424 protein-coding genes, 8 tRNA genes, 5 pseudogenes and 2 riboswitches (1 of these 439 cut by a window edge) are annotated in these 457,616 nt (G+C 62.3%); of the genes and pseudogenes, 183 read left to right on the top strand and 254 right to left on the bottom strand.

Going from position 1 to position 457,616, the window contains the following annotated elements; all coding sequences use genetic code 11:
* The 16 genes from QMK32_RS10190 to mftE all read right to left on the bottom strand — a co-directional run.
* A partial coding sequence (locus tag QMK32_RS10190) for a non-ribosomal peptide synthetase (protein ID WP_283474697.1) occupies positions 1-2,556 on the bottom strand: 2,556 nt, incomplete at its 3' end.
* Positions 2,557-2,680: 124 nt separating this feature from the next.
* Positions 2,681-23,533 (bottom strand): non-ribosomal peptide synthase/polyketide synthase, encoded by a 20,853-nt coding sequence (locus QMK32_RS10185; protein ID WP_283474696.1) that lies wholly within the window; start codon positions 23,531-23,533, stop codon positions 2,681-2,683.
* 359 nt (positions 23,534-23,892) lie between these two features.
* The gene (locus QMK32_RS10180) at positions 23,893-24,318 is read right to left on the bottom strand and encodes a PPOX class F420-dependent oxidoreductase (protein WP_283474694.1); all 426 of its coding nucleotides are present in this window, start codon (positions 24,316-24,318) and stop codon (positions 23,893-23,895) included.
* A gap of 9 nt (positions 24,319-24,327) precedes the next feature.
* Positions 24,328-24,942: a TetR/AcrR family transcriptional regulator gene (locus QMK32_RS10175; protein WP_283474693.1), complete on the bottom strand. Its 615-nt coding sequence runs from the start codon at positions 24,940-24,942 to the stop codon at positions 24,328-24,330.
* A complete protein-coding gene (locus QMK32_RS10170; RefSeq protein WP_283474692.1) occupies positions 24,939-26,396 on the bottom strand; it encodes an amidohydrolase in 1,458 nt (485 codons plus the stop codon). Before QMK32_RS10170 ends, QMK32_RS10175 begins: the two co-directional genes overlap by 4 nt.
* Before the next feature lie 73 nt (positions 26,397-26,469).
* The gene (locus QMK32_RS10165; RefSeq protein ID WP_283474690.1) at positions 26,470-28,410 is read right to left on the bottom strand and encodes an acetoacetate--CoA ligase; all 1,941 of its coding nucleotides are present in this window, start codon (positions 28,408-28,410) and stop codon (positions 26,470-26,472) included.
* Between the two features lie 41 nt (positions 28,411-28,451).
* A complete protein-coding gene (locus QMK32_RS10160) occupies positions 28,452-30,089 on the bottom strand; it encodes an AMP-binding protein (RefSeq protein WP_283474688.1) in 1,638 nt (545 codons plus the stop codon).
* A 53-nt stretch (positions 30,090-30,142) separates the two neighbouring features.
* Positions 30,143-30,910 (bottom strand): ethanolamine ammonia-lyase subunit EutC, encoded by a 768-nt coding sequence (gene eutC, locus QMK32_RS10155; RefSeq protein WP_269300880.1) that lies wholly within the window; start codon positions 30,908-30,910, stop codon positions 30,143-30,145.
* Complete coding sequence (locus tag QMK32_RS10150; protein WP_283474687.1) at positions 30,907-32,319, bottom strand: ethanolamine ammonia-lyase subunit EutB; 1,413 nt, start codon at positions 32,317-32,319, stop codon at positions 30,907-30,909. Before QMK32_RS10150 ends, eutC begins: the two co-directional genes overlap by 4 nt.
* Positions 32,316-33,755, bottom strand: coding sequence for an ethanolamine permease (eat, locus tag QMK32_RS10145; protein WP_269300882.1), 1,440 nt, complete (start codon positions 33,753-33,755; stop codon positions 32,316-32,318). The genes QMK32_RS10150 and eat overlap by 4 nt, the downstream gene beginning before the upstream one ends.
* Before the next feature lie 269 nt (positions 33,756-34,024).
* Positions 34,025-34,576: a DUF779 domain-containing protein gene (locus QMK32_RS10140; RefSeq protein ID WP_283474685.1), complete on the bottom strand. Its 552-nt coding sequence runs from the start codon at positions 34,574-34,576 to the stop codon at positions 34,025-34,027.
* Positions 34,576-36,099: an aldehyde dehydrogenase gene (gene adh, locus QMK32_RS10135; protein WP_283474683.1), complete on the bottom strand. Its 1,524-nt coding sequence runs from the start codon at positions 36,097-36,099 to the stop codon at positions 34,576-34,578. The genes QMK32_RS10140 and adh overlap by 1 nt, the downstream gene beginning before the upstream one ends.
* A gap of 94 nt (positions 36,100-36,193) precedes the next feature.
* Positions 36,194-37,489 (bottom strand): sigma-54-dependent transcriptional regulator family protein, encoded by a 1,296-nt coding sequence (locus QMK32_RS10130; RefSeq protein WP_283474681.1) that lies wholly within the window; start codon positions 37,487-37,489, stop codon positions 36,194-36,196.
* 127 nt (positions 37,490-37,616) lie between these two features.
* Positions 37,617-39,086 (bottom strand): mycofactocin dehydrogenase MftG, encoded by a 1,470-nt coding sequence (gene mftG / locus QMK32_RS10125; RefSeq protein ID WP_283474678.1) that lies wholly within the window; start codon positions 39,084-39,086, stop codon positions 37,617-37,619.
* Positions 39,083-40,480 carry a mycofactocin biosynthesis glycosyltransferase MftF gene (mftF, locus tag QMK32_RS10120; protein WP_283474743.1) on the bottom strand — a complete coding sequence of 466 codons (1,398 nt, stop codon included), beginning with the start codon at positions 40,478-40,480 and terminating at the stop codon, positions 39,083-39,085. Before mftF ends, mftG begins: the two co-directional genes overlap by 4 nt.
* Positions 40,481-40,583: 103 nt before the next feature.
* Positions 40,584-41,288 carry a mycofactocin biosynthesis peptidyl-dipeptidase MftE gene (gene mftE / locus QMK32_RS10115; RefSeq protein ID WP_283474676.1) on the bottom strand — a complete coding sequence of 235 codons (705 nt, stop codon included), beginning with the start codon at positions 41,286-41,288 and terminating at the stop codon, positions 40,584-40,586.
* Between the two features lie 79 nt (positions 41,289-41,367).
* Here mftE and QMK32_RS10110 point away from each other — a divergent pair, with 79 nt between their 5' ends.
* A complete protein-coding gene (locus tag QMK32_RS10110; protein WP_283474674.1) occupies positions 41,368-41,862 on the top strand; it encodes a pyridoxamine 5'-phosphate oxidase family protein in 495 nt (164 codons plus the stop codon).
* A 30-nt stretch (positions 41,863-41,892) separates the two neighbouring features.
* Here the strand turns inward: QMK32_RS10110 and QMK32_RS10105 are convergent, their stop codons facing one another.
* The 6 genes from QMK32_RS10105 to mftA all read right to left on the bottom strand — a co-directional run bounded on the left by QMK32_RS10105 (position 41,893) and on the right by mftA (position 48,650).
* Positions 41,893-43,842, bottom strand: a complete 1,950-nt coding sequence (locus QMK32_RS10105) for a mycofactocin system FadH/OYE family oxidoreductase 2 (protein WP_283474673.1) — start codon at positions 43,840-43,842, stop codon at positions 41,893-41,895.
* On the bottom strand, positions 43,839-45,701 hold the full coding sequence (locus tag QMK32_RS10100; RefSeq protein ID WP_283474672.1) for a mycofactocin system FadH/OYE family oxidoreductase 1: 1,863 nt from the start codon (positions 45,699-45,701) through the stop codon (positions 43,839-43,841). Before QMK32_RS10100 ends, QMK32_RS10105 begins: the two co-directional genes overlap by 4 nt.
* Positions 45,702-45,705: 4 nt before the next feature.
* The gene (gene mftD / locus QMK32_RS10095; RefSeq protein WP_269300890.1) at positions 45,706-46,884 is read right to left on the bottom strand and encodes a pre-mycofactocin synthase MftD; all 1,179 of its coding nucleotides are present in this window, start codon (positions 46,882-46,884) and stop codon (positions 45,706-45,708) included.
* A gap of 12 nt (positions 46,885-46,896) precedes the next feature.
* Complete coding sequence (mftC, locus tag QMK32_RS10090; RefSeq protein WP_283474670.1) at positions 46,897-48,147, bottom strand: mycofactocin radical SAM maturase; 1,251 nt, start codon at positions 48,145-48,147, stop codon at positions 46,897-46,899.
* Between the two features lie 85 nt (positions 48,148-48,232).
* Positions 48,233-48,535 (bottom strand): mycofactocin biosynthesis chaperone MftB, encoded by a 303-nt coding sequence (mftB, locus tag QMK32_RS10085; RefSeq protein WP_283474669.1) that lies wholly within the window; start codon positions 48,533-48,535, stop codon positions 48,233-48,235.
* A gap of 1 nt (position 48,536) precedes the next feature.
* Positions 48,537-48,650 (bottom strand): mycofactocin precursor MftA, encoded by a 114-nt coding sequence (gene mftA / locus QMK32_RS10080; RefSeq protein ID WP_084348019.1) that lies wholly within the window; start codon positions 48,648-48,650, stop codon positions 48,537-48,539.
* Between the two features lie 111 nt (positions 48,651-48,761).
* Between mftA and mftR the strand changes: the two genes are divergently transcribed.
* Both mftR and mftM read left to right on the top strand, forming a co-directional pair.
* Positions 48,762-49,400, top strand: coding sequence for a mycofactocin system transcriptional regulator MftR (gene mftR / locus QMK32_RS10075; RefSeq protein WP_283474666.1), 639 nt, complete (start codon positions 48,762-48,764; stop codon positions 49,398-49,400).
* Positions 49,397-50,233: a mycofactocin oligosaccharide methyltransferase MftM gene (gene mftM, locus QMK32_RS10070; RefSeq protein WP_283474665.1), complete on the top strand. Its 837-nt coding sequence runs from the start codon at positions 49,397-49,399 to the stop codon at positions 50,231-50,233. Before mftR ends, mftM begins: the two co-directional genes overlap by 4 nt.
* A 22-nt stretch (positions 50,234-50,255) precedes the next feature.
* On the opposite strand, the gene QMK32_RS10065 is transcribed toward mftM, so the two are convergent.
* From QMK32_RS10065 to mdo, 6 genes are all read right to left on the bottom strand, one after another.
* Positions 50,256-50,906, bottom strand: a complete 651-nt coding sequence (locus tag QMK32_RS10065) for a MadR family response regulator transcription factor (protein ID WP_269300894.1) — start codon at positions 50,904-50,906, stop codon at positions 50,256-50,258.
* Positions 50,903-52,249, bottom strand: a complete 1,347-nt coding sequence (locus QMK32_RS10060; protein WP_269300895.1) for a MadS family sensor histidine kinase — start codon at positions 52,247-52,249, stop codon at positions 50,903-50,905. The genes QMK32_RS10065 and QMK32_RS10060 overlap by 4 nt, the downstream gene beginning before the upstream one ends.
* Entirely contained in the window at positions 52,246-53,463 is a 1,218-nt protein-coding gene (locus tag QMK32_RS10055) for an iron-containing alcohol dehydrogenase (RefSeq protein WP_283474662.1), read from the bottom strand. The genes QMK32_RS10060 and QMK32_RS10055 overlap by 4 nt, the downstream gene beginning before the upstream one ends.
* 148 nt (positions 53,464-53,611) lie before the next feature.
* On the bottom strand, positions 53,612-55,129 hold the full coding sequence (gene madC / locus QMK32_RS10050) for a MadC family VWA domain-containing protein (RefSeq protein ID WP_283474660.1): 1,518 nt from the start codon (positions 55,127-55,129) through the stop codon (positions 53,612-53,614).
* On the bottom strand, positions 55,126-56,169 hold the full coding sequence (locus tag QMK32_RS10045; protein ID WP_283474659.1) for a MadB family AAA-type ATPase: 1,044 nt from the start codon (positions 56,167-56,169) through the stop codon (positions 55,126-55,128). The genes madC and QMK32_RS10045 overlap by 4 nt, the downstream gene beginning before the upstream one ends.
* Positions 56,170-56,275: 106 nt before the next feature.
* Positions 56,276-57,547: an NDMA-dependent methanol dehydrogenase gene (gene mdo / locus QMK32_RS10040; protein ID WP_084348011.1), complete on the bottom strand. Its 1,272-nt coding sequence runs from the start codon at positions 57,545-57,547 to the stop codon at positions 56,276-56,278.
* Between the two features lie 251 nt (positions 57,548-57,798).
* Between mdo and QMK32_RS10035 the strand changes: the two genes are divergently transcribed.
* On the top strand, positions 57,799-58,854 hold the full coding sequence (locus tag QMK32_RS10035) for a ferredoxin--NADP reductase (protein ID WP_283474658.1): 1,056 nt from the start codon (positions 57,799-57,801) through the stop codon (positions 58,852-58,854).
* A 29-nt stretch (positions 58,855-58,883) separates the two neighbouring features.
* Here the strand turns inward: QMK32_RS10035 and QMK32_RS10030 are convergent, their stop codons facing one another.
* From QMK32_RS10030 to QMK32_RS10020, 3 genes are read right to left on the bottom strand one after another with little or no spacing between them, the layout of a single operon-like run.
* Positions 58,884-60,167, bottom strand: coding sequence for an MFS transporter (locus tag QMK32_RS10030; protein ID WP_283474647.1), 1,284 nt, complete (start codon positions 60,165-60,167; stop codon positions 58,884-58,886).
* Positions 60,168-60,225: 58 nt separating this feature from the next.
* Positions 60,226-60,996 carry a glutamate racemase gene (locus QMK32_RS10025; RefSeq protein ID WP_283474646.1) on the bottom strand — a complete coding sequence of 257 codons (771 nt, stop codon included), beginning with the start codon at positions 60,994-60,996 and terminating at the stop codon, positions 60,226-60,228.
* An 8-nt stretch (positions 60,997-61,004) separates the two neighbouring features.
* Complete coding sequence (locus QMK32_RS10020; RefSeq protein WP_283474643.1) at positions 61,005-62,210, bottom strand: cystathionine gamma-synthase; 1,206 nt, start codon at positions 62,208-62,210, stop codon at positions 61,005-61,007.
* A gap of 122 nt (positions 62,211-62,332) precedes the next feature.
* Between QMK32_RS10020 and QMK32_RS10015 the strand changes: the two genes are divergently transcribed.
* Positions 62,333-63,520 (top strand): acyl-CoA dehydrogenase family protein, encoded by a 1,188-nt coding sequence (locus QMK32_RS10015; protein WP_283474642.1) that lies wholly within the window; start codon positions 62,333-62,335, stop codon positions 63,518-63,520.
* 63 nt (positions 63,521-63,583) lie between these two features.
* Here QMK32_RS10015 and QMK32_RS10010 read toward each other — a convergent pair whose 3' ends face one another.
* Positions 63,584-64,969, bottom strand: coding sequence for a cystathionine beta-synthase (locus QMK32_RS10010; protein WP_283474640.1), 1,386 nt, complete (start codon positions 64,967-64,969; stop codon positions 63,584-63,586).
* Between the two features lie 108 nt (positions 64,970-65,077).
* Between QMK32_RS10010 and QMK32_RS10005 the strand changes: the two genes are divergently transcribed.
* Positions 65,078-66,040 (top strand): SGNH/GDSL hydrolase family protein, encoded by a 963-nt coding sequence (locus QMK32_RS10005; protein ID WP_283474639.1) that lies wholly within the window; start codon positions 65,078-65,080, stop codon positions 66,038-66,040.
* Positions 66,041-66,108: 68 nt separating this feature from the next.
* Positions 66,109-67,329, top strand: coding sequence for an acetyl-CoA C-acetyltransferase (locus tag QMK32_RS10000; protein ID WP_269300906.1), 1,221 nt, complete (start codon positions 66,109-66,111; stop codon positions 67,327-67,329).
* A gap of 78 nt (positions 67,330-67,407) precedes the next feature.
* Here QMK32_RS10000 and QMK32_RS09995 read toward each other — a convergent pair whose 3' ends face one another.
* The gene (locus QMK32_RS09995) at positions 67,408-68,256 is read right to left on the bottom strand and encodes a Bax inhibitor-1/YccA family protein (RefSeq protein ID WP_084348004.1); all 849 of its coding nucleotides are present in this window, start codon (positions 68,254-68,256) and stop codon (positions 67,408-67,410) included.
* Positions 68,257-68,443: 187 nt separating this feature from the next.
* Between QMK32_RS09995 and QMK32_RS09990 the strand changes: the two genes are divergently transcribed.
* On the top strand, positions 68,444-68,866 hold the full coding sequence (locus QMK32_RS09990) for a hypothetical protein (protein ID WP_186628957.1): 423 nt from the start codon (positions 68,444-68,446) through the stop codon (positions 68,864-68,866).
* A gap of 4 nt (positions 68,867-68,870) precedes the next feature.
* Here the strand turns inward: QMK32_RS09990 and QMK32_RS09985 are convergent, their stop codons facing one another.
* Positions 68,871-69,995 (bottom strand): class I SAM-dependent methyltransferase, encoded by a 1,125-nt coding sequence (locus tag QMK32_RS09985; protein WP_283474637.1) that lies wholly within the window; start codon positions 69,993-69,995, stop codon positions 68,871-68,873.
* Positions 69,996-70,111: 116 nt separating this feature from the next.
* On the opposite strand from QMK32_RS09985, the gene QMK32_RS09980 reads away from it, so the two are divergent.
* Complete coding sequence (locus tag QMK32_RS09980; RefSeq protein ID WP_168708277.1) at positions 70,112-70,249, top strand: hypothetical protein; 138 nt, start codon at positions 70,112-70,114, stop codon at positions 70,247-70,249.
* Here the strand turns inward: QMK32_RS09980 and QMK32_RS09975 are convergent.
* Positions 70,232-70,756 carry a peroxiredoxin gene (locus QMK32_RS09975; protein ID WP_283474635.1) on the bottom strand — a complete coding sequence of 175 codons (525 nt, stop codon included), beginning with the start codon at positions 70,754-70,756 and terminating at the stop codon, positions 70,232-70,234. The genes QMK32_RS09980 and QMK32_RS09975 overlap by 18 nt on opposite strands.
* Before the next feature lie 94 nt (positions 70,757-70,850).
* Positions 70,851-71,630: a tyrosine-protein phosphatase gene (locus QMK32_RS09970; RefSeq protein WP_283474633.1), complete on the bottom strand. Its 780-nt coding sequence runs from the start codon at positions 71,628-71,630 to the stop codon at positions 70,851-70,853.
* An 85-nt stretch (positions 71,631-71,715) separates the two neighbouring features.
* Here QMK32_RS09970 and QMK32_RS09965 point away from each other — a divergent pair, with 85 nt between their 5' ends.
* Positions 71,716-72,876 (top strand): NAD(P)/FAD-dependent oxidoreductase, encoded by a 1,161-nt coding sequence (locus QMK32_RS09965; protein WP_283474631.1) that lies wholly within the window; start codon positions 71,716-71,718, stop codon positions 72,874-72,876.
* Positions 72,877-72,924: 48 nt separating this feature from the next.
* A complete protein-coding gene (locus tag QMK32_RS09960; RefSeq protein WP_136169637.1) occupies positions 72,925-73,404 on the top strand; it encodes an Lrp/AsnC family transcriptional regulator in 480 nt (159 codons plus the stop codon).
* A gap of 18 nt (positions 73,405-73,422) precedes the next feature.
* Here the strand turns inward: QMK32_RS09960 and QMK32_RS09955 are convergent, their stop codons facing one another.
* Both QMK32_RS09955 and QMK32_RS09950 read right to left on the bottom strand, forming a co-directional pair.
* Entirely contained in the window at positions 73,423-75,105 is a 1,683-nt protein-coding gene (locus QMK32_RS09955) for a flavin monoamine oxidase family protein (RefSeq protein ID WP_283474628.1), read from the bottom strand.
* Complete coding sequence (locus QMK32_RS09950; protein WP_283474625.1) at positions 75,102-75,914, bottom strand: carbon-nitrogen hydrolase family protein; 813 nt, start codon at positions 75,912-75,914, stop codon at positions 75,102-75,104. The genes QMK32_RS09955 and QMK32_RS09950 overlap by 4 nt, the downstream gene beginning before the upstream one ends.
* 156 nt (positions 75,915-76,070) lie before the next feature.
* On the opposite strand from QMK32_RS09950, the gene speB reads away from it, so the two are divergent.
* The 5 genes from speB (at position 76,071) to QMK32_RS09925 (ending at position 80,554) form a co-directional block, all read left to right on the top strand.
* Positions 76,071-77,021, top strand: a complete 951-nt coding sequence (speB, locus tag QMK32_RS09945) for an agmatinase (protein ID WP_283474624.1) — start codon at positions 76,071-76,073, stop codon at positions 77,019-77,021.
* A 29-nt stretch (positions 77,022-77,050) separates the two neighbouring features.
* Entirely contained in the window at positions 77,051-78,247 is a 1,197-nt protein-coding gene (locus QMK32_RS09940) for a PucR family transcriptional regulator (RefSeq protein ID WP_283474623.1), read from the top strand.
* Positions 78,248-78,440: 193 nt separating this feature from the next.
* Complete coding sequence (locus tag QMK32_RS09935; RefSeq protein WP_283474621.1) at positions 78,441-79,406, top strand: TerC family protein; 966 nt, start codon at positions 78,441-78,443, stop codon at positions 79,404-79,406.
* Between the two features lie 110 nt (positions 79,407-79,516).
* The gene (locus QMK32_RS09930) at positions 79,517-80,065 is read left to right on the top strand and encodes a Dps family protein (protein WP_269300917.1); all 549 of its coding nucleotides are present in this window, start codon (positions 79,517-79,519) and stop codon (positions 80,063-80,065) included.
* A gap of 333 nt (positions 80,066-80,398) precedes the next feature.
* Entirely contained in the window at positions 80,399-80,554 is a 156-nt protein-coding gene (locus tag QMK32_RS09925) for a DUF6131 family protein (RefSeq protein WP_168708278.1), read from the top strand.
* 97 nt (positions 80,555-80,651) lie between these two features.
* Here the strand turns inward: QMK32_RS09925 and QMK32_RS09920 are convergent, their stop codons facing one another.
* The 5 genes from QMK32_RS09920 to QMK32_RS09900 are packed head-to-tail and all read right to left on the bottom strand — an operon-like array spanning position 80,652 to position 86,699.
* Complete coding sequence (locus QMK32_RS09920) at positions 80,652-81,458, bottom strand: HpcH/HpaI aldolase/citrate lyase family protein (RefSeq protein WP_283474619.1); 807 nt, start codon at positions 81,456-81,458, stop codon at positions 80,652-80,654.
* Entirely contained in the window at positions 81,455-81,943 is a 489-nt protein-coding gene (locus QMK32_RS09915; RefSeq protein ID WP_283474618.1) for a MaoC family dehydratase, read from the bottom strand. Before QMK32_RS09915 ends, QMK32_RS09920 begins: the two co-directional genes overlap by 4 nt.
* Entirely contained in the window at positions 81,940-83,106 is a 1,167-nt protein-coding gene (locus tag QMK32_RS09910) for an acyl-CoA dehydrogenase family protein (protein ID WP_283474617.1), read from the bottom strand. Before QMK32_RS09910 ends, QMK32_RS09915 begins: the two co-directional genes overlap by 4 nt.
* A complete protein-coding gene (locus QMK32_RS09905; RefSeq protein WP_283474616.1) occupies positions 83,103-85,115 on the bottom strand; it encodes an acetyl/propionyl/methylcrotonyl-CoA carboxylase subunit alpha in 2,013 nt (670 codons plus the stop codon). The genes QMK32_RS09910 and QMK32_RS09905 overlap by 4 nt, the downstream gene beginning before the upstream one ends.
* 6 nt (positions 85,116-85,121) lie before the next feature.
* Positions 85,122-86,699, bottom strand: coding sequence for a carboxyl transferase domain-containing protein (locus tag QMK32_RS09900; protein WP_283474615.1), 1,578 nt, complete (start codon positions 86,697-86,699; stop codon positions 85,122-85,124).
* A 111-nt stretch (positions 86,700-86,810) separates the two neighbouring features.
* Here QMK32_RS09900 and QMK32_RS09895 point away from each other — a divergent pair, with 111 nt between their 5' ends.
* Positions 86,811-87,416: an SACE_7040 family transcriptional regulator gene (locus QMK32_RS09895; RefSeq protein ID WP_283474614.1), complete on the top strand. Its 606-nt coding sequence runs from the start codon at positions 86,811-86,813 to the stop codon at positions 87,414-87,416.
* A gap of 70 nt (positions 87,417-87,486) precedes the next feature.
* Here the strand turns inward: QMK32_RS09895 and QMK32_RS09890 are convergent, their stop codons facing one another.
* Positions 87,487-88,239 carry an SIR2 family NAD-dependent protein deacylase gene (locus tag QMK32_RS09890; protein ID WP_283474613.1) on the bottom strand — a complete coding sequence of 251 codons (753 nt, stop codon included), beginning with the start codon at positions 88,237-88,239 and terminating at the stop codon, positions 87,487-87,489.
* A 299-nt stretch (positions 88,240-88,538) separates the two neighbouring features.
* On the opposite strand from QMK32_RS09890, the gene QMK32_RS09885 reads away from it, so the two are divergent.
* Entirely contained in the window at positions 88,539-88,736 is a 198-nt protein-coding gene (locus QMK32_RS09885) for a hypothetical protein (RefSeq protein ID WP_283474612.1), read from the top strand.
* A gap of 25 nt (positions 88,737-88,761) precedes the next feature.
* Entirely contained in the window at positions 88,762-89,868 is a 1,107-nt protein-coding gene (locus QMK32_RS09880; RefSeq protein ID WP_283474611.1) for a DICT sensory domain-containing protein, read from the top strand.
* A 3-nt stretch (positions 89,869-89,871) separates the two neighbouring features.
* Here QMK32_RS09880 and QMK32_RS09875 read toward each other — a convergent pair whose 3' ends face one another.
* From QMK32_RS09875 to QMK32_RS09865, 3 genes are all read right to left on the bottom strand, one after another.
* Positions 89,872-91,206, bottom strand: a complete 1,335-nt coding sequence (locus tag QMK32_RS09875; protein ID WP_283474610.1) for a glycosyltransferase — start codon at positions 91,204-91,206, stop codon at positions 89,872-89,874.
* The gene (locus QMK32_RS09870) at positions 91,203-92,084 is read right to left on the bottom strand and encodes a glycosyltransferase family protein (protein ID WP_283474609.1); all 882 of its coding nucleotides are present in this window, start codon (positions 92,082-92,084) and stop codon (positions 91,203-91,205) included. Before QMK32_RS09870 ends, QMK32_RS09875 begins: the two co-directional genes overlap by 4 nt.
* Positions 92,085-92,215: 131 nt before the next feature.
* Entirely contained in the window at positions 92,216-93,145 is a 930-nt protein-coding gene (locus QMK32_RS09865; protein WP_283474608.1) for a WcbI family polysaccharide biosynthesis putative acetyltransferase, read from the bottom strand.
* Between the two features lie 124 nt (positions 93,146-93,269).
* On the opposite strand from QMK32_RS09865, the gene QMK32_RS09860 reads away from it, so the two are divergent.
* The 7 genes from QMK32_RS09860 (at position 93,270) to QMK32_RS09830 (ending at position 99,171) form a co-directional block, all read left to right on the top strand.
* Entirely contained in the window at positions 93,270-94,346 is a 1,077-nt protein-coding gene (locus QMK32_RS09860; RefSeq protein WP_283474607.1) for a glycosyltransferase family protein, read from the top strand.
* A complete protein-coding gene (locus QMK32_RS09855) occupies positions 94,346-95,437 on the top strand; it encodes a glycosyltransferase (protein ID WP_283474606.1) in 1,092 nt (363 codons plus the stop codon). Before QMK32_RS09860 ends, QMK32_RS09855 begins: the two co-directional genes overlap by 1 nt.
* Positions 95,434-96,426, top strand: coding sequence for a glycosyltransferase (locus QMK32_RS09850; protein ID WP_283474605.1), 993 nt, complete (start codon positions 95,434-95,436; stop codon positions 96,424-96,426). Before QMK32_RS09855 ends, QMK32_RS09850 begins: the two co-directional genes overlap by 4 nt.
* A complete protein-coding gene (locus tag QMK32_RS09845; RefSeq protein ID WP_283474604.1) occupies positions 96,423-97,247 on the top strand; it encodes a glycosyltransferase family 2 protein in 825 nt (274 codons plus the stop codon). The genes QMK32_RS09850 and QMK32_RS09845 overlap by 4 nt, the downstream gene beginning before the upstream one ends.
* 78 nt (positions 97,248-97,325) lie before the next feature.
* Entirely contained in the window at positions 97,326-97,817 is a 492-nt protein-coding gene (locus QMK32_RS09840; protein WP_283474603.1) for a GNAT family N-acetyltransferase, read from the top strand.
* 296 nt (positions 97,818-98,113) lie between these two features.
* Positions 98,114-98,728 (top strand): PRC-barrel domain-containing protein, encoded by a 615-nt coding sequence (locus tag QMK32_RS09835; protein WP_269300936.1) that lies wholly within the window; start codon positions 98,114-98,116, stop codon positions 98,726-98,728.
* Positions 98,728-99,171: a PRC-barrel domain-containing protein gene (locus QMK32_RS09830; RefSeq protein ID WP_283474602.1), complete on the top strand. Its 444-nt coding sequence runs from the start codon at positions 98,728-98,730 to the stop codon at positions 99,169-99,171. Before QMK32_RS09835 ends, QMK32_RS09830 begins: the two co-directional genes overlap by 1 nt.
* Here the strand turns inward: QMK32_RS09830 and QMK32_RS09825 are convergent.
* Together QMK32_RS09825 and QMK32_RS09820 are read right to left on the bottom strand one after the other, a co-directional pair.
* On the bottom strand, positions 99,122-100,123 hold the full coding sequence (locus QMK32_RS09825; RefSeq protein WP_283474601.1) for a mechanosensitive ion channel family protein: 1,002 nt from the start codon (positions 100,121-100,123) through the stop codon (positions 99,122-99,124). The two genes, QMK32_RS09830 and QMK32_RS09825, sit on opposite strands and share 50 nt — an antisense overlap.
* Positions 100,124-100,244: 121 nt before the next feature.
* Positions 100,245-100,427 carry a hypothetical protein gene (locus tag QMK32_RS09820; protein ID WP_269300939.1) on the bottom strand — a complete coding sequence of 61 codons (183 nt, stop codon included), beginning with the start codon at positions 100,425-100,427 and terminating at the stop codon, positions 100,245-100,247.
* A 72-nt stretch (positions 100,428-100,499) separates the two neighbouring features.
* On the opposite strand from QMK32_RS09820, the gene glgX reads away from it, so the two are divergent.
* Positions 100,500-102,548 carry a glycogen debranching protein GlgX gene (gene glgX, locus QMK32_RS09815; RefSeq protein WP_283474600.1) on the top strand — a complete coding sequence of 683 codons (2,049 nt, stop codon included), beginning with the start codon at positions 100,500-100,502 and terminating at the stop codon, positions 102,546-102,548.
* A gap of 10 nt (positions 102,549-102,558) precedes the next feature.
* Here the strand turns inward: glgX and QMK32_RS09810 are convergent, their stop codons facing one another.
* Positions 102,559-104,310, bottom strand: a complete 1,752-nt coding sequence (locus QMK32_RS09810; protein ID WP_283474599.1) for an acyl-CoA dehydrogenase — start codon at positions 104,308-104,310, stop codon at positions 102,559-102,561.
* Between the two features lie 127 nt (positions 104,311-104,437).
* Between QMK32_RS09810 and QMK32_RS09805 the strand changes: the two genes are divergently transcribed.
* Positions 104,438-105,034 carry a TetR/AcrR family transcriptional regulator gene (locus tag QMK32_RS09805; RefSeq protein WP_283474598.1) on the top strand — a complete coding sequence of 199 codons (597 nt, stop codon included), beginning with the start codon at positions 104,438-104,440 and terminating at the stop codon, positions 105,032-105,034.
* 38 nt (positions 105,035-105,072) lie between these two features.
* Here QMK32_RS09805 and idi read toward each other — a convergent pair whose 3' ends face one another.
* From idi to QMK32_RS09790, 3 genes are all read right to left on the bottom strand, one after another.
* A complete protein-coding gene (gene idi / locus QMK32_RS09800) occupies positions 105,073-105,687 on the bottom strand; it encodes an isopentenyl-diphosphate Delta-isomerase (protein WP_283474742.1) in 615 nt (204 codons plus the stop codon).
* A gap of 302 nt (positions 105,688-105,989) precedes the next feature.
* On the bottom strand, positions 105,990-107,201 hold the full coding sequence (locus QMK32_RS09795; protein ID WP_283474597.1) for a trans-sulfuration enzyme family protein: 1,212 nt from the start codon (positions 107,199-107,201) through the stop codon (positions 105,990-105,992).
* Between the two features lie 36 nt (positions 107,202-107,237).
* A complete protein-coding gene (locus QMK32_RS09790; protein WP_283474741.1) occupies positions 107,238-107,663 on the bottom strand; it encodes a nitroreductase family deazaflavin-dependent oxidoreductase in 426 nt (141 codons plus the stop codon).
* A 187-nt stretch (positions 107,664-107,850) separates the two neighbouring features.
* On the opposite strand from QMK32_RS09790, the gene QMK32_RS09785 reads away from it, so the two are divergent.
* The 3 genes from QMK32_RS09785 to QMK32_RS09775 are packed head-to-tail and all read left to right on the top strand — an operon-like array spanning position 107,851 to position 110,655.
* Positions 107,851-108,756 (top strand): AurF N-oxygenase family protein, encoded by a 906-nt coding sequence (locus QMK32_RS09785; RefSeq protein ID WP_283474596.1) that lies wholly within the window; start codon positions 107,851-107,853, stop codon positions 108,754-108,756.
* Between the two features lie 16 nt (positions 108,757-108,772).
* Complete coding sequence (locus tag QMK32_RS09780; protein ID WP_283474595.1) at positions 108,773-110,278, top strand: FAD-dependent oxidoreductase; 1,506 nt, start codon at positions 108,773-108,775, stop codon at positions 110,276-110,278.
* The gene (locus QMK32_RS09775; RefSeq protein WP_283474594.1) at positions 110,275-110,655 is read left to right on the top strand and encodes a nuclear transport factor 2 family protein; all 381 of its coding nucleotides are present in this window, start codon (positions 110,275-110,277) and stop codon (positions 110,653-110,655) included. Before QMK32_RS09780 ends, QMK32_RS09775 begins: the two co-directional genes overlap by 4 nt.
* An 83-nt stretch (positions 110,656-110,738) precedes the next feature.
* Here the strand turns inward: QMK32_RS09775 and QMK32_RS09770 are convergent, their stop codons facing one another.
* A complete protein-coding gene (locus tag QMK32_RS09770; protein WP_283474593.1) occupies positions 110,739-112,151 on the bottom strand; it encodes a fatty acid desaturase family protein in 1,413 nt (470 codons plus the stop codon).
* Between the two features lie 19 nt (positions 112,152-112,170).
* Positions 112,171-113,268: a ferredoxin reductase gene (locus tag QMK32_RS09765; protein WP_283474592.1), complete on the bottom strand. Its 1,098-nt coding sequence runs from the start codon at positions 113,266-113,268 to the stop codon at positions 112,171-112,173.
* A 357-nt stretch (positions 113,269-113,625) separates the two neighbouring features.
* Here QMK32_RS09765 and QMK32_RS09760 point away from each other — a divergent pair, with 357 nt between their 5' ends.
* The 6 genes from QMK32_RS09760 (at position 113,626) to QMK32_RS09735 (ending at position 118,462) form a co-directional block, all read left to right on the top strand.
* Positions 113,626-114,579, top strand: a complete 954-nt coding sequence (locus tag QMK32_RS09760; protein WP_283474591.1) for a ferritin-like domain-containing protein — start codon at positions 113,626-113,628, stop codon at positions 114,577-114,579.
* Positions 114,580-114,691: 112 nt separating this feature from the next.
* Complete coding sequence (locus tag QMK32_RS09755) at positions 114,692-116,224, top strand: YhjD/YihY/BrkB family envelope integrity protein (protein ID WP_283474590.1); 1,533 nt, start codon at positions 114,692-114,694, stop codon at positions 116,222-116,224.
* Entirely contained in the window at positions 116,221-116,502 is a 282-nt protein-coding gene (locus QMK32_RS09750) for a DUF3618 domain-containing protein (protein ID WP_283474589.1), read from the top strand. The genes QMK32_RS09755 and QMK32_RS09750 overlap by 4 nt, the downstream gene beginning before the upstream one ends.
* A complete protein-coding gene (locus QMK32_RS09745; RefSeq protein ID WP_186628993.1) occupies positions 116,499-116,771 on the top strand; it encodes a DUF4235 domain-containing protein in 273 nt (90 codons plus the stop codon). The genes QMK32_RS09750 and QMK32_RS09745 overlap by 4 nt, the downstream gene beginning before the upstream one ends.
* Positions 116,768-117,970 (top strand): NAD(P)/FAD-dependent oxidoreductase, encoded by a 1,203-nt coding sequence (locus QMK32_RS09740; RefSeq protein WP_283474588.1) that lies wholly within the window; start codon positions 116,768-116,770, stop codon positions 117,968-117,970. The genes QMK32_RS09745 and QMK32_RS09740 overlap by 4 nt, the downstream gene beginning before the upstream one ends.
* Before the next feature lie 120 nt (positions 117,971-118,090).
* Positions 118,091-118,462 (top strand): STAS domain-containing protein, encoded by a 372-nt coding sequence (locus QMK32_RS09735; RefSeq protein WP_283474587.1) that lies wholly within the window; start codon positions 118,091-118,093, stop codon positions 118,460-118,462.
* Here the strand turns inward: QMK32_RS09735 and QMK32_RS09730 are convergent.
* From QMK32_RS09730 to QMK32_RS09720, 3 genes are all read right to left on the bottom strand, one after another.
* Positions 118,414-119,658 (bottom strand): SpoIIE family protein phosphatase, encoded by a 1,245-nt coding sequence (locus QMK32_RS09730; protein ID WP_283474586.1) that lies wholly within the window; start codon positions 119,656-119,658, stop codon positions 118,414-118,416. The two genes, QMK32_RS09735 and QMK32_RS09730, sit on opposite strands and share 49 nt — an antisense overlap.
* Positions 119,655-120,455: an alpha/beta fold hydrolase gene (locus tag QMK32_RS09725; RefSeq protein ID WP_283474585.1), complete on the bottom strand. Its 801-nt coding sequence runs from the start codon at positions 120,453-120,455 to the stop codon at positions 119,655-119,657. The genes QMK32_RS09730 and QMK32_RS09725 overlap by 4 nt, the downstream gene beginning before the upstream one ends.
* 101 nt (positions 120,456-120,556) lie before the next feature.
* On the bottom strand, positions 120,557-121,258 hold the full coding sequence (locus QMK32_RS09720) for a GAF and ANTAR domain-containing protein (protein ID WP_283474584.1): 702 nt from the start codon (positions 121,256-121,258) through the stop codon (positions 120,557-120,559).
* Positions 121,259-121,464: 206 nt separating this feature from the next.
* Between QMK32_RS09720 and QMK32_RS09715 the strand changes: the two genes are divergently transcribed.
* Together QMK32_RS09715 and QMK32_RS09710 are read left to right on the top strand one after the other, a co-directional pair.
* Positions 121,465-121,608 (top strand): hypothetical protein, encoded by a 144-nt coding sequence (locus tag QMK32_RS09715; protein WP_283474583.1) that lies wholly within the window; start codon positions 121,465-121,467, stop codon positions 121,606-121,608.
* A 43-nt stretch (positions 121,609-121,651) separates the two neighbouring features.
* The gene (locus tag QMK32_RS09710) at positions 121,652-124,015 is read left to right on the top strand and encodes a thiamine pyrophosphate-binding protein (protein ID WP_283474582.1); all 2,364 of its coding nucleotides are present in this window, start codon (positions 121,652-121,654) and stop codon (positions 124,013-124,015) included.
* Positions 124,016-124,020: 5 nt separating this feature from the next.
* Here the strand turns inward: QMK32_RS09710 and thiD are convergent, their stop codons facing one another.
* The 8 genes and pseudogenes from thiD to QMK32_RS09670 all read right to left on the bottom strand — a co-directional run bounded on the left by thiD (position 124,021) and on the right by QMK32_RS09670 (position 131,281).
* The gene (gene thiD / locus QMK32_RS09705; protein ID WP_283474581.1) at positions 124,021-124,812 is read right to left on the bottom strand and encodes a bifunctional hydroxymethylpyrimidine kinase/phosphomethylpyrimidine kinase; all 792 of its coding nucleotides are present in this window, start codon (positions 124,810-124,812) and stop codon (positions 124,021-124,023) included.
* A 60-nt stretch (positions 124,813-124,872) separates the two neighbouring features.
* Positions 124,873-126,180 carry a DUF2254 domain-containing protein gene (locus tag QMK32_RS09700; RefSeq protein ID WP_283474580.1) on the bottom strand — a complete coding sequence of 436 codons (1,308 nt, stop codon included), beginning with the start codon at positions 126,178-126,180 and terminating at the stop codon, positions 124,873-124,875.
* 109 nt (positions 126,181-126,289) lie between these two features.
* Entirely contained in the window at positions 126,290-126,931 is a 642-nt protein-coding gene (locus QMK32_RS09695; RefSeq protein WP_442972271.1) for a potassium channel family protein, read from the bottom strand.
* Positions 126,932-126,947: 16 nt separating this feature from the next.
* Positions 126,948-128,333, bottom strand: coding sequence for a TrkH family potassium uptake protein (locus QMK32_RS09690; RefSeq protein WP_283474579.1), 1,386 nt, complete (start codon positions 128,331-128,333; stop codon positions 126,948-126,950).
* Positions 128,334-128,462: 129 nt separating this feature from the next.
* Positions 128,463-128,597: pseudogene (locus tag QMK32_RS09685) on the bottom strand (citrate/2-methylcitrate synthase); the annotation flags it as partial.
* Positions 128,598-128,626: 29 nt separating this feature from the next.
* Positions 128,627-129,037 carry a (R)-mandelonitrile lyase gene (locus QMK32_RS09680; RefSeq protein ID WP_283474577.1) on the bottom strand — a complete coding sequence of 137 codons (411 nt, stop codon included), beginning with the start codon at positions 129,035-129,037 and terminating at the stop codon, positions 128,627-128,629.
* A 139-nt stretch (positions 129,038-129,176) separates the two neighbouring features.
* Positions 129,177-130,340 (bottom strand): hypothetical protein, encoded by a 1,164-nt coding sequence (locus QMK32_RS09675; RefSeq protein ID WP_283474575.1) that lies wholly within the window; start codon positions 130,338-130,340, stop codon positions 129,177-129,179.
* Positions 130,340-131,281: a metal-dependent hydrolase gene (locus QMK32_RS09670; RefSeq protein ID WP_283474573.1), complete on the bottom strand. Its 942-nt coding sequence runs from the start codon at positions 131,279-131,281 to the stop codon at positions 130,340-130,342. The genes QMK32_RS09675 and QMK32_RS09670 overlap by 1 nt, the downstream gene beginning before the upstream one ends.
* Positions 131,282-131,481: 200 nt before the next feature.
* Here QMK32_RS09670 and QMK32_RS09665 point away from each other — a divergent pair, with 200 nt between their 5' ends.
* Positions 131,482-132,084 carry a TetR/AcrR family transcriptional regulator gene (locus QMK32_RS09665; protein ID WP_283474571.1) on the top strand — a complete coding sequence of 201 codons (603 nt, stop codon included), beginning with the start codon at positions 131,482-131,484 and terminating at the stop codon, positions 132,082-132,084.
* Here QMK32_RS09665 and QMK32_RS09660 read toward each other — a convergent pair.
* Positions 132,037-132,864: a helix-turn-helix domain-containing protein gene (locus tag QMK32_RS09660; RefSeq protein ID WP_283474570.1), complete on the bottom strand. Its 828-nt coding sequence runs from the start codon at positions 132,862-132,864 to the stop codon at positions 132,037-132,039. The genes QMK32_RS09665 and QMK32_RS09660 overlap by 48 nt on opposite strands.
* A 133-nt stretch (positions 132,865-132,997) precedes the next feature.
* On the opposite strand from QMK32_RS09660, the gene QMK32_RS09655 reads away from it, so the two are divergent.
* A complete protein-coding gene (locus QMK32_RS09655; protein ID WP_283474569.1) occupies positions 132,998-133,378 on the top strand; it encodes a hypothetical protein in 381 nt (126 codons plus the stop codon).
* Positions 133,379-133,464: 86 nt separating this feature from the next.
* On the opposite strand, the gene QMK32_RS09650 is transcribed toward QMK32_RS09655, so the two are convergent.
* Entirely contained in the window at positions 133,465-133,902 is a 438-nt protein-coding gene (locus tag QMK32_RS09650) for a VOC family protein (RefSeq protein ID WP_283474568.1), read from the bottom strand.
* A 136-nt stretch (positions 133,903-134,038) separates the two neighbouring features.
* Between QMK32_RS09650 and QMK32_RS09645 the strand changes: the two are divergent.
* A pseudogene (locus QMK32_RS09645) lies at positions 134,039-134,739 on the top strand (alpha/beta fold hydrolase).
* A 43-nt stretch (positions 134,740-134,782) separates the two neighbouring features.
* Here the strand turns inward: QMK32_RS09645 and QMK32_RS09640 are convergent.
* From QMK32_RS09640 to QMK32_RS09600, 9 genes are all read right to left on the bottom strand, one after another.
* Positions 134,783-135,634: a glycoside hydrolase family protein gene (locus QMK32_RS09640; RefSeq protein ID WP_283474740.1), complete on the bottom strand. Its 852-nt coding sequence runs from the start codon at positions 135,632-135,634 to the stop codon at positions 134,783-134,785.
* Positions 135,635-135,933: 299 nt separating this feature from the next.
* Complete coding sequence (locus tag QMK32_RS09635; protein WP_283474567.1) at positions 135,934-137,541, bottom strand: AMP-binding protein; 1,608 nt, start codon at positions 137,539-137,541, stop codon at positions 135,934-135,936.
* Positions 137,542-137,610: 69 nt separating this feature from the next.
* On the bottom strand, positions 137,611-138,072 hold the full coding sequence (locus tag QMK32_RS09630; RefSeq protein WP_283474566.1) for a site-specific integrase: 462 nt from the start codon (positions 138,070-138,072) through the stop codon (positions 137,611-137,613).
* 478 nt (positions 138,073-138,550) lie between these two features.
* Positions 138,551-138,624: transfer RNA gene (locus QMK32_RS09625), tRNA-Leu, on the bottom strand.
* Between the two features lie 189 nt (positions 138,625-138,813).
* A complete protein-coding gene (locus QMK32_RS09620) occupies positions 138,814-139,758 on the bottom strand; it encodes a Ppx/GppA phosphatase family protein (RefSeq protein ID WP_283474565.1) in 945 nt (314 codons plus the stop codon).
* Positions 139,755-140,294, bottom strand: coding sequence for a DUF501 domain-containing protein (locus QMK32_RS09615; RefSeq protein ID WP_283474564.1), 540 nt, complete (start codon positions 140,292-140,294; stop codon positions 139,755-139,757). Before QMK32_RS09615 ends, QMK32_RS09620 begins: the two co-directional genes overlap by 4 nt.
* On the bottom strand, positions 140,291-140,971 hold the full coding sequence (locus tag QMK32_RS09610) for an FtsB family cell division protein (protein WP_283474563.1): 681 nt from the start codon (positions 140,969-140,971) through the stop codon (positions 140,291-140,293). Before QMK32_RS09610 ends, QMK32_RS09615 begins: the two co-directional genes overlap by 4 nt.
* A 29-nt stretch (positions 140,972-141,000) precedes the next feature.
* Positions 141,001-142,287: a phosphopyruvate hydratase gene (gene eno / locus QMK32_RS09605; protein ID WP_283474562.1), complete on the bottom strand. Its 1,287-nt coding sequence runs from the start codon at positions 142,285-142,287 to the stop codon at positions 141,001-141,003.
* Positions 142,288-142,408: 121 nt separating this feature from the next.
* Positions 142,409-143,155, bottom strand: coding sequence for a lytic transglycosylase domain-containing protein (locus QMK32_RS09600; protein WP_502943560.1), 747 nt, complete (start codon positions 143,153-143,155; stop codon positions 142,409-142,411).
* Positions 143,156-143,326: 171 nt separating this feature from the next.
* Between QMK32_RS09600 and efeU the strand changes: the two genes are divergently transcribed.
* The 3 genes from efeU to efeB are packed head-to-tail and all read left to right on the top strand — an operon-like array spanning position 143,327 to position 146,608.
* On the top strand, positions 143,327-144,217 hold the full coding sequence (efeU, locus tag QMK32_RS09595) for an iron uptake transporter permease EfeU (RefSeq protein ID WP_283474560.1): 891 nt from the start codon (positions 143,327-143,329) through the stop codon (positions 144,215-144,217).
* Between the two features lie 5 nt (positions 144,218-144,222).
* A complete protein-coding gene (gene efeO / locus QMK32_RS09590) occupies positions 144,223-145,362 on the top strand; it encodes an iron uptake system protein EfeO (protein WP_283474559.1) in 1,140 nt (379 codons plus the stop codon).
* Positions 145,343-146,608, top strand: coding sequence for an iron uptake transporter deferrochelatase/peroxidase subunit (gene efeB / locus QMK32_RS09585; RefSeq protein WP_283474558.1), 1,266 nt, complete (start codon positions 145,343-145,345; stop codon positions 146,606-146,608). Before efeO ends, efeB begins: the two co-directional genes overlap by 20 nt.
* Positions 146,609-146,679: 71 nt before the next feature.
* Here efeB and QMK32_RS09580 read toward each other — a convergent pair whose 3' ends face one another.
* From QMK32_RS09580 to QMK32_RS09565, 4 genes are all read right to left on the bottom strand, one after another.
* Positions 146,680-147,594, bottom strand: a complete 915-nt coding sequence (locus QMK32_RS09580) for a nucleoside triphosphate pyrophosphohydrolase (RefSeq protein WP_283474738.1) — start codon at positions 147,592-147,594, stop codon at positions 146,680-146,682.
* Complete coding sequence (gene mfd / locus QMK32_RS09575) at positions 147,594-151,166, bottom strand: transcription-repair coupling factor (protein WP_283474737.1); 3,573 nt, start codon at positions 151,164-151,166, stop codon at positions 147,594-147,596. The genes QMK32_RS09580 and mfd overlap by 1 nt, the downstream gene beginning before the upstream one ends.
* Before the next feature lie 218 nt (positions 151,167-151,384).
* Positions 151,385-152,023: a ScbR family autoregulator-binding transcription factor gene (locus QMK32_RS09570; RefSeq protein WP_283474556.1), complete on the bottom strand. Its 639-nt coding sequence runs from the start codon at positions 152,021-152,023 to the stop codon at positions 151,385-151,387.
* A 188-nt stretch (positions 152,024-152,211) separates the two neighbouring features.
* The gene (locus QMK32_RS09565) at positions 152,212-152,808 is read right to left on the bottom strand and encodes a TetR/AcrR family transcriptional regulator (RefSeq protein ID WP_269301744.1); all 597 of its coding nucleotides are present in this window, start codon (positions 152,806-152,808) and stop codon (positions 152,212-152,214) included.
* A 226-nt stretch (positions 152,809-153,034) separates the two neighbouring features.
* Between QMK32_RS09565 and QMK32_RS09560 the strand changes: the two genes are divergently transcribed.
* From QMK32_RS09560 to QMK32_RS09545, 4 genes are all read left to right on the top strand, one after another.
* A tRNA-Gln gene (locus tag QMK32_RS09560) sits at positions 153,035-153,105 on the top strand.
* A gap of 50 nt (positions 153,106-153,155) precedes the next feature.
* The gene (gene glmU, locus QMK32_RS09555; protein ID WP_283474555.1) at positions 153,156-154,640 is read left to right on the top strand and encodes a bifunctional UDP-N-acetylglucosamine diphosphorylase/glucosamine-1-phosphate N-acetyltransferase GlmU; all 1,485 of its coding nucleotides are present in this window, start codon (positions 153,156-153,158) and stop codon (positions 154,638-154,640) included.
* A complete protein-coding gene (locus QMK32_RS09550; protein WP_283474554.1) occupies positions 154,637-155,620 on the top strand; it encodes a ribose-phosphate diphosphokinase in 984 nt (327 codons plus the stop codon). Before glmU ends, QMK32_RS09550 begins: the two co-directional genes overlap by 4 nt.
* Before the next feature lie 161 nt (positions 155,621-155,781).
* A complete protein-coding gene (locus QMK32_RS09545; protein ID WP_247596169.1) occupies positions 155,782-156,408 on the top strand; it encodes a hypothetical protein in 627 nt (208 codons plus the stop codon).
* A gap of 141 nt (positions 156,409-156,549) precedes the next feature.
* On the opposite strand, the gene QMK32_RS09540 is transcribed toward QMK32_RS09545, so the two are convergent.
* The 5 genes from QMK32_RS09540 to egtA all read right to left on the bottom strand — a co-directional run bounded on the left by QMK32_RS09540 (position 156,550) and on the right by egtA (position 161,563).
* Positions 156,550-157,185, bottom strand: coding sequence for an SOUL family heme-binding protein (locus QMK32_RS09540; RefSeq protein WP_283474552.1), 636 nt, complete (start codon positions 157,183-157,185; stop codon positions 156,550-156,552).
* Between the two features lie 92 nt (positions 157,186-157,277).
* Positions 157,278-158,252 (bottom strand): L-histidine N(alpha)-methyltransferase, encoded by a 975-nt coding sequence (gene egtD, locus QMK32_RS09535; protein ID WP_283474550.1) that lies wholly within the window; start codon positions 158,250-158,252, stop codon positions 157,278-157,280.
* Between the two features lie 12 nt (positions 158,253-158,264).
* Positions 158,265-158,999, bottom strand: a complete 735-nt coding sequence (gene egtC, locus QMK32_RS09530; protein WP_283474548.1) for an ergothioneine biosynthesis protein EgtC — start codon at positions 158,997-158,999, stop codon at positions 158,265-158,267.
* The gene (gene egtB / locus QMK32_RS09525) at positions 159,000-160,304 is read right to left on the bottom strand and encodes an ergothioneine biosynthesis protein EgtB (RefSeq protein ID WP_283474547.1); all 1,305 of its coding nucleotides are present in this window, start codon (positions 160,302-160,304) and stop codon (positions 159,000-159,002) included.
* On the bottom strand, positions 160,301-161,563 hold the full coding sequence (gene egtA, locus QMK32_RS09520; protein ID WP_283474546.1) for an ergothioneine biosynthesis glutamate--cysteine ligase EgtA: 1,263 nt from the start codon (positions 161,561-161,563) through the stop codon (positions 160,301-160,303). Before egtA ends, egtB begins: the two co-directional genes overlap by 4 nt.
* Before the next feature lie 178 nt (positions 161,564-161,741).
* Between egtA and QMK32_RS09515 the strand changes: the two genes are divergently transcribed.
* The 3 genes from QMK32_RS09515 to pth all read left to right on the top strand — a co-directional run bounded on the left by QMK32_RS09515 (position 161,742) and on the right by pth (position 164,405).
* On the top strand, positions 161,742-162,911 hold the full coding sequence (locus QMK32_RS09515; RefSeq protein WP_283474736.1) for an aminotransferase class V-fold PLP-dependent enzyme: 1,170 nt from the start codon (positions 161,742-161,744) through the stop codon (positions 162,909-162,911).
* A 183-nt stretch (positions 162,912-163,094) separates the two neighbouring features.
* Positions 163,095-163,739, top strand: coding sequence for a 50S ribosomal protein L25/general stress protein Ctc (locus QMK32_RS09510; protein ID WP_283474544.1), 645 nt, complete (start codon positions 163,095-163,097; stop codon positions 163,737-163,739).
* Positions 163,740-163,826: 87 nt separating this feature from the next.
* The gene (gene pth / locus QMK32_RS09505) at positions 163,827-164,405 is read left to right on the top strand and encodes an aminoacyl-tRNA hydrolase (RefSeq protein ID WP_269300987.1); all 579 of its coding nucleotides are present in this window, start codon (positions 163,827-163,829) and stop codon (positions 164,403-164,405) included.
* A 92-nt stretch (positions 164,406-164,497) separates the two neighbouring features.
* Here pth and QMK32_RS09500 read toward each other — a convergent pair whose 3' ends face one another.
* A complete protein-coding gene (locus tag QMK32_RS09500; RefSeq protein ID WP_283474542.1) occupies positions 164,498-166,132 on the bottom strand; it encodes a fatty acyl-AMP ligase in 1,635 nt (544 codons plus the stop codon).
* Between the two features lie 144 nt (positions 166,133-166,276).
* On the opposite strand from QMK32_RS09500, the gene QMK32_RS09495 reads away from it, so the two are divergent.
* Both QMK32_RS09495 and QMK32_RS09490 read left to right on the top strand, forming a co-directional pair.
* Positions 166,277-167,959: a peptide chain release factor 3 gene (locus QMK32_RS09495; protein WP_283474540.1), complete on the top strand. Its 1,683-nt coding sequence runs from the start codon at positions 166,277-166,279 to the stop codon at positions 167,957-167,959.
* A 158-nt stretch (positions 167,960-168,117) separates the two neighbouring features.
* Positions 168,118-168,774 (top strand): hypothetical protein, encoded by a 657-nt coding sequence (locus QMK32_RS09490; RefSeq protein WP_283474538.1) that lies wholly within the window; start codon positions 168,118-168,120, stop codon positions 168,772-168,774.
* Positions 168,775-168,846: 72 nt separating this feature from the next.
* Here the strand turns inward: QMK32_RS09490 and QMK32_RS09485 are convergent, their stop codons facing one another.
* The 3 genes from QMK32_RS09485 to QMK32_RS09475 form a co-directional block, all read right to left on the bottom strand.
* Positions 168,847-169,524, bottom strand: coding sequence for a DUF4166 domain-containing protein (locus QMK32_RS09485; RefSeq protein ID WP_283474536.1), 678 nt, complete (start codon positions 169,522-169,524; stop codon positions 168,847-168,849).
* A gap of 157 nt (positions 169,525-169,681) precedes the next feature.
* Positions 169,682-171,478 (bottom strand): ABC-F family ATP-binding cassette domain-containing protein, encoded by a 1,797-nt coding sequence (locus tag QMK32_RS09480; RefSeq protein ID WP_283474535.1) that lies wholly within the window; start codon positions 171,476-171,478, stop codon positions 169,682-169,684.
* Positions 171,478-172,413 (bottom strand): 4-(cytidine 5'-diphospho)-2-C-methyl-D-erythritol kinase, encoded by a 936-nt coding sequence (locus QMK32_RS09475; protein WP_283474534.1) that lies wholly within the window; start codon positions 172,411-172,413, stop codon positions 171,478-171,480. Before QMK32_RS09475 ends, QMK32_RS09480 begins: the two co-directional genes overlap by 1 nt.
* Positions 172,414-172,528: 115 nt before the next feature.
* Here QMK32_RS09475 and QMK32_RS09470 point away from each other — a divergent pair, with 115 nt between their 5' ends.
* On the top strand, positions 172,529-173,509 hold the full coding sequence (locus QMK32_RS09470) for a helix-turn-helix transcriptional regulator (protein ID WP_283474532.1): 981 nt from the start codon (positions 172,529-172,531) through the stop codon (positions 173,507-173,509).
* Positions 173,510-173,619: 110 nt separating this feature from the next.
* Here QMK32_RS09470 and rsmA read toward each other — a convergent pair whose 3' ends face one another.
* The 3 genes from rsmA to QMK32_RS09455 all read right to left on the bottom strand — a co-directional run bounded on the left by rsmA (position 173,620) and on the right by QMK32_RS09455 (position 176,622).
* A complete protein-coding gene (gene rsmA / locus QMK32_RS09465; RefSeq protein ID WP_283474530.1) occupies positions 173,620-174,495 on the bottom strand; it encodes a 16S rRNA (adenine(1518)-N(6)/adenine(1519)-N(6))-dimethyltransferase RsmA in 876 nt (291 codons plus the stop codon).
* Positions 174,496-174,516: 21 nt separating this feature from the next.
* Complete coding sequence (locus QMK32_RS09460) at positions 174,517-175,644, bottom strand: resuscitation-promoting factor (protein ID WP_283474529.1); 1,128 nt, start codon at positions 175,642-175,644, stop codon at positions 174,517-174,519.
* Between the two features lie 138 nt (positions 175,645-175,782).
* Complete coding sequence (locus tag QMK32_RS09455) at positions 175,783-176,622, bottom strand: TatD family hydrolase (protein WP_283474528.1); 840 nt, start codon at positions 176,620-176,622, stop codon at positions 175,783-175,785.
* Between the two features lie 20 nt (positions 176,623-176,642).
* Here QMK32_RS09455 and metG point away from each other — a divergent pair, with 20 nt between their 5' ends.
* Positions 176,643-178,193: a methionine--tRNA ligase gene (metG, locus tag QMK32_RS09450; protein ID WP_283474527.1), complete on the top strand. Its 1,551-nt coding sequence runs from the start codon at positions 176,643-176,645 to the stop codon at positions 178,191-178,193.
* A 137-nt stretch (positions 178,194-178,330) separates the two neighbouring features.
* Here the strand turns inward: metG and QMK32_RS09445 are convergent, their stop codons facing one another.
* Positions 178,331-179,704: a WS/DGAT/MGAT family O-acyltransferase gene (locus tag QMK32_RS09445; RefSeq protein WP_283474526.1), complete on the bottom strand. Its 1,374-nt coding sequence runs from the start codon at positions 179,702-179,704 to the stop codon at positions 178,331-178,333.
* 131 nt (positions 179,705-179,835) lie between these two features.
* On the opposite strand from QMK32_RS09445, the gene QMK32_RS09440 reads away from it, so the two are divergent.
* From QMK32_RS09440 to QMK32_RS09430, 3 genes are read left to right on the top strand one after another with little or no spacing between them, the layout of a single operon-like run.
* Positions 179,836-180,858: an alpha/beta hydrolase gene (locus QMK32_RS09440; RefSeq protein ID WP_283474524.1), complete on the top strand. Its 1,023-nt coding sequence runs from the start codon at positions 179,836-179,838 to the stop codon at positions 180,856-180,858.
* A gap of 14 nt (positions 180,859-180,872) precedes the next feature.
* Complete coding sequence (locus tag QMK32_RS09435; protein WP_283474523.1) at positions 180,873-181,301, top strand: SRPBCC family protein; 429 nt, start codon at positions 180,873-180,875, stop codon at positions 181,299-181,301.
* 47 nt (positions 181,302-181,348) lie between these two features.
* Positions 181,349-181,969, top strand: a complete 621-nt coding sequence (locus tag QMK32_RS09430; RefSeq protein ID WP_283474522.1) for a TetR/AcrR family transcriptional regulator — start codon at positions 181,349-181,351, stop codon at positions 181,967-181,969.
* 16 nt (positions 181,970-181,985) lie between these two features.
* On the opposite strand, the gene rsmI is transcribed toward QMK32_RS09430, so the two are convergent.
* Positions 181,986-182,825 carry a 16S rRNA (cytidine(1402)-2'-O)-methyltransferase gene (gene rsmI / locus QMK32_RS09425; protein WP_283474735.1) on the bottom strand — a complete coding sequence of 280 codons (840 nt, stop codon included), beginning with the start codon at positions 182,823-182,825 and terminating at the stop codon, positions 181,986-181,988.
* 60 nt (positions 182,826-182,885) lie between these two features.
* Between rsmI and QMK32_RS09420 the strand changes: the two genes are divergently transcribed.
* From QMK32_RS09420 to QMK32_RS09410, 3 genes are all read left to right on the top strand, one after another.
* A complete protein-coding gene (locus QMK32_RS09420; RefSeq protein ID WP_502943559.1) occupies positions 182,886-184,424 on the top strand; it encodes a dolichyl-phosphate-mannose--protein mannosyltransferase in 1,539 nt (512 codons plus the stop codon).
* A gap of 154 nt (positions 184,425-184,578) precedes the next feature.
* Positions 184,579-185,196, top strand: coding sequence for a DUF1109 domain-containing protein (locus QMK32_RS09415; RefSeq protein WP_283474521.1), 618 nt, complete (start codon positions 184,579-184,581; stop codon positions 185,194-185,196).
* Positions 185,197-185,228: 32 nt separating this feature from the next.
* Positions 185,229-185,813, top strand: a complete 585-nt coding sequence (locus QMK32_RS09410; protein WP_283474520.1) for a hypothetical protein — start codon at positions 185,229-185,231, stop codon at positions 185,811-185,813.
* Positions 185,814-185,851: 38 nt separating this feature from the next.
* Here QMK32_RS09410 and QMK32_RS09405 read toward each other — a convergent pair whose 3' ends face one another.
* On the bottom strand, positions 185,852-186,304 hold the full coding sequence (locus QMK32_RS09405; RefSeq protein WP_283474519.1) for a hypothetical protein: 453 nt from the start codon (positions 186,302-186,304) through the stop codon (positions 185,852-185,854).
* A 158-nt stretch (positions 186,305-186,462) separates the two neighbouring features.
* On the opposite strand from QMK32_RS09405, the gene QMK32_RS09400 reads away from it, so the two are divergent.
* Entirely contained in the window at positions 186,463-187,719 is a 1,257-nt protein-coding gene (locus QMK32_RS09400; RefSeq protein WP_283474517.1) for a hypothetical protein, read from the top strand.
* 137 nt (positions 187,720-187,856) lie between these two features.
* Here the strand turns inward: QMK32_RS09400 and QMK32_RS09395 are convergent, their stop codons facing one another.
* The 3 genes from QMK32_RS09395 to QMK32_RS09385 are packed head-to-tail and all read right to left on the bottom strand — an operon-like array spanning position 187,857 to position 189,410.
* Positions 187,857-188,294, bottom strand: coding sequence for a DoxX family protein (locus tag QMK32_RS09395; protein WP_283474516.1), 438 nt, complete (start codon positions 188,292-188,294; stop codon positions 187,857-187,859).
* A gap of 59 nt (positions 188,295-188,353) precedes the next feature.
* On the bottom strand, positions 188,354-188,713 hold the full coding sequence (locus QMK32_RS09390) for a GntR family transcriptional regulator (protein ID WP_269301006.1): 360 nt from the start codon (positions 188,711-188,713) through the stop codon (positions 188,354-188,356).
* A 40-nt stretch (positions 188,714-188,753) separates the two neighbouring features.
* Entirely contained in the window at positions 188,754-189,410 is a 657-nt protein-coding gene (locus QMK32_RS09385) for an NAD(P)H-binding protein (protein WP_283474513.1), read from the bottom strand.
* 36 nt (positions 189,411-189,446) lie between these two features.
* Here QMK32_RS09385 and arsC point away from each other — a divergent pair, with 36 nt between their 5' ends.
* Positions 189,447-189,794 carry an arsenate reductase (glutaredoxin) gene (gene arsC, locus QMK32_RS09380; protein WP_283474512.1) on the top strand — a complete coding sequence of 116 codons (348 nt, stop codon included), beginning with the start codon at positions 189,447-189,449 and terminating at the stop codon, positions 189,792-189,794.
* A gap of 33 nt (positions 189,795-189,827) precedes the next feature.
* Here the strand turns inward: arsC and arcA are convergent, their stop codons facing one another.
* A complete protein-coding gene (arcA, locus tag QMK32_RS09375) occupies positions 189,828-191,063 on the bottom strand; it encodes an arginine deiminase (RefSeq protein WP_283474511.1) in 1,236 nt (411 codons plus the stop codon).
* Between the two features lie 54 nt (positions 191,064-191,117).
* Positions 191,118-191,963 (bottom strand): SDR family oxidoreductase, encoded by an 846-nt coding sequence (locus QMK32_RS09370; protein WP_283474510.1) that lies wholly within the window; start codon positions 191,961-191,963, stop codon positions 191,118-191,120.
* A gap of 154 nt (positions 191,964-192,117) precedes the next feature.
* Between QMK32_RS09370 and QMK32_RS09365 the strand changes: the two genes are divergently transcribed.
* Positions 192,118-192,717, top strand: a complete 600-nt coding sequence (locus QMK32_RS09365; protein WP_283474509.1) for a sulfite oxidase-like oxidoreductase — start codon at positions 192,118-192,120, stop codon at positions 192,715-192,717.
* A gap of 7 nt (positions 192,718-192,724) precedes the next feature.
* A complete protein-coding gene (locus QMK32_RS09360; protein WP_283474508.1) occupies positions 192,725-193,435 on the top strand; it encodes a ferredoxin reductase in 711 nt (236 codons plus the stop codon).
* A 9-nt stretch (positions 193,436-193,444) separates the two neighbouring features.
* On the opposite strand, the gene QMK32_RS09355 is transcribed toward QMK32_RS09360, so the two are convergent.
* The 9 genes from QMK32_RS09355 to QMK32_RS09315 all read right to left on the bottom strand — a co-directional run bounded on the left by QMK32_RS09355 (position 193,445) and on the right by QMK32_RS09315 (position 199,702).
* Positions 193,445-193,615 (bottom strand): hypothetical protein, encoded by a 171-nt coding sequence (locus tag QMK32_RS09355; RefSeq protein ID WP_283474506.1) that lies wholly within the window; start codon positions 193,613-193,615, stop codon positions 193,445-193,447.
* 55 nt (positions 193,616-193,670) lie between these two features.
* On the bottom strand, positions 193,671-194,336 hold the full coding sequence (locus QMK32_RS09350; RefSeq protein WP_283474505.1) for a ScbR family autoregulator-binding transcription factor: 666 nt from the start codon (positions 194,334-194,336) through the stop codon (positions 193,671-193,673).
* Between the two features lie 179 nt (positions 194,337-194,515).
* Positions 194,516-194,950 carry an effector binding domain-containing protein gene (locus QMK32_RS09345; protein ID WP_283474503.1) on the bottom strand — a complete coding sequence of 145 codons (435 nt, stop codon included), beginning with the start codon at positions 194,948-194,950 and terminating at the stop codon, positions 194,516-194,518.
* Entirely contained in the window at positions 194,947-195,402 is a 456-nt protein-coding gene (locus tag QMK32_RS09340) for a GyrI-like domain-containing protein (protein ID WP_269301014.1), read from the bottom strand. Before QMK32_RS09340 ends, QMK32_RS09345 begins: the two co-directional genes overlap by 4 nt.
* A 272-nt stretch (positions 195,403-195,674) precedes the next feature.
* Positions 195,675-195,747: transfer RNA gene (locus QMK32_RS09335), tRNA-Ala, on the bottom strand.
* Between the two features lie 59 nt (positions 195,748-195,806).
* A complete protein-coding gene (gene sepX / locus QMK32_RS09330) occupies positions 195,807-196,598 on the bottom strand; it encodes a divisome protein SepX/GlpR (RefSeq protein WP_283474500.1) in 792 nt (263 codons plus the stop codon).
* Positions 196,599-196,748: 150 nt separating this feature from the next.
* Positions 196,749-197,396: a GNAT family N-acetyltransferase gene (locus QMK32_RS09325; protein ID WP_283474499.1), complete on the bottom strand. Its 648-nt coding sequence runs from the start codon at positions 197,394-197,396 to the stop codon at positions 196,749-196,751.
* Between the two features lie 52 nt (positions 197,397-197,448).
* Positions 197,449-198,708, bottom strand: coding sequence for a molybdotransferase-like divisome protein Glp (gene glp, locus QMK32_RS09320; RefSeq protein ID WP_283474498.1), 1,260 nt, complete (start codon positions 198,706-198,708; stop codon positions 197,449-197,451).
* Positions 198,709-198,739: 31 nt separating this feature from the next.
* Positions 198,740-199,702 carry a UTP--glucose-1-phosphate uridylyltransferase gene (locus QMK32_RS09315; protein ID WP_084348073.1) on the bottom strand — a complete coding sequence of 321 codons (963 nt, stop codon included), beginning with the start codon at positions 199,700-199,702 and terminating at the stop codon, positions 198,740-198,742.
* A gap of 119 nt (positions 199,703-199,821) precedes the next feature.
* On the opposite strand from QMK32_RS09315, the gene QMK32_RS09310 reads away from it, so the two are divergent.
* The 3 genes from QMK32_RS09310 to QMK32_RS09300 all read left to right on the top strand — a co-directional run bounded on the left by QMK32_RS09310 (position 199,822) and on the right by QMK32_RS09300 (position 201,658).
* Entirely contained in the window at positions 199,822-200,391 is a 570-nt protein-coding gene (locus QMK32_RS09310; RefSeq protein WP_502943565.1) for a 5-formyltetrahydrofolate cyclo-ligase, read from the top strand.
* A 172-nt stretch (positions 200,392-200,563) separates the two neighbouring features.
* Positions 200,564-200,905, top strand: a complete 342-nt coding sequence (locus QMK32_RS09305; protein WP_283474495.1) for an FmdB family zinc ribbon protein — start codon at positions 200,564-200,566, stop codon at positions 200,903-200,905.
* Positions 200,906-200,995: 90 nt separating this feature from the next.
* Complete coding sequence (locus QMK32_RS09300; protein ID WP_283474494.1) at positions 200,996-201,658, top strand: SAF domain-containing protein; 663 nt, start codon at positions 200,996-200,998, stop codon at positions 201,656-201,658.
* On the opposite strand, the gene QMK32_RS09295 is transcribed toward QMK32_RS09300, so the two are convergent.
* The 3 genes from QMK32_RS09295 to QMK32_RS09285 all read right to left on the bottom strand — a co-directional run bounded on the left by QMK32_RS09295 (position 201,630) and on the right by QMK32_RS09285 (position 203,748).
* Positions 201,630-202,184, bottom strand: coding sequence for a hotdog family protein (locus QMK32_RS09295; protein WP_283474493.1), 555 nt, complete (start codon positions 202,182-202,184; stop codon positions 201,630-201,632). The genes QMK32_RS09300 and QMK32_RS09295 overlap by 29 nt on opposite strands.
* Before the next feature lie 129 nt (positions 202,185-202,313).
* On the bottom strand, positions 202,314-203,039 hold the full coding sequence (locus QMK32_RS09290) for an MspA family porin (protein WP_283474491.1): 726 nt from the start codon (positions 203,037-203,039) through the stop codon (positions 202,314-202,316).
* A gap of 40 nt (positions 203,040-203,079) precedes the next feature.
* Positions 203,080-203,748: an MspA family porin gene (locus QMK32_RS09285; RefSeq protein ID WP_283474490.1), complete on the bottom strand. Its 669-nt coding sequence runs from the start codon at positions 203,746-203,748 to the stop codon at positions 203,080-203,082.
* 253 nt (positions 203,749-204,001) lie between these two features.
* Between QMK32_RS09285 and mscL the strand changes: the two genes are divergently transcribed.
* Positions 204,002-204,478 (top strand): large conductance mechanosensitive channel protein MscL, encoded by a 477-nt coding sequence (gene mscL / locus QMK32_RS09280; protein ID WP_283474489.1) that lies wholly within the window; start codon positions 204,002-204,004, stop codon positions 204,476-204,478.
* Positions 204,479-204,648: 170 nt separating this feature from the next.
* Here mscL and QMK32_RS09275 read toward each other — a convergent pair whose 3' ends face one another.
* From QMK32_RS09275 to QMK32_RS09240, 8 genes are all read right to left on the bottom strand, one after another.
* Positions 204,649-205,083 (bottom strand): hypothetical protein, encoded by a 435-nt coding sequence (locus QMK32_RS09275; RefSeq protein WP_283474487.1) that lies wholly within the window; start codon positions 205,081-205,083, stop codon positions 204,649-204,651.
* A gap of 167 nt (positions 205,084-205,250) precedes the next feature.
* Positions 205,251-205,937 (bottom strand): MspA family porin, encoded by a 687-nt coding sequence (locus tag QMK32_RS09270; protein WP_283474485.1) that lies wholly within the window; start codon positions 205,935-205,937, stop codon positions 205,251-205,253.
* A gap of 598 nt (positions 205,938-206,535) precedes the next feature.
* Complete coding sequence (locus QMK32_RS09265) at positions 206,536-206,712, bottom strand: hypothetical protein (RefSeq protein WP_283474483.1); 177 nt, start codon at positions 206,710-206,712, stop codon at positions 206,536-206,538.
* Between the two features lie 17 nt (positions 206,713-206,729).
* Positions 206,730-207,227 (bottom strand): MogA/MoaB family molybdenum cofactor biosynthesis protein, encoded by a 498-nt coding sequence (locus QMK32_RS09260; protein ID WP_269301747.1) that lies wholly within the window; start codon positions 207,225-207,227, stop codon positions 206,730-206,732.
* An 89-nt stretch (positions 207,228-207,316) separates the two neighbouring features.
* Positions 207,317-208,747: a S1C family serine protease gene (locus QMK32_RS09255; RefSeq protein WP_283474482.1), complete on the bottom strand. Its 1,431-nt coding sequence runs from the start codon at positions 208,745-208,747 to the stop codon at positions 207,317-207,319.
* 143 nt (positions 208,748-208,890) lie between these two features.
* Positions 208,891-210,345 (bottom strand): HAMP domain-containing sensor histidine kinase, encoded by a 1,455-nt coding sequence (locus tag QMK32_RS09250; RefSeq protein WP_283474481.1) that lies wholly within the window; start codon positions 210,343-210,345, stop codon positions 208,891-208,893.
* Positions 210,345-211,031: a response regulator transcription factor gene (locus QMK32_RS09245; protein ID WP_283474479.1), complete on the bottom strand. Its 687-nt coding sequence runs from the start codon at positions 211,029-211,031 to the stop codon at positions 210,345-210,347. The genes QMK32_RS09250 and QMK32_RS09245 overlap by 1 nt, the downstream gene beginning before the upstream one ends.
* Positions 211,032-211,086: 55 nt before the next feature.
* Positions 211,087-211,704 carry a trimeric intracellular cation channel family protein gene (locus QMK32_RS09240; protein ID WP_283474733.1) on the bottom strand — a complete coding sequence of 206 codons (618 nt, stop codon included), beginning with the start codon at positions 211,702-211,704 and terminating at the stop codon, positions 211,087-211,089.
* Positions 211,705-211,790: 86 nt separating this feature from the next.
* Here QMK32_RS09240 and QMK32_RS09235 point away from each other — a divergent pair, with 86 nt between their 5' ends.
* A complete protein-coding gene (locus QMK32_RS09235) occupies positions 211,791-212,807 on the top strand; it encodes a magnesium and cobalt transport protein CorA (protein WP_283474477.1) in 1,017 nt (338 codons plus the stop codon).
* 73 nt (positions 212,808-212,880) lie between these two features.
* On the opposite strand, the gene QMK32_RS09230 is transcribed toward QMK32_RS09235, so the two are convergent.
* From QMK32_RS09230 to QMK32_RS09220, 4 genes are all read right to left on the bottom strand, one after another.
* Positions 212,881-213,777, bottom strand: a complete 897-nt coding sequence (locus QMK32_RS09230; RefSeq protein ID WP_283474474.1) for an LLM class F420-dependent oxidoreductase — start codon at positions 213,775-213,777, stop codon at positions 212,881-212,883.
* Positions 213,774-214,304, bottom strand: coding sequence for a nuclear transport factor 2 family protein (locus tag QMK32_RS09225; RefSeq protein WP_283474473.1), 531 nt, complete (start codon positions 214,302-214,304; stop codon positions 213,774-213,776). The genes QMK32_RS09230 and QMK32_RS09225 overlap by 4 nt, the downstream gene beginning before the upstream one ends.
* A gap of 248 nt (positions 214,305-214,552) precedes the next feature.
* On the bottom strand, positions 214,553-214,981 hold the full coding sequence (locus tag QMK32_RS25345) for a nuclear transport factor 2 family protein (protein WP_502943564.1): 429 nt from the start codon (positions 214,979-214,981) through the stop codon (positions 214,553-214,555).
* 82 nt (positions 214,982-215,063) lie between these two features.
* Positions 215,064-215,972: an NAD-dependent epimerase/dehydratase family protein gene (locus tag QMK32_RS09220; RefSeq protein ID WP_283474472.1), complete on the bottom strand. Its 909-nt coding sequence runs from the start codon at positions 215,970-215,972 to the stop codon at positions 215,064-215,066.
* 513 nt (positions 215,973-216,485) lie between these two features.
* On the opposite strand from QMK32_RS09220, the gene QMK32_RS09215 reads away from it, so the two are divergent.
* The 3 genes from QMK32_RS09215 to QMK32_RS09205 all read left to right on the top strand — a co-directional run bounded on the left by QMK32_RS09215 (position 216,486) and on the right by QMK32_RS09205 (position 218,524).
* The gene (locus QMK32_RS09215; RefSeq protein WP_349307556.1) at positions 216,486-217,370 is read left to right on the top strand and encodes an SDR family NAD(P)-dependent oxidoreductase; all 885 of its coding nucleotides are present in this window, start codon (positions 216,486-216,488) and stop codon (positions 217,368-217,370) included.
* Positions 217,371-217,594: 224 nt separating this feature from the next.
* The gene (locus QMK32_RS09210) at positions 217,595-218,131 is read left to right on the top strand and encodes a DUF3558 domain-containing protein (RefSeq protein ID WP_283474468.1); all 537 of its coding nucleotides are present in this window, start codon (positions 217,595-217,597) and stop codon (positions 218,129-218,131) included.
* Between the two features lie 15 nt (positions 218,132-218,146).
* Positions 218,147-218,524 carry a hypothetical protein gene (locus QMK32_RS09205; protein ID WP_283474467.1) on the top strand — a complete coding sequence of 126 codons (378 nt, stop codon included), beginning with the start codon at positions 218,147-218,149 and terminating at the stop codon, positions 218,522-218,524.
* A 22-nt stretch (positions 218,525-218,546) separates the two neighbouring features.
* Here QMK32_RS09205 and QMK32_RS09200 read toward each other — a convergent pair whose 3' ends face one another.
* From QMK32_RS09200 to mrf, 6 genes are read right to left on the bottom strand one after another with little or no spacing between them, the layout of a single operon-like run.
* Entirely contained in the window at positions 218,547-218,984 is a 438-nt protein-coding gene (locus QMK32_RS09200; protein ID WP_283474465.1) for a VOC family protein, read from the bottom strand.
* Between the two features lie 26 nt (positions 218,985-219,010).
* Entirely contained in the window at positions 219,011-220,156 is a 1,146-nt protein-coding gene (locus QMK32_RS09195) for a lipase family protein (protein ID WP_283474463.1), read from the bottom strand.
* A gap of 40 nt (positions 220,157-220,196) precedes the next feature.
* Entirely contained in the window at positions 220,197-221,261 is a 1,065-nt protein-coding gene (locus tag QMK32_RS09190) for a VIT1/CCC1 transporter family protein (protein WP_283474461.1), read from the bottom strand.
* Positions 221,262-221,280: 19 nt separating this feature from the next.
* Complete coding sequence (rpmF, locus tag QMK32_RS09185) at positions 221,281-221,448, bottom strand: 50S ribosomal protein L32 (RefSeq protein ID WP_283474459.1); 168 nt, start codon at positions 221,446-221,448, stop codon at positions 221,281-221,283.
* A gap of 3 nt (positions 221,449-221,451) precedes the next feature.
* On the bottom strand, positions 221,452-221,712 hold the full coding sequence (locus QMK32_RS09180) for a type B 50S ribosomal protein L31 (RefSeq protein WP_088941827.1): 261 nt from the start codon (positions 221,710-221,712) through the stop codon (positions 221,452-221,454).
* Positions 221,709-223,001, bottom strand: coding sequence for a ribosome hibernation factor-recruiting GTPase MRF (mrf, locus tag QMK32_RS09175; protein WP_283474456.1), 1,293 nt, complete (start codon positions 222,999-223,001; stop codon positions 221,709-221,711). The genes QMK32_RS09180 and mrf overlap by 4 nt, the downstream gene beginning before the upstream one ends.
* 76 nt (positions 223,002-223,077) lie before the next feature.
* Here mrf and rpmB point away from each other — a divergent pair, with 76 nt between their 5' ends.
* From rpmB to QMK32_RS09150, 5 genes and pseudogenes are all read left to right on the top strand, one after another.
* Positions 223,078-223,314 (top strand): 50S ribosomal protein L28, encoded by a 237-nt coding sequence (rpmB, locus tag QMK32_RS09170; protein WP_269301050.1) that lies wholly within the window; start codon positions 223,078-223,080, stop codon positions 223,312-223,314.
* A gap of 41 nt (positions 223,315-223,355) precedes the next feature.
* Positions 223,356-223,538: pseudogene (locus QMK32_RS09165) on the top strand (uS14 family ribosomal protein); the annotation flags it as partial.
* A gap of 14 nt (positions 223,539-223,552) precedes the next feature.
* Entirely contained in the window at positions 223,553-223,807 is a 255-nt protein-coding gene (rpsR, locus tag QMK32_RS09160) for a 30S ribosomal protein S18 (RefSeq protein WP_084347795.1), read from the top strand.
* A gap of 112 nt (positions 223,808-223,919) precedes the next feature.
* A pseudogene (locus tag QMK32_RS09155) lies at positions 223,920-224,039 on the top strand (AEC family transporter); the annotation flags it as partial.
* A gap of 92 nt (positions 224,040-224,131) precedes the next feature.
* Positions 224,132-224,599 carry a hypothetical protein gene (locus QMK32_RS09150; protein ID WP_283474453.1) on the top strand — a complete coding sequence of 156 codons (468 nt, stop codon included), beginning with the start codon at positions 224,132-224,134 and terminating at the stop codon, positions 224,597-224,599.
* 24 nt (positions 224,600-224,623) lie between these two features.
* On the opposite strand, the gene QMK32_RS09145 is transcribed toward QMK32_RS09150, so the two are convergent.
* The 9 genes from QMK32_RS09145 to QMK32_RS09105 form a co-directional block, all read right to left on the bottom strand.
* A complete protein-coding gene (locus QMK32_RS09145; RefSeq protein ID WP_283474451.1) occupies positions 224,624-226,573 on the bottom strand; it encodes a vWA domain-containing protein in 1,950 nt (649 codons plus the stop codon).
* Positions 226,573-227,937, bottom strand: coding sequence for a sigma 54-interacting transcriptional regulator (locus tag QMK32_RS09140; RefSeq protein WP_502943563.1), 1,365 nt, complete (start codon positions 227,935-227,937; stop codon positions 226,573-226,575). The genes QMK32_RS09145 and QMK32_RS09140 overlap by 1 nt, the downstream gene beginning before the upstream one ends.
* A 108-nt stretch (positions 227,938-228,045) precedes the next feature.
* Complete coding sequence (gene purH, locus QMK32_RS09135; RefSeq protein ID WP_283474449.1) at positions 228,046-229,599, bottom strand: bifunctional phosphoribosylaminoimidazolecarboxamide formyltransferase/IMP cyclohydrolase; 1,554 nt, start codon at positions 229,597-229,599, stop codon at positions 228,046-228,048.
* Entirely contained in the window at positions 229,596-230,237 is a 642-nt protein-coding gene (purN, locus tag QMK32_RS09130) for a phosphoribosylglycinamide formyltransferase (protein WP_283474732.1), read from the bottom strand. Before purN ends, purH begins: the two co-directional genes overlap by 4 nt.
* A 37-nt stretch (positions 230,238-230,274) precedes the next feature.
* Positions 230,275-231,846, bottom strand: coding sequence for a cell division protein PerM (locus QMK32_RS09125; protein WP_283474447.1), 1,572 nt, complete (start codon positions 231,844-231,846; stop codon positions 230,275-230,277).
* Positions 231,847-231,903: 57 nt separating this feature from the next.
* Positions 231,904-233,037, bottom strand: coding sequence for a DUF5336 domain-containing protein (locus QMK32_RS09120; protein ID WP_283474446.1), 1,134 nt, complete (start codon positions 233,035-233,037; stop codon positions 231,904-231,906).
* Between the two features lie 282 nt (positions 233,038-233,319).
* A complete protein-coding gene (sucD, locus tag QMK32_RS09115) occupies positions 233,320-234,231 on the bottom strand; it encodes a succinate--CoA ligase subunit alpha (RefSeq protein WP_084347777.1) in 912 nt (303 codons plus the stop codon).
* An 8-nt stretch (positions 234,232-234,239) separates the two neighbouring features.
* Entirely contained in the window at positions 234,240-235,403 is a 1,164-nt protein-coding gene (sucC, locus tag QMK32_RS09110) for an ADP-forming succinate--CoA ligase subunit beta (RefSeq protein WP_088941817.1), read from the bottom strand.
* Positions 235,404-235,548: 145 nt separating this feature from the next.
* A complete protein-coding gene (locus QMK32_RS09105; RefSeq protein WP_283474445.1) occupies positions 235,549-237,387 on the bottom strand; it encodes a hypothetical protein in 1,839 nt (612 codons plus the stop codon).
* Positions 237,388-237,632: 245 nt separating this feature from the next.
* Here QMK32_RS09105 and QMK32_RS09100 point away from each other — a divergent pair, with 245 nt between their 5' ends.
* Entirely contained in the window at positions 237,633-238,658 is a 1,026-nt protein-coding gene (locus QMK32_RS09100; RefSeq protein WP_283474444.1) for a M23 family metallopeptidase, read from the top strand.
* An 84-nt stretch (positions 238,659-238,742) separates the two neighbouring features.
* Here QMK32_RS09100 and QMK32_RS09095 read toward each other — a convergent pair whose 3' ends face one another.
* Complete coding sequence (locus QMK32_RS09095; protein ID WP_283474443.1) at positions 238,743-241,217, bottom strand: UvrD-helicase domain-containing protein; 2,475 nt, start codon at positions 241,215-241,217, stop codon at positions 238,743-238,745.
* Between the two features lie 159 nt (positions 241,218-241,376).
* Here QMK32_RS09095 and QMK32_RS09090 point away from each other — a divergent pair, with 159 nt between their 5' ends.
* Positions 241,377-241,841, top strand: coding sequence for a chorismate mutase (locus QMK32_RS09090; RefSeq protein ID WP_349307555.1), 465 nt, complete (start codon positions 241,377-241,379; stop codon positions 241,839-241,841).
* Positions 241,842-241,892: 51 nt separating this feature from the next.
* Here the strand turns inward: QMK32_RS09090 and QMK32_RS09085 are convergent, their stop codons facing one another.
* Positions 241,893-243,344, bottom strand: a complete 1,452-nt coding sequence (locus tag QMK32_RS09085; RefSeq protein ID WP_283474441.1) for an NAD-dependent succinate-semialdehyde dehydrogenase — start codon at positions 243,342-243,344, stop codon at positions 241,893-241,895.
* Between the two features lie 80 nt (positions 243,345-243,424).
* Between QMK32_RS09085 and pgi the strand changes: the two genes are divergently transcribed.
* From pgi to QMK32_RS09070, 3 genes are all read left to right on the top strand, one after another.
* Positions 243,425-245,074: a glucose-6-phosphate isomerase gene (gene pgi, locus QMK32_RS09080; protein WP_283474439.1), complete on the top strand. Its 1,650-nt coding sequence runs from the start codon at positions 243,425-243,427 to the stop codon at positions 245,072-245,074.
* Positions 245,075-245,209: 135 nt separating this feature from the next.
* Entirely contained in the window at positions 245,210-245,881 is a 672-nt protein-coding gene (locus QMK32_RS09075; protein ID WP_283474438.1) for a hypothetical protein, read from the top strand.
* Between the two features lie 18 nt (positions 245,882-245,899).
* Entirely contained in the window at positions 245,900-246,157 is a 258-nt protein-coding gene (locus QMK32_RS09070) for a hypothetical protein (RefSeq protein WP_283474436.1), read from the top strand.
* 12 nt (positions 246,158-246,169) lie between these two features.
* On the opposite strand, the gene QMK32_RS09065 is transcribed toward QMK32_RS09070, so the two are convergent.
* Positions 246,170-247,801 (bottom strand): acyl-CoA dehydrogenase family protein, encoded by a 1,632-nt coding sequence (locus QMK32_RS09065; RefSeq protein WP_283474434.1) that lies wholly within the window; start codon positions 247,799-247,801, stop codon positions 246,170-246,172.
* Positions 247,791-248,402, bottom strand: a complete 612-nt coding sequence (locus QMK32_RS09060; protein WP_283474432.1) for a TetR/AcrR family transcriptional regulator — start codon at positions 248,400-248,402, stop codon at positions 247,791-247,793. Before QMK32_RS09060 ends, QMK32_RS09065 begins: the two co-directional genes overlap by 11 nt.
* 60 nt (positions 248,403-248,462) lie before the next feature.
* Between QMK32_RS09060 and QMK32_RS09055 the strand changes: the two genes are divergently transcribed.
* Positions 248,463-249,227 carry a crotonase/enoyl-CoA hydratase family protein gene (locus QMK32_RS09055; protein WP_283474429.1) on the top strand — a complete coding sequence of 255 codons (765 nt, stop codon included), beginning with the start codon at positions 248,463-248,465 and terminating at the stop codon, positions 249,225-249,227.
* Positions 249,227-250,447: a hypothetical protein gene (locus tag QMK32_RS09050; protein ID WP_283474427.1), complete on the top strand. Its 1,221-nt coding sequence runs from the start codon at positions 249,227-249,229 to the stop codon at positions 250,445-250,447. The genes QMK32_RS09055 and QMK32_RS09050 overlap by 1 nt, the downstream gene beginning before the upstream one ends.
* Before the next feature lie 56 nt (positions 250,448-250,503).
* On the opposite strand, the gene QMK32_RS09045 is transcribed toward QMK32_RS09050, so the two are convergent.
* Positions 250,504-251,265 carry an SDR family oxidoreductase gene (locus tag QMK32_RS09045; protein ID WP_269301069.1) on the bottom strand — a complete coding sequence of 254 codons (762 nt, stop codon included), beginning with the start codon at positions 251,263-251,265 and terminating at the stop codon, positions 250,504-250,506.
* Positions 251,266-251,294: 29 nt separating this feature from the next.
* Here QMK32_RS09045 and QMK32_RS09040 point away from each other — a divergent pair, with 29 nt between their 5' ends.
* Positions 251,295-252,731, top strand: a complete 1,437-nt coding sequence (locus QMK32_RS09040) for a dihydrolipoyl dehydrogenase family protein (RefSeq protein ID WP_283474424.1) — start codon at positions 251,295-251,297, stop codon at positions 252,729-252,731.
* A 3-nt stretch (positions 252,732-252,734) separates the two neighbouring features.
* Here the strand turns inward: QMK32_RS09040 and QMK32_RS09035 are convergent, their stop codons facing one another.
* The 5 genes from QMK32_RS09035 to QMK32_RS09015 are packed head-to-tail and all read right to left on the bottom strand — an operon-like array spanning position 252,735 to position 257,921.
* On the bottom strand, positions 252,735-254,138 hold the full coding sequence (locus QMK32_RS09035; RefSeq protein ID WP_283474422.1) for an APC family permease: 1,404 nt from the start codon (positions 254,136-254,138) through the stop codon (positions 252,735-252,737).
* Positions 254,139-254,188: 50 nt separating this feature from the next.
* Complete coding sequence (locus QMK32_RS09030) at positions 254,189-255,169, bottom strand: 2-hydroxyacid dehydrogenase (protein WP_283474420.1); 981 nt, start codon at positions 255,167-255,169, stop codon at positions 254,189-254,191.
* Positions 255,166-256,101, bottom strand: a complete 936-nt coding sequence (locus tag QMK32_RS09025; RefSeq protein WP_283474419.1) for a hydroxymethylglutaryl-CoA lyase-like TIM-barrel protein — start codon at positions 256,099-256,101, stop codon at positions 255,166-255,168. Before QMK32_RS09025 ends, QMK32_RS09030 begins: the two co-directional genes overlap by 4 nt.
* The gene (locus QMK32_RS09020; protein ID WP_283474417.1) at positions 256,101-257,294 is read right to left on the bottom strand and encodes a CaiB/BaiF CoA transferase family protein; all 1,194 of its coding nucleotides are present in this window, start codon (positions 257,292-257,294) and stop codon (positions 256,101-256,103) included. The genes QMK32_RS09025 and QMK32_RS09020 overlap by 1 nt, the downstream gene beginning before the upstream one ends.
* Positions 257,295-257,354: 60 nt before the next feature.
* Positions 257,355-257,921 carry a molybdenum cofactor biosysynthesis protein gene (locus tag QMK32_RS09015; protein ID WP_283474415.1) on the bottom strand — a complete coding sequence of 189 codons (567 nt, stop codon included), beginning with the start codon at positions 257,919-257,921 and terminating at the stop codon, positions 257,355-257,357.
* Between the two features lie 54 nt (positions 257,922-257,975).
* Between QMK32_RS09015 and QMK32_RS09010 the strand changes: the two genes are divergently transcribed.
* Positions 257,976-259,529 carry a carboxylesterase/lipase family protein gene (locus tag QMK32_RS09010; RefSeq protein WP_283474413.1) on the top strand — a complete coding sequence of 518 codons (1,554 nt, stop codon included), beginning with the start codon at positions 257,976-257,978 and terminating at the stop codon, positions 259,527-259,529.
* Here the strand turns inward: QMK32_RS09010 and QMK32_RS09005 are convergent.
* Positions 259,522-260,388: an Fpg/Nei family DNA glycosylase gene (locus QMK32_RS09005; protein WP_283474412.1), complete on the bottom strand. Its 867-nt coding sequence runs from the start codon at positions 260,386-260,388 to the stop codon at positions 259,522-259,524. The genes QMK32_RS09010 and QMK32_RS09005 overlap by 8 nt on opposite strands.
* A gap of 29 nt (positions 260,389-260,417) precedes the next feature.
* On the opposite strand from QMK32_RS09005, the gene QMK32_RS09000 reads away from it, so the two are divergent.
* From QMK32_RS09000 to QMK32_RS08990, 3 genes are all read left to right on the top strand, one after another.
* Positions 260,418-261,218, top strand: a complete 801-nt coding sequence (locus QMK32_RS09000) for a thymidylate synthase (RefSeq protein ID WP_269301078.1) — start codon at positions 260,418-260,420, stop codon at positions 261,216-261,218.
* Positions 261,218-261,724, top strand: a complete 507-nt coding sequence (locus QMK32_RS08995) for a dihydrofolate reductase (protein WP_269301079.1) — start codon at positions 261,218-261,220, stop codon at positions 261,722-261,724. Before QMK32_RS09000 ends, QMK32_RS08995 begins: the two co-directional genes overlap by 1 nt.
* Positions 261,725-261,785: 61 nt before the next feature.
* Entirely contained in the window at positions 261,786-262,112 is a 327-nt protein-coding gene (locus QMK32_RS08990) for a cupin domain-containing protein (RefSeq protein WP_084347738.1), read from the top strand.
* Here QMK32_RS08990 and QMK32_RS08985 read toward each other — a convergent pair.
* On the bottom strand, positions 262,109-262,975 hold the full coding sequence (locus QMK32_RS08985; protein WP_283474406.1) for a universal stress protein: 867 nt from the start codon (positions 262,973-262,975) through the stop codon (positions 262,109-262,111). The two genes, QMK32_RS08990 and QMK32_RS08985, sit on opposite strands and share 4 nt — an antisense overlap.
* Before the next feature lie 161 nt (positions 262,976-263,136).
* Positions 263,137-264,009, bottom strand: coding sequence for an acyl-ACP desaturase (locus QMK32_RS08980; RefSeq protein WP_283474404.1), 873 nt, complete (start codon positions 264,007-264,009; stop codon positions 263,137-263,139).
* Positions 264,010-264,373: 364 nt separating this feature from the next.
* Between QMK32_RS08980 and QMK32_RS08975 the strand changes: the two genes are divergently transcribed.
* From QMK32_RS08975 to QMK32_RS08955, 5 genes and pseudogenes are all read left to right on the top strand, one after another.
* Positions 264,374-265,606 (top strand): PucR family transcriptional regulator, encoded by a 1,233-nt coding sequence (locus QMK32_RS08975; RefSeq protein WP_283474402.1) that lies wholly within the window; start codon positions 264,374-264,376, stop codon positions 265,604-265,606.
* 222 nt (positions 265,607-265,828) lie between these two features.
* On the top strand, positions 265,829-266,527 hold the full coding sequence (locus tag QMK32_RS08970) for an ABC transporter ATP-binding protein (RefSeq protein WP_283474731.1): 699 nt from the start codon (positions 265,829-265,831) through the stop codon (positions 266,525-266,527).
* On the top strand, positions 266,524-268,998 hold the full coding sequence (locus QMK32_RS08965) for an ABC transporter permease (RefSeq protein WP_283474400.1): 2,475 nt from the start codon (positions 266,524-266,526) through the stop codon (positions 268,996-268,998). Before QMK32_RS08970 ends, QMK32_RS08965 begins: the two co-directional genes overlap by 4 nt.
* Before the next feature lie 34 nt (positions 268,999-269,032).
* Positions 269,033-269,108, top strand: a tRNA-Arg gene (locus tag QMK32_RS08960).
* Between the two features lie 91 nt (positions 269,109-269,199).
* Positions 269,200-269,295, top strand: a pseudogene (locus QMK32_RS08955) (helix-turn-helix domain-containing protein); the annotation flags it as partial.
* 70 nt (positions 269,296-269,365) lie between these two features.
* Here QMK32_RS08955 and QMK32_RS08950 read toward each other — a convergent pair.
* Together QMK32_RS08950 and QMK32_RS25260 are read right to left on the bottom strand one after the other, a co-directional pair.
* Entirely contained in the window at positions 269,366-269,824 is a 459-nt protein-coding gene (locus QMK32_RS08950; RefSeq protein WP_349307554.1) for a ClpP family protease, read from the bottom strand.
* A gap of 45 nt (positions 269,825-269,869) precedes the next feature.
* On the bottom strand, positions 269,870-270,055 hold the full coding sequence (locus QMK32_RS25260; protein ID WP_349307553.1) for a hypothetical protein: 186 nt from the start codon (positions 270,053-270,055) through the stop codon (positions 269,870-269,872).
* A 126-nt stretch (positions 270,056-270,181) separates the two neighbouring features.
* On the opposite strand from QMK32_RS25260, the gene QMK32_RS08945 reads away from it, so the two are divergent.
* Together QMK32_RS08945 and QMK32_RS08940 are read left to right on the top strand one after the other, a co-directional pair.
* Positions 270,182-271,495, top strand: a complete 1,314-nt coding sequence (locus tag QMK32_RS08945; protein ID WP_283474730.1) for an HNH endonuclease — start codon at positions 270,182-270,184, stop codon at positions 271,493-271,495.
* Positions 271,496-271,751: 256 nt separating this feature from the next.
* Positions 271,752-273,158: a DEAD/DEAH box helicase gene (locus tag QMK32_RS08940; protein WP_283474399.1), complete on the top strand. Its 1,407-nt coding sequence runs from the start codon at positions 271,752-271,754 to the stop codon at positions 273,156-273,158.
* Between the two features lie 62 nt (positions 273,159-273,220).
* On the opposite strand, the gene QMK32_RS08935 is transcribed toward QMK32_RS08940, so the two are convergent.
* Entirely contained in the window at positions 273,221-273,673 is a 453-nt protein-coding gene (locus QMK32_RS08935; RefSeq protein WP_283474398.1) for a GNAT family N-acetyltransferase, read from the bottom strand.
* Between the two features lie 63 nt (positions 273,674-273,736).
* Here QMK32_RS08935 and QMK32_RS08930 point away from each other — a divergent pair, with 63 nt between their 5' ends.
* Both QMK32_RS08930 and QMK32_RS08925 read left to right on the top strand, forming a co-directional pair.
* Positions 273,737-275,764, top strand: coding sequence for an ABC transporter ATP-binding protein (locus QMK32_RS08930; protein ID WP_283474396.1), 2,028 nt, complete (start codon positions 273,737-273,739; stop codon positions 275,762-275,764).
* Positions 275,761-276,495 (top strand): energy-coupling factor transporter transmembrane component T family protein, encoded by a 735-nt coding sequence (locus QMK32_RS08925; RefSeq protein ID WP_283474395.1) that lies wholly within the window; start codon positions 275,761-275,763, stop codon positions 276,493-276,495. Before QMK32_RS08930 ends, QMK32_RS08925 begins: the two co-directional genes overlap by 4 nt.
* A 14-nt stretch (positions 276,496-276,509) precedes the next feature.
* Here QMK32_RS08925 and QMK32_RS08920 read toward each other — a convergent pair whose 3' ends face one another.
* The 15 genes from QMK32_RS08920 to QMK32_RS08850 all read right to left on the bottom strand — a co-directional run bounded on the left by QMK32_RS08920 (position 276,510) and on the right by QMK32_RS08850 (position 293,934).
* The gene (locus QMK32_RS08920) at positions 276,510-278,159 is read right to left on the bottom strand and encodes a VWA domain-containing protein (protein ID WP_283474393.1); all 1,650 of its coding nucleotides are present in this window, start codon (positions 278,157-278,159) and stop codon (positions 276,510-276,512) included.
* A gap of 98 nt (positions 278,160-278,257) precedes the next feature.
* A complete protein-coding gene (locus QMK32_RS08915) occupies positions 278,258-279,838 on the bottom strand; it encodes a VWA domain-containing protein (protein ID WP_349307559.1) in 1,581 nt (526 codons plus the stop codon).
* A gap of 157 nt (positions 279,839-279,995) precedes the next feature.
* Positions 279,996-280,430: a type II toxin-antitoxin system Rv0910 family toxin gene (locus QMK32_RS08910; protein ID WP_283474388.1), complete on the bottom strand. Its 435-nt coding sequence runs from the start codon at positions 280,428-280,430 to the stop codon at positions 279,996-279,998.
* Positions 280,431-280,510: 80 nt separating this feature from the next.
* A complete protein-coding gene (locus QMK32_RS08905; protein ID WP_283474386.1) occupies positions 280,511-282,142 on the bottom strand; it encodes a monocarboxylic acid transporter in 1,632 nt (543 codons plus the stop codon).
* Positions 282,139-282,438, bottom strand: a complete 300-nt coding sequence (locus QMK32_RS08900) for a DUF485 domain-containing protein (protein WP_136172466.1) — start codon at positions 282,436-282,438, stop codon at positions 282,139-282,141. Before QMK32_RS08900 ends, QMK32_RS08905 begins: the two co-directional genes overlap by 4 nt.
* A 208-nt stretch (positions 282,439-282,646) precedes the next feature.
* Complete coding sequence (locus QMK32_RS08895; protein ID WP_269301097.1) at positions 282,647-284,380, bottom strand: sodium/solute symporter; 1,734 nt, start codon at positions 284,378-284,380, stop codon at positions 282,647-282,649.
* 2 nt (positions 284,381-284,382) lie between these two features.
* On the bottom strand, positions 284,383-284,748 hold the full coding sequence (locus QMK32_RS08890; protein WP_269301098.1) for a DUF485 domain-containing protein: 366 nt from the start codon (positions 284,746-284,748) through the stop codon (positions 284,383-284,385).
* Entirely contained in the window at positions 284,745-285,629 is an 885-nt protein-coding gene (locus QMK32_RS08885; protein ID WP_283474385.1) for a LytR/AlgR family response regulator transcription factor, read from the bottom strand. Before QMK32_RS08885 ends, QMK32_RS08890 begins: the two co-directional genes overlap by 4 nt.
* Positions 285,630-285,657: 28 nt before the next feature.
* On the bottom strand, positions 285,658-286,827 hold the full coding sequence (locus tag QMK32_RS08880) for a sensor histidine kinase (protein ID WP_283474728.1): 1,170 nt from the start codon (positions 286,825-286,827) through the stop codon (positions 285,658-285,660).
* 11 nt (positions 286,828-286,838) lie between these two features.
* Positions 286,839-287,234 (bottom strand): MmcQ/YjbR family DNA-binding protein, encoded by a 396-nt coding sequence (locus tag QMK32_RS08875; protein WP_283474384.1) that lies wholly within the window; start codon positions 287,232-287,234, stop codon positions 286,839-286,841.
* A 3-nt stretch (positions 287,235-287,237) separates the two neighbouring features.
* Entirely contained in the window at positions 287,238-288,431 is a 1,194-nt protein-coding gene (locus QMK32_RS08870) for a lipase family protein (protein WP_283474383.1), read from the bottom strand.
* The gene (locus tag QMK32_RS08865; protein WP_283474380.1) at positions 288,432-290,069 is read right to left on the bottom strand and encodes a Na+/H+ antiporter; all 1,638 of its coding nucleotides are present in this window, start codon (positions 290,067-290,069) and stop codon (positions 288,432-288,434) included. It abuts the gene before it with no gap.
* A gap of 34 nt (positions 290,070-290,103) precedes the next feature.
* Entirely contained in the window at positions 290,104-290,292 is a 189-nt protein-coding gene (locus tag QMK32_RS08860; RefSeq protein WP_269301103.1) for an antitoxin, read from the bottom strand.
* A gap of 35 nt (positions 290,293-290,327) precedes the next feature.
* A complete protein-coding gene (locus QMK32_RS08855; protein ID WP_283474378.1) occupies positions 290,328-292,748 on the bottom strand; it encodes an HAD-IC family P-type ATPase in 2,421 nt (806 codons plus the stop codon).
* A gap of 85 nt (positions 292,749-292,833) precedes the next feature.
* Entirely contained in the window at positions 292,834-293,934 is a 1,101-nt protein-coding gene (locus QMK32_RS08850; RefSeq protein ID WP_283474377.1) for an MBL fold metallo-hydrolase, read from the bottom strand.
* Between the two features lie 123 nt (positions 293,935-294,057).
* On the opposite strand from QMK32_RS08850, the gene htpG reads away from it, so the two are divergent.
* Positions 294,058-295,995 (top strand): molecular chaperone HtpG, encoded by a 1,938-nt coding sequence (gene htpG, locus QMK32_RS08845; protein WP_283474375.1) that lies wholly within the window; start codon positions 294,058-294,060, stop codon positions 295,993-295,995.
* A 129-nt stretch (positions 295,996-296,124) separates the two neighbouring features.
* Here htpG and shbA read toward each other — a convergent pair whose 3' ends face one another.
* Positions 296,125-296,700, bottom strand: a complete 576-nt coding sequence (gene shbA, locus QMK32_RS08840) for an RNA polymerase sigma factor ShbA (RefSeq protein WP_283474373.1) — start codon at positions 296,698-296,700, stop codon at positions 296,125-296,127.
* 229 nt (positions 296,701-296,929) lie between these two features.
* Here shbA and QMK32_RS08835 point away from each other — a divergent pair, with 229 nt between their 5' ends.
* Positions 296,930-297,868, top strand: a complete 939-nt coding sequence (locus QMK32_RS08835; protein ID WP_283474371.1) for an alpha/beta fold hydrolase — start codon at positions 296,930-296,932, stop codon at positions 297,866-297,868.
* Here QMK32_RS08835 and QMK32_RS08830 read toward each other — a convergent pair.
* Together QMK32_RS08830 and QMK32_RS08825 are read right to left on the bottom strand one after the other, a co-directional pair.
* Positions 297,851-298,471: an FHA domain-containing protein gene (locus QMK32_RS08830; protein WP_502943557.1), complete on the bottom strand. Its 621-nt coding sequence runs from the start codon at positions 298,469-298,471 to the stop codon at positions 297,851-297,853. The genes QMK32_RS08835 and QMK32_RS08830 overlap by 18 nt on opposite strands.
* Positions 298,472-298,549: 78 nt before the next feature.
* Entirely contained in the window at positions 298,550-299,281 is a 732-nt protein-coding gene (locus tag QMK32_RS08825; protein WP_283474369.1) for an enoyl-CoA hydratase, read from the bottom strand.
* A 52-nt stretch (positions 299,282-299,333) separates the two neighbouring features.
* Between QMK32_RS08825 and QMK32_RS08820 the strand changes: the two genes are divergently transcribed.
* The 4 genes from QMK32_RS08820 (at position 299,334) to QMK32_RS08805 (ending at position 303,356) form a co-directional block, all read left to right on the top strand.
* A complete protein-coding gene (locus QMK32_RS08820) occupies positions 299,334-300,416 on the top strand; it encodes an NAD(P)-binding domain-containing protein (protein ID WP_349307558.1) in 1,083 nt (360 codons plus the stop codon).
* A gap of 156 nt (positions 300,417-300,572) precedes the next feature.
* A complete protein-coding gene (locus QMK32_RS08815) occupies positions 300,573-301,394 on the top strand; it encodes a mycofactocin-coupled SDR family oxidoreductase (RefSeq protein WP_283474726.1) in 822 nt (273 codons plus the stop codon).
* Between the two features lie 9 nt (positions 301,395-301,403).
* Positions 301,404-302,363 (top strand): AAA family ATPase, encoded by a 960-nt coding sequence (locus QMK32_RS08810; protein WP_502943556.1) that lies wholly within the window; start codon positions 301,404-301,406, stop codon positions 302,361-302,363.
* Positions 302,364-302,432: 69 nt separating this feature from the next.
* Positions 302,433-303,356, top strand: a complete 924-nt coding sequence (locus QMK32_RS08805; RefSeq protein ID WP_283474724.1) for a vWA domain-containing protein — start codon at positions 302,433-302,435, stop codon at positions 303,354-303,356.
* 67 nt (positions 303,357-303,423) lie between these two features.
* Here QMK32_RS08805 and QMK32_RS08800 read toward each other — a convergent pair whose 3' ends face one another.
* Together QMK32_RS08800 and QMK32_RS08795 are read right to left on the bottom strand one after the other, a co-directional pair.
* Positions 303,424-304,635, bottom strand: coding sequence for an acetyl-CoA C-acetyltransferase (locus QMK32_RS08800; protein WP_269301111.1), 1,212 nt, complete (start codon positions 304,633-304,635; stop codon positions 303,424-303,426).
* A 61-nt stretch (positions 304,636-304,696) separates the two neighbouring features.
* Complete coding sequence (locus QMK32_RS08795; RefSeq protein WP_502943562.1) at positions 304,697-305,602, bottom strand: SDR family oxidoreductase; 906 nt, start codon at positions 305,600-305,602, stop codon at positions 304,697-304,699.
* Between the two features lie 191 nt (positions 305,603-305,793).
* Here QMK32_RS08795 and QMK32_RS08790 point away from each other — a divergent pair, with 191 nt between their 5' ends.
* Positions 305,794-307,341: a FadD3 family acyl-CoA ligase gene (locus QMK32_RS08790; protein ID WP_283474364.1), complete on the top strand. Its 1,548-nt coding sequence runs from the start codon at positions 305,794-305,796 to the stop codon at positions 307,339-307,341.
* 75 nt (positions 307,342-307,416) lie between these two features.
* On the opposite strand, the gene QMK32_RS08785 is transcribed toward QMK32_RS08790, so the two are convergent.
* Both QMK32_RS08785 and QMK32_RS08780 read right to left on the bottom strand, forming a co-directional pair.
* Positions 307,417-308,478, bottom strand: a complete 1,062-nt coding sequence (locus tag QMK32_RS08785; RefSeq protein ID WP_283474363.1) for a ferredoxin--NADP reductase — start codon at positions 308,476-308,478, stop codon at positions 307,417-307,419.
* A 106-nt stretch (positions 308,479-308,584) separates the two neighbouring features.
* Positions 308,585-309,346 carry an SDR family NAD(P)-dependent oxidoreductase gene (locus tag QMK32_RS08780; protein WP_269301115.1) on the bottom strand — a complete coding sequence of 254 codons (762 nt, stop codon included), beginning with the start codon at positions 309,344-309,346 and terminating at the stop codon, positions 308,585-308,587.
* Between the two features lie 121 nt (positions 309,347-309,467).
* Here QMK32_RS08780 and QMK32_RS08775 point away from each other — a divergent pair, with 121 nt between their 5' ends.
* Positions 309,468-310,241, top strand: a complete 774-nt coding sequence (locus tag QMK32_RS08775) for an SDR family oxidoreductase (RefSeq protein WP_283474362.1) — start codon at positions 309,468-309,470, stop codon at positions 310,239-310,241.
* A 10-nt stretch (positions 310,242-310,251) separates the two neighbouring features.
* Here the strand turns inward: QMK32_RS08775 and QMK32_RS08770 are convergent, their stop codons facing one another.
* Genes QMK32_RS08770 through casI form a run of 7 tightly spaced genes read right to left on the bottom strand, consistent with a single transcriptional unit; the run spans position 310,252 to position 317,652 of the window.
* On the bottom strand, positions 310,252-311,085 hold the full coding sequence (locus QMK32_RS08770) for a MaoC/PaaZ C-terminal domain-containing protein (RefSeq protein WP_269301117.1): 834 nt from the start codon (positions 311,083-311,085) through the stop codon (positions 310,252-310,254).
* Positions 311,082-312,260 carry a lipid-transfer protein gene (locus QMK32_RS08765; protein WP_283474361.1) on the bottom strand — a complete coding sequence of 393 codons (1,179 nt, stop codon included), beginning with the start codon at positions 312,258-312,260 and terminating at the stop codon, positions 311,082-311,084. The genes QMK32_RS08770 and QMK32_RS08765 overlap by 4 nt, the downstream gene beginning before the upstream one ends.
* The gene (locus QMK32_RS08760; RefSeq protein ID WP_283474359.1) at positions 312,257-312,691 is read right to left on the bottom strand and encodes a MaoC family dehydratase; all 435 of its coding nucleotides are present in this window, start codon (positions 312,689-312,691) and stop codon (positions 312,257-312,259) included. Before QMK32_RS08760 ends, QMK32_RS08765 begins: the two co-directional genes overlap by 4 nt.
* Complete coding sequence (locus QMK32_RS08755; protein WP_283474356.1) at positions 312,688-313,800, bottom strand: acyl-CoA dehydrogenase family protein; 1,113 nt, start codon at positions 313,798-313,800, stop codon at positions 312,688-312,690. Before QMK32_RS08755 ends, QMK32_RS08760 begins: the two co-directional genes overlap by 4 nt.
* Positions 313,800-314,723 carry a Zn-ribbon domain-containing OB-fold protein gene (locus tag QMK32_RS08750; RefSeq protein WP_269301121.1) on the bottom strand — a complete coding sequence of 308 codons (924 nt, stop codon included), beginning with the start codon at positions 314,721-314,723 and terminating at the stop codon, positions 313,800-313,802. The genes QMK32_RS08755 and QMK32_RS08750 overlap by 1 nt, the downstream gene beginning before the upstream one ends.
* Entirely contained in the window at positions 314,720-315,886 is a 1,167-nt protein-coding gene (locus QMK32_RS08745) for an acyl-CoA dehydrogenase family protein (RefSeq protein WP_136169840.1), read from the bottom strand. The genes QMK32_RS08750 and QMK32_RS08745 overlap by 4 nt, the downstream gene beginning before the upstream one ends.
* Positions 315,887-315,939: 53 nt before the next feature.
* Complete coding sequence (gene casI, locus QMK32_RS08740) at positions 315,940-317,652, bottom strand: steroid-22-oyl-CoA synthetase (protein ID WP_283474354.1); 1,713 nt, start codon at positions 317,650-317,652, stop codon at positions 315,940-315,942.
* A gap of 268 nt (positions 317,653-317,920) precedes the next feature.
* Here casI and casG point away from each other — a divergent pair, with 268 nt between their 5' ends.
* A complete protein-coding gene (casG, locus tag QMK32_RS08735) occupies positions 317,921-319,582 on the top strand; it encodes a steroid-24-oyl-CoA synthetase (protein ID WP_283474353.1) in 1,662 nt (553 codons plus the stop codon).
* A 78-nt stretch (positions 319,583-319,660) separates the two neighbouring features.
* Here casG and QMK32_RS08730 read toward each other — a convergent pair whose 3' ends face one another.
* The 5 genes from QMK32_RS08730 to QMK32_RS08710 form a co-directional block, all read right to left on the bottom strand.
* Positions 319,661-320,311, bottom strand: a complete 651-nt coding sequence (locus QMK32_RS08730; RefSeq protein WP_283474351.1) for a PaaI family thioesterase — start codon at positions 320,309-320,311, stop codon at positions 319,661-319,663.
* A 13-nt stretch (positions 320,312-320,324) separates the two neighbouring features.
* The gene (locus tag QMK32_RS08725) at positions 320,325-321,197 is read right to left on the bottom strand and encodes a MaoC/PaaZ C-terminal domain-containing protein (RefSeq protein WP_283474350.1); all 873 of its coding nucleotides are present in this window, start codon (positions 321,195-321,197) and stop codon (positions 320,325-320,327) included.
* A gap of 40 nt (positions 321,198-321,237) precedes the next feature.
* A complete protein-coding gene (locus QMK32_RS08720) occupies positions 321,238-323,430 on the bottom strand; it encodes an acyl-CoA dehydrogenase family protein (protein WP_283474348.1) in 2,193 nt (730 codons plus the stop codon).
* Between the two features lie 36 nt (positions 323,431-323,466).
* Positions 323,467-324,642 carry a steroid 3-ketoacyl-CoA thiolase gene (locus QMK32_RS08715; protein WP_283474347.1) on the bottom strand — a complete coding sequence of 392 codons (1,176 nt, stop codon included), beginning with the start codon at positions 324,640-324,642 and terminating at the stop codon, positions 323,467-323,469.
* Between the two features lie 106 nt (positions 324,643-324,748).
* Positions 324,749-325,360 (bottom strand): TetR/AcrR family transcriptional regulator, encoded by a 612-nt coding sequence (locus tag QMK32_RS08710; RefSeq protein WP_283474345.1) that lies wholly within the window; start codon positions 325,358-325,360, stop codon positions 324,749-324,751.
* Between the two features lie 235 nt (positions 325,361-325,595).
* On the opposite strand from QMK32_RS08710, the gene QMK32_RS08705 reads away from it, so the two are divergent.
* Positions 325,596-327,122 (top strand): FAD-dependent oxidoreductase, encoded by a 1,527-nt coding sequence (locus QMK32_RS08705; protein ID WP_283474344.1) that lies wholly within the window; start codon positions 325,596-325,598, stop codon positions 327,120-327,122.
* On the opposite strand, the gene hsaA is transcribed toward QMK32_RS08705, so the two are convergent.
* A complete protein-coding gene (gene hsaA, locus QMK32_RS08700; protein ID WP_283474343.1) occupies positions 327,123-328,289 on the bottom strand; it encodes a 3-hydroxy-9,10-secoandrosta-1,3,5(10)-triene-9,17-dione monooxygenase oxygenase subunit in 1,167 nt (388 codons plus the stop codon).
* Between the two features lie 196 nt (positions 328,290-328,485).
* Here hsaA and QMK32_RS08695 point away from each other — a divergent pair, with 196 nt between their 5' ends.
* The 3 genes from QMK32_RS08695 to QMK32_RS08685 are packed head-to-tail and all read left to right on the top strand — an operon-like array spanning position 328,486 to position 330,701.
* On the top strand, positions 328,486-329,649 hold the full coding sequence (locus QMK32_RS08695) for a 3-ketosteroid-9-alpha-monooxygenase, oxygenase component (protein ID WP_283474342.1): 1,164 nt from the start codon (positions 328,486-328,488) through the stop codon (positions 329,647-329,649).
* Positions 329,627-329,887 (top strand): hypothetical protein, encoded by a 261-nt coding sequence (locus QMK32_RS08690; protein WP_283474341.1) that lies wholly within the window; start codon positions 329,627-329,629, stop codon positions 329,885-329,887. Before QMK32_RS08695 ends, QMK32_RS08690 begins: the two co-directional genes overlap by 23 nt.
* 22 nt (positions 329,888-329,909) lie before the next feature.
* Positions 329,910-330,701: an SDR family NAD(P)-dependent oxidoreductase gene (locus tag QMK32_RS08685; protein ID WP_283474340.1), complete on the top strand. Its 792-nt coding sequence runs from the start codon at positions 329,910-329,912 to the stop codon at positions 330,699-330,701.
* Between the two features lie 80 nt (positions 330,702-330,781).
* Here the strand turns inward: QMK32_RS08685 and bphC are convergent, their stop codons facing one another.
* From bphC to QMK32_RS08665, 4 genes are all read right to left on the bottom strand, one after another.
* Positions 330,782-331,723, bottom strand: coding sequence for a biphenyl-2,3-diol 1,2-dioxygenase (gene bphC / locus QMK32_RS08680; protein ID WP_283474339.1), 942 nt, complete (start codon positions 331,721-331,723; stop codon positions 330,782-330,784).
* Between the two features lie 28 nt (positions 331,724-331,751).
* Positions 331,752-332,930, bottom strand: coding sequence for an acyl-CoA dehydrogenase family protein (locus QMK32_RS08675; RefSeq protein WP_283474338.1), 1,179 nt, complete (start codon positions 332,928-332,930; stop codon positions 331,752-331,754).
* A 109-nt stretch (positions 332,931-333,039) separates the two neighbouring features.
* Positions 333,040-334,755, bottom strand: a complete 1,716-nt coding sequence (locus QMK32_RS08670; RefSeq protein ID WP_283474336.1) for an FAD-binding protein — start codon at positions 334,753-334,755, stop codon at positions 333,040-333,042.
* The gene (locus QMK32_RS08665; protein WP_283474335.1) at positions 334,752-335,630 is read right to left on the bottom strand and encodes an alpha/beta fold hydrolase; all 879 of its coding nucleotides are present in this window, start codon (positions 335,628-335,630) and stop codon (positions 334,752-334,754) included. Before QMK32_RS08665 ends, QMK32_RS08670 begins: the two co-directional genes overlap by 4 nt.
* Before the next feature lie 195 nt (positions 335,631-335,825).
* Here QMK32_RS08665 and QMK32_RS08660 point away from each other — a divergent pair, with 195 nt between their 5' ends.
* Positions 335,826-336,362 (top strand): flavin reductase family protein, encoded by a 537-nt coding sequence (locus QMK32_RS08660; RefSeq protein ID WP_283474334.1) that lies wholly within the window; start codon positions 335,826-335,828, stop codon positions 336,360-336,362.
* 72 nt (positions 336,363-336,434) lie between these two features.
* Here QMK32_RS08660 and QMK32_RS08655 read toward each other — a convergent pair whose 3' ends face one another.
* Positions 336,435-337,328 (bottom strand): IclR family transcriptional regulator, encoded by an 894-nt coding sequence (locus QMK32_RS08655; RefSeq protein WP_269301139.1) that lies wholly within the window; start codon positions 337,326-337,328, stop codon positions 336,435-336,437.
* A gap of 209 nt (positions 337,329-337,537) precedes the next feature.
* Between QMK32_RS08655 and QMK32_RS08650 the strand changes: the two genes are divergently transcribed.
* The 5 genes from QMK32_RS08650 to QMK32_RS08630 all read left to right on the top strand — a co-directional run bounded on the left by QMK32_RS08650 (position 337,538) and on the right by QMK32_RS08630 (position 341,587).
* Complete coding sequence (locus QMK32_RS08650) at positions 337,538-338,431, top strand: TIGR03619 family F420-dependent LLM class oxidoreductase (RefSeq protein WP_283474332.1); 894 nt, start codon at positions 337,538-337,540, stop codon at positions 338,429-338,431.
* Positions 338,428-338,910 carry a nuclear transport factor 2 family protein gene (locus QMK32_RS08645; RefSeq protein ID WP_283474330.1) on the top strand — a complete coding sequence of 161 codons (483 nt, stop codon included), beginning with the start codon at positions 338,428-338,430 and terminating at the stop codon, positions 338,908-338,910. Before QMK32_RS08650 ends, QMK32_RS08645 begins: the two co-directional genes overlap by 4 nt.
* Positions 338,911-339,023: 113 nt before the next feature.
* The gene (locus QMK32_RS08640; protein ID WP_269301142.1) at positions 339,024-339,965 is read left to right on the top strand and encodes a 3-oxoacyl-ACP reductase; all 942 of its coding nucleotides are present in this window, start codon (positions 339,024-339,026) and stop codon (positions 339,963-339,965) included.
* Positions 339,962-340,705, top strand: a complete 744-nt coding sequence (locus tag QMK32_RS08635; RefSeq protein WP_283474328.1) for an SDR family NAD(P)-dependent oxidoreductase — start codon at positions 339,962-339,964, stop codon at positions 340,703-340,705. The genes QMK32_RS08640 and QMK32_RS08635 overlap by 4 nt, the downstream gene beginning before the upstream one ends.
* A gap of 45 nt (positions 340,706-340,750) precedes the next feature.
* Positions 340,751-341,587, top strand: a complete 837-nt coding sequence (locus QMK32_RS08630; RefSeq protein ID WP_269301144.1) for a mycofactocin-coupled SDR family oxidoreductase — start codon at positions 340,751-340,753, stop codon at positions 341,585-341,587.
* A 21-nt stretch (positions 341,588-341,608) separates the two neighbouring features.
* Here QMK32_RS08630 and QMK32_RS08625 read toward each other — a convergent pair whose 3' ends face one another.
* The 3 genes from QMK32_RS08625 to QMK32_RS08615 all read right to left on the bottom strand — a co-directional run bounded on the left by QMK32_RS08625 (position 341,609) and on the right by QMK32_RS08615 (position 344,160).
* A complete protein-coding gene (locus QMK32_RS08625) occupies positions 341,609-342,400 on the bottom strand; it encodes a 2-keto-4-pentenoate hydratase (RefSeq protein WP_283474325.1) in 792 nt (263 codons plus the stop codon).
* Positions 342,401-342,466: 66 nt separating this feature from the next.
* Entirely contained in the window at positions 342,467-343,291 is an 825-nt protein-coding gene (locus tag QMK32_RS08620) for a uroporphyrinogen-III synthase (RefSeq protein ID WP_283474323.1), read from the bottom strand.
* Positions 343,292-343,311: 20 nt separating this feature from the next.
* Positions 343,312-344,160: an aldo/keto reductase gene (locus tag QMK32_RS08615; RefSeq protein WP_283474322.1), complete on the bottom strand. Its 849-nt coding sequence runs from the start codon at positions 344,158-344,160 to the stop codon at positions 343,312-343,314.
* Between the two features lie 150 nt (positions 344,161-344,310).
* Here QMK32_RS08615 and QMK32_RS08610 point away from each other — a divergent pair, with 150 nt between their 5' ends.
* Genes QMK32_RS08610 through QMK32_RS08585 form a run of 6 tightly spaced genes read left to right on the top strand, consistent with a single transcriptional unit; the run spans position 344,311 to position 350,401 of the window.
* Positions 344,311-345,945 carry an ABC-F family ATP-binding cassette domain-containing protein gene (locus tag QMK32_RS08610; RefSeq protein WP_283474320.1) on the top strand — a complete coding sequence of 545 codons (1,635 nt, stop codon included), beginning with the start codon at positions 344,311-344,313 and terminating at the stop codon, positions 345,943-345,945.
* Between the two features lie 38 nt (positions 345,946-345,983).
* A complete protein-coding gene (locus QMK32_RS08605) occupies positions 345,984-346,256 on the top strand; it encodes a helix-turn-helix transcriptional regulator (protein WP_269301149.1) in 273 nt (90 codons plus the stop codon).
* Complete coding sequence (locus QMK32_RS08600; protein ID WP_283474317.1) at positions 346,253-346,789, top strand: hypothetical protein; 537 nt, start codon at positions 346,253-346,255, stop codon at positions 346,787-346,789. The genes QMK32_RS08605 and QMK32_RS08600 overlap by 4 nt, the downstream gene beginning before the upstream one ends.
* A gap of 12 nt (positions 346,790-346,801) precedes the next feature.
* Positions 346,802-347,695, top strand: coding sequence for an ABC transporter ATP-binding protein (locus QMK32_RS08595; protein ID WP_269301151.1), 894 nt, complete (start codon positions 346,802-346,804; stop codon positions 347,693-347,695).
* The gene (locus QMK32_RS08590; RefSeq protein ID WP_283474315.1) at positions 347,692-348,885 is read left to right on the top strand and encodes an ABC transporter permease; all 1,194 of its coding nucleotides are present in this window, start codon (positions 347,692-347,694) and stop codon (positions 348,883-348,885) included. Before QMK32_RS08595 ends, QMK32_RS08590 begins: the two co-directional genes overlap by 4 nt.
* A 10-nt stretch (positions 348,886-348,895) precedes the next feature.
* Complete coding sequence (locus QMK32_RS08585; protein ID WP_283474314.1) at positions 348,896-350,401, top strand: carboxyl transferase domain-containing protein; 1,506 nt, start codon at positions 348,896-348,898, stop codon at positions 350,399-350,401.
* On the opposite strand, the gene QMK32_RS25255 is transcribed toward QMK32_RS08585, so the two are convergent.
* Positions 350,398-350,787 carry an endonuclease domain-containing protein gene (locus QMK32_RS25255; RefSeq protein ID WP_349307552.1) on the bottom strand — a complete coding sequence of 130 codons (390 nt, stop codon included), beginning with the start codon at positions 350,785-350,787 and terminating at the stop codon, positions 350,398-350,400. The genes QMK32_RS08585 and QMK32_RS25255 overlap by 4 nt on opposite strands.
* A gap of 36 nt (positions 350,788-350,823) precedes the next feature.
* On the bottom strand, positions 350,824-351,258 hold the full coding sequence (locus tag QMK32_RS25250; RefSeq protein ID WP_349307551.1) for a type IV toxin-antitoxin system AbiEi family antitoxin domain-containing protein: 435 nt from the start codon (positions 351,256-351,258) through the stop codon (positions 350,824-350,826).
* A 231-nt stretch (positions 351,259-351,489) separates the two neighbouring features.
* On the opposite strand from QMK32_RS25250, the gene QMK32_RS08575 reads away from it, so the two are divergent.
* Both QMK32_RS08575 and QMK32_RS08570 read left to right on the top strand, forming a co-directional pair.
* Positions 351,490-353,346, top strand: coding sequence for an AMP-binding protein (locus QMK32_RS08575; protein ID WP_283474312.1), 1,857 nt, complete (start codon positions 351,490-351,492; stop codon positions 353,344-353,346).
* Between the two features lie 50 nt (positions 353,347-353,396).
* Complete coding sequence (locus tag QMK32_RS08570; RefSeq protein ID WP_269301157.1) at positions 353,397-354,299, top strand: DMT family transporter; 903 nt, start codon at positions 353,397-353,399, stop codon at positions 354,297-354,299.
* A gap of 13 nt (positions 354,300-354,312) precedes the next feature.
* Here QMK32_RS08570 and QMK32_RS08565 read toward each other — a convergent pair whose 3' ends face one another.
* The gene (locus QMK32_RS08565) at positions 354,313-355,641 is read right to left on the bottom strand and encodes a cryptochrome/photolyase family protein (protein WP_283474311.1); all 1,329 of its coding nucleotides are present in this window, start codon (positions 355,639-355,641) and stop codon (positions 354,313-354,315) included.
* Positions 355,642-355,746: 105 nt separating this feature from the next.
* On the opposite strand from QMK32_RS08565, the gene QMK32_RS08560 reads away from it, so the two are divergent.
* The 4 genes from QMK32_RS08560 to QMK32_RS08545 all read left to right on the top strand — a co-directional run bounded on the left by QMK32_RS08560 (position 355,747) and on the right by QMK32_RS08545 (position 359,208).
* A complete protein-coding gene (locus QMK32_RS08560) occupies positions 355,747-356,904 on the top strand; it encodes a GGDEF domain-containing protein (RefSeq protein WP_283474310.1) in 1,158 nt (385 codons plus the stop codon).
* 78 nt (positions 356,905-356,982) lie between these two features.
* Entirely contained in the window at positions 356,983-357,189 is a 207-nt protein-coding gene (locus tag QMK32_RS08555; RefSeq protein WP_084347590.1) for a hypothetical protein, read from the top strand.
* A gap of 13 nt (positions 357,190-357,202) precedes the next feature.
* Complete coding sequence (locus tag QMK32_RS08550; protein WP_283474309.1) at positions 357,203-357,907, top strand: response regulator transcription factor; 705 nt, start codon at positions 357,203-357,205, stop codon at positions 357,905-357,907.
* On the top strand, positions 357,904-359,208 hold the full coding sequence (locus QMK32_RS08545; protein ID WP_283474308.1) for a sensor histidine kinase: 1,305 nt from the start codon (positions 357,904-357,906) through the stop codon (positions 359,206-359,208). The genes QMK32_RS08550 and QMK32_RS08545 overlap by 4 nt, the downstream gene beginning before the upstream one ends.
* A 22-nt stretch (positions 359,209-359,230) precedes the next feature.
* Here QMK32_RS08545 and QMK32_RS08540 read toward each other — a convergent pair whose 3' ends face one another.
* Positions 359,231-359,590: an FKBP-type peptidyl-prolyl cis-trans isomerase gene (locus QMK32_RS08540; RefSeq protein WP_084347584.1), complete on the bottom strand. Its 360-nt coding sequence runs from the start codon at positions 359,588-359,590 to the stop codon at positions 359,231-359,233.
* 191 nt (positions 359,591-359,781) lie between these two features.
* Here QMK32_RS08540 and QMK32_RS08535 point away from each other — a divergent pair, with 191 nt between their 5' ends.
* The gene (locus QMK32_RS08535) at positions 359,782-360,576 is read left to right on the top strand and encodes a carbon-nitrogen hydrolase family protein (protein WP_283474305.1); all 795 of its coding nucleotides are present in this window, start codon (positions 359,782-359,784) and stop codon (positions 360,574-360,576) included.
* Between the two features lie 79 nt (positions 360,577-360,655).
* Here QMK32_RS08535 and QMK32_RS08530 read toward each other — a convergent pair whose 3' ends face one another.
* The 4 genes from QMK32_RS08530 to pdxH form a co-directional block, all read right to left on the bottom strand.
* Positions 360,656-361,954, bottom strand: coding sequence for a citrate synthase (locus QMK32_RS08530; protein ID WP_269301164.1), 1,299 nt, complete (start codon positions 361,952-361,954; stop codon positions 360,656-360,658).
* Positions 361,955-362,025: 71 nt separating this feature from the next.
* Complete coding sequence (locus QMK32_RS08525; RefSeq protein ID WP_283474303.1) at positions 362,026-362,964, bottom strand: carbohydrate kinase family protein; 939 nt, start codon at positions 362,962-362,964, stop codon at positions 362,026-362,028.
* Complete coding sequence (locus tag QMK32_RS08520) at positions 362,961-363,896, bottom strand: aldose 1-epimerase family protein (RefSeq protein ID WP_283474301.1); 936 nt, start codon at positions 363,894-363,896, stop codon at positions 362,961-362,963. Before QMK32_RS08520 ends, QMK32_RS08525 begins: the two co-directional genes overlap by 4 nt.
* 59 nt (positions 363,897-363,955) lie before the next feature.
* On the bottom strand, positions 363,956-364,573 hold the full coding sequence (gene pdxH / locus QMK32_RS08515) for a pyridoxamine 5'-phosphate oxidase (protein ID WP_269301757.1): 618 nt from the start codon (positions 364,571-364,573) through the stop codon (positions 363,956-363,958).
* A 155-nt stretch (positions 364,574-364,728) separates the two neighbouring features.
* Here pdxH and QMK32_RS08510 point away from each other — a divergent pair, with 155 nt between their 5' ends.
* From QMK32_RS08510 to QMK32_RS08490, 5 genes are all read left to right on the top strand, one after another.
* A complete protein-coding gene (locus tag QMK32_RS08510; protein ID WP_283474299.1) occupies positions 364,729-365,847 on the top strand; it encodes a citrate synthase 2 in 1,119 nt (372 codons plus the stop codon).
* 59 nt (positions 365,848-365,906) lie between these two features.
* Positions 365,907-367,028 (top strand): phosphoserine transaminase, encoded by a 1,122-nt coding sequence (gene serC, locus QMK32_RS08505; protein ID WP_269301168.1) that lies wholly within the window; start codon positions 365,907-365,909, stop codon positions 367,026-367,028.
* 86 nt (positions 367,029-367,114) lie between these two features.
* Positions 367,115-367,801, top strand: a complete 687-nt coding sequence (locus QMK32_RS08500; protein WP_283474297.1) for a rhomboid-like protein — start codon at positions 367,115-367,117, stop codon at positions 367,799-367,801.
* A 92-nt stretch (positions 367,802-367,893) separates the two neighbouring features.
* Complete coding sequence (gene sepH, locus QMK32_RS08495; protein WP_283474723.1) at positions 367,894-368,799, top strand: septation protein SepH; 906 nt, start codon at positions 367,894-367,896, stop codon at positions 368,797-368,799.
* A gap of 39 nt (positions 368,800-368,838) precedes the next feature.
* A complete protein-coding gene (locus QMK32_RS08490; protein ID WP_283474296.1) occupies positions 368,839-369,588 on the top strand; it encodes a DUF6928 family protein in 750 nt (249 codons plus the stop codon).
* On the opposite strand, the gene QMK32_RS08485 is transcribed toward QMK32_RS08490, so the two are convergent.
* Both QMK32_RS08485 and QMK32_RS08480 read right to left on the bottom strand, forming a co-directional pair.
* Positions 369,545-369,814 (bottom strand): DUF2537 domain-containing protein, encoded by a 270-nt coding sequence (locus QMK32_RS08485; protein WP_269301171.1) that lies wholly within the window; start codon positions 369,812-369,814, stop codon positions 369,545-369,547. The two genes, QMK32_RS08490 and QMK32_RS08485, sit on opposite strands and share 44 nt — an antisense overlap.
* On the bottom strand, positions 369,811-370,614 hold the full coding sequence (locus QMK32_RS08480; RefSeq protein ID WP_283474294.1) for a TrmH family RNA methyltransferase: 804 nt from the start codon (positions 370,612-370,614) through the stop codon (positions 369,811-369,813). The genes QMK32_RS08485 and QMK32_RS08480 overlap by 4 nt, the downstream gene beginning before the upstream one ends.
* 38 nt (positions 370,615-370,652) lie before the next feature.
* Here QMK32_RS08480 and QMK32_RS08475 point away from each other — a divergent pair, with 38 nt between their 5' ends.
* The 6 genes from QMK32_RS08475 (at position 370,653) to QMK32_RS08450 (ending at position 375,606) form a co-directional block, all read left to right on the top strand.
* Positions 370,653-371,855, top strand: coding sequence for a GNAT family N-acetyltransferase (locus QMK32_RS08475; protein WP_283474293.1), 1,203 nt, complete (start codon positions 370,653-370,655; stop codon positions 371,853-371,855).
* A 96-nt stretch (positions 371,856-371,951) separates the two neighbouring features.
* Complete coding sequence (locus QMK32_RS08470) at positions 371,952-372,173, top strand: hypothetical protein (RefSeq protein ID WP_283474292.1); 222 nt, start codon at positions 371,952-371,954, stop codon at positions 372,171-372,173.
* Positions 372,173-373,093: an ABC transporter ATP-binding protein gene (locus QMK32_RS08465; RefSeq protein WP_283474722.1), complete on the top strand. Its 921-nt coding sequence runs from the start codon at positions 372,173-372,175 to the stop codon at positions 373,091-373,093. The genes QMK32_RS08470 and QMK32_RS08465 overlap by 1 nt, the downstream gene beginning before the upstream one ends.
* Complete coding sequence (locus QMK32_RS08460; protein ID WP_283474291.1) at positions 373,090-373,863, top strand: ABC transporter permease; 774 nt, start codon at positions 373,090-373,092, stop codon at positions 373,861-373,863. The genes QMK32_RS08465 and QMK32_RS08460 overlap by 4 nt, the downstream gene beginning before the upstream one ends.
* Positions 373,864-373,885: 22 nt before the next feature.
* Positions 373,886-375,004: a sensor histidine kinase gene (locus tag QMK32_RS08455; RefSeq protein WP_283474290.1), complete on the top strand. Its 1,119-nt coding sequence runs from the start codon at positions 373,886-373,888 to the stop codon at positions 375,002-375,004.
* Positions 375,001-375,606: a response regulator transcription factor gene (locus QMK32_RS08450; protein ID WP_283474289.1), complete on the top strand. Its 606-nt coding sequence runs from the start codon at positions 375,001-375,003 to the stop codon at positions 375,604-375,606. Before QMK32_RS08455 ends, QMK32_RS08450 begins: the two co-directional genes overlap by 4 nt.
* On the opposite strand, the gene QMK32_RS08445 is transcribed toward QMK32_RS08450, so the two are convergent.
* Genes QMK32_RS08445 through QMK32_RS08435 form a run of 3 tightly spaced genes read right to left on the bottom strand, consistent with a single transcriptional unit; the run spans position 375,564 to position 378,830 of the window.
* Entirely contained in the window at positions 375,564-376,847 is a 1,284-nt protein-coding gene (locus QMK32_RS08445; RefSeq protein ID WP_283474721.1) for an MFS transporter, read from the bottom strand. The two genes, QMK32_RS08450 and QMK32_RS08445, sit on opposite strands and share 43 nt — an antisense overlap.
* Positions 376,848-376,897: 50 nt before the next feature.
* Positions 376,898-377,326 carry an Rv0880 family HTH-type transcriptional regulator gene (locus tag QMK32_RS08440; RefSeq protein ID WP_283474720.1) on the bottom strand — a complete coding sequence of 143 codons (429 nt, stop codon included), beginning with the start codon at positions 377,324-377,326 and terminating at the stop codon, positions 376,898-376,900.
* 52 nt (positions 377,327-377,378) lie between these two features.
* On the bottom strand, positions 377,379-378,830 hold the full coding sequence (locus QMK32_RS08435) for an NCS2 family permease (protein ID WP_283474287.1): 1,452 nt from the start codon (positions 378,828-378,830) through the stop codon (positions 377,379-377,381).
* Between the two features lie 18 nt (positions 378,831-378,848).
* On the opposite strand from QMK32_RS08435, the gene QMK32_RS08430 reads away from it, so the two are divergent.
* Together QMK32_RS08430 and QMK32_RS08425 are read left to right on the top strand one after the other, a co-directional pair.
* Positions 378,849-379,097, top strand: a complete 249-nt coding sequence (locus QMK32_RS08430) for a DUF2530 domain-containing protein (RefSeq protein ID WP_283474286.1) — start codon at positions 378,849-378,851, stop codon at positions 379,095-379,097.
* A gap of 84 nt (positions 379,098-379,181) precedes the next feature.
* Positions 379,182-379,367 carry a hypothetical protein gene (locus QMK32_RS08425; RefSeq protein ID WP_283474284.1) on the top strand — a complete coding sequence of 62 codons (186 nt, stop codon included), beginning with the start codon at positions 379,182-379,184 and terminating at the stop codon, positions 379,365-379,367.
* On the opposite strand, the gene QMK32_RS08420 is transcribed toward QMK32_RS08425, so the two are convergent.
* Genes QMK32_RS08420 through QMK32_RS08410 form a run of 3 tightly spaced genes read right to left on the bottom strand, consistent with a single transcriptional unit; the run spans position 379,336 to position 383,427 of the window.
* Entirely contained in the window at positions 379,336-379,872 is a 537-nt protein-coding gene (locus QMK32_RS08420; protein ID WP_283474282.1) for a phosphatase PAP2 family protein, read from the bottom strand. The genes QMK32_RS08425 and QMK32_RS08420 overlap by 32 nt on opposite strands.
* On the bottom strand, positions 379,862-382,570 hold the full coding sequence (locus QMK32_RS08415) for a sacsin N-terminal ATP-binding-like domain-containing protein (RefSeq protein ID WP_283474280.1): 2,709 nt from the start codon (positions 382,568-382,570) through the stop codon (positions 379,862-379,864). The genes QMK32_RS08420 and QMK32_RS08415 overlap by 11 nt, the downstream gene beginning before the upstream one ends.
* Positions 382,567-383,427, bottom strand: coding sequence for a DUF3027 domain-containing protein (locus QMK32_RS08410; protein ID WP_283474279.1), 861 nt, complete (start codon positions 383,425-383,427; stop codon positions 382,567-382,569). The genes QMK32_RS08415 and QMK32_RS08410 overlap by 4 nt, the downstream gene beginning before the upstream one ends.
* 32 nt (positions 383,428-383,459) lie before the next feature.
* Between QMK32_RS08410 and QMK32_RS08405 the strand changes: the two genes are divergently transcribed.
* From QMK32_RS08405 to QMK32_RS08395, 3 genes are read left to right on the top strand one after another with little or no spacing between them, the layout of a single operon-like run.
* Positions 383,460-384,272 carry a glutaminyl-peptide cyclotransferase gene (locus QMK32_RS08405; RefSeq protein WP_502943561.1) on the top strand — a complete coding sequence of 271 codons (813 nt, stop codon included), beginning with the start codon at positions 383,460-383,462 and terminating at the stop codon, positions 384,270-384,272.
* 44 nt (positions 384,273-384,316) lie between these two features.
* Complete coding sequence (locus tag QMK32_RS08400) at positions 384,317-385,903, top strand: MFS transporter (protein ID WP_283474277.1); 1,587 nt, start codon at positions 384,317-384,319, stop codon at positions 385,901-385,903.
* Positions 385,904-386,425, top strand: a complete 522-nt coding sequence (locus QMK32_RS08395; protein ID WP_283474276.1) for a DUF2771 domain-containing protein — start codon at positions 385,904-385,906, stop codon at positions 386,423-386,425.
* Here the strand turns inward: QMK32_RS08395 and QMK32_RS08390 are convergent.
* Positions 386,422-386,835: a cold-shock protein gene (locus QMK32_RS08390; protein WP_210730024.1), complete on the bottom strand. Its 414-nt coding sequence runs from the start codon at positions 386,833-386,835 to the stop codon at positions 386,422-386,424. The genes QMK32_RS08395 and QMK32_RS08390 overlap by 4 nt on opposite strands.
* 172 nt (positions 386,836-387,007) lie before the next feature.
* Between QMK32_RS08390 and QMK32_RS08385 the strand changes: the two genes are divergently transcribed.
* The 3 genes from QMK32_RS08385 (at position 387,008) to QMK32_RS08375 (ending at position 388,710) form a co-directional block, all read left to right on the top strand.
* Positions 387,008-387,226, top strand: a complete 219-nt coding sequence (locus QMK32_RS08385; RefSeq protein ID WP_136169900.1) for an Asp23/Gls24 family envelope stress response protein — start codon at positions 387,008-387,010, stop codon at positions 387,224-387,226.
* Positions 387,227-387,242: 16 nt separating this feature from the next.
* Positions 387,243-387,614 (top strand): YccF domain-containing protein, encoded by a 372-nt coding sequence (locus tag QMK32_RS08380; protein WP_269301184.1) that lies wholly within the window; start codon positions 387,243-387,245, stop codon positions 387,612-387,614.
* 285 nt (positions 387,615-387,899) lie between these two features.
* Positions 387,900-388,087: riboswitch (cyclic di-AMP (ydaO/yuaA leader) on the top strand.
* An 8-nt stretch (positions 388,088-388,095) separates the two neighbouring features.
* Positions 388,096-388,710, top strand: a complete 615-nt coding sequence (locus QMK32_RS08375; protein ID WP_269301185.1) for a transglycosylase family protein — start codon at positions 388,096-388,098, stop codon at positions 388,708-388,710.
* Between the two features lie 61 nt (positions 388,711-388,771).
* On the opposite strand, the gene QMK32_RS08370 is transcribed toward QMK32_RS08375, so the two are convergent.
* Positions 388,772-388,960 (bottom strand): hypothetical protein, encoded by a 189-nt coding sequence (locus tag QMK32_RS08370; protein WP_084347541.1) that lies wholly within the window; start codon positions 388,958-388,960, stop codon positions 388,772-388,774.
* A 61-nt stretch (positions 388,961-389,021) separates the two neighbouring features.
* On the opposite strand from QMK32_RS08370, the gene QMK32_RS08365 reads away from it, so the two are divergent.
* The 4 genes from QMK32_RS08365 to QMK32_RS08350 all read left to right on the top strand — a co-directional run bounded on the left by QMK32_RS08365 (position 389,022) and on the right by QMK32_RS08350 (position 394,871).
* The gene (locus QMK32_RS08365; protein ID WP_283474273.1) at positions 389,022-391,292 is read left to right on the top strand and encodes a helicase-associated domain-containing protein; all 2,271 of its coding nucleotides are present in this window, start codon (positions 389,022-389,024) and stop codon (positions 391,290-391,292) included.
* 118 nt (positions 391,293-391,410) lie between these two features.
* Complete coding sequence (locus QMK32_RS08360) at positions 391,411-393,066, top strand: DNA repair helicase XPB (protein ID WP_088942325.1); 1,656 nt, start codon at positions 391,411-391,413, stop codon at positions 393,064-393,066.
* 22 nt (positions 393,067-393,088) lie between these two features.
* A complete protein-coding gene (locus QMK32_RS08355; RefSeq protein WP_283474269.1) occupies positions 393,089-393,757 on the top strand; it encodes a DUF3239 domain-containing protein in 669 nt (222 codons plus the stop codon).
* A 166-nt stretch (positions 393,758-393,923) separates the two neighbouring features.
* Positions 393,924-394,871 (top strand): sigma-70 family RNA polymerase sigma factor, encoded by a 948-nt coding sequence (locus tag QMK32_RS08350; RefSeq protein ID WP_283474268.1) that lies wholly within the window; start codon positions 393,924-393,926, stop codon positions 394,869-394,871.
* On the opposite strand, the gene QMK32_RS08345 is transcribed toward QMK32_RS08350, so the two are convergent.
* A complete protein-coding gene (locus tag QMK32_RS08345; protein WP_283474267.1) occupies positions 394,822-395,400 on the bottom strand; it encodes a carboxymuconolactone decarboxylase family protein in 579 nt (192 codons plus the stop codon). The two genes, QMK32_RS08350 and QMK32_RS08345, sit on opposite strands and share 50 nt — an antisense overlap.
* An 83-nt stretch (positions 395,401-395,483) precedes the next feature.
* On the opposite strand from QMK32_RS08345, the gene QMK32_RS08340 reads away from it, so the two are divergent.
* Together QMK32_RS08340 and QMK32_RS08335 are read left to right on the top strand one after the other, a co-directional pair.
* Positions 395,484-396,656 carry a pyridoxal phosphate-dependent aminotransferase gene (locus QMK32_RS08340; RefSeq protein ID WP_283474265.1) on the top strand — a complete coding sequence of 391 codons (1,173 nt, stop codon included), beginning with the start codon at positions 395,484-395,486 and terminating at the stop codon, positions 396,654-396,656.
* A gap of 8 nt (positions 396,657-396,664) precedes the next feature.
* Entirely contained in the window at positions 396,665-397,681 is a 1,017-nt protein-coding gene (locus tag QMK32_RS08335) for an AraC family transcriptional regulator (RefSeq protein WP_269301191.1), read from the top strand.
* A gap of 7 nt (positions 397,682-397,688) precedes the next feature.
* On the opposite strand, the gene QMK32_RS08330 is transcribed toward QMK32_RS08335, so the two are convergent.
* A complete protein-coding gene (locus QMK32_RS08330; RefSeq protein ID WP_283474262.1) occupies positions 397,689-398,114 on the bottom strand; it encodes a VOC family protein in 426 nt (141 codons plus the stop codon).
* Positions 398,115-398,198: 84 nt separating this feature from the next.
* On the opposite strand from QMK32_RS08330, the gene QMK32_RS08325 reads away from it, so the two are divergent.
* Positions 398,199-398,822 carry an alpha-ketoglutarate-dependent dioxygenase AlkB gene (locus tag QMK32_RS08325; RefSeq protein ID WP_283474261.1) on the top strand — a complete coding sequence of 208 codons (624 nt, stop codon included), beginning with the start codon at positions 398,199-398,201 and terminating at the stop codon, positions 398,820-398,822.
* Here the strand turns inward: QMK32_RS08325 and QMK32_RS08320 are convergent.
* Complete coding sequence (locus tag QMK32_RS08320) at positions 398,788-399,900, bottom strand: 3-deoxy-7-phosphoheptulonate synthase (protein WP_283474259.1); 1,113 nt, start codon at positions 399,898-399,900, stop codon at positions 398,788-398,790. The genes QMK32_RS08325 and QMK32_RS08320 overlap by 35 nt on opposite strands.
* Before the next feature lie 203 nt (positions 399,901-400,103).
* Positions 400,104-400,347: riboswitch (cobalamin riboswitch) on the top strand.
* Between the two features lie 125 nt (positions 400,348-400,472).
* On the opposite strand from QMK32_RS08320, the gene metE reads away from it, so the two are divergent.
* From metE to QMK32_RS08295, 5 genes are all read left to right on the top strand, one after another.
* Entirely contained in the window at positions 400,473-402,728 is a 2,256-nt protein-coding gene (metE, locus tag QMK32_RS08315) for a 5-methyltetrahydropteroyltriglutamate--homocysteine S-methyltransferase (protein WP_283474258.1), read from the top strand.
* Positions 402,729-402,849: 121 nt separating this feature from the next.
* Positions 402,850-403,287 (top strand): MarR family winged helix-turn-helix transcriptional regulator, encoded by a 438-nt coding sequence (locus tag QMK32_RS08310; RefSeq protein WP_269301196.1) that lies wholly within the window; start codon positions 402,850-402,852, stop codon positions 403,285-403,287.
* 2 nt (positions 403,288-403,289) lie between these two features.
* Positions 403,290-403,712, top strand: a complete 423-nt coding sequence (locus QMK32_RS08305; RefSeq protein ID WP_269301197.1) for an organic hydroperoxide resistance protein — start codon at positions 403,290-403,292, stop codon at positions 403,710-403,712.
* 9 nt (positions 403,713-403,721) lie between these two features.
* The gene (locus QMK32_RS08300; RefSeq protein ID WP_283474257.1) at positions 403,722-404,717 is read left to right on the top strand and encodes an NADP-dependent oxidoreductase; all 996 of its coding nucleotides are present in this window, start codon (positions 403,722-403,724) and stop codon (positions 404,715-404,717) included.
* An 81-nt stretch (positions 404,718-404,798) separates the two neighbouring features.
* Positions 404,799-405,704: a pseudouridine synthase gene (locus QMK32_RS08295; protein WP_283474256.1), complete on the top strand. Its 906-nt coding sequence runs from the start codon at positions 404,799-404,801 to the stop codon at positions 405,702-405,704.
* Here QMK32_RS08295 and QMK32_RS08290 read toward each other — a convergent pair.
* The gene (locus QMK32_RS08290; protein ID WP_283474717.1) at positions 405,691-406,701 is read right to left on the bottom strand and encodes a hypothetical protein; all 1,011 of its coding nucleotides are present in this window, start codon (positions 406,699-406,701) and stop codon (positions 405,691-405,693) included. The two genes, QMK32_RS08295 and QMK32_RS08290, sit on opposite strands and share 14 nt — an antisense overlap.
* 196 nt (positions 406,702-406,897) lie before the next feature.
* On the opposite strand from QMK32_RS08290, the gene QMK32_RS08285 reads away from it, so the two are divergent.
* Together QMK32_RS08285 and QMK32_RS08280 are read left to right on the top strand one after the other, a co-directional pair.
* Positions 406,898-407,479, top strand: coding sequence for a helix-turn-helix domain-containing protein (locus QMK32_RS08285; RefSeq protein ID WP_283474254.1), 582 nt, complete (start codon positions 406,898-406,900; stop codon positions 407,477-407,479).
* Positions 407,480-407,581: 102 nt separating this feature from the next.
* A complete protein-coding gene (locus QMK32_RS08280) occupies positions 407,582-407,869 on the top strand; it encodes an ANTAR domain-containing protein (RefSeq protein WP_283474252.1) in 288 nt (95 codons plus the stop codon).
* Between the two features lie 28 nt (positions 407,870-407,897).
* On the opposite strand, the gene QMK32_RS08275 is transcribed toward QMK32_RS08280, so the two are convergent.
* The 7 genes from QMK32_RS08275 to QMK32_RS08245 form a co-directional block, all read right to left on the bottom strand.
* Complete coding sequence (locus tag QMK32_RS08275) at positions 407,898-408,458, bottom strand: DUF6584 family protein (protein WP_283474250.1); 561 nt, start codon at positions 408,456-408,458, stop codon at positions 407,898-407,900.
* Between the two features lie 121 nt (positions 408,459-408,579).
* Entirely contained in the window at positions 408,580-410,031 is a 1,452-nt protein-coding gene (locus tag QMK32_RS08270; RefSeq protein ID WP_283474249.1) for an MFS transporter, read from the bottom strand.
* A 301-nt stretch (positions 410,032-410,332) separates the two neighbouring features.
* A tRNA-Phe gene (locus QMK32_RS08265) sits at positions 410,333-410,409 on the bottom strand.
* 78 nt (positions 410,410-410,487) lie between these two features.
* Positions 410,488-410,561: transfer RNA gene (locus tag QMK32_RS08260), tRNA-Asp, on the bottom strand.
* Between the two features lie 116 nt (positions 410,562-410,677).
* A tRNA-Glu gene (locus tag QMK32_RS08255) sits at positions 410,678-410,750 on the bottom strand.
* Between the two features lie 127 nt (positions 410,751-410,877).
* Positions 410,878-411,546, bottom strand: coding sequence for a TetR family transcriptional regulator (locus QMK32_RS08250; protein WP_283474247.1), 669 nt, complete (start codon positions 411,544-411,546; stop codon positions 410,878-410,880).
* Between the two features lie 315 nt (positions 411,547-411,861).
* The gene (locus QMK32_RS08245; protein WP_283474246.1) at positions 411,862-412,320 is read right to left on the bottom strand and encodes a magnesium transporter CorA family protein; all 459 of its coding nucleotides are present in this window, start codon (positions 412,318-412,320) and stop codon (positions 411,862-411,864) included.
* A gap of 298 nt (positions 412,321-412,618) precedes the next feature.
* Here QMK32_RS08245 and QMK32_RS08240 point away from each other — a divergent pair, with 298 nt between their 5' ends.
* The 6 genes from QMK32_RS08240 (at position 412,619) to phoU (ending at position 419,321) form a co-directional block, all read left to right on the top strand.
* A complete protein-coding gene (locus QMK32_RS08240) occupies positions 412,619-413,872 on the top strand; it encodes a lipase family protein (protein ID WP_283474245.1) in 1,254 nt (417 codons plus the stop codon).
* Between the two features lie 65 nt (positions 413,873-413,937).
* A tRNA-Lys gene (locus QMK32_RS08235) sits at positions 413,938-414,010 on the top strand.
* A 283-nt stretch (positions 414,011-414,293) separates the two neighbouring features.
* Entirely contained in the window at positions 414,294-415,250 is a 957-nt protein-coding gene (locus QMK32_RS08230) for an acyl-ACP desaturase (RefSeq protein WP_283474244.1), read from the top strand.
* A gap of 83 nt (positions 415,251-415,333) precedes the next feature.
* Positions 415,334-416,473: a tRNA dihydrouridine synthase DusB gene (gene dusB, locus QMK32_RS08225; protein ID WP_283474243.1), complete on the top strand. Its 1,140-nt coding sequence runs from the start codon at positions 415,334-415,336 to the stop codon at positions 416,471-416,473.
* Between the two features lie 114 nt (positions 416,474-416,587).
* Positions 416,588-418,576, top strand: coding sequence for an LCP family protein (locus tag QMK32_RS08220; RefSeq protein ID WP_283474241.1), 1,989 nt, complete (start codon positions 416,588-416,590; stop codon positions 418,574-418,576).
* A gap of 70 nt (positions 418,577-418,646) precedes the next feature.
* Complete coding sequence (gene phoU / locus QMK32_RS08215) at positions 418,647-419,321, top strand: phosphate signaling complex protein PhoU (protein ID WP_269301210.1); 675 nt, start codon at positions 418,647-418,649, stop codon at positions 419,319-419,321.
* Between the two features lie 76 nt (positions 419,322-419,397).
* On the opposite strand, the gene pstB is transcribed toward phoU, so the two are convergent.
* From pstB to QMK32_RS08185, 6 genes are all read right to left on the bottom strand, one after another.
* Positions 419,398-420,174: a phosphate ABC transporter ATP-binding protein PstB gene (gene pstB / locus QMK32_RS08210; protein ID WP_283474239.1), complete on the bottom strand. Its 777-nt coding sequence runs from the start codon at positions 420,172-420,174 to the stop codon at positions 419,398-419,400.
* Positions 420,175-420,224: 50 nt separating this feature from the next.
* The gene (pstA, locus tag QMK32_RS08205; RefSeq protein ID WP_269301212.1) at positions 420,225-421,133 is read right to left on the bottom strand and encodes a phosphate ABC transporter permease PstA; all 909 of its coding nucleotides are present in this window, start codon (positions 421,131-421,133) and stop codon (positions 420,225-420,227) included.
* A 3-nt stretch (positions 421,134-421,136) separates the two neighbouring features.
* Entirely contained in the window at positions 421,137-422,180 is a 1,044-nt protein-coding gene (gene pstC / locus QMK32_RS08200) for a phosphate ABC transporter permease subunit PstC (RefSeq protein WP_269301213.1), read from the bottom strand.
* A 96-nt stretch (positions 422,181-422,276) separates the two neighbouring features.
* Positions 422,277-423,371 (bottom strand): phosphate ABC transporter substrate-binding protein PstS, encoded by a 1,095-nt coding sequence (gene pstS, locus QMK32_RS08195; protein ID WP_269301214.1) that lies wholly within the window; start codon positions 423,369-423,371, stop codon positions 422,277-422,279.
* A 140-nt stretch (positions 423,372-423,511) separates the two neighbouring features.
* A complete protein-coding gene (gene mshD / locus QMK32_RS08190) occupies positions 423,512-424,429 on the bottom strand; it encodes a mycothiol synthase (protein WP_283474237.1) in 918 nt (305 codons plus the stop codon).
* A complete protein-coding gene (locus tag QMK32_RS08185) occupies positions 424,430-425,203 on the bottom strand; it encodes a winged helix-turn-helix transcriptional regulator (RefSeq protein WP_283474235.1) in 774 nt (257 codons plus the stop codon). It lies immediately after the preceding gene.
* A gap of 168 nt (positions 425,204-425,371) precedes the next feature.
* Between QMK32_RS08185 and QMK32_RS08180 the strand changes: the two genes are divergently transcribed.
* The 5 genes from QMK32_RS08180 (at position 425,372) to QMK32_RS08160 (ending at position 428,542) form a co-directional block, all read left to right on the top strand.
* Entirely contained in the window at positions 425,372-426,151 is a 780-nt protein-coding gene (locus QMK32_RS08180; protein ID WP_283474234.1) for an LmeA family phospholipid-binding protein, read from the top strand.
* Complete coding sequence (locus tag QMK32_RS08175) at positions 426,148-426,564, top strand: thioredoxin family protein (protein WP_283474233.1); 417 nt, start codon at positions 426,148-426,150, stop codon at positions 426,562-426,564. The genes QMK32_RS08180 and QMK32_RS08175 overlap by 4 nt, the downstream gene beginning before the upstream one ends.
* Positions 426,565-426,848: 284 nt before the next feature.
* Positions 426,849-427,316, top strand: coding sequence for a DUF4395 domain-containing protein (locus tag QMK32_RS08170; RefSeq protein WP_283474232.1), 468 nt, complete (start codon positions 426,849-426,851; stop codon positions 427,314-427,316).
* 81 nt (positions 427,317-427,397) lie between these two features.
* Entirely contained in the window at positions 427,398-428,234 is an 837-nt protein-coding gene (locus tag QMK32_RS08165; protein WP_283474231.1) for a sulfurtransferase, read from the top strand.
* A gap of 2 nt (positions 428,235-428,236) precedes the next feature.
* Positions 428,237-428,542, top strand: a complete 306-nt coding sequence (locus QMK32_RS08160; RefSeq protein WP_283474230.1) for a DUF1416 domain-containing protein — start codon at positions 428,237-428,239, stop codon at positions 428,540-428,542.
* A gap of 67 nt (positions 428,543-428,609) precedes the next feature.
* On the opposite strand, the gene QMK32_RS08155 is transcribed toward QMK32_RS08160, so the two are convergent.
* Positions 428,610-430,139: a cutinase family protein gene (locus tag QMK32_RS08155; protein WP_283474229.1), complete on the bottom strand. Its 1,530-nt coding sequence runs from the start codon at positions 430,137-430,139 to the stop codon at positions 428,610-428,612.
* Between the two features lie 325 nt (positions 430,140-430,464).
* On the opposite strand from QMK32_RS08155, the gene QMK32_RS08150 reads away from it, so the two are divergent.
* Positions 430,465-431,139 carry a heme-binding beta-barrel domain-containing protein gene (locus tag QMK32_RS08150; RefSeq protein ID WP_283474228.1) on the top strand — a complete coding sequence of 225 codons (675 nt, stop codon included), beginning with the start codon at positions 430,465-430,467 and terminating at the stop codon, positions 431,137-431,139.
* A gap of 196 nt (positions 431,140-431,335) precedes the next feature.
* Here the strand turns inward: QMK32_RS08150 and cydC are convergent, their stop codons facing one another.
* From cydC to QMK32_RS08125, 5 genes are all read right to left on the bottom strand, one after another.
* Positions 431,336-433,051, bottom strand: a complete 1,716-nt coding sequence (cydC, locus tag QMK32_RS08145; RefSeq protein ID WP_283474226.1) for a thiol reductant ABC exporter subunit CydC — start codon at positions 433,049-433,051, stop codon at positions 431,336-431,338.
* The gene (cydD, locus tag QMK32_RS08140) at positions 433,041-434,714 is read right to left on the bottom strand and encodes a thiol reductant ABC exporter subunit CydD (RefSeq protein ID WP_283474224.1); all 1,674 of its coding nucleotides are present in this window, start codon (positions 434,712-434,714) and stop codon (positions 433,041-433,043) included. Before cydD ends, cydC begins: the two co-directional genes overlap by 11 nt.
* Complete coding sequence (gene cydB, locus QMK32_RS08135) at positions 434,711-435,754, bottom strand: cytochrome d ubiquinol oxidase subunit II (protein ID WP_283474223.1); 1,044 nt, start codon at positions 435,752-435,754, stop codon at positions 434,711-434,713. Before cydB ends, cydD begins: the two co-directional genes overlap by 4 nt.
* An 11-nt stretch (positions 435,755-435,765) precedes the next feature.
* Positions 435,766-437,232 carry a cytochrome ubiquinol oxidase subunit I gene (locus QMK32_RS08130; protein WP_283474222.1) on the bottom strand — a complete coding sequence of 489 codons (1,467 nt, stop codon included), beginning with the start codon at positions 437,230-437,232 and terminating at the stop codon, positions 435,766-435,768.
* A gap of 101 nt (positions 437,233-437,333) precedes the next feature.
* Positions 437,334-438,212: an aminodeoxychorismate lyase gene (locus QMK32_RS08125; protein WP_283474221.1), complete on the bottom strand. Its 879-nt coding sequence runs from the start codon at positions 438,210-438,212 to the stop codon at positions 437,334-437,336.
* 220 nt (positions 438,213-438,432) lie between these two features.
* On the opposite strand from QMK32_RS08125, the gene ygfZ reads away from it, so the two are divergent.
* Together ygfZ and QMK32_RS08115 are read left to right on the top strand one after the other, a co-directional pair.
* Positions 438,433-439,563 (top strand): CAF17-like 4Fe-4S cluster assembly/insertion protein YgfZ, encoded by a 1,131-nt coding sequence (gene ygfZ, locus QMK32_RS08120; protein WP_283474220.1) that lies wholly within the window; start codon positions 438,433-438,435, stop codon positions 439,561-439,563.
* A gap of 255 nt (positions 439,564-439,818) precedes the next feature.
* Positions 439,819-440,037: a DUF3073 domain-containing protein gene (locus QMK32_RS08115; RefSeq protein ID WP_269301230.1), complete on the top strand. Its 219-nt coding sequence runs from the start codon at positions 439,819-439,821 to the stop codon at positions 440,035-440,037.
* A gap of 103 nt (positions 440,038-440,140) precedes the next feature.
* Here QMK32_RS08115 and purM read toward each other — a convergent pair whose 3' ends face one another.
* The 6 genes from purM to purL form a co-directional block, all read right to left on the bottom strand.
* Positions 440,141-441,241: a phosphoribosylformylglycinamidine cyclo-ligase gene (gene purM / locus QMK32_RS08110; RefSeq protein WP_283474715.1), complete on the bottom strand. Its 1,101-nt coding sequence runs from the start codon at positions 441,239-441,241 to the stop codon at positions 440,141-440,143.
* Between the two features lie 179 nt (positions 441,242-441,420).
* Positions 441,421-442,986 (bottom strand): amidophosphoribosyltransferase, encoded by a 1,566-nt coding sequence (gene purF / locus QMK32_RS08105; RefSeq protein ID WP_283474219.1) that lies wholly within the window; start codon positions 442,984-442,986, stop codon positions 441,421-441,423.
* Positions 442,987-443,088: 102 nt separating this feature from the next.
* A complete protein-coding gene (locus QMK32_RS08100; RefSeq protein ID WP_283474218.1) occupies positions 443,089-443,490 on the bottom strand; it encodes a sterol carrier family protein in 402 nt (133 codons plus the stop codon).
* Between the two features lie 9 nt (positions 443,491-443,499).
* Positions 443,500-444,105 (bottom strand): CPBP family intramembrane glutamic endopeptidase, encoded by a 606-nt coding sequence (locus QMK32_RS08095; protein ID WP_283474217.1) that lies wholly within the window; start codon positions 444,103-444,105, stop codon positions 443,500-443,502.
* Positions 444,102-445,808, bottom strand: a complete 1,707-nt coding sequence (locus QMK32_RS08090; RefSeq protein WP_283474713.1) for an alpha/beta hydrolase — start codon at positions 445,806-445,808, stop codon at positions 444,102-444,104. The genes QMK32_RS08095 and QMK32_RS08090 overlap by 4 nt, the downstream gene beginning before the upstream one ends.
* A gap of 100 nt (positions 445,809-445,908) precedes the next feature.
* Positions 445,909-448,185, bottom strand: coding sequence for a phosphoribosylformylglycinamidine synthase subunit PurL (gene purL, locus QMK32_RS08085; RefSeq protein ID WP_283474216.1), 2,277 nt, complete (start codon positions 448,183-448,185; stop codon positions 445,909-445,911).
* Between the two features lie 169 nt (positions 448,186-448,354).
* On the opposite strand from purL, the gene QMK32_RS08080 reads away from it, so the two are divergent.
* A complete protein-coding gene (locus tag QMK32_RS08080; RefSeq protein ID WP_283474215.1) occupies positions 448,355-448,483 on the top strand; it encodes a hypothetical protein in 129 nt (42 codons plus the stop codon).
* Positions 448,484-448,541: 58 nt separating this feature from the next.
* Here QMK32_RS08080 and QMK32_RS08075 read toward each other — a convergent pair whose 3' ends face one another.
* The 4 genes from QMK32_RS08075 to purS form a co-directional block, all read right to left on the bottom strand.
* Complete coding sequence (locus QMK32_RS08075; protein ID WP_283474214.1) at positions 448,542-449,888, bottom strand: M18 family aminopeptidase; 1,347 nt, start codon at positions 449,886-449,888, stop codon at positions 448,542-448,544.
* Positions 449,889-450,052: 164 nt separating this feature from the next.
* The gene (locus QMK32_RS08070) at positions 450,053-450,403 is read right to left on the bottom strand and encodes a VOC family protein (protein WP_269301237.1); all 351 of its coding nucleotides are present in this window, start codon (positions 450,401-450,403) and stop codon (positions 450,053-450,055) included.
* A 29-nt stretch (positions 450,404-450,432) separates the two neighbouring features.
* Positions 450,433-451,110 carry a phosphoribosylformylglycinamidine synthase subunit PurQ gene (gene purQ / locus QMK32_RS08065; RefSeq protein WP_084347069.1) on the bottom strand — a complete coding sequence of 226 codons (678 nt, stop codon included), beginning with the start codon at positions 451,108-451,110 and terminating at the stop codon, positions 450,433-450,435.
* Positions 451,107-451,343 carry a phosphoribosylformylglycinamidine synthase subunit PurS gene (gene purS, locus QMK32_RS08060; RefSeq protein ID WP_084347068.1) on the bottom strand — a complete coding sequence of 79 codons (237 nt, stop codon included), beginning with the start codon at positions 451,341-451,343 and terminating at the stop codon, positions 451,107-451,109. Before purS ends, purQ begins: the two co-directional genes overlap by 4 nt.
* Positions 451,344-451,430: 87 nt before the next feature.
* Here purS and QMK32_RS08055 point away from each other — a divergent pair, with 87 nt between their 5' ends.
* Complete coding sequence (locus QMK32_RS08055) at positions 451,431-452,075, top strand: MBL fold metallo-hydrolase (protein WP_088945270.1); 645 nt, start codon at positions 451,431-451,433, stop codon at positions 452,073-452,075.
* On the opposite strand, the gene QMK32_RS08050 is transcribed toward QMK32_RS08055, so the two are convergent.
* The 4 genes from QMK32_RS08050 to QMK32_RS08035 form a co-directional block, all read right to left on the bottom strand.
* The gene (locus QMK32_RS08050) at positions 452,072-452,719 is read right to left on the bottom strand and encodes an LppP/LprE family lipoprotein (protein WP_283474210.1); all 648 of its coding nucleotides are present in this window, start codon (positions 452,717-452,719) and stop codon (positions 452,072-452,074) included. The two genes, QMK32_RS08055 and QMK32_RS08050, sit on opposite strands and share 4 nt — an antisense overlap.
* Before the next feature lie 88 nt (positions 452,720-452,807).
* Complete coding sequence (locus tag QMK32_RS08045; RefSeq protein ID WP_283474209.1) at positions 452,808-453,506, bottom strand: DUF2334 domain-containing protein; 699 nt, start codon at positions 453,504-453,506, stop codon at positions 452,808-452,810.
* A 55-nt stretch (positions 453,507-453,561) separates the two neighbouring features.
* Complete coding sequence (locus QMK32_RS08040; RefSeq protein ID WP_283474207.1) at positions 453,562-454,068, bottom strand: glutathione peroxidase; 507 nt, start codon at positions 454,066-454,068, stop codon at positions 453,562-453,564.
* A 150-nt stretch (positions 454,069-454,218) separates the two neighbouring features.
* On the bottom strand, positions 454,219-455,625 hold the full coding sequence (locus QMK32_RS08035; protein ID WP_283474206.1) for a cation:dicarboxylate symporter family transporter: 1,407 nt from the start codon (positions 455,623-455,625) through the stop codon (positions 454,219-454,221).
* Positions 455,626-455,760: 135 nt separating this feature from the next.
* On the opposite strand from QMK32_RS08035, the gene QMK32_RS08030 reads away from it, so the two are divergent.
* Together QMK32_RS08030 and QMK32_RS08025 are read left to right on the top strand one after the other, a co-directional pair.
* A complete protein-coding gene (locus tag QMK32_RS08030) occupies positions 455,761-457,314 on the top strand; it encodes a sensor histidine kinase (RefSeq protein WP_283474205.1) in 1,554 nt (517 codons plus the stop codon).
* A protein-coding gene (locus QMK32_RS08025) for a response regulator (protein ID WP_283474204.1) crosses the window boundary here: on the top strand, positions 457,311-457,616 show its 5' portion. Its footprint extends 375 nt past the window's final position; 306 of the gene's 681 nt are visible here — the first part of the coding sequence; it begins with the start codon at positions 457,311-457,313; its stop codon lies beyond the right edge, outside the window. The genes QMK32_RS08030 and QMK32_RS08025 overlap by 4 nt, the downstream gene beginning before the upstream one ends.

Below are 457,616 nucleotides of genomic sequence, written 5' to 3'. Positions count from 1 at the left end.
CGCAATATGATGCACCACAAACACCACAACAAACTCCGAACCCACACCACCCGAACCCACAACCTCGAACAAACGAGCCCGAAACGGCACCTCCGCCGTCACATCGAACCCAACAGAGACGAACTCGACCACACGGTCGAGCACGTCCGCCTCCGCCACCGGCTCTACCATCAAGGTGGGAGCCACCGCATCGACCTCGAGCACCAACTGTGATCCGACACCGTCGATTTCGGGGTAGATCGTGCGCACGGATTCGTGACGCGAGAGGACGTCGCGGACAGCGGACTCCAGCGCAGCGACGTCGAGCTCACCGGTCAGCCTGATCGCCACCGGAATGTTGTTCACTGCAGAAGCAGTATCGAACCGGTTCAGGAACCACATCCGCTGCTGCGCCAACGACAACGGAACAACATCCGGCCGATCCTGCGGAACGAGCGGTGCTCTTCCCCCGCCCCCCTGCGCAACTGCGGCGTCGACGAGTATCGCGAGTCCCGCGACCGTCGGCGCGTCGAAGAAGTCTCGAACGTCGATACGGATGTCGAATCGCGCATTGATGCGCGAGATCACCCGGGTGGCGATCAGCGAGTTACCGCCGATCGCAAAGAAATCGTCGTCGGCACCGATGGTCTCGGAACCGAGCACCTCAGCGAACACCTCGGCAAGCGCCAGCTCGGTATCGGTGGACGGCTCCCTGTATTCGCTTGCCAACGAGGAGAAGTCGGGAGCGGGGAGAGCTCTTCGGTCGAGTTTGCCACTGGAACCGAGTGGGAACTCCTCGACTGCGACGAACAACGCGGGGACCATGTATTCCGGCAGTCGGGAAGCGACAGCCTGCGCCAGCGACTCCTGATCGATGAACTCGCCCTGCGCGGGCACCACATACGCGAGAAGGACATCGCCCAGCGAGTCATCGGTGTGGACGAGGGCAACTGCTTGCGCGACCGAAGGATGCTCGAGAACTGCAGTTTCGATCTCGCCGAGCTCGATACGAAGACCACGGAGCTTCACCTGGAAGTCGGTGCGTCCCACGTATTCCAGCATGTCGACCCCATCGCGAGGTGCCCACCGGACCAGGTCGCCGGTCCGGTACATCTGGCGTCCGTCGTCGAACGGATCAGCCACGAACCGATCGGCTGTCAGGTCCGGTCGCGCTACGTAGCCACGTGCAAGTTGGATGCCCGCAAGATAGAGCTCACCTTCGACACCGGTCGAGACCGGTCGGAGTCCGTCGTCCAACACGTAGAGCGAGGTGTCGTGCACGGCCCGGCCGATGGGGACGGATCCCGATTCCACATCGGCAGTCTCGTAAAACGTGACATCCACCGCGGCCTCGGTCGGACCGTACAAGTTGTGCAGTTCTGCCGAGCTGACGGTATGGAATCGCGTCGTGGTCTGGGCTGGAAGCGCCTCACCGGACGCAAAAACATATCGTAACGTCTCGATCTCGCGGACCGAGGGTTCTGCGACGAACACCGCGAGCATCGACGGTACGAAGTGGGCCACGGTGACCCCGCGTTCGGTCATCACACGAGCTAGGTACGCGGGGTCACGGTGTCCATCATGTGTCGCGACGACGAGTCTGGCACCGATCTGCAAGGGCCAGAAGAATTCCCACACCGAGACATCGAATGTGAACGGTGTTTTCTGCAGCACTACATCGTTCGGTGTCAGAACGTAGTGATCTTGACGCCATTGCACATTGCTGACGATCGCGCGATGTGAAACTGCCACACCCTTGGGGCGTCCGGTGGATCCTGATGTGAAAATCACGTAGGCCAACGCGTCGTCCGACAACGTCCGCATCCGGTCGCCGTCGGCGAGGGCGGTCGCGTCGAACCCGTCCAGTTCCAACAGGTCGATCTCGATGACACCGACCCCGGCCGGCAGATCGAGAGGTTCTGTGGACAGGCCGAGTACGGCTGACGGCTGTGCGACGTCGAGCACGTACGCCAAACGCTCTGCCGGATGATCAGGGTCGAGAGGAACGTACGCTGCTCCCGATTTCACGATCGCGTACATGCCGACGAGTAGCTCCAGCGACCGTCTGATCCCCAGTCCGACGAGGCACTCCGGGCCTATTCCCAGCGACACGAGATGGCGGGCGAGTCGATTCGCTCGAGAATCGAATTCCGCGTAGGTCAAGCTTGTGCCCTCGAACTCGACGGCGATTGCATCCGGAGTACGGGCGACCTGTTCCTCGAAGCGGGATACGAGCGTCGGCGGGCCTGCAGGAGTCAGATCCCCCAACACCTCGGAGGCGTCGACGACAATCGACTCGACGATACCGGCGAGGCCACCGGACTCGAGTGCGCCGGGAAGAACGTTGGACAGCACGACGGTGACGAGCGCCTCGGTCCCCAGTGCACCACCCATGGCGGCCTCGAGCGCAGTCAGCTCGACATGCAACGTCGTGTAGGTCACGGTTGTCCCGCCGTGGGTCAACGCGATGCGATCGGGCGCAGCATCGACAACTGCAGAGATCACTCCTGGAAGCTCGTCCACGGTTACGCTGCCGGCAGCGCCCTGGCTTCGAGTGTTCGGCCGACCATTCGACATCTGAGTGTTCCTCCTACTAACCGCCGCGGGACGCGCCGAGATGCATCGCGTACACGAGACACCCTACGAAACGCTGCGACACAAACCGGCTTCGACTCCAAGTTCACGATCAGGCCCATGTAGGTCACTGCATGGTGACACCGGGTCCTCCCGGATCGGCGACGAAAGCCTGGGCGTCACTGATCAGTGACGCAACCGTTGCGGCGAAGCCATCGGCACCCAGTGCAGGCAATATTCCTGGTAGAAGGCCTGTCAGCGCCACCGACAGAACCGCCTCTGGTTTCAGTGCTCCCCCGGTCGATTTCGAGACGGCCGACAGTTTCTCGTCGAGTTGCCCGAAGGTGACGCTCGTTCCGGCGTGGGACAACGCAATGGACGATGCGGCAATTGCGGCGGCGGCCGAGACCAATTCGGGCAGGTCGTCGATCGTCTTCGGTTTGGGTGCAGGCCCTGCACGTTCGGCCTCGGACCGCATGTCCACCGCCCGAATGACACTGCTGGGGTCTGACGTGAGGAGGTCGAGCACGCGGGTGAAACGCTGCGCGAACAATTCGATCGTCTTCGACTCGAACAACGACGTGGCGTAGTTGAACACGGCGTCGATCCCGGTCAGATCTCCCGACTCGTCGAAACGTTCGACCGCCGTCAGTTGCAGGTCGACCTTGGCCTGCTCCAGTCCGCTCTCCAAAGCCGACACCTTCAGGCCCGGCAAGGCGAACGTGCCAGTGGCAAGGTTCTGGAAGGTCAACATGACCTGGAACAGAGGACTGTAGGCGGCCGAGCGCTTGTGACCTGCCACTTCGACGACCCGCTCGAAAGGGACATCGGCGTGAGCGAACGCGGACAGATCGGTTTCTCGTACTTCGGTCAGCAGATCGGCAAAGGTCGTGCTCGGCGAGACTTTCGTCCGGAGCACCAGCGTGTTGACGAACATGCCGACGAGGTCGTCCAGCGCGGCATCGCCACGTCCCGCCACTGGGGTTCCCACGGTGATGTCTTGATCACCGCTCAGCTTCGACAACAGCACCGCCAAAGCGCCGTGCACAACCATGAAGACCGTCGCATTGTGTTCGCGAGCAGCTTTTTGTACACGCGCTGCTATGTCGGACGGGACCGTGAACTCGGAGCGGCCACCACGCAAGGATGCTCGGGCAGGGCGCGGAAAGTCGGTCGGCAACGCGATCTGCTCGGGTGCGCCGACCAGAGCCTCGGCCCAGTAGTCGATCTGCTTGGACAACACACTGTCCGGATCGTCCTCGGATCCGAGGACCTCCCGCTGCCACAACGCGTAATCGGCATACTGCACAGGCAGTTCCGTCCACAGCGGCGCATCGCCGGCCGTCCGAGCGATGTAGGCAGTCATGACGTCCCTGATCAGCGGGCGCATGGAGAAGCCGTCGGCGCTGATGTGATGGGCAACGAAGACCAAGACGAACTCCGACTCGTTCGTCTCGCTGATCGAAAAGAGCTCGGCTCGAACGGGCACTTGCGCCGCGACATCGAAACCGGCGGTGACGACGTCTCCGACGACAACCGGTACCTCGGCGGCCGAGATTTTGCGAACCTCGAGAACTGGTAGGACTTCGGACATCGGAACCACGGATTGGACAGGGCCGTGATCGGTATCCGGATACCGCGTACGCAGTATCTCGTGCCGACGGAACAGGTCGCCCACTGCAGCTCGCAACGCCGTGACATCCAACGCGCCGGTGAGTCTGATGGCTACTGGAATGTTGTAGGCGTCGGACGTTCGATCCACTTGATTGAGGGTCCACATGCGCTGCTGGGCCAACGACAGCGAAACGGACTCCGGACGAGGGCGTGCGATCAGAGGCACACGCGCTCCCTGCCCGACGTGCGACTCCACCCGCGCTGCCAACGCACCGACCGTCGGCGCCTCGAATACCGCGCGCACCGGGATCGACGCATTCAGTGCGGCCCCGAGCCGAGCCACGAGCTGAGTTGCGACCAGCGAATTGCCACCGAGAGCGAAAAAGTCGTCGTCGAGTCCGACGCGAGCAACCCCTAGAAGCTCGGAGTACACCCGCGCCACGATCTGTTCGACTGGATCGGTCGGAGCGCGGAACTCGGTCGATTCGAAGACGGGAGCGGGGAGGGCCGCCCTGTCGAGCTTGCCGTTAGCGTTGAGCGGTAAGGACGTCAGCACGACGAAGTGTGACGGCACCATGTACGACGGCAAGGACGTACCCAACGCTGTCCGTACCTCGTCGATGTCAATCGTTCGGGATTCGGAAGGAACCAGATAACCCACGAGTCGATCCCCGGTGAGGGCGTCGGAGTGCAAGATCACCGCCGAATCGGCGAGCGTATCCAGCGCACGCATTGCCGCCTCGATCTCGCCGAGTTCGATCCGGAAGCCTCTGATCTTGACCTGGAAGTCGGAGCGGCCCGCGAAGACGAGTTCGCCGTGTACATCCCAGAATGCCAGGTCACCCGAACGATACAACCGTCCGCCATTGGGGTCGAAAGGATTGGCGACGAAGCGCTCCGCGGTCAGATCGGGACGGCCGAGATATCCCCGCGCAAGCTGCTTGCCCGAAAGATACAGCTCACCGATAGTTCCTGCCGGGACGGGGTGTAGCCGTGTGTCGAGCACGTACGCCTGTGTATTCCATTCCGGCCGACCGATCGGGACGCGCGCACTCTCATCGGGTCGTACTCGGTGCGAGGTCACCGACACCGCAGCCTCGGTGGGGCCGTACAGGTTGAACAAGGCACCGTCGTTGTGTTCGACGAAACGCCGAGCGGTATCTCCTGGCAGTGCCTCACCGATCGCGAGCACACGCTTCAACGAAGGAGGAAGGACGCCATCTCCGTCGACCATCAGCGCGGTCAGCATCGACGGCACGACATGGAGCGTGGTGATCGACTCTTTCCGAATGATGTCGTTGACTCGTGCAGGATCGCGGTGCTCGTCCGGTCCGGCGATGACGAGGGTGGCCCCTGACGTCGGGGCCGACCAGAACTCCCACACCGACAAGTCGAACGTTGCCGAGGTCTTCAACAGAATCGAATCCTGGGAACCGAGATCGAATTCCGTTCGCTTCCACATCAGCTGATTGGCGATCGCAGCGTGGGAAACGGCGACGCCCTTGGGGCGTCCGGTCGATCCCGAGGTGAAGATGACGTAGGCGGAGTTGCCTGCACGCAATGGTGCCGCCCGCTCCGCATCGGTGATCGGCGCATCCGAATGCACGGACAGATCGAGGCCTGCAATATCCGCCATCGGTATGTCGAGGACGGAGTGGTCCGAGAATCGCGAACCGTCACTCGACTTGGACAGCAGCAGTACCGGCCCAGCAGTCTCGAGAATGTACTCGACACGTTCGAGCGGCTGATCGGGATCGAGTGGCACATACGCACCACCCGTTTTCGCGACGGCGAACATCGCGACGACCAGATCGGCACTCCGACGTATCGCCAACGCTGTCAACGTCTCCGGTCCGACCCCGCGCGCGATCAGATACCGGGCCAATCTGTTGACCCTCGAATCGAATTCGTGGAATGTCCAGCGTTGATCGCCCTCGACAACCGCAGTCGAGTCCGGACGGATTGCGACCTGCTCGTCGAACAACGAGACCAACGTGGCTTCGCGGTGAACGGAGTGGTCGGTCGAATTCCATGATTCGAGTACGAGTTCGCGTTCGGCGATACCGAGTAAATCGATGTCCCCGATTCGTGCGTCGGGTCGTTCGACCACAGATTCGAGCAGCCGGACGAAACGTGTCGCGATCGTACTCACGGTCGTGTGGTCGAAGAGATCCTTCGCGTAGGTGAACTCTGCCGACATCCCTGCAGGCACTCCGCTCTCGGAATAGCGGTCCACCACGATCAGATGCAGATCGAACTGCGCCACACCGGATTCGATATCCAATGCTGCGATATCGAGACCCGGAAGCGCCACCTCGGTGACTCCCTGGTTCTGGAAGGAGAACCCGACCTGGAACAGCGGGTGCCGTGCAGTCGAACGGACAGGATTGAGAACTTCCACCAGCCGTTCGAACGGCACGTCCGCGTTTGCGAAGGCGCCGAGGTCTGCCTCACGGGCGCGGTCGATGAGTTCCGCGAAAGGCAGTGCGCCGTCCACGTGTGTCCGTAGCACCAGCGTGTTGACGAACATGCCGATCAGGTCGTCGAGCGCGCGATCACCGCGACCGGCGATCGGTGTGCCGACAGCGATGTCACCTGTGCCGGAGAGCCTCGAGAGTAATCCGGCGAAGGCCGCGTGTACCGCCATGAACAGGGTGCCGCCCTGCTTGCGTGCCAGATCGCGCAGACCTTCGTGCAGCTCGGCATCGATCTCGAACTCGACGCTGCCACCGGCGAAAGACTGCGTTGCCGGCCGCGCGCGATCGGACGGAAGGGTCAGCTCGTCCGGGAGGTCCGCGAGTGCGTCGGTCCAGTAGCTGATCTGCTGAGCCGCAGTCGAGTTCGCGTCCTCTTCGGAGCCGAGCACATCGCTCTGCCAAAGGCTGAAATCGGCATACTGCACCGGCAAGGGAGTCCAACCCGGCTCGGTGCCGGTCGCCCTCGCTGCGTATGCGGTCATCAGGTCGCGAGCCAGCGGACCGACCGATACCCCGTCGACACTGATGTGATGCGCAACCATCGCCAGCACGTGCTCGGTGGCACTGGTTCGGTAGAGCTCGATCCGCATCGGTACCTCTGTCGTCACATCGAACTGTGTCGACGCGAGCGAAGCGATCTGCTCGGACACCGCGTCGGGAGCGACATCTGATACCGGCAGTTCGGGAATCGACCGAGACGGGTGCAGAATCTTCTGCACCGGACCGTTCTCCGACTCCGGATACACGGTTCGAAGCGACTCATGACGAGAGATGAGATCGGCGACGGCCGCCCCGAGAGCTACTACATCCAGTTCTCCGGACAAGCGCAGCGCAAACGGAACGAGGTACGCCGTCGAGGTGGGGTCGAACCTGTTCAAGAACCACATACGACGCTGAGACAACGACAGTGGGATCTCGTTCGGGCGCGTGCGCGCGACCAGCGCTACTCTCCCGGACTTTCCGGACCGCTCGACCTCGAGCGCGAGCCTCTCCACTGTTCGTGACTCGAACAACGCACGCACCGGGACAACCGAATCGACCGCTGCACCGATCCTCGACACCACTCGCGTGGCGATCAGCGAGTTACCGCCGAGTTCGAAGAAGTCGTCATCGACACCGACTCGGTCGACGCCGAGCAAGTCGGCGAAAATCTCCGCGACGATCTCCTCGATCGGTGTAGTCGGCGCCTTGAACTCTCGAACCTCGAACACCGGTTCCGGCAACGCGCGACGGTCCAGCTTTCCGTTCACGGTCAACGGAATCTCGGACACCACGACGAAGGCCGACGGAATCATGTATTCAGGCAGCACAGCAGCCACTTCGGTACGGAGCTTCTGAACGTCGATGCTCGAACCCACGACCGGTACGAGGTAAGCAACCAACTGATGCGCGTCGTGCCGATCGGTTCGAAGCACGACGGCTACCTGGCCCACCGGATCCTGACTCGACAGCGCGGATTCGATTTCACCGAGCTCGATACGGAAGCCACGAATCTTGACCTGATCATCAGCACGACCGACGAACTCGAGATCACCATCGATGGTCCACCTCGCTACATCACCGGTGCGGTACATCAACGAACCAGAAGCGTGCGCCGCAGTATCGGAGAAGGGGTTGGCGAGGAAACGCGTTGCCGTCAGATCCGTTCGACCGAGGTACCCGCGAGCCAACGTCCCACCCGCAACATACATTTCGCCCGCAACACCAACCGGAACCGGCGCGAGCCGCGAATCGAGAACATAGACCCGTAGCCCTGGGATAGCCGCGCCCACTACCGATCCCGTAGCACTCGACACCAACTCGCGGTCGATCCGACGATGCGACACATGCACGGTCGTCTCGGTGATCCCGTACATGTTCACCAACTCGGGACCGTTCTCGCCGTGTCTATCGAACCAATCCGACAGTCGACGCAGTTCGAGCGCCTCACCACCGAAGATCACGTATCTGAGCTGCAAGCTCCCCTCACTGGCAGTGCTGACTCGGTCCACCTCTGCCAGCTGATAGAACGCCGACGGGGTCTGGTTCAGGACGGTGACGTTTTCACGAATCAACAGTTCACGGAACGCCTCCGGCGACCGTGAGGTGAAGTAGTCCACCACCACGAGCGTGCCGCCGTGAAGCAAGGGCCCCCACAGTTCCCACACCGAGAAGTCGAATGCGTACGAGTGGAACAGCGTCCACACATCACTGCTGTCGAACTCGAACAGCCCATCTGTGTTGGCCATCAAACGCGCAACCGCGACATGTGGGACTACTACGCCCTTGGGGCGACCCGTGGATCCCGAGGTGTAGATGACGTATGCAACATCCGTGGGACGAAGCGGACGAGGCCGCTCGACATCGTCCACCGCAGCGGAACCGAAAACCGACAAGTCCACGGCGTCGATCTCAACGCAGCCCAACCCTGCAGGCACTGAAAATTCTCGTCCCGACCAGGTCACCAATGCAGTCGGTGCAGCATCGGCCAAGACGTAGGCGATGCGGTCTGCCGGATTCGTCGGATCAACCGGTACGTACCCACCGCCGGCTTTGATCACAGCCAACAACGTGACGACGAGATCCACCGATCGTGGCAATGCCACAGCGACCAACGACTCCGGGCCGACCCCGGTCGACATCAGGTGACGTGCAAGGCGATTCGAGCGATCGTCGAGCTCTCGATAGCTCAATCGCTCCTCGCCGAACACCACCGCACACGACTGCGGCGACCGCAGGACCTGTTGGTCGAACATCTCGGCCAGCGTCGACACCGACGGATCGATCCCGTCGACACCCGCCCACGTCGACGTCACACGCACCCGTTCCTCGGCCCCGAGCAGATCGATCTCGCCGATCACGATGTGCTCGTCCTCGACAACCGCGTCGAGCACTCTCAGCAACCGAGCGCCGAACTCTTCCACCGTGGCTCGGTCGTAGAGATCTGTTGCGTAGGTCCAGAAAACTCGCAGACCGTCCGGGGTCCCGTCGACAGCCGCCGATTCGGTGACCGTCAATTGCAGATCCGCACGCGCGGTCGCCGCGTCGACATCCACCGGCGCGACGGTCAGCCCAGGTAGGTCGAATCCAGTCCGTCGGATGTTTTGGAACGCGAGCAATACCTGAACGAGCGGGTGACGGGCTTGCGAGCGCTCGGGATTGAGCACCTCCACCAGACGCTCGAACGGAATATCGGAATGCGCGAATGCAGCCAGGTCCACCTCACGCGCTGTCACGAGGAGTTCGCGGAAAGTACTCGCTGCGTCCACATCGGTGCGCAGGACCAGCGTGTTGACGAACATTCCGATCACATCGTCGAGAGCAGCATCGCCGCGACCCGCAATCGGTGTGCCGATCGCGATATCGTCCGTCGCCGACATACGGGCCAGCATGACGGCAACCGCGCTGTGAACGACCATGAACAACGACGCGTTGTTGTCCCTCGCGAGTGCTGAGAGTCGGCGATGTACATCGGCGGTGACGTCGAAAGACACCACGGCCCCGTGCCCCGAAGCCGTCTCGCCACGCGGACGGTCGGTCGGCAACGTCACCTCGTCAGGTAGCCCGGCGAGCGCGTCGCGCCAGAATGTCTCCTGCTGAGCGAGTAGCGAGCCTGGGTCGGATTCGGACCCCAACACCTCGCGCTGCCAGATGGCGAAGTCGGCGTAGTGGACCTCGAGCATCGGCCAGCCTGGCTCGTGACCCTCCGATCGGGCCACGTACGCCGTCATGACATCGCGGGCCAGCGGAGACATCGAGAATCCATCGGCCGCTATGTGGTGGGCTACGAACATCAGCACATGCTCATGGGCACCGATCCGAAAGAGCTGCGTTCGAAACGGAACATGCAGGGTGACATCGAATCCAGTCGCAGCCAACTCGTACATCCGCGTCGGCAGGTCATCCTCCGAAACGTCCACCGGTGTCAGATCGAGGGTGACCTCGCCCACGGACAGGATCTTCTGGTAGCCCGATCCATCGTGGTCCGGATAGACGGTACGCAACGACTCGTGACGGCTCGTCAGATCGCCTACCGCCGCAGCGAGCGCCGCGACATCCAAAGCTCCGGTCAGCCTGATTGCCGCCGGAATGTTGTTCACTGCCGACTCCGGATCGAATCGGTTGAGGAACCACATCCGTTGCTGTGCAAGGGACAAGGGGATCAACGCCGGACGATTCTGTGGACCGAGAGCCTTGCGGCCACCGGTCCCGGCCTTGCGCTCCACGCTGGCGGCCAGCGCACCGACCGTCGAATTCTCGAACAGCTCTCGCACTCCGACACTCGAGTCCAGCGCGGTCCCCAACCTCGAAACCAATTGCATGGCAACCAGTGAGTTCCCACCGAGCTCGAAGAAATCGTCGTCGAGACCAACCCTCGCCGTGCCCAGGACGTTCGTGAATACCTGAGCGACGATCTCCTCGATCGGTGTCACTGGTGCGCGGAACTGCACAACCTCGGCACTGGGCACCGGTAGGGCATGTCTGTCCAACTTCCCGCTTGCGTTGAGCGGGAATGCGTCCAACGTTACGAACACCGACGGCACCATGTAAGACGGCAGCGACATCTTCACTGCCGCACGAAGCGCCTCGGTATCAACGACGTGACCTGGCCGGGGCACGACGTAGGCGATGAGTCGGTCACCTGCGCGAGCATCGGAATGAACGACTACGACCGCGTCGTCGACGTTCTCGGCGCCCGCGCGAACGCTCGACTCGATCTCGCCGAGTTCTACACGTTGGCCTCGAAGCTTGACCTGGAAATCGCTCCGACCCACATACTCCAGTTCGCCGGCGGAATTCCAGCGTACGACGTCACCGGTTCGGTAGAGTCGAGCACCGTTCTCGCCGAAGGGATCTGCCACGAAACGCTCAGCTGTCAAGTCGGCCCGACTCGCGTATCCGCGAGCGAGCTGCACGCCGCCGATGTACAGCTCCCCCAGCACCCCGGCGGGCACCGAGTGCAACCGTTGATCCAGCACGTATGCGCGCGTGTTCCACAGCGGCACACCGATGGGAACGGTCTCGGTATCGACGTCGGTGACGGCGTGGAAGGTGACGTCGACTGCAGTCTCTGCAGGTCCGTACAGGTCGTGCAACTCGGCGCCAGGAAAGACCCGTCGAACCCGAGCTACGGCCGAAGGCGTGAAAGCCTCGCCGCCGACGAACAGCAGTCGGAGGGACCGGCAAGCGTCGGTATCGACATCGGTGACGTACACCGACAGCACAGAGGGTACGAAGTGCGCGAGTGTCACCTGTTCACGCTCGATGATGCGGGTGATCCGGCCCGGGTCACGATGCGCATCGTGGGGAGCGATCACCAGTGACGCGCCGTTCTCCAGTCCCCAGAAGAACTCCCATACGGACACGTCGAACGTCGCCGGCGTTTTCTGGATCAACACGTCGGCAGCAGTCAGCCGGTAGATCTCCTGGCGCCACAGCATCTGATTCACGATCGCGCGGTGACTGATCGAGACGCCCTTCGGCAAACCTGTCGATCCCGAAGTGAAGATGAGGTAGGCCGAATTGTCCGGTCGGAGTGGGCGCGTCCGGTCCGCGTCGGTGATCGCAGACGTCGACACATCATCGAGATCGAGCTTGTCGAACACACAGACCGGGGCATCCGCCGTGATCGAGTTCGCGGTGTCCTCGGTGGCGAGGACGAGAACTGGCCGAGCACTCGCCAGGATGTGCTCGTTACGCGAGGCGGGCTGATCAGGATCGAGGGGGACGTACGCTGCGCCTGATTTGATGATCGCGTACATGCCGATCAGCAGCTCGAACGAACGCCGCGCTACCAATGCCACGGTGGATTCGGGGCCGACACCTCGGCCCACCAAATACCGAGCGAGGGCGTTCGCTCGCGCATCGAACTCCGCGTAGGTAAGGACCGGCGACGGGGCATCGGTCTCCGACGCGAGCACCAGCGCAGGCGCATTCGGAGTACGCCCGACCTGCGCGTCGAACAAGGTAGCGAGAGTCTCGGTGTCGTCGACCGCATGCTCGGTATCGTTGACCGTGCGAACGAGCCGGTTGTACTCCTCCGGTTCCTGAAAATCGATGTCGCCCACGATAATTGCCGGATCGAGTTCGATCGCTCGCAAGATTCGCTGGAAGCGAGCGGCCATCGCCTCTACGGTGGCCGCGTCGAAGAGGTCGGTTGCGTAGGTGAAGAGGCAGGACAAGCCGGCGTCGGTTCCGTGCTCATCGGTCTTCTGACTGATGGTCAGCTGGAGATCGAACTTCGAACCCTTGGTTTCGAAGTCGACCATCGAGACCGACAGTCCTGGAAGCTCGAGGTCGGTCAGCTCCATGTTCTGGAACGAGAGCATCACCTGGAACAGCGGGTGTCGCGCTTGTGATCGAGCAGGGTTGAGCACCTCGACGAGTCGTTCGAACGGGACATCTGCGTTGGCGAAAGCCTGCAAGTCCGTCGTACGCGTAGCCGCGAGCACCTCATCGAAGCGTGCACGCATGTCCACCGGTGTGCGCAGAACCAGCGTGTTGACGAACATGCCGATCAGATCGTCGAGAGCGGACTCACCGCGTCCAGCCACCGGAGTTCCGACCACGATGTCCTCGGTCCCCGAGAGGCGGGCGAGCAGAACGGCAAAAGCCGAATGCATGACCATGAACAGCGAGGAGGCGTGGTGATGCGCAAGATCGGTCAGGACGTCCACGGTGGACTGCCCGACGAGGAAGCTCACGCCCGCACCCTGGTTCGATGCGACCGCGGGCCTCGGATGATCGACCGGCAGATCCAACTGAGCAGGTATTCCTGCGAGCGCGGACTTCCAGTAGTTCTGTTGCTGCGCCAACAGCGATTCCGGGTCACTCTCGTGCCCGAGCATGTCTCGCTGCCACAAGCTGTAATCCGCGTACTGAACCGGTAACGGCAACCAATTCGGTTGCACGCCTTCGGACCGGGCGATATAGGCAGTCATGATGTCGCGGGTCAGTGGGCCCATCGAAAAGCCATCGGTGGAGATGTGATGAACGACCAGCACCAGAAGATGTTCGGTCGGACTGATTTCGAACAGACGCGCACGTAACGGAAGTTCGACGGTGACGTCGAAACCAGTCGTCGCCACCTCTTCCAGAACCGAGAAAATGTCGTCCCCGGAGATCTCGATCGGCGCGAGATCTGGAATCACCTGGCTGGTGGGCAGTATCAACTGATGGCCGGACCCGTCGACCTCCGGGAAAATAGTGCGGAGGGACTCGTGCCGATCCAACACGTCCGCAACGGCCACATTGAGAGCCTGTCGGTCGAGCAGACCGGACAAGCGCACTGCCACAGGAATATTGTTGACCCCGGAAGCAGTATCGAATCTGTTGAGGAACCACATGCGCTGCTGGGCGAGCGAGAGGGGAACAAGTTCCGGGCGCACCTGCGGCACCAAAGGCCGACGGCGTCCGGCACCTGCCCGCTCGGCGAGTGCACGAGCCAAAGCGGCGACAGACGGATTCTCGAACAACGTACGGACGCCGATCTCGGCATCCAGGGCTGCGCCGAGCCGAGTCACGACACGCGTCGCGATCAAAGAGTTGCCGCCCAGTTCGAAGAAATCGTCGTCGAGTCCGACCTCGGTCGCGTCGAGTACCTCGGCGAAGACGCTCGCGACTGCCTGCTCCGTCGGCGAGACGGGTTCGCGGTACTCGCGCTGCACATACACCGGATCCGGAAGTGCTCGACGGTCGAGCTTGCCCGTCGCACCCAGAGGGAATTCTGTCAACGGCATGAACACGGACGGGACCATGTACTCGGCCAGCCGTGACGCCAACATCTCTCGTACCGGACGGAGGTCGGTGTCGGGAGCAGTGACCACATAGGCCACCAACTGCTCGCCGCGCACCGAGACAGCCGCCTGCTGGATCGAGGTGTTCTCGAGTAGCACAGCTTCGATCTCACCGAGCTCGATGCGCAGACCCCTGAGCTTGACCTGCGAATCGCTGCGACCGATGTACTCCAGTTCACCGCCGCGATTCCACCGCACGACGTCACCGGTTCGGTACATCCGATTTCCGGACTGCGCGAAAGGATTTGCGACGAAGCGGTCGGCCGAGAGGTCTGGGCGACCGACGTATCCACGGGCCAACTGGGCACCCGCGAGATAGAGCTCACCAGCGACACCCACCGGCACGGGCGACAGGCGCGCGTCGAGCACGAACACCGAGGTGTTCCACACGGGCATACCGATCGGCATCACTACTGTGTCGACGTCGCTGACCGGGTGGTAAGTAACGTCGACCGCGGCCTCGGTTGGACCGTACAGATTGTGCAAGGCGACACGGGGCAACGCTCGACGCAACGACTGTGCGGTCGTCGGAGCGAGCGCTTCACCAGATGCGAACACCAGACGCAACGAACTACCCGCGGCTCGGCGGACCTCGACCTCCGGCACGAACACCGCCAGCATCGACGGCACGAAGTGCGCGACGGAAACCTGCTCGCGCTGAACGAGCTCCAGGAGATAAGCGGCATCTCGATGGCCGTCGGGCGCGGCAACGACCACCGAGGCACCGTTCTGCAGAGCCCAGAAGAACTCCCACACCGAGACGTCGAACGTAGACGGAGTTTTCTGGAGCACGACGTCGGCCGCGTCGATCGGGTATTCGTTCTGCATCCACAGCAAACGATTCACGATGGCCGAATGCGCCACCGCGACACCCTTCGGTCGGCCTGTCGAACCAGAGGTGAAGATCACGTATGCCGTGTTCGATTCCCGTAGCGGGCACAGCCGGTCATCGTCCGAGACGAGCGCGTTCGAATACCCGTCGACGTTCAGGTCATCGATGTCGATGACGTCGATGACGTCGAGATCCAGGTGATCCCGCGTCGTGGACAACACACAGACAGGGGACGCGGTGGCAATGATGTACTCGTTGCGCTCGGTCGGCTGCGTCGGATCGATCGGTACGTATCCGGCCCCTGCTTTGACGATGGCGTACATGCCGACCAGCAGCTCCACACTGCGGCCGATTGCAAGCCCCACCAACATGTCCGGGCCTACGCCGATCGAGATCAGATGCCGCGCAAGGCGATTGACTCGCGAATCGAATTCCGAGTAGGTGAGAGTCTCGTCCTCGTACACCAGCGCCGATGCCTCAGGTGTGGCCTCGACCTGGCGATCGAACAGATCCACCAGTGTCAGACCGGGAGCGATATCGTGCCGAGTCCTGTTCCACGTCGATACGACTCGCTTGCGTTCACCGATGTCCAGCAGATCGATGTCACCTACCGCGACCGAGGAATCTGCCACGACCGCTTCGAGAACGCGAACGAATCGAGACGCGAAACTGCGCACAGTTTCCGCATCGAAAAGATCTATCGCGTAGGTGAATTCGGCGGACATGCCCTGCCCACGACCGTCGTCTCCGATCGACTCGACGACGTTGAGCTGCAGATCGAACTTGGCGACCTCCGCATCGAGAGCAACGCTGTCCACGGAAAGACCGGGCAGATCGACGTGGGTTCGAGTGAGGTTCTCGAAGGACAGCATCACCTGAAAAAGCGGATGCCGCGCCTGCGAACGTGTCGGATTGAGCACCTCTACGAGGCGCTCGAAGGGCAGGTCGGCGTGACCGAATGCGCCCAACGCGACTTCCCGCGCGCGACCGATCTGCTCCGAGAACGATGTCGAAGCGTCGACGTCGGTGCGGAGCACCAAGGTGTTGACGAACATCCCGACCACATCGTCGAGCGCGGCGTCCCCGCGGCCGGCAACGGGAGTACCGATGGCAATATCGCTCGTCCCGGACAATCTCGAGAGCAAAACGGCAAGGGCGCCGTGCACGACCATGAACAGGGACGCATTGTGGGCAAGCGCCAGAAGCGACAGTTCACGATGCATGTGGGCAGGGATTTCGAAACGAACCGAGGAACCCTTGTAGGACTGACGACTAGGCCGCGGATGGTCGGTCGGCAGATCGAGCTGATCCGGTAGCCCTGCAAGCATGTCGGCCCAGTAGTGGACCTGGCTCGAGATAAGCGACGTCGAATCCTTCTCCGAACCGAGAACCGACCGCTGCCACAAACTGTAGTCGGCGTACTGAACGGCCAGCGGCAACCATGCTGGATGCTCCCATGCCGTCCGAGCGGCGTAGGCGATCATGATGTCGCGAGCGAGGGGCCCCATCGACCAGCCGTCGGCCGATATATGGTGCACCACCATCGCGACCACATGTTCGCGCGGCCCGATCTCGAACAGTCGGGCTTGGATGGGGACGTTCACCGTCACGTCGAACGTGGTGGAAGCCAGCGCGAAGACCTGTCGCTGGATGTCCGCTGCCGACGTCTGAATCGGCATGAGACTAGGGACCGTCTGGGCCGCGTCGAGGATGCATTGTCTCGGGCCGTCGACGGTGTCCGGGTAGACGGTCCGCAACGACTCGTGTCGATCGATTACATCCATGATGGCAACTTGAAGTGCCGCCACGTCCAGCTCGCCGGTCAGTCTCAGCGCGAACGGAATATTGTAAGCAGTGGAATCGGTGTCGAATCGATTGAGAAACCACATCCGTTGCTGTGCCAACGACAGTGGTACCTGGTCGGGACGGGTCGAGGCGACCAACGGGATGCGCCCGCCTTCGCCCGCTGCCTGCTCCACCCGTACTGCGAGAAGCGCTACCGAAGATGCCTCGAACACCATGCGTACGGGAACACTTGCATCCAGAGCGACGCCCAGCCGAGAGACCACCTGAGTTGCCAGTAGCGAGTTGCCGCCGAGTTCGAAGAAGTCGTCGTCGAGGCCGACGACGGGGACGCCGAGAACATCACTGAACACTGTCGCAACAGTTTCCTCGATCGGTGTCGTCGGGGCACGGAACTGACGAAAGCTGATGCCGAGTTCCGGTTCCGGAAGCGCCCGGCGATCCAGTTTGCCGATCGGTGTCAACGGAACCTCGTCGAGAACGACGATCACCGAAGGCACCATGTAGTTCGGCAGCAGGTGTCCCACGTGCTTCGAGAGTTCGTCCTTGTCGATACCCACCGAACCGTGCACATACGACACGAGAGCCGTTTGACCCGACTGCATTTCGCGTCCGAGTGTCGCTGCGAAGGTGACCGCTGGGAACGTCTCGAGCGCTGCGTCGATCTCCCCGAGCTCGATACGGAAGCCGCGAACCTTCACCTGGAAGTCCGAGCGCCCCACGTACTCGATGGCAAAGTCTTTCGTCCATCGAACGATGTCGCCGGTGCGGTACATTCGCGTCCCCGCGTTGCTGTACGGGTCGGCGACGAACCGATCCGAAGTCAATCCTGCACGCTTGTAATAGCCACGTGCGACGGCGTCGCCCGACAGATAGAGCTCACCTGCAACACCGGCAGGGACCGGCTGCAGGCGGGAGTCCAGAATCAGGGCGCCGACACCAGGTACGGGCCTACCTACCGTGATCGGCTCGCCGACGAACAGTTCACCGCGCGTCGATACGATCGTTGTTTCGGTCGGTCCGTAGGCGTTGAAGAAGCGGCGGCCCGGTGCCCAACGCGCGATCAGATCGGCCGCGGATGCCTCACCACCGACGGACAACAATTCCAGGTCGTCGAGGCCGACCGGGTCGACGGAGCCGAGCACGGCCGGCGTGATGATCGCATGTGTGACAGCAACATCGGCAAGAAGTCGATGAAGTTCGGGGCCACCGATGATCGACGGCGGAGCCACGACCAGAGTTGCTCCAGCCGAGGCAGTGAGTGCCCATTCGAGAACAGATGGGTCGAAGCTCGGGGAGATCACGTGCAGGAACCGCGACGCAGGCGTCACCCGATAGAGGTCTACCGACTGGTCGATCAGACCGGACAGGCCTCGATGGGTGACACTGACACCCTTGGGCAGGCCGGTAGAGCCGGAGGTGTAGATGATGTACGCGGGGTGGTCCAGGCGAAGTGGCGCGGTCCGATCCTCGTCGGACACACCGTCGGCCGGATAGCCGGCGACAGCTTCCTCGAACTCGGCGTTGTCGATTGCCCACCACTCGCACGTGCCGGGTAGTTCGTCGACGCGAGTCGACGAGGTGATCCCTACGAGGGCCCCTGAGTCCGAGAGCATGTGCCGCACCCGGTCGGTGGGGTATTCGGGATCGACGGGAACCCACGCGGCACCAGCTTTCGCCACTGCCCACATCGAGATGACCATCTCCAGAGAGCGCGGAAATGCCAGTGCGACAACGGACTCCGGACCCACGCCTCGATCGATCAGGTACCGAGCATATCGATCGGTGAGCTCGTCGAGTTCTCGGTACGTCACCGTCTCCACAGACGTGTGCACCGCGATGCCGTCCGGGTTGACAGCCACACCGGCCGCCAAGAATTCTGGCAGAAGTCGTCGCGATTCGACGCGGCCACCGTGAATGGTCGTCAACGTCTCGGACTCGTCCGGAGCCAGAATATCGATGACGCCCAACGGGACCGATGCATCTGCAACGATGGCCTCGAGAATGCGCAGGAACCTGTCGGCGAATCCCTCGATCGTCGAGGCGTCGAAGAGGTCGGTGGCGTACTCGAAGGTGGCTTCGATTCGTCCCGGCTCCCCGGAATCGTCCTGATGCTCGGTGAGCCAGAGCTGAAGGTCGAATTTCGCGATCGGAACATCGAGTTCCTGTGCGGTCACTTGCAGACCGCCGAAGCTGAGCTCGCTCACACGCGCTTTTTCCAGGGAGAGCGCAACCTGGAACAGCGGGTGCCGGGCAGTCGATCGAGCAGGATTGAGCACCTCGACGAGTCGCTCGAAGGGGATGTCTGCGTGCGCGAACGCCGATAGGTTGGTGTTGCGTACCTGATCGAGTAGATCGTCGAACGAATCGTGGGGCTCCACCCGAGCACGAAGGACCAGCGTATTGACGAACATGCCGATGATGTCGTCGAGCTGCTCATGGGCTCTGCCTGCAATCGGCGCGCCGATCGCAATGTCGGTGGTACCGCTCAGCCTCGACAGCAACACCGCGTACGCGGCCTGCACGACCATGAAGAGCGAAGCTTGGTGCGCGCGCGCCACAGTGGTGAGACCGCGATGGATGCGGGCGTCGATGGTGAAGCGGCTCTTTGCTCCGCCGTTCGTCGCTACCGACGGACGGGGGCGATCCGATGGAAGGTCGAGCTGATCGGGTAGCTCGTCCAAGGCCTGGACCCAGAATTCGATCTGCTGAGCGGACAGCGAAGCGCTGTCGCTTTCGAGTCCGAGGAGTCGACGTTGCCACAACGCGTAGTCCGCATACTGGATCGGCAGCGGCGCCCACGCGGGTGCCCGTCCGTTCGACCGGGCCTCGTATGCAGCCATCATGTCGCGGGCGAGTGGACCGAACGAAGACCCGTCCGCCGCGATGTGATGCAACACCATGGCGAGCACGTACTCGGAATCGGAGATCTTGAACAGTGCGATCCGGATCGGTGCAGCGACTGCGACGTCGAATCCGCCGCGAGCGAACTCCACCAATTCGGTGACCAACGAAGTCTCGTCGACGGATGCGGCCGAGAGTTCCGACAAGACGTCCTCGGTCCGCAAAATCAATTGTTGTGGGGCATCGTCGACCTGCGGGTAGACCGTCCTCAGCGTTTCGTGACGAGCGACCACGTCCGCAAATGCCTGGGACAGCGCCACTTCGTTCACGTCGCCGGTCAGTCGCACCATGAACGGGAGATTGTATGCAGCAGTATCCGGGTCGAACCGGTTGAGGAACCACATACGTTGCTGGGCAAGGGACAGGGGCAGAACATCCGGCCGAGGACCGGCAGTCAGTGGTGGGCCTGCGGATCCCTGTTCTATCGCTGTCTCGGCGCGCGATGCGAGCGCACCGACCGTCGGCGCTTCGAACAACTCTCGGACACCGAGACGGATTCCGAGGGCAGTTCCTACCCGCGTGACGAGTTGCGTTGCGATCAGCGAGTTACCGCCCAGTTCGAAGAAGTCCTCATCGAGACCGACGTGCGATGCGCCGAGGACGTCTTCGAAGACACCTGCGACCACGTACTCCACTCGCGTCTGCGGAGCTCGGTATTTCTTGGCACTGCTGAACACCGGCTCCGGCAACGCTTTTCGATCGAGCTTACCGCTCGTATTAAGCGGTAGTGCGTCGAGAACGACGATCGCGGAAGGCACCATGTACGACGGAAGTGATCGGGACGCGAACTCGGCCCCCTCGGCTGCGTCGAGCGTAGCGCCTGGACCGGGTACCACGTAGGCGACAAGTTGCTCGCCGGTCGCAGTGGGAACGACGAGTGCCACGGCCTGCGAGATGGACTGGTGTGCGAGAAGAACCGTCTCGATTTCACCGAGCTCGATGCGCTGCCCACGAAATTTGACCTGAAAGTCGGTCCGTCCGATGTAGTCGATGGTGCCGTCCGCGCGCCAACGCACGAGGTCGCCGGTGCGGTACATCCGCTCCCCCGCGCTCCCGAAAGGGTTGGCGACGAAGCGGTCCGAGCTCAAATCGGGCCGGCCGACGTATCCACGAGCCAACTGCACGCCCGCCAAATAGAGCTCGCCGCTTTCTCCGATCGGGCTGGGCCGGAGTAGGCCGTCGAGTACCAAAGCCCTGGTGTTCCATTCGGGAACTCCGATGGGAACAGTTCTTTCGTCCTGTACACCACTTTCGTAGTACGTCACCGAGACTGCCGCTTCGGTGGGACCGTACAAGTTGTGCAACCCGGCATCGGTCAGCTCACGAAATGCTGCTGCTGTTTCCACCGGCAACGCCTCACCGATGACGAACACATGCCGCAACGACCCGCATGTTCCGATCGGTGCGTTCGCGACGAACACCGTGAGCATCGACGGCACGAAGTCGGTGACGGTAACACTGTGTTCGGCGATCTTGTCCGCGACGTAGACCGAGTCCCGATGTCCGTCGGGAGTGGCCAGCACCATGGTGGCACCGACCTGGAGTGGCAGGAAGAAGCCCCACAGTGAGACGTCGAACGTCGTTGCCGTCTTCTGCAGGTAGACGTCGGTGGCGTCGAGTGCGTACTCCGAGCGCATCCACTGGAGTTGGTTGTCGATCGCCGCGTGAGTGACGGCGACGCCCTTGGGTCGGCCAGTGGAGCCCGAGGTGTAGATCACGTATGCGGTGTTGTCGAGTCGCAGCGGGGAGAGGAGATCGCGCTCTTGAACGCGTGCAGAATTCAGCGCTGCGTAGTCGAGAAGGTCGACCTGCACCGTGTCGGTGCCGTCCGGGAGTTCCACGCCGTCGCGCGAGACGACGAGAACGCACAATGGTTGCGCAGAGTCGAGAATGTATGCGGTGCGATCGGCGGGATGATCCGGATCGAGCGGTACCCATGCGCCTCCGGCTTCGACGATCGCGTACATCGCAACGATCAGGTCGAGTGATCGACGAATGGACAATCCGACCAGTGTCTCCGGGCCTACACCCTTGGCGATCAGCATTCTGGCAAGACCGCTCACGCGTGAACCGAGTTCGCCGTAGGTGAGCGACAAGCCTTCGTAGACGAGCGCTGTGCTCTCTGGATCGAGGTCGACGCGGGCATGGAAGTCCGACAGAAGTGTCCGCTGGACAAGCTCGTGTTCTGTCTCGTTCCAGATCTCCAGTACAGAGGATCTCTCGTCTGCGGTGGCAAGCTCGAGGTCCCATACTCGAGCGCTAGGCCCTGCCGCGACGAACCGGTCGAGGAAGTCGATGAAGCGTGCGTGATTGCGTGCCGATTCTTCGGAGTCGTACAGGTTCGGATTCGACTCGAAATCGACGTGAGTCGTGCTGCCAGCGACGCTCTGATAGAGGTTGAGCCCGAAATCCTCGATCAAACCGGTGGACAGGATGTTGATTCCGCCGACCATCGAACCGAAGCGCAACTCACTGAAGAACAGCATGATATTGACCCAGGGTCCGAAGAACGACGCCTGCCCGCCGGCACCACCGGCGTCACGGCGGATATCTTCATGGCGGTAACGCTGGTGCCTGAGGGCACCGGTCACTTCGGTCCCGATGCGTGCCAGAAGTTCCTCGACCGTGGTGTCTCGCGACACGTCGAGGCGCAGCGGTACGACGTTGGAGACCATTCCACCCGAGCGGCGCAGTACTGCCGTGGTGCGGGCGGTGACCGGCAGACTCAGGACGACGTCCTCGCGTCCCGTCATCTGGGCCAGGTAGGCAGCGAACGCGCTGATCACCACACTCGCCAGCGTTGAACCCGTCGCAGTGGTCAAGTCCTCGATCCGCGCGGCGTGCAACGCCGACAACGCCGTGGTGTCGATCTGGCTGACAGGTGCGGGCGCCGCACTACGTCCGGCCAGGCTCGTCACGGTCTCGATCCCCGCTACTCGATCCGCCCAGTACTCGCGGTCGGTCTCGAAGCGCGTCGAGTCCCGATATGCAACGTCGAGGTCGTAGACCTTGGTCAGGTCCGAGGACAGATTCTTCTTCGGCTCGGTGCCGTTCGCGGCCGCAGTGTAAAGCTCCGCGACACGATTCATGAACGTGACCGCACCGAATCCGTCGAGCACGACATGATGGACGCGCTCGTACCAGAAAAAGAGGTCGTCTTCGAGGTGCAGCACCGTCGCGGCGATCAACCGGTCGGTGAGCATGTCTATCGGAGCGCTGTAGTCGGCTCGCATCCACGCGTGCGCTACTGCTCGTGGGTTGTCCTCACCGCGTAGGTCGAGGTATCCGAGTTCGTCGTCGAGGGTGGGATCGACGAATTGCCGCGGTTCTGCATCGACTTCGACGATACGAACGAACCCGGACTGCATCTCGAGCGCAGCTTCGGACGACACTCGCTGCAGAAGGTCGATGTCGAGAGCACCACGTAGTTCGACGTACTGCGCGATGTTTGCGGGAACGGACGGATCGACGTGTTGCGCGAACCACATCCCGAGCTGAGCAGGAGAGAGCGGAAACGACGACGCGCGGGCCCCCTGCGCATCCTGACCTGATCCTGCCGAACCTAGCGGGTCCAATCGAAACCTCTCTTTCCCACAATCACACGCCCCTGATCGACTTCTGAGTGCAGCGGACGATCAAGCACCGAATACAACAATCTCATTCTTCGTTGCGCAGTCGAAAAGAACGCACACCGATCAGAGCCAAGTTACCTTGCAGTACATCTCCGAATCCGGTTGCGATCGTTACATCTGCTTACTGATCCGCTGGGCCCCCGCCAGCAACATCTATACGGTCGGCCGAACGCTCGGCAGTGTGCACGAGCCGACGATCTGAGATCACGCCGCTGTTCTTCTTTCCTGAATTCGGCACCGGTCCAATCTACAGTGCTGCCGACGATCGACTCCAACTCGGCGAAGCCTGTGCGAACACCCGCTCAGGAGGTCATGTCCAGTGACGCGATGACCTTGGTCGGATGAATACGAACCACCAGTTCACCGGGCACCCCGTTGCGCTTGCCGAACTCTGCGGCGCGGTCGGCTCCCATGTATCGGGCCCCGATCTCGGTGGCTGTACGCACAAGGTCTTCCGGCTCCTCGGACGTCGTGGCGATTCCTTGGATCTGCACGAATCCGTAGGGCGGCACTTCGAGGTCCACCGACAACGCGACACGCGGGTCACGTGCGATCGCGCGCCCCTTCGCCGTATCGGCACCAGTGTTGAACACGATCGTCTCGTCCGCGAGAACGAACCAGATCGGCACCACCAGTGGCCGCCCGTCCGCCGCGACGTAGCCGAGCTTGCCGGTTCTCGTGCCGTAACCGAGAAAATCACGAACCTCACTATCCGCCAGTGTTGTCATCTCGCGAGACTATCGAGTACCACCGACAATTCTCCGTGCGATGGTCGAATACACTGCTGCAAGTTCTGGCGCCGAGAGTGGACCGTCGGGCCGATACCATCCTGCGATTCCGACACACAGTGTCGTCACCGCCCGAGAGGCATCCTTCGGATGCCCGGTGTCGAAATCGCCCGACGCGACGCCGTCGTGGACGATCGTGTCGAGCATGCGCTGTTGCTCGTCGCGTTGGCCGATGTACTCACTGCGGTTGCCGGCTTCGAGGCTGCGGATCTCGGTCGATCCGATGAACGCCTGATCCCGGCGATACATATGGAACAGGAGCAACGAAGTGACGACGGCATCGAACCGGGCGCTGGGCGAGGTCCCAGCTTCTGCTTCCGCGACCCTCGATCGTTGGAGCAAATCGGCCATGGCGGCCTTCATCAGCCCCACCAGCAGGGCCTGCTTCGACGGAAAATGGTGATACAACCCTGGTACGGAGAGTCCAGCGCGAGCTGCGATCTCACGCACCGAAGCCCCGTGGTAACCCTGCTCGACGAACGCGGCGAGGGCCGCAGCCAGCGGCGCGGAGAGCACCGAGCCCTCGTAGATGCGCCAACTACCTCGCTCCGCATCTCCACTCATAGTGGACCAGCCTGCTCGAATGTGACCTTTCCTGCGCGGACAGTGGCCAGAATCGGATCCGCGCGCAGGTCGCGGTTTCCCAGATTCGCGGGGTGTTCGGCCAGTATCACCAGATCCGCCACATCCCCGACTCCGACCGATCGGCGGCCACCGCAGGCCGCGGCCAAGGCGACGTCCAGCGGTAGCGCCTCCTCGACCTGCCACGGCCGGCGATCGTCGTCGGTACGCCACACGGCATCAGCGACGGCATCGAGCGGCGACGGCGGGCTGACCGGGGCGTCGGAGCCGAACAGCAGATCCACGCCCGCGCGATGTAGCGAGGCATACGGATACGAGATCGAGGCTCGACCACGCCACAGTTCATCCGCGACGTCACGGTCGCTCATTGCATGTTGAGGCTGGATGGATGCTGAGACGCCTGCCGCGGCGAACCGCTGCACGTCGGCCGGCAGGACCTGTTGAGCATGCTCGATCCGCCCACCAACTCCGATGGCCTCGAATGCGTCGAGTGCGAGTGAGTTCGCGCGGTCACCGATAGCGTGAACAGCCGGCTGGATCCCGCCTTCGGATGCCTGCCTCATCAGTGCGCGAAGGTCTGTGGGTGTCTCGAGAAGTAGGCCGGTTCCGGACCCATCGGGATACGCCTCGTGACAGCATGCGGTTCGGGTGTTCAGTGAACCGTCGAACATCACTTTCAGCGGGCCGAGAGAAAGATGCCGCCCGTCACCGATGCGATCGCCGGTCCTCGCGCCGACGTACAACTCGTGTTCGAGCCATTCCGGCCACACCGCGATGGACACGTCGACGGACGACTGTCCGACCTCGGCGCGACGCAGCCAGACAGCTCTATTGTCCGCGTACTCGAAATCGGTCACGGCGGTGATGCCTCGTCGAGCCAATTCGGCGGTGGCGTCGAGGACGCTGCGATCACCTTGCTCGGTATCGGCCAACCGGTCGAGAGCACCGAGACCTTCCATGCAGTCGTGATCGCGCAATATCCCCGTCGGATGATCGATGGACAGTTCGTCCAGAAGTGCCGGACTGAGCCACAGCGTGTGCAAATCCATGCTCGTTATCGCCACGAGGCGGTCCGGTAGGGCCCTCTGCAGCACATCCTTGTGTGGCACGTCGGGCCACAGCGCGTCGCGAAAACCTTGGGCGCGCAAGATCCCATGACCGTGCCGTTCCTCGGAGCGCGTAAGGATGTCCGCGACGGCAGCGGCAGAATCTACGTCCGAGACATCGATCCGCGTCGACGATGCGGTCCACTGCGTCAGATGCACGTGATTGTCCACGAAACTGGGCAACAACGCCCCTCCTCGACCGTCGACAATCTCGCCCTCTGTAGCGCGCGATGCCACCCCGGCCCGGATCACCTCGGAGATCCGACCACCAACCGTCTGCACTTCGAAGGTCGGGCCGCCCGCGGCGAGAACCACGTTTCTGATCAGCACCTCCGGACTCTAGAACACTCGTGCCGTGAAAGCGTGGGCCGGCCGAGTGGGAGTCTCCGAAGAAGGTGAAGCATCAGCGATTGCGATCTCGTCCACGTTCGACGAACCAATCCACCAGATCCGGTGCATCGACGGCCGAGCGGTCGAGAATGCGTGCGGCGTCATCGCCCTGAAAGATTCGTTTGAGCGGAACCTCGAGCTTCTTCCCCGTCCTGGTGTGTGGGATTCCGGGAGCGGCGATGATCTCGTCGGGTACATGCCGAGGTGATGCCTGCTCCTTGATGACCGCCTTGATCCGTCCCCGTAGCGGCTCATCGAGTTCGACACCCTCGGCCAGCACTACGAACAACGGCATCCAATAACTACCGTCATCGAATTCGACACCGAGGACGAGGGATTCGACCACTTCGGGTAAGGATTCGACGGCCTGGTAGATGTCGGCACTACCCATTCGAATACCGTTGCGGTTCAACGTCGAATCGGAACGCCCGTGAACGATGACGCTGCCATGCTCGGTGACGGTAATCCAGTCTCCGTGACGCCACACTCCGTCGAAGGTATCGAAGTACGCGTCGTGATAGCGCGATCCGTCCTCGTCGTTCCAGAACCGACTGGGCATCGACGGCATCGGCTCGGTGATGACGAGTTCGCCTACCTCGCCGGTTACCGAGCGACCCTGGTTGTCGTACGCGGCCAACGCGACGCCGAGGTACGGGGCCGACAGTTCACCCGGCCATACCGGCACCGTACGCACCCCACCTGCGAACGCCGAGACGACATCGGTCCCACCGGAGATCGAGAATACCGGGACGTCACGGCTGATGTTGTCCGCCAACCAGATCGACGATGTGGCCGGTAGCGAAGACCCGGTGATGCCGATCGCCCGCAGCGCACCGAGGTCGTGATCTTCACCGGGGTGTGAACCCGCCTTGATGCAGGACAGCACGTACCCCGGGCTGGTTCCCAGGAAGGTGACCTTCTGTGCAGAAGCGATTTTCCACAGCGCATCGGCTGTCGGGAAACCCGGGCTACCGGACGCAGTCACGATGGTGGCACCGATGAGGAGTCCTGCCACCTGAAAATTCCACATCATCCAACTGGGGCTCGTGTACCAGAAGAACGTGTCGTTCGGTCCGATATCCGATTGCAGCCCAACGGACTTGAGATGTTCGAGCAGCACTCCACCATGGCTGTGCACGATCCCCTTGGGCAATCCCGTGGTACCCGAGGAGAACACTATCCACAGCGGGTGGTCGAAAGGAACGGCAACGCTGGTCCACACGCGCTCGCCGGCAGTGGCCTCGTCCCATGTGATGGATCCTGCAGTGACATGCGTGCCGACCTGGACGACGAGATCGACCGTCGGCAAGTTCTCGAGCAGCGCGCTCACGTCCGCAGTCTTGTCGTGGTATTTGCCGCCGTAGGAATATCCATCGGCACTGATCAGCACCCTCGGATCCAGTTGTCCCAAGCGATCCGATGCGGCAGATGCGGAGTAGTCCTGTCCACAGGCCGACCACACCGCACCGATGCTTGCCACCGCAAGAAACGCGATGACGGTCTCGGGAATGTTGGGAAGGTAGCCGACGACGCGGTCTCCCTTCGCTACGCCTCGTGACTTCAACGTCTCGGCCAGCGATGCTGCCTGCCGAGCCAACTCATGCCAGGAGAGTCTGGTGACCGTTCCGTCCTCGTGTGCGTGCAGGATCGCAGGCCGATCGGTTCGGACGTGCCGCTCGACCTGGTCGACGTAGTTCAGGGTCGCACCGGTGAACCACTGTGCCCCTGGCATGTCGGTCGATTCGAGAGTTGCGATGGGTTGATCGGCGGCGATGATCTCGAAGTAGTCCCATACCGCGCGCCAGAAATCGGGGAGATTCTCGGTGGACCATGCCCACAGCGATCGATAGTCGGTCAGGTCGAGAACGTGTCGCCGTTGCACGTAGCGTTGAAAGTCCGTGATGCGAGCATTTTCGATGTCCTCGGTCGACGGCGTCCACTGCGTATCGGTCATATGATCCAGTATTCCCGACGGCGCCCGATCCGCGTCGCGAGTCACTGCGACTGAATGTCCAGCATTCCGATGGACTTCTCACGCATCTCGACTTTCCGCACCTTTCCGGTGACCGTTGTCGGGAATTCATCGACGACGTGCACGTATCGCGGGATCTTGTAGGCAGCAAGCTTGCCCTCGCTGAATGCTCGAACCGCAGCGGCATCGAGCGGCACTGCGTTGTCCCGCATTCTGATCCACACCATGAGTTCTTCCCCGTACTTCACATCGGGAACTCCGATCACCTGAGCATCGAGGATATCGGGGTGGGAGTACAGAAACTCCTCGATCTCTCGGGGGTAGATGTTCTCACCCCCTCTGATAACCATGTCCTTGATCCGCCCAGTGATGGCGACGTAACCGTCAGCGTCCATGACACCGATGTCACCGGTGTGCATCCACGCTTCGGCATCGATGGCTTCGGCAGTTTTTTCTGGATTTTGCCAGTACCCGGCCATGACGGAATAGCCTCGTGTGCACAGCTCCCCCGGCTCACCGCGCGGTACGGTCTCCGCGGTCGTCGGGTCGACGATCTTCACCTCGAGGTGTGGACCTACTGCACCCACCGTCGAGACTCGTTGGTCGATGGTGTCCTCGCTGCGAGTTTGAAGCGAGACGGGCGAAGTCTCGGTCATGCCATAGCAAATGGACACCTCCCTCATTCCCATTCTGTCGATCACCTGCTTCATGATCTCCGCAGGGCACGGCGAACCGGCCATGATGCCGGTGCGCAGACTCGACAGGTCGAACGAATCGAACTCAGGCAGTGCAAGTTCGGCGATGAACATCGTCGGAACTCCGTACAGCGATGTGCACCGCTCCTTCTCGACGGCCGCGAGCGTGGCAGCAGGTTCGAATGCACGTCCAGGGATCACCATCGCGCTGCCGTGACTTGTGCAGGCAAGGTTTCCCATGACCATGCCGAAGCAGTGATAGAACGGCACCGGTATACACACTCGGTCCTCGGCGGTGTAGTGGCACAACTCGCCGACGAAGAATCCGTTGTTCAGGATGTTGCTGTGACTCAGCGTGGCACCCTTGGGGAATCCTGTTGTACCCGAGGTGTATTGAATGTTGATCGGATCGTCGACTCGCAGTTGGTCCTGCACGTCGGCGACCATTCGTGGTCGATCGGCCAGCGCGCGGTGCCCGCGGTCGATCATCAATTCCCACCCGAAGCTGCCGATGTAGACGACTTCTCGCAGATCAGGAGCTTTCGGACGGGCCTCCTCGATCATGGCCGCGTAGTCCGCTCCCTTGAACTCCTGCGCCGACAACAGGACCGACACGCCTGATTGCTTCAGCACGAACCGCAACTCGTGCGTACGGTAGGCCGGATTGATATTGACAAGAATGGCTCCGATTTTGGCGCTCGCGTATTGCGCCAATACCCACTCCGGGCAGTTCGGCGCCCATATACCGACGCGATCGCCCTTCACGACGCCTTGCTCCAGCAGGCCCGCCGCCAACAGCTCTACGTCCGCGAGTAACTCCGAATAGGTCCACCGTCGGTCGGACACGACATCTATCAACGCATCATGCCCACCGTACAGCGATACAGTTCGATCCAGGTTTGCTCCGATAGTGTCTTCGAGCAGCGGCCGAGACGACGCTCCTGACGCATGACTGAGTCTCTCCATGACTTCCACGATAGTGAGCTGGATCACTGAGGACCACCCCCGAAGAGGGGTACTCAGTCGAGTGTCATGGTTTCCGAGGATTCGAGAACGTCCGCTCGGGAAGTGTCCTTCAGTGCCACACCCGAACGTCCCAGGCGGCGCGCACCCCGCACGAGTCCGGCAACGATCTTGGCGGACTGTCGATAGCCCAATCCTTCTGGTGGATGAATGTTCGAAATGCAGTTTCGGTCGGCGTCCGATCTGCCTGGCGCAGGCAGATGAGTGAGATAGATGCCCAGACTGTCCGCCACCGACAGCCCAGGGCGTTCACCGATCAACACGACGACAGTGCGCACCCCCATCGCCTCTGCGATGTGATCGCCCAGTGCCACCCGAGCCTCGGTCGCAATTACCGGCGGGGCCATCGAATACAGGTCTGCCAATTCCTCCACAAGAGCCTCCAACATCGAGGTTCCATGATCGGTCAGTGCGCGCGGCGAGAGTCCATCGCTCAGCACGAATCCGATGTCGAACTTCCCCGGCGTGATCGAAGACAGATCCTCGGGCTCTCGGCCGAGATCCGGTCTGCGGAGGTACTCCGCGCGCGATGTCGCCTTCGATGTCACGATGGCAGGAGCACCGAGCCCGACCCGCTCGACGGCGACGGTGAAAGAGTCCACCTCGAGTGGCGTGTGGACGGCGTCGCGAGCCGCGGCATGTGCAGATCTGAGCTCCAGAACCCGTCGCGTCGGCAGTGAATCGCCGGTGCGGCCCAATCCGATTCGTGCCTGCGTACTCAGTCTCAGGTCCGCCCAGAAGTCGGTGGGTTCGATCTCGGTCATCGCGTACCCGTCAGCGCTCGCAACGAGGAACCCGTTGCATCGACGTCGAGTATCCGGCCATGGGAGTCCACCATGCCCAGGCGATCGAGCCAGACGGCGAATTCGGGCGCGGGCTTCAACCCCAGCACCTGGCGCACGTACAGGACGTCGTGAAAACTCGAACTCTGATAGCCGAGCATCACATCGTCCGCACCGGGAACGGCGATAACGAAGGCCACTCCGGCCGCTCCGAGCAGCGTCAACAGTGTGTCCATATCGTCCTGGTCGGCCTCGGCGTGGTTGGTATAGCACACGTCGACACCCATCGGTAGGCCGAGCAGCTTTCCACAAAAATGGTCCTCGAGGCCGGCGCGGATGATCTGCTTACCGTCGTACAGGTACTCGGGTCCGATGAATCCGACGACGGTGTTGACCAGCAACGGTTCCAGGTCGCGACATACCGCATAAGCCCGCGTCTCCAGCGTTTGCTGATCGACTGGTTTGCCTCCCATTCCAAGGTGCGCGCCGGCGCTCAGCGCTGAACCCTGGCCGGTCTCGAGATACATGACGTTGTTGCCGACGGTTCCCCTGTGCAGCGATCGACCTGCTTCGTTGGCTTCACGGAGGAGCGAAACATCCACGCCGAAAACAGAATTAGCGCCCTCGGTGCCCGCGACGGACTGAAAGACCAGGTCGACGGGAACACCTTTTTCGATCAGCTCCATCGTCGTCGTGACGTGCGAGAGGACGCAGGACTGGGTCGGGATCTCGAAGCGCTGACGAATGTCGTCGAGGAGATGTAATAGATCCGACGTCGCGTGAGGTGAATCGGTTGCCGGGTTGATTCCGATGACGGCGTCCCCCGACCCCAACAGCAACCCGTCCAACGTTGCCGCCGCGATACCGCGTGGATCGTCGGTCGGATGATTAGGTTGCAGCCTCGTCGCGAGGGTTCCCGGCAGGCCTATCGTCGTGCGGAATGCTGCGGTGACCTCGACAGCACGTGCCACTGCGATCAGATCCTGGTTCCGCATGATCTTGCTGACCGCCGCCACCATCTCGGGGGTGAGCCCGGGTGCCACTGCGCGTAGCGTCGCAGCAGCCGAGGTCGAGGCGGCGGTGTTCAGAAGCCAGTCACGGAGTCCCCCTACCGTGAGATGCGAGACTGCGCCGAACGCGACTCGGTCGTGCGAGTCGATGATGAGTCTGGTGACTTCGTCGCTTTCGTAGGGAACCACAAGGTCCTGCAGGAATACTCCGAGAGAGACTTCCGACAGTGCCCACTGTGCTGCGGAACGCTCTGCGTCGGATTGTGCTGCGCACCCCGCCAATTCGTCGCCCGAGCGCAAAGGCGTCGCTTTGGCCATCAGTTCCACGAGAGAGTCGAACTGGTAGGTGGTGCCCGATATCTGCTGCGTGTAGATGGTCATTCGAGCTCTGCTTCTGCCTTCGCCAACGCTGCGAACTCTTCGTCGGGCGAGTTCGCAACCAGGTGATGGCGGCTGTAGATGCCGAAGTACAGCATGAAAGCAGCGAATACTCCCAGGCACCAGAGCGCGGCAGTACTGTCGACCAGGAACGTTGCGACGACGGCCAACGCTGCGATTACCAGCGCGAAGCCGGTAGTGACGATGCCACCGGGAGTGCGGTACGGGCGTTCCATATCCGGTTCTTTGCGACGCAGCACGATGTGGCTGATCATCATCAGAACGTAACTCAACGCGGCGCCGAACACTGCCATGTTGAGCAACATCGCACCCTGCCCCGTCAGCGAAAGCAGAAAACCGATGACGCCGGGCACGATGAGGGCAAGGACTGGAGCTTTGCGAGAGTTGGTGACAGAGAGCGTCTTCGGTAGATATCCGGCACGAGAGAGCGCGAACAACTGCCGCGAGTAGGCGTACATGATCGAGAAGAAGCTCGCGACGAGACCGGCAAGTCCGATGTAGTTCACTACCTTGGCTGCTCCACTGTCGCCGAGCGCTTCCACGAGTGGATTGCCGGAGGACTGCATCGCCTCGGCCCCACCTGCGCCCGTGACGAGGAAGAGCACCGAGGCGCCGGTGACGAGTAGGATGCCCATCGCAGCGATAATTCCGCGCGGGACGTTCTTGGTCGGGTCCTTGGCCTCCTCCGCGGCGAGCGGCACTCCCTCCACTGCGAGGAAGAACCAAATGGCGAATGGGACCGCTGACCAGATTCCGAGGTATCCGAACGGCAGGAAGCTCGACGCGCCTGCTGCATCCGTCGGGGCGATGTCGGTGAGGTTGCTCGCGTCGAACTTGCCGAGTGCGGCGAGGACGAAGATCACCAATCCGACCAACGCGATGGCGGTGATGACGAACATGATTTTCAGCGCTTCACCAGCGCCGGTGAGGTGGATGCCGATGAAGATGGCGTACACCGCCAGATATACCCACCATCCATCGGTGATTCCGAAAAGGCCGAGGGATTCGACGTAGGCCCCGATGAAGGTGGCGATCGCGGCCGGAGCTATCGCGTACTCGATGAGAATTGCAGTACCGGTGGCGAACCCACCCCACGGCCCGAGTGCACGCCTGGCGAAGGTGTAACCGCCTCCCGCCGCCGGGAGCGCCGAGGACATCTCGGCCATCCCGAGCACCATCGCCAAATACATTCCCGCGATCAGTACGCCCGCGATGAGAAGCCCACCGAATCCGCCTTGTTCGAGACCGAAATTCCACCCCGAATAGTCCCCGGAAATAACGTAACTGACGCCGAGTCCGGCGAGGAGAACCCAACCGGCCGTGCCCTTCTTCAACGTTCGTTTGGCGAGGTAGTCGCCACCTTCGACGTGTGAATCGACACCGCCGTGATGTGATGCCGTCGGATCGCTGACAGACATGAAAATCCTCTCGTGCAAGTGGAGGTTTCGCGCGTGGGTTGCGCGAGTCGGCTCAAGGTAGGCCCACTGTGTAAGCGAGATGTCATCTTTCGATGACGAAAGAATTACGGCGTACTACGTCACTCGGTTGACGTCACCGATGTCACCCTCGTCCGGTTCCGCGACTGTCAGCACAGCGTTTACAACAACCCTGTCGGTCTCGCGCGCACGCTCCAGTCACCAGAGCGTGCGCACGATCGACGATTCGACGGTTCGACCTCGGAACGACGTCAGCCCTGGAGCATCCCGGGTACCGGGCATGCATCGGCAGCTTCGGCAACCACCAGGATGTCGTCGGGAACTTCGGGCCTGCGCCCCTCTTCCCAGTCGAGGCCGACAAGAGGCGGATACTGCTCGAGAAGGTCGTTCTCTATTGCCGTGTACGCACGTCCTCGACTGAGGAAACGTACGCCCTCGGGTGATTCCAAGGAAAAGCCTCCACCGCGTCCCGGCACGACGTCCAGTACGAGTTGAGTGTGCTTCCACGCTTGGAACTGAGAACCAGATATCCATACCGGAACGGCGTCACTGCCTTCGGGAAGGTCGTCCGGGATATCTCCCACGCCGAGACGTAGATCCAGAAGACCCAACAACACATCCCGGTCACCGACGATGAATTCCCCTGCGGGATAGCACATCGGCGACGACCCGTCACAGCACCCGCCGGACTGATGCATCATCAGTTCGCCGTGGATACCACCGAGGCGACAGAGAAGCTCCATCGCCCCGGCGGTTGCTCGCAGACGCGCAGGCGGGGCCGGAGCCGCAGGCCTGCCGGCCATCAGAAGAAGCCCTGAGCCTTTTGGGCGTAGCTCACCAGAAGGTTCTTCGTCTGCTGGTAGTGATCGAGCATCATCTTGTGATTCTCACGTCCGATACCCGACTGCTTGTACCCACCGAACGCGGAGTGTGCCGGGTACTGGTGGTAGGTGTTGGTCCATACTCGACCAGCCTTGATGTCGCGGCCGGCGCGGTAGGCGACTCCTCCGTCTCGCGACCAGACTCCCGCCCCGAGTCCGTAGAGCGTGTCGTTCGCGATGTCGATGGCCTCGTCGTAATCCTTGAACGACGTCACCGAAACGACCGGCCCGAAGATCTCCTCCTGGAAGATCCGCATGTTGTTCTTGCCGGTGAAGATCGTCGGTTGCATGTAGTAGCCACCGTTGAGATCTCCACCGAGTTCGGCGCGCTCGCCGCCAGTGACGACCTGCGCACCTTCACCCTTGCCGATTTCGATGTAGGACAGGATCTTCTCGAGCTGATCGTTACTGGCCTGTGCGCCTATCATCGTCTCGGTGTCCAGCGGATCACCCTGACGCACAGCCTTCGTGCGGATCGCGGCGAGGGCAAGGAACTCGTCGAAGATGTCGGCCTGGATGAGCGAACGCGATGGGCAGGTGCACACCTCACCCTGATTGAGCGCGAACATCGTGAAGCCTTCGAGCGCCTTGTCCTGGTAGTCGTCGTTGTGGGCAAGGACGTCGGAGAAGAAGACGTTGGGGCTCTTGCCACCGAGCTCGAGTGTGACCGGAATCAGGTTTTGCGACGCGTACTGCATGATCAGGCGGCCTGTGGTGGTTTCTCCGGTGAAGGCGATCTTTGCGATCCGGGGGCTGGAGGCAAGTGGCTTGCCTGCTTCGACGCCGAAACCGTTGACGATGTTGAGCACTCCCGGCGGCAGGAGGTCACCGATGATCGAAATCAAATGGAGGATCGAGGCCGGCGTCTGCTCGGCAGGCTTGAGCACGACGGCATTACCGGCAGCAAGTGCGGGCGCGAGCTTCCAGACCGCCATGAGGATCGGGAAGTTCCAGGGAATGATCTGGCCGACCACACCGAGTGGCTCGTGAAAGTGGTAAGCGACGGTGTCGTTGTCGATCTCGGAAAGCGAACCTTCCTGTGCACGAATGCAACCCGCGAAGTAACGAAAATGGTCCACTGCCAGGGGGATATCGGCGTTGAGGGTTTCGCGGATCGGCTTGCCGTTGTCCCAGGACTCGGCGAGCGCGATTGACTCGAGGTTCTCGGCGATTCGGTCCGCGATCTTGTTGAGGATCACGGCGCGCTCGGCAGCGGATGTCTTACCCCATGCGGGAGCGGCGGCATGCGCAGCATCGAGAGCCAGCTCGATGTCCTCGGAGGTCGAGCGAGCAACCTCGCAAAAGTTCTCACCGGTGACGGGGGTCGGGTTCTCGAAGTACTGCCCCTTGACCGGCGGAACCCATTCTCCACCGATCCAGTTTTCGTAGCGTGGCTGGAACGACATGATTGCTTCGGCCGTACCGGGACGGGCATAGACGGACATCTAGTGACTCCTTCTGATCAACCGAACTGATGTGATTCAGAACACTAGGTCGAGCAACGTTGCAACTACGTTGCTGCGGTGCGCATGGATCGAATCAGACACCCAACTGACGGTCGAGTAGACCGATACGCGCGTTGACCTGGCCGTAAAGCGCAGAATCTGCGTTCAAAGTGGCGCGATACGCCTCCCAGGCAATTACGTCGGTGCGACCGTGGATCGAGGAGGTCCACTGGGCAAGCAAGACAGGGTCACCGACACGAAGCAGGGCTGCTTGCATCCTGGATCGCAGTTCTTCGCGAATTTCGTCGATGCCAGGCGCCGAAGATCCCGGAAGCACCGGACCCGAGTAGATCCGCATCGCTGCCTCGACGTCACCACGGTCGAGCGCCCGGCGAATATCACCTACGTCCGAGGCCAGTTCCCCGACCAATCGGTACGGTCGAGATGCGAGCCCGGACGCGCCGAAGGTCTTCCGCAGACGCGACATCTCGGCACGGATCGTCACGGAGTCGAGCTCGTGTTCATCGAGTAGCACAGCGAGATGATCCGAGCTGAGACCTTCAGGATGATCACCCAGCAGCAACAATATTTCCGCATGCCGTTGCGACAGCGCCATCCTACCGCTGCCACGCACCAACCCTGGCCGCCCGCTCCCCAGCACTTCGAGCCGAGGGGCTGTGTCCCCCAGCGACTTCGGTGAATTCATCAGATGTACCCGAAGCTCGGACTCGGCGGCCGCCACGGTCGCACGGATCAGCGAGAGCACCTCGGGCACCGCAACTCTCGGACCACCGGTAATATCGATTGCGCCGAGAATGTGTCCACTCGTCGGATGATGCACCGGAGCCGCCGAGCAACTCCATTCGTGCACCGAACGGGAAAAATGCTCGGCCGCGAAGATCTGGACGCAATGATCGATGGCGAGCGCCGTCCCCGGCGCATTGGTTCCCTTGGACTCTTCACTCCAATCGGCACCCTCGGCGAAGTTCATGGTGAGAGCGCGATCCTTGGCGGTCGCATCGCCCTCCACCCACAACAACCGGCCCTCGGCATCGGAAATCGCAACCAATAGACCGGTGTCTGCTGCGTCCTCGACGAGCAGCTTGCGGATGACCGGCCTGATGATCGACATCGGGTGACCGTCGCGATATCGCTCGAGTTCGGCGCCGGAAAGGGCGAGCGAATCGCTTCCACCGTCCGGATTCACACCCTTGGTTCGGCTGCGCAGCCACGAGTCCAGGACTACTGATCGGACGGAATCGGACGACGGCGGTTCGTCGTCGACGAAGAGTCGGTGTGCGGTGGACATCTGACGGGCGAGAACATCGACGTCTTCACCTGGTCGAACGGCAATCCAGGGGTTGCCCTGCCCTGGAAATCTAGCTGTCATTCCGATGCACGCCTTCCCACATGTTCACGCCACTGTAACGCAGCTCACATAGTTCAGGGTACAGCCATGACTTCACCGCGCCCAGCCTCGAGCGTGTGGTCGACAGCTCATACCTCGAGAAGAGGTCTTACGTGACGGACGCCGAAAGGAAGTCCGCAGCACGCTCGGCGAGCATGACTGCAGTCGCGTGCGGTCCACGCGTAGGAACAACTGGAAAGGCAGATGTGTCAGCCACCATCAGACCCTCGAGCCCCCGCACCTGCAACCTATCGTCGAGAACGCCGTTGTCGTTGCCCATCGCGCAACTCCCCGAGAGATGAAGCGAGGTACCCAGTCGACTCTGCAGAGGGTCGCCGAAGACATGGAGCACCTCGATCGGATGGCGCCTCGATAGCCGTCCGATCAATTCGGCAACACGATCGAGTCCTGCCCTGACTGCGCGACGATCGCCCGCCGATTCCAAATATCGATATCTCACGAGCGGGCCATCCATGGGGTCCGCTGACACCAACGTGATGTCGCCGCGACTGTCGGACGTCATCAGGCCGACACCGATCATCGGGTCACCGATCGGCAGTCCGGGGATCAGTCGATCGAATTCCGCTGTGTACGGACGTATTTCCAGATCATCGACATGCAGCACCTCCTGAAGGGGCGATGCAGGTTCGAAGGGTAACGGTGTTCGATAGTAAACGCCGACTTCCGGATGATCACTGAACTCGCGGCCCACGTACGGATGATCCAAAACGACTGGAACTCCTAGCCCCGCAAGGTGATCTGCCGGCCCTATCCCCGAAAGCATGAGCAGCTGCGGAGTACGGACCGCCCCAGTACACAGAACCACCTGGGGAGCCAGAATCCTCGAAACACGTCCGTTACGAACTACTTCCACACCCGTTGCACGGGTTCGATCGAAAAGCACTGCAACGACCGTGGATTCAGTGAAGACATCCAAATTGGATCGGTGGAGTACCGGGAGTAGATATGCTGCAGCAGCATTCACTCTGCGGCCGTCCACGACATTGAGTGGAACCGCGCCGATTCCGCCCGAGGAAGTCGGATCGTTCATGTCCGGATCCCAGGGGTAGCCGAGCGTCGTCGCCGCGTCGTGAAACAGTTTCGTGAACTCGTTTTGTGCCCTGCGAGGGGTCCGCGCTACCGGCATCGGACCACCTCGACCGTGCCACTCACCCGAGAAGTCCAGATCGGTTTCCGACTTCAGAAAGAAAGGCAACACCTCGTCGTAAGACCAGGAAGCCGGCCAGGCATCGAAGTCTCGCCGCCTACCCCGCACGAAGTACCCGCCGTTGACTGCACCAGAGCCTCCGAGGACTCGACCCCGTGAGATCCAGCGGGTGATCTCCGGCGTCAGTTCCGCACGATACGACGACGTCCAAGGGCTCGAGGGCCCAACCGGTAGGACATGTGCGTTCAGAATCTCCGGCGGATACGTCCCATCGCTCGAGAGCCCGGGCCCACTTTCGAGAAGCACTACCCGACAATCCGGATTCGCGCTAGCTCGCGATGCCACAACGGAGCCACAAGAGCCGCCACCTACGACGATCACATCGGCGTACGAAGTCTCGAGCGGGCTCACGTGTCCATGCGCGGAGTCAACGCCTTCAAGCTCCGAGACTCGACGGCACCTCGCCATAGGCCTGAGCCGTACGCGATGTCGTCGACCCGCTTGAAGAAGGCATACCGTAGCGGATCCAAGCCACCGAGTTCGCGGTGGTTGTACCAGTCGGCCAGCGCTTCGGCAACGGCAAGTCCGAGGGCGATCTTCCTGATTCGACTCGAAAGCAACACTGCGAGCAGGGTTATCGGCCAATAATGCCGACACATCGCCGATGCAAGTTGCCAAATCCCTGCAATGAATCCTTCGGCGGCGAGTATCGCGGCGATGCGCGTGGGATGATCGAGACCGATAAACATCTTGCGTAGTCGACCGATGGTCACTGCGAGAGTCGCCAGCGCGCCCAGCAGCCCGAGCTTGGTGAAACTGATAGCCAACAAGGTGGCGATCAGGGTCCAGGGTGACATCGAAATCGGCGGGACCATTCCGGGGTGACGCTCGGCAAGAGGGCTGGCGCCGGTGCCGTAGAACAGTTTGCGGCCGAACCACCGCCCGAATGTCACTCGATGATCGTGAGCAACGTGCGCAACAGGCTCGTATCGCAATCGCCACCCGGCTTCCTGCAACCTCCAGCACAGATCGACGTCCTCGGCGACATGCATGGATTCGTCGAACCCATTGCATTCCTCGGCTACGTGCCTGCGTATCAACATGGCTGCGCTGGGAACGTAGGACACCGAACTACCCGCCCGAACAGCCGCTTCCCGGCGACCGAGATCGAGAGAGGAGCGAGCATGCTCATACCTGGCCAAGGCGTTGCCCTCGGGTTCGAGGGCAACGATACGAGGAGCAACCAGCGCCACCGCCGGATCCGAGAAGTGCCCCAGCATTACCTCGAGCCATCCCTTTCGGGGAACGACATCCGAGTCGAGAAAAGCGACGAAATCCGTTGTTGAACTCCGAAGTCCCGTGTTTCGAGCTGCTGCAGGCCCTCGCGAGGTCTCGTGACGTAGGACCGTCACCCCACCGACGCTCCAGGCCATCGGCGGCGCGGTCACTGGCTCGTCGGATCCGTCGTCGACGATGATGACGTTCAAGCCGTGGAGCGCAGGAAGCAACCTGCCGAGACCGGAGGCATTGTTCTTCATCGGAACGACGACAGTCACATCCTGCGGAGACGGAATGGACATCGGCCGCGGGTTGGCTACTCCCGAGTCCAGAAGTTTGCGAGCAACGAGCGCCGACTGCGAGTCGGTGACCTCGAGAAAACCGTCGCCGATCATGGCGGCCGCGGTAGGTGCAAGCTTCAACATTCTGGTCGGTGAACCACCGATCAACACTCGACCGTCGGAGTATTTGCGAACACGCGGATCGACTCGCACCCCGAATCCATCAGGTAACCGACCTTGACCCATCAGGTGATCGTAAGCGGACATTGCGCCGATGTGTCATCCACTGCCCTAAATTTCGAGGAACATACTCGAAGCCGGTTTCGACCGGCCGGATCGGGAACCCGAATCACGTCAACATTCCGCTATCGGACGGTGCCCACCGACTCACCGCAGCGCTGCCCCGTGCACACATATCCTGCAGTACTACCTCCCCCTCATCCCCGCTGGACAGTCGCGGGTCACCGAGAATCCCGTTGGGCGATACCGCCTTCGTACCCCCCGCACGCAGGCGTGGAAGCAAAGAATCGATAGTGTCGGTATTTCCTACCTCCGCACGGGACATGTCGACGACGTCGGGTGAAAGGTAGAGCAGCAGTGAAGTTTCGGTCCGGCCGGCGTGCGCGTCCGCGCCGGGAACAGCACAGGGTAGCCACGCGACATCGCGTCCCTCGTAACGCAGCAGTCCGACGGCCGAGATCAGCGTCGAGACGTTGCCGCCGTGACCGTTGACGAACAACACACGTTCGGCCCAACGGCACGCCGAGCGTCCGTACTCGACCAGAACCGCGTGCAGCGCGTCCGAACCGATGGATACGGTCCCGGGAAAACCCTCGTGCTCCCCACTTGCTCCATATGCGATAGCCGGAGCAAGAACAGTGCCGGGCAGCCGCATCGCGAGCGCCTCGGCGATGCGGGTATCGGTGTCCAGCGGCAGGTGCGGTCCATGCTGCTCGAACGATCCGACGGGCACGACGACGGTCTGAGCGTCGTGCACTCGCGTCCACCCACCGATGCCTAGTCGCAACGGCTCGGAGGCGGATGGCGGCAGCATTCCGTGGATGCTATCGGATAGCCGATCGGCACCCTCCCATCGGCGTTTGCCGATCGAGGTCTGGGGTAAGCACCTCTGCATGACACCTCCTGAAGACCGAATGGCCGGCGTCGAAAAGGTAGCCGGCCTCATGAGTGACTCGAAACTCTGTATGTTCACCACCCATGGGCGCGATGGGCACCTGTTGTCGAGGCCGATGGCGTTGCAGGAGACAGAATTCGACGGGAATCTATGGTTCTTCGCTCGTAATGACTCACGCAAGGTCTTGGACGTGCGAGCGAACAGTTCCGTCAACGTTGCATTCCAGTCGGGAACCGCCTGGGTTTCGTTGTCCGGCAGCGCCGACATCGTTCTCGATGAATCGAAGAAGAAGGACCTGTGGAATCAGGCAGCTGCAGCGTGGTTCGACAACGGGCCCGAGTCCGAAGAGGTCGTTCTGATCAGGGTCGAGGCCGAAGGCGCCGAATACTGGTCGGCACCCAGGTCGAAGGTCTCGACATTGATCGCCTACGCGAAATCCCGAATCACCGGGGACAAGCCAGATGTGGGAACCAACGACACCGTGGATTTGTAGCGGAATTGTTCGTTCGTCTCGACTGCATGGTCACGTCGATGCAAGGCTCTTCGCCGCCAGATCCGCCTCGCGTATCGCCGAATCCAGTCGGCGAGGTGTGACCGCGTCGCCGATGCGCACGACCGAAAACTCGTCATCCTTCAGTTCGTTCCACAGTGAATCGTCCGGCTTCTGATGGAGCGAGCAGACGATCCAATCGAACCGATGGTTCGCTATCACCCCGGTGGGGTGATGAAGCAGCGAAATATCGAGTCCGGCGCGTAGCTGGACCGGGACGACATCGGTCAGGCAGGTGATCGACTGTCCGTGCGCTCGCCGCCGCCACCCTTCCATGTCCAGCGTGAGCCCGAGATCCTGCCCGACGACCATCCCCGGCGTGCATACCGTCACCTGACAGCCGCGTTCGGCCAGAAATTCTGCCGTCGACGTCGCGTGGTGGAAACTCAGTTCGTCGACGATCAGGACGCGACCTGACAAAGCCACGGTGCCGTCGAGGACCTCACGGACGTCGACGACATGATCGTGGGAACCTGCCCACACCGGACGCACCGAACTCGCCCCGGTCGCGATCACCACCGCATTCGGCTTCTGCGTCAGGACGAGCATTCTGTCGACCTCCACGCACGTTCGAATTTTGACGCCGCGGGCGCGGCATTCCGCTTCGAGAACATCGACGACACCAGCGAATTCGGCTCGGTGGGGTGCCCGTCCAGCGGTCCGGACCTGTCCCCCGGTCTGTGGCTCACGTTCGTACAGCGTGACGTCGTGCCCTGCGTGTGCAGCAGTCGATGCCGCCTGCAGTCCGGCAGGTCCCCCTCCAACAATCAGGACTCGCTGTTTCACCGCGGGCAACGGCGGAACGGTCAAGAATTCTCGTCCGGCGCTGGGGTTTACGACGCATCCCAGTGCGGCGTTCATCCCGACGCGTCCGATGCAGTCCTGATTGCAGGAAAGGCAGGTGTGGACTTCTCGCGCACGGCCTTCACGTGCCTTGTTCGCGAACTCCGGATCTGCAATGTTGCCGCGAACGATGCCGACCAGATCGCACACCCCGTCGGCAAGAGCCTGCTCGGCCATCTCCGGCGTGGTGAATCGTCCGACCCCGATCACCGGCAACGACACCCGCTCTCGGATCGCGCTGGGAACGAAGTTCGCGTAACCATGGGGCGTCGCCATCGATGCCTCGATCAGGTGGAGCGTCGAGGTCGCCACGCCAATTGCGGTATTGATGTAATCGATAGAACCGGTTCGTTCGATCAGAACAGCGGTGTCCACGGCCTCGTCCAGACCGATGCCCCCCTCGATGTATTCCTGCCCGCTCAACCTCACCCCCACGATCATCTCGGGTCCCAACGCTGCGCGAACCGCCGAGAGAACCTCCACCAGAAATCTCGCTCGTCCTTCGAGGTTCCCTCCGTATTCGTCGGTGCGATGGTTCGTCGTACGCGCCAGGAACATTCGGATCAACGAGGACTGTGAACACTGCAGCTCCACGCCGTCGAATCCGCCGTCCCTGCAATGCTCGGCGACGCGCACGTATGCGTCTGTCAACTCGCCGATCTCGACCCGGTCGAGGGAATGCGGCACCTCGCGAAAGAGCGGATCGGGGACAGCGCTGGGTGCGAGGACCGCGCGCCCCGAATACATTCCCGACGACTGTCCACCATTGTGGTTGACCTGCGCCAGAACGAGAGCTCCGTGTACGTGTACGGCGTCCGTGATCGCTCGATATCCAGGTATCACCGCTGGGCGATATCCTTGGATCATCTTCTCGTACGGCTGATCCGACGGGTGTGTGGACTGTTCCTCGACGATGATCAATCCAGCCCCGCCTGCGGCGCGAGCTGCGTAATAGGCGGCGTGGCGATCCGTCGGGAGTCCATTCTCGGCGAAGTTGGTCAAATGCGCGGAGAAGACAACTCGGTTCCGCAGCGTCGACGGACCGATGTCGAGAGAGTCGAACAGCCGCGGATACTTCATCGAGCAGACACCGTGGGCTTCTGCACTCCGGCGTCGTATCCGTCTCGAATGGCCTCCGCCGCAGAACGAGGCGCGACGCAGTCCCCTATCGTCACTCGTCCGGGACCGTGCAAGGAATCGTCAGCAGAGCGATGCGAGCAGTCCACTACCACTGCGCATTCGATCTTGCGACGCTGCCCGGTATGTATGTCCTCGACCTCGGCGCCGCCGTCGCCGACACGCAGAATTCGGGACAGTAGATGACGCTGGACGCCCGCGCGCTGCAGCCGAACGTTGGCCGGAGCGAGGTCACCGGTCAAGGAAAGGTGTCGACCGATGGTCTGATCGACAGTCACCACGGAAACGTCTCTACCGGCCTGTACAAAACGCTCTGCAAGTGCGACAGCCACAGGACCACCGACCGGATCCCACACGACAACGGGCCCCTCGTCGAGCGCTGCACCGCCCAGAACAGCTCCGGAATCGAGGTAGTGCACGCCTGGTGCCACCTCGAACGATCGCGGACTCGGCACACTGCCGGTTGCAAGGACGACATCCTTTTCTGCCTCGAGATCGTTGGGTTCGATCTCGATCCCGGTCACGATATCGACCCCGAGATGGACGCACTCGGCGGCGAGCCAGTCGGTCAACGCCTCCCCGATGCTCGTGAGCGAAAACAGGCCCCCCAGTACGGGTTTACGCTCGTACAAGGTGACCGTCCGACCCCGCAGGGCCAACACCCGCGCTGCCTCGAGACCAGCGGGGCCACCACCCACCACCAGCACCTTGCCTGCACCGTCCGGCTCCGGGTCATCGCCTGCTCGTCCGATGCACGCCACGGTCGGGTTACGCGGATCCCGAACCAGACAACTCTGATTGCACAGAATGCACGGCCGCGGGTTCGCACCGGCTCGCGACTTCGATACCAGATCGGGATCGGCTATCAACGCGCGTGTCATCTCGACGATGTCGGCAACGCCCTCGGAGAGTGCGGCATCGGCCATCACCGTATCGACGATGCTGCCTTGCAGAACAACGGGAACCACGGCGTCGACGGAGTCAGATACCGATCGGCACAGGTCACGGTTGAACCCAGGCTCGGTGTGGAAGTCCGGGCGATAGGAGGACATGTCCATCGCCCCACCTCGAACGACAGTAAGCAGATCCAGGTCCGGCGCGATCTCGCGGGCGATGTCGGCACCGATCGCGGGAGTGATACCCGCCCACGGCGCTCCCTCGTCACAACTCAGCCGCAGCGCAAGGATGCGATCGGGCCCGAGCTCGGCCCGCACTGCAGCAATCACGTTCCGTACGAACAGTATTCGGTCGGTACCGAATTCGTCTTCTCGTAGATTGGTCAGGCCGGAGAGGAACTGCCGTATCAAGCTCGACGGGCCTGCATCGAGTTCGACGCCGTCGACGTCTGCATCGACAGCAACGCGCGCAGCGGCAGCGAACCCATCCACCGCGGCACGGATGTGTTCCGGTTCCATCGCCATCGGCAACTCACGCGAAGCCACGTCGGCGACGTGCGAAGGCCCCCACAGTGCCTCCCGCGAGTACGCGGTCGAGCCTTGGGACCCGGTGTGAGTGAGACCTGCCAGGACGAGCGTTCCATTCGGTCTGCACGCATCGACGACCGCCTGCCAACCCGGCCCGCACTCCGATGCCAGAGGCGCTCGCTCGTAAGGCCAGTCCGACCGATGCACCGACGCATTCTCGGTGACGATGATCCCGACGCCCGCCCTACGGCGGTAATACTCGACCAGTTCTGGCGAGAAAGCCCGTCCGTCGGCCAGATTGGTTTCGTGCGGACCGAACATCACGCGACTGGCAGCCGACCGCCCACCGAGGACGATCGGCTCCGTCAGCAGAGTCACCTCTCTACTCTGCACCAAGCTTTCGGTCGAACCCCAACGGCATGACGACGTCGGACGCAGTCAGGTCATGGATCGAGGAGTGACCGAGTCCGAGAACAGCAGAGTCGACGCCGCCCCGCAAAATGTCGAGAACGTTCTCCACTCCGGCCTGACCGTTCGCCGAAAGACCCCACAGGTACGCCCGGCCGATCATGACAGCACGAGCACCGAGCGCGATTGCCTTGACGACGTCACTACCGCGACGGATGCCGCCGTCGAGAGTGATCTCGATCTGGTCGCCCACTGCCTCGGCGATCGCAGGCAGCGCGCGGATCGGCGCGGGAGTGCCATCGAGATTGTTGCCACCATGGTTGGACACCGAGATGGCGGTGACTCCGGCGTCGACTGCTTTCTTGGCGTCGTCTACGCGCATGACTCCCTTGAGCATGAACGGCCCGCCCCACTGCTCACGTAGCCAGGCGACGTCCTCCCAGGTCGGCAACGGGGTGCCCATCCACTCGCCGTACGCACCGAAAAATGTGGGCGCAGTGCCCCCGGGTGGGGTCAGGTTCGGCGTCGACAGGTCGGGGATCTTCCCGGTTTTCGCGAACTCCCACAACCACTTCGGCCGGGTGATTCCTTCGGGTGCGAACTGCCACATCGCCTTGAGGTCCATTTTTTCCGGGATCGACGGACTGCCCCAGTCGCGCCCGTTGGAGAACGACCAGTCCAGCGTCATGATCAGTCCGACCGCGCCGGCCGCACGTGCCCGCTCCATGCGCTGAAGCAGAACCTCCCGAGAGCCGACCCAATACATCTGGAAGAACGTCTGCGGGTTCACTGCCGCGACCTCTTCGATGGATTTGCTCGCAAAAGAGGACAACCCGACCGGGATTCCGCGCGCAGCTGCGGCACGGGCCACAGCGACCTCGCCTTCCGGGTGCACGGCCTGCACACCCGTCGGCGAGATCATGACCGGAAACGAGAGTGGTTGTCCCATGACCGTTGTCGACAGATCACGTTTGTCCGACAATCCGGCAACATGCGGCGCGAAGCCGAGCTCACCGAATGCTGCCGTGTTGTCGTCGACGGTGATGCCCCGCTCCGAGCCCGCCACCAGTGCGGCGTACACGGACTTCGGAAGGCGTTTCTTGGCACGCCGTTGCGCCTCGGCAACGGTCTCGAACCACTCACTCTTGGCCATAGCTATATGTTCCTATTCCATTCCTGCGAGAGGATTCTCGTCGCAGATCTTGGCCGGTGGCCGCATCATCAATGTGAGCGGAACCGACGCTCTCGGTGTCTTACGCTGCCCGGTACGGGAGTGGTCGACGCTGGACTTGGGGATTTCCCCCGCCGCCGCCAACGCCATCTCGCCGTTGCCGATCACGCATTCGGGGTCAGGGCCGTCCATGGGGAGGCCGGTGAAGAACTTTGCTGCCATGCAGCCACCGCGGCACGAATCGAAATGTGCGCACTTGGTACATGCGCCCGAGGTCTGCGGGGATCGCAGTTCCTGGAACAATTCGGAGGTCTGCCAGACAGCTTGGAAACCGCCCATAGCCGCAGATGTCGCTGTCGCGGGACGCGCATCGCGGACGATGTTTCCGGCGAGGAAGTTCTCGTGGATAGCGAACGGGCAGGCGTAGACGTCGCCGATCGGATCGATCAAGCACACCACTCGCCCAGCGCCGCACAGGTTCAAGCCCGGTAGCGCGTCGCCGAAGGCCGAGAGGTGAAAGAACGAGTCTCCGGTCAATACGCCCTCGCCGTTCGCGACCAGCCAGTCGTACAGCTCTCGCTGCTGGCCGGCCGTGGGATGCAGATCGTCCCACACATCGGCGCCACGTCCCGACGGGCGTAGCCGCGTGATCCGAAGCGTCGCACCGTATTTGTCCGCCAGCGCCTTGAATGTATCGAGCTGCGACACGTTGTGGCGGGTGACGACTACAGAGATCTTCGCGTCTTTGAACCCCGCCTCCTGCAAATTCTCGAGGGCGCGGATCGCCATGTCGAAGGATCCGGGTCCGCGAACTGCATCGTTGACCTCTGCAGTGGCGCCGTCGATGGAAATCTGCACATCGACGTAGTCGGATGCGGCCAGGCGGGCAGCGACCTTCTTGTCGATCTTGACGCCGTTGGTGGAGAACTTGACGCCGACCTGATGGGCCGTCGCGTAGTCCACGAGTTCCCAGAAATCGCTTCGAACCGTCGGCTCACCGCCACCGATATTGACGTAGAAGACCTGCATCTTCTGCAACTCGTCGATGATCGACTTACACTGCTCGGTCGAGAGCTCGTTGGGATCACGCCGGCCGGATGAGGACAGGCAGTGAACGCAAGACAGGTTGCAGGCGTAGGTCAGTTCCCACGTCAGACAGATGGGTGCGTCGAGTCCGAGTTCGAACTGATCGACCAGTTTGCCGACCGCAGGCGGTGGCGCAGGCCTTTCAAGCATGGAGGTCATCGGGTTGTCCTCTTCGGTATGGGTGTGGCGAGACGATGGAAGGGGCTGCTTCCGGCGTGCTCGAGTTCTCTGGTGAGTGTGGTGATCAGGCGTCGATACGGACGATCATGTGCGAACCGACCAGTGTCGCGAGGGCGCGCGTGTACTGGGGCAGTGCCGATTCTGCGATTCCTGCAGCCATGATCGCGGACCGCAGGTCAGAATGATCGGGTAACGATTCGATGATCGTTACGATCGTCCGGTTCTTGAGAAAAGAGAGTTTGCGTGTCCCGAAGTGGTAGAGCAGCGCCCCGAACGACTCGGGACGCAGCGCCACCTGCGGGTGAAGAGCCCATCGAGCATCCAGGTCCAGTGCAGCTTCCTGGGACGACTTCACGGGTGCGGACATGTCAGTAGACGCCGCACATACCGTCGATGGAAACCTCTTCGACGAGGGATTCTTCGACGAGGTCGGTCTCGATCACTGCAGCGTTGACAACGTCGGTCTTCGAATTCTGGGACATCGCTTACCTCCAGGTGAAAATATGTGGATCCGCCACATCCGGTACTGGACGTGACTTGATTCACTACAATAATGGCATCGAGTGCAGAATGACACCAATCGGAGAGAAAAAGTGGAAAGTCGTACGAAACCGTCCAGCCGGGTAGGTCGACGCCCATCCACAACGAGGGGTGAGATCAGCGATCTCGGCATCGAGCTCTTCGCTCGGAACGGATTCGACGAGACCAGCGTGGACGAGATCGCCGAAGCCGCCGGCATCGCGCGCCGCACGTTCTTTCGATATTTCCCATCCAAGAACGCCGTTCCGTGGGGGGACTTCGACGAACAACTCGGTGCACTTCGCAGCCTTCTTGCTGCACTTCCCCAAGACATCTTGCTGGCCGACGGGATCCGCTCTGCGCTTCTACATTTCAACACTTTCCCCGAGGCCGAACGCGCGGTCCACCGCCAACGCATGGAGCTCATTCTGCGCAATCCTGCGCTCCAGGGTTACTCGATGCTCATGTACGAGGGCTGGCGGGGTGTCATCACCGAATACGTGGCGGCACGAACGGATTCGAACGCAAGCGATCACTTTCCCCGAACGGTTGGCTGGCTGGTTCTCGGTGTGGCAATGTCTGCATACGAGCAGTGGCTCACCGATGACACACTCGACCTCGCCGAGCTTCTGTCCGACGGCACCAGAACGCTGTATTCCGGTATTCCCAGCACTCCGACGGCTTCGATCACTTACGCGAAAGAATCGACATGACCGAACTAGACGCCCTCGCGCCCAGCGTTCCCGGTTCGTGGACTCACGAAAATACGACCGTCACGTTCACTCCGCAGGCAGCCCCCGGACACATCGGCGTGACGCGCCACGGCGACGCGGTGGATGTCCGCCACGGCCTCAGCTCGAAGGACATCGGCGAAAGACTCGTCCGTGAGATCACCGCACATGCAGTCGACGCCGAACTGTCTCAGCGGGAGTTCGAGTTGGTAATGGTCGGCCTCGTTCGATCGACAGTTGCCGATCCGGTCGAAGCATGGGCCACGTATTACCGAAACTCGCTCGACGAATTGCTGTCGGGAGTTGCGGATTTCGCATCCATTCACGAGCGCGCAGAATCCTTGGTGATCGGTTCGGTTCTGGATCTGGGTTCGTGTTTCGGATTCTTCCCGCTCCGCCTTGCGTTGAGCGGACACACTGTGACGGCGACCGATCTGTCCGCCGGCACCATGCGCCTACTCGATACAGTCGCGCCGCACCTCGGCGTCACCATCGAGACACTGATCTGTGACGCAGCCGATGTCCCACTCGCGGACAACAGCGTCGACACGGTGACGGCCTTGCACCTCCTCGAGCACGTGGACGCAGATACCGGCACGCGGATCATCGAAGAGGCCTTACGCATCGCACGGACCAGAGTGGTCATCGCTGTGCCTTTCGAAGACGTGGCCACCGCATGCCATGGCCACGTCCGCACCTTCGACGACGCAGCCTTGATCGAACTAGGGCGATCTACCCATAACGACTTCGACGTTGCCGAATTCCACGGCGGGTGGCTGGTTTTGAACAAAGCATCCGTTTTGCTTCCGGTATGAGCCGAAGCACCGCACCGAAACCTCAGATCAGCCCTTGCTTGCTCGCGGCATAGACCGCCTCGGCTCGACGGCTGACACCGAGTTTGCGCATCAGGTTGCTGACGTGAAATTTGACCGTCGTCGCCGAGATGAACAGCTTGGTGCCGATACTGTTGTTGGACAGTCCAGTTGCCAGCAGGCGCAGAACCTCGAGTTCACGATCGGTCAGCCTCCCGACGCTCGAGCCTTGCCCGTTGAGAGATCGAACGACTGCAGACGCACTCCGGGAATCGAACGCACTCTCACCTCGTGACACCGCGCGGATGGCACGAACGAGCTCGGTGGTGTCGACATCTTTGACAACATATCCTCGTGCGCCCGCGTGCACTGCCTCCACGACCAGTCGGTCGTCGAGGAAGGTGGTCAACACCAGAAGACCGATGCCGGGGTGTGCGCCCGACAGTTGCGCACACAACGCGAGGCCCTCGTAGTCCGAACTCGCAGACAATTTCAGATCCATCAGCACGATGTCCGGTTTCACCCGATCCACCACCGCCAGACCCTCACCCCTCGACGACGCTTCCCCGACGATGGTCAGATCCAGTTCACGTTCCAACACGGACCTGAGGCCGTCGCGCAGAATGGCGTGATCGTCGACCAGGACGATACGAACGACGTCGGTATGTGCGGTCACGGCTTGCTCACTCTCTCGTACGGGATGCGCGCAGATACGCGTACGCCGCCGATTCGGGCTCTACGGATTTCGAGTGCGCCACCGTGCTCACGCGCCCGCGCTGCCATGTTCGCCAGGCCTCGGTGTCTGCCGTCGACGTCGTTGTTCTCCGCCATCCGAAGCATCAGGCGTAGGTGCGCGGGATCGCCCTGGCCGTCATCGGCAATGGACAGTTGAACGTGATCTTCACGGTAGGCCAAACGCAGCGTCGCCCGCGTCGCACCAGCGTGGACGGCGGTGTTGAACAACGCCTCTCCCGCGATGCGCAGGAGTCCGTGCTCGCACTCGCTACTGAGTTCGAGGGGGGTACCTTCTATCCGCAACGAGACCCGCAGTTCGTCCGGCATGCGCACGATCGAGAGTTGTTCGAGCATCTCCGGCAGCGAGGTGCGGTCGGCGTCCTGCGCGTGGTTGAGCGCATAGATCGCCGAACGCAGTTGCTCGACGGCACGCCGGGTCAACTCCTTCGCCAGATCGAGTCGCTCTCTACGCTCGTCAGCCGGAATGTCGTTGCGGCACAATTCGATTTGCATCCCGGCCGACAGGACCGCCTGCGTCACACTGTCGTGTAGTTCTCGGGCAATACGATGACGCTCGTCATCGAGAACCTGATGGCGATGAGCTGCGCCCAGTTGGCGTTGCGTCGCTTCGAGTTCGGCGTTGCGGATCGCCAGGTCGGCTGCTGTCCGGTGTGCCTCGTCGTAGGCACTCTCGGCGCGCTCGAGGAGGACTCTTCGACTCTGGTACAGCGCCGAGTTCTGCAGTGCGACAGCAGTTTGACTCGCCAGAATGCTCAACACGGCAGAGTCGGTCGCGTCGAGTACGCGGTGGTCGGGTGTCCATGCGGCAAAAGCGCCGACGACGCCACCGTCGAGCGCGATGGGGACGAATGCGTGATGGGCCGCGATGACGGGGTCACGCCCGTCGCCGATCGTCGCGAGCCTGATCGACTCCAGGCACTCGACGACGTCCTCGGGCAGTGGTGGGCCTTCTACGTTGTCGACGAGAAACGGGGTGGCGTCAGGGCCGAGAACGAGTCGCCGCGGGCCGGCGTCGCCCAACGCTCCGTCGGCGAGCGCGAAGACAACCCATTGCGCGCTCAGATGCGCCCTGGCGGCCTCGGCGACTGCGCAGATGAGCGTTTCCGGGCCGTCGACGGTGCGCACGAGCGCGCGCGAAATCAGTTCCAATGCGTGGACCACCCGCTCCAGCCGCTCAGCCGCACCGCGATACTGCGGGTAGAACGTGTTCTTCCCGGACCTCAGGCCTGTCAGTAGCGAGAGATCCGGCTGCGAGGCAGTCACAACGCCGCCCTGAACAGTTCAGCCATCTCATGGTGGGTGGCCGGGCGCGGGTTGGTCGACATGCATGCATCGCGTAGGGCGTTGGTTGCGAGCACGTCGATATCGTGCTCGCTGACACCGATGTCGCCGAGGCCTTTGGGAACTCCGACTTGCCGCGCCAATCGCTCGACTCGCGCTGCGACAGCCAAGGCGGCTTCTTCCGCAGGTCCGCGAGCCTCGTCGAGTCCGAGACTGGTCGCGATCGCCACATACGGTAGTGGATCGGCCTCGGCGTTGAACCTGATGACGTGCGGGAGAAGGACTCCGTTGATGACCCCGTGCGGGAGATCCAGTAGCCCACCGACTTGGTGACTCATCGCATGTGTCGCTCCGAGAATGGCATTGGTGAACGCCAGTCCGGCTTCGAGACTCGCCTGTGCCATCGACGTACGGGCAACGATGTCCGACGGCACGTCCATCGTACGAGCGAGATGCGAGGTGACCATGGTGACCGCCCGCAGCGCGTGATGATCGGTGAGTTGATTGTGACCGAGCGAAACGAAGGCCTCGATGCCGTGCGTCAACGCATCCAAACCTGTTGCTGCGTTCAGCCACTCGGCCATCGTAGTCAACAGACGAGGATCGATGACGGTGATGTCCGGAACCAACCCGCGGCCGAGGATGGTGATCTTTCTCGACCGTGCGGTATCGGTAACGATGCAGAATTGCGAGACATCGGCGCCGGTACCCGACGTCGTAGGGACCATCACGAGCGGCGGGATAGGGCGGGTGGCTCGATCCACTCCCTCGTAGTCGAGTATCGATCCACCATTGCCGGCGAGAACTGCGATCCCTTTGGCCGCGTCCATGACCGAACCACCCCCGATGGCCACCAGGACGTCGCATTCGAACTCTTGATATGAGGCGTGTCCTGCTTCGATCTCGACGTCCTTGGGATTCGGCGTCAGAGCGCTCCAGGTAGTCGGTTCGAGGCCTTGGTCTTCGAGCAGTTGGATCAACTGGGCAACCCAGCCTGTCTCGATGAGCCCGGCGTCGGTGACCACCATCGGTCGCCTGGCCCCCAATCGAAGGGCCGAATGTGCCACTTCACCCAACGAGTCCTGTCCGAACACGATCTCGGGCGCATGGAACTTGAGGACTCTGGGTGTTTCCACCGAACTGCGATGTGAATGTAGATCGTGCAGCGCCTGACGTGTCGCTGCCGCTTCGATCATCGCTTCTCGCCTCTGCAATGCCTGTCGTAACCGTGTCCGAATCGTATATGATGCACGTTACAACCATACGAGTCGAAGAGCATCATCCCCACGGGCGCCAGGAGGGGTGCTGACCTGCCCGATCGGGTAGGTCACGGGCTTGCGTCGGTCAGGAAAGCGCATGCCCCAACTCTGCAGCCTGAGCAGTCAGCTGCTGACCGTCACGGGCCACGACCACGTGATCGCACATCCGCTCGTACTCTCCCATCGAGCAGGACGCCTGATCCCAGTAGCGTCGTGATTCCGGAGTGATCCACGCCAACCGGTGCACCTTGGAACGGATCTTCTCGAGCTCGTCGATCCCGGGCGGTCGACCGTTGCACCGACCGTCTCCGACGATGATGACAGCAGTGCGCTTGTTCAGAACATCGCCGTACTCGTCGAGCAGATTCGCGAAGGTCTTACCGTAATCGCTGCTCGCTTCGAGATCGAGACGCTCGTCGGCCAACACTGCTGCCAATGCACCATCGCCGGTGCTACCGAGCAGTGTGGTGGTCACATCTACCGGCGAATCGACGAAACCCATCACTGTGCACCGATGGGCCCTCCTATGCATGGCTTGCGCGAGCCGCAGCGTGAACGCCGTGATCGGCCGGACCGACAGCGACACATCTGCCAAAACCAACAGCCGGACCTTGTCCGACACCGGCGTTCTGGTCACCAAGTGAAACGGGATGCCATCGGTCCCCAGACTCGCTCTGACTGTCCGACGCATGTCGAGGGGCCCTCGCGAATGCTCCCGAGGCCTCGGACGTGGCTTGCCTCGCATCCGACGAAGCACCTCGTGGCTTGCCCGATCGATCTCGGCGTGACGCTCGGTGGCACGATCGGCCACGTCCAACGGGTCGAGCGTGGACATGGTCCCGGTCAGCTCGGCGAGCGCAGCTACGAAAGCTTCGACCGCGTCGGTGATTTTGTCGAGTTGCGCCGCCGACAACGGGCCCGAGTCGGTACCGTCGCCGTAGACGCTGCGCGGGTCGTAGGCGTCGAACCACGCCAGAATGCTCGCCGGATCGTCCCAACTGAGCGTCCCCGCCACGGCACCGCTGGTACTCGACGCCAACTCCCCCGCGGCAGTCGATCCAGAGCGCTCGAGATCGACGGTGTACGTCATACCCCTTCTACCCATGTCGCCATCGGTGTCGACCGAAAGGTCGTGATCCTCGGAGGACAGGCTGATGTCGTCATCGTCCTTGTGCGGGTTGAAGCCCTTGTCCGCTTCCGGGGCGTCGAGAAGATCACCGATTTCCACTGCTCGCTCGTTGTACTCCGCGTACTTCGCCGCTTCCTGATCCGCGCCGACGTCGAGTTCACTCGGCAACCCACCGGCCACCTGCGCACCCAGCGCTCGACGGGCCGACTCCGTCGCGGATTCTCTGGCCACGAGGAACAGCGAATCGAACGCCCGATCGAAATCCACCTGCTCGTGCGCATATTTTGCGCACGTAGCCCGAAGAGCCGCACGAAGAACCGTGAGGTCGCGGGCTCCGACCAGGCCGAGAACGCGTCGAACTTCGATCACTTCGGCTGGAGAGGAGGCGACGCCGTTGACCCGCAGCGTACGTCCGAACACCGCCGACAGCACATCCAACACAATCGACGGTGAAAATGTCGGTGCACCAGTCATTTTCGTATCCCGATGCCGCCCTTTTCGCGGCCACCATGGCCACGGAAAGCGGAGGCGGTGGTATTCATCGGTGCTCCGAGTGAGCTCTCAGCAGCCGTGAGCTTGTCCGGCACAGCCCCTGCGAGCGCCAGTTTCATATCGGAGGAATATTTGACGAGGGCGGCAAGCAAGTACTTCTTGGTTTCTTCGGTATGACCGAGAACGGCTGCTATCCGAGCGGCGTCGATGACCTCCGAGATGGAGGGGCTCTTGCGCAACGGGAGTTCGCGCAGCTCGGCGGCCAACGCCACGACGTCGGCGGCAACCTTCACCGGCACTTCGGGGGCGCGGGCCGTGACGATCTCCCGCTCTCGCTGCGGCGTCGGGTAGTCGAGATGAAAGTGCAAGCAGCGACGCTTGAGCGCAGAGGAAAGTTCGCGAGTATCGTTGGAGGTCAATATGACCCACGGGTCACTACGGGCCGTGAAAGTGCCCACTTCGGGAATGGTGACCTGCTTTTCGGCCAGAACCTCGAGCAGCAGCGCTTCCATCGATTCCTCGGTGCGGTCGACCTCGTCGACAAGGAGCACCACCGGTTCCTCGGACAGCACGGACTCGAGCAACGGTCGAACGGCGAGGAATGCCTCGGAATACAGACCGAAGTCTCTGGCTGCCAGCAACTTCGACGCTTCATCGATGTCGGTGATGTGTTCGGTCAGCGCGCCGATATGCTCCCGCAGCATCTGCACGTGCAGGAGCTGCTTGGCATAATCCCATTCGTACAGGGCTCGGTTGTCATCGAGGCCCTCGTAGCACTGGAGTCGCACGAGTTTGCGCCCGCTCGCCGCCGCGAGCGACTTCGCCAATTCCGTCTTTCCCACGCCCGCTGGGCCTTCCAACAGCAATGGACGATCCAAGGCGGTCGCCAGATGAACTACGGTGGCGAGATCGTCATCGGCGATGTAGTTCTGCTCGCCCAATGCTCGTTGCAGATCCGTCGCGTCGACGAATCGGACGGTCCCCTCGTCGTCGTCGTTATGCACTGTCGACAACCTTGTCATTGGTGTCCTTCTCGTAGTTGTGGCCCGAACGACCGCGTTCCTGCCGACGTGGTCGGGTGCACGTGGGTGCACCCGACCACACCGACAACACGTTGGTGACTGCCGACTAGTAGGACTCGTTGATGGCGTGTGAGATCACCGGGAGCATGGACTCGACGGTGACTTCCCGCGGATTGCCCGGTGTGCACCAGTCGTCCTGGACATGCTCGGAGATCTTCAGTACCGACTTCTCGTCGCCCTTGATCACGTCGCCCTTGCCTGCATATTTGCCGGTGTTCATCCGGTTCTTGCCGTAGGTTGCCGATCGGATGGAGCCGAAGTTGTCGGGAATACCGACATCCTTGGCGAGTCGAATCGCGGCCTCCACAGCGGCGTCGGCAGCCTGAACGGTAGTCATGTTCTTGGTGTCGACGCCCATGGCTACGGCAATCTCGGCGTAGCGCTTGTAGCGAGAAGGCAGGTTGTATTCCCACACCCGCGGCAGTGCGATGGCATTGTTCAGTCCATGCGCGCTGTCGTAGAAGGCGCTGATGGCGTGCGAGATGGAGTGAATAACGCCGAGGCCGCCGGAGTTGAACGCCTGAGTCGCAATATACTGGGCGTTCATCATGCCCTCGCGGGCCTTCAGATTGCCCGGGTCGTACACGGCCTCACGAAGATGCTTGGACACCAGGCCGATCGAGTAGATGGCATTACCCAGTGAGGGTGCAAAGTCCAGACGTGACACGTACGGCTCGGCACCGTGGGCGAGGACGTCGAATCCGCAGAATGCCGTCCACTGTTGCGGGCAGGTGTAATAAAGGAGCGGATCATCGAGTGCCAGAGTCGGAGTCGACGCCTCGTCGAAAGCAAGCCACTTGTGCGGCTTGTCCATATTGGAGGTATCGGTGATCACGTAGGCCCAGGAAGTCTCCGAACCGGTTCCGGCCGTAGTGGATACGGCGATATGCGGCGGATTCTGCTTGTTCGTGGACTTGGAGAATCCCTCGAACTCGTTGATGTTTCGGCCGTCATGAGCGACTACGACGCGGATGCCCTTGGCTGCGTCGTGGCTGGAGCCACCACCTACGGAGATGACGCTGTCGCACTTTTCCTTCTGATACAGAGCGGCACCATCCATGACGTTGTAGTCCTTGGGGTTGCTCTCTATCTTGTCGTAGAGGACAACCTCGACGCCCTGGTATTCGATCTTGCCGATCAGTTCCTCGATGATTCCGGATCCGCGAAGTCCGGTGGTAACAAGCAAGGCGCGCTTGAATCCAAGCTCTTTGGCCTCGACACCGAGCATGTCGTGGGCACCGACTCCCAGCTTGGCGCGGGGCAGTGGGTGGAACTCCTTGATCGGAAACTCCCAGATCTGGTTGAGCTCGATTGCCATCGGTATCTCCTCGGTGTGGATGGATTGCGTGGAAACCGGCTGTGATCGGCGTCTCACTGGTGACAACTCTGTCGGCCGGGAGGCAGTCTGTGAACAGATACCGACGCGAACCCTGCCTTCGCCGGAGGTGAACTATCCGATCAGGTAGGTCCCGGTGCTGCACGGCCGAACAGGACAGGCGAAGATCGACAGAAGCGAGACGAGATGGCTAAACTAGAACACGTTACAATTGATCGAGAGGACACCACCGAATGACGACAGTCGACGTGCACCACGGCTCCAGATCCGTACTGCTCACGGTGGCGGATGTAATCGAAGAATCGGCCGATGCGCGGTCGATCGTCTTCGATATCCCCGAAGACGCCAAGGATAAATTCACCTACAAGCCCGGGCAGTTCCTCACCCTGCGTATTCCGAGCGACCGGACCGGCTCGGTCGCTCGGTGCTACTCCCTGGCGAGCTCACCGCACCGCGACGCCCGTCCCAAGGTGACGATCAAGCGCACGTCCGACGGTTACGGGTCCAACTGGGTATGCGACAACGTGAAGGCCGGCGACACCATCGAGGTGCTCCCGCCGTCGGGACGGTTCACCCCGGCAGATCTGGACGACGACTTCCTGCTGTTCGGCGCAGGATCGGGAATCACTCCGGTGATCTCGATTTTGAAGTCCGCGCTGGGAGAGGGCACCGGGAAGGTGTTCCTTTTCTACGCCAATCGCGACGGGGACTCGGTCATCTTCGCCGAAGAACTTCGCGCTCTCGCAACCGAATATCCCCGCCGACTCGTCGTCGTGCACTGGCTCGAATCACTACAGGGCATTCCGACGGTCGATCAGCTGGCAACATTCGCGACACCGTTCCGCGAGTACCGCGCGTTCATGTGTGGGCCCGCGCCCTTCATGGACGCGGTGCACAAGGCGCTCTCCTCGGGCGGGTTCCCCCGCGAGAACGTGCACAGCGAGGTGTTCTTGTCCCTCGCCGGGGATCCGTTCACCGACGCCCCCGAGATCGAACTGACCGACGACGACACTGCGTCGGCCGCGACAGTCGAGGTCGAACTCGACGGCGAAACTCATACCCTCTCGTGGCCACGGAAGCAGACACTGGTGGACGTGATGCTGGCCGGCGGACTCGACGTCCCGTACTCCTGCAGAGAGGGCGAATGCGGATCCTGCGCGTGCACCCTCTCCGTCGGCGAAGTGACGATGGACAACTGCGAGGTCCTCGACGACGAGGACATAGCCGAGGGCTTGATCCTCGGTTGCCAAGCTCACCCGGTCAGCGACCACCTTAAAATCGAGTTCTGACGCCGGTAGAAATGTCAGCGCTGGGGAAACTACCGAGGCCCGCTTTCGCGCCGTGAGGCGATGCCGAATCCGACGGCCGAGATCAAGGCCAGCAAGATCACGAATCCGCCGTACACGAGGGCAGTCCGCTCCAAGCCGAAGATGTGTACGGCGAATCCTCCGACGACGGCGGGCAGACTGAATGCCAAGTAGCTGATGGCGAAGGTCGTGGCGAACATGCTTCCGCGATCGGCTGCGGGGACGAGAGCGCCGAGCGTGCGCATGGCTCCGAGAAATGCGCTGCCCCACCCTGCACCTGCGACGGCAGTACCGATGAAGTAGAGCGCGACTGTCGAGGTGCTCACTGCGACAAGGGAGATCGCCACGCCGGTTGCCAAGACGAGGGCACCGGCGATCATGACGGTGCGCGGTGGGCGATGCCGTACAGATGCCGCTGCCAGGGATCCGGAGAAGAAAAGCGCGAAGCTTTCGAGTCCGCCGACGATGTGATTGTCGATTCCGAAGACCGATCGGATGATCGACGATCCGAGGGAGAGGTGAAATCCGCCCAAGGACCACGTTGCGACGAGCGCTGGAACGATGAGCAGGAATGGTGTCCTGATGTCGGCTGGTACTGCCATCTTCGGGAGCACCAAATGTGCAAGATGCCGCTTCGAGTCCACTCCTCGGAGCGCGGAGGTTTCGGGTAGGAACGCGAGGGCGATAGTGAGAATCACCAGAACTCCGATGAGCATGGCGTACACGAGGACCGTCGGGGCAGGGGCGAGTTGCACCAACAGTCCGGCGCCGAGCGCGCCCGAGGCTAAACCCAGTGAGGGTGCGATGCTGTTCACGAGCGGACCCGAGGTGGTCGACGGCTGGAGATCGACCACTGCTGCATTCATCGCACCGATCGCGGCGCCCGCGGCGAGTCCTTGCACGATGCGCGCGGCGATCAGACCTGCTACGCCGTCGGCCACGATGAAGAGCAGCAGGCTGACCACCAGAAGAGCGATCGAACCCACCAGGATGGGCTTTCGCCCAACGTGGTCGGACAGACCTCCGACGGTGAGCAGAGCTGCGAGCAGCGCCAACGCGTAGACCGCGAAAACCACGGTCAATGTCGTCGATGAGAAGTTCCAGTTGCTCTGGTAGATCGGGTAGAGCGGGGACGGTGCTGCCGACGACGCCATTGTTACGAGGTAGGTCAGTCCGACGACCCAGAACGCGACACCGTGCGGCAGTCGACGCTGCATCCGGGCGCGAGGGGTAAAGGCGATCTTCGACTCGACGCTGACCACGTAGGTCCCTACTTCCGCTAAAGCTACGATCATTGCTTTAACTAACGGTATACCTGCCTGGTCTCCGGTGCCGAAAGCGCGGCCCGCCCGCTCACTGGTGGATCGACAGTTCGCTCAGCAACCGGCCTTCGCGGTGCGCAAGCGCACTGGCCGGAAGCTCACCCGCCCGGCCACTGAGGAACACTGTCAGCTCACTCGACCCGGAAGCAAAGTCACCCGCCGAGTCGATCCGCCGAAGTGTCTGCCGAGCAACGGCTTCGGCGCTGTCGAACAGGCGCACGTTCTCCGGCAACAGAGAAGCGATCTCGTTCGATACCAACGGATAGTGGGTGCATCCGAGAACTACGGCATCGACATCTTCCGGCGTGGCACCGACCGCAGCACGGATCGCCGCGGAGATCGCTTCCGTGTCGCCCCGGTCGATGGAATCCGCGAGACCGTGACACGCGACCGAAGTGACGGACCGACCCGTCGCGAACTCCTCTATCAACCGCGCTTGGTACGCACTGGCCGTCGTGGCAGCCGTTGCCCAAATCGCGATCCGATCACTTGCTGCCGCAGCGGGTTTGATCGCTGGGACGGTGCCGATCACCGGAATCGCGTCACCGAGGTGGCGACGGACATGCGCCAATGCCGTCACACTCGCGGTGTTGCACGGCAACACGATTACCTCTGCTCCCGATGACACTGCGCGATCGGCAGCATTCACCACGCGATCGATCACCCATGCGTCCGGCTTCGGGCCCCATGGGGCGCCGTCTGGATCCATCAGCAGAATCAGATCGAGCTCGGGACGCAGTTCCCTCAAGTGTGCAGCCGTCGGCAACAGGCCGAGCCCCGAGTCGATCAAACCGATCATCACTGCGTGTGTCAGCCCAGCGCCTGCTCGAGATCGCCGATGAGATCAGCGGCGTCTTCGATACCTACCGACAAGCGAACGAGATTATCGGGAACCTCGAGCAGCGACCCTGCCGTCGACGCGTGAGTCATCGCCCCGGGGTGTTCGATGAGTGATTCCACGCCACCGAGGGACTCCGCGAGGGTAAAGATTTCAGTGCGAGCACAAAAGTCGAGCGCTGCCTGCTGACCGCCGCCGAGCAGAACCGAAATCATGCCGCCGAAGCGTCGCATCTGCTTTGACGCGACATGATGCGAAGGGTGTTCCGCCAATCCCGGGTAGATGACCTGCGAGATCGCCGGATGACTGTTCAGCATCTCGACGAGCTTTTCGGCATTGTCGCTGTGACGCTCCATTCGCAACGCCAGCGTCTTGATGCCGCGCAGGGTCAGAAATGCGTCGAACGGTCCTGGCACTCCACCGGCCCCGTTCTGCAGAAACGCGAAGGCCGCGTCGAGCTCTTCGTCATCGGTTATCAGTGCCCCGCCGACGACGTCGGAGTGTCCGCCGATGTACTTCGTCGTCGAATGCAGCACGACGTCCGCACCGAGTGCAAGTGGCTGCTGCAAGTAGGGCGAGGCGAAAGTATTGTCCACGACCAACTTCGCATTCGAGCCGTGAGCAACCTCTGCGAGTGCCTCGATGTCGCCGATGTTGAGAAGCGGGTTGGTCGGCGTCTCGACCCACACAAGCTTGGTATTCGGCCGGATCGCCTGACGAACGGCATCGACATCGGACACTGCCGCGACGGAGTACTCGATACCCCACTGGGTGAAAACCTTGTCGATCAGGCGGAAGGTGCCGCCGTAAGCGTCATTCGGAATGACGAGGTGGTCGCCGGGTCGCAGGGTCGCACGAAGGAGGCAATCCGTGGCCGCCATGCCCGACGAGAACGCTCGGCCGTAGGTGCCGGATTCGATCGCGGCAAGGTTGGCTTCGAGCGGCCGACGCGTCGGGTTTCCGGTGCGGGCGTACTCGAACCCACTGCGCATGCCGCCGACGCCGTCCTGAGCGAACGTCGAGCTTGCATAGATCGGCACGTTGACCGCACCGGTCAACGGATCGGGCTCGTACCCCGCGTGCACCGCCTTGGTGGAAAACCCCTGCTTATCACCCTGGGTCGTTCCGCTGGCTCCACTCCCGGACGTGCTGTCTGCCTTGCTGCGCTGCTCACTCATGGCTTCCAGACTAATAGGTGCAGGAAATGGGTACCCTGCGGGAGACTCAGCCGCACGAAATTTTCGGCGGCAACACTCATCCACGCCAGCGGAGAACACCGCCGGAAGAAACGAGGCACACCGTGGCCGACTCGACACCCCACAGCTCGCAGAGCGTCGAAGAATTGTTTGCGCTCGATTCTCTCCTGGACTCCGAGGAACGTCAGATACGCGAGACGGTCCGCAAGTTGGGCAACGAGCGCATCCGCCCGCACTTGGCGGAATGGTACGAGGCGGGCACTGTCCCCGCTCGCGAGCTTGCGAAGGAACTGGGCTCACTCGGCCTGCTCGGGATGCACTTGGAGGGTTACGGGTGCGCTGGAACCTCTGCGACGGCGTACGGATTGGCCTGTTTGGAACTCGAAGCCATGGACTCCGGGATTCGCAGCCTCGTCTCTGTGCAAGGTTCGCTGGCGATGTTCGCGATCTGGAAGTTCGGCTCCGAAGAGCAGAAGCAGCAGTGGCTCCCGTCGATGGCCGAGGGGTCGAGCATCGGATGCTTCGGGTTGACCGAAGCAGACTTCGGCTCGAACCCCAGCGGCATGAGGACCAGAGCGAAAAAGGACGGTAGCGACTGGATCCTCAACGGCAGCAAAATGTGGATCACCAACGGCCCGATCGCCGATGTCGCCGTAGTATGGGCTCAGACCGATGACAAGATTCGCGGCTTCGTCGTACCGACGGACACTCCGGGCTTCTCCGCGAACACCGTGAAGAACAAATTGTCGCTTCGCGCGTCCATCACCGGTGAACTCGTGCTCGAGGACGTTCGGCTTCCCCACGATGCGATGCTCCCCGAGGCACGCGGGCTCAGCGGCCCGCTCGGGTGCCTCAACGAGGCACGCTTCGGCATCATTTTCGGCGCGATGGGAGCGGCGCGCGATTGCATGGAATCGGCGATCGAGTATTCCCAAACCCGAGAGGTGTTCGACAAGCCCCTGGCCGCCTACCAGCTGACCCAGGCAAAACTTGCGAACATGGCCCTGGAGCTCGGCAAGGGGCAACTCCTCGCACTCCACCTCGGACGGCTGAAGGACAAGGGCGAACTGCGCGGCGAGCAAGTATCCGTCGGCAAACTCAACAACGTGCGGGAGGCGATCAAGATCGCCCGTGAATGTCGAACGATTTTGGGCGCCAACGGAATCACGCTGGAGTACCCGGTACTACGGCACGCCAACAACCTCGAGTCCGTTCTCACCTACGAGGGCACGTCCGAGGTACATCAGTTGGTGGTGGGCCAGGCGTTGACCGGGTCGAGCGCGGTCCGATAGGAGCTCGGCGTACGTGAGTGGAATTACTCCCCCGATCGGGCGAGAAATTCCACTCACGTGGGGCTACGCACCCTTGCTGAGGAATCCGAGAAGATCGTGGCGGGTGATGACGCCGACCGGCTTGCCTTCTTCGACCACCATGAGGGCATCGGTCTCCCCCAGCGCCTTCGTCGCGTCGGATACGTGCTCGCCTGCTCCGATGAGCGGGAACGGCTCGCTCATATGCTTGGCCACCGGGTCCGCGAGTGTCGCGCGTCCTTCGAAGACTGCACTGAGCAGATCGCGTTCGGTGACGCTGCCTGCAACCTCGCCGGCCATGACGGGCGGCTCGGCACCGACGACGGGCATCTGCGAGACACCGTATTCACGGAGAATTTCGATGGCGTCGCGGACGGTCTCGGACGGATGCGTGTGTACCAGGGCCGGTAGCGCACCGGACTTGCCGCGCAGGACATCGCCGACCGAGGGTTCATCGGTCTTGCCGTCGAGACGTGAGCGCAGGAACCCGTAGGAAGACATCCATTCGTCGTTGAAGATCTTTGCCAGGTAACCGCGGCCACCATCGGGCAACAGTACGACGACGAGCGCATCGGGTCCTTCACGCTCGGCAACCTTGATCGCAGCTACCACTGCCATGCCGCAGGATCCGCCGACCAGCAGGCCCTCTTCCCGAGCCAATCGTCGTGTCATGTCGAACGAGTCCGCATCGGATACCGCGATGATCTCGTCGGGGATAGACGGGTCGTACGCGGTCGGCCAGAAGTCCTCGCCGACGCCCTCGACGAGGTACGGACGGCCGGTACCGCCGGAGTAGACCGAACCTTCCGGGTCGACGCCGACGACCTTGACCTTGCCGCCGGACATCTCCTTGAGGTATTTGCCTGTTCCGGAGATGGTGCCGCCGGTACCGACTCCCGCAACGAAATGAGTGATCTTGCCGTCGGTGTCGGCCCAGATCTCGGGTCCGGTGGTCTCGTAGTGAGACTGGGGGCCGGCAGGGTTGGCGTACTGATTCGGCTTCCAGCCGCCGTCGATTTCCTGCACGAGACGGTCGGAGACGCTGTAGTAGCTGTTTGGGTCCTCGGGTGCGACGGCGGTCGGGCAGACCACGACCTCGGCGCCATAGGCGCGCAGGACGTTGCGTTTTTCTTCGCCGACCTTGTCCGGGCAGACGAACACGCACTTGTATCCGCGCTGCTGAGCAACGAGAGCGAGGCCGATGCCGGTGTTGCCGGACGTGGGCTCGATGATGGTGCCGCCCGGCTTCAATTCGCCTGACGCTTCTGCCGCGTCGATCATCCTGACTGCGATGCGGTCCTTCGACGAACCACCTGGGTTGAGGTATTCGATCTTGGCTGCAACCGTCCCCGCGTTGCCGCCGACAACGGAGGAGAGCTTGACCAACGGAGTGTTGCCGATCAGTTCGGTGACGTGCTGAGCAATGCGCATATCTCTATCTTCCCAGACGCCACCACGGGCGACTTCCCGGTACCACCGAGGCACGTGTGGTTCGGTGCATACGATGGACGGCATGGCGCAGAAAGAAAAGGACCACGAGTGCCGGTGAATCGATGGCAAACCGCCGCCAAAGCGGGGGCCGCGACCGTATTGGCAGGCTCCTCCGCCGGCACCGCATCCTGGGCTGCGTACAAAGCTCTGATGTCCCAGGCGAGTTCCGCGCGAGGCGTCATCGGGAGAACCATGACCAAACCTCCCGAAGCCGACGGCGTCTACACGGCAGGATCACCGACCCCGCAGCGCTGGCGGCCCGGAATTTCGGCCGATTTTCACCTGATGGTCTTCGGCGACTCCACTGCTGCAGGCGTCGGGTGCGCCGTCGCGGAGGAGGTTCCCGGTGTCCTCGTTGCCCGCGGTTTGGCCGAGGAGACGGACAAACGAATCAGACTGAGTACCAAAGCACTTGCGGGTGCAACATCGAAAGGTCTCGAAGGTCAGGTCGACGCGATGTTCGTCGCCGGTCCTGCGCCCGACGCCGTTGTCATTCTCATCGGCGCCAACGATGTCACCAAGAAGTTCTCGATCAGCGCCTCGGCGACGCGACTCGGCGACGCGGTGGAACGTCTGACCTCGCAGGGCACCGTGGTGGTAGTCGGGACGTGCCCCGACCTCGGTGTGGTCACAGCCATTCCGCAACCGCTGCGCACCGTCGTGCGGAACTGGGGCCTTCGACTCGCTCGCGCACAGAGCGCGGCCACCCTGTCTGCCGGCGGTCATCCGGTCGCTTTGGCAGATCTGCTCGCTCCGGAGTTCCTTGCCGCACCGGAGACCATGTTCTCAGCCGATCGTTTCCACCCGTCGGCGGCGGGTTACGAACTCGCGGCACGTCAGTTGCTTCCCGTCCTCGCGGCCGCGCTCGGAGAATGGCGCGGCGGACCACTACCCCAGCTGCCCGAGCTATCCGCGGCAGTAGAGTCTCGCAGATTCCGGCCTCGGGCAACTGCGTCGATCGAGAGGTTTCTGCGCCGTCGAGGTGCCGAAATAGAGGCACAGAGCGGCTAGCGATATGTTCGAAACAGCAAACGCCTGCTAGCGCAGTCTCGCAGGCAGCAGCCAACAAAGGAGATTTCATGCCAGAGGCAGTAATCGTCAGTACCGCTCGTTCACCTATCGGTCGCGCAATGAAGGGATCGCTCAAGGACATTCGTTCTGATGACTTGACCGTGCAGATGGTGGCCGCAGCGCTCGCCAAGGTCCCCGAGCTCGACCCGACCGACATCGATGACCTGCTCCTCGGCTGTGGCCTCCCCGGCGGAATGCAGGGCAACAACCTCGCGCGGATCGTCGCCGTTCTGCTCGGTTACGACTCACTGCCCGGCACGACCATCACTCGCTACTGTTCGTCTTCGCTACAGACCACTCGCATGGCCATGCACGCGATCAAGGCCGGCGAAGGAGATGTGTTCATCTCCGCAGGCGTCGAAAGTGTTTCGAGCTTCGTTCACGGCAATTCCGATTCGCTTCCGCAGAGCCACAACCCGCTCTTCGCCGATGCCGAGGCCCGCACCAAGAAGGCGCAGGAAGAGGGCGCGGACAGCTGGACCGATCCCCGAGAGAACGGCGACCTCCCCGACGCGTACATCGCGATGGGCCAGACCGCCGAGAACGTTGCGCTCGTCACCGGCATCAGCCGCGAGGATCAGGATCACTGGGGCGTGCGGAGCCAGAATCGTGCCGAGGAAGCCATCGCCAGCGGCTTCTTCGAGCGTGAAATCACCCCGGTCACGCTGCCCGACGGCACCGTCGTCTCGACGGACGACGGCCCGCGCGCAGGGACCACATACGAGAAGATCAGTCAGCTCAAGCCGGTCTTCCGTCCGAACGGAACCATCACCGCAGGCAATGCTTGCCCGCTCAACGATGGTGCAGCCGCGCTGGTGATCATGAGTGATACGAAGGCAAAGGCGCTCGGCCTCACGCCGCTTGCGCGTATCGTCTCCACGGGTGTGACCGGTACTTCGCCCGAGATCATGGGTCTCGGCCCGATCGAGGCCACCCGCAAGGCGCTCTCGATCGCCGGAATGTCGATCTCGGACATCGACCTCTTCGAGATCAACGAGGCGTTCGCGGTCCAGGTTCTCGGATCCGCGCGCGATCTCGGCATCGACCACGACAAGCTCAACATCTCCGGTGGCGCTATTGCCATCGGGCATCCTTTCGGTATGACCGGTGCCCGCATCACCACGACGCTGCTGAACAACCTGAAGACGCAGGACAAGACGTTCGGCGTCGAGACCATGTGTGTCGGCGGCGGTATGGGTATGGCAATGGTTCTGGAACGCCTGAGCTGATCGAGACGTCCCTGGTCGCTTCTTGCACGAGAAAGGCCCCGCACTCCAATGGAGTGCGGGGCCTTTCTCGTGCAAGAACTAGTCGTTGTTGAAGTAGCTCAGCAGACGCAAGATTTCGACGTAGAGCCAGACCAAGGTGATGGTCAATCCGAGAGCTACGCCCCACGCTGCCTTCTCGGGAGCCTGCGCGCGGATCAACTGGTCGGCCTGATCGAAATCGAGCAGGAAGCTGAACGCCGCAATACCGATGCAGACGAGGCTGAAAATGATGGCCACAGTGCCACCGTCGCGCAGACCCAGTCCGCCGGCGGTGAAGAAGCTCGCCACCAGGTTGCCCAGCGCCAGCACGACGACGCCGATGAGAGCGCCGACGATCATCCGCGTCAATCGTGGGGTGACCCGGATAGCGCCGGTCTTGTAGACCACCAGCATGCCGAAGAAGACGCCGAACGTGCCGAGGACCGCCTGGGCGATGAGAGTGCTACCGCCCACACCCCCGAATTCGATACTTGTGAACATGAAGGACAACGCACCGAGGAAGAAACCCTCCGCTACCGCGTAGGCCAGCACGATGGCCTTGTTGTCCATTTTGCGGCCGAACGTCGCGAACAACACGAGGCCGAGACCGACGAGTCCGCCACCGATGACGAACGGTGCGGCCAGGTCGGTGTTGCTGTCGACGAGCAGGTACGAGATGATCGCGGTGATCGACAACACACCGAGTGTGATACCCGTCTTGGTGACGACATCGTCGATTGTCATCGCCCGCGTGGTGGGACCCGTCCGATACGGCTCAGGCTGCGTACCCGGCTGCCCGAACTGCTGTGTGGCCTGCGAGGCACCAGCCGTCGCAGTGCCGAAAGTGGCGTATCCGCCGCCCTCCTGCTTGGGCAGGTTGCGGAACACCGGGTTGCTGGAGGTGCGCACCGTGTCTCTTTCCCTTCGTCGTATCGAGCAGACCGCGGGGAAATCCCCGGGCAGTTATATGAAGAACGTTCCACATCCGGACAAAAGTTCCCAGTCGGACCGACATGTTCGGACAATTCGGACTTTACCGGCCCGGACGGTGGGTCGCTCGCACAAGCGGAGAATTCGGCCGTGCAGTATGGAAGACATGAGCATCGAAGACGGACCGGGACAGACCCTCGATCAGAGCGAAAGCTTGGACTCGGACGAACTGCGCAACGACGACGGCGACACGGTCGTGGACGCACCGGACCACTGGAGTGAGGCAGACAAGTTCGGGACCACCGCCGAAGAAGCCCTCGAAGGTGAGAGCTTGGAGGAGAAGCTGTCCGAAGAAGAACCGGACATCGCGCTGGAGTCCGAGGCACGTTCGGTTGCCGAAACTCCCGACGCAGAGTTGACCGAGGAACTGGTCGACCATGTGATCCTCGAATCCGACGAGGATCCCGATATCGACTACGCGGACGGTCAGCGACAGGCCGAGATCGTCGAAGGAACCTTGATCGAGGATCGCGGGCGTAATCGCGGTCAGATCGACGGGACCCCCGAAGACGGCGGCCCCGTCACGTAGCCGATCAGGCGACGGTCGACCGAGTGACGGTGAACTTCTTGTTCTTACCCCTCACTTCGGTCGGCCCGACAGCCTTCGCGAGCGCAGCCCGATAGTTCAAGTGCCAGTTGTATACGGTCCACAACTCACCGCCGGGCCGCAGAACCCGACCGGCTGCGGCGAAAAGCTTCTCGGCCCCACCGGTGTGCACCGCCGCGCCCTCGTGAAAGGGCGGGTTGCATACGATGAGGTCTACCGAATCGTCTTCCAGCGTTGCCATTGCGTCGTCCCGCAGGACCTCCACGGCAAGGCCGTTCGCCGCGGCAGTCGCGCGGGCGGAATCGACGGCCGCCGTCGAGCGATCGGTGGCCAGCACTCGAACTCCCTCGCGCTCGCGCGCGAGCATGCACGCGACAATTCCTGTGCCACAACCGAGATCGACGACAACGTGCGCATCACGCTTCATCTTCCTCTCGTGCTCGAGAAGAAAGCGTGTTCCGATGTCGAGCGTCGACCCGGCGAACACAGCACCGTGGGCTACCACCGTCAAGCCGATGTCTTCCAACGTCCGAGTGACCGGGTACGTACGCGACGTCGCACGAATCGGTGTCGCCGCGGACAACACCCGCGACTTCTGCCTGCCCCGCCCCGCGCTGAAGGTCTCGAAATTCTTGCGCATAATGTCGTTCATCGCGGGAAACATGTGCTTGTCGCGACCACCGGCAAGGACCAGCACGTCGTTCGGCGCGTATGCGGCGATGACTTCGATCACTTCGGTCAGCTCGGCGAGACTGCGGGGCAGTTGCATCAGGACGACGTCCGCAGTCGGCAGGAGGTCCTCACCCAGCGAGAAGTTCCCGTACACCTCCGACAGTCCTACCGCTGCGGCATTACGTGCCAAGGCTGCCTCACTGGTCGACGAGTCCTGATGTACTCGAATTCCGGTGGCCCCGAACTGCACAGCGGCGCCGAGAGTGAGAGCGCCGTAGTGGTCCCCGACTACCGCGATCTGCATGCCAGGGCCCACCTGGAGCGCAGCAGGTACCGAGTCGAGCAACAGGCGATCTGTGGGGTCTACGGCAAAGAGGTTGGGTGCTTCGGTGTCGGGAAATCGCCGTAGGCCGGCGAGGACGGATTCCAATTCGTGCATCCGACCAGTGTTTCACCCCTGGAATGCATATCCAAACACGTTGAACGTCAATAATTTCGACACGTCATCAGCGCGCCCGAATGGCATTTTCGGCCGATCGGGAGCATGCTCGACGAATGGAACAACCGAAAAAGATCGAAGCGCTGTTCAGCCACGTGGAAGACGCGTCGGATGACGCACCTGCCGAGAACAAGAAGCCTGCTGTCTACACCACGCTGTTCAGCGGCGAAACCCCGTCAGGACAAATAGCGTAGATAGTCCAAGGACTTGTCAGCGTGGACATGTGAGCGTTCACTCCTGACCACCAGCCTGACCACCTGATTCGTGTCGATCACAAATGTTGTTCGCTTCACCGACAACAACTGACGGATCATCGAAAATCGCGCCGAGTGTGACCTACTCCGACCGATGTCCTTCCTTCGTCTCAGCCTTGCGAGTGGCCCTCCGCGACGCACCCCGAATTGCTCGGCCACCACGCCGTCGGTATCGGCGAGCATTGGATAGTCGAACGAGCGTTGCAGCGCAAAGTGCGACTGCTTACCGGTGGTGTCGGTGCTGATTCCGACTCGCTGAGCGCCGAACGACTCGAATGCACCCCCGAGGTCTCTGAAATGACACGCTTCTGCGGTGCAGACGGGGCTGGTCGCAGCCGGGTAGAAGAAAAGCACCACCGGGCCGTCGACCAGCAGTTTACTCAAGCTCCGGACGTTCCCCAGATGGTCAGGGAGTCGAAAATCCGGCGCGATATCGCCAGTACGCATGACAACGAGGCTACGTGACCTCCCGGCGCATCGGTCGAGAAGCAGTGCAAAATTCAATCCGAGGCCTCTAATTCGAGGTCATCGAAACTGCCCCTCAGGGTCCGACGAGCAACGTCGATCGGAGCCTGAGGAGGTCGTCTCCGTCGATTCCGATCGCATCGAGATATCCATCGAACGATCCGTGCACCTGCTCGACGGCCTCCAGCCCGTGCCGGTAGTACCGCTCCGTCACCCCGAGAAGAGCATCGGACAATTCGATCGGCGCACCATTTTCGTCAGCTGCTGAACTCGCCTGCACGTGGGCACGTAACGACTCGACGGCGGCATTGCTGCGCAGGTAGTCGGCAACGATGTGTGCGTCGTCGACTCCGGCAGCGCGAAGCACCGTCGCTACGGTCCAACCAGCCCGATCCTTGCCTGCGGCGCAATGCACCAGTACCGGTCCTTCGCCGGTTCCCAGCGCCGTGACCACCCTCCGTATGGCAATACGCGCGCCCTCGAGCGATGCGTAGGAGGTATAGGCACGCATCATGTAGTCGAGTTGGGCATCCTCGCTCGCAGTGATCCGCGCCTCATGTGGGGCCTTTTCGCCCCTGTGGTTGTCGTAGGGAACATTGTGGACACGAACGCTGCCGGGGACGCGGTCGGTTCCGCTTCTCTCGATCTCCGTCTCACCACGCAGGTCGAAGACCTGCTTCACCCCGAGCCGTACCAGCTCTTCGTGTCCACGAGCATCGAGCCTGGCCAGTTCCGACGACCGGTAGAGCACTCCGCGACGCACTTCGAGACCCTCGGCGGTGCGCGCACCACCGACGTCCCGAAAGTTCCATGCACCCGACAGCTGAAACTGGTCGTTGGTACTCGCTTCTCGCATTCCACGACAATAACCAATGCCTCGGATCGGCCGCACTTTCACCGTGCAGGCAAGGAACTCGGTCGCCGCGGTAGCGTCAGCAGGTATGACATCGAACCTCGAGGTCCGGACCTACGACGTAATAGTCATCGGGGGCGGCATCGGAGGCGTATCGATCGGCTATGAACTCGCGTCCGACCGGACGGTGTGCCTACTCGAGCAGGAGTCGACGCTCGCGTTCCATACCACTGGACGTTCGGCCGCATTGTTCCTCGAAACGTACGGCAACAAGCCAATTCGAGCCTTGACGAGCGCGAGTAGAGACTTCCTCCTCGAGCCGCCGGTGCACTTCGAAAGTGAACTGCTCTCTCCCCGTTCGCTACTGCAGTTCGCTGCGCGCGGACGCGGTGCGATCCTCGAGTCCATGTTCGAGCAAATCCGATCGCTGACACCGGACGCGCAACTCCTCTCCTCTCGTGATGCGCATGATCTGTTCCCACCGCTACGAGACGACCACATCGATCTCGCACTCCACGAGCCGGGTTCGATGGAGATCGACGTCCATGCCCTACACCAGGGTTTCCTCCGCGGCCTGCGCAAGCGAGGCGGCCATGTCGAGACCGACAGCGGCGTCGTGAACCTGCAACGTCGCGACGGGATCTGGCAGGTGACTTCGCAGGACGGGACGGTACGTCGGGCCGAGATCGTCGTGAATGCTGCTGGAGCCTGGGCAGATTCGGTCGCTACCCTTGCCGGAGCGCAGCGATCGGGACTCCGGCCACTACGTCGAACGATCTTCATGATCGGCGCCCCGGAAGAGATGGATACGAACGCGCTCCCCACGCTCAGCGACATCGATGAGTCCTTTTACATCAAGCCCGAAGGTGCTCAGCTGCTCTGCTCTCCCGCCGATGAGACACCGGTGGAACCCAGCGATGCACGGCCGGACGAACTCGAAATCGCACGTGCCCTCGACGCCATACACGAGACCACGACTCTGACCGCTCGTCACGTGCGATCGTCCTGGGCCGGTCTGCGGAGCTTCGTCGCGGACCGGACGCCGGTAGTCGGATTCGACCCGCGGGTCGACGGTTTCTTCTGGTGTGCGGGACAAGGCGGTTACGGCATCCAGACGTGTTCGGCACTCTCTCGTGTCGGAGCTGCACTGATCAGAGGAACAGATCTGCCGTTCGACGTCATCGATCGCGGCCTGGCCGCCGCAGACCTCGCCCCTGGTCGCGACTTCGCTGCCGCACCCGACGTCTGAGCGCGCCTTTCGGCGCACACGTTGTGGTCTACGCATATCGTGGACTGCATGACCGATCTGGACCGAACGGATGCCCGTTTGTTGCTCGCGTTGTGCGATCGACCACGCGCGACAGGCGTCGAACTCGCGGGAGATCTAGGAATTTCACGGAACACTGTGCAAGCTCGGTTGACTCGATGGGACGAGAAGGATGCTCTCACCTCCATCGATCATCGGGTGCGTCCGAGAAGTCTCGGGTACGCATTGCAGGCTTTCGTGACCACCCGTGTCGATCAGCACAAACTCGCCGAGGTCACCGATCATCTCCGCACCATCGAAGAGGTACTCGAGGTCTTCGGACTGTCGGGCGCGTCGGACATGCACATTCGAATAGCCGCGGTCGATGCCGATGATCTGTACCGAGTCGCCGGACTGATACTGAAAATTCCGGGGGTGGAACGCACCAACATGTCCATCGCTATGAGCGAACTGATTCCGTATCGCACCAGGCCTCTACTGAATCGCGCCGCCGCAACACCACGCAGCTGACCAGTTATCCCCTATTTCTCAGTCCCCCAATCGAAGTGGCGCAATACTTCCAAAGACGTCTCCTGGCCCCGGATTGGTTTTCGCTGTTCCACCGCCGAGATGATGCACCACTCCCCACACCGCATTGAGTGCAGTCTGGATCGCACCTTCGGCCCACCCTGCGGTCCACGAAATGTCGTCTCCGGCCAAAAAGATCCCACGATGCCGCTCATCGAAATCGTCTTGCACGAAATGCGAGAACAATCGCTCCTGATATCGGTAGTGGCCGGGCAGGTTGGCTTTGAAGGCTCCCATGAAGTCCCGCTCGGTCTCCCATGACAAGGTGACGGGATCTCCGATGATGTGACTTCGGAAGTCGACACCCGGATAGATGCCCTCCAATGAACGAAGCATGATGTTCATCCGCTCGACCGGGCCCAACGCCAACAACTTCAGGGAATCATCCGACCACGTGTACGACAGACAAATCAAGCCCGGTTTGCCCTCCCCCTGATCGAGCAGATACGTTCCACGACTCATCCGATCGGTGAGAGTCATGCTGACGATGTCATGGCCCGTGAGCGGGTCCTTGTCTTTCCAAAACGGGCGGTCCACGAGAACGAATACCTTGGTCGAACCCATATAGTGCGTCCGCTCGACGGCCGTCCAATGGTCGATCGGCAGCAGATCATCGTCACATTCGATGTTGCTGAGCAACATCCAGGACTGAGCAGTCACCACTGTCGCCGGGAAGGTGCGGGTTCCCCCTTCACTGTCGTGCACCACCGTTCCACCGGCGGCGCGTCGTAGCTCGGTGACGCGCGGACTCGGCGTCCCGTCGTTCAGCGACGCCACCGTGGTGCCCACCGGCCAGTGCGCTGTTGGTGCTGCGCTCGTCCACAGTCGTTGGGGTAGTTGTTGAGCGCCACCGACGATGCCGCGATGGTGGTCGTCCGCTGCGGTCACCACGACTCGAAGGATTTCGAGGATGGAATTGGGGTAGTCGGTGTCCCACCCTCCGGTGCCGAAACCGACCTGCCCGAACAGTTCTCGCAGACGGAAAGATCCGAAGTGCTCGGACTCGGCCAGAAACCCATAGAAAGTCTGATCGTCGAACCTCACTACGATCTCGTTCCACAGCCGCTTGATCTCGGGGGTATCCCGCGCCCGAATCGCCCGCTGGAGAGGAACCAGTTCGGCATACTGCTCCAGAGTGCGCTGCCAGGCTCGCGCAACCTCGCCGAACACCGGGGGCAGATCGTCGAGACTGCTCGCGTAGTAGCTGACGCCCTTGAGATCGATCACGGTGCTCGGGGTGACCTCGGCAAGCGGATTGGGGAACGGCTCGGTGTGCAGACCCATTGCATCCAGATAGTGGAACAGCACCGTCGACGAAGGAGGAAAGCGCATTGCGCCCATCTCCGCCACCACTCCGTGATGGCCTTCGAACTTCACCGACCGCATGCGACCGCCGATCTGATCCGACTCGTAGACGATCGGTTTCAGCCCGATTCTCATCAGCTCGTACGCGGTGACCATGCCCGCGAGGCCGCCGCCGATCACCGCTACCTCGGTTCCGTATGCTGATTCAGGCACTGAGCCGAGTCCGTTCGGGTGAGCCAGATAATCGTCGTACGCAAACGGAAAGTCCGGACCGAACATGGTCAGCGGTAACTCGTGTTCGTCCTCGACGGTGCTGTCCGGGCTGACGGGGGTGGTCATCTGCCACTCTTCCCATCCTGGGGGTAGAGATCGTGTCTTCGGTCGCCCAGGTGGGTATTGATCTCCCTCGACATGGCACGTACACCGGGATCGATATCGACCGTGAGAAGAGCCTCCCCGCGGCCGGCACGGCCGAGTTCGGATCCGTCGGGCGCTATGGCACAGGTGAGACCGCAGTAATGCAGATCGCCCTCGATTCCGCACCGATTCACGTAGGTGACGAACAGCTGACTTTCATAGGCCCGAGTAGGCACGACGTGTGTGGCGACCATGTCGAACGGATGCATCAGCCCAGTAGGGACGATCAACCATTCGGTTCCTGCATCGGCGTGCGCACGAACGGCTTCGGGGAATTCCACGTCGTAACAGGTCAGAAGTCCGCAGGTCAGCCCGCCGAAGTGAAACTGCACGACTAGTTCGTCGCCTGGAACGAAGTGCCCACGATCGAGCTCACCGAACAGATGCGTCTTGCGATATCGAGACACGATGGTCCCGTCGCTACCCACCACCTGTACCGAATTGTAGATTCCTCCCTCGCTTCGTTCCGGAAACCCGTACACCACAACGAGACCAGAGCTTCGGGCAATCTCGACGACGGCGTCGAAGATCGGCCCGTCTGCCGCCTCTGCACGTTCTTCTACGAGACGTCCGACGTCGTAGCCAGTCGTCGACATCTCGGGAGTGACGAGCATCGACGCTCCTGCGTCCGCCGCGGCAATCGCCGCGCGCGATATGGCAGCGAGGTTGGCCTCGACGTCGCCTGCCAGTTCGGGGCCTTGAAACAGCGACACTCGTACCGCGGTAGTCATCGGCTGGTCCTTTCCGCAGGTTTCGCGTCCGGCGGGCAGGCGCGCTTGTTCGATAATCGTGCGACAACGAGGCACTGCCGGGCAACATGGAGCTATAGACAATTATCCGACCAAAGACGCTGGACGTACCTGAAGAACTATCAGAAAGCGCTTCCTATGAGCACCGAAACGCCACCGATCGGACCGGTCGACGCGAGAAAGGTCCCGCGGTTCGCCGAACCGACGACGTTCGCGCGACTACCGCGGCTCGACGAAGTCTCTCGAGCCGACGTCACGATCCTCGGGGTTCCGTTCGACTCGGGCGTCAGCTATCGACCGGGGGCGCGCTTCGGCCCCGGTCACATTCGCGCTGCCTCGAAGTTGCTTCGGCCGTACAATCCAGCCTTGAAAGTCTCACCGTTCGCCGAACAACAGGTCGCCGATTTCGGGGATATCGGCATCAACCCGTTCGATATCACCGAGGCGTTGAATTCGGTGGAGTCGGCTGTGACCGATCTACGCGCCGACGGTTCTTCGGTGCTGACTCTGGGCGGCGATCACACTATTGCTCTCCCGATCCTGCGTTCTCTCGCGCGCGACCACGGACCGGTTGCCGTGCTCCATTTCGATGCTCACCTCGATACGTGGGACACCTACTTCGGCGCCCCGTACACCCACGGCACTCCGTTTCGCCGCGCGAGCGAGGAGGGTCTCATCGACCTCGAACGCTCCCAGCACATCGGTATCCGGGGGCCGCTCTATACCGAGCAAGACCTCGAGGACGACCGTGTTCTCGGATTCCAGGTGATCCGATCCGATGACTACGAGGTCGATGGGGTCGCGAGCATCGTCGAGCGGATGCGGCACCGACTCGACGGTGGTCCGGTGTACGTCTCGGTGGACATCGATGTTCTCGATCCGGCTCATGCACCGGGAACTGGTACTCCGGAAGCTGGAGGCATGACCTCGCGAGAGCTGCTGAACACGTTGCGTGGGCTCGTCGGACTGGACGTGGTGGGCGCAGACATCGTGGAGGTTGCCCCTGCGTACGACCACGCTGAGATCACCGGTATAGCCGCCGCGCACGTAGCCTACGAACTGTTGTCCGTTCTGGCACTGAATCGATAGTGTCGCCCCAGGCGCATACGATGAGCCCGATGCCCAACCGATCGGACGCACCTGACCCGGACGGCAAGTACCAGCAGGTTGCCGACCTCGCAGCAGCCGACGCGGGTGGCTTGTCCACCGAACTTCTCGGAGATTTCCTCGAGGTCCTCACCGACGCCGTCGCTGTCGGACGCCCATTGACGCGTCGTCAACTGCGCGCATTGCGGGTTCATGGTGATACTGCGGCCAAGGAAGGCGTTGCATTAAGGGCGTTGCTCGATCTGTACTTGTCCTCGGCCTGGCGCCTGTGGCGCGAGCTGCCCGCGGTGGTGGACGCAGCCAAGAACCCAAGCGCCGTCGTGACTGCAGGTGAAGTTATGTTGCATGCCGTCGACGACGCGGTGGCAGAGCTCGCGGAGGCTTTTCAGCTCGCCCGCAGAGCTTTGGTCCGCGCCGAGGTGTCCGCTCGACGCGAGTTCGTCGACGATCTACTCTCGGGCAGCGCCGATATCGCTGGGGTGCTGGGTCGCGCAGAGTCGTTCGGACTGGACTTGACGGGACCTCACGCTGTCCTGGTCGTAGAGGCGACTTCCCCGTTCACCGACGATGCTTCGATGATCACCGACGTCGAGCGCGCGATCGCCGGGAGCAAAGGTGACACCGAGACGTTGGTTGCCAGCAAGGAAGGCCGTCTCGTCGTCGTGTTCGCGGCGCCCGACCATCATGCGGTGAAACTGGTGACCGAACGTGTCCGAAGCACTGTCGGTCAAGTTCACGGCACCGATGGGTGGACTCAACGTTTGGGAGTGGGACGTCCTGGTCAGAGCGCTGCCGGGGTGGCGTCCTCCTACCGCGAGGCACTCGACGCGCTCGACCTGGCGGGCAAACTCGGACTCGACACACCGGTGTTGGATGCGCGAGACCTGCTGGTATATCGAGTGTTGCTCGATGACCGACCCGCGATCACCGATCTCGTCGAGACGGTACTGACGCCACTGCTGTCGGCCCGCGGTGGCGCCGTTCCCCTTCTGCGTACGTTGTTCGCCTACTTCGAATCCGGGGGTAACTCCGCGATGACGGCGAGGTCGATGCATCTCTCGGTTCGCGCGGTCACCTACCGACTGGCGCGAATTGCCGAGCTGACCGGCCACGACGTGAACCACCCGAGCGAGAGGTTTGCACTGCAAACAGCAGTATTCGGAGCGAAGTTACTGGACTGGCCTACCAGCATCGACTCAGGGCCATAGTTGCCGGATTACGGCAATGAAAAGCGAACGAACATGTCCGCGATCGCACGGTGCATGCCGCTTTCACGACAGGCACACTTGAGTAGTCGCGGTAAACAGAGTTGCCGCAGAGAACATCGAAGCGACAAGGAGCCCGTTCCATGGCGTCCCTGACCCAGAAGCTATCTCAATTCACCAGTAAGGACTACCGCCGATGAACGTTCCTCTCTGGGCATGGGTGGCGTTTGCCGCGGTCGTGCTCACCCTGCTCGCCATCGATTTGCTTGCGCATCGCGGTGCACACGTCATCGGCTTCAAGGAAGCTGCATGGTGGAGTGCATTGTGGGTCGGCGTCGCACTCGTCTTCGGTGGAGTCGTCTTCGCCACTCTCGGTACGACGGCAGGCGTGGAATACACGACGGCCTGGCTCCTCGAGAAAAGCTTGTCCGTGGACAACCTCTTCGTATTCGCATTGATCTTCGGCTACTTCAAAGTTCCGAAGGAATACCAGCACCGCGTTCTGTTCTTCGGCGTGATCGGCGCATTGGTATTCCGCGGCATCTTCCTCGCCGCAGGTGTAGCTATCGTAAGCAAGTTCACCGTCGTTTTGTTCGTCTTCGCAGCCATCCTGCTCTACAGCGCGTGGAAGCTGATGAAGGATGAGGACGATTCGTATGATCCGAGCACTTCGTTTGCGGTTCGCCTGTTGCGCAAGGTTATCCCGGTTCAAGACGAGTACTCCGGAACGAAGTTCTTCGTCAAGGAGGCAGGAAAGCGCATTGCCACTCCGTTGTTGGCCGTCGTGGTTGCCATCGAAGCTGCCGACCTTGTTTTTGCCGTAGACAGTGTCCCTGCAGTTCTTGCCGTCAGCGACGATCCGTTCATCATCTACTCGTCGAATGCGTTCGCGATTCTCGGACTGCGCGCGTTGTACTTCCTGCTCTCCGGCCTGTTGGATAAGTTCCACTACCTGTCCAAGGGCTTGGCGATCATCCTCGGATTCATCGGGGTCAAGTTGATCTTGCAGGCCAGCCACAAGGTCATCAGCACCTCGATCCCCGAGATTCCATCGCTGGTCAGCCTCGCAGTCATCATCGCGGTGTTGGCAGGCTCGATCATCCTCAGCTTCGTGCGCCCGGCAAAGGAGGAGCCTTCCGAGCTGGCTTCCGGCGAAAAGTAACACGGGCAAGGCAAAGGGGGTATCCGACCGGTCCGGTCGGATACCCCCTTTTCGGATCCACCTTCTCGGAGCTGTGTTTCACTCCGGTTCGTCCTGGGTAGTTGTTTGTCATGACCACATCGAACTCATACACAGTTCCCGGCATGAGCACCGACGAGGGAGCGCGTGTCGCGGCATTGCTCCAGGATCGCCTGAACGCATACAACGATCTTCATCTGACCCTCAAGCACATTCACTGGAATGTCGTGGGCCCCAACTTCATCTCTGTCCACGAGATGCTCGACCCACAGGTAGAAACCGTGCGTGGCTTCGCCGACGATGTCGCCGAGCGCATTGCGACACTGGGATCCTCGGCGAAGGGCACGCCGGGCACCATCGTCGAGCAGCGCTCATGGGACGACTACTCGATCGGGCGGGCCGCAGCCATCGAGCACCTCGGCGCACTCGACCTCGTGTACACCGGTGTCATCACCGACACGCGCAAGGCAATCGAAGAGATCGGCAAGGTCGATCCGGTCACCGAGGACTTGTTGATCGGGCAGAGCGGTCAACTCGAACTCTTCCACTGGTTCGTTCGCGCGCACCTGGAGAACTCCGGTGGACAGCTTTCCACAAGCGGTGCATCGAGCGAAAAGGAAGCTGCCGCAGACGCGCGCTGAAATTTTCACTTCGAATCGATGATCGCGTTTGACGCGGAATAATTCGGGGTAACATCAGTTGCCCGATACTCCGCTGCGGAGTGTCGTGTCTTTCGTCCAGCCAGTGGCGAACCGCTTGCGCGGGCATCTTTCATGTGTCATAACAATGACACTCAGAAGGCTATGCCGTCGTGGGCCCGAGCGGTGTCGGCTGGAATTCGACTTTGTGAGAAGTTCGAAAGATCAACCGCTACTGTCGATTCAAGAGACATCAGGGTAAGTTCTCAGATGGTTGGCGATCAACGCAATCACCTGATGCCGCACGCAGCATCCAATTCGAAAGAAGGAACAATAATGATCGTCCTGGGAATCATCCTCGCGCTCATCGGCTTTTTCACGTCGATCAGCATCCTCACCACGATCGGCATCATCCTGATCGTCGTCGGCGCCGTCCTCACCATCCTCGGTGCAACCGGGCGCGCTATCGGTGGCCGCAAAACCTGGTATTGATCGCCAGGTATTGCCCTTGCACGTAGACGAGGCCCCGCGCACCAGCGCGGGGCCTCGTTCATTTTCGACAAAGCTCTTTCGGTCCGCGTCAGCGAATCTACCGTCTACTGCGTAGTATCTGCTCGGCCTGCCGCAACACGGGCGCATCGATCATTCGTCCTTCGAAACGAAATACTCCGCGCTCATCAGCGGCAGCCGCAACGACCTGCTCAGCCCAATCGATCTCCGCCTGGGTCGGTGCGAAAGCCTCTCGAATTATCGGTACCTGCGAAGGATGAATAGCAACCTTCCCGTCGAATCCGACGGCCACGGCATCCTCCGACTCGGCCGTCAAGGTAGCAATGTCACCGATATCGAGCACTACCGAATCGAGGGCGAACACACCGCGCGCTTTGGCTGCGAGCAATGTTGTCGACCTGACATGTTGTGCCACCTTCCGGTACGTACCGTCGGGGAATCGGCTCGCCTTGCCCCCCAATGCTGCGATCAGGTCCTCGGCACCCCACATCACCCCGATCGAATTTACTGCGCCGAGGCTGTCGGACACAGCGACGGCGCCGAGCGGTGATTCCACGATTGCGATCACCTCATAAGGCGCAGCCGCATCGATCTGGATCGAACTTTCACATTTGGGCAGCATCACTGTGCGATACGCCGTCTGGGCGAGTGCTGCCATGTCCAGTTCGAAGTCGGCGGTGCCGTGCGCATTAACTCGGACGACAGTGGATGCAGGGTCGAGAGGGGTGGACAGCAACGACTGCCTGGCTTTCTGCTTGTCGCCGGCAGCGACAGCATCCTCCAGGTCGAGGATTACGACGTCGGCCCGCTGTGCCGCCTTCTCGTAGCGTTCCGGTCGATCCGCCGGACAGAACAACCATCCAGGACCCGGCGGCACCCACGTCACGACGCGTCCTCCGCGGGGCGGAGCCTGACGAGAGTCTTGCGGACCGCCGTGGCTACGACTTCGCCGTGTTGGTTGCGTCCGGTGTGGGCGAAGGTGACGATGCCCTCTCCGGGTCGGGATTTCGATTCGCGCTTGTCGACGATGAGCGTCTCCGCGTACAGCGTGTCCCCGTGAAACATCGGCTTCGGGAACCTCACCTCGGAAAACCCGAGGTTGGCTACGATCGTGCCCTGCGTCAACTGCGCTACCGAGAGGCCGACCACTGTCGACAGAGTGAACATCGAGTTGACCAGTCGTACGCCGAACGTCGTGCCCTCACTGAAGGCTGCGTCGAGATGCAGTGCCTGGGTATTCATCGTCTGCGCGGTGAAGAAGGTGTTGTCGGCCTCGGTGACCGTTCGGCCGGGCCGGTGTTCGTAGACGGTGCCGAGCTCCATTTCCTCGAACCACAGCCCGCGCTGACGGACACGCTTGTCCGTGGTCATAGTCCGAGTCCCCGCGCGATGAGCATCAACTGCACTTCGGTGGTCCCCTCGCCGATCTCGAGAATTTTACTGTCCCGATAGTGCCGGGCAACGGTGTATTCGTTCATGAACCCGTATCCCCCGTGAATCTGTGTGGCGTCACGCGCATTGTCCATAGCCGCTTCGGAGGCGACCAATTTCGCGATCGAGGCCTGTTTCTTGAAAGGCTTTCCCGACAACATCAGCGCAGCAGCGTCGTAATACGCTGTACGGGCTGTATGCGCTCGCACTTCCATCCGAGCAATCTTGAACGCGATGGCCTGATTTCGTCCGATCGGCCCACCGAAGGCTTCTCGTTCTTTGGAGTACTTGACGCTTTCGTCCACACACCCTTGCGCAACGCCTACCGACAGTGCAGCGATGGCGATGCGTCCCTCATCGAGAATGTGCAGAAAGTTGGCGTATCCGCGGCCCTGTTGGCCCAGCAGATTTTCGTACGGAACCCGGACGTCGGTGAATGACAACGGATGTGTGTCGGATGCATTCCAGCCAACTTTGTCGTATGCCTTCTCCGCTACGAAGCCCGGAGTCGACGTAGGGATAAGGATCGAGGAGATCTGCTTCCTTCCGGTCACCTCGTCGACGCCGGTTACTGCGGTGACGGTGACCAGTTCGGTGATGTCGGTGCCAGAGTTCGTAATGAACTGCTTGTTGCCGTTGATTATCCATTCACCACCGACGAGTTTCGCGGTGGTACGTGTCCCCCCTGCGTCGCTGCCTGCCCCGGGTTCTGTCAACCCGAAGGCCGCGAGCGAGCTTCCGCTCGTCAATTTGGGCAACCACTCCTGCTTTTGCTCGTCGTTACCGAAGCGGTAGACCGGCATCGCGCCGAGGGAGACTCCCGCCTCGAGCGTGATCGCAACACTTTGATCCACCTTCCCCAGCTCTTCGAGGGCAAGACAGAGCGCAAAGTAGTCGCCGCCCATTCCGCCGTACTCCTCTGGGAACGGTAGGCCGAACAACCCCATCTCGGCCATGCCTGCAACGACCTCGTATGGAAACGAGTGCTCGGCATCGTGTTTGGCCGATACCGGCGCCACCACCGACGTGGCGAAGTCGGCGACACTCGCGATCAGCTGCTGGTACTCGTCGGGAAGGTTTCCGGTGGCGAGATAATCGGTCATGACTTTCCTTCTTCCACTTCGGTTCTCGGGCTCACGCGGGCGAGAAGTTGATCGACACGAACCTGCTCTCCCACTACGACAAGAAGTTCCACCGTTCCACCGATCGGTGTTGTCATTGCATGTTCCATTTTCATTGCCTCGACGACGACGATCGCCGAGCCTGCCTCCACGGTGTCACCGCTAGATACACCGACGGCGATAACGGTTCCCGGCATCGGGCTGGTCATCTCGGCATCTCCGGAGTGGCTGTCTTCACCACGGACACTGGTCTCTTCGACGGATGTGATTGCCCACGTGCCGGCCGGTGAGGACACCCAGACAGTCGCGTCGTCGTCGGCAAGCCGAAAGCGCGAACGCACGCCGGCGCGCACCATGGCCACGTCGCCGTCCTCGACACGAGCGAACGACATCGGTTGCGATTCTCCGTCGTCGACCGCTACCCATGCGTCCGACAGTGTGCCGTGCACGTGCACATGCGCGGTCCGTGTTCCCGATGACAGTCGATACGTCACTGGCTGGGCTCGCCCGCCGATTCGCCAACCGCTCGGGACCGTCCACGGTCGCGAAGGATCCGAGTCCGTCCACAATGACGACCACAGATGGACGCCCACGACCACGAAGATCTCGTCCGGAGCAGGCGCTGTTTCGTAGTCCTCGACCCTGCGATCGAGCAATCCGGTATCGAGCCTTCCCTCGACGACATCGCTGTCCGCCAGCAGAAATCGGAGGAACTCTATGTTGGTGACAACGCCCAACGCTGCGGTGTCGGCAAGCGCGCGATCGAGAGTAGCGAGCGCCGAAGCTCGATCGGGGCCGTACGCGATCACTTTGGCCAACATCGGGTCGTAGTCGCTGCCGACGACGGACCCGACGGACACGCCCGAGTCGACGCGAACTGTTGGAGTGGGTGACGGTTCCCGAAGCGAGAGCACGGTCCCTCCGGTGGGCAGGAATCCTCGACCGGGATCCTCGGCGTAGACGCGGGCTTCGATCGCATGACCGGTCAGTGTCACCTCGTCCTGCCGAATCGTGAGCGGTTCACCGCGGGCGATTCGAACCTGCCACTCCACCAGATCCAGCCCCGTGACCATTTCCGTCACCGGATGCTCGACTTGAAGTCGGGTGTTCATTTCCATGAAGAAGAACTCGTCGGGGCGATCCGCCGAGACGATGAACTCCACGGTTCCCGCGCCCGAGTAGTCGACACTGCGAGCGGTGTCACACGCCGCCTTCCCTATACGTTCTCGTGTCGCCTCGTCCAGAAGTGGCGACGGCGCTTCCTCCACGACCTTCTGGTGCCTGCGCTGCAGACTGCACTCTCGTTCGCCGAGGTGTACGACGTGTCCGAACTGATCGGCGAGTATCTGTACTTCGATGTGCCGAGGCCGCAGAACGAACCGTTCGAGGAACAGCGTGTCGTCACCGAACGAGGAAGCCGCTTCGCGTCGTGCACTCGCCAACGCACCGGCAAGCGCTCCCGCCTCCTCGACCAGTCGCATGCCCTTACCGCCGCCGCCTGCCGACGGCTTGACCAGGATCGGATAGCCGATGTCCTGGGCGGCATCGAGGAGGTCCGCGTCGGAAAGTCCGGGGCGAGCGATACCGGGCACTACCGGTACACCGAACTCCGCCACTGCGTTCTTGGCCGTGATCTTGTCGCCCATCACCTCGATTGCTGCAACGGGTGGTCCTAGGAACGCCAGTCCGGCAGCCTCGCAGGCTGCGGCGAATTCGGCATTCTCCGAGAGAAACCCGTAGCCCGGATGGACGCCCTGCGCTCCGGCGCGGTGCGCGGCTTCGACGACCTTGTCGATCGCGAGGTAGCTCTCACGCGCGGGGGCTGGACCGAGGCGGACCGCGGTGTCTGCCTCACGGACGTGCCGTGCATTTGCGTCGGCGTCGCTGAACACAGCAACGGATCGAATACCCATGCGCCGCAACGTTCGAATGACGCGAACCGCGATCTCGCCGCGGTTGGCCACCAGCACTGTGTCGATCTGTCTCGTCATCACATCTCACATCCGGAAAACGCCGTAGGAGACCGGCTCGAGCGGCGCATGAGCGCTCGCCGACAGAGCAAGTCCGAGAACAGTTCTGGTGTCCGCGGGGTCGATGATCCCGTCATCCCACAATCGCGCGGTCGAGTAGTAGGGGTTGCCCTGCGATTCGTATTGCTCTCGAATCGGTGCTTTGAACGTTTCCTGCTCTTCGTTCGACCATGGCTTGCCGGCCGCATCGAGTTGTTCACTGCGGACCGTGGACAGTACCGAGGCTGCCTGTTCACCGCCCATGACAGAGATTCGGGCGTTCGGCCACATCCACAGAAAGCGCGGTGAATAGGCGCGGCCGCACATCGAATAGTTGCCCGCGCCGTAGGAACCGCCGATGACGACGGTGAACTTCGGGACCCGAGCGCACGCGACCGCGGTCACCATTTTGGCGCCGTGCTTGGCGATGCCGCCTGCTTCGTAGTCTCTGCCGACCATGAAACCAGCGACGTTCTGCAGGAATACGAGTGGAATACTGCGTTTGTCACACAGTTCGATGAAGTGCGCGCCCTTCATCGCCGATTCTGCGAACAGCACGCCATTGTTGGCGATGATTCCGACCGGATGTCCGTGCACGTGCGCGAACCCGGTTACGAGGGTCTTTCCGTACTCGGACTTGAACTCGTCGAACTCCCCGCCGTCGACGATGCGGACGATGACCTCGCGAACGTCGTACGGAGTGCGCGAGTCGATCGGCACCACGTCGTAGAGGTCTTGCTGATCGACGGTGGCATCGAGAGCTTGCCGTATCGGCCATTGTGCCGCAGGGATCGGCCCGAGCGTGGCGACGATTCGACGCACTCGGCGCAGTGCGTCTCGGTCGTCGTCGGCAAGGTAGTCGGTCACCCCGGACACCTTCGAATGCAGATCACCGCCCCCGAGTTCCTCGGCCGTGACGACTTCACCCGTTGCTGCCTTGACCAACGGCGGTCCCCCGAGAAAAATCGTGCCCTGGTCTCTGACGATGATGGCTTCGTCGCTCATCGCGGGAACGTAGGCGCCACCTGCCGTGCACGAGCCCATTACAGCCGCGATCTGCGCAATGCCTGCCGCGCTCATCGTCGCCTGGTTGAAGAAGATTCTGCCGAAGTGCTCGCGGTCGGGAAACACCTCGTCCTGCCGCGGAAGGAACGCACCGCCTGAATCGACGAGGTAGATGCAGGACAGTCGATTCTGCGCCGCGATTTCCTGCGCGCGCAGATGCTTCTTCACCGTGAGCGGATAGTAGGTGCCGCCCTTGACGGTCGCGTCGTTGGCGACGATGACGCACTCGCGGCCGGACACTCTGCCGATTCCCGCGATCATTCCGGCGCCGGGGCACTCGTCGTCGTAGATTCCGTCGGCTGCCAGCGCGGCGATCTCGAGAAAGGGGCTGCCTGGATCGAGCAACTCGTTCACACGATCTCGCGGTAGTAATTTGCCTCTGGCAATGTGTCGCTCGCGGGACTTCTCGCTGCCTCCGAGTGCAGCGCGGTCCAGCTTCTCGCCCAGTTCTTCGACGAGCCTCTTGTGTTCGAGCCTGTTGGCTTCGATATCGATCGCCATAGTGGTGCCACTCCCTGACCGAAACTTCGGTTAATCATCACTAACCGAAATCAATAGTAAACTTTCATTAACCGAGTTGTCCAGTATCGAGCCGAAGTCGGGGATTTCACCATGAGCACAGTGTCGCCGCCTGCCGAGTCGAAACCGACCGTTCGCGAGCAGCGCAAGGCTGCGCGACGCATCGAGCTTCTCGATGCAGCGGCCGAACTGTTCGCCGAGCGCGGCTACGCAGCCGTGCGGCTCGAGGATCTCGGCGCAGCGGTCGGGATCAGTGGACCTGCGGTTTATCGCCATTTCCCCAACAAGGAAGCAGTCCTCGTCGAGCTACTGGTGGACATTTCCGACTACCTACTGACCGGTGGCCGACGGGTCGTGCTGGACGCTGCGGACGCGTCCGGCACGATCTCCGAACTGGTCGACTTCCATCTCGACTTCGCACTGAGTAAACCGGCGCTGATCCGAATTCAGGACCGCGATCTGGCGAATCTGCCGACGTCCGCTCGACGTGATGTCCGACGCAAGCAGCGCGAATACGTCGAGGTCTGGGTAGCCGCACTCCGCGGATCCGACTCGAAACTGCACGAAGACGACGCCCGCACCAAAGCGCACGCCGTGTTCGGTCTGTTGAATTCGACCCCACACAGCATTGGACGAAGCATGTCCCGCCGATCGCGAGAAGTAATCAGAGTGATGGCAAACGCCGCCCTCACGGCATAGCGAGTCCGCGACCATCCGGCACGCGTGGCGCGGATACGGTCAGGATCAGCGGACAGAGTTATGCCAGCACCTAGAGCGCCTGCACCAATGCCGGCAATCCGACTGCCGCGGTGGTTCGCCAGCGGTGATCGGCGATATCGGATATCTCCGTCTCCACGGGGTTGATCTCGACAACAGTTGCGCCGCAGCTGCGTGCCATTGCCGGCAGCCCAGCGAACGGGAAAACTGCGCCGGATGTCCCGACGACCAACACGAGATCTGCGCTTTCGACGGCGTTCACTGCCGACGTCCATTCGGACTTCGGCAGCGGTTCGCCGAACCACACTGCTCCCGGACGCATAGGTCCCCCGCACTCAGGACACGGCGGCGGTGGGACTCGATCCGACTGCTCATCACTCGGTTCGTATGCAGGCTCGGAGTGAACCCCGCATTCGGAACAGCGTGCATCGAACAAACTACCGTGCACGTGCGATATGACCTTCGAGCCTGCGCGCTCGTGCAAATCGTCGACGTTCTGGGTAGCGATGTCGAGGTGCGCACGCTGTTGCCACGTAGTAAGTGCGACATGACCGGCATTCGGCTGCGTCCGGCGGACCAATTCTGTGCGCCACTGGTACCAACCCCACACCAGATCACTGTCGCGCGCCCACCCCTCCGGGCTCGCCAGGGCAGCGGGTTCGAAGTTGGACCACAGCCCCGTCTGCGCATCACGGAAGGTCGGTATCCCGGATTCGGCCGACATCCCAGCGCCCGTGAGCACCGCCACCCGCGACGCAGTACGCGCGAGTGTGACTACGGCGCTTGGTGGCTCGGCGTTGTTCATGATGGCCAGTGTGCCACGGCATACCGACAGCGATCTGGATGGTCTCGCCAGAATGCGCGGTATCTACTGTTGCCCGTGCCCACCGCATGACCCAGGCGACCGACCGGATCCGGCTCGGCCGACGAGCCTGCCGGCTCGAACGGCCATAGTTGCTGTGTAGCAACACGTTACAGAGGCCAACCCCGCTGTCACGTTATCTATTCGTTACTTTTGTGATCAATCTGTTATCCAATGGGTTGCAGGGCAGCTACTTCCTTGCTTCATGATTAGCTCAGCACGATCGGCAACGAGGAGTGGGCATGAACTACGCAACGCTCGACGAGAATTCCCAACGCACGACCCTGATCCCCCAGGTTCATCATCGCCTGGTCTTCGGTTCCGCATTCGGAGCGATCATCGCCGCCGCTATCGTCTTGTCGGTTGGCGGCCATGCCGTCACACTGATGATCGGTGCTCTGGTGCTCGGCATTGTCGGCCTCCTCGCCGCCACCCTCTGATCTCACTGCCCGCGAGCGACGCATCATGACTCTTCACTACTCCCCCATCTGCCGGCTCGACGACGACGCCATCGGCGGTGTGAAGATCTATCTGGACGAGCGCTACGGGACGAGTGACTTCGATGATGCGCTGCACAACGCGTCGAGCGACGTGCTCGACAGCATCGGTTGGATGACGCCGTTGCTGATAGGCACCGGGGTAGCGTCGGATGCTTGCGGGACCTTCGTCGTACGCGAGAGTTCGATGGTCGACAACCCGGCGAAGACCTTGCTTGCGGTCGAGAAGGCCAGAGCACAAAACCATATAATTGCAGTCGACGACGTCGGCGGGCAGTTCGCGTCATTCGGGATCCTGCCTCTGATCGAACCCGACATCATCGTTCTGGCACCCGAGATGAGCGCTTCCGATCCCGACCCGTACGTGGCCAGGGCCACGCATGTTCTCGCGGCCCAAGCCGAGCGGACCGGTGCAGTGATAGTCGCCAGTGGCGTCGATTCCGAAGCCCATCGCGTCAGAGCGCTCGAACTGGGGGCAACCTTCGGAATCGGTCTGCTGTTTCCACCCCGGTCCTCACCCAAGTCGCTGTCGGAGAGCAGTTCTCGTGCCGTCCTCGCATCGCGCACCTGGAGTACCCCCGATGCCGACTCGACGTCGCCGTTCGCCATCGCATCTGCCGGTCGTGTCGTGACACGTAGCCGCAAGACCCTGCTCATGGAAATGAGCACACACATAGAATGGCAGGCGTCGGTGGCCGGCCCGGAAACGTTGATACTCGGAACATTTCAGCACGATCGACATTTCCGAGGAAATACGAAGGCCCGCTGGCACGCAATGGCGGAACACAGCGCCTATACCGGCGTGTGCGGCGTCGGAATGACCGATACGTCCGACACCCACATCCACCGAGCGTCCCTCGACTCTGCCGACGGCATGACCGAGGAATGGAACGTCGTAGTTCTGGGGGCTCACTTCTGCTGCGTACTGTCCGCGCGTGAGATGAACATCGGAGACTCGAGACCGGATCGGGAGTTCGACTACGTCATCTCGCACGATCGTTGCACGGTGGTTCGCTGCGCCAAGGCCATTCTGCATAGATTCAACGGCCGAGCGGGGGTTCGAGTACCAGGCTGACCTTCACCAGGACAACCACGGCTCCGACTGGGCCACCTGCGCACCTACGGCCGAAGCGGGGGCTCGGCGCACGCCGAACAACGCGTTCATCAACTCCGATTCACTCCGTCCGGATTCGGCGACCCAACGACGGCTCCGATGGAGAGCTCGCGACGTCCATACCGCCACTGCTGCATCACCGGTTCCACTACCGCTATCGCCGGCGAAGTCGACTTTCACACCGCCTGCCACACCTGGTCCCACCTCGGCACACAACCGCCGCAACGAGTCCTCGCCGAATATCACCCGACCGGTCACCTCGACGACGAAGCGACACCGCGCACGTATCCAGTCGTCGGGTTCACCGAGATGGACCCGCGAATCGTTGAGTCCCAGTTCGCGATAGAGGTCCGAGGCGCTCTCGCCTACGATCCAGACACCACAGTCGTCTGCAGCACCGACCGAAGACGCGATCGTCACCGACAACGACGCCGCACTGTGCGACCCCGAGGCTACGATCACGACACAGTCCGGGACGCGGTATCGAAGCCCTGATCTCCTGGCCGCAGGGTCGGTGATCAACGGTGCAAGTTTCAAAGCCTCGGTATTCTTGGAGTCCGTTCGTGCCGACACGGATCGCTCAGCCCAGTCGGGGCCGTCGTGCCAAGCAAGGGCCGTGCGTTCGTAGGCGAATACCGCGCCGGCCATGAAGGCACGGTTGGCGAACTCCCAGTCCTCCCCTCCGTACTGCACGAACGACTCGTCGAAACCTCCGATGGCATCGAACAGTGAACGCCCGCAGGTCATCACCGCGCTGATCATGTACTTGTACGCGTCCCATCCTGGGTGCAGGAGATCCTGCGTCCGCTCGTAAGCGTCGACCAGCCAGGCTGGTTCGGTCACCGCGGACGAAAAATGTTTCCGCCTTCCGACCACCAGGGCATCGGGAAGAATCGAGGGCAAGCGTGTTGCCGCGCGTATGTAGTCTGGCGTCGGCACGGTGTCTGCATCCAGGAAACACAGAACCGAACCGCGCGAGGCGGACACCCCGAGATTCCGTGCAGCAGCCGCTCGAAAACCCCTGTCTTCCTGTCGGACGATCACGATGTTCAACTGCGAACCCCATCGATCGATGGGCGGCGGCAGCGAGGATCCATCGTCGGCAACGACAACTTCCAGTCGATCCGCCGGGTAGGTCTGCTCGGTCAACGCAGCCAATACGAGCGACAACTGACCTGGTTGGTCGTAATAGGGAATGATCACGCTGACGAAGGGATATCGCGACGGGCCGTGCACACGATCCCAGTCGTTGTCGGGCACCAACATCCGGCCATCACCGATATCTACTGTGCTGCTCACGCGGACCAACTTCGGAGAATCGCGTCATACGTGTTCGCCACCTCAGCCGGCGACGGTGATGGAACTACGGACGGGTCCGTCCACGTGTGGGCGGGGTTCTCCGTAGCAGCCACAAGCGCCGCATCGAGTGCACCGTCGACGTTCTCGTAGATGGTGAGCACGCCCGGTGCCCGACGGTTCAACTCTTCGATGTACCTGGTTCGCGGTACGAGTGGACGTCGTCCTGCCGAGATCCAGGTATTGATCGAACCCGATGCCGAGAGGTGTCGATGATGAGCCACTGGAACCGTGACCTCCCACATACGTTGCGTAAGTTCGTCGTCGTCGAGAAATCCCGTGACCAGACACTCCCGCCCCGACACCGCTGCCTCGGTATGGAGTTCGTCGACCAGATACTCGTGCCCTGGGGACGGCATCCCGAGAGCGGCGAACCCCACGGAAGCAGGCAGCGTCTGCATTGCCCGCATTGTCTCGATGTGGCCTTTACCTGGATAAAGGAACCCGAGTACTCCGACAGTCCGTCCAACCGTCGGCAGCACCCGCTTCGGTCTCATCGGGCCGGCAATCATCAACGGTACTACCGCGACCTCGACGGGTGAGTCCGCATCGGGATGGACGAACTCGCGGAGAAGCTCGGCTTCATGTTCGCTCGACACCACCACTCCCACAACGAGATCGAGAACAGATCGATAGAATTCGACCCGGTCCGACATCGACGGTCCGTCCGAGGGTTGCGGAAGGTCGTGCAACGTAACCGAAACGGGCCTTCCGATTGCTGCGATCAATGCCCGAAGATCGGTCAGCGCTTGCCGAGGGCTACTGCCGAACAATCTGTCGGTGACATGAAGGTGGACCAGAACGCAGTCGAGGACGTCCATTGCCTCTGCACTGTACGACCGAATCGAACGGTGTTCGCAACCTTCCGCCCGCGCCGCGTCACACACGGCAAGGCCGTACCGGACGACGCCGTGTGTTTCAGGACCGACAATCAAATGACACACAGTGCCCATCATGTCGGCAAGTCGAGGATGTCGATCAGTCCGCTGTATCGGCCCAGCGCAGCGTCCACGAACTCCGGATGCTGTGCATACCAGGACATCTGCTGATCGTGAATAGCCTGCTCCTCCAGCACTACTCCATCGACGGTCCACGCGGACCGGGCTACCGCCTCGAGACCGAGCGCATCGATCACCCGTCGCTCCAGCGGTGCTCGGACGACGCCGAGCAGTTCGCGATCGAGCGAAGATGGACCTGGCAAACCGAGAGCGTCGAGGATACGACTACCGAGTTCGATCAGAACCGCGTTGCCCGGGTGGTTGATGGTGTGCGCGGCCGCGCTGCCGAGGGGGCGAAGGACATCGGAGATCGCGACGTCGCAGTCGCGCCGCTCGCGTCGGTCCAGTTCGGCGATGCTCGCCTGCGCGGCGTCGACAATTCCCCTCGACGAGATTTCGAGGTCCCACTCGTCGAACCGCGTTCGGCCGTCGCGGGCCGCCAGTACGGTCCGAAGGTCGTGGTACGGCACACCAGGAGGCACGGCCGAGGGATCGCTGGGGTGCCGAACGATGATCTGCCACGGGTACAACCCGGAGTACCGGATGACCGGACAGATGAGCCTGGTCGTGATGGACGGGGCCATGTCCGTGAGGTCTGCGGTACCGATGGGCAGCCCTCGGTAGCCGGCCCGGACCGGTTGTGCGATCACGGCCCGAGTCTGCTGCAGGAGACGCTCGACATGCGGAATGTCAGTGGCAGTCAGCTCGTGAACGGGCGGCACGCGGACGGTGCGAAATGGGCTGTTCGCCGACGACGCCAGCACGATACGCAGCGCCTCCGCCTGGCAGTTCCCCCAGACGAGCAGCACCGGCCGGGTGTCCGAGGTGTCGGCATCGACGCCGTAGAAGCTGCCGTAATGCAGAGTTCGGCCGTCCGTGGTCACGCGCTGTAGTATTCGTTTGTCACGCAAATACACTCCCTCTCGAGCAGCCGGGCCGGGTTCGACACTCCCCCGTATATCCACTCTGCCGACAGAGGAACCCGTTATTTTGATCACGATCGCCTCGGTGCCTACTGACCACCGATATATCACCAATCTCGCACCGGACACCGTGGACATGGGTGAGCCGGCATTTTTCCGACTTCCCGACCCCCGACCGGTCGACGCCGAGGAGACAGAGAACCGGTGGTGGCCTCCTCGGTGGCTCGAACCTCGATGGTTGACCGAGCACATCGATACATTCGACGTGTTCCATCTTCACTTCGGGTTCGATGCGGTCGAGCCTGCGCGACTGGCCGCCATCGTCGAGATTCTGCGCGCGCACGACAAACCTTTCGTGCTCACCGTGCACGATCTGCACAATCCACACTTCGCGGACAACTCCATGCACCTGGCACAACTCGACATTCTCGTGACTGCCGCGGACGACGTCATCACTCTCACTCACGCCGCTGCCGCGGCCATCACTGCGCGATGGAACACCCCTGCCACTGTGCTGCCACATCCCCACGTCGCTCCGCTCGACCTGATCGGACCGGCGCGAGCGGAACACGAGCGGGAGTTCGTCATCGGGATTCATGCGAAGAGCCTTCGTGCAAATCTCGATCCGCTGGCGGTGATGGACGTCGTAGTCTGCACCGCAGCAGAACTCGGAAACGCACGAGTGCAACTCGACATCGACGAGGAGGTGTTCGCCCACCGTAACCAGCGGGGAGCAGTCGGTGCAGCGTTGACTGCATACAACCGATTCCGCAGCGTCGACGTTCGGGTGCATCGCCGCTTCGACGACACCGAATTGTGGCGCTATCTGAAAGAGATCGACGTGTCTGTACTACCGTATCGATTCGGCACCCACTCGGGCTGGCTCGAAGCATGCTATGACCTCGGAACCGCCGTCGTTGCCCCCGACTGCGGATACTACGGTGATCAGAAACCCTGTACTACATATGAATTCGGGATAGACCGATTCGAACCAGACACCCTTGCGCAGGCACTGCGGGATGTCCACGCTGCCCGTGGCCGGATTCCTGCCGCGTCCAGAGTCGAACGGGAACGCGAACGCACCATGCTCTCCCGCCGACACTACGAAATCTACGAACGTGCTCTGTCGCGAGGTAGCCGCATCCTGACCGAGGCCCGCTGATGCGCCCTTTACGCATTGCGCTGCTCGGTTCGTCGAATTTCCCTATCGCCGAACCGTTTGCCGGTGGCATGGAGGCGCACATCTGGCAACTCGCCCACACCCTGACCGAACGCGGCCACATCGTGACGCTTTTCGCCGCAGAGGGGTCATCGGTGGAGGTCACCGGCGGGAATCTTCACGTCGCACGACTGGAACTGAGTGCGATTTCCAAAGCCGACATCACCACCCCCGCCTGGGCAGTGAGCGAGCATCACGCGTACCTGTCGGTGATGATGGATCTGGCCGGAGAACTGCGAGACTCCTTCGACATCATCCACAATCACAGCCTTCACTACCTGCCCATCGCCATGTCTCCGACAGTGCAGACGCCGATGCTCACCACGTTGCACACTCCCCCATTCGCCTGGCTGGAGTCGGCGATCGCTATCTCGGCGAGTCCTGCGTCGTCGTTCGTCGCAGTCAGTGAGCATGCCGCTCGCCAGTGGGCACCCGTGCTCGGTGGGGTTCATGTCGTGCCCAATGGCATCTCGACGCAGCGGTGGCCGGAAGGACCCGGCGGAGACTACGCCGTCTGGTCCGGCCGTATGGTGCCGGAGAAGGCGCCCCATCTTGCTATCGATGCCGCGCGGGTGGCCGGAGTTCCACTTCGCCTCGCCGGACCTGTCTCGAATGCCGAGTACTTCCGGGAACACGTTGTGCCGCGACTCGACGACTCGGTGACCTACGTCGGCCATCTACGTCAGCGGGAGCTGGCGGCTCTCGTCGGTGCCGCCGCTGTTGCTCTGGTGACGCCCGTGTGGGAGGAGCCCTATGGCCTGGTTGTCGCCGAAGCTTTGGCATGTGGAACTCCGGTCGCCGCTTTCGACCGTGGCGGGATTCCGGAGATTCTGACCCCCGTCTGTGGTCGCCTCGCCACCGCAGATTCGGCGGAGGATCTGGCAACTGCCCTCGTCGACGCCACAGCACTCTCACGGAGCGATGCCCGGGCCCGTGCCGAGACAGCATGCTCGGAAACTGCGATGGTGGACCACTATTCGGAGCTCTACGAGCACATGATCGGTGAGACGACGGTTCGACGAGGTGCGGCATGATCGGGTACTACGCGCATCATCACGGATCGGGGCATCTGACTCGTGCGGCATCGATCGCCGCTGAGCTCGAAGAACCGATGACCGTACTGTCCTCGCGCCCGCGATCTTCCGAACACGCTCACCTCGACTGGGTGACTCTGCCACTCGATGTGGACTCGGCGAAGACGGGCGATCTCGACCCGACTGCATCGGGGGTGGTCCATTGGGCACCGATCGGCGTTCGCGGGTTCACCGAGCGCATGGCGATGATTGCCGAGTGGGTCGCACGAACACATCCGCGGCTCGTCGTCGTCGACGTGTCTGTCGAAATAGCTCTGTTCGTTCGATTGCTCGGCATTCCTGTCGTCATCGTCGCCATGCCTGGCGATCGAACGGACGAGCAACATCAGCTGGTTTATCGGATCGCAACAGCAATCATCGCCCCGTGGTCGAAGGACGTGTACGACCCGGCCTCGCTCCATGCTTTTTCTACCAAAACCACCTACGTGGGCTCGATCAGCCGATTCGCCGGGCGACCCCGCACTTCGAACACGACAACCGAACCGACTGTCTTCGTGCTCGGGGGCGCGGGCGGAACGTCGCTGACGAAGAAAGATATCGATGCCGCGGCCGAACGCAACTCCGAATACACCTGGACGGCAGCCGGACTCGATACACAATCATGGATCGACGACGTATGGCCACACTTGTGTTCGGCGTCGGTGGTGATCACGCACGCCGGACAAAATGCACTCGCCGACGCGGCCTCCGCTCAGGTTCCTGCAGTCATCGTGCCCCAGGATCGGCCCTACGGTGAACAGGACGCCACCGCCGATGCCCTCGCCAGGGCAGGAGTAGCTGTCGTGGCGCCGTCGTGGCCTTCCCCCGATCGTTGGCGATCCTTGTTGGCCGAAGCAGTACGCGTGGGGTCGGCGGGCTGGCATCGCGTCGAAGCGTCCGGCGCTGCCCGCCGCGCAGCTCGGCTGTTGTCCGAGACGGCCGCCGTATGAAGACATCCATGATCACCGTCGTGTCGGGACGGCACGAGCATCTTCGGGGCCAATTGCGTGGCCTCGCCCAGTCGATGCTCGCACCCGAACACCACATCATCGTCGCCATCGACGACGACGAGATCGCTGGTGTCGTCGCGGACACCGAAAGCTCGGCGCAGGTGGTCGACCTCGCCGCACCCCAAGGCAGGCTTCCGATCGGGCAGGCAAGAAACGAGGGCGCCCGAATGGCATCGGACGGCGGAGCCGATCTTCTCGTCTTTCTCGACGTCGACTGCATTCCGTCACCCGAACTGCTTACGCGCTATCACGATTGCGCAACACAGCCTGAGCACCGTACGTCTTTACTCTGCGGACCGGTCACTTATTTACCGGCTCGGACCTCGGCGTGGGCCGTCGAGGAGTTGCACGCCCACACCGACCCTCATCCGGCGCGTCCGAATCCGGCTGCGGGAGTGGTCGAGACAGGCAGGAACTATGACCTCTTCTGGTCACTGTCCTTCGCCCTCTCGACCGACACCTGGAACCGTATCGGCGGATTTCACGACGAATACCTCGGATACGGCGGCGAGGACACCGATTTCGCTGCCGTAGCTCGCTCGATCGGTGTCGGGTTGCGTTGGGTCGGCGGCGCACATGCCTACCACCAGCATCATCGTGTGTCGTCACCCCCGATCGAACATCTCGACGACATCGTCCGCAATGCGGCTCTGTTTCATCGCCGTTGGGGCCGATGGCCGATGGCCGGGTGGCTGGACGAGTTCGAACGTGCGGGCCGGATCGTACGCAGTCCCGACGGATCCATCGATCGCATTGCATGAACCACGCGAGTACGGGGTAAGCAACGTGTGCTCCGCACTGAACGCCGGTGCCCACACAGGATGCGAGGGTCCGTACCGATGAACCAAGTGATCGACACCGGCACGTCGGCACCAGCCACGCGCGCTGTGACAACCAAGCGGGAATGGGCAGCAGACCTCAGCACCCAGCGGTTGTACGCGCTGCTCAAGCTGCGCGTAGAGGTGTTCGTGGTGGAGCAGGCGTACTTCTATCCCGAGCTCGATGGTGAGGACTTAGGCTCGCTGACGAGGTACTTCTGGCTGGAGCGTGACGACGAAGTGCTGTGCACGTTACGACTGACCGAAGAGGGCAACGGACCTGATCGGGTTTTGCGCATCGGCCATTTGTGTACCCGACGCTCCGAACGCGGGAAGGGACATACCACCCGTCTGCTCCAGGCTGCCTTGGCCGATGTCGGTTCGGCCAGATGTCGAATCGACTCGCCGAGCTACCTCGTGGACATCTACACCGGGCACGGATTCGTGCCATGCGGGGACGAGGTCCTCGACAACGGAGTTCCTGTCATCCCCTTGGTGCGAGAATCCAAGTGAATGTGGAAGTTTCAGTCGAACTAAGCCCGGTGGGCGCGGCTCGACCGGGTAGATTGGACTCGTACGCGCAGTAGCCAACTGGTGGAGTCCGCTTCCCGACAACATTGATGCTGTACGCCTGAAGGACCTGGACGCGAGAGAGTCGAGAACAACATGCAGTGGTGGGGATGGGTTATCGTGGCCCTGGTCGTGATCGTGGCGCTCGTTGCGCTCGTGCTGGCCATTCAGGCCAAACGTCGATCCGGCGGTGTAATCATCACTGGCCGGCCGGGCAAGACCGGAAGAGCGAGAAAACCATGATCGAACAGTTGATGCGGTCCAGTGAGATCGCCAAGCGTCCGGTTGTGACTTTCACCGGTGAAGATGTCTCGCAGATCAAGGACATCATCTACGCACCGGACGGCGGAGCCGTCGCCGGTTTCACTCTTGCCGGTCGCGGACTGTTCTCCGGTCCCCGGAAAGAGGTACTTCCATGGCGGTCCGTCGCGGCATTGGGTCCGGACGCAGTGATGATTCTCCGCGAGGACATGCTCTCCCCGGCAGGCGAGATGTTCTCCGCTCCAGACTCCAGCGACGACACTCCGCAACCCTCGCATGAGCGGCGCGGTGACATCCTCGGCTCCACCGTCCTCACCGACTCCGGTACCGAATTGGGCACCGTTGTCGACGTCATCATCGAAGTCAGTGGCCGCTACGGCGGAAAGTGCGAAGTAGTGGGCTACGAGATCAAGTCCTCGGAGGCGATGAAGAACAAGGGCACCACCGTGCTCATCCCTCTGCCCGACACACTTGCCGCATCCGGGGAACATCTGATGGTGCCCGCCAGCGCCACCGATTTCGTGCGTGATGATCTCGCCGGGTTCGGTGCTGCCGTCGACGCATTCCGCGCACAATTGGGGGGTAAGAACTGATGTTGTTCTCCGAGTCCATCGGCCGCAAAGTGGTCAGCACAACCACCGCCGACACGGTCGGGACCATTGCCGGGTTCTTTATCGATCCCCACAACCGCACCGTCGCCGGGGTTCATCTCAAGAAGGCCAAGTCCGGGAATGCGCTCGCGTGGTCGGGAATTTCCGCGTTCGGAATCGATGCCGTCACCGTCGGATCCTCGGATGCGATCGTCGATGCCGACAACGAGGCCTCACTCTCGGCTCTGGAAGGAAAGATCCACAACGTCGTCGGAAAGCGCGTACTCAGCACCGGTGGTGTCGAGCTCGGAAAAGTCGACGACGTCGATTTCGATCCTGAAACGGGAGCGATCACCTCGCTCATCGTCGGTGCCCAGCAGATCGAAGGACGCGCCCTTATCGGGGTGGGGTCGTACGCGGTAATTCTCGATCATCAGGATCAGTGATGGTGATCGTGGGAATCCCGACGATGTCATAGGTAGCCGAGGCGATACCGATACCTGCGGCGTCGAGGCCGGTCAAGATATCTCGACTCATTCGGTCCTTGATCGCTCGCACGCCGCGGTGCGGCACCAGGAAACGTAGAGACAGTTCGAGCCAGTTGTCGGTGATTCGCCAGTAGACGGCAGGGGCAAGAGATGTCTCCGACAGTGCGTATCGCGCACGCATGGACGCAAACGCCTTTTCCGCCTCCCGGTTATCGACGACGGCATGAGCACAAGCGGCATCGAGAAGTATCTGTTCCACACGGGCGCGGTCGTCTGTGTAGGTGATAGGGAGCATCATCTCCTCCCACAGGTACGGAAACTCGCGTGTGTAGTTGTACACCGGATCGGTGAAGATGACACCGTTGGTGACCGTGACCAAACGTCCGGTGTACTGGCGTGAATTAACCCAGATAGCTGGATCGGAGTCCGACACCGACGGTGGCTGGCCCATCTCCATGATGGTCGTCTTGAGAAACCCGAGCCGCACCACATCACCGCGGACGCCTCCGAGAGTGATCCGATCGCCGATCCCGAATGTGTCACCACGCAAAATCACGAAGTAGGCGGCGAAGGAGGTGATGACCTGCTGCAGAGCAAATGCCAGTCCAGCACTGATCAATCCGACACCGGTAGTGATATCGGTACTCGGCGTCACCCAGATCGATACCAACCCCAGCACTAGGACACCCGCGACAACCACGTGCACCCCTTGGCGTGCCCAGAATCTGCGCGAATCTCCCACCTCACCACCGAGTGTTCGCCGCGTCACCGCCAGCGCGAGCCCGCGTAGCGCCAGCACTGCCACCACGAACACGGCAGTGACGAGCAGTTTGACACCGGTGGTGGTACTGATGCCGACGAGAGTGACGCCGAAGACCTCCACGGACCCCGCTGAGAAGACAACATTCATACACTGCTCCGATCCGCTTGCCGCGCCCTACGTCGAGTGAGTGTCCCACCCCCTGGACAAAGACAGAACGAAACAGCACCGCGGCAATACTCCGCCGCGGTGCTGTTTCGCTGATATGGAGTCAGCTGCCTTCGGTGTCGCTGACGAATGCCCACTCACCATCGTGGTCGACCTCGAGGCGCCAGCCAAGTTCGGAGTTGTCGGCCTTCTTGTCGATGAACCACGAGTGTGCGTCCTCCGCACTGTCTATGTCCTTGGTTTCGACGACTTCGCCTTTGGGATCGAGAACTCTGTAATTTGCCATATCTCCATGTACCCGCGAGTCATTCGATTCCAAACGTGGTTTGTCACCCGGGGGCCGGGGTACAGCAGAGCAATGAACGACGCCAGACCCACGACCATCAGCAGGCCGTACCCACTCGGTGCATCTCTATTTCCCACGGGCGGGGCCGATGTGGCCGTGTACTCCGAAACCGCCGACTCCATCGCCGTCGTTGTCGTCGACGAGAACGGTACCGAGGTGTCCTCGACCACGCTCGACATCCGGACCGGCCATGTATTCCACGGGTTCGTCGAGGATCTGACCGCGGGTTCACGATACGGACTACGGGTAGAAGGACCATGGGATCCCGAGTCCGGTCTACGCCACAATTCGCACAAGCTCCTCCTCGACCCCTATGCGAGAGCAATCGCCGGCGGAGTCGAGTGGAACGAATCGGTATTCGGCCACCACCATGACGAGCCCGACACTCGCAACGACGACGATTCCGCGGCGTCCATGCCGCTATCGGTGGTCTCGGCGTCCGAGTTCGACTGGGGCAGCGATGCCGCACCTCGAATTCCGTTGGACCGCACAGTCGTCTACGAAGTTCACGTCAAGGGTTTCACCGCCTCGCATCCCGACGTGGAGGAGTCCATCCGCGGAACCTATGCAGGGTTGGCCCACCCGGCAGCGATCGCCGAACTGGTCGCCCTGGGTGTGACTACAATCGAACTGCTTCCCGTTCATCAGTTCGTTCAGGACTCCCATCTCCTCGAAGCGGGTTCTCGGAACTATTGGGGATACAACTCGATCGGCTTCTTCGCCCCGCACAACGAGTACAGCAGTGCCGGAGACACCGGCGGCCAGGTCGATGAATTCAAAGCCATGGTCAAAGCTCTCCACAACGCCGGAATCGAAGTGATCCTCGATGTGGTGTACAACCACACGGCCGAGGGAAATCACCTGGGACCGACGTTGTCGCTCAAGGGAATAGACAACAGGTCCTATTACCGGTTGGTCGAGGACGACAGAGCGTCCTACTTCGACACCACGGGAACGGGCAACAGCCTCAACGTCGGCCACCCAGCCGCGCTGGCTCTGATCATGGACTCCTTGCGGTATTGGGTTACCGAGATGCACGTCGACGGGTTTCGATTCGATCTTGCGAGCACTCTGACCCGCCAGGATTCCGATCTGGACAAGCACAGCGCGTTCCTCGATCTGGTTCACCAAGATCCGACGCTGGCGCCGGTCAAGCTCATCGCTGAGCCTTGGGACACCCATGGATATCAAGTGGGCGGATTCCCCGCTCGCTGGTCCGAGTGGAACGGCCAATTCCGCGACGACATTCGAGACTTCTGGCGCGGTGAACCCGGATCGCTCGGCGCCTTCGCGCAGCGCATCACCGGCAGCCCCGACGTCTACGAGGCCAGCCGTCGGCCGACATTGGCGAGCATCAACTTCATCACTGCGCACGACGGTTTCACCCTCGCCGACCTGAACAGCTACGACGACAAGCACAACGATGCCAACGGCGAGAACAACGAGGACGGCGAGTCCGACAATCGTTCGTGGGGTTGCGGCGCCGAAGGCCCCACCGAGGACGAAGGCATCCTTGCCCTGCGCGCACGGCAACAACGAAATCATCTGGCGACGTTGCTGTTGTCTGCGGGCGTGCCGATGATCCTCGGCGGGGACGAAATCGGCAGAACTCAGCAGGGGAACAACAACGCCTACTGCCAGGACAACGAGCTGTCCTGGTTCGACTGGGCAAACGCCGATCTTGATCTTCGCAACTTCACCCGCGAACTCCTACGCATGCGCCGCGAGCATCCGGCACTGCGTCCGAAGTGGTTCCGGCACGACAGTGACAGCAATGCCGAGAACTCGGTGGATTTCTACCGGGCCGATGGCGCCAAGCTAGGCGACGAGGACTGGGAGGACGGGGCAGCACTGTCCATGCTCGTGCGCATGACGGCGCCAGAGGATGACACCACCTTCGCCTGGCTCGTCAACTCCTCTTCCGGCCCAGTGGACTTCTCGCTGCCGGAGGGAAAGTGGGAGCAGTTTCTGTCGAGCGATCCCGATCAGGCCTATGAAAGCGAGGGCCCGACGATCCTGATTCGTGAGCACTCGTTCACCCTCCTGACAGCAGAAGACTAGAAGGCAGGGCCTAGAACCACTCGGGGTTCATATCCAGAGTCGTACGGTCCAGGGCCGCCAGGAGGTCGAATTGCGGGCCTGTCTTCGGTAGCTCGTAGCCGAAGAAATACCGTGCTGCTTGGCGTTTGCCGTCGTAGAAGGCTCCGGTCTTGCCTTCTAAAGCGGTGAGCTGCTCGAGCCACATCCAAGCGATGACCACATGCCCGACCGCTTCGAGGTACACGGTCGAATTCGCCAGTGCCACAGCAGGATCACCCGTCGACCACAGCGCTGCGGTGACCTCGACCGTGCGGTTCCATGCCGCTTCCAGTTCACCGGCGAACCGGGCGGTGTCGACGCTCAGCGGCCGGGCCCGTTCGACGGTGGCCAACATTTTGGAACCGAGGACCGCCACCCCTGCCCCCGACTGCATGGTTACTTTTCGGCCCAGCAGATCGAGCCCCTGAATGCCGTGCGTCCCCTCGTGAATCGGATTGAGTCGATTGTCCCGGTAGTACTGCTCGACGTCGTAGTCACGGGTGTAGCCGTACCCGCCGTGAATCTGGATCGCCAGGCTGTTGGCCTCGAGGCACCACTGTGACGGCCAGCTCTTCGCGATCGGCGTCAACACATCGAGTAATAGCGTCGACTCCGCCTTGATGGTGTCGTCGCTCGTCGAATCCTGCTCGTCGACGAGCCTGGAGCAATAGAGACCGAGTGCAAGCGCTCCCTCCACATATGACTTCTGTGCCAACAACATCCGCCTGACGTCGGCGTGCTCGACCAGCGGCACCGCAGGAGATGACGGATCCTTGGACCCCACCGGCCGACCTTGAGTGCGAACCTTCGCATACTCGAGCGACTTCAGGTATCCGACGTAACCCAGCGCAATTGCCAGGAACCCGACCCCGATTCGGGCCTCGTTCATCATATGAAACATGTAGGAGAGACCGCGATGCTCCTCGCCGACGAGGTAGCCGACCGATCCGTCGAAAGCGAGAAGGGTGTTGGTTGTCCCACGGTTACCCATCTTGTGGTTCAAACCGACGAGAGTCACCTCGTTGCGCTCCGCGTTCGGAAGAAGCTTGGGGACGATGAACAGCGAGATGCCCTTGACTCCCGCTCCCCCACCCGGGATTTTGGCCAGCACGAGGTGGATGATGTTTTCGGTGAGTTCGTGGTCGCCTGCCGAGATCCACATCTTGGTTCCGGTGATCCGGTAACTGCCGTCGTCCTGCTTCTCGGCCCGGGTCGTGATGTCGGCTAGCGAGGAACCCGCCTGCGGCTCGGATAGGCACATCGTGCCGAAGTACTTGCCCTCCAACATCGGACGCACATACTCATCGATCTGCTCGGCAGTTCCGTAGGTCGAGATCAGATTGGCATTGGCGACGGTCAGGAACGGGTACGACGCCGTCGACGCATTGGCCGCCTGAAAGTACGCCATCGATGCGCGAGCGACCGTCGTCGGCAGTTGCATCCCGCCGACGCTCTCGTCGAACTGACTTGCAATGAGCCCGGCAGCGGAATAGACGTCCAGTGCGGCCTTGACCTCATCGATCATGTCCACCGAGCCGTCGGGACGCATTGTCGGCTCGTTCGCGTCGGACTTCTTGTTGTGCGGTTCGAAGTGCTTGTGCGCGATGTCGGCACATAGGTCCAGTACCGCGTCGAACGTCTCCTTCGAGTGTTCGGCGAACCGCGCGCGGTTCGTCAGCGATACGACGTCGAGCCACTCGTAGAGCAGAAAGTCGAGATCGCGGCGAGAGAGTACGTCGGTCATGGCGGGCCTCGTGTCGGAAAGTCGCAGTGGGAACTATGCAGGTGCATAGTTTCTATGCACCTGCCTATAATCGACCCGGCACCCGATCGTGTCAACCCTGGGCCCGGAGAGGAGGGATCGAGCGACCATGAGTGTCGACGAGGTGAGCACCTCCAAAGCCGCCGCCCGAATCAGAAGCGCCGCCATCGAGATTTTTGCTGCCAAAGGGTACGGCGCAACGTCGACGCGCGAGATCGCCGCAAGCCTCGATCTCAGTCCCGGGGCCATGTATCCGCACTACAAAACCAAAGAGTCGCTGCTGTTCGATGCGAGCCTCGACGGACACCGACGTGCGCTCGCCGAAACCAAGCAGGCCGATATCGAAACCGACACGCCGCCGGTTCGACTCGCATCCACGGTCCGCGCGTACGTCCAGTTCCATGCCCGTCATCACGCATTGGCACGCGTCATCCAATACGAACTGCGCTCGCTCACACCCGAGCACTTTCGCACGATCGCCGCTGTTCGACGGAACACTTCCAAGGTGTTCACCGACATCATCGGCGCGGGCGTGGTCACGAAAGATTTTTCGATCGCCGATACCGACGCTGCCACTTTGGCGATTACCTCGCTCGGAATCGACGTCAGCCGGTGGTTTCCGAGCAAGTCGTTCTCGGACCCGGACGTCCTGGCCTCGCGCTATGTGGAACTGGCACTTCGGATGGTCGGCGCACCGCCGTCGTAGTTTCCACGGCAAGCCGACCCGTCCAGAGAGCTATCGACTCACTCCGACGACAACGTCGGTTGCCATTGCTGTGGGTCACGCACGACGATCGGGAGTGCGTCCGGGTCACCTGCAGGCCAACGTGCTGGAGATTCACCGAGCTCGTGCAAGCGTTCCATTTGCTCACGGCACCACGGGGATACCGCACCACCCTCGGCAACGAAACTCGAAAACTGTTGCCAGGGAACCCAGTCCGCGCGCGACACCTCTTCGGGATTCGGTTTCGGAGCGGGCCCGTCGTAGACGACGCCGAACACCGGACACAGTTCGTTTTCCACGATTCCGTTTGTCATGACGGCTCGATATCGAAAACCGGGCAGCAGCAGGCGCACGCCTCCGGCCTCGATTCCTAACTCCTGGCTCAACCTGCGCAGGACCGCGTCACCCAGATTCTCCCCCGGGCCCGGATGCCCGCAGCAACTATTGGTGGTCACCCCCGGCCAGGTCGACTTATGATGGGCACGCTCGGTGACCAGCACCTCGTCCTTGCTGTTGAATACGTAGCACGAGAACGCCAGATGCAGCGGAGTCGTCGTCGTATGCACTGTCGACTTCGCCTGCGTTCCCAATTTCCGGCCAGCATCGTCGACGAGGACGACCTCCTCGGTCAGCATCGGGCACTGCCGGTGGATGAGGTGTGGGGCGCGCAAGCTATCCGATCCATACCCTCATGTTCCCAGACCCCGCCACATTCGAAACATTTCGACACCGATCGGCGCGTTCTCTTGTCATTCCACGGTCGAAGGCCACACCACGCGTGGGTGGAAAGTTCGATGTTTGTAGTGACCGGCGGAACGGGTAGTGCGATACGCAGGCGGGGCCGTGTTGTTCACTTCGCCGCCAGAGCGCCCGGGCAGGTTGAGCACACAGCCTCCCGGTCGTTCTTGTTCCCCGGACCCCGACCGAGCCTGGGTCGTCAAGAACTCGACGGAAATGTGAGATCCAGAGCCGCCGAGAGATCGGCGACCAGATCGGCCGGATCCTCCAACCCCACGGAGAATCGCAAATGTCCGAGGGTCCGGAAGGAATCCGGATATCGGGCGACCCGCGCACCTTCCGTTCCTACGTGCACGATCAACGACTCGTCGTGACCGAGTGATACCGCCGAGGTGATTACTCGAAGATTCGCGACGAACTCATTGTGGGTATCGGAGTCGGCGTCGATCGCAAAAGCCATCATCGCGCCGAACCGACCGTCGAACTGGCGCGCGGCAACCTCGTGCTGAGGATGCGATTGCAATCCCGGATAGGCGACGAACGCCACCCTCGGATCGTTGTCGAGAAATCTGGCGATGGTCGCGGCAGAGCTAGTCTGCTGGTTCAGCCGCAGCGGCAGTGTGATCGAGCCGCGACTGATCAACCAGGCGTTGAACGGGGAGATGACACCGCCGACATCGACCATTGCGTCGTTCTTGATCCGACCGATGAGCGCGCTCGATCCGATGACCGCACCACCCATTGCGTCACCGTGCCCGTTGATGTATTTGGTCAGCGAATGCACGACCAGATCTGCGCCATCGGCGAGCGGGCGGTACATCGGAGGCGGGGTGAATGTCGAGTCCACCGACAACAGGACACCTGCGTCGTGCGCTACCCGCGCGATTGCCGCGATGTCCGTGACCTTGGTCGTCGGATTCGCGATCGCCTCGACATGCACCAGAACGGTGTTCTCTCGCACAGCAGCCGCGACCGCGGCGACGTCCGAGCTGTCGACGAACGATGCTTCGATTCCATACTTTTGTGGCAGAAGCTCCGAGAACAGCCGGAAGGTCGCTTCGTACGTGACATCACCGACCACCACATGGTCACCGGACGAGAGAAACGTGAAGAACACGGCATGCAGTGCGGCCACTCCGGAGGCAAGAACGACGGCGTCCTCGCCTTTGTCGAGTGCCGCCAACTTCTCCTGCAACGCAATCTGATTTGCACCGGAGTTGCGAGTGTAGAGCGGCACATCGGTGGCCGACCAACTCAACGACGACGGATCCTCGGGTAGTGCATACGAGTTCGCCATGACGATGGGTTGCCTGATCGCTCCCGAACCACCGTCTGTTCGATTGCCCGCGTGTACCGCTTGTGTGGGGAACGCCAATGTCGATGGGTCTTCTTTGTCGGGACGCGATGTCATACCGAGCAATCTAGCGAACCGGAGACCGCGCGTGCGCTAGCGGCGGGAGAGAACGACCACCGGAATCTCGCGGTCGGTCCACGCCTGGTAGTTCGCGAAGTCTGCGTATCGCGTCACCAGTAACGGCCACAGCCGAGCGCGCTCGGCGGAGTCTGCTGTGCGTGCCTGCACGTCACGTCGCTCGGGACCGATTTGCAGCCAGGTGTCCGGGCTCGCCATCAGATTCGAATACCACTGCGGATTTTTGGGCATTCCACCCTGCGAGGCCACCACGATCACGTTGTCGCCATCGAGCAGATAGATGAGCGGGGTGGTGTACTCGGTGGCCGACTTTCGGCCTCGGTGCCCCAGCAGGAGTACTGGCACCGGCTTGCGGAATCCGCTGCCGATACGCCATTTCCCACCGATCCGGCCGCCGGTGCGTCGGTACAACCAGACCTGCGCTTTGGCACCGTATTTCATCACCGAGGGAACGATCGGCGAGTCGAGGTGGGATGGCCGTGCGGGAGGTGTCGTCACGTCGCGCAGTCTAAGGCCGCCAGGGCGCAGCCGTCGACGATCCAGTCGAGCTCTACCCGTTTCTTTAAGTAACTGGTAATCTCCGTAACAGTTACATTGGGTAGAACGAAGACGGAAGGATGCACCAGCGATGACCAGCACTGTCAGCTCGAACGACACCATCGAAGCCGAGGATGTCTCAGCACGGCTGCTCGATTCCGCCGCGCAATTGTCGTACGACCCGGCCGAGGAAGTCGCCTGGGACGAACCCCTCGACCCCACCCTGTTCGGCCTCAATCCGGAATGGAGCACTCTCTACGGCACAGCGATGTGGGAGGAGATGACGCAAGAACAGCGCATCCTGCTCACCCGCCACGAGGTGTGCTCGATCATGAGCACCGGCATCTGGTTCGAGATGATCCTGCAACAGATGGTTCTTCGGGACCAGTACTGCAAGGACTCGTCGAACTCCGACTTCCAGTTTGCGTTGACCGAGATCGCCGACGAATGCCGACACTCCATCATGTTCGCTCGTGCGTGTACGACCATGGGCATCAAGGCCTACCTACCGCGCCGGATGAGCATCGAACTCGGCCGCGGCTTCAAAGCGATAGCGTCTGCCGAAGCCGCCTATGGCGGAATACTTGTGGCCGAGGAAGTTCTCGACGTGATGCAGCGCGATTGGATGCGCGGTGAGAACGTCCTCCCCCTGGTGCGCACCACCAGCAAGATCCATGTGGTCGAAGAATCACGACACATGACCTTCGCCCGTGCGCAGATGCGTGAACGGATTCAAGGCAAGAGCGTGGCGCGAGGTAAGTCGAGTGCGCTGGTCGTTGCCATCGCCGCTCGCATCATCGTCTCGAACATGGTCAACAAAGGGGTATACGAGGCTGCGGGTCTCGACGCAGATCGAGCAATCAAAGAGGCCAAGAACAACGCCCACCACCACACCATGATGCGAACCAGCAGCGAACACCTGATGGCTTTCCTGCTGGACTGCGGTCTTGTCACCAAGCCGGCGGAGGCAATTTATCGTCGGCTGCACATGCTGTGAAGAAGGAATAGCTGATATGGCCTTCGCCATCACCCAGAACTGCTGCAACGACGCGTCCTGCCTGTCGGTCTGCCCTGTCAACTGCATCCATCCGACGCCTGATGAGCCGGATTTCGGCAAGACCGAGTTGCTGTACATCGACCCACGCTCCTGTATCGACTGTGGGGCATGCGCCGATGCATGTCCGGTCGACGCAATTGCCCGCGTCTCGCGTCTGACACCGGAGCAGTCGATCTACGCGGATATCAACGCCGACTATTACAAGGACAAACCGATCGATCCGGCCTGGGCACCTCCGCGGTTCCCAGCCCCGGCGGTAAACGAACTTCGACGCATCGATGTCGCGATCATCGGGACCGGCCCGGCTGCCTGTTACACCGCACAGGCACTCCTTCGGCTTCCGAGCAGCCGGGTGACGTTCTACGACCGCCTGCAGACAGCAGGTGGACTGGCTCGCTACGGGGTGGCACCCGACCACCTCGGAACCCGTCGAATCAACGAGCATTTCCGGAGCATCTTCGCGCACCCCCGCGTCAGCATGAAGCTGGGAGTCGAGGTCGGAGTCGGCATAGACCACCAGACTCTGGCCGAACGCTACGACGCCGTCGTGTACGCCGTGGGTGCGGAGAAGGATCGCCCCCTCGACATTCCAGGCCTCGACCTGCCCGGTTCGATCAGCGCTCGCACCGTAGTCGGTTGGTACAACGGCCATCCCGACGTCGCCGCCGATGCCGTCGACCTGACCGGCGTTCGGAGTGTCACGATCGTCGGCAACGGCAACGTGGCCCTCGATGCGGCGCGCATCCTCACCGCCGACCCGGACGATCTCGCATCCACCTCCATCGCACCTCATGCCCTCGCGGCACTCCGGCAGCACCGAGTCGAGGAAGTGGTCGTTCTCGCTCGTCGTGGTCCGGAGTTCGCCGCATTCACCCGTTCCGAGTGCCAGGCACTGCTCGACCGCCCACACGTCGATGTGGTGGTAGCCGGATCGCCGGAGACCCTGTCGATAATCGACGAGCTTCCCACCTCGGCTCCGGCGTCGGCGCTGCGTGGCGCGGACGTCGCCGAACTGGGTTCACCGCATTCTTCGCCGCGGATCGTCTTCGCTTTCGGACGGGCACCTCTCGCCGTTCACGGTGGCAACCGTGTCGAGTCGGTCCTCGTCGGCACCGGAGACGATGCACGATCAATTTCCACCGAGCTGGTACTTCTCGCGATCGGATATCGCGGAACACCCTCTGCGGGAGTTCCTTTCGACGAGAGATCGGGGACCATCAACAATATCGACGGCCGCGTGTCCGACCATGACGGAACACTCGTAGCAGGTTGCTACGTGGTCGGTTGGGCCAAGCGTGGCGCCACGGGCGGAATCGGCGACAACAAGGTCGATGCAGAATTGACTGTGGACGCGCTCATCGAGGACGTCGCGGCACGCGGGCCCCGACGCACCCGAGACCGGTACCGAAGACTGTCTGCATCAGCGAAAACTATCGAGGACGTCGTTATACTCGATCGGTGAGCACTTCTGAGATCGCGACTGTATTGGCCTGGCACGACGCACTCAACTCGACCGACGTGGACACGGTATTGGCTTTGTCGAGTGACGACATCGAGGTGGGCTCGGCCGATGGCGCTGCGCAGGGGCTCGAGCACCTACAGGAGTGGGTGCGCACTCCCGGAGTGACACTCACTCCCGGTGCGATGTTCTACCGGGACGGCGTCGTTGTCGTCGAAGAATCGGCGACCAGCGAGGCCGAGCCGACAGTACCCACTGCGGAGGCCGCCAGCTTCCGGGTCGTTCACGACCACGTCACGTCGATCTTCCGTCATACCGACCTCGAAACGGCCCTCTCCGCCACAGGCATGTCGGAGAGCGATCGGGTAGCCGAAAGCTGACCCACCCCAAGCACTCTCACTACTGATGGACCGAACGGTGCGGTACCTGTCCTACTCGATCGGGCACCGCACCGTCAGCAACATCAGTCGTCGCCACGCGGAGGCGGCTCGACGTCCACGCCTCCGCTCCGGTGCTCGGGCCCCGCGTCAGGATGGCTTGCCGGAACGCGGCTGCGCGAATTGGCGGCTTCGCTTTCGTGGAACTTCCTACGCCAGCCCTCGTCGGGCCGGTAGGGGCCAGGCTTCGGACGAAGCTTGCCACCGGGAAAAGCGAGTCGGGCGATCGTGCGGTGCACCATCCCCCACTGCTGCATCAACGGGCCACTGTTGTACGGCAGTTGGTAGCGCTCGCAAATGTCCTTGATCTTCGGAGACACTTCGGAATACCTCGTACTCGGCATGTCCGGGTACAAATGGTGCTCGACCTGGTAGCTCAAGTTCCCGCTCATCAGATGGAACAGTGGCCCGCCATCGATGTTGGCAGCCCCGACGAGTTGGCGAACGTACCAGCCGCCGCGGGTTTCGTTCTCCACTTCTTCTTCACTGAACGTGTAGGCCTGATCCGGGAAATGCCCGCAGAAAATGATGCCGTGCGACCAGACATTGCGAATGATGTTCGCGAAGAAATTTGCGGCGAACGTTGCGAGGAACGTGCTTTCGATGCCGCTGAAGCGAGCATCGAGCACGTTGGATACGGCGTTGTTCTTCCCGAATCGTGTCGACTTACGCAACCGCGCAGCCACTCTCGACTTCTTGCTCTCGCGCAGATGCCCTCCGGACATCAGCTGCGCCAGGCCGAATGCGCCCGCACTGATAACCGGCCAGCCGATGTAGTCCTTGACGAACTGCCGACGTGCTTTACCTGCAATTCCCTCGAGATCGGCCAGCAGTTCCTTCGGCGACTTGTCACCGTGTCGCAACGCATCGAGGTCCAGATCGTGCAGCGCCACTCCCCATTCGAAGAACGCCATCAGGAGAACGTTGTAGAAGGGCTGCGCCAGATAGACCGGGTGCCACTTCTGCCGCGGGTCGATACGCATAATCTCGTACCCGAGGTCTTTGTCCTTGCCGCGAATGTTCGTGTACGTGTGGTGCACGTAGTTGTGTGAGTGCTTCCACGATTGCGCCGTCGATGCAGTGTCCCAGTCCCACACCGAAGAGTGGATCTCTGGATCGTTCATCCAGTCCCACTGCCCGTGCATGACGTTGTGGCCGATCTCCATGTTTTCGAGGATCTTCGCAACTCCGAGGCAGGCCGTGCCCGCCAGCCAAGCAGGCTTGCTCGTCGAGCCGAGCAGAAGTACACGACCCGCGACCAGAAGTTGGCGTTGTGCCGCGATCACCGAGGTGATGTATTTCCGATCCTTCGCCCCCAGACTCGCGTACACCTCGTCGTGAATGGCGTCGAACTCTTTGGCCAACTGTGCGATGGTCTCCTCGCTCAGGTGTACCAGCGGATTGACCGGCTCCGTGCGAGTCGAGTGGTCGATGGTCATAAAAATCCCTCCGGAGATCTCATAGCTCGATTTCGATGTCGCCCTCGGCCGTGTTCACACAAATTCGCACGGCTTGTCCCGTTGGTTCCGATACATCCCTGTTGCGCAAGTCGCGTAAACGCCCGGACCTCAGCGTTCCGATACAGGTGTGGCAGATCCCGATGCGACATCCGAATGTCAGGTCGAGACCTGCGTCTTCACCGGCCACCAATATCGTCGTTCCGCCGTCGCACTCCACGTCCTTGTCACTGTTGACGAACCGGATAGTGCCGCCCTCGCCGTCGTCTGCATTGCCACCGATCACTGGCTGAAAGCTTTCATGATGGAACCGCTCGTAGTCGCCCTCGTCCTTCCAGTAGGACCGCAGGTCGTCCAGATGCTCCCCCGGACCGGAACAGAACGCCTCACGCTCACGCCAGTCCGGAACGAGCTTGTCGAGCTCGGTGGCTTTCATTCGACCTTCGTCGCTGGTGATGCGCAGTTCGAAACGAAAACCAGGATGCTTCGCTTCCAGTTCGGCGAGGGTGTCGGCGAACATCAACTGCTCACGGCTGTGAACCGAGTGGACTACGACGATGTCTTTCATGTGGTCGTGGTGGTCCAGACTTCGAAGCATGCTGATGATCGGTGTGATACCACTCCCCGCACTGATGAACACCATCTTCACCGGTATCGGATCGGGAAGCGTGAACTCCCCTTCGACCTCGCTGAGCCGGACTATGTCGCCGGCCCTGATGGTGCCGACCAGGTAGGGCGACACCGTGCCTTCCGGGACCAGCTTGGGACTGACGCTCACCAGGCCGTCGACCGGGTCGGGATCCGAGGTCAGCGAATACGCTCGCCAGTGGTACCGGCCGTCGATGAGCACTCCGAGGCGCACATATTGCCCCGGGGTGTGGCCTGCCCATTCGAAGCCTGGCCGGATGTAGACCGACACTGCGTCCGAACCCTCCGGCGAGACTCGTTCGACCTTGCCGCGCAGCTCACGAGTAGTCCAGAGCGGATTGATCATCGAGATATAGTCGTCCGGTCGCAGCGGATTGAACAGTAATCGGACGGCTCTCAGCATCGTCCTGCGAACTATCGAAACCTGGGGTCTGGCCCCGCGCTCTGCCACGATGTAAACGTTAACCCCGGTCACGCATGTTGGTGCTGGATTCGCGAATCAACCGAAACGGGCCGCGTCGCAGATTGGTCTGTATTTCATTGCAGTGCAGTGGAATACAGAGATCCAACCACCCTTCACCCAGGCAACGACCACCCCGGGCATCAACTTCGAAAAGGACATTCCGACGACACTCGGGCGAGTTCATCTTCGAGTGAGCCCACCCGATAGCGCCATATGATGCGCATCACCCTCACTCGGTCGGTGTTTGTCGCCGATATCGACGGGTAACGCACTAAGCAGTCCCATTGACTACGTGGGGGGCACACCAGAAACGAGAGACCCACACAACTCGAAAAGGAGCGCACGATGGCTACATCCACTCTGCTCGCACAGTTGCGGGCCGTTCTCCAACTGACGAACACCGAAATCCAGACAGCCCAAACTCGCACTGCTCAAGCTCGCACCGAAGCAGTCCGCACAGAGCTCGAACAGAATGCGTCGAACGGCCGTGACCGCGCCGACGCGATCGAATCTGCACTCCGTGACCTCGGTGGCCTTCCTGATGTCGTCGGGCCACTGCTCGGACGCACCCTCGCACTGTTCAAGACCCTCGGCGAGCAGGCCCAACCCTTCGACGAAGCGCTTCTCGGCGATCTCGCCCTCGAACAACAGCTGCTCGGCCGTGCAAAGTACATCAAGGCTCTCGCAACAGCCGCTCACGAGCCGAAAGTGGTCGACCTGGCCGATCGTTTGATCACCGCACACAGCGCCACTGTCGAATGGCTCGAAACCGTCCTCGCCGAAGACGCACTGGGCGGCCCCGCAGCACTGCGCCGGTCACCGCTGCAGGCCGCAGCAGGCGGCGCCGTCAAGTTGGTCAATGCGCCCGCGACATGGTCCGCCCGCAGTCTCGATCGAGCACTCGACGCGGCCCGCGGAACACCCGACCGTTTGGGCGAGCTACTCGGCAGAGGGGCCCACGCAGGCGATGTTGCAGCGAAGGCTCTCGCCGCCGGCCGCGACGCTGCCCTGGAAGCTGCCGAGGGTGTGACTCGCGACGAGGGCGCCGACGGAGTGGCCGACGCTATCCACGCCGCACGTGCAGCCGGTGGCATTCTCGAGCCCGAGGAGCTTCCCATCGTTGGCTACGAAGATCTGAACGTCTCCGAATCCGTATCTGCAATCAAGGAATTGGATGATCCTTCGGACATTCGCGTCGTGCTCGCCTTCGAAGAAGCGAACAAGAATCGCCATGGGGTCGTATCCGCGGCCCAGACAAGACTGGCTGCGATCGCCAAGGAAGTTGTCTCGACGCCCTGATCGATGAAGTTTCGAACAATGGAAGCCGGCCCGAGCTGATCAGCTCGGGCCGGCTTCCTTTATCGGTGAGTCGCCACGGTTTCCGGAATCGACGGGTGGGTATGTCCGGACTGTGCACGTACGTAAAGATTCACCAGCCCCGGTCGACGCCGACCCCGACGACCCTCGAAAGCCGGAGTCACCCACTGAGCTGACCAAGCCCTCCTGGCTGTTTATCGTCCGCAAGACCGCCAGAGAGTTTTCGCGCGATCAATGTACCGATCTCGCCGCGGCTCTCACCTATTACGCTGTGCTGTCACTGTTCCCGGCGATGCTTGCCGTCGTGTCGCTGCTGGGAGTGTTCGGGCAGGGCCAAGCGACCGTCGACGGCGTCCTTCAGGTCGTCGGCGATCTCGGTCCGGCCTCTGCGGTGGATACGTTGCGCGGACCGATAGAGCAGCTGGTTCAAGCTCCGGCGGCTGGGTTCGCTTTGGTCACCGGGCTATTGGGCGCACTGTGGTCGGCGTCCGGCTATGTGGGTGCATTCGGCCGAGCGATGAATCGGATGTACGAGGTCGACGAAGGTCGACCCGTCTGGAAGCTGCGTCCGATAATGCTGGTGGTGACGTTGGTTGCCCTCGCCCTGCTGGCATGCGCGGCAGCTATGTTGGCTTTGAGCGGCCCGGTCGCCAGAGCGGTTGGCGAAACGGTGGGCCTCGGTGAAACCGCGTTGACAGTTTGGAACATCGCCCGTTTCCCGGTCGTCCTCATACTGGTCGTTCTCGCTGTAGCCGTTCTCTACTACGCAACACCCAATGTCCAACAGCCGAAATTTCGCTGGATCAGCGCAGGCGCTGCAATCGGCATCGTCGCGTGGATTCTCGCATCGGCTGGTTTCGGTTTCTACGTCGCCAACTTCAGCAGTTACAACAAGACGTACGGGTCGCTCGCCGGCGCAATCATATTTCTGCTGTGGCTGTGGATTACCAACCTGGCGTTGCTGTTCGGAGCAGAACTCGATTCCGAGTTGGAACGAGGCCGTCAGCTACAGGCAGGGATCGTCGCCGAGGACCAGCTCCAATTGCCGCCACGCGATACGCGGGTCTCGGACAAGAACGAGCAAAAGGATGCTGAAGCCGTCGAACAAGGCCGCCTATTACGCACCCAACACAATCCCGATCAGTCAGAGGAAGCCGACTCTCGAACCGGCACGGAAGGAACTACCGTGACAGACCGACCCGATACTCGACCAGACGACATACGGCACGCAAGCAGGAGCGAGGTTGCAGATCTCTCCACCGTCCAGCTCGTCGAACGGCTCACCCAGCAAGTCTCGACCCTGGTACGCACCGAAATCTCGGCCGGTCTGGACGAGGTGAAAACCAAAGGCACCCGCCTGGGAATCGGAATCGGGATTTCCGGCGCCGGCGCGCTACTACTGTTCTTCGGGCTCGCCACCTTCATCGCCACGGCTGTTCTCGGTCTGGCAACCGTGCTGGACCCATGGCTCGCCGCGTTGATCATCGCGGCGGCGGTAACCGTTGTCGGCGGAATTCTTGCGCTCGTCGGGGCCAAGCGTGCGAAGAATGCGCTCCCTCCCGTTCCCCAAAACACTGTCGCCAGCGTCGACAAGGACATCACCGCAATCAAGGAAGGCATCCGATGACCGGAAAACACTCCAACGAAGCCCAGCCTTTGCAAGAGCAGACGCCCAACGTCGACGAGCTACGTGCCGAACTTTCCGAAACCGTCGCAGCGCTCGCAGCGAAGGCCGACGTCCCGACCCGCGTGCACGACAGCGCGTCGGCAGGCGTCGAGAAGGCCAAGATCACTGCCGAATCGAATCCGGGAATCGTCGCTGCTCTGGCGGCGGCTGCGATCGGTGCAGTGATTGCATACGTCGTCGTACGGCGACGCAAGTCGAGACGAGGGGTCCTCCGATGAGCACGGTATCGAAGACGATGTACAAGCCGCTGTCGTTGGCAATGAGCGTGCTCGGCGGAGTAGTAGCCGGAATGGTGTTCAAACAGGTGTGGAAGCGTATCGGGGACGACGACGACAAAGCCCCGGACCCGAAAGATCTCGGACGCTCCGCACGGGAGGTGTTGATCGCCGCAGCAGTGCATGGAGCCGTATTCGGGCTGGTGAAAGCTGCAATCGATCGCGCAGGCGCCCATGGTTATCGCGCTTTGGCACACGAAGACCCCACGTGAAGGACCACACCGCTACCTACTTCGACGTTGTGATCGTCGGCGGTGGAAACGCCGGTGTCAGCGCTGCCGCACGCCTCATCCGTAAAGGAATCAATTCCGTCGCGGTGATCGAACCCCAGCAAGTTCACACCTACCGACCGCTGTTGTCCTACGTCGGTGGCGGCCAGGCTTCGCTGAACAGCGCGCAACGCACCCAAAGATCGGTGACGCCGCACGGATGCACCTGGATCGAGGACTCGGTCACCGTCGTCGACGCTGCGGAGCGCACCGTGACGTGCGCATCGGGGAGACGCTACCGATACCGCGACCTGGTGCTGGGACCCGGTCTAGTTCCGGATGTCGACGCGTTACCGGGCATCTACACCGCGCTCGACTCGCCTGCGGTGGCCAGCAACTACCTCGACCGTGCCGAGAAGACCTGGGCGCTGGTAGAAACGATGCCCAGTGCCGGTCACGCAGTATTCACCGTGCCCAGGGCTCCTGTCAGTTGTACCGGTACGACGCTCAAACCCTTGTTCCTCGCGGTCGCTCACTGGCAACGGACCGGCCGGTTGGACAGTATCGAGATCACTCTCGTCATCGACCGCCCCCGTCTCCTCGGGGTTCCAGAACTGGATGCTCGGCTGCTGAGCCGCTTGCGGGAACTCGGCGTCCGGATACTGACCGGTACGGCGGTCACGTCGCTGGAGCCGGAAGAACGCCGAATCACGGTGACAGATGTCGACGGTAACGCCGAGCAACTGCAGTACGACTTCCTTCACCTGGTGCCGCCCTTCCGAGGCCCACTGTGGTTGCAATCCTCGGATCTGACCGGCGACAACGAACATGGATTGGTCGACATCGATCCGCTGACCTTCGCGCATCGCACGCACCCGAGCGTGTGGGCAGTCGGAGACGGTGCGGCCGTGCACACAGATCCTTCTGGCGGCGCTTTACGCCAACAGGTTTCGATACTGGTGGACAACATGCTGGCCGCTCGCGCCGGCACCGAACTGTTTTCCTACGACGGGTACACCGTCGCCCCGGTGACGGTCGACGCACATCGACTCATAGCGGGAGAATTCGACCGAACGGGTGCGGTGTCCTCATCACTTCCGTCGTTTCTCGATCCGCTCACTCCCCGTCGCAGCGCATGGGCGTTCGATCGATACGTGCTACCTCGGGTCTACTGGAATTCGATCTTGAAAGGGCGCCTCTGACGGCGATCGGAGGCCGGAGCAACCACTCAGCTCTCGATGTCTGTCCGGTCAGCAACGAGGGCCTGGTTTAATCGACCGGTAAGCGTCCACATTCGGACCGCTTCTGAGCGAGGAGTGCCCATGCCGGTCGACGAGACACAGGCAGCGCAATTCGATATTGCGATTCATCTGGACAGGTCGACGCTCGTGCTCACCGTGTCCGGTGATCTGGATATGCGGACCGCGCCTGCGCTCGACTCCGCGATCTCCAAAGGTGCACTCACGGCGCCCGCCGCCCTGGTGGTGGATTTGGCCAAGGTGACATTCGTGGCCTCGGCCGCGATGACCGTGCTCACTGTCGCTCAGAACAAGTTCGGCGACACATTACAGTTCGCCGTGGTTGCCGACGGTCCGGCCACCAGTCGTCCGATCCGGCTGATGGGCCTGGATCAGGTCTTCTCTCTCTACGAAGACCTGCCGACTGCGCTCGCGGCACTCGACTCACCGAGCTGAGGATCGGGTCCGGCGGGCACACCGAGCGCCAACACAGCGGCGTCGTCCTCGAGGCCCGACCCGAAGCTGTCCAGCAGTGCGCGAATGTCATCGATGATCGCCTCGGCAGTAGTCGGAGAATGAGACCGCGCGAAGTCGAGTAGTGCCCCGGTGTCGTCGTAACGTTCACGGCCGGGCCCGACACGCGCTTCTGTCAATCCATCGGTGTAGAGCACGAGAGTATCTCCCGGCCGCAGGGACAGCCGGGTCGAGACGAACCTGGCATCGGGAAGAATGCCGACCAACTGGCCACCTGTCGTTTCCACGAAACTCGCACTGCCGTCGGCGCGGAGAAGGAGCGCCGGAGGATGCCCGCCGCCGGCCAACTCCACCTCGAACCCGCCGTCGGCGATCGTCAGAACGCCGAATATCACAGTGCAGAACTGCGGTTCGGTTGCGTGGAACTCCTGCTCCAGCACGGTATCGAGATTGTGCAGCACCGCAATTGGGTCCCGGTCATACACCGCAGCTGCACGGAGCGCGTATCTCGTCAACGACGTCACCGCCGCCGCGCTCGCACCTTTTCCGCAGACGTCACCGAGAAAGAACCCCCATTGGTCGGCCGCGAGCGGAAAGAGGTCGTAGAAGTCACCACCTACATCCTCCGTCGACGCGTAGTGGTAGGAGGCCTGCGCGTCCAATCCCGCAGGCGGAGACAGCGAGGACGGCAGTAGCGATCGCTGTAATGTCTTGGCCAACAATTCGACTCGCGCTCGACTGTCGTCTGCACGCTTACGGGCCTCGAGCAACTCGAGCTCGTAAGCCCGCCGATGGCGAGCGTCGAGAGCTGTGATCCGAATCAACACTGGCTCACCGCAATCGTCGGTCTTGACGTTCGCGGTCAAGAACACCGGCAACCGGCCACCGTCCGCGGTGACAAGATCTACCGTGACGCCGTCGATGTGACCGTTCATGTGAAGAATCGGCGCGAAATGGGTCTCGTAGTGAATGCGACCGCCCGCAGTGAGCAGTCGCGTGAACGACGTCCCGATCATCGAGTTCTGTTGACGGCCCAGCCATGTGGCAATCGTCGAATTCAGCTTCGCAATGGTGCCGTCCGGCCACAACGAGAGGTACCCGCACGGCGCGTTCTCGTATAGATCGAGCAGGTTTTCTTCGAGGGCGTCGCTGGTAGAGGGTTCCTTCGACGCGCTCACGACCGCGCCGCGAACGCGGCTATTGCGGTGGCCGTCAGTTCGGGGGCACTGACTTGCGGGCAGTGTCCGCTGACGTCGAGTGTCTGCAACGTGCTGCCGGCGATGTTCTCGTGCACGTATCGGCCGACCTCAGCCGGGGCGAGCGTGTCGCGCGCACAGTCGACCACGAGAGTCGGCACGGTTACGCGCTTCAGGTCGGCGCGATTGTCCGAAAGAAACGTCGCTATCGCGAACACTTTGGCAGCCGCCGGGTCCGTTCGGCAGAAACTATCGGTCAGCTGCTCCTCGAGTTCGGGTCGATCCGGTGTACCCATGACGGTCGGAGCCATGACCGCTGACCAACCCAGATAGTTACTGTCGAGAGAATCGAGCAACTCGTCGATGTCGGCCCTGGTGAACCCACCTCGGTAATCGCCATCGTCGATATAGCAAGGCGACGGCGTCAACAAAATCAACTTCGCGAATCGTTCGGGCGCCTCGGCGACAGCCAGTACCCCGATCATCGACGCGACCGAGTGACCGACGAACACAACATCGCGTAGATCGAGTTCCTCGACGATGTCGAGTACGTCGCGGGCGTATTGTTCGAGGTCAGCGTACTTGGCGGCGTCCCATGCATCCGGGTTCGATCCGCCGGCACCCACGTGATCGAACAGAACTACCTTGAAGGAATCCGCTAGGCGCTCGGTGACCGAACCCCACAAATTTTGATCGCAACCGAAGCCGTGCGAGAGCATCACTACCGGACCGTCGGCAGCTCCGACGATCCTCACATTGTTCTTCGCGCGCACGTTCACCAGCACATTCTGACACTGGGCCGCACAGCCATCGAGCGCACCCTGGTTCTCGAACAAAGCACGGCGGCCACTACCGAAAATTCACGGCGCAATCTCGACGTTCACCGCCGCTGCGTCACGCGGCCCGCCAGTTCGGCAACGCTGATATTCCAGTCCTGCGAGAGCCTGCTGAGTAGGTCGAACGCCTGGACCGCGTCGATGCCGTATCTTTCCATGATCATGCCCTTCGCCTGGCCGATGAGGTCACGCGAGGCCAGCGCGGACTGCATCTGATCCTCGTGTTGAGCAGCGATCAGTGCAACGGCAGCTTGCGTGGCCAACAACAAGCCGAGTTCCTCGCTTGCAGAATCGAACCCGTTGGCCCTCTCGGAGTACAGATTGAGGGCTCCCAAATTGTCACGCCCGGTGTAGAGCTGGAATGCCAGCATCGAACGCACACCCATTCCCCATGCCGCAGAGGCGAACTGCGGCCATCGATGTTCCGATCCCATGTCTTCGACGTGAACCGTCCGCTGCTCCCAGACGGCGTCCAGGCATGGCCCCTGTCCACATTGCTGTTGTAGAGAGTCGAGTCGACGCGGTAACTCACCTGTCGCGGCCCTCGACTCGACCGTGCTGCGTCCGATGACCAACGTTATTCCGGCGTGATCAGTGCCTGGGACCATCCCGACCGCCATAGTGGTGATCGAGACCAGTGTGTCTTCGATACTCGCGTAGTTCTGCTGAAGAACACGCGCCATTTCCGACATCCCTCGACTCAGCGCTCCGTCGAGCGCCCGCCGATCAGGTGACTTCAAACTCATCGTCCCCACCCATCGCCTGAACTTGTCTGACCCGCATATCTTTCCCGACCCTACTTCGTTCTCGAAGCCGATCCGGCCGACTCGGCGATTGCAAGCGATAGAAGGACGCTCTTCGACCGTGGAGCGAAGACGCGTGGGTGGTCGTAGTTTGGTTACGGACCATTCTGGCTACCTACACGTGAAATGCCTATCGAAAGGGACAGATCATGAGTAAGAACCAAACCGAATCCAGCTCGACAGCCGACAATCTCGGCAAGGACAACACGATTCCGAATACCGAAGATGGAATAGCAGTCGGACACTCTTCCGAGTCCTCGTTCGAACCAGAGGAAGATACCGACGAAGATTGATTTCTGCTTGCCGTAGCGCGACCCGAAGGAGGTGAGCAACGCGATGACAAGCATCGCTGCCGGAGAGAAGAACTCACCGCCGGTCACCCACGACGCGCTACACGACATCGCGGAGCAAGTGCTGTGGCTGTCCACCTCGATCATCCACCACGCCAACCGAGTCCGCCCCAATCCAACCGGCCTCAAAGTTGGTGGCCACCAAGCATCCTGCGCATCGATGGTGTCGATCATGACGTCACTGTGGTTCGAGCAACTCGAATCAGGCGACCGTGTGTCGGTCAAACCGCATGCATCCCCGGTCCTGCATGCAATAAATTACCTACTGGGGGAATTGGACGAAAAGTACCTGACGACGCTTCGGACATTCGGAGGATTGCAGTCCTACCCGTCGCGCTCGAAAGATCCTGATCCTGTCGACTACTCAACCGGGTCTGTCGGCATCGGCGCGACTGCACCGATATGGGGCGCGATGTCGCGCCGCTACATCGAGACCAGCTTCGGTGGCGCGGACAGGAGTGGCGCCAGCGGAACGGCCAAAGGGTTCAGCGGACGTCAGTACTCGTTGGTCGGAGACGCCGAACTCGACGAAGGCGCAGTGTGGGAGGCCATCCTCGATCCAGGTACCGCCGACCTCGGCGAGATCGTATGGATCGTCGATCTCAACAGGCAATCACTCGATCGCGTCGTGCCCAACATCGCCGCCCGCCGCCTGGAGAAGATGTTCGACGCTGCAGGGTGGCAGGTCGTCACCGTCGAGTTCGGCCACCTCCTCGAAGAGCTTTTCACCCGCACCGGCGGAAGTGCACTACGCGAGCGCATCCTCGACATGCCGAACCCCGAATATCAACGCCTCCTGCGCTGCACTGCAGACCAAGTGCGAGTTCGCTTACCCGGCGACGGACCTGGAGCCGCAGACATTGCCGAACTCGTCGCATCTCTCGATGACACCACGTTGACCGAGTCCATCCGCAACCTCGGCGGTCACGATCTCGCTGCGCTGCGCGAGGCGTACTCCCGCATAGACGACACCCGCCCGACCGTGATCATTGCGTACACCGTCAAGGAGTTCGGTCTACCGACTCAGGGCCACCCGCAGAATCACTCGTCACTGCTCACCATCGAGGAATACAACACTCTTGCCGTCTCGCTCGACACGGATCCCACCCACCCGTGGGCAAAATTCTCGGCCGACAGCCCGGCCGGGCGCATCTGTAGCGACACTGCGCACCGCCTACGCAGAGGCGCAATCCCCGCAGCGCAGCATCCCGTCATACCGACAGATATCGGACGAACGCCGAAGGGAACTGCAACCACTCAAGCTGCGCTGGGCCGAGTGTTGATCGATCTCACCCGTGAAGCACCGGAGGCCGCTGAACGCATCGTCACCGTCAGCCCCGACGTCAGCTCAACCACCAACCTCGGCGCTTGGGTCAACAAAGTCGGCGTCTGGTCCTCCGCCGAACGTCGCGACTGGTTCGACGACGATTCCGAAACGATCGTGCACTGGCGCGAAAAGCCGACCGGACAGCACATGGAACTGGGCATCGCCGAAACCAATGTGGTCGGGCTGATGGGCGAACTCGGTTCCACCTGGAGTCGATGGGGACAACCGCTGTTCCCCATCGGCGTCATGTACGACCCGTTCGTCGAGAGAGCTCTCGAGCCGTGGTCGTTCGGAATCTACGCCGGCGGGCAGTCCATTCTCATCGGCACCCCGTCCGGCGTCACCCTTGCCTCGGAGGGCGGTGCACATCAATCGATCAAGACACCTTCGATTGGCCTGGAACAACCCGGATGTATCAGCTACGAGCCGGCATTCGCCATCGACGTCGAGTGGACTCTGCTCGCCAGCATATCGCTCCTCGGCCGTCCTGACGGCACCTCGGCCTATCTGCGCCTTTCGACACGCCCGGTCGATCAAACCCTCGCCGACGTCCCTACAGACCCTGCAGCGCGCGACCGTCGTCGACGCCAAGTCATTGCAGGCGGTTATGCGTTGACCCGCCGTGAGAAGGCAACAGTCACGATCGCCGCGATGGGTGCGCTGATGACCGAAGCTCTGGCCGCGGCCGAACGGCTCGATCAGATGGGAGTATTCGCGGACGTACTGTGCATCACCAGCCCGGGCCAACTCTACCGAGCCCTCCGAGCCAGACAAGGGCACAGCACGGGCGAATCGTGGATCCTCGATCGACTACTTCCTGTGGAACGAGCCACCCCGATGGTGACAGTCCTCGACGGGCATCCCCATTCGCTGGCATTCCTGGCGACCGTCAATCGTGTCGCGTCGACATCGTTGGGAGTGAGCAACTTCGGGCAGGTCGGTTCACTCGACGAAGTCTACAAATATCACCACATCGACACCGATTCCATTGTCAGCGCTGCCCTCGATCTCACCGGGCACTGAACTACTCAGTCATGCCACCCGACAGCGGCGAACGGAGCATTCGTCGTGATCCGACCGACGATGCCCGCATGCGCGAAATCCTTGGCCGTGGACACTGCTTCGAGAACACTCGCGCCTTTGGCGAGCTCCGCTGTGATGGCGGCCGCGAAGACGCAGCCCGCACCGGATACCCGCTCGTTCCCGATCTTCGGCGCCCGAAAGAAGGTGATGTCCTGCCCGTCGTAGAGCACGTCCACCGCGTCGTCACCGGGCAGGCCTGTGCCACCTTTGACGACAACATACCGAGGCCCTAGGTCGGCAATTCTCTTTGCCGCCTCGGCCAGGTCTTCGGCAGTCTCGATAGCGTCCATCCCGGCGAGCGTTCGGGCTTCGAACAGGTTGGGGGTTACGACAGTGGCCAGCGGCAGTATGTCCGTCCGCAACGCGGTGTCCGTGTCCAGGGCAGCACCCGGTTCTTGACCCTTGCAGATCAGAACCGGATCGACGACGACGTGACGCCAAGCCTGTCCACCCAGCGACTTTGCCACGGTGGCAACGGTCTCCGGCGTGCCGAGCATGCCAATTTTTACGACATCGAGGTTGTGTGCGGAAGTTGCTGCTTCGATCTGGTCGGCAATGACCGAGCCTTCGATCGGAACGAATCGATGCCCCCAACCCGAAGCAGGATCGAACGACACGATGCAGGTAATGGTGCCGACGCCGTAGACACCGAGCTTTTCGAAGGTTTTCAGATCGGCCTGCAGTCCGGCGCCACCCGTGGCTTCGGACCCTGCGATGACAAATGCACGTGTCGACATGTACTTCCTTCTTCTCGTGTCCAAATTTTTCACCAGCGTATTTGCTTCTACCGGAAGTGATCAACGCTGGGCGGTGATCGCGGTGGTTGCCGCGACGATGCGCGCTCTACCGGCTTCGATGTCGATCGGGTCGCTGTCACTGTCTCCGTAGGCTCGGTTCAGAGCCGCCAACTGACGCAGAACCGTTTCGCGGATGTCGGAATGCACTGCGGCAGTCCCGATGCGCTGACCCAACTCCGCGGCTGCAATCACTGCAAGCGGATTACCGAGACCGTAGTGGCGCATGGCGTCGAAGACTTGGTCGATCAGATCCGTCGCTGTCGCACGAGTCACGGTAGCTCGATAGTTCCCCGCGCCATCGACGCGTCCGAGCAGGGGTGTCGGCCGCGTGCTGAGCGGAACCAGTCCCACGGCGAGTTCGGCGAGCGCGTTTCGGGCAGTGTAAGGGTCGTTGGTGCTCGGTGACATTGCCCGCACGGCCATCTCTGTCAACTGTTGTACCGCGAACTGGATGTCTTGATTCGGGGTACGGGTGTCCCCCAGGTTCACTGCTGCCCTGACCGCATCTTCGGTATCCGAATCCGTACCACGACTCATCACAGCGATAGGCTCGCCCGCGATCAGGTGGTCTCCCGGTCCGATCCGCAGTTCGATGATGCAATCACCGTTGCAGGCCGCTGAGAGCAATGCCTGTTCGTCGACACCGACGACAAAACCCGAGGACTGCGCCAGCACATTCACCGAAGGTTCAGGCAGAGAACGTGCGGCGACCGCGTCCTCGGGCAAGGTCTGCGGATACAACGAATCGACCACCGCGACCAACTCACCGCGAACCCGAGCGGAGAGAGTCGAGACCTGGATCGAATTCGCAATGTGGTGAATGAAATACACCAATACCGCGACGTCGAGTACTGCCAGTAGGACTGCGACATTGACGGCAATGTCGGGAACGAAGGAGATCCCGTCGTTCGACTCGGAACGGATCGAACGCAACACCATCAACGCGTAGAGGAACGTCGCTCCGAAAATTCCGAGTACGAACTGATTCCCTCGGTCCGACATGAAGTTTCGCACGAGCCGCGGACCATAGGTGGAGCTTGCGGTCGCAAGGACCGAGATCGTAATAGAAAATGACGTTGCAGCCACCGCCAGCATCGAACCACCGATGGCACCGAGGATGTCACGGCTTCCGCTGGCCCCGACCCGATAGAGCAGAAAACCCCACGCACCGAAGTCTTTACCGTCGAGACGGCGGTCGAGTGTGATCAGAAGCTGTGCCAGAACAATGGCCACGATACCGAGAAGCGCGGGAAGAAACCAGAACGATTCACGCGCCCGGAGGAGCCGGACACGCAGAGCGCTCAGCACGGACTTACACCGGAAAAGCTAGAGAGGCACACTCGCAACTCCTTCGATTCTCATGATTTCGATCCTTGACACGGCCGCCTGGACCCGTCCACAGTATGTCGGCACACTTTCAGAGCAATTCACTGAATCGCTCGATGTCGCGGACCTTTCCCGAGACGATGATGGTATCCCCCGCGGTGACGATCGTGTCAGCGGCAGCGTAGGTGAAACCTTCGCCAGACCGTTTGATCGCCACCACTGTTACCTTGTGTTTGGTACGAACAGCACTGTCACCCAACTGAATTCCGATGACGAATTTCGGTGGCGACGTCTTGGCCATGGCAAATTCGTCGTCGAACTCGATGTAGTCCATCATTCGTCCACGAACGAGGTGCGCTACCCGCTTGCCCATGTCGTGTTCGGGTCGCACCACATGGTGGACACCGATCTGCGTCAAGATCTTTGCGTGCGCATTGCTGGTGGCTTTGGCCCAGATGTTGGTGACCGACAGATTGATCAGGGCCGAGGCGGTGAGCAGACTCGCTTCCAGTTTCGAACCGATGGCCACCACCGCGCGGTCGAACTCGTGCACCGAGAGCTGCCGTAGTGCTTCCTCGTCGGTGGTGTCGGCAACGGCTGCGTGAGTCAGGCGATCCGACATACGTTGTACGAGCGTTTCGTCGGAGTCGATTCCGAGAACTTCGGTACCTTGCGACATGAGCTCGAGTGCAAGGGAATTGCCGAATCGGCCGAGCCCGAGGACGACGACCACGTTGGAGGAAGGTTTCTTAACCAATGAACGGCCTTTCTTCGGGGAGAGTGTAGCGGCGCCCACGATCACGCGCCGCAAGTGCACTGACCAGGGTGATCGACCCGATTCGGCCGACGTACATGAGCAGAATCAGGATCAACTGCCCCCAAGGTGGAAGCTGACCGGTGATCCCGGTCGACAGTCCGACAGTCGCTGAAGCCGATACGACCTCGAACAACAGCTCGTCGAGGCCGAAAGGTGTGCCTGCCAAGAGGACCACGGTCGGAATCACCACAAGTGCGATACCGAACAATGCGACGGTCAAGGCCTGCCGCTGCACGCGTGCATTGATCTGTCGGTCGAAGACCGTCACTGTCCGATCTCCACGGATTTCGGCGATGATGACGAACAACAGCACTGCGAACGTGGTGACCTTGATTCCGCCGGCCGTGCCGCCGCTTCCCCCACCGATGAACATCAGCACATCGGTAACGAGCAACGTTGCCTGGTCGGCCTCCGCCCAGTCGATGCTGTTCAGGCCCGCGGATCTCGACATGATTCCCTGGAAACTACCGACCAGCACTTTGTCTGCGACGCCGAAGGGTGCGAGGGTCCGAGACCATTCGAGTACCAGTACCAGCGCGGGTCCGACGATCAGAAGCACTCCGGTCACCGACAGCGTCAGTCGAGAATGCAGGGACCAACGACGCGGCAATTGTGACGGGCGGCGACGAATCTGCCGGATCACCTCGAAGAGAACCGGGAAGCCCAGTCCTCCCAGCACAACGGCGACTATCAGGGGTATACAAATCCAAGGGTCGGTGGCAAAGCCGATGATATTGCCCTGAAAGAGGACGAACCCAGCATTGTTGAACGCCGAGATCGAATGAAAAACGCCCAGCCACACCGCTCGCAGCGGCGATTCGTCGTATCCCAACCAGAAACGTAGTGCGAGACCTGATGCTATGACGGCTTCGATGACGAAACTGGTGCGGACGACTCCGGTCACGACACTGCGAATGTCGGTCAGTCCCGTTGCTCGCAACTCCACGGCCGTGTTGAGCCGACTCCGCAGACCGATTCGATCCGCGAGAATCAGCCCCACCAACGAGGCCATGGTCATGATGCCGAGCCCGCCGAGCTGGATCAGCGCAAGGATGATGCCTTGCCCAAATCCCGACCACTGGGTCGGCGTATCCACCACGACGAGACCGGTAAGACACATCGCCGACGTCGCGGTGAACAATGCCTGTAGTGGACTCGCGCTCGATCCTGGCTGGCTGGCCCAGGGGATGCTGAGAAGACCCGTCCCGACCGCGATGGCAACCGCAAATCCCAGAGAAACGAAACGAACCGGAGTCAACTTCGCGGCGTCTATGAACCACCGACGCTTCTCAGGGGGGTCGTCGGCGGAGGTCGTCACGCACTAGAGCCTAACCACGACGTGGTCACTCTCGATCACAACGAGGGCCAACGGCCTCCGGTGATCGCACTATGCGCGGTCCTCAGCGCTACGAACCACGTTGTCGACCTTCACTTGCCCCGCCGACGGTCAGGCAACGACGGCGCGCTGCGGCACTCCCGAGTATTCGCTGAGCGGACGGATCAGTGCGTTGGACGCACCTTGTTCGATGATGTGCGCAGTCCACCCCGTGATGCGGCTCATCACGAAAATCGGTGTGAACACAAGTCTCCCCTTCGCCTGCCGATCCGAGATCACTCGGCACTACCGGCCGCTGGGTATTCGTCGTCGGAGACCGGGGTCGGCCACTGAACTGCATCGTGGATGTCGTCACCCTCGTTGATTGCCAGATGCACCATCAGACGATCCGGCGACGCACCGTGCCAATGCTCCTCATCTGCCTCGAACAGCACCCGATCGCCTGGCCTGATCACCTCTACCGGGCCGCCGCGGCGTTGGCACAGTCCGACACCCTCGGTGACGAACACGGTCTGACCGAGCGAGTGCCGATGCCAATGAGTACGCGCGCCCGGCATGAAGTGCACCATATTGGCCGATACCCGCGACGGCGGTGGAGCAGCCGCGACCGCATCCATATAGATATCACCGGTGAACCATTCCTGTGGGCCCTTGACCGTCTTGATCGAACTGCGAACGATTTTCATCGAGAATCTCCGTCCGTGAACTGTGAGTACATCGAGACCGACGCCGGGAACGGCACGTCGATCGGGTACACCCACCATGTAATCGCATATCGAAAGCCCGCGGGAGTCCTTCGTGATAGATGGTTTCGCAGGGCACGGCCTACTTCGCGTCGATATGCGGCTGAGTTGCGGAGTTCAATTCAGCGCTTGGGACATCTGGGCTTGTCCTTGGGATGGTGAATACTGCTGCAACACATGCTATTGCGACGACAAAGCATCCGAGCGTGTACCAGAGGTTGCCGATCGGATCGCCGTTGGCAGTGACACCGTCGACGGCGGCGAAGTAGTCCGGCAGCGCGCTCGCCCACAGTGCTGCCATCACGCCCAGGTACACGAGACTGTAGATACGGACGAAGCCGTTCGAATACGCCGGCTCCCGAGGTTGCCCAACCCGTAATGCACGCCACTGGCGGATGAGGATGGGGATCGCCACGAGCGCCAGAATTACAAGCTCGGCCGCGTAGAGAATGCCCCGAACGGTATCGCTACCCATCCCGAAGACCGTCGCCGGAAGTGGCAGGACGAACGTGCCGACCGATGCCAGCAATCCGATTACCACGGTGCGCCAAACCAATTCGAGACCGGTGAAGCGTCGACCCTGATCGACGTGACGGCCGACGAAGAACTGCGCGCACAGCGCCAGCGACATCGGCCACAGCGCGGCGAACACCACGACACTCGGTATCGGGACGGCATCGAACATGGGCTGGTTGATCGGGTTGTCGGTCGACCATTCCCACCACCGCAACTGGGGGCCGAGGTGATCGAAGATCTCGTAGAACGCGTGGTGGACGAATCCGACACACACAGCACCGAGGATCACGCCATATTTTCGGAACACCCCGAGCATCCGGACGATTTCGAAAGCGAGCGTCGCCATCAGCGGATAAATGGCGACGATGTAGAGCGGAAGTCGTCCCCACAAGAATTCGACGGTGAAGAGGTTGTGCGCGAACATCGTGTCGACATGTTCCTCGATCCCGAACGCTGCCGGAAAATACAGCGGCGGTTCGATGATGAACAGGAAGGCCGTCGCGCCGAACCACACGACCAGATTGGTGGGGTCACCGTGACGACGTAGTCGCACGATCGCGTAGACGAGCGCGAGCACCGACCCGAGCACGATCATCACCTCGAGCACCGGCAGAGTCCAGTTCTCCAACCCGAACGGACTGCGAAGCTCGAACAGTCCACCGGCTTCCCCGCAGGAGAATCCCAACGCCGTGGAGAGCTGATCGAAGGTAGGTGAACACGAACCTGCCATCAGTTGGCCCCCGATCCGACCGACTGATCGGACGACGCTGCGCTGTACCAGCGTGTGCAGTCGTAACCCTCGTCGTAGCGTTTGAACCACTCGTCTGCGAGCGCCGGGAGCTTCTCGTGTTCAGGCTTGTGCCGGGGCATTTGACTCCGGGCGGCCCCGGCGAGGGCAGTGAACTGTTCTTTGAGGGGCAGGCCGTCGAAAGCTCGCGGCATCGTCCCCTTGCTCAGGTAGGGAACGAAGAGGGTGAGCACTTTCTGCTTCGCGCGGTGGGAGGCGAACATCGACAACGAGTCGACCTGCCGATCTTTGAGCGGAACATGCTGGTTGAACCCCGCGCAGGCAATCCGAATCACCTTCATCACGTGGGCGAAAATCGACGGCGCCATCCGCACGCGATAGCCCTCATTGCCCACGAGGGCATCGAAGATGATGAGCGCAGAACTGCGGTGCTCGACTTCCTCTACGAAGTGCCACAGGAACAGTGATGCAACACGGTCATCGCCCGGCGCGAACAAGGTGGCTTCGTTGTCGAGCATCAGCTTGAACACCGGGGTGAACGTCGCCTCGAGGTCCGCGGTGTAGGCGAGTCGATAGTTCAACGAGGTCGCCTCGGTGAGTACGTCGTACTCACCGAGTACTGCATCGAGCGTGTTCTGCAGTCCGGGATACCGCCTGATCAGGGCCTTCACGTGCTGTCGATGAGCGGTCGAGTGATGACCTTCCTGACGCATGAACGCCATGGCCTCTTCCGCGACCACAGGGTCGGTCATCAACGGTTTGGACTGGAGGATTGCTTTCACGATCATCTTTTCGAAACCGATTGCCAGGAACGACACCGCGTTCGACATGCTCGACCACGCAGGGTTCTCCGGGTTCCACACAAATGGGACGTCCGCGTCCTCGAATCCGAAATCCATCTTCCGGGGATGAAGGTCGGTCATGTACGACACCTCTCTGTTGCTGACGTATTGCGACGAACATACAACACCGTGTCGCTACGTATGTTCACTTTGGGCAATCCACTGAATTCGCACAGGGCACGAGTAGCGAGGTGCCACAGAGGCGCATTCATTCGCGATACTCTCGGGATTCCGGCAACGAACGCTGACGACCCGACGGGCGAAACGAGGACACACCAAAAGTGGCACGCAGGCGCGGGTGGGGTGGGGCACCACCTGAGAGCGACGACGACGCCGCGCGGCGGATCGTCGATACTGCCGTCGAACTCATCGGCAGCACGGAGGGTGAAGTCACCATCGCCGACGTCGCGGAGTCCCTCGGTGTCATCCGGCAAACTGTCTACCGGTACTTCCCCAGCGCCGACGCGCTCTTCCGAGCCGCTGCCATAGCGTCCGTCGGCGCTTTCCTCGATCGCCTCACCGAATACGTGCGTGGTATCGAGGATCCGGCCAAAGCCGTCGTCGAAGCCGTAATGTTCGCACTCGGCGACGTACCCAGAACCCCCCACCTGGCGATCATGCTGTCGGGTGCGCACTCACACACCGAAGGCATCGCCTCGGACGAGGCCATGGCCTTCGGGATGACCATGATCAGACGCTTCGACGTCGACTGGGAACACCACGGTTACGACGAGCAGGCCCTCCGCGAACTCGTCGAACATCAACTTCGAACCATGCAGTCGTTCTTCATCTCCCCGGGAAACCCACCCCGGAGCGAACAAGACCTGCGCCGCTACCTACAACGCTGGCTGGGTCCCGTCGTCGTGCCGGTCGAACCTGCGTAGATAGTCCGAGGTGACGGCGTCTGCAGGAAAGAACGACTCGATGGCGAGTTCGGACAAGGTGATGTCCAATGCGGTTCCGAAGGTGGCGATGATCGCCAGAAACGATAGATCGGTATCTCCGACACGGAGTTTCAGCGGCACGTAGACGGCACCTGGGTCGGTGACCGCGTGATCGCTATCCGATTCACCCCCTGGGTAAGTGAGAAGTTCGTCGTGCAATGCGAGCATCTCGGCGTCAGCTCGGGCATGGGCACTACGCAGCAGCGCAGCTAGTACTGCGGCGCGCCACTGGCCGAGATTGGTGATGTGCGGCGCCATGCCGTCGGGGTGCAGGGTCAGCCGCAGCGCGTTGAGCGGTTGGTCTGCCAGCAGGGCCGGCGAAACGACCTGGGTGAGGACAGCGACCGCGGCATTCGCGTCGACGATGTTCCAGGTTCGGTCGACTGCCACGGCGGGATAGGGCGAGTGTGCTTCGAGAACCTCACGCACTGCGATACGAGCCGGCTCCACCTGCGGTGAGGCCAAGTCGTTCGCGGGATACACCGGCGCGAATCCAGCGGCGAGCAGAAGCCGGTTGCGCTCGCGCAGAGGCACATCGAGGTGCACACACATCCGCAGCACCATCTCACGGCTGGGTTGGGATCGGCCGGTTTCGACGAAGCTCAGATGTCGGGTCGACACCTCGGCCTTACTCGACAGTTCGAGCTGACTCACTCGTCGATGAGATCGCCACTGCCGCAGCAGAGCGCCGAACGTTACCGGAGCAGTAGTGGTCGTCATCGGACCAGTCTGACAACGGATCGACGTAATCACCATGACCTCGTAGGTAATCGACTCTGCTCGTTGCGGGAGGCACGGTTGTCGTCATGGTCGTCGGACCGGCCGTCGACCCGACATTCTCGAGGAGTGAAACATGAACCAGATCCGAACTCTCCTTCGACTCGACGCAGTGGCTTCGGGCGGCCTCGGAGTCGTACTGGTCGCTCTCGCTGGGGTACTGAAAGACCCACTGGGACTGGACGTGACGCTGTCCGTTGTGGTCGGCCTCGGCCTGCTGGCATGGGCCGGCGTCGTTACCTGGGTCTCGGCCAATCCGACTCCAGCCCTGGTGAGGGAAGTTGTTGTCCTCAACCTGGTCTGGGTTGCCGCGAGCATCACCTTCGTCATCGGCGGCTGGGGCGGCCTTACGGGCTGGGGTGTGGTGTTCGTTCTGGCCCAGGCACTCGCCGTCGCAACATTGACTGCGCTCCAAGCCGCGGCCCGGCGTGAATTGCGGACGCCGGTGCCTGCCTGACACCTAGAGCGCGGGAGACCTCTAGATAACGACTTGCGTGACGGCAGGCCTCACCAGGGCCTGCCGTCACCGATCGAGAACGTGCGTCAGCTCTTGTTCAGCTCCTCGGCGAGCATCACGATGATGCCGCTGGGGCCGCGGACATAGGTGAGCTTGTAGACGTCCCCATACCTCGCGACCCCGCGCAATGGGTAGCAGCCGTGCCTCGCCGCGATCTCGAGGGCCGCGTCGAGATCGTCGACCGAGAACGCGACGCGATGCATGCCGATCTCGTTCGGGAGGGTGGGCTCCGTCTCGATCGCTTCGGGGTGGATGTACTCGAAAAGCTCGAGGCGACCGCCGCCGTCGGGTGTCGCGAGCATGGCAATCTTGGCGTGATTGCCATCGAGACCCACCGCCGTATCCGTCCACTCCCCACTGACCGTGTCGCGGCCGAGGACGGTCAGACCGAGATCGGTGAAGAATTCGATCGTCGCTTCGAGGTCACGGACTGCGATACCAACATTCTCGAGTTTGATGGCCATGAGTTTCACGGTACCCACCAGGGGCAGCGTTATCGGGCTCGTGAGCGAAAAATTCGTAGGTCCCGATGGGTCCCTTTCGTGCACGCAGGTTTCGACAAGCAGCACTATGGCCGACGCTATCGACAAGGGGAACTACATGACGGACATGAGGAAAACGGTTGACACGAACGGCGTCACTCTGGGGGTCGAGCAGTTCGGCGACCCTGCGGCGCCGCTGATCTTGCTCGTCGGTGGAACGACCATGCTCTCCTGGCCGGAAGAATCGTGTGCGGCACTCGCGAGCGGCGGACGCCATGTCGTCCGGTACGACTTGCGCGATTCGGGAGCGTCGACCACCGCCCAGCCTGCTGCACCCTCGTCGGAACCAGACCCGTTGCCCCAGGCCCGGTCGATGACGATCTGCCCGATCATGACGCGGCGACCATGAACCAACTCTTCAGCCACCCGATGCCTGATTGGACCGACCGCGCTGCCGTGGGAGAGTTCGCCGCCGCAGGAGCCGAGCTTCTCGGCGACGACCCCGCTGCCGCGCGCGCAACTGCCGAACGTATCTGGGATCGCACGCCGAATACCGACGTTGCGGTCCAGATGGCCAATCAGATGGGAATTGTGTTTGCGCACTTGAAGTGCACGGCGCGCTGGCGGAAACGCCTGCCCGAGATTGCGATCCCTACGCTGGTGGTCCACGGCAAGTATGATCCCTTCTTCCCGATCGGCAACGGCGAGGCTCTCGCACGGGAGATTTCCGACGCGCGATTGCTGGTGCTCGAACACGCCGCGACCGCGATCCCCGATGCCGCTGTCGGTGACGTTGCGGCGGCGATGCTCACGCTGTAAGGCACGCCTCGACCGGACTACTCACGCTCGAGTCGGTCGATGTCTACTGTGCTGGCTCACTCATCACGCCCAGATGGCGCACCGTCCCCGAAAGGCCTGGAAGCTCTTGTGTGGCCGACCATGTTTGTAAACCATCCGTGCTGTCGGAATAGAGATACTTGCCTTCGGTGTATGCATCGAGATATATCCGCCAGGCGCCGTTCGGCAACTGCGCCAGGGCCGGCCCCTCCAGCATCGTGCCCCAGTCTCCGGACGGGACGAAGTAATAGGGTCCCGCCGCCGACGACGCGACCGCATGCTCGACTACCTTCTTCGTCTCGTTCTTGGTGAACGCATGATAGGTCGAATCCACCTTGACCACCGTGGTGTCGATGTGGTCCGCGCCGATCCCGGCGAGCGGCACAGGCATGCTCCACATCTCGAGCGATGGATCGAGCGCAGTCATCATGTACGGCACGAACCCTCCGCCGGTCGACAGCGAGAGGATGACGTTGACGCGGTCGCCGTCCACGAACCATTCGGGCGCCCACGCTTTGGTGACGAACGGTGACAGCGATGGTCCGTCCGAAGACCCTGCCGATCCTGTGCCCGGTAGATTCACGAAACCGACACCGTCTCCCGTACCGGGCATGAAGGCGCAACAAAACGGAACCGGATACGTTCCCATCGACGTCCAGTTGATGCGGTCAGGGCTGCGCGCGAAGCCGATATTCGCCCCTTCGGCCGTCGTGTAGGTGACGTAATACAGCCCGTCTGTGTTCTTGAAGATGCTCGGGTCACGCACAAGCCCTGAAGGCGGCCGATACGCCGAATGTTGGACGAGTTGGAACGACGTAGCGTCGCCCGACTCGTAGACATCCATATTGCGGTCGCTGGCGTTGCTGAACGCCACCATCGTGTAGCGCGAAGCCGGCTGTGCAGCACTGCTTCCCGAGCCTGCAACCAACGTGGCTGCGAAAACAAGTAGCGTTGCAGAGATCGCGGACAAACAGGTTCGTTTGGTCGAAGTCACGGGTGCAGTATCAACGGCAGCTGCCGCACTTCGCGCCGTTTTGGCCGACTCCGATCAAGATCGTTACGGACGGGCGCCTGCCATAAGTTGACCGACCGGCCGCCGGTTTCGCCTGCCCGGGACACGGAACAGCGGTTGCGCGCTATGCGTTCTGCTCGTGCAACCGCTGCTCCGGCTGGGTGTTAGGAGCTCGCCACTGTCTTCGCCCAGCGGTAGTCCGCTTTGCCGGCTGGGGTTCGCTTGACCTCCTCGACCAGCACCACCGAACGCGGGATCTTGTAGCCGGCCAGCGTCTTGCGGCAGTGCTCCTGAACGTCGTCGAGGGTTAGTTCAGGTGACTCGGGATAGGTTGCGATCACCGCGGCAACCTGTTGGCCCATGCGCTGGTCGGGTGTTGCGACGACGAGTGCGTCGGCGATCGACGGGTGCGCGTGGAGGGCGGCCTCGACCTCCTCGGCGAAAACCTTTTCGCCGCCGGTGTTTATGCATTGAGAGCCGCGTCCGAGGAAGACTATCGTGCCGTCCGCTTCGACCTTCCCCATGTCGCCGAGCACCGACAGGCGCGTGCCATCACTGCGTGTCGGGAACGTCCGGGCGGTCTTCTCCTCGTCCTTGTAGTAGCCGAGAGGGACGTTGCCGATCCGGGCGATATAGCCCACTTCCTCGGAGCCGGGAGGAATCTCGTTCAGAGACTCGTCGACGAGTGTCATGCTCGGCGAGGGTGGCATTCGCAGAGTGCCGACCTCGTCGATGGTGAAGGCGCCGTCGTTCCCAGACTCCGAGGCGCCGAAGTTGTCCCGCAACAGCAGGTCCGGTTTGACCGCCAACATGCGGTCCCGAACGCTGGTGGACCAGATCGCGCCGCCCGAGGTGATCGAGAACAGAGAGCTGAGATCGACCTCGCCCTTTCGGCGTTCCATCTCATCGACCAACGGCAACCCCATAGCATCGCCGACGATCAGGATCACCTGCACCGAATCCTTCTCGATCGATTCGACGACCTTCCGCGGATCGAAGTCGCGCCTGAGGACCACGCGAGCGCCGAGGGTGAAAAAGGTGAACAACGAGTACAACGCCGCTCCGTGCATCAGGGGCGCGGCGATGAGGAACGAGAGTTCGGGAAATTCCCTTGCAGCACTGGCGATCTCGGCGAGGTCTTGCCGGGCCCCCTCGCCGTATGGGTTTCCGCCGGAAAGAGGCTTGCGGAAAAAGTCATCTTGCCGCCACATGACGCCCTTCGGGTATCCAGTGGTCCCGCCCGTATAGAGCAGGTACAGGTCGTCGCCCGTACGGGAATCGAACTCGGCTATGGGCGACAATTCACGAGCGTCGGCGAGTGAAACCACGGAAACTGCGTGCTCATTCGCGGCGGACAACAGTTCGGCGGCGATCTCGCCAATCACGATCACCGTCCGGATCATCGGGCACGCCTCCAATAGGGAAGCAAGGACGCGCTGGTGCTCGGGGATTTCGACGACCACCGCGGCCGAATCGGAGTTGATGAAGATGTACTCGAGTTCGGCGGGCGTGTACCGGTAGTTGACGTTGATCGGGACCGCGCGAATCTTGAGCAATCCCAGGATGGAAGTCACGTGCTCGACGCTGTTCTTGAGGAACAGTGCGACATGGTGGCCTCGGGAGATGCCGGCCTGCGTGAGCAGCTGAGCGGTCCTGTTCGCCTCCGCGTCCAACTGGGCGTAGCTGAGGTTCTCGCCCTCGTAGGTCAATGCAACGCGATCAGGTACGGCATCGGCGACTGTCTCGAAAACGTCCGCAAGGTTGAACTGCATCGTCATTCCTTCCAAGTGACTGCGCCGCGATCTCGAGGCGGGTGACCTGAGTTTAGAACACGTTCTAGGTTATCCGGAGCAATCCAATAACCCCGCAGCACCCATGCCTGCCGAACTGCTCGCATTTCCGGCGTAGTCGGATGGCAGACGGTCGTCCCCGGCGTCGTAGGCGGCGACGACCTGGGCCCAGCGGACGTCGGCGCGGGGTGGGCAGGTCTCGCGGGAGTCGGTGTAGAACAGGGCTTTCACTGCTCCCCTGCCCTCGTGGTACGTCTCCGATTTCCTTAGGCGGATGTGCAATCCGTCCAGCCGCTGGACGGCGACTTCCCCGCACACGAGGTCAGAGAGTTCGCTGCGGCGGTAGGCGCCGGCGAACCCGAACAGCAGGATCGCAGGAGTCGCGGCGTTCGAGGACGTCGTCGCCCCAGCCCTGTCACCATGCTCGGGCGGTTCGAACGAGGAGTTTGATGTTGTCGACCAGCAACGGGTCTCGCGGTGCGCGGGCCCGTCCCCCGGCGGCGACATACTCACGTCGTACTCCGGACAGCGCCGCGGTGACAAGTTCGTGCGCAGACAGGGACGGAGACAGGATGTTCGGTGGTGCGGTGTTCGTGGTTGATCGCCGCGATCCAAGTGCCGAGGGTGGAGACGGCAGAGACCCGCTCCCCCCGACTCGGGGTGGGGGTCGGCGGCGTCGACCAGCAACGCCGCGATGGTGACCTGGTGCGCAGGCAATGCCGTATGCCCCTCCGGTTCGCACCAGTCGGTGAAGCGTCGCCATCCGGCGGAGTAGGTGCGACGTGACCGCACATTAGGTCGTTCGACTCGATCAAAAGTGGCTCTGAGCTGGCAAAGTAGAACTTTGGCAAGAATGGCGATAGACCGGTGTGGTGGATCTGAAATCCGCTGCCTCAGTTGTCTACTCAGATCCGCGGGAGGCCACTGACGTCCGCGTTACCACCCGAAACCTCTGCCCCGGTCCATGATTCTGGATCCATATGGACTTACGTGCCCCCAGTCGGACTCGAACCGACACTGTACGGATTTTAAGTCCGTTGCCTCTGCCAATTGGGCTATAGGGGCCACCGCGGACGTGCAGGTCCGCGTCGATCATCTTATAAGGCTGTACCCACCTTGAAATCACCGGCGCCACAATTGCGAACTCTGTCCACAACGGAAGCGGAAAGATGAACTACTGCAAGGTCATCCGATCGAACAGCAACACGAAAGGATCTTCGCGTCACGCGTCGACTGCCGAACAGGACTGCTTGTCTAGGCCTTTATCGAGAGGGCAATCCCGTCGAGAATGTCGTGTTCACTGACGATCAGCGTGCTGACGGCGCCGCGTCGCTCGAATTCCTCGGCCAAGACGCTGCAGACGATGGACCCGCCGCCGATGACATCGACCCGCCCTGGATGCATGGGGCCCAACTCGCTTCGTTCTGCACGCGTCATGTTGACCAGCCGGTCGCACACCTCGAACAGGTCTGCGAACGGCACACGGGTGAGGTGCACCTTTTCGGCGTCGTATTCCGTGAGTCCGGAGGCGATGGCGGCAATGGTGGTCATGGTGCCTGCGACGCCGACCCAGCTCGTCGCGTTTCCGATCGATACTTCTTCGAAGGCTTCTTCCAGCTTTGCGCGCACGTATTCACGGGCACTGGCGATCTCGTCTGCGGTGGGCGGATCGCTGTGCAGGAACCGCTCGGTCAGCCGGACACAGCCGATGTTCGCGGAGAACGCAGCTTTGACGCCTTTGTTGTCTCCGAGCACCAGCTCGGTGGAGCCGCCTCCGAGGTCGACGACCAGGAAAGGTGCACCAGCAGCACTGAGTTCATCGACGGCTCCGGCAAAGGAAAGTCTGGCTTCCTCGTCACCGGTGATGACCTCGGCGACCGAGCCTGCGACGATCGGGTCGAGGATTTCGCGCGTCATCGCGAAGAAGTCCTCGCGGTTCGACGCGTCGCGTGTGGCAGAGGTGGCCACCATGCGTAGCGCTGAAGCACCGCTCTCGCGGATGATTCCGGCGTACTCCTGCAAGGCATCTCGGGTTCGCTCAATAGCCTCGGGCGCAAACGCCCCGGTCGCGTCGACGCCTTGGCCGAGCCTCACGATGCGCATTTCACGGGCGACGTCGGTGAGGACACCGTCCTTGACGTCGGCGACGAGCAGCCGAATCGAATTGGTTCCGCAATCGATGGCGGCAACTCTGGTCATTGTGACTCCCCGCGAAGTTCTGCGATGGTCGGCCAGTCCGCTGGAATGGCTTTGCCGCGCATATGGTTTTCGGCGGCGAGGGCAACTGCCTCGTCGCCGAGTGGGTTGAGACCTGGGCCCTTGGCGAGCGAATGCGCGATGAGGACGTGCAGGCATTTCACTCGGTCAGGCATTCCTCCGCCAGTGAAGTCCGTTCCCAACGATTCGATCTCGTTGCGTTCGGCCAAGTAGGACTCGTGGGCTCGCCGATATCCGGCTGCCAACTCCGTATCGGTCCCCAGCCTTTCGGTCATCTCACGCATGACACCTGCAGATTCTTGCCTGCTCGCCTCTGCGGTGAGCCGCGGATCGGTCAGATAGTACAGGGTCGGGAAGGGCGTGCCGTCGGGGAGTTTGGGTGCAGTTTTCACCACACCGGGCCTGCCGTCCGGGGATCGGTAGGCGATCTCGAGGACCCCGCGAGGCTCACGCCCCAGTTGGGTCGCAACCGCCTCGAGATCCTCCGGCGAGACTGCCGATTTTCCTGCACCGGTCACCCGACAGGTCCTCCTTCTGATACCGGTGCAGGCGCAGGAGCGAGTGCGGGCAGTGGTTGCTGCTCCGGTTCGTCGCTCTGCTGCGGCTGCACTGCTGATTCCCAAAGATCCCGATACCACGGGCCCTCGGACTGTTGGATCGATTTCGCTTCGGCGTCGGACTTTGCCATGTCACCTGGAAGCTGCACCTGATAGGGCGTCTCCCCCGGCATCACCCACCGCAGCCGACTGCGTGCCTCGGCGTCGATGCGTGCTGGTTCGTTCAGTTGCGACTTTTCGCGTTCGAGATTCTGTACGTCGTCTTCGAGGCCATGACGCTCCGCGAGGACCGAGGCGAGCTCGGCCCGCTGCGAAAAGTACGTCCGCAGCGGCATCGCGAGCGTCAACGCCAACGCACACACCACGACCGCCAAGATCACAGCGCGACCGGTGGACAGCCCGAAGAAACTCCGCTCCGGACGCGTCGACGCCTGGACGCCGACGCGTCGTGGCGCAGCTCGGCCCGCCACGACGGCATCGCGTGCCTGATCGGACGGCTCGGGCGGCAGCTGACCGGTGCTGCGCGCGTCTCCACGCGCAGCTTCGGTCTGCCTGCCACGAGGCGAAGCCGAGCGGCCGCGAGGCCGAGGATCACGCCCACCTGGACTTGTCCCCGGTCTACCTCGTCCTGCCGCCATGACCCACCTTCAACGCTTGCGTAAGAAAACTATCCCTCGTAATTGAACCGGGGGAAGGCCAGCTCGCCTGCGTAACGCGCCGCGTCACCGAGAGCTTCTTCGATTCTCAGCAACTGGTTGTACTTGGCGACTCGCTCGCTTCGAGCGGGTGCACCTGTCTTGATCTGACCACTACCGACGGCAACTGCCAGGTCAGCGATGGTGGTGTCCTCGGTTTCGCCGCTGCGATGGCTCATCATGGTCTTGTAACCGTTGCGATGCGCCAGCTCGACTGCGTCGAGGGTCTCGGTGAGGGTGCCGATCTGGTTGACCTTGACCAACAGTGCGTTGGCGGCGCCGCGAACGATGCCGTCTTCCAGACGCTCGGGGTTGGTGACGAAGAGATCGTCGCCGACGAGCTGAACTTTGTCGCCGATGGACTCGGTGAGTGCAACCCAGCCGTCCCAGTCGTTCTCGTCCAGCGGATCCTCGATGGACACGAGCGGGTAAGCGTCGACGAGTTCGCCGTAGAACGCCGAAAGTTGCTCGGCGGTCTTGGTGTCACGCTCGAAGGCGTAGCCGGTGCCCGAAGTGTAGAACTCGGTGGCCGCGACGTCGAGAGCCAGGCCGATATCGCGTCCAGGCTCGAGTCCGGTCTTCTTGATGGCTTCGAGAATGAGGTCGAGTGCTTCTTTGGTACCGGCGAGGTCAGGAGCGAATCCGCCCTCATCGCCGAGTCCGGTCGACAGGCCCTTGGCCTTGAGAACCGACTTGAGCGCGTGGTAGACCTCGGCGCCCCAACGCAGGGATTCCTTGAACGTCGGTGCGCCGATCGGAGCGATCATGAACTCTTGGACGTCGACGCCACTGTCCGCATGCGCGCCGCCATTGATGATGTTCATCATTGGGACGGGAAGTATGTACGCGTTCGGTCCGCCCAGGTAGCGGAACAGCTCGAGGCCCGCAGACTCTGCTGCAGCCTTCGCGACAGCGAGTGAAACACCCAGCAGCGAGTTCGCGCCGAGGCGGGACTTGTCCGGGGTGCCGTCGAGATCCAGCAGGGCCTGATCGATGGTGCGCTGCTCGATGGCGTCGAGGCCGATGACGGCCGGTGCGATCTCGTCGAGGACCGCGTTGACGGCCTTCTCCACGCCCTTGCCGCCGTACCGCTCGCCGCCGTCACGAAGCTCGACGGCCTCGTGCTCGCCGGTGGATGCACCGGAGGGAACTGCCGCACGGCAAAGGGTTCCGTCGTCCAATGCGACCTCGACCTCGACTGTGGGGTTGCCACGGGAGTCGAGGATCTCGCGAGCTCCGACCTGCTCAATGATGGCCACGAATGCTTCTCCTATAAACGGGGACCGACAACGCCGCTGTGTACGACGCCACGACCGAGTTGCGGACTGTGCCGTGTGTCAGACTAGCCGCTTCACTCACCTACCCGCATACGACATGGAGCTAGGCGCCGGCTCCCACCGAGTAGGCCGCGGCAGCATCGCGGACATCACGGAGATAGACACCCGACTGGTTGTACGCCATCAGTGCCCGCTCCCACCCTTCCGCGGTACGCAAGTCCCCACCACGCGCGCACAGGTACCGGGCGGCGGTAAGGGACGCGTCGTCCAGGTTGTCCGGATTCGGGACACCGTCGCCGTTGGCGTCGACACCCCACTTCTTCCATGTCTCAGGAATGAACTGCATCGGTCCCATGGCGCGGTCGTGGATGTCGTCGCCGTCGAGGGCACCGCCGTCGGTATCCGGAATTTCGGCGACACCGGGAGCGCCGTCGAGCGGGATTCCGCGAATGGTCGGTGCAACGGTGCCATCCTGCGCGACGGCAGAGCCTTGGTAGGTCCCATGTCGGCTCTCGATGAATCCGATGCCGGCGAGAGTGGTCCAGGCGATCCCGCAGTCGGGGGCGGTAGCGGACATGACCGCGGCAGCGTGCGCATAGGCCGCGAGCGCCGGTCCGGAGATACTCAGCGCATCCGACTGCGGGGTAGCCCACGCGAGCAATAGATCTGCGGTGCGCCCGGGAGCGTTGAAGTCGATGTCCGGAACCGGAGCACCTGGGCCGGGAGGTATGCCCTCGGGAATGACTCGCGGAGGTTCGGAGGAACCGCATGCGCTGGCCATGATCGCCACTGCAAAGGCTGTGCACAGCGTAATCGCGGCTCGGCGGGGTCGATGGTTCACACCACCCATCCTGCACATCGAAGGTAATAGAAACCTAAAGCTCTATGTAAGGGCTCGTTTCAGGTGTTTTTGCACTGGCTATCGAGGTGTATGTTGCTGTAATAGTTAACAGATGAGGGTCGCCTATCCTTCGGTAGGGCAGGCGTACCGAACTTAGTACCATTCCAGGGAAGGTCACCCGTGTCCGTACTCGCTGCCGCCGGAACTGCGCCGTCGATCGCAACCCAGATGTTCGGCAGCGGACTGATCGGACTGCGCGAAGGACTCGAAACCGGAATCGTCGTGATGATCCTCGTGGCCTTCCTCGTCAAGGCCGATCGCCGTGATGCGCTCAAATGGGTATGGCTCGGAGTCGGCGCTGCCGTCGCCATGGTCGCGGTCGTGTTCTTCGTCATTCACTACGGCACGTCGACGGTCACCGGACTCACCGCCGAGATCATCGCCGGGCTCGCTTCCCTCGTCGCCGTCGCCATTGTCACGGCGATGGTTCTGTGGATGCGTACAGCGGCCAAGGACATCTCGGGCGAGCTGAAGGGCGGAATGGAACGTGCACTGACCGTCGGTCCGATTGCCGTTCTGACACTGGCATTCTTCGCCGTCGGGCGCGAGGGAATCGAAACCGCACTTCTCATGGTCGGATACGCCGAGAACACCAACGGCAGCCTGTGGCCGTTGCTCGGACTCCTCGTGGGCATAGTCGTCGCGGCCATCCTGACGGTCTTCCTGTACTTCGGTGCGATTCGCATCAACTTCGCCGTGTTCTTCAAATACACCGGCATCTTCCTCATCGTCGTCGCCGCGGGGATTCTCGCCTACGGCATACGGGCCCTGCAGATCGGCGGAGTGCTTCCCGGTGGGTCTTCGGTGGCGTTCGACCTCACCGCGCACTACGACGCCTCGAGCTGGTACGGCACCGTGCTAGCAGGCATCTTCAACTTCCGACCCGAGCCGACGGTCCTGCAAGCCGTCTGCTGGTTGGCATATCTCGTCATCGTCCTATTTCTCTTTCTCCGGCCGGTTCGCGTCCCCGCGACACCAGAGCCTGTTCTCCACGCTTCCGAAAGGCACTGAAGAAAATGCGTCGTACCACCTACGCTCTGGCAGCGGTTGCGGTTCTTCCGCTGGCTCTGGCCGGTTGTACCGAAAAGTCGTCCTCCGAGGCGAGTGACGGGGACATCACGGTCACCGCCACTGACAGCGGATGTGACATCGGTGCCTCCGAAGGTGTCACCGGAAACTCCACCTTCCAGATCACGAACAACGGCAGCAAGGTCACCGAGTTCTATGTCTACGGCGAGGGTGATCGAGTCATGGGCGAGGTCGAGAACATCGGCCCCGGCCTGACACGCCAGCTCATCGTCGCGCTGCCCGACCCCGGCACGTACCAAACTGCATGCAAGGCAGGCATGGTGGGCGACGGCATCCGCGCAGACTTCGTCGTCAGCGGTGACGCCGTTCGCCAGGCCGACGACGACGGCCTGCTCGCGGAGGCCGCATCGGGTTACAAGCGCTACGTTGTCAGCCAGATCGATGCATTGCAGGAGACGACGGCAAGCTTCGTGGCAGCGGTCAAGGCCGGCGACGTCGAGGGCGCCAAGGCCCAGTTCCCCATCGCACGTAGCTATTACGAGCGCATCGAGCCCGTCGCCGAGAGCTTCCCCGACGACCTCGATCCCCGCATCGACCTCCGCGAACCGGACGTCGAGCCGGGCGCGGAATGGACCGGCTTCCACCGCATCGAAAAGGATCTGTGGGCACAGGGGTTGCAGCCGGACACCAACGCGATGGCCGACCAGCTTCAGGCCAACATCGACGAACTCGCCGAGAAGGTCAAGGCCGACGACTTCACCGTCGACCCGATCCAGGTCGCCGGTGGCGCTCAGGGACTGCTCGACGAGGTAGCCAAGACCAAGATCAGCGGCGAAGAGGACTTCTTCTCGCACACCGACCTCTGGGACTTCCAGGCCAACGTCGACGGCGCGCAAGCCGCGATCGCCGCAGTGCGCCCGATCATCGACGAGCGTGAACCCGAACTCGGAACATCGATCGACACTCGCTTCGCCGAACTCGACGCCGAACTCGCCAAGTACCGTGTCGGCGACGGCTTCGTGTTCTACGACACCGTGACCGAACCACAGCGCCAAGAACTTTCGAACAAGATCGACGCATTGTCCGCCGAAGTGAGTCAGGTGCAGGGTGTCGTCGCGGGAGAGTAATAGCAAAGATTCGGCCGCCTCAGGCTTCTCCCGACGGCGCCTCTTCGGTGCCGTCGGGGCTGGGGCCGCGCTTGTCGGTGTCGGGGCCATCGCAGGCAACGCCACAGCAGCCGGTTCCGAGTCCCAGACGTCCGACGTCGTCGAATTCCGCGGTGACCATCAAGCAGGCATCGTCACGCCCGCACAGGACCGCATGCACTTCGTCGCCTTCGACATCACCACCGACTCGCGCGAGGACTTCGTCGCACTGCTCCGCAAGTGGACGGATATGGCCGAGCGACTGACCAAGGGCGAAGAAACATTCGAGGACGGCGCCGTCGGGGCAGGCGAGTACAAGCCACCGTCCGACACCGGCGAAGCCCTCGGCCTCGCAGCCTCATCACTGACCTTGACCATCGGATTCGGTCCAGGTTTGTTCGATCGGTTCGGTCTCGCAGACAAAAAGCCCGCATCGTTGGCCGACCTCCAGCACTTCCCCGCCGACAACCTCGATCCTGCGCGATCGGGCGGCGACCTGTGTATTCAGGCATGTGCCAACGATCCGCAGGTTGCCGTGCACGCCATTCGCAACTTGGCTCGCGTCGGATTCGGGACGGTGTCCGTCAAGTGGTCGCAACTCGGATTCGGCCGCACCTCGTCGACGTCGACGGCTCAGGCCACACCTCGAAACCTGTTCGGCTTCAAGGACGGAACCGCCAACCTCAAAGCCGAAGACCCGCAGATGCTGGACGAGAACGTCTGGGTCCATCCTGCCGATGACCAGGAGTGGATGGGTGGCGGCTCGTACCTCGTTGCACGAAGAATCCGTATGCTCATCGAGTCCTGGGACCGCACGACGCTCAAAGAGCAAGAGCGAGTAATCGGGCGTAGCAAGGGAACCGGCGCTCCACTGGGCCTGACCGACGAATTCGATGCGCTCGATCTCGATTCGAAGGGTCCGGACGGGCCCCTCATCGACGTCGATGCACACGTCCGGCTGGCGTCCAAAGAAGAGCTCGGCGGCATCCAGATCCTGAGGCGCGGCTACAACTTCACCGACGGATCCGACGGTTTCGGGCACCTCGACGCCGGACTGTTCTTCATCGCGTACAGCCGTGATCCCTTGACCCAGTTCGTGCCGCTGCAGCTCGCTCTGGCGCGAACGGACCTACTCAACGAGTACATCCAGCACGTCGGCTCCGCAGTCTTCGCGTGCCCTCCGGGGCTCGGGGAATCGGAGTACTGGGGTTCCACGCTGTTTGCGTAATCGCTTGAATGGCACATTCATACGATCAAATAGCTCGAGTGCGCCATTCAAGCTGGGAGTGCGAGGCAAGGTTACGCCCGCAAACCCCAATTCTCGATCCACTCGATCGCGGAGAGCTGCCCGGGAACAGCCCCGCGATCCTTGGCCGATACTTCGGCACAACGGATACGCTCGGCGAACTCCAACACCCGACGGCGGAGCAGATCTTCCGCACTCTCGCCCCCACTGCTGTGATCGAGGCCTATCTGCACTGTTCGCAGATCCTCGGGCACCAACTCGGGCGGGAGACCTGCCTTGGATGCGCGCGCAATGACCTTCTGCGTCAATGCAAGTGCGGGCTGGGCCATCGCGATTCCGTCGAGGCAAGATCCGCGCGCCTTCTCTGCCGCCTTGCGTTCCTCCCACGCCCGTTCCTGAGCCGCGACGTCGATGGGTCCCGTCGAACCGTCGGTCAGGTGTGGTGTGCGGTGCGTCAGTTTCGCGACCAGACCAGCAGCGACATCGTCGACGTCGAAGCCGCCGCGTTCTGTGTCCTGAGCGATCCTCGAATGGAACAGGACCTGCAGCAGGAGATCGCCAAGTTCTTCCTTCAGATCGACGAGGTTCCCACTGTGAATGGCGTCGAGCAACTCGTAGGTTTCCTCGAGGAGGTAGCCGCTCAACGAGGCATGCGTCTGTTGCGCTTCCCAGCCCCCGATCGTTCGGAGTCGATCCATCAGCACGACAGCTGCGATGAGATCGTCACCGGGGAGCTTCGGGGACGCGATGACCCGGTGGCCGCGCCGAATGCGCTCGAGGACATCACGATTACGTGGGTCGGTACTGACGAGCACGCCGCCGGAGTCGTCGGAACGTGCCGTTCCGGCGAAAAGCCACCGAATACCGACGGGCACTTCCTCGGTGAATTCGACTACCCCACTGAGGAATTCGACGGCCTCTGCGGGAACTTGACCGGGCCGGGTCGGGTCGAGCAGGACTACCGTCATCACACCCCCACAGTGTGCTCCAACAGAACCGATCGAGACGGCTTACTGTCGAGCGCAAGGATCAGGTCGGCAATGAACTGCACCAATTCGACGTCACGAACCCTGGCTGCTCCGACTCCCCCACCTTCGACGCGCGGTAGTGGCAGCTGTACGACGCCGGTGGTCGCACGGTACTGCGCGCTCGGGTAGAGACGCTTGAGCCGAATCTGCTTGGAATCGGGCAGATCCATCGGCGCCAGCTTGACCTGCGTACCAGCGACGTTGACGTCGGTGAGGTTGTATTCCTTGGCGATGAGCCGGAGCTTCGCGACGGAGACGAGCCTGCCGACTTCCTCGGGCAGCGGGCCGTAACGGTCCACCAACTCCTCGATGACGGCATTGATGGCTTCGGAATCCGCAGCAGCGGCCAACTTTCGATATGCCTCGAGCCGAAGCCGATCACTGGTGACGTAGTCCGGCGGAATGTTGGCGTCGACAGGCAGGTCGATCCGAACTTCCTTGGGGGCCTCGTCGGTGGTGATGGGCTTGCCGTCAGCGGCTGCCCGGTAGGCCTCGACAGCTTCACCGACCAGTCTGACGTACAGGTCGAAACCGACACCTGCCACGTGGCCGGACTGTTCGGCGCCGAGAACGTTACCGGCACCACGAATTTCGAGGTCCTTCATTGCCACCGCCATACCGGCACCCAGATCGGAGTTCTGCGAGATGGTGGACAGACGGTCGTACGCCGTCTCGGTGAGCGGCTTCTCGGGCGGGTACAGGAAGTACGCGTAGCCACGTTCGCGACTACGCCCGACCCGACCACGAAGCTGGTGCAACTGCGAAAGGCCCAGCGAATCACTGCGTTCGACGATCAGGGTGTTCGCATTCGAGATATCGAGACCGGTTTCGATGATGGTGGTACAGACGAGTACGTCCGTTTCGCGTTCCCAGAACCCCTGCACGGTTCGCTCGAGGGTTTCCTCGTTCATCTGACCATGCGCGGTGGACACCCGAGCTTCCGGTACGAGGTCACGAATCTTTTTGGCTGCCTTGTCGATCGAGCTGACTCGGTTGTGCACGAAGAAGACCTGACCGTCACGGAGCAGTTCGCGCCTGATGGCCGCAGCGACCTGCTTGTCGTTGTAGGCACCCACGTAGGTGAGTACCGGGTGACGCTCCTCCGGCGGAGTCAGAATCGTCGACATCTCTCGAATGCCGGCCAGGCTCATCTCCAGAGTACGAGGAATCGGTGTCGCCGACATGGTCAGGACATCGACGTGCGTACGCAGGGACTTGATGTGCTCTTTGTGCTCGACGCCGAATCGCTGCTCCTCGTCGACGATCACCAACCCCAGGTCTTTCCACGCCACACCGGTCTGCAGCAACCGGTGGGTACCGACGACGATATCGACCGTCCCGTCGGCGAGCCCGGCCATGACCAGCTTCGAGTCCGAACCGTGGGTGAAGCGAGAGAGCCCCTTGACCGTCACAGGGAAGGCCGCCATGCGCTCGGTGAAGGTCTGCAGATGCTGTTGCGCCAACAGGGTAGTCGGCACGAGTATCGCGACCTGCTTGCCGTCTTGGACTGCTTTGAAAGCGGCGCGAACAGCGATCTCGGTCTTGCCGTAACCGACGTCGCCGAGGATGACACGGTCCATCGGGACCGGTTTCTCCATGTCCGCCTTGACGTCGGTGATGGCCGTCATCTGGTCCATCGTCTCGGTGAACGCGAACGCGTCCTCCATTTCACGCTGCCATGGAGTATCCGGGCCGAAAGCGTGGCCCGGCGCCGCCTGGCGAGCCGCATACAGCTGTACGAGCTCTCCGGCGATCTCTCGAACAGCCTTGCGCGCCTTGCGTTTCGTGTTCGACCAGTCCGAACCACCAAGCTTGCTCAGTGACGGCATTTCCCCGCCGACATAGCGGGAGAGCTGATCCAGGGAATCCATCGGCACGAACAATCGATCCCCCGGGTGCCCCCTCTTGCTGGGTGCATACTCCACGACGAGGTATTCGCGGCGAGCTCCGCCGATGGTCCGCTCGACCATTTCGACGAACCGGCCGATACCGTGTTGATCGTGCACGACACTGTCGCCGGCCTTCAAAGCAAGTGGATCGACCTGATTTCGCCTCTTGGCCGGTAGCTTTCGCCCCTCGGCGGCGGCTACACGGTTACCCGTCAGGTCGCTTTCGGTGACAATCACAAGCCCCGCGTCGGGCAGGATCAGTCCGGCGTGGAGAGAGGCACACAGGACGCTCACGACGTCGGGCAATGGCTCGGAACCCGAATCGATTGCGACAGCAGGCACTTCCGCCTCGCCGAGCCGCTCGATGATGCGCGTTGCGGTTCCCGCCCCCGCGACGGCGATCACAGCGCGACCGCCGGTGGAAACATGACCGCGAAGCATGGCAAAGAGTCCGGTGAGCAACTCCTCCGAACCACGGACCTCGGGTACGGTCTCGACAGCCAACTCGACCTCGGTCTCGCTGCCCGAAGCCAGTGGGCTGATGGTCCACCACGGCCGTCCGAGTGCCTGCGCCGATTCGCGGATCTGGCGTAGCGAACGGTATGCGGACGCTCCGAGGTCGAGACTCGCCCCGCCCAGGCCGGTGGTGTCCACGGTCGAGGTGTCGAGCGGTGCCGCTCCGCCCACGGACGCCGCCGTCCACGACGCTTCGAGGAACTCCTGGCCGGTTCGGACCAAATCAGTTGCACGCGTACGAATTCGCTCGGGATCGCACAGCAGGACATGCGCACCCTTCGGCAGCACATCGGCCAGCAGTTCGAGCTCACCGGGCTGCAGCAGCGGAAGCAACGCCTCCATGCCTTCCACCGGCACCCCGGCAGACATCTTGTCCAACATCTCCACCAGCGCCGCGTCGGCCTGATTGTCGCCGGCGAGCACCGCCGCGCGATCGCGAACATCCTGAGTGAGAATCAGTTCACGGCACGGGGGTGCGATGACCGACTCGACGACGACGTCGGGCAGGGAACGCTGATCGGCGACGGAGAAGGCCCGGAGTTCGGTGACCTCGTCACCCCAGAACTCGACACGCACCGGATGATCGGCCGTCGGGGAAAAGATGTCGAGGATCCCACCACGGACAGCGAACTCGCCGCGTTTGCCGACCATGTCCACGCGGGTGTACGCCAACTCTACGAGTCGGTGGATCAGTCCGTCGAAGTCGATCTCGACGCCCACCTTCAATCCGATCGGCTCGATTTCCCCGAGCCCCGGGGCCATCGGCTGAACGAGCGATCGCACCGTGGTGACGATCACCTGGAGAGGTGGACCGTAATCCTGGTCGTCCGGCCGTGCGAGCCGACGCAGCACTTCGAGTCTGCGGCCGATGGTGTCCGCACTGGGTGATAGCCGCTCGTGCGGCAACGTCTCCCATGATGGAAACTGCGCCACCGAGTCGCCGAACATCTGGCCGAGTTCAGCGGTGAGGTCGTCGGCTTCACGTCCCGTCGCGGTGACGACGAGCACCTGCGCCTGCTGCGCGATCGCGGCAGCGACGAACGGCCGTGACGAGTTCGGCGCGACGAGCGTGTATTCCGCAGTCCCGACGGCCTCGCTGACGGTCATCAAGGCGGAATCTGCCAGAGCGACGCGCGCGACGCCCGACAGGTGAAGCGAGGAATCGGAAGACAACAGCAGGGCTCCTGAACGAAGGACGACACGAAGGTAATCCGGTTCGAAAGCGCACCAAAATCATGGCGAACGGAACAAACCGGCGGTCGCAAACAATTCTATGGGAGCAGACCGACCCGGCGACGGCTGGGCAGGCCCATCGAGCCGGGGTGCTAGTGCCGGATCACCCGTCTCGCCGCAAATTCGCGGAAGTAGTCGAGCTTGCCTGCCGTGACGAGCGAAGGAAGGAGGTAGTACCAGAGGCGCTCCATGCGTGACGGCAACTCATCGGTGGTCCCGGTAGCGACGGCAACCATGTGCACGCCGGTAAGGATCTCGAGAACGAGGGATCCGATGGTGTTCGGGTCGGCATCCTGCTCGATATCGCCCTGCTTGATCGCCTTGGCTGCAAGTGCATCGAATGCAACGCTCCAGCCGGCCATGACATTGCCCTTGGTGCCGCTGTAATCACCGATCTGGTGGCACAGACGCATCATCGCGGAGACCATGGGGTCGGTGACCGACATGTCGACGACAATGTACGAGATGCCGATGGCAGCTTCGAGAGCCGGGATACGGCCGTCGTTGAATTGCTGGCACGCGGCGGTGAGCCTGGCGTTGCCCTCGTCGATCACGGCACGCGCGAGTTCTTCCTTCGAGCCGAAGTGGAAGTAGAGAGCACCCTTGGTGACCTGTGATTGAGAGATGATTTCGCTGAGACTCGCGTTCGCGTATCCGAGACGCAGAAACACGTTTGCTGCACCGGACAACACCGTATCGCGAGTAATCTCAGCGCGGGCCTGTCTGACCATTCGATCCGCCTTAGGAATACTGGGACTGCCATTGCGCAATGCTGCGAACGGTACCATCCAGTGGTTTTCGCGCCTCGGTCAACTTGCTAACGGTCCGTACAACTAAATCCAGCATCTGTGACGTAAGTCTCAGTGCCACAAAATTGACCCTACCCGCTCTTTCGGGCGGTAGTGCGAAAATCGACCGCTCATTTGCCGCCCAATTGCGGCGCGGCCTCCAGATTGGTCAATCCGTTCCAACACAAGTTGACAACGTGAGCCGCAACAACTTCTTTCGAGGGTTCTCGCACGTCGAGCCACCATTGTGCCGTCATCGAGACCATTCCGACCAGCGCCTGCGCATACAAGGGAGCAAACCCTGCGTCGAACCCTCGCCGCGTGAAGTCGCCTGCCAGAATGTGGCCTACCTGAGACACGGCATCGTTCAACAACGACGAGTACTTGCCATCGGCAACCGCGGCGACCGGTGAATCCCGAACCAGAATTCGAAAGCCGTCGGTGCGGTCCTCCACATAGGTAAGCAGGGCCAGAGCGACTAGCTCGACGCGGACTCGGGAGCGATTCTGTTCCAGTGAAGACGTGATCATCTGCAGCAACGTCGACATCTCTCGATCGACGATCACCGCATACAGGCCCTCTTTCCCGCCGAAGTGTTCGTACACGACGGGCTTGGACACGTGTGCCCGACCTGCGATTTCTTCCACCGACGTCGCCTCGTACCCGCGCTCGGCGAACAGGGACCTCCCGATCTCGATCAACTGCTCACGTCGCTGCGTACCCGTCATACGAACGCGCGGTACCCGCTCGGGTTCGGACAAAATGCCTCCCACCGAAATTCTTCGCTCGCTTGCTTGCAAGGAGCCTCGTTCGGCAAGCCTAGTGCTCAATTTTGGGCGCGGTTCGACTGGCAACTACCGTTCATGCGAGACTCGTTGCGCTCGGTGGGAGAGCCGCGGCCGTAGACCTGATTCACAAAGGTATTCGGTCACCGGAGAAACCGCTGGTCCACGATCCGCCGTGGTGTAATGGCAGCACCTCTGATTTTGGTTCAGATAGTTCAGGTTCGAGTCCTGGCGGCGGAGCGAGAAGAATTTCTGTCGAAAAAGTAACCAGCAATTCGCAAGGAGCTCAGTTGCCGTTGCACACCGCCGTGGTCGTTCTCGCAGCGGGAGCAGGCACCCGAATGCGGTCCAAGACTCCCAAAGTCCTCCACCCCCTCGCCGGCCGCACAATGCTTGCCCACGCTTTGCATGCCGCTGCCGATCTGGGGCCGGACTACCTGGTCACCGTCGTCGGACATGATCGTGAGCGAGTAACGGAATCGGTCGACGAGTTGAGCGTCGAACTCGGACGCACCATCTCCACCTCCGTACAGAACGAGCAACTCGGTACCGGTCACGCAGTGCAGTGCGGCTTACGTTCGCTACCGGACGACTTCGAGGGCACCGTCCTCGTCACTGCAGCCGACGTCCCCCTTCTCGACGGCCACACCCTCAAAGCGTTGCTCGACGAGCATCTGAGCGCACCCAAGCCTGCCGCTGCGACGGTCCTCACATTCGTACCGGCCGACGCCAACGGATACGGCCGAATCGTACGTACCGACGACGGTGAAATAGCCGAAATCGTCGAGCATGCCGACGCGAGTCCAGCACAGGTGCGAATCGACGAGGTCAATTCCGGGGTCTACGCGTTCGATGCCGCTGCGCTGCGAACTGCACTGGGCAAACTGAGCACCCAGAACGCTCAGCACGAGCTGTACCTGACCGATGTGGTCAAGATCAGCAAGAGCAGCGGCCTGGCGGTCTACGGCACTCAGCTCGCTGATCCGGACCTGGTTCTGGGTGTCAACGACCGAGTTCAGCTCGCCCGCGTCACCGCAATCTTCAACCGCCACATTATCGAGCGACACATGCGCGCAGGCGTCACCGTCGTCGATCCCGCCACTACCTGGATCGACGTCGATGTCACTCTCGGCGCGGATGTCCGCCTCGAACCCGGCGTCCAGTTATTGGGAAGCACTCACATCGGCGAGGACACTGTCATCGGACCCGACTCCACGCTCCGCGACGTCGTCGTCGGCGAGCGCGCGTCGGTGGTGCGCACCCAAGCCGATCTCGCCACCATCGGCTCCGGTGCCGCTGTTGGACCGTTCGCATACTTACGTCCAGGGTCCGACATCGGGAACTGCGCCAAGGTGGGAACCTTCGTCGAAACCAAGAATTCGACAATCGGAAACCACTCGAAGGTGCCGCACCTGACCTACGTCGGCGACGCGACCATCGGTGAGCACTCCAATATCGGCGCGTCGAGTGTTTTCGTGAACTACGACGGCGTCGACAAGAACCGCACCATCGTCGGTTCGCACGTCCGGACGGGATCGGACAACATGTTCGTCGCCCCGGTCCGAGTAGGTGACGGGGCCTACACCGGAGCCGGGACAGTGCTCCGACACGATGTACCCCCGGGGGCGCTCGCCGTCTCCGCGGGTTCCCAGCGCAACATCGAGGGCTGGGTCGAAAAGAAACGGCCAGGAACGGCGGCGGCGGAAGCTGCTGTTCGGGCTGTGGCTGCCAAGTCGACAAACGCGCACGAATCAAAGGATGGCGAACAGCAGTGACCACCCCCAATTGGATCGACAACCAGAAGAACCTCATGCTCTTCTCGGGTCGAGCACATCCAGAGCTTGCCGAGCAGGTGGCAAAGGAGCTGGGAATCGGCCTGACCCCGCAGACCGCACGCGACTTCGCCAACGGTGAGATCTTCGTTCGCTTCGAGGAATCGGTCCGCGGATCCGACGCCTTCGTTTTGCAGAGTCACCCGTTCCCGCTGAACACGTGGCTGATGGAACAACTGATCATGATCGACGCGCTCAAGCGCGGATCGGCCAAGCGCATCACCGCAATTCTGCCGTTCTACCCGTACGCCCGCCAGGACAAGAAGCACCGCGGACGCGAGCCCATCTCCGCGCGTCTGGTCGCCGACCTTCTCAAGACCGCCGGCGCCGATCGCATCATCACAGTCGATCTGCACACCGACCAGATTCAAGGCTTCTTCGACGGCCCCGTCGACCACATGCATGCGCACAGCCAGTTGGCCGATCACATCCGGAGCAAGTACAGCCTCGAACACATCACCGTCGTCTCCCCCGACTCAGGACGCGTTCGCGTTGCCGAGAAGTGGGCCGACAGCTTCGGCGGCGCACCGCTGGCGTTCATTCACAAGACACGCGATCCGTTGGTGCCCAACCAGGTCAAGTCGAACCGCGTCGTCGGAGACGTCGAAGGACGCACCTGCATCCTGATCGACGACATGATCGACACCGGTGGAACGATCGCTGGAGCCGTGAAGGTGCTCAAGGAAGCAGGAGCCGGTGACGTCGTCATCGCAGCCACCCACGGCGTCCTCAGCAGCCCCGCCGCCGAACGTCTCGCAGAATGCGGGGCAAAGGAAGTTGTCGTCACCAACACCCTCCCGATCAGCGACGACAAGCACTTCGAAACACTCACCGTGCTTTCCATCGCGCCTCTGCTTGCTCGCACCATCCGCGAGGTCTTCGAAAACGGTTCGGTGACAAGCCTCTTCAACGGCGTCGCGTAGCACCCAGCACTATCTGGTTGTTCCGCAGGCTCAGTTTCGTCACACCCGCTCCGCCATCTCTCCCCCACTGCATGAACTTGGTCACTAACAGGTTCGAAAACCGCAGTTCGACAGGGAGGGGTGTGCGGGGCGGGTTTCGTTGTAACCTAGGATGACTCGTCGTGATCGACGCACAAACTATGGACAGCCCGACCGCAACTTCTACCGTCCGAATCGCCCGCTGGACTCCGGGCGCGTGCGTGTGGTGTGGGAGCACCGATTCGATCGAAATGTATCGAAACGAGCCACGCTGCGGCCAGTGCCGCGAACACGAAGCCATCATCGATGAGGCCAAGCACTTCATCGGAATGTATGGTTTGCGCCCCCTCGGCGGGACCCTCGCGTCCGAAGACGAGGAAGAGCGCGAGTACCGCGTCACTGCCCGCGACGCACGTGAGGTTCTGAATCGCATCCGTCTCGAGAAGCTTCCCGATCCTGCCGCCGTGCGCAAAGCTTTGCGGCCCAGGGCAGCTGCCGCAGTTGCCGCAGCGCCGACGTCGGCATCTGCATCGGGGAAAGCCGCCCCCAAGAAATCCCAGGCAGGTGTGAGCAGTGTCGACCTGATCGAACTTCAGTCACGTGGACAGAAACTCCTCGAGCAGTTGGCGAGCATCGACGAGAAGATCGCCGCACTCGACGGTAGCTCCGGATTGCCGGCCCGTGCGCGGCTCAAGGACCTCACCAGTCAGCGCACAAGTGTGATGGGCACACTGGGCGCGCTCGAAAAGGCTCGCCGCCGTACCAGCTGACTTCCCCTCCCTCCGCACACCGAAGCATGTGTGTTCGAGGGAGGGTGGCACACAGGGGGTAGTCGCGTTGCCGGTCGAAAAAGAAACCGAGCACTCACCGGCATCGCCTCACCTGCCGTGCCGGTACACCCGAGTCGACGCTCAGGAACCTTCGGGCACCGACACAACCACCTCGTTGCGACGCCGGAATGCCAGCGTCCAGGGCGGATCATAGAACCACGTCATCGGCTCGTTCGACATCTCGATGTTGTGGGCGCGCAGCACTTCTGACAATTTCTCGATCTGCGGCGCAACGTTGTCCCGACCACGGCCACCGCTGAAGCGCAGCACGGCGACCGTCTCCGCCGGAACCTCGACCAACTTCACGCGGTCGCCATTGGGCGTCGGCAACGTGTCCATCGTCCAAGTGGACGGCATGAAGAACCGGATTACCCAGCTGTCGCGGTCGGCGCTGCTCGACACCGGTGCGGTCATCGCGATCCGCTGGGAGTCGGCGGACGATTGACTGACGGGCGCGGTCATGGCGACCTTCTGCGAGCCCGTGTTGCCACCGAAGATGTAACCGGCGAGGCGACGGAACCCGTCCCGGCGTGCTTGTTCTTCGTCGGCATGGACCGTGGTCGATGCCGCAATTCGCGGGTCGTAGCGACGGATTTCCACCTCATCGGTCAGTCGCCGACTGGTGTGAGCGGGTTCCTCGGTGCCGACGCGGACACCGACGATGCCCAAGCCTGACTCGGCCACCTGAGCGATAGTGGACACAATTTTGTTCGACATCGTCCAGTCCGATCTTTATCGCGTGGTACCAACCTCATTACTACCAGCGCCGGCCACGGGCCGTCGGGACGAGCGATGCGGGCGGGAAAGGTTCAGCGGCCGCGACGAGCAAGGATCAGGGCAAATTGTTCCTGCGGGTCCGTCCAGAACTGGTCGACACCGAAGCCTGCGTCGGCCAGTTCTGCCGTTATCCCCTCTTGCCGGAATTTGGCCGAGATCTCGGTGCGCAACTCCTCGCCCTTGGCGAATTCGATATCGAGGGCGAGGTCCGCGATGACAATGTGCTGAGCCTCTTTCGCACGAAGGCGCATTTCGATCCACTCGTTGTCCGCATCCCACACCGCAACGTGTTCGAACTGGGAGCGATCGAAATTCGCCCCTAGCCGATCGTTGAGTACCGACAGCACGTTCACGTTGAACTCTGCCGTCACACCCGCTGCATCGTCGTATGCCGGGACCAGAATATCCGGGTCGATGACGAGGCCCACTCCGAGGACAAGAAATTCATCGGCTATCAGTGCACTGGCGATGTCGGACAGGAACCCCGCACGCTCCTCGGGAGTCAAATTACCGAGCGTGCCGCCGAGGAAGGCGATGGTTCTCCGCCCGTCGGCGGGCAGATTCTGCAAGGTGTCCGTGAAGTCGCTGACGATCCCATGGACTTCGAGCGCGGGAAATTCGCGCGAAATCTGCTCGATTGCGCCGGACAACGCCGACTGTGAGACATCCTGCGGAACGTACTTTGCAAGCGAGCCATGTTTGATTCCGGCCTCGATCAGCAATCTGGTCTTCTCCGAAGAACCGGAACCGAGTTCGACGAGGATCGCCGCGTCGGTGCGCTCGGCGATGTCTTGTGCATGGGCCTCGATGAGTGCCCGCTCTGTTCGAGTCGGGTAGTACTCGGGCAACTCGGTGATCCGCTCGAACAATTCACTGCCGGTGGCGTCGTAGAACCACTTGGGCGAGAGCCACTTCGGCGACGCAGTCAGACCCTGCCTCACATCTGATCGCAAGTCCTCCAGTAACCGTTCCGGCGAGATGTGGACATCCAACGCACTATCTGACACGAAAATGCTCCTTCAATCGAGGTCGGTGATATCGAGGTAGCCGGGCCGGGCCACCACGAACTGGTGGTCCGTAATCGGTTCCCACGACGGATCGTCGTCCAGCGGTTCGGACGCGAGAGTGACCGCGTTTTCGCTTCGCAGTACGGACAACGAGTGATAGACGGTGGTGGCATAGAGCGTCTGCCCGTCGGAGAGCAGAAGATTCAGCCGCGGACTCGGCGAAACGGATTCGACGCGGTTCACCAGGATGCGCAACGCCTTATCCGGTTCGTGCTCACGAAGAAGGTTTTGCAGGATGACCCACAATGCTGCCGAATCCGTCGGTGCCGGTAGACGCAGGAGGTCCGCCAACGGCACTTGCTCGGCGAGGTCCGTCATCACCTCCGGCCAACCGAAGACGACACCGTTGTGACTGAAGGCCCAGGTGCCATCCGTGAACGGGGCACACGCACTGCGCTCCACCGGCATTCCGACGGTCGCCGAGCGCACTGCCGCAACGATCGCCGTCGACCGTGCGGCGACGAGGACCTCGTCGACAGCTGGGTCCGACCAGATCGGCATCGGATTTCGGTAGCTGCGCACGGTATCTGCATCCCACCACGCGGCACCGAAGCCGTCGGCATTGATGGTGCCCCCGCCCCGCATGTCCTTGGGCGCCCACGATTGAACACGCAGCGAATTGCTACCCACTGTCACAGCGTCAGCGACGCTACGCTGCGGGCCGAGGTAACCGAGATGACGACACATTCAGCGTGACTCGACATCGCGTGCGCACCGAAAGCCGGCAAAGATCTGCCTACGAATCGGGTGGTCCCAATTCCGGAACGTGCCTCGGCATGCGACCTCGTCGGTACCGAACGAACCTCCGCGCAACACCTTGTAGTCACCGCGGAGGAACACCTCGGAATATTCGGCATACGGGAAGGGCTCGAATCCCGGGTAGGGCTCCAGATCCGAAGACGTCCACTCCCACATGTCACCGATGAGTTGCTGCACACCCTGCGGTGTCGCCCCCGCTGGATAGGCCCCGATGTCGGCCGGTTCCAGATGCCGCTGACCCAAATTTGCGTGGGATGGCGTCGGCTCTGCATCTCCCCACGGATACTTGCGGACCGAGCCGGTCGACGAGTCGAAACGCGCCGCCTTCTCCCACTCGGCCTCGGTCGGTAAGCGCTTGCCTGCCCAGCGCGCGTAGGCCTCTGCCTCGAAGAAGCCGACGTGAACCACAGGCTGGCTCGGTCGAATCGGGGCCGTGACACCGAATCGGCGACGCCACCACGCACCACCTGCGTCACGCTCCCAGAACAACGGCGCTCGAAGTCCCTCGGCGATCCGGTGTGACCAACCGCGCTCGCTCCACAGATCTTCTCGGTCGTAACCACCGTCTTCGATGAAGTCCACATACCGACCGTTGGTGACCGGTGCGACGTCGAGGGCGAACGTGGGAACGAACACCGAGTGCGCCGGCCGTTCGATGTCGAGGGCCCACGGATCGAAAGTGGTGCCCATCGTGAACGGGCCGCCCTCGATCACGACCTCGCCCGTCGCTTCGACGGTCGGGGCGGGCGGCTCGGGCGCCGACAGGACCGCCGGCCCAAGCCGAAGCTGGTGCGTCGCAAGCATCGTCTCGTCGTGCTGCTGTTCGTGCTGCGCAACCATGCCGAACGCGAATGCATCTTGCTCGAGTCTGCGCCCGTCGAGCGGGCTGGACGAGAGAATGTCCCACACCTTCTCTCGCACGGTGCCGATGTAGGCACGAGCCTCATCCGGTGACAACAGAGGCAGCGACCGGCGGCTCGAACGCGAGTGCTTGAACGCGTCATACAGCTCGTCGATGTCCTGGCGAACCGGATCACGGCCGCCGACGTCGCGGACGAGCCACAATTCCTCCTGATTGCCGATGTGCGCGAGGTCCCACACCAACGGGCTCATCAGTGGCGAGTGCTGCGCGGTCAGCTCTTTTTCGTCGACACTCTCGGTCAGCAGCGCACTACGTGCACGACTACGGGTAAGCACGGCCTCGACTCGATCACGAAGCTGCTCGACTGTCATGACACCGTCTCCTTGCTCATGGAATGGCCCGCGTTGATCGAACGGGCCACTGCGTCTCCTGGTTCGGGCGACTCCCCCCGGCGACATCGCTCAGAGGCCACTGACAACGAGCCCGCGTGATCACCTCCCGCGCTTGCAGACAACCGCAGCAGCTCGACGGCAGTCTCACGTAGGTCGGCATCCGCCAACCCGGACTGTGCGGCATCGATCCATCGGCCTGCAGTCCGGTGCGCGAGCGCGGTTGCCGCTTCGACGACGTCCGGAGTCGACAACAACGATTCGAACGCGGACGCCGGAACGACCCATTGCCCGTCGGGTTGGGCGTCGAGGTAACGAATCTCGAGGTGTCCGCAGGCGCGGACGTGCGGAAACAGTGTGGTCAGGTGGTAGTCGAGGTCGGCAGTGGTCGGCTGCCGTTCGGCCAGTTCAGCGACATCTCCTGCAAGCCAATCTGCAAACGTCGATCCGAACGGCGCCTCCCAGCTTTCCCCTTCGCTACGAATGCACAGCAGCGGAACGTCGAGCGCCCATCTCGCATAGTCCGCAATGGGATCACCGGTGGCGGGAACTTCGGTACGACTGTCGTCGAGTTCGAGCCAGGTACGCATGCGTTGCGACGCCCAGGTGCCTTTCGGTGCGCCCCGTAGACGAGGCGAGGAAGCGAACGCGGCCACGAATGCGGGACCGACGGCCTCCAACATCTCCCACCGTGCAGCGACCTCGGCACGATCGACTCCTGCGTCGACGCTGACCTGAGCTGCAGCGGTGTTGCACATCATCAGCTTTCCGAACGGGCCGATGGTGGTGAAGCGATTTTCCATTGCGCAGTAGCGCGGAAGGACCAGCACTCTGCGCGCTTCACGCTCGGTGTCTGCGGGCATCGATGCCATATAGATGCCGCCCGCTTCCATGACGGCGGTGACTACACGGGAGTCCGAATCCAACGCGCTCTGCAGTTCGGTCACCGACGCATGCGGTGAGCTGGAGAGTTCGATCTGGCCGCCCGGTTCGATAGTGACGGCGCTTCCGCCCGGCAACGTCAGGGCGGGTGAATCAGGTGCGATGCTGCGCGGTGCGTAGTCCCCCAGCGCGGCGGCAAGATGTTCGAGGGACGGTCTGTCTCCGTCCTCGGCAAAAGTCAACCATTCCAATTCGGCACCGATGAGCTGAGGCGGCCCGAGCTTGAAGCAGACCCGCGACACATAGGCCTCGGCCGCAGGCCGAGAACTCAGCCCGAGCGACTTCTCGTTGGACGACAAAAGTGCCTCCTCGCATGAACCGCGCTTCTGTACGAATGTGGATCGGACTACCCCAGAGCTCGAACTACCCAGGGCCGTGCTGCACGAAACGCGGATACTGTGGAACCCTGCATCGACAATAACCAGAAGTGCATCACAGCGCACCGACAACTTTCTCGTACAGGAAGGCACACTTACGGTGTTGGATCCCGAGAGAATTCGCCGCGACACCCCTGCTGCAGAGACCTCGGTCTTCCTCGACAGTGCAGGGTCCTCGTTGCCTCCGACCCCCGTCGTCGAGACAGCCGTTGCGCATTTGCGTCGTGAAGCCGTCGTCGGGGGTTACCGCGCTGCCATCGAGCGCACGCACGATCTCGCCGCCGTCAAGACTTCGATCGCGACGTTGATCGGCGCTCAGGCGTCGGATATTGCGTTGAGCGACAGTTCAACCCGCGCATGGAGCGACTTCTTCTATTCGATTCCACTGACCGCGGGTGATCGAATTCTGATGTGCGAAGTGGAGTACGCGAGCAACGCGATCGCAGCTCTGCAACGCGCTGCGGCGACGGGCGCGCGGGTCGAGATCATGCCGAGTGATCCGACAGGGCAGATAGATCTCCTCGCGCTCGAAGCAATGCTCGACGAACGCGTCCGAATTGTCTCGCTCGTGCACGCTCCGACCAACGGCGGTCTGATCAATCCGGCGCGTGCAGTGGCCGATCTGGTGCATCGATTCGGCGCACTCGTATTGCTCGACGCGTGTCAATCGATCGGTCAAATTCGCGTAGATGTCGCCGAGCTCGGAGTGGACGCTCTGAGCGCAACCGGACGAAAATGGCTACGCGGGCCCCGTGGAACCGGCTTCCTGTACCTGCGCCCGGAACTGTCCGCATCTCTGGAGCCGCCCGCCCTCGACCTACACAGCGCCCAGTGGGTCGGCGAGTCCGAGTACCGACTGGCGCCTGACGTCACTCGATTCGAATTCTGGGAATGCGACGTCGCAGCTCGACTAGCGCTCGGTACGGCCGTCGACTACTTGCTCGACATCGGCATCGACAACGCAGAAGAAGCGATATCTCAGCGTGCCGAATACCTGCGCACAGCGCTACGGGGTGTCGATGGCGTGTCGGTACACGATCTGGGCGACCGCACAAGCGGCATCGTGTCCTTCACAGTCGCGGAGCTCGCGCCGACCGACGTCCGCGACCTCCTGGCAGAGCAGGGTGTCACGGTCACCGTGAGTCCCCGCAGCTCGACACTTGTCGACATGACGCGTCGGAAGCTCGACGCCGTCGTACGGGCGTCACCACACTATTTCGTCACATTCGCGCAGCTGGACGAGATGATCGAAGTGCTCCGGGACCGGTGAGTTACGGATGCACTCGCAGTGTTGGTAGAGCCGTCGTGTAAAGTCTTCCGGGTTGTCTCGGCGAGGGTAGAACCTACACAGGAACTACCGTGATCGACGCGGCTCGGCCCCTGGCCTTGCTCGTACGTGTCAGCCCCGACGAGTCTTATCCGCCACAAGCGATACACCAGGAGCATTCACCACATGGCGCAAATTGTTAACAACCTCAAGGCGATCGTTCGCACCGAATTCGGTAAGGGTGCAGCCCGCCGCGCACGTCGCGACGGCCTTGTTCCTGCCGTTCTGTACGGACACGGAACCGACCCGCAGCACCTCGCACTCGATTCCCGCGCCTTCGCTGCCGTGCTCCGTAACCACGGCACCAACGCCGTGCTGACGCTCGACATCGACGGCGCAGAGCAGGTCGCACTCACCAAGTACATCGTCGTGCACCCGATCCGCCGCAGCATCGAGCACGCCGACCTCCTCGTCCTCAAGAAGGGCGAGCGCGTCTCCGTAGAGGTCAACGTCCTCATCGAGGGCGACGCCGCTGCAGGCACCCTGGTCTACACCGACTCGACCGTCATCGAAATCGACGCCGACGCATTGTCGATCCCCGAGTCGATCACCGTCTCGGTCGAGGGCCTCGAAGCCGGAACTCAGATCCTCGCAGGCGCCGTCACGCTGCCTGAGAACGTCACCCTGGTGTCCGACGTCGAAATGCTGCTCGTCAATGTCGTCGAGGCTCCGTCCGAAGAGGACCTCGAGGCCGAAGGCGAAGGCACCGAGCCGACCGGCGAGGCCACTGAGGAAGCAGCCGAGGAAAGCTCGGAAGAGTCCGAGAGCTGATCTCAGCCCTTTTACCGCCGACGCGCCGTTCCCCTGCACTGGGGAGCGGCGCGTCGTTGTTTGTCACGCAATGGAAGCATGGTCGCTGTGAATGTAGAGCCAGCCCTGATCGTCGGACTCGGGAACCCCGGACCGCAATACGAGGCGACGCGGCACAACGTGGGTTTTTTGGTCGCCGACGTGTTGGCCGCTCGCATCGGTGCAAAGTTTTCTTCTCACAAGAAGTCCAATTCCGAGGTGATTCAGGCCCGCCTGAGCGATCGACCAGTCGTGGTGGCCAAGCCGCGAACGTTCATGAACCTGTCGGGCCAACCGGTGGCCGCACTTGCGCGGTTCTTTTCCGTAGATCCGGGCAATATCGTGATCGTGCACGACGAACTGGACATCGAGTTCGGATCGATTCGCCTCAAGCTCGGCGGCGGCGAGGGCGGACACAACGGTCTGCGTTCGATTTCGCAGCAGCTGGGCACCAAGGACTATCTGCGCACGCGCGTCGGGGTCGGCCGACCGCCGGGTCGAATGGATGCTGCCGCGTACGTCCTGAAGCCGTTCTCCGCAGCCGAACGCAAGGATCTCGGCGTGATCTGCGAGGAAGCTGCCGATGCGGCGGAACTGCTTCTGCGCGACGGGCTCGAAGCTGCGCAGAACCAAGTTCATCCGCGCTGAGCTTGCCGCGCTGAAGCTAACACCGTTTTTCCCAACCTGCGCGCCCTGCTCGCATCCGAGCAGGTGTGTGCGCTTTACAAAAAGGGTGCGCGCTACCCCAGTAACGCAGCCGAATTGGCCCGACGGAGCTTGCCCGAGGACGTCTTCGGGATCGACCCAGGTCCCAGGACAGCGACCGTGCGGGGCCGCACGCCTACCTCCGAGTGCACGGCGTGGACCACTTCACGCTCGATCCGCTTGACCTCCTCTGGATCACGAAAATCGTTGGTTTCCACGGCAACTGCGAAACTTTCCCGCTTGTCACCGGAGTCGAGACGGATTGCGACGGCATTGCCCGGGCGTACTCCGCGCACCGACCCTGCAGCCCGCTCGATGTCGGTGGGATAGATGTTGCGGCCGCCCATGATGATGACGTCCTTGATACGCCCACACACCACGACGAGACCGTCCTCGGTGAAATAGCCGACGTCACCGGTATCGAGCCAGCCGTCCTCGTCCTGGGTTGCTACCGGGCCGTCGACGGTGATGTATCCGGGAGTCACCGCTTTACCGCGTACTTCGATGATGCCGACACCACGCGGTGTCAGTACCTGCCCTTCCTTGTCCACCACGCGCCCTTCGAGGTTCGGCACCATCTTGCCGAGCGTCGCCAGGGTCCGCACGTTGCCTTTGGTAGCCGGTACTGCCCGACCTATCGCCTCGAGTAGGTCTGCATCGACGACGTCGAGCACCTGTCCTTGCAGTGGATCCGGAATCGATACGGCCAGAGTCGTTTCCGCCATACCGTAGACAGGGGCAAGGGCCAGCGGGTCGAGTTGATACGGCCGCCCGGCCTCGGCGAGCGCGATCATCGTGTCCGGATCGACCGGCTCGGCGCCGTTCCAGGCGTAGCGCAGTGAACTCAGATCCAAATCGAAATCGTCATCGGCTTGCCGTAGCCGTCGAGCGAGCAGTGAGTAGGCGAAATTCGGTGCCGCCGTGACAGTTCCGCGGTACTTGTCGATCAGCTTGGCCCACAGCAGTGGCGACCGCAGGAAGTCGAGTGGGGTGATGCTGACGACCTCGGCACCGACCTGCATGGGTACGGTGAGGAACCCGACCATACCCATGTCGTGGAACAACGGCAGCCAGCTGACCATCACATCGCGGTCGACGTCGAACTCGATCCGATCGATCATGGCGTACGCGTTGACGAAAAAGTTTTCATGGGTGATCCGCACCGCTTTGGGTGACCCGGTGGACCCAGAGGTCAACTGTAGGAGCGCGATGTCGGACTCCGAGGTGTCGATCGGGTCGACGGGAGTGCCGCGACGCATGTCTTCGATCTTCAATACGGCGATACCTCGTTCCTCCAGAATCGGCGCGGCGACGTCGAATGGAGCGCCGAGAACGACGGCCTTGCAGTCGATCATCTTCACGACGGATTCGGTGTCCTGCCCCCACACGGCAAGGTCGGTCCTCGGCGTCGGCTGATGCAGCATCGTGACCGAGCTGCCCCGCATCCACGTCGCCTGACAGGCGGGTGCGATGTCCACCGGCTGCCCGGCGAGGACACCGATCGCGTCTCCGTGCCCGATGCCTGCCTCGGCCAGAGCGCCTGCCATCGCGCGCGCATCCTGGTGGATCTCACCCCAGGACTGACGGAGCGGCTGGTCAGGCTCGCCGGTCACGAGTCCGCGACGACTGGATTTTGCCGTCGCGAACATTTCTTCGGTGAACTTACTCAATGCCATCTCCTCGTCGAGCGAGCCTGGTCGCGGCAGGTGGTGTTCAGGTTATTCAATCCTCGCGCGGAGGTGAACCGTTACCGCTGATTCGTCCGAGTACCCTGGTACGAGCCCGATGCCGCACAACGTGAGATTGAGGTTCGTTTGAGTACGCCGCCCGATTCGGTAGACGCTCCGGTCGACAAGAGCAGTACCGCCACCGAGTCGACGGCGCAGCCGAAGAACCCGCACAAGGAACTCGTCCACGAAGTCCGTCGCAGGCGCACCTTCGCCGTCATCTCCCACCCCGACGCCGGTAAGTCCACGCTGACCGAAGCGCTCGCACTGCACGCGCGAGTGATCTCGGAAGCGGGCGCCACCCATGGCAAAGCCGGTCGACGCGCCACGGTCTCGGACTGGATGGAGATGGAGAAGGCACGCGGCATCTCGGTGAGTTCGACCGCGCTGCAGTTCAACTACCAGCTCGACCCGAGCGTCGACGAGATCAACGTCATCAACCTCGTGGACACTCCCGGCCACGCCGACTTCTCCGAGGACACCTACCGGGTTCTGACCGCTGTCGATGCGGCAGTGATGCTCATCGATGCAGCCAAGGGTCTGGAACCACAGACGCTCAAGCTCTTTCAGGTCTGCCGCCAGTTCGGCATTCCGGTCATCACCGTCATCAACAAGTGGGACCGGCCGGGCCAGTCACCACTCGAACTCCTCGACGAGATCGAACAGCGCATCGGACTGACACCGACGCCGTTGTACTGGCCTGTCGGCATCGCAGGGGACTTCCGCGGCCTGCTCGACGTCAGGGCAGGCAATTACATCCGATTCACTCGCACCGCTGGTGGCGCAACGATCGCCCCCGAGGAATTGATGGATGCCGACGCTGCCGCTGCGCGTGAGGGCATCGAGTGGGACACGGCAGTGGAAGAGAGCGAACTCCTGGTTCTAAGCGGCCAGGGCCACGACCAGGAAATGTTCCTCGCCGGCCAGACGTCACCGGTCATTTTCGGTTCGGCGATGCTAAACTTCGGGGTTCGCCAGATCCTGGACACCCTGGTGGCGCTTGCGCCTCAGCCAGGACCGAGGGAAGACGTCAAGGGCACGGCGAGGGATGTGACCGATCCGTTCAGCGCTGTGGTGTTCAAGGTGCAGGCTGGAATGGATACTGCGCACCGGGACAGGTTGGCGTTCATGCGCGTCGTGTCGGGCGTATTCGAGCGCGGTATGGTCGTAACGCACTCGCAGACCGGTAAGCCGTTCACCACCAAGTACGCCTTGACCGTGTTCGGCCGGGAGCGGACCACCGTCGAGCACGCGTATCCCGGCGACGTCGTGGGACTCGTCAACGCCACTGCGCTCGCGCCTGGGCACACGTTGTACACGGAGAAGAAGGTCGAGTACCCGCCGATTCCTTCGTTCGCGCCCGAGCACTTCGCACTGTTGCGCGTGGACAGCGCCGACAAGTACAAGAAGTTCCGTCGCGGCGTGGAGCAGTTGGACTCCGAGGGCGTTGTTCAGGTGTTGCGCAACGATATTCGCGGTGACGCTTCGCCGGTTCTCGCAGCTGTCGGTCCTATGCAGTTCGAGGTGGTCATGGCCCGAATGAAAGCTGAGTTCGGTGTCGATGCTCGTCTGGAGCCCTTGGGCTATTCACTCGCTCGTCGGACCGACACCGAGTCTGCGGTCGAGTTGGGTCGCCAGCGCGGGGTGGAGGTTTTCACGCGGACGGACGGCGTGCTGCTCGCTCTCGTCAGCGACAAGTGGCGTCTGCAGTATCTCCAGAAGGAGATGCCCGAGCTGACGCTGGAGCCCCTCGTCGCTGCGGGTGAGTGACCTGCAACGGGAAAATACTCGCAATCGGACCGGCTAAACAGTCATAGTGTTACGCTTCCGAAGTCCGAACGGGCTTCGGGTACGTTTCATTCTCGAGTGCAGAGCATTGCACGCCGAGACGTGGCATGACACAGGTTCTTCACGACGCGAGGTCTTCTATGACGCAGGGTTCCAGCTATCCGCAGGCGGGAATCAAGATCGGCCAAACACCGGCCCACCGGTTGAGTACGCCGAGCCCGAAATTGGCCGCAGACATCTTGCCGCCTTGGGCTGAGTCGCCTGCATCGACCAATCCGAAGACCGCCACGCCCCCGGCGAAGGATCCCGTCGAGACGGCACCCACTACACCCACAAAGCCTGCGATCAGTCAGGAAGTGGAGCAGTCGGGCATGAAGCAGGAACCCGCAAGTGCCGGCCCCGAGCAGCCGTCCAAAGATTCGAACGAGGTTGAAGTGACTACTAGCGATCAGATCTCCGAGCACGGCCTGCCGACCAACGGCCGATCGAGCACTTACGCATCGAACGGCGCCGGCAGCGGCCCTTCGTCGAGCCCGGCGCGCGGCGCGGCACCCGACCGCCGGACCGCTATGGGTGTTGCGTCGGTACGCATAGCGGGCCGACTCACTCAGAACGAGCTGGGCAGCCGCACCGGTGACATCCGTACGCCAGACACCTCGGTCGGTCCCGACGAGCTACTTCAGCTTCTCGGCGAGTACCTCACCTCAGGTGGGTTGCAGAACCCTGAGATCCATGTCCGGTCCAACGGACAGACCATCGTGCTCGATCTGCTCAACCCGGCCAAGGGCTACCGCTGATCTCTCACCGCATGTGACGGAACCCTCTGGCTCGACCATGTCCAGTACCAGAGGGTTTCACCGCTTCCAGGGCTATTCGTGCTCTTCCAGCCGCGACGGCCGTGCATCTTCGGGAATGTCAGCGGCAGCACACGGCTGTTCTTCGGCTGTGAACCATCCTCGGTAGTGGAACAGCCGACCCAATATCGGGCTGGTGACGTCGATCTGAATGCGATGACGCTGCTCGCCCTCGTCCCACCACTCACGTCCGGTTGTCAGGGCAGACGCAAACGCAGGGACATGTAGCCCGCGTATCCGTGGAGCACCGCTCTCGAGCAGGATTCCACCATCGGAGTCCGCGCTGCATCGAGTGTGTACCAGCATGTCCGAGTTGTATCCCAGATAGTCCAGCGCAACATCATGCCCCTGGGACACAGCCGGTGTGACCATCACCGAGTTCATGCCCTGCGGCTTTCCGACGAAGGCAAACCGGCGCACGAACGACATCGTCTCCCGACCGAGATCGTCGGTGTAAGCGTAGTTGGCGACGGTGAAGGGAATGTCGGTTCCTCGGCCCCCGGGGAACAAACCCCGGCGGGCCCCGAGCGACAGAACGGGGCGCGGCACCAACACCGAATGGGTCATCTCTTCCATGACGCCGACGCCGATCTGGCAGAGCCCGTCCGCCGCGGACAGCCCGAAGCGCCATTGGACCTTGGGATGTAGATCCTCGAACGAATCACCCATGGCCTTGCGCACCACGGACGTCACTGAGTGGACTCCATCTCGGCCTTCAGCTGGAAGCTGGGTATGAAAAGTGTGGACACGATGTACTCGTAGGTCCTCTCGTATCCGGTGTGCGCGGTCCGCCGAACCGTCCTGCTCTCGAAAGTACCTACTGCCGTCGTGCCCCGCCATCATGTGCAGGTCACTCCAGCTCGGCGGCCAACTCCATCCAACGCTCCTCAGCGACGTCCTTGTCCGCCACCACCTGCTTGAGCTCGTTGTCCAATGCGACGAGCTTGCCCGGATCGGTGGCCACCTCCGCCAGTTCGGCGTGCAGCTCCGCTTCCCGCTTCGACAAACGAATGACGGACTTCTCCAGTTTGCTGAGCTCCTTACGAGCAGCCCTCTCGGATCCGGCATCACGCACAGCGGTCTTGACGACACCGCCGGTAGTCAGCGAATCCGGTGTGGCTTCAGCCGCCATCACCGCGCGGCGACGCAAGTACTCCTCGATGCCACCAGGAAGGTTGGTCAGCTTGCCATCACCGAACAGCGCCCACGTCGAGTCACAGATCCGCTCGATGAGGTACCGGTCGTGACTGATGACCACCATGGTCCCTGCCCAGCCGTCGAGCAGGTCCTCGAGCTGTTGCAGTGTGTCGATATCTAGATCGTTGGTGGGCTCGTCGAGCAACAGCACGTTGGGTTCCGCCATCAATACCCGTGTGAGCTGCAGGCGTCGACGCTCACCGCCGGACAGATCACCGACCGGAGTGCGCTGACGGGCCGGGGTGAACCCGAGGCGTTCGGCGAGCTGACCCGCCGATACCTCTTTGTCGCCCAGGGTAATTCGCTCAGCTACCTCTTTGACTGCGTCGAGAACTCGCAGCTTCTTGGGCAGATCGTCCAATTCCTGCTTGAGCCAACCGATCTTGACGGTCTGACCTTGAATACGCTTGCCGGCGGCGGGTTCCAACTCACCGGCAAGAGTGCGCAGGAGCGTGGTCTTACCGGAACCGTTCACCCCGACCAGACCCACTCGTTCACCCGGCGCAAGACGCCAGGTGAAGTCACGGACCAGTTCACGGCCGTCCGGAGTTTCGAGTCGCGCATCTTCCAGTTCGATGACGACCTTGCCGAGGCGACGCTGCGCGAACGACGCCAAGGCAACGGAGTCGCGCGGCGCAGGCACGTCGGCGATCAACGCTTCGGCGGCTTCGATCCGGTACTTGGGCTTCGAGGTCCGGGCCGGTGCGCCGCGACGCAACCACGCCAGCTCCTTGCGCGCAAGATTGCGTCGACGCTCCTCGGAAGCGTCGGCCTGCCTGCTGCGCTCGGCACGGGCGAACACCCAGTCGTTGTATCCACCCTCGTAGGTTTCGACGCCGCCGCCGACGACCTCCCACGTCTGGTTCGCCACCGTATCGAGGAACCAACGATCGTGAGTGACGACGACGAGAGCGCTCCGACGCGACACCAGATGCGCGGCGAGCCACTGCACGCCTTCCACGTCGAGATGGTTGGTCGGCTCGTCGAGCACCAACAGGTCGAGATCCTGGACGAGCGCCGCCGCCAACGCGACTCTTCGGCGCTCGCCGCCGGACAGGTTGTCGATGGACGCATCGAGCCCTGAGCTACCGATAGGACCGAGGTCGGCAATACCGATGCCGGTCAGGATGTTACGTACGCGCGAGTCGCCTGCCCACTCGTGCTCGGCCATGCCGAGTGGGTCGAGAACGACCTGCCCGACGGTCGAACCCGGAGGCAGCACACCGCGCTGGGTGACCACGGCCATCCGCAGTCCACCGACCCGACTGACCCGCCCCGAGTCGGGCGGCTCGATGCCGGCGAGGACCTCGAGCGTGGTGGTCTTACCACCACCGTTGAGGCCGACCATGCCGATGCGTTCGCCCTCCTGAACACCGAGGGACACTCCATCGAGCAGCGGTTTGACGCCGAAAGACTTGGAGACGTTTTCGAGATTGACGAGATTGACCATCAGGAGAAACCAATCGATTCACTAGTTACTACGCGAGCGCCGGGAACCGGGCCACTCGCGACACGTACGGTGCGGCAGACACCCGCACCGGATAGTTCAGCACTGACCGACACTGCGGTATCAGCGTCGGCACACAGAAAAGCGCACGTGGGACCCGACCCGGAGACGATCCCGGCCAGAGCGCCGGCGCTCACCCCTGCGCGCAAGGTCCGGCGCAGTTGCGGAAGCAGCGACAGCGCAGCAGCCTGGAGATCGTTACCGAGAAGCGGCGCAAGCGCATTCGCATCACCGGTCGCGAGCGCATGCATCAGTGCCTCGGGCTCACCGAGGCGCGGCGGGTTGCCCTTTGCGCGCAGCTCATCCAGCTCGGCGAACACGGCAGGGGTCTGCAGTCCGCCCTTGGCCAACGCGAGTACCCAATGGAATGTGTTGCGCGAGAGGATCGGAAGCAGCTTCTCCCCTCGGCCGGTCCCCATCGCAGTTCCGCCGTGCAAAACGAACGGGACATCGCTGCCGAGCTTGGCGGCCAGATCGGTCAACTCCGCTCGGGAGAGGTCCAGATCCCACAGGGCGTTGAGCGCGACGAGCGTCGCCGCCGCGTCCGTGCTCCCACCTGCCATACCGCCTGCCACCGGGATGCCCTTGTCGATGGTGATTTCGACGCCCGGCTCACGTCCGACGGCGTCGGCCAGCAGGACAGCTGCCTTCCACACCAGGTTGTGCTCGTCGGTCGGAACCGACCGCGCATCATCGCCGCGAACGGTCACGCGCAAGGCCCGAGCCGGCACCACCGAGACTTCGTCGGCCAACGACAGCGCCTGAAAGACCGTGGTGAGCTCGTGATAGCCATCCTTGCGCAGGTCACCGACCGAGAGGTGCAAATTCACCTTGGACGGAGCCCTGACGACTACGGGGCTGGGGACGACTGAGAGCACGAGGGTCAACAGTAGTGGAGAAATCGAGGGACCCCACATTCGTGTGGCCGTCCTAACTCCCGGATCATCCCGGCTGCGGACAGTATCGGTCCGCAATTTCTGCCATTATCAGGGTATGCGGGAAACTTCGGCACGACTTCTGAAGTTGCTGTCCCTGCTCCAGACACGACGTGACTGGGCGGGAGCCGACCTCGCGGACCGACTGAACGTCACCCCGCGCACGGTCAGACGCGATGTAGACAAGCTCCGCGAGATCGGATACCCGGTCCACGCCACCGCAGGCGTGGGCGGCGGCTATCAGCTGGGTGCGGGCGCCGAAATGCCGCCCCTGCTGCTCGACGACGACGAAGCACTCGCAGTGGCATTCGGACTCCAATCGGCCGCAGGCGGCTCGGTAGCGGGCATCGGAGAGGCGTCGTTACGCGCCCTGACCAAGTTGCGCCAGGTGATGCCGTCGCGCATTCGGCACCGACTCGACGCACTGCGCATCGACGTCGTAGACCGTCCGGCCGCACGATCCGCCGTCGACGCTGCTGTGCTGTCGGCGGTTGCGGGCGTGTGCCATGGCCACGAACGACTGCGATTCGACTACCGCAGCCACGACGGAACCGAGACCCGACGCGAGGTGGAGCCGTACAGCCTGGTGCGTGCGGGCTCCCGGTGGTACCTGCTCGGATGGGACCTGTTTCGACAGGACTGGCGATCGTTCCGCGTCGACCGGCTCCAACCGAAGATCCCGACGGGTCCGCGCTTCACCCCGCGAGAATTGCCCGACGGCGGGGCAGCGGCATTCGTCGCGCGCGGAATCAACCGTGTACTAGCTCAGGTGCAGGCACGGATAAGGCTGCACGCACCGATCGAGACGATCGCGCCGATGGTCGACGCGGAATGGGGCACTCTCGAGTCCGAAAGCGACGAGACCTGCATCCTCGCCTTGGCCGGAGATTCACTACCGTCGATCGCTCGATGGCTGTCCGCCTTCGACACGGACTTCACGGTCCTCGATCCGCCGCAACTCGCCGACGAATGCCGAGTGCTCGCGGAGCGACACACCATGCTCAGCCGTCGCTACCGAGCGGGTGCTGACGGGGTGTGACCTGCCGGGGCGCGCTGAAGCTCACCCGTTGGGCGCTTGAATGAACCACTGAAGTTATCTGATCGTATGAGCGGACCATCGAAGCGATACGGACCGAAGCGATCCGCAGGTCAGGCTTCGGTTGCCGCCAACCGCACGTAGGCAGCGGCGTCGAGGGTTTCCCCGCGAGCAGATGGGTCGATCCCGGCCTCTCGTAACCGGCGCTCCGCGATGACGGGCGAGCCGGCCCAACCGCTGAGTGCTGCACGTAGGGTTTTGCGACGTTGCGCGAATGCGGCATCGATGACGGCGAACACGGCACGTCGATGGGCGTCATCCATCGACCACGGTGGCTCTGCGTACCGATCGAGCCGTACCAGCCCGGACTCCACTTTCGGCACCGGCCAGAACACCGAACGCCCGACGGATCCTGCGCGCTTGACGGTTCCGAAGAATCCCGCCTTGACGCTGGGGATGCCGTAGATCTTGTTGCCTGGGTCTGCGGCGAGTCGATCCGCTACTTCCGCCTGGACCATCACCAAAGCAGTGCGGAGCGACGGCAGTTCCGAAAACAGGTGCAGTAGAACCGGAACCGCAACGTTGTAGGGAAGATTCGCAACGAGGGCAGCCGGCTCCCCCGGGATGTCGGCGGCCTTGATTCGTAGTGCGTCGTACTCGACGACGGTGAGACGGTCGGCCAGCGACGGCGCTCGCTCGGCCACTGTCTGCGGCAACCGTGCAGCCAGCTTCGGATCGATCTCGACGGCGATGACGGCGTCTGCGACATCGAGAAGCGCCAGCGTCAGCGAGCCGAGGCCGGGTCCGACTTCGAGGACGGTGTCGCTGCCACAGATGTCGGCTGCGGCCGCGATGCGTCGCACCGTGTTGGCGTCGTGGACGAAGTTCTGGCCGAGCTGCTTGGTCGGACGCACGTCCAACTCGGCGGCGAGGGATCGCACCTCCGCGGGCCCTAGCAGGGCCGCGGGTTCCCGCACATGTTCTGGCACTGTGAAAACTCTACGCACCTGTCATCGGTAGCCGAGGCGGGAGGTGCATGCCGGCCACGCTCCCCATCCCTGGGACTTCTGCGTCACCGAGGCGATGGCGATCTGTTCTTCGCGGCTCGCAAGGTCAGCGCGGGGCGCGTACTTGAGGCCGCCTTGGCGCTCCCAGGTGTTCTGGTCGAACTGCACTCCACCGAAGAATCCGTTGCCGGTGTTGATGGCCCAGTTGCCGGTTGCCTCGCATTGTGCGAGTGCGTCCCAGGTGCTGCCGTTCTCGACGGGCGGGACCTCGGTGCCCGGCTTGGCACCGACTCGAACTACTTTCGGTTGCGCCGGCACCTTGACGGTCTCGGTGACCTTTTCGCGGCCGACTTCCTTGCCGTTGACGGTGTTGATCGCCCAGGTGATGTCGGAGATGCCGGTTGCGCCGGGATTCTCGACGACGGTGCTGCTCATGTTCATCGTCGGGTCCTCGATACGCTGCTCGAGTGGCGCGACCTCGGCGGTCTCGGACTTGGTCTCGGTTCGATCTCGGGTGACGATGATCGACACGCCCTCGGTGACGATCTCGTCGGGTGCAGGAACCACTGTGTCGGCTTCTTGGAGTGGCGCGCCTGCCTGCTCGAGGAGTTCCCGGACGGTAGGTGCGGCCATGGTCACCGGTGTGGCCGGAGCAGCTCCGTCGACGAGTGAGACCTGCTTGGGCAGTGCGATTTCCAGCGATGTGCCTTCCAGTGGCAGTCGCTCACCGCGGGAGGCGGAAACGTGCACGTCCTGGGCCAGATCCATCTGGGAAAGGGCTTCGTCGACCGTCAATGCTGTCGTCCAGACGGCTCGGGGTTGACCATCCACCGTCACGCTCAGTTCTCGAGCGCGCCGGAGGACGACCGTCTCGCCGTCGGACAGCGACGAATCGCCGGAAGGTACTACGAGATCCTTGTCGCTCGGTTCGTATCCAGCCGCACCCAACGCACCGTTGACGTCGGACGTCATCGTGCTGAGCGTGATCATCTCGCCATCGACGTCGATTGTCACGGTTTTGTGACGAGCGACGGCGGTGACGCCCCCGACGATCAATGTCGCCAGCAGCGCGGCGACCACCAGGTAGAAGGTCAAGGACCTGGTGGAGTTAAGGCGGGCAATACTAGACACAAGCGATTCCTGGATTCTGGAGCGTTACCTTCTGTTCGAAACGCCCGGCGGTCGGTCACGGTACGGTAACGAACCGATGGACATCTCGCAACCCAAGCAAGCAATCGGTGGTAAGTGAAGCCGCCTTGTGGCTTGCCGTCAGTGGCGCGACGGGAGTGAGTACACCCGTTCCGCATTGGCAGTGGCGTGGGCGGCAAGCTCACCTGGATCCTGGCCCCGGATCTCCGCGAGCGCCCGAGCGGTGTACGGCAGGCAGTAGGACTCGTTCGGAGCCCCGCGGTACGGATGAGGTGTCAGAAAGGGAGCGTCGGTTTCCACCAGCAACTGCGCATCCGGGATCAGTGCGGCCGCTTCTCGCAGAGCGCGAGCGTTCTTGAAACTGACGGTCCCGGACAGGCTCAGCACGTACCCCGCGTCGATGCAGGACCTCGCCATTTCCGGCCCCGAGGAGAAGCAATGGAAGATCACGGTCTCGGGGGCACCTTCGGATTTCAGGACGGCCAGCAGATCGTCGTCGGCCTCGCGATTGTGAATCATCAGCGGCTTGTGCAGCCGCTTTGCCAGATCGATGTGCCAGCGAAATCCTTCGTGCTGTTCCTCGACCGTCGCGCACCCGTCGAGTTTGCCGGGCCAGTAGTAGTCCAGGCCCGTCTCCCCCACCGCGACTACCCGAGGATTGGCGGAAAGCTGCTCGATTTCGGTGCGGGTCGTTTCGTCGAGCACGTTGGCTCGCGTCGGATGAATCGCCGTGGCCGCCCACACTCGCCGATCCCAGTGCGCAGCGTCGACGGCGAAGCGTGCGGCAGCGAGATCGTCGGCAACGGTCACCACGCGAGAAACACCTACCGACTCCGCTCGGTCGAGGATGACAGCCACACTGGCCGCATCGACGGCACCGCATGCGTCCAGGTGGGTGTGCGCGTCGACGAGGTGGCCGAGCGGCTCGGGCAATGGTGGTGCAGGACGGTCTTTGCTCACGCCGATAGAGTAGGCGAACCATGACTGCGCCAGCTGATGCCTCACGGCCCTCCTTCTACGTCACAACTGCCATTGCGTACCCGAACGGCGTTCCGCACATCGGACACGCCTACGAGTACATCGCGACGGATGTGATCGCCCGATTCAAGCGACTCGACGGTTTCGACGTCATGTTTCTGACCGGAACCGACGAACACGGCTTGAAGATGCAGCAGACGGCCGTCAAAGAAGGCATCGACGTCGTCGATCTCGCTGCACGCAACTCCGATGCCTTCGAGGAGCTCGACAAGGCTCTCGGCATTTCCCACGACCGGTTCATCCGCACCACCGACGAAGACCACCACGCCGCCAGCAAAGAGCTGTGGAGGCGCATGGAGGCCAACGGCGACATCTACCTCGATGCATTCTCCGGTTGGTACTCCGTTCGCGACGAAGCCTTCTACACCGAGGCCGAGACCACTGTCGCCGACGACGGCACCCGGGTCGCCACCGAAACGAACACTCCGGTCGAGTGGACCGAGGAAGCGTCGTACTTCTTCCGTCTGTCGGCATATCAGGACAAGCTTCTCGCCCTCTACGACGCGCAGCCGGACTTCATCGCTCCGGTCTCGCGACGCAACGAGATCGTCAACTTCGTCAAGGGCGGACTGCGAGATCTGTCGATTTCTCGGACGACGTTCGACTGGGGCATCCAGGTACCGAACGATCCCGAGCACGTGATGTACGTGTGGGTCGACGCCTTGACCAACTACATCACCGGCGTCGGCTACCCGAACACCGAGTCGGCGAAGTACCAGAAGTATTGGCCCGCAGACCTTCACATCATAGGCAAGGACATCACGCGTTTCCATACCGTGTTCTGGCCTGCGTTCCTGATGTCAGCCGGTGTCGAACTGCCCAAGAGGGTCTTCGTCCACGGTTTCTTGAACAACAAGGGCGAGAAGATGTCCAAGTCGGTCGGCAACGTCGTCGACCCCTTCGCATTGGTCGAAGAGTTCGGACTCGATTCACTCCGTTTCTTCCTGTTGCGCGAGGTCTCCTTCGGTCAGGACGGGAGTTACAGCGCCGAGGCGATCGTGACGCGGATGAACGCAGATCTGTCGAACGAACTCGGCAACCTGGCGCAACGTTCGCTGACGATGGTCGCCAAGAACTGTGATGCCGTAGTACCCACGCCGGGCGAATTCACCGCCGAGGACACTGCGATGCTGGCACGCGCAGACGAACTGCTCGAGATCTGCCGACGCGAATTCGACGTGCAGGCACTGCATTCGGCCGTCGAGGCGATCTGGTCGGTTCTCGGCGAGACCAACCGCTACTTCTCGCAACAGGAGCCGTGGGTGCTGCGCAAGACGGACCCGGCGCGCATGGCAACCGTGCTCTACGTGACGATGGAGGTACTGCGCATCGTCGGCATTCTGGTGCAGCCGATCATGCCCGACTCGGCCGCCCGCATCCTCGAACTACTCGGCAGCCCAGCGCACGAGTTCTCCGACATCGGCACCCGAATTCTCGCAGGCACACCTCTACCCGCCCCGTCTCCGGTCTTCCCGAAGTACGAGGTCAAGTAGCGTTGAGGGTGGCGGCGTCGTGGTCGTGCCGCTCCCCGCATCGCTTGAATGGTCCATTCATACGATCAGTTAGCTTGAAGCGCACATTCAATCGGCGGTAAGCGGGCGTAAGCGGCTGCGGCGCACACCGCCGCCACCTACAGCGCTTTTTCCAACTCCTCCAGGGCGTTCTCCAGATGCGTCAGCATCCGCTGCAGATGCGGGACGCTACGCCTGCAGCAGATGAGCCCGAAGTTCACCGAATCTCCGTTGCTGGCGACGGTGATGTTCAACGCCATGCCGTCGCAGACGATCGAAGCTGGGTAGATTCCGTCGAGTTTGGCTCCGTTCCAATATCTTTCCTCGGAGGTGCCCGGCACGTTCGAGATGATGACGTTGAACGGCGGGGGTGTGTAGTTGACGAAGCCGGGTACCGGACCGAAGAGCAACGGCGCCATGGTCACTGCGCCGATTGCAAGTGATTCGAGGGTGTTGAGTTCACGCATCATGTTCTTGCCTTTGACCGTGGAGTCCGTGATGGCGTCCAGCCTGGCAAGTGGGTCGGATTCGTGGGTGCCGAGATTGCACAGAATTACCGAGATCGAGTTGCCAGGCCCTTTGTCCTCCCCTGGCTTGCGAAGGGATACGGGAACCATTGCGATCAAGGGTGATTCGGGCAGAGCTTCTTGATCGATGAGGTAGGACCGCAGCGCACCGGAGCACATCGCGAGCACGATGTCGTTCAGGGTTACACCTCGCGCTTTGGCTACCTTCGTCATTCGTTCGAGGGACCAGCTTTCGGCCGCGAAGCGTCGAGCTCCACCGATCGGCACGTTGAACATCGTGCGGGGTGCACGCAGCGGTAGCTGTGCGCCTTCGTTTCGCATGGCGCGCAATCCGATTCGTGTTGCGGTGGGCAGGAAGTCCACAAGATCGGCAGCAAGGGTGCGTCCGAGGGTCAACCCACCCGTGATTCGTTCGAGCGCAGACGGGGCTCCACGCGTCGTCTTCTTCTCGCGGAACAGCGACGGATCCCACGCTGCGACGCCGTTTCTGTCGTCAGGATCGGCGCTGAGAGCGTTCAGTGTCAGCTTCAGCGCCGACACGCCATCGACCAGGGAGTGGTGCACCTTGGTGTACAGCGCGATGCGGCCATCGGCGAGACCTTCGACTATGTGCACTTCCCACATCGGCCGATACCGGTCGAGCGGAGTGCTGTGATTGAGCGACAGGAATTGGAACAACTCTCTGATCCGTCCGGGAGAGGGCAGAACTGTGCGCCTGACGTGGTATTCGAAGTCGATATCCGGCTCACGTGACCAGGTGAGGTTGCCCATGACGTTGACGGGCCGACCTGGACGTTTGCGAAACAGCTCGTGAACTTCACCGTCGGTGAACTTGGTGTGTACTTCTTCTGCGAAGTCGTGTGGATCTCCTGGTGGCACGAACAATTGGAGGCTTCCGACGTGCATTGGATGCTCGCGCGATTCAGCGATCAGGAACATGGATTCAGTAACGGGCATGAGCGCCATGTGGATCACCTTTGGGGCTAGTTTAGATCACGGTGTGACATCGAACACGACCTTACGTTCGAGCGATATGTGTCACACGCTAAGGTCCGTTAGTAGGAGTTCCGAACAACTGCCGAATCGAGGCGATGACGATGAACACAGCGCTTACCGCACTGCGGCAGCCACAGTCGACGCCGAACCGCGCACCCCGCAGGCATGACCTACCTGGCGGCAGTCTGCGCTCACGAGCGCTCTCCACGGGCTTGCAGTTGTCGATTCGACCCTTTTTGTCCCTGTGGGCAAAGGCGCCACATCTTCCGTGGCCGATGGGACTCGTCGACTACGCAGGCATGCTGATGCCTGCTGTGAAGGGCGCGCAGTGCAACCGGATCATGCTCGCCGATTGCTACGCCGAATGGATCCGTGCCGAAGGAGTCCGGAACGACAATGTGGTGCTGTATCTGCACGGAGGAGCCTTCATCTGCTGCGGCCTCAATACTCACCGCAGGCTGACTTCGCGGATCTCGCAGTACGCCGACGCGCCCGTGCTCTCGGTCGACTACCGGATGATGCCCCGTAATCCGATCGCTCATGCGGTCGAGGACGGCGTCGACGGTTACCGCTTTCTTCTCGATTCGGGATACCGCCCGGATCAGATCTTCATCGCCGGCGACTCTGCCGGCGGCTACCTCGCCTTCATGGTCACCTTGGCGTTGGAGACGTTGGATCTACCGATGCCTGCCGGCATTTTCGCGATGTCACCGTTGACGGACATGGACCCGACGAACAAGCTCAACCATGAGAACGCGTCGAAATGCTCTATTTTCCCGCCAGAGGCAGTGCCTCCATTGACGGTGCTGGCAGACAGAGTCGAAGCCCGGATCGTCGTCGAAGGAGAACAGGGGCCGAGGGTTTCGCCCGTCGACGCAGACCTGCGCGGGTTACCGCCGGTGCTGATTCAAGCTGGTTCCACCGAGATGATCCTTGCCGACGCCGAGTTGATGACCGAACGGCTCGGCGCTGCCGGCGTCGATTGCGAACTCCAAGTGTGGGCTGATCAGGTGCACGTGTTCCAGGTCGCGGACTTCCTACCGGAAGCACACCGCGCTCTGCAGCGGATCGGTGACTTCGTGCGCTTGCATGGCTCGATTCCGGTCGCGGACCGCTCCGCCTGAGTTATCTTGTCCCCATGGCAGTCACAGCGAACAAAGATATCGATATCGAGGCCGATCCCGCGGCGGTGCTCGAAGTTCTCGCAGATGTGGAAGCGCTCCCGTCGTGGTCACCGGTCCACAAGACGGTCGAGGTCATCGACCGTTTCGACGACGGCCGCCCCCATCACGTCAGGATGGCAGTATCGATCCTGGGAATCAACGACGACCAGGTCGTGGAGTACACCTGGACCGATACGACTGTCAGCTGGGATCTGGTGGAGGGGTCGCAGCAGAAGTCGCAGCACGGCGAGTACACGTTGACGCCTACAGCCAAGGGCACTCGTGTGGCGTTCGAGCTGACCATCGACCCGAAGATTCCGATGCCAGGTTTTCTCATCCGGAAGGGCACCAAGACCATTCTCGAAGCAGCAACCGAGGGGCTGCGTCAACAGGTCGTCGGCTGATCGCAGATAGAAGCGTCGCACAACTCGCATCTGTCAAAATCAACTCCATGACTCCATCCACGCCACGCCGGTACGGCGGCATGAGCGCAGACCAACGGGCAGTCCAACGGCGCGAGAGTTTGCTCGAGGCCGGATTGGACGTGTTTGCCGCTACCGGAAAAAGTGGCGCCACGATGACAGCCATCTGTAGCCGCGCCAAGCTGACGGAACGATATTTCTACGAGAGTTTCACCGGCAGAGACGATCTACTGCAGAAAGTTCTGGACGGTATCGCCGACGAAGTTCGGCAGGCAGGGTTGGCCGCGCTTCGAGCGAGCGTCGGAACACTGGAGGAACGCGTACGGAATGCCATCTCCTCATTCGTCACCATCCTCACCGAAGATCCGCGCAAGGGACGGGTTGCGATGATCGAATCGGCTGCGTTCGAGCCGCTGCGCACCCACCGTCGCGTCGCGCTCCGGGGTTTCGCGCAGATGGTCGCAGACGAGGCCACCCGAATGTACGGCGATCGAGCGTGGCCACCACACCAGGGTGAAATCAACGGCCTCTTGTTCGTCGGCGGCTTGGCCGAGCTGGTCACCGCATGGCTGAACGACGAGATCGCCATCACGCCCGAGGAGATCGTCGACGCGGCGACCTACCAATTCACCTCCACGGCCCACCGCTGACGGCCCGTCCCGAAACTTACGACAGTGTGTCCTGCGCCGATTTACGAGAATCGAGAACTGCCTCGTACAGCTCGCGTTTGCTCACGCCGCCGACGGCCAACTCGGCGCACGCATCCTTGAGCCGCATGCCGGACGCAACCAGCTCTTCTACTTCACCGATCAGATCTTCCGGTTCTGCGGCAACGGGCTGCGCTCCGGCGAGCACGACGGTGATCTCGCCGCGAACCCCGTCGGCGGCCCACACTGCCAGCTCGCCGAGCGTGCCGCGCTTGACTTCCTCGTAGGTCTTCGTCAACTCCCTGCAGACCGCAGCACGTCGATCCGGTCCGAGGACTGCTACGGCGTCGTCGAGACTGGCAGCAAGACGGTGAGGCGCCTCGAAGAACACACAGGCACGCGATTCCGTCCGCAAGGACTCGAAAAAGGTTCGCCGCTGGCCCTGCTTGCGCGGTGGGAACCCGTCGAAGCAGAACCGTTCGACGGGTAGTCCGGACAGCGCGAGTGCTGTGGTCACCGCGGAAGGGCCCGGCAGACAAGTGACCGGAAGGTCGGCCTCGACGCAGGCGGCCACCAGTCGGTAACCAGGGTCGCTGACGGACGGCATGCCCGCGTCGGTGACCAACAAGACCGACTTCTCGGCGCGAACCGCGTCGAGCAGCCCGGGAAGACGCGCAGTTTCGACCTGGTCGTAGAAGCTGATCACCTTGCCGGTGATGGTCACCCCGAGTGAACTCGCCAGCTGTTTGGTTCTGCGGGTGTCTTCTGCTGCGACGACGTCGGCCGTGGCCAGTGCGTCGCGCAGTCGCTGGGACGCATCACCCACGTCGCCCATGGGTGTTGCGGCAAGGATCAGCATGCCCCCATCATCCCCTACACCCACGTTCTCGCATTCCGCTACGCCGCCTACGATCGGCATGTGACCCTGTCGACCGATGCGCGCCCCGTCGTGAGTCCCGGGCCCACAATTCCGGCGGCCGACTTTTACCGCGACACCGATCGGCGACGCGGCTGGATCGTCACTCTCGTTCTCACTGCCATCGCCGCCATCACCCGTTTCGCAATTCTGCGTTACCCCACCGATGCCGGCACGCCGGTCTTCGACGAGAAGCACTACGCCCCGCAAGGATGGCAGGTGCTCACCGGTGGTGGGGTCGAGGACAATCCCGCTTACGGGCTCGTCGTGCATCCGCCCGTCGGCAAGCAATTGATCGCAGCCGGAGAAGCACTGTTCGGCTACAACGGTTGGGGTTGGCGGTTCTCGGCCGCACTGTTCGGAACCCTGTTGGTGCTGATCGTGATTCGGATCGTACGGCGGATGGCTCGATCGACGCTGGTGGGCGCGATCGCCGGCGTCCTACTGATCGCCGACGGCGTCACATTCGTCTCTTCACGCGTCGGGATGCTCGACATCTTCTTGGCGTTCTTCGTCACCGCGGCTCTGGGTTGTCTGGTGGTCGATCGAGACGACGTCCGTGAACGTATGGAGAAAGCGCGAAGCGAAGGACGTATCAAGGCAAGCAAATTCGGGCCCAGGCTCGGTGTCCGCTGGTGGCGTTTCGGCGCCGGAATCATGCTCGGTCTCGCCTGCGGAACCAAATGGTCCGGGATGTACTTCATCGCGTTCTTCGGACTGTTGTGCGTCGGATTCGACGTCGCGGCCCGGCGCGCGAACGGAGTGACGCGGCCCTGGATCGGTACGGCAGTTCGAGACATCGTCCCGTCGCTGTACGCCCTCGTCGTGGTGCCGTTGATCGTCTACTTGTGCACGTACTCAGGGTGGTTCGCCAGCGAAACCGGAGTCGATCGTCATGCCGTCGGGAATCAGATCGGCACGGGCGGGCTGTTCTCGTTCGTCCCGGACGCACTGCGCTCACTGTGGTACTACAGCGGCAAAGTTCTGACCTTCCACGAGGGTCTCACCAATTCTGTGGGCAACCGTCACCCGTGGGAATCGAAGCCGTGGTCGTGGCCGATGGGCCTGCGCCCGATGCTGTACTACTTCGCCGACGGTGAGCAAGTGCAGGGCTGCTCGACGTCGTCGTGCGTCAAAGCCATCATGCTGATCGGCACACCGGCCATGTGGTGGCTCGCGGTGCCGATGCTCGCGTGGGGATTGTGGATGTTCCTGGTCCGGCGAGATTGGCGATTCGCCGCAGTCCTCGTCGGGTACGCCGCTGGATTTCTGCCATGGTTCATCACGCTCGATCGACAGATGTACTACTTCTACGCCGTCGCGATGGCCCCGTTCATGGTGATGGGGTTCGCCTTGATACTCGGGCAAATCATCGGCCGCGCGCGCGCTTCCGCCGAACGTAGAGGCACGGGGCTACTACTGGTGTGCCTCTACGTCGGTCTGGTGGTCGCGAACTTCATCTGGTTGTGGCCGATCTTGACGGCGATACCGATCTCACCGGAGCTGTGGCAGCAACAACTCTGGCTGCCGAGTTGGCGCTAGGGAACATCTTCTCTTGCAGGCTGGGGACCTCACGATCCTTGCTCGTAAGCAAGCCAGTTGTGCGTCTCGCTCACGAGGCTGAGGTGCGCGGGCGCGGCTTTGTGGAATTCAGCGACGACCACAATCCTCGGGGCGGCCCCGCTACGCTCCGAAGATGGCCGTAATGAAGGAGATCAACAAGTGGATCGGTAGCCGGCCGACGGGTGCGCCTACTCGGTCGACGTCTCCCGGCCCCATTCTGCTGGCGTTCGTCACGGTCGCAGTCATCGTGTGGGTGTGCCTGGACCGGAATTGGTGGCCGTCCCCTTTCGGTCCATACACGTGGCTCGATCCCCTCCTTGCCGCGATGGCGTGCGTGCTGGTATTTCTGGTGACCGGTCTGATCTGGGCTATTCGCACCCTCTACGTTCTGGGTCGGGACCAGCGATGGGCGTGGTGGGTCGTACCGGCCCCGGCAGTCGTCCTCACCGGGCTCGCCTTCCTGGCGCTGATGCCATCGACGTCGTTCCTCGATGAGCGGAGCGAATTCGAGGCCATTACAGTCGCCATACATAACAAACCCGGGGCCTATCGAGAGCACTTTCAGATCGGGCCCTTCGACATCAGAAGGGCCAGCAGTTCACCGACGGGTGAGGTGTATTTCGCCGGCAACGCAGGCATTTTCAGCACCTCCACCGGATGGGTCTACTCCCCAGACACCGAACCGGCAGGATTCACTACCCTCACCCACCTCGACGGCCCCTGGTACGAGTACGAGTACGCGCGGGGCTGACTATATGGCCCTGCCGAAAGAGGAGAGCAGCAATGACTTTCGAGCTGTGTGCCGATTCGACACCCGCGCTGTGGATGACTTCTCAGAACTTGCCCTGGTACCGGCTTGCCGGGCGCGGACCGATCGGCTTCGAGAAGTATGCGCGACTGTTGTTCATCCCCGACCCGGAATTCTCCGGACAGAAAACCAGCGACATCGAATTCGACGGAGACGGCCCGAGCGAACTCATGCAGGTCGCAACAGCACTCAACGTCCTGACTGGGCACACGACCACCCCGGACGAATGCTACTTCGCAATCTGGGACGGATGGTATTCCATCACCATTGCACCGTGGCCGAACTTCAAGATTCCCAACCGCGACTACTGGCTCATACGCGGCACACTCGCCGACTACGAACACTGGAACAGCGACAATCCAGCATTGTGGGCTTACGGCGACACCCCTGATCCCGCCTTCATCTTCCCTGCCGACCACGCCTGGTGCATCACCGACGATGTCGATCCGCACTTTGCCACCATCGCAGCCGCAGCTGAGGCAATCGACGAGATTCTTGGAAACGATCAAATCGACACTGTCCTCGACGACCCCGATAGTGAACCCGACTACTGGTATTAGTTTCTCGCGCAATGGAAGTCGGCGGGCACTTTATGAGCTCACGACCGCGGACTGCTGGCGCGTCGTCCGAGCCTTGCAATTCTTACTGGAACGACAGCCAAAGCAACCACCACACAGATCAAGGCCGGATACACAACCATCGTCAATCCCCACCCGGTATATTCGGCAATCATCGTGCTGGTGTCGGAGTCGCGGCCGGTGCATTCTCGGCCCAGGGGCCACCACGACTGCCGGTCATCGACAGGGAAGGGTGCCTGCTCGTAATTCGGGGCACGGTAACCGAAATGCTCAGGAAAGGCTTCGCGACAACCTGATCGCTCTGCCCATCGGTACCTGAAAACCCAACTAGTCATGAACGCAACGATGCCGGCGAGCCACGCCAATGTGACGCAGGCCTTCGAGAGGGCATCCCGTGAACGACTGGCCGCGATCGATGCGAGAACCAGAACCAGGAAAACGGCAACAAAGAACACGGTTGTCAGTCTACCCACAGCGAAACTTTCACGGCTGCAGCTCAACGACGTCCGACTCCAAACTTTTTTGCGGAGTTGTCATTGAATTCGAGGGGTCCGTCGGTACAGTAAACATACGGTGACCCGACGCCCGTCACGCCTCGTCGTGCGGACTCCCCTACTGCGTCGGGAATTGGATGAACGCTACAAACCCACGCACCCTCCGCGTTTTCATTGCAGGGTGGGTCATTCAGGACGGTTCCTTTCCCCGTGCATCGATCGGAGACGCTGCAGACGTCGTCCTCGAGCACTGTTCGTCGGCGGATGCACCATCAATCTGCGATGAGACCCGTACTGCAACCGCCCGACCGGCCTACGGCAGAGGACCTACCCGGCACCGCGACGGCCAATGGCGGTGGCTTCATCTCCTCTACGGCGACGGTTGGAGCAGCCAGTGGTGGACAGATGAACCCACCCACGGTCCGGTCACACTGACGGGTATCTTCAGCGCTGGATCAGGTGAGCTGAACGGCATCGACACTCCTCCCCGCGTGTGCGGACGCATCACTCGAATGCATCTGGTGCACAAGCAGGTAGAGCCGATGGACAACGGTTGGACCGGCGTTGCCGGCACCGATCGACTTACCGAGATCGAGACGGTTCCTGCCGCTGGCAGATGGTGGCCCACCGAGAAGACCAAAGACGGCGACTTCGTCGAATCGGGTGTCCTGCTCGAACTCGATCTAGACAATGTACCCACGAAGCCAACACCTTTCGCGGCCGGAGCAGTGACGCTCGACGGCAATACCGTCTGGGTTATGCACCAGTCGGATCCGATCCTGCTTCGCGTTCGGACTGCGGGCGCAACGCCGATCATCACCCGCTACGTTCTGCCGCTGACGATCGAGCCACCTGTCGACCGCTGGGCACGTCGGATACATGCCGACGACGGGATCTGGATCACGTCCGAGCACGACACCCACTACTGCACCATTGATCCCGACGGGGCGTTGAGTGTCGACCGAATCATCACCGAAGGTGGTTGGGCAAGCGCAGTCCACGACGGCCAGCTGTACTACCTGGGATCCACCCGATCGCACATGAGTAGCGACCGGCGGTACGGCATCATACGCACCTACCCGGATATGCAACGAGTGCGGTTGGTGGACAGAAGAGCTCGACGCATCGTGCCGGTCGACGAACCAGAAGGCATCGCAGGCTCTCGCGCCGATCGAGCAACCGGCCCTGACGGTACGCAATGGTGCGTCGACGGGACGGAAACTTTGCGACGCATCGACCCCGACGGTACGACATCGTCCATCGACCTGCCAGGTGAAGCAATGACCGGCACCGTCGAGTGGACGACACCGGATGCGTTCGAGGACCCGGCCGACGAGGATGTAGTCTCTTCGATCACGGTCGACGTTTCTCGCTTCATCCGAAAGACGGAGTAGCTACTCTGTCGGCCTTGTGCATCTGACAGCTCTGGTCCCGCCTCAGCCGGGGGAACGATCAGGACTCGTCGCCGATATCGAAGGTCCATGAATCTCCAGCAAACGTTTGGCCCCGATCGCCATCCAGGAGACACGCGCTAGCGGCGTTTGCGCATTCTCGTCAAGCTCGTCCTGCCTCCGGAGACCCCGTCGAGGCTGAATCGTCCGGCACCTACGGCCGCCAACAGTAGGGATCCGACTCCGAGCGCTACCACCAGTTCGTAGCCGCCCTCGCCGACGAAGACCCCCATGTCGTAGTGCACGAACAAGAATGCACCCAGCATGTCGACGAAGAGCAGGATGCCGACGATCGGAGTGAAGATACCGAGGACGAGTGCGACTCCGCCGATGAGCTCGACGAAAATTGCGAAGTAGGCGGATATCCCGGGTAGCGGGACGCCCATTCCGTCGAAGCCTGCCTTGGTGGCGTCGAGACCGTTGGTGTTGAGTTTTTGCCAACCGTGGGCGATGAAGATGATGCCGATACCGATTCGGGCCATCAGCATTGCGACGTCACGGAAGATGTTCGAGTTCATATCAGTTCCTTCGGGGCGGCAGCGAGACACGGCAACTTTGACACGACAAGGTTGAAGCGTCAACTCGATGCGAGAGCCACATCGACGAGATCTCGCACTCGGGCGTCTGACAACCCCAATGCCCGAAGCTCTGCCACATACGTCATCGCTGCCCGGGCGGCACTGTCTTCGGTGGGATCACCTCCGGACGCAATGAAAGTACCGAGCCGACCACGAGCCTCGATGACTCCCTGATGCTCGAGTTCACGGTAGGCCTTCGCCACTGTGTGCGGCGCTATCGAAAGCTCCGCAGCCAGTCCTCGGACCGTAGGAATCTTCGTCTCTGCGATCAATTCTCCGCTTCGCACCAGATCGAGAACTCCAACGCGGAGCTGCTCGTACAACGGGGTTTTGGATGCTGGATCGAGGTGCACTCGCATATGGACCCTTTGCTCTCGTGCGCCTGCAGAACCAGGACAGTCAGAGGGCATCTTCCAGGCGTACCCCACCCGAAGTCAACATCAGTGTCTTCCCGATCGTCGACGGCGTTTCTATCAATGCCGCAATCACCTTTGCAACGTCGCCGCGCGGCACCGTTCCTCGCTCGAGTGGCGGCTCCGACAAGGCAATATGCGCCGTCGCGTCCTCGTCGGTCAATCCGCCGGGACGAAGGATGGTCCAGTCGAGTTTCGTTCTGGCCTTCAAATCCTCTTCGGCCGCCGTCTTGGCTGCCATGTACGCCTTCCAGCTGTCCTCGGCGTCTTCGGCTACCGGCTCACCTGCACCGAAGGAACTGATCTGCACGAATCGCTTGACTCCGGCCTTCTCTGCGGCGTCGGCCAGCAGCACCGAAGCTGCTCGGTCCACCGAATCCTTTCTCGCGGCCCCTCCCGACCCACCCGATCCGGCAGCGAACACGGCCGCGTCGGCGCCGGCGAGAACTTCGGCTACCTCGTCGACTGTCGCAGTTTCCAGATCGAGCACTACGGGAAGTGCACCCAGTGCATCCACCGCACTCTCGTGTTCGGGGTTGCGAATCAATGCGACCGCGCGGTCGCCATGCGCAGTGAGCACCTGGATCAGGTGCTGCGCGATTTTTCCGTGACCTCCAGCGATAACCACTCTTAGATCCGTCATGTCCAGTCGCCTACCCTGGTGGCAGAATCAACAAACATGGCTTCTACTGCGACTATTTACCACAACCCTCGCTGCAACACCTCTCGGACTGCTTTGAAGATCATCGAAGAATCCGGGCTGGAACCGACGATCGTGAAATACCTGGACACACCGCCGACGAAGGACGGTCTCCGCAAGCTTCTCGACGACGCCGGCCTTTCTGCGTCGCAAGCAATCCGCAAGCAGGAGCCGGTCTACAAAGAACTCGACTTGGCTCACGCCTCCGAGGACGAACTCATCGCGGCGATGGTCGAGCACCCCATTCTCATCGAGCGACCGATCGTGGTGACGGATCAGGGAACGGTGCTGGCGCGACCAGCGGAGAAGGTCCGCGAAGTTTTGTGATGCGCCGTGCCTCTCGGGTGCCGGGGACAGCACTCAGGCAGGGTGCTCGACCGAATCCCGTGCCACGGGGCACGACATGCACCGCGGCCCGCCACGTCCGGAGCCCAGTTCCGAACCGCTGATCCGCAGTACCTCGATGCCTGACGCCTCCAGCCTGGCGTTGGTCTCGACATTGCGTTCATAAGCAACGACGACACCGGGGGCAAGGGCGAGGGTGTTGTTCCCGTCGTCCCACTGCTCGCGTTCGGCGGTGACGTGGTCGAGTCCGGTATCGATGACTCGGAGCTTGCCGATTCCCATCGCTGCAGCTGCAGCCTCCAGAAACGGATCAGCACCGCGGATGGAAACGCCGGCGTCTTCTCGACGAATCGTGTACGCCGACAGCGTGTCCTGAATGGCCGGATACATCACGACGGCATCGACGTCGACCATCGTGCACACAGTGTCCAGATGCATGGACGCACGCTCCTGCGCGATAGGAACAACCAACACTGTGTGCGCCAAGTCATCCTCGATCAGGCTGCGAGCCAATGCTTCTGCACCGGCAGGCGTGGTGCGCTCCCCTACCCCGACGGCCACCACACCCGGGGCGAGCAACAGCACATCGCCTCCTTCGACCGGAGCCGTCCGCGATTCGTAGGCGCGCCGAATACCGAGGAACCTCGGATGGAACGCATAGATCAGATCGGTCAAGGTCGTCTCGCGCAGACGAGCTGGCAACGCCAGGGACGTGATCGCGACGCGATTACCGATCCAGAACGACGAGTCACGCGTGAACAGCAGATTCGGCAGCGGGTCGATGATGAAATCCGCTCCGTGGTGCATCCGACGAACCAATGACGCACCACTGAGTTCGGGGTCACCACTCTCCGCTTCCAGAAGCTCGTCGAACGTCATGCCTGCCATGAGGATCTGCGCCAACTCCGCGGCAGGGACACCTCGCAGATGTGCGGAAAGATCGTGCGCCAACGCACGTCCGAGACGCCGCTCGTTCACCGCCGCCGAAATACCCTGCATCCGCGCTGCTCCGCTCACCGTCATCGCCTCGGTGAGCAACGTCGACAACAACAGCACTTCGACGTCGCGGCCTCGCAGCAGTTCCGCGAACGCGTCGTGCTCCTCCTGCGCTCGATCGACCCACGGAATGCCGTCGAACAGCAGCTGATCGCTGTTGCGGGGTGTGAGACGTCGCAGTTCGTCGCCCGGGCGGTGAAGCATCACCGTACGTAATGTTCCGACCTCGGAATCAGCGCCGAGTTCTGCAGTCATCACTCAACCGTAATGCGCTGTGCGCAACCTTGGGCCATTCACCGAACCGACGAACTACTTCCGAAGCAGCTTGCTGAACTGATCGTTGGCCTTCTGCAGCACGAACTCGTACGGTGGTGCGAACTTGCGTGCCCACCAGTAGGCGAACCGAATGTCGTTGGACGAGTAAACCAGATAGCGATTCTTCACAATGCCCGCCAGGATCGCGTCGGCGACCTTCTCCGGTTCGACGGCACGTGCCTCGAACCGATGTTGCAGCTTCTGCACTCGCGGATCGTCACGGTCGACCCCCGCGATGTCCACGGTGTCGACCAGGCCTGTCTTGACTCCACCTGGCACGACGAGACTCACCCCGATGCCGTGCCGCTTCAGGTCGTATCGGAGCACTTCGGATGCGCCGCGCAGACCGTATTTGCTCGCGCTGTAAGCGGCATGCCACGGCAAGGGGATCAGCCCGGCGGCCGAAGAGACGTTCACCAGGTGTCCACCCCGGCCGGCTTTCACCATCGGCGGCAGGAAGTTCTCGATGACATGGATCGGCCCCATCAGATTTACATCGATCATGGACTTCCAGTGCCGATGCTCGAGATTCTCCACTGTTCCCCAAGCAGCAATTCCAGCGACGTTCATGACGATGTCGAGACTGCCGCCTTCTGCGTGGACTTCGTCTGCAAATGCCGTCACATCTTCGTACACCGAAATATCGAATGCTTTGGAGCGAGAAACCTTTCCACCTGCGGCCCGGACGGCGTCGACGGTACCCTTCAGACTTACGTCGTTGATGTCGGTGAGTACGAGTTCCGCACCTGCAGCACCGGCCGCGAGTGCTGTCGCACGGCCGATCCCGCTCCCTGCCCCGGTGATGAACGTCTTCTTACCGCGTAAATCGGTGATGCCCATGTCGGTGTCTCTTCTCCCACACTCTCGGCGGCGTCCTGCTGTGCATTCCTGACCGCACCCTACGCGTCGACCGAGTGGTCACGGGGAACACCGAGTTGTCACAGGAAGCAAAGGCGGAGGACACTGCCAGAGCAGACAAGACGAGGAGATGACCATGGCACTGGTGTCCCGAGGATTCCACGGAAAGCGTCGAGGCAACGACGGCCGCACCCCACCAGGTCAGTATCTGGTCGATGATTTTCCCGTCCTGTCCGTCGGTCCGACGCCCAGGGTGGACACGGACCGGTGGCAATTCACCATCTCCACCGAGATGGGTTCGAAGCATCAGTGGAGTTGGCAGCAGATGCGTGCGCTGCCGGAAGAGAAGCCGACAGTGGATATCCACTGTGTCACCAAGTGGTCGAAACTCGACACTCGTTGGCGCGGAGTCTCGCTCGACACGCTTCTCGACGGTATCGAAACGCAGGCCACGCACGTCATGGCGCACAGCCACGACGGTTACACCACCAATCTCCCCCTGTCCGATCTGCGCGGCGGAAAAGCTTGGCTTGCATACACATTCGACGGTAAGCCGTTGCCTCCCGAACACGGAGGCCCAGCTCGACTCCTGGTGCCGCACCTGTACTTCTGGAAGTCCGCGAAATGGATCGAGAAGTTGACGCTACTCATGCGGGACGAACCGGGTTTCTGGGAGCGCAACGGTTATCACGACTATGGCGACCCGTGGCAGGAACAGCGATATCAGGGAGATTGAGCACACCATGAAGTGGCTTGTGGCGACACTTGTCGAGAAAATTTTCGAAACGAGCACTGCCTGCACATTGATCTACGACGTCGACGGCTGGCCCGGCCACCAGCCAGGTCAGCACATCGACGTGCGTCTCACCGCCGAGGACGGGTACAGCGCACAACGAAGTTATTCTCTCGCCCAACCGAGTGATGGTGACCGAATTGCGTTGACGGTTCAGTCCGTCGCCGACGGCGAGGTATCGCCCTACCTGACGTCCACGCTTGAAGTAGGCGAGCAGATCGAGATTCGCGGGCCGATCGGCGGCTGGTTCGTCTGGAACGAGGCCCGCCAGTCGCCGGTCCTGCTGTTGGCAGGAGGGTCCGGCATCGTGCCGCTGATGGCGATGATGCGGGCCCGCAGTCGCAGCGCGAGGAAGATCCCGTTCCTGTTGATATATTCGGTCAGATCCCCGGCCGACTTGATCTACGCCCGAGAGCTCCGCTCGCTGCCGGAGGGCATCGACGTCGGCTACCGCTTCACCCGCAAGGCGCCGCCAGAACACGACGGCCGGGTGGGCCGACTGACTGCGCAGGACCTGGAATCGGGCGGGTGGGAGCCTGACTCCTCGCCGGACTGCTTTGTCTGCGGTCCTACCGGTTTCGTGGAGTCGGCTGCCGACATGCTCGTAGAAATAGGTCATGCGCCGTACCGGATCCGGACGGAGCGGTTCGGTACGACCTGAACCGGTGGCTTACAAGCGCTGCGACATCTCGTCGCGATACTCGTTCACCGTCTGCTCGATTCGCTCGGCATCTGCTTCCGCTCCGCGCCGACGTGCGTCGTCGGCGCGACTCTGCAGAGTACCGATTGCTTTTCGGAGCTCGGTGTCGGACATTACGCGATAACTCGTTGTGTGGTTCATATCACACAGTGTCCGCTCGGCGTCGACCCTTAGCAAGCCTGCTCAGACGTGAGCTCTACGCGTTGGAGAATTCCTCGGACGGCACGAAGCTCGAGAGACTGCGCGCGGCGAACTCGCGGAAGTAGCCGAGCTTGTTCGGCGGAACGAGTGAAGGAAGCACGGTGTTCCACACCTTCTCCATACGGGACGGTGCACTCTCCAGCGCGGACTGAGCCTCGGACACCATCAAGACACCCGCGAGCATCTCGCATACGAGAAGCGAAGCGTTTCCGGAGTCGAGGTGATCGGCGACGTCATCGTGTTCGATCGCACGATCGAAGAGATGCTCGAAAATGTTTCCCCAGGTGCAAAAAACACTGCCCCTTGCGGTTTCGGACCCGTCGATCTCCATCTGCAACCGATACATCACGCGGACCAGAGGATCGGAAGCCGCCAACTCCAGCACGGAGTACGAAATGCCGATGACCGACTCCAGGGCAGGCGATCGACTGTCGACCAAACCTGCGCACGCAGTCGATACACGCTCGTGACCTTCGTCGACAATGGCGCGGGCAAGCTCTTCCTTCGAGGCGAAGTGGAAGTACAAGGCGCCCTTCGTGACGCCTGATTGCGCGGACACCTGGCTCAGTGTCGCATTCGCGTGCCCGACGTCGAGAAAAAGATCCGCTGCTGCACGAAGTGCGGCCGCGCGTGTTGCTTCCGCTCTCAGTTGCCTAACCATGATCGTTCACCCCTGCCCAGTTGCCTACCATGACACCTACGCTGTTCAGCGTGGACATCCGAGTCACAGGAATCCGTAGTCTCGAACTCACTGAACCCGTATCTCGCAGGGTAATACTAACCACAACTAAGTCCATAATGTGATTTAAGGCGACCCAATGCGGCGAACACCTCACGGAATCAGATAACAACCGAGATAAAGAGTTCCACTTCGCCGGACTGTGTAACGACTTCGACATCTTCTTTATATGCCCGAAATAGCGTTCCGGATTCAGTTGCCTCATCGACCTGGGCCCAGACATCGTCGATAGGGTCGCGAAGATTACCGCTCGGCACGAACCTTGCGAATATTCCGCTCGGGACTTGCAAGAACACGTCCCCGACAGGCACATCACTCGGTGACTCATACGGTAAACCGATCACCGCGTTGTAGTCCCCGAGCTCGTCTGGAACGAAGATCGTACTGACTGCAATAGGGTCGGCCGATCTGTCTCGAATGCGTTCTCGCAGAAAGCGAAACAGCTCACTACCACTGGATTCGGAGCTCGGAACGGAAAGTGGGGCTACCAACCCACCGAACAACTCTGCCCTGCGCGCGGTCACGCTGTACGTCATGCCGACCGCCCTGCAGAATCCAGCGGCAAGTACAAATCGATTTTGTATGCATGCGGGTAACACTCGTAATCGCCGGTGAACAATCGCTTGATCTCACCCTGCTCTTCGGCGTGATCGATCTGTTTCCACAACCGTGTCATGACGTCGGGGAAATGGCCCACCGCCGAGAACTTCGCGTACTTGGTACGCGGCACCCTGGCCACCAGATGCCCCCGGGTAACTTGACTCAAAGAAGTGCAGCGATAACCGACTATTTGCGTATTGTAAGAACCTATACCGGGTGCGAAGTCTGTATAGATGGACGCGAGCGGACCGGAAATTTCCTGTTTCAGGACCGATGACCACGCACGATTGAGCGCCGGATCGTTCAACCTGCCCAACGCCCGCTTGGGGCTACGAACAGGAAGACCGGCGACCCACGTTTCCTCGAGGTCGACAATCTCGAAAGTCATTCATTCTCCAGATAGCTCTCAGTGCGCACGTTCGAGACTGCTGGGCCGGGCTGACGTTTCCCGGTACGTCGCCCACTGACTCTGATCTCAACTTGTCAGCAAGACTACCGGTCGGAGACCTCTTTGTTCACACGACGCTCACCTGTCACTCGAAGCCAGCACCGCGAGCGCAGACCGAAGACTCCGCAGTCCGGTGCCCACATTGTGCCCAAAACAAAAAAAGGGCCCCACCCGAGAAGCTCGGAATGGGGCCTGACCTGCGGTTTCAAGGGTGGAGCTGAGGGGAATCGAACCCCTGACCTTCTCGATGCGAACGAGACGCGCTACCAACTGCGCCACAGCCCCTGGTGCAGCGTTTCTCACTGCTGCGCAACCCTATCAAAAGGATCGGAAGCCGTGGAACGTCAGGCCCCGGACGCCTGCCGGACGCCATGACTCTCGCGCGCCGACTGCTGAAATGGCTCGTCGTAGTGATCGAGATGCTCGAACTCCGGGTCTTCGTCATCGATTTCGAGCACTACGGCACCGGGCCGACGCAGTCGCTGTGGAACGAGCCGGAGCTCTTCGTCGGTGCGTGATTCCACACCGAGACGTGAGCGACCTGCTCGGGTCATGCGCCGCCGTCGGATCTCCTGCTCGATCTGGACCTGCCGACGCAGGTAGTAGAGGTATCCAGCGAGGGCTGCGACCGAAAGGGCGCACGCCCACCACAACATCGGCGTCATGATTACCGCGAGCGCACCGGTCGCGATGACGGCGAAGATCAACCCGAGTACTGCGCGCTGCCGGAAGGAGTACCGAGCGGCGCTTGCAATCGCATCAGCTTCGGCGTCGAAGCCGCCGCGTCCTCGACGGCTCGGAACGTAGGCACGTTCGGCGTCGTCCGTGTCGATTTCTTCGGTCTCTGCGTGAGTGTCCATCGGGTCCTCCGCGTCGGTGCTCGGTGCGTTACGTCCGAAGACGACGCCGGCGGGTGCCGATGTGCGCTCGTCGTACTCGGGTCGCCAGTCGGGGTCGCTTGCGTGTCCGGCGGCAGGTCCCCGTTGGGGCCTAGTGGTTCCACCGCGGTACAGGACTCGGGTCGCGAGGGCGACGTCGGATGTCTGCATGATGCGTGGGCGCTTGCTCATCATCATCGGCAGCAGGACGAACAACCAGATTGCGACAAGACCGATCCAGATGATCGAGTTGGGCATATCAGCGTTCTCCTCTCATGCCTGTTGGGTCCGACATCTATGACGTCCTCAGGCTATGCGGAAGTTGCTGCCGAACCTCGACGACGCGCCGACCCAGATTACACACACGTAACTCCAGTCACATCTGTCACGAGTGGACACGTCCGAGTTCTAGGCCCAGGCCGCCCGTCCGGTGCGCACCAACCGGTCCGCGACGGTGCCCTGAACCTCGTTGGAAGTCAGCGCCACCAGGAGGTGATCGCGCCAGCGCCCATCGACGTCGAGGTAGTCCCTCAGGAGTCCTTCTTCACGGAACCCGACGTTGCGTAGTACAGCTTGGCTCGGAAGGTTCTCCGGTCGCACTGTTGCTTCGACGCGGTGGAGTCCCAACGGACCGAAACAATGATCGAGACCTATGGCCAACGCTGCCGTGGCAACGCCGCGACCATTGACGTCCTTGGCCACCCAATACCCGATCCATGCAGATTTAAGCGCACCACGAATGATGTTGCCGACCGTCATTTGTCCACAGAATTCACCGTCGACCTCGATGACCATCGGCAGCATGTGGCCCTTACGAGCTTCGGACTTGAGCCCGGAGCACAAGGCGGGCCATGACGAGATGTGGTGTCGTGCGGCCCACGAACCCTCGCCTGTCGGTTCCCATGGCTCCAGATGGTCGCGATCACGGAGTCGGAGCCGACTCCAGGCACCCGCATCCCGAAGCTTCACAGGGCGGAGAGTGACATTACCCCCGGCAACAGTCAGAGGTCCCAGTTTCGCCGGCCAACCTGGGTGGCTCGACCACGTGCGCGGCATCTGTCGACATTAGCGCCTTGGGCGGGGCCGCTGCACCATTGCCGCGGAGTCGTTACCCCCTCTGGGCGAGGAAAGCTACGTCGACTTCTTCGCCCGTTCTGATTTCGGTGACATTCGGCTCGATTACCACGAGACAGTTGGCCTCGGCGAGCGTGGCGAGCAGGTGCGAAGAAGATCCAGGAGCTCCACCGAGCGCCTGTACGAGGTATTCACCGGAGCCTTCGTCACGCATCAGCTGACCGCGCAGAAAGCCTTTGCGGTCCTCGATAGAGGTGATCGGTGCGACCGTTCGCGCAGTCACTGTGCGACGCATCGGCTGGCGACGACCGAGTGCGATGCGAATCAACGGCCGAACCATGATTTCGAACACCACGAGTGCACTGACCGGGTTGGCGGGAAGTAAGAAGGTCGGTACCTCGTCGCGGCCCAGTTGCCCGAAACCCTGCACCGAACCCGGATGCATCGCAACACGTTCGACTTCGAGATCACCGAGGTCCGACAGTGCCTCCCGGACACTGTCGGAGGCGCCGCCACCGACTGCACCGGCAATGACGACGATCTCGGAGCGAATGAGTTGGCCTTCGACAACTTCACGTAACCGTTTGGGGTCACCGCTGACAATTCCGACGCGGTTGACGTCTGCGCCGGCGTCACGTGCCGCGGCCGCAAGCGCATAGGAGTTGACGTCGTAGACCTGGCCGGGTCCCGGGGTGCGGTCGGTGTCGACGAGTTCTCCGCCGACGGAAATAACCGACAGGCGTGGTCGCGGATGGACCAGTACCTTGTCACGCCCCACGGCAGCGAGCAGACCGACCTGGGCTGCGCCGATGATGGTTCCTGCCCGCACCGCAACGTCACCCGGCTGTACGTCGTCCCCGATCTTGCGGACGTAGTCGCCCGAGCGCACCGGTCGATATACCTGCACTCGCGCCCGTCCCGCATCGGTGCGGTCCAGCGGGAGTACTGCGTCGGCGAGCGTCGGGAGCGGTGCACCGGTGTCCACCCGCACAGCCTGCCGCGGTTGCAGCCGAATTGGTTGCCTCGAGCCGGCGGTGACCTCCCCGACCACAGGCAGCGTCAACTCGATGCGTTCGTCGTCCTCGTTGCGCAAGTCGGTTCCAGCGGAGGCGACATCGACGCTGCGCACGGCATAACCGTCGATGGCTGCTTGGTCGAAACCCGGCAGGGGTCGCTCGGTGACCACTTCCTCGGCGCACAACAAGCCCTGCGCTTCCGAGATCGCTACTCGGACAGGCCGTGGAGCGACCGCCGCAGCGGTCACTCTGGTCTGCTGATCTTCAACCGAGCGCATCTGGCCCCTTCTCTATCTCTGTACTCCGGGCCTATTCATACGTGGTGAGTTGCGGCGCCCAATCGTCACTCAGACGTTCGGTCAGCCATTCACGCAAAGACGGACCGTAATCATCGCGTTCGAGTGCAAAGTCAACCGCAGCGCGTAGGTATCCCCCGGGATTTCCGAGGTCGTGTCGGGAACCGCGATGTACGACGACGTGGACCGGATGACCCTCGTCGATCAACAGCGCGATGGCGTCGGTGAGCTGAATCTCGCCACCAGCACCCGGCTCGATGCGCCGCAAGGCGTCGAAAATCGCCCGATCGAGCAGATAGCGGCCTGCCGCAGCGAACAGTGACGGCGCATCTTCACGCTTGGGCTTCTCGACCATGCCGGTGACCTTGAGGACATTCGGGTTCACCGCGTCGGGCACGGTTTCGACGGAGAAGACTCCGTAGGAGGAGACATCTTCTTCGGGTACTTCGAAGGCACACAGCACGGTGCCGCCGCGCTTTGCACGCACCCGGGACATCACGTCGAGTACACCTCGGGGAAGAACGAGGTCGTCGGGCAGCAGGACTGCCACGGCGTCTTCGTCGTCGTCGAGTACTTCTTCGGCACATGCGACGGCGTGACCGAGCCCGAGAGGCTCGGACTGCACGACAGATTGGACATCGAGAAGCGAGGGAGCGACGCGGACCTTCGCAAGCATCTTCAACTTGCCGCTCTTCTCGAGCTTCGTCTCGAGAACGAGATCCTCGACGAAGTGCGCGACGACGCCGTCCTTACCGGGCGAGGTGACGATAACGAGACGCTCGGCGCCGGAGTCGGCCGCTTCACCTGCAACGAGTTCGATTCCTGGTGTGTCTACGACCGGAAGCAGTTCCTTGGGAACGGTTTTGGTGGCAGGCAAAAAGCGTGTCCCCATGCCGGCGGCCGGAACGATCGCTGTCCGAAAGTGCCCTTGATGCCCGACATGCGTTGTCGGAGCGTCTGCTGCGGCTTCTGTCATGCTGCCCACCTTATCCATGGTCACCGCGGATCTCGCTCCGCGCCTGCCGACTGTTCCCGAGGTGCCTAAGCTCGACCCATGCTGCTAGAGACGATGCTGCTGGTAATGCGGTGAAACCGATCTCCAAAAAGGAGTGGCGCTTACGCGTCCTCGCATCTCGTCGTAACTCGACCGCGATGACCCGTGAAGACGAGTCGCTGAAACTCTGTCATGCCGCAGCCGAATCGGCGCGTGGCGCGTCCACTGTTGCGGCGTATATCCCGGTGGGAAGCGAGCCGGGGTCCCTCGACATGCTGGACGCGCTTCGTCTTCGATCACCGGTTGTATTGGTTCCGGTAGCTCGGGAACCAGGGCCGTTGCAGTGGGCAGAGTACACAGGGCGCGAAAATCTGAAGGCCGCGCAATACGGCCTGTACGAACCGACCGGACCACTGTTGCCTCCCGCGCGAGTCGCGACGTGCGATGTGGTGTTCGTGCCCGCGTTGGCCGTAGATCTACGCGGAGTCAGGTTGGGTCGGGGTGCCGGCTTCTATGATCGAACACTCGATCTGGTCCCTGTCGGAACCCCGGTCATAGCGGTAGTTCGCGACTCGGAGTTGGTAGACGAACTCCCCGAGGAACCGCATGATCGTCGCGCCTCCCATGCCCTCACCCCGTCCGGCGGCCTCATTGCCTTGAGTCGGGAATAGCCGCCTGAATGGCAGCGTTGGCAGTCATGACTGTAGAGTGCTAATGCTCTCTCCTTCTCGGAGAAGTTCCAGCAGTTTTTTCGGCACACCAGTGGTCTCGACCGAGCAATGGCGAAATCTCCATGGTGACCAGTCGAGCAGTTGACCAGTGGACCAGCGCGGAGGAACATCGATGCCCACCTATTCATACGCCTGCACCGAGTGCGAGAACCGGTTCGACATTGTGCAGTCGTTCAGCGAGGACTCACTGACCGTGTGCCCGAAGTGCAGCGGCAAGTTGCGGAAACTATTCAACTCGGTCGGAATCGTGTTCAAGGGAACCGGGTTCTACCGGACCGACAGTCGTAGCGGCGCCAGCACAGCCAGCGAAAGCGCCGGCGAATCGAAGAGCGACAAGAGCGATTCCGCACCGGCGAAGACCGATGCGAAAGCCAAGGAGTCCAGCTCGAGCAGCACGTCCGCGAAGACGAGCGCATCCTCTTCGACACCGTCGAAAGCAGCAGCAACCTCGTAGTTTCTCGTTTATCCACAGGCCTCGGCGTTATCCACAGCCGGGGCCTGTTTCGACTGCTGATGCAGACAGTCCGTCGTTACGGTGAATCTCATGCCACAGCGACATGCCCGTCTCGATTCCACAATGTTGGATCGACTACTTGTTCGGCCGGGCTGGACTCGCACCGTGCTCGTCCGCCGCTCGACGGCTGGGGCCCTTGCCTTTCTGGCGGCTGTGTTGTTCGTCAGGGATGCCGCTGCGACAGATCGCGTACCGATTGTCGTTGCGGCCCGCGATCTGGCTCCGGGTAGGCCACTCCAGCCCGAGGACGTCCGGATTGCCGGCTACGAGCCGGGAACTGTTCCCAACGGCGTAATCACCGATATCGACGACGCAACGACACACACAGTGGCGGGCCCGATCCGTGCCGGTGAACCTCTCACCGATGTCCGTCTCCTCACACCGCGGTTGGCTGGGGCAGCGCTCGGTTCGGCCGATGGCCGAATCGTGCCCGTCCGCCTGACCGACGCCGCGGTCACAGATCTCTTACGCGAGGGCGACATCGTCGACGTGCTGACTGTCCAGGCCGACGGGGACGGCGGTGAACAGAGTGCGCGAATTTTGACGACCGATTCCGTCGTCGTACTGATTTCGGAGAAAGACGCACGTCAGCGAAGCAGCGACCGAGTTGTACTCGTGGCGATGTCACCTGAGGATGCGACGGCTGTTGCCGCCGCATCCCTGGTCAGCTCACTGACCGTGACTTTCCACTGACAGTGAGCCCGTGCCTGCCATCCGAGGGTGAATCTTTCATATCCGACGCCTCGGTGTCGTCGACGTCCGCCGAGCGGGCATCGAAGTGACCGGCGTAGGTCGCGAAGGTCGTGAATACCAGCGCACCGATCCGATCGGTGAAGACGATTTTGACGCCGAAAGAATCCGAGTTGCTGTCGCGACGGTGGCTTTCGAGAAAGACATCGCTGTGCAGACTGTCGTCCGAGCGCAGAGGTCGATGCTCGATGGTGCGCTGTTCGGTCAGGCTCAGGACATAGGAATCGAATTCCGCGAAGACTTCTCGGAGCACGTACGACGCTGCGGATGTCGCCAGGTTTCGCTCCGCGTCGGCCCTGTGCTCCGTGTCCTCCACGTCAGCGGCTTTGGGGAACATCCACAGCAGATCCGATTGGTCTGCGCGTGTGGAGGCCGGATCGTAGAACTCGGACAACCGGTGCCGCTTGCCCAGCACGCCTTCGATCCAGTCGCTCGAAGGCGCAAAAGTAGCGGCTCTGTGACGACTCATAGCGGCATCCTATCCCGCCACAAGTTTGCACATCGAATACTGAGACAGATCACAGGAAGTAGTGGCATTCGATCCTGGTGACGACGCATCGATCGGACGCGTCGTCACCAGAGCACATGCATTCGGATTTCAGCCAATACTGAAGGGCTGTCCCCAGAGGGTCACAGTGGACGTCACCGCATCGTTTTCGATGGTGACGTCTACGTACGAACGGGCCTCCGCGAAGCCTGCGCAGCCGGACACACTCAAGGTTTCGTCGGCGAAGGTGAAGCCGCCTCCGTTGCCTTCGAACGGGAAGTCGTTGTCCGTTTCGGTCGCAACGGTGACGCCATCGATTTTCGCATTTGTCTCGTCGGCGACCAGCTTGACGTCGTTGAGCTGTCCCGGCGCGAGCTCCAGGTTCAGGCCTGCGCCGATCTCATAGGTGTTGGGCTGGGTACGGTCGATTTTCAACGAACTCAAGTCACCCGGTTCGACCGAAATGGTATTTCCCTGACCGAAGGTGGCGCCCACTCCGCCGCCGATGCCTGCTGCGAAATCGACCTGGCACCCGACGAGAAAGCCTGGTTCGATCGTTCCGCCACCGGGGTTGGAGGTCTCGACTGTGTAGTTGCCCGTCACCCACACGTTGCGCTGTGTCGGCGTGGCACCCATGGATGGAGAGATGAGCCCGCTTTGGCCGAAGCCTTTGACCGTCACCACTGTTCCGTCGATGAGAGTCTTGCTGATCTCGTTGTCCGGCAACGGCACGAACGTATCTGCGCTCGCTGCACCTGCCGACCAGAATCCGATTGCGACGGCACCGACTGCCCCGAGTGCTGCGATGCGCGCAGCAACAGTTCTGTTGTTCTTCACTGTGTCTGGTCCCCTCTAGGTCCTACGAAGTTCGAAAGTCTCAGCCGAGGCTGAACGGCTGGCCGTACAGAGTGCCTTTGTATCGGTAGTTTCCGGTGAGCTCGAGTGTTGTGTAGGACCGAGCCTGCGCGAATCCTCCACAGTTCTGGACCGAGATCGCGACGTCCTGGTACTGGATTGCCGTAGTCGGTCCCGACACATCCTTGGATGCTATTTCGATCGCGGCGACTTCGCGGTCCTGCAACGGAATGTCGAAGTCGGCACCGCCACCGATCTTGTTCTCGGTCTCACCTTCTCCGCCGATCAAGAAGGGAATGGGGAACAGAGTGATGATGTTGGTGTTGCCACCCTCGATACCGGCATCGAAATTCAACCCGAATTCGAGGTCGGTCATATCGAGTTGGCAGCCGACCAGGTAACCGGTCTTCAATGTTCCGGTCGAGCCTTCGGGGACCTCGGACAGGGCCGTGCCGGTGGCCCACGCGTTTCGGTTCAGTCCGTTGAAAGCAATTTGAGGCGCAACCTTCGCGGACTCGTCGAAGTGCGCAATCTTGTAGGGGCCGACTACTTTCTCGCCGTTGGCCAATGGGACAAAAGTTTCTGCGTTGGCGGCACCGGCTGACAGCAGTCCGATACCTACGGACGCCACTGCCCCGAGTGCGGCCAACCGGCCGAACCTGCGCAGCGCGAAAAAGCGAGACTCGTTCATTGTTCCCCTCATGCAGCGTCAACTTAAAAGATTTTGCAATCCGACGGCCCTCACATGAAGCGAGGCGTTTCCTGGGGAAGGGTACTGGACGTTCGGCCTGCCGTCATGAGCAAACGGAATCAATTTTTACAAGAACGTTATAGAGACAACAATCGACGGACCAGCCAGCTTTCGCCCTGAACGTCCCTCATTCCGTTAACCTTTTCCAATAGTGATACGCCGTCCATCGGCTCGACTGGACTCGAGGAGAATCATGCTCAAGGGATTCAAAGACTTCTTGCTCCGCGGAAATGTCGTCGATCTGGCCGTCGCGGTGGTCGTCGGAGCTGCGTTCACCGCCATCGTCACCGCGTTCACGACCAACATCGTCAACCCGCTCATCGCGGCCCTCGGCGGTTCCAACGAATACGGGTGGGGATTCAAAATCACCTCGAGCCCTGAGACATTCGTCAATGTAGGCGCCGTGATCACGGCGGTCATCAACTTCATCATCCTCGCTGCAGTGGTGTATTTCGTACTCGTCCTGCCGGTGACCACCGCCAAGAAGCGGTTCGTCAGCGAACCCGACAAGGAACTCAGCGACGTAGACGTCCTCGTTCAGATTCGAGACATGCTGGCCGGTGGAACCGACGTCGGCCGCAGGCTCTCGACACCCGCGGATGACACCGGCGGCAGCGGCGAGGCAGTAGGCGATGCCGAAAATTCGGGCGGCGGGTTGCACAGCAAGTAAGACGTGACTTCTAGGCCGAAGGGTCCGTTTCTGCTGATCCCCTCAGCAGAAACGGACCCCTTTTACTTACCTGAACAATCCAAGGTTTGTACCGCTCACTCCCGGGCAGTGAGATTCGAAACTCCTACGCCAAGCAGTTCACAGGGACAATTTCCCGGTTCAATCCAGGATCAGAACTTTTGCAGAGGAAACTCAACCAATGTGATGGTCGTGCCGTCGTTGCCGCACGATGCTGCCACCGCCTCCGAGTTGTCGACGAACGCCTGACCCGAGACGCTGTCGGCCTCGGTGAGCTCGAGTGAATCCTTCGGCAGCGCCGAGACAAGCGATTCGATGTTCGCCTTCACCTCCCCCTCTGCCTGCTCGGCGAGGGGGGAGATCCTTGCGAGCACAGCGTCTTTGTCCGCGGTCCACTGGACGGCGTCGCCGCCGACGCCGGGGCCGGCGGTGGCGAGTGTCGTCAGTTCGTCGTGCGCAGATTGGAACTGCGCGCAGACATCGGCGTTCGCGCCCGAAGCCGACCTGTCCGCCGATTCGCCACTGCCGCAACCGACTAGAGCAACCATGCCGGCAAAGGCAACGACGGGAATGAAAGTGAAGCGCATTAATTATCAGCCGTTTCTCGCGCACCGGAGCCCGCCGGGTCCGGTGCACGCATTCAGAGGAAGTTGGGGACGAACAAATCGGGCCCGTCCGGAATAACTCCGGACGGGCCCGATCAGGTTCAGCGCATCAGCGCTGGGATGTGAAGCTTTCGATCAACCGATCGAGATCAGTTGAAGGTCCACGGGACACCGTAGGTGACAGCAACGTCACCGGTGGAGCTGGTGACCGAGACGTACGGGCGAACGCGAACGTTGCCGAGGATGCCGGTCGCGGTGCCGTGAGCGTTGGCGATCTGGATGGTGCCCGAAGCGCCTTCAGCGTCGCCCTCGGTGCCCTGGATGCTGCCCGAAGCGCCTTCGGCGTCGACGATGCCGGGTCCTGGAGCGATCACGGCCTCGAACTTGGCAGTCGGAATGAGCTGAGCCTCCGCGCCGATTCCGAATTCACCGGGCAGGCTAGGCGCGCTGTCGCCGGAAGGTGCTGCCAGAAGGTCGAATTCGCCACCGACGCCGGCCTTCGCCGTGATGCTAGGGGTTCCCCATCCGATTTTCACCGATCCGCCGAGGCTCATCGGGTAGCCGACCTGGTAGCCGATTGCCAGAGTGCCTTCGAAGTCTTCGGCGTCGGGTCCGGTGACGTTCCAGCCTGCAACGCCGTTGGCGAACCACTCACGGGTGAGCGGGTTGCCGTCGAGCGGCGAGACGCTGTTGATGAAGGTGTCGGACAGCGACACGGTGATGGTGTTTCCGTTGGCGTCGACGACCGTGTTGGTGCTGTCGACTGCTGCGGAAGCGGTACCGGTGCCGAGCACCAGGCCGATAACCGAAGCGCCTGCTGCAACTGCAACGCTCATGGACTTGAACCCACGGCTACGCCGCGACTTCTGGATCTCCGTCATTTACTTCCTCATCATGTTCAGTCCCAGCACAGTCGCACGGGAAGCTTGTGGCTTTCACCCTCGGTTCACGACGGCAGCATTGCCGAGAATCCCCGAGCAGAACTTCGATCCTCGGATCGCGTTCTTTGTCAGTTCCAACCCAAAGACGTCGAACGTGTAAGTCCACGTCCTTGAAGCCGGAAGCTGAGGGGAACATTAGAGGAGTTGCCGGATCGTGACAATCCCTACGATTGCCCGACGAAGGTGTCCCGTTCGTGATGTGTTTCGGGCAGGTGAACGACGTTGGCAACATACTGACGAGTAACGCAGAACACATTTTCGGCGCCCGTGGCCGACCCGTTACAAACCTCATCGAGGAGCACACACGGTTTGAAGTGGGCAGACACTCAAGTAACACGCCTCACACTGTCGACGAACGCCCCGAATGTGAGGATTGGAATCACCGTGATCGGAAGCGCGACACCCATTTCGGGCTGACAAACAGTGCTAAAAACAGGTAAACAACAAATGAACACACGTTCGATGCAACACGGAAAACGTGTCCTAGATCACATCAATAGTGGTGCGGCGGACGCTCCCGATCGAACCATTGGTCCGATCTCGTGTCCTCTGCGCCCGCCTGTTCATCGCTTGTCGTTTCCGGGAGGACGTCACCGAAGATACGAGCGAGCCGAGCCCGTTCGATTCGGGCTCGGCTCTCGTCGTGCTTCTCGTTGTTGTGCTCGGCCATTGAAGGAGGCCTCCTACTCAGGCATCCAGGCCGGAGAGGTCGGCGATGACCTGACTCGCCAATGGGGTGAGCGTCGCCATACCGTCACGGATCGCAGCCCTCGAGGACGCCAGATTCACCACCAGTGTGCTGCCGGAAACCCCGACTAGCCCACGGGACAGACCAGCGTCGAGAGTGCCCGCTGCAAGCCCGGAGGATCGGAGGGCCTCACTGATGCCCGGAATCTCTCGATCCAAAACCTCGGCAGTGACGTCTGGCGTCACATCCCGCGGTGAGACGCCGGTTCCGCCGATCGACACGACCAGATCGACGCCACCGATGACAGCGGTGTTGAGTGCATTGCGCACATCGACCTCATCCGACGTCACGGCAACAACGCCGTCGACCAAGAATCCTGCTTCGGTGAGCAACTCTGTGACCAATGGGCCGGTCGAGTCCTGTTCACTGCTGTGTGCGGTCCGATCGTCCACGATCACGACCAAAGCCCGTCCAGCCAGAGGTGCCTCTATTTCCATAGTGCTTACCGTAGTAGTAGCGCGCTGCCCGGACTCACGCTGTGCGTAAATCGTTGCAACTGTCGTCAGCGAATCGGTATCGGACCACATCAGCGACCACCAGGGAATCCGGGGATCTGCAGTGGTGACTGCGACTCCGATTCGGACGGAGCCTGTACAGCAGCAGTCTGCGGCTCGGCGGTTCCGAGGGTTACGTCGACGGTCTTGTCCTTGCCACCTTCGCTGTAAGTGATCTTCACCGAATCGCCGGGGGCGTGCGAGCGCACCGCCGCGATGAGTGCGTCACCACTGGAAATCACTCGATCGTCGACTTTGGTGATGACAGCTCCCTTGGGGATGCCCGCTGCAGCCGCTGGCCCACCCGCGGTCACCTCGACCACCGTCGCACCGTTCGCGTCGTCCTGCGAGGGAACCTGGACGCCGATCATGGCCTGCGTCGCCTTACCGATTTTGCTCAGCTCATCGGCGATGCGCTTGGCCTGATCGACCGGGATCGCGAAGCCGAGTCCGATGGAGCCGCTCTGAGCGCCCGAGGACTGGCTTCCGCCGAGCGAGGCGATGGCGGTATTGATGCCGATCAACTGACCGTCGGTATTGACCAGCGCGCCACCCGAGTTGCCGGGGTTGATGGCAGCGTCGGTCTGGATGGCATCGATCACCGAGTTCTGGTTGCCCGACTCACCACTGGTCGACACCGGGCGGTTCAGCGCGGACACGATGCCTGTGGTCACGGTCCCGGCAAGCCCGAGCGGAGAACCGATTGCTACGACCTGCTGCCCTACCTCCAGGTTCGACGAAGATCCGAGTTCGATAGGCGTCAACCCTGTCTTGCCTTCTACCTTGATGACCGCCATGTCCGACACCGCATCCGCGCCCACCAACTTTGCGTCTGCAATCGACCCATCCGAGAATGCAACGGTAAGTTTGCCGTTGGCTCCTGCACCGGTGGCAACGTGGTTATTGGTGAGAACAAGTCCGTCCGAAGACAGGATGACGCCGGAGCCCTCCCCCTCGGCCTGGCTTCCCTTGACCTGAATCTGCACGACGCTCGGCAGAACCTTGTTCGCTACAGCCTGAACCGAGCCGTCGGGGAAGTTGGCGGCGGGTTGTGCCGCGGTGACATTGGAGTTGAGTGAATTGGAAACGCCTCCAGTGCCGTTGGCGTTGTTGGTAGCGATTGCCCCTACCGCGCCACCGATTCCGCCGCCGACCAGAACCAGTGCGATAGCTCCGGCGACGAGAGTGGTTCGGCCGGGCCTGGCCTTGAGCGCAGCGGGCGCCTGGGTAGTCGCCTCGTGGTGCTGTGGCGCCGCGTGTTGGTTGTAGCCATACCCCTGCTGCGGGTACGGATTCTGACCGTATGACGGGCTTCCGTACTGCCCCGGGGTCTGCTGTTGGCCATACGGGTGTTGCTGCTGAGAAAACTGCGGGTTGAAGTTCTGATCCGACGGATTTTGGGCAGTGGGATCGGTCTTCGGATGCTCGGGGTTACGCCCGGAGTCTGTGCGATCGTCGCTCATCAGTTGGTACTTCTTTCAGTAGAAACCTCGGTCGAGGTCGCCCGCCTTTGTTATCGGTAACAATGCCGGGTGCTTCTGAGAGCGCGCTGAGATGCGCCTATTGATTTCCCGAGACTCTCTGAATCCAATCCGGAACGAGAAAGTCAGATATCCGAAGCCGTCGGCACGATGTGCGGATCCACCTCACCCGGCAACACGATTCGAATCAGCGCACCCCCACGTTCGGACACCTCTACACCGATGGTCCCGCCGTGTTTGACGACAACTTGCCGAACTATCGCGAGCCCCAATCCGGACCCGGGCATCGACCTCGACGCAGTCGATCTGTAGAAGCGGTCGAACACGAGTTCGCGATCCTCTTCGGGAATCCCCGGCCCGCCATCGTCGACGGTGAGTTCCATGAGGCCATCAGCGATCTTGCGCATCACCACGCGGACCTCACCGCCGGCTGGACTCCACTTGGCCGCATTGTCGAGAACATTGAGCACAGCTCGCGACAACCCAGCCTGATCCCCATAGACGAACCACGGCTCGAGGGTCGCAACGAAGTCGATTTCGTTGCGACGCCGTCGTACACGCTCGAGACTGCGGGCGACGGCATCGGCAAGATCCACGCGCTCGAAAACCGTCTCGGGTGTGTCTTCACGGGCGAGGTCGACGAGATCGCCGACGAGTGTGGACAATTCCTGGATCTGCGCGACGACGTCGGTGCGCAACTCAGCCATGTCCTCATCCGGAATCGACGGGGCGCCGGGGCGGCCCGAGGCGATCAGCAATTCCATGTTGGTGCGCAACGACGTCAAGGGGGTGCGGAGTTCGTGACCAGCATCGGCGACCAGTCGACTCTGACGGCCTCTGGATTCGGCCAAGGCTCGGAGCATCGTGTTGAAACTCTCGGTGAGACGAGCCAGTTCGTCGTCGCCGGTGACAGGGATCGGCGTCAGATCATCGGTACGGGCGACGCGTTCGGCGGCTGCGGTCAATCTCGCGATCGGCCGTAAGCCGGTGCGGCCCACGGCCATTCCAGCGCCGGCAGCGAGTGCGACACCGCCACCTCCCACGAACAGCAGAACCCACGCGAGCCGGTCGAGCACCTCTCCGGTGGGAGAGAGCCGCTGTGCAATGACAATTGTGCTGCCATCCTGTGTGCGCTGACTGAGCACCCTTTGCCCATCGACCGTCCGCAACGAAAGATCACTCTTACCCTCGGCGACGGCGACTTCCGCTGCCCCGATCGGCACCTTGGAACCCGGCGGCACATATTTGGTGAGATCGGGATAGATCAGCGCCACCGAGACGTCGGTGCTGTACAGCGTTGCACCGGCAACGTAGCGGGGGTCGAAGGTAACCAGATTGCTGTTGACCAACGCATCTGCCCGGCTTCGAAGCTGGTTGTCGACGTCCCCGTACAACGCTCTCGACACGACGGCGTAGGCCGCTATCGCCATCACTGCCACGGCGATAGCCACCACCGACGCGGCCAACAACGTCACCCGCCAACGCAACGACACCGTCCGCGTCAACGGCATCGGAGGACGCATCGCCGACGGGTCCGACACTGCCTGCGCGGGCGGCCGACGCCCGAAGGGGGCAACCATTACGGAGGCGTCTCGCGGAGCACGTAGCCGACTCCCCGGACCGTATGAATCAGCCGAGTCTCCCCCTCTGCTTCGGTCTTGCGTCGCAGATAGCCCACATACACCTCGAGAGCGTTCCCCGACGTCGGGAAGTCGTATCCCCACACCTCTTCGAGGATTCGACTGCGCGTCAGTACTCGACGCGGGTTCATGATCAACATTTCCATGAGCGAGAACTCGGTTCGCGTCAGGCTGATCGACCGTTCACCGCGGGTCACCTCACGGGTGACCGGATCCAATGAGAGATCGGCGAACTCCATTGCTTCCGATTCTCCGTCGGCATCCATCGCGGTCCGGCGAAGCAGCGCGCGCAATCGAGCCAACAATTCCTCGAGCGCGAACGGCTTGGGCAGATAGTCGTCGGCACCGGCGTCGAGACCGGCCACGCGCTCGGACACCGAGTCACGGGCAGTGAGTACCAGAATCGGCAAGTCGTCACCGACACTACGCAGGCGTCGGCACACTTCGAGCCCGTCGAGACGGGGCATCATCACGTCGAGGACGAGCGCATCCGGGCGTTCCGCGGCAATTTTCTCCAGTGCATCCAAGCCGTCGACAGCGATGTCGACGGTGTAGCCGTTGAAGGTGAGGGATCTCCTGAGCGAGTCACGGACCGCTCGATCGTCGTCGACAACCAGAATGCGCATTCGTCTAGTTTGTCCTGAAGGACTGAGATATGTCTGAGAAGGGTCCCATTGTGTTCTAGTCCTCGGCAGGCAAGCGTCGGGCGATCGGCAGGTTCCACCGTCGCCACAGAGCAAGGACACGCAGCCCCGTCGCGGCAACAGTGCCGATGACCAGGCCGATATTCTCGGACCATCCGATCGCTTCCGTCACCGCAACCGCCGCCGAACCCAGCAGTGCCGGGACGGCATACAGATCGCGCCGAAGCAGCAGCGGAACCTCGTTGACCAGGACATCCCGAATGACGCCGCCCGCCACAGCGGTCGTCACACCGATGAGACACGCCGCGAGAGAACTGCCTCCGTTCGCCAACGCGATCGTCGCACCCGTCGCCGCGAACAACCCCATACCGAACGCGTCGAAGAGCAGAACGCCTTTCCAGACACGATCGATGACCGTATGGGCAACGAACACCAGCAGTGATGTGACGAGCGCGACCGTAAGGTTGGGCCACCGATCCAGCGACGTCGGCGGGTGAATCCCGAGCAGGAGATCTCGGATGATGCCGCCACCGACTCCCGTCGTGATTCCGACGACGCACACACCGAAGAGATCGAGGCGTTTGCGAACACCGATCAGAGCGCCCGACGCTGCGAACGCCGCTATTCCCACATAACCCAACACATCCACGAGCACCCGGTAAGCGTCCCATGGGCGCATCCACCACTGCTGTGGCACGCTGAGTTCATTCGAGGAGCGCCACAGGAAAGGTTGGGTTCACGTTGCCGATCGTCGACAACGCCGTGTACGTCGACGGCAAGAGGACAGCCAACCCCGGCAGTCTCGACATTACCTACGAGGTGATGCGGGAACGCAAAGGGATGGCCTGGATCGGCATGTATCGCCCGGGAGTCGACGAAATCGACTCCGTCGCCGATGAATTCAGCCTCCACCGCCTGGCTGTCGAGGATGCCATCGCCGCACACCAGCGCCCGAAACTCGAACGTTACGACGACCAACTGTTCGTCGTGCTTCGACCTGCTCGGTACATCGACGAGACCGAGAAGGTCGAATTCGGTGAGCTCCATATCTTCCTCGGCCCAGACTTCGTCATCACCATCAGGCACGCTGAGTCACCGGACCTCAAAGTGGTGCGCGAAAGACTCGAGAAGACACCCACACTGCTCCGCCAAGGTACCGAGGCTGTGCTCTACGCCATCCTCGACCAGGTCGTCGACGAGTACGAACCCGTGGTCGAAGGACTCCAACTCGACATCGACCAAATCGAGGATCAACTGTTCTCGAGGGACGAATCGGTGTCCCGACGCATTTACACCCTCTCGCGTGAGGTCACCGAGTTCCAACGCGCAACCGGGCCGCTGGTGACGATGATCGAGCACCTCGCAAAAGGTTCGGACAAGTACCACGTCGACATCGAACTCCAACGCAACCTGCGCGATGTGCTTGACCATTGCGTTCGCATCGCAGAACGTGTCGAAACATTCAGGTCGAATCTGCAGAACGCACTTTCGGTCAATTCGACGATGGTTGCCCAGCAGCAGAACGACGAAATTCGCGCCATGACGCAGGTCAGCCTCGAGCAAAACGAGCAAGTCAAGAAGATCTCGTCGTGGGGCGCCATTCTGTTCGCGCCATCATTGATCGCCGCGATCTACGGCATGAACTTCGAGGTCATGCCGGAACTGAGCGTGCACATCGGATACCCGCTTGCACTGCTGGCGATGGTCCTCTGCTCGAGCGCATTGTACGTCACCTTCAAGCGACAGAAGTGGCTGTAGCTTTCTTTCAGAAGCTGAGACCCCAGGGGCTCATCCGCCTTTCCAACAGGACAGCCGGTAGAACCACAATTGTTCAGTGCCCCTTGGAATTCGCCGCCTGGTCCAACTGGATGTCGAGGCCGGCAAGCTCCGCGAATGCTTCGAGCTGCTCCAGGTAGTGAGTAAGCGATTCGTGACGGACCGTCAGGTTGATCCGGGTCGCCCCTGCCTTCTCTGCGGTGGCGATGACCTCCGCTACCGGGCCGGGCTCCTCGGTCGGGTCCAGGCGTTCGCCCGGGGAGAAGACGACATCGAAACCCTCCGGCAAGTCGTGCCGGTCGAGCATCTGCCGCATCAGTTCCGGAGTCGGTCCACGGAAGGCTTGCGGCGCCGGGGCCCACCCGTCGGCGAGGGTCACCGCGCGGCGCAAGGCGCGCTCGCTGTGCCCACCGATCCACATCGGCACCCGAGCCTGGGCGGCGTGTGGGTCGACCACCATGTCCTGGAACGAGTAGTACGGACCGTCGTACGACACCTGTCTGCCGGACAACGCAATCCGCAGTGCCCGGAGGGCGTCGTCGGCACGCGGCCCGCGGTCCTCGAAGGGGACTCCGAGCATGTCGAATTCCTCCCTCAGATTCCCCACTCCGAACGCGAGGATCAGTCGCCCACCGCTGAGGTGGTCGAGTGTCCCGTACCGCTTGGCGATCTCCAACGGGTGGTAGAAGGGCAAAACCAATACGTACGGCATGAACCGGAGTCGGCGCGTCTGCCCCGCCAGGAAGGAGAAGGTCGCCAGGGGGTCGTAGAAGCGTTCGCCGCGCGGGAGCCCAGGCGGTACTGCCACGTGGTCACCACACGTCATGTACTCGTACCCGAGTCGATCGGCGGCCTGCGCTACCCGGACGATCTCGGCAGTACCGGCCGCAGCCTCCCATGCGGGACGATGGCCTGCCAACGCCACGATCGGCGAGCTGATTCCTACCTTCATACCGGTGTCTCCGTTGCGTGTAGCGTTCGCTGAAGTCGAATCAACGGGTCGTCCCCGTCCCTGCTTCCAGAAGGCCCCGTACCCTCTTTGGGCATCAGCCGGCCGGCGTCCGAGCGGGTCCATTCCCGAGCAGCCCACCGCTCCGCGATCGCCCACCGACCGTCTCGCCAAGTGAAGTGGTCGATGAAACGCACGCCGCTGGTGAAATTCACCCGGGAATCGTCGGCAGGTTCGCCCCAGTGAACCGACGTCCCGTACGTCTCGCTGATCGCACTATCGCCGAGCAGTTCAACCAGATGATTGCCGAGGATGTGCATCGTCCCACCGCGCCGAGCCCTCAACTTGGGTTCGACCCAGGCTATGTAATCGTCACGCGTGCCCTCGAAACCGGTGTGGTGATCGATGGCGTCCTCGTGGTAGGTAGACCGAACGAGATCGAAATCCAGCCGGTCGATCCCGCGGCAGTACCGCAACACGACATCGTGGATCTGTTGGCGATCGGACCACTCGCTACGTTGAACATTCATACCGACCGACGGTAGCGAGGGCTGCACCTTCCACTACCGCGAATCCCGCTGTGTGGGAGCCCCACCGGTCGAACATCAGTTTCATTGGCCACCAGAAATTTTGGACTCGAACTGGCTTCTAACCCACGTTCCGCTCGATGCGCGGCCCAACCGATCGATCCCGAGCACTGGCGCCAGAGTCGGTCTGCCAGCATCTTGTCGACGAAGACCGCAAATCGTGGGTGCTCCGTCGACCGTTCCAGAGAAGATTATGATCGCACTCTCTTGATCGATCGAACATCGATCATATCGACGCATATTTCGCGTCGCGCAAGATGCCACTTGTCATCGATTTTTCGGTAGCTGTCACTGTAGTGCAGATGCCATGTCAGATCGGTATGTTCCGACCCCTTCCGCATGACATGATGCGCAACGCATTTAATTCTTCCGTATGCATATTCCAGACTGGCACCCGGTTCGAATACCTCCCCGACCAATTCGTGGAATGTCAACTCGAAGTCGCTCAGCCGAGACAATTCGCTCTTGATGCTTTCCCTCCCGGAAAGCGTCTTTATCGGCGCCATATTACTCGGCGGCTCGGGAACGATCAGCTCGCTATCCTCTGCAAACAGGCTGGCTACGTCGGAGAAAGATCGGCTGTCCACAAGTGAAGCGTATCGATTGACCAGGTCGGACAAAGCTATGTAATCGACAATTTGTATAGTAATTTCGATCAATCCTATTCTTCAAAAGTAAAGATCTACATGCCTGCTGCCGCAGTCAGCCTCGGGCTTTGGTTGCCGCGACCAGTTCGCTGATCACCCGTCGGACATCGCCCTGCGTGTAACCCAGGGTCGCAGTCTCGGCGGCATCAGTCTCGTAGGAGATTGTGTTGCCGCGGCCCTGCACGATGAACGCGTCCGGCAGGAGTGGATGCTCCTCGTCTCGCTCCTCGAGCTGGATCTCACTGCCCGCGGCGTCGAAGATCGTCTGGAAGTACTCGCGGAACGTGAGATTTGCATCGCCGATGAGATATGCCTTCGATTCACCATGCTGCAATGCGCCCCGAACGGCCTCCGCGAGGGACCGTGCGGACATGTAGTTGGTGCCGCCGGCAGGGGCGAAGTTGGGGATGTCCGGCAAATTGCCCGCGCTCCAGGCAAGGACTTTACCTAAACCCGACATGGTGCCCCCCGGATTTGCTCCGAGTATCGACGGCGGATTGAGCGTCGACACAGTGAAATCCGCGTCTGCCAGTGCTCGCGAGCCCTCGTCAGCAAGACACCTGGCCCGAACATATTCATTGGACTCGACCAGCTTCGGGAGCACCTGGTGGTAATAGCTGCCGATCTGGACCAGGCGGCGAACTCCAGCCTTCTTGGCGAGCGCGACAAACCGCGGTACGCCGCCACTCTGCGTCTTCTCCCAGAAGTCGGCAGTGTCGATACCCCGGGGAATGTGTCTGATGTCGTTGCCGGCCGCGAAAACCACAGCCTCGAAGGGTGCAAGATCCTGAGCCGAGAAGGTGCCAGCACTGTAGTCACCGAGCACCACTGGGAACTCGGATGCAAGAGAACCAGGCTTCGGCGCGGTGCGCGCGGCCACCGTGATGTCGTCTCCCCGCTCACGCAGAACTGCGGCGATATGAGTGCCGATCATGCCGGTGCCACCGACTATCAACGTCTTCATTTCTCTCCCTGGTTATTCCAACCCTGTCGATTGGGACTGTTGCGCGGTGCCACCAACCATCCTTGTCTGGAGGACCCTTCACTAGCGAAACCAATCACGGTTGGGCGTCGAACGTCGACTGATTCCCGTTGAGCGAGACCGCGAATCTCAGTCCGCACGAGAACTCGCGGTCCGTTCAGTGGACCCGGGCTACCCATCGTGATGGCGCTCCCGAGTATTTGCGCAACACCGTTGAATGTGGTACAAAAATTCATGCGACTCATTCTCATTGCGCACGGTAGCTTTCAGGTGCCGCGGGGACGAGATCAATTCACGCCTTCCACGCAATTTCCTGCTGAGCCACGGCAATCAGCGCATGCAACGAATTGCGCCCAAAAGAAAAATCTTCCAGATAAATCATTGGGTTCGATACCCACCGATTAAGGCAATCAATTCTGCGACTGGCATTTGCGCCAGCGACCGTCGGGTAAGAATTCCATTCTATCGATACTCATTATCCGCACCGTCTTTGTTATGTTCGCTCGAGTATCAGAAAGATTGAGGATTATGACTACGCCGCTTGCTGGATCTGGAGCTTTGATTACGGGCGGTTCTGGAGGTTTCGGGGCCGGTATCGCGCTGCGCCTTGCTCGAGACGGGGCCGCTGTAACTCTGATGGGGCGAACGGAATCGACACTGAAAAGTGTTGCTGAGTCAGTGTCGTCTGCCGTGAAAGATGCTCCGCCCGTGAACTGGGTCGTGGGTGACTCTGCCAAAGAGCAGGACGTGGCCAGAGCGGTAGCGGTTGCGAACCAGATCCCGTTACGTATCTGCGTGTGCACTGTCGGCGGTGGCACGGTGGCACCCGTAATGAGTCTGGAAAACGAAGTCCTCAGCTCGGACTTCGAACGCAATGTTCTCACCTCGCTACTGGCGATTCGGCACAGCGCAGCCGCGATGGTGCCGCACGGCGGTGGCTCGATAATTTGCCTGTCCTCGACCGCTGGTGGTTACTCGTTTCCATTTATGGGGTCTTACTCCATCGCCAAAGCAGCACTCGAAGCGCTGGTGCGGGTGGCAGCTGACGAATTGGGCGCGCTCGAAGTCCGAGTCAACGCGGTGAGACCAGGGCTCGTACCGACGAAGGCTGCGAAACCAGGCCTCATCGCCTCGAACGAGAAGCAGAGAGAAAAAGTGTTGCGGGAGAAGCCCCTAACCCGAATGGGTACTGTCGACGATATCGTCGAGGCCGTGCGCTACCTTGCCGGTCCGGAATCTTCCTGGGTCACCGGGGTCGTGCTTCCAGTCGAGGGCGGCAGTCACCTGCGCCGCGCCGCTGACCTCGAGATCCTTGCGAGGAGCATCTGTGGGGATGACAGCATCGACCGGGCGTTGCGGGGGCAGCTTCCAGCGAGCTAGCGCCACCGAAACCCATCGACCAGTAAAATACCTGCCGCATCTGCCAGGGAGGCCCCTCGTGGACATCGGGCCAATTTCCTACCCAACGTGTCATCGAACCGAAGTGACTCAACCCCGCCCGATCATAAAAGCAGAAGGTCGATCGGACGAAGGGGCAGCGGGACGGAACCAAATGCCGCGACCCCGCGTCTAACCTATCGACGAGTCCAACGGATGGGGGTCCGATGCAACGCCGATGGCCGGCAGTTCTGGCGGTAGCCACGATGTTGTGTGCTTGCGCACAGCCTGTCGACGGCCTCCCTGTCGCAGGAGTACCAGGAATCACCGAGCAGTTCGAGCCCTGCAGCATCCCCGACGACGCCATCGCGGCCACAGGGTTGGATCTGGAGAAGACGGAAATCGGATGGGGCGAAGGAATCAGTGTCCGAGAGTGGACCCGCTGCACCTGGTCCGGACCCGCAGATGACGCCTGGTACTACTTCAGCATCTTGTTTTCCCTGCAGTATTCACTCGATGATGCCCGCCGCAACCCGAACTATTTGAACATCGAGGACGTCGAGATCGGTAGCCGAAAAGCCCTGCGATTCAGATTCAACGGAGTAAATCAAGGTGACGGGTGTGACGCAGCCATCGACACGAACGAAGGGCTTGTGAGGCTTTCCGTCTACGCCATGGGAGGACTGACGCCACATTCCGACCCGTGTCCGCTACTACTGAGGCACGCTGCCGATCTAGAGAGCTACCTCCCCGCACCAGCCTGACTGCAAAGGATCATCATGGCCATCGACTCACCACTTCAGCACTGGAGCGACCTCGCGACCGCCGCCGATGCCGGGCAATTGTTTCTCGATCCAAGTGCTGCTCGAGATTGCAATAATGCGAGCGAAGAATACCTGTCCATACTCAGGGTCCAGAAACAAAAAGCGGCTGCCCTCGGGGACGTTCGAGGAATGGGCGAATTCCCCTCAGGCATTGCACTGGCCAAGAAATTTTCGTTGAAGGCCGTCGGTGGCCAAAACAACCTGGTCGACGTCCTCCAAAGCCACATCGACGTCGTGATGGCGATGCAAACCGTCTTCCGGAAGTTCTTCGACGCAACTGTTGATATCGATCACTCGAACGCTGCCGTGATCGGCCAGGACGGGCCCAAGTAGCCGACCGAACACCCGAGCCCGTTTATGACACCTCGGTCAGCCGGACGTTCCCGTTGTCGTCGATGCTCCACCCGGGGTTGTGGCAGATTTCCCAGATCAACCCGTTGGGGTCTGCGAAATGACCATGGTATCCGCCGAAATCGGCGCGGCGAGGTGACTTGATGAGCGTCGCACCGGCTTTCAAGGATGCTGCGACAACTGCGTCGACCGCCTCGGAGCTGTCGACATTGTGGGAGAGCGTCAACCCGCTGACCGACGCCGGGCCACCGCTTTGTCCCATGTCTTCTACGAACTTCTGGGCATCGAACAGTCCCAAGACCAACCCGGGTGCGGTTTGGAAGAAAATGATGTCGCCCGGCACATCCAGTAGGGGCGTCCACCCGAGCCCGTCGCGATAGAACATGCGTGCAGCATCGAGGTCAGGAGTTGCGAGGGTCAAGAAGTGAATTCGCTGGTCCATACCCTCAGTGTCACACCACGCGGCGCCTAACGAAAGAGCCCCGCGACGAACGGGATCGAATCTGCCTGCGAAGCGAGCATCGCGCCGCTGTGGTCGGTGGGATACGTATGCAACGTTACCGGCTGACCGTTGGCGATCATCTGAGCAACCAACGAAAGCGCAGACGGCGCAGGCACATCCGTGTCGTAGAGACCCTGCGCGATGAGCACCGGCCGGTCGTAGCCGGTGAACGGGACACCCATGTAGTCGTTGATCAAACCGTACAAGTTCGGTATCTGATTGAGCGGGCGTGAGAACAAGTCGCCACTGACAATGCCGTCGAACTCTTCTTCAGCTTCGAGGACGCAGAGTGCCTGTGCTCGATCGACGGTCTCGCGTCCGAGAGGCGTCAGGTAGGAGTCGAGATCGATCTCCGGGTGAGCCGAGCGCAACCCCGCAAGGATGTAGAGCAGGTAGGTCGTCAAGCCTTTACCGACGGCGATGGGAAGAAATCCGGGGCCCGCGGGCAGAAGCGCAAGTTCGATGTTGGCCGGCACCCCGGTCCCAACGCCTCCCCGATAATCGAGGTCGGGGCCGCCGAATTCGGAGGCGTAGCGCGCGGTAGTGATTGCGGCACCCCCGCCCTGCGACTGCCCGACGACGACCCATTTGTTGGACAGTGATTTCTCGACGTTTCTCGATGCCTTCACCGAATCGACGACGTTGTGCGCCTCCAGTTTGCCGTCGAGGTACGACATGATGCCAGGGGTTCCGAGCCCGACGTAATCCGTCGCAGCGACCGCGTATCCCTGCTCGAGCCAGGTCCCGAGGTACTGCCGATCGCGCGCTGGATCGGGCGGGCCGACGAGGGACGGTGTGCAATTGTCGTCGAGACCCGATGTGCCGTGAGCCCAGGCAATGACGGGCCAGCCACCTTCGGGAGCTTCCCCCTCAGGGACGAAGAATGCTCCGGTGCTCAGCGCGGGCGTTCCGTCGGATCCGACAGTCCAGTAGGTGATTCGTTTGGCGTTGTCGGCGCCCGGCAACCACAGTTCGGAGGCAAGATCTTCTACCTCGACAACAGTGCCGGGTGAGGTGTTCACCTCGTCTGCACTGGCGTACGCGGCCGACCCTGCTACGAGCAGGACGGCAACGGTTGTGACAGCAGCGAAGTGGCGGACGGAGGTGAGCATGGCAGGAACTTTAGCGTCAGAAAAAGCAATTCCGACCGAATCAGACGCCCCCGCCGAACACAGTCCCAAGCAGGTACGTCGCGCCGGCCGCTCCGTAACCGATGGCCAATTGACGCAGCGCTCGCTTGACGGGCGGTCCGCCACTGAGAAGGCCCACAACCAGCCCAGTGCAAATCAACGCAATTCCGACCAGTACCGACGCAACCACAAGTGCTGCAACGCCTTCCATGCCTATGAGGTAGGGCAACACTGGGATGACCGCGCCCGATGCGAAGAAGCAGAAGCTGGCGACGGCGGCCCCGATACCCGTGCCGACTGATTCGTGATCGTCGGCCGCTGGGCCCAGGTCGTCATCCCCCGTCATACTCTGCAGCACCTTCGATGCTTTCGACTCGGCCTCGTCCGAGCTCATTCCACGTGCTCGATACACCAGTGCCAATTCGTTGGCATCGACGTCGAGGTTGTGCAATGCATCGCGCGCTCCGCGGTCGGGCGAAGACGCTTCGAGCAGTTCGCGCTGCGAGCGGACCGAGACGTACTCCCCTGCCCCCATGGACAACGCCCCTGCCAGCAAGCCCGCCAGTCCCGTCAGCAGCACAATGTGGTTGGAGACCCCGCTGCCGCTGATGCCCAGCACCAAAGCGAGGTTGCTCACCAACCCGTCGTTCGCGCCGAACACTGCTGCGCGGAACGTCCCCGACAACCTGTTGCGCCCACGTGCGGCCAGAGCCCTGACCACTTCGGCATGAATCTGCTCGTCTGCGATCATCGCCTCGGTTGCGTCGCCGTCGAGTGCATACGGTGATCTGGACTCTGCCCGCTGCGCCAACGCCAGCACGAACACCGAACCGAACCGCCGCGCGAGCACTCCCAGCAGCCTCGTCCGGAGATCGCCCCTCAGTGGCGTTCCGACGCGATCGCCCAGCAAAGCGCGCCAATGCCGCTCGTGCCGACCCTCGGCTTCGGCCAGAGCGAGAAGTATTTCTCGCTCCTCACCGCTGCGTCGCTCGGCGAGATCGCGGTAGACGGCGGCCTCTGCCAACTCGTCGGCGAGATAGCGTCGCCACCGTTTGACGTCTTTGGCTGACGGGGCAGATTGGACCATGGAGTCAACCTACCGGCGTCTACCTCGGATCGTAGACACCCATTGACACTGCCTTGACCAACCTGCGTGGCACCCGAAAACTATTGCCGTCTACCTGCACGGTCACAAGGTCCGGTACCACTGCCTTCCACTGCGCCCGCCGATTGCGAGTGTTGGAGCGCGACATCTTTCGTTTCGGGACGGCCATGTTTCAGGCACCTTTCCTGGTTCGACGTCCGTAACGCTTTTCGAACTTCTCGACGCGCCCCTGGGTGTCCATGATCCTCGTGGCACCGGTCCAGAACGGGTGAGATTCGCTGGTGACGTCGACGACCACGAGCGGATAGACGACGCCGTCCTCCCACTCGACATCACGGTCAGAGGTGATGGTGGAGCGGGTGAGGAACTGCGTTCCCGTTCCCGCGTCCCGAAACACCACCGGGTGGTAGTCGGGGTGGATACTCTTCTTCATTCTGTTGCCTCTCTGTTGACATCCGAATATGGGGATTGGATTCTGTCGCAGGGATCTTCGTGACTGCTTCCGAATGGGTCCGCCCACGTGATCCACATCTCGCGCATCAGCATTTCGTCGTCGGACACCAGCGCCCACCGCAATGTTCGATCGATCTCCGACGGATCGGCAGTGTGGACGAGTACCACGAGCGAGGTATCACGATCACCGAACTCCTCGTCCCACCGCAGTGCTGCCATCGCCCGTCTGGTGAAGTCGGCACGGTTCAGTTCACTGGAGTTCATCGCCGCCAGCCACTTCCCTGCACTTGCGACGCGCAAGCCCCCGCCTGCTGATTCGACCCACAGAGCCTCGTTCGGTTGCGTCGCCACCCAGGCTCGCCCACGGACACTGACGACGCCGGCGAGCAGTACGTCGACGGCCTCGTGGAGCCGCTCCGGGTGGAACGGACGTGACGCGGTGAACTCGACGAGCGAAACGCCGCAATCCTCGGTAAGTGGCGGCTGCCCTCGCAGCAGCGGTGAGTGCGCATCGGACACCGTACCGCGCCGCGCGTCGAAAGGCACTGCGCTGAGCAGTATTTCACCGTCGACGATGGAATCGACATCGGTCCACGCAACGGGGGCGCCTGGCGCGAGCCGCGCCAGGACTGCGGCGAGCGGTCCCCGATCCCAGCTTTCGACGTCGGGACCTGCCGTGACGACGAGCGCGTCGGCGTACTCGACCTGCCCGACGACCAACTGGGCAAGCGTCCGCTCATCGTCGTGACTGGCTTGTGTGCCTCGGTCGGCGAGGGAATCGTCGCCGGTCGCGTCGTCGAGCCACGTGGCCGCGTCGAGGCAATTGATAACGGCCTCGACGCGGACGTCACGCGAGGCCGGTCCGTCGACCCGACCGACTATGCCTTCGACGACGACGTGCCGGATCGACGAGCACAACACCGCTGGTTCGAGAGTCGGGTCCATGGCGAGCACTATCCGATGGATGGAACTGCGGTTCGAGAGTGTTCGGAGCAGCGGCAGCAGGTCTTGGCGCAGAGTGCAGGAAACGCATCCGTGCGCGAGTTCGAGGATCGTCTCGCGCGGCTGCTCGCCCGTCGTATAGATGGTTCTGCGCACGACACCCTCGCGTACGCGGTCGAGGTCGTGGCGCACGGCGACGGTTCCCTCGGTGAGAAGTGAGGTCACCACCGCATCCATGGCTCCGGTCCAGCCGGACACGAGTACCACCGGTATACGGCGGTCCGTGGGGAGATTCACTGAAGCCCTCTCTTCGACAATGATTGTCATTGCGTCTAAAGGCACGCTACATTCGTCTGGTCCGATTGTCGAATACGATTTTCATTATCGATAGAGAGGGGCGCGTATGTCCGCGCATTGCCAAGTGACGGGGCGAAAGCCGGGATTCGGCAAGTCGGTTTCGCACTCACACGCCCGAACCAGCAGAAGGTGGGACCCCAACATCCAAAGGAAGACGTACTACGCCCCCAGCCTTGGTCGGCGCGTCACGCTGACGCTGTCGACCAAAGGCATCAAGACCATCGACCGCGACGGCATCGACGCCGTCATCACCCGTATCCGTACCCGAGGACACAAGATTTGATGGCCATCATCACCAAGCCGCCCAGCCACGACGCCAGGAGCAAGGAGGCCCGAGCGGCACTGCCGCGTTTGCCGCGTGCTTCGAGTCCGGTACGATTGCGCAATCGCGACGCTGCGGATGGACGTCCGCGCGGTGACCTGCGGAAGTGCGGAGTTTCACGCATCGAGATGTGCGAGATTGTGCACCGCGGGGAGCTGCTTGGCGTCCATAAGTCGAGCTGGTAAGGGAAAAGGTAGAGATGGCAGTCAAGAGAGCACCGTCGAAGAAGGTCCGCGCAGAGGTTGGCCGTCGACCCAAGAAGAACCCGTTGAACGCCGCCAAGGTCACCACGGTGGACTACAAGGACATCAACCTTCTTCGTCAGTTCATTTCCGACCGCGGCAAGATTCGTAGCCGTCGCGTCACCGGCCTCACGCCGCAGCAGCAGCGTCAGGTCGCCGTCGCGGTGAAGAACGCTCGTGAGATGGCATTGCTGCCGTTCACCAGTCGCTGATCACAGTCTTTTCAGAAAGGCCACGCATCCATTCGGGTGCGTGGCCTTTCTCGTGAGCCACTAAAGTTAGAGGCGCCCTGATGCCGATCCGAAGCGAGACCCTGAAACCTTCATGTCCGGAGTTCTCGAAGGCTTCACGGTCATCTTCGTCGTCATCGCGCTGGGATACATGCTGGCGCGACTCGGGGTTCTCGGTGACCACGGCCAATTCGTCCTGAGCCGACTCGTCTTCCTGCCATCGCACTCGTCACGGCATTGTTGGCCTGAGGACAACTCTTGCGCAACCCAAAGGTTCTACTCAGCTCACGGCGCTACCTTGGAGTCATGAGGTTTCTGGCTGCGGGAGTACTGATGTGCATCCTGCTCGTCGGCTGCGCGAGCGAGGCGACGACGGCAGGCAGCGGCGACGTCGAAACCACGAGCAGTCCGGTCACCACCGACCCGATGCGCTCCCCTAGTTCCCCGCCTGTTCCCGTCGAGGTCCCTGTCGGCGAAGTCGGGACCATGTTCGAATCCACACCCGAACTGATTCGCGCGACGCCGACACCGTTCGAATCGTGGAGTCAGGTTTCTCCCAACACCATCGCCATCCACTTCGTCACCGGGACGCCGGAGTGCTACGGCGCCGACGCGAAGGTCACCGAAACCGATACCGAAGTTGTGATCGCGCTCCGAACAGGCACGCGCGAGGAAGCGGCGGACAAAGCCTGCATCATGGTGGCCGTATACGGCACGATGCAGATGACACTGCACAGTCCGCTCGGAGATCGAGCCGTCGTCAACGCGGCATGACAGCCGAAAAAGTCCAACCACGATTCAGGACTTCCGACGCCGCTTCAGATAGTCGCTGACTACCGCTGCTCCGAGGCCATCGAGATCCGGTGCAATGACTCGCCCACCGACCCGTTCGGCCATCCGATCGACAACGCGCGCAAGCCCAGGATCGTCACCAAGACGAAATATGGTCACCTGCGCACCGAGTTTCGCAATGTTGTCCAGCTCCCGGACCGTGAGTCCCAGAGTGCGAGGACTCGGCGGATAGTCGAAATATGCATGACCGTCCGGCTCCAAATGCGCCGTGGGCTCGCCATCCGTCACAATCAGCACCACCGGCTGAGCGTTGGGATGACGTCGCAAATGCCGACCCGCCAACAGTAAGGCGTGATGCAGATTGGTGCCCTGATCGTAGGCACCGTCCAAGCCTGCCAACTCCGACGCCGTCAACTTCTGCGCGTGACGCCCGAACCCGATCAACTGCAGATCGTCGCCCCGAAACCGCGTGCTCACCAGATGCTCGAGCGCCAACGCCGTGCGCTTCATCGGCACCCACCGACCGTCCATCACCATCGAGAAAGACGTATCGACGAGCAGCGCGACGGCGGCCTGCGTTCGAGTTTCGGTCTCAGTGATCTCGACGTCCGTAACCCGCAAGGACACCGGAAAACTCGATCCTTGGGCCGCCGTGCGCAACACCGCGTTGTTGACCGTACGCGTGACGTCCCACGGCTCGGTATCACCGAACTCCCATGCCCTCGACGCCCCGGTCGGCTCCCCCATCGCGCCTGCCTTGCGGGTGTCTCGCTCGCCACCGCGTCGGGAAATCTTGCCTGCGACATCGCGGAGAGCCGACTGTCCGAGCTGACGCATCGCCTTCGGAGACAGCCGCCATTGACCGTCGGCTCCCTTGTCCATGAAACCTTGCTGCTGCAACGCTTTTTCGAGTTCTGTCAGCATTCGCGCATCCGCTGCCGCTTCCGGGCCGAGCTGCTTCAAAAGCGATTCCGCATCGATATCGTCCAGCGCAGCACCGTTGTACTGTTGCGACAGTTGGTTTCCCAGATTCTCGAGCTCCGCGATGTCCTGTAGCGCACCCGTGCCATCGCCGAGGCCCATGCCGTTCTCACCGCGGAAGTTCTGCGATCCGTCCCAATCTTCACCTGGCCTTGCCTGCTGCAAGTTCTCATCGAGTTGGTCGAGCTGGCTCAGGAGATTCGAATCACCGAAAGCCTGTTGCGCCAGCGCATCCAGCTCCGCCCGCTGTTCCGGACTGAGGGAGTTTCTGAGGCGCTGAGCTGCCGCTGCTCGCTGCGCAAGCGAGTCGAGGAGCTCTTCCACATTCTGCGGGTTCTCCGGGAAGTGCTGTCCATGCTTGTTCATGAACTCGTCGAACTGCGCGTCCGTGTCCTCGCCCTTGTTGTGCGCGTCGAGCAACTCGTTCAAGTCTTTCAGCATCTCGCTGATCGCCTGCCGGTCCTCATCGGTCGCACCTTCGAGCGCTTTCTTCATGCCGGCGAAGCGTTGATCGAGCATCTCGCGACCGAGCAGATCTTTGATCTTCTCGTAGTTCTCCCGCGACTCCGGCGAGCGCCAGTCGTAGTCCGCCAGTTCCTGCACTGCCTGCGCGGTGGACGGTGACAGATCGCCGATCTGCATCTCCTTGAAGCGCGCATCGTCGTCCAGTGCGCGAGCGAGCGTCTTGCGTTCTTCGAGCACGGCCTTGTCGAGGAGCTCACGAACCTCCTGAAGGGTGCCGTCCAAGTTGTTCTTACGCAACATGTCTCGACGACGACGGTTGGCCTGCGCCGCGAGATCGTCGAGACCACGCATGTTCTGCGTACCGCGTCGCAGCATCTCTTGCAGAGCCCTGCGCGGAGACGCCCCTTCCAGGACATCGTTACCGATCGATTCGAGTGCTTCCCTCAGATCGACCGGAGGAGCCAGCGGATCGGGTCCTCCGTGATATCGACCGTATCTGCTGGCCGACATCAGCTGTACACCGTCTGACCGTCTTCGTCTGGATCCTTGGCGATCCGGCGGGCCAGATACAGCCCTTCGAGTGCAAGTTCGGTTGCCGCGGCCCGCTCGCCATCGGAAGAAGCATCGAGCCGAGCCGAAACCTCGTCGAGCACCTCGAGATCGGGAAGCTCTCCGAGCAGCGCTTTGGCGGTGATCCGGTCACCTGTCACCACTGGCTCGCCCTGCTCGATCGCTGTCACCAACGGGGCCAGATTGATTCCACCGAGTCGCTCACGGACGGTATCGGCCGTTGCACGACGCAGCAGGTGCTCGAGCACCTCGACCTCGCGGCCCTCTTCCCCAGATTCGAACTCGACCTTGCCGCGCAGAACCTCGATGATCGTGCCCAAATCCACCGGACGCGCTACCGCATCGGCCTCACCGAGCACGGCTGCGCGATGAACGGCCGCAGCCGAGATGGTCTCGGCCGCCGCTATCGCGAAGCGCGCTGACACACCCGAACGCTGATCGATCGACGGCGACTCACGCAGAAGTCGGGTGAAGCGCGCCAGAACCTCGAGCAGGTACGACGGCACCGTCGCTGTCAGCTCGGCTTCCTGCTCGATGACCGAGACCTCGTCGTCGAGCACGATCGGGTAATGCGTGCGGATCTCGGCGCCGAAGCGGTCCTTCAGCGGCGTGATGATGCGTCCACGATTGGTGTAGTCCTCAGGGTTCGCACTTGCCACGAGCAACACGTCGAGAGGCAGCCGGAGGGTGTACCCGCGGACCTGGATGTCGCGCTCTTCCATGACGTTGAGCAGCGACACCTGGATGCGCTCGGCGAGATCGGGGAGCTCGTTGATCGCGACTATTCCGCGGTGGCTTCGTGGGACCAACCCGAAGTGAATGGTCTCCGGATCACCCAGGCTTCGGCCTTCGGCGACCTTGACCGGGTCGACGTCGCCGACGAGGTCTGCAACAGAAGTATCGGGTGTCGCCAACTTCTCTGCATACCGCTCGCTGCGATGGCGCCAACCGATGCCCAGTGCCTCGCCGAACTCGGCGGCTTTCCTGATACTCGCCGGAGTGATCGGCTCGTACGGATGCTCGCCCAGCTCGGAACCCTCGATGACTGGCGACCACTCGTCGAGCAACAAGTGCAGAGTACGCAACAGACGCGTCTTGCCTTGGCCTCGCTCCCCGAGAAGAACGACGTCATGGCCGGCAATGATGGCGCGCTCGAGTTGTGGCAGAACCGTCCTGTCGAAGCCGACGATTCCCGGCCATGCGGACGTCCCTTCACGAAGGGCGTCGAGCAGATTGTCCCGGAGTTCTTCCTTGACCGAACGCTGTACGTGTCCGGATGCGCGCAGTTCACCGACGGTGGTCATGCCAGGTTTGGTAGAGGTCACTTCACCACGTTACGAGCGTTCGCACATTTGTGCACCCCCTACCCGGATTCGGGCGTCCCGACGAGCGGGGATGCACAACTGCGAACTCTAATGCGCGAAGTGCCGTGCACCCGTCAGATACAACGTGACGCCGGCATCCTGAGCGGCTGCGATGACCTCGTTGTCGCGTACCGATCCGCCGGGCTGTACAACAGCCCGCACCCCTGCGCTCAGCAACACCTGCAGCCCGTCGGGGAAAGGGAAGAAAGCATCCGAGGACGCGACCGAACCTTCGACGCGTTCGCCTGCCCGCTGGACCGCCAGATGAGCCGCATCGACGCGATTGACCTGGCCCATTCCGACGCCGACCGAGGCGCCATCGTGCGCGAGAAGAATCGCGTTGGACTTGACCGCTCTACATGCACGCCAAGCGAATTCGAGGTCCTTCAGCGTCTGTGCGTCGGCCGGCTCACCGGCTGCGAGCGTCCAGTTGGCCGGGTTGTCACCGTCGGCGTCGATCGCGTCGCGCTGCTGCAGGAGCGTGCCGCCGGAAATAGGCTTCAGCTCGATACCCTGCGGCGCCGGCGGCGTAGCGAGAAGCACACGAATGTTCTTCTTGCGCTGCAGAACTCCCAATGCACCATCCGCGTACGACGGCGCGACGATGACCTCGGTGAAGATCTCCGCTACCTGCTCCGCCATCTCGACAGTCACCTCGCGGTTGGCTGCGATGACGCCGCCGTATGCACTGACCGGATCACACGCGTGCGCTTTGCGATGGGCCTCGGCGATGCTCTCGCCCAGCGCGATACCGCAGGGATTGGCATGCTTGACGATCGCGACAGTCGGCGCAGAGTGGTCGAACGCAGCCCGCCACGCGGCGTCGGCGTCGGTGAAGTTGTTGTACGACATCTCCTTACCGTGCAGCTGCTTCGCCTGCGCAATGCCGTCACCCGCTGGGTCGATGTACAGCGCAGCAGCCTGATGCGGATTCTCGCCGTACCGAAGCACTGCAGATCGGTCCCACGTGCCCCCGATCCACTCGGGAAATGTCGACTCGGGATCACTCACGAGGACACTGCTCATCCACGATGCGACTGCGACGTCGTACGACGCAGTGTGTGCAAACGCCTGCGCCGCAAGGGCAGTACGTTCGGCGAGCGTGAATCCGCCACCGGACACGGCAGCGAGAACACCTTCGTACCGAGCAGGATCCACAACCACGGCCACCGACGGATGATTCTTCGCCGCAGCGCGAACCATCGACGGTCCACCGATATCGATCTGCTCGACACATTCGTCTTCGGACGCGCCGCTACGAACAGTCTCGGTGAACGGGTAAAGATTGACGACCACGAGCTCGAACGCCTCGATACCGAGCTCTTCGAGCTGCGCGAGATGCTCGGGCCGTCGAGTGTCCGCGAGCACTCCTGCATGAACGCGTGGGTGCAGGGTCTTGACCCGGCCGTCGAGCGTCTCGGGGAAGCCGGTGAGATCCTCGACCTTGGTGACCGGAATCCCCGCGTCGGCGATCTTCGACGCCGTGGAACCGGTGGACACGAGGGCGACACCTGCGTTGTGCAAACCGGTCGCGAATTCGATCAGTCCGGTCTTGTCGTAAACACTGACCAACGCACGCCGCACTGCTTTACGTTCACTCATCGCCTAATCTGAGCCTTTCGTCCATCGGAGACAACACCTCGGGTGGCCACGGCCGCGACCACATCGACCAGCAGCCGTCGTTCCACAGTTTTGATTCGCTCGTGCAGCGACGATTCACTGTCGCCTTCGTGCACCGCCACGGCTTCTTGAGCCAGGATCGGTCCGGTGTCGACACCCGAGTCGACGAGGTGCACCGTCGACCCCGTCAGCTTGACGCCGTATTCGATCGCGTCCCGAACAGCATGTGCACCGGGAAACGACGGCAGCAGTGCCGGGTGCGTGTTGATGATGCGCCCGGCGAAAGCGTCGATGAAGCTCGGGCCCAGGATCTTCATGAACCCGGCGGTGACGACGAGATCCGGCTGATGCTTCGCGACGGATTCGGTGAGTGCTACATCCCACTGCGCGCGGTCCGCGTAATCACGAAGTCCGATTCGGAAGTGGTCGATGTCAGCCGCACGTGCATGCTCGACGGCGTCGCACTCGCGATCGACACCGACTGCCGCGATTCGCGCGGGATAAGTGTCCACCGCAGCAGCAGCGATCAGCGAATGCAACAACGAGCCGGTGCCCGAAGCGAGGACAACGACTCGTGCTCGGTGCTCACGCGAGGCAGTCAGCGCAGTTCTCCTGAGAATCGTCGTGGTTGCCCGTCGATCCGGGCCAGCACAAAGACTAGTCGCTGCGCTCTGCAGGCTTGACGGGCAGGTCCTCTGTGGACTTCACCTCGACCGGTTCTTCGACGTCCGACGTCTGTTGTGCAGCCAAGTCCACAACCTCTGCCTCGACGACGTCATCGGCCGCCGACGCAGCCGCATCGGGTTCTGGCGCAATCGTGGGTACCTCGATGGCCTCGGGCACTTCGATGATCTCGGCGTCCAAAGCATGTTCCTCGTGGACGGCGGGTTCGACATCGGCAGACTGCTGGGTCCCGGCGGGCTGGGTCTCTGCGGGCTGGGTCTCTGCGGGCTGGGTCTCTGCGGGCTGGGTCTCTGCGGGCTGGGCTCGAGTCGTCAGGACAGGCTGGTCGCTTTCGCGCACGGTTTTCTCGGAAACCGATTCATCGTGCTTCGATCCCCCACGCCACGCGGTGAGTGCGGCAGCCAGTGATCCGACCACCGCCAACCACGCGAATGTCAACAAACCGAACGACCACACCGTGATTTCCACGGTGCCGAACGTCCCCAGGTTTCCGCCTGCCGCGAAGCCGCCCACTGCCGCGAGAATCCCAAGTGCCGCGGCACCGAGCCAGACCGAGGACATTGCGTAATGCACGTCGACGGTTCGACGTGCGCAATCGCGACCGAGCATGACAGCAGCCGTGATCGGGACCACGAGCATCAAGAACCATGCCGTCTGCGCTGAGCCTTCCGGCAGAACCGCAAGAACCGGGAGCGGCGGAAGTGGACCGGCCCCAGTGTGGAAAAGACTGACCGAGGCTTCGCCGACATGCGCTGCGGATCCGACCGACACCGCAGACGTTCCGAGCACCACATTGGGTAGATAGAGGATCGAGAGGACGGTGAGCCCGAGGACGCCGACGAATCCGTTCCCGGCGTCGAGAAGCATCTCCATCGTCGACCACGACGCGACCATCGCCGCGAGAGATATAGCTGCACCACCCGCAATCAGAACCATCGCGGCGCGCGTCGTCGGCCGCACGACCTCCCCCACCCAGGCGGGGAACCTCGGGGCCAGGCCGAGCGAATCCCAGCTTCCCATCACCACACCGATAGCGGCAGCGGTGGCATGAACTCCGGCGACCCAAGCGAACGCGTGAAACGCATTCGGGCTCGACAGACCGATCGCGGCCGAGGCATCGGTGGCGACAGCCAACGCGACCGCGGTGACGAGCAGTGGCCCGAGTACGGCGGCAGCGAAGATCGATCCCAGTTCTCGACGCGTCGAGAACTCCATGGAAACCCGGTGGACGCCACGTGCGACCACGACGATGAGCACAATCGTCGGAAGCAACGGCAACACTCCGAGAGCCGTTCCGGAAATACTCAACGGCACCTGATGAACGGCGAACCACATACCGGCAATCGCGCCGAGCGTCCCGGTGAGCTCACTGTTGGCGGAGACGAGCGTGACCAGAACGAGCGAAGCAAGGATTGCTATCAAGAGGCCGGGAACCCGGAAACCGACCTGGACCAACATTCTGGACTGGGCAGGGGTCAACAGCGGTGGACGCTGCTGTGCCGGGTGCCGCGTACGCCGTCTCTCGTGATTCAGTAGAGCGCTCATCAGGGATGAGGGTTTCACTATCGGGCGAGGCGATGGATCAGGCGCGCCGGAGATGCCCTACTTCTCGTCGTCGTTGGCGGGAGTGGTGCCGAACGCCTGGGTGGGTTCACTGTAGGAGGGCCCACCGGTCGAGCCACCCTCTGTGTGTGTGGACGGCCCTCCTGACTGCTGATCCGTCGGCACTGCCTGTGTCTCGGGCGGGACTGCATGTTGAGGCGCTCCCGATCCAGCAGAACCCACCGGCGGCTGGCCGTACTGATACTGGCTGTACGGCGAAGCCTGATCGGCAGAGCCCGTCGATCCGCTTGCACCCTGCTGCTGAGGGTCGACCGGGTAACCGAGGCTGCCGGATGGATTTTGGCCGCGCGCAGGCTGATTGGGTGCAGGCTGTCCCGAGTAGGTCGGTGGAACGTAACCACCCTGGCTCTGGCCTCCATAGCTCTGCTGTGGCTGACCGTAACCGTAGTTCGGTGGCTGCTGGCCCTGCTGGCGATAACCCTGAGTTGGCGAATAACCCTGGAACTGATTCTGCTGGCCGTACGAAACAGCCTTTGGCGCAGGAACTTTCAATACACCCGCACCGAACAGAAGCGCGGCGATCGCAGCAAGTGATTGAAAGAACCCGAGTACCAAGACGATGATGGCACCGGTTCCCAGACCGATCGAGCTGCCCATTCCTCCGCCCGAGTCGATATTGAAGGACTGGAATACCAGCGTCAGCCACCCTGAAATCGCCAACGCTGCCGCGATTCCGATGGTGCTCGACTGCTTGGGTAACAATCCGACCGCCGCCACGAGCCCCGAGGCCAACAGCAGCGCGATCGAAGTGGGGTCACCGTTACCGAACTGGAAGAAGTTACTGGACACGTCGAAAGCCGAGTACTGGCCGGCCAGTCCGACCAGAAAACCGATCCCGCCGAGCGCGGCGACCACCAGCGTCAGAATCCGCGGAAGCGGCGACGGCGTATCCGAGGTGGGCGACGGCGAGTACTGACCTGGTTGCGAGTACGACTGTTGCCCTGGCGCCTGCTGAGACGGACCCTGCGAAGAAGGCCCCTGCGGCGACGGACCCTGTGCAGACGGACCCTGTGGGGTCGCGCCGTAGGACGGGCCGGTCGGGCCGTGGCTACCGTATCCGCCGGTTCCGTAACCGGGCGAACCTGAGTTTGGGCCCTCGGGCGGATAGGTCATGACACTCACCTCATGTTTCTACGTCGAATTCGGGTCCACGGACCACGCTAGTCTACGGACCCGGTGCGACACCCCGGCCCGCATCGACCGGCGCAGATGACACAGCACCTGAGTGGCCAAAGACCGTGCGGGACCAGCAAATCGACCGCTTCGATGTGCCATTCATACGATCAGATAGCTAGAGCGGGCCATTGAAGCAGGCGGGCGGAGCCAAGCGGGCGCGGGGCGGGCAGAAAACAAAAGGCCCGCCACCACCGGTGACGGGCCTTTCGAAGATGAAAGCTACTTGACGGAGAGCGATTCCAGGATCTCGCGAGCAAGTGCAGCGGTCTCGGACGGCGTCTTGCCGACCTTGACGCCTGCAGCCTCGAGAGCGTCCTTCTTGCCCTGAGCCGTACCCGAGGAGCCGGAGACGATGGCGCCTGCGTGGCCCATGGTCTTGCCTTCGGGAGCGGTGAAGCCTGCGACGTAGCCGACGACGGGCTTGGTCACGTTGGCCTTGATGTAATCGGCTGCGCGCTCTTCGGCGTCGCCACCGATTTCGCCGATCATGACGATGATCTTGGTCTCGGGATCATTCTCGAACGCCTCGATGGCGTCGATGTGCGTCGTACCGATGACCGGGTCTCCGCCGATGCCGATGGCCGTCGAGAAGCCGAAGTCACGGAGTTCGAACATCATCTGGTAAGTCAGCGTGCCGGACTTCGAGACGAGGCCGATGGGCCCGGTGCCGGAGATGTTGGCGGGCGTGATGCCGACGAGAGCTTCACCGGGGGTGATGATGCCGGGGCAGTTCGGTCCGATGATGCGGGTCTTCTTGCCCTTCTCCACGTTGTAGGCCCACGCGTACGCGGAGTCCTGCACGGGGATTCCCTCGGTGATGACGACGAGCAGCGGGATCTCCGCGTCGATCGCTTCGACGATGGCGTCCTTGGCGAATGCCGGCGGCACGAAAGCGATGGAGACGTCCGCGCCGGTCTTCTCGATTGCCTCGGCGACCGTGCCGAAGACGGGAAGTTCGATGTCGTTGCCGTCTTTGTCGACGTGCTTGACCGTGGTTCCGGCCTTACGTGCATTGACGCCGCCGACGACCTGGGTGCCGGCCTTGAGCATCAGAGCGGTGTGCTTGGTGCCCTCGCCGCCGGTGATGCCCTGGACGATGACCTTGTTGTCCTTGTTCAGAAAGATTGACATGGTTTCCTCTACTTCGCAGCCAGCTCGGCGGCCTTGTCGGCGCCCTCGTCCATGGTCTCGGCGAGCGTCACCAGCGGGTGCGCGGCGTCGGCGAGAATCTTGCGTCCTTCTTCGACCTTGTTGCCGTCGAGACGAACCACCAGCGGCTTGTTGGCCTCGTCACCGAGCTTCTTCAGCGCGCCGACGATGCCGTTGGCAACCGCGTCGCAGGAGGTGATGCCACCGAAGACGTTGACGAACACGCTCTTGACCTGCTCGTCACCGAGGATGACGTCGAGGCCTGCAGCCATGACCTCGGCCGAGGCGCCGCCACCGATGTCGAGGAAGTTGGCGGGCTTGACGCCACCGTGGGCTTCGCCTGCGTATGCAACGACGTCGAGGGTCGACATAACCAGTCCGGCACCGTTACCGATGATGCCGACCTGTCCGTCGAGCTTGACGTAGTTGAGGTCGTTTTCCTTGGCCTTGGCCTCGAGGGGATCGGCAGCGTCCTTGTCCTCGAAGTCCGCATGGCCGGGCTGACGGAAGCTTGCGTTCTCGTCGAGGGTGACCTTGCCGTCGAGGGCGAGGATCTCATCGTCCGGGGTGCGAACCAGCGGGTTGACCTCGACCAGGAGAGCATCTTCGTTGATGAAGACCTCCCACAGCTTCTGGATGGTCACCGCGGCGGAGTCGAGCACCTCGGCGGGAAGCTTTCCCTTTTCGGCGATTTCACGAGCAAAAGCGAGGTCGACGCCCTTGACTGCATCGACTGCAATCTTGGCGAGTGCGTCGGGGTTCTCTACCGCCGTCACCTCGATCTCCACGCCACCCTCGACCGAACACATCGCGAGGTAGGTGCGGTTGGTGCGGTCGAGCAGGAAGGAGATGTAGTACTCCTCGGCGATGTCGGATGCTTCTGCAACGAGAAGCTTCTTGACGACATGGCCCTTGATGTCGAGTCCGAGAATCGCTTCTGCGTTCTCGGTGGCTGCTGCGACGTCCTTGGAGTACTTGACGCCGCCGGCCTTGCCACGTCCGCCGACCTTGACCTGCGCCTTGACCATTACTGGCTTGCCGATTTCCTTGGCAATTTCTGTTGCTCCGGCGACCGTGTCCGTGACACGACCTGCGGAGGTTGGTACGCCATGCTTGGCGAACAATTCCTTCGCCTGGTATTCGAAGAGATCCATCAGCTCACCGTCTCGTCTACGTTGACGCCCGCTCCAGGGTGTGAGCGGGTCTGAGCATCGACTTTATCCAGGTAGTCCACGGGCGCATCGGGCGCATGGATGGTATGTGGTCTATCTCACCGGCAGGTGCCATGTGTCCTATGCCTCACCGTAGACGGCTACGAGCCGAAAGTAGCGCGGCCACAGCAAGAGTGAGCGCTCCGAGCGCCCCGACGATCACTCCGGGACCGATCACGGGCTCGAGAGCGCGTGTCTTGGTCAGCGGCCACCCGAGCAAATAGATGATCATCGCGATCACGCAGCCCACGAGAAGTGCAGTGCCGCGCGCAGGCCTCGACCGTGACGCAACGACGGCGGAGACCACGATGGTCACAGCGAGAAATGCCTGTCCCCAGACGTCCCATCCCCAGGGGAAAGTACCGAACCACGCTGCAGTGACGTCCGTGCCACGGTAGAGCGGCAGCGCCAGGCCTGCCACCGACAACAGCGCTCCGAGCCATGCCGCTGATCCGAGCCTGACGTCGACGCGCATGTCCGAGGTGTCGACGTCCTCGCGCTCAGTGCTGCCGGCGAGAAGCACGCATCCGCCACACAACACTGCGCCGACAGTGCCCAGTGCCGTCGCGATGCCGCCGACGCCGAGGGCAATGCCGTCGATGTCGGTGGCCAGGACAACCGACTGCAGAACGCCGGATGCACCCATCACGGCGGCAGCCGTCAGGACACCGAGCGCGGGACGGACTGCTGCCGCCAATACCGAGAAGAACATCGGTATGGACGCCAGGACCAACACGAAGCCCGCTACGGCCGCGACCCTCGTGGCAAGGATCGTCGGATTCGCAAGCCCATCCGGAACGGTGAGGGTCGGCAAGAGGGCGCCGGTGACGATGAGGACACCTGCCGCGAGACCCGCAACTCCGGCGACGACGTGCCAACGCGTCGTCACCGACGTCGAGTCCAGGGTCGTGGTGCGTCGAACCCCGTCGGAGACGCCACGTCGCTCCCGGAGCTTGGACACCGAGACGAGCACAATTCCTACGACCACGAGCACGGCCGACGCAACGACGCCGACCCACGATCCGGGCGCCGCGTCGACCCCCGGCCCACTCGACGCACCGGCCACCACTCGCGAGCCCGTGACGCCGAGCATGCCGAGTCCTGCGCCTACGGAAGCGCCGGCCGCGACGGTAGGGGAAATCGACGCAAGCACCGCCGCCACCACGATCAGTAGGGCCAGGGCAACGATCCCCGACCCCACCGACGTCGTCACCGGGGAGTCGATCGCGACGGGAACCAGCACGATGGCGTCGGAAGAGTAGTAGGGCGACGCGAACATCGATCCCGCCGCAACGGCGGCAGCGGCGACGGCAAGTACGGACAACCACCCGCCGATTCGGATTGCCGAGGCCCGGTTGGTCATGTCCGAGTGGGTGGAGTGTCCGTATCCGTCTAACATGGAGGCTCGGCTCACCGCGACCAAGCCGAACAACCCGCCCAGCGCCGCTAGGACATGTGCGGCAAGAATCAGATAGGCACCGGCGCCTGGTTGGAGCGCAGCGGCAGTGATGGGACGAAACAGTTCCAGACGATTCGAATCGATCGGATCGATCAGGAGTCCGACATCGAGGACGGCCAGACCGGCCGACACCGCCCCGTAACCGGCCGTCACAGCGCCGGTGAGCGCAGCGCGGCGCGCAATCACACCGAGCACTGCCATCAAAGACACCAGGACCACCGGCGCAAGCGCAATGAGCGCCGCAACAGTGACGCCCGCGCCGATCGCCTCTCCGTTAGCTGCGGTGACCGAATCCTGCGTGACAACTGACTCGAACGACAGCGCTACAACGCCGCACAGCGCGGCAACCACAGTCGCGGACGCTGCGAGAACTGCTGGCGCGAACGCGCTCTTGTCGTCGTCGCGGTCGGGCTCGATCCGTCGAGGGAGTACCTGTGCGGACTGGTCGGTCTCGGAGATAGGTGCCACGACAGCGACGTTATCTGCCGGCGCCGATTTACATCGACTCCGCGGGCCGCGTTTCGATAACGCGCATTCGGGTAGTTGTAACCGAGCGAGGTTGATCGCTGAGGGGACATTTCCCCTGTTCACACTGTGAGGCATGTCACATATCGGCCCAGTCTGAGCCAAAAACTTGCGCGCCTCGCGATCGTTTCGTTACCGTCTGCGGAGTCTTAAGTAACGAGCAGATCACGAAACGGAGGTCGAAGGTTTTGTCGCAGCACCGCGCGTCCTTCACCACCAGCAGATTCGTCACCCCGGCCGCTGTGACCGAAAGTGCACCTACCATGTACTCGACCGATACCAGCTGGGGAACCGAGGCCGCCGACTTCGAAACGCCGACCTACGACTATTTCGCCAGCAACTACGGCCCCGCCGAGAGCTACCACGATGCCGAGCTGCACAGCTCCGTCGACATCGATAGCGCCGCGGGCACCGAATCCGTTACACCGATCTTGGAAGTACCCCGCCGCGGTGGATCGCACCGCATCCCCACGCCGCCCACCGCACTCAAGGGTCGGGCAGCCGTTCTCGCTGTTGCTGCCGGGGCTATCGTCGCCGCAGGACAGGCCGTTATCGATCACGCGCCTGCCACCGCCACTTCCGAAGAAGTCGCTCTGGCTGCAGGTTCTGCGCCCGCCGCACCCGGCATTGCCGCAACGGCAGTTCCGCAGGCAGCCCAGTTCGCCACCGACTCCAAGAGCACGGCCGCCTCTCAAGCTCCTCAGATACTCAACGTCGCCAACCCGGTAGACCTGAGCGAGTTCAGCAATTTGTTGGCAAAGGGTCAGCGTTTCAGCGAAGAGCGCGCCGCACGCGAGGCCGCTGCTCGACGCCCGCTGTTCGTCCTACCGGCCGTCGGAACCTACACCTCCAACTTCGGGGCCCGCTGGGGCACCCTTCACGCCGGCGTCGATATCGCCAACGCCATCGGAACTCCGATCGTCTCGGTTGCCGACGGCAAGGTCATCGATGCAGGTCCTGCTTCCGGCTTCGGAATGTGGGTTCGCGTACAGCACTCAGATGGCACCGTCACCGTGTACGGCCACATCGACACGGCAACCGTGACGGTCGGCCAGCAGGTCATGGCCGGCGATCAAATTGCCACCATGGGCAACCGCGGTTTCTCCACCGGCCCGCACCTTCACTTCGAGGTCCACTTGCCCGGCGAGAACAAGATCGACCCGCTCCCCTGGTTGGCTTCACGAGGCATCGGCCTCGGCCCCGAAAGGGACTAGCAACACCTTCTCCGCCCGCACACAGACATTCCCCCCGGCTACACACGCCCTTTCGTGAACGTGTGTAGCCGCGGTGGACTCCAATCAGAGCTTGGTCATCGGCACCCCACCGATAAGCATCATCTTCACTCGTCCGGATGTGCCGAAGTCGACGAGAACCATCGCGGAGGTTCCGCTCCCAGTCGACTCGAGGACGGTTCCGAGACCGTACTTATCGTGGTTGACGCGGTCGCCTACGGCCAACACCAACGTGTTGTTGCGAGCACGAGCGGAACCGAAACTCGGTGTACTCGAAGCCCCGCCGTGGGAACTTCCGCCCCCGAAACTTCCGCCGCCGAATCCCCCGCCGCCGTAACTGCCCTGTCTTGTGCGCCCCCCGCCGATGGAGCGTCCACCGCCGATACCCGGGTCCTCACGCTTCCATTTGATCAGCTCCTGCGGAATCTCCTGCAGAAAGCGTGATTCCGGGTTGTTGATCGGCTGCCCCCATGCCGAGCGCATGACCGCGCGGGTTACGTATAGCCGGTGGCGAGCCCGGGTGATTCCCACGTAGGCAAGACGCCGTTCCTCCGACAGCTCGTTCGGATCTCCGAGCGCGCGCATGTGCGGGAACTGCCCGTCCTCCCAGCCGGTCACGAAGACCACAGGAAACTCCAGCCCCTTGGCCGTGTGCAATGTCATCAACGTGACGACACCGGTACCGGAGTCTGGAATCTGATCGGTGTCGGCTACCAACGACACTCGTTCGAGGAATGCCCCGAGCGAACCAGGTTCCGGTAGTCCCTCCTCCGGATCCGCCTCGCCGTCGGGCACCGTTTCGGTGACGCCCTCGGCGTCGAGTTCAGCCGCGACCGCGGCAAGATTACGTGCCTCGGAGGTGAATTCCCTTGCCACACTGACCAGTTCGTTGAGGTTGTCGAGGCGGGCACCATCCTGAGGATCGCTACTCCCCTCGAGTTCCGCCCGATATCCGGTCCTGTCGAGAACTGCCTCGACGACGTCGCCGATGTCGACGACGTCGTTACCATCACCGTCCGTCGTCGTGAGAACCGCGCGGAGTTCGTCGAGCAGTTCGAGAAACTGGCCGATGAGTTTCTGAGACCGACTGTTCAGTAATGCGACGCGCCCGTCGGCTGCATCTCGCAGTGCCCGCGAGAAGCTCATGTCCCGTTGCTCGGCATGCACGGCGACACATGCCTCGGCCCGGTCACCGATTCCTCGGCGCGGAGTGTTCAGGATACGACGCATGCTCACTGTGTCGTCCTCGTTGGACAGCACACGTAAGTACGCCACCATGTCGCGGACTTCTTTGCGCTCGTAGAAGCGCACACCGCCGACGACCTTGTAGGGCAATCCGAGCCGAATGAAGATTTCCTCGAGTGCTCGCGAGGAATTGTTGGTGCGATAGAAGACCGCCACCTCGTCGTAGCGCACGTCGTGGTTGTCCACGAGTCGATCGATCTCCGACGCGACGAACGACGCCTCGTCGTGCTCGTTGTCGGCTACGTAACCGACGATCAGTTCACCCTCACCGGTGTCCGTCCACAGCTTCTTGTCGCGTCGGCCGGTATTGCGGGAGATGACCGAGTTGGCGGCCGAGAGAATATTCTGCGTCGAACGGTAGTTCTGCTCGAGCAGAATCGTGCGCGCATCGGGGTAGTCGCGTTCGAACTCCACGATGTTGCGAATAGTGGCCCCTCGGAACGCATAGATCGACTGATCCGCGTCACCCACGACGCACAGCTCACCCGGCTCGATGGTGCCCTCCAGCGCGCCGTCGGCGTCCGGTGTGCCGACCAATTCTCGAACCAGCATGTACTGGGCGTGGTTGGTGTCCTGGTACTCGTCGACGAGAACGTGCCTGAACCGCCTCCGGTAGTATTCCGCGACCTGAGGAAACGCTTGCAGCATTCCGACCGTCTCGCCGATCAAATCGTCGAAGTCCATCGCATTGGCCGCGCGCAGACGCTGCTGATAATGGCCGTACACCCGAGCGATGAGCTTGGGCAGCTCGACAGGCTCCTTCTCCGCATCCGACGCTGCATCGTCCGGGCTGATCAGCTCGTTCTTGAGATTGGAGATCGACGTGGAGAGCAGACGCGCCGAAAACTTTTTCGTGTCGATCTGCAGATCCTTCGAGATCATCGTCAGCAGGCGACGAGAATCGTCGGCGTCGTAGATCGAGAAGTTGGAGTTCAACCCCGGCAACAAGGAGGCCTGGCTACGTAGTATCCGGACGCAACTCGAGTGGAACGTCGATACCCACATGTTGTTCGCTCGCGGCCCAACGAGTCCGACGACTCGCTCGCGCATCTCGGCTGCAGCCTTGTTGGTAAACGTGATGGCAAGTACCTGTCCCGGGGTGACACCACGCTCAGCCAGCAGATATGCGATGCGGCGCGTCAGGACTGCAGTCTTGCCCGAACCCGCGCCCGCAACGATCAGGAGAGGCGACCCGGTGTGCATGACGGCCTCGCGCTGCTGTGTATTGAGACCCTCCAGCAGTGCTTCGGACTTGGATCTACCGGGAACGGGTACAGCTACAAGATTCATGTTCATCGCTGTCTCAGGCTACCGGCGCCCACCGACACGGAGAACCGCTGCCGTCATTGTTGCAATCAACCGACTTTCCACGAGGCCGTCCAAGTGGCAAACTGAATCGGTGATCGAAACAGCCGTGCGTCGACGTCCTATCTTTCGTGTCGTGAGAACGACCGAATGCGAGGGCGGCCGGTAAGTGATTGCACCCCGAGGCCCTCGCCACGAGGCCCCCGGGGTTCTTTCATGTCAGGCACCTACCCCAGCTCGTTCAATTCAGGTATTCACCCGGATTCCGTAGACGTAACGGTGCCGGACGCGGTAACGATCCATGATGTGACACAAGGAGAAGAAATGGCATCCACGACGAAGACCGACTCCGAGAATGCGTTGCCCACCACCGAAGCCGAGATCGACGAGCTGAGGCAGGAAATCGATCGCCTGGACGCCGAGATCCTGGCTGCTATTCAGCGCCGGAGCGAGGTATCGCAGTTGATCGGCCGAACACGGATGGCTTCGGGTGGCCCGCGCATGGTCCACAGCCGCGAAATGAAGGTGCTCGACCGCTTCAGCAGCCTTGGCCAGGAAGGCCACACGCTCGCCATGCTGCTACTCCGCCTCGGTCGCGGACGCCTCGGCCGGTAAAGACTCCAGAATCTCGTTGTGCACGGCTTCCCGTGCACAACGAGTCCTTTCTCAGGGAAGGGCTATGTACTTGGTTTCCAAGTACTCCTCGATCCCCTCACTTCCACCTTCTCGCCCGAACCCGGAGGCCTTGACGCCACCGAACGGCGCAGCCGCGTCCGAGATCACTCCGCGGTTGACTCCGACCATTCCGCTCTCGATCGCATCGGCAACTCGAAGCGCCCGATCCAGATCCTCGGTGTAGATGTAGGCGGCGAGGCCGAACTCGGTCGAATTCGCGGCGTCGATGCCTTGCTGCTCGGTGTCGAAACCCACGATCGGCGCGACCGGTCCGAACACTTCTTCCGCCAGGATTCGAGCCGTCGGCGGCACGTCCGTCAGCACGGTCGCCGGGTAGAAGTAGCCCTCACCGCCGGATGCCTCGCCACCGAGCGCCACCGTCGCACCTGCTGCGACCGCATCATCGACCAATTCCACGACCTTGCTCAGCTGGTCCGCGTTGATGAGTGGGCCGAGAGTCGTCGACGGGTCGATGCCTGGTCCGAGCTTCGTATCCTTCATCCGTGCCACCAGTTTCGAGGTGAATTCCTCTCGCACACTGTTGGCCACGTGAAAGCGGTTGGCTGCGGTGCAGGCTTCGCCGCCATTGCGTAGTTTCGCGAGCATCGCGCCGTCGACGGCTGCGTCGATATCCGCGTCGTCGAAGACTACGAACGGTGCGTTTCCGCCCAGCTCCATCGACGTTCGGAGCAAGCCCCCAGCCGATTGCTCGATCAGCTTCTTACCTACCTCGGTGGATCCGGTGAACGTCAGTTTGCGCAGGCGTGGATCTTCGAGCAGCGGGGCCGAGACTGCGCTCGACCTCGACGTCGTCACCACCGACAGAACCCCCTCGGGCAGTCCCACCTCGGCGAACAACTGTGCAAGGAAGAGCATGGTCAGCGGTGTCTCGCTGGCAGGCTTGACGATGATCGTGCATCCTGCAGCGAGAGCCGGTCCGATCTTGCGGGTGCCCATGGCGAGTGGGAAGTTCCACGGCGTGATCGCAAGGACCGGCCCCACGGGCGCCTTGCTGACCATAATTCGGCCGTTTCCTGCCGGGGCCTGCGTATACCGGCCGCCGATACGGACGGCTTCCTCGCTGAACCAGCGAAAGAACTCGGCTCCGTACTTGATCTCGGCCTGCGACTCGGCAAACGCCTTTCCCATTTCGAGAGTCATCAGCGTCGCGACATCATCGGCGCGTTCGGTGAGTTTCTCGAACGCAGCGCGCAGCAACTCACCACGCTGCCTCGGCGCAGTAGCTGCCCAGGAACTCTGCGCATTCGCTGCCGCGTCGAGAGCCCTGAGCGCATCGGTGGGACTGGCGTCGGCCACTTTCGTGAACGGCCTGCCGGTAGCTGGATCGTTGACGTCGAAGGTCGCGCCGTTTTCGGCATCGACCGCGTGGCCGCCGATCCACAACTTCGCTGGAATGGATTCGATGAGGGTGCTGTGGTCCATACCCCGAGTGTGCCCTCGCGCAGTCGTCGGCAAACGGGATGACGCGCGCATCCCGTCGGCGCACATTAGGGTTGGCAAATATGAGCGGCGACATCACGGGCACCGAGGCCTGGAAGAACCTGACGGCACACCACAACTCCATCGGCGACACTCATCTGCGCGATCTGTTCGCCGCCGATCCTGATCGTGGCCGCGAGTTCACCCTCGACGCCGGTGAACTACACATCGACTACAGCAAGCATCGGGTCGATCGAGAGACCCTCGCACTGCTCGTCGAGCTCGCACGGGCAGCCGACGTCGAAGGCCATCGCGACGCCATGTTCGCGGGCAAGCACATCAACACCTCGGAAGACCGCGCCGTCCTGCACACCGCGCTGCGGCTACCCGCCGACGCAACCCTCGAGGTCGACGGCCAAAACATCGTCGCTGACGTGCACGAAGTACTGACACGGATGGGTGAATTCACCGATCGCGTTCGCTCGGGCGAGTGGGTCGGGGCCAGTGGCCAGAAAATCCGAACCGTCGTCAACATCGGTATCGGCGGCAGCGACCTCGGACCCGTCATGGTCTACCGCGCGTTGCGCCACTACGCCGACGCAGGCATCGAAGCGCGTTTCGTCTCCAACGTCGATCCTGCGGACCTGGTAGCCGCGCTCGCCGACCTCGATCCGGCGACCACCTTGTTCGTCATCGCATCGAAGACGTTCTCGACACTCGAAACCCTCACCAACGCCACCGGCGCACGCCGCTGGCTGACGGCAACCCTCGGCGAGGACGCCGTCGCCAAGCACTTCGTCGCCGTCTCCACCAATGCCGAACGGGTCGCCGAGTTCGGTATCGACACCGCCAACATGTTCGGGTTCTGGGACTGGGTCGGCGGTCGGTACTCGGTCGACTCGGCAATCGGCCTCGCCGTGATGGCCGCCGTCGGGAAGGAAGCGTTCGGAGAATTCCTCGACGGATTCCACCGCATAGACGAGCATTTCCGTACGACCCCGCTCGCGCAGAACGCGCCGGTACTCCTCGGACTGATCGGGCTCTGGTACACCAACTTCTTCGGCTCGGAAACCCGAGCAGTACTGCCGTATTCGAACGACCTCTCACGATTCCCCGCCTACCTCCAACAATTGACGATGGAATCGAACGGCAAGTCCGTCAAGGCCGACGGCACGCCCGTCACCACCTCGACCGGTGAGATCTTCTGGGGCGAGCCCGGTACCAACGGGCAGCACGCGTTCTATCAATTGCTGCACCAGGGAACACGTTTGGTGCCCGCCGACTTCATCGGATTCGCCGAGCCCACCGACGACCTCCCCACCCGCGACGGCACCGGCAGCATGCACGACCTGCTGATGAGCAACTACTTCGCGCAAACCCAGGTGCTCGCATTCGGCAAGACCGCCGAAGAGATCGAAGCCGAAGGCACCGAGGCCGACGTCGTACCGCACAAGGTCATGCCCGGCAATCGGCCGACGACATCGATACTCGCCCCGAAGCTGACACCGTCCGTCGTGGGTCAGCTCATCGCCCTCTACGAGCATCAGGTGTTCGTCGAGGGCGTCGTATGGGGCGTCGACCCCTTCGACCAGTGGGGCGTCGAACTCGGCAAAACCCAGGCGCTCGAACTGACCCCCGTCCTCACCGACGTCGACGCCCCGGCGCCGCAGAGCGATTCCTCCACCGACGCCCTCGTGCGTTGGTACCGCGATCAGCGGGGTCGGGCGAAGTAGCGTCGGGGGCCGTTCCGGGCGCGATTTACTCCTCTATTTGGGATTCGAACCTCCTGCAGGGGGTTCGAATCCCAATACGGGGAGCATTTTGTCCGCAGATGAATCCAAACGGCCTCGATCCACGTCCAACTGGGTATGGACTTCGATCAACCGGGCATGTTCACCCGCGCCGACGCGCTTGCATCCGGCTATACGGACGACGATCTACGACGCAGTCGAGCCGACCGAACCCTGTTGTCGATTCGTCGTGGCTGCGTCGTGCGATCGGCGGTGTACCGAACACTGGACTCCTCCGAGCAGCATCTTCTGCTCGCCAAGGCTGTGCTGTTGAACTCGGCCGAGGACGCTGTGCTCAGTCACGTGTCGGCCGCGGTGTTGCACGGTATGCCGGTGTGGGGCATCGCTCTCGACAAAGCTTTTCTGACAATCGGACGAAGTTACGCAAGCAAGCGCAGCAGACGGCGCACCCTGCACGGGACGCGTCTGCTCGACTCCGATCGCACGATCATCGACGGCGTACCGGTGACGGTTCCTGCGCGGACGGTGATCGACCTGGCAAGAACCGAACGCGTCGAGCAGTCGGTGTGTGTCGGTGACCAGGCACTGCACAGTGGTCTGACGACCGCGTTCGAGTTGGCCGAAGCCGTCGACGGCGCCGCTGGACGAACGGGGGTGGGCCATGCGCGCCACGCCGTGGGCCTGATGTCCTCCCGCAGCGAAAGCGTCGGCGAATCACGGAGTCGACTGCTCTTTCACAACCTCGGCTTGCCCACACCCTTGCTGAACCAGTGGGTCTACGACGCCTGAGGGGCATTCCTTGGCAGGGTGGACTTCCTGTTTCCCGAAGGCGTGATCGGAGAGTTCGACGGTGAGGGTAAATACGAGTCGAACCCTGTGCGAGCCGTCATCGACGAAAAGAACCGCCACAACCGTCTGCACGACCTCGGGTGGGTCGTCGTTCGCTGGGACTGGCGAGATCTGTCGAAACCCGACGTTCTGGCCGAGCGTCTGCACGGCGCTTTTCGCCGGGCAGCAGCACATGGCGCACCGATTGGTACCTACCGGTCGGATCGACTCCCCTAGTCGGCCCTTCGCTTACACCCGAGCCAATACCGCCCGAGTGTCCACTCCGGTGGGCAGTGTTCCGAATGCACCGCCCCAATCCTCACCGAGTCTGCTGGCGCAGAATGCGTCGGCGACGGCCGGATCGCCGTGGCGGACGAGCAGCGATCCTTGGAAGACGAGTGCCATGAGTTCGACGACGCGTCGAGCGCGGTATTCGATGTCCGAGCGGTCCGAGAGTTCTTTGCCGACGCGTGAGATGGCGTCGTCGAGTCGCGAGTCCGATCCTGATGCCAACGATACTTCGGTGAAATACGCTTCGACGCTGTCCGGCTGCTTGACAATTGCACGAAGCGAATCCAGTGCTGCGACGTTGCCCGAGCCCTCCCAGATCGACATCAGCGGCGATTCGCGAAAGAGCCGCGGCATCCCGGATTCTTCGACGTAGCCGTTGCCGCCGAGGCATTCGAGAGCTTCGGCGGCATGTGAGGGCGCACGCTTGCAGACCCAATACTTGCTGACGGCCAGTGCGATTCGACGCAACTCGGCTTCACCGGCATCACCGTTGGCGCTGCGATCGGTGGCTCCAGCCAGTCGCATCATGGCCATGGTTGCCGCCTCCGATTCGATCACCAAGTCCGACAGGACATTGCGCATCAGTGGCTGATCTATCAGCGGCACTCCGAATGCGGAACGGTGTCGGGCATGATGCACCGCGCGGACGGTTGCGTTACGTATCCCGGACGCCGAGCCGATTACGCAGTCGAGTCGGGTCATGTTGACCATCTCGATGATGGTCTGCACGCCGCGTCCTTCTTCGCCGACGAGCCACCCTGTCGCGCCCTGGTATTCGAGTTCGCCCGAGGCATTGGACTTGTTGCCGAGCTTGTCCTTGAGGCGTTGGAGCACCATCCGATTGCGGGTTCCGTCCGGCAGTACCCGAGGGAGCAGGAAGCACGACAGTCCACCGGGTGCATGCGCCAACGTGAGGAACATGTCGGACATCGGCGCGGAGGTGAACCATTTGTGTCCGACGATTGCGAATGTTCCGTCGGAGGACGGAGTGGCCGTGGTGGTGTTGGCTCGGACGTCGGACCCGCCTTGCTTTTCGGTCATCGACATTCCGGCGATGATCCCCCGCTTGGTGGCGGGAACGCGAAGGCCGAAATCGTAGTGAGTTGATGCGAGCAGAGGTTCGTACAGGTCGGCCAACGCTGGATTGTGGCGTAGTGCAGGTACCGCCGCGTAGGTCATGGAGATCGGACACATGTGGCCCGCCTCGGCTTGACCCCAGGCATAGAACTTGGCTGCGCGGGCAACGTGGGCGCCGGAGCGATCGCACCGCCAGGGTGTCGCGTGCAGACCGTTGGCCACCGCGACCGACATCAGGTCATGCCAGTGCGGATGAAACTCGACCTCGTCGACGCGGTTGCCGTAGCGGTCGTGGGTGCGCAGGATGGGAGGGTTCTCGTTGGCGAGCCGACCCCATTCCTGCACTTCGACACTGCCTGCGAGATCCCCGAGTTCGCGAAGCTCGCTCAATGCCCACTCTCCGCCCTCACGTCTGAGTCCTTCGAGGAGGGTCGCGTCGTCCGAGGTGTCGTATGGCACCAGATCAGGCACCTGGTTGAGCACTGTGTGGGTGACGGGAAATTCAACGGTCAAGGCGAACTCCTAACGAGCGCAGGGCGAATGCAACGAGATCGGGTACGACGTCGGGCTCTGTCGCTGAGGAACTATCCGGACCGAGTGGGCCGACGAGGACTTCGCCGACGGCACCGACGAGTCCCGCCGCCGCGAGGTCGGCGTTCTGTTCCGGAATGTCTCCCGCTGCGATCCCTGCAACGACTGCGCAGGCGATAGCGTCGGTGAAGCTCCTGCGGAACACGAGCCGTTCGGCGTCGACTGCACGATCGACGGGTTCTGCGAGCAACGCGTACGCCATGGTGCGGTTTTTTAAGGCGCGTCCGGCGAAGGTCTCGACGATGGCCGTGACTCGTTCGATGACAGTGCCGGTGGAACCTGCCTCCGCGACGGCGTCGACCTCCCTGCTGCATACTTCACGAAATATCGCCACGACGAGGTCGGATTTGCTGGCGAAATGGGTGTATACGCTGCCTGCGGAGACTCCGGCCGCGGCGGCGACCGCCGCGATCGACAGGCCCTTGTAGCCCTGCGCGGACAGTACGTCGATGGCGGACGCGAAGAGTGTGGCGCGTCCGGCATCGAGTCTGGCTTGCACGGCCGTGGTGCGGCGGTACGGCATGTGAAGGATTGAAGCACTGATTCAGTGCTTCACACAAGCCCTCTCGAGTACGGTTCAGATATGTCAGTTTCGATCGTGCGCTCCGGACCGGTCACCACCATCGTGCTGTCACGACCGGAATCCCGCAACGCGGTGGACGGACCGACCGCCGGCCAACTCGTCGCGGCCTTCGAAGAGTTCGATGCCGACGAAGACGCGGCTGTCGCAGTGCTGTGGGGCGAGGGCGGCACGTTCTGCTCTGGGGCCGACCTCAAAGCGCTGGGCACCGAAAGATCGAATCACGCCACCGAGCACGGCGACGGGCCGATGGGCCCGACGCGGATGCGGTTGTCGAAACCGGTCATCGCCGCGGTCTCCGGCTTCGCCGTCGCGGGCGGACTGGAACTCGCCCTGTGGTGCGACCTACGAATTGTGGAGCAGAACAGTACCTTCGGGGTCTTTTGCCGACGCTGGGGCGTACCTCTCATCGACGGCGGCACCGTGCGATTGCCGAGGCTGATCGGCGCCTCACGCGCGATGGATCTCATCCTGACCGGCCGTGCCGTCGACGCGGAGGAAGCACTCGCGATAGGCCTGGCAAACAGAGTGGTCCCGACGGGGCGTGCACGGGCGGAAGCCGAAGCTCTCGCCGCGCAACTCAGCACACTTCCGCAGACCTGCCTTCGTCAGGATCGGATGTCACTGTTGGAGCAGGACGGTAAGAGCGAAGAAGACGCCATCGTCAACGAATTTCGGCACGGGGCCATCTCGATGGCGGCCGATGCCCTCGCCGGTGCCGAGAAGTTCGCGTCGGGCGCAGGAAGGCACGGCGTACCGAACCCGTGATGTCAGCCCGACTCTCCGTCATTGACGACATTTTTCTGCGCACCCATCGAGGCTTCGGCATTCCTATCGTGCTCCAGGGAGTGTGGTGCAGCGAGGACGCCGTCGATCACGTCGAGCTGGCGGCGATCCACTCCAACCTGTCGTTGGGGCCACTCGGACGCCGGGTCGTCACCCCGGTTGTGCCCGGCGCGCGACGGCGTTGGGCTCCGAGCTCCGACGCACTACCGCTCGAGTACGACACCACTCCCCTGGCAGCGTCGGAGGTACTCGATTGGGCAGATGCGCAGGGTGAATGCGACCTCGATCCGGAAGCCGGCCCAAGCTGGCGGCTCTCGGCACGATCGACCGACGACGGCGGCACCGTCCTGTCACTTGTCTGTTCGCATGTCGTCGCCGATGCTGCGGGCCTGATCGAGGCGGCAGGGATGGCTTTGACCGGTAGCGTCCCGCCGGAATCGTATGCGTACCCGATATCCGATGTCTGCGACGCCGCCGCACTGGTCTGGCGTGTTACCAAAGCTGGCGTTCCAGCCCTCGCCTCCCTGCTGTTCAGTCGGCGTGCTCGGAGCGAACTTCGCGACTTCGTCCGAGCTTCGTCCGGGGCGATCCCGCACGAAGTGTCCGTCACCACTGCCGTACTCGATATCGAGGCTCGTCTGAGCAATTCGGAGTTCATTTCCGTCGTCACCGAGATCATGGTTGCGCTCGGGCAGCACGAGCCGGTGTCGATCAACGTCCCATTCCGCTCGAACACCCTGGGCGCCAATGGAATCGGAATGGCCACGGTTCAGATCTCACGCACCGATTCACTCGCGGCGATCAAGAACGAGTGCAAGCGTGCGTTCACCACACCCGCAGGGCCTCCGAGTGGATTCCCCGCCGAAATGGTCCAGCTGCTGCCCGAGCAGGCTGCAGCAGCGCTGACCTCGGCGCCGGGGCACGCGGCGGCCCTGTGTTCCAACATCGGCGACCTGCCCGATTCGGTCGGTGCCATCGGCAGCCATCGCGCGAGCACCGTGGCGACGCGGGCGCTCCACCCTCACTCCCCGTCGGCGCGCACCACCACGATCCTGTCTGCATACCTCTCCACGCTGAACGGGACGTCGACGTTGTCGCTCGTCGGCACCGATCCAGCGTTGATTCCGTCCTCCGAAACTTTGGCCGATCGCGCGCATGCGGTGTTGACGCATCGGCAACTCACTGCCCGATCGTGGCGATAGAAGTGAACCGATAGAAGTGGACACTGCCGAGCAGGTCGAGCACTACCTGTAGTAGGTCACACCAACCGGTTGGAAATTTTGTTCGGCAGGAAACGCAGAGCGATATCGATGCCCTGCCACTTGAGTCCTGGCAACGCAGCGCGACGTGTTTCTTTCTCGATAGCGTCGACCATCGCGCTGACACCCTCGTCGAGAGTTGCTGTCAGAGAGGAGTTGTCGCCGGCCTTCGAGGACATGTCCGTGGCAATGAATCCAGGCAGTAGCGTCGTGACGACGATGTCCGTCTTGGCGAGTTCGGTGGCCAACGCTTCACCGAGGGCGGCAACTCCGGCTTTGCTTGCCGAGTACACGGCTTTCGCGCCGGGAAGACCGCGGTCCGCGCTGATGGACGAGACGAGTACGAGATGACCGTGCTTCTGTGCGCGAAATATTTCGAGTGCGGCCTCGGCCTGCGATAGCGCACCGACGAAGTTGGTGCGTGCGGTTGCGAGGTTGGCGTCCGCGCGCCCGGATCCGATTTTCGCGCCTTTACCGAGACCGGCATTGACGATGACGCGGTCGAGACCTGAAAGTTCGTCCTTCAGCTCGCCGAATACGCGGACGACGGCCTCGTGATCGGTGACGTCGAGTGCACGAACGGCAACGTTGATTCCGGGGTTGGCGGTGATGAGTTCCTCGCGCAACGCGTCCAGTCTGTCGACTCGGCGCGCGCACAGTGCGAGATCTCTGCCGGTGGCTGCGAACCGCCGGGCCATCTCCTCCCCGAGCCCCGAACTGGCACCGGTGATCAGAATCTTCTTCCTCGTCTTCCCTGTCATGACCGCCGACCCTATGCCACGCTGGTGTGATGACCGAAAAGAGCACTGACGAATTCGATGTCATCGTGATCGGCGGCGGGCCCGTCGGCGAGAACGCTGCAAGTTATGCCATCGCCGGCAGCGATCGCACCGCAGTCATCGTCGAGCACGAACTCGTCGGGGGTGAATGCTCGTATTGGGCCTGCATGCCGAGCAAAGCGTTGCTGCGTTCCGGCGAGGTTTTCGACACCGCCCGAAACATGCCGGGCGTCCGCGAATCGATCGGTGACCGATCACTCGACGCGGAGGCCGTGCTGGCGCGTCGGGAATCTTTCACTCATTCTCTCGACGATTCCTCCCAGGTGGAATGGGCCGAATCCTCCGGAATCTCCATCGTCCGCGGAAGCGGCCGGCTTACCGGCACCAAGACGGTCGACGTCGGCGGTCGGACGCTGACGGCCCGACACGCTGTGGTTCTCGCGACGGGAACTACGGCATCGGTCCCGAACACCCCAGGGCTGCGCGACGCGTTGCCGTGGATATCTCGCGACGCAACCAACATGCACGAGGTTCCCTCCCGAGTTGCCATCATCGGTGGCGGTGTCGTGGCATGCGAGAGCGCTACGTGGTTACTGTCCTTCGGCGCCGAGGTGACCATGATCGTCCGCGGGTCGGCCCTGCTTGCGTCCGGCGAGCCGTTTGCCAGTGACCTCGTGGCCGACGCACTTCGTGCGCGAGGCGCGAAGATTCGCTTCGATGCGGAGTTGACGAGCGTGTCGCGTCCCGATGCGCGGGCCACCGGTGTCGGCAAGATCCACGGCGGAGTAGTCGAATTGACAGTCGACGGCGAGATAATCACCGCAGACGAGATTCTCGTCGCGGCGGGACGGCGCCCGGCAAGTGGAGACCTCGGGCTCTCCGTCGTCGGAATGGCGGATGGCAAGTACGTCGACACCGATGACCATCTGTCCGTGGCAGGCACCGAGTGGCTGTACGCCGCCGGGGATATCAATGGGCGCGCTCCGCTGACGCATATGGGCAAGTACCAAGCCAGGATTGCCGGTGATGTCATCGCTGCGCGAGCCGAAGGAAAACCGTTGCACGGCAAGAGGTTTGCTGCTACCGCTGATCACGGGCAGATACCTCAGGTGGTCTTCGCTGCGCTCGAGGTCGCTTCGGTCGGGCAGACCGAGAAGCAAGCCCGAAAGGCTGGCATCGACGTCGAGATTCTGGGTGTGGACATCGCCGTCGCCGGGTCTTCGCTGCAGCAGGACGACTATTCCGGTCATGCACAGCTGGTGGTCGACAAGGCTGCCGACGTGATCGTCGGCGCAACCTTCGTCGGACCCGGGGTGGCCGAATTGGTCCATTCCGCAACGGTTGCCGTTGTCGGCAAGGTGACGCTGGACGATCTGTGGCATGCGGTCCCGTCATACCCGACCGTCAGTGAGGTGTGGCTCCGGTTGCTCGAATCGCGCCGCGAGTAGCCGTCAGCGCAAGGATGCGGCCGCAATACCTGCATAGGCCTCCGCGTCTCGACGCCGGATTCTCAGCGCGACGAAGATCCCGGCGATCGCGGCAAGGATCAGGACAATCGGGATGGCGTTGACGACCATGGAATCGGATCCGGTCAAAGTGCTGTAATGGGTTCCAGCCAGAATCAATCCCGTCGCCAAGCCGACGAACCCGATTCCCGGAGCGATGACCGTGCGCACCATCGACCGGTCCGGACGCGTCCAGAAGAAAACCACGACCGACAATGCGGCCGCCGCCTGCAACGCGATGATTCCCAACGTGCCGAGACCGATTGCGCCCGCTGCCACCACCAGATAGGGATCGGCTCCCACGACTGCGAATACGAGGAGTACGAACGTACTGACGGCCGTTACGGTCACGCTGCCGACGTGCGGGCTGAAATGCACTGCATGGAACCGCCCCAGAACCTCCGGTAGCACTCGTTCACGACCGAGTGCGAACAGATACCGGCTCGCGGCATTGTGCACTGCCAGATACGACGCGAGAACGCTGGTGCACAGCAACACTGCGGTGCCGTCGTAGAGGATCGTTCCACCGTATTCCTGGGCCAAGGCGAACAGCAGATTCCCGAGTTCGGTCTGTGCCATCGCCGGCGCGTCGAGACCTCCGGCGGCACCGACGATGATCCAACTGGTCAGCACATAGAACACCGCGATGGTCGAGACGGCGATATACGTCGCGCGAGGAATGCTGCGTCGAGGATCTTTCGTCTCTTCCCCGTACAGTGCGGCGGACTCGAATCCGATGAAGCTGGAGAATGCGAACATCATCGCTATGCCGATCGATCCGGAGAATATCTGTGCGGGAGCAAACGATTCGAGAGGGAGGGCAGCCGTACCCTTCTGTCCGAGAACGAGAACGTCGAACACCGTCAGGAACGCGAATTCCGCCACCATCAACGTACCGAGCACCTTCGCCGACAGATCGGCGTTACGAAACCCGAGACAGGCGACGATGGCGACGGCGACGGCGGTGAAGGCCCACCACGGAACGTCGAGACCGGAGTCGAGGACCACGAGGTGGGTGAAGTATCCGAATGCCGCGGCCAGTCCGCATGCGAGCGAGGTGTACGCGAGCACCGCGACGTACGCAGCTGCGACACCCGGCGGTTTACCGAGCGCAAGCCCGACGTAGGTATAGAAGGCGCCCGTGTTGACCACTTGCTGGCTCATCGCCGCGAACCCGACCGAGAAACACAGCAGCACAATGCCGCTGACTGCAAATGCGGCAGGCAGCCCCGCCCCGTTTCCTCGAATGAGCGCCAAGGGAACGTTTCCGATCATGGCAGCCATCGGCGCTGCTGCTGCGACGACGAGGAACACCACGCGACCGGTGGTGAGTGTGCGCCGCTCGTTCATGCGTCTCCGAACTTCTGTGAAGGTAAGAAGCTACGCCCCTTTTTCCTCGATCACATCGGGACTGGAGAATTCACCGGGTGCGGAGGTGGGGCGCCGTTGGCCATCGCCGCCGCATTCTCGGCACAGAGCCGGGCCATCTCCGATCGCACCGATACCGTGGCACTTCCGACATGCGGTAGGAGTACTACATTGGGCAATCCGGCAAGACCGGGTGCCAGCCTCGGTTCGTTCTCGTACACGTCGAGTCCCGCGCCACCGATGACGCCTTCGCGCAGAGCAGTAACCAGTGCAACCTCGTCGACCACCGGACCGCGGGCAGTGTTGATCAGAATCGACGAGCTCTTCATCGCCCGCAGCGTCGACGCATCGACGAGGTGATGGGTGTCGGCGGTGAGCGGAACATGCAGCGACAGAAAGTCACTCGTCGTCACCAGCTCGTCCCACGATACGTGCTGGACGCGGCCGGCGAACTCTCCCAGTTCGCCGTCGGTCACCTCACGGTCGGACGGCGGGCGCGGACAGAACTGGACCGTCATGCCGAATCCGAGGGCCCGACGGGCGGTAGCGCGCGCGATGCGGCCGAAGCCTGCGAGACCGAGCACCCGCCCGGACACGTCGGTGCCGAGCATCAGCTCGGGCTCCCATCCGGTGAATGCGCCGGATCGAACGAAGTTATCGGCCTCGATCACACGCCTGGCAGTCGACAGCATCAGAAGTAGCGCAATGTCCGCTGTCGAATTCGTCAGCACCCCAGGGGTATTGGCGACGGTGATACCTTGCTCCGTTGCCGCTGCAACGTCGATGTTGTCGTACCCGACCGCGTAGTTGGAGATGCCGGTGATGTTCGCCGAGGCAAGTAGCTCGCGGTCGAACCGATCACTCAACTGTGACACCACGACGCTGTACTCGCCCGAGGCACAGCGTTCGGCCAGCCCGTCGTGGTCGAGGGCGAGCAGCTCCACCTCGCCTGCCCCAGCGAGAATGTCCATCCCAGGCGCGGGAATCGGCGCGGTGACCAAAATTTTTCTCATACGACCCACTCGAACGCGGGAGCACGACCGGGCTGACGCGACCGCGCACCCTGAACCGTCTTGGAACCCATGGGTTCTCCGAGGTCGATCAACAGCTGTTCAGATATCTCCACCATGACTGCCAGGGTAGCGGGAGTCAGCCAGTCCGGTCTGGTCGCGAACAGTATGTCCTCACTCGAGGTGTTACCGCTGGCACCGGGAGCGAACGGGCAACCGCCCAGCCCTCCGAGAGAGCCGTCGACAAGCGCGGCTCCCGCGGAGATAGCGGCGAGCGTGTTCGCGACCCCGAGACCCCACGTGTCGTGCCCGTGAAAGACGATGCGCCGCTGCGGGGTCTCTGCAACGACGCGCGAAATCAGCGAACCTACCTGGGCGGGCACTGCTTGACCCAGGGTGTCGCAGATGACGATGTCCGTTGCGCCGTCGGTTCGCTCGTCGCGGGCGATATCGAGCACTCGATCCTCCGATATCGGCCCGTCGAACGGACAGGTGAAGGAAGTGGCGATGCACAGCTCGATCTGCCCGCCGACCGATCGCGCGATCTCGATCGCGTCCGGCATCGCCGCCAGTGAGACCTCGGTGCTGCGTCCGATATTCGCTTCGTTGTGCGCGTCCGACGCCGAGAAGCAGTATTGAAAGTTGCGGGCTCCGGCTGCCGCGGCCTTCTCGACGTGGCGCGCAGTGGCGACCCATACCCAGCAGGTATCAAGTTCCTCGGCGGTGAGCTCGGCCACCACCTCGAGTGTGTTGGCCATGGGTGGCACCTTGTCGCCGCGCGCCAACGACCCGATCTCGAGCTCTGGCACTCCGAGAGCGAGCAGCTGCCGGATCACCTCCAGCTTCCGTTCGGTGGAGAGCATCTTGCCGGTGAGCTGGAGCCCATCTCGCATCGTGACATCGCGCAGCTGCGCCGATGGAGCGAACTGGTACATCAGAGTCCCATCTCTTCTTCGGTCCTACCGAGAAGTGTCGAGAGCACCTCTCTGGTGTGCTCGCCGAGGTCCGGACCGACTGAGCGGATCGGAATCGATTTCTCACCGATCACGGGCACGATTCCGACGAATCCCACCTCGGCCGGTTCCGCTTCACCGATGTCCACCTCGAAGTTCTGAATCATGTTACGCGCCTTGTACTGCTCGTCGGCGACGACGTCCGCTGCGGTGTAGATCGGACCGGACGGTACGCCTGCTTCGTCGAGAATCCTCAATGCGTCCTCGCGCGAATGCAGGCCGGTCCAGGCCGAGATAGCTGCATCCAACTCATCGCGCCTGCTCCAACGGCCGGCATTCGAGGACAGCTCCGGATCAGCGCCGAGGTCGGGGCGGTCGATCGTCGCCATGTAGCGCGCAAAGATCGCATCTCCGTTGCCCGCGATGATGATCGAATGACCGTCGTTGCAGGGGTACGCATTCGACGGCGCTATGCCTTCCATCCGGCCACCGACTCGCCCACGCTCGACGCCGTAGGCGAGGTAGTCGGGAATGAGCGATTCCATCATGGACAGAATCGATTCGTTGAGTGCGACGTCGATGGAACGCTCAGACAACGACAACGCCGACTTCGTATTCTGTCGCTGAAACAGCGCCATGACGCACCCGAACGCCGCGTACAGCCCGGCGATGGAGTCACCGATGGAGACTCCGACGCGGACCGGCGGCCGATCGGCGTCGCCCACAAGATTCCGGAATCCGCCGTATGCCTCGGCGACTGCCGCAAAACCTGGGCGATCGGACATCGGACCGGTCTGCCCGAACGCCGAAATGCGGGTAATGATCAAGTCGGGATTCTTCGCACTGAGCACTTCGGGCGAGAGCCCCCACTTCTCGAGCGTGCCCGGCCGAAAGTTCTCCAACACGATGTCGCATTTCTCCGCCAAGTCGATGACGTCCCGACGCCCCTGCTCGGTGCGGAGATCGAGCACAATCGACTTCTTGTTCCTGTTGATCGTCCGATAGAGCATCGAGGTTGTTCCTGAGTAGAGCCGCCAGTTGCGGAGCTCGTCGCCCGTCCCAGGGCGCTCGACCTTGATGACCTCGGCCCCGAAGTCGGCCAACATCCTGGCCGCGGTGGGTGCCGCAATGTAGTTTCCGAGCTCGAGGACGCGAACACCACTGAGCGGCAACATGTTCTCCCTTTCGTCGAACGCGAATTCACGTGCGGGTCCGCAGATGACTCCCCAAGGAATCTATCGCAGGGGTTGGGCTCGTTTCACCTGCGCCGACGCCTTTGCCGCATCCAATTCCACCGGGGAGTGCAGGGTCACCGGACCCACACGCAGAACCCCGTCGTTCAGCGGTTCGGTCCGCAGGCCACCGCGGCCGATCAAGGCTTTCCGGGCGCCGTCGATCACCATCGAATCCATCCATGAACACGGATGTGCGGGCCTACCTCCTCGGAATGCAACCCTGCCTTCGCCCGAATCGAGTTCGAACTCGATGCCACGCAGCCGATCGAGTTCGACGCCGCGTATCACCACGTTGCGCCTGGCCACGGAGGGATCGGGCATGTCCGTCCCGAGCACGTCACCGGCCGCCTCCCACGCTTCCGCTGCAAGAAACGTCACCGCGGCCTCGGTGTGCGCTTTCACCCCGAAGAAGCGATCCCCTCGAATGCCCTTGTTCGCAACGATCTCGACACGGTCGACCAGCTCGGTGGACACGTCCGCCGCCGGGCCGTCCTTCGAACGACCGAAGTACGCATGGGCAGGAGATACGAGAAGTTGCACGATCTCGGCGTGGTAGTGGAAAACCATTCCCCTATTCTCCACTCCTACCCCTCGGTAACGTTACGTTTGTACACTCGGTGCATGTCAGCGAATACCAGAGTGACCACGGTGGACGGCGTCATCCAAGGCAAGTCGCTGGGAGAACTGCTGACGTGGCGCGGCATCCCGTACGCGGCACCGCCCGTCGGACTACTGCGCCTACGCGCGCCGCAGCCGACCGTTGCGTGGGAGGGCGTCCGAGACGCGACCGAGTGGGGCGACGCGTCTGTGCAGAACAAGGCGTACACCAGGCTCTCCATCAACAAGTACCAGCCGGTAAGCGAGGATTGCCTCAACCTCAATGTGCTGGCCCCCGCTGCAGCGAGCGCAAAGCCGCGGCCGGTCATGGTGTTCATTCACGGCGGTGCTTATACCCTCGGTAGCTCAGCGACGCCGTTGTACGTCGGCGGCTCGTTGGTACGCCGGTCGCTACGGGAGAGCGACGGCATCATCTATGTGTCGATCAACTACCGTCTCGGGGCCCTCGGCTACTTGGATATGACCCAGTTCTCGACGCCTGAGCGGCAGTTCGACTCGAACCTCGGATTGCGCGATCAGGTGGCTGCGCTCGAATGGGTCCAGCGCAACATCGGTCGGTTCGGCGGCGATCCCGACAATGTGACGGTCTTCGGTGAATCGGCGGGCGCTAACGCCGTCACCACCCTTCTCGCGACACCGGCCGCCAAAGGGCTTTTCAGGCAGGCCATTTCGGAGAGTTCGGCGCCAGGTCTCGTCGCGACGCACGAGCGTGCGACCTCGTGGGCGAAGGAGTTCCTAGGTCATCTCGGCGGTGATGCCGCGCATGCTGCGCACACACTGGACACGGCCGACGTCGCCCAGTTCGGCCGTGCCGGAAACCGGCTCGCCAAGGCAGTTTTCGAACGAACCCCCGGCCTACACCCGTTCGGTCCGGTAGTCGACGGAGACTTTCTGCCGTGCAATCCGCTCGAGGCCTATACCGAGGGCACTGCACACCGAGTACCGCTGATCATCGGCACGAACAGCCGCGAGGCGACACTGTTTCCCAAGATCCTCGATGCACTGCCGACGAACCCCGAACGCATCGACAAGCTGTTCGCCCTTACCGATCCGGCGGCGAAAGCTGCAGTCACCGAGGGCTACCCCGGCTATCCCGACGCCGACGCCGCGATCGACCTAGGCGGGGACTTCACCTTCTGGAAGCCTTCGTTGGAGGTTGCCGAAGCACATTCGAAGTACGCATCGACCTACAGTTACCGCTTCGACTTTGCGCCGAGAATTATGCGGTGGCTCGGACTCGATGCGACGCACGGATTCGAGATGTCTGCAGTGTTCGGGCTCAACGACACGATGGTCGGAAAGTTGATGACGATTCCCGGAGGCCGCTCGGCCTGGGCTGCCGTCACCGAGCAAGTGCAGTCGCAGTGGCTGCACTTCGCAACCACCGGCGCACCGAAGGAGTCATGGCCCAAATACTCCGAGGCCACTCGCGAAACGATGATCTTCGACGTCCGCACACGCGTGCAGCGCGATCCCCGACGCGACCGTCGGCTCGCATGGGAGGGCTACCGCGGATACGCCAGCCAGATGACCGAACCGTTCAGCGCCGCTACTTGAGAAGTCGCGACATCCGACGGTCGGCAAGAATCTTGCCGCCCGTCTGACATGTCGCGCAGTACTGGAACGATCGCTCGGCGTAGGACACTTCGCGAACCGGGTCGCCGCACGCCGGACACGGCAAACCAGTCCGGGCATGCACAGCCATTCCGGACCGCTTCTCGCCCTTCAGTCGTGCGGCGTCCTGCCCTTCGGAGCGGGCCACGGCGTCGGCGAGAACCTCTCGCATCGACCGGTACAGCACCGACACTGCTTCGGCGTCGAGTTTGCCGGCCGAGGCGAACGGGGACAGCTTCGCCACATGCAGGATCTCGTCGGAATATGCGTTTCCGATCCCGGCGATGAGCGACTGATCTACCAGGGCCGTCTTCAGACGCGCGGTAGTGCGGCCGAGAATGTCGGCGAACTCCGGTTCGGTCACGTCCATCGCGTCGGGACCGAGGCGGGCGATGCCCGGGACCTCGCGCGGATCGTGGACAACCCACACTGCCATGCGTTTCTTGGTGCCTGCCTCGGTCAAGTCGATCGCAGGCGTCAGCCCTTCGAGAGTGAAGAAGTGCACTCGTAGCGCGAGCGGGCCTTTGCCCGGCCTCGGCGGCGCGGCACTCGGCTTGTCTGTCCAGCGCAGCCAGCCACCACGCGAGAGATGCGTGATCAACCACAGGTCGCCTGCCTGCAACCCAAGGTGTTTGCCGAACCGGGCGACATCGGTGACATCACGCCCCTGCAGATCGGTGACGGGCGGATCGAATGTCTTGAGGACGCTCAGTGCGGCAATGTCGATCCGGCCGATGACGGCCCCTACCGCGTGTGCGCGCAGGAACCCGGCGAGCGCTTCCACCTCGGGCAGCTCAGGCATTGATCCAGTATGCGCCTACACTGTTCACCGTGAAGGTTCCAACGCCGTACGAGGACCTGCTCCGCCACGTTCTCGATTCCGGCACCGCCAAATCGGACCGTACCGGAACGGGTACCACGAGCATCTTCGGGCACCAGATGCGTTTCGATCTCAGCGAGGGCTTTCCGCTGATCACCACCAAGCGCGTGCACCTGAAGTCGATCGTCTACGAACTGCTCTGGTTTCTGCGCGGCGAGTCCAATGTCGAGTGGTTGCGCGAGCACGGTGTCAGCATCTGGGACGAGTGGGCAGCCCCAGACGGCGAACTAGGGCCCGTCTACGGCGTGCAGTGGCGATCGTGGCCGACGCCGTCGGGCGAACACATCGACCAGATCTCCCAGGTGATGGACACCCTCCGCACGAACCCGGATTCACGACGCATGATCGTCTCGGCGTGGAACGTCGGTGAGATCCCGCAGATGGCGTTGCCTCCGTGCCATGCGTTCTTCCAGTTCTACGTTGCAGACGGCAAGCTGTCGTGCCAGCTGTATCAACGCAGCGCCGATCTCTTTCTGGGCGTCCCATTCAACATTGCGAGCTATGCGTTGTTGACGCACATGGTGGCGGCGCAGGTCGGCCTCGAGGTCGGTGACTTCGTTTGGACGGGCGGAGACTGCCACATCTACGACAATCACCGTGATCAGGTCGCCGAGCAGTTGACCCGTGAGCCGTATGCCTACCCGAAGCTGAGACTCGCACAACGTGATTCGATCTTCGACTACACCTTCGAAGATGTCGAGGTCGTCGGGTACGTGCACCACCCGGCAATCAAAGCGCCGGTGGCAGTCTGATGCCCCCTCGTCATATCGGAATGATCTGGGCGCAGACCACTGGCGGAACAATCGGCGACGGCGGGTCCATCCCCTGGCGAGTTCCGGAGGATCTTGCGCATTTCAAACAGATCACCGCTGATCACGCGGTGATCATGGGGCGAAAGACCTGGGATTCACTTCCGCCGAAGTTCCGTCCGCTGCCTGGACGTCGGAACGTCGTTGTCACGCGTAACACGGAATGGCAGGCGCGAGGCGCTCAGGTCGTCTCCAGCGTCGAAGCTGCGCTGAGTCTCACCGACGGCGACCCCGCCTGGGTCGTCGGCGGCGGTGAGATATACCGAGCGGCAATGCCGTTCGCGACGGAGTTGCAGGTCACCGAGATCGACCTTCCGGTCGCTGGCGACACTTCGGCGCCGACCCTGTCCGGTGACTGGGTCGCACTCACCGGCGAGTGGCAATCCAGCAGCAACGACGCCATTCGCTATCGCTTCATTCAGTACGGCAAGGCTTACCAAAGTACTTGATCTGCACAGGCATTCGAGCAGACCGCTCTGACCGAAGCTTCTCGTGAGTCATACTGAGCGCATGGACAAGAAGTCACTCACCGCCCTTGCCCGACAACAGTTGAAACTCGCCGTCGGCACGTCCAGTGGCAGAAGTTCACAGACCGTCTACGGCGGCCATCAGCGCCATCTTCGTCAGACAGTGGTAGCCCTCGTCGCAGGTACGAAGCTCGGCGAGCACGACCTGTCCGGCGAATCGACCGTGATCGTCCTCAGCGGTCAGCTCAAGCTTGTGAGCGGCGAGAAGTCCTGGAAGGGCTCCGCCGGCGATCTCCTGGTCGTTCCGGACGCGAGGCACAGCGTCGAGGCCGTCGAAGACGTCGCGTTCCTCCTGACGGTCTCTATCTAGGAGCCGCGAACCACCATCACTGGGCAGTCGGCAGTCTGGATCAATGCGTAGCTGGTGGATCCGAGCAACATGCCGGTGAATCCGCCTCGTCCACGACTGCCGACCACGATCAGCGCAGCCTGCTCGGACAACTGACTGAGCACGCGCACCGGACGATCCTGTGCGACAACGCGCCGCACCTCGACGTCCGGGTACTTCTCCTGCCAGCCTGCAAGACTTTCCGCGAGCACGGCTTGTTCGGAGGCGGAGATGACATCCCAGTCCTGCGGTACACCTGCGCCGTGCGCGAGACTGACATCGGACCAGACGTGCACCGCGATCAACGCCGAACCGCGTTGTGCCGCTTCGTCGAACGCGGCAACGATCGCGAGCTGATTGATTGCCGAGCCGTCGACTCCAACCACTACCGGCCCTTGAGCCGGCGGCAGACCGTCCATCGATCGCCCACGGACCACGACGACCGGGCAGGTGCAATGTGCGCTCAGCGCGACCGCCACCGATCCGAGTACCCCTGAATCCGACTCTCCGAGCCCACGCGCACCGAGGACCACGATGTCGCTTCTGGACGACTCGTCGAGCAGAACGTCCACAGTATTGCCCTCACGCGCTTGGACGACGATGTCGAGTGGGACACCTTCGACCGACTCTCGGGCGAGGATTCGGGCAGCTTCTAGTCGGGACCGGGCTACTGCGTCTGTTGTTTCGCCAGGGTCTCGCGGCATAGGTGAAGGATGCGGTGCAATGGCGATGACGATGCGCAACACCGCGTTCCTGGCCACGGCCGAATGGGCGGCCCAGATCGCCGCACGGTCCGCCGATTCCGATCCGTCGATGCCTACGACAATGGTTCGGGGTCTAGTCACGTGCGAACCTCCGGTAAGGATCAGATGTCGGCCCAGGATAGACGACATGCGGTCCTGTCGGGGGCAACAAAAGGTGCCTCCCTCCAGTTTCGTCATCGAAACCGGAGAGAGGCTACTTTTCCCACAGACCCCCCGGGGAGCTATTTCCTCGTACGTCGCCCCTACGACGCACGGAGCTTTTGGGCTTCGATCACTTCCGCCTGGTTCTCCAAGTCGTCGAGGAAGTCCGAGAGTATCGCCGTGCTTCCCACGCCCCGGCCGAGATCGACACGGTCGAAAATTCGCCAGTGCCTCAGGATCGGCAACAACACTTCGTCGAGATGACGTCGCAGATCATAGATCCCGTTGCGTGAGACAAGCATCGCACTGCGTTCGAAGCCTGGCATTCCGGTGCCCGGCATCCGAAAATTGAGGATGACCTCCGTGATGGCCTTCGCCGTCTGGGCAGGTGCGATATCGAGCGCGGCAGACGCTGCGTCGCGAAGAAAATCCAGGTGCAGTTGTTGGTCCGCGACGATGCGGCCCAAAAGTTCGGTAGCCACCTGATCGTTGCACTCGGCCGCGGTGTTGCGATGACTGACCATGGTAGCCATGACGTCGACCGTGGCGTGCACGATCGACCGCAGCAGGTGCTGCCCTTCCATCGCGGACTCGATCCCCACGGTCATGCACTGAAAACGCGCGCGGTCCAACGCAACCGGATCTACGCTTCGCGTCGCCACCAAGTATCGATGGATTGCCTCGGCGTGACACTTCTTCTCACCGTTCCACTCGTGCATCCATCTGGACCAGGTGTTGCGAGCAGCACTCGTCCCATACACTTCGCGATGGTCGAGCGCAGTACTACTGTGCGTGAGTAGCGAGGTTACCAACGCTGCCTTGGCGGTTTCGGTCAGGGTGGATCGGCGCTGACGCCAATACCTCTCGGGATCGACATACTCCGCCGGGTCCCACGTGGTCGCTGCGGCCAAGTGCCTGTCCAGATTTGCTCCGATCACAGGTTCCAGCTCTCGAAGCAGTACCAGTTGACTCACCGCTCCGCTGACCATCCCACCCCCTCGAGCGCACCTCGCACGTTCCCTCAGCCGATCGAATGGCCGTCCGTCAACGTTAAGCGGCCGACCATCGTGTTGTGAACCAGATACCGATTTTTTAGGCGATGTCGCAAGCCTCGGGACATGAAGTTGAGAGCCTTCACAAATTCTTTCTTTCAAACCCTGGATAAGGCGTTCGTAACATCCTATGATCAAGTCCGCTAGTAGCCCGAAAACAAACCTAAAGTATGCAAAAAGTGGTTATATGACATAGTTCGAGTCAAAAAATGCAAGCTTGCACTATAAAACTTGCGAGAAACTTTGTTCCCTCCAGAGCTGAAGTTCCTACCCGAAGGGCTGATCTGTGACCGTTCACAACACGAAGAGCCTCGGAATAATGGTCGCAGGCGAGCTCGCGTCCGCTCCGCTTCGCGATTTCCGTGCCGTGGCGCGCCAACTCGTCGGCCACTTCGCTGCCAACACTCCCTGCGGTTCATTGCCCGGCGAGCAGTTGCACGGCGACGTCACCGAATTCACCGTCAAATGCATCAGCATCGCGGTCCAGATGCTCGACGAACGTCGAGCTCCCAACGAGAGCGATCTTGCCCAACTGCGAGCCAAGGCAAGCCAGTGGGCACGCGAGGGCGTTCCACTCGAATCAGTGCTCACCGTCTATCACGAGGGCATTCAGATCGGCTGGAATCTCGTATCCAAACGCGCAGGCGCAGGTGACACCAGCAACCTGATCGAGGCGGCCAGGATGTTCGTACTGCTGTCCGAAAAAGTATCGATCGCGGCGTCCAAGAGCTATGTAGAGGAACTCCAAGCAGTCGCCAGCGAACATCACACAGCTGCACACACATTGGTGTCCTCACTACTCAGCGGCCACAACGCCGTTGCAATTGCGCGCCAGTCCGGCATAGAACTAGCCGAGAGCTACCTCGTACTCGCGATCTCCGTCCCCCCGCACCCGGACGAGAACGACCCGGCGATCCAGAAAACAGTCGCTGCCCGGCGCAAGCTACGACGCGTGCAAGCCGAATTGGCAACGCTATGCGGCCGCACTCCGCTGTCGATGCTGAGCACAGAAGGAGGCACCGTCCTCATCCCCGGTGTCCACGACGAAGAATGGGTCGAAGCTCTGGTGCATCGCATCAGTACCGCCGCCGAAGTTCCTGTCACTGTGACCGCCGAGCAGTCCTCCATGTCCGACATCCCTACAGCGGCCGACCAGGTCCACGAACTTCTTGCGCTCGCGCACCAACTGCACCGACCATCAGGTCTGTACCGAATGGACGATCTGGTGCTCGAATACCAACTCACCCGGCCCGGTCCGGGCCGGCGTCACCTTCGCCAGATTCTGGAACCACTCGATTCTTCGCCGGAGTTGCTCGAGACGTTGGAGATCCACATTTCGCACGACCTCAATCGACAGCGATCGGCGCGGCAGTTACATCTGCACACGAATACGGTCGACTATCGGCTCAAGCGCATCGCTCAGCTCACCGGTTTCGATCCGACCCGACCCTCGGGCATCCGCCACCTGCAAGCTGCCCTGGTCGCACGCCGACTCGAAGCATCTCAGGGTGCTGCTTAGAAAATCCCCGCCCAGGGTAGTAACAGTGAAGGAATAGTTGCTCCAGGGTTGTGGTTGAGCACTTCGACAGCGTTCGATCCATGCCCCGGGTACCAACAACATTGCCGCTTCGAGCGGCCTCTTGCCGAGAGGCGCACTGGCGGACGCTGTCACTACAGAGAACCGCCCGCACATGTGTGGGCGGTTCTCCTTTTCGGAACGGGAGCCATCAACATGGCAGCACTGTCGCTTCGCCTCGACCGCGTCGTCAAGCAGTACTCGGCTGGAGATCAACCGGTACGAGCCCTCGACGGCGTGGGTCTCACGATCGAGGGTGGACAGTTCGTCTCGCTCGTCGCTCCCTCCGGCGCGGGGAAGAGCACCTTGTTGCACATGCTCGGCGCCCTCGACGTACCCGACTCGGGATCTGTCATCTTCGACGGCGTCGACATCACCCGGTTGAGCGACAACGAACAGTCAGACTTTCGGCGGCACAAAGTCGGCTTCGTGTTCCAGTTCTTCAATCTGCTCCCGACGATGTCGGCGTGGGAAAACGTCGCCGTCCCCAAACTTCTCGACGGAATGCCCATCCGTAAAGCAAAAGTCGATGCCCTCCGCTTGCTCGACATGGTCGGCATGGCCGATCGAGCCGAGCACCGGCCCGCGCAACTATCCGGTGGACAGATTCAACGCATCGCCATAGCCCGAGCTCTCATCATGAATCCGGCGCTGCTGATCGCCGACGAACCGACCGGCAACCTCGACTCCAAGACTTCGCAGACCGTTCTCAACATCCTCGCCGACATAGCCCACGACAGTGACAGCACCCGAGCCGTCGTCATGGCGACCCATGACCTCGAGGCCGCTCGCAATACGGACCGGGTCATCAGCATGCTCGACGGCCGGATCGACACCGATGTCCTGTCCGGTTCCGAACTGTGATCGAAACCGCTCTCAGCCGATTCCGAGTTTTCGGGCTTCGAGATCTCCGTACACACTGGGTTCGATCGCTCGTCTCGGCCGCCGTCGTCGCCGTTGCTGCAGGTCTGCTCATCGCAGTCCTCGGAACATACGGTTCGCTCACGGGATCGGTCGAACGGCTCACCGCTTCCATTGCCGGCAACGCGGACCTCGAGATCATCGGCGTCACCGACAGCGGGTTCTCCCAGTCCGAACTCGATGTGGTTCGTGAAGTACCGGGTGTCGACGCGGCCGTTCCCATGCTCCGCAGCGACCTCGTGACCGGACTCGGAAAGATCACCGTCATCGGCGTCGACTCCTCGATCACAGCGCTGGACTCTGATCTGCAGACCGCCGTCTCCGGGTCGGTCACCGAATTCGCCACACCGGGAGCAGTGCTCGTCGGACCCTCGACAGGGTTGCAGGAAGGCGACAGTTTCGACGTCGGCGGAACACCGCTGACCGTCGCCGGTGTGGTCTCCGGTGCAGGATCACAGCGAATCGGTGGCGGAATGTTTCTCGTCGCGCCACTGAACTTGGCCCAGACACTCACCGATCGCGCAGGAAGAATCGACTCGATCTTCGTGATCGACGGTTCGAATCAAGGCGTTAAGGAATCGATGACCGACGCCGTCGCCGGCCGCGTGGCGGTGATGGACCCAGACTTTCGGGCCGACAGAGCAGATTCCGCGATCAGTCTGACGCGCAATGCGACATTGATGGTCTCGCTCATCGCCTTCGTCGTCGCAGGCTTCCTCGTATTCAACGTCATGAACATGGCAATAGCCAAACGCCGCCCGACCATCTCGGTGCTGCGCTCGCTCGGCGGCAGGCGATCGACCATCGTCCGCGATCTCCTCGGTGAAGCAGCCCTCGTCGGACTGATCGGCGGGGCAATCGGCGCTCCGCTCGGAATTATCATGGGCCGCATCGCCATCAGCGGTCTGCCGCCTTTTCTACTGCAAGAATTCGACGCTCGCATCGAATACGTGCTGCCGGGCTACGCCATCCCCGTGGCGATCATCGCCTGCATCCTGGCCTGCGTCGGCGCCTCCGCGGTCGCCGCAGTTCAGGTGTACCGAATCTCGCCGGTGGAAGCACTCGCCGTCGGGGGCTCGGAGACGGACGCCGGTAGAAGAAGGTCCATCACGGTCGGCGCAGCGGCACTCGGAGTGCTCGGCGTCGTCGGAGCAGTCGTCCTCGCTTCCACCATCGAAGGCCAGTTGACCCTCGCCGCAGGTGCACTGTTTCTGTTCGGCGTCCTCGCTCTTTGCGTCAGCGGAACCGAACTCATCGTCGATGCCGTCGCCGCACTCCCCCGCCGCTGGGGCGGCGCCGGCCGACTCGCGACGGCCACCGTCGAACGAGCACCGCGACGGATCTGGGCGACGGTGATGACCATCGTCGTCGCCGTCGGAGTCAGTGTCGGAGTGTCCGGAGCCCTGGACAACTTGACCTCCGCGGCAACGGACTCACTATCCTCTCTCGGACGCACCGACATCTACGTTTCGCTCACCCCCAGCTCGGTGGTCCCCGCGGGCTCCACCTTGGATCCCGCAGTGGTGCAACGTGTCCGCGACACCCCAGGAGTGCAGAACGTGGTCGAAGGCCAATGGGCCTACGCCACACTCGACGAAGAATTCGTCTCCATCCAAGCCGTCGGCGAGGGCAGCAATGCCGTCACCCTGTCCGTCCTCGACGACGACGTTCGCGCTGCGGTATTACGCGGCGACGGTGTCGCGATTTCGCGCACACTCGGTGAAGCACAGAGAATTTCGGTTGGAAGTATCATCGAGCTCCCCACTCCGACAGGCATCCGAGAAGTCGAAGTTCTCGCACTGGTCGACTACCTCAACGCCGCAGGCGGAACAATGGCCATTTCATTGCAATCGATGCAGCAATGGTTCGACCGCCCCGGCGCGACCTACCTCGAAATAGCCGTCGACGGCGACGCTGCCACCGTGCTCGGCGAACTCGACGCCACCCTGCCGCCCGAGGTGTACGTGTACTCGGGCGCGGAAGCGCTGGCCGGAGCCAGCGGGTCCATCGCGCAGGCCGGAGCACTGGCCGTCGCGCTCCAATGGATCGTGGCTCTCGTCGCCGCAGTAGCACTACTGAACACACTGACACTGTCCGTCCTCGAACGCCGACGCGAACTCGGCGTCCTGCGCGCCATGGGCGGGCGCCGCGGCACGCTCGCACGGATGGTCATAGCGGAGGCAGTAGCCGTCGGGATCGTCGGCGGCATCCTCGGCATCGGAATCGGCGCCGCCCTGCAATACCTCAGCACCCTCATCCTCGGCGCGAGCACCGGAATCTTCATCCCCTACTCCATCGGGCCGACCGTGGTGATCTACGGACTCGTCGCACTCGCCCTCTCCCTCATCGGATCGGCTCCCCCAGCTCTCCACGCTGCACGTTCGACAATCGTCGACGCGATTGCCGCCGACTGACAAGGCGAGTTGTACACTCGCACGTGCACAACTCGCCTTCGTAGCTCAGGGGATAGAGCAACCCTCTCCTAAAGGGTAGGTCGCAGGTTCGAATCCTGCCGAGGGCACCAGATCTCTCCCTCTGCTCTGAGCAGAATTGCGCGCGCTCGTTCCGGACCAGCGCTGGGGTTCGGCCCATGGGTGAGGTCATCAGCATCGAATCGAGCCGGCATCTCACCGCAGTATCTTTCCGAAGTCGAACGTGGCCGTAAAGATCCGTCGAGCGAGATCCTCGCGGCCGTCATCGGTGCGCTGGGACATCCATTGCCGAGTCCGCCGGCCTCGCACTCCATGACCTGACCCGGGGTGGCGTTACTACGCTCGCGACTTAGCGGTTCTTCAGAACCTGGTCGACGATTCCGTAGTCGAGGGCTGCCGACGCGGTCAGCACCAGGCCTCGGCCGGTGTCGTGCCGGAGCGTCGCAACGTCTCGGCCAGTGTGTTCGGAGAGTATCGCCTCCATTCCCGAGCGCACTCGCACCACCTCGTCGGCTGCCAGAATGAGGTCGGGGATGGTGCTGCAACCTTGCGCTGCCGGTTGATGCAAAACCCCAGTCTGTGTGCGATCAGACCGAGCACTGTCTCTGGTCTGCCGTAGGTCGTTCGCCTGCACCTCCACTGCGACTGCCGAATCGCCGATACCTGCGGAGCCTTGGTGCATCAGAATCCGGGCGTGGGGTAAGTCGTAACGCTTTCCGTGGGTACCCGAAGACAGCAGGAATTGCCCGGCGCTGCAGGCCAACCCGAGGGCAAGTGTCGATAACTCACGGCACCAGGCGCACGACATCTCGGATGGCGAGCATCGCCGAAACCAATCCGCCCGGCGAGTGGATCACAAAGCAATGTCAGCCGATGCATTCTCGGCGGCGAGGGTCAGGAGATGGGTCGTCAAGACGGTCCCGTTGTCGTCGTCGAGTGCGCCGTCGAGAACGAGCACTCGATGACGCAACAGCTGTCGACGGAGGTCGGAGGAGAACATTTGCGGTGTCGAGTCGGCCACGACTCCACTATTGCTCACGAGAACCTTTGCGCACCAAAATCTCTGCTCACAGCAGCGGAGGGGTAGGTCGTCGACTTCAGCGGGGATTGCGGATCCGGCCGAGGTTCGATAATGTCGAACATACGTTCGAGATTGGGGGGTCTCATGCAGGCATCCGAGGTACTGGAGTTCGTGGCGCGACTGAACGAGCTGAAACCCGTGCCCGACGCGGCCACCGGAATCGACCTGATCACCGCGCTAGAGACCGCAACCTGCGCGTGCGCAGCAGCCCAGGCGGTGACCACCGATGCCGTCGCCGTCTCGATCAGCGAGCAACGGAAGGCGCTCGGAAAACCCAAGGCGCAGTGGCGGGCAGGCCTCGCCTCGCAGATCGGACTCGCGCGGCGAGTGTCCCCGAACAAGGGTGCCACCTTCCTCGGATTGGCACGATCACTCGTGCATGAGATGCCGCACACCCTCGACCGCCTACGAGGCGGTGAACTCAACGAGTATCGCGCCATTCTGATCGCCAGGGAGACAGCATGTTTGACGGTCGAGGACCGGCAGGTCATCGATAAACGGCTGTGCGCGGACGGGCACAGCCTGAATGGACTCGGTGACGACGCCATCGCCGCGAGGGCCCGAGCGATGGCCGCTGAACTCGATCCCGCGTCGGTAGTGAAGCGCTTCGAAAAGGCGTTCTCGGCGCGCCGCACCAGCACTCGACCACAACCGGACTTCATGTGCCAATTCACGACATTGACATCGATGGATCGCGCCGTCTGCATGTGGGCGACCCTCCGACGTGACGCCGACTCGATCATCAACGCAGACGGAGAGAGCCGAACCAGGGACCAGATCATGGCCGACCTAGCGTACGAGCGCATCACCGGAACGACATCAGCGGGCACGGGTGCGCCGGTGTCGGTCAACCTCGTGATCGCCGACACGACTCTTCTCGCCGACAGCACCGTCCCCGCCCACCTGCAGGGATACGGAGAGATCCCTGCGGTCATCGCCCGCAAGTTGGTAGGCACTGCGTGCGCGGAGACCACCCGGGTAGAGCTCCGCAGGGTGTATGCCACCCCCTCGACCGGCGCGCTCACCGCGATGGAATCGAAAGCTCGAATCTTCCCGGCAGCGCTGGCCCGATTGATCGACCTGCGTGATCGAACGTGCCGAACACCGTGGTGCGACGCACCGATTCGTCACCACGACCACATTCGGTCCTACGCACGCGGAGGCGACACCAGCGCGAACAACGGTGCAGGCTTGTGCGCCGCATGCAATCACGCCAAGGAAGCAGACGGGTGGAGTGCCGAACCTCGAAAAGCACGGAAGCCCGGCGTCATCCACATCTACGACATGACCACACCGACCGGGCACGAGTACAGCTCGACAGCGCCGCCGATGCCCGTGGTCATCAGCTACCCGTCGTTCATTGAGCAAGAGTTGGTGATCGACCTCTCCGCGGCGTAGATGCCTGATGGGTCACTCCGGGAAGGAAACGACAGCGCCACCGGTTACACTGGTCATCGACGCGCGTAGCTGCACGTCAGACGTCGTGGAATGCTTCTACTTCCGCCCGGCCCCGGCCGCGTAGTCCATGTGCACCGCGCACAGGCTTTTCTTACGGCGATCGAAACTGCCCACCGGCAGTCTCGCCACCCCTTTGCACTTATCGGGCGTACAGCCCGTGGTGCAACACCTTGCCCGAAAGGCGCATCACATCGTTATGACTACCTTTGCTTCACTCGGCGTTCCGAACGCGCTCGCCGAAGTTCTCTCCAGCCAGGGCAAGGTCGACGCCTTCCCGATCCAGGCTGACACACTCCCCGACACCCTCGTAGGACGCGACGTTCTCGGCCGCGGAAAGACGGGCAGTGGCAAGACCCTCGCTTTCTCGATCCCCATGGTTGCCCGCCTCGCCGGACAGCTCCCAGGTAACCGCAAGCCAGGCCGCCCACGCGGACTGATCCTTGCCCCCACCCGCGAGCTGGCAACACAGATCGCCGCCGCAATCGAACCGTTGGCCGCGGCGTACAAGCTCAGCGTCACCACCATCTTCGGTGGCGTCTCGCAGAACCGTCAGGTATCCGCCCTCAAGGGTGGCGTCGACATCGTCGTCGCCTGCCCGGGTCGGCTCGAAGACCTGATGAAGCAGCGCCACGTCTCACTCGACGGCGTGCAGATCACCGTTCTCGACGAAGCCGACCACATGGCCGACCTCGGGTTCCTTCCGGTGGTGACTCGAATTCTCGCCGCCACCCCACCGAAGGGTCAGCGTCTCCTGTTCTCGGCGACGCTCGACAACGGCGTCGACAAGCTCGTCAAGCGGTTCCTCACCGACCAGGTGACGCACTCCGTCGACGAAGTCGACTCACACGTAGAAGCCATGACGCACAGCGTCTTCGAGGTCGACGGTGTCGAAGCGAAGAAGAAGCTGGTGCAGCAACTGGCTTCGGGCACCGGACGTCGCATCCTGTTCATGCGGACCAAGCATCAGGCCCGCAAGCTCGCCAAGCAGCTCACCGAAGCTGGAATCCCGTCGGTCGACTTGCACGGCAACCTTTCTCAGGGTGCACGTGACCGCAACCTACTCGCATTCTCCTCGGGCTCGGCGCGTGTACTCGTCGCCACCGACGTCGCCGCTCGCGGTGTGCACGTCGATGACGTTCAGCTCGTCGTGCACGTGGATCCGCCTGCCGAGCACAAGGCATACCTGCACCGCTCGGGCCGCACCGCTCGCGCGGGAAGCGCCGGAGATGTCGTGACCGTCGTTCTCCCAGAGCAGCGCAAGGACACCGCAATCCTCCTGCGCAAGGCCAACATCAAGGTGACCCCGGTCCGCGTCACGGCCGACTCACCTCAGGTGTCCGAACTCGTCGGCGAGCAAGCTCGATATGTCGAGCCCGTCCCAGTCAAGGCCGTTCAGCAGCCTCGTCAGGGCAGCCCACGCGGCAATGGGGGCTCACGCAGCAGCAACCCTCGCAGCGGCGGCGCTCCGCGTCGCAGTGGCGGTGGCGGTGGTGGCGGTCAGGGCCAGGGCAGTCAAGGCGGTGCAGCACGCCAGCACGCAGCCGGCGGCGGCGGAGGACGTAGTCGTCGTCCCGCAGGTCCTGCCGCGAGCCGTACTCGCTAGATCCAACGAAGACTGTGCGCGCGCAACCGATGGTTGCGCGCGCACAGTCGTTTCGGACTCGGTTACAGCGTGCGGGCGTAGCAGATCGAGGTCAGGGCATCGACGTACGGGCCGAATGGCTCGATTCTGGTGTAACCCTCCCGCTCGAAGAATCTGATGGCGTCCAGTTGACGCGATCCGGTTTCCAACTTGAGAGTGTGGATACCGTGAGCTCGTGCGCTCTCTTCTAGTTTGCGCAAGATGGCGACCGATACGCCGCGTCCGCGCTCGGCGGGAATGACGTACATCCGCTTGATCTCCGCTTCCTCGCCCCCGAGCAACCGAAGTCCCCCGCACCCGATGCCCACCGACGAATCGTCGCGCGCGACGACGAATACCAACATGTCCTCCCCGGACGGTGGCATCCCAGGTTCGTGGCTGCTGTTTCCGTAGCGAGCATCCAACTCCGCCCGCTGAGCGGCTCGTAATTGCGCCCCGGCCGGGGTATCCCAGCCTTCTTCTTCCACCGTGATCACTCGGGTACGCCTCTCTGGTTCCTGTTGGCGTGAGTGTAAGGACGATGCTGGCACACTGGACCGGTGACCGAAAGCCGCACCGAACACCGCACGTCGACTGCGCTGACGCCTGTCGAACTCGCGACGGCCGCCGTGATGAGCAGCTTTGCAGTCGCTCTCTCGGTGGTTGCGATGGTGGTTCCGCTGGCCACCGCGTTACAGATCGTAGCTGCTGTACCGATGGCTGTCGTTGCGCAACGCCATCGCACTCGGGTGCTCGTCTCGGCAGCTGTAGCCGGGACTCTCGTCGCCTTCGTCGCTGCTGGGTGGTCGACGGCCGTCACCGTGGCCACGGCCGCTCTTCTCGGCGGGATGGTGGGCCGGGCCAAACGTCTCGGTCATGGACTGTTCCGAGTGCTTGTCACCTCAGCGGTCGTCGGGCCCGCCATCGGTCTGGTGACGGTGGCCGTGTTGTTCGTGTTGGCACCATTGCGTGAGTTGTTTCTGAAGACAATCGAGAACACCATCGAGGGCGTCGCCCGACTGATGTCGAGGACCGAACTTCTGGTCCCTGCCGCGGACACGTTGCGTGCGGGTGTGGGTGCGGTGCTGGACAACTGGTGGTGGTGGATACTCGGCACCGCGATATTCAGCATCGTCGTCGGAGTGTTCTTCACGTGGCTGATCCTCGGAGCCATTCTCGACCGCCTCTCGACCATCCCCGTCGCCGATCATTTGCCTGCCGCGGTCGATGGGGTGGTCGCACCGCTACCGGTCCGGTTGAACAACGTCGGCTTCAGCTACGACGGCTCCCGCACCGCAGCCTTACAAGGCCTCGACCTCATTGTCGATTTCGGAGAGTTCGTAGCCGTGGTGGGACACAACGGGTCCGGCAAGTCGACGCTGACACGTATTCTCGCGGGGCGTACACCCACCACCGGGACTGTGGACCGCCCCGGTGTCGCCGGTTTGGGTCTGGCGGGTGGAACAGCGGTAGTTCTGCAGCGGCCGGAGAGTCAAATCCTCGGCAGCCGCGTCGGTGACGACGTCGTATGGGGTCTGCCCGTAGACGCCGAAACCGATATCGACGCACTCCTGATCGAAGTGGGTCTGGGCGGAATGGGAGCACGCGACACCTCGACACTGTCCGGCGGTGAAATGCAACGGCTGGCAGTCGCGGCTGCACTGGCGCGACGCCCCGCATTGCTGATCGCCGACGAAGCAACCACGATGGTGGACGCCGCCGGGCGAGCGAGCCTGGTGGCGCTGCTGGCCGATCTCCCCACTCGACACCGGATGTCCGTCGTACTCGTGACGCACCAAGAACTGGAGACGGCCGCCGCCGATCGTGTGGTCCATCTTCACGGCGGGGCACAGGTGCAGCACAGCGCCGAATGGATGCGTACCGCGATCTTCGACCCGGCGGCCACCCACTTTCGTGCCGGACCACCGATCATGGCTCTCCGAGGCGTCGGGCACACCTACAACAGACGTACACCGTGGTCGCAGGTGGCGCTCACCGGAATCGACCTGACTGTGCATGCAGGCGACGGGCTGCTTGTCCTGGGCGGCAATGGATCCGGAAAGTCAACGCTTGCATGGATTCTCGCCGGCCTTACCAAACCCTCAACCGGGACCGCAGATTTCGACGGTTCTCCGGTGTCGGACAACGTCGGTGTCGTAGGTCTGGCGTTTCAACACTCACGGCTACAACTTCAGCGCCGCACGGTCGCAGAGGACATCGCGGCTGCCGGGGGTCCAGAAGTTGGTTCGGTGCATGTCTCTCGCGCGATGGACGCAGTCGGCTTGGATCGACTACTCGCCGGCCGAGAGATCGATTCACTCAGCGGCGGGCAGATGCGTCGGGTCGTCATCGCCGGGCTGGTGGTGAACAAGCCTCGGGTGCTGGTACTCGACGAACCGCTCGCCGGACTCGATCCGCCGGGGCGAACCGACATCATCGGTGTGCTCGGTCAACTACGACGTCAGGGAATCGCGATAATAGTCATTTCGCACGACATCGACGGTATCGACAGCGTGTGCGACCGAACCGTCACCCTTGCCAGCGGACGCATCACGTCCGGAACGACAGCCCGCGGAGTGGCGTCGTGACAACTGTTGTACTGCGCCAAGTTCCGCGACACTCGCCGATCCACCGGCTCTGGGCCGGCACGAAGCTGATGTCGGTGGTGCTCATCAGCATCATGCTGCTGATCGCGCCATCGTGGCCGGCACTCGGGATCGTCGTCGGCCTGCTGGTAGTTACCGCGATCATCGCGCGCGTGCCGCCTACCGCGATACCCCGCCCGCCGAAGTTGATCTGGGTTCTCTTTCTGATCGGCGCACTCATCAACGCCCCGTTGGGGTTCTCGGCGGTGCTGCTGTTTCTGCAGGCAATGGTGTTCGCATTCGTGCTACTCGGAGCGTCACTGATGATCGGTTGGACGACGTCGATGAGCGATATCGCACCCGCCGTCTCCACTCTCGGAACGCCGTTGAAGAAGCTGAGGTTGCCGGTCGACGAATGGGCCGCGACCGTCGCATTGTGCCTACGTTCGCTTCCGTTGTTGATCGAGGAAATGCGCGTCATGATCGCTGCCCGACGCCTGCGCCCCAAATCGGTCCTCAACAGCGTCGCGGACAATTCGATCGTCGACCTCATCACCGCAACGATGTCCATTGCCATCCGACGGGCCACGGAAATGGGCGAGGCCATCACGGCCCGCGGCGGCGCTGGACAGATAACCGCCTACCCCAGCCGACCACACCTGCCCGACGTCATTGCGTTCACCGTCGTCGTGCTCAGCTGCGCCGCAGCCCTAGTGGTCACGTTCGCGTTCTGAGCAGAGCGGTGCAGCTATTCCCCGCCGATACGTTGGGTTCGACTGTTGAGCGCTTTGACGAACACGTCGGGGATGTCGCGCGGGTCCTCGGCGATGTAGCTCGTTCCACCGGTAGCCGCGGAAATCTTCTGCAAGGCAACAGGGTCCGCGTCCGTCGTGATGCCGACGGTCACGATGACCACCGGCCGAACCGGATCCTGCTCACGCTGCAGCGTGGCGATCAAGTCGTCGAGACTCGGACTGCCTGCATCCTCGTTGGCACCATCGGTCAAGAGGATGACACTGTTGACGAAGTTGGGGTCGTAGCCTTCCTTCACTCTCCGGAAGGCAGCAAGCGTGGTGTCGTACAGGCCGGTACCCCCGCCGACCAGCGACGGTAGCGACCGAATGCCTGCGAGGATTGCGTCACGCTGGGGAAGTCCGTTGACGACGTTGCTTTCGGGTCCGATGGGGACCAGTTCCCGATAGTCCTGACTACCTCCGCCGAGGCCGATCGAGAACGCCCACAAGCCCATCTCTGCTTGCGAGTTGAACAGAGCGTTACCGCCGAGACTGGCTTCCACGGTCAGCGCGATGCGGGTCGAGTCACCCGACTTGGCTGCCATCGACCCGGACACGTCTTCGACCACAACTGTCCGCAGTGGCAGGGCCAGCACCGACCAGTCGCGCAGCGTCGATTCGATGGACAGTGGATTCTTCAGTTCGAGGGCGGCGGCCGACCCGACACCGGTGCCGTCGGTCAACGGAGTTCCGCTGGCCTGTCGAAAACCTGCGTCGAGCAGGGCATCGGCTGTCGCCGAGTTTGCCAACAGCGAGGCCAGGGCAGCGCCAGCCTTCTTCGCGGCGTCGTAATCCGGCCCCATTGCTGCAGTCACGGCAAGCGGGTAGTCCAAAAAGTAGCTGCCGGTCGGCGGAACCGACGCGAGCAGAGGCGCCTGCGGGTTGGCTTCGTTGTAGGCCACCACGCTCTGTTCGGTGGCGACACTGCTGCCTCCCTCTGCAGCGACCTGCGCGACCAGGTCGGTCGTGTCGTGCGGGGTGTCTGCGATTCGCCCGTAATCCTGGGCGATAGGAACGAGTGCTGCCGAGACTGCCTTCGGATCGGAGATCGCAACCTCGGATTCGGCCAACGCTCCGAGGATGGAGGAAATCGACGCGCTGCTGTTGAGCGGATCTCCGATTCGCTGCTGCGGAGTCTGCAGAACCTGTAACCAGCTCTGTGCCGTGGGAGCTTCGCCTTCGCGTGTAACCAACACCGGCAGCGTTTTGGCAACTGAGGACTTCGCAACTTCCGGTAGTGCCCCCGTCGAGCGGAGTGTCTTGAGCAACCAAAGCGTCGAATCGGGAATCCACAGGTCGGGCCGACTGCCATCGGCACCGGCAAGCTCCGTTGCGGTATCGGTCGGTGCCTCGGCGCGAACCTCGAAATCGGTACAACCGCGGTCGAGCTCACTGGACCGGGTCAACACCTCGGTTACGACCGGCTCGATGGTCGGGTCCACGGCCAGCGATACCTGGCCCGTGGAATCGCAACCTGCAACTGTCGCGCGTACGGCCTGGACTCCGAAGTACCCGCCCACGACGACCACGACGGCCACCACCACAACCGCGGCCCATTTTGCAGCCGGAGTGCTCCGAGTTCCTGTTCCGTGACGCCCAGACATTTCCGCGCACTCCCCCGTTGGTCAGCTATTTATCAGCGACCTGCATCATGCACCAAAATGCGACCTATGGATACGCTTACCCCAAAAATGCCCAAAAATCAGCGACCTGATCGACTTTTGAGAGCATTCACGAACACGTTGGGAATTTCTGCTGGATTTCGAGCCAAAAAGCTTGTACCGCCGGTGGCTGCAGAGATCTGTTGAAGAACTCCAGCGTCGGCGTCGTCGGTGATGCCGATGGTGACGATGATGACCGGCTTCGTCGGATCCTGCTCCGAGCGGAGTGTGGACAGCAACTCCTCGAGTCCGACGCTGCCGGGATCCTCGTTGGAACCGTCGGTCAGGATGATGACGCTGTTGATGTAGTCGGGATCGTATCCCTCTTTGACCTTGCGGAATGCTGCAAGAGTCGTGTCGTACAAGCCGGTACCGCCGCCGACGAGACCCGGGAGGGTGTCGATCTGCTGGACGACGAGGTTGCGTTGCGAGGTCCCGTTCACGTCTTCGTCGAGACGGCGAATCGGAACCAGTTCTTTGTAGTCCTGACTCCCGCCGCCGAGGCCGATCGAGAATGCCCACAGCCCCATCGCCGCATTGTTGGGGAACAGCTTGCTTCCCGTTTCGCTGGCTTGAACCGTCAATCCGATGCGCGTATCCGCTCCGGCGCCGTAGGCCATCGAACCGGAAACGTCCTCCATCACCAGAGTCCGCGACGGCAGCGCGAGTACTTGATACTGCCGCAACGTCGCCTCGGCGGTCTGCTGGTCGGCGATGGTCAATGTCAGGATCTTTCCGACACCGCGGCCGTCGCTGAGAGGTGTGTTGTCCGGTGGACGGAAGCCCGCGTCGGACAGCGCTGCCAGGCCGGAAGAGGAGGCGAGTGCCTCGGCGACGGCGAGCCCGACGGTCTTGGCGCTCTCGTGAGAGTCACCGGCGGGTTCGGTGACGGCGAGTGGGAAATTCAGGAAGAAGCTTCCCGTCGGCGGTGTCGTGGCACCGAGTTCGGTGCCGGTCGACTTCTCGTAGTCCACCAGCGTCTGTTCGGAGACGACGGAAACGCCACCATCGGTAGACATGTCGTCGAGGCGAACAACCGGATCTGCTTCGCCTCTCGTCGAAGCCTGCGCCTGCGCGATCGGGACCAGGGCAGCGGACACGGAGTCGACTGTGACGGCGTCTGCACCTGCTTCGGCGAGGGCAGCGAGGATCGCGGCGTCGGAAATGGTGTTGGTCAACGGATTTCCAATTCGGAGACTTTTGAGTTGTAGCGCGGTGAGCCAGGTGTCGAAGAACGGCACTTCGTCTCGACGAGCGGCGATCACCGCAGGCGAGCTCGCGACGGACTGGCTGGCGAGATCGACGAGCGAGCCGGTGGCCCGCACAGTCTTACCCACCCAGAGTGCCGAATCCGGTATCCACAGCGAGGGGACGTCCACGCCCTTGGACACGGCAGCGGATGCCTCTCCCGAGTCGGTGGCCGTCACCTCGATGTTCGCGCAACCGAGATCCTCGGCCGACGTGTCGTCGATCACGTCCTGCACTACGCTCGCGATCGCCGGATCGGCAGCAAGGGTGTAGGTGGATGGATCCTTGCACCCGGACCCGAACGCTTTCTGCGCGGCGAAGACGCCGACGCCGACGATCACCAGAAGTACGACGGCGAGGACGCCGTACTTCACCAATCCTGTCGAGTTGGCGGCCGAGCGCGCGGCACTATGTTTCGCTGGACTGTGTCTACCGGGCATTGTGAAGAACCTCTCCGTATGAGCGAGAGCCTCCGATCAGACCCCCACTGCGCGGCTCGCCGAAGCGTATCGCGGCTTTGACCTGCACGCGTTATGCGTAGAGCGACTCGAAGGTCTTCAACGAGTTCTCGATGTCCCCTTTCAGAGCTCGGGCAACGCCAGAGCCGATGGGACCGAACAGGGGTGCGCCACCGAGATCGATGTCGAGAGTCAACTGCGACCCGCCGTTTCGGGCGGCGCTCACCGATAGAACGAGAGCGATCTTGACACCGCCTTTGCCGTTGCCCTTCAGCTTCAGCTTGTTCGGCGGGTCATAGCTTTCGATGGTCCAGCGCACCCGATTGCGCATGCCTTTGACACTGGCGACGGAGTCCAGCGTGGTGCCGACGGCGAGCTCGGCGGGTAGCTCACCGCGCCACGCCTCGTGGATGGAAAGCCACTTGTCGTAGTCGGAGAGATCGGACGCATGCGTCCACGTTTGTGCCGGGTCGAGGGGGACGTCGGCGGTCACTTTGAGCTTGGCCACAGCACGGATGGTAGCCGGACATGTCGAGACGCCCGTGTGAGGAGCACATACACGGGCGTCTCGATTGGTAAAACCCAAGGTCAGTGAGCTGAGGCCTTCTCTGCTCCGATACCGGTCAACGAACGGACCTCCATCTCGGCCTGCTTCGCCCTACTCTCCGAATCCTTCGAAATCAACGTGCCGACGATGCCGAGGATGAACGCGAGTGGGATCGATACGATCCCCGGGTTCGACAGCGGGAACCATGCGAAATCCGATCCGGGGATCATCGAGGTCTTCGAGCCGGACACCGCAGGCGAGAAGATGATCAGGACGATGGTCGAGATCAAACCGCCGTACATGCTGAACAGTGCGCCGGTGGTGTTGAACCGACGCCAGAACAACGAGTACAGAATGGTCGGAAGGTTCGCTGCCGCAGCGACGGCGAATGCCAGTGCCACGAGGAATGCGATGTTCTGACCGTTGGCAAGAATTCCGAGGCCGATGGCGATGACACCGATGACGACGGCCGTGATGCGAGAAACCTTGACCTGCTTCTTCTCGTCGACGTTGCCCTTCTTGATGACGCTGGCGTAGATGTCGTGGGCGAAGGATGCCGACGCGGTGATGGTCAGACCTGCCACGACGGCAAGAATCGTCGCGAAGGCTACTGCCGAGATGACGCCGAGGAGAATGACGCCACCGAGTTCGAAGGCGAGCAGTGGTGCAGCGGAGTTCTGGCCACCTGCCGACGCGAGGATCCGGTCCGGTCCGACGATCGCGGCGGCGCCGTAACCGAGGACAAGTGTGAACAGGTAGAACGCACCGATGAGGGCGATCGCCCACACCACGCTGCGTCGAGCTTCTTTCGCGGTAGGCACCGTGTAGAAGCGCATGAGAACGTGCGGCAGACCCGCGGTTCCGAGAACCAGTGCGATACCGAGCGAGAGGAAGTTGATCTTCGACGTGGCACTGCCGCCGTACTGCGCGCCCGGTTCGATGATGTCGCGTGCTGCTACTGCACTGTCGGCGGATCCGGACACCATGGTCTGTGCACTACCGATGAGCTCGGAGAAGTTGAGTCCGAACTTCGCCAGCACGAGAACGGTCATGAATGCGGCGCCGACGATCAGGAGCACCGCCTTGATGATCTGCACCCACGTCGTGCCCTTCATTCCGCCGATGAGGACGTACGCAATCATCAGCACACCGACGATCGCGATGACGATCGACTGACCGGTGCGGTCGGAGATATCGAGAAGGAGGGCAACGAGACCGCCCGCGCCTGCCATCTGCGCCAGCAGATAGAACAGCGAGACCGTAAGCGTCGACAGTGCAGCAGCCGTGCGCACCGGCCCCTGCCGCAGCCGGAAGCTCAAGACGTCTGCCATCGTGAATTTACCTGTGTTCCTGAGCAATTCGGCGACCAGCAGCAGGGCGACGAGCCACGCGACGAGGAAGCCGATGGAGTACAAAAAGCCGTCGTACCCGTAGACGGCGATCGCGCCTGCGATACCGAGGAAGCTCGCGGCAGAAAGGTAGTCACCGGCAATCGCGATACCGTTCTGCGGCCCGGAGAATCCACCGCCTGCGGTGAAGAACTCCGACGCCGTGGTGTTCTTCTTGCTGGCCCGGATGACGACGACCATCGTGATGAGCACGAAGGCCACGAAAATGGAGATGTTGACTATCGGCTCGCCGACTGTCGTGTCTGCTGCTTGCGCGAGATTCATCGCTTCAACTCCTGGGAGGCTTCCATCTCGGTACGCAGGGCCAGCGCGCGTGGATCGAGTTCACGGTTCGCGAATCTCACGTAGATGCCGGTGATCGCGAAGGTGGTGACGAACTGTCCTAGACCGAGCAACAGGCCGATGTTGATGTTTCCCCACACGAGAGTGGACATGAAGCCCGTCGCATAGGTGCTGAGCAAGACATACACGAGGTACCAGAGGAGAAAGAATGCCGTCATCGGAAAGACGAAGCTGCGCAATCTACGTCGTAGCTCCTGAAACTCCGGACTCGCCTGCATGTCGATGAATGCCTGCGCATCCGGTGGCGGCGGTGAAGTATCCGGTCGTGTCACCTTGTCAGCTCCTCATCTAGCTCGTCACGGGCTGTGACTCACATCTGAGGGGAAACAGTATGAGAGCCAGCTCACAAAACTGTGCCGTGGTGGCGATCACACGCTCAGCTGTCGGGTTGTGCGCCGAACGGTCGTATGACAACGGCGAACGGGCTCACAACTCCTGCTCACGGTCGCGCCCCACGCCGAGACGTTCGGGTGCATGAAGCCTGGTGAAGATTCGGCCGACGTCGGCCGGAATCGACGACGACGTCGCTTTGCTCACCACAATCATCAGAGCGAACGCGATCGGCACGCTGACGGCAGCCGGGTAGCCCAGAATCGCTGTAGCCCAACCGCCCCACAGTCGGTCGGGAATGCCGAAGATCGACAACGACGCGGCGCCGAGCGACAGGACTCCGCCGCCGATCAGTCCGGATGCCGCCCCGGCCGGAGTCAGGCCGCGCCACCAGATACCGAGCACGAGCAGCGGACACAGCGTAGACGCGGCGACGGCGAAAACCAGACCCACCGTCCTGGACAAGTCGAGCGAGACCAGTCCGAGGGACAGAATCAGCGGGCCCACCCCCGCAAGAATCGCAGCGATGCGGAAGTCTCGGACTCTGCCCCGCAATACGTCGGTGCTCAGCACCCCGGCGATGCTCACCAACAGGCCCGAGGACGTGGACAGGAATGCAGCGATCGCACCGGCCGCGACGAGGGCAGCAAGCAGTTGTCCACCTATCCCGGACAGCACCGAACCCGGCAACAGCAGAACGGCCGCATCGGAAGCTCCGGTGATCAGCAGCTGTGGCACGTACAAGCGCGCGAACACTCCGAGCAGCGTGGGAAACAGGTAGAAGACACTCAGGAGGCCGAGCACGGTGAGCGAGGTCAGCCGGGCTGCACGCCCGTCGGGGTTGGTGTAGAACCGCACCAACACGTGAGGTAGACCCAGGGTGCCGAGGAACGTCGCGAGTATCAGCGAATAGACCTGATACATCGGATGCGTTCCGCCGAGACCCCCACCGGGCGACGCCCATTCGCGATCGATCGTCGGCGCACCTGCGACCACCGGCACCGGTGAATCGGCGTCGAGAATCAGCGATGTCCCCTCGCCCAGTTCGTGTGTGCCGGCGTCGAGGGCAATCCTGCCGCCCACCGGTTCGTCGTCGACAGTGCCGTACACGGTCACCTCGATGCGCGAATCCACCTGCACCAGCACATCCGTGCTGATCTCGACGGTGGTCTCGCGGTCCACCGTCGGTGGAGCCGAACTCCCCACCACGCGATCATCGCCGTAGAAGTGCAGCGCAAGGACGACGGCGGGGACGGCAACAGCAGTCAACTTGAGCCAGTACTGAAACGCCTGCACGAAGGTGATCGAGCGCATACCGCCGCCCACCACGTTCGCGATGACGATGACACCGACCAACGCTGCACCGACCCACCCCGGCACGCCGAGGAGGATGTTCAGTGTCAACCCCGCGCCTTGGAACTGCGGAACCAGATAGAGCGCACAGATGACGACGACCACCACCATCGCGAGCTTGCGGAGCCACAGTGATCCCAGCCTGAACTCGGCAAAGTCGGGAACGGTGTACGCGCCACTTCGTCGTAGCGGTGCGGCGACGAACAACAGCAGGCCGAGGTAGCCGGCGGTGAAACCGATCGGATACCACAGCGCGTCGGCGCCGTATTTGGCGATGAGCCCGGCGACTCCAAGGAACGAGGCCGCGGAGAGGTACTCCCCCGAGATCGCCGCGGCGTTCCAACGCGGGCCGACAGTACGTGACGCGACAAGAAAATCGGAGGTGGTGCGGGCCAATCGGACGCCGTAGATTCCGATCGCGACGGTCGCGACGGCGGCAGCCAACAACGCCGCCACCGTTACCCACGGCACTGCCATGGCTAATCGTCCACGAGGTCGGTGAACTCGTGTTCGTTGCGCTCCGCCTGGCGCACGTAGACCCATCCCACACCGAGAAGCAACGGGTAGATCAGCACGCCGAGCACCAGCCACGGCAGTCGAATCCCGAACACCACGGCATCGGCGAAGGCTGGAACCAACAGTCCGACAAGCGGAATCGCGAACAGTACACCCAACGTAAGTGCGGCCGATCGGATCGACAACCACAATTGCGCGCGCACGAGGCTTCGCACCATCGCGTCGCCCACTTCGGTCTGTTCCTGCACTTCGACGCGCGTACGAACAATTCTTGCCCCACGCCGCTGCGCGAGGATCACACGCTGCCGCGCAGGCTTCGCATCCGTCATGGATTGGACCAGGATTGTTTGGACCAGGACTGTTTGGACCAGGACTGTTTGGACCAGGACTGTTTGGACCCGGCCTGTTTGGACCATGCCTGCAGCGGCCCGCGAACGAGACGGTCCTTCAGCTCGCGGGCATGTCTGCGGCTCACTGGCAGCTCGACGGCGGCAAGCTCGCCTTGGGCTCGTAGGCATACCGCCAGCCCCGATCCGACGCTTTTGATGCCTGTCACCAATGCCAAGGACACGAGGTAGGAACGGTGCACCCGCAGAAATCCGATGTCGGCCCAGCGGCTTTCGAGCGTCGAGATCGGAATTCGGACGAGGTGCGATCCCCCGGTGGTGTGCAGCCTGGCATAGTCACCCTCCGCCTCGACCCACCCGACGGACGAGCGCTGCACCAGCGTGGTGGTGCCGCCGAGTTCCACGGGAATGATCTCCTCGCTCCCCGCAGACTCCTGACCGTCGGTGCGGCGACCCGCAGCGACGATCCTGCGCAACGACTCCGCGAGCCGCTCCTCGCGCAAGGGTTTGAGCAGATAGTCCACGGCACCGAGATCGAACGCAGCAACGGCACGGTTCTCGTGTGCGGTCACGAACACCACGGCAGGTGGCCGGGCGAAGTTAGCGAGAATTCCAGCGAGTTCCAAGCCGTCGAGACCCGGCATGTTGATGTCGAGAAATACAGCATCGACGACGGGCGAGGACGGGCCCGGATGCTGCTGTAGCCGTCGCAGCGCTGTGGTTGCGTCCGAAGCCGTGTAGACCTGGCCGACGACATCCTGCCTGCTCAACAGGTATGCGAGCTCGTCGAGCGCAGGTTTTTCATCGTCGACTGCGAGCACGGTCAGACCAGGGTGGGCCGGGGCGTCGGGGGTGGGAGTCATGGGCGCAGCTCATGTTGCCAGATGAAGGTCACGCTCGAATACCTGCTTTGAACTTCGGCACCCGCATGCTCACCTTCGTACCCGATCCCGGCGCGGTGTCCACGACGAGGCCGTAGTCGTTGCCAAAAGCAGCACGCAACCGGTCGTCGACGTTCGACAGCCCGACGTGAGCGTGGGTCGACCCGTCGGAGTCGGTGCTCGGGAAGCCTGCTCGCAACAGTTCCGGATCCATCCCGACACCGTCGTCCTCGACGCTGATCAAACAGTCGGTACCCTCGTCGGCCGCCACGATCGTGATGCTGCCGCCGCCGGGGTTGCCGGCGAGCCCGTGCCGTACGGCGTTCTCCACCAGTGGCTGCAGTGCCAGGAACGGCAGCGCAACGCCCAGTACCTCGGGAGCTACCTGCAGAGTCACCTGGAGCGTGTCGCCGAAACGCGCGCGTTCGAGCGTCAGATACCGGTCGATGTTGCGTAACTCGTCGGCGAGGACGGTGAACTCTCCTGCTGTGCGGAACGAGTATCGCGTGAAATCGGCGAACTCGAGTACCAGTTCACGCGCCCGATCCGGATCCGTTCGCACGAACGAGGCGATGGTGCCGAGGGCGTTGTAGATGAAATGTGGGCTGATCTGCGCTCGCAGTGCCCGTACCTCTGCACGATCCAGCCTGGCGCGGGATGCGTCGAGTTCGGCGAGTTCGATCTGGCCACACGCATAGCGCGCGACCTCGGCGATAGCGCCGAGCATGCCGGGCCCCGGCACGTTCGTCGTCACAGCACCGAGAACACCGACCACCCCGACGTCCTCGATCAGCAAGGGCTGGGCGATCAACGCACGTACCGCGTGGTCCCCGCCGAGCGGATACGCCAACAGCACCCGCCGCTCTCCGTCGATCGCGCGTCGAGCAGCATGGTGAAAGAGCTCCGACAGCTCTTCGTAGGGGCCGTTCCAGGTCAACAGTTCGCCGTCCGAATCGCTCACCCCGAGTGCGTCGGTCCCGGTCAGTGCACGCAGATGAGGGGCGGCCTCGGCTGCGGATTCCGCGCCCAGTCCCTGCCGAAGTGGCCGTGCCGCGAGTGAGGCAGTGTGCAACGTCGAATGGACTGCCCGCTCCTCCGGCGTCGTCAGTGCGCGGCGTCCGCGCAGGCTGATCACCGCGATGGCCACGACCGCGAACGCCACAATGACGGCGAACCACATGAGCGCAGAACTCACTCCGGTTGCCGCTCCGCATCGAGTTGGGTGACGAGCGTTCTCGGCGCGACGGTGCGGTACGCGTCCTCGACGATATCGGCGATCTGCTCCCAGTCCTGCTCGACGTCGAGGTACACCCCGATCCAGCCACGACCGCCGACGTACGGTGGATCGTAGAATCGGCTCCCATCACGAGAGATCCAATCCTGTTGCGCCCCTCCAGGTGCTGCGGCCACGAACCCGATCCGGTCGTCGTGATGATGGTCGGCGAACATGACGAATTGCGGTGACTTACGGACGAACCATGCAGGCTCGCCGTGACTGACTCGTTCGGTTGCCTCCGGCAGTGCCATGCACAGCGCGCGCAACATCAGCAGTGGCTCGGCGGCCTCTGGTGTCGGTCGATCGAACATCCTTCAGCCTCCCTGGCAGGTATCGCGTGCAGGTTGCCGCGCGAGACGACCGCTGAGCCACTCGACTGCGTCGTTCGTCGCGCCTTGATCGGAATGACCCTGGTCCGGCGATCGACGAAGCTCGACGACGTCACCCATCGAGCATGCCTGTCTTACTGCGTCCTGTGTCCATTTCGGGTCGAACAGTTGATCCTGCTCGCCGACGACGACCAACAGCGGGACAGCAGTCGGGGTTCGTGGCAGTGCTACCGAGCGCAGCCAGTCGACCATTGTGATGCGTGCGGCCTCGGTAGTGGGCTTCGCGTCGCCCGGCATCAATCGCGTTGCTGCTTCCGCCTTCTGGAAACCGAGCAGGTCCGTGCACGCCGTCAGTGCCCGCCGATCTGTCACCAGGGCGCCGCTGATGTAGTCCGAGTCGGAAACTTCGGGCCGCTGTGAGCGGAGCCCGTCCACCAGAAACGGGACCAACAGCATTTGTGCAAGAGTGTTCGACGCGCCAAAATCGAACATGGGGGCGAGATCGAGTGCGGGCGATAGCGCAGCACTGCCGACGAGATCGAGACCGTCGCCGTAGTCCGTGCGCTCGGCAGCGGCCCAGACCGCTTGTCCACCTTGCGAATTGCCGACGGCACCCCACCTGGTTCCGGCATCGGGAACGACATTGCGGGCTGCTCGGACGGCATCGATGATGTTGTGGGCCGCTGCATCGGGATCGAGATAGGGATGCTCCCCCGGCGTCCCGAGTCCTTCGTAATCGGTCACTGCGACCACCATGCCGCGTTCGAGGAACGGCGCTACCGTGCCGATAGTGCCCAACAGGTTCGGGTACAGCGAGGGGGCGCATTCGTCCGTGACACCCGTCGTGCCGTGTCCGACGGACACGATCGGCCAACCGCCGGGAGGTGGAGCACCCTTCGGTACGAACACCACTCCCGATACCTCGGTACCTGTATCACCTGTTCCCGATGTCGACCGATACACGACGCGGGTAGCGGTGGCACCGAGGACGCGGACCGCCAGATCGGTATGTCCCATCTCCAGTGCGGAGACGATCGAACCACGCTCGTCCCCCACCGGCGCAGCAGGAACGGGAGCGTGAGCGGGTGGGAGTGTCACCGCCTGGGGCTGGGCGCAGGCAGTCAGGGTGAGCACCGAGAAGGTCAGCACCGAGAAGGCGGCCACTATCGTCTTGCGCATCTACCTGCTCCTACGATCGATGCGAGCCTCGGCAGCGGCCTCTTCGACGTCGAGACCGTCGAGGACGTCTCGAAGAACCTCGTCATCGAGCTCGCCGGAGTCTCGTGCCTCGACAAGGGCTGCACGCTGCGCCACCAGAACGTTTCGACGAAGCGCATCGAACAGTGCCCTTGCAGCGGCTGCCCGTTCCTCATGGTCCTCGGTTTCGTCGGCGTCCATGCGGGCGCGAACAGATCTTCGTACTCGTTCGAGAACGGCATCGACGGATTCTCCACTCACGCCCGGAAGTCCCTCGCGCGCAGCGGCTGTCATGTACCTTTCGGCCGATGTGCGGGAGATGCTCCGCGCGAGAGCCCACTGCTCGTCGTGCTGCTGTTGCTCGAGTGGGTCGGCAACGTCCAAGCGACGGATCAGGTATGGAAGCGTCAACCCTTGGATCAGCAAGGTGCCGACCGCGACGACGAAGGCGATGGCTTGGATGACTCCACGCCCGGGGAACGGATCGCCTGCGTCCGTGACGAGCGGAACACCGGCCGCCGCAGCAAGTGTCACCACGCCGCGCATCCCGGCCCACGACAGGACGAGGTTTTGACGCCACGTCAGACCGGGCGCGTCGGAGCTCTCGGATTTGTTCTTAAGCAACAATTTTCGCACCAGGATCCGGCGACCGGTGTTGAGAAATATCCACCCTGGACGCACCACGATGACGAAGGCGAGAATCACGAGCGCATACGCGAAGATATGCAGCACCGGCAGGCCGTCCGCCCGAACGTCCTCGATGACGAACTTCAGTTGCAAACCCATGTAGGCGAACACGAACGCCTCGAGCAGAAGGTCGAGCGTCGGCCACACCTGACGTTCCTGAATTCTGGTTGTCACCGCGACATCGGCCGTCACGCGGCCCAACACGAAACCAGCTGTGACGACGGCCAATACACCCGAGGCGTGTATCTCCTCGGCGGCCAGATACGCCGCAAAGGGAAGCACGAGCCCGAGGACGGTCTCGAGGGCCGAGTCCTGAATCCGAGACCGGACGAACCGCACTGTGCCGGCAAGGACGAGGCCGACGAGGACGCCACCGACGATCTCGTACGCGAAGAACAGGACCGGTGAATCGATGGCGATGCGTTGCCCGGTCACCGAGGCGACCGCCAGGGTGAACAGCGTCAACGCTGCGGCATCGTTGACGAGGCTTTCGCCGGTGAGAATCGCCATCATCCGAGACGGCAGCCCGAGCTTACGGCCGACTGCGATGGCAGCCACGGCATCGGGCGGGGCGACGACTGCGCCGAGTACGAGCGCCGCTCCGAGCGTGAATTCCGGAACTAGCCAGTTGGCGAAGTAGCCGACTGCAAAGGTCGTGACGAGGACCATCACGATCCCGAGTCGAAGAATGTGCGCAAGGTTCTTACGGAAACTGACGAACGAGAAGTTCAGTGCCGCCGAATACAGCAGCGGCGGCAGTACGACCCCGAGGATCAGATCCGGCGCAAGCGTCACGTGCGGCACGCCCGGAATGAACGACGCAACGGACCCCACTGCAACCAGCACCAGCGGAACCTGGAGGTCGAGACGCTTGGCGAACCCAGCGACCGCGACAGCGGCGATGACGACGAGAAGCAGGATGGGTCCGTCCACAGTTAGATTGTGCCGTCCACCGAGCGCGAACCCATTACTTGTCCGGAATGGCGTTCTTTGCGGCGTCCTGGACCTTGTTGACCTGCTCGGCGTACTTTCCGCCGGTCTTCTTGTCGACGAAGTCTCCGGCTTTGTCCACGGCCTGCTCGATCTTGTCCGAATTCTCGGCGGCGGCTTTCTGCCCCTTACCGATGAGGCCCTTCAACGTATCTGCAAAACTCATGACCGCTCCTTTTCGTACGTGGATAGGCAACAAGACTACGTCGCTCCGCCCACCGGCATGGCACCGAACAGTCGACGCTTGTCACCGTGCAGAGCGGCACTGATCCACCAGGCGGCCTCGACCGCCACGATACCCACGGCCCCGATAATGATCGCCGACGTGGTCATCGCGACATTCGACGGGTCGAGTTTGAAGAACGTGCGACAGAACGGAATGGTGAACAACAGTAGGTAGCCGACGACCGATCCAGTGAGCAGCGCGATCTTCCACCACACGTACGGTCTTGCGACGACCGCGAGCACCCATAAAGCGATCATGATCAACGTGATCAATGCTGTCGTACTGGCCTGGATGGTTTGCGCTTCGGTAGCGTCGGCGCCCTGGTAGGCGAGCAGATACGACACGAACGTCGCGACACCGACGATCACACCCGAGGGGATCGCCAAACGCATCACGCGGGATACCAAGCCGGTTCGGGCACGCTCGTTGTTGGGTGCGAGCGAGAGAATGAATGCCGGAATACCGATCGTGAACCAGGCCGCAATGGTCACGTGCCTCGGCAGGAACGGATACGGAATCGGCTCGAAATGGAAGATCTGCGACAACACCCCGGTCAGCCCGATGAGGAACGCCAGCAACACCGAGTAGACAGTCTTGGTCAGAAATAGGTTCGATACGCGCTCGATGTTGCCGATCACGCGACGGCCTTCGCCGACCACATACGGCAGTGTCGCGAACTTGTTGTCCAACAACACGATCTGCGCGACGGCCCGAGTTGCGGCGCTACCCGATCCCATTGCCACACCGATGTCGGCATCCTTGAGGGCGAGCACGTCGTTGACTCCGTCACCGGTCATCGCGACGGTGTGCCCGCGCGACTGCAGCGCGCCGACCATCGCTCGTTTCTGATCCGGCCGGACCCGTCCGAAAGTCGTCGAATTCTCGACGGTGTCGGCCAACTTTTCCGAATTCTCCGGCAGATCGCGTCCGTCGATCGGCGAACTTGTCAGACCGAGCGAACTGGCGACAGCCCCGACCGAGACCGCGTTGTCACCGGAGATGACCTTGACGGCAACAGACTGGCTTGCGAAGAATTCAAGCGTTTCACGGGCATCCGTGCGCACTTTCTGCTCGAGAACGATCAAGGCGCGGGGCGTCACCTCGCCCGGGGCAGAGGGGTCGTCGACGGGGAGGGTGCTGCTCGCCAACAACAGGACCCGCAGACCGGCCGATCCGGCTTCCTCGGCCGCCCGCGCGGTGTCCGATTGCGGGTCGAGCAGGACATCGGGCGCACCGAGCAGCCAATTCCCGTTGTCGCCGTAGGACAGTCCGCTCCACTTCTTTGCCGAGGAAAACGGAGCTACCGCGGTCTGCGTCCAACCGGGAGCGTCGGGATACGCCTCGGCAATGGCGAGCACGCTCGCGTTCGGCCGCGGATCGTCGTTCGCCAGCGCAGCGAGAACCGGCGGCAGGACCTCGGGATCACCTGAATCCACGACCCGCAGCTCGGCCAACCGCATACCGTTCTCGGTGAGCGTTCCGGTTTTGTCGGCGCACACCACGTCCACGCGAGCGAGGCCCTCGATCGCGGGCAGTTCCTGCACGAGACATTGCCGCCGGCCGAGTCGGACCACTCCGACTGCGAAGGCGATCGAGGTCATCAGCACCAGGCCCTCGGGAACCATCGGAACCAACGCCGCGACCATGCCGTTCAGCGCAGGTCCGAGAGACTGTCCACTCGAGAACAACTGGTTGTAGATGATCAGGGCGCCCGCCGGAATCATCAGATAGGTGATGAACTTCAAAATCTTGTCGATGCCGCTACGCAGTTCGGAATGTACGAGCGTGAACTTGCTGGCCTCGTCGGCAAGCTTGGCGGCATAGGCATCGTGACCGACCTTCGTCGCCCGGTACGCCCCACTCCCCGCGACGACGAAACTTCCCGACAACACCTCACCGTCGACCTGCTTGTGAATGGTGTCAGCCTCACCGGTCAGCAGCGATTCGTCGATCTCGAGGCTGTCCGATTCGATCGCCACCCCGTCCACGACGATCTGATCACCCGAACCCAGTTCGATGATGTCACCGAGCACCACCTCGTCCGGCGCGACTTCCATGGCCTCACCATCACGCCTGACGACCGGTTTGCTCTGCCCGACGATCGCAAGCGCGTCGAGAGTTCTCTTGGCTCGAATCTCCTGAATGATGCCGATACCGCTGTTCGCGACGATCAGCAGCCCGAACATCCCGTCGATGATCGAACCCGTCGACAGCACGATGGCCAGCAGGACACCCAGAATCGCGTTGATGCGGGTGAAGACGTTTCCGCGAACGATTTCCTTGACAGAGCGGCTCGCGCGGGCTGGGACGTCGTTGGACTTGCCCTCGGATCGAAGTGTCGCCACCTCTGCTTCGGTGAGTCCGTTCTCGCGCTGAGCGTCCGTTTCGATCGACATGGCAGTAAGACTAGGCCGTCGAGAAGTAAGACTAGGCCGTCGAGAAGTAAGACTGGGCCGTCGAGAAGTAAGACTGGGCCGTCGATCAGCCCAGCCGAGCCCACCAACGGTCGCCGGCCGACGTACGCGCGAGGTCTACCCGTTGGCCAGGCATCGGTACCGAAACCTTCACGTCCGACTGCTCGGCTGCCGCGGTCAATCGGACGATCGGCTCCGACCAAGGGTGGAACGCCAAATTGAATGTCGCCCAATGCACGGGAACCAGGACGTCGCCACCGAGGTCGCCGTGAGCGCGCACCGCTTCCTCGGGATTCATGTGAATGTCCGCCCAGCGTGGGTCGTAGGCTCCGACGGGCAACAACGTGAGATCGAAGGGTCCGTACTTGGCGCCGATCTCGGCGAATTTGGTGGTATAGCCGGTGTCGCCGCCGAAGAAGACGCGGTGCGAGGCGCCTGCGAAGGCCCACGACGCCCACTGCGTCAGATCCCGCCTGAGCCCTCGTCCGGAGAAGTGTCGCGCCTCGGTGCACGTGATCGTCAGTCCGGCGACCTCGGTCTGCTCGTCCCAATCCAGCTCGATGATTCGGTCCTGAGGAATTCGCCACCGAAGAAGGTGAGCACCGATCCCGAGCGGTACGACGAACGGTGCATCGTGCAGGCCCGCCAACTGCTGCACGGTCGCCTTGTCGAGATGGTCGTAATGATCGTGGGAAATGACGATCACGTCTACACGTGGCAACGCGTCGAGCGGCGCGGGGGTCGGATGCAATCGCGCGGGTCCGACGACCGTGGATGGAGATACCCGGTTGCTCCACACTGGATCGGCCAACACACGGACCCCGTCGACCTCGATGAGGACGCTCGAATGCCCGTACCAGGTCACTGCGATATCACCGGCATCTACGGGAGCGATCAACGGGGCGAGCGGAACTGGACGGCTCGGCCGCCCCTGCGAACGACCGCGCAGCAGCGACCGCAGGATCGACTCGTCGCCACCGCCCGTGAAGCTCGAACTCGGTTCGGAGTTGTGGAAACGTCGGTCACGATATCGAGAGGAGCCCGCGGCATACGGAGCGATCTTGGCGGTGCCGGCTCCCAGCTGCGCTGGCAAACCCCAGGCAGCCCTGGTCAGCCACGCCGCGCCGGCAGCTGCGAGCGCGATCGGCACTATCGTTTTCTTCGTCACCGCACCACAGTAGGTCAGCCGCGCTCCGCGCGAGGTGCGGCCAGCTCGCCATATGCGCGCAGACGTAGCCTTGCACTAGAATATTCGGCGACCGTTTGCCCTAGAAGGAGATCTCACCTACCCATGACCACGGAACAGCGGGAATTTCAGGCGGAGACGCGACAGCTCCTCGACTTGATGGTTCACTCCATCTACTCCAACAAGGACAGTTTTCTACGCGAGCTGATTTCCAACTCCTCCGATGCACTCGACAAGCTGCGCCTCGAGTCGTATCAGAACAAGGACCTCGACGTCGATGTCTCCGATCTGCACATCGAACTCGACATCGACAAACAAGCACGCACACTCACCATCCGCGACAACGGCATCGGCATGTCGCGTGCAGAGGTCATCGACCTCATCGGCACGCTCGCCAAGTCCGGCACTGCGGAAGTACGCAAGAAGCTCAAGGAAGCCAAGGATGCAGCAGCGTCCGAGGAGCTGATCGGACAGTTCGGTATCGGCTTCTACTCCACGTTCATGGTCGCCGAGAAAGTGACACTGCTGACGCGCCGGGCAGGCGAGGCCACGGCAACCAAGTGGGAGTCCACCGGCGAAGGCACCTACGAGATCAGTGACGTCGAGGACGCCCCTCAGGGCAGCTCGGTGACTCTGCACCTCAAGCCTGCGGACGAGGAGGACCACCTCCACGACTACGCAGACGAGCGCAAGGTCAAGGAACTCGTCAAGAAGTACTCCGACTTCATCGCCTGGCCCATCCGCATCGATGTGGAGAAGAGAGTCACCAGCCCGAAGGACGAGAACGGCGAGGGTGGCGAAGAGACCGTCACGATCGAGACGGAAACCGTCAACTCCCAGAAGGCGCTGTGGACCCGCTCCAAGGACGAAGTGTCCGAAGAGGAGTACAAGGAGTTCTACAAGCATGTGAGCCACGCTTGGGACGAGCCACTCGAGGTCATCCCGTTCAAGGCCGAGGGCACCTTCGAATACCAAGCGCTGCTGTTCATTCCGTCGCAGGCACCGTTCGACTTGTTCATGCGCGAGGGCAAGACCGGCGTACACCTGTACGTCAAGCGCGTCTTCATCATGGACGACTGCGAAGAGTTGATGCCCGAGTACCTGCGTTTCGTTCGCGGTGTCGTCGACGCAGCCGATCTCTCGCTCAACGTCTCGCGCGAAATCCTGCAGCAGGACAGGCAGATTCGCGCGATCCGTCGTCGCCTCACCCGCAAGGTACTCGCGACGATCAAGGAAATGCAGGCCGAGCAGCCCGAGAAGTACAAGACGTTCTGGTCGCAGTTCGGTCGCGCGATCAAGGAAGGTCTGATCTCGGACAACGACAATCGCGAAACCCTCTTGGGCATTTCGTCTTTCGCTTCCACGAACTCCGAGGACGGCGTCACGACGCTGGCCGAGTACGTCGACCGCATGAAGGACGGGCAGGAGCAGATCTACTACATGACGGGCGAGTCCCGTTCGCAGATCGAAAGCTCCCCGCACATGGAGGCCTTCAAAGCTCGCGGCCTCGAAGTGCTGTTGCTGACCGACTCGGTCGACGAAGTGTGGGTCGGAAACGTCCCCGACTTCGACGGCAAGGAGTTCCAGTCGATCTCCAAGGGTGAGGTCGACCTGGACACCGAGGAGGAGAAGAAGGAGGCCGAGGCCCAGCGCGAAGAGCAGGACAAGGACTTCGCCGACCTGCTGACGTGGATGACCGAGACTCTCGGTGACGACGTCAAAGAGGTTCGCCTCTCTTCACGTCTGACCACTTCACCTGCCTGTGTCGTCGGTGACGAGTTCAGCTTCTCGCCGCAACTCGAGAAGATGTACAAGGCGTCGGGGCAGTTCGTTCCGCCGTCCAAGCGCATACTCGAGCTCAACCCGGTTCACGATCTGGTGACGGGCCTGAAGAAGGCGCGTGAGGATCGGAGCGAGGACCCGAGCCTCGCAGAGACGGCCGAGTTGCTGTATGCGACAGCACTACTCGCTGAGGGCACCGAGCTCGCGGACCCTGCCAAGTTCTCCCGCTTGCTTGCCGATCGGTTGACACGGACGGTCTAGTCGGCTCGGTGAGTGTGCCGCTGTCGCGCTGACCGCGCACTATTTTTCTCGAGTGAACACCCTTGCTCTCGGAAGAGCTTGGGGGTTCACTCGATAAAAATGGTGTTCACTTACCCCGGCGATGCACGTTCACGCACACAATAGAGAGAAATTGGTCAACTCCGAGCGCAGATTGTTCAGCGCTCGGTGTTGCGCGACCCGAACCGCCCCGGCGGTCATATTCAGGGCGCGGCCTGTTTCCGGGGCCGTCATGCCCCACACGACGCGCATCAGAATGATTTTTCGGTGCTGCGGCGACAGGGTGTCCATCAACGCCTGCGCGTGGCTCTGCAATTCAGTTTCCAGCACGCGGGCCTCGGGCGTTTCTTCCGACACCAGTTCATCGGTTACCGTTTCGAGCGAGTAGGCCCGCCGAACCGTCGCTCTTCGACCCGCATCGGCCAGTTTGTGTGATGCGATGCCGAACACGAACGCCATGAAGGGCCGCCCAATGTCGCGGTACTTCGGAACGGCAGTCACCAGAGCGAGGCATACGTCCTGCACGACGTCGTCGGCCGATACGTCCAGATTGCCCAAGCGTGCAGCGCAGTACCTCTTCAGTCGTGGTTGTACCAGTTCGAGCACCTTGCCGAGCGCCACGCGGTCTCCGGCTACCGCCAGCGCCACCTGCGACTCGAGCAACTCCACGACGTCGACATCGGTCATCGCCTCGTCCTCCCTGCTCACCCTGCGCCTGTATGTAGTTCGATCCTGTGCGGTCGATGGTTTGGTCGATACCCACCCGAGGGTGAAAATCGCGACCCCTGGGGTGCGGCTCTACCCCCTCTCAGGTGCGTTCCCGAGCCAGGAGTTCCGCGGCACAGTGATGCAGGTAACACAAGTGGCGGTTCCCGCGAATCACCACTAGAGACCATCGAAGACATCGGAGTCCCTCATGAACGAGCAGCGCAGGCACAGCACAGTCGTGACAGACGACGGCACCACGCTGGCCGTTCACGAGAGCGGACGCCTCGATGCCGGCCTGACCGTGGTGTTCGTGCACGGTCACTGCCTACGGATGGAATCCTGGTTCGACGTCCGAGACGAACTGGAGCAGTCATGGGGAGCGGACGTTCGGATGGTTTTCTACGACCACCGCGGACACGGTGCTTCCGGATCCGCCGACACCGAGTCGTACACGATCGACACTCTCGGCCACGACCTCGGCGCAGTGGTACGAGCAGTCGTCCCGAACGGCAGATACGTGATCGTCGGTCACTCGATGGGCGGTATGACCACGATGTCCTATGCCCGTCAGTACCTGGGTGAAGTAGGCGAACGCCTGGTAGGCGTCGGATTGGTCGCCACCGCATCCTCGGGATTGGCAGAGGAAGGCCTCGGCGTCTGCCTCGCACATCCGCTGGTCACGTTGTTTCAATCAGCGGTTCGACGCGCCCCGTCGATCATGGGGATCACCAAGCGCATGAGCCGGGGAGTGTGCGCTCCCATCGTCCGGGCTGCCGGTTGCGGATCCCGTCGCGTCAAACCACGGGTCGTCGCGCTGGCGACAGCGATGCTCAACGACACCTCCGTCGTCACGATGGCAGGATTCCTCGGTTCACTGCACGACTTCGACGAGAGCGAGAGTCTTGCAGCCCTGGCCGTCGTACCGACCTTCGTGCTGTGTGGATCCGAGGACTTGATGACGCCCATCCGCCACTCGCGTGCCATTGCGGCCCTACTGCCCGCCGCCCGAATGGTGAGCATCGAGAATGCCGGGCACATGGTGATCCTCGAACGTGCAACCGAAGTAGCCGACGCGATCCGTACTCTCGTCGTGGCAGCCGAGACCGCCGCGACCACTACCGGTTCCGCACTACAGGTCGCGTTGTGAGATGGCACCGCTGTGCAGGGCGCGTTCGGCGAGCCTGACTCGCTTCTGATTCTGCGGTAAATCCTCGACCCCGAACTTGGCGAACAAGACGCGCAGGTGAGTCTTGACGGCATCGATGCTCAGGAAGATTTCCGCTGCAATCTGCTGATTCGACGACGGGTTTGCAAACGTCGCGTTGTGTTTGTAGGGCCTACACAACGCGATGAGAACGGCGCGTTGAGTGTCGGTCAGTGTCCTGGCCTTGGGGAGGTCCGCGGCGATGCGAGTGGCCTCGTCGCGTAGTCCGGAGTAATCGTGAAAGGTCAGAGTCGATCCACCGACGCGGATCGTGTCCCCCTGCCGCAGACTCCGCCTACCGGTGAGCCGGTCCCCGTTCAGGTAGGTACCGTTCCTGGACAATCCGTCGTCGACGAGAGTCCAGTGCGTTCCCATCCACTCGATCGCCGCGTGTAGCCGTGAGACCTCGTGATCGGTTTCGAACGCGATGTCGGCCTGTGGGGAGCGTCCGACGGTGAGTCGGGCGCGTTCGGGCAAGAGGATCACCTCGTGTCGCACGCCGTCGGATCCCTCGTACTGCAGGCGCGGATTCTCTTCGGTGCTCACCACACCTCCCGGTTCACGTGAAAAGCATACGCACGCGAGGCGAGGTTGGCAGCTACCCGCCGAGGACCGGATTCAAGTTCACTTGCCGAGGAACTTCGGCGGGCGCTTCTCGTTGCGTGCACGCCGGGCTTCGAGCACATCCTCGCTCTTCCACGCGGCCCCGAACGCTTCCCACTGTTCGGGCTTCGGCTCGTCGTGCGCACCGTCGTCGTTGAAGACGAGCTTGAGATGCCGCAATGCCAGTGGCGCGAGCTCGGTGATCGACTGTGCCCACCGCTGCGCGACGTCCGCTCCGCCGCGCTTGTTGGCGAGACCGCTGTGATGGGCCTGTTCTGCGTGCAGACGTTCACCACCGAGAAGGATCGTGCGCGCGACCGAACCACCTGCGAGCGAGGAGAGCCGCTTGATGGTCCAGTTGTTCACCGCGATACCCAGACGGGTCGACGGGATCTCGAAGTAGCCTCCGTCTGCGACGACCCGAAGATCGCTTGCGATGGCGAGCTGGGTCCCGGCGCCGACCGCTGGACCGTTCACGGCAGCGATGACGGGGATCGGGACATTCTGGATTGTCTGCAGAAGCGTGTTCAGGGTCTCGGGGAAGTCGCTCGCGAACGCATCACCACTGAGATCTGCGCCTGCACAGAAGCTCGAGCCCTGACCCGTGATGACGATTACCCTGGCGTCGCCGGCGACGGCGTCTTCGATTCCTTCGCGCAGGGCCACACACAGTGCAGAGTTGAGCGCGTTACGGCGTTCCGGTCGCTGAAGTTCGAGTGTGACGACATCGCCGTCACGAGTCTGTCCGATCATGAGCTAGACGTTACCCAGCGGTAGAGACAGTGGTGCTGCGCGGGCTGATCTACTGGTCGATGTGATCGAAACGGATATTGCGGTGATCGGCGCGGGACAGGCCGGATTGTCGGCCGGCTACCACCTGCATCGGGCAGGGCTGCAGGCCGAAGAAGACTTCGTGATGCTCGACCGGTCTCCGGCACCGGGTGGAGCATGGCAGTACCGCTGGCCGTCACTGACGCTGAGTACCGTCAACAGAGTCCACGATCTGCCAGGAATGGAGTTTGCAGACACGTTGACGGGTGAGGCCCCCGAGTCCGTCGTGGCTGCCGAGGCAGTACCCCGCTACTACCGTGCCTACGAGGACAAGTTCGACCTCCGGGTGCGACGGCCTGTCACGGTGAACGTCGTCTGCGACCGCGAACCACGCTTCCGCATCGAAGCCGGTGCGACAGTTCTGTCGGCACGAGGATTGATCAATGCCACCGGTACGTGGGAGAAACCGTTTATCCCGCACTATCGGGGCGCCGAGTTGTTCACCGGCCGGCAACTGCACACGAAGGACTATCGAACGGCAGAAGAATTCGATGGCGAACGCGTGATCGTCGTCGGTGGTGGCATTTCGGCCGTCCAGCTGCTCGACGAGATTTCTCAGGTCACCAGCACGACGTGGGTCACGCGCCGCGAACCGGAGTTCCGCGAGGCGAACTTCGGACCCGAGGCCGGGCGAGCTGCCGTCGCGATGGTCGAGGATCGAGTTCGACGCGGACTGCCGCCCGGCTCGGTCGTATCCGTCACCGGATTGCTGCTCACCGACCGTCTGAAAGCAGCGCGGGATCGGGGCGCATTGACCCGCCTACCGATGTTCTCGCAGATCACCTCGAACGGGGTTCGGTTTGAGGACGGCACGAGCGTGGATGCCGATGTGATCCTGTGGGCGACCGGATTTCGCAGCGCACTCGACCACTTGGCGCCGCTACGACTACGCGGGCCTGGCGGCGGAATCGTCATGGACGGCCGTCTTGCGACCCGTGTCGCGGCGAACCCGCGCGTGCACCTGCTCGGGTACGGGCCGTCGGCGAGCACCATCGGCGCCAATCGGGCCGGGCGGGCCGCGGTCACCGAGTTACTCGACACACTGAGCAGCAACTAAAAATTTCAAGCAATCCACCTACTCCTGCACTCGGTGTCATATACCTTCGAGCGTGTGTCCGACACGGACATCGCGCCGCACAACGCCCTTGTCCACTTCGACGAAGCGTTCTGCGCTCGAACTGATTTCACCGATAGACAAAAAGGAAGCTCGATCATGGGAAAGCTCGACGGGAAAGTAGCCCTCATCACCGGTGCGGCACGCGGCCAAGGCCGTAGCCACGCCATCAAGCTCGCGCAAGAAGGTGCCGACATCATCGCCGTCGACATCTGCGCACAGATCGATACGGTCCCCTACCCCATGGCAACACCGGAAGATCTCGCGCAGACCGTCAAGGAGGTCGAGGCACTCGACAGGCGGATCATCGCCACGGAAGCCGACGTCCGCGACTACGACGCGCTGAAGAACGTGGTCGACAAGGCGGTCGCCGAATTGGGTCCGATCGACATCATTCTCGCCAATGCCGGTATCGCACCCCTGGGTGCCGTGAACCCGGATCACGTCAAGACCTTCCGAGACGTCATCGAGGTCAACCTGTTCGGCGCGTGGAACACCGTCCACGCGGGTGTACCCAGCATGATCGAGAAGGGCCAGGGCGGATCCATCGTCCTGACGAGTTCCACCCAGGGCCTGTCCGGTGCAGGTGGCACCGGATCGGGAGCGGCCGACGGCTACACGGCAAGCAAGCACGCCCTCGTCGGGCTGATGCGTACCTTCACCAGTTGGCTGGCGCAGTACTCCATTCGAGTCAACAGCGTGCATCCGACGGGCGTGAGCACCCCGATGGTGCTCAACGAGGCGATGCAGAACTATCTCGTCGCCAACCCCGAAGCCATTGCCCTGGGGGGCAATCTCCTGCCCGTCCCGATGATCGAGGCTATCGATATCAGCAACGCCATCGCCTGGCTCGTCTCGGACGAGGCCCGCTATGTCACGGGCGTCACACTGCCCGTCGATGCCGGATTCCTGGCGAAGTAGCGAGAACCCATGGCACAGCTCGACGGCAAGATGCAGCTCGCTCCGTTGACGATCGTCGAGATCCGCCGCCGGATCGCGGCGCGCCTCGTCGGGCGAGAGCACGAACTCGACTTGCTGTTGGCGGCAGTTGCAGCCGGGCGGGACCTCCTCATCGAGGGTCCGCCCGGCACCAGCAAGAGCACTCTACTCGGCGCCATCACTGCCGAGTGGAACATTCCTTTACTGTTCGTCGAGGGCAACGCGGACCTGACACCCGCCCGAATCGTGGGCCACCACAACCCTGCCCGAGTTCTTCGCGAGGATTACAGCGAGGACAACTTCGTGCCGGGACCGCTTGTCGAGGCCATGCGCACCGGTGGATTTCTGTACATCGAGGAGTTCAACCGCGCACCGGAAGACACCTTGAACACGCTGCTCACCGCAATGGCAGAGCGGCGCATCGCCATCCCGCGTGTCGGCACCGTCCATGCTCTCCCGACGTTCCGTTTGATCGCATCGATGAACCCCTACGACAACGTCGGCACCACACGATTGTCGACGAGCGTGCACGACCGGATGTGCAGACTCGCCATCTGGTACCAGGATGCCGAGGCGGAACGTGGAATCGTAGGGCTACGAACCGAATCCGACTCCCTCCGCTTGATTGCAGATTCGGTGGCGATCACCCGAGCCACGCGCGAACACGAGGACATCACGCAGGGCAGCAGTGTGCGCGGCGCGATCGATCTGACCCTGATCGCGCAGCAGTTGGCTTTGCTCCGCTCCGTCGAACTCCCCGCGAGTACCGACGTCGAGCCCCCGCGTGATCTACCGGAGAGCTACCAGCAGGTGATGCTCGACGCGCTCCTTCTCGCACTGTCCGGACGCATCCACGTCAACGAGACATCGGATGCGACACCGGAAATGGTTCTGCGCTCCATCTGGGAGGACCACTTCGTGCTCCGCCCCGCCGCAGCGGCACCCGGTTGAAGAGCCGTCACTGCCGACTCACCGGTCCGTAGGCCCGGTAACCGAGGCACCGGCGGCGGGTTGAAGCCGTTGCGGCGCAAGCCCAAACAACTCACCGAATCGCCGTCACTGTTCCGTCCCGGCGGTGGGGCGGGCGCGGTACTGATCGCCGACGGGCGTCCCGTGCCGGGAAAGGCTGCCGGGGAGAACAACTCGTCGGTGCCAGGGCTCACGGAGGAGACTGCCGAGGTGATCGCACTCGCAGACGCCACCACGCAAGACCCGGCGTCCGACGCCGCGACCCGAGCACGCGCTCGAAAGATCGCTGTTCGCTTGGCTGTTCGACGTCCCCGTCGCGACCCCCATGCCCGACGCGGGGTAGGCGAACTGACCTCGCTCCGATACCGGGGCAGCAGCGATGAGATCGACCTCGACCGCACGCTCGATGTGCTCGCTGCCATTCCGATGCCGGAGGACGACGACATCGTGGTACGAGAACGCCTGCACACCAAGCGGTCCGTCGTTCTCGTCGTCGACATTTCTGGATCGATGAAGGGTGAACGAGTGCGGACAGCCGCGGCGACCGTCGGCGCACTCGCAGGTGAACTGAATCGCGACAACCTTGCCGTGGTCGCATTCTGGTCCGATGCAGCCGTTCTCACGCGTTTCGGCGACCCGATGACGCCCCTCGGAATCCTCGATACCGTCCTGCGGATTCCGGCCCGCGGTCTGACGAACGTCCAGTTCGCGCTCGACACCGCGTACGGGCTGCTAAGGACAGTGTCCTCGCCGGACTCGCGAGTGCTTCTGCTTTCCGACTGCGTGCACAACGCCGGGCCCGATCCACGCCCTACCGCGGCGAGGATTCCGCGTCTGGACATCCTGCTCGACACCTCGGGCGAGAACGATGTCGACCTCGGGCGCGATCTCGCTCGCCTCGGACACGGCCGCATCAGGGTCATCCGCACTTATCGTGACGTCGGCCCCGCGCTCAGCGCACTTTTCGAGCGTTGACCGTATGGTGCCCGCCACCATGACCCCTCTGGGCCAATGGAACTGGCGGACACCATTCGGCCGTGAATCACTTCAGACGCTGAACCACCATCGCCATGCCCTGGCCACCGGCGGCGCACATGGTCTCGACGCCGATCTCCTTGTCGCCCCAGGAGAGAGCGTTGAGCAGCGTCGCCGTCATCCGGGCCCCGGTCATACCGAACGGGTGCCCGAGCGCAATAGCACCGCCGTGCACGTTCACCCGATCGACGTCGACTCCCAAGTCGCGGTAGCTGGGAATGACCTGTGCGGCAAAGGCTTCGTTGATCTCGAACAGGTCGACATCGCTGACGTTCAAGCCTGCCGAAGCGACGGCCCGACGGGTAGCTTCGACCGGGCTCAAGCCCATGATTTCGGGAGATATTCCGGAAACCGAGGTCGACAGAATGCGCGCGAGGGGCTCGATCCCGAGATCCTTGGCGCGCTGCTCGGACATGATGACCAAGGCCGCTGCGCCGTCGTTGACCGGGCAGCAGTTGCCTGCTGTGACTGTTCCATCAGGTCGGAAGACCGGCTTGAGCGTCGACAGCGAATCGACGTCGACGCCGGCGCGGGGGCCGTCGTCGCGAGAGACCGTCTGTCCGTCCGGAGTCTGGACAGGTGTGATTTCGCGATCGAAGAATCCGGAAGCGATGGACTCCTGAGCGCGTGCCTGACTGAGCGCGGCGTATTCGTCCTGTTCGCGACGGCTGATGGAGCGAAGGCCTGCAACGTTTTCCGCGGTCTCGCCCATTGCGAGGTAGACGTCAGGAAGTAGCCCTTCCTCGCGTGGATCCGTCCACGTGCTGCCTGCCTGCGCTGCAGCACGCTCCGCGGGTGCAGCAAACTTGCTGTTCTTGGTGTCCGGCATCCCGTCGGACTTACCCAGTCCGAAACGCGAGACCATCTCGACGCCACCGGAAATGAAGGCGTCGCCCTCGCCGGCGCGAATGGCGTGGAAGGCCATCCGAGTGGTCTGAAGGCTGGAGGCGCAGTATCGCTGCACCGTGGTACCGGGCACGGTGTCGTAACCGAGAAGAACGGAAATCACGCGAGCGAGGCCGTAACCCTGCTCGCCTGCGGGCTGCGCACAACCGATCATGATGTCGGTCAGTTCCCGCGGATCGAACGCCGGGATTTTGTCCAGCGCCGCATGAATGATGGTGGCGGCGAGATCATCGGCGCGAAGATCCTTCAGTGATCCCTTGCGTGCGCGCCCGATCGGCGAACGGGCGGCAGAGACGATTACAGCTTCGGGCACGTGGGGCTCCTGAAAGTGGGTTGAGTCGAAATCGATGGATGAGCGAAGGCAGTGCGAGCGTTCAGGCTCCGTACACGGGTGTCGGCGGTACGGCGCCACCGATCAGCTCGTCGACGACGGGTCCGAGTTCCTGCGGATCCCAACGGGCGCCCTTGTCGATGACGGTCCCGTGGCGCCAGCCGTCGGCGAGAGACACCTTGCCGCCCTCGACCTCGAAGACCCTTCCGGTGACATGAGCGGAAGCTGCGCTACCCAGCCACACGACCAAGGGAGAGACGTTCTCCGGCGCCATCGCGTCGAAGCCTTCCTCGGGCGCCGCCATGGTCTCTGCCATCGCGCCTCCCGCACCGACGGTCATGCGCGTACGCGCAGCGGGTGCGATCGCGTTGACGGTGATTCCGTACCGAGCGAACTCGGCTGCGGCCTGGATGGTGAGCGCCGCGATGCCAGCTTTGGCCGCCGCGTAGTTTCCCTGTCCGATGCTGCCCAGCAGGCCTGCACCCGAACTGGTGTTGATGACGCGGGCATCGACGGTATTGCCTGCCTTCGCCTGTGCGCGCCAATAGGTGCTGGCATGGCGCATCGGTGCGAAGTGGCCTTTGAGATGCACTCGGATGACTGCATCCCACTCTTCCTCGCTCATCGTCGCGAGCATGCGGTCACGCAGAAATCCACCGTTGTTGACAAGAACGTCGAGACGTCCGAAACCATCGAGTGCCGTGTTCACGAGCCGCTCGGCACCGTCCCAGTCGGCGATGTCGTCTCCGTTGACCACTGCTTCGCCGCCCGCTGCCCGAATGGCATCGACGACCTGCTCGGCCGGGCTCTCCCCCGCCGGACGTCCATCTTTGCCTGGGTCGAAATCGTTGACGACAACTTTGGCGCCTGCGGCCGCGAAAGCCAAAGCGTGTGCACGCCCCAAACCGCGGCCGGCTCCGGTCACGATTACAACGCGTCCCTCGAGCATGTCATTCACGTGTATGTCTCCTTGACGTTGCTGACGTGGAAGTCGATCGGTCGAGCTGCAGACAGCTCTCATGATTGCCGTGTTAGCGTACCAAGCAAGTGCTTGGTTGTTCAATCTGCCATTCGGCAACGAAATACGCTGAGCCTCCTCGATAGGATAATCTGCCAAGCAAGCGTTAGGTTAGGAGCCGAATGATCGAAGGACCGAGCACCACACCGGCAGCGCTCACTCGCGCCGCCGAGAACCATCCCGACCGTCTCGCGATCATCGACGGCGATTGCAGCCTGACCTTCGCCCAGCTGCACGAGCAGGTAGAAGCATTCGCTTCCTCGCTCATTGCCTCCGGGGTCGAAGCAGGTGCGCGCGTAGCGATCTGGTCGCCGAACACCTACCACTGGATCGTGGCAGCACTCGGTACCCATTGGGCAGGCGGCGTCGTCGTTCCCATCAACACCCGCTACACCGGCACCGAGGCCGCCGACATCATCGACCGCGTACACGCCGCGGCCCTCGTCGTGGTCGGTGACTTTCTCGGTACCGATCGACTCGATCGACTGCAGGAGGCCGCACCGGAGTTGCAGGTGCCGCTCGTCGTGCGAATCCCACTGAGCGGCACCGATCAACCGAAGCCCGGTGTCACCGACTGGGACGAATTCTTCGACGTCGGGACCGCCACGTCCCACACAGAGGCCGACATCCGCAGCGCAGCGGTCGACGCCGAATCCGTCTCCGACATTTTGTTCACTTCGGGTACGACAGGTCGCAGCAAAGGCGTGCTGAGCGCGCATCGTCAGCTCATGTCAGTGGCGCAGTCCTGGACCGAGAACGCCGCACTCACCGCAGAAGACAACTACCTGATCATCAATCCGTTCTTTCACAGCTTCGGATACAAGGCAGGTTTCGTCACCGCGCTACTCGCCGGGGCCACAGTGGTCCCGATGGCGGTGTTCGACGTGGAGGCAGTGATGGCCATCGTGTCCGAGCAGCGCATCAGCGTCCTGCCGGGCGCGCCGACGATCTACCAGAGCATTCTCGATCACCCCCGGCGTGCCGACTACGACATGTCCAACCTTCGAATTGCCGTCACCGGCGCGGCGCCGGTCCCGGTGGCTCTGGTCGAACGGATGCAGACCGAACTGTCCTTCGATGCCGTCCTCACCGCCTACGGCCAGACCGAAGCGGTAGTGGCAACGATGTGTCGCATCGAAGACGACCCGGTCACCGTCTCCACCTCGTCCGGACGCGCCACCGCAGGTTTCGAAATCCGGATCGGGGAACACGACGAGATCCTCTTGCGCGGTCCCAACGTGATGCTCGGTTATCTGGACGATCCCGAGGCGACGGCCAAGACCATCGACCCGGATGGATGGCTGCACACCGGCGACGTCGGAGTCCTCGACGACCGCGGCTATCTCGACATCACCGACCGCCTCAAGGACATGTACATCAGCGGCGGATTCAACGTCTACCCGGCTGAGATCGAAGCAATGTTGCTGCGACTTCCCGGGGTGTACGAGGCCGCCGTGATCGGTGTACCCGACGAGCGGATGGGCGAGGTCGGCCGCGCCTACGTCGTCCTGGCGCCAGGCACCGATCTGTCCGAGGAGGCGATCGTCTCGTTCTGCAAGGACAAGCTAGCCGGCTTCAAAGCACCCCGGTCGGTGCAGTTCACCGAAGTTCTGCCTCGGAATGCGTCGGGCAAAGTGCTGAAAAACGAATTGCGCGAAAAGAAGTCGTGACCGAATAGCAGAAGCGTGAACGAAAAAGACCGGGAGGGTGGCAATTGCCACCCTTCCGGTCTTTTCGATTCACTCTCAGAATTCGATTTTCAGCCTGTCACTTACCGGGCGTGCTTGGCAGGCGAGAATGTATCCCTCTTCGATGTCCGCAGGATCGAGTATGGACGAATTCGCCATCTCTACTTCACCGTCGAGGACACGGCATGCACACGAACCGCATTCGCCCTCTCGGCACGAATACGGAACGTCGAGATTCTTGGACAACATCACGTCGACGAGCGTCGAGCTACGTGGCCAGATCATCTCGTGAGACTCACCGTCCATCTCGACTTCCACCGAAGCGGGTGCTGGCCCGTCGGTAGCGTCGAGTGCACTCAGCTCTTCGACCACCGGCGCAAAAGGGTCTCCGGTCAGTGAGACAAAAATTTCCGTATGAATCCTGCTTCGCGACGCACCGGCGGTCGTCAGCGCCCCCTGGATGGCATCCATGAACGGCTTGGGCCCACAGATATATGCACGTCTGTCGATCCAATGCTGCGACAGCGTTGCCAGTTGGCCGACGGTGGGTCGCCCCTGCACCGATTCCAACCAGTGCACGATGGTCAGTCGATCGTCGAATTCGGCAGCGAACTCTCGTAGCTCCGCAGCGAAGATGACCGAGTTCTCGTCACGATTGGCGTAGAACAGCACAACCTTGCCATTGCCCTGGTCGAGAAGCGATTTCAGGATCGACATCACCGGGGTGATGCCGCTGCCTGCTGCGAAGAGCGCGACGTCTTCGTCGAGGTCCACCACGGTGAACACCCCCGCCGGGGGAAGCACTTCGATGCGATCACCGACAGCGACGTTGTCGCACAGCCAGTGCGAACCGAAGCCACCGTCGGTGCGTTTGACCGTCACCTTGAGGAGTTCGTCGGTGAACGGCGAGCTCGCCAACGAATAGCAGCGCGCCACCGAGCCTTCGCGATCACTCGGAATCCGCAGCGTCAGAAACTGGCCCGGCTTGTACTTCAAGCGCTCCCGACTGTCTGTCGGTACGTCGAAGACCAACGAGCGCGCGTCCGTGGTTTCCTCTACTACGGCAGCAACTGTCACCACCACCGACCGTGAACTGTGCGGCGCCTCGACTAATGTCATCGCGTTCGTGCCCTTTCCGATGCGAAAAATATCCAGACTGACTATAGTTTCGCCTCGGAACAGGTTCAGCGCATTCCCGCTGTGCGAGACTCGGCAGGAAGAGGAATCATCCCCAGCGCGACTGTCCTCCGTCGAGAGGAATCGTGGCTCCGGTGAGGTAGCCGGCATCGTCGCTGACGAGGAACACCACGGCACGGCCGATATCAGCTTCCGGGTCGCCGACCCGGCCCAGCGGAATACTCTCGACGAACTCGGCTGCCTCCTCTGGATTCTTCCCCATCCACCGTTCCAGGGCCGGGGTCTTCGCGTGCGGGGCCACGGCCAGAACGCGAATTCGGTCCTCGCCCCATTCGCAGGCAGCCGACCGGGTGAGTGCGCGCATACCCTCCTTGATCGAAGCGTAGGCACCGTAGTTACTCGCATCCCAGCGCACCGAAGCCGCAGTCACCATATTGATGATCACGCCGCCCCCACGCGCCTTCATATGTGGATGACACAGTTGCATCAAGCGCAGAGCCGCCAGGGGCCCCGATGCGAAAGATCTTTCGTACTCTTCGTCGACTATCGACAAGATCGGTCCGGGCTTGCAGTCGTTGGCATTGTTCACCAGGATGTCCACCGAACCAAGGGCACTCACCGTCTGTTCCACAGCGGCAACGATGTCCCCTCGATCTTTCACATTGCACACGACTGCTTCGCTACGGACTCCGATGTCGGTCAGCATTGCGCAGGTGTCGTGCAGTTTGCTTTCGGTGCGGCCGGCAACGGCAATGGACGCGCCTTCCTTTGCCAACGCAAGTGCGATACCTTGGCCGATACCTTGACCCGCACCCGTGATGAGTGCAACCTTGCCGTCGAGCTTTCCCATTTTCACTCCTGATATCTAGAATTGAATTCTTCGGACTGCTCGTCCGCCGACCGTAACCGAATGCGTTCTGTTCAACAATCGGCATTTCACCGATTCCACCATCATCGAAAAAGGATTTACTGTGACTACCCCTCGAGCTTTCGACTTCTCCAACCGCAGCATCGTCGTCACCGGCGGCACCAAAGGTATCGGCTTCGAAATCGCCACGGCGTTCTTGGCTGCCGGCGCGGACGTAATGGTCTGTGGCCGCACAGTTCCCGAGTCGTTGCCGAGCTTCGACGGACGCAGCGCGACATTCCGTGCGACGGACGTCCGTGATCCAGCGGACGCCGCAGGATTGATCGATGACGCTCTCGCAGCGCACGGCCGACTCGATGTGCTGGTGAACAATGCCGGTGGCTCACCGGACGCCGATGCTGCAACCGTCTCACCACGATTCGTCGAGAAGATCGTGGCATTGAACCTTCTCGCGCCCTTCAATGTGTCGCAGGCCGCCAACGCGGTGATGCAGACGCAACCCGAAGGTGGCTCGATCGTCAACATCGGCAGCGTTTCCGCACATGATCCGCAACCCGGAACCGCCGCCTACAGTGCAGCCAAAGCCGGCCTTCTGGTGCTCACCAAGGCCCTTGCACTGGAGTGGGCCCCGAAAGTACGGATCAACCACATCACGACGGGCCTCATCCGCACCGACAGCGCCGCCGCGGTGTACGGCGACGATGGCGGTGCGGCTGTAGTTCGTACCCTTCCAATCGGCCGGATGGCCGTTCCCCAGGACATCGCCGGAGCGTGCTTGTTCCTCTCCAGCGAGTGGGCGTCGTACGTCAACGGAGCAGACCTCGCGGTACATGGAGGCGGGGAGTACCCCGCCCGTTACCTGGCAACCCATCCCTGACCTCGGTCGCTCATTCTCGCGAGTGCGAGTGGAACCGCGCACGGGCCCCGGCGATGACCGGCTGCCCGTCGCGGACCAACTCGAAGGCGGTGCTGTCGGGCTCGTCCCACGAAAGCAGGTCCGGTGAGTCTCCTGGGAAGAGAGGCGCTGCGAAACGCCCGCTCACGCTGGAGAGATCGGCCGGGTGGACACCGAGCCTGCGGGCCAGCGCGAGTGTGCTCGCCGCCAGAGTGCAGAGCCCGTGCATGATCGGTCGCGGCTGACCGATGGTCTCGGCCGCCTTCGGATCGATGTGGATATGGTGGCGATCGCCGGTGAGTCGGTACAGCGCAGCTTGATTTGTGCTGGTGCGGAGCACATCGGTCGAGGAGGGACTCTGCTCGGGTCGGGTCGTTTTCGCCGGTCCTCGCTCGCCGCCGAAGCCACCCGACCCCGGCGCGAAGATTGCCCAAGTTGCCACGAAGAACGGCGATTCGACCTTTACCTCGAAGACGGCCGCCGCGCCCTTGTCCCACACCTCGCCCACCGATGCCTGCATGGTGATCGAACCGCTCGTGGGTAGCGGGGCGATGACCTCCATGCTTTGCGATCCGTGAAGTGCGGTGGTGGTATCGAAGCCGCCACGTGAGCCCAACTCGTCGGGCGCCCATTGTGCAAGGGTCAACGCGAAGGTGGGCAGAACACGAAGGTTCTTCTCGAAGACCAGGTCCAACTCGCCGGCCTCTGCTCCCACCGCCAGCGCATAGAGGATGGCGTCCTTCTCTTCGTAGGACACCGTCCGGGTGCCGAGATCCACGCCTTTCCACTGGTCCGGGGTCATGGGGATCTGCTCGGTCGGGCTCATTGCTCGCGTCCTAGGATCAGCCCACTGGTGGGCACGGCTGTACCGGCAGTGACCAGTACGTTGTTCACTTCGTTCGGTTGGGTGGTCGACGTCCCGCGCAGTAGGCGCACGGCTTCGGCGATACCGTTCACCCCGTGTAGGTAGGCCTCCCCCAGCTGGCCGCCGTGCGTATTGGTGGGCAAGGATCCACCGATATCGAGATTTCCTTCGCGAATGAAATCCTTCGCCTCGCCGCGCCCACAAAAGCCCAGTTCCTCGAGCTGCGGAAGCACCAAGGGAGTGAAGTGGTCGTAGAGGATTGCGGCGGATATATCCGAGGGCTTCAACCCACTCTGGCCGTACAACTGCTTCGCCACCACTCCCATTTCTGGAATGCCGGTAATCTCCGGACGGTAGTAGCTCGCCATCATGTGCTGATCTCGACCCGATCCCTGCGCAGCACCTCGGACTATCGCCGGGGCGTGCTTCAGATCCCGTGCACGCTCGGCAGAAACGATGACCAAGGCCTGGCCCCCGTCGGTTTCCTGGCAGCAGTCCAGCAAGTGCAGCGGCTCGGCGATCCATCGAGAACTCTGGTGATCTTCGAGTGTGATGGGCCGGTTGTAGAACCACGCGGCGGGATTGACCGCAGCATGTGCCCGGGCCACCACGGCGACGCGGCCGAAGTCTTCACTCGTCGCGCCGTATTCGTGCATGTAACGACGGGCGAACATCGCAACCCACTGAGCGGGAGTCGACAGGCCCTGCGGCGTAAGCCACGCGTACGCGGCCCGATCGGCCGTGCTGTCCATCGGCCGGTCATGCTGGCCCAAGCCGTAACGCGTACCGGATCGCTCGTTGAATGCGCGATAGCAGACGACGACGTCGGCGACGCCCGTGGCGACTGCCATCGCCGCCTGTTGCACGGTGGCACATGCGGCCCCGCCGCCGTATCCGATGCGCGAGAAGAACTTCAGTTCACCGAGACCGGTGTTGCGAGCAACGATCGCCTCACCGTTCGTCTCGGCAGTGAAGGTGGACAATCCGTCGACCTCGGAAGGATCGATACCGGCATCTGCCAAGGCTGCAACGATGGCCTCGCAGGCGAGCTGAAGTTCGCTGCGCCCGGAATTCTTGGAGAACTCGGTGGCACCGATTCCGACAATGGCTGCAGCACCGGATAATTGGTTGCTCATCGAGCACCCGGGGATTCGTACGCCACGGTCACAGTCCCGTTGACGTGTTCACCGAGACTGTTGCGGCCGCGCACTGTCACCACAATCGTGTCGCCGTCCTTGCTGGACACCGTTCCGCTCAAATGCATATCGTCTCCAGGATAGTTGGGCGCCCCGAGCCGGACCTTGATTCTTTGCACGGTCGCAGCAGGGCCCGCCCACGCGCTGACGAACTGTCCCACCAGACCATTGGTGGTCAAAATGTTCATGAAGATGTCCTTCGACCCCCGCGCGACTGCCTGCACGGCGTCGTGGTGAACGTCTTGGAAATCGCGCGTCGCGAGCGCACCTGCGACGATCAGTGCCCGCGTGATCGGCACGACAGACTCCGGTAGTTCCTCTCCCACTACGCAATCACTCGATACTCGATCTCTCACCGCGGGGTTGCTCATGCGATGACCTCGACCCCGGTTGCCAAGAGGTCGCCGAGCCGGTTCAGATCGGACGCCGCGCCTCCCAGCGTGGCGCCGATCTGCTTGCCCCACAGCAGGTAGCGATGAATCGGGTACTCGGTATCCACCCCGATACCACCGTGGACGTGCTGTGTTCGGTGCACGACTCGCTGTCCGGCGTCGCTGGCCCACCATTTGGCGACCAACACCGACGTACCCGGGTCCTCTCCCGCCGACAGCAGCCAGGCTGCCTGCCAGAGGGTGACACGCATAGCCTCGAGGTCGATGTAACAGTCGGCGAGCTGATGCGCCACCGCTTGAAACGTGGCGAGCGGTCGCCCGAACTGGACTCGCTCGTTCAGATACGCCACTGCCTGCGTCACTGCACTCTCGGCGACACCCAACTGAACTGCAGCCAAGGCGATTTCGACATAGGACTCGATCTTACCGACGGCACTGCCATCGGCTGCACCGAGAATATCGACGCGCGCACCCTCTGCGGTGATATCTGCACATAGTTCGTGTGTAGTGGATTCGTTGATCTGCTGGCTCACACCGTCGGCAGACGGATCCAACAGGAAGAGCGCAGAGCCCGAGGATGTTTCGGCAGAGACCACAACTCGTGCGGCGACATGTACCGACGGGACTGCAACTTTCGATCCCGTCACGCGCCAGACGCCGTCGACCTCTGCGGCGGTCATGGACGGTGCACCGCTACCGAAGGGACCGAAACCTTCGAGTCCGACCGTCAGAATTTTCGAACCATCGGTTGCGGCGGGAAGCCACTCGTTCTTCTGATTCTCGGTTCCGAACTCGTCGATGGCCAACGCGCTCACAAGGTGTGGCCACAGCGGGACCGGCGCAACCCGGCGCCCTTGTTCGACGAGCACGACGCAGAGTGCGGAGAAATCGAGGGCGCTTCCACCGAATTCTTCACTCACCGCGATACCGAGCACACCGGTGCGGCCGAGCTCGTCCCACAGGTCCCGATCGATCCGATCCGTCGAGGCCTCCACGGCCACGATTCGATCAGTGCTTGCGCGCGCTCCGAAGACATCGGCGGCAAGTTCACCGATCGTTCGCTGCTCTTCGCTGAAACTGAAATCCATCAGTGCTCCTGAGATGAAATAGGCCGGAAGGCAGGCAAAGTCAGATCCGAGTCGGCATCGATCCAGGTCAACTCGACGGCCATGTCGATGGTGACGTCCGCGGGCTCGATGCCGGTCATATTCGCGACCAAGCGAGTGCCCTCCTCGAGTTCGATGACAGCGACGATCAACGGATAGTCGAAGGCATCGATCTGTGGATGGTGGTTGACGACGAAGCTGTACACATGACCGCGCCCTGACGCGTCCACGGTGTCCCAGTCGGTGGATTGGCACTGTCCACACATCGGACCGGTCGGATGTCGAAGCACACCGCAGGACGCGCATCGCTGTATCACCAACCGGTGTTCGAGAGCGGCTGCGAACCAGAACGCATTGTCGTCGTTCAGCGCCGGACGAGGTCGCAGGGCGCGAGCAACGGCTTTCTGAGCCGGCCGGTACCGCAGCGTACGCCACCGCTGCGTTCCGACGACCATGCCGTCGGTATCGCGATACGTCTTGAGCGTGGTGATGAAATGCCCGACGCCCAGCCCGGTCTTCTTCTCCTCGGAAATTGCTTCGACAACTTCCGACACCTGAAGATGGTCACCCGGACGTAGCTCCCGAAAGAACTCCATATCGGAATCGGTCGCGACCACCGAGGTGAATCCGGCCTCGTCGAGGATCGCGATCAGTTCGGTCCAGGTCGGCGAAGGGTCGACTCCGGACATCTTGTCCGTGTAGGACTTCATCGTCCACACCTGGAGCATCGCGGCGGGTGCAACCGAACCGTCGGCATGCTTTGGATCCCCAACCGTCGAGTCTCCGCCCCCCATGACCTCCGTCCAATGTCTGATCATCGGCGCATTCACCGGGTCCGGTCCGAGTGTCGGTGGGACCAATACCGCGCCCTCGAATTCGCGCAGGCGCGCGCTCACCTCGATCATGCGTTCCTCTTGGCGCGAACCAGGCCGAGGCCCATCGTGCCGACCATGTCGCGCAGGACTTCGTTGACCCCACCGCCGAAGGTGTTCACGACGGATTGCCTGGAGATTTGTTCGATCTGACCGCCGAGAACTGCACCGGGAGAACCGGGCCGAAGACGCCCCACCGCACCGAGGATGCCCTGCAGCGCGCGGTAGACCTCGATGTGCGTTTCCGTACCGTAGGTCTTGATGGCGCCCGCGTCCGCTCCGGACAAGGTGTCCTGTGCGACGGCAGCGGCCATCTTCCAGTTCATCAGCCGCATCGCCTCGAGCTTTGCGTGGGTGCGGGCGAATTCGATACGCACCCAGGGAATTTCGAGGGCACCGTTGTCTTGCGCCCAGTCGAACACCTGACGCCAGAGACCGAGGGTTCGGCCGCCGAGCGCGGCGAGGCCGATCCGTTCGTGATTGAGCTGCGCCGTGATGAGTTGCCAGCCACCGTTGATCTCGCCCACCACTTCGGCGTCCGTGATGCGAATATCGCTGTAGTACGTCGAGGTGACCATCAATCCACCGACAGTGTTGATGGGCGACCAGCTGAAGCCCTCGTCGTCGGTGGGCACGATGAGAATCGAGATTCCGCGATGCTTCGGCGCATCCGGGTCCGTGCGGGCTGCGAGCCACACATAGTCGGCCGTGTTGGCGCCACTGGTGAAGATCTTGTTGCCGTTGACAACCCAGTCCTCACCGTCCCGGACTGCTTTCGTCCGCAGCGACGCGAGATCGGTGCCTGCCTCGGGCTCGGTGTAGCCGATGGCGAAGACGATCTCGCCCGCCAGGATGCCGGGCAGAAAGCGTTCTTTCTGCTCTTCGGTACCGAATTTCATCAGCGTCGGACCGACCGTGTTGACGGTGACGAACGGGAACGGCAATCCGGCCCGCTGAACCTCGTCGAAGAACACGAACTGATCCTCGGCAGAGCGTCCCTGGCCGCCGAACTCCACGGGCCAACCGATTCCGAGCCATCCGTCTTTGCCGAGCAACCGCACTATCTCCCGAAAGTGCTCACCGCCGACACCTTGCTCTCCGGCGACGCGTCGCTTCTCCGGCGGCAGCAGCTCTGCAAAATATGTGCGTAACTCCTGCCGGAGAGCGCTCTGTTCTGGTGTTTCCTTGAGATCCATCTCAATACTCCTCGTGCCTGACTCCGGCTGTCACTACCAATGGGTGGATCGACTCAGGCGGACAGGAACCGTCGACGCCCATAGGTGTCGAATTCCTTTTCCAACAGATCTTTGTCTTCTTCGGTCATCAACCGGTACTGAGGAGCCCCTCGACCCTCCCACCGGAAGATCAGGTCTTCGCAGCGCCAATTCTGCTGCTGCAGCTTGTTTTTGACGATTTTGTTGGAACCGGTCACGGGCAGATTCGCCGAGACTCGAAGAAAGCGCGGCGCCGACTTGGTTCCCAGATCCTCCTGCGCAGTGAGGAAGGATGCGAATTCCACGACATCGAATGCCTCGACGTCGGGCACCTCCAGCGCAGCCATCACCTGATCACCCGAACGCGGGTCGGGCACCGAGTAGACACCGGTGGCTATGACGGACGGGTACCGCTTGCAGATGCGCTCGACCATCAGCGCCGAGGTGTTCTCACCGTCGACCCGAATCCAGTCGCCCTTGCGTCCGGCGAAGTAGATGAAGCCGTCCTCGTCTATGTAGCCGAGGTCGCCCGTCCAGTACCAGCCGTGCCGCAACCGGTCCGCGATCGCGCTCTCGTTCTTGTAGTAGCCCTCGAAGGCCGACGCGCCGGCCATATCGACCATCTCACCGATGGACTCGTCTGGGTTGAGAACCCGGCCGTACTCGTCGCACCGGGCGAGCCCTTTCTTCTCACGCGTCTCGGGGTCCACGATCGCGATGTTCTTGTGAGCGGGACGACCGAGCGCGCCCGCCGGTGCATTGGGATCCAGAGTTACCGAACCGGCGCCTTCGCTCGATCCGTATCCCTCGAACAGTTCGGCTCCGAATCGCCGAACGAACTCCACCTTGTCCTCCGGGGACGCTTCGGTACCGAATCCTCGCACGAGCGTGTTGACGTGGTCGTCCTCGGATTCCGGCGTCGCCATCAGGTAGGCAAGAGCCTTCCCGACATACGTAAAGAAGGTCGCGCCGAAGAATCGCACATCAGGCAGAAATCCCGACGCGCTGAACTTGGGGGTCAAGCACACGACGGCGCCGTTGGCGAGAGCCGGGGCCCACAGCGCCATCAGTGCGTTGCCGTGGAACAACGGCATGCAGCAGTAGTCGACGTCGTCGCGCGAATGTCCGTACTTGGCCGAGTTGGTGTAGGCAAGCCTGGCAAGCCTGCCTTGACTGCAGCGGACCGCTTTGGACGCACCCGTCGTCCCAGAGGTGAACAACAACAACATCAGGCTCGAACTGTCGACCGACGGTGATACTACCGGTGTCTCCTGCATCGAACCGGCGCATCTGTCCAGGTATTCGGGCTCGTCCACGAGGACGAAACGATCCGGTGTCAGGCCCAGATCCAGGCTGGAAAGCATGGTCATACCGGCAGTGTCCGTGACGATCAACTGGCAGTCGACGTAGCGAATCTCGGCTTCGAGTTCCGCACCCCGCTTGGTCGGGTTGATCCCGACGATCGTTCCACCGACCAGCGCTGCGCCACCTAGCCAGAACACGAATTCAGGGGTGTTCTCGAGCAGGACACCGATGTGGAACGGTCCGTCGACCCGCATCGACTCGGCCAGCGCACCCCGCACTGCACTCTCGTGGACTACCTCGTGCCACGTCCAGTCCTGTTCGCGGGTTCGTAGTCCGTCGTGGTGATCGCCCAGTCGATCGAGAAGCATCTCCGCGATGGTCCCGCGATGCCCCTCGTCGTCCAGCGCAAGGGTCTTCTCCTCGGAAGCCAAGTCCTGAGTCATGCGCACATCTCTGTCGTCGTTGTTTCGATGTTGCGGCTGCGCAGCGTGATCGGCCCGAATGTGGCCGGTGCCGAATGATCGACCTGCACGGTGGGCGAGTCGAGATCTATGGTCATAACTGTCCTCCAGGTCCGATTACTCCCGTAACGTATCGGCGGATGGTGACTGCCCGGGGGGGAGTCTCGCTCAGTGGCAACGACCGTCTGCCACTGAGCGCTACGTGCCATCTTGTGGCGGTACACCTGCCCGAGGACGAAAGGCCCTTTCGATGACCGCTTCTACTGATCCGCAGTTCTTCCTGGATCAAGTGATCACCCGGCTCACTGGCCCCGGCGGGAGGTTCGAACTGACCGAGGAGCCTGTCCTGGGGACCCGTATGCCCGTGATGAAGAACCGGACACAGGGAGTAGGAGAATTGCTGGCAGCGTCAGCGAAATGGGGTGAGCGAGACTACCTCGTCACCGCCGACCGCAGGATGTCGTACGCGGACCATATCGCCGCCGCTGCAGCATTGGCGACTGCTCTGCGCGAGGACTACGGGGTCCGCAAAGGCGATCGTGTAGCGATTCTTGCCGCGAATTGCATGGAATGGGTTGTCGCGTTCTGGGCGACCCAGTCGCTCGGTGCCATTACCGTTGCCCTGAACAGTTGGTGGGTTCCCCGCGAGATCGAATACGGCGTCAAGCACAGCCGGCCAAGTGTGATCATCGCCGACACCAAACGTGCTGCCGCATTGGCAGCCGTCAACGTCGAGGTACCGGTACTGACGATGCTGGAAGACCTACCGAGGATCTTCGAGCAATACCGCGGTGCCGAGCTCCCCACCACCGTTGTCGACGAAGACGATCCCGCAGCCATCCTCTACACGAGCGGGACGAGCGGAAAGCCCAAGGGCGCTCTGCACTCGCAGCGGAATATTCTCGCAGTGGTCGATTACCACCGGTTCAGCGACGCCCTCGTCGCAGCCTTCAGCGGTGTCGAGTTCGATCCGTCGGTCCCGAGCGAGAAGAAGTACCTACTCACCTCGCCCCTGTTCCACATCGCCAGCCTTCACAATCTCGTGATCCCCCGCCTCGCAACCGGTGGCGCGGTCGTCATGAACGAAGGCGCCTTCGACGTCGACACCATCCTCGGTCTCGTCGAACGTGAGCGAGTGACCGACTGGGGCGCGGTCCCCACCATGGCTGCCCGTCTCGTCGAACACGGCAATCTCGATCGCTTCGATCTGAGCTCACTGACCTCGTTCGCACTTGCCTCCGCGCCTTCGTCGATCGCGTTCAAAGAACGCCTGCGCCAAGAGGTTCCGTTCGCCAAGAACTCCCTGGTGGACAGCTACGGTTTGACCGAGTGCAGCACGGCCATCGCCGTCGCTGCCGGTCCGGACCTCGAACGCCATCCCGGAACCCTGGGCCGACCCATCATCACTGTCAGCCTGGAAATCCGTGATCCGTTCGGCGAATGGCTTCCCGACGGCACCGAAGGTGAGATATGTGTACGTAGTCCCTTCGTGATGCTCGGATACTGGGAAGACGAAGCGGCAACCAAAGCCGCGATCTCACCGGGACGATGGTTGCAAACCGGAGACTTCGGGTTGATCGAGGACGGCAGACTTCGACTGACCGGCAGGCGGTCGGATCTGATCCTTCGTGGTGGAGAGAACGTCTATCCCGTCGAGATCGAGCAGTGCCTCGACGAACACCCTGACGTGCTCGAATGCGCGGTCATCGGAACACCGCACACCGATCTCGGCCAAGAGGTGTCTGCGGTGGTGGTTCTTCGACCAGGCGCTGTGCTCGAGGAAAGCGAACTGCGCGAGTGGACGGCGGAGCGGTTGTCGTATTACAAAGTGCCAACCCGCTGGCGAATCACCGGAGACAGCTTGCCCCGCAACGCAACCGGGAAGCTTTCGAGGCGCGACATCAGCGTGTAGGAGAAGTCACGACAACGGCGTCGCACCGGGTGAAAATCCGATGCGACGCCGTTGCCCTTTCCAGCTCGACCACTCGACTCAGCGTGGACGTGGCACCGTTTTATCGATGAACAATCCCTCGACGGAAACGCATATTCGACCGTCCGCTGTCCTGATGTTGCCGACAGTGTTGATCTTGCGCCCGTCGACTGTGTCGAGCTTTGCAGTGACGGTGAGCGGCTCGAACAAAGGCGTCGGGCTGTGGTAGCGAATGTTCAATTGTGCTGTCATGCCGGACTTTCCGGACCACGCATTGGCAACTCCAAGTGTGTGATCGAGCAGCAGTGCCGACACGCCTCCGTGCACGTGCCCCGGGGGGCCCTGGTACGCAAGCGTCAATTCGACGGTGCCTTCGACCGAGCCGTCGGACTTACCTTCCAGCACCAGCGGAGGGGCAATTGCATTCTCGAGACCGGTAACCGGATCGTGCCTCGTCACACCCTCGCCGTTCCACATGTCGATCAGCCGCTCTTCCACAGCGGGAGAGTGACTTTCCAAGTGCTGGGCGACACCGTTCAACTCCTCGGCTACCCGTTCGAGGTTGGCATTGCCGCGATCGGTACGCAGCAGCGCGTCGATCACTCGCCTGGCGGCCTCGGTGGCTCGATCGACGGCGGAATCATTGCGACCCGAGGTCAGCACCGTCCCTGAAGGGCTGGTGTCGTGAGTGGGGTGTGTTCCGGCGTTCACAGATCGCTTCCGTTCATGAGACTACTTTCATGGATGCGTGGGTCAGGACGGCTTGTCCGTCGCGCTCGGGAGAACTCGTGCGGAGAATCAAGAGTCCGTCTTCTTCCCAGACAGAGGTCTCGAGTGGTTCACCCGGATAGGTGGGCCCGGCGAAACGGACCGAGAAATCACTGACTCGGCTCGGGTCGGAGTCCAACAGACGCTCGGTCACTGTCCTGCAGACGATCCCGTAGGACGCGAGTCCATGCAAGATGGGCCGATCGAATCCCACCGCCGCGGCGATGCTCGGGTCTATGTGCAGTGGATTGAGGTCACCGCTGAGGCGATAGAGTGCCGCTTGATCGGGACGGGTCGAAGATTGCAGAAGGTGATCCGGTTTCCGATCCGGCACGGTGTCAGTGGTGTCCGGTCCGGCCTCGCCGCCGAAGCCGCCCTCGCCACGAGCCCAAATTTGCATCACCGTCGTGAACAGTGCACGGCCGTCATCATCGGTTGCAGCATGTTCGAGTTCGATCACTGCTGCCTTGCCCTTGTCCCAGATGTTCGCCACACGCGTCGTGATGCGGGCGCTGCCGGTCGACGGTATCGGTGCATGTGCAGTCAGCGATTGGCCACTGTGCAGAAGCTTGCGCAGATCCACTTCGACGCCCGGCATCTGCAGACCTGCGCTCTTGGAGACACCCGCTGAAATACCACCTCCAGCAACCAGCGCGAAGGTCGGCAGCACACGTAGGTTTTTCTCGTACACCCAGCCCAGCTCAGCAGGGTCCAGTGGGTTCTCACCCGCGCCGACGCCGAGGTGATAAAGAATCACATCACGGTCGGTCCACGAGATCTCGCGCACTGACGGCTCCGCCGCCAGTGCTGTTTCGAGGTCTATAGCCATTGAGGGTTCCTTCGATCTTTCGAGTGCGGTTGTCCGATGGTCACTTACCCGGCTCTGGATCCCGTGGCAGTCCTAGCAACCGTTCGCCGATGATATTGAGCTGAACGTTGGTGGTACCGCCCGCTATCGACATGCACTGAGCGTTCAAGAACATGTGCTGTGCCGAACTTCTGGTCTGTTCGCCGACCAGAGACGACGGTCCGGCCCACTCCATCGCCACTTCCCACACCTGTTGAATGTGCTCCACGCCGATGACCTTTGCCACCGAGGATTCCGCCCCCGGCTGATCGCCTGCAAGTGTGCGCAGCGTCGTGCGCAATGCAAGCAAACCACCGGACTGGGCGTCGCACAGAACTTCGCCGAGGACTGCGGACTGCCCGGCATCGAGGCCGCCGGGCAGTTCTGCGGCGAGACTCAACAAAGCCTCACCGCCCGAACCGAGAGATGAATCGTTCGACAGCGAGACACGTTCGTTGGCAAGCGTTGTTCGAGCCAACTTCCAACCGTCGCCACTCTCCCCCACCAACATCTCGTCCGGCACGAACACGTCGTCGAAAAAGACCTCGTTGAACAACGATTCGCCGGTGATCTCGCGCAGAGGCCGGATATCGAGGCCCGGACTGTTGCGCATGTCCACCAGGAAGTAGGACAATCCCTTGTGCTTCGCCACCGATGCGTCGGTGCGCGCAAGACAGATCCCCCAGTGCGCCTCGCGCGCCATGGACGTCCAGACCTTTTGGCCCTGCAACCGCCAGCCGCCCTCGACCTTCGTGGCCTTCGTGCTCAATCCGGCAAGGTCGGAGCCTGCGCCGGGTTCGGAGAACAGCTGACACCAACGGATGTCACCGCGGAGGCTGGCCGGTACGAAGTGTTCGACCTGCTCGGGGTTGCCGTGCGCAATGAGCGTGGGAACGACCCAGTTGCCGATGATCATGTCATAGGGAACGAGAGAGAACGACGCCAGTTCCTCGGCGATTACGAGTTGCTCGACTGCATCTGCCCCTCGACCCCATGGCGACGGCAAATGCGGTGCTGTGTAGCCCTTTTCAGCCAGCAGCCGAATGCGGTCGGTGTCTTCGGAATCGGCAATCGCGGCAAGCTCGGATCGTACCGTCGCGCGGACCTGCTCAGCTTCGGGCGGAAGCTCGACTTCGAGTGAACGCCGGGCCCCGGCGAGCGTCGCAGCCGTGACCCGCGAACGCCAGGAAGCGGTCGAGCCGAGCATGATCTGCAGAGTCTGCGCCCGCCGCAGGTAGAGGTGTGCGTCGTGTTCCCAGGTATAACCGATGCCGCCGAGGATTTGAATGCAATCCTTCGTCAACGAGAATGCAGTACCCGGCGCGGTAGCTCCTGCAACGGCAGCAGCCAGCGATACCTCCGTGGCAGACGCACCACCGTCTGCCGCACGAGCGGCGTCCCACGCACATACGCGTGCTTGCTCGCTACGAATCAGCATGCGTGCGATGCGATGCTTGACGCCTTGGAACTGACCGATGACCCGGCCGAACTGGCGACGCGTTCGCGCGTAGTCACCGGCCGTGCGTACCGCCCAGTCCGCGACACCCGATGCCTCGGCGGAGAACAGAGTTGCCGCAAGATCCAATACCCGCTGGGCATCGATCGATACGACGTCGCCGGGTTCGAGCGACACACTGTGTGCTGTCACAGTTGCGTTGCGTCGCACCAGGTCGTAGCTCTCCACGGCTGCGACCTCGAGGCTGCCTCGAGGCACCACGACGAATACCGTCCTGTTGTCGTCATCCAGTGCCGCCAACAAGAAGAGATCGCCGACCTGACCACTCATGACGAAGTCCGACGCCCCGTCGAGCACATGTCGATTCGCATGCGAACTCAGGCGCAACGCGCCGGGGTGCAGCGAGATCGCGCCTATCGTCGAGCCGTCTGCCAACCCAACGAGCTCCTCGCTGCGACCTGTCTCGTCGAGGACGGCACTGAGAAGGACGGTCGAGAGGAACGGCCCCGGAACCAAAGCTCTACCGAGTTCCTCTGCTACCACGGCAGTTTCACTCAATCCGCAACCAGCGCCGCCGACTTCTTCCCTCAGATGAAGGCCGAGTACGCCGAGCGCGGCCAGTGAGCCCCAGAAGGCGGGCGGCTTCTCGGTATCGGCATCGACTGCACTACGCAGGACATCGGGGGTGACGGTACGGGATGCCCATGCGCGAACCGCATCGGTGAGGTCCCGTGCGTCTTCGGTCAGTGCCATGGTCATGAAAGGTCTCGGCTCTCTCGTCGGTGGGATGCGCGCTTATCTGATGCGTTCGATTATCGTCGCTGTGGACTGAGCACCACCGGCACACATCGTCACCAGCGCGGTGGACTTGTCGGAGCGTTCGAGCTCGTGCAACGCCGAGGTGATCAACCGAGCTCCGGTCGATCCGACCGCGTGCCCGAGCGCTATGGCGCCACCGTTCACATTCACCTTCGACATGTCTGCGTTATGAACCTGAGCCCAGGACAACACCACCGACGCGAAGGCCTCGTTGATTTCGACGAGATCGATGTCGGCAAGCGACATCTTGGCACGCTCGAGCACGAGTGCGGTGGACTCGATTGGACCATCGAGATGGTAGTAAGGGTCCGAGCCGATCATGGCGGACGCCAGAATTCGAGCACGCGGACGAACTCCGAGCTCATGCGCCCGTGCCTCGCTCATCAACAGCACTGCGGCGGCGCCGTCACTGATCTGCGAAGAGTTACCGGCGGTATGAATCTGGTTGGGCATCACGGACGAGAGTCCGGCGAGGGCGGCCGCGCTCGTCTCACGCAGCCCGCCATCACGTTCCACACGGACGCTCTCGCCGGTAGGGGCACCGTCCTCGCCCAGTACAGGAACATCGACCGGGACGATTTCGCGCTCGAACACCCCGTCTGCCCACGCGCGGCCGGCCCGCTGCTGCGAGCGAAGACCCAACGCGTCGGCGTCCTCCCGCGTGATCCCGCGAAGCTCGGCGATGCGTTGCGCCGAGGTGAACTGGTCCCCCATGTCGATGGTCCAGTCGGGTGGGTACGGGTTTCCGGTGTCCGGAGTGGCGGCTTGTCCGAGGAAGACCCGGCTCATGACCTCGACGCCGCATCCGATGCCTGCGTCGATCTGGCCTGATGCGATGAGTCCGGCGACGATGTGTATTGCTTGTTGGGACGATCCACAGGCGCAGTCGACGGTCGTCGATGCGGTGCCATAGGGCAATCCGGCGTGGAGCCATGCCTGCCGAGTCACATTGTTCGACTGTTCGCCCGCTTGGGTGACGCAACCGCCGACGACCTGACCCACGCTCGCTGCCGGGACGGAAGATCGGTCGAGAACTGCGCGCTGCGCTACGCCGAGGAGTGTGGCGGGATGCACACCGGACAGGGCCCCTCGGCGACGTCCGATAGGTGTTCTGGCCGCCTCTACGATCACCGGGGTGTTCTGAGCAAGCATGTCGACTCCTCGAGACATTACCGCCGCGCGAGGCGACGTCGATTTCTGAAATGTATTCTATTTTTTACGATACTGCACTGCACTCGACCAGTTCGGGGTGCACCGTTCAGCGAGGCGACAGGTCTACGAGAAGCAGATCGCATCCTTTACGGATGTCCTTCTCGGCGTCGAGAATCGACACGCGTCCGTTGAGACAGGACTGAATGACACCGAACCACAGTTGCACGACCAAGCGAAGCGCAGTCACGTCCGATTCAGTGGGCATTTCGATACCAGCAGACTCGAGCAGCAGCTGCTGGAACGCCCCATCTGCCTTTCCTGCATCCGGCACGGCAGCGACGTTGGCCGTCGTCGTGGACTGGATCATGGCCGCTGACAGCAGTGGCCGGCGCAACAACCCACGCGTGGCGCGAACCAGTACGTCGTACACCGCGTCGCTGGGCAGCGCTGCAGCCGATGATCCTTTGGCGAAGCCCGAACCCATATGGTCGATCTGATCGACCATCACCGCGACGAATAGATGAGTCTTCGACGGGAAGTATCGGTACAGCGTCCCGATGGCAACGCCCGCCGCCTTTGCGACGTCGTGCATCTGAACGCGCGCGAGTTCTTTCTCGGCACCGAGTGCTGCCGCTGCCTGAATGATGCGAACGTGCCGGGCGTGCTGCTCGACCGAACTCGGCTCCGCGGCATCTCGAACTTCGGCGATTCTCGGCACTCTCGATCATCCCTCCCCAGACTTCCCACGCTGGTCCGACGCACCCGGTAGGTCATCTTAGATCTTGACATCTCGCCTCGGATTCTTCGAATATTGCCCACTCAGTGAGACCCGACCACACCCGACCGGGGAAAGTACTGTTGCGTGGTCCACCGCGCCTTCGTGTACTTCGACCCGCCCGCATGTCGAAGTACACGCATCATCATCGCGGGCAATTCGAACGGAGAACATCACCATGCACGAGTCGATCGAGTGCGATGTCCTGGTCATCGGTTCGGGCGGCGGCGCCCTGACCGGCGCATATTGCGCCGCAGAAGCCGGGCAGGACACGCTGGTCCTCGAGAAGACACCACTACTCGGTGGTACGTCCGCCTACTCCGGTGGAGCCGTATGGCTTCCTGGCACCGCAGTGCAGGACCGCGCGAACATCGGTGATTCGACGGCGAAGGCACGCGAGTACCTTCGTTCTGTCGTGGGCGATTACGAAGTCGATCGGCAAGAGGCATTCGTCTCGACGGCACCCGACGTCGTCGATCTACTCGAGAAGAACCCGCATATCGAATTCGAGTGGCGTCCGTTCCCGGACTACTTCCGCGCACCCGGCCGAATGGATTCCGGCCGAGCAATCAACGCACTCGACATCGAGCCCTCCGCCGTCGGCGATCTGCTCGAGCGCGTGCGCCCCGAACTCGATGCAGATCGTGACGGAGCGCCGCACCCCGAGGGCAAGCTCGGCGGTGGACGTGCCCTGATCTCTCGCCTGTTGCTGGCTCTGGAAAGCACGGGTAACTCTCGTGTACTGACCGAGACTGCGTTGACAGAGCTGATCGTCGAGGACGACGCAGTAGTCGGCGCCCTGGCGACCGGACCTGATGGAAAGACACTGCGCATTCTCGCGCGTCGCGGCGTCCTGATTGCCGCAGGCGGCATCGAAAAGGATCAGCCACTGCGAGATGCAGAGTCGATGCCGGGTCTCGCGCGATGGAGCATGGCGCCGGAGGGCTCGAATACCGGCGATGCAATCCAGGCAGCGGTCCGTGTCGGTGCAGACACCACATTGGCCGGTCAAGCGTGGTACTGCCCCGGTGTCGCATTGCCGGATGGGTCGGCAGCATTCATGGTCGGTGTCCGCGGCGGACTGCTCGTCGACGACGCAGGCAAGCGTTATCTCAACGAGTCTCTTCCGTACGACCAGTTCGGTCGCGCAATGATCGAGCACGGCAGCGAGCGGTCGTATCTCATATTCGAGGCCACCGACAGCGCCGCTGTCATTCCGACCATTTCGATTCCGTCGGTAGCCGCGGACGCTCATTTCGAGGCCGGTACGTGGGTCACCGCCGACACGATCGAAGAATTGGCCGCACTGATCGAGGTTTCACCCGAGGTTCTTTGCAGCACCGTCGACCAGTTCAACGAATACGCGACAACCGGTATCGACGAGCAGTTCCATCGCGGCGAGGACCCCTACGACAAGTTCTTCTGCCGGCCTGTTCCCGAACTGCCGAATGCGGCCTTGACGCCACTGAAGAAGGGGCCTTACGTCGCCGCACGCATCGTGTTGAGCGACCTGGGAACCAAGAGCGGAGTGCGCACCGACGTCGACGCTCGGGTACTGCGTGAGAACGACACCCCGATCGCGGGCCTGTACGCGGCTGGAAACACCAGCGCCTCGCTCAGTGGCGCGAAGTATCCAGGCCCAGGCGTGCCGCTCGGCACCGCAATGGTTTTCGCCTACCGAGCAGTTCGCGCCATGCTGTCCTGATCAGACGAGATTGTCCTCTACCGGGAGGCCGAACGCGCCTTGGCCGAACAACGCCAAAGCACGTTCGGCCTCGTTGGCCACGTGGACACTTCCGGCGTGGACATCGCGCCACGCCCGTTCGATCATATTCCCGCGGTACAACGAGTGGCCCCCTGCCGACTTGAACAACAGATCCATCGCCTCCACCGCACGCTCGGTCGCTCGCACTTGATCACGTCGCGCACGCAGACGCATCGACATCGGTAGTTCTTCGCCTTCGAGCGCCAATTCCCACAGTTCGCGAACGTTGCGCTCCAACTGCAGAATCGCTGCATCGATCTCCGACGATGCGCGAGCAATGGCGACCTGCGCGAACTGATCGTGCACGAACCTCCCGCCGCCGAGGCTCAGACGCACCCGCTCGCGCATGTTGGCGAGATAGCGTTCGTAGCACCCCGCCACGATTCCGACTCCGGGCGACGCGACCGCAGTGGTGAAGATCGTGGCGAACGGAAGCCGGTACAGCGGTCCTCGGTTCACTTTCTGGCCCGGACCGCGAAGTTGCGCAGTTTCGTAGTTGCTCTTGGTCCGATGCTCGGGGACGAAGCAATCGACGACACCGATCTCGTTGCTGGCGGTTCCTCGCATTCCCATCACGTCCCACACATCCCGGATCCGGTAGTCCGAGCGGGGAACCAGGACGGTGAGAAAGTCCAGCGGGCGCCCCTCCTCGCCCACCACGATTGCACCGAGCAGCGCCCACGACGCGTGGTCGCATCCGGAGGAGAAGTGCCATTCCCCGCTGAGGCGATACCCACCTTCGACAGGGTGCAGCCTCCCGACCGGTGCGTACGCGGAAGAAACGAGCGTGCCGTTGTCGGGTTCCCACACATCGCTCTGCGCTCGATCGTCGAAGAGCGCGAGATGCCAAGGGTGAACTCCCAGGACGGAAGTCGACCACCCGGTGGATCCACAGGCACCCGAGATCATCCGAACCGCTTCGAAGAATTTCGCCGGATCGGACTCGGTACCGCCGTACCGTTTCGGTTGAAGCAGCCTGAAGACCCCAGTCTTACCCAGCTCGTGGATCATCTGGTCCGACACACGTCCGGTTTCATCGACCTTGACTGCTGCCTCGGCGATCGTCGGCAGTAGATCGCGGACAGCACCCAGGACGTCGGTAGTCATACTCGAACGATAATCCGGTTCCGCTGCCGTCGAGCGAATGGGTCGCTGATCGAGAGCACGAATTCCTTCCGAAAAGTCCGAGTCCCGTCCAGTGAGAACTCTCCGACTTCGGTGTCGGAGGTCACCTAGCGTCGCTACAAACACGGCAACGACCAGATCGCCGTTGGACTTCTCCACAAGACAGGACGGGACCACTGTGACCATCCAGCAGAACACCAGCGAAGAAGTACGAGAGATCGAAGCCGGCGCCGCGCCCACGCGCTTCGCCCGCGGTTGGCACTGCATCGGTTTGTCTGCCGACTTCAAGGACGGCAAGCCCCACTCCATCGAGGCCTTCGGGACCAAGCTCGTCGTCTTCGCCGACAGCTCGGGCACGCTCGCCGTCCTCGACGGATACTGCCGCCACATGGGTGGCGACCTCACTCAGGGAACGATCAAGGGTGACGAGGTCGCCTGCCCGTTCCACGATTGGCGTTGGGGAAGCAACGGAAAATGCAAGAGCATTCCTTACGCGCGTCGCGTGCCCCCGCTCGCACGTACCCGTTCGTGGCATGTCCTCGACCAGGACGGCATGTTCTTCGTGTGGAACGATCCCGAGGGCAATGCCCCGCCGGCAGAGGTGACCATTCCCCGCATCGAAGGCGCACTCGACGATGGTTGGTCCGACTGGGTCTGGTACCGCACCGAGGTGGACACGAACTGCCGTGAGGTCGTCGACAACATCGTCGACATGGCGCACTTCTTCTACGTGCACTACTCCTTCCCCACCTACTTCAAGAACGTCTTCGAAGGGCACGTCGCCAGCCAGTACATGAACGGACAGTCACGCGAGGACATGCGTCCGAACACAGCCGGCCAGCCCAAGTCGCTCGGCAACAGTTCGGATGCGACCTATTTCGGACCTTCCTTCATGGTCGACGACCTGACATACAAGTTCGATACCCACGATGTGAATTCGGTCCTGATCAATTGCCACTACCCGGTCAGCGCAAACAAGTTCGTTTTGCAGTACGGCATGATCGTCAAGAAGTCCGCCGAACTCCAAGGTGATGCCGCCGAGGAAACGGCGAGAAACTTCGGAACCTTCATCGCCAAGGGTTTCGAACAGGACATCGAGATCTGGAAGAACAAGTCACGCATCGAGAACCCCCTGCTCTGCGAGGAAGACGGTCCGGTCTACCAGCTTCGCCGGTGGTACGAGCAGTTCTACGTCGACGTAGCCGACGTCACTCCTGAGATGACGGAACGATTCGAGTTCGAGCTGGACACCACACGTCCTGTCGAGTCGTGGAAGAAGGAAGTCGAAGCCAACGTCGCTCGGAAATTGGAGGAGCAGAATGCAACCGCTTCGGTGCAGTGAGTGCAGTGCGCAGGTGCTCGTTGCGAAGAACAGTTGGGAACACACTTCGATCCAGTGGGACGCGGCAGCTCGCGCTCTCTGCCATGAAATCGACAACGATGCTCCCGATGACGGCCGGCTCGGTGCACCCAGCCGTGGCTGTCACGCACTGAGCGCAAGCATCGTCGATGCTGCCAACCGCGGCGACATCGTCGTCACCGACAGCGATCCGGTTCCGACGCCGATCGTCGTCGACTGACATTCTTCAGAAAGGTTCTTCCATGATCGATATCGAGCAGTACGGCCCGTGGGCGGTGATCGCCGGCGGGTCCGAAGGCGTCGGATCGGAATTTGCCGACCAGTTGAGCAAGGCCGGTTTCAACCTCGTTCTCATCGCTCGCAAGCCCGGCCCGCTCGAGGAGACCGCAACTCGCGTGCGTGCGAACGGCGTCGAGGTTCGGACGCTGGCTCTCGATCTGCTCTCCGCCGATGCAATCGAGAGCATTCGCGCAGCGACCGAGGACCTCGAAGTTGGCTTGCTGATCTTCAACGCAGGCGCGAACAGCTACGGGCATGAGTTCGTCACCGGCGACCTGTCCGGCTTCCAGCAAGTGATCGACCTCAATATCACCTCGCAACTGCATTTGTCGCACTACTTCGGTGCTGCGATGCGCGAGCGCGGGCGCGGCGGCATCATCTTGGTCGGTTCGATGGCCGGATACATGGGCTCCGAACACCAGAGCGTGTATGCGGCCTCGAAGGCTTTCGGGCGTATCTTCGCCGAGGGTCTGTGGCTGGAACTGGCACCATTTGGCGTGCACGTCGTCGACCTGGTCCTCGGGGTCACACGGACACCAGCTATGGCGCGCGCCGGGTTGAACTTCGACATACCCGGCATGCGTGTATCCGAGCCTGAAGACGTCGCACGTGAAGGGCTCGAACACATCACCGACGGACCTGTCTGGGTCGCCGGTGGACACTACGAGACCGCCAAGAGCCGCAGCGGGTTCCCCCGCGGAGAGATGGTGGAAAAAGCTGCGGCCGGTATGAGGAAGCTACTCAACCGGGACTGATTCTCTTCGGCGAGTATCTACCGAGACGCAAAAGCGCTGCGCATTCAGATGAATGCGCAGCGCTTTTCGTTGGGCTGGCGTCAGTTTACTTGGACTGCCTCAGCGGACGGAGTCGGCGCAAATGCTGCGAGCATCTCGGAACCGGACCAGTCGTGTCCCCAATAGCTGTCAGCGGTAATTTCCTCCGAGGAGTAGTACCTCTCGTCGACCAACTTGCCTTCGGTGCCGAATTCGAGATCCCATCCACCTGGTGCGCGGACGTAGAACGAGACCATCTTGTCGTTGGTGTGGCGACCGAGCGTCGAGGAAATGGTGAATCCCAACTTCGCTACCCGATCGAGAGCCTGACCCACCGCGTCGAGAGTGTCGACCTCGGTCATCAGGTGCACCATGCCCGGATCCTGGCTGTGCGGGGCCGGGCACAATGCCAAGCTGTGATGCCGCTCGTTGACACCCATGAACCGCACTCGGCGTGCAGGTCCGGCCCCCGGAGGGCCGACTCGGATGGCCCCACGCGGCAGGAAGCCCAACACCTCGGTGTAAAACGTGTATGTCTCGTCGATTGCCGGTGTGGGCAGAACGACATGGCCGAGTCCTTGCGCCCCGGTGACGAACCGTCCACCGTGCGGGGTGACCACCGGACTGTGATCGAGTACCGCCCCGAAGAACACTTCGACACGGGTGCCCGAAGGGTCGTCGAATGCGATCACTTGCTCGGCATCGCGGTAGAGCGATTCTTCCTCCGACAAGACCTCGACAGCTCGCCCGGACTTCTCCACAGCTTCACGTACGCGCTGAAGAGCGAACTGATCACGGACCTCCCAGCCCACGGCCAACGCCTTGTCGGTGTCACCAGGCAACACGATGAGCCTGGATCGACGCTCGTCGACACGCAAGTAGAGGCCATCGGCCTCCGGCCCCGATCCGACGGCCATGCCCAGCCCGTCGACAACGAGTTCGCGCCAGCGGGGTACATCCTGCGTCTGAATTCTGAGATAGCCCAGACCGCGTATTTCCGTCATCGTAAGTACCTTTCGTCGAGGAGGCTTGTCAGATCATCGAGCGATGGATGCCTTGCGGCTCACCGCCGAGCTGTGTCAAAGCCGAGGAATGGAAAATGGAACCGGGAACGTGAACAGCATGAGAAAGTCCCGCATGCGCGTCACGCCAGAACCGCTGCATCGGGAATTTCACGTGGAGAGCGCCACCGCCTGAACGGGCGAAAATTTCATCCACTGCCCGTACTGCTCGCCATGCTGCAGCAGTCTGAGTCCGACGGCCGATAGCTCGCATCTCGAAGGTGACCTCTTGCTTCTTCTCGGTCAGATCCCAGAAGCGATCCACGGTCTCGAGTACCGCGGCACGGGAGGCCGCGATCTCCGCGGCTGCCTCGCCGATAGCGAACAACACATACGGATCTTCCTTGATGGCTGTTCCCGTCACTGTTACCCGATCTCGCTGAGCATCCAGATGACATGCGAGGGCACCTTCGGCGATACCGATCAGTGAGGAAGTGATTCCGAGTGGGAAAATGCACGAGAACGGGAAGCTGTAGAGAGTTTGCTCTCGACCGAACTCCTTTGCTGCCATCCCGTTCATCACTTTCTCTGCACGCAGAGTCCGATAGTCCGGAATGAACGCGTTCTTGACAATGAGATCCTTTGATCCGGTTCCGCGCAGCCCGACCACGTCCCAGCTGTCCGGGTCGATCTCGTAATCCGAGCGAGGAAGCAACACGTGCAGCATCGTCGGGGGCATCGCGCGTTTGCCTTCGGCATCACCGAGTGCGGCACCGATCATGATCCACCCGCAGTGATCGGTGCCCGAGGAGAACGACCACCGTCCGTTGAGGATGAAGCCGCCGTCGGTAGGCGTCGCGACACCCATCGGTGCGTACGGGGAGGCCATCCACATGTCGTTGTCTTCGCCCCACACCTCGTCCTGGGCTTTGCGATCGAAGAACGCAAGCTCCCACGGATGGACACCGACGATTCCACTGACCCAACCTGCGGCACCGTCCATGGCGCCGATACCCATCGCCGTCTCGGCGAATTCGCGAGGGTGAGACTCGTAGCCGCCGTACTCTTTCGGCGCCAGCATGCGCATGACCCCGGCGTCGCGTAGGCGTTTCGCCGAGGCATCGGACAAGCGCATCAGCTTGTCCCCCTCGACACCTTCTGCGCGAATCTCGTCGGCGAACTGTGAGATGTTGTCAAGAACCTGACCCATGATGATCTCGGCTTTCTACTTCGGTGCCCGGCCGGATGTGCACAGGCTGTCGTCTTCTCCGTTGTACTGCATTTTTTCCACTTCGGTAGAACGGGTCCTTCGAAGCGGATCAGACTCGCTTGGCCTGCCCGTTCGAGTCTTCTCGATCGATCGACGAAACCGTGCCCTGTGAATCGGCAGCGTGCTCGGCTGCGATGTATCCGAAGACCATCGCCGGTCCGATCGTCGCCCCCGCTCCCGCGTACTCGTTCCCCATCACCGACGCGGACGTGTTACCGGTCGCGTAGAGGCCATCGATTGTGGAACCGTCGGGGCGAAGAACCCTGGCATGAGCGTCGGTGCTGAGCCCGCCCTTCGTTCCCAGATCGCCGGGCTCGCAACGAATTGCATAGAAAGGACCACGATCGATCTCGTCGAGGCATGGGTTCTTCATGGTGGGATCGCCGTAGTAGCGGTCGTAGGCGCTGTCACCTCGACCGAACTCTTCGTCCTTACCCGACCGCGCGTACCCGTTGAATCGAGTGATGGTGGCGACCAGCGCGTCGGCAGGAACATCGATCATCGCTGCAAGCTCCGCGAGAGTGTCCGCCTTGTGGGCGACCCCGGAATCGTAAAATCCCTGAGGAAGTGGCACGCCAGGCAAGACCTGTGCAAACGGGTAACGCGAGCGGGCTTTGGTATCCATGACGAACCAAGCCGGAACGTGACCACCTTCGAGCTGGTCGTGAACGAAGTTCACATAAGGAGAGGATTCGTTGGTGAAACGCTGGCCCTTGCTGTCGACGATCACCGACGGCGGAATGCAGCGCTCGGACACCAACGGAATGACCGCGCCCATCGGATGCAGAACTGACGGCATCCACCATGCGTCGTCCATCAATGCGACGTCGGCGCCGATGGAAAGGCCTGCAACGATTCCGTCACCGGTGTTCTCGCGAGCACCGGAACTGATGTCGGCCACTCCATGCTCGGGCAGGTAGCGCGAACGCATCTCCAAGTTGTGCTCGAATCCGCCGGTAGCGAGGAGGACTCCTTTTCGAGCCGCGATGCGTATCGTCTTGTCGCCGCGCAGGGCCACGACTCCGCGTACCACTCCGCCTTCGTCGACGATGAGCTCGGTCATCGAGGTCTGCAGCCACACCGGAACACCGGAGTCTTTGAGAACCATCCGCAGTCGCGCCACAAGAGCGCGTCCACCGGTCGCCATGTGGCGTCGACGAACGACGTTCGACGCCACCCGCCACGCCGCGACCAGGGACGCTCGACGACCCTTCCACGTACGCTTGACCATCGCGAGGTCGTGGTAGTCCTTCGAGGTGACCCAGAGCCCGAGCGGGCCTTTCATGCTGTTGGGACGCTGGAACTTCTCGTCGTCGCCGAGTGCACGGGTATCGAACGGTTGGCATTCGATAGTGCGGCCCAGTGCGCTGCCACCTTCGTTTTCGGGGTGGTAGTCGGAGTAGCCCTTCACCCAGAAGAGCTTCATGTGCGGACTCTTGTCCAGCAGCTGCATCAACGCCGGACCGTTGTCGACGAACGCATCCAGACGCTCTGCCGGAACAGTACCGACGGTGATGCTGTCCAGGTACGTACGAACCGACTCACGAGAGTCGACGACACCCTTGTCTACCAGTGTGGGAGCATTCGGAATCCAAATGCCGCCGCCGGATATCGCGGTGGAACCACCGAACGTCACACCCTTCTCGATGACGAGTGTGTCGAGCCCGCGATCGGCCGCTGCGACCGCAGCGGCCATACCTCCGCCGCCGCTTCCCACGATGAGAAAATCGACTGTTTCGTCGAACTGTTCCGTATCGATACTCATTTTTGGACGGCGTCCTCTCTCAGAAGAAAAGCAATAACTGCACTCTCGAAGGCGGCTTTCTGTTCGATCATCGCCCAGTGACCACACTTCGGGAATACATGTAGTTCGGCATTGGGTATCAGGCGCATCGGCAGCAGCGCCATGTCCATCGGACTGACGCGATCATCTCGACCCCAGGTCAGCAGGGTCGGAGCTTGTACGCGGTGCAGCTGAGCCCAGTACGGTGCCTCCGTCGACTTCGCAGCGGCTGCCGCATTTGCGGCAAAAGCCGCGCTGCTGTACATCTTTCGGGCACTCGCGAGGGTCTCGGGATCGGTTGCCTGAACCCACCGTTCCTCGATCAGTTCTTCGGTGACCATGGCGGGGTCGTACACCATGGAGTGCAACCAAGAGATGAGGCGTTCCCTGGTCGGATCGTCGGTGAACTCCATCAGCAGTTTGATACCTTCACCCGGTCCGGGGCTGAAAATATTTCTTCCGATCCCACCGATGGTGACCAGCTTCGAGACTCGCTCGGGGTGTTCGATGGCGAATCGAGTGGCGACTATCCCGCCCATCGAGTTGCCCAGCAAGGCAACTTTGTCGAGGCCGAGGCCGTCGAGGAATCGCACGACTGCATCCATGGCGGTGACCATCGGGTGTCCACCGAAGTCGTCGCTGACGCCGAAGCCCGGAAATTCGAGTACGTAGGTGTGGAAATGCTCGGCGAACACATCGATGTTGCCGCGAAAGTTCCGCCACCCCGTGACACCGGGGCCCGATCCGTGCAGCAGCACCAGGGGTGGGCCGTCGCCGGCTTCGTAGTACCGAAGTACGCCGAGATCGGTGCGAAGCTCCTTTTTCGAGCCTTCCTGGACACTCGAGACATTGGTCATGTGAGCACACGTTGCCACCAGCAGGCCGCTGGATCGTCCCTCATCCCGGTCAGCGAGACCACCCGATCTGCGCGAGCGGCGTAACCGACTGATTCCACTGAACGAGACGACAATTCCGGCGTATGCACGGTGCTGCCTAACCTGGAACCCGATCGCCGAATCCCTTGGCGACACAACGAAACCGAAAGGTGCGCGATGTCGATCGAGTCGATGGAATCCGACCTCACCACCGTCAACACTGCACCGACGCCGCTCGAGATGCGCCACGCCATGGGCCACTTCGCCAGTGGCGTCACTGTGATCACAGGTCTGTCCGACGACGGTCCGATCGGGTTCTGCTGCCAGTCGTTCGCGTCGGTCTCACTCGAACCTCCACTGATTCTCTTCTGCGCCGATCACCGTGGTCGTGCCTGGCCGAGCATTCGAGAGATCGGCCGCTTCACCGTCAACGTGCTGCGCGAGGACCAGGCGGACATGTGCTCTCGCTTCGGTTCCAGTCGAGGAACAAAGTTCGAAGGCCTGGACTGGACACGGTCGAGCTGGGGAACTCCAGCCCTGCCGGACGTGTTGGCACGCGTGCATTGCGAAGTGGAGACAGTCCATCGCGCCGGTGATCACGACGTTGCCATCGGACGCGTTCTCGGCCTCGAAGCCCTCGGCGAGCAGCGCCCGATGGTCTTCTACCGCGGAGCCTTCGGACTCGCCGACACGGCCGGCATCTCGGGCACCTGAGGCCCGAAAGCTATGCCGACTCAGCGGACACTTCCGAGGTGCAAGCGTCGAGCAAGGTTCGACGCTTGCACATCAGAGCCAGTGCCCGGACTGCACCGACAACAGCTGGTCCAACGTTTCGGTCGACCAGGAGCTCTCGTGCGCGTGCGGAACGAGAGAACGTCGCCGAGATTTTTCGAGTGCGGGGAACATGGCCTTGGTGACCTCGCGCACCGCGTCGACGACGAGTGGAGCAACCCGTTCCAGTTGGACGGTTCCCGCATCGCCGGAGAGCGAGATGCCGGCCACCGGCCCCTCCACCGTTCGGACAGCAGCACCGACGCACCCGATTCCGCGGACCGATTCACCTCGCTCGAACGCCAAACCGCGCCGCTGCCGAATGCGGTTGAGTTCTCGGTGCAACGTGGTGATGTCGGAAATGGTGGTGTCGGTACTACGATCGAGACGTTCCCCGAGCAGCCGATCCACTTCTTCCGGGTCCAACCACGCAAGCATCGCTTTACCGCTCGCGGTTGTGTGGGCGGGTACACGACCACCGACCCGGGTCGGGATGGCGGTCGCGCCGCGGCCGCCGAGCTTGTCGAGGTACACGCTCATGCCACCGTCGAGGACAGTGAGATGCACGACCATTCCGGTGCGCACGTGCAAGTTGTGCAGCAGGGGTGCGGCCGCAGCTCGGACCTGACTGTGGTTGTTGTCGCCTCCACCGAGACCGATCGAACGACGACCGAGGCAATAGCCGAAGCTGGCGTGCTCGACCCAGTTCAGACGTACCAGCTGGTCGAGGATTCGGTACACGGTGGACCTGGGCAGCTCCGTACGGCAAGCCACCTCCTCCAACGTCAGTCGGGAAGCGCGACCATCGAACGCATCGAGGATCAGCGTCATGCGTTCCACCATCGAAGGAGGTAGATCCTTTTTTTCTGCAGCACCGGGTGTTGAGGTGTTTGGACCGACCGAGTTCATCCGGTGCCTCCGCAATCGGCAGTAAGCCTGCCGGTAAAATTGAAATGAATTCTTGAAATGGTAACAGCTGTTCGCCTCATAGAGAAGAGGGTCCGCCCTCTTGATGCCGGCACCGCGTCCGGTGAACGGGAACTACCACCGCATCGAACGGCCAGAGGTACTACAGATGAAGGCATGCAACCTTCTCGGCCAACCTCGGAGCGTCACCGATGCACATTGGCATAACGTCCCCGATCGTCGTCCAACACCCGAGCAACGCCGCGGAGTGGGAGGCGAGCGCAGGCATCGAGGAGCTGGTGCGCATTGCGCGCCAAGCCGACCATCTCGGATTTCATCACCTGACCTGCAGTGAGCACGTTGCCGTACCGGTAGATATCGCCGCCGAGCGCGGGGCGACCTACTGGGACCCGCTGGCCACACTCGGGTTCCTCGCCGCGCACACCAGCCGAATCAAGCTGGCCACCCAGGTTCTGGTTCTCGGATATCACCACCCACTCGCCATTGCCAAGCGCTACGGAACACTCGACGTCGTCAGCGGCGGCCGACTGATACTCGGTCTCGGGGTCGGCAGTCTCCAAGAGGAGTTCGACCTGCTCGGCGCCGAGTTCGAGGGCCGCGGAGCTCGCGCAGACGACGCACTGGCAGCATTGCGGGCATCGCTGTCGAAATCGAATCCGGAGTATCACGGAACGCACTACGATTTCGACAACCTCGTGGTCAAGCCCCACGCCGTCCAATCACGAGTACCACTGTGGATCGGCGGCCGGACCCCCCGTTCCCTTCGGCGAGCGCGAACCCAAGGAGACGGATGGGTTCCGTTCGGCTTGCCGCTGAGCGACCTCGAACGCATGCTGGCCAAGGGTGAGCAGCGAGCCGACTTCGAAGTGGTCTTGAGTGCAGGCGCGCCGCTCGACCCACTCGGCAACAGAGCCGCAGTCGCCGACTCGCTCGAGCGCCGACGCCTGGCCGGTGCCACCATCGTGAGCGCCGCAATTCACGCAACAGGCGTCGATCACTACTGCGATCAACTGTCCGCCCTCCGCGACATCGGCGACGAGCTGGGCGTGGAGTTCCATTCGAATCAGACCGGAGCAACACCATGACAGACACCGACCAGCTGCTGCAGAACCTCCTCGATCGAGTCGAGGCCCTCGAGGACACGCTCGCGATCACGAAGTTGCTGGCCACCTATGGCCCCGCCGTCGACAGCGGCTCGGCTGAGGCCGTCGCACGCCTATGGACCGCGGACGGGGTGTACGACGTCGACACCGGGGTACTGACCGGCCAGGCCGAGATTTCGGCCATGGTTCGCTCCCGCGCGCATCAGGGCTACATCCATGGTGGCTGCGCCCACCTGCTCGAACCCGGACATGTACAACTGGACGGACTTCAGGCCGTCGTGACATGCAAATCGCAGTTGATCCTCCGTGACGGTGACGCTTACCGAGTCGCTCGCATCACCGCGAACCGGTGGGAATTGTCCAAGATCGAAGGGCAGTGGAAGGTGACGCGCCGGACGAACCGCCTGCTCGACGGCCGCGCGGAAGCTCGGGAACTGTTGGCGAGGGGCGTTCAGGACTGACCAGGACGGTTTCAGGCCGACCACGAAGAGCGATTCACGTACCGAAAGCGTGCGCATTCCAAGTATGTGCGCTAGAAATAGAATCAACTCTAATTTTGAAATGGAGGCATTTCGTGAGCACAGCACTCGAATTGACCGGAAGAACAGCAATCGTGACCGGCGCAGGTGCCGGACTCGGCCGTGCAGAAGCAATGGCCCTCGGGGCTGCAGGTGCCGCAGTCGTCGTCAACGACATCGGCGACAATGCGCAGTCCGTCGCTGACGAAATCGTCGCTGCAGGCGGCCAGGCGATCGCGGTCCTCGGGGACGTCTCCGACTGGTCTCTGGGCGAACGACTCGTGCAGTCGGCAAACGAGAAGTTCGGTTCGATGGACATTCTGGTCAACAACGCCGGGATCATTCGCGACAAGATGATCTTCAACCTGACCGAATCGGATTGGGACGATGTCATTCGAGTGCACCTCAAAGGACACGCGGCAACCTCCCACGCCGCCGCTGTTCATTGGCGAGCACTCTCGAAGAAGGTCGGCGGTCCGATCTACGGTCGGGTCATCAACACCTCTTCCGAAGCTTTCCTCTTTGGCTCCGCCGGCCAACCGAACTACTCGGCAGCCAAGGCTGGTATCACCGCCCTCACCCTGTCGACCGCGCAAGGGCTCTCCCGCTACGGCGTTCGGGCGAACGCGATCTGCCCTCGTGCGCGGACGGCGATGACGGCTCAGGCATTCGGGGAGAACACCGCTGCTGAAGCCGCCGAGGATCCACTCTCCCCCGACCGGGTCGCAACCCTCGTCCACTACCTCGCCAGCGAAGCTTCGGACGAGATCAACGGACAGGTCTTCGTCGTCTACGGCAAGATGGTGGCGTTGATGGCAGCGCCGAAGGTCGAGAACAGATTCGATGCCGCAGGTTCGAAATTCACGATCGACGAGCTGGCAGAGAATCTGACTCCCTACTTCTCCGGCCGCGGCCCCTACGAGACCTACTCCGCATTCAGCGTGGCAGAACTCGAAAAGTTTGCACTTGCGACCGACGATTCGGTTGGCGGCGAATGAGGCTCGAAGGCAAGACTGCAATAGTCACCGGCGGTGCGGGCGGTATCGGCTGCGCGATCACCACCGTCTTCGTACGCGAAGGTGCCAAGGTGTTCTTCGTCGACATCGACGAGGAACGAGGAGCTGCACTCAGTGCCGAACTGGGCCCGAATGCAGAGTTTCTCTGCATCGACATATCGCTCGCCGAGTCGGCACAGACGATCTGCGACGCTGCTGTCGCCGCCTTCGGATCCGTCGACGTACTGGTCAACAACGCTCACGCGTCACGGCAAGCACTGCTTGTCGATACGACGAGTGAGATGTTCGATCTGTCGTTCAACACCGGCTTCTACCCCACGGTGCACCTCATGCAGGCCTGCTACCCCCACCTCAAAGCCTCCTCCGGATCGGTGATCAACTTCGCCTCCGGTTCCGGGTTGGACGGAATGCCCACTCAGGCCTCCTATGCCGCAGCGAAAGAAGCAATTCGAGGGCTCAGCCGCGTGACCGCCAACGAGTGGGCTGTGGACGGCATCAGAGTCAACGTGCTCTGCCCCTTCGCAGCAACCGAGGGTGTGCGTGCCTGGCAGGCTGCCCACCCGGAGCGCGCTGCAGCGAGTGCCGCTAAGGTCCCGCTACAGCGAATCGGAGATCCCGAAACCGATATCGCTCCGGTGGCAGTGTTCCTCGCCTCCGAAGATTCCAAGTACATGACCGGACAGACACTGATGGCCGACGGTGGAAGCAACAAACTGCGCTGACGTCGATCGACCACCGAGGTAAACAAACCAGGAGGAAAACGACACATGGAACGTTTCGACGGCAAAGTCGCCCTGATCACCGGCGCAGCACGAGGCCAAGGACGCTCTCACGCAATCGCTTTCGCTGAACAAGGCGCCGACGTGGTGCTGTGCGATCGTTGCGAGGACCGCGACGTAGTGCGGTATCCGCTTGCCACACAGGAGGATCTCGACGAGACGGTCCGGCTCGTGCAGGCAACTGGACGCAAGGCGATCAGTGCCACCTTCGACACCAGCGACCGACAGGCGATGAACTCCCTCGTGGAGCGCGCTGAATCCGAACTGGGCCGCATCGACATCGCTGTCGCGAATGCCGGCGTATCGGTCGCCGCGCCGGTGCAGTCGATGTCCGAGGCTCAATGGGCAGAAACGATCGGCTCCAACCTGACCGGAGTCTTCAACACCGTCGGTGCTGTCGCACCCGGAATGATCAGTCGCGGATACGGCCGCATCATCACCATCTCGTCGATGTTGGGCCGTGCCGGAAACACCAATATGGCCGCCTACGCAGCATCGAAGTGGGGGGTCATCGGACTCAGCAAGAGTGCCGCACTGGATCTGGCACCACACGGAATCACAGTGAATACGATTGCACCCGGGAATATTTCGACTCCCATGATTCACAATGATTCCCTGTACGCGATGATGCGACCGGACCTGGACAAGCCGACCGCAGACGACGTCGCGCCCATCTTGCAAACCCTGCATGCGCAGCCGGTGCCGTGGCTCGACGCGGAGGAGATCACCCGCGTCGTTCTGTTCTTCGCCGCAGAAGCTAGTGCACATATCAGCGGCACGGTGCTTCCGGTCGACGCCGGAAACGCCGCGCGCGTCACCGGCTGACGCACACCCGAATCGGTGACGTCACGCAGTGAAAACCGCTGTGACGTTGCCGATTCCGGTAATGGATGCAGAGTAGGTCGAGCCTGCGGTCACCGAGACCATCGGTCCGAGGGCACCGGATAGAACGACTTCTCCCGCACGCAGCGGTGAACCGTAGGACAAGCTGGTGTTCGCCAACCATGCAAATGCGGCCCAGGGGCTGCCGAGGCAGTCGGATCCTTTACCCGTCGAGACCTGCTCCCCATCGGCGTACAGCGTCATCTCGACTTCTTCGAGATTCGGGGCGTCACTGCGGTCCAGAGAATCTCCGAGAACGTACAGACCGGAAGAAGCGTTGTCTGCCACGGTATCGGCCAAGCTGATGTCCCAGTCGACCACGCGGCTGTCGACGATTTCGAATGCCGCGAATACCTTGCTCACGTAGTCCGGTGCAGTACCGGCATCGATGGGCACTTCGATGTCACGGGAAACCGTGAAGGCGATCTCGGCTTCGATCCGCGGCTGCAGTAGCCGGGTGAAGTCGACCGCATCGTCCTGCGTGCAGTCCATGTCGTCGAGAAGAACACCGAAATCAGGTTGATCGACACTCATCTGCTTCTGCACAGCGGGCGAAGTCAAACCGATCTTTCGTCCTACGACAGTTCGGCCGGAAGCGACGAGCGCCTCGATGTTGCGCGTCTGGACCAGGTAGGCGGCGTCCACGTCCTCACTGCCGATGAGGTCCCGAACGGGTGAACAGGGGGTGGAAGTTGCAGTCGCAGTCGCAAGGCGCTCAGCAGCTTCGCTGATCGCAAGAGGTTCGATCGTAGTCATGCTTGTGACGTTATGCGCAGAACTCGACAGGGCCCAGCATCTGTCCCATCAGGCGGGACGGAGCGGCTAGTCACTCAACTCCTCGACGACGAACTTGGCGAGACTGCCCAGCCGCGCGCGGTCCGGCATCCGCGTCGGGACACCGAGTACATCGAGGGGCGCAGAGGTGACCGGACCGACACAGATCGCGGCGACCGGGCCCTTCAGCGCCGCCAGAAACTGTTCGAGCATCCCGTTGTCCTTCGCCGTCGACAGCAGCGACGCGACGGCCGGGGCACTGGTGAAGGTGACGGCGTCGACGTCGTGATCGGCAATCTTGACCAACAAGTCCACCAGTGGGCGCTGATCCACCGGCCGGATCCAGCGGTAGACGGGAATGGGACGCACCCTCGCGCCGAGTCCGGCTAGCGATTCGCTCAAATGAATCGTCGGTTCCCATTCGGTGATGGTGCCGTGCAGTTGGACTGCAACATCAACTCCGGCAATACCTTCGGCTTCGAGGTGGTCGGCCACTTCCTGTGATGCTTCGGTGGTCGGCGACCACTCCTCACGTAGGCCGACGCCGCGGATCGCGCCCCGCGCCTTCGGGCCTCGCGCAACAATGCGCGAGGCCCGAAGCGCTTCGAGGAGCTCGTCTTCGGTGTTCCACCCCTTCGCCGCGTCGAGCCACCCACGAAAACCGACGGCCGTGCTGATCACCACCATCTCCGGTGGCTGCGCGATGATGCCCGAGGTCACCTCACGCAGCTCGGAATCGTCGAGCAGCGGCAACACGTGAATCGCGGGCACGTGCACCGTGGCCGCACCGCGACGCTCGAGCATCACCGCGAACTCTTCTGCTCGGCGCTCGGCCGTGAGGGCGATCGTCTTGCCTGCAAGCGGTTCGGCCATGGGGCCACCCTAGTGGCGAACTAGCTGCTGAACTTGTCCGGATCAGGGCCGGTACGTCCGTCGACCGAGTCGAGTGCATTGATCTGCGCTACTTCTTCGTTGGTCAGCGTGAAGCCGAACACGTCGAAGTTGCTCGCGATCCGCTTCGGAGTCACCGACTTGGGGATCACCACGTTTCCGTGCTGGATGTGCCAACGAAGCACTACCTGAGCTGGAGTTACCCCGTGGGCCTCGGCGATCGGGGCGAGCGCCGGGTCGTCCAGGACGGTTCCGGAACCCAGCGGACTCCACGCCTCGGTAGCGATCCCCTTCTCGGTATGGAACGCGCGCAGTTCGGTCTGCACGAAGTGCGGATGAACCTCGACCTGGTTCACCGACGGGGTCTCCCCGACCTCCTCGATCAGCCTCTCGAGCGTCGGGATGGTGAAGTTCGAGACGCCGATGGAACCGATACGGCCATCTGCCTTCAGCTTCTGGAAAGCCTTGAACGTCTCGATGTACTTGTTGCGGCCGAGCTGCTGCCAATGAATGAGGTACAGGTCCAGGTAATCGAGCCCGAGCCTGGCCATACTGGCGTCGAACGCCTTCAGCGTCGAGTCGTATCCCTGGTCGTCGTTCCACAGCTTCGTGGTGATGAACAGCTCGTCGCGGGCGATTCCGGACTCCGCGACGGCCTTACCGGTGCCGGTCTCGTTTTCGTACACCTTCGCTGTATCGATGCTGCGGTAGCCGACCTCCAGCGCTTCGGTCACGGCGGCTTGGGCACCGTCGTCCGGAACCTGCCACACACCGAATCCGAGCTGCGGAATTGCATGCCCGTCGTTGAGCACAATTGTCGGGACGGTACTGGTCTCGGAAGAAAAGGTCATACGAGTGCCAACGGGTGACCGGGCGAGTCTGTTCCCGAGGGGTGACGAGTCTGTTTCCGAAGGCCTGGGATACCGGGAGTGGAGCCTGCGGAACGACCCACGAGATACCGGGAGTGGAGCCTGCGGAACGACCCGTTGGATACTTGCGGCGTGACTGCAACCTTGCGCGTGGATGATCTTGCGGCTTTCCACGGAGACCGAACGCTTTTCTCCGGCCTTTTCCTCACCGTCACCGAAGGCGATGTCATCGGTTTGGTCGGTGCCAACGGAGCCGGTAAGTCCACCTTGTTGACGCTGTTGGCAGGCGTCGGAACCGCAGATTTCGAGGGCGATATCTATACCTCTCCGCCCGATGCCACTGTCGGCTATCTCGCGCAGGAACCCGAGCGCGTTCCTGGTGAGAAGGTTGTCGAGTTCCTCGGCCGTCGGACGGGCGTCATGCTGGCCGAGGAGTCGATGAACGCTGCGGCGGAAGCACTCGGATCCGGCGATGGTAAGGATTTGTACACCCCGGCGCTGGAGCGGTGGCTCGCGCTCGGCGGTGCCGATCTGGCCGAGCGCACCGAGAAGGTCTTGGCAGAATTGGGTCTCGACACCGGTGGAGAGGTCTTGATGACCTCGCTCTCCGGTGGGCAGGCGGCCCGAGCCGGGTTGGCAGCGATCCTGCTGGCCCGTTACGACATCCTGCTTCTCGACGAGCCGACCAACGATCTCGACCTCGCTGGGTTGGAACAGTTGGAACGATTCGTCGTCGACACCCGCGCGGCGATCGTCGTGGTCAGTCACGATCGTGAGTTCCTCGAGCGCACGGTCACCGGCATAGTCGAACTGGATCGGGCGCAGCACCGAATCGACGTCTACGACGGCAGCTATCAGTCGTATCTGGACGAGCGTGAGATCGCTCGGCAGCATGCGCGCGAGAAGTACGACGAGTTCGCCGACACCAAGTCCTCGCTGGAGTCTCGCGCCCAGATGCAGCGCAACTGGATGGAGTCCGGGGTTCGCAACGCTCGTCGCAAAGCGCCCGACAACGACAAGATCGCGCGTAAGACTCGTGCCGAATCGACCGAGAAGCAGGCGGCGAAGGCTCGACAGACCCAACGCAGAATCGAGCGGCTCGAAGTCGTGGAGGAACCGCGCAAGGAGTGGGAACTGCGGATGGAGATCGCGAGCGCGCCGCGCAGCGGCACCGTCGTTTCGGTGCTGAGCGGTGCCGTGGTTTCTCGGCCGGCGTTCACTTTCGGACCGGTGACGACGCAGATCGAGTGGGGTGATCGCATTCTGATCACCGGCGAGAACGGGTCGGGTAAGACGACGTTGCTGTCGGTACTACTGGGCAAGCTGGTGCCGGACGAGGGCACCGCGTCACTGGGTTCGGGTGTCGCGATCGGCGAAATCGACCAGGCACGTGAGCTTTTCACTGGTGTTGCGACGGTGTCAGACTCGTTGAGCGCCGCAGTTCCTGAGTGGCCCGACGCTGAAGTCCGGACTCTGTTGGCGAAATTCGGTCTCCGTGGAGACGACGCACTGAGGCCCGCAGGATCATTGTCTCCGGGTGAACGAACCCGTGCCGCCCTGGCCTTGTTGCAGGCGCGAGGGGTCAATCTCTTGGTACTCGACGAGCCGACGAACCATCTGGACCTCCCGGCGATCGAGCAACTCGAGCGGGCGATGGAGAACTTCGAAGGAACATTGCTGCTGGTCACGCATGATCGACGAATGCTCTCCACGGTGCGCAGTACGCGACGCTGGGTGATGTCCGACGGGAAGTTGTCAGAAATGTAAGGTTGACGAATCGTTGGGTTTATACAACACTTTGATACATGAGCCCCATAAAGCGTGGGAACACGCTCCCGATTTACAACCGGGTGGGAGTCCTGCGGGCAGAACGAAAGATGAGCCGCGCGCAACTTGCCGAACTCGTCGAAGTAAACCCCCAGACCGTGGGCGCCCTCGAACGTGGTGACCACTACCCGAGTCTCGATCTCGCATTGCGAATGTGCGACGTCTTCCACCTACCCGTGGAAGCAGTGTTCTCGCGAGAAGAGTTCGGACCGCTCTCCGCAGAGTTGTATCGAAGGGAGAAAAACCCATGACCACACCCGACGCCGCGGACATTTTGACCCGCTACCAGGCCTTTCGAACCAGACGCTTCCTCGAGAACGACGCCAAAACGCGACACTGGCTCCCGACGTGGCGCACCCAGCGGCGTCGACGCATCCTCGGGGTTTCCGTCGTTGCCGTTCTCTTCACGCTCCTGGTGATCTCGATTCTGTCCCTGTTCTGGCAGTACGCTCCCATCGCCTGGCTGCCGGCCACGGCGGCGTTCCTCGTCTTGTGGACGATGCTGCAGACAGTGTCCGGTCGGCACAGTGACGCGCCGGCGGGCGCACTCGACGAGTGGGAAGTCCAGCAGCGCAACGAAGCTCGCTCGATCGGGCTGACAGTGACCCAGGGCCTGGTGCTGGTGGCGGTCATGGCGTCGATCTTCCTCTCGACCTGGATCGAGAACGATCGTCTCGCCTACGCGGGAGCGCTCTGGACGCTGACCGCATTGCTGGCCGGAATCTGCTCTCCCGCTTTGATTCTCGCCTGGATAACCCCCGACCCCGATCCAGAAGACCTCTGACCGAAAGGGATCATGAGCACCCTCACGATCGACTCCATCTCCAAACGATACGGCGACACGGTCGCCCTCGACGCACTGAGCTTCGACGTCCGCCCTGGCGAACTGTTCGGCTTCGTGGGCAGCAACGGTGCAGGTAAAACCACCACCATGCGCATCGCGCTCGGCGTACTGTCCGCCGACTCCGGACAGGTCCTGCTCGGCGGAAAGCCCGTGGACCTCGAAGTGCGCCGCACCATCGGCTACATGCCCGAGGAACGCGGGCTCTATCCCAAGATGAAGGTCGGCCCGCAGCTGGCGTATCTTGCAGAGCTGCATGGTCTCTCGTCTTCCGTTGCCAAGGACGCAGTACAACGCTGGACCGAGCGACTCGGAATATCCTCACGACTCGGCGATACCGTCGACGCACTGAGTCTGGGCAATCAACAACGCGTGCAGCTCGCCGCGGCCCTCGTACACGATCCCGCTGTTCTCGTTCTCGACGAACCATTCTCCGGATTGGATCCAGTAGCTGTCGATGTCATGAGCGAGGTACTACGCGAGAAAGCCGCCGCAGGAGTCCCCGTCATCTTCTCGAGCCATCAACTCGACTTGGTACAGCGATTGTGCGATCGGGTCGGCATCATCGCCGCCGGGTCGATGCGGGCAGTCGGAACCGTCGACGAGCTCCGCGGATCCGGCGACGCTCAGTTGCAGGTGCATGCGCCTGGTGCCACCGAAGGATGGGCCGACAGCATTGCCGGAGTCACCACCCTGAGTCATCGCGACGGACACTTCGTGCTCAGCCTGAAACAAGGCGCCTCCGATCAGGACGTTCTACATGCCGCACTGGCCACCGGCCCGGTACACGAATTTTCCGTCCACAAACCATCGCTCAGTGATCTGTTCCGAGAGGCGGTAGTGGCATGAGCGAAAAACTGACATCGACCCGAGCTGTACGTTTGATCGCCAAGCGCGAGTTCGCGGTACAGGTGATGAAGAAGAGCTTCGTCATCAGCAACATCATCATCCTCGCCGCCATCGTCGGAGGCATCATTGCCTTCTCCATATTCTCCGGCGGTGACGACGACCGCGACGTCATCGGCGTCGTCGGTGATCAGTCGATAGCGGCGGTACTGCAGGCCACCGGGGATGCCGTCGGCAATCCAGTCGAGGTCCGCGAACTCTCCGATGCTGCTGCCGCGCGGAGCGGCGTCGAATCGGGTGACGTTGCCGTGGCACTCGTGCCCGAGAATGCAGGGGCCTACACCGCGATCACCGATTCCGAACTGACCGGAACACTACGGGCCATCATCGAAAGCAGCGTCCAGAGCCAGGCGACCGACATCGCGCTCGAAGCGCAGGGTGCCGATCGCGCCGAATTGACCGCCGCCACCACGTCAGCGACCGTCACCGTCGACGCCATCGATCCGCCCGATCCCGAAGCGGGACAGCGCACTGCACTGGCACTGTCCGCAGTGTTCATCCTCTACGCGCAGATCATCGGCTTCGGTATGTACGTCGCGATGGGCGTCGTCGAGGAAAAGTCCTCGCGTGTCGTCGAATTGCTGCTATCGACCGTGCGGCCACTACAGCTGCTGTGGGGCAAGATAATCGGCATCGGCGCCGTCGGAATCCTTCAACTCGCCCTGTACGGAATCGCGGGAGTCGGCACTGGCCTCGCCACCGGAGTTCTGACCGTCACCGGTGCCGCGATCAGCGTGTTCGCCGGTACCCTCGGCTGGTTCATCCTCGGCTTCGCCTTCTTCGCAGTGCTCTATGCGGCGGGCGGGTCGATGGTCTCGCGGCAGGAGGACGTCAACTCCACGACCATGCCACTACTACTGCTGATCATGGCAATGTTCTTCTCCGCCTTCTATTCCGTCGGCGATCCGGAGAGCACCCTGAGCAGTGTGCTGAGTTGGATCCCACCGTTCTCCGCAGTCATGATGCCGCTACGCATCGCCGCCGGAGTCGCGCCGGTCTACCAAATTGTCGGAACCGCGCTGATCATGCTCGCGACCACCGCGGCCCTCGCCGTCGTCGCCGCGAAGATCTACCAACGGTCCATCCTGCGCATCGGCAAGACCGTCACGTGGAAAGAAGCGTTCGCTCGCTAAGCTTCCCACCATGAGCACACGAACGTCCGCCGCCGAGATACTCGATGCAGTTCTCGACGGCGGATCGTTCGTCTCCTGGGACACCACTCCCCTCGACGTCTCCCCCGGCCCCGCCTACGCGGCAGATCTCGAGGCAGCCCGGGACAAGACTGGCGTCGACGAATCGGTCCTGACCGGCTCCGGCACGGTCGACGGCCGTCGGGTGGCGGTCATCGCGTGCGAGTTCGGCTTCTTGGCGGGGTCGATCGGTGTGGCCGCTGCCGAACGGATCGTCGTTGCAATCGAACGTGCCACGGCCGAAAAGCTGCCACTGATCGCGTCGCCGACGTCCGGTGGCACCCGGATGCAGGAGGGCACTCTCGCCTTCGTGCAGATGGTCAAGATCGCAGCCGCCGTCACGATGCACAAGCAGGCGGGACTGCCCTACCTGGTTTATCTGCGAAACCCGACGACCGGCGGAGTATTCGCTTCGTGGGGTTCGTTGGCGCACGTGACGGTAGCCGAACCCGGCGCGCTCATCGGATTTCTCGGACCACGCGTGTACCAGGCGCTCTACGACAAGCCCTTCCCCGAGGGCGTCCAGACGGCCGAGAACCTGTATCGACGCGGCGTCATCGACGGCGTGGTTCCGGTGGCGAATCTGCGCCATCTGCTCGTGCGGATCCTGCGCGTCGTCGCAGGTGATGCAGCACGGGCCGTCACACTCGAACCCGCGCCGCTGGTCGCAGACATCGAAGAGCGCACGGCGTGGCAGTCGGTGATCTCCTCCCGTCGACCCGACCGCCCCGGGGTTCGCGAATTGCTGGAACATGCAGCCACCGAACAGGTTCCACTGAGCGGTACCGGCCAAGGCGAATCCGACACCACAATTCTTTTGTCGCTTTGCCGATTTCGAGGAATCGCGTGTGTCCTCTTCGGCAACGATCGCAGCAGCCACAGCGTCACCGCCACGATGGGCCCGGGTGCGCTCCGCGAAGCTAGACGCGGCATGCGGCTCGCCGAAGAACTGTCGATTCCGCTGGTTCTGGTGATCGACACGTTCGGCGCAGCGCTGTCGAAGGAGGCGGAAGAAGGTGGCCTTGCGCCCGAGATCGCCCGCTGCATATCCGATCTCGTCACCCTCGACACGCCCACGGTGTCGGTGCTTCTGGGGCAAGGCACCGGTGGTGGCGCCCTGGCGTTGCTACCGGCGGACCGCACATTGTGCGCGGAGAACGCCTGGCTCGCACCACTGCCGCCGGAAGGTGCAAGTGCCATCGTGCACCGCGACACCAGCCATGCCGCCGACATGGCCGAGTCGCAGGGCATCCGATCCGTCGATCTCCTTCGTGAGGGAATCGTGGACGCCATCATCCCTGAAAGCCCCGATGCGGCCACAGAACCGATCGACTTCTCGCTTCGCGTCGCCGGGGCCATCGTGCGCGAACTACAAGACCTGAGTCAGCAGATTCCGGGCACGCGGTTGACCACCCGCCTGAGCCGCTATCGGACCTTGGGACTTCGGGACCAGCGCTAGAACGTCTCGGCCGGCGGTGGAGAGTTGGTCGACTTTCGTCTCCTCCGCACGACCGTCATGATCTCCTCGACCACACCGTCAAGATCCGACATCACCGTCGCCGCCGAATATGGCAGCACCAGCCACCCGTCCAGTACCAATGTGTTCTGCCGTCGACGATCGCTGGTGAATGTCGCCGGATCGATGTGAAAAGCGCGCCCGTCGATCTCCACGATGACGCGAGCGCGGAAGTCCACGAGGTCACCGTAGAACCGGCCGACTCTCGCATTGATCTCCATACGAAAGTTGCGCGTGGTCAATGCCCTGGGCACGCGTCGCTCAGGTTCCGAACGGGTACCCGGGCAGCACCGTCGAAGCTGTTCTCGCAGCGCAGTCGTACCGTTCATACCACCTGTGGTCGCGCAGAATTCGGCGACTCTGTGCTAGGGAATGTGCATGTCGATCGCAGCGTCGAAGAACTGTTCCAACTGGGGCTTCGGCAGCGTCACCGACACGTCCAGGAAGGTCTGCTCGATCGTGACGACCCGCAACCCCCGATATGCCGTAACCGTCGGGAGTGTGCGTCGATAGAGCCGAATCCAGTCGGGGCATCGAACCTGGCCCGACGGGTCCACGGTCGCCTCGACATGCGCAGGCTCGTACTCGATGAGCCCCCACAGCCACGCCGCGGACAAATGGCTGATCACCGCACCCGGTTTCCACAGCGTCACGGCTGTGCACAGGCCCAGATAGTCAGGCTTCTCGTCGTCGTAGACCTGCGGTAGAACTCTGATCAACTTCCCCGAGCGCACGCGAGAGGCGATATTCCCGCGGCTCACCCCCACCGCGATCAGTTGTGCTGATGTACGAACCCCCATGGCGTACACCGTTGCCGACGGGACCGCTTCGCGGTAGAGGCGATCTCGAAACTGTGGACAACTCCTGTCCATCCACAGTTTCGGGTGCCTCAGCGCATATTCTCGGGTGCCTCAGCGCATACTTTCGGCCCAATCCGACGGTATTCCGGCGATCCGCGCCGATAGTGTGCAATTCTCGGCGACCACCGGAGAAGTACCCACATGCAACCGACGCCCAACTAGGGTTGCCCCATGAGCGGCGAATACCGGACAGCATTCGACAACAGCATCGACCGACGCGAGGAATTCTGGCTCGACGCCGCGCAGGCCGTCGACTGGAACAGCGCCCCGACGACGGCGTTCGACGGTGAGCGATGGTTCGCCGACGGCACCCTCAACACCTGCTACAACGCGCTCGACCGCCACGTTCGCGCAGGCCACGGCGACCGGGCCGCGCTGATCTACGACTCCGCGATGATCGGTGTGCAGCGCACCTACAGTTACGCCGAACTTCTGGGCGAAGTGTCACGGTTCGCCGGAGTCCTGCTCGCGCATGGCGTACGGGTCGGCGATCGTGTCGTGGTCTACATGCCGATGATCCCCGAGGCCGTGGTCGCGATGCTGGCGTGCGCACGCATCGGCGCCGTGCATTCGGTTGTCTTCGGTGGGTTCGCCGCGAAGGAGCTTGCCGCACGCATCGACGACGCGAAGCCCACCCTGCTGGTGACGGCGAGCGGTGGCTTCGAACCGGCCCGCGTCATCGAGTACCTCCCACTCATCGCCAAGGCTCTCGACATGTCCACGGCCGCACCACCGAAGGTCATTGTCAAAGCCCGCGACGGGATACCGACCGAACACGACTGGCTCGATTGGGACACCGAGGTCGCCGGCGCCACCGACGCCGATCCGATCCCGGTGCAGGCGACCGATCCGCTGTACATCCTCTACACCTCTGGCACCACCGGTAAACCGAAGGGCGTCGTCCGCGACAACGGTGGGCACGCCGTCGCTTTGACGTGGTCGATGAGCAACATCTACGACGTCGGGGCAGGCCAGGTCATGTGGACGGCTTCTGATGTCGGCTGGGTCGTCGGACACTCCTACATCGTCTACGGTCCCCTCTTCGCCGGAGCGACGACAGTTCTGTACGAGGGCAAACCCGTTGGGACGCCGGATGCCGGGGCGTTCTGGCGTGTCGTTGCCGATCATGGTGTTCGGGCGCTCTTCACTGCGCCCACTGCCCTGCGCGCGATTCGCAAGGTGGACCCGCAGGCAGCGGAGCTGAGCAAGTACGACGTTTCCTCGCTGAAGATGTTGTTCGTAGCGGGTGAGCGGCTCGATCCGGACACCTACGAATGGTCGTGCCGCATCCTGAACATTCCGGTCGTGGACCATTGGTGGCAGACCGAGACCGGGTGGCCGATCTGCGCCAATCTGCTCGGCTTGGAACCACTTCCGATCAAGTCCGGTTCGCCGACAGTGCCGGTGCCTGGCTTTCGCGTCGGCATTCTCGATGCCGTCGGCAACCCCGTCTCGGCGGGCGAGGAAGGCAATATCGTCATCGAACTGCCATTGCCACCGGGCACCCTGCTCGGGTTGTGGAACGACGAATCACGTTTCCGCAGTTCATATCTCGAAACGTTTCCAGGGTACTACCTCACCGGAGACTCCGGGTACATCGATTCCGACGGCTACGTCTACGTGCTCGGCCGCAGTGATGACGTCATCAACGTTGCCGGACATCGATTGTCGACCGGCGCGATGGAGGCGGTGCTCGCGGGCCATCCGGCTGTCGCCGAGTGCGCGGTGATCGGCATCCACGACGATCTCAAAGGCCAACGCCCGAGCGGTTACGTAGTCCTCAAGGCGGGTGAGCAGATCACCGAGGACCAGCTCCGCACCGAACTGGTGGCCATGGTGCGAGAACAGATCGGGGCGCTCGCGACCTTCCGCGACGTCACCATCGTCGGCGCGCTCCCGAAGACACGGTCAGGAAAGATACTGCGCAAGACGATGCGTCAGATCGTCGCCGGGGACGAGTACGGCGTTCCCTCGACCATCGAGGATCCGGCGGTACTGGATGCGCTGGAGAAGCTCCTCCGACACTGACGGCGAGGTTCGCGCGCCCAGATCCGCTCGGCCACAGTAGCGTCCTCGTCATGAGCAAGCTCGGTACCTCACCGAAAGCAGACTGGCTCGCCGTCGCTGCCGTGGTCACAACGGTGGTGGCATGGGCGTCGGCGTTCGTGGCGATCCGCGGTGTCGGGACCTCGTTCGGCGCTGGGCCACTCGCACTGGGCCGGTTGTTGATCGGGAGCACGGTGTTGGGGTCGATTCTGCTGCTTCAGGGCAAGTGGGTCCGGCCGAACCGAACTCAGTGGCTACAGATTCTCAGCATCGGGGTGTTCTGGTTCGCGATCTACAACGTCGCACTCAACGCGGCCGAGCAGCGCGTCGATGCCGGGACCACGTCGATGCTCATTCAGATCGGCCCGATTCTGGTTGCACTGTTCGCGGGCCTGCTCCTCGGCGAGGGCTTTCCTCGATGGCTCGTCATCGGTGCGGCCATTGCGTTCGCGGGTGCCGTCATGGTCGGGGTCACTACCGCTCTCACCACTAGTGATACGACGAAGACCGACGCCGGGTTCTTCGGCATCGCATTGTGTCTGGTGTCAGCAGTGACGTATGCGATCGGTGTACTGAGCCAGAAGCCGGTACTGCGTTCCGTACCTGGCCTGCAGGTGACGTGGATGGCGTGCGCGATCGGAACTCTGTGCACACTCCCCTTCGCGCCGGCTCTGATCGGCGACCTCGCCGATGCGTCGGGAGCCGCTGTCGGTGGTCTGCTCTATCTCGGGTTGATACCGACTGCATTGGCCTTCAGCACCTGGGCGTACGCGCTGACACGCATGGATGCCGGCCGCCTCGGCGTCACCACCTACGCGGTACCACCGATCACCATCACGTTGGCGTGGCTTCTACTCGGGGAGATTCCGCACTACCTCGCAGTGGTGGGTGGGGCAATCTGCCTCGTCGGGGTCGGCGTCTCGCGTCGACGCTAGAGCACCTCGAATGCTAGAGCGCCTTGAACCTCGCGATGGCCACCTCACGTTCATGCTTGTGATCGACGATCGGATCCGGGTAAGCCGCTGGGCGTCCGAACTTCAAGGTGTGCACGGCTTTCCCCTGCTCCCCGCGCAGTTCGGGAACCCAACGCCGCACGTAATCTCCGGTCGGATCGAACTTCTCGCCCTGCGTGATCGGGTTGAACACCCGAAAGTACGGCGAGGCATCGGTGCCCGATCCCGCGGTCCACTGCCACCCGTGCTGATTGCTGGCAAGATCGCCGTCGACCAGGGTGTTCATGAAATAGCGTGCGCCTCGCCACCAAGGAAGATGAAGGTCCTTGACGAGGAACGACGCGACTATCATCCGTACGCGATTGTGCATCCACTTCTCCGAATTCAACTGCCGCATTCCGGCATCGACGATCGGGAATCCGGTACGCCCCTCGCACCATGCCGCGAACATCTCGTCCGCCTGTTTTCCGGAGTCGAGTTCGATCTTGTCGAACTTCTTCACATAATTCTCACGCGCACTGTCAGGTCGCTGAAACAGTATGTCCGCGTAAAAATCTCGCCAGGCGATCTGCCGTCGATACGCGGCCGAGCCCTCACTGCGTAGCGCACCCAGGTCTTTCAGCATGGTCCGCGGGTGGATGTTGCCGTACTTGAGGTAGACCGACATTCGGCTCGTTGCATCGAGGTCGGGACGATTGCGCTCATCGTCGTATCCCTTCACTCGCTCGAGGAACTCACTCCACTGGGTCGACGCGGCCTTCTCACCGGCAGCGAAGTCCGAGCCGTCCTCCTCGGTGGGAATCTGCACCCTCCGCGGACCGGACACGTCGGCGGGGTCGATCCAGTCGAGCGTCGATGCCGAGGTATCGGCAGGTCCCCGCCAGCCGTGATCCAGCCATTGCCGAAAATAGGGAGTGAAGACCTTGTACGGCTCACCGTCGCTCTTGACGACCCGCCCTGGTGCCACGGCATACGGCGATCCCGTCGTCACCAAAGACACCTGCTTCCCGACGCGTTCGTCCCGCTCACGTCCGTAGGGACCGTAGTCGGCACTGACATGGACGCTCTCGGCTTCGATCGCCCGGGCTACTTCCGGCACCACGGTCTCGGGATCACCGTGGACGACGAGTAGTCGGCCGCCCATCTGCTCGTCGAGAGCTGCCAGGCTGCGGAAGAGAAAGTCGCGGCGGGGCCCGCCGGAGGTTTTCAACAGCCGATCGTCCAGGACGAAGAGCCCAAGCATCGGATCGCCCGAATCCGCTGCGGCTGTGATGGTCGGCAGGTCGCCCAGTCGAAGATCACGGCGGAACCACACGAGAGTCATAAGTTCAGTCTTACCCATCCCCACTCCGCACAATCCTGGATAGTGGAAGTATCTTCAAGTAACCGACCACCCGGTTCGTTGGGTGAGAATGGACTGTCGCTCTTCATGTCAGTGAGACGCACCCCTGCCACCTCGATCGCACGGGCACGCGCAGAATCGGTTCGGATCTGGAAGTCGGCGCACCGATACGACATGTTCACCGACTATCTCGTCGACCGCGGCCTCATGCGAAGTACCCGGGTCGCGGTGGTCGTCACGTTGCTCGTCCTCGGCATGCAACCCCTGCTGTTCCGGTTGGGAGAAGATCCGTCCGGCGAACCGCATCTGATGGCGATGGCAATTGTCGTCATCGTCGTCGACACCGGATGGGCCGTTCTGCTCTGGCGGGCACAGCCCTGGCTCGATGTTCGGCTCTCTCTGTGCTTCGTCACCACCAGTTGCATCTTCCTGGGAGAGGCAGCCCTCACGATGCCTGGCCCACTCCTCGGACTGATGGCCTGCTCTTCGTACGCAGCCATCCTCGGCTATGTCGTGTTCTTTCACGGTTCCCGTGTCTTCGCACTTGCCATGGCCTCGGCCGCCACTGTCGTGCTGATCATCTCGATCCGAGAGATCACCGACGGCACTCCGCCCATTCAAGTGATCACGATCGCCACCACCATCCTGGCCGTGATCAGCACGGTGCCGATCATGACTCTGCTCTTGATGGGCATCCTGACCGTCGACGCCGAGGCCTCCGAATTCGATTCGTTGACCGGCACCCTCAACCGACGCGGCCTTCATCGCGAGATCCGACGGCCGGGATCGGAGGACGGCACGATCTTCGTCGTCTACCTTCTCGACCTGGACGGATTCAAATCGGTCAACGACGCCCACGGCCACCAAGCCGGTGATGCCGTACTGGTGGCCGTGTCGAGGGCTCTGAGTGAGGCGATTCCCGATGCCTCTGTTGCCCGCGTGGGCGGCGAGGAGTTCGTGGTGATGGAACGTCGAGTCGCGGGCCGACCGGCGGAGTTGTCTCACCGGGCCGAGTGTCTTCGGACGGTCGTGCGGACCAGCTCGCAACCACCGGTGACCGCGAGCGTCGGGATATCACTGTCGGCGCCGGTGCCGAGCACACTCGCGATCGACTCGACACTGTTGTTGAATCGGCTCATGTGCGCGGCGGACGAGGCGATGTACACCGCCAAGAAGGCGGGAGGCGACCGAACCCACGTAGGCGATGTCGTCGACGTCACAGACCTCGGCGAACGATTCTCATAGAACTCCCACTCGGCCTTCACAGTGGCCGTAAGAATGCCTCCTACCTTGGGAAATACCCCAAGAGAGAGGAACTCTTTCATGAGAACTACACCGAAATTCCCCGGCGCACAGTCCTTGGTCAACAGCACCTGCACCTTCGAGAAGTACTACCAGGCCCTGTACGCGCAGGCGCCCGCCGTAGCGTGGTCGCTCGACACCGACCTCAGGCGCCGAAGCGCGCTCGAGGAGTTCTTCGCGAAAACGCCCGAAGAACGCCAGTTGACCGTCGACAGCTGGGCAGCCTAGGCACAATGGGGCAGTGCCCGAATCTGCGACAGTGCTAGTAGTCGACGACGACGACGACGTCCTGTCCTCGCTCCAACGAGGACTTCAGCTCTCCGGATTCACGGTGATCACCGCTGCCGACGGCGCAGCGGCTCTGACCGTGGTCTCGAGTCGGTCGCCGGACGTCGTCGTCCTGGACATCAACATGCCGATTCTCGACGGTGCGAGTGTCGTGAAGGCCCTGCGCGCGATGGGCAACGACGTGCCGATCTGCGTGCTGAGTGCGCGCGCGTCGGTCGACGATCGAATATCCGGTCTCGAATCCGGCGCCGACGACTATCTGACCAAACCTTTCGTACTTGCCGAGCTCGTCGCCCGTATCAACGCCATGCTGCGAAGGCGAGCCAGTGCGCCCCCGCCCGCCCCGGCATCGACTTCGGAGATCTCGATCGGTGAACTGTCCGTAGATCTGCCCGGCTACCGCGCGCACAGTGGCGGCCGCGAACTCGACCTCACGAAAAGGGAATTCGAGTTGCTGGCTATTCTTGCTCGCAACAAGGGCGTCGTGCTCACGCGCGAGCGGTTGCTCGAACTCGTCTGGGGCTACGACTTCGTAGCCGACACCAACGTGGTCGACGTCTTCGTCGGATACCTGCGTCGAAAGATGGAAGTCGGCGGCGCGCCTCGGGTGCTGCACACGGTCCGCGGCGTCGGATTCGTTCTTCGGGTGCCCTCGTGAGGTTTTCGTTGCGCGCGCGCGTCGCCGCAGCAACGGCGCTGGGCGCCACCCTCGTCGTTGCAGCTCTCGCAGTGGTGACCTCGGTTGCTATTTCACGCAACAACGTCAATCAGCTCGACGAGAGGTTGACGACGGCATCACAGGCGCTCGTTCCCAATGCTGCTGTGCTCGAGACATTCCTCGATCAACTGTCCGCGGCATTCGCCGTGACGATCCGAACCGGCGATACCGTCCGTGCATCGACACCCATCCAGCTTCCCGATCTGGGAGAAGGTTCGGCCACCGTCGATGTGAACGGTCAGCGATTTCGGGTCTACACGACCAAAACTGTGTCCCTGGTGGATATTTCGATCGCTATCGGGGTGCCGGCCATCGAAGCACAGCAGGTCACCGACGAGCAACAGAAGCAAGTCATCTTCGTCGGACTGTGCGCGATCGCCGTCTCGACCGGTCTCGGCTGGCTGTTCGGCGGACGCGCGGTCCGACCGCTGGTCGAGCTGACTCGCCAGGTCAGCGCCCAACCGCCGATGCCACCCGACACGAAAACCGGGGTACGCGAGGCCGACGAACTCGCCATCGCCATCGGCGGAATGCTCCAACGCGTCAACGACGCCCAGGACCGCACGAACGCCGCACTGTCCACTGCCCGCGATTTCGCCGCAGTATCTGCGCACGAGCTACGCACTCCGCTGACAGCAATGCGCACCGATATCGAGGTCCTCAGCACACTCGATCTCGGACCTGCTCAGCGACAGGAGATTCTGGGAGACCTCGAGCGCACCCAGGGGCGAGTGGAAACTACTCTCGGTGCGCTCGAACGGCTGGCCTCTGGCGAGTTGTCGAGCGACAGCGACCGCGTCCCGACCGATGTGGTCGAGATCTGCGACATCGCCGCACAGGACGCCATTCGGCAACATCGAGGATTGGCGGTACACATCGACTCCGAACCCTCGGTGTCCATGCGCGCTCTCCCCACCGGACTTCGGCTGGCGATGGGCAATGCGCTGACCAACGCAGTGCGCCACGGCGGCGCCGACGCGGTGACCATCACGATCGAACGGGACGGCACCCTCGTCACCGTCATCGTCGACGACAACGGAACGGGCCTGCCGGAAGAGGAGCGGAGTTCTGTCTTCGAACGCTTCTACCGCGGCGCCGCCGCAGCCAAGGGTGGTTCGGGACTCGGCCTGGCGCTCGTCGAGCAACAGGCCGAGTTGCACGGTGGCCGTGCTTATTTCACCGACAGCCCTCTGGGCGGTGCCAGGTTGGTTCTCGAACTCGAAGACCAGACCCTGAAGTGAACCCTCGGTGAGCCCGAAAAGCTTATTTGACGTCGAGCAGGTCGATCACGAACACGAGGGTCTTGCCGGAGAGGCGGTGGCCTGCGCCTGCGGGACCGTATGCGAGCTCGGGTGGGATGGTCAGCTGACGTCGGCCGCCGACCTTCATTCCGGGAATTCCGTCCTGCCAGCCCTGAATCAGTCCGCGCAGCGGGAACTGAATCGACTCTCCGCGACTCCAGGAGGAGTCGAACTCTTCACCGGAGTCGAACTCGACACCGATGTAGTGAACTTCCACATCGCCGCCTGCAACAGCCTCGGCACCGTCACCTTCGACCAGGTCCACCACGACCAGATCGGTGGGGGGAGGTCCAGCCTGAAACTCGATCACTGGTTTCGTCATTCGCTCGACTTTACGTTGTGCAGGTCAGCGGATCGGAGCAGGTATGAGAATTGCATCATTTCAGCAGGTCAGCGCATTACCATCGGTGAGCTCGATCCTGAGCACGCGATCGGCGATCGCAGATCCGCTCGAAGCAGTGATTGCATACGATTGCGAACAGCACTCGAGAAACGTCAATCAGGAGATCGAAGATGAGCAGAACGATCCGGATCAGCCTCGCGCAAGTCACCAGCGGTACCGAACCGGCCGACAACCTGAAGATCATCGAGACACACACCCGTGCTGCTGCCGCAGCCGGATCATCACTCGTCGTGTTCCCCGAGGCGATGATGCGATGCTTCTCTGGTCCGATTCGAGGCGTCGCCGAATCCCTCGACGGCCCGTGGGCCGACGCAGTCCGCGAGATCGCGCAGCGGATCGGGATCACCGTCGTGGCAGGCATGTTCACCCCGGCCGACAACGGCAGAGTCGGCAACACCCTACTGATCACCGGCCCCACCACCGAAGCGCACTACGACAAGATCCACCTGTTCGACGCCTTCGGTTTCGCCGAATCCGACACCGTCGCACCTGGGTCCGATCCACTGGTTCTCACGATCGACGACGTCACCGTCGGGTTCGCCACCTGTTACGACTTGCGGTTCCCGGCGCTGTTCCAGCGGCTCGGGGATCTGGGTGCGGAACTGATCGTCGTGCCGGCGTCCTGGGGTTCCGGTCCCGGCAAGGTCGAACAGTGGTCACTGCTGGCGCGAGCGCGGGCGCTCGACTCCACCGCCTTCGTCGCCGCCTGCGATCAAGCCGAACCCGACAACGCCGGGGGCACAGCCCCACTCGGCGTCGGCCACAGCGTCGTCAGCTCCCCGACCGGCGAGGTTCTCGGCGAACTCGACGCGACCCCTGGCCTGCTCACCGTCGATATCGACGCCGCACTCGTAGCACCGATCCGCGCGAAGCTTCCGGTACTGGCGAACCGTCGGCAGTTCTAGCCCTTCGGCTCTTGAACTGGCCGGATACGACAAAAGCCGCCGACTCCTTTCGGAGACGGCGGCTTTCGCGAAGGTTGTACTAGCGGGAACCGAGATCCTTGTAGTCCCGCTCGGTGTAACCGGTGTAGATCTGACGTGGGCGACCGATCTTGGTGGTCGGGTCCTCGTGCATTTCGCGCCAGTGCGCAATCCAGCCGGGAAGCCGGCCCATGGCGAACAACACCGTGAACATGCGCGGTGGGAAGCCCATCGCGCGGTAGATCAGTCCGGTGTAGAAGTCCACGTTCGGGTAGAGCTTGCGCTCGACGAAATAGTCGTCGGTCAACGCGGTCTCTTCCAACTTGAGCGCGATGTCGAGGAGTTCGTCACCGTTGCCCAGCTTCGAGAGGATCGTGTGCGCGGTTTCCTTCACCAGCGTCGCGCGCGGATCGAAGCTCTTGTAGACGCGATGCCCGAAGCCCATGAGCTTCACGCCGTCTTCCTTGTTCTTGACGCGATTGACGAAGTCGGTTGCGTCGCCGCCCTCGGCCTTGATCTTGTCGAGCATCTCGAGGACTGCCTGGTTGGCGCCGCCGTGCAGCGGGCCCCACAGTGCGTTGATGCCACCGGAGATGGACGTGAACAGGTTTGCGTCCGAGGAACCGACGAGACGAACCGTCGACGTCGAACAGTTCTGCTCGTGATCGGCATGCAGGATGAGAAGCATGTCGAGTGCCTTGACGATTTCGGGGTCGACCTCGTACGGCTCGGCCGGGAAGCCGAACGTCATACGCAGGAAGTTCTCCACCAGGCTCTTCGAGTTGTCCGGGTACAGGAACGGCTGACCGACGGACTTCTTGTAGGCGTACGCCGCGATGGTCGGCAACTTGGCCAGCAAGCGGATGGTCGACAACTCCACCTGCTCGGGGTCGTCGGGATCCAGCGAATCCTGGTAGTACGCCGACAGTGCATTGACGGCACTCGACAACACAGGCATCGGGTGCGCATTGCGCGGGAAACCGTCGAAGAACCGCTTGAGGTCCTCGTGCAGCAGCGTGTGTCGACGGATCTTGTCGGTGAAGGTCTCGAGCTGATCATCCGTGGGCAACTCGCCGTAGATCAGCAGGTAGCTGACCTCGATGAACGAAGACTTACCGGCAAGCTGTTCGATCGGGTACCCGCGATAACGCAGGATGCCCTTGTCACCATCGATGTAGGTGATGGCCGACTTCGTCGACGCAGTGTTGACGAAACCACCATCGAGCGTCGTGTAGCCGGTGGTAGCCAGCAACTTTCCCAGTTCGATACCGTCGTTGCCTTCACTTGCCTTGGCAATGGACATGACGTGTTCGCCACCGGGATAGGTGAGGGTGGCTTTTGCTTCATTCTCAGCGGGCACGAATGGTCCCTCTCGAACTCTGGTAACGGACATGTACTTAGATCGGAAACAATCTTCAGTCGATAGAGAAACTAGTCTCTCGGCGCCTCGGACGCCCACGGAGGGTCTGCTCCCGGACGCGAAACCGTGATGGCGGCGGCCCGTGCGGCGAATCTCAGTGCTCGCTCCCACTCTTCCTTGATCATCTCACTCAGTGCGCCAGATGTGAGAATGTTCTCCTCTTCCAAGAAGTGGAGTAACGCGCCGTGAACGGTGTCACCTGCGCCGATGGTGTCGACGACATCCACTGGTACACCGGGCACGCTGATTTCGCCACTCGCGGTGAACACCGATACGCCGGCGCTGCCGCGGGTCATCACCACTGCTGTGACGCCGCTCGCGAGCCAGTCGTCGACCGAAGTACCCTCCGGGCCCGATCCCAGCCAGTGGGAATCATCTTCCGAGACCTTCACTATGTCGACGGCGGGCAACCACGTGTTGAATCTCGCCCGGAAACCGTCGGCGGTGATGTCCCCGCTCGGACTGTCGATGGCCGCAGGCCTGATGTTCGGATCGAGCATCGTCAATTTCCCGGCGGCGTGCGCACGGTGAAGCAATGCGGCGTACACCGAAGCCCCCGGTTCGTACAGCAGCGACAACGTGCCGAAAGACAGCGCGGTGATCTTGTCGGGGAGCTGGCCAGGATCCGCCACGAGACGGTCGGCCGTGCCGTCGGCATAGAACGAGTACTGCGCGCTCCCGTCGTCGGCGAGTGTCGTCATCGCCAACGTCGTCGGTTCCGCGCCTCGCTGCACCCAGGTCGTGTCGACACCGGCGTCGCGAAGGCTGCCGAGAATCTGCTCACCGAACGGATCCGTCGACACCCGTGACAGAAAGGCGACCGGGGAACCGAGCCGACCGAGAGTGACCGCGACGTTGAACGGTCCCCCGCCGAGCTTCGGCGACAACAACGGGCCCTCGTGCACGGGCACGAGGTCGACGAGGGCTTCGCCACAGACGAGGATCGTCATGCTGATCGGTACTCCATTCCCCACGTCCCGGACCACGACTGTCCCGGTTGTAGAACCAGTAGATCGATCTCGGAGTTCAACGCGTCGGGCGGGCATGTCATCGGCTCGATTGCCAACGCCCGACCCCGATCCGGATACGCCTGATCGTGCGCAGGATCGGCCGTGAAGACCTGCACCCAGTCGAATTCACGGTCGGTCCACAGCACCGTCGCGGTCCCGTCCGGTGCCCGAAGAATGTGCTGGGCATGGCCGTCGACGTCGGGCAGTTCGGCGCTGAAGGGAGTATCCAGCCAGACACCCTTCAACGACTTCGGCGTTCGAAAATCGTACTCCGTACCCGCAGTCTCGACGGAAGGTCCGTTGGGCAGCATGCGCTTCGGATCGAGCTGCAATCTGGTGCCCGCCGAGAACTCGAGAGTGCATTCGTCCAGCGGAACATCCCCGACGCGAACGAAGGTGTGAAACCCCATACCGAACGGAGCAGCAACGCTTCCGACGTTCTCTGCGGTGGCTGTCACGACCAAACCGTCGGGTGTCAGCTCGTGCGCCACAGTCAGCGTCAACGGATACGGCCACCCCTGCTGCTCGCCGATGTCCACCGTTTGTACGACGCGGGCGTCCGCCCGATCGACGACATTCCACTCGACACGTCGCACGAATCCGTGACTGGCGTTGTGACGCGAAGGTTCGGTGATCTCGAGCTGATGCTCGATGCCGCCGAAGGTGAATCTGCCGTCGGCGACTCGGTTGGGCCAGGGCGCAAGGACCAGCCCGGCCGACAGCGGCGGCTTCTTCCCCGCTGCAAACGTCTCGGTCAGCGGCAAGCCGTCGAACTCCAGCATGCGCAGGCCTGCACCCGTGGAGACGATCTCGGCTCGATACTTCCCACTGACCAACCTGTAGGTCTCGCTGGCGCTTCGTTCGTCAGGCATGGGTGTCATTGTCCATGCTGGGAGTCCTCTCCGGTGACTCTATAGCGAATGAAGGCAGGTCACGGCTGAAGTCGCTCGACTTCCGACGTCGCGACCGTGAACCGAATTCGGTTGTGCAGACGGTTTGTTCGCCCCTGCCAGAACTCGACGGTGTCGGGCAGGACCCGAAACCCACCCCAGTGCGGAGGAACCGGCACCACCTGGCCGTCGAACTTTCGGTCCACATCCTCGAGCGCATGCTCGAGCTCTGCCCTCGAACTCACCGGGCGCGATTGTTGCGATGCCCACGCACCCAGCTGCGATCCCCGTGGCCGTGATGCGAAGTACTCGGCTGTGTTCTCGGCGGACACCCGCTCGACCGCGCCGCGAATGGTCAGCTGACGCCCGATACCGATCCACGGGAACGTCACGGACGCATAGGGCGTGTGGGTGAGTTGCCTGCCTTTGTCGGAGTCGTAATTTGTGTAGAAAACGACGCCGTCCACGTCGAGGCCCTTGCACAGCACCGTGCGCGTGGACGGATGTCCCGCGGCATCGACGGTGGCGAGCACCAGTGCATTCGGTTCGGGAATGTCCGCCTCGATGGCCTCGGTCAACCACTCCTGTGCCACCGGCAGCCAACCGCTCCGCAATCGACCGACGTCGAGGTCGGTGTCCGTGCCGTAGTCGACACGCAAATCGGCAAGGTGTGGTTTTTGGTTCGGCACGAACCCAGACGCTACTCCCGAGTACGACCGGCTAAAGTTCTTCCTGAAGAGAAAGCCCGGACGCGGCCCGGACCGGGCACTACGGCTGGAGCCGGGCATTTACGGTTACGAGGAGAGTCCAGGCAATGGCTGTTCAACAGGTCCCCGAAGATTTCGTCAGTGGCCTCGAGGGCGTCGTCGCCTTCACCACCGATATCGCTGAACCGGACAAAGACGGCGGTGCACTGCGTTATCGCGGCGTCGACATCGAAGACCTCGTATCCAAGCGGGTGACGTTCGGCAACGTATGGGCACTGCTCGTCGACGGGAAATTCGGCTCCGGGCTGCCGCCCGCCGAACCGTTTCCACTCCCGGTCCACACCGGTGACGTCCGCGTCGACGTCCAGGCAGGGCTTGCGATGCTCGCACCGATCTGGGGCTACGAGCCGCTACTGGACATAGACGACGCCACCGCCCGCGACCAGCTCGCACGCGCGTCCGTGATGGCACTGTCCTACGTCGCACAGTCCGCTCGCGGAATCCACCAGCCTGCTGTGCCGCAGAAGCAGATCGATCAGTGCGACACCGTCACCGCCCGCTTCATGACCCGCTGGAAGGGTGACCCGGACCCGGCACACACCGAGGCCATCGACGCCTACTGGGTCTCCGCGGCCGAGCACGGTATGAATGCTTCGACGTTCACCGCGAGAGTCATCGCCTCCACCGGAGCCGACGTCGCCGCGGCACTGTCCGGAGCGATCGGCGCCATGTCCGGCCCGTTGCACGGTGGCGCTCCGGCCCGAGTACTGCCGATGATCGAAGAGGTCGAGAAGTCCGACGATCCCCGCGGACTCGTCAAGGGAATCCTCGACCGCAAAGAAAAGCTCATGGGCTTCGGGCACCGTGTCTACCGCGCCGAGGATCCCCGCGCCCGAGTGTTGCGCGCGACCGCGAAGCGACTCGGTGCACCCCGCTACGAGGCCGCTGCCGCACTCGAGCAGGCCGCGCTCACCGAACTGCGTGAGCGTCGCCCCGACCGCGCAATCGAAACCAACGTCGAGTTCTGGGCCGCTGTGATCCTCGATTTCGCCGAGGTTCCCCCGCACATGATGCCCGCGATGTTCACCTGTGGCCGCACCGCCGGCTGGTGCGCGCACATCATGGAACAGAAGCGACTTGGAAAGCTCGTACGCCCGGCAGCCATCTACACCGGCCCCGAGCCCCGCACCCCCGAATCCGTCGACGGGTGGGGCCAGATCGCCTGAGTACGGGTCCGACTACCCTGTAGGTGCCATATCCCCACGACGCTAGGATGCGCTACTCAATGGCCGAATTGCCGATCATTCCCACCGAACTCCTGCCCGCCGACGGACGGTTCGGTTGCGGACCCTCCAAGGTTCGCCCTGAGCAGCTGCAGTCCTTGGTCGACGTCGGCGCATCCGTCTTCGGCACCAGCCACCGCCAGAAACCCGTCAAGGACGTCGTCGCGCGGGTGCGCAGTGGCCTACGGGACCTGTTCACGCTGCCCGACGGCTACGAGGTCGTTCTCGGCAACGGTGGCACCACCGCATTCTGGGATGCCGCGGCCTTCGGACTCATCCGTGAGAAGTCTTTGCACCTCACCAACGGCGAATTCAGCTCGAAGTTCGCCTCGGTCGCCAAGAACAACCCGTTCATCGGCGATCCGATCGTCGTCAAGGCAGAACCAGGCAGTGCTCCCGAGCCCACGTCGGATCCGTCGGTCGACCTGATCGGCTGGGCACACAACGAGACGTCGACCGGCGTTGCGATCCCGGTGAGCCGGCCTGCCGGTTCCGAGAACGCACTCATCGCGATCGACGCGACGTCGGGTGCGGGCGGTCTGCCGGTCGATGTCGCCGACTCCGATGTCTACTACTTCGCTCCGCAGAAGTGCTTCGCCGCCGACGGTGGCCTGTGGGTTGCGTTGATGAGCCCGGCTGCACTCGAGCGCGTCAGTGAAATCCAGACTTCGGGCCGTTGGGTTCCGGACTTCCTGTCGTTGCCGATCGCGGTCGACAACAGCAGCAAGGACCAGACCTACAACACCCCCGCAGTGGCGACGCTCCTGATGTTCGCCAATCAGATCGAGTGGCTCAACAGCCAGGGTGGTCTGGACTGGGCGACCAAGCGCACAGCGGACTCGTCTTCGCGCCTGTACGACTGGGCCGAGAAGAGCGACTTCGCCACTCCGTTCGTGTCGAACCCGGCACACCGAAGCCAGGTCGTGGGCACCATCGACTTCGACGAGAAGGTCGACGCTGCTCAGGTTGCCAAGGTTCTTCGCGCCAACGGCGTCGTCGACACCGAGCCTTACCGCAAGCTCGGACGTAACCAGTTGCGCGTCGGGATGTTCCCGGCCATCGAACCGGACGACGTCACGGCACTGACCAAGAGCATCGATTGGGTCGTTTCCACACTGAGTTAGCAGAACTCTCACAGCTCGGGCGCTGCCGAAGAGGCTTACACTTGCGGATACGTTCGCGAGCGCAACGACCTCGGAGGGAGCGCCCGATGCGCGTTTTCGCGCCTCTGTTCAGGTTGCGTGTCACCATCACGTATCTCGCGCTTGCCATCGGCTCGGCGATATTTCTGTCCCAGCTCCGCCCCCGCGCTCAGTGGCACGTACTCCGCGAGGCGAGCACCAATCTGCACAATCTTTCCGACGGCCGTATCGCCACTCTCGTCGCCAGCGTGTTCTTGACCGACGGTGAAGTGAACTGGTTGTGGCTTGCCTCGGTTGCCGCCCTGTTCGCCGTGGCCGAATGGGTGTCCGGGTCGAGGCGATTTTTCTGTACGTTCCTGCTCGGACACATCGGCGCGACGGCGTTGGTGGCGATCGGACTGTTCGTCGGCATCCACGCGGACTGGCTCGCCGACTCCCTCGCCATGGCGATCGACGTCGGGGTCAGCTATGCCGCTGCTGCGGTCGCCGGGTCGTTGATTCGATATCTCCACCGCTCCTGGCGGATTGCTTGGGCGGTGGGATGGGCGGCGCTCGTGGCGGTCGCTGCGATCTCCGACCCGACCTTTACGGCCTTCGGGCACATCGCTGCGCTGACCATCGGGTTCGCGCTCGGCGCGTACTACATCCAAGCAGACTCGATAGCCAAGGGCGCCAACACTTTTGATGCTGCCATCACCGAACCACCACAGCAGGACACTGCAATGACTACGCTCATGACTCACGAGCATCGATGACGCCGGACGCGTGTCGGAGACACACCGTCGATCACGATTGGATTACTGTCGAGCAGGACGATATCGCGAGTCGGCGCGATGAGGAGGTCAAGGTGCGAGATCTACGTGTGGTCGGTCTCGAACCCGACGGTCAGCACGTCATTTGCGCAGATCCAACCACCGGCGACAAATTCCGGCTTCCAGCCGACGACAAGCTCCGCGCGGCCTCTCGCGGCGACATCGCTCGACTAGGACAGATTGAGATCCAAATGGACAGTGTGCTCAGGCCCAGGGAGATCCAGGCTCGTATCCGCGGTGGGGCCACCGTCGAACAGGTTGCAAACGAATCGGGAATGGCGTTGAGCCGGGTAGAGGTCTTCGCTCATCCGGTACTTCTCGAACGGTCCCAGGCATCCAGTATGGCGCAAGCCGGCCACCCTCTTCGTCACGACGGCCCTGCCGTCCAGACTCTGGCCGAGATCGTCGCGCTTGCGTTCCGCGCTCGCGGCCACCATCTCGGCGAAGCAACGTGGGACGCGTGGCGCGACGAGGACAACAAGTGGGTAGCTCAGCTGAAGTGGCAGGCAGGTCGGACGACCAACAAGGCGCATTGGCAATATCTTCCCGACGGCCACGGTGGCACCATCACCGCACTGGACGATGCCGCAGCGGAGCTGATCGACCCGGACTTCGGACGGCAGCTGCGCGGACTCGCTCCGGTGCGCTCGCTGGCAATCGAAGAAGAGACATCCGAGGAATCCTTCGACGAGTACTACGGCACCACCGCGGACAGTGAGATCGAGACCGTCGCACCAGAGGCCCCGGCACCACAGAACCCCGCACCAGAGGACCTCGCACCGGAGAACGCCGCACCAGAGGTCGCCGAGCCCCCGGTGCCCGCGGTCGCCGAGACGAAGCGACACGAGCCTCCTGCGCCGAAGAAGGACAAGAAGGGCAAGCCTGCAATGCCTTCGTGGGAGGACGTTCTACTGGGTGTCCGCAGCAGCGGACACAATTGACCATGATGGGCTGACGTCAGATCGAGAAGGGTGCCAGGAGTGGGGGCCAAAGCATCAACTGTCTGGTACGTCGATACTCCTGACCCGATCGCGGTCCTGAGATCCTCTACAACTTCGGACTGGGATACTGCGTCAGCGCTGGCCGGGCGCCTGTTTCCCGATCGCGTGGCCGTACCGAGCAGGCTCTCTCCAGTGTCGGCCGTGGCCGGAGTGGGCCCCGACGAGATCTACATCGGGGCGTATCCGGGCGTCACGGTGGTCTGTGCGTCCGACTTGGCCGTCGCCACTCCGTCGACTCTGCCCGAGCCCTGGATTCGCCCGGTGGCATCCGAGCGCACGTACCTCGTGATGACTGACCCGGAGACGGCGTGGGGTGCCTTCGCATATTGGGAACGCGGCACCCTGCGACGTTCGTTCAGCGCGACTCCGATCTACATCTACGAGGACTCCGGTCTTCCGCTGGTGTGGGAGCGAGGGTTCTGGGCCGGAGAGCACCCGTTGGTCTATCCGCCCGGCGTCATGCCTGACCCACTCTCGCTTCCGTTCCACCCACAGGAATTTGCCGAAGCAGCCAACTCCGAATGGCTCGGCTACCGCTATACCGGCGAGCCACGCGGCGACGAGTTCGATCCGATCTCGTTGCAGGTGTGTGGATTCACCATGTATGCGCCCGGACAGGAACCCCGACGGGTCGAACAGACCCCACCCGACCAGGCCCCACCCGAGCCGATGCCGGATCGCTCGTTCATGCGCTGGTTGAGACGGAAATCCCCAGAACTACGAAGCTGAGGACGGCACCGACACACGTTCCGTACACGAGCCACCGCCACAGCGGCGTGTGTCGAAAGCGCAGCACAGTCGGTGCAGCACCCCCGACGACGATCAAGTTGATCCCCACTGCCAGGAATACGTTGACGGCTGCAAGTTCGAGGCCGAACGTTGTCAGCGCGGCTCCGACGAGGACAGCCGCGAAGAGCGCGACCGGAACGCCGGTATAGGCTACGTGCTCGGTCACTGCACGCGCACCCGTTCGTAGAACGCCATCGCAGCCGCGGTGGCCACATTGAGCGAGTCGGTATCGGGTGCCATCGGAATTCGTGCGCGAACATCGGTAGCGCGCATGGCATGTTCGGTCAGCCCCGGCCCCTCGGCGCCGAGCAGCAATGCGACCTTCTCCCCCGTCATCGCCTCGGCGAGAGGAATCGCCGACGGATTCGGCGTCAACGATATGGTCTGAAAGCCGCTGTCGTGGAGAATCTTCAAGCCCCTCGGCCAGTCCGGAACCCGTGCGAACGGAACCCGAAGTACGTGTCCCATGGACACTCGTACGGCACGACGAAAGAGAGGGTCGGCGCATGCCGCCCCGAAAAGTACAGCGTCCACCCCGAAGCCTGCAGCGTTACGGAACATTGCGCCGAGATTCTCGTGGTCGTTGACACCCTCGAGCACGACGACAGTCCTGGCATCGCGGACGACGTCGGCGACGTCGAGTTCCGGGGACCGACTCGCCACGGACAGCACGCCACGGTTCAGATGAAATCCGATGACGTCGGCCATCACCTCGGCACTGGTCCGATAGAACGGAACATCCACTCCGTCGAGGCGTGAACCCAGTTCTACGCGCCTGCGGTCGACGCCGAGCAGGCTGATCGTCGGGAACCGCGAGGTCAACAACCGCTCGGTCACCAAAACGCCCTCGGCAATCACCAGCCCCTTCCCGTTGGGGAGGTCCGGTCTGCGGTCGGAGGAATTGAGGTTGCGAAAGTCGTCCAGTCGCGGATCGGCAGAGTCGTCGATGTCGATTACGTTTACCACGTGTCCATCTTGGCATCTGTATGGAAAGGTCGAGTGCGATGAATACCGAGGGCACGATCACTGTCAGGACGGCAACCGACGACGACTGGGATGCCGTGGCGCTTCTGGATGCGCATGCATTCGGTGAACACCAGAATGCCGAGGACCTTGCCGAGACGCAGATTCTCACCAGTTCGCGTCACGTCGTAATGGCGTGGGATGGAAGCACGCCCGTCGGGGTGGCGATGCACTTCCCGATGTCGGTGACGGTCCCGGGTGGCGCTCAGGTGGAGGCGTCGGGCGTGTCGTGGGTTTCGGTCGCACCGACACATCGCCGACGCGGAATCCTCCGGCGCATGTTCACCGAACAGCATCGCAATCTCGAAGCGGCAGGCGCCCCCCTGTCGTTGCTGACGGCGAGCGAGGCCACGATCTACCGACGTTTCGGCTACGGGCCTGCCACCGAGGAACACCGAGTGGTGCTCGATCGGCGCTTCGCACAGTTCCATCCGGACGTCCCCGCAGTGACCGACGTCCGATTGGTGGAGTCCACCGAGGCGTCGACTCTGCTTCCCGAGATCTACCATCGCTGGCAGCGCAAGACGGCAGGCGCACAACCGAAGCCGCCGATCCGCTGGGAGCGCTTCTTCGCCGACCGCGAAAACGGTCGAGAAGGATTGACCGCGCTCTTCTTCATGGTTCACCCGGACGGTTACGTCGCCTACCGCCGAAACATGTCCGGCGACACCAAGGTCGTCGTCGAAGAATTCATCGCCGCCACCGACGACGCGTATGCCCAGATGTGGCAAGTGCTCGTCGGGATCGATCTCGTCGACACCATCGAGGTCAGCCAGGCCCCGGACGAGCCGTTGCCGTTCCTGCTGACGAACAATCGCCTACCGAAGATCACCGGTCATCACGACGCACTGTGGAGCCGTGTCATGAATATCGAAGCTGCCCTCGAAGCCCGTACCTACGCCGTCGACGCGCAGTTCGTGCTCGACGTCTTCGATCCGTTTCTCGAGGCCGGCGGAACCTTCGACGTCACGATCAGTGCTGGAAAAGCCACCGTCACGCGGACCGATGCTCCCGCCGACGCGTCGATGAAGCTCGATGTGCTCGGCAGTCTGTACTTCGGCACTCACCGTGCCAGTAGGTTCGCGGCCTCGAATCGCCTGTGGAGCCGGGATTCGGACGCGTTGCACACGGTGGATCTCGCGTTCTCGACCGACCGTGCATCGGTCATGGGCTGGGAGTTCTAGACCTGACATTTGTCATCGACTCGCCATGACATCGTCATCGGCACCGATGACGCGACGCACTACTGGTCACGGGTCCGTCCGGCCAAGCTTGAACGCATGAAGCAACCAGACGAAGGAAACCTCTTCACCGACCTGATGGAGCTCGGCCCGGCTCCGACGATGGCGCGCGAAATCGTCGTCATCATCATCACGCTGATCATGCTCGGTGTTGTCATGGCGCTGGTCGGGCCCCAGCTGATCACGTGGATCGCGGCCGCGGTGGTCGTCGTTTTCCTCGGTGTGCGTTTCGCACTGGGGTTGCGCGGATGGGCCGAATGATGACCATCATCGACGTCAGCGGTATGACACGCCGGTACGACAGCGGTAAGTCTGCGTTCGAAGCGGTGAGCGATTTGAACCTTCAGGTGCAGGAGGGTGAGCTGTTCGGCCTCCTCGGCACCAACGGGGCAGGCAAGACATCGACTCTCGAAGTGATCCAGGGCCTTTCGCGCCCCAGCGAGGGAACCGTGTCCATCATGGGTATGGATCCGATTCGCGATCGTCGCGACGTCAGGCCGAACCTCGGAATCATGCTCCAGAAGGGCGGGTTGCCGTCCGATCTGACCGCACTCGAAAGCCTGCAGATGTGGGCAGGAACGTGCAGCGATCCGCTCCCCGCCCGTGACGTTCTTGCCCGGGTCGACCTCGCCGATAAGGCCGACACCCGAGTCAAGTTCCTTTCCGGTGGCGAGCAGCGACGCCTTGATCTTGCCTGCGCGATCATCGGCCAGCCCCACGTTCTGTTCCTCGACGAACCGACCACCGGGCTCGACCCCGAAAGCCGACGCAACACCTGGAAGTTGATCGAGGAACTCAAGCAGTCCGGGGTCACGATCATGTTGACCACCCACTACCTCGACGAAGCGGAGAAACTCTGCGACCGACTCGCCATCATGCACAAGGGCCGCGTCGTACGAACCGGAACGGTAGCCGAAGTCGTCACAGGCCACCCCGCCAAGATTCACCTGCAACTTCCCGTGGTTGCGCTCCCCGAACTCGCGGGCGCCACCTTGGACATCGAGAACGACCGCTTGGTCATTCACACCCAGGCCATGCAGGAAACACTGACCGAACTTTTGGTGTGGGCGCAGCGAACAGGCGTGCAGATCGAGGGCCTCGATGCCCGTGCCGCATCACTCGAGACCGTATTCCTCTCCATTGCAGACGAATTCGACGACCGTAAGGAGCACGCCGCATGAACGCCCTCGCCACTCTCTCTCGCTCGGAGTTCACGCTCCTGGTCCGAAACCGCGTACTTCTCTTCAATGCTCTTGTCATGCCGCTTCTGTTTCCTGTGGTTGTGCTCGTCATCGGTACACGCAGCGACGACGGCCTCACCGACACGATCGTCTCCTCGGCCCTCGAGATCTTCGCGCTGTTCCTGCTCGTGTTCCTGGTGTTCTACAACCTGCTGTCGGCCTACGCGACTCGGCGAGACGAGCTGGTGCTCAAACGTCTTCGGACCGGTGAAGCGACCGACAACCAGATCCTCCTCGGCCCTGCAGTGCCGTCATTCGCGCTGACGGCAGTGCTGACCGTGGCCGTCGCTGCGATCATCGTGATACTGGGAGGCAGCCTTCCGACCAACCCGATTCTGCTGATCGTAGGCTTTGCCGGCGGCGCCGCACTGTTCGCCGCATTGGCACTGATCACCTCGACCTTCACCAGAAATGCCGAAGCCGCTCAGATCACGAGTTTGCCCATCATGCTCGTCGCCATGGCCGGTACGTCGTTCCTACGCGGGATCGTCCCCGACTCGGTCCACTCTCTGATCGACCTGACGCCTATGGCCGCAGTTCTCGATCTGGTCAACCTCGGTTGGATCGGATCCACCGACCCGGATTCGACTCCCTTGGCGTTCGCGGATACGTTCTCCCCCGCCATGATGCCGCTACTCGTCGTCGCCGCCTGGATCGTCGGTTCGATAGTGATCGCGAAGACACACTTCCGATGGGAACCGCGGTCCTAGGACCTGTGGAACTGTGAAGCACATGGAATTGCGTCGCTACCTCGATCCTCGAACAAGCTGGCGGGACACCTCGGAGGTCGACAAGGTTCGGCTCTACACACGTCAGTCGCTGGTGGTGATCGTGGTCACCTTCGGAGTCGCAGGTCTGGCAGAGACGATCGTGCAGAGCGCGTGGCTGTCCACGGCAGCACTGATCGTCTCCACAGCAACGGCGGTGCTTGTGCTACAGCGATCCCCGGGGATCGGCGGCATGGGCACAGGCGACATCAACTGGCCGCTTGCACTCTCGGTTACAGCGGCAATCGTGGCAGGCGCGGCCGGGGGCGGCGCAACTCCGTTCTGGGGCCTGATGGTCGTCTCGGTTCCCGTCTGCACGGTCATCTCGCTTCGGTGGGCACTCGTCCTGGCGCTCGTTCTCGGTACCGCGACAACCGCGACGCGCTACGGAATGGTGGGGTCGGCAGCAGCGTTCTTCGTCGTCGTCTTCATGGCGACGACCGTTCGCTTGTCGATCTGGTTGCTGCGCATCGTCACCGAACTCGACGGCTCGCGTCAGGCCGCGTCACAGTTGTCGGTTGCCGAAGAGCGTCTGCGATTCTCGCGAGATCTACACGACGTCGTCGGCAGGGCGCTCTCGGCAATAGCCGTGAAAAGCGAACTGGCAGCTGCGCTCTCGCGTCGTGGAGACGACCGCGCAGCAGAGCAGATGGACGAGGTGCGCGAGCTTGCCCAGCAGTCGATGACCGAGGCTCGACGACTGGTGCGCGGATACCGCTCGATCGATCTGGAGGCCGAGATCGAGGGCGCTTGTTCACTTCTGGCCGCGGCCGGTATCGACACCAGGGTAGGCGGCAGGCCGGATGCAGTGGCGTCCGAATTCGCCGAAGCCGCCGCGTGGGTCGTGCGTGAAGGTGCGACCAACATCCTGCGCCACTCCGAGGCAACGCGCTGCGTCATCGAGGTGACGGCGCAATCATTGAGAATGGTCAACGATCGACCGCATGGCACGAAGTCCGGGGACGGTACCGGATTGGCAGGTCTCGGAGAACGTCTCGCGGCCGTCGGGGGGACGGTGGAGAGGACGAGCAACGCCGACGAATTCGCTCTCACGGCCACCTTCGCGCCTAGGGTTGCATCATGATCCGCCTGCTGCTCGCCGACGACGAGAATCTCATCCGATCCGCACTGGCCACCATGCTGGCGCTGGAGGACGACATCGAGATCGTCGCGCAGAGCGAATCCGGCGAGGACGCCGTGGCCGCAGCGGCGAAACATACACCGGACGTTGCCGTTCTGGATCTGCAGATGGGCGGCATCGATGGGATCGAGACAGCTCAGTCGATCGCCGAGGTTGTGCCGCCGTGTGTCTGCATTATCGTGACCAGCCATGGCAGACCCGGTTACCTCAAGAAGGCGCTGTCGGCAGGCGTTCGCGGGTTTTTGCCGAAGACGACGTCGGCGGCTACGCTCGCCGAGGTGGTGCGGACTGTGCATTCCGGCGGACGCTACGTCGACCCCGAGCTGGCCGCTGAAGCTATCGGCGCGGGCGATTCACCGTTGACCCCGCGAGAGGCGGACGTACTCGAGTTTGCCGCGGACGGCGCGTCGGTAGCCGAGATCGCCCGACGCGCCCATCTGACGCAGGGCACTACTCGTAACTATCTGTCCTCGGCGGCAACGAAACTCGGTGCCGCTAATCGTCACGAGGCGTCAGCGTTGGCTCGGCGCCACGGCTGGATCTGAAGGTTCGGTAGCCGTCGTCCCTCGGCGGGCGCAGAGATGCACAGGCGCAGATTGTTGTGCCGCAGGAGATATACCGCGGCGAAAGTTCCCGACGCCAGCGACACCAGCCCCCCGAACACCAGCGGTGCCCGCGGATCGAGGGCATCGGCGAGCCAGCCCAGCACGGGGCTACCGATCGGTGTGCCGCCGAGGAAGCAGAGCATGTAGATGCCCATGACCCGTCCCCGCATCTCCGACGGCACCGACATCTGCAGAATGTTCATCGCCGAGGTGGTGAAGGTCAGAATCAGCGCTCCGGTCGGGACGAGCAGAACTGCAACGAGTGTGTAGTTCGGCATCAGTCCGACGAGTATTTCGAACACCCCGAAAGCGATGACGGCACCGATGAACAACCGCAGGCGGGGCGTGCCGTATCGGCGGGCCGCAAGGGTCGCGCCTGCAAGTGTGCCGACGGCCAATGCCGTCGACAGTAACCCGTAAGCGTCGGCGCCGCTGCCGAAGGTGTTGCGAGCCAACACTGCCAGGCTGAGCGGAAAGTTCAATCCGAACGTCGACACCATGAACACCGTTGCGAGGAGAACGCGCAGATCGTCTCGCCCCCATACGTACCGGAATCCTTCCCGCACCTGGCCTTTCGCGCGCGCGGCTCGTTCGACGTGGAAAAGGTCGGCAGATCGCATCGCGACGAGAGCGCAGAAGACCGCAGCGAAGGACGCGGCGTTGATCAGGAACACCCACCCGGTGCCGATGAACGTGATGAGAACACCAGACAAAGCCGGTCCGATGATGCGCGCCATGTTGAAAGTCATGGAGTTCAACGCGATTGCGTTTGCCAGCGTCTCTTTGCCGACCATCTCGATGGTGAAGGACTGGCGCACCGGCGCGTCGATGGCGGAGGAACAGCCGAGAACGAACGCGATGACGTACACGTGCCACAGTTCGACGAGATTGCCGACATCGAGGAGACCGAGCACGAGCCCGCAGACTGCTGCGAAGGCCTGGGTGATCATCAGCAGTGTTCTTTTGTCGTACCGATCTGCGAGGACCCCACCCCACACCGACAGCAGCAGCGTCGGTCCGAACTGCAGAGCCATCACGATGCCGACAGCGACGCCGTTACCGCCCGACAGTGTCAGAACGAGCCAGTCCTGCGCCACCCTCTGCATCCACGTTCCGACCAGAGAAACTATCTGCCCGGACGCCCACAACCTGTAGTTGCGGGTTCGCAAGGCAGCGAACATCGGGGAGGCAGAGGGCACTCCACAAATACTAACCTCAGGTAACGAACTACCTACTCGGAGTCGTTGACCAGCGCGCCGATGATGTCGACTGCATCGCGGAGAACGACGAGTTGAGTCTCGTTCAGGCCCGCCAACTGAGAGGTCATCCACGCCTCACGCGCACTGGCCTCGTCGGCGATCAGCGTGTGACCGGACGGGGACAGCGACACGATTACCTGTCGACCGTCGGTGGGATGCGGAGTGCGAACTACCAGTCCGAGCTCCGCAAGCGACGCGATCACGCGTGTCATCGATGGTGGTTGCACTCGTTCACGGGACGCCAATGCACCCGGCGTCATGTCGCCCTCGCGGCTCAGGGTCGCAAGAGCCGACAGCTGAGTCAGCGACACTTGCGAGTCGACACGTCTCCCCCTCAGGTGGCGAGTCAATCGCACCACTGCCAGTGATAGATCGCTTGCCAACTCACGGTTGTCTTTCACGCTGTTTCCCGACGTCACAGCGCAGAGACTACGCCCTGGCGCGCGTTATGGCCTACGTAACCGCGTCAGTGATCGGTCCGACGACGAAATATAGGACGAACATCAAGGCTACGACCCAAAGCAGGGGATGAACCGTCTTCGCCTTGCCGCGTCCCACCGCGAGGACCACCCAGGTGATGAACCCGACTCCGATGCCGTTCGCGATCGAGTACGTGAACGGCATGACGACGATGGTCAGGAACGCAGGCAGCGCGAATTCGAACTTGGAGAAGTCGATTTCGCGAACCTGTCCGATCATCAAGGCACCGACGATGACCAGCGCCGGAGAGGCAGCCTCGATGGGAACGATGGCAGTGAGTGGCGTCAAGAACATGGCGGCCAGGAAGAGCACGCCGGTCACGACATTGGCCAAACCGGTTCGCGCACCCTCGGCGATACCGGATGCAGATTCGACGAAGACCGTGTTCGACGACGCCGACGCGCCACCGCCTACGATCGCGCCGGCTCCTTCGACGACGAGCGCTTTGCCGATTCCGGGTAGCTGCCCCTTGGAATCCATCAGCTCGCCTTCCTTGCCGAGCCCGGTCATCGTTCCCATTGCGTCGAAGAAGTTCGCCAGAACGAGAGTGAACACCAGCAGGCTCGCCGCGAGGACGCCGATGCGGGTGAACGCGCCGAAAAGATCCACTTCGCCGACCAGGGAAAGGTTCGGGGTCTGGAAGAGCTGATCGGGCAAGATCGGAACGCTGAGATTCCAGCCTTTCGGATCCACTCCGTTCGACGGCCCGATATCGGTGAATGCTTCGACTACGGCGGCGAGCACCGTGGTGACGACGATGCCGATCAGCAGCCCTCCGCGCACCTTCCGCACCACGAGAACGCCCATCAACAGCAGTCCGAACACGAAAATCGCCGTCGGCCACGAGGCGATGGAGCCGTCGATACCAAGACCGACCGGGACCGAGGTGCCGGCGGCGTCGGGGATGCGTCGGACGAAACCGGCGTCGACGAGTCCGATGAAGGCGATGAACGTGCCGATGCCTGCCGCGATCGCCGCTTTCAATTCGGACGGAATGGCGTTGAAGACCGCGGTACGAAAGCCCGTCAGCGCGAGCAACACGATGATGATGCCGTCGATGACGACGAGTCCCATGGCCTCCGGCCACGTCACCTGTGGAGCGATGGTGACGGCGAGAAGCGTGTTGATCCCGAGTCCGGCGGCGATACCGAAGGGATAGTTGGCAACGATGCCGAACAAGATGCTCATGAACCCGGCGACGAGCGCTGTCACCGCGGCGACCTGTGCGACGGGCAGGATATTGCCGAGCACATCAGTCTTGGCCGCGGCGTCGTCCGCGGAGAAGCTGCCGAGGATCAGCGGATTGAGGACGACGATGTACGCCATCGCCACGAAGGTGACGACGCCGCCACGCACTTCCGAACCGACCGTAGATCCACGTTCGGTGATTTTGAAGTAGTTGTCCAGGATTTTGGGCGACACCATGGGAGTAACCTACATTTCGTGGATAGTAAGCCGGAAACCCCCGCGCTGAGCGTACGGCTCACAGAGCCTGCGCCTGTCATCGCGGTCGGCATACTCGCGTGGGTCGTTGCTACCGTGGTGGTGCTCGTCAGCGGCGATCGGTGGGCGGATGCGCTGCCGACCTGCTGGACCGGCGTCGCCGTCGGCGTGATCGGCTTCACACTGTTCCTCATGCAGCGCGCTGCCGCTCGTCGTGGGAGCAGGACCGCTCAACGCGGCCTCACGTAACCGCAGTCACGCGTAGTGGCCCGACGTGCGGAAACTCACCTTTATTAGGGTTGAGTAACTCTGGGATTGCGGGGAGTATGGGCTATGTCAGTTGATTCATCCCATGAATTACCCGAAGGCCAGGTCATGAAGCTCGTCTCCCAGTACCGCAATCGTCGCACCCACGCTCGTTCGCTCCGCGCCCTCTACGCACGCGCACATGCAGTCAGTAGCCTCTCGATGCGCGATGAACTCCTCGTCATCGCACAGCGGAGCGACTTCGCGCGCTGAGCGCGTAGACCCACAGCAACCCCCACGCGATACCGAAGCACCATCCCGCCAGGACGTCCGTCGTCCAATGCGCGCCGAGATAGATCCGCGAGAAGCCGATCGCCAGGGATGCAACCGCTGGTATCGCGAGAACCACCGGATTTCTGAGCCATAACGCGGTCGACCGCAGCAACACCGCGGTCACCGTCGTGGCAAGGATCGCCGACATCATCGCGTGCCCCGAAGGAAACGAGTGCGTCGAGATCTCGACGAGCCTTTCCGGTATCGGCGGCCGATCCCGCCCGAAGATCAACTTGAGCAGGCTCATCAGCCCCCAGCCAGTGAGCATGGCGCCTCCCACCATGACAGCTTCCCGTCGACGACCGGCCCGCAGTAGGACTGCGCATCCAGTGACCGACAAGAGAAACATCGCCACGGTGTTTCCGAGCGTGGTGATGATCCAGAAGACTGTGGTCAGCCACACAACCCGGTGCTCGACCATCCATGCCAGCACGTCACCGTCCACGGGGTCGCTCCCAACTCTGCGCGCAATGCGTCGTTCCGTCCTCGGTCACCCACCAGGCGAGGTGACGCTCACCCTCGACCGCCCCGGTGAGTCTCACGAGAAGTTCGCGGTGCACGACAACCTGCCCGACCGGCAGCTCCACGCCCATTTCTGCGCATGCGAGTACCGCTCCGGGCTCGCGGTCCCAAGAACTCACCCTGCCGATTCCCAGCACTTCTGCGTGGATAGACTCCGACGCGGTGCGCACGTCCAGGATCGACGCCAACGACGACGCGGTATCCATGGACGACAGGATAGCGATGTCGGCGGGAACCGTTGCCACACACCATGGGCGGTCGAGCACGATCGCGTCGGCAGGATCGACGAGACAGCCGGAAACAGCACGCACTCTCGTCGGCGCATCCAACTCGTCGAGCTCCACTCGCCCCGAAGTGACAGCGTCGGCGACGAGTCGATGAGCTCGTGTGATGACCGCAGGAGTCGGTGATCGCGAAGGATCTGCCAATCTCGAGAGAATCAGGCCGGTGAACCATGCGCTGTCGCACGAACTGGGGGCAAGAGCCGCCGCCACATCGTCGGCATCCGGGTGATCGAGTGGGTCGAGCAGACCGGCGAACGTGAAGTCCGAGGGCGCTCGATAGCTTCCCAGCCGGTCACCGTCGATCCGGGCGTGCGTGCGCAGCCACCACGCCGTGTACCCGTCACGCGCCTGCACCGCGGCTCGGGTCGCCGGATCGGACATCAATTGCGTCAACGCATTCGGCCACCGCTGCTCATCGACCAGATCGAGGTCGCGCACGGCAGTGAGCACCGCCGGGTCCTCCGCCAGCGAAGCCCACCACGAATCCTCGTCGTCGAGATCGTGATCCGGACCGGTAGGGAGGTCGTCGGTCACGGTGCCGAATCCCCAGCCCACTCCGACCGCGCGAAGCGCTGCAGGCCCGTAGTGCGCGACGACGGAATCTGCGACGAGCCCGAAAGGTGAGTCCTCGACCAACAGTCCTGCAAGTGGGGCGTCGGGCAGCAGCAATTCATCGGCGGCGCGCAGCTCCCCATCGGAATCCTCGAGCGGCAGCGAACCTATCCAGGAAGGCAGCTCCCCCGCGTACGAGGCGAGCGCCAGCACCGAAGTCACGGTATCGCCGACGGCGTCGGAATCGTCCCAGTCGAGGTCTTCGAGTAGCGCTTCGAGCGCCGTATCGGACAGCAGATCCGTTGCGGTTGCCTCCGCCGCGCCCAACCTCGACAACAGTGGGCTCACCGCATCCGGGTGCACCAGCCGAGCCCAATGCACCGACCCGACCCCACTGACGCCCGCTCCGAGAACGGCAGTACGGGGACCGGTTATCGTCCGGCCGTCCGACAGCGGAACCGGCAGCGCTGCAAGCTCTTCCGCGGCCACGCCGTCGGTGACCAGCGGGGTGAGCGCGTCGTACAGCCGCCCCCACCAACGAGGTTCACGGTCGATACCCGTCAGCATCTCGGCGAGTCTGGCGAGGCCGATTCGGTGTACATCGACCGCAGCAAGCGCGGCTGCCTGCCGCGGACCCGAAAGCGCGGCCCCGACCAGATCGGGGAACACATCAGCAAGAAGCTCACCGAGCTCGTCGGTAAGTCCTGGCAGCACCATGGCCCGCGAGGGGATCAGATTCTCACCGGTCACCGAGGGAAGCCAACGAGCAGAGACGGATTCCCGAAGAACCTGCTCACGCAAAATCCCGTCGACCTCGCTGCGCGGAAAGCCCGGGACCGGAACCAATCGAGTTCTGAACCGGGCAGGAAAAGCAGCGATCACCTCGCCGTACCCCTCGACGACGCGCTGCAGGTGCGCACCGGGAAGAACGCGTCGGCGGTCAGGCTGCATCTGCACGTCCGCGACGACGAGCACAGGCAGTGACAACTCCTCGTCCGAACGAGTAGGCGCGCGAAGCACATCCGACGCCACCACTGTCGGCACCCCGTCGGAGACAGGGGCGAGCCATCTGGCGTGAGCGGTACGGAACTGCCACCACTCGCGATCGCCGACCTTCACCGACTCGAGACCCTCCCCCTCGATCGTGCGGTCGAACCGATCCGCGCCGATCTCGATCGAGACCAAGGATTCCAATTCGAGCAACAAGTCGATCGCCTCGGCGCGCATGGCGTCGAGCAGCCCTGCCACCTCGACGTCCCGCAGGATGATCTCCGACGAAAACCCCACTGCTGGAAGCTCTTCGGCAGGCCAGACCAATCGCAACACGGGAACGCCTGCATCGGGTACGTCCAGGCCCGCATCGGTGAGGACACTGCGGGTCCCGGCACCGCTGAAGCTCACTCCACCTGCAGTGGAACGAAATTCGATCTCGTCGCTGACCGAGCGGACCGCAGTGAAACCCACCCCGAAGCGACCGACACCGGATGTCTTGGCCGATACCCGCAAGGCCGTCAGCGCGTGGACGCCGCCGAGATCCAGTGGGGCACCGGTATTGGCAACGTGCAGATCGCGACCGGACACCCAGACCTTCATCTGTCCCGCGACTCCCGCTCGGGCTGCCGCATCGGCAGCATTCTGCGCGAGTTCGGTCAGCAGACGGTCGCGATAACCCCCGCGAACCAAGTCCGCTTCGGTGGCAGCGTCTTCCCGCAATCGGGTAGGCGAATCAGTCCAGGCAGACAAAGTCGAGGCGCGCAACGCCTCGGTGTCGTACGGATCTCTCAACTGTCCGATTGCGCATCCTGCAGTGGCTCGGACGCATGGTCCGACACGAAGGTGTTCTCGGTCTCGGAAGCCGGGGCAGTGACAGTCGGCGCTTGCGCGGTGACATCGAGGGCCGCATCGTCGAACGGATCGTAGGCGGGCGACCCGGCGCCGGTGGGAAGCTCGGTATCGGAATGCGCACCGCAGCCGTACTGGACGTGGACTACATGGCCGTCGGCCGCATACTCGTTGCCGCAGACGCCGAACGCCGCCGACAACGATCCAGCGAGCGGGAGATAGAACCCGCACAGTCCGCACGTCGACGGTGCAGCTTTCGCCATCTCGCTGTCCGGACCGAACTCGCCGTCGTGCCAGCGCTCGGCCGCGTCGAGACGCCCTTCACGGCTGGGAACCTGTGGACGGCCCAGGCCGAGTTCGTACGCGACATCGTCGACCTGGGGATCGCCGGTAGCGACGTACCCGGGGACGAGACGCGGATCGTGCGCTCGCGGTGGGAGCCGATCACCCGGCCCCAGATCGCCGGGTCGGATGCGCTCGTCCCACGGCAACCAGGTCGGCGGCACCAGGGCATCGGGGCCCGGAAGCAGGACGAGTTCGCTGATGGTGGCGCTGTCTGCGTCGGCGGGGGCTGCGACGACCACGGCCCATTGCCATCCGCGATAGCCGGGTAGATCGGCGACGAAGCGATGTGTCGCCGCACTGTCGTCCTCGGCGGTGACACCGAGATAATCGCCGACGCCGCCTTCACCCAGGTCGATCAGAGCACGGCGCGCCAACTCGGCGGCTTCCGTTAGGACAGGACGAATCTGGTCGAGCTCTGGGAAAGATGCGAAACTCACATGTTCATTTTGCCGCATCACTTCCGGAGTGCCCAGTTCGGGCTGCCATGATGGGGCAGATGATCGCCTCGCTCCGCCGCGTGCTCGGTGTCCTCGCGGTGCCGATTCTGCTTATCGGGTGTTCGGCGGAACCCGAGGTCAGCGCAGATTCTTCGGCAACGAGGTCGACGGTCACCGTGGTCAGGACCCTCGAGCACAACCGTTCCGCGTTCACCCAGGGCCTGGAGATCGACGAGGGCGAGCTCTACGAGGGCACCGGCCGCAAGGGTTCGTCGTACGTGCGCGTGTCGTCTTTGGACACTGGCAAAGAACTGCGACGTGTGGATCTATCTGCCGAATACTTCGGCGAGGGGCTGACCGTCGCGGGCGAAACTCTGTGGCAAATCACCTGGCAGAACGGAATCGCGTTCGCCCGAGACAAGACCACTCTGGCCGGCGAGCGCGAGGTCGGCTACGACGGTGAGGGCTGGGGTCTGTGTGCTGCAGCAGACGGCCTGGTGATGAGCGACGGGTCCTCGATGCTGACCTTCCGTGACGCGGACACGTTCGAGGCAACCGGCACCGTGGAGGTAACGCTCGACGGAACGCCGCTCGAATCGTTGAACGAACTCGAATGCGCCGAAGACGGATCTGTCTACGCCAACCTTTGGCGCACGTTCGATATCGCGAAGATCGACCCTGCCACCGGGGCGGTGTCGGAGATCATCGATGCCGAGCCGCTCTGGAACTCGATGACCGAGCGTGAGCGCGACGGTGCCGACGTACTCAACGGGATCGCCCAGATACCCGGCACCGACCGCTTTCTGGTGACGGGAAAGCTGTGGCCGAGCATGTTCGAGGTGGAGTTCACACCCGTGGAGTGAGTCGGTGTACTCACACCCTCCACTTTTAGGACAGAATTGACGACGTGAGCGACCCTCGAGACTCCGACAACCCGCCGGGAGAGGACCACCCGGGGTTCGAGAACTATCCACCGGCTCCGCGCGCCGCCAGCCGCAGAACCCCGCTGCCTCCCCTTCACCCGTCGACTTCCCCGCCGGGTGATCGTCCGCGTGGACCGAAGCCGCCGCCCATGCCCCGCAAGTTGACGGTGACTCGAGTCGCGGCGATGCGCAGCCGCGAGCTCACCAACAAGGGCATCGCGACTTTTCATCGAGCCGCGAAAGCAGACGGTGCCGACAAATCGGGACTCACCGCGCTGACGTACGCGACGATGGCCAATTTCGCCTCCGACGCCGCCACGGCTGTCGCGCTGGCCAACACACTCTTCTTCTCCGCGGCGACCGGTGAGGACAAGACGAAGGTTGCGCTGTATCTCGTCATCACCATCGCTCCGTTCGCGTTGATAGCGCCGCTGATCGGACCGATGCTCGATCGGCTACAGCATGGTCGACGGCTCGCCCTCGCCGGTTCGTTCCTGCTGCGGACTGTTCTGGCCGTCGTGCTGGTGTTCAACTTCGACAGCTGGATTCTGTATCCGGCTGCGCTCGGCATGCTGGTGTTCAGTAAATCTTTTGCAGTACTCAAGAGCGCCGTGACACCGCGAGTGCTGCCACCCGAGATCGACCTCGTTCGCGTCAATTCTCGCCTGACGGTGTTCGGCCTGATCGGCGGAACCATTGTCGCCGGCGGAATCGCGGGCGCTATCGCCTGGCTCTCCGGATCGCCGGGCGCACTGTGGTTCGTAGCCGCCATCACCGTGCTGGGCGCCTACCTCAGCATGCGGATCCCGTCGTGGGTCGAAGTGACCGAAGGCGAAGTTCCAGCCACCTTGAGATACCACGGTGACGATGCCGAGACCGAGGTGATGCACCGTGTGAAACCGGGAACCACACCACCTAAGAACCGCCGCCAACCGCTGGGCAAAGCCGTCATCGTCGGCCTGTGGGGCAACGGAACCATACGTATTCTCACCGGATTTCTGACGCTCTACATAGCCTTCGTTGCCAAAGCTCAGACCGAACACGAGCCGATCAAGCAAGCCGCAATGCTCGGACTGGTCGGTGCATGCGCAGCAATCGGCAACTTCTCCGGTAACGCCGCAGGCGCTCGGATCAAGCTCGGCCGGCCGGCCATCATGATCATCCGATGTACGTTCGCCGTCACCGTCGTTGCCATCGTCGCGGCCGTCACCGACAGCCTGCTGACCGCCGCACTGGCCGCGTTGGTCGCCTCCTGTGCGAGTGCACTCGCCAAGGTGTCGCTCGATGCATCCCTGCAATCCGATCTCCCACCCGAATCCATTGCGTCCGGATTCGGGCGTTCGGAGACCGTCCTACAGCTGTGCTGGGTGCTCGGGGGAACACTGGGCGTTCTGTTGCCCACCGAGTACTGGCTCGGATTCACCGTCGTCTCGATCTTGCTTACGGTCGGCCTGGTGCAGACCATACTCACCTACCGAGGCAAGACACTGCTCCCAGGACTCGGCGGAAACCGACCCGAGCACGCCGAGCAGAGCAGTTCCGACTATTCATCCCAAGAGAACGTGAGTTAAGTGAATCTTGCACCGAAGACCAAAAAGCTACTGGCGATCGGCACTGCCGGACTGATCGTCGTCGGCGTGGCGTTCGTCGCTGTCCTCGCACAACTCGTCTCCGACGCTCCAGCGCACCGACCGACCATCACGGCATTCGCGGACGGAAAAGCCGTCACCGTCGAGCCGTACCTGTACTGCCCGGTCGAGGCGCCGCTGTGTGAGAACGATGGATCGAGCGCGAGCGTGCCGGTTCGGGAGGGCTACCCGCTGCAGCTGTCTTTGCCCTCCGAGATCACCTCGGCGCCGTGGATTCTCGCAGCTGTGTACTCCGACGATGCCGGGGCCGACGTCGTCGAGACCGACTCGCTGTATCTTCCCGATCAGAAATTGGGTCTGACAGTGCCACCAGTCGACGCAGACGGACGAGCACTGCTGGGCGTCGAAATCAGGTTGCCCTCCGGCATCATCGACACCGACACCCAGCGGGAAGAGATCATCAGCCACGCGATCTGGTCGATCGCGACGACACCGACCGGTTAGCTGTCGAGCTCGCGCGCGACGGCCCTGACCACCTCGGAGATCTTCTGCGCGGTCTTGCGATCGGGGTACTTACCCTTACGCAGTTCAGGTTGGATCGTTGCCTCGAGGAGCGTGATCATGTCCTCTACCATCCCGTGCAGCTCGTCGGGCGTGTGCTTACGCTCGACGGGCTCGCGACGATTGGCGGTGTTCTGACGCAGGGTGGGAGCCGGCTCGAGAACTTTCAAGCTCAGCGCCTGAGGCCCACGCCGTCCTGCTGCCATACCGAACTCGACGCGCTGACCTGCTTTGAGGCCTTCGACACCCGCAGGCAGCGCTGACGAGCGGACATAGACGTCCTCTCCTTCTTCTTGCGAGAGGAAACCGAATCCCTTGTCGACGTCGTACCACTTCACCTTGCCGGTAGGCACTGCGCTCACCCGTCCATTTGTCTCGGTAAATAGCCTGTTCTGCACAAATTTCGCGCCCAACAGCCGTGTTGGACGCGAATGCCCCAGCATAGCGCGGAGGAGTGCTGGACAGCACGCAGGTTTATCTGCGAGCTGGATAGGCACGCCGGTCGATCGGGCTACCGTTGTCGACGTGGCTGATCAAACACCCCGTAACGGCACGACCCTTCTTCGTATCTCGTTGGCGATCTTTGCGATCGGGCTGATCGCGATCGTCGCCATCTTCGCGGTGCCTGCGCTATCCGGGGACGACCCACCGCTGTGGCTTTATCTGACCGCAATGATCTTCTCGCCCCTGGGCTTCGTGCTGGCGATAGTGTTTGCATTGCTGTCCGGCCGACGGGCGAGATAAAACAGGGGGGCACCACATGCGAGTGATTCTCAACATCATCTGGTTGATCTTCGGTGGACTGTGGCTGGCTATCGGCTACTTCGCGGCGGGCATCATCTGCTGCATCCTCATCATCACGATCCCCTTCGGCATCGCGTCGTTCCGCATCGGCGTCTACGCCCTGTGGCCGTTCGGCAAAACGATCGTCGACAAGCCGACATCAGGGGCGGCGGCGATCATCGGCAACGTCATTTGGCTCATCGTTGCGGGGATCTGGCTGGCCATCGCGCATATCGTGTCGGCGATTGCCATGGCGATCACGATCATCGGCATTCCACTCGCCGTCGCGAACCTCAAAATGGTCCCCATCTCGCTCATGCCGCTCGGCAAAGACATCGTCGACTCCTGACACTCCAGACACACCAGCATCACCCTTGGATGGGTGTGACTTCCATCACATAACAGCGTGGTAACGGATGCGCAACGACCGAGGGTTCACCCGACGGCAGCGCCGCTAGCAGCGCATTCAGCCGTAACCAAAAACTGTGTCCGGGTGCACACCCGGACGACCCGAAAAAGCAAGAGTTACCAAATAGTGACACTTCGCGGGAATTTCAGTACCGTCGTCCACGGCTGAGAAACTTCGGCTGAATCCGGACCCGCAGCGCCAAACCTCGTCCCGCGGGAACGGACCCCCACAAGAACACCCAGGGGACGAGGACGGGGGACCCACACGTCCTCTCGGATAACCGGAAATTCGCTACCTCGGCAGAGAATTTCCTTGGGGTGAAGCCCACGCACTTTCACTTGGAAGCGCTGGGCCGGGCTACCTCTCAGCCCGAACCCGACAGCTGACCTCGCAGGCGCCAGTGGAGAGGATTTCAACTCGTATGAGCGGACGTCACCGTAAGCCGACCACCACCGGCCGGACCGTAGCCAAGGTCGCCGTCACCGGCGCCATCATGGGTACCGCAGGCATGGCCTTCACCGGCACCGCCAGCGCAGCCCCCGATTCCGATTGGGACCGTCTCGCACAGTGCGAAGCAGGCGGTAACTGGGGCATCAACACCGGCAACGGTTTCCAGGGTGGCCTGCAGTTCTCACCGAGCACCTGGAGTTCACATGGCGGCGGGCAGTACGCCGCCACCGCGAACCAGGCCAGCCGCGAAGAGCAGATCGCCGTGGCCGAGAAGGTTCTCGCTTCGCAGGGATGGGGCGCATGGCCCTCCTGCTCGTCGAGCCTGGGCCTGAGCAGTTCGCCCAGCGAGCGCAGCGTGCCTGCGTCGCCACAGTCCGCTCCCGAGGCACCGAAGCTCCCCGACCTCACGAGCATCCCCACCATCGACGGCAGCGCCGAGGTAATCGACGGCATCACGAGCGCCGTTCAGACCGTCACGAACGATCCGGCGATCTCTTCGTTCATTCAGAACGCGACCCAGGGCATCCAGCTCGACCCGCAGGTCGTCAATTTCTACCAGGCAAACAAAGCATTCCTGCCTCAGTAGAAATCTCACACCACAGAAAAAGGGCCCCCGATCACTCGGGGGCCCTTTTTGTGGTTCGGACTTAACGGTTGATGACGGTCACTGGATGGGCGTACAGCAGTTGGTCCACGGGCAACGGAAACTCGGTTTCCTCGCCGAACGGCGACAAGCTTCCCGAGCGCGAGGACGCCAATTCACTGACCGCATGGTCGCCGCGAGCGGTTTCCGGCCAGCCTGGATCTACGTAGGGCTTCTTCGACTTGTTCACCATGGGACCATTTTGACACCTGCGCTGCACCCAAAGCCAGTCCAGGTCTCTAATCTGGTAGTCGATGACCGATACTGCAGTGCCTCCAGACCTCGCAGCGTGGCTTTCTTCACGGACCGATAACGAGCTCGTCAGCATCCTCACGCTGCGACCCGACCTCACCGTGCCACCGCCGACGACCATCGGCGTACTCGCCGGACGGGCCGAACAGCGTGCCTCGATCCTGCGCTGCGCTGACGCACTCGACACGTTGGCGCTGACGATTCTGGAGATCCTTGCGCTCGAGGGCGCCCACGAAATGCCGGTCGAACGCGAACGACTCGATGCTGCTGTCGGCAAGCGAGCCACGACCAAGGCCGTCGACAAAGCCCTCGGATTTCTGCGAGAACGAGCACTCGTCTGGGGAACGGGTTCGATTCGGATGCCGCCGGCGGCGCGGGATGCGGTCCCGTGGCGAATCGGGCGAATACTCGACCCGACCGAAGACCTCACCCCGGAGCGGATCACCGACGCGCTCGCTCGAATCGGCGAAGGTGAACGCACCCTGCTGATGACCCTGGCCCGGTCATCACCGACTGGGCGCACCAGAGATGCTGCACCGGGTACATCCGAGGATCGTCCCGTTCAGAAGCTACTGCGGGCCGGGCTGTTGATCTGGCTCGACGAACAGACGGTCGAACTCCCCCAGCAGGTCGGGCAGGCCCTGCGCGGCGAGCCGATTTTCGATCCGACGTCGTTGACGCCACCGAAGCGCGCCAGCACCAAATACCCTCTCACCGACGTCAATGCTGCCGCAGCGGGTGAGGCCCTGGAACTGATTCGGCATTGTGCCCTGATCATCGAAGCGCTGTCGATCACGCCTGCACCCGCGCTCAAAGCCGGTGGCCTGGGCGTACGTGAAGTCAAGCGCATCACCAAGGCAACCGGGCTCGACGAACACCGCGTCAGCCTGCTGTTGGAAGTGCTGGCAGCTGCATCGCTCATCACCAGCGGAACCCCCGACCCGCTGCCACCCAACGATTCGGGCGAGGACTACTGGGGTCCGACCCCAGCCGTCGAACCGTGGACCACCGCAACACCTGCATCCCGATGGCAGACCCTCGCGGCGGCATGGCTGGACGTACAGCGTGCGCCCTGGCTGATCGGGATGCGCGACCCCAACGACAAACCGGTGGCCGCGTTGTCCGAAGAGGTGCGCTCGCCCGCAGCTCCACGCGACCGTCGAACGATTCTCGAGTTCCTCGCCGAACTGGGCCCGGGCAATGCCATCGCCGAAGGCGAGGTCTCGCGCGGCCTCGCCTGGCGTCGACCACGTGCCATGTCGCGATACGCGCTTCGACCGATATCGAAGATGATCGGCGAGGCGACGGCAATGGGCATCGTCGCCCGAGGAGCGCTGTCGACGCCAGGTAAGGCGCTACTCCACGGCGGCGACGCCGAGGCCGCGATGCGTGCTGCGCTGCCCGAACCGATCGATTACGTCCTGATTCAGGCCGACCTCACCCTCGTTGCGCCCGGTCCCCTCGAACCCGATCTCGAGCATCGGATCGAACTCGTCGCCGATGTCGAATCCGCAGGTGCTGCGACGGTCTATCGGATCACCGAGAACTCCCTTCGCCGGGCGCTCGACGTCGGTATGAGTGCGGCCGAGCTACACGCCTTGTTCGCCGCACACTCCCGTACGCCGGTCCCCCAGGGTTTGACCTACCTGATCGACGACGTCGCCCGCCGTCACGGCCGACTACGCGCGGGGGTCGCGGCGTCGTTCGTGCGATGTGAAGATCCGGCCCTGCTTGCCGAGGTCCTTACCTCTGCTGCGGCCGAACAGCTGGCGCTACGCGCGCTCGCACCGACGGTCGCGATATCCCAGGCGCCGCTCAACGAAGTCATGCGGGCACTCGACGCGGCAGGGTTTGCACCTGCGGGTGAGGATGCCAACGGCATCATCCTCGATTTGCGCTCACGCGGCGCCCGGATTCCGCTGCACCGAGTTCGCTCTACTTTCAGGCAGCCTGCCATCGCCACCGACGAGCAGCTCACCCGCCTCGTCTCGGAACTGCGCGCCGGCGATCGTGCATCTCGCGCGGGTGGGCGCCCGGTCCTCGCCGACGGGACGCGCGCCACTGGATCGGCCACGATGGCGTTGCTCCACACTGCGCTGAAAGCGCGGCGAAGTGTGTCGATCGGGTACGTCGACGCGCAGGGGGTCGCGTCGCAACGCATCGTCGATCCTGTCAATGTCGGTGGCGGCCAACTCGACGCGTATGTGTCGGCCACCGGTGAGGTCCGCCGGTTCACCTTGCACCGCATCACCTCGGTCGCACTGATCGACTAGCGTCCAGGCCTCCGTTATCCGAGCGCGGAGCATCACATGGCGCCGAGGGCGCTATATCAGGACAATGGAGAAGTTGCGCACTTTCTTCCATGCAACGCGAAGTTCTCTAGGAGGAACTGTGACCGACGGCCCCCTGATCGTCCAGTCCGACAAAACCCTGTTGCTCGAGGTCGATCACGAGCTCGCAGGTGCCGCTCGCGCCGCCATTGCTCCGTTCGCCGAACTCGAACGTGCTCCCGAACATATTCACACGTATCGGATCACTCCGCTTGCTCTGTGGAACGCGCGGGCCGCGGGCCATGATGCCGAACAGGTCGTCGACGCGCTCGTCAACTTCTCGCGTTACGCCGTTCCGCAGCCTTTGCTCGTCGACATCGTCGACACCATGGCGCGTTACGGTCGGTTGCAGTTGGTGAAGAGTCCGGTCCACGGGCTTTCCCTGATCAGCTTGGATCGCGCCGTGTTGACCGAGGTCATGCGACACAAGAAGATCGCTCCGATGCTCGGTGCGATGGTCGACGAGGACACCGTTCTCGTCCATCCGAGCGAGCGTGGGCACCTCAAACAGCTGCTGCTGAAGATCGGCTGGCCCGCGGAGGACTTGGCCGGTTATGTCGACGGCGAGGCGCATCCCATCGAACTCGACACCGAGGGCGGTAAGTGGACTCTGCGCGATTATCAGGCGATGGCTGCTGATTCGTTCTGGGCCGGCGGCTCCGGCGTCGTAGTACTTCCGTGTGGTGCGGGTAAGACGATGGTGGGCGCCGCCGCGATGGCCAAAGCCAAGGCGACGACGCTCATTCTTGTCACCAATACCGTCGCCGGCCGTCAGTGGAAGCGTGAGCTGATCGCTCGCACTTCACTGACCGAGGAAGAGATCGGTGAGTACTCCGGCGAGCGCAAGGAGATTCGCCCTGTGACGATCGCCACGTACCAGGTGATCACGCGCCGCACCAAGGGTGAGTACAAACACCTCGAACTGTTCGATTCCCGCGACTGGGGATTGGTGATCTACGACGAGGTACACCTGCTACCCGCGCCGGTGTTCCGGATGACGGCTGATCTGCAATCACGTCGTCGTCTCGGGTTGACCGCAACTCTGGTGCGCGAGGACGGCCGCGAGGGCGACGTCTTCTCGCTCATCGGGCCGAAGAGGTACGACGCCCCGTGGAAGGACATCGAAGCACAAGGGTGGATTGCACCCGCCGAGTGCATCGAGGTCCGGGTGACGTTGACCGACGCCGAGCGCATGGCGTATGCCGTTGCCGAGCCCGAGGAGCGGTACAAACTCTGCTCGACGGCCCACACCAAGGTGGCGGTCGTGAAGTCGATCCTCGCCAAGCACGAAGGTGCGCCGACCCTGGTGATCGGCGCCTACCTGGATCAGTTGAACGAGCTCGGTGAGGCACTGAACGCTCCGGTGATTCAAGGTTCGACGAAGAACAAGGAACGCGAAGTGTTGTTCGACGCCTTCCGAAAGGGCGAGATCCCGACCCTCGTGGTGAGCAAGGTCGCGAACTTCTCCATCGATCTACCGGAAGCATCTGTGGCAGTTCAGGTTTCGGGAACTTTCGGTTCACGCCAGGAGGAAGCACAGCGACTCGGACGCCTGTTGCGTCCGAAGCACGACGGCGGTCAGGCGCACTTCTACTCCGTCGTCTCACGGGACACACTCGACGCCGAATACGCAGCACACCGGCAGCGGTTCCTGGCCGAGCAGGGTTATGCATACCGAATCACCGACGCAGACGACTTGCTCGGTCCTGCCATCTGATATTCGTGCTACTAATGAGCATGTGCGCCGTTTCCAGTTCCCTGTCGATGTAGCCCATGCCGCGTCGGTGAACGAGACGATGGCAGAGGTTCGCAGGCTCAGAGTGTCTGCGATCGTCACGGCCGTCGTGTTGGTTGCCCTCGCAGCATGGTTCTTCTGGATGGCTCATCCGTGGTCGTACATTCTGGGTGCGGTGTTTCTCATCGCCGCAGCGACCTCGCTGTGGGTCACGGTGTGGGCACCGCGGAAGGTGGGCGCCGTCGAGGACCTCTACGCGAAGGGTCAGCTGATTCCGGCCGTCATCGCCGAGACCCGTCCGCGCGGGGTCACCATTCTTGCTCTGCTGGACATCGCGAAGCCCGACGCCCAGGCACGGCACTATGTGCTCGTGACCAGGAGTATTCGCGCCCTGCCCGGCCACGAACTGGTCGAAGGGGAACTGGTTCCGTCGATCGCGGTGCTTGCCGACCGGACCACGAACACCACCGGTGACACCTGGCAGATGGTCTCCCCCATGCCCATTGCCTGGGGAACCACCGACGCGTCCGTCATCGAGCGAGCCACGGCGGAGATCACCGAACCTGAGTGGGCATTGCTGCTTGCCAACATCGGCCTGTCCGAGAAGGTACGTGCGGCCGATAATCAGCAGTTGTCGGTCGATCCACACGACCTGCCCGAAGACCTTCGGTAAGTCGGGGCTCAGGCGAGTGCTGGGATCACTTCGCGCTCGAACAGTTCGATCCCGGATCGATCGTAGGCAGCTTCGGGGAAGTGGAAGATGCCGCAATCGACACTACCGTCGGCTGTGAAGGTAAAATCGGCTCACGCTCCCCGGCTCGGCCTACACTTTTCTGATCATGAGCACTGTTTCGCTCGCGGAACACTTTCAGTCATATCGCAGCCATCTGCTGTCAGTCGGCTACCGGGTGACGGGCAGTGTCGCCGACGCCGAGGATGCGGTACAGGAAAGTTGGATCCGGCTCGCGTCGGCCGACGCCGAGTCCATCGAGGATCTTCGAGCCTGGCTCACCACGGTTGTGGCGAGGATCTGTCTCGACCGGCTGAAATCGGCGGCTTCGAGGCGAGAAACGTATGTCGGACAATGGCTTCCAGAGCCCATTGTCACCGCACGCGACGTCCCGGCCGGGACTACGTTGTCGGCTGATCCGCTCCAGATCGTCGTTCGCACCGAGGACACCAGGCTCGCCGCGCTGGTGGTCCTGGACTCGCTCACTCCCCCGCAGCGCGTCGCGTTCGTATTGCACGACGGCTTTTCCGTCCCTTTCGACGACGTCGCTTCGATTCTCGATGTGAGCACTGCTTCGGCTCGGCAACTGGCCTCGCGTGCACGCAAGCAGGTCGACTCTACACCGGCGCCGGTACCGGATGCCGAGCACGACGCTGCCGTGACGGCGTTGATGGCCGCGATGGCGACCGGTGACGTCGGCCGGGTCGCGCAGGCTTTGCATCCGGAATGCCGAATGATCGGAGACAGTGGCGGCACCACCCGCACGGCTGCACAGGCCGTACGCGGCCCCGACAAGTGCGCCCGCTTCTTCCTCGGGCTGGTGGCGATGTACGGCGAGAACACGCTCGGCTCGCTGGAACCGGCCTCGGGCAACGGCCAGCTCGGATACGTCTCGTCCGGCCTCGTCGGTGCACGAAGCTTTCCGGCGCGGGCCGGTGGGTTCACGGTGCGTGATGGCTCGGTCTGGGCGTCCTACGATTTCGCCAACCCGGCCAAGCTTCGAGGCGTTACGGTGCCGCTGGACTTTCCCAGGGAACCCGGCACGCATCCGAACTGAAGCCCTGCTCGGTGATCCCGAGAGCCGAATTGATCCGGGCACGCATGTTCTCCAGGCCGATCTGATACGTCAGCTCGACGACGCCGGCCCGGCCGAACCGGTCTTCCAGATCGGCGACCTGGGCGTCCGTCACCGCACTGGGGTCGGCCGTCATCACGTCGGCGTATGTGATCGCGGCTCGGTCGTCGTCGGTGTATTTCGTTGACGTCGTATAGTCGCCAATTTCTTGCAGCCGCTCGATATCGAGACCGTCGAGGCGTTGGGTCATCTTGCCGAAATCGATGCACCACGTGCAGCCGAGCGTCCACGCCACTCGGAAGACCGCGAGTTCACGGACACTCACCGGTAGCCGAGTCGAGGCTTTGTCTGCTGCGAGTTCCTGCGTCAGCGAAGCGAAGAACAGCTTCGGATGGTTCGCGAACACGGCGAAGGGCTCAGGAACCTCACCGACCATCTTGGATGCGGCCTTGTACGCCATTCGGACCAGTACGGGAGCGTCGGCCGGGGCTACCGGCGGAATTCTCGACATGTCGTTCTCCTTCTCCGATGATGGGGTTCTTACCTCCTGGACGAGGCGCGCATACCGAATGTGACACCAGCTACGCTGCATGAATGTCCGCGGAGCACCGAAGCCGAACTGTCGAGCGTCTACGCCCCTTCGCGTCGACGATCTTCGCGGAGATGACAGCACTCGCTGTGGCGAGCGACGCGGTCAATCTGGGTCAGGGATTTCCCGACACCGACGGGCCTGCGTCCATGCTTGCGGCCGCTCGAGACGCCATTACCGGCGGCCTCAATCAATACGCGCCAGGGTCGGGTATGCCAGTGCTTCGCGAGGCCATTGCCGCTGATCGCTCTCGCCGCTACGGCATCGACTACGACCCGTCCTGCGAGGTTCTCGTCACCGTCGGTGCCACCGAAGGCATTGCCGCGACGATCCTCGGTCTCGTCGAACCCGGCGAAGAGGTTTTGCTGATCGAGCCGTTCTACGACTCGTATGCTGCCGCGATCGCGTTGGCCGGCGCCCGTCGGTCCACGGTCCCTCTCGTCGCCGATGGAACCGGTTTCGCCGTGGACCTCGATGCGCTCGAACGTGCGATCGGGGTGAACACCAGACTTCTCGTAATCAATTCCCCGCACAATCCGACGGGAATGGTGTTGACGCGTGATGAGCTCGTCCGGATCGCCGAGATCGCGTGCGAGAACAACTTGCTCGTCCTGACCGACGAGGTCTACGAGCGCCTGGTCTTCGAAAATTCCGAGCATGTACCGATTGCATCCTTGCCCGGCATGTTCGAGCGGACCGTCACCGTCTCCAGTGCCGCGAAGACCTTCAACGCAACGGGTTGGAAGACCGGGTGGGCGCTGGGCCCAGCCGAACTCATCGATGCCGTGCGCTCGGCCAAGCAATTCTTGACGTTCGTCGGGGGAACCCCATTCCAGCCTGCGGTAGCGCACGCGCTCACCCATGAAGGCGCCTGGGTGGACGAACTCCGAGACTCACTGCACGCCAAACGAAACGTACTCTCCGCCGCGCTGACCAAAGCTGGTCTGGAGGTGAAGTCCAGTAGCGGAACGTATTTCGTCTGTGCCGACGTGGCACCGCTCGGTGAGACCGACGCCCTGAAATTCTGTCGCACACTTCCCGCGAGAATCGGCGTGGCGGCCGTCCCTGTCACCGCGTTCGTCGATCATGCCGAGCCGTGGAAAACTTTGGTGCGCTTCGCCTTCTGCAAAAAAGACGACGTGCTGGCCGAAGCGTCCGACAGACTGCTGAGACTCTGACAACCACCATGACCGCCAGAACCATCCCCGTCGCTTTCGTCGTCAATGCCACTGCTCTCGCGGCGAGCAGCGGCGTCGATCTGTCGTATCCACTGTCGATGGCGGGAATCGGACCGGAAACGTTGAAGGATCCGCGCGCACGACTCACCGCCGAACAGGTCACGTTGTTCACCCAGTCCGCATGGCAGATCACCGGCGACGAGCTGTTCGGATTGGCGTCGACGCCCATGCGGCGCGGCAGTTTTCGCGTCATCTGCCAGACCCTCATACACAGTCCCGACCTCGCGTCGGCGTTGAACCGGATGACGGAAACCACGCGCGTGCTCTCGGGACTCCCGACAATGACGATCACTCGCGGTGAGAGCACAACGCGATTGACGATGCCGCCGGTGGACAACACACATCTGCCGGAGCAGGCCAGGGAGCGGGCCGGCCAATTGCTGACCGACTTTCGAATGTTACTGGTACATCGCTTCGCCGCGTGGCTCATCGGTGGTCGAGTGAAGCTGCACTCGGTCGAACTGCCCTATGACATGGCCGACGCGGAAACCGCCAAGCTCTACGATCGAATGTTCGGCACCCGAGTCGCATTCGGTGCATCGGTCGCAGTCCTCGAGTTCGACAATGCCGCGATGCGAGCGCCGATCGTGCAAACCGAGGCGAGCCTGACGGACTATTTGCGTGAGTCACCGAACTTGTTGTTCACTGCGCGCGATTACGACAGCACCGCATCGTCACAAGTGCGACGAGCACTCGAACTGGGACTTCAGGGCCGCAGTCCAGCTACCGACGAAATCGCCGCCAAGCTGACGGTCAGTACCGCGCACCTTCGCCGACTGTTGCGGCAGGAGGGCACGTCGGTGAACCAGATCCGCGAAGAAGTACTACGCGACGCCGCCATCTCCGGGCTGAGTCGCGGCGATTCGGTCGACGACCTTTCTCACCAGCTCGGATTCTCGGAGCCGTCCGCCTTCCGACGGGCATTCAAGCGGTGGACCGGGCAGACACCGGGCGCGTATCGGTGAAGTACCTCTAACACAGGCAGAACTCGTTGCCCTCCGGGTCGGCCATCGTGATCCATGTACTCGGGCCGAGCTGACCGCGATAGAGGATCGATGCTCCTGTCTCGACGAGGCTTTCTGCCACCGCTTCGCGATCGTCTCCGATCCTCAGGTCGAAATGTAGCCGGTTCTTCACTGTTTTCGACTCCGAAACCCACTGAAAGAGCACGCGTGGCGCCGAGGGTCGTTCGGGATCGACGATTGCGGCGCCGATCTTCCAGACGAGCCGACCGTGAAAGAGGAGTGTGTCGTCCTCGCTCGCGTGACCGGCGTCCACCATTTCCCTGATGAACTTCTCGTCCTGTTCCTCCACCTGCCATCCGAGGGTCGCAGCCCACCATGCGGCCTGCTCATGAGGGTCGTCGCTGTCTATCGTGACTTGAATTTCGTATCCCATGCGCACACGATAGGACACGAGGGCGACAAAATTCGATGGATCCATCGTTGGAACGTACGTTCGAATGTCGCTAGGATGTCGGTCATGAGCGTGGAACTGCAGGGGTCGCTGTTCACCGACACCGACGAGGACTTCGGTCCACTCGGATCCACGGTTACGCGACGCGCTCTCACGAACGGCGCATGGATCGATGTTCGCCCCGGATGGGCGAGCACCATGGACTTGTTCGATAAACTCGTCACCGACGTCGACTGGCGAGCCGAGCGACGCCAGATGTACGACCGCGTGGTCGACGTGCCGCGTTTGGTGCGTTTCTACTCCGAGCACGAGAGCTGGCCCGAGGCACGGTTGCTCGAGGCCAAGTCGGCACTCGATGCGCACTATCGGGCCGAGTTGGGCGAGCCCTTCGCCACCGCGGGATTGTGTTACTACCGGGATGGATCCGACAGCGTCGCCTGGCATGGAGACAACATCGGCCGCAGCGCCACCGAGGACACGATGGTTGCCATCGTGTCACTCGGTGCCACCCGCCAACTGATGCTGCGGCCGCGTGGCGGCGGCGCATCGTTGAAGTTCACACTCGGCCACGGCGATCTGATCGTCATGGGCGGTTCGTGCCAACGGACGTGGGAGCACACCGTGCCCAAGAGCGCTCGTGCCACCGGCCCTCGCGTCAGCGTGCAGTTCCGCCCGCGCGGCGTTCGGTGACAGCGGCTGCGAGTGCATCGAGTTGCGCCGCTGTGGTGTCCCAGTCCAGGCAGGCATCGGTGATCGACTGACCGTAGGTCAATTCGTTCGCATGACCGAGCGTCAGGTCCTGCCGCCCAGCTTCGATGAAGCTCTCCAACATGAGACCGACGATCCCGTGCTCGCCTGCTGAGAGCCGTGCCGACACGTCCGTCACGACATCGACCTGCTTGTTGTGGTCTTTTCGGCTGTTGCCGTGGCTCGCGTCGATCACCAACCGCTCGGGAAGATTCGACTTCCGGAGCCGCGCGATGGTGTCGGCGACAGTCTCTGCGTCGTAGTTCGGACCGTCGGTGCCGCCGCGCAGGATCACATGGCAGTCAGGATTCCCGACGGTTCTGATCAACGCGGAATGACCGTCGAGGTCCGTTCCGGGGAAGACATGGCTCGACGCCGCTGCCCGAGTTCCGTCGACCGCGACCTGAACATCGCCTTCGGTCGAATTCTTGATTCCGACGGGCATCGACAACGCGCTGCACAGTTGACGGTGCACCTGACTGGCTGCGGTTCGTGCGCCGATGGCACCGTAGCTGACCAGGTCCGCAATGTACTGAGGGGTGATGGGGTCGAGGAATTCGCATCCGACCGGAAGACCGAGACTCGAGATGTCGACGAGCAACTGACGGCCCACACGGAGGCCTTCGTTGATGTCGAAACTGCCGTCGAGATGCGGGTCGTTGATCAGGCCCTTCCAGCCGAGAGTGGTCCGCGGCTTTTCGAAGTACACGCGCATGACGATGTGCAGGCGATCATCGAGTTCGGCCGCCTTCGCGGCCAATCTCCGGGCGTAGTCCATCGCCGCGATGGTGTCGTGCACCGAGCATGGTCCGACGACGACGATCAGCCGGTCGTCACGTCCGTCGAGAATGTCGATGACGCCGTCGCGCCCGCGTCGAACCACGGCCGCCACGGCGTCGTCCGCGGCATGCTCACGCCGAACGGTCCGCGGCGACAGAAGCGGACTGATACTGATCGTCCGTCGGTCGTCCAAAGCCGAGTCGTCGAGAGCTGGATCGCTGGTATTGATGTCGATGGTCATGAAGGAAGATCCTGTTCCCAGACCGACTCGTTCACGGTGAATCCACGCGCACTTCGAGCCGGTCTGATTCCGGCTCGTGGGGTGGGGTGTCAGCGCATGGTGTCGCTGGCTGACCCACCCGGGGCCGGCCTGCTAAACCAAAAATACGTGCGCGTCATGGGTTCGAGAGTAGCAGCTCTTTCTCCGGAGGCAGCCGAGCGCCTATGCTCATGCATGCAGTCGGTTCGCCCGCGGCCAAGAGGAGCCCCGAAGTCCGCAAGGGCGACGCAAGAGGGAACCCGGTGAGAATCCGGGATTGTCCCGCAGCGGTATGCAGGAACGACCGCCGTCTATCAAGCACTGGAGAAGCCTCTCTGGGAAGCGACGGCCACTAGGAGCGATCTCGAGCTTTCTTAGGAAGATCGCGCGCCTGCGAGTCCGAATACCTGCCTTCTGTGCTGCGCACGCCGTGCGTAGCGGTTCACCGCCCCGTGGAGTGGGCGAGTAGACCTGAAGTCTCGTCTTGGGCTCAGGCGTACTCGCGCGCACGGTGGTGTTCCACCCATCACGCCATGTATCTGGAGACACACGAAGTGACATTCGAATTCACTGCGACAGTTCTCGGTTCACCCCGAATCGGCCCGAAGCGCGAACTGAAGAAGGCTGTCGAGTCCTACTGGGCCGGAAAGATCGATGCCGCCGCACTCGGCGCTGTCGCCAAGCAGTTACGCGAGGACGACTGGCTTTCGCTGAAGTCCGCGGGGCTCGACTCCGTGCCGATCAACACCTTTTCCTATTACGACCAGGTGCTCGACACCGCGGTCCTCCTCGGTGCGCTGCCCGAACGGGTAAGCGCCATCGAGGACGATCTCGATCGGTATTTCGCCGCCGCGCGTGGCAACGACACCGTGCAGCACTTGGAAATGACCAAGTGGTTCGACACCAACTATCACTACCTCGTACCCGAGATTGCACCGAGCACAACGTTCGCTCTCCACCCGGAGAAGATTCTCGGCGAGCTGAACGAGGCTCGCGCACTGGATATTCCGGCCCGCCCGGTGATCGTCGGTCCAGTCACATTTCTGCTGCTCTCGAAATCGGTCGGCGGTGACGCTCGGCTGCTGGACCGCCTCGACGAAATCCTCCCGCTGTACGCGGATCTGTTGACACAGCTGTCCGACGCGGGTGCCGAATGGGTCCAGATCGACGAGCCTGCTCTGGTCGCGGATCGAACCGAAGCCGAACTCGCCGCCGCCGGACGCGCCTACGACTACCTCAGCGCCGTCGAGAGAAGGCCGGCAATACTGGTGGCGTCGTACTTCGGGTACCTCGGTGACGCGTTGCCAATACTGGCCTCGACCGGCATCGAGGGGTTGTCGGTCGATCTCACGGGCCCGGGAACCGTCGAGCAGGTCGCTGCGGTGCCCGCTCTGGCGAGCAAGCTTCTTGTGGCAGGCATCGTCGACGGCCGCAATGTCTGGCGGACCGATCTGGACCGGGCCCTGGCCACGCTGGCGAGCCTGTTGGGCAGCGCTGGCGCGCTCGCCGTGTCGAGTTCCTGCTCGCTACTTCATGTTCCGTACACGCTCGACGCCGAGACCCAGATCGTGGATCCACTGCGGTCGTGGCTGGCGTTCGGCGCAGAAAAGGTCGAGGAGGTGACCGTGCTCGCGCGTGCACTTCGCGAGGGAACCGATTGCGTTGCAACCGAACTCGCTGCGGCACGCGTCGCTGCGGAATCCCGTCGCACCGACCCCCGAGTGCACGACAATGCGGTTCGCACGCGACTCGAGAATGGTGTGAGAGTCGATCGCAGTCCCGCTGCCGAGCGTCGGGTGGCCCAGACTGCTCGACTCGACCTCCCACCGCTCCCGACGACGACCATCGGTTCGTACCCGCAGACAACGCAGATCCGTCTCGCCAGGGCCGAATTACGCAAGGGCGAGATCGACGATGCCGAGTACGTGTCTCGCATGCACGCCGAGATCGCCGATGTCATTGCACTGCAGGAGAAGTTGGGCCTCGATGTTCTCGTACATGGCGAGCCGGAGCGCAACGATATGGTGCAGTACTTCGCGGAGCAGTTGCACGGCTTCGCAGCCACGGCCAATGGCTGGGTTCAGTCCTACGGTTCACGATGCGTGCGTCCTCCCATTCTGTTCGGTGATGTGAGCCGGGCCGGTGCAATGACCGTCGACTGGATCGCCTTTGCTCAGTCACTGACGGACAAGCCGGTCAAGGGCATGCTGACCGGACCTGTCACGATCCTCGCGTGGTCGTTCGTTCGCGACGATCAGCCGCTGGCCGACACCGCGGATCAGGTCGCACTGGCCATCCGCGACGAGACCGTCGACCTGCAATCGGCAGGAATTGCGATCGTCCAGGTAGACGAACCGGCACTACGCGAACTGCTTCCGTTGCGCACAGAGGACAAGAAGGCCTACCTGGAATGGGCTGTGCGTGCATTCAAGCTGTCGACGTCAGGGGTAGCGGATTCCACGCAGATCCATACGCACCTGTGCTACTCGGAGTTCGGCGAGGTGATCGATGCGATCGTCGCACTCGACGCCGATGTGACGTCGATCGAGGCCGCCCGCTCCCACATGGAAGTCCTCGACGATCTCAATGACGTCGGATTCGATCTCGGTGTAGGTCCAGGTGTGTACGACATCCACTCACCGCGGGTTCCGAGCGTCGAGGAGATCACCGCTTCCTTGCAGGCGGCATTGAAGGCCGTTCCTGCTGGTCGTCTGTGGGTCAATCCGGATTGCGGGCTGAAGACCAGAGGTAACGCCGAGGTCGAAGCCTCACTGCGCAACCTCGTAGAGGCCGCTGCTCTGGCTCGCTAGTTTCGACCCCTGACTGCACACTGTCTGGCCCGACCGGCGGAATCCCGTCGAAACGGCGAGATAGTGTGCAGTCGGTCCATGTAGGTTGCGAACAACTTAAACGTGCGCTACCTTTGTGCACGTGACCAACGAACTCGCACTCGATCGCCAGGTGTGCTTTGCGTTGTACTCGGCATCGCGAGCCACCACTGCCGCCTACCGTCCGATCCTCGACAAACTCGGGATCACCTATCCGCAGTACCTGGTACTCCTGGTGCTGTGGGAAAAGGACGGGCGCGGCGTCCGTGACATTTGCACCGCCCTCGATCTCGACACCGGGACGTTGTCCCCGCTGCTCAAACGGCTCGAAGGCCTCGGCTTCATCGAACGTCGGCGCCTCACGTCCGATGAGCGAAGAGTCGAGATTCACCTGACCGAAGCGGGCAGCGCGCTACGCAGCGAGGCAGCCGGCATACCGATGCAACTCGCCTCGCAGACCGGCATGAGCGTCGACGAACTCACCAACCTCAAGAACGTCTTGGCCGCACTGGCCGACGCACTCCACCAAGAAAAGGGATGACTGTGGCTACCATTTACACCGCCGAAGCATTGGCAACCGGAGAAGGCCGCAACGGCCGCGCCCGCAGCTCGGACGGTCGTCTCGACCTCGAACTCGCGATCCCCGAGGCCATGGGTGGCAACGGCCAGGGCACCAATCCGGAGCAACTGTTCGCTGCAGGTTACGCAGCCTGCTTCCACTCCGCCCTGCAAATGGTCGCCCGTGCGAACAAGGCAGATGTGACGGACTCGGCTGTCGGTGCCCAGGTCGGCATCGGCCCCAACGATGCCGGCGGATTCCAGCTCGAGGTCACGCTCGAGGTCACGCTACCGAATCTCCCCCACGACGAGGCCCAGGCACTTGCCGACAAAGCCCACCAGGTCTGCCCGTATTCCAACGCGACCCGCGGCAACATCGATGTGACCGTCACGGTCACCGAAGACTAGGAGTATCCCTTGCGCGCCAAGGAAATTCATCTCGCTTCACGTCCACACGGTGAGCCGACGCCGGAGAACTTCCGCACCGTCGAGATCGACCTTCCCGAACTTCAGGATGGTCAGGTACTCGTCCGCAATATCGTCATGTCCGTCGATCCCTACATGCGCGGCCGGATGAACGACGTCAAGTCGTACGTTCCGCCGTTCCAGGTCGATGCACCGCTCGACGGCGGCGCCGTGGGCGAGGTAGTCGAAACCCGCAGTGACGCTTTCGCAGTCGGCGACGCCGTGCTGCACGGGAAGGGATGGCGGGACACCGCTGTCCTCGACGGCAGATCGGCCATGAAAGTCGACCTCGACAAGGGGTCCCCTTCTGCCTACCTCGGGGCTCTCGGCCTGACCGGGCTCACCGCCTATGTCGGTCTCACCGCGGTGGCACAGTTCAAGCCCGGTGACGTGGTGTTCGTCTCGGGTGCAGCGGGCGCCGTCGGTTCACTGGTCGGCCAGATCGCCAAGGCACTCGGAGCGTCTCGCGTAATCGGTAGCGCAGGGTCCAAGGCCAAGGTTGCTCGGCTACGCGAGCTGGGCTTCGATGCTGCGTTCGATTACCACGACGGTTCGGTGACGAAGCAGCTCGCCGAGGCCGCTCCGGACGGAATCGATGTGTACTTCGACAACGTCGGCGGCGACCACCTCGAGGCTGCCATCGCGTCGATGAACAAGAACGGCCGAATTGCATTGTGCGGAGCAATCTCTCAGTACAACTCGACCGAAGCCACTCCTGCGCCTCGAAACTTGGCTCTGGCCATCGGCAAGGAACTTATGTTGAAGGGCTTCATCGCCGGCTCCTACCAGCATCTCGTCGGTGAGTTCAGCGGGAAGATGGCGACATGGCTTGCCGACAACGTCATCGAGTGGGACGAAACCGTTGTCGAGGGTATCGACAACGCGCCGCAGGCATTCATCGGTCTGCTCCGCGGAGAGAACACCGGAAAGATGATCGTCTCCATCTAGAACGCCAGAGGACAGCTCTGCCGTCGCGTCTTCGTTACAGCGCTCGTGTTGCACCGACAGATCCGACGTTAGAGTTGTTCCATGGCACGCGCACCGCTTCCCCTGCGTGACGGCCTCGGTCCTACCCGGATTCGAATGCCGGATACCGAGACCTTCCCCACCGTCATGGACTATCTCGTCGATCGTTTCCCACACGATGAGAGACGTCTGCGAGAAAAAGTCGCGGCACGGGAAGTGGTGAATGCGGCAGGGGTGCCCCTCGACCCGAGCTCACCGCTCGTTCCGCGCAGCGATATCTATCTCTATCGCGATCCACCGCTCGAACCCGTCGTGCCGTTCCCGATCGACATCCTCCACCACGACCGAGACCTGCTGGTCATCGACAAGCCGCACTTTCTGGCGACGATGCCCCGTGGGGCGTACATCGCCAGGTCCGCGCTCGTTCTACTGCGCCGAGAGCTGGGTCTACCCGACCTGAGCCCCGCCCATCGACTCGACCGTCTGACCGCGGGAGTGCTGATCTTCACCGTCCGCCCCGAAGTTCGCCGTGCCTATCAGGAATTGTTCGCGCAGCGGGCCGTGACGAAGGTCTATCACGCCGTGGCACGATTCGATCCGGAGCTCGAGCTTCCACTCACCCTGCGTAGCCGGATGATCAAGGTACGCGGCGTACTTCGCGCCGAAGAAGTACCTGGCGAACCGAATGCCGAAACGCATGTCGAGCTCACCGACCACAACCTGAGTCACGGTCTCTACACTCTGCGACCCACCACCGGACGCACACATCAACTGCGCCTTCACATGAACTCGATGGGGGTGCCGATTCTGGGTGACAACTTCTACCCCGACTTCTACGACGTCGCCGGTGACGACTATTCGCATCCGCTGCAGCTGCTGGCTCGATCGATCGAGTTCCGAGATCCGTTCACCGAGACGATTCGAACTTTCTTCAGTACTCGCACACTCGAACTCCCTAGCGGGGCATAGAGAGAACATCGCCGTGTGCGGCATTCTCCTCGGCAATCTCCACCGTCCGAACATTGATTCGATGTGAAAACACAGCCAGCGCCATCAATCCGATCGCGACGCTGGCCAGCGCACTGAATCCCTCCTGAGCAAAATCGACCAACGCGTTCAACAGCGTGAAGATCAAGGCCGCGATGCGAAGCATGTGCAGTGGCCACAATTTTCCTCGACGAAGCCGAATCGCCGACGGCAGTGCGAGCGCAAAGGTCAGCACGGAGGACACGAACAGAATTCCGCTCGCTACCCCCATACCCTCGACCTCGATATTCATGTCGCGAGTATCGAGATGGAGATTCCCGAGAACCAACTCGACGATCCCGAAGACCACGCCCAGGAACGACACGAGGGTCATGCCCCACGCAACAACGGACACCCATCGAGGGCTCTTGAAGAACTTCGGGATCAAGCGAGGCGCGAACTGCTGGGCGTCGTACAGGCGTGCCGATCCGGTCCTGCAGTTCTCGAGAAGGAGTCGGAGCCCGGCGATGGTCGCGGCATCCTCGCCCTCCGCCTCGGCCCGGTCGACCATCCGCAGAGCCCACGCGCGCCGGTGGTCCGGCAATCCGTGTGCGATGCCATGCGCGGCTATCAGTGCCGCGTTGGCCAACGTCTCCTGATGCGACGGACGTCGAATGTCGCGCACGATTCGATTACCCACGAGGACGACGACGAGCACATACATGATTTCCGAAGACGGGCCGTAAAAGTAGTCGTTGTCCTTCGTGACGAATTTGCCGACCTCGTCGAGGAACAGGCCGAATCCGATACCGCCGAGCAGGACGGCAATTGCGCGGACCGCGAACCCGATGAACATCCACCCGATCAACAGGGCGAACATCATCAGGGCGCCGCCGTACAGCGCGTGTGCGATGTGAAGGGTTTTACCGCCGACCTGTGGGTAGTCGGTCAATTCCAGATACAGGCGAGTGAGCAGAATCGTCGCGATGGCGATGATCATGAAAGCCTCGGCCGCCGTCGAACCGTATGCATCTCGCACGACACGCGAGCGGCGTAGAGGTGTTTGCTGCGACGTAACGTCGGTGGTCACATTCACAGTATGTAGGTCGAGAGGACGCTCGATCACTACTTCGGCGATCGACTCACCCTGCGCATCACCGTTTGACAAATCCGTTTGCTGAAACTGCAATAGGTGCATGGCCAGCCTTGAAACGGACTTCGACGACATCATCGCAGCTGTGGGTCCACGTCTGAAGCGACTACGCGGCGAGCGTGGCACCACGCTCGCCGCACTCGCCGAGACGACCGGAATCTCGCTCAGCACACTCTCCCGACTCGAATCCGGCGACCGAAAACCGAACCTGGAGCTACTCCTCCCGATCGCCCGGGCACACCAGATCCCCTTGGACGAACTCGTCAGCGCACCACCCGTCGAGGATCCGCGGGTGCGCTCGGCTCCGATTCGACGCGAGCACGTGACGATCCACCCCCTTACCCGACGACCGGGTGGGATGCAGGCATACAAGCTCGTCGTCGATCCCGTTCGCACCGACCCTGATCCTCGCGTTCACGAAGGTTACGAATGGCTCTACGTTCTCAACGGCAGATTGAGATTGGTACTCGGTGAACACGACATCGTCATGAAGCCGGGCGAGGCCGCGGAATTCGATACACGCGTGCCACATTGGTTCGGTGCGGTCGACGATCGACCAGTGGAGATACTGAGTCTCTTCGGCCCCCAGGGCGAACGCATCCACGTTCGAGCATCACCTTCGTGAGACTTGGAGCTTGTCCTTGTGTACCCGTCGACTGGGTGTGGGAGAGTGGGCGCGTCTGCGCAATGGGCAGCAGAACCGAACCAAACCAATAAGGAACCGCTCATGATCGATAGAAGTCCCGACACAATGACGTCTCGGGGACCAGCTTCACGCACCGATGTCGACATCGCGACGGGTGTCCTCGTCGGCGTTCGCGGTGGGAGTGCCGCGCGGGCAGTAGCGGATCTTTTCGCGACCGCCCGAGACAATCGCGTCAGCCTGTTCGAACTGTCCCGCACAGTGATCACCATCGCCGAAGGCAGGGACGGCGGTGAACCGGAAACACGTCGGGTCGCCCTGGCCCGATGGGGAACTGCACTCGCCACCCAGGAAGAACTGATCGGAAGCTAGCAACTGCTGCGAACGCGTGAAGAAGCGGTCAGCCGAACACGATGGCCAGAATCACCGAAGCCGACGTCGCAGCAATTGCCAAGATGATCAACGATGCCACCACGCGCTGCCGAATCGGACGACTTCGGTCGCTGTAGGCACCGTTCGAACCGGGAAGGTCGTCGTCGAGAAAGTCGTCGGAATCGACGCCCACCTCGTCGAAGTAGACCGTGTCGCGAGGTGGAACCCACTGTTGGCCGTTCGCACGGATAGCCGAGGACAATCGTTCGAGTCGAGCCTGTGCCGGGGCCGGATAGTACTCGGAAGGTGCGTTTATCGGTAGGCCTCGTGCCAACGAGATCGGCGACCGATAGCGCGCTTCCAATGCTGCGAACGCAGCTGATGCTGTGGGATCGCCGTCTGCTTTCGAGGTCAGGAACCAGGCGGCACCCGCTGCTGCACGTTCGCCCATCAGCAGATGGGTGTAGGCGAGTAGTTCCAAAATCGGCTGGGACGCTGGAGTCGTACGAAGTGCCGCATACAGTCGGTCCCGAGCGTGTGCATTGTCCCCACGCGCAAGATCGCGCTGGGCTTCCTCGATCACATCCACGGGCCAAGCCTAGCGAGTTCGAGCCGGCGGGTACATTACAGACGTGCTCGACGACCACGGCACCCCAGCATTCGTCCGCTGGGGTGCCGTGGTCTTATCGCTGTCGAGGCTTCGCTGATACTCAGGCCTCGGCGTAGACCGTGCCTGGCCGCAGCATCAGTGCGAGTGCGATGGTAGCCGCGGTGCCGATGAGGATCACCACAACGACCAAGTTCAATCCACTGACAGTGGGTGCGATACTCCCCGCGATGGCGGACGATGCCAGGATTACCGTCGCGATCGATGCGCCGATCCCCTGCCCGGCAGTTCGAACAACTGCATTCAAACCGGTTGCTTCGCTGGTGTTTTCGACCGGAACAGACTCGACGACGAGGTTCGGGAGCGCAGTGTAGGCGAACGATGTCGCGATGGACACGGTGACGACCATTGCGAACATCCCGAGCTTGGCGTCGTTGAACGCGTAGAGCAGCACCGCCGACACCGCATACATGAGTCCGCCGATGAGCAGCGAAACGCGAGAACCCACCGTTCGTGAGAGACGCCCGCTCAACGGAGTGAAAGAGAAGCCCAGCAACGCGCCCGCAAGTGTCAGAGCCCCAGCCGCGCTGGGTGACATGCCGAGACCGAAAGAGCCACTGGACGGCGACTGCAGGACGATGGGGACGATCAAGTTGCTGATTCCGAAGGGACCGACCGCGAGGGTCAGCGTCGCGAGCATCGTCAACGCGAGTTTGCGATCGGTAAGCAGACGCACGTTCGCAATCGGGTCGGTCACGCGAAGCTCCCACAGAACCCACAGCGCGAGAACGACCACACCGCCGACAAGCAGGCCGAGGGTCTTTCCATCGGTCCAACCCCATGAACTGCCCTTGGTGATGGCCAGCAGGATTCCCGCGATGGCGGGTGCGAATGCGATGGTGCCGATCCAGTCGAGCTTTTGGGTGGTCCCGACGGGGGGAAGCCACGGAAGCACGAACGCCACGAGCAGCAGCATGCACGTCGCATATACAGCCGCGACGATGAAAATCATGTGCCAGCTCGCGTAGTCGATCATCATGCCGGCGATGAAGGCCGATCCAGCACCGGCAGCCACGGCGGTACCCGAGATAACCGCGATCGCAACCGGAACCTTCACGTTGGGCAGATGCGCACGTGCCAGTCCGATGCACAGCGGAAGAATCGCACCTGCAACGCCTTGGATGGCGCGGCCGCCGATGATCGCGCCCACGCTGTCGCCGATGGCGCTGAACAACGAGCCGAACGTGGCGATAGCCAGGACGACGATCAAAACCCGCTCACGCCCGTACATGTCACCGAGACGTCCGCACACCGCGGCAGAGGCAGCGGCGACCAGGAGGAATGCGGTCACTGCCCAACCGACCGTCGCGGCGTCACTGTTGAAGTCGCTGATGATGGTCGGGATTGCAGCGAACACCATCGAGGTTTCGAACGCGCTGATGACCTCGACCAAACTGAGAACGAGGATGATCACCGCAGCCGAACGCTTTCTCGTGTAGCGGGCAGCCTGCGGCGCCATCGTCTCTGGAGCCACTGAACCTGGACTCGTCGTCATCGACGTCCCCCAAGTACTGGTCGCGAGACAGGGGTGGTCATCGCGCACGGGCGGCTTCGATCCTCGAACTCGAATCGAGTTGACTTGTCGTGCAGCATTTTTGGTCCTTGGCTCCTCAGGAGGCGGCACATTCCCGCTCGGTAGAGCCAAAAAGTAGCAGTGGCCGACAGCACAATGGGGATGAATTCTCACTGGGTGAAAGTCCGGAGGTTTCGGCGCCGGATTTCCGATCTCGCTCGCCGCCCGAGAGAACAAAAAAGCCCCACTCGGATGAACCGAATGAGGCTTGGTACTGAGACTGTGGTGGCCAGGGCCGGGATCGAACCGGCGACCTTCCGCTTTTCAGGCGGACGCTCGTACCAACTGAGCTACCTGGCCGGGCGGCACCGGTGACAATGCCATGTACTGAGCTGAACTTCGTACTGATTTATTAATTCGGTATCTACACCGAACTTGCGACCCTGACGGGACTCGAACCCGCGACCTCCGCCGTGACAGGGCGGCGCGCTAACCAACTGCGCTACAGGGCCTAGCGTCGAACTCAACTGGCGCAAACTTTAGCAGGTGATCAACCCGCTTCGAACCGCACCAGCCTGCAAGAGACTGCTGTACTGCACACCGGATTGTCAATTCCGACGATCGAACGTACCCCCTACGGGATTCGAACCCGCGCTACCGCCTTGAAAGGGCGGCGTCCTAGGCCGCTAGACGAAGGGGGCCCGCCGAACTGCTCGAACTTGTAGCTACTCGAACTACGAGCTTCCACAATCTCGAACTGCTCTGACGTTACCCTCAACGGCATTCCGTTGGGAGCTTGGATAGCTTAGGGCACTTCTTTCGGAAAACTCAAACCGGCAGGTCAGAGGCGCTTTTTGAGGCCGCCGGTTCCAGCGGTGGCCATCCGACACGTTGCCAGGCGTCCAACCACTGAGGTGTTGCCATCGCATAGAGGAGTACTTCGAGGGATTCCTGGAACAGCGCACGCAGTTCGGTGCTGTCCGACACGAGGTCGGCCATGAACCGCTGACCCGCCAGTGACGCGCTCAGCACCCTGGTGAATATGTCCGGGCCGAACTCCCGCTTCATGTCGCCCATCTCCTGGGCCCTACGTGCCAATTCGTGTCCGGCCAGGCCCCATGCTCGGCCACTCCCGGATTTGACCTCGCTGTAGAACTCCGGTTCGACGATCAGCCGAAACTCGGCTCGAACTATGACGTCGGTCTGAAATCCGAGCGCTATGTCGTCGATGATGCCGCGAATGATTTCGAAGGGATGCAGCGTCGAGCCCTGCCACTTCTCGGTGATAGCGGTGTACCTCTCCAGCGCAGCTACGAGCACTGCCCGGGCCAGATCTTCCTTCGATTGGAAGTGGAAGTACATCGCACCCTTGGTGGCGTTGGAGCCCTCCAGGATCGCATTGACGGACGCAGCCGCGTATCCACGTCGGGCGAACTCCGTCGCCGCAGCCTCGACGATCGCCGCTCTGGTCCTGCGTGCGCGCTCTTGTTGTGCCATTACTTTTCGTGCCTCCGAAAAAAGCGCTCTGCATATCAGCAGTCCATACCGCTGATCGAGCGTACGTCACCATGTCCTCGACAAAGCTGTTCATAGCCCCAGAAATACCTGAGAAACCTAGAAAACAGACAAATCGACGACGAGAAACAAACAATCCGAGTGGTACGCTTCACCCGGCTCGAGTGCGCTGCAGGGGGTGCGCACTCGAGCCACTAGCTCACGCAGGGCAGGGTGGACGCTCCCGAGAAGCGCATACTTTACAAATAATACCCCACTGTAAGGCCCCGAACCGGTCGGCCGACTTGCCGACGGCCATCAGAGCCAATCGCGACGTTTGAAACTCCACCGCAATCCTGTCGCCAGTCCGCTCAGCAGCACAGTACTCAGCCAGACGCCGAGAGCGCGGTCGTAACCAGGGAACGGTGCGTTCTGACCGAAGTATCCCACCACCCCGGCATGCATGGCCTTGATCGCCGCCAACGCCGTGAGCTTCTCCATAACCTTGTTCAACGAATTACCCTGCATTGCAGGACCTGTCGACAAAATGACCTCGATCGCATCACGAAGGCCCTCGCCCCCTCCGTCAGCCGAAGCGATTGGTCGTACAAGTACTGCGACTTCGTTATCGACTCGATGCCCGTTCGGCACGAGCAAGCCTGCGCATACCTCGGCCATCGGCAGAACCACCTTGGAGACTGCGGCGACCCAAAGTCGAACTACGAAGTTGCGCAACTGAATATCGCGAACCGGCATCCTCGCGTCGATCAAAGACATCCTCGATCGACTGCACATACTCCTCCAGCCAATCCACAACGGTGCCAAGAGGTCGAACCACGAGAAACGCCTTGATTCAATGTGTTTCGGTGACAACTTCCCAACCCCGGTTTTCCTCGACGCCTCCTGGGCGGCCCACCCATTCCGATGGTTATCCGATTGCCCCAGTCCAGGTCTCGAAAGAATCGGATAACGATTCGAACTCGACCCGTCGCTGACAACTCGCGACGTCGAAGTTGGACATAGTGTGATCAAGGACACACAAAGCCGGTCGTAGATGACGAATTCGGGTGACAGCATGGTTGTCAAAGAGCTCTTATATCGTTGGGCAGGAATAGTTCTCATAACCGCACTGATCGCTACCCATCCGTGGTCGGTCAGCGCCGATCCCGTGACGGACTTCATCACGCCGAAGCAGGATCCCGCATCTGCCGCGGCCACATCGCTCTCGGACCCATGGTTCGACGCGCCTGCCGGATACGAGAATTCGAGCCCTGGAGCCATCCTCGGCACCCGGCAGGTGAACGTCGGCCCACTGATCACACCGGTGACCTCCACCCAGATCCTGTTTCGATCCACAGATTCCAAGGACCGCCCCGTCGCAGCTGCCACCACCGTGATCGTGCCCACCGCACCATGGACCGGAAAAGGTAGTCGACCTGTCGTCGCCTACAACATGGCAATAGATTCACTGGGCAACACGTGCGCACCGTCGTGGACACTCCCCCGCGGTATTGCACCGGAAATTGTTGCAGTGCAGCTCTTTCTGGCCAAAAACTATGCAGTGGCGGTCACCGACCACCAAGGCCCCCGGCAGGCGTATGCCGCCGGACGGATGGCCGGACACGCAGTACTGGATGCACTGCGAGCAATGGTCGCTCTACCGCAGTTGGGGCTCGACAAGAAATCTCCGATCGCCGTGACCGGTTATTCCGGAGGCGCAATCGCATCCGGTTGGGCCGCGCAACTCGCACCGTCCTACGCCCCGGAGGTGAACATCGTCGGTACCGCGTTCGGCGGTGCGCCGATCGACTACCGCATTCTGCTCGGATCCATGAACGGAACCAATGCAGCATCGACATTGTTTCTCTCCGCAGCACTCGGCGTCGCCCGTGAGTACCCGGAAATGTTCCAACTCATGAACGCGAACGGACTTCGGCTCGCGCAGATCGCGAAGGACATGTGTGTCTATCTACTCGCCCCAGGCGGGCTGGTGGCACCGATACCCGTCCAAGCACTCTCGGACATACCGAACGTGGATCGCACTCCGATCGCGGAGGAGATCATTGCTCAGACGCGGATGGGCGGCGACCTCGCACCGTCGGCCCCAGTCTTCATCTACCAAGGACAGCAGGAATTTTGGATCCCCCGAGAAGGCGCCGAGACCCTGTACGACGAATGGTGCGCCCACGGATCCGACGTCCGGTTGGAGGAATACCTCGGTGAGCACATGACAGTCGCAGTGTCGGGCTTGCCTGGTTCCCACGCGTGGATCGACGAGCGGCTCGCCGGAATCCCCGTGCCCGAAGGTTGCAGCAGCTTCGGCAAATAGCTGCTCGACACTCTTTGGGGGTACCTGCCTGCCGACTGGGAACACCCATTACACTTTCGATCCGCGCCCCTATAGCTCAGTTGGTAGAGCTACGGACTTTTAATCCGCAGGTCGTAGGTTCGAGTCCTACTGGGGGCACCGAGGAGGTCCACGCGGTGGCGGATGCCGTCCACCGCGTGTTCGGCTCGGACGCCCTCATCTCCACCGACGGCCCGGGCAACATCCGAAATACATCGTCGTACACTTGGTAACAGTTCGGCTACGGGGAACGAACTGTCAATGGGGAATTGAACTGCTACGGGGGCTACTACGCCTTGGTTCCCGGCCGACTACTGTGCGCCACGCAACTCGGGAGCGTTCACAGCGAAGTTACGGTGCCGTAGGCTAGGTCCGGATATCGGCAATGTATGGAGGCAATGTAATGGCGAGGGATCTGACACAGCTGGAGCTGCTACACGAGCTGGTTCCTGTTGCGGAAGACAACGTGAACCGCCACATGTCGATGGCGAAGGAGTGGCACCCGCACGATTACGTGCCGTGGGACGAAGGCCGCAACTTCGCTGCACTCGGTGGGGTGGATTACGACCCGGAGCAAAGCGACCTCTCCGAGGTAGCGCGAGCAGCGATGATCACCAACCTGCTCACCGAGGACAATCTGCCCTCGTACCACCGCGAGATCGCCGAAAACTTTTCGCAGGACGGCGCCTGGGGCACCTGGGTGGGACGGTGGACCGCCGAGGAGAACCGGCACGGCATCGTCATGCGCGACTACCTGGTGGTCACCCGCGGTGTCGATCCGGTCGCGCTCGAGCAGGCCCGGATGATTCACATGACCAACGGTTTCGCCTCACCGGCGGGCGCACAGACCGGACTGTTGCATTCGGTCTCGTACGTCACCTTCCAGGAACTCGCCACGCGCGTCTCGCATCGCAACACCGGCAAGGTGTGCGACGACCCGATCGCCGACCGGATGCTCCAGCGCATCGCGGCGGATGAGAACCTGCACATGATGTTCTACCGCAACGTCACCGCTGCAGCCCTCGACATCGCGCCGGATCAGACGTTGGAAGCGATCTCGCATATCGTGATGAACTTCCAGATGCCCGGTGCCGGGATGCCGAACTTCCGCCGCAACGGTGTGTTGATGGCCAAGCACGGTATCTACGATCTGCGTCAGCACCTCGAGGACGTGGTGTGGCCGGTCCTGCGGAAATGGCAGATCTTCGAACGTGAGGACTTCACCGGCGTCGGGGAGGCCAAGCGTGAAGAATTGGCCGTGTTCCTCGAAGACCTCGAGCGTCAGGCCACCAAGTTCGAAGAAATGCGTGATCGTTCCCTCGCACGCGAAGCCGCCAAAGCGGAGGCTCGCGCCTCCTGAACTGAGATTCCGTGTGCCCGGTACCGGTATCGGTGCCGGGCACACGGCATTTCTCCCGTCCACAGATTCAAGAGGCTTCTCCCATGACATTGCAGATCGGCTCACTCGAGCTGAACAGTCCCGTTGTTCTCGCTCCGATGGCAGGTGTGACCAATGTGGCGTTCCGCACATTGTGCCGAGAGCAGGAGATTGCGCGCGCCGGCAGTACTTCCGGTCTGTATGTCTGCGAGATGGTCACTGCTCGTGCGCTCGTCGAGCGCCAGCCCGCCACGATGCACATGACTACCTTCGGTCCGACCGAAACCCCGCGGTCACTGCAGCTCTACACCGTGGATCCGGACACGACCTACGCCGCGGCGAAGATGATCGTCGAAGACAACCTCGCAGACCACATCGACCTGAACTTCGGTTGCCCGGTCCCGAAGGTGACGCGAAAAGGCGGTGGCGCCGCGCTCCCCTACAAGCGCAAACTGTTCGGACGCATCGTAGCGGCGGCGGTGAAAGCAACAGAGGGAACATCGATTCCGGTGACGGTCAAGTTCCGCGTCGGTATCGACGAGCAACATCACACGCATCTCGACGCCGGCCGGATCGCGGCAGGCGAAGGTGCGGCAGCCGTTGCGCTGCACGCACGTACGGCGTCGCAGCGTTACTCGGGAACGGCCGACTGGAGTGAGATCGCTCGGTTGAAGGAGCACGTCACCGAGGTCCCCATTCTCGGCAACGGCGATATCTTCTCGGCGTCGGACGCGGTTCGAATGATGGCCGAAACCGGTTGCGACGGAGTCGTCGTCGGTCGAGGTTGTCTGGGACGTCCTTGGTTGTTCGCCGAACTCAGTGCACGCTTCGCGGGGCACGCGGAGCCTACGCCCCCGACACTCGGCGAGGTCGCAGTCATCATTCGTCGCCATGCCGAACTTCTGGCTGCACACCATGGCGAGGACAAGGGCCTTCGTGAACTACGCAAGCATGTGTCGTGGTACCTGCGCGGTTTCCCAGCCGGATCCGACCTGCGCGTGGCGATGGCATTGGTGAAGACCTTGACCGAATTGGACGATCTTCTCGGCCAACTCGACCCATTGGTGGCATTCCCGAAAGATGCCGAAGGCCCACGTGGCAGACAAGGTTCGCCCGGCGTTGTGTCGCTGCCCGAGGGATGGCTCGACGACCCCGAGGACGATCGAGTGCCGGTCGGGGCAGATTTGATGAACTCCGGCGGCTGACCGAAGTCATGACCGCGATGATCGGGAGTGGACCCCACAGGTTTCCTCAGTATCATTGCGGGGATCGCCTGACTCGGCGGCAAGAGAGATACGCGGAAGGCCAGGTTCACATTCGTGGGTGACGATCGAGACTCGGGCCCACCTGCGCCCGAAGGACGAGCTCCCTGGGAGCGTCCGATCTCCCGAATCTCACACGAGCCTCGGTCACCAAGTGGTGCGCCGGTGCCGCCGAATCCGCCTGCATCCTCCCCGTCTGCATCCTCCCCGCCCGCCTCCGACCGCAGAGTGCCCGAGCCGAACGCCAAGTCCACGGACAGCGAAACCCCCAGCGGCAAATTCAACCGGCCAGGTAAGCGTTCCTCTCGAAAGTCCGACTCGGTATCGGTCGCCGACCTCGTGGACAAGATGGCCGACGACGATCCACCCGCCGAGACGCCGCCTGTGCGCGTGTGGCCCAGCCGGCCCGAGGTCGAAGACCCCACGGAAAAGATCGACCCGATCAAGGACTCGACGCCGCCACCGGTGAGCCCACCCCCGGTTGTCGCGCTGCCCGAGGCCGTCGGCGTCGCTGCCGATGATCGCCCGGTTCTCACCCGCTTGGCCATGAGCAAGGTGCGTCGGCAAAAGCGACTCCGCAATATCGGCCGCGGATTCGTCTCCCTCGTCGCCGTTCTCGCCCTTGCTCTCACCGGAATGGTCTGGGGATATCTTCGTAGCACCGACAAAGGCTTTGCGCAGGTCGCCGCTCTGGACCTGGATTCGACGGACGTCGTGGACGCTGCCGGTCAATATGGTGACGAGACTTATCTGATAGTCGGAACGGACACTCGGACCGGTGCCAGCGGCGAGGTCGGCGCAGGCACAGTGGCCGATGCCGAAGGCGCTCGCTCGGATACCGTCATGCTGGTCAACATTCCTGCTGATCGAAGTCGTGTCGTCGCGGTCTCTTTCCCACGTGACCTGGACGTTGTTCGCCCTGAATGCGAGGGCTTCGACAACGCCACCAACACGTACACCGGTGAGATGTACCCGTCCGCGGACGGCGACAAGCTCAACGCGACCTATGCGCTCGGCGGACCCAAGTGCCTCGTCAAGACGATCCAGAAGATCTCCGGCTTGAAGATCAGCCACTTCGTCGGTATGGACTTCGCCGGATTCGAATCGATGGTGGACGAAGTCGGTGGTGTCGAAGTATGCACGCCGCAGCCCCTGATCGACTATGAACTGGGCACCGTGCTGGAAACAGCTGGGGAGCAACGTATCGACGGCCGCACGGCGTTGAACTACGTACGGGCACGCAATGTAGAAAGCGAGGGCAACGGTGACTACGGGCGTATCAAGCGTCAACAGCGGTTCCTGTCCTCCCTCCTACGCTCTGCGCTCTCGAACAAGGTCCTGCTCGACCCAGGCAAGCTCAATGGCTTCGTCAGTGCATTCACCAGCGACACCTTCGTCGAGAACGTGAAGACCAAAGACCTCGTCACTCTCGGCCGTTCTCTGCAGAACGTCGATGCAGGAGCCGTCACCTTTCTGACGATCCCCACTTCGGGTACCAACGACTGGGGCAACGAGATCCCGATCGACGACGCCATCGCCGTGATCTTCGATGCCATCATCAACGATGAGCCGTTGCCCGGTGAAGAACGTGAAGATCCGCCGCCCAGCGCGGAGCCGTCGATTCAACCGACAGTGCCGCTGCTGGCAGTCGATCCGACAACCGTCTCGATCCAGGTCTCCAATGCTTCCGAGATGGTGGGGATGGCAGCCACTGCGTCCAGCGAACTGTCCACCTACGGTTTCCAGATTCTCGATGTCGGCAACTTCGTCGGAACAGCCAAGCAGACCGTCGTCCGCTACTCGGAGGGCCAGGAATCCGAGGCTGCAACGGTGGCGTCGGCGATACCCGGTGCAGTCATCGAGCAAGCGCAGGGGCTCGACAGCATCGTCGAGGTCGTGCTCGGCTCGGACTATCCCGGGTACACCACTGCACCGACGGCGTTCGGTGAGCCGATCGAAGCTACGCAAGTTCAGGGTTCGACCGAGGGCGCGCCGTTGCCCGAGGATCTCTCGTTCACGAACGCCGCCGACGATACCTGCGCCTGAGCAAGGCATTCACGCTCCGTTCACCCTCTCGACGGTGACCAGATGGGTGTGACCTACTAAACTCACAGGTATGCGCGTCGCCTACAAAGAACAGATGAACGACCTTGCCGATGCCCTCGGACAAATGGCCACACTGGCCGGCTCTGCGATGGAGAAGGCAACTCAGTCACTACTTCAAGCAGACTTGCTCCTCGCCGAGCAGGTCATCTCCGATCACGACAAGATCTCCGAACTGAGCACCATTGCCGAGGAGAGGGCATTCACCCTCCTCGCGCTCCAAGCTCCGGTTGCTGGGGATCTCCGCTCGGTCGTATCGGGAATCCAGATCGTCGCCGACATCGAGCGGATGGGGGCGCTCGCCCTGCACGTCGCCAAGATCACCCGGCGTCGTCACCCCAACAACGCTCTCCCCGAAGAGGTCAACGGCTACTTCGCCGAAATGGGTCGAATCGCCGTCCAACTCGGAGCATCGGCGCGCGAGGTTCTCGAGACCCGCGATCCCGAGCGCGCCGCCAAGCTTCACGAGGAGGACGAGGCGATGGACGACCTCCATCGCCACCTGTTCACCGTGCTGATGGATCGTGAATGGAGTCACGGCGTCGCCGCGGCTGTAGACGTCACCCTTCTCGGGCGGTTCTACGAGCGCTTCGCCGACCACGCAGTCGAGGTCGGGCGCCGAGTTATCTTCCTCGCGACCGGTGAGATGCCGACCGAATTGAGCAGCACACACTTGCCCAGCAGCTGACCCTTCGCTCGTATCGAACGCGCACAAGGAGAACCCCCGAACGCTCAGCGTTCGGGGGTTCTTTTCATGTACTTCCCTACCCGAAGCGACCGGAGATGTAGTCCTCGGTGGCTTTCTGGGTCGGATTGGAGAAGATCTTCTCGGTGTCGTCGATCTCGATGAGCTTGCCTGGCTTACCGGTGGCCTCGAGGTTGAAGAAGCCGGTCTGATCGCTCACGCGTGCGGCCTGCTGCATGTTGTGCGTGACGATGACGATAGTGAAGTCCTTCTTCAGCTCACCGATGAGGTCTTCGATGGCGAGCGTCGAGATCGGGTCCAGTGCCGAGCACGGCTCGTCCATGAGGAGGACGTCGGGCTTCACTGCAATGGCACGGGCGATACATAGTCGCTGTTGCTGGCCCCCTGAGAGACCACCACCAGGCTTGTCCAGGCGGTCTTTGACCTCGTTCCAGAGGTTCGCGCCTTTGAGAGAGCGCTCGGCGATCTCGTCGAGTTCCTTCTTCTTTCGTCCGCCCTGCAGCTTCAGGCCTGCGATAACGTTGTCCCGGATCGACATCGTCGGGAAAGGATTGGGACGCTGGAAGACCATGCCGATGGTGCGACGGACACCGACCGGGTCCACGCCGGAACCGTAGATGTCCTCGCCGTCGAGCAGCACTGATCCTTCTACGCGCGCACCCGGGGTGACCTCGTGCATACGGTTGAGCGAACGCAGCACTGTGGATTTGCCGCAGCCGGAGGGCCCGATGAAGGCAGTCACGCCACGCGGAGGAACCGCGAGGGTGACACCTGCGACGGCTTGGAACTTGCCGTAGAAGATGTTGACGTCTTTGAGGTCGAGACGTTTTGCCATGATCGGCTCCTGTGTTTCTCGAGCGGGGAGATTCGTGGGTGGCGCAGTGGTCAGAAGTTCTTGGGTGCGAAGAACTTGGAGACCAATTTCGCGCCGATGTTGAGCAAAGCAATGATCAGGATCAGCGTCAGTGCTGCTCCCCACATGCGCTCGCTGGTGAGTGCGCCGGTTCCTGCTTTCTGCAGGTCGACCATCATGAGCGGCAGGGAGGTCTGCGGCCCCTCGAACAAATTGAAGTTGATCGCGGTAGCGGAGCCGACCAGAATCAGCACCGGCGCAGTCTCACCCATGACCCGGGCCAATGCGAGCATGATGCCGGTGACGATGCCGGACAGTGCCGTCGGCACGACGATCTTCGCGATGGTCTTCCATTTCGGCACACCGAGTGCGTACGACGCCTCGCGCAGGTCCTGCGGGACGATCCGCAGCATTTCCTCCGACGACCGCACGATGACCGGAATCATCAGCAGAACCAGGGCAAGCGCGACGGCGATGCCGGACCGGTCGAAGCCGAATGTGGCGATCCACAGTGTGTAGATGAACAGCGCGGCGACGATGGACGGGACTCCGGTCAGGATGTCGACCATGAAGGTCGTCACCTTGGCGAGGCGTGTTCCGACACCGTATTCCACGAGGTAGATGGCGACGAAGACACCGATCGGAATCGAGATCAACGCGCAGAACAATCCCTGCATCAGCGTGCCGACGATGGCGTGATAGGCGCCGCCACCAGCGATGAACGGGGTGAGGCCTGCTTGCGAGTTCATCCACCATTCTGGTGCGACCACTGCACTGATGCCGCGCGAGATCACCGTGTAGAGCACCCAGATGAGCGGAACCAGCGCGACCAGTACTGCCAGACTGACCAGCACGGTCGCGAATCCGTTGGCGAACTTACGTCGAGCACTGACGCCCTTGAAGGTCTTTTCCTTGACCGGACGATCCAGCGTTGCGGTCATGGCCTAGGCCTTCTTTCCGGCGATGGCGGCGCGAGCGCCCGCGTTGACGACGAAGGTGAGTACGAAGAGAACGAGGCCCGCCGCGATATAGGCGCCCGCCTGGAGCTGGTTGTTGAACTCACCTGCCGCGAGTGCAATCTTTGTCGCGAAGGTGTTTCCGCCGTCGAAGAGTGTCCATCCGAAGGTCGCTTGTGTGCTGCGAATGATGATGTAGAGCGCGATGGTCTCGCCGAGTGCGCGTCCGAGCCCGAGCATCGAGCCGCTGACGAATCCAGATTTTCCGAATGGAATGACGGTGGTTCGGACGACTTCCCACCGTGTTGCGCCGAGCGCGAGGGCCGCTTCGATCTGCCCTTTCGGCGTCTGGACGAATACTTCACGTGTCACTGCCGCGATGATCGGCAGGATCATGACGGCGAGGACGATGCCGGCGGTGAAGATGGTGCCTCCACCGGCGATCGATACCGAACCGGTGGCGAAGAGCGGAAACCAGGCGAGGTTGGTGTTGAGCCATTCGGCGAACGGGCTGATGGCCGGCGCCAACACGTACAGGCCCCAGAGTCCGAAGACTATCGACGGAACTGCAGCAAGCAGATCGATGACGTAACCCAGCGGGCCCGCCACTTTCTTCGGCGCGTAGTTGGTGAGATAGACCGCGATTCCGAGCGCGACCGGCATCGCCAGAATCAGCGCGAAGATCGACACGGTCGCGGTCACCAGGAACAGGTCCCGGATTCCGAACACCATGGCCGAGGTGTCCGAGGTACTCCAACTACCGTTGTACGTCAGGAAGTTGACCGTGTTGTTCTGCAGCGCCGGGATCGCCCGCCACAGCAGGAACAGTCCGATGGCGGCGATGAGCACGATGATGAAGACACCCGAGCCCTTGGCAAGGGTGGCGAAGATGCGGTCACCAGGGCGAGTGACGGTACCGCCCTTGGCCTTCTTGTCCGGCAATTGAATGGACTCTTCCGTGTTCCGGGGCGCCCCGGTCGCGGTGGTGTCATCCGCGGACGTAACGCCGGTGATCGAGTTGGTGTCTCTCATACCGCTCACGTCTCTCGTGTGGTGGTCGAGGACGGAGCCTGCACGATGTCGAGGAGATCGATCCACGACATCGGCACAGGCACTCGTCTCATTGAATCAGGCGATCGCATCGATCGCAGTGACCAAACGCTCTTTGAAGGACTCCGGCAGCGGGACGTAGCCTGCTTGTTCGAGACCCTGCTGGCCTTCGTTCGCTGCGCTGAGCAGGAAGGACTTGACCGCTGCACTGGTGTCGGCGTCGTAACCCTTCGAGCAGACAACTTCGTAGGTAGCGAGAACCAGCGGGTAGGAATTTTCGACGTCGCTCGCATAGAGGGCGTCGATATCGATGACGAGGTCGTTGCCCTCACCGGAGAACTCAGCTGTATCGATGGCCTTACCCGCGGTCTCGCTGCTCAGTTCGACAGGTCCGTTCCCGAAGTCGACGTCGGCGGTGCCGAGGTTCTCCTGTTCGGCGAAGCCCTTCTCGACGTACGTGATCGAGCCTGGGGTCGCAGCAACTGCCTGGGCGACGCCGGACGAACCGTTCGCGCCTTCACCGACGCCACCTGCCCAGTCGGAGCTGTGGTCGAGTGTCCACGCCTGCGGAGCAGAGGCGGAGAGGAACCGCTGGAAGTTGTCGCTGGTGCCCGAAGAGTCCGACCGATAAACCGGAATGATCGGCGTGGACGGTAGCGAGACACCTTCGTTGACAGCGGCGATCGCCGGGTCGTTCCAGGTGGTGATCTGGCCGGTGAAGATCCGGGCCGCGAGCTCGGGGGTCACCACCAAGTTGTCGACACCGTCGAGGTTGTACGCGATAGCAACCGGGCCGAAGACGAGTGGGAGATTCCAAGCGGGGTTGCCCTGGCATCGTTCGGCGGCTGCGGCAGCCTGCTCTTCCTTGATGGCCGAGTCCGAGCCTGCGAAGTCGACGAGGCCGGCAACGAACTGGGTACGGCCGTTGCCCGAACCACTTGTCGTGTATTCGACGGCTTTGCCGGAGCACATGCCCGCGTAGACGGATGTGAAGTTGTACATCGCGTTCTGCTGAGCAGAGGATCCTTCACCGGTCAGCGGTGACTTGCCCTCACATGTTGCGGCCGTGGTCCCCGATGCCGCTTCGATGTTCGAGTCGCTGCCGCACGCAGTCAGCAGCATGGCACTGATCGCCGCTGCGCTGATCAAAGCAGCATTGCGCTTGAGGTTCACCGTTTCCTCCGAGGATTCTTGTTGCCGTTGTCGCTGATAGGGCAGCGTCGGCGCTACCCACAGCAAAACGTAGAGGGGGCCGGTTGACAGCTACCCCCGAAACAGTGAACGGCGAATGAACAGAGTGGGCATTTGTCCGTTTACGGACGCGAGTAGGCGGCGTCGACGTGGAATCGCGAAAAACCGAGACGCTCGTAGGTGTGCACTGCAGCGGTGTTGTCCGCCTCGACGTAGAGCAGCACTTCGGCAAGTTGTAGCTCGCGCAGGTAGTGCAGGCCTGCCAGGGTCAGAACCCGACCGAGACCACGCCCCTGCGACGCCGGGTCGATACCGACGACGTAGACCTCACCGATCTCGTCTTCGCCTGCCTCGGCGGCGTGCACCTTCGTCCAGTGAAACCCGAGCAGATGATCGGTGTCTTTTTCGAAAGCAAGGAACACCCCGGCTGGGTCGAACCATTCTTCGTCGCGGCGATCGGCAATGTCCTTCGCGGTCCAGCCACCTTGTTCGGGATGCCAGGCAAACGCTGCACTGTTGACGCGAAGAAGTTCCGCATCGTCGCGAGGTCCTTCATAGGTGCGCAGCGTGATGCTTTCCGGAACAACCACTTCGGGCAGTTCCGGCGTCGCCGTCGGGCGACGCATCTGCAACAGTTCGCGCGCCACCGTCAAGCCGAGTCGGGCGGCGACCGCCTGTGCGGGTTCGAGGTTCCCGTGGGCCCACACTCTGGCTCCGTCGCCCCCCTCGGACAGTGCACGGTCGACGAGGCTTCGACCCGCGCCTCGACCGCGGAACTCCGGATCCACGACGACTTCGGCCATCGACGGAGCCTCGGCCGAACCAGCTGCGATGCCCGCGTAGCCGACGATACGAGTGCTCTCGGAAACAATCAGATGCTGCACCGAACTGTCCGCCGAGAGTGCTTTGACTGCCTGTTCCGACAGGGGTGCGGTGCCGTCGGTGACAGCGGCACGTGACACCACGTTCTTGACGGCCTCGGACACCTCCGAGGTCATCGCGGCGGAGTCGAGTCGGGAGATTTCGAACGAGGGGGTCATCTACTGAGCCGTGCTTCCATGTGTCGTGCCGTGGACCGAGGTCAGCTCGGGGCTGTCTTCGCCATCGTCTTCATGACCTGCTGATACCGGCCCACCCTTTGTGGTGCGAGAAGGGCGCACCGCCTTGTATCCGACGTTGCGAACGGTGCCGATCAGCGACTCGTACTCGGTGCCGAGTTTCGCGCGGAGGCGTCGAACATGCACGTCCACGGTTCGAGTGCCACCGAAGAAGTCGTATCCCCACACCTCCTGGAGCAGCTGTGCACGCGTGAACACTCGTCCGGCGTGCAAAGCCAGATACTTGAGGAGTTCGAACTCCTTGTACGTCAGATCGAGGGGGCGTCCGCGCAGTCGCGCGGTGTAAGTGCCCTCGTCGATGACGAGTTCGCCGAGAGTGATCTTCCCCGATGCCTCCGGACTTGCCACTCCCCCGGAACGTCCGACGAGCAGACGTAGACGGGCATCGAGCTCGGCGGGTCCGGTGCCGGGGAGCAGAATGTCGTCCAGGCCCCATTCGGAGTTGACGGCCACCAGACCGCCCTCGGTGAGTACGGCGACCACCGGGATCGCCGAGCCGGTACTGCCCAGCAACCGGCACAATCCGCGCGCGGCGGCCAAATCGGTGCGCGCGTCCACCAGGGCAATGTCAGCGGAACCTGCCTCCAGCAGCGAGGACACTTCGGTGGGAACAGGCCGCACATGGTGCGACAGAAGCGCAAGCGACGGTAGGACGGCCTCTGGATTCGGATCGGAGGTCAGAAGCAGGAGCTCCACACAGCCTCTATTCTTACCGCTGTCGTGCCGATATCGAACTGAGTCGAATTCTCGGCGGGACGCCGTCTTCGGGAGCGAAGCCGACGGCTTTCTCAGGGGGTAAGACTAACTTGCCCACGGGGACCACCGTCCAACGCAGCCCCGGATCCGTCGGTCACAATGGTCCCCATGCGCAAACTGATCATCGGTCTCGTGAGTCTGCTGGCACTCGCCCTCGTCGTCGACTTCGGGGTTGCGGCCTACTCCGAGTACCGCGTCTCGCGCGCAATTCGTGAGGGCGGGGACCTTACCTCCGACCCTCAGGTCACGATCCACGGTTTCCCGTTTCTGACCCAGGCCGCCGAAGGCAAGTACCAGAACGTGGAGGTCCGAGCACAGGACGTCCCCAACGATTACGTCGGGTCGACGACGATCGAAGCCAATCTGCGGGGCGTGTCGATCCCCCTGTCGGACTTGGCCGACGGGTCGGTTCAGACCGTTCCCGTCGATAAACTGGACGGGCGGGTGCGCATCGAAGCGACGGACCTCGGACGCTTCCTCGACATCGTCGACCTGCAGGTTTCTGCTCCACCCGCCGACAAGTCGGACGGAACGGGCGGTTCGGGTGGGTCCGGAAAGACGACGAACGGCGGAGTCGTGCTCACCGGCACCGTTCCGGTCGGCCCGGTCGAGACCGAAGTCAGCGTCCAGGCAGATCTGATTCTCGATGGCGATCGGGTGAGCATCGTCGCGACCGATTTCTACTTCGGCCCCGAGGGCAGTGCCGATTTCACGATCCCCGACTTCGCGAAGTCTGCTGTGCTCGGTCTGTTCACCAAGACGATCGATCGCCAGACGCTTCCGTTCGGAGTGCTCCCGACCGATGTCTATGCGGAGGGTTCGCAAATCGTGATCGAAGGCTCGGCGGAGAATGTGACGATCGACTTGGACGAGATCGAAAAGTCATGACCGGAATCACAATTCTCGTTGTCGTACTGGTTGCTGCATCGGTGGTCGGCGTCGTTCTCACCTCACGCGCTGGAAAGGTAAGGCATGCCGCCACGGAGGGAACCTCCCCACTGTTGACCGCCATGCTGACGGACGCCGGTGCGGTCTCGGGGCACGCGACGGTTTTGCACTTCTCCGCTGACTGGTGTGGCCCCTGTAGTGCTGTGCGACGCGTGGTGGGTCAGGTACTCACCGAACTGGACGGTCCCACCGAGCTCGAACTCGACATCGACGAACACCAGGCGCTCGCTCGGGAGCTGGGGGTTCTGTCGCTTCCCACGACTTTCGTTCTCGACTGGCAGCTGAACCAGCGCGTTCGGATTGCCGGAGTCCCGAAAGCGGCCGCCCTGAAGGCTGCGTTGCTCGACCTGTAGTTCTGCTGGTCGGAGTTCTCGGGGTAGGGTGTTCGATGTGTTGTCCCGCCATGAGCTGTTGCTCACCAGTCGTCGCACGGTAGACCTGTGCCGACTGGGCGGTTGTTGCTGTCGCTGCTGCTGATCCCTCGTTCCGCCGGTGCTGTTGGTGCGCACTCCGGGAAGCTTTCAGCCGATCACGGGTAGATCCCTCTTTACCCCTCTGCAGATATGCCGGTTCCGTAGATCGGACCCGCCTCGACACCCGACTCCGTCAACAAATCCAGTGCAGGAGCACCTTCACGATGTCTACCGACCTACATTCCGCAGTCGAACAAGTCGATGCCCGTGGCCCACGATTCGCGGCGTGGATCACCACCGCCGTGCTCGTCGTAGTTCTTCTGTTGTCGTCCTTCTCCATTGTTGCCGCGGCAGTCCTTCTGGCTGCTCAGGCCGTGGTCTTCGCGATCGGCGCCGCCTTCGGTCCGCGGCGCAGCCCCTACGGCCGACTGTTCGGACTGTTCCTCGCACCCAGGTTGTCACCGACCAGCGAACGCGAGCCGACGCCACCACTGAGGTTCGCGCAGCTCGTCGGCTTCCTGTTCGCGGCCGCCGGTGTCATCGGTTTCGCCGCTGGGTTACCAACTCTCGGCGCTGTGGCCACTGGTTTCGCACTGTTCGCGGCTTTCCTCAATGCGGCCTTCGCCTTGTGTCTCGGCTGCCAGATCTATCCCCTCGTGGCGCGAGCGCGATCGCACGCCGCTCGCACCTGACATACCTACCTACCTACCCACCCATCCATCACCGACCGACACAATTTCTACCCTCAGATATCCATCACCGAAAGGAAACCCATGGCCCGCTCCGACGTCCTGGTCTCTGCCGACTGGGCCGAGCAGAACCTGAACGCCACGAAGACCGTTTTCGTCGAGGTCGACGAAGATGCAAGCGCCTACGACGGCGGTCACATCGAAGGCGCAGTGAAACTCGACTGGCGCAAGGACCTGCAGGACCCGATTCGCCGCGACTTCCTCGGCCAGGACCAGTTCTCCGATCTCCTGTCGGCGAAGGGAATCGCCAACGACGACACCGTCGTGCTGTACGGCGGTAACAACAACTGGTTCGCCGCCTACGCGTACTGGTACTTCAAGCTGTACGGCCACAACGACGTCAAGCTCATCGACGGCGGCCGTAAGAAGTGGGAACTCGACGGCCGTCCACTGTCGAGCGATATCGTCACTCGGGACACGACGCAGTACCGGGCACAAACGCCTGACCTGTCGATCCGCGCATTCCGTGACGAGGTCATCGACGCCATCGGCAACAAGAACCTCATCGATGTTCGCTCCCCCGACGAGTTCTCCGGCAAGATCCTCGCGCCGGCGCACCTGCCGCAGGAGCAGGCGCAGCAGCGCGGACACGTGCCCTCTGCGATCAACATCCCGTGGAGCACCACTGCCAACGAGGACGGCACGTTCAAGAACGACGACGCCCTCGAGGCGCTGTACAAGGAAAAGGGCTACGACGAGGGCAAGGCGACCATCGCTTACTGCCGCATCGGCGAGCGCTCGAGCCACACCTGGTTCGTTTTGAAGGAACTTCTCGGCAAGTCCGACGTCAAGAACTACGACGGCAGCTGGGTCGAGTACGGCTCCCTCGTCGGAGCACCCATCGAGTTGGAGGTTCACTGATCATGTGCGGAGCACCCGTTCAAGGCCAAACGATTCCGGCAGGCGTCGATGTCGGGAAGGAGACCGTCATCACCGGTCGTGTTCTTGCCACCGACGGTGAGCCTGTGGGCGGCGCATTCGTGCGTTTGCTCGACGGCACCGGCGAGTTCACAGCAGAGGTAGTGGCGTCGGGAACCGGAGACTTCCGGTTCTTCGCAGCGCCCGGCCGGTGGACATTGCGTGCACTGTCCTCGTCCGGCAACGGTGACGCGGTGATCACCCCGGAAGGTGCAGGCGTGCACTCGGCGAATGTGACCGTCGGAGCCTGATTTCTCTCAGAACACCAAAGAGCCCCGCATCGATTCTTCTTCGATGCGGGGCTCTTTCGTGTGTGTCCTAGTTCTGCGGCACGATCTCGATCGACGGCGCAATGGTCGGCTCGGGAACCGTCGAGTACTGGGGTGGGAAGACACCTGGCGGTAGCGCTACGCCGAAGGAATCGAGCAGCGCTCCCAGATCGGTGTCACGAGTGAGGGTTCCGGGCGTCGGGAGTGTCTGCGGATTCGGTTCCTGCGATGCCTCGGGTACCGGTGCAGCATCCGGAGCCGGGTTGGGATCGACCTCGGAGGTGGCCAGAGGTGCATCGTCGACGCCCTTTTTCTCGCGTTCCGTTTCGGCCAGATCCGTCACCCAGGCGACAATCTTTTCGCTCTCCCACGCGCGGCCGTCCTTCGGATTGTTGTTCCAGTACAACAGGTGCTGGAGAAATCCGAGAAATATGTACGGCTCGATGAGGACATCGACTATTCCCTTGTTGTTCTCCACCAGACCTTCGCCTTCGGCACGCACTTTGGCACGCACCGTCTCGGCTCCTGGCCCCATCGCCCAATCGAGGTCTTCGCGTAGACGCTCGGGGGTCAGATCTGCACGGGCTTTCCCCTCGTCGACCTGGTAGGTCTGATCGGAAACCTTGAGAAGCACTTCGAGCAGCGTCTCTTCGGACCCGACCCAGTCCTTCTGGGTGACGATATCGACGATCGTGCGGGTCGCTATGGAGGTCACCGTGCGGGCGAAGTCGGCGACGGACTGGACGGGGTCGATCACCGTCAGCCGCATCTGTCCGAGTACTCCGAGTGCCAGTTGCAGCGCGAGAATGTTCTCGGGAGCGTCGCAGGCAAGATCGTAGGGTCGGCAAGCCCATGTCATCTTGTCGTTCAGCGTGCCGTAGTCCTTGGCCTCCGGCGACTGGAACCCACCGCGTGTCGGGCCCGGCTCGTCGATATTGGGTACGCCTGCAGGTCGGTAAGGATCCCCCAAGAGTGCAACACCGGCGATGTCTTCGCCCGTGACGAGCGCATCGGGAGCGCGGTGGCCCAGTTCCATCGCGACCCGCTCGACCACCTCGCCACCGACGCTGTAGCCGAGGAGGACGAACTTGGTGTTCTCGCCGCATTTGTTCTTGTACTCGTCGAGCAGACGGTTGGTCGAGGCAACGCCTGCGGCAACCGATTCTTGATACGTGGGTACGTCGGAGAGGAATCCCACTCCGTACGTCGATGGATACGGGACGTAGAGCCAGCCGACCGATCCCGGGTTGTTCGCGCCGGCCTGGCCGACAGGAAGCGTCACGTTGCCCACCCAGTTGGCCATCGGCGACCGGGGTTCTTCGTTCAGCGGATCACGATCGGTGTCCGAGTCGGTGGCGCCGGACACGGCGAGCATCAGAATGTCCGGGCATTCCAGGGCAAAGTTGTTCGGGTCGATATTCGGGCCGTCTTCTTCGGGCGAGGGCATGCCGGCAGACCCCGTCGTGGACGAACCCGATTCCGGGGATGCGGCCGCGGCCGCGGGAACTGCAAGGAGCAACGCCACCCCCAGCGTCGCGGACTTCGTCAATATCGAGCCCGCGCGTGTTCGGCGACGCATTCGAGATCCTCTCCAGCACACTTCGAGACAGCTTTCGACCAGACAAAAGGTGTCGGGCGTACAACGCCCGACAGACACTGGAGAAGGTACCGTGCCGAGCCCCCATCGTTTGCTACAGAGTGTGAATCCCCGATGTCAGGGGCCCCATACTGGGAGATCGCACTATCGACTTCGGCGTTGTCGTGACCGCGATTCTGCAGAGTCGATAGCGTGGGTCTAAACTCGGCGTCGTGGTCATCTTCTTCGAGCTTCTGCTGGCACTGGCTGCAGTAGCCATCATCGCGTTCTCGCTCTACGTCGTCTACCGCTTGGTCACCGAAGAATCGTGACCGAGCGCGCAGCCGACGGGTCGGGCGAGACCACACGGTCCGCTAATGATGCGATCGCCGAAGCTGCCGAGAAGTTCGAGGCAGCGTCGGCACGCAACATTCCGACGTTGCCGGATCTTCCGCACCCCGAGGACACCGCCAACCTTCGCCTCGGACCCGAACTGAATCCAGCGATGCTTGCGCTGCTTCCGCTGGTCGGCGTCTGGCGCGGCGAAGGTGAGGGACGCGATCCTGAGTCGGGAGAGGAGTACCCGTTCGGGCAGCAAATCGTGGTCTCACACGACGGCGGTGCCTACCTCAGCTGGGAATCTCGCTCGTGGCGTCTCGACTCCGACGGAAACTACGCGCACCCCGACCTTCGCGAAACCGGCTTCTGGCGGATCACCGGCGATGACGTCAAGGGCGGCGAAACACCGGAGGTCATCGAGTTTCTGCTGACGCACAGCACCGGCGTCGTCGAACTCTATTACGGGCACGCGCTGAATCAGACTTCGTGGGAACTGGCGACCGATGTCGTCATCCGGTCCACTTCGGGTGCTCTCGTCGGTGGCGCCAAGCGGCTCTACGGCATCGTCGATGGCGCCGACCTCGCGTACGTCGAGGAACGCATCGACGCCGACGGAGAGCTAGCACCGCGGCTGTCTGCTCGCCTCGTCCGCTATATCGGCTGAGATCTTCTTCGGTCTCGACAATCGGGTCCCCACGCACGCGAACGGCCCCCGAGCCATACCTGCTTTCAGGTCTCGGCCGGATAAGGCCGAGGGCTCGGGGGCCGGGCAGCTGCCTTGGATTCGCTTGCCGCTCGCGCGGTCTTCGAAAAGTGAATCCGTCAGCGGTTGCGGCTAGCTGACAGCCACCTCACGTGTCCTAGAGTTCTTCAACGTCAGACCACCTCCTCTCCCGTGTACTCAACAAAGTACGCCGTGATTCCGAAGTCGGCAAAGGAATATTTCTGTCGGCAACGCCGAGGTCCAAGACCAGGTCAGCGTGGTTGTCCGCCGGAAGCTGATGCGTCACCACCACGACCGCACGATTCCCGTCGACGATACTGTCGGAGCGGTCGAGGAGCCGTCGCAGGAGCTGCGCTCCCCCGTCGTCGTCGAGGTGTTCGGTCGGTTCGTCCAGCAGCAGGATCGGCGCGTCGGACAACAGCGCCCGAGCCAGCAGAATGCGTCGACGCTGTCCTCCGGACACGGCCTGCGCACCGCCGACAAGTGGCGTGTCGATGCCGTCCGGGAGCGAGGAGATCCAGGCGCCGAGGCCGACTCGGTCGAGCGTCTCGACCGCCTCGTCCGACTGCACGTCGCCGCGTGCCACCCTCAGGTTTTCGAGAATCGAGGTGTCGAACAGGTGCGCATCTTCGGCGAAGAAACGGGCGCCGGAGCCCTCGACGGTGCCGCTGATCGGTGGCAGCAGTCCCGCGAGCGTCATCAGGAGAGTGCTCTTACCGATACCGCTGGGACCGACGATCGCTACCCTCGCTCCGGGACCGACATCGAGATCGACCGGCACCGTAGTCGAGGAAGACCCCGGCCAGCCGCACCGCAAGTTTCTCGCAGTGACACGGTCGGTGAGCGAGTCCAGATCATTCACTGTCTGCGGAGCGGCCTCATCCGCAGCGTCCAGCAGCTCCACGATGCGTGACGCCGAAATGCGGGCCCTCGTCAGTGCAATGGCAGCACCAGGCAGGGCAGAGGTCGCCTCGAAGGCGGAAAGCGGCACGAGCACGATGATCGCCAACGCCATCGGCGTCATACCACCAGCTGTTCCGCCCGTGCTGCCGTACAACGAGATACCGACCAGCAGGGAGCCCAGCACCGCCGCACCGATGGAGAGAGGTAATGCCGCGTCGGCGAAGGCTGCAGGCAGTGCCGCTCGGTCGCGGGCCTTCACCGATTCGCGGTTGGCTTCGGCAGCATCCCTGAGGGTCTCGTCCAATCGTCCGGCGACCCGCAATTCCCCGGCGTGATCGAGGGCGCGGACGGCGGTTTCGCTGAACTCCGACCGGGCCGAAATGCCCTCGGACTCGGCGATGACGGCAGATCTCGCCGCCCAGTAGGGCGCGAGTACCCCGGCGACCACGAGAGCCAGCAACAGAATCAGTGCTGCAGCCGGCGAGACGAACGCCAACACCACGACAGCTGCAATCGCCAGAACTATCGATACGCAGATCGGCACGATCGCACGCACCACGACGTCACCGAGCACGTCGACGTCGTTGCCGGTGCGCGACATCAGATCGCCGCGACGCAATCCCGCAGCTGCGGCCGGATTGCCTGCGGCGAGCCGTTCGTAGAGACGAGTTCTCGCCGACGTCGTTCCGCGCAGGGCGGTGTCGTGGGTAGCCAGGCGTTCCAGGTATCGGAATACGCCGCGCGAAATGCCCAGTGCTCGAACCGCTACGACGGCGACCGTCAGATCCAACACCGGTGGCATCTGCCAAGCGCGGGTGATGAGCCAGGCCGATACTGCCGCAAGGGTCAGTGCGCTGCCCAAGGTCGCGACCCCTGCCGCCACGGACATGGCGACTCGAGACGGACGAAGTTCGAGAAGTTCCAGAGCGCGCCGAAGGTCAACGAGCATGGCGTGCCTGCACTTCGATGATCGTGTCGGCACTGATGAGAACCGAACGACGGTGACCGACCACTACGACGGTTCTGCCCTCGTCGGCGAGGCGACGAATGGTTTTCAGTACTGTCGCTTCGTGGGTCGCGTCGAGGTGAGCCGTGGGTTCGTCCAACAGAAGCACCGGGGCCGAAGAGGTCAGGACTCGTGTCAGCGCGAGGCGTTGGCGCTGTCCGAGGGAGAGCCCGACACCTCCGGCACCGACGACGGTCTGCCATCCGAGCGGTAACTCTGCCAGAACCTGATCGAAACCTGTTGCTGCGCAAATACTGTCGAGCTCCCGGGGATCGGGCCATGTCCCGGTGAGCAGGAGGTTACTCTCCAGAGTGCCGGGAAGAAGGACGGGTCGCTGTGGGAGCCATGCGATCTGACGCCACCAGGAATGCACATCGACGTCGGTCAAGTCTCTTCCGCCGACGGTGACCGTGCCTTCGTCGGGCGCAGTCAGCGCGAGAATCACGCTCAGCGCCGTCGACTTTCCTGCCCCGTTCGCACCGGCCAGCACTGTCACGGTGCCTGGTTCGAATACGGCGTCGAGTCGGTGTGGGGCGCTGCCGCCACGCGCATCGACAGAAATCGAAGCAAGCTCCAGCCGTGCGCCACGGGCTTGAATCGATCGCGCCCCCGTTCTCTCCGCCGGGCGATCGTCCAGCACGCCGAACGCCTTCTCCGACGCGGCGACGCCGTCCTCGGCGGCGTGGAATTGGGCCCCTACCCGGCGTAGCGGAACGTACACCTCGGGTGCGAGTACCAGCGCGATGATGCCGGCCTCGAGAGCCATGTCCCCGAAGACCAGTCGGAGTCCGATGCTCACGGCGACGAGAGCTACACACAGAGTGGCAAGCAGTTCGAGAACCATCGAGGACAGAAACGCGATCTTCAGTGCACGCATGGTTGCGCGGCGATGTGCCTCGCCGAGTGCCCGGACCCGCGCTGCAGGCCCGTGTTCACGACCAAGTGCACGGAGCGTGGGAAGTCCGGCAATGAGGTCGAGTAGTTGGGCAGACAGTCGCGTCATCGATTCGAGCGTCGCCTCTGCCTTCCCCTTGGTCAGCAGGCCGATCAGGATCATGAAGATCGGAATCAGCGGAAGCGTGACAAAGATGATCACTGCCGATGTCAGATCCTCGGTCAGGATGACCACGAGCGTCAGTGGCGTCAGCGTTCCCGCGAGGATCAGCGCGGGCACGTAGCCGGTCAGGTAGGGAGCGAGGCCGCCCAAAGCCCTGGTCACGACCGTCGCGACGCCTTCGCGCTCGGAATCGAGTCGACGTGGATCACTGTTCGACGCGGCGGCGAGGACGTCGTTCTCGAGTTCTTCGACTACGCGCGAGGCCGCACGATGCGCGTAGCGCGATTGCAGCCAGGTCGAGGTAGTTCTGACCACGATGGCTCCGGCGAGAACTGCCAACTGCCCGGACCAGTGCGAGATCGATCGTGCTGCGGGATCGGTGATGACACCCGCGAGCACTGTGCCTGTCATGACCGCGGAGACGATGATCGCCCCGGTATCGACGAGCGATAGAAGCACTGTCGACAGCAAATACCGCCGCGCCGATCGCGAGTATCGCCACAACCGAGGGTCGATCGGGCCGCGGCGCGGCGCGGCGGTGACTGTCATGACTTGCGACCGAGTGACAATCCGATCGAGTCGGGGATGTGTGCGGTGGAGATGCGCTGGCGGAATACCCAGTAAGTCCACGCCTGATATCCGATGATGACCGGTGCGGTGAAGGCCGCTGCCCAGGTCATCACCTTGAGCGTGTACGGGCTCGACGACGCGTTCTCGATGGTCAAACTGAACGCAGGATCCGTCGTGGACGGCATCACGTCGGGGAACAGTGATCCGAACAGCAGTACGACGACGGCGATGACGGCGATCGTGGTGAACACGAATGCCCAGCCCTCGCGCACCTTGGCGGTGAGAGCGACGACGGCGATCAGCGCGAGAGCGGCGATCCCGACCATGATCCACGTCCATCCCGTCCCGTAGGCGAGTTGGGTCCACAGGGCGAAGGCACCGCCGACCACGACGGCTGGAACAGATAGCCGTACCGCCATTTTGACCGCGTCCTCGTGCACGTCGCCTGCAGTCTTGAGCGCAATGAACACTGCTCCGTGCAGCGCGAACACCAGAGCCATCGTGGCGCCACCGAGCAGGGCATACGGGGAGAGCAGGTCGAAGAACCCGGCGGTCACTTTCTTGTTCTCGTCGATCGCCACTCCGCGCACGATGTTGGCGAACGCGACGCCCCACAGCACGGCCGGTATCCACGATCCGATACCGATGCCGAGATCACAGCGTCGTCGCCACACCGGGTCGTCGATTTTGCCGCGGTACTCGATGGCGCAGACCCGCAGTATGAGCGCGACGAGGATCAGCAGCAGCGGTATGTAGAACCCGGAGAACAGGGTTGCGTACCACTCCGGGAATGCCGCGAACAGTGCACCTCCGGCGGTGATGAGCCACACCTCGTTTCCGTCCCACACCGGGCCGATGGTGTTGAGAACTGCGCGACGCCTGCGTTCTCCGACTTTCGGATCCGATGCCCGTCCGAAGACCGGGATCAGCATGCCGACGCCGAAGTCGAAACCTTCGAGGACGAAGTAGCCGGTGAACAACACTGCGATCGCTACGAACCAGAATTCTTGAAGTCCCATGATCGTTCCCCTCAGTACGCGAACGAGAGTTGTTGCGGAGCATCGTCATCCGTCGGATCGTCCTGATCGCTACCCGGCGGGTGCTGATCGTGTTCGAGCGGGCCTTCTACGACATATTTGCGGAGGAGGTAGAACCACACGACGCCAAGAGCTGCGTAGACCACCGTGAACGTCACCAGCGAGGCAACGACGAGGGAGGCCGGATGATCGGACACTCCCTGATCGACAGTGAGTCTTATTCGATCGACGCCGGTCGGGTTGGGAGCGACAACCCACGGCTGACGTCCCATTTCGGTGAAGATCCAGCCGGCACTGTTGGCCAGGAACGGCGTCGGGATCGCGGCGAGGCTCAGCCAGGAGAACCAGCGCTGGTTCGGGACGCGTCCACCTCGGGTCACCCAGAGTCCGGCGATCGCGAGCAGTGCCGAGCCCGCAGCCAGGCCGATCATCGCGCGGAAAGCCCAGTAGGTGACGAACAGGTTGGGTCGGTAGTTGCCCGGCCCGTACTGCTGTTCGTACTGAAGTTGTAAATCTTCGACGCCCTGCAGGGTTACTCCGGAGAACTGCCCCTCGGCAAGGTAGGGCAGCACGAACGGCACTTCGAGAACATGGGTGACGCCGTCGCAATTGTTGTGAGTGCCGACGGTCAGGATCGAGAAGTCCGGATCGGTTTCGGTGTGGCAGAGCGATTCCGCCGAGGCCATCTTCATGGGTTGCTGCTCGAACATGAGCTTGCCCTGGACGTCACCGGTGTAGATCAGCGCGATGCCGGACAGGATCATGACCACGAAGGACATTCGAGCGGCCGGTCGGAACATGCTCCGAGAGTTGGTGTCGCTGCCCTTGCGTGCCTCGCGCACCATCCACCAGCCCGAGATCCCGGCGACGAATGTTGCAGCCGTCAGGAATGCACCGGCGACGGCGTGCGGAAATGCGGCGAGGGCGGTGTTGTTGGTGAGCAGTTCCCAGATACTCGTCAGTTCCGCGCGACCGGTCTCTTCGTTGTAGATCGCACCGACTGGATGCTGCATGAACGAGTTGGCGGCGATGATGAAGAATGCGGAGGCGTTGACACCGATAGCGACGAGCCAGATCGTGGCCAGGTGAACGAGTTTGGGCAGCCGGCCCCATCCGAAGATCCACAGTCCGAGGAAGGTCGACTCGAGGAAGAACGCGACGAGCCCTTCCAGCGCGAGCGGTGCACCGAAGACGTCACCGACGAAGCGGGAGTACTCGCTCCAGTTCATGCCGAACTGGAACTCCTGGACGATGCCGGTTGCGACACCGAGCGCGAAGTTGATGAGGAAGAGTTTTCCGAAGAATTTGGTCAGTCGATACCAGGAGTCCTTCTTGGTGATCACCCACATCGTCTGCATCGCGGCGATGATCGGGGCAAGACCGATCGTCAGCGGAACGAGAATGAAGTGGTAAACGGTGGTGATACCGAATTGCCACCTCGAAATGTCCAAGGTATCCATGACGACTCCGACTCTCCCGCCCCCCGGGCAGGTAACTGAAGTTACCGCTGACGCGGGCTTGTTGCAGCGAATCCTAGATTACTACTACGCGGAGTAGTAGCTCAAGCGTCGACAGTGTCACCCTCCCCACGTTCGATCGCGAAATCGACCATCGAACGGATGTCGTCGGCGCTCTCAGGGGTGCCCAGTGTGACACCGTTCAGGGTGACGACACGCGCCGCGAGCGTGATACTCGAGATCAACCAAACACCCTCTGCAGCAATCAGATCCGCGGGAAAAATGTTCGACTTCTCGCAGGTGTATCCCTTTGCGGTCGCGACGTCGAACAGAGCGTCGACAGTGGTTCCGGCCAAGATCCCGTGTTCGACCGGTGGTGTGATCAGTGTCTTACCGCGGGAGATGACCACTGTGGACCGCGGACCCTCGAGGACCTGCCCCTCGTTGCTGGTGTAAATCACCTCGTCGGCGCCCTGCTGGGCGGCATATCGCAACGCAGCCATGTTGGTCGCATACGACAGCGTCTTGGCACCCATCAACTGCCACGGCGCCGCCGCGGCAAAATCCACCGAGTACCCGCGACCGAGGGTGATAGCCGACACCCCTTCTGTGCGGGCCTTCGCGACCCGTTCGTTCAGTGGACCCACGGTCGCGTAACCTGTCGGGCCACCGCCACTCTCCCGGCCACGGCTCAACACCACCCTCAGTGCACCCTCGTTCCGCGTCTTGCGCTCCCACTCGTCCACCGCAAGGCCGATAACCAGCCTCCAGTCGTCCAGGTCGGGCTCAGGCAGATCGAGTGCCCTCGCCGAGGCAGCCAGACGCGTGAGGTGCCTCTCCACCCCACACGCCGCTCCATCCCGAATCAGAAGCGTCTCGAAAATTCCGTCACCCCGAACTGCGGCAAGGTCGTCGGCACACAGAAGCGGTTGATCTGCGTCGTGAACTTGCCCATCGAGGGTCACTACTACACGGTCTGACATGGCGCCTAGCCTAGTGGGGTCGCTCCGCAGGCTGCACTCCTGCCAGATGGGTCGCTCCGCAGGCTGCACTCCTGCCAGATGGGTCGCTCCGCAGGCTGCACTCCTGCCAGATCGGGTCGCTCCGCAGGCTGCACTCCTGCCAGATCGGGTCGCTCCGCAGGCTGCACTCCTGCCAGATCGGGTCGCTCCGCAGGCTGCACTCCTGCCAGATGCTCCTACTATGGGAGACGTGCCCGATACCGCCCCGATCGACCCGAGCCCACTTCTCACTCTCCCCGGCGCTGTGCCTTCGCCCGAAGACTCTGCAGACCGCGCCGTGGCCTGGCACTACGGCAATCCCTTCGGTGAGCAACGAGACGCGACATCTGCTGCAGCAGTCATCGACCGCTCCAACCGCTTCGTCATAGCGATCAGCGGGGAAGAGCGCCTGACCTGGCTCGATACGATCTCCAGTCAACAGGTGCTGGGCCTGGCCGACGGCACGTCGGCAGAGAACCTGAGTCTGGACATCAACGGACGCGTCGAACATCACTTCGTACAGACCGATCTCGACGGCATCACGTGGATCGACACCGAGGCCGCGAACGGGCCCGATCTCCTCGCGTTCCTGAAGAAGATGGTGTTTTGGTCCAAAGCCGAGCCTCGGGAAGGAGACGAGCTCGTAGTCTCGAGCGTGCTGGGCTCGGACGCGCATCGAGTCCTCGAGGCTGCCGGCTTGCCGACCCCCGAGGACGTCTATGCCGCACTCCCCCTCGAAGGTGGCGGGTTCATCCGACGGATGCCGTGGCCCGGCCAGAACGCGTACGACCTACTCGTCCCGCGCACGTCGCTGACCGCGTGGTTCAAGAAGTTGCGCGAGCAGGGCGCGACCCCTGCCGGTACGTGGGCATACGAGGCGCTACGGGTGGAGTCGATTCGCCCGCGGGTCGGTATCGACACCGACGAGAAGACGATCCCCCACGAGGTCCGTTGGATCGGCGGGGTGGCCGAACTCGGCGCCGTGCATCTGAGCAAGGGTTGCTACCGCGGGCAGGAGACCGTCGCGCGCGTGCACAACCTGGGTCGGCCACCACGCCATCTGGTTCTTCTTCATCTCGACGGTTCTGCCGACGGCAGGCCGGAAACCGGGGATCCGGTGACGGCCGGAGGGCGTACCGTCGGCCGGCTCGGCACCGTCGTCGATCACTTCGAACTCGGCCCCATCGCGTTGGCTCTGATCAAGCGAACCATTCCTGCCGGCACCGAGTTGGTCGTCGGTCCGTGTGCGGCGTCGATCGACCCCGATTCGATTCCGAACTACGACGACGTTCAGGCGGGCCGCGCAGCAATCGATCGGCTCCGCGGGAGATAACCGGAAGACAGGTCACTTTTGCGGCGCGATGCGTCTTCGTGATCCTTACCGATGCTACGGGCATTGCCGCAGGCCAGCGGCCCTGACCGGCACTTCTGGACACGTGATACATACAAGAAGGAATAATGCCACCCAGAGGCGTATGAGCATCTGAGCCGTTCTCGCGCTAGAGTGTGGTCCAGGAAGAAATACCAAAACCAACGGGGCGCCCAAATTTCCCCAGGCCGCCCCGCAAGTCCGCGAGGGGGCAACGCCATGGGCCGAGGCAGGGCTAAGGCAAAGCAGACAAAGGTCGCTCGTGAGCTCAAGTACAGCTCTCCAACAACGGACTTGGAGAGTTTACAAAGAGAACTCTCCGGCGGTTCGTCCAAATCCCACCGTGGCGGCATTACCTCGGGCGGCATATCCTCCTCGTCGGACGCGGAAAGCTATACCCGCGTCGAAGAGGATGAATACGAGGATTGGCGACGCTGATCTGCGATCTATACAACTGAGGGGGAGCCGCATTGCGGCTCCCCCTCAGTTGTATAGATTCCCCATAGTTGTCATGGAGTAGTTGTCATGGAACGCTGTGCGCTCAGAAGCGTGGGTGATTGCCCAGCAGTACGGCGCGCTCGGTTGCAACCGTCTTCTCCGTCGACTTCTTGACCGTTCCCAGAGTCCAGCAGTCGATGTGCCGTGCAGTCAGGACAGCGAGTGCGCGGTCCACATCCTCGGGCGCGACGATGGCAACCATGCCGACACCCATATTGAATGTCTGCTCCATCTCGCTGCGTTCGACGCGTCCACGCTGAGCGATCAGTGAGAACACGGGTGCCGGACTCCATGTTCCACGGTCCAGTTCGGCGACGAGCCCTGCGGGCATGACGCGTCCCAGGTTGTTCGCCAATCCGCCTCCGGTGACGTGACAGAACGTCCGCACCTCGGTCTCGGCAGCCAACGCCAGGCAATCCTTTGCATAGATCTTGGTGGGCTCGAGCAGCTCCTCACCGAGAGTGCGGCCGAACTCTTCGACGTGGCCGCCGAGATCCATGTGGTTGATCTCGAGCAGAACCTTGCGCGCAAGGGAGTACCCGTTGGAATGCAGACCCGAAGATCCCATGCCGATCACGACGTCGCCGGGGCGCACCCGATCGGGACCGAGAACAGAATCGGCTTCGACCACGCCTACCCCGGTTGCCGACAGGTCGTAGTCGCCGTCTGCCATCAAACCTGGGTGCTCGGCCGTCTCGCCTCCCAGAAGCGCACAGCCTGCAATGACACAGCCGTCTGCAATGCCCTTGACGAGCTCGGCGACCATTTCCGGTACGACGCGGCCTACGGCGATGTAATCCTGCAGGAAAAGCGGCTCAGCACCGCAGACGACCAGGTCGTCGACGACCATGGCCACGAGGTCCAATCCGAGGGTGTCGTGCTTGCCCATCGCCTGTGCGACGGCGACCTTGGTGCCTACCCCGTCTGTCGAGGCGGCGAGAATCGGCTCCCGGTAGTCGCTCTTGAGCGCGAACAGTCCGGCGAATCCGCCCAGACCGCCCATGACCTCGGGTCGACTCGCCTTCTTTGCGAGGGGGGCGAACAATTCGACCGCTCGGTCCCCTGCGGCGATGTCGACGCCGGCCGAGGCGTAGGAAGCACCACCAGAGGAGGTTGCGCTCGGTGGTCGGGTTTCCTCGGTCATGCGGCTCCAGCCTGTGTGCTCGTACTGTTTGTATTCGCGCATCGTGCGCATAGTGCGCTCTCACGGTACCGGAGCGGACAATCGTCCGGGAACACGACAGACCTAGTCCGAAGCTTGTGACATCGACAACGCTGAACGGGACGTAACGACGATCACACGAGGCTGACGATCACACGAAGCTAGGGCCTGCTCAACGCGCTCGCGTTGGCGTTGTCGGTCTCGGTCTGTTGGCCGGCGGCCGATGCAAGCATGCCTTCGAGCACATGCTTGCCAAGAGCGTTGTCCGGTGGGAGGGCGATCGGGTATTCGCCCGTGAAACATGCAGTACAGAGCCTGGATTCAGGCTGCTCGGACGCCGCGACCATTCCCTCGATCGAGATGTATCCAAGGGAGTCGGCACCGATGGCCTGACGCACCCCTTCGAGGATTCCGTCCCCGGAATCGACACCATTGGCGATCAGCTCTGCTGGTGAGGCGAAGTCGATGCCGTAGAAGCATGGCCAGCGAACGGGCGGCGACGCGATCCGTACGTGGATCTCGAGTGCACCGGCCTCGCGCAACATTCGAATGAGGGCGCGTTGCGTGTTGCCTCGCACGATCGAGTCGTCGACGACGATCAGACGCTTACCGCGAATGACTTCCTTGAGCGGATTGAGCTTGAGCCGAATACCGAGCTGACGGATTGTCTGTGACGGCTGGATGAACGTTCGCCCGACGTAGGCGTTCTTCATCAGTCCTTGGCCGTACGGAATGCCCGAACCTTGTGCGAATCCGACCGCGGCCGGAGTGCCACTCTCGGGAACTGGAATGACCAGATCACCTTCGGCAGGGTGTTCCTTAGCGAGCCGTCGACCGATCTCGACCCGAGTGGAGTGCACGGAGCGGCCGCCGATGACGCTGTCGGGACGGGCCAGGTACACGTATTCGAACACGCAGCCCTTGGGCTCCGGGGAGGCGAAACGAGAGGATCGAACGCCGTCGGCGTCGATGGCGAGCAGTTCACCGGGCTCGATGTCGCGAACGAAGGCAGCACCGACGATATCGAGTGCAGCCGTTTCGCTGGCTACGACCCAACCACGATCGAGCCGCCCCAACGACAGCGGTCGCACGCCGTGCGGATCACGCGCTGCATACAGCGTGTGCTCGTCCATGAAGGTGAGGCAAAATGCGCCCTCGAGCGTCGGCAACAGCTCCATCGCGGCCTGCTCGATGGTGCGATCGGCGGCCTTGTGGGCCAGCAAGGCTGTCACGACGTCGGAGTCCGACGTCCCGTTGCCCTGAAGTCGGTCGCTGATGAGACCTGCGTCGCGTGCTCGGGTGGCAAGTTCGGCGAAGTTGACCAGGTTTCCGTTGTGGCCGAGCGCGATGCCCGTCCCGGCAGTGGTCGTGCGGAAAATGGGCTGTGCATTCTCCCAGATGACCGAGCCACTCGTGGAGTAGCGGCAGTGTCCGATGGCGACATGCCCCGGCATGGCGCCGAGGGTCTGCTCGTCGAACACCTGACTGACGAGTCCGAGGTCTTTGAAGACCAGCACCTGTGCGCCGTCGGAGACGGCGATTCCCGCGGCCTCCTGGCCCCTGTGTTGCAACGCATACAGTCCGTAGTAAGTAAGCTTTGCCACATCCTCGCCTGGAGCCCATACACCGAAGACTCCGCATTCTTCTCGCGGCTCACTTTCGGGTACGTCCAGCGGTTTGCCTACCAAAAGATTCGGACTGTCGACCGACAACTCGGCGTTGGTCACTGGCACTGCTCCCTAAGGGGGACGAGGGCGGGGGGCTGGGACCAGTCTACGGGCCCACGGCAAGAGAAAACGCATCGTGTGTGCACGGCATTCCCTCGGGGCTCATTCCCGCAGGATCGGCAGCCCCATGATCGGCAACCAATGTGCGACGTCACCGGCGCGACTCCCCGAGGCTGTGATGGACCCATCTTTCAACGCATCGTCGAAGGTGCGAACCCCTGTCGCTATCTGTAACCAGGTGTGCGGATCCGTCTCGACGACGTTCGGCGGCGTGCCGCGGGTGTGCCGCGGGCCGGTGATGCACTGCACTGCAACGAAGGGCGGAACCCGCACCTCTACGCTCGAACCCGGTGCGACCTGCGCGAGCGTGCGTACGGTGGTCCGAACTGCATCTGCGAGCGCAGAGCGCGAGGGCTTCTCGACGTCCTGGCCTCTGGTCCAGTCGGCGACGGCCAGCACCGCTTCGCATACCTGTGCGGGGGTTACGAGTTTGCTCGGCGCCATCGCCCTAGCCTAGTTCCAGCGGCCTATTTCCAGCAGCCTAGTTCCAGCCAGAACCGCCCCACTCACGTTGACCGACAGATGCATCAGCGCAGGGGCGAGGACGCTTCCACTGCGTCTGCGTAACCACGAGAACATGACCCCCGCGGCCGCGGTCCCGATCACGGTGCCGACCACAGAATCGCCTGCTGTCCGTGCCGGGTGAATGTGCCACAGCCCGAAGAATATTGGCGACAGTGCGGGTGATGCTGCGTCGAACACGCTTCGGAAGACGAGTTCCTCGCACGCCACGGTTCCGAACGGAATGCGAAACAGGATCCATTCGGCAAGGTCGTCGTCGGATGGACGCACGCGCTCCAGCCACGACGGTCGGGCCGCGATGACGACTGCGCTTACCACCGGAACAGCGCCTGCCGCGGCTCCCCAAGCGAGCCCCGAACGCCAGGACGAACGCCGCAGGCCTGCGGGGCGGATGCCGAGCGTGCGGGCGAGAACGGCCGTGCCGATTCCGAACGAGAGATTCGCGACGGCATTGTGCCGGTCGGACAACGCCAACCGCGGCAACACCCAAGTACTCCAGCCCGTGGTCACCGCGCCGAGCACTATCCCGCGGATCACTTTTCCGGGCCGTCCTTGCCCTTGTAGGCGTCCATGACGGCGCGCACACGTTCGGTGTCGGCAGCGGTCCACCCATCGGGGGCGGCGATCGATACCCACCCGTCGAGGACCAGCGTTCCGTAATTGTGTCCGTGCCCGTCCGGGACGCCTGCAGCGTTGGTCAGATCCGCAGCTACCTGCCAGAACGTGACGATCGGGAACCAGCGCATATCGGGCAGTCGATCGGGCCCGGGCGCCTCGGACAGCCAGTCCGGCCGCTCGAACAGCAGGTCCGGCGACCACCAGACGACGGGATCCGACGCGTGCTGGACGTAGAGCACCCGCGGGCCGTACCAGGGTTGATCGGCCGGCGGGATCGCCCCCGAGTTGTCCGCGAAGCGCAGCACGAGACCGTCCGAGTAGACCGGGAGTACTTCCGGACTGCCGGGGTCGCGTCGATCCACGAATTGGCTCCAGAGGCGATTGGCGTTCGGCGGTCCCACCCACAGCACACCGTCGGTCGTGTCACGGATGTCGGCCACACCGTCGAACGCGCCCTCGCCGGCATTGGTGCCGAGGCTTTCGCCGTAGACGTAGAACTTGGGGCGGGTCGCCTCCGGCTCTTGCAGCCAGCGCTCGTGAACCTTGTCGATGAGTGCCTTGCCTGCCTCCGATGCGATCTCTCGTTCGGCGAGAAAGGAAATCCAACTCGGCAGATACGAGTACTGCGCGGCCACCGTGGCCACGTTGCCGTCGAACATCAACTCGGCGGCTTCGATGGCGGTCGGATTGACCCAGCCCGTCCCCGTCGTAGGTACGACGACCAGGGCGCTACGTTGGAAGGCACCGGTTCTTTCGAGTTCGTCGACGACGAGGTCGAGCCGCTCGTCCTGGTTGTCAGCGGATTCCAGTCCCGCGTATGCACGGATCGGCTCCATGGCCTCCCGCCCGAGCGCCCGCGTCATCTCGTCGGCGTTCATGCCGCTGGAGACAAAGTTTCGGCCTTCGAATCCGAGTGATTCCCACGACGCGGCGGACTGTGGACTTCCAGATCGTTCCGGCTCGGTGGGCTGGATTGCGCCGTCACGAGTTTCGTCGTTCTGGAGGCTGAAGATCGAGTTCGTCACGTCCGACACCGCACGAAGCAACACGCCTTGAACGAGCGCGACCACGAGAACGACCACCAAGACCACACCAATGACGTTGGCGACCTCACGCGGCATCTTGATCACTTTGTTGATCTGCCGGACCACGAGGCGTACGAAGTCTCGGAGCACCCGAATGGCCGAGATCAACAATGCGGCCGTGGCGATACTCAGAGCACCGGTCCGTAAGTACCCGGTCGTGGTGGTTCCTTCGGCGTCCATCAGCGCAGCCAGTTCGCGTTGCCAGCCTGCGGAGTAGGCGAGCATCACAAGCGACGCGAGGACTGCCACGATCGGGACGAAGATCTTCAGGCCCAGCTCGGCTCGTGGTGGCAGCGGCCACCACGAACGTGGCCGCAGAAACACTCGGAGTACCAACCATCCGACGGCGACACCGAACCCGTAACCGATCGCGGAATTGATTCCACCGATGAGGCCCTGGAACAACCAATCTCGGGGCAGGAGCGACGGCGTCAGCGACCAGCAGAAAAACAGCGCACTGAAGGCAAGGCCGGTGAAGTCGAGCTTCGGCAGACCCCACAGCCACATGAGGAAGGGGTGCGCGAGCGGGGAAGGCATCGAGAACTCGACGGGAATGCGGAGGTAATGAGCATGTTCGCGCTCGACTGTGCTCACGACCTCCGCCGCGTCCTCCGATACCTCGCCCCGCGACACGTCCCTATCCGAAGAGTCGGGGAAGAGTACCCTCGAACACTTCCCGCAACTCGGTCATCGGGACCGAGAACTGACCCTGAACCTCGATCTCGTCGGAGCCCTCGTCGACGACGCCGATACGCGTCCACGGCAGCTGACGAGCGGTGCACATGTTGGAAAAGCGAGTCTCCTCGGTGCGCGGGACCGCGACGAGAACACGACCCGAAGACTCCGAGAACAGCGCCACGAAAGGATCTGCACCCTCGGGGAGCAGAATGCGGCATCCGGTTTCACCGGCCAACGCTGCCTCGACGACGGCCTGAGCCAGTCCCCCCTCGGACAGGTCGTGGGCGGCGGTGACCATGCCGTCACGCGAACCGGCAAGAAGGATGTCCGCAAGCAACTGCTCCCGCGCGAGATCGACCTTCGGCGGGACGCCACCGAGATGATCGTGCTCGACCTGCGACCAGATGGAACCGTCGAGCTCGTCGTGCGTCTCACCGAGCAGGATCAACGTTTCGCCGGGCTCGAGACCCAGGCCCGTCGGGATGCGTCGGTGCACGTCGTCGATCACACCGAGGACGCCCACCACGGGTGTCGGCAGGATCGGCTCGGAGCCTGTCTGGTTGTAGAAACTGACATTTCCGCCGGTGACGGGGATACCGAGAGTGACGCAGCCGTCGGCGAGACCGCGAACAGCTTGCTGGAACTGCCACATGACGCCCGGATCCTCGGGGGAACCGAAGTTGAGGCAGTTGGTGACGGCCTTCGGAGTCGCACCGGTGACGGCGACGTTGCGAAACGCCTCGGCAAGGGCCAGTTGAGCACCCTGATACGGATCGAGCGCGGTGTATCGGCCCGACGCATCGGTAGCGAGCGCGATACCGCGACCGGTCTTCTCGTCGATGCGAATCATTCCGGAATCGGCGTTCTCGGCCAGCACGGTGTTGCCGCGGACGTAGCGGTCGTACTGCTCGGTGATGAACTTCCGGCTGCAGAGCTGAGGGGAGGCGATCATCTTCAGCAGCGTTGCCTTCAGTTCATCCGGCGTTTCCGGACGCTTCAGCGACGCAGTCGTGTTCGTGATCAGTGCGTCCTGATGCGCGGGACGCTGCACCGGACGGTTGTAGACCGGGCCGTCGTGCGCGACGGTCTTCGGCGGAACGTCGACGACCGTCTCTCCATGCCAGGTGATCTCGAGGTGGTCGCCGTCGGTGACCTCGCCGATGACAGTGGCCAAGACATCCCACTTCTTGCAGACCGCCATGAACGCATCGACGTTGTCCGGAGTCACGACGGCGCACATGCGCTCCTGCGACTCGCTCGAGAGCACCTCGGCAGGGGTCATGCCGGTGGCGCGCATCGGCACCTTCTCGAGCTCGATGGACATTCCCCCACTGCCAGCGGACGCCAGCTCTGAAGTGGCACAAGACAATCCGGCACCACCGAGGTCCTGGATGCCGACGACGAGCTTGCCGGAATACAGCTCGAGGCACGCCTCGATGAGGACCTTCTCGGCGAACGGGTCTCCCACCTGAACCGCCGGAAGCTTCTTGCGCTTGCCGTCGGTCTCGTCGCCGTCGAAGGTCTCCGAGGCGAGAACGGAAACGCCGCCGATGCCGTCGAGACCGGTACGAGCCCCGAACAGAATGATCTTGTTGCCCAGCCCCGATGCGAACGCGAGATGCATGTCCTCTACCCGCATGACACCGGCACACAGAGCATTGAGCAGCGGGTTACCGGCGTAGGAGGCGTCGAACACCGTCTCTCCACCGATATTGGGGAGGCCGAGGGAGTTTCCGTATCCGCCGACCCCGGAAACGATGCCGCTCAGCACGCGACGAGTATCCGGTGCATCAGCGGCACCGAAGCGCAGCTGATCCATCACTGCGATGGGACGTGCACCCATAGCCATGATGTCGCGGACGATACCGCCCACGCCTGTCGCGGCGCCCTGATAGGGCTCGACGTACGACGGGTGGTTGTGGCTCTCGACCTTGAACGTGACGGCCCAGCCGTCACCGACGTCGACGACGCCTGCATTCTCGCCGATGCCCGCGAGCATCGAGGTGCGCATCTCGTCCGTGGTGGTCTCCCCGAAGTACTTCAGGTGCACCTTGGAGGACTTGTACGAGCAGTGCTCGCTCCACATGACCGAGTACATCGCCAACTCGGCATCGGTGGGGCGACGGCCGAGTATTTCCTTGATTCGGACGTACTCGTCTTCCTTGAGTCCGAGCTCTTTGTACGGCTGCTCTACATCGGGTGTGGCGGCTGCGGTTGTCACTGTATCGACGGACACGAGGAGTGGGGTCCCTTCTTGGAGCGAAATGCCAGCTGAAGTCTATCGGGCGCGGCCGACATGCCCGAATCTCGTCCCTCACCCGGTAGCGAGCCAGGACGAAATCAGCGTGCGAACATGACCCGGAGGACATACCGCTTACCGAGAACGATCCGAAGAATCGGGCGTCATGACGCCCCAGATGGTGGTCAAGGGTGTGGATATCCCCCGCAAGGCTGTCATGTGGTTCTTCGCGGAAGTGATCGAATCCATAGCCGGTCAGGGCCGGGCGCCTGTAAGCGCGCACCCTTTTTCCTGAGCGCACCCCCGCGCTAGCCGAACAAGTCAGGGGTCTACCTGGGAATAAGGGTGCGCGCTTACCGAGCCGGGGCGAGAAACGCAGCGAGCGCGGCGGCGTAGGCGGAGACGTCGGACGCGCCCATCAACTCGCGCGCCGAGTGCATCGCCAACTGCGGCGCCCCGACGTCGACGGTGGACACGCCTGTGCGCGAGGCGGTGATCGGCCCGATCGTGGACCCGCACGGCAGGTCGGCGCGATGGACGTAGCGCTGTAGCGGCACCCCAGCCTGATCGCAGGCCAACGCGAAGGCCCCGGCGCCCACGGAATCGGTTGCGTACCGAAGGTTCTGGTTGACCTTCAACACCGGTCCGCCGCCGAGTTCGATGCGGTGCGCGGGCTCGTGTCGATCCGGGTAGTTCGGGTGCGTAGCGTGCGCCATATCGCCTGAGGCACAGATGGAAGCGGCCATCGTTCGCAGGAACTCCTCGCGTCCCCCGCCGCGCCCGAGCACGATTCGCTCCAACACTGTGTTGAGCAGATCGGAGAAGGCGCCGCGATCGGACATGCTGCCGACCTCCTCGTGATCGAAGAGGGCCAGCACCGGAGTCGCGGTGGTCGGGTTCTCCACTGCCGCAATCAAAGCCTGCGTTCCGGCGTAGCACGTCGCCTGGTTGTCCAGACGCGGAGCGCTGACCAACTCGTTCTCGACACCGACGACTGCGCTCGGCGCCAGGTCGTGCGTCATGAGTTCCCAGCCGAGCACCGCAGACGGATCCACTCCTTCGCGCTCGGCGACGTATCCCAGGAACGATCGGGGTGAATTGCCCAGTCCCCAAACAGCGTTGACGTGACGCTGCGGATCGAGGGTGACGCCCTTGCGATCCTCGGACAGGTGGATCGCCAACTGCGGTACGCGGAGGATGGGTTCGTCGATCTTGACGAGCACTTCCCTCAGTCCGTTGCCGTCTCGAACACTCAGCCGTCCGGAGATTCCGAGGTCGCGGTCGAGCCACGAGTTGAGCCAGGCACCGCCGTACGGCTCGAGACCGACAATTTGCCACCCCGCCGACTCGAGGTCGGGGTTTTGCTTGACGCGCAGGTTCGGGCTGTCGGTGTGTCCGCCGACGATACGGAATCCGCCGGGAGTGGAGCCTGCGGAATGACCCGAATCGCCGGGAGTGGAGCCCGCGGAGAGACCGGGCTCATGAGAGTCGCTCTCAGTGGACCATGCCACCAGCGAGCCGCCACGAATCAGGTAGTACCGCCCTACCTCCGTCGGCCAGGCTGCGGTCTCCTCGACGCGGACGAACCCGACTTCTTCGAGTTGCACCGACACCGTGCGGCACACGTGGAAGGGCGACGGCGAGACGTCGACGAAGTTGCACAGACCGGCGGCAGTCGCATTGGAATCACTGAACGGCATGGGGACCATTGTGTCAGCTGCGGCGTCGAACAGATCAAGTCACATACGACCGGATCGCGTGGCGTCCCCAACCTGGCTTCACCATTCCCAACACCCACGGAATGGCTTCTGCACCGTCGAAAATGCCGCGCACTCGGCGCGCGCCGGCTCCCGGACCGTGACGGCTAGTGCGCTCCTGAAATGCAGAAAACGTTGCCGTCGGGATCGGCGAAGGTCACCCACGTGAAGTCGCCCATCGTGTGCTCGGCCACCTCGGATGCACCCGAAGCCACCAGCCGAGACCGCTCAGCCGCGAGGTCGGACGTCGTCAGATCCAGGTGGATCCGATTTTTGCCGGGCGTCGGCTCATCGACCTTCTGGAATGCGAGGCGGTACGGCACCGACGGCAGAACGACGGTGTAGAACCAGCCGTCGTTCTCCTCGTCGATGCGGCCGTCGGTCTGCTCGGCCCACCACCGCGCGAGCGGGCCGGGGTTCGAAGAATCGAACGTGATCATCGCCGGAGTCAGAGTCATGCCCGGAGATTAACCGAGGCCACCGACAACTACGCGGAGACGATCGCGTCGAGCGCCGAGTAGAAGATGCCGAGACCGTCGTCGCTCGGGCCGGTGAGGGGCTCGGTCGCGTGCTCGGGATGCGGCATGAGTCCGACGATCCGACCGTTGGCCGAGGAGATACCGGCGATTGCGCGTTGCGAACCGTTAGGGTTGGAACCGCTGTAGCGGAACACGACTCGGCCTTCGCCCTCCAGCTCGTCGAGAACCTCTTCGGAGGCCTGGAATCGACCTTCGGCGTTCTTGACGGGGATGAGGATCTCGGCGCCGCTCTCGTAGCGCGAGGACCACGCGGTGTTGCTGTTCTCCACCTTCAGCCACTGGTCGCGGCACACGAAGTGCAGATCCTCGTTACGCGTCAGAGCACCTGGCAGCAGACCTGCTTCGCAGAGAATCTGAAAGCCGTTGCAGATACCGAGGACGGGCATGCCGCCTTCTGCTGCCTTGACGACGGATTCCATGACGGGTGCGAACCGGGCGATGGCGCCGGCGCGCAGATAGTCACCGTAGGAGAAGCCGCCCGGAACGACTACCGCGTCGACGTTCTTCAGGTCGGCGTCCGCGTGCCACAAGCTGACGGCCTCGCCGCCTGCCAACGTGACCGCACGGGAGGCGTCGACGTCGTCGAGAGTTCCGGGAAAGGTGATGACACCGATACGAGTGCTCATGCGAGACGGGTCACTTTCCAGTCCTCGATGACCGTGTTCGCGAGCAGCGATTCAGCAATTTTTTCCAGCTCGGCGTCGTCGACACTGTCATCGACCTCGAGCTCGAAACGCTTGCCCTGACGCACATCGGACACACCTGCGATCCCGAGACGCCCCAGCGCGCCTGTGATGGCCTGACCCTGGGGGTCGAGAATTTCGGTCTTGGGCATGACGTCGACAACAACACGGGCCACGTGAGAGCTCCTCGAGATATAGGTACCGGCAGGTGAGAGTCTACGCAGGCACTGCCGTGCGGATGACACTGCGTTTACTGTGGGGTGATGCGGCTGACTCACTTCGGACATTCCTGCCTCCTCGTCGAACTCAACGGGACGACCGTCCTCTTCGATCCCGGCAACTTCTCCCACGGATTCGACGGCATCACCGATCTCGACGCCATCCTGATCACTCACCAGCACCCCGATCACGTGGATCTCGAGCGCCTGCCGGCATTGGTGCAAGGCAATCCGAGGGCGGCGCTCTACGCCGACCCGATGACGGCGTCGCAGCTCGGCGAACGCTGGACGGCGACGCACCCTGGGGATGTGTTCGGGGTCGGCGGCATTCAGGTGACCGGAGTCGGCGGCACTCATGCGGTGATTCACCCGGATCTACCGGTGATCGACAACACCGGCTATCTCCTCGGAACTCCCGAGAATCCGTCCCAGTTGTTGCATCCTGGCGATTCACTGTTCGTCCCCGAGCAGAAGGTGGACATTCTCGCGCTCCCCGCCGCGGCGCCGTGGATGAAGCTCTCCGAAACCGTCGACTTCCTACGCGCAGTCGCGCCCCGCACGGCCTTCCCGATCCACCAGGCCATCATCGCCGAGCAGGCTCGCGGGATCTACTACGGGCGCTACAAGGAGTTGGCCGACGAGAACACCGAATTCCGGACCTTCCCGGAAGAAGGTTCGATCGAGCTCTAGGACCCCGTCACCTCGACGGGAAGCGCGTCCAGCATCGTCACCGACGACCCATCCCATTGGTAGCGGATCAATGCGGGACCGCCGCTCGGGTTGGCGTTGGCATCGTCACCGACGAGCCAGCGGTACCCGACGGTGATGGTGTCGACGGACTGCGAGTCGACGAACGTGAATGCGTACGGCTCGGACGTTCCGGTGCCGAGGTAGTCGCCGTCGGCGAAGAACAACACCTGCACCGGCGAGCTGGCGGTACCGCCGGACGTATCGGCGCGAACCCAGGTGAACGACCCACACGGGTCACCGATCTCCGTTGCCACCCACGGAACGCCGTCGAAGTACTGCGGCAGTGAGGCGAGAGCATCGGTCACTGTCGTCGAGGCAAGATCCAAGCAGACGGGATATTGCGAACCGGGCGTACGCGTGGCAGGCGCAGCCTCGACGCTCGGCGCCCCTTCCGCTCTCTCGCCGGGCGGGCGATCCTCGATGATCGGCGGGAGTGCCCCAGGCGAGGGCACGACGGTCTGCGGCACATTCTGTTGTCCAGGCGCCGCCGAGGATTCCGGGGCTGGAGTCGCCTTCCCGTCCTCGGAATTCCCGCACGCCACCAAGGCCATGACGCTGATCGCTACGAGAAGAAGTCGTTTCATGTCGCCACCTGCGATATCGGTTGCTCAGTCGAGGATTACATCCCGCGAACCGAATGGTCCGTTACAGCAAGGGATACACCACTGACTGCTATGCGGCTCGTCGAACCGTCCGCACGTGCTCGTAGACGCCAGGCACCGCCCCGCTGTAGAGCGCGAGGTCGATCGCGTCGAGCATCGCCCGGCGCGGCCCGCTACACCCGAGTTGTTGTGCGCTGACGGCCAATCGCACCAGGCCGTCACGTCGAGCTACGCGGCCCGCACCGATCACGAGTGCCCTGCACCACCACGGTTCGGCCTTCATGCCCTCCCCGATGCCGAGAACTCGCCCCCGCTCGGCGGTACCCGTTTCCAGGTCTCGAATTGCATTGATACCGGCGATCATTCGAAACCCGGCATCCGGCAAGGCCGATACCGCGCCGGGCGAAGCAAGCCACCGGGGCGGCGCGAAAACCCTTGTCCGCAAGCCGGTCTCTTCCATGACACGATCGGCAGCCATGAGCCGCAACCGGGCCTCGTGGCGCGGCAGGGCAGCGAACTCGGCGCGACGACGCTTGGTTGCCGCCTGATCGTAACCGTGCAGGACGATGGCATCCCCACCGTCGCGACGGCCCCGAAGCCACTGCTGGGTAGCCGAATCCTTCACGAGCCGGTATTTATCCTTCAGCCGGGGTGCGACGAGCAATGAGAGTGGCACCGATCGCGAGTCGAGTTCACGGGCGAATTCCGCAGCGTAGTCGCGGGTGTCGTCTCTGATTCCACTTACCGAAACGATCAGTGCTCCAGACATGACTCGAGCCTCGCGCACCAGGGTGAACGAGGCTCGACATCAGCATTGACCGTGTCTAAACGGCGATGGTCTCTTTCGGCAGGATCTTGTCGATCGCTGCGAGAACTTCGGGTGCATCGGGTTCGGTGCGGGGACGGAACCGGTTGGTGACAACGCCGTCGGGCGAAATCAGGAACTTCTCGAAGTTCCACTGGATGTCGCCTGCCGTGCCGTCCGCGTCTTCGACCTTGGTGAGCTCGGCGTAGAGCGGGTGCCGGTTCTCGCCGTTGACATCGACCTTCTCGAACATCGGGAAGGTGACGCCATAGGTGGTCGAGCAGAACGATTCGATCTCTTCGGCTGTGCCGGGTTCCTGTCCACCGAACTGGTTGCAGGGGATGCCGATGACCGACAAGCCCTGTGCCGCGTACTCGGCGGCCATCTTTTCGAGGGTGGAGTATTGAGGGGTCAGGCCGCACTTGGATGCGACGTTCACCACCAACACTGCTCGGCCTGCGTACTCATCGAGCGTGGTGGGCGCGCCGCCCAGCGTGTTGATGCCGATGTTGTGAACTTCAGTCATGCCGACGAACTTACCTGTGCATATCGCGGGAAGCGGAACCGACCATGTGAAAAGAGAACGACCCTCGGTAAGGGTCGTTCTCTTCATTTCCAAACCGGGCGACTTCATTTCCGAACCGGGCGACGGGGGGTGCGCGGCGCCCGGCAGGTATCAGACCCTGGCCGACTCCTTCTCGAGTCCGACGCGCTCGACCTGCTCGAGCTGCTTGTCGTCCTCCGGAAGGTAATCGTCAACCATGGTGGTCTCGTCGAACGGCAGGTTGCCGTCGAGAACTGTTTTGACGCGGGATGCGTCGATCGTCTTGGTCCAGGTGCCGACCAGCAGGGTGGCGACGGCGTTGCCGGAGAAGTTGGTCACTGCACGAGCTTCGGACATGAAGCGGTCGATTCCGACGATGAGGCCGATGCCGTCGAGCAACTCGGGGCGATGACTCTGCAGGCCGCCGGCAAGCGTGGCGAGACCGGCACCGGAGACACCTGCGGCACCCTTGCTGGCGATGATCATGAAGAGCAGCAACGAGAACTGCTCCGGGATCGACAGCGGCAGGTTCATGGCGTCGGCGATGAAGATCGACGCCATCGTCAGGTAGATGGCGGTTCCGTCCAGGTTGAACGAGTATCCGGTCGGAACAACGATTCCGACGGTGGTGCGCTCGACACCGACATGCTCCATCTTGGCGATCAGCCGCGGCAGCGCCGACTCGGAGGAGCTGGTGGCGACGATGAGCAAGTATTCACGGGCCAGGTATTTGACCAGCTTGAAGATCGAGAAGCCTGCCACGAAGCGAAGAATCAGGCCGAGGAAGACGAAGACGAAGATGGCGCAGGTGATGTAGAACGCCAACATCAGGGTGCCGAGCTGGATGACGGCGTCGAATCCGGTCGCGCCGACGACGCCTGCGATGGCACCGAAGGCGCCGATCGGGGCGAGCCAGAGGATCATCGTCAAAATACGGAAGACGAGTTTCTGCACTGCGCCGATGCCCTTGAGGATGCCTTCGCCCTGCTTGCCCATCGCTTGGAGGGCGAAGCCGACGAGGATTGCTACGAACAGGGTCTGCAGCACCGAGCCTTCGGTCAGCGAGGACAGGAGCGTCTCCGGAATGATGCCGGCGATGAAGTCCATCGTGCCGCCCGCGCCCTCCGCGGTGGCCGCGTACTTGTCACCTGCGCCACTGGCCGGGATGTTGAGCCCGCTGCCTGGCTGGATGAGGTTGCCGACGACCATGCCGATCCCGAGGGCGATGGTCGACATAGTGAGGAAGTAGGCGAGAGCCAGTCCGCCGACCTTGCCGACACTGGCTGCGGCTCGCACCGATCCGATGCCGAGGACGATGGTGCAGAAGATGACCGGGCTGATCATCATCTTGATCAAACTGACGAACAATGTGCCGAGCACCGCCAGGTCGACGCCGACTTCCTTCCACAGCAGACCGACGATGACGCCGGCGACCACCGCGATGATCACGGCGATGTACAGCCAATGCGTTTTGTCCCGCTTCGTCTTGGGCTTGGGTGGCGGGGTCTGGCTTGTGTCAGCGTCGATGCTGGTAGTCATTGATACATCCTCTGTGACAGATGAAGTGAGTTGAATCACGCCGTGCTAGGGATCGATGCTGGTGTAGATCCAGGCCACAGTCACGAATACGTTCATTCTGTTCACGGTTCTACTATTCATTCGAGGTGACCTGACATGACCAAGCGTTCGACGAGCGTCGCAGCGCAGGTGTTGCTCTTGCAGCTGGCGGTCATTGCGGTCGTCGTTTTCGCCGGCGGCGTACTCACCGTTCTGAACGAACGCTCCAACAGTGACGAGGCGACTTCCCGAGAAGTCGTCGCGGTGGCCGTCAGCATTGCCAACGAACCGTCGACGCCGATGGCAATCGCATCGGATGACCCGACGGCAATTTTGCAGCCCGAGACGGAACGTATCCGGAAGATCACCGGAGTCGACTTCATCGTCGTCATGGCACCGGACCGCACCAGATTCACGCACACGACCGTCGACCTGATCGGTAAACCGTTCAGCGGCAACATCGATGACGCGCTGCGCGGTGAGACCATCACCGAGACGTACGTCGGGTCGCTCGGTCCGTCGATCCGTTCGGTCACCCCGGTCACCGATACCTCGGGAAATATCGTCGGCCTCGTCTCGGCGGGCGTCACCCGCGCGAAGATCAGCGAACAGTTCGTTCGCGGTCTACCCATGATTTTCGCCGTCGTACTTTCGGGATTCGCTGTCGCAGCAGTTGGATCGATACTCCTGAGTCGCCGTCTGCGGCGTCAGACTCTGGGGATGGCGCCTGCGGAGTTGCGCACCATGTACGGCCATCACGACGCCGTTCTCCATTCGATCGGCGAAGGTCTCGTCGTCTTCGGCGACGGTGAGAGCGCCGAACTCGTCAACGACGAAGCGCGTCGACTTCTCGACCTCGAGGACGGGCCGGTGACGCGGGCCTCGCTGCCGGAGTCGATGCAGTCGATGGACACCGGAATCGTCCGCGGCGAACTTCATCTCACCGATTCCAGGGTCCTGTTCGTCAACCAGGATCCGGTGATGTGGGAGGGCACTCGGCTGGGCCAGGTACTCAGCATCCGTGACCGCACCGAACTGCAGAACATCATGGGCGAACTCGACTCGGTCCGCAGCTTCGCCGAATCGCTCCGCTCACAGGCCCATGAATCGGCGAACCGTCTGCACACGGTCATCACCATGGTCGAGCTCGGCCGCTCCGAAGAAGCCGTCGAGTTCGCAACCGCCGACCTGGAGTTGTCTCAGCATCTGATCGACCGATTGATGGCATCCGTGCAGGAACCTGCGCTGGCAGCACTGTTGCTCGGCAAGATGAGTCAGGCCGCCGAACAGGGCGTGGAGCTGACCGTCACCGAGGACACTGCGCTCGGACCCGTGGGCGTGCTGACGCCGCGTGAATTGGTGACCGTGGTGGGAAATCTGATAGACAATGCGATCGATGCCTCGAAAGAATCCGAACAACCGTGGGTCGAAGTGACGGTCCGTGACTCCGATGAAGTCCTCATCGTTCGTGTGGCCGACAGCGGCCCCGGAATGTCACCGGAAACATTGCGTGCCGCAATGACCCGCGGCTATTCGACGAAGGCCGATTCCCGTGGACTCGGACTCGCGTTGGTCACCCAGATCGTCAATCGCCACCGCGGAGAGATGACGTCCGAGGTCACCTACGGTTCGGTGCTTCTCGCCCGCATCCCGGCCGGGGACCGCTCGTGATCAGGGTATTGATAGTCGACGACGAACCACTGATCGCCGAAGCCCATCGAAGCTACGTCGACCGGGTACCCGGCTTCACTGTCGCCGCCGTCGCACACAGTGGACACGGGGCGATGCGCGCCGCCAGCGACACCGAGGAACCTATCGACCTCGTTCTTCTCGACATCGGCCTACCCGACGCCAACGGAATCGACGTCGCAGCTGCCCTGGGTGGTCTTCGCCCCAGCCCGGACGTCATCGCCATCACGTCCGAACGTGATCTCTCGGTCGTGCGGTCCGCGGTCGCCCACGGTGTGGTGCTG

Source organism: Rhodococcus sp. H29-C3 (assembly GCF_030063405.1).
Lineage (GTDB): Bacteria > Actinomycetota > Actinomycetes > Mycobacteriales > Mycobacteriaceae > Rhodococcoides.
The sequence above is the reverse complement of the archived record's forward strand: the minus strand, read 5'-3'. Positions and strand labels throughout refer to the sequence as shown.

Bases quoted from the DNA above. Each gene is read 5' to 3' on its own strand.
- QMK32_RS10180 (WP_283474694.1), bottom strand. From the start codon at position 24,318: ATGACAACACTGGCGGATAGTGAGGTTCGTGATTTTCTCGGTTACGGC.
- QMK32_RS10175 (WP_283474693.1), bottom strand. From the start codon at position 24,942: ATGAGTGGAGATGCGGAGCGAGGTAGTTGGCGCATCTACGAGGGCTCG.
- QMK32_RS10165 (WP_283474690.1), bottom strand. From the start codon at position 28,410: ATGACCGATACGCAGTGGACGCCGTCGACCGAGGACATCGAAAATGCT.
- QMK32_RS10160 (WP_283474688.1), bottom strand. From the start codon at position 30,089: ATGGAGAGACTCAGTCATGCGTCAGGAGCGTCGTCTCGGCCGCTGCTC.
- eutC (WP_269300880.1), bottom strand. From the start codon at position 30,910: ATGACCGAGATCGAACCCACCGACTTCTGGGCGGACCTGAGACTGAGT.
- QMK32_RS10150 (WP_283474687.1), bottom strand. From the start codon at position 32,319: ATGACCATCTACACGCAGCAGATATCGGGCACCACCTACCAGTTCGAC.
- eat (WP_269300882.1), bottom strand. From the start codon at position 33,755: ATGTCTGTCAGCGATCCGACGGCATCACATCACGGCGGTGTCGATTCA.
- QMK32_RS10140 (WP_283474685.1), bottom strand. From the start codon at position 34,576: ATGGCCGGCAGGCCTGCGGCTCCGGCCCCGCCTGCGCGTCTGCGAGCA.
- adh (WP_283474683.1), bottom strand. From the start codon at position 36,099: ATGTCCGTCTATGCCCGTCCCGGTACGGCCGAAGCAATCATGTCGTTC.
- QMK32_RS10130 (WP_283474681.1), bottom strand. From the start codon at position 37,489: ATGACAGCTAGATTTCCAGGGCAGGGCAACCCCTGGATTGCCGTTCGA.
- mftF (WP_283474743.1), bottom strand. From the start codon at position 40,480: ATGGGTCAAGGTCGGTTACCTGATGGATTCGGGGTGCGAGTCGATCCG.
- mftE (WP_283474676.1), bottom strand. From the start codon at position 41,288: ATGCTGCCGCCATCCGCCTCCGAGCCGTTGCGACTAGGCATCGGTGGG.
- QMK32_RS10110 (WP_283474674.1), top strand. From the start codon at position 41,368: ATGACACCTCCTGAAGACCGAATGGCCGGCGTCGAAAAGGTAGCCGGC.
- QMK32_RS10105 (WP_283474673.1), bottom strand. From the start codon at position 43,842: ATGAAGTATCCGCGGCTGTTCGACTCTCTCGACATCGGTCCGTCGACG.
- mftD (WP_269300890.1), bottom strand. From the start codon at position 46,884: ATGGCCAAGAGTGAGTGGTTCGAGACCGTTGCCGAGGCGCAACGGCGT.
- mftC (WP_283474670.1), bottom strand. From the start codon at position 48,147: ATGACCTCCATGCTTGAAAGGCCTGCGCCACCGCCTGCGGTCGGCAAA.
- mftB (WP_283474669.1), bottom strand. From the start codon at position 48,535: ATGTCCGCACCCGTGAAGTCGTCCCAGGAAGCTGCACTGGACCTGGAT.
- mftA (WP_084348019.1), bottom strand. From the start codon at position 48,650: ATGTCCCAGAATTCGAAGACCGACGTTGTCAACGCTGCAGTGATCGAG.
- mftM (WP_283474665.1), top strand. From the start codon at position 49,397: ATGACCGAACTAGACGCCCTCGCGCCCAGCGTTCCCGGTTCGTGGACT.
- QMK32_RS10055 (WP_283474662.1), bottom strand. From the start codon at position 53,463: ATGATCGAAGCGGCAGCGACACGTCAGGCGCTGCACGATCTACATTCA.
- madC (WP_283474660.1), bottom strand. From the start codon at position 55,129: ATGACTGGTGCACCGACATTTTCACCGTCGATTGTGTTGGATGTGCTG.
- QMK32_RS10045 (WP_283474659.1), bottom strand. From the start codon at position 56,169: ATGACAAGGTTGTCGACAGTGCATAACGACGACGACGAGGGGACCGTC.
- mdo (WP_084348011.1), bottom strand. From the start codon at position 57,547: ATGGCAATCGAGCTCAACCAGATCTGGGAGTTTCCGATCAAGGAGTTC.
- QMK32_RS10035 (WP_283474658.1), top strand. From the start codon at position 57,799: ATGACGACAGTCGACGTGCACCACGGCTCCAGATCCGTACTGCTCACG.
- QMK32_RS10030 (WP_283474647.1), bottom strand. From the start codon at position 60,167: ATGATCGTAGCTTTAGCGGAAGTAGGGACCTACGTGGTCAGCGTCGAG.
- QMK32_RS10020 (WP_283474643.1), bottom strand. From the start codon at position 62,210: ATGAGTGAGCAGCGCAGCAAGGCAGACAGCACGTCCGGGAGTGGAGCC.
- QMK32_RS10010 (WP_283474640.1), bottom strand. From the start codon at position 64,969: ATGCGCATTGCTCAGCACGTCACCGAACTGATCGGCAACACTCCGTTG.
- QMK32_RS10000 (WP_269300906.1), top strand. From the start codon at position 66,109: ATGCCAGAGGCAGTAATCGTCAGTACCGCTCGTTCACCTATCGGTCGC.
- QMK32_RS09990 (WP_186628957.1), top strand. From the start codon at position 68,444: ATGAGCATCGAAGACGGACCGGGACAGACCCTCGATCAGAGCGAAAGC.
- QMK32_RS09985 (WP_283474637.1), bottom strand. From the start codon at position 69,995: ATGCACGAATTGGAATCCGTCCTCGCCGGCCTACGGCGATTTCCCGAC.
- QMK32_RS09980 (WP_168708277.1), top strand. From the start codon at position 70,112: ATGGAACAACCGAAAAAGATCGAAGCGCTGTTCAGCCACGTGGAAGAC.
- QMK32_RS09975 (WP_283474635.1), bottom strand. From the start codon at position 70,756: ATGCGTACTGGCGATATCGCGCCGGATTTTCGACTCCCTGACCATCTG.
- QMK32_RS09970 (WP_283474633.1), bottom strand. From the start codon at position 71,630: ATGCGAGAAGCGAGTACCAACGACCAGTTTCAGCTGTCGGGTGCATGG.
- QMK32_RS09965 (WP_283474631.1), top strand. From the start codon at position 71,716: ATGACATCGAACCTCGAGGTCCGGACCTACGACGTAATAGTCATCGGG.
- QMK32_RS09960 (WP_136169637.1), top strand. From the start codon at position 72,925: ATGACCGATCTGGACCGAACGGATGCCCGTTTGTTGCTCGCGTTGTGC.
- QMK32_RS09955 (WP_283474628.1), bottom strand. From the start codon at position 75,105: ATGACCACCCCCGTCAGCCCGGACAGCACCGTCGAGGACGAACACGAG.
- QMK32_RS09950 (WP_283474625.1), bottom strand. From the start codon at position 75,914: ATGACTACCGCGGTACGAGTGTCGCTGTTTCAAGGCCCCGAACTGGCA.
- speB (WP_283474624.1), top strand. From the start codon at position 76,071: ATGAGCACCGAAACGCCACCGATCGGACCGGTCGACGCGAGAAAGGTC.
- QMK32_RS09940 (WP_283474623.1), top strand. From the start codon at position 77,051: ATGCCCAACCGATCGGACGCACCTGACCCGGACGGCAAGTACCAGCAG.
- QMK32_RS09935 (WP_283474621.1), top strand. From the start codon at position 78,441: ATGAACGTTCCTCTCTGGGCATGGGTGGCGTTTGCCGCGGTCGTGCTC.
- QMK32_RS09930 (WP_269300917.1), top strand. From the start codon at position 79,517: ATGACCACATCGAACTCATACACAGTTCCCGGCATGAGCACCGACGAG.
- QMK32_RS09925 (WP_168708278.1), top strand. From the start codon at position 80,399: ATGATCGTCCTGGGAATCATCCTCGCGCTCATCGGCTTTTTCACGTCG.
- QMK32_RS09915 (WP_283474618.1), bottom strand. From the start codon at position 81,943: ATGACCACGGACAAGCGTGTCCGTCAGCGCGGGCTGTGGTTCGAGGAA.
- QMK32_RS09910 (WP_283474617.1), bottom strand. From the start codon at position 83,106: ATGACCGATTATCTCGCCACCGGAAACCTTCCCGACGAGTACCAGCAG.
- QMK32_RS09905 (WP_283474616.1), bottom strand. From the start codon at position 85,115: ATGACGAGACAGATCGACACAGTGCTGGTGGCCAACCGCGGCGAGATC.
- QMK32_RS09900 (WP_283474615.1), bottom strand. From the start codon at position 86,699: ATGGCGATCGATATCGAAGCCAACAGGCTCGAACACAAGAGGCTCGTC.
- QMK32_RS09895 (WP_283474614.1), top strand. From the start codon at position 86,811: ATGAGCACAGTGTCGCCGCCTGCCGAGTCGAAACCGACCGTTCGCGAG.
- QMK32_RS09890 (WP_283474613.1), bottom strand. From the start codon at position 88,239: ATGAACAACGCCGAGCCACCAAGCGCCGTAGTCACACTCGCGCGTACT.
- QMK32_RS09885 (WP_283474612.1), top strand. From the start codon at position 88,539: ATGAACTACGCAACGCTCGACGAGAATTCCCAACGCACGACCCTGATC.
- QMK32_RS09880 (WP_283474611.1), top strand. From the start codon at position 88,762: ATGACTCTTCACTACTCCCCCATCTGCCGGCTCGACGACGACGCCATC.
- QMK32_RS09870 (WP_283474609.1), bottom strand. From the start codon at position 92,084: ATGGACGTCCTCGACTGCGTTCTGGTCCACCTTCATGTCACCGACAGA.
- QMK32_RS09855 (WP_283474606.1), top strand. From the start codon at position 94,346: ATGCGCCCTTTACGCATTGCGCTGCTCGGTTCGTCGAATTTCCCTATC.
- QMK32_RS09850 (WP_283474605.1), top strand. From the start codon at position 95,434: ATGATCGGGTACTACGCGCATCATCACGGATCGGGGCATCTGACTCGT.
- QMK32_RS09845 (WP_283474604.1), top strand. From the start codon at position 96,423: ATGAAGACATCCATGATCACCGTCGTGTCGGGACGGCACGAGCATCTT.
- QMK32_RS09840 (WP_283474603.1), top strand. From the start codon at position 97,326: ATGAACCAAGTGATCGACACCGGCACGTCGGCACCAGCCACGCGCGCT.
- QMK32_RS09835 (WP_269300936.1), top strand. From the start codon at position 98,114: ATGATCGAACAGTTGATGCGGTCCAGTGAGATCGCCAAGCGTCCGGTT.
- QMK32_RS09830 (WP_283474602.1), top strand. From the start codon at position 98,728: ATGTTGTTCTCCGAGTCCATCGGCCGCAAAGTGGTCAGCACAACCACC.
- QMK32_RS09825 (WP_283474601.1), bottom strand. From the start codon at position 100,123: ATGAATGTTGTCTTCTCAGCGGGGTCCGTGGAGGTCTTCGGCGTCACT.
- QMK32_RS09820 (WP_269300939.1), bottom strand. From the start codon at position 100,427: ATGGCAAATTACAGAGTTCTCGATCCCAAAGGCGAAGTCGTCGAAACC.
- glgX (WP_283474600.1), top strand. From the start codon at position 100,500: ATGAACGACGCCAGACCCACGACCATCAGCAGGCCGTACCCACTCGGT.
- QMK32_RS09810 (WP_283474599.1), bottom strand. From the start codon at position 104,310: ATGACCGACGTACTCTCTCGCCGCGATCTCGACTTTCTGCTCTACGAG.
- QMK32_RS09805 (WP_283474598.1), top strand. From the start codon at position 104,438: ATGAGTGTCGACGAGGTGAGCACCTCCAAAGCCGCCGCCCGAATCAGA.
- idi (WP_283474742.1), bottom strand. From the start codon at position 105,687: ATGCTGACCGAGGAGGTCGTCCTCGTCGACGATGCTGGCCGGAAATTG.
- QMK32_RS09795 (WP_283474597.1), bottom strand. From the start codon at position 107,201: ATGACATCGCGTCCCGACAAAGAAGACCCATCGACATTGGCGTTCCCC.
- QMK32_RS09790 (WP_283474741.1), bottom strand. From the start codon at position 107,663: ATGAAATACGGTGCCAAAGCGCAGGTCTGGTTGTACCGACGCACCGGC.
- QMK32_RS09785 (WP_283474596.1), top strand. From the start codon at position 107,851: ATGACCAGCACTGTCAGCTCGAACGACACCATCGAAGCCGAGGATGTC.
- QMK32_RS09780 (WP_283474595.1), top strand. From the start codon at position 108,773: ATGGCCTTCGCCATCACCCAGAACTGCTGCAACGACGCGTCCTGCCTG.
- QMK32_RS09770 (WP_283474593.1), bottom strand. From the start codon at position 112,151: ATGACCATCGACCACTCGACTCGCACGGAGCCGGTCAATCCGCTGGTA.
- QMK32_RS09760 (WP_283474591.1), top strand. From the start codon at position 113,626: ATGGCTACATCCACTCTGCTCGCACAGTTGCGGGCCGTTCTCCAACTG.
- QMK32_RS09750 (WP_283474589.1), top strand. From the start codon at position 116,221: ATGACCGGAAAACACTCCAACGAAGCCCAGCCTTTGCAAGAGCAGACG.
- QMK32_RS09745 (WP_186628993.1), top strand. From the start codon at position 116,499: ATGAGCACGGTATCGAAGACGATGTACAAGCCGCTGTCGTTGGCAATG.
- QMK32_RS09735 (WP_283474587.1), top strand. From the start codon at position 118,091: ATGCCGGTCGACGAGACACAGGCAGCGCAATTCGATATTGCGATTCAT.
- QMK32_RS09720 (WP_283474584.1), bottom strand. From the start codon at position 121,258: ATGAGTTTGAAGTCACCTGATCGGCGGGCGCTCGACGGAGCGCTGAGT.
- QMK32_RS09715 (WP_283474583.1), top strand. From the start codon at position 121,465: ATGAGTAAGAACCAAACCGAATCCAGCTCGACAGCCGACAATCTCGGC.
- QMK32_RS09710 (WP_283474582.1), top strand. From the start codon at position 121,652: ATGACAAGCATCGCTGCCGGAGAGAAGAACTCACCGCCGGTCACCCAC.
- thiD (WP_283474581.1), bottom strand. From the start codon at position 124,812: ATGTCGACACGTGCATTTGTCATCGCAGGGTCCGAAGCCACGGGTGGC.
- QMK32_RS09680 (WP_283474577.1), bottom strand. From the start codon at position 129,037: ATGAAAATCGTTCGCAGTTCGATCAAGACGGTCAAGGGCCCACAGGAA.
- QMK32_RS09675 (WP_283474575.1), bottom strand. From the start codon at position 130,340: ATGGCAGGTTCGTGTTCACCTACCTTCGATCAGCTCTCCACGGCGTTG.
- QMK32_RS09670 (WP_283474573.1), bottom strand. From the start codon at position 131,281: ATGACCGACCTTCATCCCCGGAAGATGGATTTCGGATTCGAGGACGCG.
- QMK32_RS09660 (WP_283474570.1), bottom strand. From the start codon at position 132,864: ATGACGACCACTACTGCTCCGGTAACGTTCGGCGCTCTGCTGCGGCAG.
- QMK32_RS09655 (WP_283474569.1), top strand. From the start codon at position 132,998: ATGAACCAGATCCGAACTCTCCTTCGACTCGACGCAGTGGCTTCGGGC.
- QMK32_RS09650 (WP_283474568.1), bottom strand. From the start codon at position 133,902: ATGGCCATCAAACTCGAGAATGTTGGTATCGCAGTCCGTGACCTCGAA.
- QMK32_RS09640 (WP_283474740.1), bottom strand. From the start codon at position 135,634: ATGGTGGCGTTCAGCAACGCCAGCGACCGCAATATGGATGTCTACGAG.
- QMK32_RS09635 (WP_283474567.1), bottom strand. From the start codon at position 137,541: ATGCAGTTCAACCTTGCGGACGTTTTCGAGACAGTCGCCGATGCCGTA.
- QMK32_RS09620 (WP_283474565.1), bottom strand. From the start codon at position 139,758: ATGACCAGAGTTGCCGCCATCGATTGCGGAACCAATTCGATTCGGCTG.
- QMK32_RS09610 (WP_283474563.1), bottom strand. From the start codon at position 140,971: ATGGCGGCAGGACGAGGTAGACCGGGGACAAGTCCAGGTGGGCGTGAT.
- QMK32_RS09600 (WP_502943560.1), bottom strand. From the start codon at position 143,155: ATGGGTGGTGTGAACCATCGACCCCGCCGAGCCGCGATTACGCTGTGC.
- efeO (WP_283474559.1), top strand. From the start codon at position 144,223: ATGCGTCGTACCACCTACGCTCTGGCAGCGGTTGCGGTTCTTCCGCTG.
- QMK32_RS09580 (WP_283474738.1), bottom strand. From the start codon at position 147,594: ATGACGGTAGTCCTGCTCGACCCGACCCGGCCCGGTCAAGTTCCCGCA.
- mfd (WP_283474737.1), bottom strand. From the start codon at position 151,166: ATGACCGTCAGCGAGGCCGTCGGGACTGCGGAATACACGCTCGTCGCG.
- QMK32_RS09570 (WP_283474556.1), bottom strand. From the start codon at position 152,023: ATGGTCAGACAGGCCCGCGCTGAGATTACTCGCGATACGGTGTTGTCC.
- QMK32_RS09565 (WP_269301744.1), bottom strand. From the start codon at position 152,808: ATGACGGGTACGCAGCGACGTGAGCAGTTGATCGAGATCGGGAGGTCC.
- QMK32_RS09540 (WP_283474552.1), bottom strand. From the start codon at position 157,185: ATGTCGAACAAAATTGTGTCCACTATCGCTCAGGTGGCCGAGTCAGGC.
- egtC (WP_283474548.1), bottom strand. From the start codon at position 158,999: ATGTGTCGTCATCTCGGTTACCTCGGCCCGCAGCGTAGCGTCGCTGAC.
- egtB (WP_283474547.1), bottom strand. From the start codon at position 160,304: ATGACAGTCGAGCAGCTTCGTGATCGAGTCGAGGCCGTGCTTACCCGT.
- QMK32_RS09510 (WP_283474544.1), top strand. From the start codon at position 163,095: ATGGCGCAAATTGTTAACAACCTCAAGGCGATCGTTCGCACCGAATTC.
- QMK32_RS09490 (WP_283474538.1), top strand. From the start codon at position 168,118: ATGACGCAGGGTTCCAGCTATCCGCAGGCGGGAATCAAGATCGGCCAA.
- QMK32_RS09480 (WP_283474535.1), bottom strand. From the start codon at position 171,478: ATGGTCAATCTCGTCAATCTCGAAAACGTCTCCAAGTCTTTCGGCGTC.
- QMK32_RS09470 (WP_283474532.1), top strand. From the start codon at position 172,529: ATGCGGGAAACTTCGGCACGACTTCTGAAGTTGCTGTCCCTGCTCCAG.
- metG (WP_283474527.1), top strand. From the start codon at position 176,643: ATGACTGCGCCAGCTGATGCCTCACGGCCCTCCTTCTACGTCACAACT.
- QMK32_RS09445 (WP_283474526.1), bottom strand. From the start codon at position 179,704: ATGGCGCTCATGCCCGTTACTGAATCCATGTTCCTGATCGCTGAATCG.
- QMK32_RS09440 (WP_283474524.1), top strand. From the start codon at position 179,836: ATGAACACAGCGCTTACCGCACTGCGGCAGCCACAGTCGACGCCGAAC.
- QMK32_RS09435 (WP_283474523.1), top strand. From the start codon at position 180,873: ATGGCAGTCACAGCGAACAAAGATATCGATATCGAGGCCGATCCCGCG.
- QMK32_RS09430 (WP_283474522.1), top strand. From the start codon at position 181,349: ATGACTCCATCCACGCCACGCCGGTACGGCGGCATGAGCGCAGACCAA.
- rsmI (WP_283474735.1), bottom strand. From the start codon at position 182,825: ATGCTGATCCTTGCCGCAACACCCATGGGCGACGTGGGTGATGCGTCC.
- QMK32_RS09415 (WP_283474521.1), top strand. From the start codon at position 184,579: ATGGCCGTAATGAAGGAGATCAACAAGTGGATCGGTAGCCGGCCGACG.
- QMK32_RS09410 (WP_283474520.1), top strand. From the start codon at position 185,229: ATGACTTTCGAGCTGTGTGCCGATTCGACACCCGCGCTGTGGATGACT.
- QMK32_RS09400 (WP_283474517.1), top strand. From the start codon at position 186,463: ATGAACGCTACAAACCCACGCACCCTCCGCGTTTTCATTGCAGGGTGG.
- QMK32_RS09395 (WP_283474516.1), bottom strand. From the start codon at position 188,294: ATGAACTCGAACATCTTCCGTGACGTCGCAATGCTGATGGCCCGAATC.
- QMK32_RS09390 (WP_269301006.1), bottom strand. From the start codon at position 188,713: ATGCGAGTGCACCTCGATCCAGCATCCAAAACCCCGTTGTACGAGCAG.
- QMK32_RS09385 (WP_283474513.1), bottom strand. From the start codon at position 189,410: ATGACGGATCTAAGAGTGGTTATCGCTGGAGGTCACGGAAAAATCGCG.
- arsC (WP_283474512.1), top strand. From the start codon at position 189,447: ATGGCTTCTACTGCGACTATTTACCACAACCCTCGCTGCAACACCTCT.
- arcA (WP_283474511.1), bottom strand. From the start codon at position 191,063: ATGACTGCAGAACTCGGCGCTGATTCCGAGGTCGGAACATTACGTACG.
- QMK32_RS09370 (WP_283474510.1), bottom strand. From the start codon at position 191,963: ATGGGCATCACCGATTTACGCGGTAAGAAGACGTTCATCACCGGGGCA.
- QMK32_RS09365 (WP_283474509.1), top strand. From the start codon at position 192,118: ATGGCACTGGTGTCCCGAGGATTCCACGGAAAGCGTCGAGGCAACGAC.
- QMK32_RS09360 (WP_283474508.1), top strand. From the start codon at position 192,725: ATGAAGTGGCTTGTGGCGACACTTGTCGAGAAAATTTTCGAAACGAGC.
- QMK32_RS09355 (WP_283474506.1), bottom strand. From the start codon at position 193,615: ATGAACCACACAACGAGTTATCGCGTAATGTCCGACACCGAGCTCCGA.
- QMK32_RS09350 (WP_283474505.1), bottom strand. From the start codon at position 194,336: ATGGTTAGGCAACTGAGAGCGGAAGCAACACGCGCGGCCGCACTTCGT.
- QMK32_RS09345 (WP_283474503.1), bottom strand. From the start codon at position 194,950: ATGACGTACAGCGTGACCGCGCGCAGGGCAGAGTTGTTCGGTGGGTTG.
- QMK32_RS09340 (WP_269301014.1), bottom strand. From the start codon at position 195,402: ATGACTTTCGAGATTGTCGACCTCGAGGAAACGTGGGTCGCCGGTCTT.
- sepX (WP_283474500.1), bottom strand. From the start codon at position 196,598: ATGCCCAACTCGATCATCTGGATCGGTCTTGTCGCAATCTGGTTGTTC.
- QMK32_RS09325 (WP_283474499.1), bottom strand. From the start codon at position 197,396: ATGCCGCGCACGTGGTCGAGCCACCCAGGTTGGCCGGCGAAACTGGGA.
- glp (WP_283474498.1), bottom strand. From the start codon at position 198,708: ATGCGCTCGGTTGAAGATCAGCAGACCAGAGTGACCGCTGCGGCGGTC.
- QMK32_RS09315 (WP_084348073.1), bottom strand. From the start codon at position 199,702: ATGACAGAAGCCGCAGCAGACGCTCCGACAACGCATGTCGGGCATCAA.
- QMK32_RS09305 (WP_283474495.1), top strand. From the start codon at position 200,564: ATGCCCACCTATTCATACGCCTGCACCGAGTGCGAGAACCGGTTCGAC.
- QMK32_RS09300 (WP_283474494.1), top strand. From the start codon at position 200,996: ATGCCACAGCGACATGCCCGTCTCGATTCCACAATGTTGGATCGACTA.
- QMK32_RS09295 (WP_283474493.1), bottom strand. From the start codon at position 202,184: ATGAGTCGTCACAGAGCCGCTACTTTTGCGCCTTCGAGCGACTGGATC.
- QMK32_RS09285 (WP_283474490.1), bottom strand. From the start codon at position 203,748: ATGAACGAGTCTCGCTTTTTCGCGCTGCGCAGGTTCGGCCGGTTGGCC.
- mscL (WP_283474489.1), top strand. From the start codon at position 204,002: ATGCTCAAGGGATTCAAAGACTTCTTGCTCCGCGGAAATGTCGTCGAT.
- QMK32_RS09275 (WP_283474487.1), bottom strand. From the start codon at position 205,083: ATGCGCTTCACTTTCATTCCCGTCGTTGCCTTTGCCGGCATGGTTGCT.
- QMK32_RS09270 (WP_283474485.1), bottom strand. From the start codon at position 205,937: ATGAGCGTTGCAGTTGCAGCAGGCGCTTCGGTTATCGGCCTGGTGCTC.
- QMK32_RS09265 (WP_283474483.1), bottom strand. From the start codon at position 206,712: ATGGCCGAGCACAACAACGAGAAGCACGACGAGAGCCGAGCCCGAATC.
- QMK32_RS09260 (WP_269301747.1), bottom strand. From the start codon at position 207,227: ATGGAAATAGAGGCACCTCTGGCTGGACGGGCTTTGGTCGTGATCGTG.
- QMK32_RS09255 (WP_283474482.1), bottom strand. From the start codon at position 208,747: ATGAGCGACGATCGCACAGACTCCGGGCGTAACCCCGAGCATCCGAAG.
- QMK32_RS09250 (WP_283474481.1), bottom strand. From the start codon at position 210,345: ATGGTTGCCCCCTTCGGGCGTCGGCCGCCCGCGCAGGCAGTGTCGGAC.
- QMK32_RS09245 (WP_283474479.1), bottom strand. From the start codon at position 211,031: ATGCGCATTCTGGTTGTCGACGACGATCGAGCGGTCCGTGACTCGCTC.
- QMK32_RS09230 (WP_283474474.1), bottom strand. From the start codon at position 213,777: ATGAAGGTAGGAATCAGCTCGCCGATCGTGGCGTTGGCAGGCCATCGT.
- QMK32_RS09225 (WP_283474473.1), bottom strand. From the start codon at position 214,304: ATGAATGTTCAACGTAGCGAGTGGTCCGATCGCCAACAGATCCACGAT.
- QMK32_RS09220 (WP_283474472.1), bottom strand. From the start codon at position 215,972: ATGAAGACGTTGATAGTCGGTGGCACCGGCATGATCGGCACTCATATC.
- QMK32_RS09215 (WP_349307556.1), top strand. From the start codon at position 216,486: ATGTTCGCTCGAGTATCAGAAAGATTGAGGATTATGACTACGCCGCTT.
- QMK32_RS09210 (WP_283474468.1), top strand. From the start codon at position 217,595: ATGCAACGCCGATGGCCGGCAGTTCTGGCGGTAGCCACGATGTTGTGT.
- QMK32_RS09205 (WP_283474467.1), top strand. From the start codon at position 218,147: ATGGCCATCGACTCACCACTTCAGCACTGGAGCGACCTCGCGACCGCC.
- QMK32_RS09200 (WP_283474465.1), bottom strand. From the start codon at position 218,984: ATGGACCAGCGAATTCACTTCTTGACCCTCGCAACTCCTGACCTCGAT.
- QMK32_RS09195 (WP_283474463.1), bottom strand. From the start codon at position 220,156: ATGCTCACCTCCGTCCGCCACTTCGCTGCTGTCACAACCGTTGCCGTC.
- QMK32_RS09190 (WP_283474461.1), bottom strand. From the start codon at position 221,261: ATGGTCCAATCTGCCCCGTCAGCCAAAGACGTCAAACGGTGGCGACGC.
- rpmF (WP_283474459.1), bottom strand. From the start codon at position 221,448: ATGGCCGTCCCGAAACGAAAGATGTCGCGCTCCAACACTCGCAATCGG.
- QMK32_RS09180 (WP_088941827.1), bottom strand. From the start codon at position 221,712: ATGAAGAAGAGTATCCACCCCGACTACCACCCGGTGGTGTTTCGGGAC.
- mrf (WP_283474456.1), bottom strand. From the start codon at position 223,001: ATGACAATCATTGTCGAAGAGAGGGCTTCAGTGAATCTCCCCACGGAC.
- rpmB (WP_269301050.1), top strand. From the start codon at position 223,078: ATGTCCGCGCATTGCCAAGTGACGGGGCGAAAGCCGGGATTCGGCAAG.
- rpsR (WP_084347795.1), top strand. From the start codon at position 223,553: ATGGCAGTCAAGAGAGCACCGTCGAAGAAGGTCCGCGCAGAGGTTGGC.
- QMK32_RS09150 (WP_283474453.1), top strand. From the start codon at position 224,132: ATGAGGTTTCTGGCTGCGGGAGTACTGATGTGCATCCTGCTCGTCGGC.
- QMK32_RS09145 (WP_283474451.1), bottom strand. From the start codon at position 226,573: ATGTCGGCCAGCAGATACGGTCGATATCACGGAGGACCCGATCCGCTG.
- QMK32_RS09140 (WP_502943563.1), bottom strand. From the start codon at position 227,937: ATGACCACCGTCGGTGAACTGCGCGCATCCGGACACGTACAGCGTTCG.
- purH (WP_283474449.1), bottom strand. From the start codon at position 229,599: ATGAGTGAACGTAAAGCAGTGCGGCGTGCGTTGGTCAGTGTTTACGAC.
- QMK32_RS09125 (WP_283474447.1), bottom strand. From the start codon at position 231,846: ATGAGCGCTCTACTGAATCACGAGAGACGGCGTACGCGGCACCCGGCA.
- QMK32_RS09120 (WP_283474446.1), bottom strand. From the start codon at position 233,037: ATGACCTATCCGCCCGAGGGCCCAAACTCAGGTTCGCCCGGTTACGGA.
- sucD (WP_084347777.1), bottom strand. From the start codon at position 234,231: ATGTCAATCTTTCTGAACAAGGACAACAAGGTCATCGTCCAGGGCATC.
- sucC (WP_088941817.1), bottom strand. From the start codon at position 235,403: ATGGATCTCTTCGAATACCAGGCGAAGGAATTGTTCGCCAAGCATGGC.
- QMK32_RS09095 (WP_283474443.1), bottom strand. From the start codon at position 241,217: ATGAACATGAATCTTGTAGCTGTACCCGTTCCCGGTAGATCCAAGTCC.
- QMK32_RS09090 (WP_349307555.1), top strand. From the start codon at position 241,377: ATGCGAGGGCGGCCGGTAAGTGATTGCACCCCGAGGCCCTCGCCACGA.
- QMK32_RS09085 (WP_283474441.1), bottom strand. From the start codon at position 243,344: ATGGACCACAGCACCCTCATCGAATCCATTCCAGCGAAGTTGTGGATC.
- pgi (WP_283474439.1), top strand. From the start codon at position 243,425: ATGAGCGGCGACATCACGGGCACCGAGGCCTGGAAGAACCTGACGGCA.
- QMK32_RS09075 (WP_283474438.1), top strand. From the start codon at position 245,210: ATGGACTTCGATCAACCGGGCATGTTCACCCGCGCCGACGCGCTTGCA.
- QMK32_RS09060 (WP_283474432.1), bottom strand. From the start codon at position 248,402: ATGCCGTACCGCCGCACCACGGCCGTGCAAGCCAGACTCGATGCCGGA.
- QMK32_RS09055 (WP_283474429.1), top strand. From the start codon at position 248,463: ATGTCAGTTTCGATCGTGCGCTCCGGACCGGTCACCACCATCGTGCTG.
- QMK32_RS09050 (WP_283474427.1), top strand. From the start codon at position 249,227: ATGTCAGCCCGACTCTCCGTCATTGACGACATTTTTCTGCGCACCCAT.
- QMK32_RS09045 (WP_269301069.1), bottom strand. From the start codon at position 251,265: ATGACAGGGAAGACGAGGAAGAAGATTCTGATCACCGGTGCCAGTTCG.
- QMK32_RS09040 (WP_283474424.1), top strand. From the start codon at position 251,295: ATGACCGAAAAGAGCACTGACGAATTCGATGTCATCGTGATCGGCGGC.
- QMK32_RS09035 (WP_283474422.1), bottom strand. From the start codon at position 254,138: ATGAACGAGCGGCGCACACTCACCACCGGTCGCGTGGTGTTCCTCGTC.
- QMK32_RS09030 (WP_283474420.1), bottom strand. From the start codon at position 255,169: ATGAGAAAAATTTTGGTCACCGCGCCGATTCCCGCGCCTGGGATGGAC.
- QMK32_RS09025 (WP_283474419.1), bottom strand. From the start codon at position 256,101: ATGTACCAGTTCGCTCCATCGGCGCAGCTGCGCGATGTCACGATGCGA.
- QMK32_RS09020 (WP_283474417.1), bottom strand. From the start codon at position 257,294: ATGTTGCCGCTCAGTGGTGTTCGCGTCCTCGAGCTCGGAAACTACATT.
- QMK32_RS09015 (WP_283474415.1), bottom strand. From the start codon at position 257,921: ATGGTTTTCCACTACCACGCCGAGATCGTGCAACTTCTCGTATCTCCT.
- QMK32_RS09010 (WP_283474413.1), top strand. From the start codon at position 257,976: ATGTCAGCGAATACCAGAGTGACCACGGTGGACGGCGTCATCCAAGGC.
- QMK32_RS09005 (WP_283474412.1), bottom strand. From the start codon at position 260,388: ATGCCTGAGCTGCCCGAGGTGGAAGCGCTCGCCGGGTTCCTGCGCGCA.
- QMK32_RS08995 (WP_269301079.1), top strand. From the start codon at position 261,218: ATGCCCCCTCGTCATATCGGAATGATCTGGGCGCAGACCACTGGCGGA.
- QMK32_RS08990 (WP_084347738.1), top strand. From the start codon at position 261,786: ATGGACAAGAAGTCACTCACCGCCCTTGCCCGACAACAGTTGAAACTC.
- QMK32_RS08950 (WP_349307554.1), bottom strand. From the start codon at position 269,824: ATGTCGTGCGCCTGGTGCCGTGAGTTATCGACACTTGCCCTCGGGTTG.
- QMK32_RS08945 (WP_283474730.1), top strand. From the start codon at position 270,182: ATGCAGGCATCCGAGGTACTGGAGTTCGTGGCGCGACTGAACGAGCTG.
- QMK32_RS08940 (WP_283474399.1), top strand. From the start codon at position 271,752: ATGACTACCTTTGCTTCACTCGGCGTTCCGAACGCGCTCGCCGAAGTT.
- QMK32_RS08920 (WP_283474393.1), bottom strand. From the start codon at position 278,159: ATGTCTGGGCGTCACGGAACAGGAACTCGGAGCACTCCGGCTGCAAAA.
- QMK32_RS08905 (WP_283474386.1), bottom strand. From the start codon at position 282,142: ATGAATCTCGCGCAAGCAGCAGACACGACAGTCGGCGAGCCGATAGTC.
- QMK32_RS08900 (WP_136172466.1), bottom strand. From the start codon at position 282,438: ATGCAGGCGAGTCCGGAGTTTCAGGAGCTACGACGTAGATTGCGCAGC.
- QMK32_RS08895 (WP_269301097.1), bottom strand. From the start codon at position 284,380: ATGGCAGTGCCGTGGGTAACGGTGGCGGCGTTGTTGGCTGCCGCCGTC.
- QMK32_RS08890 (WP_269301098.1), bottom strand. From the start codon at position 284,748: ATGACGGATGCGAAGCCTGCGCGGCAGCGTGTGATCCTCGCGCAGCGG.
- QMK32_RS08885 (WP_283474385.1), bottom strand. From the start codon at position 285,629: ATGACTCCCACCCCCGACGCCCCGGCCCACCCTGGTCTGACCGTGCTC.
- QMK32_RS08880 (WP_283474728.1), bottom strand. From the start codon at position 286,827: ATGTGGTTCGCCGTCATTGTGGCGTTCGCGGTCGTGGCCATCGCGGTG.
- QMK32_RS08875 (WP_283474384.1), bottom strand. From the start codon at position 287,234: ATGTTCGATCGACCGACACCAGAGGCCGCCGAGCCACTGCTGATGTTG.
- QMK32_RS08870 (WP_283474383.1), bottom strand. From the start codon at position 288,431: ATGCGCAAGACGATAGTGGCCGCCTTCTCGGTGCTGACCTTCTCGGTG.
- QMK32_RS08860 (WP_269301103.1), bottom strand. From the start codon at position 290,292: ATGAGTTTTGCAGATACGTTGAAGGGCCTCATCGGTAAGGGGCAGAAA.
- QMK32_RS08855 (WP_283474378.1), bottom strand. From the start codon at position 292,748: ATGTCGATCGAAACGGACGCTCAGCGCGAGAACGGACTCACCGAAGCA.
- htpG (WP_283474375.1), top strand. From the start codon at position 294,058: ATGACCACGGAACAGCGGGAATTTCAGGCGGAGACGCGACAGCTCCTC.
- shbA (WP_283474373.1), bottom strand. From the start codon at position 296,700: ATGACCGATGTCGACGTCGTGGAGTTGCTCGAGTCGCAGGTGGCGCTG.
- QMK32_RS08835 (WP_283474371.1), top strand. From the start codon at position 296,930: ATGAACGAGCAGCGCAGGCACAGCACAGTCGTGACAGACGACGGCACC.
- QMK32_RS08825 (WP_283474369.1), bottom strand. From the start codon at position 299,281: ATGATCGGACAGACTCGTGACGGCGATGTCGTCACACTCGAACTTCAG.
- QMK32_RS08815 (WP_283474726.1), top strand. From the start codon at position 300,573: ATGGGAAAGCTCGACGGGAAAGTAGCCCTCATCACCGGTGCGGCACGC.
- QMK32_RS08810 (WP_502943556.1), top strand. From the start codon at position 301,404: ATGGCACAGCTCGACGGCAAGATGCAGCTCGCTCCGTTGACGATCGTC.
- QMK32_RS08795 (WP_502943562.1), bottom strand. From the start codon at position 305,602: ATGCTCGAGGGACGCGTTGTAATCGTGACCGGAGCCGGCCGCGGTTTG.
- QMK32_RS08790 (WP_283474364.1), top strand. From the start codon at position 305,794: ATGATCGAAGGACCGAGCACCACACCGGCAGCGCTCACTCGCGCCGCC.
- QMK32_RS08785 (WP_283474363.1), bottom strand. From the start codon at position 308,478: ATGACATTAGTCGAGGCGCCGCACAGTTCACGGTCGGTGGTGGTGACA.
- QMK32_RS08780 (WP_269301115.1), bottom strand. From the start codon at position 309,346: ATGGGAAAGCTCGACGGCAAGGTTGCACTCATCACGGGTGCGGGTCAA.
- QMK32_RS08770 (WP_269301117.1), bottom strand. From the start codon at position 311,085: ATGAGCCCGACCGAGCAGATCCCCATGACCCCGGACCAGTGGAAAGGC.
- QMK32_RS08765 (WP_283474361.1), bottom strand. From the start codon at position 312,260: ATGAGCAACCAATTATCCGGTGCTGCAGCCATTGTCGGAATCGGTGCC.
- QMK32_RS08760 (WP_283474359.1), bottom strand. From the start codon at position 312,691: ATGAGCAACCCCGCGGTGAGAGATCGAGTATCGAGTGATTGCGTAGTG.
- QMK32_RS08755 (WP_283474356.1), bottom strand. From the start codon at position 313,800: ATGGATTTCAGTTTCAGCGAAGAGCAGCGAACGATCGGTGAACTTGCC.
- QMK32_RS08750 (WP_269301121.1), bottom strand. From the start codon at position 314,723: ATGATCGAGGTGAGCGCGCGCCTGCGCGAATTCGAGGGCGCGGTATTG.
- QMK32_RS08745 (WP_136169840.1), bottom strand. From the start codon at position 315,886: ATGGATCTCAAGGAAACACCAGAACAGAGCGCTCTCCGGCAGGAGTTA.
- casI (WP_283474354.1), bottom strand. From the start codon at position 317,652: ATGACTCAGGACTTGGCTTCCGAGGAGAAGACCCTTGCGCTGGACGAC.
- casG (WP_283474353.1), top strand. From the start codon at position 317,921: ATGACCGCTTCTACTGATCCGCAGTTCTTCCTGGATCAAGTGATCACC.
- QMK32_RS08725 (WP_283474350.1), bottom strand. From the start codon at position 321,197: ATGGCTATAGACCTCGAAACAGCACTGGCGGCGGAGCCGTCAGTGCGC.
- QMK32_RS08720 (WP_283474348.1), bottom strand. From the start codon at position 323,430: ATGACCATGGCACTGACCGAAGACGCACGGGACCTCACCGATGCGGTT.
- QMK32_RS08715 (WP_283474347.1), bottom strand. From the start codon at position 324,642: ATGCTTGCTCAGAACACCCCGGTGATCGTAGAGGCGGCCAGAACACCT.
- QMK32_RS08705 (WP_283474344.1), top strand. From the start codon at position 325,596: ATGCACGAGTCGATCGAGTGCGATGTCCTGGTCATCGGTTCGGGCGGC.
- hsaA (WP_283474343.1), bottom strand. From the start codon at position 328,289: ATGACTACCGACGTCCTGGGTGCTGTCCGCGATCTACTGCCGACGATC.
- QMK32_RS08690 (WP_283474341.1), top strand. From the start codon at position 329,627: ATGCAACCGCTTCGGTGCAGTGAGTGCAGTGCGCAGGTGCTCGTTGCG.
- QMK32_RS08685 (WP_283474340.1), top strand. From the start codon at position 329,910: ATGATCGATATCGAGCAGTACGGCCCGTGGGCGGTGATCGCCGGCGGG.
- bphC (WP_283474339.1), bottom strand. From the start codon at position 331,723: ATGACGGAAATACGCGGTCTGGGCTATCTCAGAATTCAGACGCAGGAT.
- QMK32_RS08675 (WP_283474338.1), bottom strand. From the start codon at position 332,930: ATGGGTCAGGTTCTTGACAACATCTCACAGTTCGCCGACGAGATTCGC.
- QMK32_RS08670 (WP_283474336.1), bottom strand. From the start codon at position 334,755: ATGAGTATCGATACGGAACAGTTCGACGAAACAGTCGATTTTCTCATC.
- QMK32_RS08665 (WP_283474335.1), bottom strand. From the start codon at position 335,630: ATGACCAATGTCTCGAGTGTCCAGGAAGGCTCGAAAAAGGAGCTTCGC.
- QMK32_RS08660 (WP_283474334.1), top strand. From the start codon at position 335,826: ATGTCGATCGAGTCGATGGAATCCGACCTCACCACCGTCAACACTGCA.
- QMK32_RS08655 (WP_269301139.1), bottom strand. From the start codon at position 337,328: ATGAACTCGGTCGGTCCAAACACCTCAACACCCGGTGCTGCAGAAAAA.
- QMK32_RS08650 (WP_283474332.1), top strand. From the start codon at position 337,538: ATGCACATTGGCATAACGTCCCCGATCGTCGTCCAACACCCGAGCAAC.
- QMK32_RS08645 (WP_283474330.1), top strand. From the start codon at position 338,428: ATGACAGACACCGACCAGCTGCTGCAGAACCTCCTCGATCGAGTCGAG.
- QMK32_RS08635 (WP_283474328.1), top strand. From the start codon at position 339,962: ATGAGGCTCGAAGGCAAGACTGCAATAGTCACCGGCGGTGCGGGCGGT.
- QMK32_RS08630 (WP_269301144.1), top strand. From the start codon at position 340,751: ATGGAACGTTTCGACGGCAAAGTCGCCCTGATCACCGGCGCAGCACGA.
- QMK32_RS08625 (WP_283474325.1), bottom strand. From the start codon at position 342,400: ATGACTACGATCGAACCTCTTGCGATCAGCGAAGCTGCTGAGCGCCTT.
- QMK32_RS08620 (WP_283474323.1), bottom strand. From the start codon at position 343,291: ATGGCCGAACCGCTTGCAGGCAAGACGATCGCCCTCACGGCCGAGCGC.
- QMK32_RS08615 (WP_283474322.1), bottom strand. From the start codon at position 344,160: ATGACCTTTTCTTCCGAGACCAGTACCGTCCCGACAATTGTGCTCAAC.
- QMK32_RS08605 (WP_269301149.1), top strand. From the start codon at position 345,984: ATGAGCCCCATAAAGCGTGGGAACACGCTCCCGATTTACAACCGGGTG.
- QMK32_RS08600 (WP_283474317.1), top strand. From the start codon at position 346,253: ATGACCACACCCGACGCCGCGGACATTTTGACCCGCTACCAGGCCTTT.
- QMK32_RS08595 (WP_269301151.1), top strand. From the start codon at position 346,802: ATGAGCACCCTCACGATCGACTCCATCTCCAAACGATACGGCGACACG.
- QMK32_RS08590 (WP_283474315.1), top strand. From the start codon at position 347,692: ATGAGCGAAAAACTGACATCGACCCGAGCTGTACGTTTGATCGCCAAG.
- QMK32_RS08585 (WP_283474314.1), top strand. From the start codon at position 348,896: ATGAGCACACGAACGTCCGCCGCCGAGATACTCGATGCAGTTCTCGAC.
- QMK32_RS25255 (WP_349307552.1), bottom strand. From the start codon at position 350,787: ATGAACGGTACGACTGCGCTGCGAGAACAGCTTCGACGGTGCTGCCCG.
- QMK32_RS25250 (WP_349307551.1), bottom strand. From the start codon at position 351,258: ATGGGGGTTCGTACATCAGCACAACTGATCGCGGTGGGGGTGAGCCGC.
- QMK32_RS08575 (WP_283474312.1), top strand. From the start codon at position 351,490: ATGAGCGGCGAATACCGGACAGCATTCGACAACAGCATCGACCGACGC.
- QMK32_RS08570 (WP_269301157.1), top strand. From the start codon at position 353,397: ATGAGCAAGCTCGGTACCTCACCGAAAGCAGACTGGCTCGCCGTCGCT.
- QMK32_RS08565 (WP_283474311.1), bottom strand. From the start codon at position 355,641: ATGACTCTCGTGTGGTTCCGCCGTGATCTTCGACTGGGCGACCTGCCG.
- QMK32_RS08560 (WP_283474310.1), top strand. From the start codon at position 355,747: ATGTCAGTGAGACGCACCCCTGCCACCTCGATCGCACGGGCACGCGCA.
- QMK32_RS08555 (WP_084347590.1), top strand. From the start codon at position 356,983: ATGAGAACTACACCGAAATTCCCCGGCGCACAGTCCTTGGTCAACAGC.
- QMK32_RS08540 (WP_084347584.1), bottom strand. From the start codon at position 359,590: ATGACGAAACCAGTGATCGAGTTTCAGGCTGGACCTCCCCCCACCGAT.
- QMK32_RS08535 (WP_283474305.1), top strand. From the start codon at position 359,782: ATGAGCAGAACGATCCGGATCAGCCTCGCGCAAGTCACCAGCGGTACC.
- QMK32_RS08525 (WP_283474303.1), bottom strand. From the start codon at position 362,964: ATGACGATCCTCGTCTGTGGCGAAGCCCTCGTCGACCTCGTGCCCGTG.
- QMK32_RS08520 (WP_283474301.1), bottom strand. From the start codon at position 363,896: ATGCCTGACGAACGAAGCGCCAGCGAGACCTACAGGTTGGTCAGTGGG.
- QMK32_RS08510 (WP_283474299.1), top strand. From the start codon at position 364,729: ATGGCTGTTCAACAGGTCCCCGAAGATTTCGTCAGTGGCCTCGAGGGC.
- serC (WP_269301168.1), top strand. From the start codon at position 365,907: ATGGCCGAATTGCCGATCATTCCCACCGAACTCCTGCCCGCCGACGGA.
- QMK32_RS08500 (WP_283474297.1), top strand. From the start codon at position 367,115: ATGCGCGTTTTCGCGCCTCTGTTCAGGTTGCGTGTCACCATCACGTAT.
- QMK32_RS08475 (WP_283474293.1), top strand. From the start codon at position 370,653: ATGAATACCGAGGGCACGATCACTGTCAGGACGGCAACCGACGACGAC.
- QMK32_RS08470 (WP_283474292.1), top strand. From the start codon at position 371,952: ATGAAGCAACCAGACGAAGGAAACCTCTTCACCGACCTGATGGAGCTC.
- QMK32_RS08465 (WP_283474722.1), top strand. From the start codon at position 372,173: ATGACCATCATCGACGTCAGCGGTATGACACGCCGGTACGACAGCGGT.
- QMK32_RS08460 (WP_283474291.1), top strand. From the start codon at position 373,090: ATGAACGCCCTCGCCACTCTCTCTCGCTCGGAGTTCACGCTCCTGGTC.
- QMK32_RS08455 (WP_283474290.1), top strand. From the start codon at position 373,886: ATGGAATTGCGTCGCTACCTCGATCCTCGAACAAGCTGGCGGGACACC.
- QMK32_RS08450 (WP_283474289.1), top strand. From the start codon at position 375,001: ATGATCCGCCTGCTGCTCGCCGACGACGAGAATCTCATCCGATCCGCA.
- QMK32_RS08445 (WP_283474721.1), bottom strand. From the start codon at position 376,847: ATGTTCGCTGCCTTGCGAACCCGCAACTACAGGTTGTGGGCGTCCGGG.
- QMK32_RS08435 (WP_283474287.1), bottom strand. From the start codon at position 378,830: ATGGTGTCGCCCAAAATCCTGGACAACTACTTCAAAATCACCGAACGT.
- QMK32_RS08425 (WP_283474284.1), top strand. From the start codon at position 379,182: ATGTCAGTTGATTCATCCCATGAATTACCCGAAGGCCAGGTCATGAAG.
- QMK32_RS08410 (WP_283474279.1), bottom strand. From the start codon at position 383,427: ATGCGGCAAAATGAACATGTGAGTTTCGCATCTTTCCCAGAGCTCGAC.
- QMK32_RS08405 (WP_502943561.1), top strand. From the start codon at position 383,460: ATGGGGCAGATGATCGCCTCGCTCCGCCGCGTGCTCGGTGTCCTCGCG.
- QMK32_RS08380 (WP_269301184.1), top strand. From the start codon at position 387,243: ATGCGAGTGATTCTCAACATCATCTGGTTGATCTTCGGTGGACTGTGG.
- QMK32_RS08375 (WP_269301185.1), top strand. From the start codon at position 388,096: ATGAGCGGACGTCACCGTAAGCCGACCACCACCGGCCGGACCGTAGCC.
- QMK32_RS08370 (WP_084347541.1), bottom strand. From the start codon at position 388,960: ATGGTGAACAAGTCGAAGAAGCCCTACGTAGATCCAGGCTGGCCGGAA.
- QMK32_RS08365 (WP_283474273.1), top strand. From the start codon at position 389,022: ATGACCGATACTGCAGTGCCTCCAGACCTCGCAGCGTGGCTTTCTTCA.
- QMK32_RS08350 (WP_283474268.1), top strand. From the start codon at position 393,924: ATGAGCACTGTTTCGCTCGCGGAACACTTTCAGTCATATCGCAGCCAT.
- QMK32_RS08345 (WP_283474267.1), bottom strand. From the start codon at position 395,400: ATGTCGAGAATTCCGCCGGTAGCCCCGGCCGACGCTCCCGTACTGGTC.
- QMK32_RS08340 (WP_283474265.1), top strand. From the start codon at position 395,484: ATGTCCGCGGAGCACCGAAGCCGAACTGTCGAGCGTCTACGCCCCTTC.
- QMK32_RS08335 (WP_269301191.1), top strand. From the start codon at position 396,665: ATGACCGCCAGAACCATCCCCGTCGCTTTCGTCGTCAATGCCACTGCT.
- QMK32_RS08330 (WP_283474262.1), bottom strand. From the start codon at position 398,114: ATGGGATACGAAATTCAAGTCACGATAGACAGCGACGACCCTCATGAG.
- QMK32_RS08325 (WP_283474261.1), top strand. From the start codon at position 398,199: ATGAGCGTGGAACTGCAGGGGTCGCTGTTCACCGACACCGACGAGGAC.
- QMK32_RS08320 (WP_283474259.1), bottom strand. From the start codon at position 399,900: ATGACCATCGACATCAATACCAGCGATCCAGCTCTCGACGACTCGGCT.
- QMK32_RS08295 (WP_283474256.1), top strand. From the start codon at position 404,799: ATGGCACGCGCACCGCTTCCCCTGCGTGACGGCCTCGGTCCTACCCGG.
- QMK32_RS08290 (WP_283474717.1), bottom strand. From the start codon at position 406,701: ATGATCATCGCCATCGCGACGATTCTGCTCACTCGCCTGTATCTGGAA.
- QMK32_RS08285 (WP_283474254.1), top strand. From the start codon at position 406,898: ATGGCCAGCCTTGAAACGGACTTCGACGACATCATCGCAGCTGTGGGT.
- QMK32_RS08280 (WP_283474252.1), top strand. From the start codon at position 407,582: ATGATCGATAGAAGTCCCGACACAATGACGTCTCGGGGACCAGCTTCA.
- QMK32_RS08270 (WP_283474249.1), bottom strand. From the start codon at position 410,031: ATGACGACGAGTCCAGGTTCAGTGGCTCCAGAGACGATGGCGCCGCAG.
- QMK32_RS08250 (WP_283474247.1), bottom strand. From the start codon at position 411,546: ATGGCACAACAAGAGCGCGCACGCAGGACCAGAGCGGCGATCGTCGAG.
- QMK32_RS08245 (WP_283474246.1), bottom strand. From the start codon at position 412,320: ATGTCTTTGATCGACGCGAGGATGCCGGTTCGCGATATTCAGTTGCGC.
- QMK32_RS08240 (WP_283474245.1), top strand. From the start codon at position 412,619: ATGGTTGTCAAAGAGCTCTTATATCGTTGGGCAGGAATAGTTCTCATA.
- QMK32_RS08230 (WP_283474244.1), top strand. From the start codon at position 414,294: ATGGCGAGGGATCTGACACAGCTGGAGCTGCTACACGAGCTGGTTCCT.
- dusB (WP_283474243.1), top strand. From the start codon at position 415,334: ATGACATTGCAGATCGGCTCACTCGAGCTGAACAGTCCCGTTGTTCTC.
- phoU (WP_269301210.1), top strand. From the start codon at position 418,647: ATGCGCGTCGCCTACAAAGAACAGATGAACGACCTTGCCGATGCCCTC.
- pstB (WP_283474239.1), bottom strand. From the start codon at position 420,174: ATGGCAAAACGTCTCGACCTCAAAGACGTCAACATCTTCTACGGCAAG.
- pstA (WP_269301212.1), bottom strand. From the start codon at position 421,133: ATGACCGCAACGCTGGATCGTCCGGTCAAGGAAAAGACCTTCAAGGGC.
- pstC (WP_269301213.1), bottom strand. From the start codon at position 422,180: ATGAGAGACACCAACTCGATCACCGGCGTTACGTCCGCGGATGACACC.
- mshD (WP_283474237.1), bottom strand. From the start codon at position 424,429: ATGACCCCCTCGTTCGAAATCTCCCGACTCGACTCCGCCGCGATGACC.
- QMK32_RS08180 (WP_283474234.1), top strand. From the start codon at position 425,372: ATGCGCAAACTGATCATCGGTCTCGTGAGTCTGCTGGCACTCGCCCTC.
- QMK32_RS08175 (WP_283474233.1), top strand. From the start codon at position 426,148: ATGACCGGAATCACAATTCTCGTTGTCGTACTGGTTGCTGCATCGGTG.
- QMK32_RS08170 (WP_283474232.1), top strand. From the start codon at position 426,849: ATGTCTACCGACCTACATTCCGCAGTCGAACAAGTCGATGCCCGTGGC.
- QMK32_RS08165 (WP_283474231.1), top strand. From the start codon at position 427,398: ATGGCCCGCTCCGACGTCCTGGTCTCTGCCGACTGGGCCGAGCAGAAC.
- QMK32_RS08160 (WP_283474230.1), top strand. From the start codon at position 428,237: ATGTGCGGAGCACCCGTTCAAGGCCAAACGATTCCGGCAGGCGTCGAT.
- QMK32_RS08155 (WP_283474229.1), bottom strand. From the start codon at position 430,139: ATGCGTCGCCGAACACGCGCGGGCTCGATATTGACGAAGTCCGCGACG.
- cydC (WP_283474226.1), bottom strand. From the start codon at position 433,051: ATGCTCGTTGACCTTCGGCGCGCTCTGGAACTTCTCGAACTTCGTCCG.
- cydD (WP_283474224.1), bottom strand. From the start codon at position 434,714: ATGACAGTCACCGCCGCGCCGCGCCGCGGCCCGATCGACCCTCGGTTG.
- cydB (WP_283474223.1), bottom strand. From the start codon at position 435,754: ATGGGACTTCAAGAATTCTGGTTCGTAGCGATCGCAGTGTTGTTCACC.
- QMK32_RS08130 (WP_283474222.1), bottom strand. From the start codon at position 437,232: ATGGATACCTTGGACATTTCGAGGTGGCAATTCGGTATCACCACCGTT.
- QMK32_RS08125 (WP_283474221.1), bottom strand. From the start codon at position 438,212: ATGTCAGACCGTGTAGTAGTGACCCTCGATGGGCAAGTTCACGACGCA.
- ygfZ (WP_283474220.1), top strand. From the start codon at position 438,433: ATGGGAGACGTGCCCGATACCGCCCCGATCGACCCGAGCCCACTTCTC.
- QMK32_RS08115 (WP_269301230.1), top strand. From the start codon at position 439,819: ATGGGCCGAGGCAGGGCTAAGGCAAAGCAGACAAAGGTCGCTCGTGAG.
- purM (WP_283474715.1), bottom strand. From the start codon at position 441,241: ATGACCGAGGAAACCCGACCACCGAGCGCAACCTCCTCTGGTGGTGCT.
- QMK32_RS08100 (WP_283474218.1), bottom strand. From the start codon at position 443,490: ATGGCGCCGAGCAAACTCGTAACCCCCGCACAGGTATGCGAAGCGGTG.
- QMK32_RS08090 (WP_283474713.1), bottom strand. From the start codon at position 445,808: ATGCCTTCCCCGCTCGCGCACCCCTTCCTCATGTGGCTGTGGGGTCTG.
- QMK32_RS08080 (WP_283474215.1), top strand. From the start codon at position 448,355: ATGACGCCCCAGATGGTGGTCAAGGGTGTGGATATCCCCCGCAAGGCT.
- QMK32_RS08075 (WP_283474214.1), bottom strand. From the start codon at position 449,888: ATGCCGTTCAGTGATTCCAATGCGACTGCCGCCGGTCTGTGCAACTTC.
- QMK32_RS08070 (WP_269301237.1), bottom strand. From the start codon at position 450,403: ATGACTCTGACTCCGGCGATGATCACGTTCGATTCTTCGAACCCCGGC.
- purQ (WP_084347069.1), bottom strand. From the start codon at position 451,110: ATGAGCACTCGTATCGGTGTCATCACCTTTCCCGGAACTCTCGACGAC.
- QMK32_RS08055 (WP_088945270.1), top strand. From the start codon at position 451,431: ATGCGGCTGACTCACTTCGGACATTCCTGCCTCCTCGTCGAACTCAAC.
- QMK32_RS08050 (WP_283474210.1), bottom strand. From the start codon at position 452,719: ATGAAACGACTTCTTCTCGTAGCGATCAGCGTCATGGCCTTGGTGGCG.
- QMK32_RS08045 (WP_283474209.1), bottom strand. From the start codon at position 453,506: ATGTCTGGAGCACTGATCGTTTCGGTAAGTGGAATCAGAGACGACACC.
- QMK32_RS08040 (WP_283474207.1), bottom strand. From the start codon at position 454,068: ATGACTGAAGTTCACAACATCGGCATCAACACGCTGGGCGGCGCGCCC.
- QMK32_RS08035 (WP_283474206.1), bottom strand. From the start codon at position 455,625: ATGACTACCAGCATCGACGCTGACACAAGCCAGACCCCGCCACCCAAG.
- QMK32_RS08030 (WP_283474205.1), top strand. From the start codon at position 455,761: ATGACCAAGCGTTCGACGAGCGTCGCAGCGCAGGTGTTGCTCTTGCAG.